408 protein-coding genes, 19 tRNA genes, 3 rRNA genes, 1 other RNA gene, 11 pseudogenes, 3 riboswitches and 1 other annotated feature (1 of these 446 cut by a window edge) are annotated in these 461373 nt (G+C 36.1%); of the genes and pseudogenes, 362 read left to right on the forward strand and 80 right to left on the reverse strand.

The window, feature by feature from the left end; translation table 11 throughout:
• Positions 1–63: 63 nt before the first annotated feature.
• The 29 genes from AC4BD1_RS02820 to AC4BD1_RS02960 all read left to right on the forward strand — a co-directional run bounded on the left by AC4BD1_RS02820 (position 64) and on the right by AC4BD1_RS02960 (position 21694).
• Entirely contained in the window at positions 64–1254 is a 1191-nt protein-coding gene (locus tag AC4BD1_RS02820) for a phosphoglycerate kinase (RefSeq protein ID WP_206907134.1), read from the forward strand.
• Positions 1255–1338: 84 nt separating this feature from the next.
• On the forward strand, positions 1339–2094 hold the full coding sequence (tpiA, locus tag AC4BD1_RS02825) for a triose-phosphate isomerase (RefSeq protein WP_490485787.1): 756 nt from the start codon (positions 1339–1341) through the stop codon (positions 2092–2094).
• A gap of 117 nt (positions 2095–2211) precedes the next feature.
• Positions 2212–3510: a phosphopyruvate hydratase gene (eno, locus tag AC4BD1_RS02830; RefSeq protein WP_067483744.1), complete on the forward strand. Its 1299-nt coding sequence runs from the start codon at positions 2212–2214 to the stop codon at positions 3508–3510.
• A gap of 145 nt (positions 3511–3655) precedes the next feature.
• On the forward strand, positions 3656–4015 hold the full coding sequence (locus AC4BD1_RS02835) for a DUF1304 domain-containing protein (RefSeq protein ID WP_206907138.1): 360 nt from the start codon (positions 3656–3658) through the stop codon (positions 4013–4015).
• Positions 4016–4173: 158 nt separating this feature from the next.
• Positions 4174–5136, forward strand: coding sequence for an alpha/beta hydrolase (locus AC4BD1_RS02840; protein ID WP_242589826.1), 963 nt, complete (start codon positions 4174–4176; stop codon positions 5134–5136).
• Positions 5137–5380: 244 nt separating this feature from the next.
• On the forward strand, positions 5381–5656 hold the full coding sequence (locus AC4BD1_RS02845; protein ID WP_206907205.1) for a (4Fe-4S)-binding protein: 276 nt from the start codon (positions 5381–5383) through the stop codon (positions 5654–5656).
• A gap of 1 nt (position 5657) precedes the next feature.
• Positions 5658–5933, forward strand: a complete 276-nt coding sequence (locus tag AC4BD1_RS02850; protein ID WP_206907139.1) for a GNAT family N-acetyltransferase — start codon at positions 5658–5660, stop codon at positions 5931–5933.
• Positions 5934–6241: 308 nt separating this feature from the next.
• A complete protein-coding gene (gene secG / locus AC4BD1_RS02855) occupies positions 6242–6478 on the forward strand; it encodes a preprotein translocase subunit SecG (RefSeq protein WP_206907141.1) in 237 nt (78 codons plus the stop codon).
• A 112-nt stretch (positions 6479–6590) separates the two neighbouring features.
• Positions 6591–7346: an alpha/beta hydrolase gene (locus AC4BD1_RS02860; RefSeq protein WP_206907207.1), complete on the forward strand. Its 756-nt coding sequence runs from the start codon at positions 6591–6593 to the stop codon at positions 7344–7346.
• Complete coding sequence (gene rnr / locus AC4BD1_RS02865; protein ID WP_490485788.1) at positions 7343–9700, forward strand: ribonuclease R; 2358 nt, start codon at positions 7343–7345, stop codon at positions 9698–9700. The genes AC4BD1_RS02860 and rnr overlap by 4 nt, the downstream gene beginning before the upstream one ends.
• 20 nt (positions 9701–9720) lie before the next feature.
• Positions 9721–10185 (forward strand): SsrA-binding protein SmpB, encoded by a 465-nt coding sequence (gene smpB / locus AC4BD1_RS02870; protein WP_206907150.1) that lies wholly within the window; start codon positions 9721–9723, stop codon positions 10183–10185.
• 311 nt (positions 10186–10496) lie between these two features.
• Complete coding sequence (gene atpB / locus AC4BD1_RS02875) at positions 10497–11216, forward strand: F0F1 ATP synthase subunit A (RefSeq protein WP_206898417.1); 720 nt, start codon at positions 10497–10499, stop codon at positions 11214–11216.
• Between the two features lie 50 nt (positions 11217–11266).
• Positions 11267–11482, forward strand: a complete 216-nt coding sequence (gene atpE, locus AC4BD1_RS02880) for an ATP synthase F0 subunit C (RefSeq protein WP_010718599.1) — start codon at positions 11267–11269, stop codon at positions 11480–11482.
• 91 nt (positions 11483–11573) lie between these two features.
• On the forward strand, positions 11574–12098 hold the full coding sequence (gene atpF / locus AC4BD1_RS02885; RefSeq protein ID WP_206898418.1) for a F0F1 ATP synthase subunit B: 525 nt from the start codon (positions 11574–11576) through the stop codon (positions 12096–12098).
• The gene (atpH, locus tag AC4BD1_RS02890) at positions 12085–12627 is read left to right on the forward strand and encodes an ATP synthase F1 subunit delta (RefSeq protein ID WP_206907152.1); all 543 of its coding nucleotides are present in this window, start codon (positions 12085–12087) and stop codon (positions 12625–12627) included. Before atpF ends, atpH begins: the two co-directional genes overlap by 14 nt.
• A gap of 22 nt (positions 12628–12649) precedes the next feature.
• Positions 12650–14206: a F0F1 ATP synthase subunit alpha gene (gene atpA, locus AC4BD1_RS02895; protein WP_206907154.1), complete on the forward strand. Its 1557-nt coding sequence runs from the start codon at positions 12650–12652 to the stop codon at positions 14204–14206.
• A 13-nt stretch (positions 14207–14219) separates the two neighbouring features.
• Positions 14220–15122 carry a F0F1 ATP synthase subunit gamma gene (locus tag AC4BD1_RS02900; RefSeq protein ID WP_490466943.1) on the forward strand — a complete coding sequence of 301 codons (903 nt, stop codon included), beginning with the start codon at positions 14220–14222 and terminating at the stop codon, positions 15120–15122.
• Between the two features lie 22 nt (positions 15123–15144).
• The gene (atpD, locus tag AC4BD1_RS02905) at positions 15145–16551 is read left to right on the forward strand and encodes a F0F1 ATP synthase subunit beta (protein ID WP_067483770.1); all 1407 of its coding nucleotides are present in this window, start codon (positions 15145–15147) and stop codon (positions 16549–16551) included.
• Between the two features lie 13 nt (positions 16552–16564).
• On the forward strand, positions 16565–16987 hold the full coding sequence (locus AC4BD1_RS02910) for a F0F1 ATP synthase subunit epsilon (protein ID WP_067483772.1): 423 nt from the start codon (positions 16565–16567) through the stop codon (positions 16985–16987).
• 180 nt (positions 16988–17167) lie between these two features.
• Positions 17168–17401 carry a DUF1146 family protein gene (locus AC4BD1_RS02915; RefSeq protein WP_206907157.1) on the forward strand — a complete coding sequence of 78 codons (234 nt, stop codon included), beginning with the start codon at positions 17168–17170 and terminating at the stop codon, positions 17399–17401.
• A 96-nt stretch (positions 17402–17497) separates the two neighbouring features.
• A complete protein-coding gene (gene murA, locus AC4BD1_RS02920) occupies positions 17498–18799 on the forward strand; it encodes a UDP-N-acetylglucosamine 1-carboxyvinyltransferase (protein ID WP_490485789.1) in 1302 nt (433 codons plus the stop codon).
• Positions 18800–18811: 12 nt separating this feature from the next.
• Positions 18812–18988, forward strand: coding sequence for a DNA-directed RNA polymerase subunit beta (locus tag AC4BD1_RS02925; RefSeq protein WP_067483778.1), 177 nt, complete (start codon positions 18812–18814; stop codon positions 18986–18988).
• Positions 18989–19058: 70 nt separating this feature from the next.
• Positions 19059–19331, forward strand: a complete 273-nt coding sequence (gene yidD / locus AC4BD1_RS02930; protein WP_206907160.1) for a membrane protein insertion efficiency factor YidD — start codon at positions 19059–19061, stop codon at positions 19329–19331.
• Between the two features lie 47 nt (positions 19332–19378).
• Positions 19379–19840: a GNAT family N-acetyltransferase gene (locus AC4BD1_RS02935; RefSeq protein WP_490466944.1), complete on the forward strand. Its 462-nt coding sequence runs from the start codon at positions 19379–19381 to the stop codon at positions 19838–19840.
• An 88-nt stretch (positions 19841–19928) separates the two neighbouring features.
• Positions 19929–20813, forward strand: coding sequence for an ROK family protein (locus tag AC4BD1_RS02940; protein WP_490466945.1), 885 nt, complete (start codon positions 19929–19931; stop codon positions 20811–20813).
• A gap of 93 nt (positions 20814–20906) precedes the next feature.
• Positions 20907–21140, forward strand: a complete 234-nt coding sequence (locus AC4BD1_RS02945) for a DUF2969 domain-containing protein (RefSeq protein WP_067483785.1) — start codon at positions 20907–20909, stop codon at positions 21138–21140.
• 87 nt (positions 21141–21227) lie between these two features.
• Positions 21228–21308 (forward strand) — tRNA-Tyr (locus tag AC4BD1_RS02950).
• 9 nt (positions 21309–21317) lie between these two features.
• Positions 21318–21389, forward strand: a tRNA-Gln gene (locus AC4BD1_RS02955).
• A 134-nt stretch (positions 21390–21523) separates the two neighbouring features.
• A complete protein-coding gene (locus AC4BD1_RS02960; protein WP_206907165.1) occupies positions 21524–21694 on the forward strand; it encodes a hypothetical protein in 171 nt (56 codons plus the stop codon).
• 50 nt (positions 21695–21744) lie between these two features.
• On the opposite strand, the gene AC4BD1_RS02965 is transcribed toward AC4BD1_RS02960, so the two are convergent.
• Positions 21745–22353 (reverse strand): TetR/AcrR family transcriptional regulator, encoded by a 609-nt coding sequence (locus AC4BD1_RS02965; protein WP_490485790.1) that lies wholly within the window; start codon positions 22351–22353, stop codon positions 21745–21747.
• A gap of 172 nt (positions 22354–22525) precedes the next feature.
• Between AC4BD1_RS02965 and AC4BD1_RS02970 the strand changes: the two genes are divergently transcribed.
• Together AC4BD1_RS02970 and AC4BD1_RS02975 are read left to right on the forward strand one after the other, a co-directional pair.
• On the forward strand, positions 22526–26767 hold the full coding sequence (locus AC4BD1_RS02970; RefSeq protein ID WP_490485791.1) for an acyl-CoA dehydratase activase-related protein: 4242 nt from the start codon (positions 22526–22528) through the stop codon (positions 26765–26767).
• Between the two features lie 180 nt (positions 26768–26947).
• Entirely contained in the window at positions 26948–27655 is a 708-nt protein-coding gene (locus tag AC4BD1_RS02975) for a GntR family transcriptional regulator (RefSeq protein WP_206898431.1), read from the forward strand.
• Between the two features lie 48 nt (positions 27656–27703).
• Here the strand turns inward: AC4BD1_RS02975 and AC4BD1_RS02980 are convergent, their stop codons facing one another.
• On the reverse strand, positions 27704–28342 hold the full coding sequence (locus AC4BD1_RS02980; RefSeq protein ID WP_490485792.1) for a YigZ family protein: 639 nt from the start codon (positions 28340–28342) through the stop codon (positions 27704–27706).
• A gap of 131 nt (positions 28343–28473) precedes the next feature.
• On the opposite strand from AC4BD1_RS02980, the gene AC4BD1_RS02985 reads away from it, so the two are divergent.
• From AC4BD1_RS02985 to AC4BD1_RS03105, 25 genes are all read left to right on the forward strand, one after another.
• Complete coding sequence (locus tag AC4BD1_RS02985) at positions 28474–28764, forward strand: DUF7662 domain-containing protein (RefSeq protein WP_206907171.1); 291 nt, start codon at positions 28474–28476, stop codon at positions 28762–28764.
• A gap of 104 nt (positions 28765–28868) precedes the next feature.
• On the forward strand, positions 28869–29192 hold the full coding sequence (locus tag AC4BD1_RS02990) for a PTS sugar transporter subunit IIB (protein ID WP_490485793.1): 324 nt from the start codon (positions 28869–28871) through the stop codon (positions 29190–29192).
• Between the two features lie 88 nt (positions 29193–29280).
• Complete coding sequence (locus AC4BD1_RS02995) at positions 29281–30597, forward strand: DEAD/DEAH box helicase (protein WP_490485794.1); 1317 nt, start codon at positions 29281–29283, stop codon at positions 30595–30597.
• Complete coding sequence (locus AC4BD1_RS03000; protein WP_490485795.1) at positions 30594–31301, forward strand: ComF family protein; 708 nt, start codon at positions 30594–30596, stop codon at positions 31299–31301. The genes AC4BD1_RS02995 and AC4BD1_RS03000 overlap by 4 nt, the downstream gene beginning before the upstream one ends.
• A 137-nt stretch (positions 31302–31438) precedes the next feature.
• Positions 31439–31993, forward strand: a complete 555-nt coding sequence (gene hpf / locus AC4BD1_RS03005) for a ribosome hibernation-promoting factor, HPF/YfiA family (protein WP_067483801.1) — start codon at positions 31439–31441, stop codon at positions 31991–31993.
• Between the two features lie 207 nt (positions 31994–32200).
• Complete coding sequence (gene secA, locus AC4BD1_RS03010; RefSeq protein ID WP_206907177.1) at positions 32201–34735, forward strand: preprotein translocase subunit SecA; 2535 nt, start codon at positions 32201–32203, stop codon at positions 34733–34735.
• 150 nt (positions 34736–34885) lie between these two features.
• Positions 34886–35987, forward strand: a protein-coding gene (gene prfB, locus AC4BD1_RS03015) for a peptide chain release factor 2 (RefSeq protein ID WP_206907179.1) whose coding sequence is annotated in 2 segments (ribosomal slippage) — positions 34886–34957 and positions 34959–35987 — 1101 coding nt in all. Because the reading frame shifts where the segments join, the coding sequence is not laid out codon by codon here.
• Positions 35988–36097: 110 nt separating this feature from the next.
• Positions 36098–36784, forward strand: coding sequence for a cell division ATP-binding protein FtsE (gene ftsE, locus AC4BD1_RS03020; protein WP_206907181.1), 687 nt, complete (start codon positions 36098–36100; stop codon positions 36782–36784).
• Positions 36777–37661, forward strand: a complete 885-nt coding sequence (ftsX, locus tag AC4BD1_RS03025; protein WP_206898437.1) for a permease-like cell division protein FtsX — start codon at positions 36777–36779, stop codon at positions 37659–37661. The genes ftsE and ftsX overlap by 8 nt, the downstream gene beginning before the upstream one ends.
• Before the next feature lie 155 nt (positions 37662–37816).
• Positions 37817–39265 carry a cardiolipin synthase gene (gene cls / locus AC4BD1_RS03030; RefSeq protein ID WP_206907184.1) on the forward strand — a complete coding sequence of 483 codons (1449 nt, stop codon included), beginning with the start codon at positions 37817–37819 and terminating at the stop codon, positions 39263–39265.
• Positions 39266–39615: 350 nt separating this feature from the next.
• Positions 39616–40473, forward strand: a complete 858-nt coding sequence (locus AC4BD1_RS03035) for a phosphate ABC transporter substrate-binding protein PstS (RefSeq protein ID WP_206907186.1) — start codon at positions 39616–39618, stop codon at positions 40471–40473.
• Positions 40474–40587: 114 nt separating this feature from the next.
• Positions 40588–41508, forward strand: coding sequence for a phosphate ABC transporter permease subunit PstC (gene pstC / locus AC4BD1_RS03040; protein ID WP_206898440.1), 921 nt, complete (start codon positions 40588–40590; stop codon positions 41506–41508).
• Position 41509: 1 nt separating this feature from the next.
• Positions 41510–42394, forward strand: a complete 885-nt coding sequence (gene pstA, locus AC4BD1_RS03045; protein ID WP_206898441.1) for a phosphate ABC transporter permease PstA — start codon at positions 41510–41512, stop codon at positions 42392–42394.
• A gap of 15 nt (positions 42395–42409) precedes the next feature.
• Positions 42410–43216, forward strand: a complete 807-nt coding sequence (pstB, locus tag AC4BD1_RS03050; protein WP_206898442.1) for a phosphate ABC transporter ATP-binding protein PstB — start codon at positions 42410–42412, stop codon at positions 43214–43216.
• A 15-nt stretch (positions 43217–43231) separates the two neighbouring features.
• Positions 43232–43990, forward strand: a complete 759-nt coding sequence (gene pstB / locus AC4BD1_RS03055; protein WP_206898443.1) for a phosphate ABC transporter ATP-binding protein PstB — start codon at positions 43232–43234, stop codon at positions 43988–43990.
• Positions 43991–44002: 12 nt separating this feature from the next.
• Positions 44003–44680, forward strand: coding sequence for a phosphate signaling complex protein PhoU (phoU, locus tag AC4BD1_RS03060; RefSeq protein WP_067483819.1), 678 nt, complete (start codon positions 44003–44005; stop codon positions 44678–44680).
• Between the two features lie 402 nt (positions 44681–45082).
• Entirely contained in the window at positions 45083–46654 is a 1572-nt protein-coding gene (gene liaX, locus AC4BD1_RS03065; protein WP_490466953.1) for a daptomycin-sensing surface protein LiaX, read from the forward strand.
• Between the two features lie 176 nt (positions 46655–46830).
• Positions 46831–47136, forward strand: coding sequence for a PspC domain-containing protein (locus AC4BD1_RS03070; protein ID WP_206898445.1), 306 nt, complete (start codon positions 46831–46833; stop codon positions 47134–47136).
• On the forward strand, positions 47136–47489 hold the full coding sequence (locus AC4BD1_RS03075; RefSeq protein WP_206898446.1) for a phage holin family protein: 354 nt from the start codon (positions 47136–47138) through the stop codon (positions 47487–47489). The genes AC4BD1_RS03070 and AC4BD1_RS03075 overlap by 1 nt, the downstream gene beginning before the upstream one ends.
• Positions 47490–47694: 205 nt before the next feature.
• The gene (gene hprK, locus AC4BD1_RS03080) at positions 47695–48630 is read left to right on the forward strand and encodes an HPr(Ser) kinase/phosphatase (RefSeq protein ID WP_067483827.1); all 936 of its coding nucleotides are present in this window, start codon (positions 47695–47697) and stop codon (positions 48628–48630) included.
• Between the two features lie 18 nt (positions 48631–48648).
• Positions 48649–49482 (forward strand): prolipoprotein diacylglyceryl transferase, encoded by an 834-nt coding sequence (lgt, locus tag AC4BD1_RS03085; protein ID WP_206907189.1) that lies wholly within the window; start codon positions 48649–48651, stop codon positions 49480–49482.
• A 41-nt stretch (positions 49483–49523) separates the two neighbouring features.
• Complete coding sequence (locus tag AC4BD1_RS03090; protein WP_206907192.1) at positions 49524–50555, forward strand: NAD(P)H-dependent glycerol-3-phosphate dehydrogenase; 1032 nt, start codon at positions 49524–49526, stop codon at positions 50553–50555.
• Between the two features lie 14 nt (positions 50556–50569).
• Complete coding sequence (galU, locus tag AC4BD1_RS03095) at positions 50570–51484, forward strand: UTP--glucose-1-phosphate uridylyltransferase GalU (protein WP_242589819.1); 915 nt, start codon at positions 50570–50572, stop codon at positions 51482–51484.
• A 154-nt stretch (positions 51485–51638) separates the two neighbouring features.
• Entirely contained in the window at positions 51639–52079 is a 441-nt protein-coding gene (locus AC4BD1_RS03100; protein ID WP_206898449.1) for a DUF948 domain-containing protein, read from the forward strand.
• Positions 52080–52081: 2 nt separating this feature from the next.
• Positions 52082–52663 carry a YtxH domain-containing protein gene (locus tag AC4BD1_RS03105; RefSeq protein WP_490466954.1) on the forward strand — a complete coding sequence of 194 codons (582 nt, stop codon included), beginning with the start codon at positions 52082–52084 and terminating at the stop codon, positions 52661–52663.
• Positions 52664–52932: 269 nt separating this feature from the next.
• Here the strand turns inward: AC4BD1_RS03105 and AC4BD1_RS03110 are convergent, their stop codons facing one another.
• Positions 52933–54036: a M24 family metallopeptidase gene (locus AC4BD1_RS03110; protein WP_490466955.1), complete on the reverse strand. Its 1104-nt coding sequence runs from the start codon at positions 54034–54036 to the stop codon at positions 52933–52935.
• Positions 54037–54246: 210 nt separating this feature from the next.
• Here AC4BD1_RS03110 and ccpA point away from each other — a divergent pair, with 210 nt between their 5' ends.
• Positions 54247–55248, forward strand: coding sequence for a catabolite control protein A (gene ccpA, locus AC4BD1_RS03115; protein WP_067483841.1), 1002 nt, complete (start codon positions 54247–54249; stop codon positions 55246–55248).
• Positions 55249–55348: 100 nt separating this feature from the next.
• On the opposite strand, the gene AC4BD1_RS03120 is transcribed toward ccpA, so the two are convergent.
• A complete protein-coding gene (locus tag AC4BD1_RS03120; protein ID WP_490485796.1) occupies positions 55349–57703 on the reverse strand; it encodes a transglycosylase domain-containing protein in 2355 nt (784 codons plus the stop codon).
• Positions 57704–57941: 238 nt separating this feature from the next.
• Here AC4BD1_RS03120 and AC4BD1_RS03125 point away from each other — a divergent pair, with 238 nt between their 5' ends.
• On the forward strand, positions 57942–58835 hold the full coding sequence (locus AC4BD1_RS03125) for a deoxyribonuclease IV (protein WP_206909719.1): 894 nt from the start codon (positions 57942–57944) through the stop codon (positions 58833–58835).
• Positions 58836–59219: 384 nt separating this feature from the next.
• Here the strand turns inward: AC4BD1_RS03125 and AC4BD1_RS03130 are convergent, their stop codons facing one another.
• Positions 59220–60797, reverse strand: coding sequence for an Nramp family divalent metal transporter (locus tag AC4BD1_RS03130; RefSeq protein WP_490466957.1), 1578 nt, complete (start codon positions 60795–60797; stop codon positions 59220–59222).
• Between the two features lie 264 nt (positions 60798–61061).
• On the opposite strand from AC4BD1_RS03130, the gene AC4BD1_RS03135 reads away from it, so the two are divergent.
• The 3 genes from AC4BD1_RS03135 (at position 61062) to AC4BD1_RS03145 (ending at position 64945) form a co-directional block, all read left to right on the forward strand.
• Positions 61062–61286, forward strand: coding sequence for a YneF family protein (locus tag AC4BD1_RS03135; RefSeq protein ID WP_071868695.1), 225 nt, complete (start codon positions 61062–61064; stop codon positions 61284–61286).
• A 129-nt stretch (positions 61287–61415) separates the two neighbouring features.
• Positions 61416–63167 carry an ABC transporter ATP-binding protein gene (locus AC4BD1_RS03140; RefSeq protein ID WP_490466958.1) on the forward strand — a complete coding sequence of 584 codons (1752 nt, stop codon included), beginning with the start codon at positions 61416–61418 and terminating at the stop codon, positions 63165–63167.
• Positions 63167–64945, forward strand: a complete 1779-nt coding sequence (locus AC4BD1_RS03145) for an ABC transporter ATP-binding protein (RefSeq protein ID WP_490485797.1) — start codon at positions 63167–63169, stop codon at positions 64943–64945. The genes AC4BD1_RS03140 and AC4BD1_RS03145 overlap by 1 nt, the downstream gene beginning before the upstream one ends.
• A gap of 94 nt (positions 64946–65039) precedes the next feature.
• On the opposite strand, the gene AC4BD1_RS03150 is transcribed toward AC4BD1_RS03145, so the two are convergent.
• Positions 65040–65957: a MurR/RpiR family transcriptional regulator gene (locus AC4BD1_RS03150; RefSeq protein WP_206909725.1), complete on the reverse strand. Its 918-nt coding sequence runs from the start codon at positions 65955–65957 to the stop codon at positions 65040–65042.
• Between the two features lie 246 nt (positions 65958–66203).
• On the opposite strand from AC4BD1_RS03150, the gene AC4BD1_RS03155 reads away from it, so the two are divergent.
• The 6 genes from AC4BD1_RS03155 (at position 66204) to AC4BD1_RS03180 (ending at position 73273) form a co-directional block, all read left to right on the forward strand.
• The gene (locus AC4BD1_RS03155; RefSeq protein ID WP_206909727.1) at positions 66204–67592 is read left to right on the forward strand and encodes a 6-phospho-beta-glucosidase; all 1389 of its coding nucleotides are present in this window, start codon (positions 66204–66206) and stop codon (positions 67590–67592) included.
• An 11-nt stretch (positions 67593–67603) separates the two neighbouring features.
• Positions 67604–68431, forward strand: coding sequence for a Cof-type HAD-IIB family hydrolase (locus AC4BD1_RS03160; RefSeq protein ID WP_206909728.1), 828 nt, complete (start codon positions 67604–67606; stop codon positions 68429–68431).
• Between the two features lie 57 nt (positions 68432–68488).
• On the forward strand, positions 68489–69922 hold the full coding sequence (locus tag AC4BD1_RS03165) for a 6-phospho-beta-glucosidase (protein WP_206909730.1): 1434 nt from the start codon (positions 68489–68491) through the stop codon (positions 69920–69922).
• Positions 69923–70060: 138 nt separating this feature from the next.
• The gene (gene trxB, locus AC4BD1_RS03170; RefSeq protein WP_206909733.1) at positions 70061–70993 is read left to right on the forward strand and encodes a thioredoxin-disulfide reductase; all 933 of its coding nucleotides are present in this window, start codon (positions 70061–70063) and stop codon (positions 70991–70993) included.
• A gap of 186 nt (positions 70994–71179) precedes the next feature.
• Entirely contained in the window at positions 71180–72907 is a 1728-nt protein-coding gene (locus AC4BD1_RS03175) for a phospho-sugar mutase (RefSeq protein WP_206909735.1), read from the forward strand.
• 123 nt (positions 72908–73030) lie between these two features.
• Positions 73031–73273 carry an ArsR/SmtB family transcription factor gene (locus AC4BD1_RS03180; protein WP_370629926.1) on the forward strand — a complete coding sequence of 81 codons (243 nt, stop codon included), beginning with the start codon at positions 73031–73033 and terminating at the stop codon, positions 73271–73273.
• Positions 73274–73401: 128 nt separating this feature from the next.
• Here AC4BD1_RS03180 and AC4BD1_RS03185 read toward each other — a convergent pair whose 3' ends face one another.
• Entirely contained in the window at positions 73402–74262 is an 861-nt protein-coding gene (locus AC4BD1_RS03185) for a pyruvate, water dikinase regulatory protein (RefSeq protein ID WP_206909736.1), read from the reverse strand.
• Positions 74263–74352: 90 nt separating this feature from the next.
• On the opposite strand from AC4BD1_RS03185, the gene AC4BD1_RS03190 reads away from it, so the two are divergent.
• The 19 genes from AC4BD1_RS03190 (at position 74353) to AC4BD1_RS03280 (ending at position 91314) form a co-directional block, all read left to right on the forward strand.
• Positions 74353–74781: a Fur family transcriptional regulator gene (locus tag AC4BD1_RS03190; protein ID WP_067483869.1), complete on the forward strand. Its 429-nt coding sequence runs from the start codon at positions 74353–74355 to the stop codon at positions 74779–74781.
• A gap of 162 nt (positions 74782–74943) precedes the next feature.
• Positions 74944–75120, forward strand: a complete 177-nt coding sequence (gene rpsU, locus AC4BD1_RS03195) for a 30S ribosomal protein S21 (protein ID WP_002356740.1) — start codon at positions 74944–74946, stop codon at positions 75118–75120.
• A 26-nt stretch (positions 75121–75146) separates the two neighbouring features.
• Positions 75147–75593, forward strand: coding sequence for a GatB/YqeY domain-containing protein (locus AC4BD1_RS03200; protein WP_206898463.1), 447 nt, complete (start codon positions 75147–75149; stop codon positions 75591–75593).
• 157 nt (positions 75594–75750) lie between these two features.
• Complete coding sequence (locus tag AC4BD1_RS03205; protein ID WP_206909738.1) at positions 75751–76722, forward strand: PhoH family protein; 972 nt, start codon at positions 75751–75753, stop codon at positions 76720–76722.
• A gap of 23 nt (positions 76723–76745) precedes the next feature.
• Positions 76746–78947: an HD family phosphohydrolase gene (locus AC4BD1_RS03210; protein WP_490485798.1), complete on the forward strand. Its 2202-nt coding sequence runs from the start codon at positions 76746–76748 to the stop codon at positions 78945–78947.
• Positions 78948–78981: 34 nt separating this feature from the next.
• Positions 78982–79458 (forward strand): rRNA maturation RNase YbeY, encoded by a 477-nt coding sequence (gene ybeY / locus AC4BD1_RS03215; RefSeq protein ID WP_206909742.1) that lies wholly within the window; start codon positions 78982–78984, stop codon positions 79456–79458.
• Positions 79442–79834, forward strand: a complete 393-nt coding sequence (locus AC4BD1_RS03220) for a diacylglycerol kinase family protein (protein WP_206909744.1) — start codon at positions 79442–79444, stop codon at positions 79832–79834. The genes ybeY and AC4BD1_RS03220 overlap by 17 nt, the downstream gene beginning before the upstream one ends.
• 18 nt (positions 79835–79852) lie before the next feature.
• Entirely contained in the window at positions 79853–80752 is a 900-nt protein-coding gene (era, locus tag AC4BD1_RS03225; protein ID WP_067483882.1) for a GTPase Era, read from the forward strand.
• Between the two features lie 76 nt (positions 80753–80828).
• Positions 80829–81689, forward strand: a complete 861-nt coding sequence (gene recO / locus AC4BD1_RS03230; protein ID WP_490485799.1) for a DNA repair protein RecO — start codon at positions 80829–80831, stop codon at positions 81687–81689.
• 305 nt (positions 81690–81994) lie between these two features.
• A complete protein-coding gene (locus tag AC4BD1_RS03235) occupies positions 81995–82237 on the forward strand; it encodes a hypothetical protein (RefSeq protein ID WP_206909748.1) in 243 nt (80 codons plus the stop codon).
• Positions 82238–82259: 22 nt separating this feature from the next.
• Complete coding sequence (glyQ, locus tag AC4BD1_RS03240; protein WP_206909750.1) at positions 82260–83177, forward strand: glycine--tRNA ligase subunit alpha; 918 nt, start codon at positions 82260–82262, stop codon at positions 83175–83177.
• Position 83178: 1 nt separating this feature from the next.
• Entirely contained in the window at positions 83179–85254 is a 2076-nt protein-coding gene (gene glyS / locus AC4BD1_RS03245) for a glycine--tRNA ligase subunit beta (RefSeq protein WP_206909752.1), read from the forward strand.
• Positions 85255–85706: 452 nt separating this feature from the next.
• Positions 85707–86438, forward strand: coding sequence for a GntR family transcriptional regulator (locus AC4BD1_RS03250; protein WP_206909754.1), 732 nt, complete (start codon positions 85707–85709; stop codon positions 86436–86438).
• Between the two features lie 12 nt (positions 86439–86450).
• Complete coding sequence (locus AC4BD1_RS03255; protein ID WP_206909756.1) at positions 86451–87650, forward strand: SIS domain-containing protein; 1200 nt, start codon at positions 86451–86453, stop codon at positions 87648–87650.
• Between the two features lie 2 nt (positions 87651–87652).
• Complete coding sequence (gene lacD / locus AC4BD1_RS03260) at positions 87653–88624, forward strand: tagatose-bisphosphate aldolase (protein WP_490486011.1); 972 nt, start codon at positions 87653–87655, stop codon at positions 88622–88624.
• A 90-nt stretch (positions 88625–88714) separates the two neighbouring features.
• Positions 88715–89194: a PTS sugar transporter subunit IIB gene (locus AC4BD1_RS03265; RefSeq protein WP_490485800.1), complete on the forward strand. Its 480-nt coding sequence runs from the start codon at positions 88715–88717 to the stop codon at positions 89192–89194.
• Between the two features lie 12 nt (positions 89195–89206).
• Positions 89207–90100 carry a PTS mannose/fructose/sorbose/N-acetylgalactosamine transporter subunit IIC gene (locus AC4BD1_RS03270; RefSeq protein WP_206909759.1) on the forward strand — a complete coding sequence of 298 codons (894 nt, stop codon included), beginning with the start codon at positions 89207–89209 and terminating at the stop codon, positions 90098–90100.
• Positions 90087–90896, forward strand: a complete 810-nt coding sequence (locus AC4BD1_RS03275; protein ID WP_206898475.1) for a PTS system mannose/fructose/sorbose family transporter subunit IID — start codon at positions 90087–90089, stop codon at positions 90894–90896. The genes AC4BD1_RS03270 and AC4BD1_RS03275 overlap by 14 nt, the downstream gene beginning before the upstream one ends.
• 13 nt (positions 90897–90909) lie before the next feature.
• Entirely contained in the window at positions 90910–91314 is a 405-nt protein-coding gene (locus AC4BD1_RS03280; protein WP_490485801.1) for a PTS sugar transporter subunit IIA, read from the forward strand.
• Between the two features lie 907 nt (positions 91315–92221).
• Here AC4BD1_RS03280 and AC4BD1_RS03285 read toward each other — a convergent pair.
• Positions 92222–93598 carry a helix-turn-helix domain-containing protein gene (locus tag AC4BD1_RS03285; RefSeq protein ID WP_490466966.1) on the reverse strand — a complete coding sequence of 459 codons (1377 nt, stop codon included), beginning with the start codon at positions 93596–93598 and terminating at the stop codon, positions 92222–92224.
• A gap of 59 nt (positions 93599–93657) precedes the next feature.
• Positions 93658–94356 (reverse strand): sugar transferase, encoded by a 699-nt coding sequence (locus AC4BD1_RS03290; protein ID WP_206909767.1) that lies wholly within the window; start codon positions 94354–94356, stop codon positions 93658–93660.
• Positions 94357–94530: 174 nt separating this feature from the next.
• Between AC4BD1_RS03290 and AC4BD1_RS03295 the strand changes: the two genes are divergently transcribed.
• The 11 genes from AC4BD1_RS03295 (at position 94531) to AC4BD1_RS03345 (ending at position 107295) form a co-directional block, all read left to right on the forward strand.
• Positions 94531–95007 carry a DUF4352 domain-containing protein gene (locus AC4BD1_RS03295; RefSeq protein ID WP_206909769.1) on the forward strand — a complete coding sequence of 159 codons (477 nt, stop codon included), beginning with the start codon at positions 94531–94533 and terminating at the stop codon, positions 95005–95007.
• 15 nt (positions 95008–95022) lie between these two features.
• Positions 95023–97323, forward strand: a complete 2301-nt coding sequence (locus AC4BD1_RS03300) for a toxin Cry1Ac domain D-VI-related protein (protein ID WP_490485802.1) — start codon at positions 95023–95025, stop codon at positions 97321–97323.
• 82 nt (positions 97324–97405) lie between these two features.
• Positions 97406–98149 (forward strand): WecB/TagA/CpsF family glycosyltransferase, encoded by a 744-nt coding sequence (locus AC4BD1_RS03305; protein ID WP_490485803.1) that lies wholly within the window; start codon positions 97406–97408, stop codon positions 98147–98149.
• Positions 98150–98768: 619 nt separating this feature from the next.
• Positions 98769–100088, forward strand: a complete 1320-nt coding sequence (locus AC4BD1_RS03310) for an O-antigen ligase family protein (RefSeq protein WP_490485804.1) — start codon at positions 98769–98771, stop codon at positions 100086–100088.
• A gap of 9 nt (positions 100089–100097) precedes the next feature.
• Positions 100098–101171: a glycosyltransferase family 4 protein gene (locus AC4BD1_RS03315; protein ID WP_206911152.1), complete on the forward strand. Its 1074-nt coding sequence runs from the start codon at positions 100098–100100 to the stop codon at positions 101169–101171.
• 70 nt (positions 101172–101241) lie between these two features.
• A complete protein-coding gene (locus AC4BD1_RS03320; RefSeq protein WP_490466970.1) occupies positions 101242–101715 on the forward strand; it encodes an acyltransferase in 474 nt (157 codons plus the stop codon).
• 12 nt (positions 101716–101727) lie between these two features.
• A complete protein-coding gene (locus AC4BD1_RS03325; RefSeq protein WP_490485805.1) occupies positions 101728–102885 on the forward strand; it encodes a polysaccharide pyruvyl transferase family protein in 1158 nt (385 codons plus the stop codon).
• Entirely contained in the window at positions 102882–104381 is a 1500-nt protein-coding gene (locus tag AC4BD1_RS03330; RefSeq protein WP_206911155.1) for a lipopolysaccharide biosynthesis protein, read from the forward strand. Before AC4BD1_RS03325 ends, AC4BD1_RS03330 begins: the two co-directional genes overlap by 4 nt.
• The gene (locus AC4BD1_RS03335; RefSeq protein ID WP_206911157.1) at positions 104378–105379 is read left to right on the forward strand and encodes a nitroreductase family protein; all 1002 of its coding nucleotides are present in this window, start codon (positions 104378–104380) and stop codon (positions 105377–105379) included. Before AC4BD1_RS03330 ends, AC4BD1_RS03335 begins: the two co-directional genes overlap by 4 nt.
• A 252-nt stretch (positions 105380–105631) precedes the next feature.
• A complete protein-coding gene (locus AC4BD1_RS03340) occupies positions 105632–106750 on the forward strand; it encodes a hypothetical protein (protein WP_490466971.1) in 1119 nt (372 codons plus the stop codon).
• Positions 106751–106854: 104 nt separating this feature from the next.
• Positions 106855–107295 (forward strand): hypothetical protein, encoded by a 441-nt coding sequence (locus tag AC4BD1_RS03345; RefSeq protein ID WP_490485806.1) that lies wholly within the window; start codon positions 106855–106857, stop codon positions 107293–107295.
• Between the two features lie 854 nt (positions 107296–108149).
• On the opposite strand, the gene yidC is transcribed toward AC4BD1_RS03345, so the two are convergent.
• Together yidC and AC4BD1_RS03355 are read right to left on the reverse strand one after the other, a co-directional pair.
• Positions 108150–109085, reverse strand: coding sequence for a membrane protein insertase YidC (yidC, locus tag AC4BD1_RS03350; RefSeq protein ID WP_206911176.1), 936 nt, complete (start codon positions 109083–109085; stop codon positions 108150–108152).
• A 172-nt stretch (positions 109086–109257) separates the two neighbouring features.
• Complete coding sequence (locus AC4BD1_RS03355; RefSeq protein ID WP_206911175.1) at positions 109258–109533, reverse strand: acylphosphatase; 276 nt, start codon at positions 109531–109533, stop codon at positions 109258–109260.
• Positions 109534–109638: 105 nt separating this feature from the next.
• Between AC4BD1_RS03355 and AC4BD1_RS03360 the strand changes: the two genes are divergently transcribed.
• From AC4BD1_RS03360 to AC4BD1_RS03385, 6 genes are all read left to right on the forward strand, one after another.
• Entirely contained in the window at positions 109639–110403 is a 765-nt protein-coding gene (locus AC4BD1_RS03360; RefSeq protein WP_490485807.1) for a TrmH family RNA methyltransferase, read from the forward strand.
• 119 nt (positions 110404–110522) lie between these two features.
• Positions 110523–111026, forward strand: a complete 504-nt coding sequence (locus tag AC4BD1_RS03365) for an HD domain-containing protein (protein WP_067483904.1) — start codon at positions 110523–110525, stop codon at positions 111024–111026.
• Positions 111027–111850: 824 nt separating this feature from the next.
• A complete protein-coding gene (locus tag AC4BD1_RS03370) occupies positions 111851–114454 on the forward strand; it encodes a toxin Cry1Ac domain D-VI-related protein (RefSeq protein WP_490485808.1) in 2604 nt (867 codons plus the stop codon).
• 50 nt (positions 114455–114504) lie between these two features.
• A complete protein-coding gene (locus AC4BD1_RS03375) occupies positions 114505–116523 on the forward strand; it encodes a putative mucin/carbohydrate-binding domain-containing protein (protein WP_490485809.1) in 2019 nt (672 codons plus the stop codon).
• Between the two features lie 474 nt (positions 116524–116997).
• Complete coding sequence (locus AC4BD1_RS03380; protein ID WP_490466976.1) at positions 116998–117645, forward strand: FusB/FusC family EF-G-binding protein; 648 nt, start codon at positions 116998–117000, stop codon at positions 117643–117645.
• Between the two features lie 41 nt (positions 117646–117686).
• A riboswitch (Fluoride riboswitch) is annotated at positions 117687–117751 on the forward strand.
• A 53-nt stretch (positions 117752–117804) separates the two neighbouring features.
• Complete coding sequence (locus AC4BD1_RS03385) at positions 117805–119070, forward strand: voltage-gated chloride channel family protein (protein ID WP_490466977.1); 1266 nt, start codon at positions 117805–117807, stop codon at positions 119068–119070.
• A gap of 73 nt (positions 119071–119143) precedes the next feature.
• Here AC4BD1_RS03385 and AC4BD1_RS03390 read toward each other — a convergent pair whose 3' ends face one another.
• Positions 119144–120343 carry a YdcF family protein gene (locus AC4BD1_RS03390; RefSeq protein ID WP_206906966.1) on the reverse strand — a complete coding sequence of 400 codons (1200 nt, stop codon included), beginning with the start codon at positions 120341–120343 and terminating at the stop codon, positions 119144–119146.
• 161 nt (positions 120344–120504) lie between these two features.
• Positions 120505–121812, reverse strand: a complete 1308-nt coding sequence (locus AC4BD1_RS03395; protein ID WP_206906968.1) for a serine hydrolase — start codon at positions 121810–121812, stop codon at positions 120505–120507.
• Positions 121813–122311: 499 nt separating this feature from the next.
• Between AC4BD1_RS03395 and AC4BD1_RS03400 the strand changes: the two genes are divergently transcribed.
• From AC4BD1_RS03400 to copB, 14 genes are all read left to right on the forward strand, one after another.
• Positions 122312–123433, forward strand: a complete 1122-nt coding sequence (locus AC4BD1_RS03400) for a baeRF6 domain-containing protein (RefSeq protein ID WP_490466979.1) — start codon at positions 122312–122314, stop codon at positions 123431–123433.
• Positions 123434–123971: 538 nt separating this feature from the next.
• The gene (locus AC4BD1_RS03405) at positions 123972–124172 is read left to right on the forward strand and encodes a cold-shock protein (protein WP_206898494.1); all 201 of its coding nucleotides are present in this window, start codon (positions 123972–123974) and stop codon (positions 124170–124172) included.
• A 369-nt stretch (positions 124173–124541) separates the two neighbouring features.
• Positions 124542–127322 (forward strand): helicase C-terminal domain-containing protein, encoded by a 2781-nt coding sequence (locus AC4BD1_RS03410; protein ID WP_490485810.1) that lies wholly within the window; start codon positions 124542–124544, stop codon positions 127320–127322.
• Positions 127323–127374: 52 nt separating this feature from the next.
• Entirely contained in the window at positions 127375–127902 is a 528-nt protein-coding gene (locus AC4BD1_RS03415; RefSeq protein ID WP_206906973.1) for a cell wall elongation regulator TseB-like domain-containing protein, read from the forward strand.
• A 19-nt stretch (positions 127903–127921) separates the two neighbouring features.
• The gene (locus tag AC4BD1_RS03420) at positions 127922–129118 is read left to right on the forward strand and encodes a pyridoxal phosphate-dependent aminotransferase (protein WP_206906975.1); all 1197 of its coding nucleotides are present in this window, start codon (positions 127922–127924) and stop codon (positions 129116–129118) included.
• Positions 129119–129151: 33 nt separating this feature from the next.
• Entirely contained in the window at positions 129152–130450 is a 1299-nt protein-coding gene (asnS, locus tag AC4BD1_RS03425; protein WP_067483937.1) for an asparagine--tRNA ligase, read from the forward strand.
• A 231-nt stretch (positions 130451–130681) separates the two neighbouring features.
• Complete coding sequence (locus AC4BD1_RS03430; RefSeq protein ID WP_490485811.1) at positions 130682–131065, forward strand: YccF domain-containing protein; 384 nt, start codon at positions 130682–130684, stop codon at positions 131063–131065.
• 173 nt (positions 131066–131238) lie between these two features.
• The gene (locus AC4BD1_RS03435) at positions 131239–133323 is read left to right on the forward strand and encodes a heavy metal translocating P-type ATPase (RefSeq protein WP_490485812.1); all 2085 of its coding nucleotides are present in this window, start codon (positions 131239–131241) and stop codon (positions 133321–133323) included.
• A 366-nt stretch (positions 133324–133689) separates the two neighbouring features.
• Positions 133690–135156: an amino acid permease gene (locus AC4BD1_RS03440; protein ID WP_206906981.1), complete on the forward strand. Its 1467-nt coding sequence runs from the start codon at positions 133690–133692 to the stop codon at positions 135154–135156.
• A gap of 150 nt (positions 135157–135306) precedes the next feature.
• Positions 135307–135801, forward strand: coding sequence for a P-loop NTPase family protein (locus tag AC4BD1_RS03445; protein ID WP_490485813.1), 495 nt, complete (start codon positions 135307–135309; stop codon positions 135799–135801).
• Positions 135802–135925: 124 nt separating this feature from the next.
• On the forward strand, positions 135926–136360 hold the full coding sequence (locus AC4BD1_RS03450; RefSeq protein ID WP_206906985.1) for a CopY/TcrY family copper transport repressor: 435 nt from the start codon (positions 135926–135928) through the stop codon (positions 136358–136360).
• Positions 136361–136373: 13 nt separating this feature from the next.
• A complete protein-coding gene (gene copZ / locus AC4BD1_RS03455; RefSeq protein ID WP_206906987.1) occupies positions 136374–136586 on the forward strand; it encodes a copper chaperone CopZ in 213 nt (70 codons plus the stop codon).
• A complete protein-coding gene (locus AC4BD1_RS03460; RefSeq protein ID WP_490485814.1) occupies positions 136583–138766 on the forward strand; it encodes a heavy metal translocating P-type ATPase in 2184 nt (727 codons plus the stop codon). The genes copZ and AC4BD1_RS03460 overlap by 4 nt, the downstream gene beginning before the upstream one ends.
• 22 nt (positions 138767–138788) lie before the next feature.
• Positions 138789–140927 (forward strand): copper/silver-translocating P-type ATPase CopB, encoded by a 2139-nt coding sequence (copB, locus tag AC4BD1_RS03465; RefSeq protein WP_490485815.1) that lies wholly within the window; start codon positions 138789–138791, stop codon positions 140925–140927.
• A 24-nt stretch (positions 140928–140951) separates the two neighbouring features.
• Here the strand turns inward: copB and AC4BD1_RS03470 are convergent, their stop codons facing one another.
• Positions 140952–141104 carry a hypothetical protein gene (locus tag AC4BD1_RS03470; protein WP_206906992.1) on the reverse strand — a complete coding sequence of 51 codons (153 nt, stop codon included), beginning with the start codon at positions 141102–141104 and terminating at the stop codon, positions 140952–140954.
• 292 nt (positions 141105–141396) lie between these two features.
• Here AC4BD1_RS03470 and AC4BD1_RS03475 point away from each other — a divergent pair, with 292 nt between their 5' ends.
• The 6 genes from AC4BD1_RS03475 (at position 141397) to AC4BD1_RS03500 (ending at position 149114) form a co-directional block, all read left to right on the forward strand.
• Entirely contained in the window at positions 141397–143055 is a 1659-nt protein-coding gene (locus AC4BD1_RS03475; protein ID WP_490486012.1) for a PTS transporter subunit EIIC, read from the forward strand.
• Positions 143018–145054: a BglG family transcription antiterminator gene (locus AC4BD1_RS03480; protein ID WP_490485816.1), complete on the forward strand. Its 2037-nt coding sequence runs from the start codon at positions 143018–143020 to the stop codon at positions 145052–145054. Before AC4BD1_RS03475 ends, AC4BD1_RS03480 begins: the two co-directional genes overlap by 38 nt.
• A gap of 33 nt (positions 145055–145087) precedes the next feature.
• Entirely contained in the window at positions 145088–145519 is a 432-nt protein-coding gene (locus AC4BD1_RS03485; RefSeq protein ID WP_490485817.1) for a PTS mannitol transporter subunit IIA, read from the forward strand.
• A 215-nt stretch (positions 145520–145734) separates the two neighbouring features.
• The gene (locus tag AC4BD1_RS03490) at positions 145735–147498 is read left to right on the forward strand and encodes a PTS mannitol transporter subunit IIBC (RefSeq protein ID WP_490485818.1); all 1764 of its coding nucleotides are present in this window, start codon (positions 145735–145737) and stop codon (positions 147496–147498) included.
• A 14-nt stretch (positions 147499–147512) separates the two neighbouring features.
• On the forward strand, positions 147513–147950 hold the full coding sequence (locus tag AC4BD1_RS03495; protein ID WP_490485819.1) for a PTS mannitol transporter subunit IIA: 438 nt from the start codon (positions 147513–147515) through the stop codon (positions 147948–147950).
• 12 nt (positions 147951–147962) lie between these two features.
• The gene (locus AC4BD1_RS03500) at positions 147963–149114 is read left to right on the forward strand and encodes a mannitol-1-phosphate 5-dehydrogenase (protein ID WP_490485820.1); all 1152 of its coding nucleotides are present in this window, start codon (positions 147963–147965) and stop codon (positions 149112–149114) included.
• Between the two features lie 103 nt (positions 149115–149217).
• Here AC4BD1_RS03500 and AC4BD1_RS03505 read toward each other — a convergent pair whose 3' ends face one another.
• Genes AC4BD1_RS03505 through AC4BD1_RS03515 form a run of 3 tightly spaced genes read right to left on the reverse strand, consistent with a single transcriptional unit; the run spans position 149218 to position 153428 of the window.
• Positions 149218–151389 (reverse strand): transglutaminase-like domain-containing protein, encoded by a 2172-nt coding sequence (locus AC4BD1_RS03505; protein WP_490485821.1) that lies wholly within the window; start codon positions 151387–151389, stop codon positions 149218–149220.
• 12 nt (positions 151390–151401) lie between these two features.
• Positions 151402–152469, reverse strand: coding sequence for a DUF58 domain-containing protein (locus AC4BD1_RS03510; RefSeq protein WP_490485822.1), 1068 nt, complete (start codon positions 152467–152469; stop codon positions 151402–151404).
• Positions 152470–152471: 2 nt separating this feature from the next.
• Positions 152472–153428, reverse strand: a complete 957-nt coding sequence (locus AC4BD1_RS03515; protein WP_490466990.1) for an AAA family ATPase — start codon at positions 153426–153428, stop codon at positions 152472–152474.
• A gap of 336 nt (positions 153429–153764) precedes the next feature.
• Between AC4BD1_RS03515 and AC4BD1_RS03520 the strand changes: the two genes are divergently transcribed.
• A complete protein-coding gene (locus tag AC4BD1_RS03520) occupies positions 153765–155054 on the forward strand; it encodes a hypothetical protein (RefSeq protein WP_490486013.1) in 1290 nt (429 codons plus the stop codon).
• Positions 155055–155130: 76 nt separating this feature from the next.
• Positions 155131–155724, forward strand: a complete 594-nt coding sequence (locus AC4BD1_RS03525; RefSeq protein WP_490466991.1) for a type II toxin-antitoxin system Phd/YefM family antitoxin — start codon at positions 155131–155133, stop codon at positions 155722–155724.
• Between the two features lie 58 nt (positions 155725–155782).
• On the opposite strand, the gene AC4BD1_RS03530 is transcribed toward AC4BD1_RS03525, so the two are convergent.
• A complete protein-coding gene (locus AC4BD1_RS03530; protein WP_490485823.1) occupies positions 155783–156190 on the reverse strand; it encodes a hypothetical protein in 408 nt (135 codons plus the stop codon).
• Positions 156191–156404: 214 nt separating this feature from the next.
• Here AC4BD1_RS03530 and AC4BD1_RS03535 point away from each other — a divergent pair, with 214 nt between their 5' ends.
• Positions 156405–156863, forward strand: coding sequence for a hypothetical protein (locus AC4BD1_RS03535; RefSeq protein ID WP_206907010.1), 459 nt, complete (start codon positions 156405–156407; stop codon positions 156861–156863).
• A 177-nt stretch (positions 156864–157040) separates the two neighbouring features.
• On the opposite strand, the pseudogene AC4BD1_RS03540 reads toward AC4BD1_RS03535, so the two are convergent.
• Positions 157041–157251 (reverse strand): annotated as a pseudogene (locus AC4BD1_RS03540) (DUF2087 domain-containing protein); the annotation flags it as partial.
• 374 nt (positions 157252–157625) lie between these two features.
• On the opposite strand from AC4BD1_RS03540, the gene AC4BD1_RS03545 reads away from it, so the two are divergent.
• Entirely contained in the window at positions 157626–158510 is an 885-nt protein-coding gene (locus tag AC4BD1_RS03545) for a phosphate ABC transporter substrate-binding protein PstS family protein (RefSeq protein WP_490466993.1), read from the forward strand.
• A gap of 69 nt (positions 158511–158579) precedes the next feature.
• On the opposite strand, the gene AC4BD1_RS03550 is transcribed toward AC4BD1_RS03545, so the two are convergent.
• Entirely contained in the window at positions 158580–160307 is a 1728-nt protein-coding gene (locus AC4BD1_RS03550; protein WP_490485824.1) for a sensor histidine kinase, read from the reverse strand.
• Complete coding sequence (locus tag AC4BD1_RS03555) at positions 160304–161008, reverse strand: response regulator transcription factor (RefSeq protein WP_206909856.1); 705 nt, start codon at positions 161006–161008, stop codon at positions 160304–160306. The genes AC4BD1_RS03550 and AC4BD1_RS03555 overlap by 4 nt, the downstream gene beginning before the upstream one ends.
• Before the next feature lie 128 nt (positions 161009–161136).
• Between AC4BD1_RS03555 and AC4BD1_RS03560 the strand changes: the two genes are divergently transcribed.
• The 5 genes from AC4BD1_RS03560 to AC4BD1_RS03580 all read left to right on the forward strand — a co-directional run bounded on the left by AC4BD1_RS03560 (position 161137) and on the right by AC4BD1_RS03580 (position 164653).
• Positions 161137–161622 (forward strand): 2-thiouracil desulfurase family protein, encoded by a 486-nt coding sequence (locus tag AC4BD1_RS03560; protein ID WP_490485825.1) that lies wholly within the window; start codon positions 161137–161139, stop codon positions 161620–161622.
• Positions 161623–161961, forward strand: a complete 339-nt coding sequence (locus tag AC4BD1_RS03565; RefSeq protein WP_206909852.1) for a putative DNA-binding protein — start codon at positions 161623–161625, stop codon at positions 161959–161961.
• A gap of 32 nt (positions 161962–161993) precedes the next feature.
• Positions 161994–163412, forward strand: coding sequence for a signal recognition particle protein (gene ffh, locus AC4BD1_RS03570; RefSeq protein ID WP_206909850.1), 1419 nt, complete (start codon positions 161994–161996; stop codon positions 163410–163412).
• 97 nt (positions 163413–163509) lie between these two features.
• Positions 163510–164091: a DNA-3-methyladenine glycosylase I gene (locus AC4BD1_RS03575; protein ID WP_490466996.1), complete on the forward strand. Its 582-nt coding sequence runs from the start codon at positions 163510–163512 to the stop codon at positions 164089–164091.
• Between the two features lie 40 nt (positions 164092–164131).
• Positions 164132–164653, forward strand: a complete 522-nt coding sequence (locus AC4BD1_RS03580) for a dihydrofolate reductase family protein (RefSeq protein ID WP_206909845.1) — start codon at positions 164132–164134, stop codon at positions 164651–164653.
• A 210-nt stretch (positions 164654–164863) separates the two neighbouring features.
• On the opposite strand, the gene AC4BD1_RS03585 is transcribed toward AC4BD1_RS03580, so the two are convergent.
• On the reverse strand, positions 164864–165418 hold the full coding sequence (locus AC4BD1_RS03585; protein ID WP_206898525.1) for an NADPH-dependent FMN reductase: 555 nt from the start codon (positions 165416–165418) through the stop codon (positions 164864–164866).
• A gap of 229 nt (positions 165419–165647) precedes the next feature.
• Here AC4BD1_RS03585 and rpsP point away from each other — a divergent pair, with 229 nt between their 5' ends.
• From rpsP to AC4BD1_RS03620, 7 genes are all read left to right on the forward strand, one after another.
• Entirely contained in the window at positions 165648–165923 is a 276-nt protein-coding gene (gene rpsP, locus AC4BD1_RS03590; RefSeq protein ID WP_005875628.1) for a 30S ribosomal protein S16, read from the forward strand.
• A gap of 11 nt (positions 165924–165934) precedes the next feature.
• The gene (locus AC4BD1_RS03595) at positions 165935–166183 is read left to right on the forward strand and encodes a KH domain-containing protein (RefSeq protein ID WP_067483991.1); all 249 of its coding nucleotides are present in this window, start codon (positions 165935–165937) and stop codon (positions 166181–166183) included.
• A gap of 159 nt (positions 166184–166342) precedes the next feature.
• Positions 166343–166867, forward strand: coding sequence for a ribosome maturation factor RimM (rimM, locus tag AC4BD1_RS03600; RefSeq protein ID WP_206909843.1), 525 nt, complete (start codon positions 166343–166345; stop codon positions 166865–166867).
• On the forward strand, positions 166857–167597 hold the full coding sequence (gene trmD / locus AC4BD1_RS03605; protein ID WP_206909860.1) for a tRNA (guanosine(37)-N1)-methyltransferase TrmD: 741 nt from the start codon (positions 166857–166859) through the stop codon (positions 167595–167597). Before rimM ends, trmD begins: the two co-directional genes overlap by 11 nt.
• A 143-nt stretch (positions 167598–167740) precedes the next feature.
• Positions 167741–168088 (forward strand): 50S ribosomal protein L19, encoded by a 348-nt coding sequence (gene rplS, locus AC4BD1_RS03610; protein WP_206909841.1) that lies wholly within the window; start codon positions 167741–167743, stop codon positions 168086–168088.
• 310 nt (positions 168089–168398) lie between these two features.
• Positions 168399–168842, forward strand: a complete 444-nt coding sequence (locus AC4BD1_RS03615; protein ID WP_490485826.1) for a hypothetical protein — start codon at positions 168399–168401, stop codon at positions 168840–168842.
• A gap of 66 nt (positions 168843–168908) precedes the next feature.
• Positions 168909–169160, forward strand: a complete 252-nt coding sequence (locus AC4BD1_RS03620) for a hypothetical protein (protein WP_490485827.1) — start codon at positions 168909–168911, stop codon at positions 169158–169160.
• On the opposite strand, the pseudogene AC4BD1_RS03625 reads toward AC4BD1_RS03620, so the two are convergent.
• Positions 169111–169554 (reverse strand): annotated as a pseudogene (locus AC4BD1_RS03625) (transposase); the annotation flags it as partial. The gene AC4BD1_RS03620 and the pseudogene AC4BD1_RS03625 overlap by 50 nt on opposite strands.
• Before the next feature lie 153 nt (positions 169555–169707).
• A complete protein-coding gene (locus AC4BD1_RS03630) occupies positions 169708–169926 on the reverse strand; it encodes a hypothetical protein (RefSeq protein ID WP_490485828.1) in 219 nt (72 codons plus the stop codon).
• 202 nt (positions 169927–170128) lie between these two features.
• On the opposite strand from AC4BD1_RS03630, the gene AC4BD1_RS03635 reads away from it, so the two are divergent.
• From AC4BD1_RS03635 to AC4BD1_RS03670, 8 genes and pseudogenes are all read left to right on the forward strand, one after another.
• Positions 170129–171367, forward strand: a complete 1239-nt coding sequence (locus tag AC4BD1_RS03635) for an efflux RND transporter periplasmic adaptor subunit (protein WP_490485829.1) — start codon at positions 170129–170131, stop codon at positions 171365–171367.
• On the forward strand, positions 171364–172047 hold the full coding sequence (locus tag AC4BD1_RS03640) for an ABC transporter ATP-binding protein (RefSeq protein WP_490485830.1): 684 nt from the start codon (positions 171364–171366) through the stop codon (positions 172045–172047). Before AC4BD1_RS03635 ends, AC4BD1_RS03640 begins: the two co-directional genes overlap by 4 nt.
• Positions 172048–172051: 4 nt before the next feature.
• The gene (locus tag AC4BD1_RS03645) at positions 172052–173275 is read left to right on the forward strand and encodes an ABC transporter permease (RefSeq protein WP_490486014.1); all 1224 of its coding nucleotides are present in this window, start codon (positions 172052–172054) and stop codon (positions 173273–173275) included.
• Between the two features lie 79 nt (positions 173276–173354).
• Positions 173355–174017: a response regulator transcription factor gene (locus tag AC4BD1_RS03650; protein ID WP_490485831.1), complete on the forward strand. Its 663-nt coding sequence runs from the start codon at positions 173355–173357 to the stop codon at positions 174015–174017.
• A gap of 121 nt (positions 174018–174138) precedes the next feature.
• Positions 174139–175425 (forward strand): sensor histidine kinase, encoded by a 1287-nt coding sequence (locus AC4BD1_RS03655; protein WP_490485832.1) that lies wholly within the window; start codon positions 174139–174141, stop codon positions 175423–175425.
• Between the two features lie 53 nt (positions 175426–175478).
• Positions 175479–175727, forward strand: coding sequence for a helix-turn-helix domain-containing protein (locus tag AC4BD1_RS03660; RefSeq protein ID WP_490485833.1), 249 nt, complete (start codon positions 175479–175481; stop codon positions 175725–175727).
• A gap of 299 nt (positions 175728–176026) precedes the next feature.
• Positions 176027–176645 (forward strand): annotated as a pseudogene (locus tag AC4BD1_RS03665) (site-specific integrase); the annotation flags it as partial.
• Positions 176646–176931: 286 nt separating this feature from the next.
• Positions 176932–178302, forward strand: a complete 1371-nt coding sequence (locus tag AC4BD1_RS03670; RefSeq protein ID WP_490466998.1) for a DUF6056 family protein — start codon at positions 176932–176934, stop codon at positions 178300–178302.
• Positions 178303–178478: 176 nt separating this feature from the next.
• Here AC4BD1_RS03670 and AC4BD1_RS03675 read toward each other — a convergent pair whose 3' ends face one another.
• On the reverse strand, positions 178479–178700 hold the full coding sequence (locus tag AC4BD1_RS03675) for a hypothetical protein (protein WP_206909837.1): 222 nt from the start codon (positions 178698–178700) through the stop codon (positions 178479–178481).
• Positions 178701–178905: 205 nt separating this feature from the next.
• A complete protein-coding gene (locus AC4BD1_RS03680) occupies positions 178906–179130 on the reverse strand; it encodes a hypothetical protein (RefSeq protein WP_206909836.1) in 225 nt (74 codons plus the stop codon).
• A 586-nt stretch (positions 179131–179716) separates the two neighbouring features.
• Here AC4BD1_RS03680 and AC4BD1_RS03685 point away from each other — a divergent pair.
• From AC4BD1_RS03685 to AC4BD1_RS03710, 6 genes are all read left to right on the forward strand, one after another.
• Positions 179717–180025, forward strand: a complete 309-nt coding sequence (locus AC4BD1_RS03685) for a PTS sugar transporter subunit IIA (RefSeq protein WP_490485834.1) — start codon at positions 179717–179719, stop codon at positions 180023–180025.
• Positions 180026–180595: 570 nt separating this feature from the next.
• Positions 180596–183481, forward strand: coding sequence for an L-type lectin family protein (locus AC4BD1_RS03690; protein WP_490485835.1), 2886 nt, complete (start codon positions 180596–180598; stop codon positions 183479–183481).
• Positions 183482–183493: 12 nt separating this feature from the next.
• The gene (locus tag AC4BD1_RS03695; protein WP_490467001.1) at positions 183494–183799 is read left to right on the forward strand and encodes an LPXTG cell wall anchor domain-containing protein; all 306 of its coding nucleotides are present in this window, start codon (positions 183494–183496) and stop codon (positions 183797–183799) included.
• Positions 183783–184349, forward strand: a complete 567-nt coding sequence (locus AC4BD1_RS03700) for a hypothetical protein (protein WP_490467002.1) — start codon at positions 183783–183785, stop codon at positions 184347–184349. Before AC4BD1_RS03695 ends, AC4BD1_RS03700 begins: the two co-directional genes overlap by 17 nt.
• A gap of 50 nt (positions 184350–184399) precedes the next feature.
• Entirely contained in the window at positions 184400–185002 is a 603-nt protein-coding gene (locus AC4BD1_RS03705; protein ID WP_242589949.1) for a hypothetical protein, read from the forward strand.
• Positions 185003–185095: 93 nt separating this feature from the next.
• On the forward strand, positions 185096–186151 hold the full coding sequence (locus tag AC4BD1_RS03710) for a WxLIP family cell surface protein (RefSeq protein WP_490485836.1): 1056 nt from the start codon (positions 185096–185098) through the stop codon (positions 186149–186151).
• A 117-nt stretch (positions 186152–186268) separates the two neighbouring features.
• Here the strand turns inward: AC4BD1_RS03710 and AC4BD1_RS03715 are convergent, their stop codons facing one another.
• From AC4BD1_RS03715 to AC4BD1_RS03725, 3 genes are all read right to left on the reverse strand, one after another.
• Entirely contained in the window at positions 186269–187636 is a 1368-nt protein-coding gene (locus tag AC4BD1_RS03715) for an FAD-dependent oxidoreductase (RefSeq protein WP_490485837.1), read from the reverse strand.
• Positions 187637–189136, reverse strand: coding sequence for a helix-turn-helix domain-containing protein (locus AC4BD1_RS03720; RefSeq protein WP_490485838.1), 1500 nt, complete (start codon positions 189134–189136; stop codon positions 187637–187639). It lies immediately after the preceding gene.
• A gap of 348 nt (positions 189137–189484) precedes the next feature.
• Positions 189485–191830, reverse strand: a complete 2346-nt coding sequence (locus AC4BD1_RS03725) for a glycosyl hydrolase family 18 protein (RefSeq protein ID WP_490485839.1) — start codon at positions 191828–191830, stop codon at positions 189485–189487.
• Between the two features lie 472 nt (positions 191831–192302).
• Here AC4BD1_RS03725 and alsS (AC4BD1_RS03730) point away from each other — a divergent pair, with 472 nt between their 5' ends.
• Positions 192303–193967: an acetolactate synthase AlsS gene (alsS, locus tag AC4BD1_RS03730; RefSeq protein ID WP_206909814.1), complete on the forward strand. Its 1665-nt coding sequence runs from the start codon at positions 192303–192305 to the stop codon at positions 193965–193967.
• Between the two features lie 19 nt (positions 193968–193986).
• Entirely contained in the window at positions 193987–194697 is a 711-nt protein-coding gene (budA, locus tag AC4BD1_RS03735) for an acetolactate decarboxylase (RefSeq protein WP_206909812.1), read from the forward strand.
• A 116-nt stretch (positions 194698–194813) separates the two neighbouring features.
• On the opposite strand, the gene AC4BD1_RS03740 is transcribed toward budA, so the two are convergent.
• Positions 194814–196184 (reverse strand): peptidoglycan DD-metalloendopeptidase family protein, encoded by a 1371-nt coding sequence (locus tag AC4BD1_RS03740; protein ID WP_490485840.1) that lies wholly within the window; start codon positions 196182–196184, stop codon positions 194814–194816.
• A 239-nt stretch (positions 196185–196423) separates the two neighbouring features.
• On the opposite strand from AC4BD1_RS03740, the gene AC4BD1_RS03745 reads away from it, so the two are divergent.
• The 6 genes from AC4BD1_RS03745 to AC4BD1_RS03770 all read left to right on the forward strand — a co-directional run bounded on the left by AC4BD1_RS03745 (position 196424) and on the right by AC4BD1_RS03770 (position 200000).
• Positions 196424–197086 carry a winged helix-turn-helix transcriptional regulator gene (locus AC4BD1_RS03745; protein WP_490485841.1) on the forward strand — a complete coding sequence of 221 codons (663 nt, stop codon included), beginning with the start codon at positions 196424–196426 and terminating at the stop codon, positions 197084–197086.
• Between the two features lie 66 nt (positions 197087–197152).
• A complete protein-coding gene (locus AC4BD1_RS03750; RefSeq protein ID WP_490467010.1) occupies positions 197153–197644 on the forward strand; it encodes a GAF domain-containing protein in 492 nt (163 codons plus the stop codon).
• Positions 197645–197817: 173 nt separating this feature from the next.
• The gene (locus AC4BD1_RS03755; RefSeq protein WP_490485842.1) at positions 197818–198054 is read left to right on the forward strand and encodes a hypothetical protein; all 237 of its coding nucleotides are present in this window, start codon (positions 197818–197820) and stop codon (positions 198052–198054) included.
• A 99-nt stretch (positions 198055–198153) separates the two neighbouring features.
• Positions 198154–198642: a GNAT family N-acetyltransferase gene (locus AC4BD1_RS03760; protein WP_490485843.1), complete on the forward strand. Its 489-nt coding sequence runs from the start codon at positions 198154–198156 to the stop codon at positions 198640–198642.
• 294 nt (positions 198643–198936) lie between these two features.
• Complete coding sequence (locus AC4BD1_RS03765; protein ID WP_490485844.1) at positions 198937–199491, forward strand: DUF6568 family protein; 555 nt, start codon at positions 198937–198939, stop codon at positions 199489–199491.
• A gap of 2 nt (positions 199492–199493) precedes the next feature.
• A complete protein-coding gene (locus AC4BD1_RS03770) occupies positions 199494–200000 on the forward strand; it encodes a phospholipase A2 family protein (protein WP_490485845.1) in 507 nt (168 codons plus the stop codon).
• Between the two features lie 606 nt (positions 200001–200606).
• Here the strand turns inward: AC4BD1_RS03770 and ssrA are convergent.
• Together ssrA and AC4BD1_RS03780 are read right to left on the reverse strand one after the other, a co-directional pair.
• Positions 200607–200974: a transfer-messenger RNA gene (ssrA, locus tag AC4BD1_RS03775) on the reverse strand.
• Between the two features lie 206 nt (positions 200975–201180).
• On the reverse strand, positions 201181–201954 hold the full coding sequence (locus AC4BD1_RS03780; protein ID WP_206909797.1) for a Cof-type HAD-IIB family hydrolase: 774 nt from the start codon (positions 201952–201954) through the stop codon (positions 201181–201183).
• Between the two features lie 144 nt (positions 201955–202098).
• Between AC4BD1_RS03780 and AC4BD1_RS03785 the strand changes: the two genes are divergently transcribed.
• The 3 genes from AC4BD1_RS03785 to AC4BD1_RS03795 are packed head-to-tail and all read left to right on the forward strand — an operon-like array spanning position 202099 to position 204606.
• Positions 202099–202449: an SdpI family protein gene (locus AC4BD1_RS03785; protein WP_490485846.1), complete on the forward strand. Its 351-nt coding sequence runs from the start codon at positions 202099–202101 to the stop codon at positions 202447–202449.
• The gene (locus AC4BD1_RS03790) at positions 202430–203146 is read left to right on the forward strand and encodes a response regulator transcription factor (protein WP_206909792.1); all 717 of its coding nucleotides are present in this window, start codon (positions 202430–202432) and stop codon (positions 203144–203146) included. Before AC4BD1_RS03785 ends, AC4BD1_RS03790 begins: the two co-directional genes overlap by 20 nt.
• Positions 203146–204606, forward strand: a complete 1461-nt coding sequence (locus tag AC4BD1_RS03795) for a sensor histidine kinase (protein WP_206909790.1) — start codon at positions 203146–203148, stop codon at positions 204604–204606. Before AC4BD1_RS03790 ends, AC4BD1_RS03795 begins: the two co-directional genes overlap by 1 nt.
• 86 nt (positions 204607–204692) lie before the next feature.
• Here AC4BD1_RS03795 and AC4BD1_RS03800 read toward each other — a convergent pair whose 3' ends face one another.
• The 3 genes from AC4BD1_RS03800 to AC4BD1_RS03810 form a co-directional block, all read right to left on the reverse strand.
• Positions 204693–205205, reverse strand: coding sequence for a hypothetical protein (locus tag AC4BD1_RS03800; RefSeq protein WP_206909789.1), 513 nt, complete (start codon positions 205203–205205; stop codon positions 204693–204695).
• Entirely contained in the window at positions 205189–205917 is a 729-nt protein-coding gene (locus tag AC4BD1_RS03805) for a hypothetical protein (protein WP_490467017.1), read from the reverse strand. Before AC4BD1_RS03805 ends, AC4BD1_RS03800 begins: the two co-directional genes overlap by 17 nt.
• Positions 205918–206071: 154 nt before the next feature.
• On the reverse strand, positions 206072–208201 hold the full coding sequence (locus tag AC4BD1_RS03810; RefSeq protein WP_206909787.1) for an LTA synthase family protein: 2130 nt from the start codon (positions 208199–208201) through the stop codon (positions 206072–206074).
• A gap of 236 nt (positions 208202–208437) precedes the next feature.
• Here AC4BD1_RS03810 and AC4BD1_RS03815 point away from each other — a divergent pair, with 236 nt between their 5' ends.
• The 3 genes from AC4BD1_RS03815 to ybaK are packed head-to-tail and all read left to right on the forward strand — an operon-like array spanning position 208438 to position 210925.
• Positions 208438–209613: a class I SAM-dependent rRNA methyltransferase gene (locus tag AC4BD1_RS03815; RefSeq protein WP_490485847.1), complete on the forward strand. Its 1176-nt coding sequence runs from the start codon at positions 208438–208440 to the stop codon at positions 209611–209613.
• 17 nt (positions 209614–209630) lie between these two features.
• Complete coding sequence (gene aroD / locus AC4BD1_RS03820) at positions 209631–210383, forward strand: type I 3-dehydroquinate dehydratase (protein WP_490485848.1); 753 nt, start codon at positions 209631–209633, stop codon at positions 210381–210383.
• Positions 210384–210439: 56 nt separating this feature from the next.
• A complete protein-coding gene (ybaK, locus tag AC4BD1_RS03825; protein WP_490485849.1) occupies positions 210440–210925 on the forward strand; it encodes a Cys-tRNA(Pro) deacylase in 486 nt (161 codons plus the stop codon).
• An 89-nt stretch (positions 210926–211014) separates the two neighbouring features.
• On the opposite strand, the gene AC4BD1_RS03830 is transcribed toward ybaK, so the two are convergent.
• Positions 211015–212325 carry a BaiN/RdsA family NAD(P)/FAD-dependent oxidoreductase gene (locus AC4BD1_RS03830; RefSeq protein WP_490486015.1) on the reverse strand — a complete coding sequence of 437 codons (1311 nt, stop codon included), beginning with the start codon at positions 212323–212325 and terminating at the stop codon, positions 211015–211017.
• Between the two features lie 68 nt (positions 212326–212393).
• Here AC4BD1_RS03830 and gdhA point away from each other — a divergent pair, with 68 nt between their 5' ends.
• Together gdhA and AC4BD1_RS03840 are read left to right on the forward strand one after the other, a co-directional pair.
• Positions 212394–213743 (forward strand): NADP-specific glutamate dehydrogenase, encoded by a 1350-nt coding sequence (gene gdhA, locus AC4BD1_RS03835; protein ID WP_206909779.1) that lies wholly within the window; start codon positions 212394–212396, stop codon positions 213741–213743.
• Between the two features lie 109 nt (positions 213744–213852).
• Positions 213853–215199, forward strand: a complete 1347-nt coding sequence (locus tag AC4BD1_RS03840; RefSeq protein WP_206909777.1) for a glucose-6-phosphate isomerase — start codon at positions 213853–213855, stop codon at positions 215197–215199.
• A 169-nt stretch (positions 215200–215368) separates the two neighbouring features.
• Here AC4BD1_RS03840 and AC4BD1_RS03845 read toward each other — a convergent pair whose 3' ends face one another.
• Positions 215369–215518 (reverse strand): hypothetical protein, encoded by a 150-nt coding sequence (locus AC4BD1_RS03845; protein WP_169819341.1) that lies wholly within the window; start codon positions 215516–215518, stop codon positions 215369–215371.
• A 501-nt stretch (positions 215519–216019) separates the two neighbouring features.
• On the opposite strand from AC4BD1_RS03845, the gene AC4BD1_RS03850 reads away from it, so the two are divergent.
• Positions 216020–216232, forward strand: a complete 213-nt coding sequence (locus AC4BD1_RS03850) for a hypothetical protein (RefSeq protein WP_206909776.1) — start codon at positions 216020–216022, stop codon at positions 216230–216232.
• A gap of 231 nt (positions 216233–216463) precedes the next feature.
• Here the strand turns inward: AC4BD1_RS03850 and AC4BD1_RS03855 are convergent, their stop codons facing one another.
• Together AC4BD1_RS03855 and AC4BD1_RS03860 are read right to left on the reverse strand one after the other, a co-directional pair.
• Entirely contained in the window at positions 216464–218263 is a 1800-nt protein-coding gene (locus AC4BD1_RS03855) for a glycerophosphoryl diester phosphodiesterase membrane domain-containing protein (protein WP_206907843.1), read from the reverse strand.
• 103 nt (positions 218264–218366) lie between these two features.
• A complete protein-coding gene (locus AC4BD1_RS03860; protein ID WP_206907845.1) occupies positions 218367–218963 on the reverse strand; it encodes a TVP38/TMEM64 family protein in 597 nt (198 codons plus the stop codon).
• A 480-nt stretch (positions 218964–219443) separates the two neighbouring features.
• Here AC4BD1_RS03860 and AC4BD1_RS03865 point away from each other — a divergent pair, with 480 nt between their 5' ends.
• The 3 genes from AC4BD1_RS03865 to asnB all read left to right on the forward strand — a co-directional run bounded on the left by AC4BD1_RS03865 (position 219444) and on the right by asnB (position 222538).
• On the forward strand, positions 219444–220010 hold the full coding sequence (locus AC4BD1_RS03865) for a TetR/AcrR family transcriptional regulator (RefSeq protein ID WP_206907847.1): 567 nt from the start codon (positions 219444–219446) through the stop codon (positions 220008–220010).
• Between the two features lie 128 nt (positions 220011–220138).
• Positions 220139–220226 (forward strand) — tRNA-Ser (locus AC4BD1_RS03870).
• Between the two features lie 416 nt (positions 220227–220642).
• Positions 220643–222538: an asparagine synthase (glutamine-hydrolyzing) gene (gene asnB, locus AC4BD1_RS03875; protein WP_206907848.1), complete on the forward strand. Its 1896-nt coding sequence runs from the start codon at positions 220643–220645 to the stop codon at positions 222536–222538.
• A 244-nt stretch (positions 222539–222782) separates the two neighbouring features.
• Here the strand turns inward: asnB and AC4BD1_RS03880 are convergent, their stop codons facing one another.
• Entirely contained in the window at positions 222783–223592 is an 810-nt protein-coding gene (locus AC4BD1_RS03880; RefSeq protein WP_490485850.1) for a Cof-type HAD-IIB family hydrolase, read from the reverse strand.
• Positions 223593–223868: 276 nt separating this feature from the next.
• Between AC4BD1_RS03880 and AC4BD1_RS03885 the strand changes: the two genes are divergently transcribed.
• Both AC4BD1_RS03885 and AC4BD1_RS03890 read left to right on the forward strand, forming a co-directional pair.
• On the forward strand, positions 223869–225305 hold the full coding sequence (locus AC4BD1_RS03885; protein ID WP_206907852.1) for an NCS2 family permease: 1437 nt from the start codon (positions 223869–223871) through the stop codon (positions 225303–225305).
• A 222-nt stretch (positions 225306–225527) separates the two neighbouring features.
• Positions 225528–226724 (forward strand): multidrug efflux MFS transporter, encoded by a 1197-nt coding sequence (locus tag AC4BD1_RS03890; RefSeq protein ID WP_206907853.1) that lies wholly within the window; start codon positions 225528–225530, stop codon positions 226722–226724.
• Positions 226725–226787: 63 nt separating this feature from the next.
• On the opposite strand, the gene AC4BD1_RS03895 is transcribed toward AC4BD1_RS03890, so the two are convergent.
• On the reverse strand, positions 226788–226976 hold the full coding sequence (locus tag AC4BD1_RS03895; protein WP_206898587.1) for a YjzD family protein: 189 nt from the start codon (positions 226974–226976) through the stop codon (positions 226788–226790).
• A 118-nt stretch (positions 226977–227094) separates the two neighbouring features.
• Between AC4BD1_RS03895 and dnaE the strand changes: the two genes are divergently transcribed.
• From dnaE to pyk, 3 genes are all read left to right on the forward strand, one after another.
• Positions 227095–230409, forward strand: coding sequence for a DNA polymerase III subunit alpha (gene dnaE / locus AC4BD1_RS03900; protein ID WP_490485851.1), 3315 nt, complete (start codon positions 227095–227097; stop codon positions 230407–230409).
• Between the two features lie 166 nt (positions 230410–230575).
• Complete coding sequence (gene pfkA / locus AC4BD1_RS03905) at positions 230576–231538, forward strand: 6-phosphofructokinase (protein WP_067484127.1); 963 nt, start codon at positions 230576–230578, stop codon at positions 231536–231538.
• A gap of 128 nt (positions 231539–231666) precedes the next feature.
• Positions 231667–233451, forward strand: a complete 1785-nt coding sequence (pyk, locus tag AC4BD1_RS03910; protein ID WP_206907856.1) for a pyruvate kinase — start codon at positions 231667–231669, stop codon at positions 233449–233451.
• Between the two features lie 29 nt (positions 233452–233480).
• On the opposite strand, the gene AC4BD1_RS03915 is transcribed toward pyk, so the two are convergent.
• Positions 233481–234386: a LysR substrate-binding domain-containing protein gene (locus AC4BD1_RS03915; RefSeq protein ID WP_206907857.1), complete on the reverse strand. Its 906-nt coding sequence runs from the start codon at positions 234384–234386 to the stop codon at positions 233481–233483.
• A 404-nt stretch (positions 234387–234790) separates the two neighbouring features.
• Here AC4BD1_RS03915 and AC4BD1_RS03920 point away from each other — a divergent pair, with 404 nt between their 5' ends.
• From AC4BD1_RS03920 to AC4BD1_RS04035, 24 genes are all read left to right on the forward strand, one after another.
• Positions 234791–235351, forward strand: coding sequence for a YceD family protein (locus tag AC4BD1_RS03920; RefSeq protein ID WP_490467070.1), 561 nt, complete (start codon positions 234791–234793; stop codon positions 235349–235351).
• A 69-nt stretch (positions 235352–235420) separates the two neighbouring features.
• Positions 235421–235600: a 50S ribosomal protein L32 gene (gene rpmF / locus AC4BD1_RS03925; RefSeq protein ID WP_067484136.1), complete on the forward strand. Its 180-nt coding sequence runs from the start codon at positions 235421–235423 to the stop codon at positions 235598–235600.
• A 168-nt stretch (positions 235601–235768) separates the two neighbouring features.
• Positions 235769–237190 carry an NADP-dependent phosphogluconate dehydrogenase gene (gnd, locus tag AC4BD1_RS03930; protein ID WP_206907859.1) on the forward strand — a complete coding sequence of 474 codons (1422 nt, stop codon included), beginning with the start codon at positions 235769–235771 and terminating at the stop codon, positions 237188–237190.
• A 191-nt stretch (positions 237191–237381) separates the two neighbouring features.
• On the forward strand, positions 237382–238068 hold the full coding sequence (locus AC4BD1_RS03935) for a response regulator transcription factor (protein WP_002290973.1): 687 nt from the start codon (positions 237382–237384) through the stop codon (positions 238066–238068).
• Positions 238065–239570 carry an ATP-binding protein gene (locus AC4BD1_RS03940; RefSeq protein ID WP_206907860.1) on the forward strand — a complete coding sequence of 502 codons (1506 nt, stop codon included), beginning with the start codon at positions 238065–238067 and terminating at the stop codon, positions 239568–239570. The genes AC4BD1_RS03935 and AC4BD1_RS03940 overlap by 4 nt, the downstream gene beginning before the upstream one ends.
• A gap of 650 nt (positions 239571–240220) precedes the next feature.
• A 16S ribosomal RNA gene (locus AC4BD1_RS03945) occupies positions 240221–241780 on the forward strand.
• An 86-nt stretch (positions 241781–241866) separates the two neighbouring features.
• Positions 241867–241939: transfer RNA gene (locus AC4BD1_RS03950), tRNA-Ala, on the forward strand.
• Positions 241940–242112: 173 nt separating this feature from the next.
• Positions 242113–245026, forward strand: a 23S ribosomal RNA gene (locus AC4BD1_RS03955).
• Positions 245027–245118: 92 nt separating this feature from the next.
• Positions 245119–245234 (forward strand): 5S ribosomal RNA (gene rrf, locus AC4BD1_RS03960).
• Together the 16S, 23S and 5S rRNA genes with 16 tRNA genes alongside form the textbook arrangement of a ribosomal RNA operon.
• A 9-nt stretch (positions 245235–245243) precedes the next feature.
• A tRNA-Asn gene (locus AC4BD1_RS03965) sits at positions 245244–245317 on the forward strand.
• Positions 245318–245357: 40 nt separating this feature from the next.
• Positions 245358–245446 (forward strand) — tRNA-Ser (locus AC4BD1_RS03970).
• 13 nt (positions 245447–245459) lie between these two features.
• Positions 245460–245531, forward strand: a tRNA-Glu gene (locus AC4BD1_RS03975).
• Between the two features lie 15 nt (positions 245532–245546).
• Positions 245547–245619: transfer RNA gene (locus AC4BD1_RS03980), tRNA-Val, on the forward strand.
• Positions 245620–245628: 9 nt separating this feature from the next.
• A tRNA-Asp gene (locus AC4BD1_RS03985) sits at positions 245629–245701 on the forward strand.
• Between the two features lie 32 nt (positions 245702–245733).
• Positions 245734–245809, forward strand: a tRNA-Phe gene (locus tag AC4BD1_RS03990).
• A gap of 1 nt (position 245810) precedes the next feature.
• Positions 245811–245891, forward strand: a tRNA-Tyr gene (locus tag AC4BD1_RS03995).
• Positions 245892–245901: 10 nt separating this feature from the next.
• Positions 245902–245975 (forward strand) — tRNA-Trp (locus tag AC4BD1_RS04000).
• Positions 245976–245977: 2 nt separating this feature from the next.
• A tRNA-His gene (locus AC4BD1_RS04005) sits at positions 245978–246050 on the forward strand.
• Positions 246051–246060: 10 nt separating this feature from the next.
• Positions 246061–246132, forward strand: a tRNA-Gln gene (locus AC4BD1_RS04010).
• Positions 246133–246166: 34 nt separating this feature from the next.
• Positions 246167–246237 (forward strand) — tRNA-Cys (locus tag AC4BD1_RS04015).
• Between the two features lie 19 nt (positions 246238–246256).
• Positions 246257–246341: transfer RNA gene (locus AC4BD1_RS04020), tRNA-Leu, on the forward strand.
• A gap of 59 nt (positions 246342–246400) precedes the next feature.
• Positions 246401–246473 (forward strand) — tRNA-His (locus tag AC4BD1_RS04025).
• Positions 246474–246483: 10 nt separating this feature from the next.
• Positions 246484–246555, forward strand: a tRNA-Gln gene (locus tag AC4BD1_RS04030).
• A gap of 24 nt (positions 246556–246579) precedes the next feature.
• A tRNA-Leu gene (locus AC4BD1_RS04035) sits at positions 246580–246664 on the forward strand.
• A 398-nt stretch (positions 246665–247062) separates the two neighbouring features.
• Here the strand turns inward: AC4BD1_RS04035 and AC4BD1_RS04040 are convergent.
• The 7 genes and pseudogenes from AC4BD1_RS04040 to celB form a co-directional block, all read right to left on the reverse strand.
• A pseudogene (locus AC4BD1_RS04040) lies at positions 247063–248259 on the reverse strand (tyrosine-type recombinase/integrase).
• 456 nt (positions 248260–248715) lie between these two features.
• Entirely contained in the window at positions 248716–248940 is a 225-nt protein-coding gene (locus AC4BD1_RS04045; protein WP_490485852.1) for a hypothetical protein, read from the reverse strand.
• 569 nt (positions 248941–249509) lie between these two features.
• Positions 249510–250037 (reverse strand): adenylate kinase, encoded by a 528-nt coding sequence (locus AC4BD1_RS04050; RefSeq protein ID WP_490485853.1) that lies wholly within the window; start codon positions 250035–250037, stop codon positions 249510–249512.
• A 366-nt stretch (positions 250038–250403) separates the two neighbouring features.
• Positions 250404–251024 carry an alpha/beta hydrolase gene (locus AC4BD1_RS04055; protein ID WP_490485854.1) on the reverse strand — a complete coding sequence of 207 codons (621 nt, stop codon included), beginning with the start codon at positions 251022–251024 and terminating at the stop codon, positions 250404–250406.
• A gap of 29 nt (positions 251025–251053) precedes the next feature.
• Positions 251054–252025, reverse strand: coding sequence for a ring-cleaving dioxygenase (locus AC4BD1_RS04060; RefSeq protein WP_206909955.1), 972 nt, complete (start codon positions 252023–252025; stop codon positions 251054–251056).
• Positions 252026–252154: 129 nt separating this feature from the next.
• Positions 252155–252874, reverse strand: a complete 720-nt coding sequence (locus tag AC4BD1_RS04065) for a UTRA domain-containing protein (RefSeq protein WP_206909956.1) — start codon at positions 252872–252874, stop codon at positions 252155–252157.
• Between the two features lie 125 nt (positions 252875–252999).
• Entirely contained in the window at positions 253000–254268 is a 1269-nt protein-coding gene (gene celB / locus AC4BD1_RS04070) for a PTS cellobiose transporter subunit IIC (RefSeq protein ID WP_490485855.1), read from the reverse strand.
• A 150-nt stretch (positions 254269–254418) separates the two neighbouring features.
• Between celB and AC4BD1_RS04075 the strand changes: the two genes are divergently transcribed.
• The 3 genes from AC4BD1_RS04075 (at position 254419) to AC4BD1_RS04085 (ending at position 257876) form a co-directional block, all read left to right on the forward strand.
• Positions 254419–255813 (forward strand): glycoside hydrolase family 1 protein, encoded by a 1395-nt coding sequence (locus tag AC4BD1_RS04075; protein WP_206909960.1) that lies wholly within the window; start codon positions 254419–254421, stop codon positions 255811–255813.
• Between the two features lie 148 nt (positions 255814–255961).
• Positions 255962–257368, forward strand: a complete 1407-nt coding sequence (locus AC4BD1_RS04080; protein WP_490467079.1) for a C69 family dipeptidase — start codon at positions 255962–255964, stop codon at positions 257366–257368.
• A 67-nt stretch (positions 257369–257435) separates the two neighbouring features.
• On the forward strand, positions 257436–257876 hold the full coding sequence (locus tag AC4BD1_RS04085; protein WP_206909965.1) for a universal stress protein: 441 nt from the start codon (positions 257436–257438) through the stop codon (positions 257874–257876).
• Positions 257877–257985: 109 nt separating this feature from the next.
• Here AC4BD1_RS04085 and cls (AC4BD1_RS04090) read toward each other — a convergent pair whose 3' ends face one another.
• Positions 257986–259437: a cardiolipin synthase gene (gene cls / locus AC4BD1_RS04090; protein WP_206909967.1), complete on the reverse strand. Its 1452-nt coding sequence runs from the start codon at positions 259435–259437 to the stop codon at positions 257986–257988.
• A gap of 348 nt (positions 259438–259785) precedes the next feature.
• Between cls (AC4BD1_RS04090) and AC4BD1_RS04095 the strand changes: the two genes are divergently transcribed.
• Positions 259786–262461, forward strand: a complete 2676-nt coding sequence (locus AC4BD1_RS04095) for a cation-translocating P-type ATPase (protein WP_206909969.1) — start codon at positions 259786–259788, stop codon at positions 262459–262461.
• A gap of 91 nt (positions 262462–262552) precedes the next feature.
• On the forward strand, positions 262553–263299 hold the full coding sequence (locus tag AC4BD1_RS04100) for a class I SAM-dependent methyltransferase (RefSeq protein WP_490485856.1): 747 nt from the start codon (positions 262553–262555) through the stop codon (positions 263297–263299).
• A gap of 94 nt (positions 263300–263393) precedes the next feature.
• On the opposite strand, the gene AC4BD1_RS04105 is transcribed toward AC4BD1_RS04100, so the two are convergent.
• Positions 263394–264554: a hydroxymethylglutaryl-CoA synthase gene (locus AC4BD1_RS04105; RefSeq protein WP_490485857.1), complete on the reverse strand. Its 1161-nt coding sequence runs from the start codon at positions 264552–264554 to the stop codon at positions 263394–263396.
• A gap of 184 nt (positions 264555–264738) precedes the next feature.
• Between AC4BD1_RS04105 and AC4BD1_RS04110 the strand changes: the two genes are divergently transcribed.
• Both AC4BD1_RS04110 and AC4BD1_RS04115 read left to right on the forward strand, forming a co-directional pair.
• Positions 264739–267189, forward strand: a complete 2451-nt coding sequence (locus tag AC4BD1_RS04110) for a hydroxymethylglutaryl-CoA reductase, degradative (protein ID WP_490485858.1) — start codon at positions 264739–264741, stop codon at positions 267187–267189.
• 152 nt (positions 267190–267341) lie between these two features.
• On the forward strand, positions 267342–268721 hold the full coding sequence (locus tag AC4BD1_RS04115; RefSeq protein WP_490485859.1) for a phosphatidylinositol-specific phospholipase C domain-containing protein: 1380 nt from the start codon (positions 267342–267344) through the stop codon (positions 268719–268721).
• 85 nt (positions 268722–268806) lie between these two features.
• On the opposite strand, the pseudogene AC4BD1_RS04120 reads toward AC4BD1_RS04115, so the two are convergent.
• The 4 genes and pseudogenes from AC4BD1_RS04120 to AC4BD1_RS04135 all read right to left on the reverse strand — a co-directional run.
• Positions 268807–269034, reverse strand: a pseudogene (locus tag AC4BD1_RS04120) (hypothetical protein); the annotation flags it as partial.
• Between the two features lie 110 nt (positions 269035–269144).
• Positions 269145–269520, reverse strand: a pseudogene (locus AC4BD1_RS04125) (hypothetical protein); the annotation flags it as partial.
• A 247-nt stretch (positions 269521–269767) separates the two neighbouring features.
• Complete coding sequence (locus AC4BD1_RS04130) at positions 269768–270013, reverse strand: hypothetical protein (protein ID WP_206909976.1); 246 nt, start codon at positions 270011–270013, stop codon at positions 269768–269770.
• A 16-nt stretch (positions 270014–270029) separates the two neighbouring features.
• Positions 270030–270881: an aldo/keto reductase gene (locus AC4BD1_RS04135; protein WP_206909978.1), complete on the reverse strand. Its 852-nt coding sequence runs from the start codon at positions 270879–270881 to the stop codon at positions 270030–270032.
• A 177-nt stretch (positions 270882–271058) separates the two neighbouring features.
• Between AC4BD1_RS04135 and AC4BD1_RS04140 the strand changes: the two genes are divergently transcribed.
• Complete coding sequence (locus tag AC4BD1_RS04140; RefSeq protein WP_490485860.1) at positions 271059–272063, forward strand: nucleoid-associated protein; 1005 nt, start codon at positions 271059–271061, stop codon at positions 272061–272063.
• 97 nt (positions 272064–272160) lie between these two features.
• On the opposite strand, the gene AC4BD1_RS04145 is transcribed toward AC4BD1_RS04140, so the two are convergent.
• Positions 272161–272514: a YxeA family protein gene (locus tag AC4BD1_RS04145; protein ID WP_206909982.1), complete on the reverse strand. Its 354-nt coding sequence runs from the start codon at positions 272512–272514 to the stop codon at positions 272161–272163.
• 291 nt (positions 272515–272805) lie between these two features.
• Here AC4BD1_RS04145 and tuf point away from each other — a divergent pair, with 291 nt between their 5' ends.
• Positions 272806–273993, forward strand: a complete 1188-nt coding sequence (gene tuf / locus AC4BD1_RS04150) for an elongation factor Tu (RefSeq protein WP_010719593.1) — start codon at positions 272806–272808, stop codon at positions 273991–273993.
• Positions 273994–274061: 68 nt separating this feature from the next.
• Here tuf and mprF read toward each other — a convergent pair whose 3' ends face one another.
• Positions 274062–276656 carry a bifunctional lysylphosphatidylglycerol flippase/synthetase MprF gene (mprF, locus tag AC4BD1_RS04155; protein ID WP_490467288.1) on the reverse strand — a complete coding sequence of 865 codons (2595 nt, stop codon included), beginning with the start codon at positions 276654–276656 and terminating at the stop codon, positions 274062–274064.
• Positions 276657–276668: 12 nt separating this feature from the next.
• Positions 276669–277385 (reverse strand): alpha/beta fold hydrolase, encoded by a 717-nt coding sequence (locus AC4BD1_RS04160; RefSeq protein ID WP_206909986.1) that lies wholly within the window; start codon positions 277383–277385, stop codon positions 276669–276671.
• Between the two features lie 211 nt (positions 277386–277596).
• Here AC4BD1_RS04160 and AC4BD1_RS04165 point away from each other — a divergent pair, with 211 nt between their 5' ends.
• The 16 genes from AC4BD1_RS04165 to AC4BD1_RS04240 all read left to right on the forward strand — a co-directional run bounded on the left by AC4BD1_RS04165 (position 277597) and on the right by AC4BD1_RS04240 (position 296691).
• Positions 277597–278229: a lysozyme family protein gene (locus tag AC4BD1_RS04165; protein ID WP_206909988.1), complete on the forward strand. Its 633-nt coding sequence runs from the start codon at positions 277597–277599 to the stop codon at positions 278227–278229.
• A gap of 182 nt (positions 278230–278411) precedes the next feature.
• Positions 278412–280724 carry a cation-translocating P-type ATPase gene (locus AC4BD1_RS04170; protein ID WP_490486016.1) on the forward strand — a complete coding sequence of 771 codons (2313 nt, stop codon included), beginning with the start codon at positions 278412–278414 and terminating at the stop codon, positions 280722–280724.
• A gap of 181 nt (positions 280725–280905) precedes the next feature.
• A complete protein-coding gene (gene dnaG / locus AC4BD1_RS04175) occupies positions 280906–282744 on the forward strand; it encodes a DNA primase (protein WP_490485861.1) in 1839 nt (612 codons plus the stop codon).
• Between the two features lie 23 nt (positions 282745–282767).
• A complete protein-coding gene (gene rpoD / locus AC4BD1_RS04180) occupies positions 282768–283877 on the forward strand; it encodes an RNA polymerase sigma factor RpoD (RefSeq protein WP_206909991.1) in 1110 nt (369 codons plus the stop codon).
• A gap of 265 nt (positions 283878–284142) precedes the next feature.
• Positions 284143–286356: a cell division site-positioning protein MapZ family protein gene (locus AC4BD1_RS04185; protein ID WP_490485862.1), complete on the forward strand. Its 2214-nt coding sequence runs from the start codon at positions 284143–284145 to the stop codon at positions 286354–286356.
• 168 nt (positions 286357–286524) lie between these two features.
• Positions 286525–287388 (forward strand): CvfB family protein, encoded by an 864-nt coding sequence (locus tag AC4BD1_RS04190; protein WP_490467089.1) that lies wholly within the window; start codon positions 286525–286527, stop codon positions 287386–287388.
• A 108-nt stretch (positions 287389–287496) separates the two neighbouring features.
• Positions 287497–287955 (forward strand): ferric iron uptake transcriptional regulator, encoded by a 459-nt coding sequence (fur, locus tag AC4BD1_RS04195; RefSeq protein WP_277988522.1) that lies wholly within the window; start codon positions 287497–287499, stop codon positions 287953–287955.
• 105 nt (positions 287956–288060) lie between these two features.
• Complete coding sequence (gene xerD / locus AC4BD1_RS04200; RefSeq protein WP_206909996.1) at positions 288061–288948, forward strand: site-specific tyrosine recombinase XerD; 888 nt, start codon at positions 288061–288063, stop codon at positions 288946–288948.
• An 18-nt stretch (positions 288949–288966) separates the two neighbouring features.
• The gene (locus AC4BD1_RS04205; protein ID WP_490467090.1) at positions 288967–289317 is read left to right on the forward strand and encodes a GNAT family N-acetyltransferase; all 351 of its coding nucleotides are present in this window, start codon (positions 288967–288969) and stop codon (positions 289315–289317) included.
• A 17-nt stretch (positions 289318–289334) separates the two neighbouring features.
• Positions 289335–290105 carry a segregation/condensation protein A gene (locus AC4BD1_RS04210; RefSeq protein ID WP_206909999.1) on the forward strand — a complete coding sequence of 257 codons (771 nt, stop codon included), beginning with the start codon at positions 289335–289337 and terminating at the stop codon, positions 290103–290105.
• Positions 290089–290664: an SMC-Scp complex subunit ScpB gene (gene scpB, locus AC4BD1_RS04215; RefSeq protein WP_206910001.1), complete on the forward strand. Its 576-nt coding sequence runs from the start codon at positions 290089–290091 to the stop codon at positions 290662–290664. The genes AC4BD1_RS04210 and scpB overlap by 17 nt, the downstream gene beginning before the upstream one ends.
• Complete coding sequence (locus tag AC4BD1_RS04220) at positions 290664–291380, forward strand: pseudouridine synthase (RefSeq protein ID WP_490467091.1); 717 nt, start codon at positions 290664–290666, stop codon at positions 291378–291380. Before scpB ends, AC4BD1_RS04220 begins: the two co-directional genes overlap by 1 nt.
• An 82-nt stretch (positions 291381–291462) precedes the next feature.
• A riboswitch (FMN riboswitch) is annotated at positions 291463–291588 on the forward strand.
• Between the two features lie 123 nt (positions 291589–291711).
• Complete coding sequence (locus AC4BD1_RS04225) at positions 291712–292317, forward strand: ECF transporter S component (protein WP_490467092.1); 606 nt, start codon at positions 291712–291714, stop codon at positions 292315–292317.
• 391 nt (positions 292318–292708) lie between these two features.
• Complete coding sequence (locus AC4BD1_RS04230) at positions 292709–294229, forward strand: YfcC family protein (protein ID WP_206910007.1); 1521 nt, start codon at positions 292709–292711, stop codon at positions 294227–294229.
• A gap of 130 nt (positions 294230–294359) precedes the next feature.
• Positions 294360–295700, forward strand: a complete 1341-nt coding sequence (locus AC4BD1_RS04235) for a M20 family metallopeptidase (RefSeq protein WP_206910009.1) — start codon at positions 294360–294362, stop codon at positions 295698–295700.
• A gap of 250 nt (positions 295701–295950) precedes the next feature.
• On the forward strand, positions 295951–296691 hold the full coding sequence (locus AC4BD1_RS04240; protein ID WP_490485863.1) for an alpha/beta hydrolase: 741 nt from the start codon (positions 295951–295953) through the stop codon (positions 296689–296691).
• Positions 296692–296887: 196 nt separating this feature from the next.
• Here AC4BD1_RS04240 and AC4BD1_RS04245 read toward each other — a convergent pair whose 3' ends face one another.
• Positions 296888–297109 (reverse strand): ferredoxin, encoded by a 222-nt coding sequence (locus AC4BD1_RS04245; RefSeq protein ID WP_206910011.1) that lies wholly within the window; start codon positions 297107–297109, stop codon positions 296888–296890.
• Positions 297110–297140: 31 nt separating this feature from the next.
• Between AC4BD1_RS04245 and AC4BD1_RS04250 the strand changes: the two genes are divergently transcribed.
• From AC4BD1_RS04250 to AC4BD1_RS04280, 7 genes are all read left to right on the forward strand, one after another.
• On the forward strand, positions 297141–298175 hold the full coding sequence (locus AC4BD1_RS04250) for a helix-turn-helix domain-containing protein (protein ID WP_490485864.1): 1035 nt from the start codon (positions 297141–297143) through the stop codon (positions 298173–298175).
• On the forward strand, positions 298159–299568 hold the full coding sequence (locus AC4BD1_RS04255) for a RecQ family ATP-dependent DNA helicase (protein ID WP_490485865.1): 1410 nt from the start codon (positions 298159–298161) through the stop codon (positions 299566–299568). The genes AC4BD1_RS04250 and AC4BD1_RS04255 overlap by 17 nt, the downstream gene beginning before the upstream one ends.
• 66 nt (positions 299569–299634) lie before the next feature.
• The gene (locus AC4BD1_RS04260; RefSeq protein ID WP_206910018.1) at positions 299635–300252 is read left to right on the forward strand and encodes an SAG1386/EF1546 family surface-associated protein; all 618 of its coding nucleotides are present in this window, start codon (positions 299635–299637) and stop codon (positions 300250–300252) included.
• Positions 300253–300293: 41 nt separating this feature from the next.
• A complete protein-coding gene (gene cmk / locus AC4BD1_RS04265) occupies positions 300294–300971 on the forward strand; it encodes a (d)CMP kinase (protein WP_490485866.1) in 678 nt (225 codons plus the stop codon).
• 149 nt (positions 300972–301120) lie between these two features.
• Positions 301121–302353, forward strand: a complete 1233-nt coding sequence (gene rpsA / locus AC4BD1_RS04270; protein ID WP_206910022.1) for a 30S ribosomal protein S1 — start codon at positions 301121–301123, stop codon at positions 302351–302353.
• A gap of 186 nt (positions 302354–302539) precedes the next feature.
• Positions 302540–303850, forward strand: a complete 1311-nt coding sequence (gene der, locus AC4BD1_RS04275; protein WP_206910025.1) for a ribosome biogenesis GTPase Der — start codon at positions 302540–302542, stop codon at positions 303848–303850.
• A 243-nt stretch (positions 303851–304093) separates the two neighbouring features.
• Positions 304094–304369: an HU family DNA-binding protein gene (locus tag AC4BD1_RS04280; RefSeq protein WP_002290178.1), complete on the forward strand. Its 276-nt coding sequence runs from the start codon at positions 304094–304096 to the stop codon at positions 304367–304369.
• Positions 304370–304505: 136 nt separating this feature from the next.
• Here AC4BD1_RS04280 and AC4BD1_RS04285 read toward each other — a convergent pair whose 3' ends face one another.
• Both AC4BD1_RS04285 and AC4BD1_RS04290 read right to left on the reverse strand, forming a co-directional pair.
• Entirely contained in the window at positions 304506–304850 is a 345-nt protein-coding gene (locus tag AC4BD1_RS04285) for an ImmA/IrrE family metallo-endopeptidase (RefSeq protein ID WP_206910027.1), read from the reverse strand.
• Positions 304851–304862: 12 nt separating this feature from the next.
• Positions 304863–305198, reverse strand: a complete 336-nt coding sequence (locus AC4BD1_RS04290; RefSeq protein ID WP_206910029.1) for a helix-turn-helix domain-containing protein — start codon at positions 305196–305198, stop codon at positions 304863–304865.
• A 266-nt stretch (positions 305199–305464) separates the two neighbouring features.
• On the opposite strand from AC4BD1_RS04290, the gene AC4BD1_RS04295 reads away from it, so the two are divergent.
• The 6 genes from AC4BD1_RS04295 (at position 305465) to AC4BD1_RS04320 (ending at position 311078) form a co-directional block, all read left to right on the forward strand.
• Positions 305465–305872, forward strand: coding sequence for a DUF722 domain-containing protein (locus AC4BD1_RS04295; RefSeq protein ID WP_206910031.1), 408 nt, complete (start codon positions 305465–305467; stop codon positions 305870–305872).
• A 317-nt stretch (positions 305873–306189) separates the two neighbouring features.
• A complete protein-coding gene (locus AC4BD1_RS04300; RefSeq protein WP_242589959.1) occupies positions 306190–306591 on the forward strand; it encodes a phage holin family protein in 402 nt (133 codons plus the stop codon).
• Positions 306591–307580 carry a peptidoglycan recognition protein family protein gene (locus tag AC4BD1_RS04305; RefSeq protein ID WP_490485867.1) on the forward strand — a complete coding sequence of 330 codons (990 nt, stop codon included), beginning with the start codon at positions 306591–306593 and terminating at the stop codon, positions 307578–307580. Before AC4BD1_RS04300 ends, AC4BD1_RS04305 begins: the two co-directional genes overlap by 1 nt.
• Before the next feature lie 624 nt (positions 307581–308204).
• Positions 308205–309236, forward strand: a complete 1032-nt coding sequence (locus AC4BD1_RS04310) for a hypothetical protein (protein WP_490486017.1) — start codon at positions 308205–308207, stop codon at positions 309234–309236.
• The gene (locus AC4BD1_RS04315) at positions 309237–310490 is read left to right on the forward strand and encodes a tetratricopeptide repeat protein (RefSeq protein ID WP_206910038.1); all 1254 of its coding nucleotides are present in this window, start codon (positions 309237–309239) and stop codon (positions 310488–310490) included. It begins immediately after the preceding gene.
• A gap of 12 nt (positions 310491–310502) precedes the next feature.
• On the forward strand, positions 310503–311078 hold the full coding sequence (locus AC4BD1_RS04320) for a ReoY family proteolytic degradation factor (protein WP_490485868.1): 576 nt from the start codon (positions 310503–310505) through the stop codon (positions 311076–311078).
• 247 nt (positions 311079–311325) lie between these two features.
• Here AC4BD1_RS04320 and AC4BD1_RS04325 read toward each other — a convergent pair whose 3' ends face one another.
• A complete protein-coding gene (locus AC4BD1_RS04325) occupies positions 311326–312216 on the reverse strand; it encodes a YitT family protein (protein WP_490485869.1) in 891 nt (296 codons plus the stop codon).
• A 149-nt stretch (positions 312217–312365) separates the two neighbouring features.
• Between AC4BD1_RS04325 and AC4BD1_RS04330 the strand changes: the two genes are divergently transcribed.
• The 8 genes from AC4BD1_RS04330 (at position 312366) to AC4BD1_RS04365 (ending at position 320935) form a co-directional block, all read left to right on the forward strand.
• Positions 312366–312713 carry a nucleotide pyrophosphohydrolase gene (locus AC4BD1_RS04330; protein ID WP_490467098.1) on the forward strand — a complete coding sequence of 116 codons (348 nt, stop codon included), beginning with the start codon at positions 312366–312368 and terminating at the stop codon, positions 312711–312713.
• Positions 312714–312750: 37 nt separating this feature from the next.
• Complete coding sequence (locus AC4BD1_RS04335) at positions 312751–313959, forward strand: CCA tRNA nucleotidyltransferase (RefSeq protein WP_490485870.1); 1209 nt, start codon at positions 312751–312753, stop codon at positions 313957–313959.
• A gap of 328 nt (positions 313960–314287) precedes the next feature.
• Positions 314288–314743 carry a hypothetical protein gene (locus tag AC4BD1_RS04340; protein WP_206910043.1) on the forward strand — a complete coding sequence of 152 codons (456 nt, stop codon included), beginning with the start codon at positions 314288–314290 and terminating at the stop codon, positions 314741–314743.
• 304 nt (positions 314744–315047) lie between these two features.
• Positions 315048–315323, forward strand: coding sequence for a hypothetical protein (locus AC4BD1_RS04345; RefSeq protein ID WP_067484952.1), 276 nt, complete (start codon positions 315048–315050; stop codon positions 315321–315323).
• A gap of 12 nt (positions 315324–315335) precedes the next feature.
• Complete coding sequence (locus tag AC4BD1_RS04350) at positions 315336–317438, forward strand: cation:proton antiporter (protein WP_490467100.1); 2103 nt, start codon at positions 315336–315338, stop codon at positions 317436–317438.
• Positions 317439–317580: 142 nt separating this feature from the next.
• Positions 317581–319467 carry an ABC-F family ATP-binding cassette domain-containing protein gene (locus AC4BD1_RS04355; protein WP_490485871.1) on the forward strand — a complete coding sequence of 629 codons (1887 nt, stop codon included), beginning with the start codon at positions 317581–317583 and terminating at the stop codon, positions 319465–319467.
• 11 nt (positions 319468–319478) lie between these two features.
• Positions 319479–320426: a thymidylate synthase gene (locus tag AC4BD1_RS04360; protein WP_490467102.1), complete on the forward strand. Its 948-nt coding sequence runs from the start codon at positions 319479–319481 to the stop codon at positions 320424–320426.
• A gap of 14 nt (positions 320427–320440) precedes the next feature.
• Entirely contained in the window at positions 320441–320935 is a 495-nt protein-coding gene (locus AC4BD1_RS04365) for a dihydrofolate reductase (RefSeq protein ID WP_490485872.1), read from the forward strand.
• Positions 320936–321029: 94 nt separating this feature from the next.
• On the opposite strand, the gene trhA is transcribed toward AC4BD1_RS04365, so the two are convergent.
• Complete coding sequence (gene trhA, locus AC4BD1_RS04370; protein WP_490467103.1) at positions 321030–321683, reverse strand: PAQR family membrane homeostasis protein TrhA; 654 nt, start codon at positions 321681–321683, stop codon at positions 321030–321032.
• A 129-nt stretch (positions 321684–321812) separates the two neighbouring features.
• Between trhA and AC4BD1_RS04375 the strand changes: the two genes are divergently transcribed.
• The 9 genes from AC4BD1_RS04375 (at position 321813) to AC4BD1_RS04415 (ending at position 328990) form a co-directional block, all read left to right on the forward strand.
• Positions 321813–322655 (forward strand): DegV family protein, encoded by an 843-nt coding sequence (locus tag AC4BD1_RS04375; protein WP_206910056.1) that lies wholly within the window; start codon positions 321813–321815, stop codon positions 322653–322655.
• A 169-nt stretch (positions 322656–322824) separates the two neighbouring features.
• Positions 322825–323718: an SGNH/GDSL hydrolase family protein gene (locus AC4BD1_RS04380; RefSeq protein WP_490467104.1), complete on the forward strand. Its 894-nt coding sequence runs from the start codon at positions 322825–322827 to the stop codon at positions 323716–323718.
• Between the two features lie 86 nt (positions 323719–323804).
• On the forward strand, positions 323805–324395 hold the full coding sequence (locus AC4BD1_RS04385; RefSeq protein ID WP_242589963.1) for a YpmS family protein: 591 nt from the start codon (positions 323805–323807) through the stop codon (positions 324393–324395).
• 36 nt (positions 324396–324431) lie between these two features.
• A complete protein-coding gene (msrA, locus tag AC4BD1_RS04390) occupies positions 324432–324950 on the forward strand; it encodes a peptide-methionine (S)-S-oxide reductase MsrA (protein ID WP_490485873.1) in 519 nt (172 codons plus the stop codon).
• Positions 324947–325174: a YozE family protein gene (locus tag AC4BD1_RS04395; RefSeq protein ID WP_206898792.1), complete on the forward strand. Its 228-nt coding sequence runs from the start codon at positions 324947–324949 to the stop codon at positions 325172–325174. The genes msrA and AC4BD1_RS04395 overlap by 4 nt, the downstream gene beginning before the upstream one ends.
• Positions 325175–325272: 98 nt before the next feature.
• Entirely contained in the window at positions 325273–325827 is a 555-nt protein-coding gene (gene lepB, locus AC4BD1_RS04400; protein ID WP_490467106.1) for a signal peptidase I, read from the forward strand.
• Positions 325828–326065: 238 nt separating this feature from the next.
• On the forward strand, positions 326066–326977 hold the full coding sequence (locus tag AC4BD1_RS04405) for an RICIN domain-containing protein (RefSeq protein ID WP_490467107.1): 912 nt from the start codon (positions 326066–326068) through the stop codon (positions 326975–326977).
• Between the two features lie 50 nt (positions 326978–327027).
• On the forward strand, positions 327028–327936 hold the full coding sequence (locus AC4BD1_RS04410) for an RICIN domain-containing protein (protein WP_490467108.1): 909 nt from the start codon (positions 327028–327030) through the stop codon (positions 327934–327936).
• A 139-nt stretch (positions 327937–328075) separates the two neighbouring features.
• Positions 328076–328990: an RICIN domain-containing protein gene (locus tag AC4BD1_RS04415; protein WP_490485874.1), complete on the forward strand. Its 915-nt coding sequence runs from the start codon at positions 328076–328078 to the stop codon at positions 328988–328990.
• 146 nt (positions 328991–329136) lie between these two features.
• Here AC4BD1_RS04415 and AC4BD1_RS04420 read toward each other — a convergent pair whose 3' ends face one another.
• Complete coding sequence (locus tag AC4BD1_RS04420; protein ID WP_490467110.1) at positions 329137–329535, reverse strand: VOC family protein; 399 nt, start codon at positions 329533–329535, stop codon at positions 329137–329139.
• A gap of 564 nt (positions 329536–330099) precedes the next feature.
• On the opposite strand from AC4BD1_RS04420, the gene ylqF reads away from it, so the two are divergent.
• The 10 genes from ylqF to AC4BD1_RS04470 all read left to right on the forward strand — a co-directional run bounded on the left by ylqF (position 330100) and on the right by AC4BD1_RS04470 (position 341047).
• Positions 330100–330960 (forward strand): ribosome biogenesis GTPase YlqF, encoded by an 861-nt coding sequence (gene ylqF, locus AC4BD1_RS04425; RefSeq protein ID WP_206910069.1) that lies wholly within the window; start codon positions 330100–330102, stop codon positions 330958–330960.
• Complete coding sequence (rnhB, locus tag AC4BD1_RS04430) at positions 330953–331717, forward strand: ribonuclease HII (protein WP_206910070.1); 765 nt, start codon at positions 330953–330955, stop codon at positions 331715–331717. Before ylqF ends, rnhB begins: the two co-directional genes overlap by 8 nt.
• A gap of 58 nt (positions 331718–331775) precedes the next feature.
• The gene (gene dprA, locus AC4BD1_RS04435) at positions 331776–332633 is read left to right on the forward strand and encodes a DNA-processing protein DprA (protein WP_490485875.1); all 858 of its coding nucleotides are present in this window, start codon (positions 331776–331778) and stop codon (positions 332631–332633) included.
• A 129-nt stretch (positions 332634–332762) separates the two neighbouring features.
• Entirely contained in the window at positions 332763–334841 is a 2079-nt protein-coding gene (topA, locus tag AC4BD1_RS04440; protein WP_206910072.1) for a type I DNA topoisomerase, read from the forward strand.
• 18 nt (positions 334842–334859) lie between these two features.
• The gene (gene trmFO / locus AC4BD1_RS04445; protein ID WP_206910074.1) at positions 334860–336182 is read left to right on the forward strand and encodes an FADH(2)-oxidizing methylenetetrahydrofolate--tRNA-(uracil(54)-C(5))-methyltransferase TrmFO; all 1323 of its coding nucleotides are present in this window, start codon (positions 334860–334862) and stop codon (positions 336180–336182) included.
• A 233-nt stretch (positions 336183–336415) separates the two neighbouring features.
• Complete coding sequence (gene xerC / locus AC4BD1_RS04450) at positions 336416–337315, forward strand: tyrosine recombinase XerC (protein WP_206910076.1); 900 nt, start codon at positions 336416–336418, stop codon at positions 337313–337315.
• A gap of 31 nt (positions 337316–337346) precedes the next feature.
• On the forward strand, positions 337347–337895 hold the full coding sequence (hslV, locus tag AC4BD1_RS04455) for an HslVU peptidase proteolytic subunit (protein ID WP_067485006.1): 549 nt from the start codon (positions 337347–337349) through the stop codon (positions 337893–337895).
• A gap of 12 nt (positions 337896–337907) precedes the next feature.
• Entirely contained in the window at positions 337908–339305 is a 1398-nt protein-coding gene (hslU, locus tag AC4BD1_RS04460) for an ATP-dependent protease ATPase subunit HslU (RefSeq protein WP_206910077.1), read from the forward strand.
• Between the two features lie 16 nt (positions 339306–339321).
• Positions 339322–340113, forward strand: coding sequence for a GTP-sensing pleiotropic transcriptional regulator CodY (codY, locus tag AC4BD1_RS04465; protein ID WP_490485876.1), 792 nt, complete (start codon positions 339322–339324; stop codon positions 340111–340113).
• A 58-nt stretch (positions 340114–340171) separates the two neighbouring features.
• On the forward strand, positions 340172–341047 hold the full coding sequence (locus AC4BD1_RS04470) for an aldose 1-epimerase family protein (protein ID WP_490485877.1): 876 nt from the start codon (positions 340172–340174) through the stop codon (positions 341045–341047).
• 56 nt (positions 341048–341103) lie between these two features.
• Here AC4BD1_RS04470 and plsY read toward each other — a convergent pair whose 3' ends face one another.
• Positions 341104–341739: a glycerol-3-phosphate 1-O-acyltransferase PlsY gene (gene plsY / locus AC4BD1_RS04475; RefSeq protein WP_206910079.1), complete on the reverse strand. Its 636-nt coding sequence runs from the start codon at positions 341737–341739 to the stop codon at positions 341104–341106.
• Between the two features lie 94 nt (positions 341740–341833).
• Between plsY and AC4BD1_RS04480 the strand changes: the two genes are divergently transcribed.
• The 7 genes from AC4BD1_RS04480 (at position 341834) to AC4BD1_RS04510 (ending at position 352262) form a co-directional block, all read left to right on the forward strand.
• Positions 341834–342271, forward strand: coding sequence for a CoA-binding protein (locus tag AC4BD1_RS04480; RefSeq protein ID WP_490467113.1), 438 nt, complete (start codon positions 341834–341836; stop codon positions 342269–342271).
• Positions 342272–342437: 166 nt separating this feature from the next.
• Complete coding sequence (gene parE / locus AC4BD1_RS04485) at positions 342438–344483, forward strand: DNA topoisomerase IV subunit B (protein WP_490485878.1); 2046 nt, start codon at positions 342438–342440, stop codon at positions 344481–344483.
• A gap of 11 nt (positions 344484–344494) precedes the next feature.
• The gene (gene parC, locus AC4BD1_RS04490; protein WP_490485879.1) at positions 344495–346942 is read left to right on the forward strand and encodes a DNA topoisomerase IV subunit A; all 2448 of its coding nucleotides are present in this window, start codon (positions 344495–344497) and stop codon (positions 346940–346942) included.
• Between the two features lie 278 nt (positions 346943–347220).
• Positions 347221–349449 (forward strand): formate C-acetyltransferase, encoded by a 2229-nt coding sequence (pflB, locus tag AC4BD1_RS04495; RefSeq protein ID WP_206910083.1) that lies wholly within the window; start codon positions 347221–347223, stop codon positions 349447–349449.
• An 80-nt stretch (positions 349450–349529) separates the two neighbouring features.
• Positions 349530–350291, forward strand: coding sequence for a pyruvate formate-lyase-activating protein (gene pflA, locus AC4BD1_RS04500; protein WP_490485880.1), 762 nt, complete (start codon positions 349530–349532; stop codon positions 350289–350291).
• Between the two features lie 86 nt (positions 350292–350377).
• Entirely contained in the window at positions 350378–351304 is a 927-nt protein-coding gene (locus tag AC4BD1_RS04505; protein WP_490467117.1) for a manganese-dependent inorganic pyrophosphatase, read from the forward strand.
• An 88-nt stretch (positions 351305–351392) separates the two neighbouring features.
• Positions 351393–352262 carry a DUF1803 domain-containing protein gene (locus tag AC4BD1_RS04510; RefSeq protein ID WP_490467118.1) on the forward strand — a complete coding sequence of 290 codons (870 nt, stop codon included), beginning with the start codon at positions 351393–351395 and terminating at the stop codon, positions 352260–352262.
• Positions 352263–352300: 38 nt separating this feature from the next.
• Here AC4BD1_RS04510 and AC4BD1_RS04515 read toward each other — a convergent pair whose 3' ends face one another.
• Together AC4BD1_RS04515 and AC4BD1_RS04520 are read right to left on the reverse strand one after the other, a co-directional pair.
• Positions 352301–352915, reverse strand: coding sequence for a hypothetical protein (locus AC4BD1_RS04515; protein WP_206910091.1), 615 nt, complete (start codon positions 352913–352915; stop codon positions 352301–352303).
• A 159-nt stretch (positions 352916–353074) separates the two neighbouring features.
• Complete coding sequence (locus AC4BD1_RS04520) at positions 353075–353617, reverse strand: DUF2179 domain-containing protein (protein WP_206898813.1); 543 nt, start codon at positions 353615–353617, stop codon at positions 353075–353077.
• A 532-nt stretch (positions 353618–354149) separates the two neighbouring features.
• On the opposite strand from AC4BD1_RS04520, the gene AC4BD1_RS04525 reads away from it, so the two are divergent.
• The 4 genes from AC4BD1_RS04525 (at position 354150) to AC4BD1_RS04540 (ending at position 358373) form a co-directional block, all read left to right on the forward strand.
• Positions 354150–354926, forward strand: coding sequence for an alpha/beta fold hydrolase (locus AC4BD1_RS04525; RefSeq protein WP_490467119.1), 777 nt, complete (start codon positions 354150–354152; stop codon positions 354924–354926).
• Positions 354927–355196: 270 nt separating this feature from the next.
• A complete protein-coding gene (locus AC4BD1_RS04530) occupies positions 355197–356144 on the forward strand; it encodes a LacI family DNA-binding transcriptional regulator (protein WP_206910094.1) in 948 nt (315 codons plus the stop codon).
• Between the two features lie 116 nt (positions 356145–356260).
• Positions 356261–357022 (forward strand): hypothetical protein, encoded by a 762-nt coding sequence (locus tag AC4BD1_RS04535; protein ID WP_206910096.1) that lies wholly within the window; start codon positions 356261–356263, stop codon positions 357020–357022.
• A 322-nt stretch (positions 357023–357344) separates the two neighbouring features.
• Positions 357345–358373 carry a zinc-binding alcohol dehydrogenase family protein gene (locus AC4BD1_RS04540; protein WP_490485881.1) on the forward strand — a complete coding sequence of 343 codons (1029 nt, stop codon included), beginning with the start codon at positions 357345–357347 and terminating at the stop codon, positions 358371–358373.
• A gap of 112 nt (positions 358374–358485) precedes the next feature.
• On the opposite strand, the gene AC4BD1_RS04545 is transcribed toward AC4BD1_RS04540, so the two are convergent.
• Positions 358486–359166 carry a YitT family protein gene (locus AC4BD1_RS04545; RefSeq protein WP_490485882.1) on the reverse strand — a complete coding sequence of 227 codons (681 nt, stop codon included), beginning with the start codon at positions 359164–359166 and terminating at the stop codon, positions 358486–358488.
• Between the two features lie 137 nt (positions 359167–359303).
• On the opposite strand from AC4BD1_RS04545, the gene AC4BD1_RS04550 reads away from it, so the two are divergent.
• The 11 genes from AC4BD1_RS04550 to AC4BD1_RS04600 all read left to right on the forward strand — a co-directional run bounded on the left by AC4BD1_RS04550 (position 359304) and on the right by AC4BD1_RS04600 (position 371098).
• Positions 359304–359591 (forward strand): hypothetical protein, encoded by a 288-nt coding sequence (locus AC4BD1_RS04550; protein ID WP_206910100.1) that lies wholly within the window; start codon positions 359304–359306, stop codon positions 359589–359591.
• A gap of 148 nt (positions 359592–359739) precedes the next feature.
• On the forward strand, positions 359740–360117 hold the full coding sequence (locus tag AC4BD1_RS04555; RefSeq protein ID WP_206910101.1) for an LPXTG cell wall anchor domain-containing protein: 378 nt from the start codon (positions 359740–359742) through the stop codon (positions 360115–360117).
• A 742-nt stretch (positions 360118–360859) separates the two neighbouring features.
• The gene (locus AC4BD1_RS04560) at positions 360860–362401 is read left to right on the forward strand and encodes an ABC transporter permease/substrate-binding protein (RefSeq protein WP_490485883.1); all 1542 of its coding nucleotides are present in this window, start codon (positions 360860–360862) and stop codon (positions 362399–362401) included.
• Entirely contained in the window at positions 362398–363354 is a 957-nt protein-coding gene (locus AC4BD1_RS04565; protein ID WP_206910103.1) for an ABC transporter ATP-binding protein, read from the forward strand. The genes AC4BD1_RS04560 and AC4BD1_RS04565 overlap by 4 nt, the downstream gene beginning before the upstream one ends.
• Positions 363351–364673 carry a dihydrolipoyl dehydrogenase family protein gene (locus AC4BD1_RS04570; protein ID WP_490485884.1) on the forward strand — a complete coding sequence of 441 codons (1323 nt, stop codon included), beginning with the start codon at positions 363351–363353 and terminating at the stop codon, positions 364671–364673. The genes AC4BD1_RS04565 and AC4BD1_RS04570 overlap by 4 nt, the downstream gene beginning before the upstream one ends.
• 67 nt (positions 364674–364740) lie before the next feature.
• A riboswitch (TPP riboswitch) is annotated at positions 364741–364845 on the forward strand.
• Positions 364846–364929: 84 nt separating this feature from the next.
• Positions 364930–365676 (forward strand): ABC transporter permease, encoded by a 747-nt coding sequence (locus AC4BD1_RS04575; RefSeq protein WP_206910104.1) that lies wholly within the window; start codon positions 364930–364932, stop codon positions 365674–365676.
• A gap of 13 nt (positions 365677–365689) precedes the next feature.
• Positions 365690–366685, forward strand: a complete 996-nt coding sequence (locus tag AC4BD1_RS04580; RefSeq protein WP_206910106.1) for an ABC transporter substrate-binding protein — start codon at positions 365690–365692, stop codon at positions 366683–366685.
• An 11-nt stretch (positions 366686–366696) separates the two neighbouring features.
• Positions 366697–367434, forward strand: coding sequence for an ABC transporter ATP-binding protein (locus AC4BD1_RS04585; protein ID WP_490485885.1), 738 nt, complete (start codon positions 366697–366699; stop codon positions 367432–367434).
• Positions 367424–368149 (forward strand): TatD family hydrolase, encoded by a 726-nt coding sequence (locus AC4BD1_RS04590; protein WP_206910108.1) that lies wholly within the window; start codon positions 367424–367426, stop codon positions 368147–368149. The genes AC4BD1_RS04585 and AC4BD1_RS04590 overlap by 11 nt, the downstream gene beginning before the upstream one ends.
• A 264-nt stretch (positions 368150–368413) precedes the next feature.
• Positions 368414–368848: a hypothetical protein gene (locus AC4BD1_RS04595; RefSeq protein WP_490485886.1), complete on the forward strand. Its 435-nt coding sequence runs from the start codon at positions 368414–368416 to the stop codon at positions 368846–368848.
• 738 nt (positions 368849–369586) lie between these two features.
• Complete coding sequence (locus AC4BD1_RS04600; RefSeq protein ID WP_206910110.1) at positions 369587–371098, forward strand: AcpB/EbpR/MafR family transcriptional regulator; 1512 nt, start codon at positions 369587–369589, stop codon at positions 371096–371098.
• A gap of 68 nt (positions 371099–371166) precedes the next feature.
• Here the strand turns inward: AC4BD1_RS04600 and apf are convergent, their stop codons facing one another.
• Complete coding sequence (apf, locus tag AC4BD1_RS04605) at positions 371167–371781, reverse strand: aggregation-promoting factor (RefSeq protein ID WP_206909652.1); 615 nt, start codon at positions 371779–371781, stop codon at positions 371167–371169.
• 882 nt (positions 371782–372663) lie between these two features.
• Here apf and AC4BD1_RS04610 point away from each other — a divergent pair.
• Entirely contained in the window at positions 372664–373161 is a 498-nt protein-coding gene (locus tag AC4BD1_RS04610; RefSeq protein ID WP_490467125.1) for a dihydrofolate reductase, read from the forward strand.
• Positions 373162–373229: 68 nt separating this feature from the next.
• On the opposite strand, the gene AC4BD1_RS04615 is transcribed toward AC4BD1_RS04610, so the two are convergent.
• Positions 373230–374186, reverse strand: coding sequence for an iron-hydroxamate ABC transporter substrate-binding protein (locus AC4BD1_RS04615; RefSeq protein WP_490485887.1), 957 nt, complete (start codon positions 374184–374186; stop codon positions 373230–373232).
• Positions 374187–374324: 138 nt separating this feature from the next.
• Between AC4BD1_RS04615 and AC4BD1_RS04620 the strand changes: the two genes are divergently transcribed.
• The 10 genes from AC4BD1_RS04620 to AC4BD1_RS04665 all read left to right on the forward strand — a co-directional run bounded on the left by AC4BD1_RS04620 (position 374325) and on the right by AC4BD1_RS04665 (position 382567).
• Positions 374325–375155, forward strand: a complete 831-nt coding sequence (locus AC4BD1_RS04620; RefSeq protein WP_490467290.1) for an ABC transporter ATP-binding protein — start codon at positions 374325–374327, stop codon at positions 375153–375155.
• A complete protein-coding gene (locus tag AC4BD1_RS04625) occupies positions 375152–376141 on the forward strand; it encodes a FecCD family ABC transporter permease (RefSeq protein WP_490467127.1) in 990 nt (329 codons plus the stop codon). Before AC4BD1_RS04620 ends, AC4BD1_RS04625 begins: the two co-directional genes overlap by 4 nt.
• Positions 376138–377127 (forward strand): FecCD family ABC transporter permease, encoded by a 990-nt coding sequence (locus tag AC4BD1_RS04630; protein WP_490467128.1) that lies wholly within the window; start codon positions 376138–376140, stop codon positions 377125–377127. The genes AC4BD1_RS04625 and AC4BD1_RS04630 overlap by 4 nt, the downstream gene beginning before the upstream one ends.
• Positions 377128–377387: 260 nt before the next feature.
• On the forward strand, positions 377388–377927 hold the full coding sequence (locus tag AC4BD1_RS04635; protein WP_490467129.1) for a 5-formyltetrahydrofolate cyclo-ligase: 540 nt from the start codon (positions 377388–377390) through the stop codon (positions 377925–377927).
• Between the two features lie 24 nt (positions 377928–377951).
• Complete coding sequence (locus AC4BD1_RS04640) at positions 377952–378650, forward strand: rhomboid family intramembrane serine protease (protein WP_490467130.1); 699 nt, start codon at positions 377952–377954, stop codon at positions 378648–378650.
• Between the two features lie 20 nt (positions 378651–378670).
• Complete coding sequence (locus AC4BD1_RS04645; RefSeq protein ID WP_067484177.1) at positions 378671–378883, forward strand: YqgQ family protein; 213 nt, start codon at positions 378671–378673, stop codon at positions 378881–378883.
• Positions 378883–379845, forward strand: a complete 963-nt coding sequence (locus AC4BD1_RS04650; protein WP_206909667.1) for an ROK family glucokinase — start codon at positions 378883–378885, stop codon at positions 379843–379845. The genes AC4BD1_RS04645 and AC4BD1_RS04650 overlap by 1 nt, the downstream gene beginning before the upstream one ends.
• Positions 379846–379860: 15 nt before the next feature.
• Entirely contained in the window at positions 379861–380253 is a 393-nt protein-coding gene (locus AC4BD1_RS04655; protein ID WP_206909668.1) for a rhodanese-like domain-containing protein, read from the forward strand.
• A 115-nt stretch (positions 380254–380368) separates the two neighbouring features.
• Positions 380369–380734: a DUF488 domain-containing protein gene (locus AC4BD1_RS04660; RefSeq protein ID WP_490467131.1), complete on the forward strand. Its 366-nt coding sequence runs from the start codon at positions 380369–380371 to the stop codon at positions 380732–380734.
• Between the two features lie 18 nt (positions 380735–380752).
• The gene (locus AC4BD1_RS04665) at positions 380753–382567 is read left to right on the forward strand and encodes an FAD/NAD(P)-binding protein (RefSeq protein ID WP_490485888.1); all 1815 of its coding nucleotides are present in this window, start codon (positions 380753–380755) and stop codon (positions 382565–382567) included.
• A 71-nt stretch (positions 382568–382638) separates the two neighbouring features.
• Here the strand turns inward: AC4BD1_RS04665 and AC4BD1_RS04670 are convergent, their stop codons facing one another.
• Positions 382639–382806 carry a DUF3042 family protein gene (locus AC4BD1_RS04670; RefSeq protein ID WP_067484184.1) on the reverse strand — a complete coding sequence of 56 codons (168 nt, stop codon included), beginning with the start codon at positions 382804–382806 and terminating at the stop codon, positions 382639–382641.
• Between the two features lie 255 nt (positions 382807–383061).
• Between AC4BD1_RS04670 and galE the strand changes: the two genes are divergently transcribed.
• From galE to tsaD, 7 genes are all read left to right on the forward strand, one after another.
• The gene (gene galE, locus AC4BD1_RS04675) at positions 383062–384051 is read left to right on the forward strand and encodes a UDP-glucose 4-epimerase GalE (protein ID WP_206909671.1); all 990 of its coding nucleotides are present in this window, start codon (positions 383062–383064) and stop codon (positions 384049–384051) included.
• A 10-nt stretch (positions 384052–384061) separates the two neighbouring features.
• Complete coding sequence (gene galT / locus AC4BD1_RS04680) at positions 384062–385546, forward strand: UDP-glucose--hexose-1-phosphate uridylyltransferase (protein WP_490485889.1); 1485 nt, start codon at positions 384062–384064, stop codon at positions 385544–385546.
• Positions 385547–385570: 24 nt separating this feature from the next.
• Positions 385571–386551 carry a LacI family DNA-binding transcriptional regulator gene (locus AC4BD1_RS04685; RefSeq protein WP_490467134.1) on the forward strand — a complete coding sequence of 327 codons (981 nt, stop codon included), beginning with the start codon at positions 385571–385573 and terminating at the stop codon, positions 386549–386551.
• A gap of 194 nt (positions 386552–386745) precedes the next feature.
• Positions 386746–387468: a tRNA (adenosine(37)-N6)-threonylcarbamoyltransferase complex dimerization subunit type 1 TsaB gene (gene tsaB, locus AC4BD1_RS04690; RefSeq protein ID WP_490467135.1), complete on the forward strand. Its 723-nt coding sequence runs from the start codon at positions 386746–386748 to the stop codon at positions 387466–387468.
• Positions 387452–387994, forward strand: coding sequence for a ribosomal protein S18-alanine N-acetyltransferase (gene rimI / locus AC4BD1_RS04695; RefSeq protein ID WP_490467136.1), 543 nt, complete (start codon positions 387452–387454; stop codon positions 387992–387994). The genes tsaB and rimI (AC4BD1_RS04695) overlap by 17 nt, the downstream gene beginning before the upstream one ends.
• A 6-nt stretch (positions 387995–388000) precedes the next feature.
• Complete coding sequence (gene rimI / locus AC4BD1_RS04700) at positions 388001–388468, forward strand: ribosomal protein S18-alanine N-acetyltransferase (protein WP_206909677.1); 468 nt, start codon at positions 388001–388003, stop codon at positions 388466–388468.
• The gene (tsaD, locus tag AC4BD1_RS04705) at positions 388465–389475 is read left to right on the forward strand and encodes a tRNA (adenosine(37)-N6)-threonylcarbamoyltransferase complex transferase subunit TsaD (protein ID WP_490467137.1); all 1011 of its coding nucleotides are present in this window, start codon (positions 388465–388467) and stop codon (positions 389473–389475) included. Before rimI (AC4BD1_RS04700) ends, tsaD begins: the two co-directional genes overlap by 4 nt.
• Positions 389476–389530: 55 nt before the next feature.
• Here the strand turns inward: tsaD and AC4BD1_RS04710 are convergent, their stop codons facing one another.
• Positions 389531–390241, reverse strand: coding sequence for a Crp/Fnr family transcriptional regulator (locus AC4BD1_RS04710; RefSeq protein WP_206909679.1), 711 nt, complete (start codon positions 390239–390241; stop codon positions 389531–389533).
• Between the two features lie 471 nt (positions 390242–390712).
• On the opposite strand from AC4BD1_RS04710, the gene arcA reads away from it, so the two are divergent.
• The 4 genes from arcA to argS all read left to right on the forward strand — a co-directional run bounded on the left by arcA (position 390713) and on the right by argS (position 396256).
• Positions 390713–391942: an arginine deiminase gene (gene arcA / locus AC4BD1_RS04715; RefSeq protein WP_206899841.1), complete on the forward strand. Its 1230-nt coding sequence runs from the start codon at positions 390713–390715 to the stop codon at positions 391940–391942.
• A gap of 111 nt (positions 391943–392053) precedes the next feature.
• Complete coding sequence (gene argF / locus AC4BD1_RS04720) at positions 392054–393073, forward strand: ornithine carbamoyltransferase (RefSeq protein ID WP_206909680.1); 1020 nt, start codon at positions 392054–392056, stop codon at positions 393071–393073.
• Positions 393074–393174: 101 nt separating this feature from the next.
• Positions 393175–394122, forward strand: a complete 948-nt coding sequence (gene arcC, locus AC4BD1_RS04725) for a carbamate kinase (RefSeq protein ID WP_206899840.1) — start codon at positions 393175–393177, stop codon at positions 394120–394122.
• Between the two features lie 152 nt (positions 394123–394274).
• Positions 394275–394489: a binding site (T-box leader), on the forward strand.
• A gap of 75 nt (positions 394490–394564) precedes the next feature.
• Positions 394565–396256: an arginine--tRNA ligase gene (gene argS / locus AC4BD1_RS04730; protein ID WP_490467138.1), complete on the forward strand. Its 1692-nt coding sequence runs from the start codon at positions 394565–394567 to the stop codon at positions 396254–396256.
• Between the two features lie 86 nt (positions 396257–396342).
• Here the strand turns inward: argS and AC4BD1_RS04735 are convergent, their stop codons facing one another.
• Positions 396343–396813: an arginine repressor gene (locus AC4BD1_RS04735; protein WP_206909684.1), complete on the reverse strand. Its 471-nt coding sequence runs from the start codon at positions 396811–396813 to the stop codon at positions 396343–396345.
• Positions 396814–397166: 353 nt separating this feature from the next.
• On the opposite strand from AC4BD1_RS04735, the gene rpsB reads away from it, so the two are divergent.
• The 24 genes from rpsB (at position 397167) to AC4BD1_RS04855 (ending at position 427064) form a co-directional block, all read left to right on the forward strand.
• Positions 397167–397949: a 30S ribosomal protein S2 gene (gene rpsB, locus AC4BD1_RS04740; RefSeq protein ID WP_067484207.1), complete on the forward strand. Its 783-nt coding sequence runs from the start codon at positions 397167–397169 to the stop codon at positions 397947–397949.
• Positions 397950–398048: 99 nt separating this feature from the next.
• On the forward strand, positions 398049–398930 hold the full coding sequence (gene tsf / locus AC4BD1_RS04745) for a translation elongation factor Ts (protein ID WP_206909687.1): 882 nt from the start codon (positions 398049–398051) through the stop codon (positions 398928–398930).
• A gap of 139 nt (positions 398931–399069) precedes the next feature.
• A complete protein-coding gene (gene pyrH, locus AC4BD1_RS04750) occupies positions 399070–399792 on the forward strand; it encodes a UMP kinase (RefSeq protein WP_206899828.1) in 723 nt (240 codons plus the stop codon).
• Between the two features lie 2 nt (positions 399793–399794).
• Positions 399795–400352 carry a ribosome recycling factor gene (gene frr / locus AC4BD1_RS04755; RefSeq protein ID WP_206899827.1) on the forward strand — a complete coding sequence of 186 codons (558 nt, stop codon included), beginning with the start codon at positions 399795–399797 and terminating at the stop codon, positions 400350–400352.
• 190 nt (positions 400353–400542) lie between these two features.
• On the forward strand, positions 400543–401355 hold the full coding sequence (uppS, locus tag AC4BD1_RS04760) for an undecaprenyl pyrophosphate synthase (RefSeq protein WP_206909689.1): 813 nt from the start codon (positions 400543–400545) through the stop codon (positions 401353–401355).
• Positions 401352–402152 carry a phosphatidate cytidylyltransferase gene (locus AC4BD1_RS04765; protein ID WP_490467140.1) on the forward strand — a complete coding sequence of 267 codons (801 nt, stop codon included), beginning with the start codon at positions 401352–401354 and terminating at the stop codon, positions 402150–402152. Before uppS ends, AC4BD1_RS04765 begins: the two co-directional genes overlap by 4 nt.
• A gap of 347 nt (positions 402153–402499) precedes the next feature.
• Positions 402500–403768, forward strand: a complete 1269-nt coding sequence (gene rseP / locus AC4BD1_RS04770) for an RIP metalloprotease RseP (protein ID WP_206909692.1) — start codon at positions 402500–402502, stop codon at positions 403766–403768.
• 66 nt (positions 403769–403834) lie between these two features.
• Entirely contained in the window at positions 403835–405544 is a 1710-nt protein-coding gene (locus AC4BD1_RS04775; RefSeq protein WP_490485890.1) for a proline--tRNA ligase, read from the forward strand.
• 142 nt (positions 405545–405686) lie between these two features.
• Positions 405687–410039 carry a PolC-type DNA polymerase III gene (locus AC4BD1_RS04780; RefSeq protein ID WP_490485891.1) on the forward strand — a complete coding sequence of 1451 codons (4353 nt, stop codon included), beginning with the start codon at positions 405687–405689 and terminating at the stop codon, positions 410037–410039.
• A 304-nt stretch (positions 410040–410343) separates the two neighbouring features.
• A complete protein-coding gene (gene rimP / locus AC4BD1_RS04785; protein WP_067484222.1) occupies positions 410344–410817 on the forward strand; it encodes a ribosome maturation factor RimP in 474 nt (157 codons plus the stop codon).
• 21 nt (positions 410818–410838) lie between these two features.
• Positions 410839–412035 (forward strand): transcription termination factor NusA, encoded by a 1197-nt coding sequence (nusA, locus tag AC4BD1_RS04790; protein ID WP_490467143.1) that lies wholly within the window; start codon positions 410839–410841, stop codon positions 412033–412035.
• Between the two features lie 19 nt (positions 412036–412054).
• Positions 412055–412348 carry an RNase P modulator RnpM gene (gene rnpM, locus AC4BD1_RS04795; protein WP_206909696.1) on the forward strand — a complete coding sequence of 98 codons (294 nt, stop codon included), beginning with the start codon at positions 412055–412057 and terminating at the stop codon, positions 412346–412348.
• Entirely contained in the window at positions 412345–412656 is a 312-nt protein-coding gene (locus tag AC4BD1_RS04800; protein ID WP_206909698.1) for a YlxQ-related RNA-binding protein, read from the forward strand. Before rnpM ends, AC4BD1_RS04800 begins: the two co-directional genes overlap by 4 nt.
• A gap of 12 nt (positions 412657–412668) precedes the next feature.
• Positions 412669–414915 carry a translation initiation factor IF-2 gene (infB, locus tag AC4BD1_RS04805; protein WP_490467144.1) on the forward strand — a complete coding sequence of 749 codons (2247 nt, stop codon included), beginning with the start codon at positions 412669–412671 and terminating at the stop codon, positions 414913–414915.
• Positions 414916–414939: 24 nt separating this feature from the next.
• Entirely contained in the window at positions 414940–415287 is a 348-nt protein-coding gene (gene rbfA / locus AC4BD1_RS04810) for a 30S ribosome-binding factor RbfA (protein WP_067484229.1), read from the forward strand.
• Positions 415288–415846: 559 nt separating this feature from the next.
• Positions 415847–416365 (forward strand): hypothetical protein, encoded by a 519-nt coding sequence (locus AC4BD1_RS04815; RefSeq protein ID WP_490467145.1) that lies wholly within the window; start codon positions 415847–415849, stop codon positions 416363–416365.
• Positions 416366–416710: 345 nt separating this feature from the next.
• Entirely contained in the window at positions 416711–417634 is a 924-nt protein-coding gene (truB, locus tag AC4BD1_RS04820; protein WP_490485892.1) for a tRNA pseudouridine(55) synthase TruB, read from the forward strand.
• A gap of 3 nt (positions 417635–417637) precedes the next feature.
• Positions 417638–418576 carry a riboflavin biosynthesis protein RibF gene (ribF, locus tag AC4BD1_RS04825; protein ID WP_490485893.1) on the forward strand — a complete coding sequence of 313 codons (939 nt, stop codon included), beginning with the start codon at positions 417638–417640 and terminating at the stop codon, positions 418574–418576.
• 243 nt (positions 418577–418819) lie between these two features.
• Positions 418820–419773 carry a tRNA dihydrouridine synthase gene (locus AC4BD1_RS04830; RefSeq protein WP_206909710.1) on the forward strand — a complete coding sequence of 318 codons (954 nt, stop codon included), beginning with the start codon at positions 418820–418822 and terminating at the stop codon, positions 419771–419773.
• A gap of 380 nt (positions 419774–420153) precedes the next feature.
• Positions 420154–421797 (forward strand): malolactic enzyme, encoded by a 1644-nt coding sequence (locus tag AC4BD1_RS04835; RefSeq protein WP_490467148.1) that lies wholly within the window; start codon positions 420154–420156, stop codon positions 421795–421797.
• Positions 421798–421894: 97 nt separating this feature from the next.
• The gene (locus AC4BD1_RS04840; protein ID WP_206909712.1) at positions 421895–423217 is read left to right on the forward strand and encodes a 2-hydroxycarboxylate transporter family protein; all 1323 of its coding nucleotides are present in this window, start codon (positions 421895–421897) and stop codon (positions 423215–423217) included.
• Positions 423218–423777: 560 nt separating this feature from the next.
• A complete protein-coding gene (locus AC4BD1_RS04845; protein WP_490467149.1) occupies positions 423778–424287 on the forward strand; it encodes a cell division protein in 510 nt (169 codons plus the stop codon).
• Positions 424284–425627 carry a glycosyltransferase family 2 protein gene (locus tag AC4BD1_RS04850; protein ID WP_490467150.1) on the forward strand — a complete coding sequence of 448 codons (1344 nt, stop codon included), beginning with the start codon at positions 424284–424286 and terminating at the stop codon, positions 425625–425627. The genes AC4BD1_RS04845 and AC4BD1_RS04850 overlap by 4 nt, the downstream gene beginning before the upstream one ends.
• A gap of 306 nt (positions 425628–425933) precedes the next feature.
• Positions 425934–427064: an AI-2E family transporter gene (locus AC4BD1_RS04855; protein ID WP_490485894.1), complete on the forward strand. Its 1131-nt coding sequence runs from the start codon at positions 425934–425936 to the stop codon at positions 427062–427064.
• 325 nt (positions 427065–427389) lie between these two features.
• Here AC4BD1_RS04855 and AC4BD1_RS04860 read toward each other — a convergent pair whose 3' ends face one another.
• Positions 427390–428022, reverse strand: coding sequence for a pentapeptide repeat-containing protein (locus AC4BD1_RS04860; protein ID WP_490467152.1), 633 nt, complete (start codon positions 428020–428022; stop codon positions 427390–427392).
• 802 nt (positions 428023–428824) lie between these two features.
• On the reverse strand, positions 428825–429736 hold the full coding sequence (locus AC4BD1_RS04865) for a magnesium transporter CorA family protein (RefSeq protein WP_490467153.1): 912 nt from the start codon (positions 429734–429736) through the stop codon (positions 428825–428827).
• Positions 429737–429932: 196 nt separating this feature from the next.
• Here AC4BD1_RS04865 and AC4BD1_RS04870 point away from each other — a divergent pair, with 196 nt between their 5' ends.
• The 5 genes from AC4BD1_RS04870 to AC4BD1_RS04890 all read left to right on the forward strand — a co-directional run bounded on the left by AC4BD1_RS04870 (position 429933) and on the right by AC4BD1_RS04890 (position 433271).
• Positions 429933–430352, forward strand: coding sequence for a MarR family winged helix-turn-helix transcriptional regulator (locus tag AC4BD1_RS04870; protein WP_490485895.1), 420 nt, complete (start codon positions 429933–429935; stop codon positions 430350–430352).
• Positions 430353–430436: 84 nt separating this feature from the next.
• On the forward strand, positions 430437–431813 hold the full coding sequence (locus AC4BD1_RS04875) for an MATE family efflux transporter (RefSeq protein ID WP_490467155.1): 1377 nt from the start codon (positions 430437–430439) through the stop codon (positions 431811–431813).
• Positions 431814–432168: 355 nt separating this feature from the next.
• Positions 432169–432831, forward strand: a complete 663-nt coding sequence (locus AC4BD1_RS04880; protein ID WP_490485896.1) for a hypothetical protein — start codon at positions 432169–432171, stop codon at positions 432829–432831.
• A 15-nt stretch (positions 432832–432846) separates the two neighbouring features.
• Entirely contained in the window at positions 432847–433065 is a 219-nt protein-coding gene (locus AC4BD1_RS04885; RefSeq protein ID WP_067484249.1) for a hypothetical protein, read from the forward strand.
• Between the two features lie 44 nt (positions 433066–433109).
• The gene (locus AC4BD1_RS04890; protein WP_206909877.1) at positions 433110–433271 is read left to right on the forward strand and encodes a hypothetical protein; all 162 of its coding nucleotides are present in this window, start codon (positions 433110–433112) and stop codon (positions 433269–433271) included.
• A 421-nt stretch (positions 433272–433692) separates the two neighbouring features.
• Here AC4BD1_RS04890 and AC4BD1_RS04895 read toward each other — a convergent pair whose 3' ends face one another.
• Entirely contained in the window at positions 433693–434346 is a 654-nt protein-coding gene (locus AC4BD1_RS04895) for a hypothetical protein (RefSeq protein WP_206909880.1), read from the reverse strand.
• A 235-nt stretch (positions 434347–434581) separates the two neighbouring features.
• Between AC4BD1_RS04895 and AC4BD1_RS04900 the strand changes: the two genes are divergently transcribed.
• The 3 genes and pseudogenes from AC4BD1_RS04900 to AC4BD1_RS04910 all read left to right on the forward strand — a co-directional run bounded on the left by AC4BD1_RS04900 (position 434582) and on the right by AC4BD1_RS04910 (position 435998).
• A complete protein-coding gene (locus tag AC4BD1_RS04900; protein ID WP_490467157.1) occupies positions 434582–435415 on the forward strand; it encodes a helix-turn-helix domain-containing protein in 834 nt (277 codons plus the stop codon).
• Between the two features lie 131 nt (positions 435416–435546).
• Positions 435547–435665 (forward strand): annotated as a pseudogene (locus AC4BD1_RS04905) (type II toxin-antitoxin system PemI/MazE family antitoxin); the annotation flags it as partial.
• Positions 435666–435736: 71 nt separating this feature from the next.
• Positions 435737–435998 (forward strand): annotated as a pseudogene (locus tag AC4BD1_RS04910) (hypothetical protein).
• Positions 435999–436370: 372 nt separating this feature from the next.
• Here AC4BD1_RS04910 and alsS (AC4BD1_RS04915) read toward each other — a convergent pair.
• Positions 436371–438050, reverse strand: a pseudogene (gene alsS / locus AC4BD1_RS04915) (acetolactate synthase AlsS).
• A 409-nt stretch (positions 438051–438459) separates the two neighbouring features.
• On the opposite strand from alsS (AC4BD1_RS04915), the gene AC4BD1_RS04920 reads away from it, so the two are divergent.
• The 7 genes and pseudogenes from AC4BD1_RS04920 to AC4BD1_RS04950 all read left to right on the forward strand — a co-directional run.
• Positions 438460–438828: a winged helix-turn-helix transcriptional regulator gene (locus AC4BD1_RS04920; protein WP_490467158.1), complete on the forward strand. Its 369-nt coding sequence runs from the start codon at positions 438460–438462 to the stop codon at positions 438826–438828.
• Positions 438829–438899: 71 nt separating this feature from the next.
• The gene (locus AC4BD1_RS04925; RefSeq protein ID WP_490467159.1) at positions 438900–439544 is read left to right on the forward strand and encodes an endonuclease III domain-containing protein; all 645 of its coding nucleotides are present in this window, start codon (positions 438900–438902) and stop codon (positions 439542–439544) included.
• 103 nt (positions 439545–439647) lie between these two features.
• A complete protein-coding gene (locus AC4BD1_RS04930) occupies positions 439648–440178 on the forward strand; it encodes a YbhB/YbcL family Raf kinase inhibitor-like protein (RefSeq protein ID WP_490467160.1) in 531 nt (176 codons plus the stop codon).
• 31 nt (positions 440179–440209) lie between these two features.
• Positions 440210–441298 (forward strand): L-dopachrome tautomerase-related protein, encoded by a 1089-nt coding sequence (locus tag AC4BD1_RS04935; RefSeq protein WP_490467161.1) that lies wholly within the window; start codon positions 440210–440212, stop codon positions 441296–441298.
• A 318-nt stretch (positions 441299–441616) separates the two neighbouring features.
• Positions 441617–442285 (forward strand): NAD(P)H-dependent oxidoreductase, encoded by a 669-nt coding sequence (locus tag AC4BD1_RS04940; RefSeq protein WP_490467162.1) that lies wholly within the window; start codon positions 441617–441619, stop codon positions 442283–442285.
• Positions 442286–442339: 54 nt separating this feature from the next.
• Positions 442340–443383: a zinc-binding alcohol dehydrogenase family protein gene (locus AC4BD1_RS04945; RefSeq protein ID WP_490467163.1), complete on the forward strand. Its 1044-nt coding sequence runs from the start codon at positions 442340–442342 to the stop codon at positions 443381–443383.
• 434 nt (positions 443384–443817) lie between these two features.
• A pseudogene (locus tag AC4BD1_RS04950) lies at positions 443818–444734 on the forward strand (site-specific integrase); the annotation flags it as partial.
• A gap of 188 nt (positions 444735–444922) precedes the next feature.
• Here AC4BD1_RS04950 and AC4BD1_RS04955 read toward each other — a convergent pair.
• The 3 genes and pseudogenes from AC4BD1_RS04955 to AC4BD1_RS04965 all read right to left on the reverse strand — a co-directional run.
• Positions 444923–445081, reverse strand: a pseudogene (locus tag AC4BD1_RS04955) (recombinase family protein); the annotation flags it as partial.
• A 457-nt stretch (positions 445082–445538) separates the two neighbouring features.
• The gene (locus AC4BD1_RS04960; protein WP_490485897.1) at positions 445539–446807 is read right to left on the reverse strand and encodes a GHKL domain-containing protein; all 1269 of its coding nucleotides are present in this window, start codon (positions 446805–446807) and stop codon (positions 445539–445541) included.
• A gap of 38 nt (positions 446808–446845) precedes the next feature.
• On the reverse strand, positions 446846–447598 hold the full coding sequence (locus AC4BD1_RS04965; protein WP_490485898.1) for a LytR/AlgR family response regulator transcription factor: 753 nt from the start codon (positions 447596–447598) through the stop codon (positions 446846–446848).
• 315 nt (positions 447599–447913) lie between these two features.
• Here AC4BD1_RS04965 and AC4BD1_RS04970 point away from each other — a divergent pair, with 315 nt between their 5' ends.
• The 12 genes from AC4BD1_RS04970 to AC4BD1_RS05025 form a co-directional block, all read left to right on the forward strand.
• Complete coding sequence (locus AC4BD1_RS04970; protein ID WP_490485899.1) at positions 447914–450211, forward strand: immunoglobulin-like domain-containing protein; 2298 nt, start codon at positions 447914–447916, stop codon at positions 450209–450211.
• Between the two features lie 420 nt (positions 450212–450631).
• Positions 450632–451885 (forward strand): glycosyltransferase family 4 protein, encoded by a 1254-nt coding sequence (locus tag AC4BD1_RS04975; protein WP_490485900.1) that lies wholly within the window; start codon positions 450632–450634, stop codon positions 451883–451885.
• A complete protein-coding gene (locus tag AC4BD1_RS04980) occupies positions 451875–453209 on the forward strand; it encodes a UDP-glucose dehydrogenase family protein (RefSeq protein ID WP_490485901.1) in 1335 nt (444 codons plus the stop codon). Before AC4BD1_RS04975 ends, AC4BD1_RS04980 begins: the two co-directional genes overlap by 11 nt.
• Positions 453181–453795 (forward strand): sugar transferase, encoded by a 615-nt coding sequence (locus AC4BD1_RS04985; protein WP_490485902.1) that lies wholly within the window; start codon positions 453181–453183, stop codon positions 453793–453795. The genes AC4BD1_RS04980 and AC4BD1_RS04985 overlap by 29 nt, the downstream gene beginning before the upstream one ends.
• On the forward strand, positions 453755–454456 hold the full coding sequence (locus AC4BD1_RS04990) for an acetyltransferase (RefSeq protein ID WP_490485903.1): 702 nt from the start codon (positions 453755–453757) through the stop codon (positions 454454–454456). The genes AC4BD1_RS04985 and AC4BD1_RS04990 overlap by 41 nt, the downstream gene beginning before the upstream one ends.
• Entirely contained in the window at positions 454453–455943 is a 1491-nt protein-coding gene (locus tag AC4BD1_RS04995; RefSeq protein ID WP_490485904.1) for a lipid II flippase MurJ, read from the forward strand. The genes AC4BD1_RS04990 and AC4BD1_RS04995 overlap by 4 nt, the downstream gene beginning before the upstream one ends.
• Complete coding sequence (locus AC4BD1_RS05000; protein WP_490485905.1) at positions 455940–457175, forward strand: glycosyltransferase; 1236 nt, start codon at positions 455940–455942, stop codon at positions 457173–457175. The genes AC4BD1_RS04995 and AC4BD1_RS05000 overlap by 4 nt, the downstream gene beginning before the upstream one ends.
• On the forward strand, positions 457168–458310 hold the full coding sequence (locus AC4BD1_RS05005; RefSeq protein WP_490485906.1) for a glycosyltransferase family 4 protein: 1143 nt from the start codon (positions 457168–457170) through the stop codon (positions 458308–458310). The genes AC4BD1_RS05000 and AC4BD1_RS05005 overlap by 8 nt, the downstream gene beginning before the upstream one ends.
• The gene (locus AC4BD1_RS05010; protein ID WP_490485907.1) at positions 458307–459002 is read left to right on the forward strand and encodes a YveK family protein; all 696 of its coding nucleotides are present in this window, start codon (positions 458307–458309) and stop codon (positions 459000–459002) included. Before AC4BD1_RS05005 ends, AC4BD1_RS05010 begins: the two co-directional genes overlap by 4 nt.
• Positions 458989–459660 (forward strand): tyrosine-protein kinase family protein, encoded by a 672-nt coding sequence (locus AC4BD1_RS05015; RefSeq protein WP_490485908.1) that lies wholly within the window; start codon positions 458989–458991, stop codon positions 459658–459660. Before AC4BD1_RS05010 ends, AC4BD1_RS05015 begins: the two co-directional genes overlap by 14 nt.
• A 532-nt stretch (positions 459661–460192) precedes the next feature.
• Positions 460193–461050 (forward strand): O-antigen ligase family protein, encoded by an 858-nt coding sequence (locus AC4BD1_RS05020; protein ID WP_490485909.1) that lies wholly within the window; start codon positions 460193–460195, stop codon positions 461048–461050.
• On the forward strand, positions 461028–461373 hold the beginning of the coding sequence (locus AC4BD1_RS05025; RefSeq protein WP_490485910.1) for a hypothetical protein. It continues 422 nt past the right edge of the window; only the first 346 of its 768 coding nucleotides appear in the window; the start codon lies at positions 461028–461030; the stop codon falls past the right edge of the window. The genes AC4BD1_RS05020 and AC4BD1_RS05025 overlap by 23 nt, the downstream gene beginning before the upstream one ends.

A 461373-nucleotide genomic window follows, 5' to 3' on the forward strand; every position in this document is an offset into this window, starting at 1 on the left:
GCGGGGAAGCAATCGCGCTTCTCCGCTTTTTTTGATAACAAAGTTTATTTAGGAGGAAACAAAATGGCTAAGAAAACAGTAAAAGATATCGACTTAAAAGATAAAAAAGTTCTTGTCCGTGTTGACTTTAATGTTCCTTTGAAAGATGGCGTGATCACTGACGATACACGTATCAAAGCTGCTTTACCAACAATCAACTACGTGCTTGAACAAGGCGGAAAAGCAATCCTTTTCTCTCATTTAGGACGTGTAAAAGCTGAAGAAGATAAAGCAGGAAAATCTTTAGCACCAGTTGCTAAACGTTTGGGCGAATTATTAGGTAAAGAAGTTACTTTCGTACCTGAAACTCGTGGGAAAGAATTAGAAGAAGCAATCAACAACATGAAAGACGGCGAAGTTGTTGTCTTTGAAAACACTCGTTTTGAAGATGTTGATGGTAAAAAAGAAAGCAAAAATGATCCAGAATTAGGAAAATACTGGGCTTCACTAGGTGATGTTTTTGTCAATGATGCTTTCGGTACGGCTCACCGTGCACATGCTTCTAACGTAGGAATCGCTTCAACTGGTATTCCAACAGTTGCTGGATTTTTAATGGACAAAGAAATCAAATTTATCGGCGAAGCTGTTGAAGAACCAAAACGCCCAATGATTGCAATCCTTGGTGGTGCTAAAGTTTCTGACAAAATCGGCGTTATTGAAAACTTGATTCCAAAAGCTGACAAAATCTTGATCGGTGGCGGAATGACTTATACATTCTACGCAGCAAAAGGAATTAAAATCGGAAGTTCTTTAGTTGAATCTGACAAAATCGAATTAGCCAAAGAATTGATTGAAAAAGCAGGCGACAAACTTGTATTACCAATCGACAACGTTTGTGCACCTGAATTCTCAAACGACGTAGAAACTCAAGTTATCGAAGGCGACATTCCTGATGGATTGATGGCTCTAGATATCGGACCTGCATCAGTTAAATTATTTGCTGATACATTGAAAGGTGCGAAAACTGTTGTTTGGAACGGACCAATGGGTGTGTTCGAAATGAGTAACTTCGCTAATGGTACAATCGGAGTTTGTGAAGCAATCGCAAATCTTGAAGGTGCTACAACAATCATCGGTGGTGGGGACTCTGCAGCTGCAGCTGAACAACTTGGCTTTGCTGACAAATTCACTCATATCTCAACTGGTGGGGGCGCAAGTTTAGAATTGTTAGAAGGTAAAGAATTACCTGGTCTAGCAGCAATTAACGATAAATAATCCACCTGTATCTAGGTGTGCGCTTTGAAACAAGTGTACCTTTAGACTTGTGTTTTGAAAAAGAAAAAGGAGTGTGTGTTCATCATGCGTAAACCAATCATCGCTGGTAACTGGAAAATGAACAAAACTGCATCAGAAGCAAAAGCATTTGCTGAAGCAGTAAAAAACAAAATCCCTTCAAATGAAGTAGTTGACTCTGTTATCGGATCACCTGCATTATTCTTACAAGAATTAATCGCTTCTGCTGAAGGTACTGAACTAAAAATTTCTGCACAAAACTGTTTCTGGGAAAACTCAGGCGCTTTCACTGGTGAAACTTCACCAGCTGCATTAGCAGATCTTGGTGTTCAATATGTTATCATTGGACATTCAGAACGTCGTGAATATTTCCATGAGACTGACGAAGATATCAACAAAAAAGCAAAAGCAATTTTTGCAAATGGTATGACACCTATCTTATGTTGTGGTGAAACTTTAGAAACATATGAAGCAGGAAAAACTGCTGAATGGATCGAAGGCCAAATCACTGAAGGTCTTAAAGACTTAACAGACGGACAAGTAAGCAATATGGTAATTGCTTATGAACCAATCTGGGCAATCGGTACTGGTAAATCTGCTGATGCACAAATCGCTGATGAAATTTGTGGCGTTGTTCGTCAAACAGTTGAAAAATTATATGGCAAAGAAGTTTCTGATGCTGTACGTATCCAATACGGCGGTTCTGTTAAACCAGAAAACATTGCGGAATACATGGCTAAAGAAAACGTTGATGGAGCTTTAGTTGGAGGAGCTAGCTTAGAAGCTGACTCATTCTTATCTTTATTAGACGCTGTAAAATAATTTTTGAAAATTTGTGAAAAAAAGCAATAAATGTTTGCACTTAGTCACAAAATTAACTAAAATCGTATATGAGGGAAATCCCTTAGGATAAAAACAAACTCAAAGGAGAGACAAAACATGTCAATTATTACTGATGTTTACGCTCGCGAGATCTTAGACTCACGCGGTAACCCAACAATCGAAGTAGAAGTATACACAGAAAGCGGAGCTTTTGGCCGTGGAATGGTTCCTTCAGGTGCTTCAACTGGTGAATACGAAGCAGTTGAATTACGTGATGGCGACAAAGCTCGTTACGGTGGTAAAGGTGTTACTAAAGCTGTTGATAACGTAAACAACATCATTGCTGAAGCAATCATTGGCTACGATGTACGTGACCAAATGGCTATCGATAAAGCTATGATCGCTTTAGACGGAACTCCTAACAAAGGTAAATTAGGTGCGAACGCTATTTTAGGTGTATCTATTGCTGTTGCTCGTGCGGCTGCTGACTACCTAGAAGTACCTTTATACCACTACCTAGGCGGATTTAATACAAAAGTATTACCAACTCCAATGATGAACATCATCAATGGTGGATCACATGCTGATAACTCAATCGACTTCCAAGAATTCATGATTATGCCTGTAGGTGCTCCAACATTTAAAGAAGCACTACGTATGGGTGCTGAAGTATTCCACGCTTTAGCTGCAATTTTAAAAGGTCGCGGATTAGCAACTTCTGTTGGTGACGAAGGTGGATTTGCTCCTAACCTTGGTTCAAACGAAGAAGGTTTCGAAGTTATCATCGAAGCAATCGAAAAAGCTGGCTATGTACCTGGTAAAGACGTTGTTCTTGCTATGGATGCTGCTTCTTCAGAATTTTACGACAAAGAAAAAGGTGTTTACGTTTTAGCTGACTCAGGCGAAGGCGAAAAAACAACTGACGAAATGATCAAATTCTACGAAGAATTAGTTTCTAAATATCCAATCATCTCAATCGAAGATGGCCTAGACGAAAACGACTGGGACGGATTCAAGAAATTAACTGACGTATTAGGCGACAAAGTTCAATTAGTTGGTGACGACTTGTTCGTAACAAACACTCAAAAATTAGCTGAAGGTATCGAAAAAGGAATTGCTAACTCAATCCTTATCAAAGTTAACCAAATTGGTACTTTAACAGAAACTTTCGAAGCTATTGAAATGGCTAAAGAAGCTGGTTACACTGCAGTTGTATCTCACCGTTCTGGTGAAACAGAAGATTCAACAATCTCTGATATCGCAGTTGCAACTAACGCTGGCCAAATCAAAACTGGTTCTCTTTCACGTACTGACCGTATTGCTAAATACAATCAATTATTACGTATCGAAGACCAACTTGGTGAAGTTGCTGAATACAAAGGTTTGAAATCTTTCTACAACTTAAAAAATAAATAATTTTTACGAATTAACTATTTTGAGACGTGAGGCTTGCCTCACGTCTTTTTTTGTTCATAAAATACTGTACAGTTAATTGTTTTACAAGCCGATCGAATTTTTATATGATAAATGGCATCAATAAGTATCAAAGGAGAGAAACAATATGCATCTTTTTTCAACGATAATCATCACGTTAGTAGCAATCGAGTTTTTTTATATTATGTATTTAGAGACGTTTGCAACCACCTCAGCAACCACTGGACGAGTATTTCATTTGTCAAAAGAAGAATTAGCACGTCCGTCAGTAACTGTTTTATTCAAGAATCAAGGAATTTATAATGGATTGATCGGCGTAGGTTTACTTTATGCGACATATGTCTCCTCTGTCGGTATTGAGCTCGCGAAGATCTTGTTACTATATATTATTTTAGTGGCTTTATATGGAAGCATAACAAGTGACAAAAAAATTATTGTTACACAAGGTGGATTGGCAATTATTGCTTTTATTTCTCTATTTTTTTAAGTTAAGTCTTTAAAAATTCCACAGTTTTTTTATTAGAATGGTACAATAAAAATAGAGTTTACTTGAATTTTTTTTAAAAGCAAAAATCAGCTTTGATTAATCGATCTCATGGTGCAAATTAATGATAACTGAGTAGTGGAGGTGTTGAATTGATCATTATGTTGTATATTGTTTTAGTAATTGCGATTTTTGCTATTATTTTTAATGTTATTTCTTATTCTTATGCAAAAAAGTTGATCAAGGTTGGTGTACAGCGAGGTCATAATTGGTATGAAACAACTGGACATCTCTTAATGGATCCTGCAGCGACTGAAGCTGTTGAAGCAAAACGACAACAACTAGAAGAATCAGCAGAGAGTTTTTGGCAAACAGGTGTGATTGAAACAATCAAAAGCTATGATGGATTAAAACTTGTAGGAAAATGGTTTATCACAGATCGGAGACAAAAAAATTGGGTGATTTGTATCCATGATTACCGAAGTACGGGGAAACGAGACATGTCTTTTATTGGGAAAAAATATGCGGAACAAGGATTTAATGTTTTGATTCCAGATTTACGTGCACATGGTGAAAGTGAAGGAGAAATCATCGGGATGGGCTGGTTAGATCGTCTGGATTTGATTGCTTGGATCAAACAGCTGATGAAAGAATATCCGGAGGCTTCAATCGTTTTGCATGGGGGTTCGATGGGGGCATCGACGATCATGATGGCTAGTGGCGAGAAGTTACCTTCTTCTGTGAAAGGTTTCGTCTTGGATAGTGGATATGTTTCTGTTTATGCAGAATTTCGTTATATGTTAAGCAAGCTAACTTCATTTCCAAAGTGGTTGATTATGCGGTACGCAAATTCTTACGCTCAAAAATATGCTGGATATTCTTTAAAACAGGCATCCGCTACGCGACAACTAGGTAGTAATCATTTACCATTGTTAATTATCCATGGGGAACATGATTATTTTGTACCAGTTGAAGCAGCATATACGGTGCAAAATGCAACAGCGGGGGAAAAAGAATTATTGTTGGTTCCAAATGCGGAACATTTAGCACCAGTATTGAATGAACCAAAGACTTATTGGACAGTTGTGTTTTCTTTTATCAACGAACGTATTTTAGTAGGTTAATAAAGCATTTTGCTTTTTCGGACCAGACGATTTGCGATAATTAATATAGAAGAAAAAATTTGCAATGTTTCATCTAAGCAATTTATATTGGGTTTCAGGTCGTAGGCTTGATTGAGTAAGTTGTGCCTGATTTATAAAACTGCTTTATTTGTTTATTCTCGTCTGCGAGGATAAATAGTTGCTGCTTCGAAGAGAGATTGGTAGAATGAATTATATGAAAACACGAGTTATTTTTAGGGGTGGTATGATGGGGCAACAGGTGAACAAGGAACATTTTTCAACCGAAGAAGAATTATTTGAAGCAGGTTATCGAAAATATTCGGGTGAAAAGATAGATATTTTTTATAACAAAGAGATTTGTATCCACAGTGGAAATTGTGTTCGCGGAAATGCAGCCGTTTTTGAAGTTGGCCGTAGACCGTGGATCATGCCAGATAATGCAAGTGCTGATGAAAGTAGCAACATTATTCAAACATGTCCAAGTGGTGCGTTGAAGTTTATTCGAAAGGATGAAGTGTAAAATGGAAATCAAAGAAGAAAAAAATCGCTTTGCTTTATACAATGATGAACAACAAGAAATTGGAGAAATGACTTGGTCGGATGCTGGACCAGATATTATGATCATTGATCACACGTTTGTCGAACCTGCTTATCGTGGACAAAAATTGGCAGAAAAGTTAGTGAATAGTGGTGTTGAACTAGCTCGTCGTGAAGGAAAAAAAATTATTCCGCTATGCCCGTTTGCTAAAAAAGAATTTGATACAAAACCGGAATATGGAGATGTATTACGTAAATAAATAGAAATAAAAAAAGAGTGACGTTTTTGACGTCACTCTTTTTTTATAGATAGATTGACGAGACTTGATTTTTATCTGGTGTTCAGAGTAGAAAGATGACGTTGATTGAATGTAAATATGTTAGCGAAAACTGTACTCTCGATATGTCCAAAGTAACACCTCAAAATAATTTTGATTAGTTTCCTCTTACTGTTGAAGAGTGTTGTTTGTCGTTAGAACTTTCCTTTACAACCTTTTTTTGAATTTATTTTTATTCTATGGTAAAGTTAAAGAGATGATATTTTTCAAAGAAGGAGGAGCTGACGCATATGTATAATTTAATTTTAGGAATCGTGATTGCCTTATCGATCGTCATGATCATTGCAATTATGATGCAGCCAAGTAAACAAAATAGTGCGGCGAGCGCATTTACTGGTGGAGCGGATCAGTTGTTTGGAAAGCAAAAGGCACGTGGCTTTGAAGCTGTGATGCAACGAACAACTGCTGCGCTAGGAGCCGTTTGGATGATCTTATTGTTTGTCCTAGCGTTTTTATCTTCAAACTAATCAAGAGAAACCTCTCGCCGATTTGCGAGGGTTTTTTTTATTGGTCGAGTAGGTGAAAACAAGAAGTTTCTGAGAGTAACTATGGTAAAATGAAGAACGAGAGGTGATAGAATTGAAAGGAAGTTTACCAAAACCATTTTATGCGGAGCATGGAAAGCCAGCGGTCTTACTTTTGCACGCATATTCAGGTAGTTCAAATGATGTCCGAATGCTTTGTCGTTTTTTGGAAAAAGCAAATTATACTGTTTATGCTCCGATGTTTTCAGGCCATGGGACATTGAACCCAGAAGATATTTTGCATCAAGATGCTAATACTTGGTGGGAGGATGCAAAAGCAGCACTTGAATTTTTAAAAGCTAAAGGGTTTACCGAAGTTGCTGTTTTTGGCTTGTCTATGGGTGGTATTTTTGCGACAAGATTACTTGAAGAAGAAAATGTGATTGGCGGTGGCTTTTTCTGTTCACCAATTTCACCAGTAAAAACGAATGTACCAGAAAACTTTCTCATTTATGCACAACAAGTGTTGAATGCAGCAGGAAAATCAGAAAAAGAAATTCAGCAACAACTTGAAATCTATCGTCCCTTAGTTAAGGAACAATTAGCAAATATACAAGAACAAGCAGCTTATGCAAATGAAAAGCTGTCAAAAATTCAAGCACCAATCTTTCTAGCTCAAGCAGGTCAAGATGAAATGATTGATCCTATGGGTGTTTATGAAACGGCTCGCCGTTTGCACAAACAGCGAGTGACTCTTCAATGGTATCCGAAAAGCAAGCATGTGATTACGGTTGGAAACGCTAGACGTGAGCTGGAACAAGATGTCCTAGAATTTTTAGAGAAATTACCCTGGAATGAGGAAACTAAATGACAAAAGAAACAATTAAAGAAAAAATTATTTTTTTTATGGAAAGTAGCCGTAAAAAGAGCTTTTCAATGGAAGAAATTGCAGAAGGATTGGGATTTCAAAAAAGTGAAGACTTTAAACTATTAGTCCAAACAATTGCTCAAATGGAAAGAGAGCAAAGTATCGTTTTTAACAAAAAAGGTAAAGTGAAGTTGCCATTACAACCATTACTGATTGAAGGAACATTTCGTGGAAATGAACGTGGTTTTGGATTTGTAACAATCGATCCAGAAGAAGATGATATCTATATTCCAAAGGAAGCTACTGGTTATGCAATGGACGGGGACATCGTGGCAATCGATATTATTAAAACGGCAGATACGGCGCTCGATCGAGGCGCAGAAGGAAAGATCGTTGAGATTCGAGAGCGTGGAACAACGCAACTAGTGGGTGAATTCGTTGCTTATTCACCTGAGGAAGAAGCAGAAACTGATCTTTATGGCGTGGTGATTCCCAAAGATAAAAAATTAACGAGATTTAAAGTATATGCAGCCGCAGAAGGTATTCGTCCAGTAGATGGAAGTATCGTGATCGTAGAATTGACCCATTATCCAGAAAATGGTTATGCTACTAGCTTAGAAGGAATTGTCAAACAAGTAATTGGTCATAAAAACGATCCCGGTATGGATATTTTATCGATCGTTGTAGCAAATGGGATTCCAACGAAATTTCCTGATGATGTATTAGAAGAAGCAGATAAAGTCCCTGATCATATCAATGAAAAAGATTTGGTTGGACGACGTGATCTGCGAGACCAACTAATAGTAACGATTGATGGCGAAGACGCGAAGGACTTAGATGATGCAGTAACTGTTCGCAAACTAGCAAATGGCAATTACTTCTTAGGGGTTCATATTGCAGACGTTTCGTATTATGTAACACAAGGAAGCCAATTGGATCGTGAAGCTTATGATCGTGGAACAAGTGTCTATTTGACTGATCGTGTGATTCCTATGATTCCACAACGATTGTCAAACGGAATCTGTTCCTTAAATCCACACGTGCCAAGATTGACGATGAGTTGTGAGATGGAAATTGATCCAAATGGAACTGTTGTGAGTCATGAGATTTTTCAAAGTGTTATTCAAACAACCGAACGAATGACTTATACTGCTGTAAATGAAATTTTAGAAGACGAAGACCCAGAAACAATGAAACGCTATGAACAACTAGTGCCGATGTTTCGGGCGATGAAAGAATTACATGAAATATTGGAAAAGATGAGAATCCGTCGTGGGGCGATTTCTTTTGAAGATCGCGAAGCCAAGGTATTAGTGAACCCAGAAGGACATCCTTTAGATATTTTATTGCGGACACGTGGTGTAGGAGAACGATTGATTGAATCATTTATGCTTGCAGCTAACGAAACAGTGGCACAACATTATCATGATCTTCATTTACCCTTCATCTATCGAATTCATGAACAACCTAAAGAAGAAAAAATGCAACGTTTCTTTGACTTTGCTTCAGCACTAGGAATCTTAGTTAAAGGAACAAAAGGAACAATTACACCGAAAGATTTGCAAAAAGTAATCGAAGACGTAGAAGAAAAGCCTGAATCTGCAGTAATCAATACGATGCTATTGAGAAGTATGCAACAAGCGCGTTATTCAGAAGAAAACTATGGTCATTATGGCTTAGCAGCTGAGTATTATACACACTTTACCTCACCAATTCGCCGTTATCCGGACTTAATCGTTCACCGTTTAATTCGTTCTTATAGTGAGGATCGTAGTGAAGAAAAACAAGCAATCTGGTCTGCTGAATTGCCAGACATCGCTGAACACAGTTCAAAAATGGAACGCCGAGCAGTTGAGGCAGAACGTGAAGTTGATGCAATGAAGAAAGCAGAATACATGATGGATAAAGTTGGAGAAGAGTTCGATGGCATCATTAGTTCAGTGGTAAAATTTGGTTTATTTATTGAACTGCCTAATACGATTGAAGGTCTGATCCATATCAATGATTTGAAACAGGATTATTTTCACTTTATTGAAAATCATTTAGCGTTGGTGGGTGAACGGACAGGACTAACTTTCAAAATTGGACAAAAAGTCCGAGTGAAAGTGGTCAAAGCAAGTCCAGATGAACGAGCAGTAGACTTTGAACTAGTTTCAGCAGAAGAAGTCGCACAACTTGAACGGCCAAGAACTAAACAAAAAGGTAGAGCAGGTAATCAAAATCAAAATCGTGGACGCAAAGCAAATCAACGAAATAAAAAAAATGGTGGGAAGAAAAATGACTTCCAACCGACTAAGAAAAAAGGAAAAGGTGGTAAAAAACCTTTTTATAAAGGAATCAAGAAAAAGAAAAAATAAAATAGTTTGGGGGAACTAGAATGCCAAAAGGCGAGGGAAAACTAATTGCACAAAATAAAAAGGCTCGCCATGACTACTCGATTATTGACACGATGGAAGCAGGCATGGTTTTACAAGGCACCGAAATCAAATCGATTCGGAACAGCCGAATCAATCTAAAAGATGGATTCGTGCGTGTTCGAAATGGCGAGGCCTTCCTATATAATGTTCACATTAGTCCGTATGAACAGGGGAATATTTTTAATCATGATCCGTTACGGACACGTAAGTTACTCTTGCACAAAAAGCAAATTGCCCGACTAATCGGTGAAACAAAAAATGCAGGGGTAACGATCGTCCCTTTGAAAGTGTATATCAAGAATGGGTATGCAAAAGTGTTGATTGGTTTAGCCAAGGGAAAGAAATCGTATGACAAACGGGAAGACTTGAAACGAAAAGATGTCGATCGTCAAATTGATCGAACATTGAAAAATTTCTCCAGATAATTTCAATATCCTTTTTCGCATATTCGGTGCTTTTACTTTTACTTAATGATAAAATTTGGTAGCATTTAATCTGATAAAGCACGATTACTAAAGGTTTTCCTAGAAAATCGCCACCATAATTTAAATGAAAACTTCATCAAATTAGACTGAAACGAAAAAGTGTCTAATTTTCATGAAAATGTTTTGTATTTTCTGTTTCATGGTGGTATGATACCGATTGGTTATGATCAGATTTTTTCAGAAAAACCAAATGCGCACTTGAAAGTTATTTCATGTGAATTTCAGGGAAAAGAGAAAAGAGGTGAAATGAATTGGATGAACGCTCGCTAACGTTCCACATTGGACCTGTGTGGTTTGATGGTACTGTTTGTATGATGGTGTTATTGACTTGTCTAATCGTTTTCTTTCTAGTGTACTTCTTTACGCGTAACTTAAAGATGAAACCAACTGGAAAACAAAATGCGATTGAATGGGTAATAGATTTCAGTCGAGGAATCGTCACAGATAACTTGCCTAGAAAAGAACTAAGTAATTTCCATTTACTAGCATTTACCTTATTCTTATTTGTTTTTATTGCAAATAATATCGGTCTAATGACAAAAATCGTCCTACCAAATGAAACGACACTTTGGAAAAGTCCAACAGCTGATCCATTTGTGACATTAACATTGGCATTTATGATGATTTTACTTACTCATTTGTTTGGGGTAAAACGATTTGGATTGAAAGGCTATTTTGTAAATTCATTCTTGAAGCCTTATAGTTTCATGTTACCAATGAAGATCATTGAAGAATTTACAAATTTATTAACACTTGCTTTACGTCTTTATGGGAATATTTACGCGGGGGAAGTTTTGCTAACCTTGATTGCAAAAATGATGACAAGCCTAGGCTGGCTGTCACTACCATTAGCAATTCCATTAGAGATGGTCTGGATTGCATTTTCATTGTTTATCGGAAGCATCCAAGCATTTGTCTTTGTCACTTTATCAATGGTTTATATGAGCCATAAGATTGAAGTAGAAGAGTAATATTTGTTTTAGAAAACTACTATTTATTTACTTTAGGAGGAAAAAATATTATGAATTATATCGCAGCAGCAATCGCAATCATGGGGGCAGCAATCGGTGCCGGTTATGGTAACGGTCAAGTAATCTCAAAAACTATCGAATCAATGGCTCGCCAACCTGAAATGTCTGGTCAATTACGTACAACAATGTTTATTGGGGTAGCCCTAGTTGAAGCTGTTCCTATTCTTGGTGTGGTTATCGCCTTAATTCTAGTTTTTGCCGTTTAATAAATGTAAGTAAACTGGCAGAAACAACTTGGTTTGTTCCTGCTTTTTTACATGGAAACTAGAGAAACCTCAAAGAAAGGAAGGCTAGCTTATGCTGAATCAATTGGCAATTGCAGAAGTTGGCAATCCGATGTTAGGTAATATCATCGTTGTCAGCGGCTCATTTTTGATCCTACTTGCTCTTTTAAAGCATTTTGCTTGGGGACCAATTAGTGAAATTTTGAAGAAACGTGAAGATAAGATCGCCAATGATTTAGATTCTGCAGAACAATCTCGCATCAAATCAGCAAAAATGGAACAAGAACGCGAACAACAATTGTTAGCTTCTCGTTCTGACGCAGCTGAAATTATTAAAAATGCGAAAGAAAGTGGAGAACTTAGCCGCCAAAATATTTTGAAGGATACACAAGATGAAGTTGTTCGTCTAAAAAACAAAGCTAAAGCAGATATCACATTAGAACGTGACAATGCATTGAACTCTGTTAAAGATGATGTTGCTGATCTTTCACTTCAAATTGCGGAAAAAATCTTGAATAAAGAATTATCTCCAGAAATGCATGAATCATTAATCAACCAATATATTGAAGGTCTAGGTTCTTCAAATGAAACTAGATAAATATACTGTGGGTAGACGCTACGGAAAAGCTTTGTTTGAACTGGCGATCGATTCAAACAATAGCGAAGAAATCTATCAAGAACTATTGAGCTTACGTAAAATTTATGAAAAAGTCCCTGAATTAGGGGGAGTGCTCAGTGATGCTCGTTTAGAACCACATGAAAAACGACTTATCATGGATAAGTTAATTGGTGGGTATGACGGTATTGTTAAAAACTTTTTAGAAGTGGTCTACAATTACAATCGGATGGATGATCTATTATTCATGATTGACGAATATGAACATCGTTATAATGAAAGTAATGGGTTATTACGTGGAACAGTTAAGACTGCCGTTCCTTTATCTGATGAACAGTTAGAAAAATTAGAACAGAATGTAGCAAAAACAATGAACTATCAAACAGTTGAATTAGAAACAATCGTTGATTCTTCTATTCTTGGTGGCGCAATTGTTGAAGCCGACCATCGAGTGATCGACGGTAGCATTCGAACGCAATTGGAAACAATGCGTAATCAATTAAATAGATAGTACAAAGAGGTAGGTGAATCGAATGGCCATCAAAGCAGAAGAAATTAGTGCCTTGATTAAAGAACAAATTGAACATTATCAAAGCGTGCTTTCAGTTGAAGAAATTGGTACTGTCACATACGTCGGTGACGGAATCGCTCGTGCGCATGGATTAGAAAATGCAATGAGTGGTGAGTTGCTTGAATTTTCAAACGGCTCATACGGAATGGCGCAAAACTTAGAATCAAATGATGTAGGGATTATTATCCTTGGTGATTTCGAATCCATTCGTGAAGGAGATAAAGTAAAACGTACAGGCAAAATCATGGAAGTTCCAGTTGGAGATTCTTTGATCGGACGTGTCGTAAATCCTTTAGGTCAACCTATCGATGGACTAGGAGAAATCGTTACTGATAAAGCTCGTCCTGTAGAAGCAATGGCACCAGGTGTTATGCAACGTAAATCAGTTAATGAACCAATGCAAACAGGTCTAAAAGCAATTGATGCTTTGGTCCCAATTGGTCGTGGACAACGTGAATTAGTCATCGGTGACCGTAAAACAGGTAAAACATCCATTGCAATCGATACAATTATCAACCAAAAAGGTCAAGATATGATTTGTATCTACGTTGCGATTGGACAAAAAGATTCAACTGTCCGTACACAAGTTGAAACATTGAAAAAATATGGCGCTATGGACTATACAATCGTAGTCAATGCGGGTGCTTCCCAACCAGCACCATTGCTTTATATCGCACCTTATGCTGGTACAGCGATGGGTGAGGAATTCATGTATAATGGCAAACATGTTTTGATTATCTTTGATGATTTATCAAAACAAGCTGTTGCTTATCGTGAACTTTCCTTACTATTACGCCGTCCGCCAGGTCGTGAAGCATATCCAGGGGATGTTTTCTACTTACATTCACGTTTGCTAGAACGTGCAGCAAAATTAAGTGATGAATTAGGTGGCGGTTCAATGACTGCCTTACCATTTGTTGAAACACAAGCAGGGGATATTTCTGCATATATTCCAACAAACGTTATTTCAATCACTGATGGACAAATTTTCTTGGAAAGTGATTTATTCTACGCAGGAACACGTCCAGCCGTTGATGCTGGGTTATCTGTATCCCGTGTTGGTGGTTCTGCACAAATCAAAGCAATGAAAAAAGTTGCCGGAACGCTACGTCTTGACTTAGCAAGTTATCGAGAACTTGAAGCATTTACGCAATTTGGTTCAGACTTAGATGCAGCAACACAAGCCAAATTAAATCGCGGTCGTCGTACTGTAGAAATCTTGAAACAAAAATTACATGCACCACTTGCTGTAGAAAAACAAGTCATCATTTTATATGCGTTGACTCATGGTTTCTTAGACAGTATTCCTGTGGATAGCATTCTTGACTTTGAAAGTGAATTATTTGAATACTTGGATACAAATCATCCAAATATCTTTGAAATTATCCGTACAACACAAGATCTTCCAGAAGAAGAAGCGTTGAACAGTGTAATCAAAGAATACAAAGACATTTTCTTAGCTTCTAAAGGTAGTACATCCTCGACAGAAGACAAATTGAAATCCATTCAAAATGCATAGTGAGGTGAGATGAATGGGTGCTTCACTAAATGAAATTAAGACACGTATTGCTTCAACGAAAAAAACAAGTCAAATTACGCGTGCCATGCAAATGGTTTCTGCTTCGAAGCTAACGAAATCGGAATCTTCTTCTAAGAAGTTTCAGGTTTATGCGAACAAAGTAAGAGAGATCGTTACGCATTTAACAGCGACTCAATTAAGTGATATTGCTTCTTCAAACACAAATAATGATATCAACTATAATTCAATGTTGATTAGTCGCCCTGTTAAAAAGACAGGCTATATTGTGATCACAGCTGACGGTGGTTTAGTTGGTGGTTATAATAGTTCAATTTTGAAACAGACGATGTCGATTTTGGAAGAAGATCACCAATCAACCGATGAGTATGTGATGATTGCAATTGGGGGGACAGGTGCGGACTTTTTCAAAGCTCGTGGCATTGACCTTGCCTATGAATTGCGTAACTTATCTGACCAACCAAGTTTTGATGAAGTGAGAAAAATCGTGAACATGGCAACAACAATGTATCAAAATGAAGTCTTTGACGAATTATATGTATGCTACAACCATCATATAAATTCATTAACTAGTCAATTTCGTGTAGAAAAGATGTTACCAATCTCAGATTTAGATCCAGAAGAAGCAACAAGTTTTGAGCAAGAATACATTTTTGAACCTTCAAAAGAAGAAATCCTAGCTCAATTATTGCCTCAATATGCTGAAAGTTTGATTTATGGTGCAATTGTAGATGCTAAAACTGCCGAACACGCAGCAGGCATGACTGCAATGAAAACAGCAACTGATAATGCCGCAAACATTATTGACGACTTGACGGTTTCTTATAACCGTGCAAGACAAGGGGCTATTACCCAAGAAATTACCGAAATTGTTGCCGGAGCTTCGGCACTAGAATAGTATTGAGATTGGAGGAAAAAAGATGAGTTCAGGCAAGATTGTTCAAGTAATCGGTCCCGTTGTCGACGTGGAATTTTCTTTAGACCAATCCTTACCAGATATCAACAACGCATTAGTTGTTTATAAAAAAGATGAAAAAAAATCAAAAGTTGTTCTTGAAGCAACCCTAGAACTAGGGGACGGTGTGATCCGTACGATCGCAATGGAATCAACTGATGGTTTACAAAGAGGGATGGAAGTTGTCGATACAGGCAAAGCAATCTCTGTTCCAGTTGGTAAAGAAACATTAGGTCGTGTATTCAACGTATTAGGGGATACTATTGATTTAGAAAAACCTTTCCCAGAAGATGCTGAAAGAAGCGAAATTCATAAAAAAGCACCTAATTTTGATGAATTAAGCACAAGTACTGAAATTTTAGAAACAGGGATCAAAGTTATTGACTTACTAGCTCCTTACCTTAAAGGTGGGAAAGTTGGTTTATTCGGTGGTGCCGGTGTAGGTAAAACCGTATTGATCCAAGAATTGATCCACAATATCGCGCAAGAACATGGTGGTATTTCAGTGTTTACCGGTGTTGGTGAACGTACACGTGAAGGGAATGACCTTTACTATGAAATGAAAGATTCTGGCGTTATTGAAAAAACAGCGATGGTGTTTGGACAAATGAATGAGCCACCCGGTGCACGTATGCGTGTTGCCTTGACTGGTTTAACAATTGCTGAATACTTCCGCGATGTTGAAGGTCAAGACGTACTATTGTTTATTGATAATATTTTCCGTTTCACACAAGCTGGTTCAGAGGTATCTGCCTTACTTGGTCGTATGCCTTCTGCCGTTGGTTACCAACCAACTTTAGCAACAGAAATGGGTCAATTACAAGAACGTATTACTTCAACGAAAAAAGGTTCAATTACTTCTATCCAAGCTATCTATGTACCAGCGGATGACTATACTGACCCTGCGCCAGCTACAACATTTGCTCACTTAGATGCAACAACCAACTTGGAACGTAAATTAACTGAACAAGGGATTTATCCAGCGGTGGATCCATTGGCATCATCTTCAAGTGCACTTGCACCTGAAATCGTTGGTGAAGAACATTATAAAGTGGCTACTGAAGTCCAACACGTTTTACAACGTTACCGTGAATTGCAAGACATTATTGCAATCTTAGGAATGGATGAATTATCTGACCAAGAAAAAGTTTTAGTTTCTCGTGCACGTCGAATTCAATTCTTCTTATCACAAAACTTTAACGTTGCAGAACAATTTACTGGTCTTCCAGGATCTTATGTTCCTGTTGAAGAAACAGTTAAAGGTTTCCGTGAAATCTTAGAAGGTAAATATGATGATCTTCCTGAAGAAGCTTTCCGAAGCGTAGGTCGAATTGAAGATGTCGTTGAAAAAGCGAAAAAACTAGGCTACTAGAAAGGGGTGCCCCATGGATCAATTTTTAACAGTTAATGTGGTAACACCTGACGGCTTGGTCTATGATCACCATGCAGCAATTGTCGTTGCACGTACAACTGCTGGAGAATTGGGGATTTTACCGAAACATGCTCCAATTATCGTTCCTTTAGCCATTGATGAAGTTCGCATCAAGAGAACGGACTCTGATACGCACGTTGACTGGATTGCCGTTAACGGAGGAATCATGGAAGTTCGTGATAATCTAGTTTCCATCGTCGCAGATACTGCGGAACGTGAGCGCGATATTGACGTTTCTCGTGCTGAAAGAGCAAAACAACGAGCAGAACGTCAAATCGAAGAAGCAAAACAAAAAGAAGATACGAATGAATTGAAACGTGCGACAGTTGCATTACACCGAGCAATCAATCGGATCAATGTTTCTAAGCATACGTAGATTCAAATGAACTTATTTTTTGATAAAAACTGTGCCAAAGTCACTTATTGATTTTGGCACAGTTTTTTTTTATTGTATTTGTTTTATGTAAAAAAGCACAGTTATTTTTCCTTTTAGAAAATTTATGGTATTATCGTTTTATTGAGTTTACAGTAAACAGATGCAAGAAAGGACGTTATGATGCAAGTCTATGGAATTGACGCGATTATTCGAATTGTGAGTCATTTAGCGTTTATTTATTTAGCTTTTTGGTCTTTGCGTTCTTTGCGTACGGAAACGTTTTTTAGATATATGCAAAACACTACGCAAATCAGAATGGTAATTGTCTTTTTTTCAATTTTTTTAGGATACACTGCTAGCAATTTTTTTCTAGAAATCATGGCGTTATGTCGAAATCTTTTTGTTAGTATCTAATTTCAAAAAAAGGTACTATTTTAAAAGAAGAAATGCTATAATGAAAAAGATTTTGAGTAAGAGTATGCTCATTGGAATTTTTTTGGGGGGAACAACATGGAAGAGATCATCGTACAAGGTGGCAATCAATTAACTGGAACTGTCAAGATTGAAGGAGCTAAAAATGCTGTACTGCCAATTTTAGCTGCTAGTTTATTAGCGGAAGAAGGAACAACAACATTAACCAACGTTCCAATTCTTTCAGATGTATTTACAATGAATCAAGTGATTCGTCATTTGAATGTAGACGTTGACTTTGATGAAGAGCAAAATCAAGTGACACTTAATGCATCACGACAATTAGAAATCGAAGCACCTTATGAGTATGTTAGTCAAATGCGCGCATCAATCGTTGTTATGGGTCCATTGTTAGCTAGAAATGGCCATGCAAAAGTAGCAATGCCTGGGGGCTGTGCCATTGGCAAACGCCCGATTGATTTGCATTTAAAAGGATTTCAAGCGTTAGGTGCGAAGATTATCCAAAAAAATGGTTATATCGAAGCAATCGCTGATGAATTGATTGGTAATACAATTTATCTAGACTTTCCAAGTGTAGGTGCAACACAAAATATTATGATGGCTGCTGTGAAAGCAAAAGGTACAACGATTATCGAAAACGTTGCTCGTGAACCCGAAATTGTTGACTTGGCAAATATCTTAAATAAAATGGGCGCAAATATCTATGGCGCTGGTACAGAAACAATGCGTATTGAAGGTGTTGAGCATTTACACGCAGTGACACATTCAATCGTGCAAGATCGTATTGAAGCAGGAACATTCATGGTTGCTGCAGCAATGACTGAAGGAAATGTTTTAATTGCTGATGCAATTTCTGAACACAACCGTCCTTTGATCTCTAAATTAACAGAAATGGGTGCGACAATCACTGATGAAGAAGGTGGCGTTCGTGTAGTTGGACCAAAACATGTACTCCCAACGGACGTGAAAACAATGCCTCATCCTGGTTTTCCAACAGATATGCAAGCACAAATGACTGCTATTCAAATGGTCGCTGAAGGTACAAGCGTCGTAACTGAAACAGTCTTTGAAAATCGTTTCCAACATTTGGAAGAAATGCGTCGTATGAATGCACATGTTAAGATTGATGGAAATGTTGCAATGATTGAAGGCGCACATGAATTACAAGGTGCAGAAGTATATGCTACGGATTTACGTGCTGCTGCTGCGTTGATTTTAGCTGGATTAAAAGCAAATGGTGTGACACGTGTTCGTAATTTGAAATATTTAGATCGTGGCTATTACAATTTCCATTTGAAATTACAACAACTTGGTGCAAATATTGAACGTGTTGAAATGGATCAAACACCAACAGAAAAAAATGCACAAACTATCGCTTAAGGACGTGTTTGAATGAGTAACCATCGTTATATTTTAGTCAGTTTGATGAAGATACTAATTGTGATCATCTTGCTTTTTCTTCTTTTTATTGCCGGTACAATGATTGGTTACGGCGTAATCGGTGGTGGAAACCCGTTTCGAGTTTTCCAACTTGATTTATGGCTCCATATTCGAGACTTTTTTAACTGAGATTTAAGGGGTTGTGGCAAACTTTTGTCGCAACTCCTTTTTACATAGACTGATTAGTGAGGCAGAGAAAATGAAAAAATTCTTGATTTATTTAGTAAGAGGTTATCAACGATTCATTTCACCCGCATTTCCACCGAGTTGCCGTTATTATCCGACATGCTCAAATTATATGATTTGTGCGATTCAAGTGCATGGTGCTGTGAAAGGAACGCTGATGGGAACGGCACGAATTTTACGTTGTCATCCATTTGTAAGAGGCGGCATTGATTATGTGCCAAAAAAATTCAAATTAACGAGGAATACAGTTGACAAGGAGCAGCCAGATTATGATGGACGAAAGTAAGAGGTAAAAATTTACTTTTTTTATCAATGAAAGGAGAACTATTACCGATGATTGAAAAATTAAAGGCAAATGAACTTCCATGGGCGTTACTACTAGATGCTGATCCTGAAAAAGAAAAAGTGCTTGCTTACCTTGAACAAGGCGAAGGGATTGTTTGGAAAGAAAATGGAGAAACACTGGGCGTCTTGATTTTTGTCGCCACAAAAGATGAATTTGAAATCATGAATGTTGCGGTAGCTCCCCAAAGTCAAGGGAGAGGAATCGGTGGTTTATTATTGGAAGCCGCATTCCAACAAATTGTGGAAGAAACAGAAAATCAAACGCAAGTAATCATTCGCACGGGTAGTATTACTTCCGCGGCTTTACATTTGTATCAAAAAAAGGGGTTTAGTGAAATTTCTCGAGAAAAGGATTATTTTATCAAAAACTATGCAGAGCCTATTTATGAAGAGGGTATTTTATTAAGAGATCAAGTGACATTAGCCAAAAGTATCCAAACATTTCGCTAGATTTAGCTGGTCATTTCGGAAAAGGCTTTCAAAAACCAAGGGATTGTTTTACAATATTTTTAGGAAGCAAAAAGGAGCGAAAATAGTTATGGGAATTCTTGTATTTGATTTTGGTGGTTCAGCAGTAAAATATGGTTATTGGAATGGTCGTCAATTAGAAGCAACCAATCAATTTCCAACACCTGCTACTTGGGAAGAAATGAAACAAAAACTAAGCGAAACATACCAAACTTTTGTTGAAACAAACGCGATTGAAGGCATAGGGATCAGCGCTCCCGGTGTAGTTAACAGCGAACGCCAAATCATTGAAGGGATTAGTGCAATTCCTTATATTCATGGATTTAATATTTTCAAAGAATTAGAAGAATTGTTTGGGTTACCAATTACTATCGAAAATGATGCGAATTGTGCTGGAATGGCAGAATTTTATGAAGGCGCAGCGCGAGATTACCAAGATGTCGCGTTTGTCGTTATTGGAACAGGGATTGGTGGCGCGATGTTCACGAAGGGACAAATGAACAAAGGTGCGCATCTTTATGGCGGAGAGTTTGGGATGATGTTTTTAGATGGTGATCAAACATTCAGTCTTTTGGGAACGGCTGTGCAGATGGCTTGGCGGTATTGTGAGCGTCTTGGTCTAGATAAGATGACCTACTCTGGAAAAGAAGTCTTTGAAATGGCAGAGTCAGGCGATGTGATCGCTCAAGAAGAAGTTGAAAAATTTTATGATTACTTAGCAAAAGGACTTTTCAGTATCCAATTTTCATTTGATCCAGAAGTGATCGTACTTGGTGGTGGGATCTCTGCAAAAGAGGGCTTGATTGACGAATTGAATCAGCGTATCGAAAAATTAATGGACAAGCTAGATTTACATGATTTTGTTCCAGAAATCTTATTATGTGACTATCGTAATGATGCGAATTTAGTTGGTGCTGCTGCAAATTATTATGCAGTAAGTCAAAGAGAGGCTTAAGAGTTTGAAGAGAATCAGATTATATACCCTGTTAAGTAAACAGGGTATATTTTATTGTAGAGAGTATGATAAAATAGGTGGGAGGTGAGAATAATGTCAAAAAAGAATAAAGATATTGAAGTACGAGTAGAAGAAATCCAAAAAGTAATTAATGGCAAAAATTATGAGGTCACTCAGTTATTTATTGGCAAAAAAAATATTGGTGAAATTTTAGCATATGGACCAAAAGAATTTGAAATATTTTTTGGTGAAGAGGACTTTGGAAAAGAAAAAAGTCTTGAAAACGCGATAGAAACGGTAATCCGTCATTGGAATTTACAAGACTAAAAAAATATCAAAAAAGTTTTCAATAAAGGGTTGCAAAAATCTGTGAAATTAGGTATTATAACTAAGTCAGGTTGATACAGACCTTTCGGAGGAGTAGCGAAGTGGCTAAACGCGACGGACTGTAAATCCGTTCCTTAGGGTTCAGTGGTTCGAATCCACTCTCCTCCATTTTTTTATTGGGGTATAGCCAAGCGGTAAGGCAAGGGACTTTGACTCCCTCATGCGTTGGTTCGAATCCAGCTACCCCAGTTCTTAGATAGACGTTCACGAGATGACAGTTGCTGTTATCTCGTTTTTTTTGACCTACAGTAGCTTGATTCTTGAAGTATTTAAAGAATTAAGCTAGAGTTAAATTAGGTACTCAAACAGAAAGGATGAAGAGAATGAAGTGGAAAGAAAAAGTCGATGAAACTGCTGAAAAATTATATGATTTGGTTAAATCTGGAAAATATGATGTAGAAGTTGGACTTCCAAAAAATGCAAAAAAAGCAGTCCAAATCAAGACGAAACGTCCAACCAATCACACCAAAAAATGGTTAGCAAAAAACCGCTAATAATAACAAAAAACTGCCAAACGCTAAAAAAGCGAATTGGCAGTTTTTTGTTATCTTTCGACTTCAATCCCTAAAACAGTCAGGTGACCATTTCCAACTAATTTCACGACTAAAGCAGCCAGTTGTTCGGCTGACATGTTTGTGTCACTAGTAATCCACCAGTGCAGCGTCCCAATGAAGATCGAAGTCATGTATTCGATAATAAAATCAATAGGGACCTCCAGTTCATTTTCGGTGATTTTTAACCGATTGAAGATATTTGCGTATTTATTGTATAAAAGCTCTTCTAGTTTTTTACGCAAAAGTTCGTTAGACGAACCATCCATGATGGTCAAAAAGAAAGCTTTTCTTTCTTGGATATTTTTGTAAATATTTGTTAATGCAGCAATGATTTGTTTCACTTTGATTCGATTGCCATGAACAAGTTGTTCTAAATCCAAAACGGAAGTAAAGGCATTGATCGCCATTTCAAAAATTTGTTCGTAGAGATCTTGTTTGTCTTTAAAATGAGCATAAAAGGTAGCACGATTGATCATTGCTTCATCGGCAATGTCTTGTACGGTGACGTTATCGTATCCTTTTTCTTCGACCAAGCGAATAAATGCCTCGATAATCATTTTGTGTGTTCGTTTCACTCGAAGATCAGTTTTCTTAACCATAAAAAATTCCTCGCTTGTTATTCGACATTTTTAATTTGTTTGTTGCTTATCTCACAAATAAGGGGTGTTTGCCAGTTGCAAAACCAGCAAATTGTTTCTAAAATATACATAAGTAGTATAACAGACACTTTGTTAGATAATCAACAAACTGTCTGTTTGAGGAGGAGAACAGATGAACTTACGAGCGGGAATCGATGTTGGATCCACGACAGTCAAATTAGTATTACTAGATGAGCAAAATCAAACAATCTTTTCCAAATATGAACGTCATTATTCAGATGTCAAGAAAGCAACAGCCAAGACTTTACGGGAAGCACAAGCATTGGTTCGCGATCAACCAATTGCCATGGCAATCACTGGATCAGGTGGGATGGGACTAGCAGATGTGTTGAACATTCCTTTTGTTCAGGAGGTCATCGCGTGTACACGCACAGTGGAAGAAATAATTCCTGAAACAGATGTTGCGATTGAATTGGGTGGAGAAGATGCGAAAATCACTTTTTTTGAAGGCGCACTAGAGCAACGAATGAATGGAAGCTGTGCTGGTGGAACAGGTGCATTTATTGACCAAATGGCCGTTTTATTAAAGACAGACTCAAATGGCGTGAACGAGTTAGCCAAAGAATATCGTCAAATTTATCCTATTGCTTCACGCTGTGGCGTGTTTGCTAAGACAGATGTGCAACCATTGATCAATGAAGGAGCAGATAAAGCAGATATTGCAGCGAGTATTTTTCAAGCTGTAGTAAATCAAACGATTGCCGGATTGGCCGCTGGACGAAAAATTAAAGGAAAAGTAGCATTTTTAGGTGGGCCATTGTACTTTATGTCAGAATTGCGTAAACGTTTTGTTGAAACATTAGACATTGCGCCGGAAAATGTCATTTTTCCAGAAAATCCGCAGCTATTTGTGGCAATGGGTGCTGCTTTCTATGCTGAAGAAGCACGAGTGACGACAATTGCTGCTTTGCTTGATGCTTTAGAAAATGGCGATCAAGCAAAGCTAACACCTTCAACTACTTTATCGCCGCTATTTGAAGAAGAAGCAGATTTGGTCGCGTTTCGGAAGCGCCATGCTCAAGCAACTGCTTCAGAAAAGCCACTTTCAAAACATCATGGTGTAGCATTTTTAGGAATCGATGCTGGTTCGACAACGACAAAAGTTACCTTGATTAATGAGGAAGGAGAAATTCTCTTTTCTTTCTATGGAAATAATGAAGGTCAGCCTTTAGAAACAACGATGAAAGTGCTAAAAGAGTTATACAGTCAATTACCAGAAGATGTTTTTATCGGAAAAGCAGCGGCAACAGGTTATGGCGAATTATTGATCAAAAATGCCTTAAAGGTTGATATTGGTGAAGTGGAAACGATGGCGCATTACAAAGCGGCAAATTTTTTCCAACCTGGTGTTGATTTTATTTTAGATATTGGTGGACAAGATATGAAAGCCATGACGATTAAAGATGGTGTACTCTCCTCAATCCAATTAAATGAAGCCTGTTCTTCTGGTTGTGGTTCATTTATTGAAACATTTGCTCAATCATTAAATTATGATGTAAGGGATTTTGCAAAAGCTGCCGTGGCATCTAAGGCACCAGTTGATTTAGGTTCTCGCTGTACAGTTTTTATGAATTCAAAAGTAAAGCAAGTCCAAAAAGAAGGGGCGTCGGTAGGAGATATTTCTGCTGGATTGTCTTATTCTGTTATCAAAAATGCTATTTATAAAGTAATTAAAGTTCGTAGACCAGAAGATCTTGGTGAAAAAATTGTCTGCCAAGGTGGTACTTTTTATAACGAAGCGGTGTTACGCGCGTTTGAATTGATTAGTGGGCGTGAAGTTGTTCGTCCATCAATTGCTGGGCTGATGGGGGCTTATGGAGCGGCACTGATTGCCATGGAAAATTATTCACTAGGCGAAGAAAGTACCATTTTGTCAGAAGAAGAGCTAGATCACTTTACTGCGGAAAAAGAATTTACCCATTGTGGTTTGTGTGAAAACAACTGTATGCTAACAGTTACGTTATTTTCTGATGGTCGTCAATTTATCACTGGAAATCGGTGCGAACGTGGTGCTCGAATCAAGATCAAAAAGGAAGACAAAAAGGTCAATCTTGTCGACTATAAGTATCGACGTTTATTCAAATATCGTCCATTACGTAAAAAAGAAGCGGTCAATGGTGTGATTGGTATCCCTCGAGTATTAAATATGTATGAAAATTATCCTTTGTGGCATACATTCTTCACTGATTTAGGATTTAGAGTAGAATTATCACCACGTTCAAACAAAGAATTATACGAGCAAGGAATGGAAACAATCCCAAGTGACACAGCATGTTATCCAGCTAAAATCACACACGGCCATATTCAGGCAATGATTGATGCGGGTATTCCACGTATTTTTTATCCGGGAGTTGTTTTTGAACGACAAGAATCTGCTGAAGCGGATAATCACTTCAATTGTCCTATTGTCCAGAGCTATCCAGATGTTATTAAAAATAATGTGGATGACATTCGCGATGGTAAAGTCGATTATCGAAATCCCTTTATCAATTTAGCAAATGAATCAGCAGTAGCAAAAGTTCTACACCAAACTTTTGCGGATTTTGGTTTTTCGGAGGAACAGATTGCTCAAGCGTTGCATCATGGATATGAAGAATTAGCAACCTTTAAGGCAGATATTCAAAAAAAAGGTGAAGAAACTTTATTGATGTTGAATCAAAAAAATGAGCGAGGAATTGTTATCTCAGGTCGTCCGTACCATTTAGATCCAGAAATCAATCATGGAATCTCTGAAGTAATTACACAAGAAGGCTTCCATGTATTGACCGAAGACAGTATTTCCCATTTAGGAGATGTAGGAAATTTACGTGTTGTGAATCAATGGGTCTACCACTCACGGCTATATGCGGCTGCGCGTGTCGTAGCAAAATCAAAAAATCTTGAATTAGTTCAATTGAATTCATTCGGCTGTGGTTTAGATGCAGTAACAACAGATCAAGTCGAAGAAATCATGGAACAATATGGAAAAATCTATACAGTTCTAAAAATTGATGAAGGAGCAAACCTTGGAGCAATTCGTATTCGATTACGTTCCTTAAAAGCAGCGGTCAATGAACGAGCAAAACAAAACTTTGTTCCAGTCAAACGATTTGAAGAACCAGAAAAAATCGTCTTTACAAAAGAAATGAAAGAAAAACATACTTTGTTGTTGCCAATGCTTAGTCCGATTCATCAATCCGGCTTAGTGGATGTAGCGTTAAATGCCTCTGGGTACAATGTTGTCTGTTTGCCAGCAGAAGATAATGAAGCAATTAATGTTGGTCTGAAATATGTGAACAACGATGCGTGTTATCCAGCAATCATCTCCATTGGTCAATTAGTGGAGGCCTTGGAAAGTGGTAAGTATGATTTGGAAAATACAAGTGTGATGATGACTCAAACTGGTGGTGGTTGTCGTGCAACGAATTATATTCCATTACTTAGAAAAGCATTGAATGATGCTGGGTTTGGAAATATTCCAGTTGTTTCGATCTCAATGGGGAACAAGGGCGTTGAATCAAACCCTGGGTTTAAATTCACATTTCCAATGTTAAAACGTTTGGCGATTGCCTTTTTATATGGTGATTTGTTTGAACGAGTTGTTTATCGTACACGTCCTTACGAATTAGAAAAAGGTACAGTTGATCGCTTACATGAAGAATGGCTTCAACGAGTGGAAAAAAATGTTCGGAATGGCTCATTGACGTTGTTTAATAGCAATATGAAGAAAATCGTCAAAGCATTTGATACCTTACCGATTTCTGATGTGAAAAAACCAAAAGTGGGAGTAGTTGGTGAAATATTAGTTAAGTATTCTCCAACTGCGAATAACGATATAGTTCGCTTACTTGAAGCAGAAGGCGCAGAAGCAGTGGTTCCTGATATTGTTGGATTTATGAACTATTCCCTATACAATCAAGTTTGGAAATATGAAAATCTTGGAATGGCTAAACAAAGTAAATTACTCGCACAATTTGCGATTCGGATGATTGAAATGATTGAAAAACCAATGGATAAAGCACTAAGAAAATCAGAACGATTTGATGGCATCCAATCTATTCAAGATTTGGCAGAAGATGCAAGCAAAATCTTGTCGATTGGAAATCAAACAGGTGAAGGTTGGTTCTTAACAGGAGAAATGATTGAGTTGTTGAAACATAATGTGAATAACATTGTTTGTATGCAACCGTTTGGCTGTTTGCCTAATCATGTAGTTGGTAAAGGCGTTATTAAAGAATTGCGTCGTCAATACCCTAACGCAAATATTGCAGCGATTGATTATGATTCAGGTGTTTCGATCGTCAACCAATTAAATCGTATTCGTTTAATGATGGCGACTGCTAATAAAACATTAGTGAAAGAAACCATTTCATGAATAACCTAATTAGATAAAAATACACGAGGAGAAAGTAGGGTTAAAACTTACTTTTTCCTCGTTTTTTGAAGAAAAATAAGCTGAACTGTTTCAACCGCTCAATGGAGAAAATCCTTTTTTTGTTGAGAATCAGGTATATACCAGTTATAATAAAGAAAACGAAAGGAAGGATGAAATCAGATGTCAAATCAGTTACCCGTATATATACAAATTCATGATCAATTAAAAAATGAGATTGAACAAGGGGTCTGGAAAATCGGTGACCGCCTTCCCTCTGAAAGAGAATTGGCTGTAAAATTTAATGTTAGTCGAATGACTTTGCGTCAAGCAATCCAAAATTTAGCAGACGAAGGAATCTTAGAGAGAAAAATTGGTTCAGGGACTTATGTTGCACGTGAAAAAGTTCAAGAAAAAATGTCTGGGACAACTAGTTTTACCGAAATTATGGAGTCACAAAATCGTGTACCTTCTAGCCGAACGGTTTCTTATTTCTTAACATCACCTAGTTCAAGTGAGATGGAAAAATTACAATTAGAAAAAGAGGACGTGATTCTTCGAATGGAACGTATTCGTTATGCAGATAACGTTCCAATTTGTTTTGAAGTTGCCAGTATTCCACAAAAAATCATTGAGGGATATAGCAAATCAGAAATTACAGAATCATTGTATCGAACGTTAGAAGAAAAAGGTGGAAAGAAAATTGGTCATGCAAATCAAACCATCTCTGCTATGTTAGCTTCAGAACAGATTTCTGAATATCTAGAAGTCAAACGTGGGGACGCAGTTCTACGCTTGCGACAAGTTTCTTACTTTGAAGAAGGAACGCCGTTTGAATATGTACGTACGCAATACGTTGGTAACCGATTTGAATTTTACCTAGAGAAATAAAACAAGCTGAAACAACGAATTGTTTCAGCTTGTTTTTTTGTCTATTTTTCATTTGGTGTAAAGTTGTTCATGATAAGAAATTGGTCCTTTTTCGAAGACAACTTGTCCACTCAATAATTCGGTGACCGCTGCTTTAAACTGTGAAATGTTTGTTTCATTAATCATACAAACAACAATTACTTGATCGGTGTAACGAGTTTCCTTGACAGTCACTTGTTGTAGTTCAAGAAAATTTTCTAGCTTTCCTAGTTGTGGATAAGTGATGGCGATGGCAAGTTCCTGTTGTAAGGTACCTTCAACAATCCCAACCTCAGTTAGACCATGCGAGACAGCTTGCGTATAAGCTCGAATCAATCCGCCAGTACCTAATTTGATGCCACCAAAATAGCGTGTGACAACGACAACAACATTGATTAGTTCATTCTTTTTTAAAACTTCAAGCATGGGTACGCCAGCTGTTCCGCTTGGCTCGCCATCATCACTACTGCGTTGAATCTCGCTTTGATCACCAATGACAAAAGCACTACAGTTATGATTTGCTTTCCAGTGTTCCTTTTTGATAGCTTGAATAAATGTTTTGGCTTCTTCTTCAGTCGTCACGCGTTTGAAGGAACAAATAAACCGAGACTTTTTTATTTCAATTTCACTTTGGCCATCTTCTTTGACCGTTAGATAACGTTCAATCATTGTTTTACCTCATTTCAAATGAAGAGTTACTTTCTTAAGTATATGAAAAATCTTTTGATGTTTCAACTTCCCAAATGGTTGCGCAAATGCTGGACTATGGGATAATGAAGGAAAGGTAGGTGAAGTTGGGAATGAAAGAACGTGTGAAAAAATATGATGCTATAACCCACTACATAAAAAATAATGGTGGTTCGCAAATTACTTTGACGTTTACTCAAATGGATGAGTTGTTATTTCCTAACAGTGGGCTTCCAAAGTCTGCCAGACAGACGACGGATTGGTGGGCAAACGATTATCGTCATCCGGAAAAAGGGGCTTATGGTTGGCTGAATGCAGGATATGAAGTTGTTGTTGTTAATTTGGCAAAAGAATATATCGTCTTTAACCAATTAGTAAAATCCAGTTGGTTGTTCAATGAGTGAACCGCATTCAGAAAACGTTGACAATCGTTATCTTTTAGCTATAATAAATACATAGGAACAAGAAAGCGGTTACGTTCCTTGGCTTAGAAAAGGGGAGATTAACAATGTCAAAAAAAACAATTATGCTTGTCTGTTCAGCTGGTATGAGTACGAGCTTATTAGTAACTAAAATGGAAAAAGCTGCGGAAGCACAAGGCTTAGATACAGATATCTTTGCAGTATCTGCATCTGATGCAGATAATCATTTAGCAAGCAAAGACGTTGATGTTTTATTATTAGGCCCACAAGTTCGTTTTATGAAAGGTGACTTTGAAAAACGTGTTGGGCCAAAAGGAATTCCATTAGACATCATCAATATGGCTGATTACGGCATGATGAATGGCGAAAAAGTGTTACAACAAGCTTTGACACTAATTGGCGATAAATAAAGAGTACTGACGAATTAAAAAGTGCGAGGTTTTTTCATTTCGAAAATGCCTCGCACTTTTTTTGCGTATCTTTTTTTAGGGAAGAAAAATGCCACACAAAAAAGTTTGGGGAAGGCGACTCTTAACAAGAGAAGTCGCACAACTACCAAAAGAAATACTGAATCAAGTCACGTATCAACGAACTGCTAGTGTAATGAAACGAAACCAACAGATCATTTGTCAACGTTGTGGACAAATCACTCAGCAACAAGAGGCCAAACTAAATGAAGAAGACTATTATTGTCCACATTGTTTATTTTTGGGACGAAACGATACGACCCAAGAATTATGGTTATTTGACCAGCCACCATTGTTTCCACGTCAAATTATTTTTACTTGGGACAAAACATTAACGATAGAGCAAGCCAAAATCGCCCAACGTTTGACTACGCAAGTCACAGATCATCATTTAATCTGGGCTGTGACCGGTGCCGGAAAAACAGAAATCTTGTATCCACTTTTACAATTGTTGCTAGCAACTGGGAAACGAGTGGCGATTGCTTCACCACGGGTGGATGTGTGCCAAGAACTTTTGCTGCGTTTTACTACAGTCTTTCCAGAAGAAAAAATCGTCTTACTTCATGGCAAACAACAGGTTCCCTATACATTTAGTTCCTTCGTTATTTGTACGACACACCAGTTGTATCGTTTTTATCATGCGTTCGATTTATTAGTCGTCGATGAAATTGATGCGTTTCCCTATGTCAGGGATAAAGGACTTCAGTATGCGACGGAAACAGCGAAGAAGCCTGATGGCCAATTGATCTATTTAACAGCAACACCCGATGAACGTTTGCTAAAAGAAATCCGACGGACATTTCAGATCCATTACTTACCTTTACGCTTTCATCAACGACTGTTACCCGAGCCACGACTCATTTTCTGGAATAATTGGCGCCTGTGCTTAAACAAACGAAAAAAAATGAACCCATTAATCAAAAAAATCCAAACATTAGTGAAAGACAACCATGTCTTGTTGTTTTGTCCAAGCATTGAATTGATGAATGAGTTACAAATGAAATTAGCAGAGTGGTTGCCAATGATTAACATTACCTCTGTATCTTCAAAAGATAAAAAACGTCAGGAAAAAGTACAAGCAATGCGTCATCAAAAATATGAGGTGCTTTTAACTACCATGATTCTTGAACGAGGTGTTACTTTCGAAAATATTTCAGTTATTGTTCTAGGCGCAGAACATGAAGTTTTTACGAAATCTGCACTGGTCCAAATTGCCGGTCGAGCAGATCGCAAGGGAGAATTCAGTAACAGCCAAGTCTGTTTCTTTTATCATGAAAAAACGCGTGCAATCAAAAAATCAGTAAAAGAAATCAACATGATGAACAAAGCGGGGAGACTCTTACAATGAAGTGTTGCTATTGCCAAAAGCCAATCATTAAAAATTTAACAATCAAGGAACTCGTTCAGCGAAAAAAGTCAGTTGAACTTTGTTGGGAATGTGCCAAACTATTTACTCCTTTATCCAGCGAAAATAGGTGTGATGGTTGCCAAAAAAGTTTATTGAAGAGTGAGAGAAAATCCACACATAGTCAGAAACGCCTTTGTACAGATTGCCTTTATTGGCAAGAACGTTATCCGACATATGATTTTTGCCATCGAAGCTTTTTTAAATATGATGAAGCGATGCAAACGTGGTTCCAACAATATAAATTTACAGGGGATATTCGTTTAGCAGGGACTTTTGCAAAGCAATGGCAAAGTTTACCAAAAAGATTCCCTGATTATCTTTTTTGTCCGATTCCATTATCAAACGAACGACTAGCTCAACGTGGATTCAATCAAGTGAGCCAGATGCTGAAAGTTTCAGGAGTGACTTTTCAGATACTACTTAAGCGAGTCAAACACCATTCTGCGCAGGCGCAACATTCTCGAGTGAAGAGATTAGCGATGCCTCAGCCATTTGCCTTGTGCGTTGAGCCAGAGCAAATCAAACAGTGTAAAATTTTATTAATTGATGATGTGTATACAACAGGACAGACGTTATTTCATGCTGCGACTTGTCTTGCAGAACATCAACCAATTGAAGTTCGGACGTTTTCTTTAGCGCGATAAAGCAAAAAGTAAAAAATACGTGAAATTGGTAGCGATTTAGTTTGCAAATAGATTAGAGTTCGATATAATATAAATAAGAAGAGGGAAAGAGTGGTCCTTCTCCTTCTTGATTGTGGTAGACGAAAGGGGTAATTTTTATGTTTAGATATAATGTACGTGGCGAAAATATCGAAGTAACTGAAGCGATTCGTGACTATGTCGAAAAAAAAGTAGGCAAGTTAGAACGTTATTTCAGTGATGCACCCGATGCTACAGCCCATGTAAACTTAAAAGTTTATACTGAAAAAACAGCAAAAGTGGAAGTAACGATTCCATTACCTTATCTTGTATTACGTGCGGAAGAAACTTCACCAGATTTATATGCAAGTATTGATTTGGTTGTTGATAAATTGGAACGTCAGATTCGCAAATTTAAAACAAAAATCAACCGCAAATCTCGTGAAACTGGCATGAATACTGCAAGTGCTGCAGTTTTATTCAATGAAGAAAACGGGGAAGGCGAAAACGAATCTGAATTAGATATCGTTCGCACAAAACGTTTGTCGTTGAAACCAATGGATAGTGAAGAAGCTGTCTTACAAATGAATATGTTAGGACACAACTTCTTTATCTTTGAAGATGCTGAAACCAATGGTACAAGTATCGTTTACCGTCGTAAAGATGGAAAATATGGTTTAATCGAAACTGACTAAAAAATAACTATTTTTTAAAACCTTATGGTGTCTAGCTTGACACCATAAGGTTTTTTTACATAAAAAAGCTGTATTTTTATTAAGAATAAAGAAGTTCATAGAATAATCTAGCTAAGATATTTCAATTATCTATAAGTAATGATAAAATGGATAGGAAAGTCTACATAAGCGAGATGGATATTGCAGAAAAAGGAGATTATACAACGAATGGCCAATTTTATACGTTCAATTATTGAAAATGATAAAAAAGAATTAAAACGTTTAGATAGCATTGCTAAAAAAGTTGAATCACATGCTGACAAAATGGCAGCTTTAACTGATGAGCAATTACAAGCAAAAACTGATGAATTTAAAGGTAGATACAAAAAAGGTGAAACCTTAGACCAATTATTACCAGAAGCGTTCGCCGTTGTTCGCGAAGCAGCGAAACGTGTCTTGGGTTTATATCCTTACCATGTCCAATTGATGGGTGGGATCGTTCTTCATGATGGGAACATTCCAGAGATGCGTACCGGTGAAGGTAAAACATTGACCGCTACTATGCCAGTGTATTTAAATGCATTGTCAGGTGAAGGTGTACACGTTGTTACTGTAAATGAATATTTAGCAACCCGTGACTCAACTGAAATGGGTGAGCTATATAATTTCTTAGGACTTAGCGTTGGTTTGAATATCAATTCTAAATCAGCTGATGAAAAACGTGACGCGTATAATTGTGATATTACTTATAGTACAAATAACGAATTAGGTTTTGACTATTTGCGTGACAACATGGTGGTTTATCGTAATCAAATGGTTCAACGACCATTGAACTATGCGATTGTCGATGAAGTGGATTCTATTTTGATCGATGAAGCCAGAACACCATTGATTATTTCAGGACAAGCAGAAAAATCAACTGCTTTATACACAAGAACAGATAACTTCGTTAAACGCTTGAAGGAAGAAGAAGACTATAAAATCGACGTTCAGTCAAAAACGATTGGGTTAACTGAAACGGGTATCGAAAAGGCAGAAGAAACTTTTGGGTTAGAAAACTTATATGACATTGAAAACACTGCTTTGACACATCACTTAGATCAAGCATTACGTGCGAACTACATCATGTTACTTGATATTGATTATGTGGTTCAAGACGGAAAAGTCATGATCGTTGACCAATTTACTGGTCGTATCATGGATGGTCGTCGTTACTCTGATGGACTTCACCAAGCAATTGAAGCAAAAGAAGGCGTAGAAATCGAAGACGAAACAAAAACAATGGCTTCGATCACATTCCAAAACTATTTCCGTATGTACAAAAAACTTTCTGGGATGACTGGTACTGCGAAAACGGAAGAAGAAGAATTTAGAGAAATCTATAACATTCAAGTTATTCAAATTCCAACGAACCGTCCAGTTATTCGTGATGACCGTGCAGATTTACTTTATCCAACGTTGGAAAGTAAATTCCATGCGGTTGTTCAAGATATCAAAGATCGTTATCGTAAAGGACAACCAGTCTTAGTAGGTACAGTTGCGGTTGAAACATCTGAATTACTATCAGATATGTTGAATCGCGAACGGATTCCGCATGAAGTATTGAATGCTAAAAATCATTTTAAAGAAGCCGAAATCATCATGAATGCTGGTCAAAAAGGTGCAGTTACGATTGCTACCAACATGGCTGGTCGTGGGACGGATATCAAGTTAGGTCTTGGTGTACGTGAATTAGGCGGTTTAGCTGTTATTGGTACGGAACGTCATGAATCTCGTCGTATCGATAATCAGTTGCGTGGACGTGCTGGACGTCAAGGAGACCCAGGTATGTCACAATTTTATCTTTCATTAGAAGATGATTTGATGAAACGTTTTGGTTCAGAACGAATCAAGGCTTTCTTGGATCGAATGAAAATTGGGGATGAAGATGCGGTTATCCAAAGTAAGATGTTAACAAAACAAGTTGAGTCTGCTCAAAAACGAGTAGAAGGAAACAACTATGATACGCGTAAAAATGTCTTACAATATGACGATGTGATGCGTGAACAACGTGAAGTAATCTATAAACAACGTCAAGATGTCATCATGGAAGAAACTAGTTTGTCTCAACCATTGATGAATATGGTCAAAAGAACAATTAGCCGTGTAGTAGATGCACACACACAACTAGAAAAAGAAAATTGGAACCTTGAAGGCATTGTTGACTTTGCCGGAAATGCGATTGTCCATGAAGACAGCATCAGTGTGAAAGAGCTTGAAGGAAAAACGCCAGAAGAAATGAAAGCTTATTTAAATGAGTTAGCACAGGATGTGTTTGATACAAAAGCCAACCATTTAAATGGTCCTGAACAACTCTTAGAATTTGAAAAAGTTGTTATCTTGCGCGTGGTTGATTCAAAATGGACAGATCATATTGATGCTATGGATCAATTACGTCAATCAATTGGGCTACGTGCATACGGGCAAAATAATCCGCTAGTTGAGTATCAAACAGAAGGATACAAAATGTTTGAAGATATGGTCGGTGCAATTGAATATGAAGTGACTCGATTATTCATGAAAGCTGAAATCCGTCAAAATGTTCAACGAGAACAAGTATCTCAAGGCGAAGCTTCGCATGCCACAGAAGCAAGTGCAGAAGAAAAAAGTAACACAAGTGCAAAAAAACAACCAGTTCAAGTGAATAAAGTTGGACGAAATGATCCTTGTCCTTGTGGAAGCGGAAAAAAATATAAAAACTGCCACGGGAAAAATGAAGCTTAATCATTTTTAAATAGAAAGAAGCTGGTGAGAGAAGTTCTTTTTAGAAAGAATTTGTCTCACCTTCTTTCTGTTATCTTTAGATTCTGGTAGACTAGAAAAAGAAGTGAAAAGAAGACGAAAAAGATTGTCCAGAGAAAGAAGGAAGCAAACATGGAAATTTTTGAGATTCGCAATTTGTTAGCTGACATGCAAGAGAAGGTCACAAGCTTTAGGGGGTCTCTTTGACTTAGATCAGTTAGAAGAATCGATTGCGCAAGCGGAGTATAAGATGGCTGAACCGGGTTTTTGGGATGACAGTGTTGCTGCTCAACAAGTGATCAATGAAAATAATGCGAATAAAGAAACTTATGACCAATTCCATTCATTAGCGGATGAATTGGAAGAATTAGAACTGTTGACGGAATTGTTGCAAGAAGAACCAGATGCAGAAATGCAAACAGAATTGGAAACACGATTACATGCGTTAAATGAAAAAATGAAGACGTATGAGTTAGCTATGTTACTTGATGGACCTTATGATCGAAATAACGCTATTTTGGAATTACATCCTGGAGCAGGCGGAACAGAATCACAAGATTGGGGCAGCATGTTATTGCGTATGTATACACGCTGGTCAGAACAGCATGGGTATCAAGTGGAAATTTTGGATTATCAAGCCGGTGACGAAGCGGGAATCAAGAGTGTTACTTTACTCATCAAAGGACATAATGCATTTGGGTATTTGAAATCTGAAAAAGGTGTTCATCGCTTGGTTCGAATATCACCGTTTGATTCAGCAAAAAGACGTCACACTTCTTTTTGTTCAGTGGATGTTATGCCTGAATTGGATGAAACAATTGATATTGAAATCAATCCAGATGAGTTAAAAATCGATACGTATCGTGCCAGTGGAGCTGGTGGACAGCACATCAATAAAACAGAATCTGCTGTGCGAATCACACATATACCAACTGGAACAGTGGTTGCCAGCCAAGCACAACGTTCCCAATTAAAAAATAGGGAGCAAGCAATGGGGATGTTGAAGGCTAAACTTTATCAACTCGAAGTAGAGAAAAAAGAACAGGAAGCTGCAGCATTGCGTGGCGAACAAAAAGAAATTGGTTGGGGTTCACAAATCCGTTCCTATGTATTCCATCCTTACTCAATGGTTAAAGATCACCGAACAAATGTGGAAACCGGGAATGTTCAAGCGGTCATGGATGGAGACTTAGACCTATTTATTGATGCTTACCTAAAACTACATTTGGTATAACATTAGTGGATTATTATTTAATTGACATAAAATTGTAAAATTTTGCAAGCAACTTGAAACATTGCCATGCTATAATGGCTGAAGACTGAAAAAGATATGGAGAGAATGCCATGATTGAAATGAAGGATGTAATGAAGAAGTACTCCAATGGTACGACTGCCATCCGCAATCTCTCGGTCGTTATCGATCAAGGAGAATTTGTTTATGTAGTTGGACCATCAGGAGCAGGGAAATCTACATTTATCAAATTGATGTACCGAGAAGAAAAAGCAACTAAGGGAACATTGAATATTGCAGGACACGATTTGATGGCTATCAAAAATCGTGAAGTTCCTTATTTACGCAGAGAAATTGGAATTGTCTTCCAAGATTATAAACTACTCCCACGGAAAACTGTTTATGAAAATGTTGCTTACGCTATGCAAGTAATTGGTCGTAAACCACGTGAAATCAAAAAACGTGTGATGGAAGTTTTAGATTTAGTTGGGTTAAAACATAAAGTACGTGTTTTTCCAAGCGAATTATCTGGTGGGGAACAACAACGTGTTGCGATTGCACGCGCGATTGTCAACACACCAAAAGTTTTGATTGCAGATGAACCTACAGGTAATTTAGACCCTGAAAATTCATGGGAAATCATGAAACTCCTTGATCGCATCAATGGACAAGGAACGACAGTTGTTATGGCAACACATAACAGTACGATCGTAAATACAATTCGTCATCGGGTAATCGCTATTGAAAATGGACGAATTATTCGAGACCAAGCGGAAGGGGAATACGGATACGATGATTAGAACCTTTTTCCGCCACCTATTAGAAAGTATCAAAAGCTTGAAACGTAACGGCTGGATGACTGTTGCCTCTGTTAGTGCGGTAACAATCACTTTAGCACTTGTTGGTATTTTTATGGCTGTTATTATGAATGCAACCAAACTTGCACAAGATATTGAAGGAAACGTAGATGTTTCAGTTTTTGTTGATATTGGTACAAAAGAGGCGGATATCAAAAAATTAGGAACAGAATTAGAAAAACTTGATCATGTTGAAAAAGTGTCTTTTTCAAGTAAAGACCAAGAATTGAAAAAAATCCAAGCAGCAATGGGTGATTCATGGAATCTATTTGAAGGAGATAGCAATCCTTTGTATGATGTATATGTGGTAAGTGCAACCGAACCTTCTTATACCAAAGAGGTCTCAAAAGAAGCAGCAAAATTATCTAACGTTTATCGTGCAGATTATGGAGGTACTTCTTCAGATCGGATCTTTGAAATTGCAGGAGCTGTTCGTACATGGGGATTAGCAGCTGCGGCATTGTTATTATTTGTTGCTATGTTCTTGATCTCTAACACGATACGCATTACGATTTTATCTCGTCAAAGAGAAATTCAAATCATGCGTTTAGTTGGAGCAAAAAATGGCTATATTCGTTGGCCTTTCTTCCTAGAAGGCGGTTGGATCGGTTTGATTGGCGCAATTATTCCGATGTTGATCTTAACATTTGGTTATCGTGAAATTTTCCAATTGGTCAATCCATCACTCTTGCGCTCGAACTATTCATTATTACAACCAGCAGACTTTGTTTGGAAAATCAATGTCTTGATGACTGGTATCGGAGTAATCATTGGTTCTTTAGGATCAACAATCTCAATGAGACGATTCCTGAAAATTTAATCAATCATTTACAGTAGAAAACATTGTACTCATGAAAACTGAGTACAATGTTTTTTTTATGGTGAAAAAATGGCTTGAAGCGTATTCTTTTTTCTCTTTACTTTAAAAAAAAACTTGGTTATGCTTAGGAGGTTAGAAAATGAAGAGGTGAATCCATGAAGGTGATTGTTGATAATTTTTTTACGATCATTTTGATTGCGAATATTTTATTATCGCTAATCATTGTGTTTCGTGAAAGAAGAGAAACAGCACAAACATGGGCTTGGTTACTTGTGTTGATGTTTATCCCAATTTTAGGATTTATTCTATATATTTTTTTTGGTAGGGGAATTTCAAAAGATAAAATTTTTGATTTGAAGATGCAAGGAAAAATTGGGATGAATTTGGAAATTGAAGAAGATAAACAAGCGTTAAAACGTGGACTGTATCCCCATCCGCCAACCGGACAAGCCGATGTTAGACAACTGATTTATATGTTGACTGTTTCAGAAGGAACGTTATACACGTCTCAAAACGAAGTTACTTTATTTACAGATGGCCGTGAAAAATTTGATGCGTTGATTGACGATATCAATCATGCCCAAAACCATATCCACCTCGAGTATTATATTTATCGAAGCGATGATTTGGGAGTCGAACTACGGGATGCCTTGATCTCGGCTGCACGACGAGGTGTAAAAGTACGGGTTTTATTAGATGCATGGGGATCTACGCAAGTTTCACTAAGTTTCTTTGATGAATTAAAGAAACATGGCGGGGAAGTTGCTTTCTTTTTCCCTTTATTTGTTCCGTATATCAATCCGCGAATCAATTACCGAAATCATCGGAAAATCGTTGTAATTGATGGACAGATTGGTTATACAGGTGGATTCAATGTGGGGAATGAGTACTTAGGTTTGGTCAAAAAATTTGGGTATTGGCGTGATAACCATTTAAGAATCTATGGTGAAGCTGTTTATAGCTTACAAAATCGCTTTTTGATGGATTGGAATTCTCAACATACAAATGAAGTCAGTTACTCACCAGATTTTTTCCCGAGGATTAATTCTACAGGGGACATGGCTGTACAAATCGTGACTAGTGGGCCTGATTCGGAACACGAACAGATCAAAATGACTTATTTAAAAATGATTTCTTTAGCTAAACGAGAAATTTTGATTCAGACACCTTATTATATTCCTGATGGCTCCATTCATGAGGCGCTCAAGCTGGCTTTGCTAGCAGGCGTAAAAGTTCATTTACAAATTCCGAATAAACCAGACCATCCATTGGTTTACTGGGCAACTTATTCTTTCGCAGCGGAACTGATTGAGTACGGTGCAATCGTTGAAACCTACGAGAATGGCTTTATTCATGCGAAGACGATGATTATTGACGGGGGCGTCGTTTCGGTAGGCTCGGCAAATATTGATGTTCGTTCTTTCCGTTTAGATTTTGAAGTCAATACATTAGTGTATGATGAACGAATGGCTTCGCAAGTACGCAAAGCATTTTTTGATGACTCAAATGTATCAAAACAATTGACAAGAGAAATTTATGAAAATCGGGGCACGATAATCAAACTTAAAGAAGGGTTAGCAAGATTAGTTTCACCATTACTTTAAGAGGGATAAGCAAAAAGGACTTGAAGCATAAATCGCTGATTTATGTTCCAAGTCCTTTTTTATCGGGGTCACTTCTGAATAAATTCAGAAATGAAGAAAACGTCTCAATCCACTTTTGTGAACTTTGGGGTATTTCTTGATTTTTGGGGAAAGCAAGAAATAAGTTCGCTCAAGTTTTTTTGAGAGACGCATTTCAGAAATAGTATAGCATAGTCAAAAATAATGAGATAGTTTTATTTTTATTTTATCAAAAATAACTCATCAATTCGTTATTTAATAATTTTGATTCGTTTTCAATAAACACGGAAAATGTTAGAATAAAATTACTTTATGACTAAAGGAGATTTTTAATGAAAAAATTAAAATTATTATTACCAGTATTGGGATTAGCCATTCTTTTATCTGGATGTGCAAAATGGATTGATCGTGGGGAATCAATTACAGCAGTAGGATCTTCTGCATTGCAGCCACTAGTTGAAACTGTTGCGGAAAGCTACCAAACAGAAAATCCCGGAAAATTCGTCAACGTCCAAGGTGGTGGTAGCGGAACTGGTTTATCTCAAGTTCAATCTGGTGCCGTAGACATCGGAAACTCTGACTTGTTTGCTGAGGAAAAATCTGGAATTGATGCAAAAGCTTTGGTAGATCATAAGGTTGCTGTTGTTGGAATCACGCCGATTGTGAATAAAAAAGTGGGTGTCACAGATATTTCCATGGAAGAATTAAAAAAACTATTTACTGGTGAAATCAAGAATTGGAAAGAGCTTGGTGGAAACGATCAGGCAGTGGTTATTTTAAACCGTGCTTCTGGAAGTGGGACACGTAGTACATTTGAAAAATGGGTCCTAGATGGTGAATCTGCAATCCAAGCACAAGAGCAAGATTCAAGTGGAATGGTTCGCCAAATCGTTGCCGACACACCTGGAGCAATCAGCTATGTCGCTTTTTCTTATGTAACAGACGAAGTAGCAACACTTAAAATCGACGGTGTAGAACCAACAGATGAAAATGTAACAACCAATGAATGGACTATTTGGGCATATGAACATATGTATACAAAAGGTAAGCCAACGGAGTTAACGGATGAATTTTTAGCGTACATTCTTTCAGACGAGATTCAAAATAATATCGTTGGTGAACTAGGTTATATCCCAGTTTCACAAATGAAAGTGGAACGTGACTGGGAAGGAAACATCATTTCTGAATAACCTTTACAAAAAATTTACAAACTTAGCGAAACTTTTACATGTTATTAAAACCAAATTGATGTTTGTTTTGTACACTAAACAAGTATGTTAAACCTGAGCAAGGGGGAGTCATCTGTGGAGGATGTAAAAAAAGTATTATTAACAAAATCGAAGCGTTCAAAAATGGAGCAACGTGGAAAATTTATTAGTTTTCTTTGTATCGCTTTAATTGTTTTAGTGGTATTAGCTATTTTTTATTTTGTTGCAAGTAAGGGGTTAGCAACTTTCTTTGTTGATAAGGTGAACGTGTTCGACTTTTTATTTGGTACGAGTTGGAACCCAAGTCAAGTTGGTCCAGATGGAAAACCGATGGTTGGGGCATTGCCAATGATCACCGGATCTTTTATCGTGACATTTTTATCTGCAATCATCGCAACACCATTTGCTATTGGAGCAGCGGTTTTCATGACGGAAATTTCACCGAAAAATGGAACAAAAATTTTACAACCAGTGATTGAGCTGCTAGTTGGTATTCCATCAGTAGTTTATGGGTTTATTGGTTTATCTGTGATTGTACCGTTTGTCCGTAACGTCTTTGGTGGTACAGGTTTCGGGATCTTGGCCGGAACATTTGTCTTGTTTGTTATGATTTTGCCAACGGTCACAACGATGACTGTTGATGCGCTGAAGTCTGTGCCTAGACATTATCGGGAAGCATCATTAGCTTTAGGCGCAACGAGATGGCAAACTATTTATAAAGTGGTTCTTAGAGCGGCCGTACCTGGAATTTTGACAGCAGTTGTTTTCGGAATGGCACGTGCATTTGGAGAAGCATTGGCGATCCAAATGGTTATTGGGAATGCAGCATTGATGCCAACTAGCCTAACAACACCTGCATCAACTTTGACTTCGATTTTAACAATGGGAATCGGAAACACGATCATGGGCACGATTGAAAACAATGTGTTATGGTCCTTAGCTTTGATCCTGTTATTGATGTCATTATTCTTCAATATTATTATCCGCATGATTGGTAAGAAGGGAGCCTTAAAATAAGATGAATGCAAAACGTTCCGATAAAATCGCAACTGGTATTTTATATGCCGTTTCTGGAATCATTGTTTTGATTTTGGCTGCTTTGTTACTGTATATTTTAGTACGTGGGATTCCTCATATCTCTTGGTCGTTCTTGACTGAACCTTCCAAGGCCTATCAAGAAGGTGGGGGTGTAGGAGTTCAATTATTCAACTCCATCTATTTATTACTGATTACAATGATCATTAGTTTTCCCTTATCACTTGGTGCAGGTATCTATCTTTCTGAATATGCAAGTAAGAACTGGCTGACAGATGTAGTCCGTACTTCTATTGAGATCTTGAGTTCATTACCATCTGTCGTTGTTGGTTTGTTTGGTTTCTTAGTCTTTGTTATTCAGTTTCAATATGGTTTCTCTATTTTGTCTGGTGCGTTAGCGTTGACTGTGTTTAATCTACCGCTTTTGACAAGAACGGTGGAAGAATCATTACAAGCTGTTCATTACACACAACGAGAAGCAGGCTTAGCTTTAGGTTTATCACGTTGGGAAACAGTTTTAAAAGTTGTTGTTCCAGAAGCAACACCGGGGATTTTAACGGGGGTCATCTTGAGTTCTGGAAGAATCTTTGGTGAAGCGGCTGCCTTGATTTATACCGCAGGACAAAGTGCGCCAGCTCTTGACTTTAGTAACTGGAACCCATTGAGTGTTTCAAGTCCGATTAGTATCTTCCGCCAAGCGGAAACATTGGCTGTTCATATTTGGAAAATCAATACTGAAGGAACGATGCCAGATGGTGCTGCTGTATCAGCTGGAGCATCAGCCGTACTGATCATTGCCGTCTTGCTCTTCAACTTTGGCGCACGCGCGATTGGGAAACGGTTATACCGTAAAATGACTTCAGCCTAAGGAGAAGAAGAAACTATGAAAGAATACAATTTGAATGATACAAATATCATCACAATGCCTCCGGAAAAGAAAATTGCTTTACACACGGAAGATTTACATGTCTGGTACGGTGACAATGAAGCAATCAAAGGTGTTGATTTAGAATTTGAAAAAAATAAAATCACTGCCTTGATCGGTCCTTCTGGTTGTGGGAAGTCCACTTATTTACGTTCACTGAATCGAATGAATGATGGAATTGCAAATACAAAAATCACGGGAAAAATCATGTATAAGGATGTTGATGTCAATGCACCACAAGTCGATGTGTATGAAATGCGCAAACGAATCGGCATGGTATTCCAGCGTCCTAACCCATTCAGTAAATCAATTTATGAAAATATCACGTTTGCTTTGAAGCAACATGGCGAAAAAGATAAAAAGAAACTAGATGAAATTGTTGAAACTAGTTTGAAACAAGCCGCTTTGTGGGATCAGGTCAAAGATAACCTTGATAAAAGTGCATTAGCCTTATCAGGGGGGCAACAGCAACGTCTATGTATTGCCCGCGCAATTGCAATGAAACCAGATATTTTATTATTGGATGAACCAGCAAGTGCATTAGATCCTATTTCGACAGGTACTGTGGAAGAAACCCTAGTGAACTTGAAGGAAGACTTTACTATCATTATTGTCACGCACAATATGCAACAAGCTGCGCGTATCAGTGACTACACAGCATTCTTTTACTTAGGGAAAGTGATTGAATACGATCAAACGAAAAAGATATTTACTAGACCGAAAATTCAAGCAACCGAAGATTATGTGTCCGGTCATTTTGGTTAAAACGGAGGCTTCACTATGACAAAAGAAATTATTTCATCAAAAGATCTTCATTTATATTATGGTAAAAAAGAAGCTTTAAAAGGCATCGACTTAAGTATCAACCAAGGTGAGATTACTGCGATGATTGGACCTTCAGGTTGTGGAAAGTCCACTTACTTGCGTTCATTGAACCGAATGAATGACTTGATTCCTGGTGTAACGATTACCGGTAGTGTGCTGTATAAAGGAAAAGATATCTACGGTCCTAAAACGGATACCGTTGAGCTAAGGAAAGAAATCGGTATGGTATTCCAACAGCCTAATCCCTTTCCTTTTTCAATCTATGAGAACGTTATTTATGGGTTAAGACTAAAAGGCGAAAAAGATAAAAAAGTGTTGGATCAAGTAGTTGAAGAAAGTCTGAAAGCTGCCTCTGTTTGGGATGATGTGAAGGATAAACTGCATAAGAGCGCATTATCTTTATCTGGTGGGCAACAACAACGGGTATGTATCGCACGTGTGTTAGCAGTCAATCCAGAAATTATTTTATTAGATGAACCAACAAGCGCGCTTGACCCTGTTTCAACTGGAAAAATTGAAAGTATGTTGTTAGAATTGAAAGAGAATTATACGATGATCATGGTTACACATAATATGTCACAAGCTTCTCGTATCTCAGATAAAACAGCTTTTTTCTTAGATGGCCATTTAATTGAATTCAATGATACAAAGAAAATTTTCATGAATCCAGAAAAACAAGAAACAGAAGATTACATCTCAGGACGATTCGGATAAGGGGGAAATAAAATGCTACGAACGCAATTTGAAGAGGAATTACTAAACCTTCATAATCAATTTTATGAAATGGGTATGATGGTCAGCAGTGCGGTGCATAAGTCTGTTCGCTCTTATGTGAAACATGACAAAGCCCTTGCACAAGAAGTAATCGAAAACGATACAAATATCAATGATATGGAAATTCGTTTAGAAAAGAAAAGCTTTGAAATGATTGCTTTACAACAACCAGTAACGACAGACTTGCGTATGATTATTACAGTTATGAAAGCAAGTTCTGATTTGGAAAGAATGGCGGATCACGCGGTATCTGTTGCAAAATCAACGATTCGCGTCAAAGGACAAACGAGAATTCCTGAAATCGAAAAAGAAATTTCGGATATGTCGGACTATGTTAAGAAAATGGTTGATAATGTATTGGTTGCCTATGTCAAAACGGACGAAAAAGACGCTCGAACAATTGCAAATATGGATCAACGTGTAAATGAATATTTCAATCGAATCTACAATGCAACAATCAAAAATATGGAAGCTAATCCAGAAACAGTCATTAGTGGAACAGACTATTTAAATGTTGCGAGTTATTTGGAACGTATCGGTGACTATGTGACCAATATTTGTGAGTGGATCGTTTACTTGGCGACGGGAAAGATTACGGAATTGAATACGACCCATGATGAAATTTTTTAAAAAGGTTGTGGCGCAAAGCGTGTAGCTCCGAATAGATAACGAGCAAGCACTCAAAATAGCTTTCTATATTTTGAAGTGAATGCAAGTTATATGAAGGAGTTGCTTTGGGAACACCGTGAAAAAGGTTGTGGCGCAAATCGTGTAGCTCTGACAGGATAGTGCACAAGCACTTTAAAAAGTTAGAACGCAACAACAAAAAACAAACTCACCTTTAAGAGGCTAGGAGAAAACGCAATTCGTTTTCTCCTAGCCTCTTTTTTTAGTATGATTAATGAGTAGATGAAATGACGGAAGATGGAGAAAAAGTTACATCTTAAGTCCTATGACATTTTCTTCAAATGAAGGCATAATATGGATGTAAGGAAAAGTTGCAAACAATATTTGCTCAAGGAGGCAATTTCCATGAAAGAAAGAGAACGTATTTTAGATTTAGTAAAAAAAGGAATTCTTTCGACAGAAGAAGGTTTAGATTTGTTAGAAAGTATGGCAACTGAAAAAGACGAAAAGTTAATTAAAAAAGAAGCAGACAAAGTAACTGCTAGTCATAAAGAAAAAGATCAAGTAAGTCAATTGATGGATGATTTAGAAAATGACGAAGAAGAAACTCTCGCTGATCCTGAAATCGATCCAAAGGAAAAAGAAAAACAAGACCAAGAAAACTTAGAAAAAATTCTTGATGAATTAGCAACAGAAGCAAACAAAGCATCTGCACATTTAGATGAAGTGAATGCTGAACTACAAGAAAATCGACAAGCACGCAATGACAAACAGGAAGCATTGATGCAGTTGAACACGAAAGAAGAACTAGATGAGTTAACCCCAGAAGAACTTGAACAACGTCAAACATTGGAAAGTGAAATCCAAGGGTTAGAAGCAGAAGGCAACAAGCTAGTTGAACAACAATTAAAACTTGAAGCAGAATTAAAAGATATTCGTAAAAATCAATGGTCAGAAACAAAAGATTCAATTGCTGAAAAGTTTGAATTACCAGATGATTGGAAAGAACAAGCAACGGATACATTGAACCAAGTTGGTGAAAAAATGTCTGAAGCGGGTAGCCAATTAGGCAAGTTCTTGAAGAAAACATTCCAAACCGTTTCTGATTCTGTGAACGACAATATGGAATGGAAAGACGTCAATTTACGTGTTCCTGGCATTGCGACAACAAAATTTGAACATGAATTTTACTATGAAGCACCAGAAGCAAGTATTATTGACATCAAAGCAGCAAATGGGAACGTGATTTTGAAAACTTGGGATAGCGAAGATGTCAAAGTAGAAGCAAAAATCAAACTCTACGGAAAAATGACAGCTGAACCATTTGATGCCTTTTTAGAAAGAAGTCAGATCGAGGTCAATGAAGACCATATTTCTTTCCAAATTCCGAATAAACGTGTACGAGCAGATCTTGTTTTCTACTTGCCAACTCGTTTGTACGACCACGTAGCAATCAAGTTGCTTAACGGGAACATCACAATCAAAGGTCTAGAAACGAAAGACACGTATGCAAAATCAACGAACGGAAATATCTTAATCAATGAGTTAACAGCAACTATGTTAGAAATTGAAGGAGTCAATGGCAATATTGACGTGAACCGCGGTCAAATTCTAGACTCAATCATTGAAACAGTTAATGGAACAGTCACTATGGCAACAACTCCTGAAAATATTTCGGTATCATTAGTCAATGGAGATGTTCGCTTGACGTTAACAGAAGATTCGCTAAGAAAAGTCGAAGCAAGCTCTGTCAATGGAAACGTGAAAGTAGCATTACCGGAAACGTTAGGTGTCGAAGGGCATGCTAAAACAAGCTTAGGCAGTATCAATAGCCGCATGAGCGAGTATGACGTTGTTCGCGAAAAGAAAGAAAGAACCAATCAAATGTTACAATTCCGTCGTATTTCTGATACAGGAATTGCCCAAGTTCAGTTATCAACCACAACTGGTAATATCTTCTTGAAAGATGCTGAATAAAGGATCAGTAAACAAAGAAACAGTTACAAGATGAACAAAGAATAGCCCAAAAAAAGTGGGCTATTCTGGATTGTTCATTCTTATCTGTATAGTCCAAAAAAAATCGTGGAGCAGACTTTTGTTTCCCAATATTTTCGATTAAAATAGTAAAATAGGTAGGACAGAGGTGAAATAGAATGAAAAAAAAATTAACGAAATCAACTGATAATATTGTATTAACCGGTACACTTGCAGGAATTGCAGAGTTTCTTGGTATAGACCCAACCATTGTTCGTGTGGTGTATGTCTTTTTGAGTCTTGTAGCATTTGGCAGTCCAATTATTTTGTACATTTTACTAGCTATCATCATACCATCTGGTAAATCTTCTCGTACAAACTATGGTCACAATAATGAATACTACCAAAAAAATAATTACCGTGAACAAACGAATAAACGTAAAGAAGCTGAAAAGATCGATGATGATGATTGGAGTGACTTCTAATGTCTTATTTCCAACGAATCGTTGTGAATACTTTGACATTCATTTCACTAGCAGTCATTTTTCCCCAAATGATTCATGTAAGTAGCATTTGGACAGCGGTGTTAGCCAGTTTTGTTTTATCAGTGTTGAACATGTTTGTTAAACCGATTTTAACAATCTTGTCTTTACCGCTGACCTTAGTTACGTTTGGTTTGTTTAGCTTTGTAGTGAACGCGGCAATTTTAAAATTGACTTCCTTCTTTGTCGGAGCAGCTAATTTTGGATTTGCATCATTTGGTGCAGCATTTTTAGTAGCAATTGTTATGTCATTAGTAAATGTTGTTGTTAGTGAGCATAATTTAAATCGTCAGTAACTATGAAAAGATAATGACAAAAAAATCAGCATTTCTTTGTTTAACAAAAGAAAAATGGAGATTGCAGGGAAAGTTCAACAGACTTTTCTTGCAATCTTTTTTTATTTAAAAAAGAAATAAAACGTTTTTTTTATTTGGTAGTAAGTTTGGATAGACAATGATAAAATAAAAATGAACACCCTAATAGAAATGAGGTTGCATGGATATGGCAGAAGTAGTTAAAGTTAGCCAACTGGTTGAAAAATTATCTTTAGAAATCGTGACCGGCGATGAAAAAAGTTTAGAGCGTGTCATAGTCACAGGTGACATTTCACGTCCAGGCTTAGAATTGACCGGTTATTTTAGTTATTATTCACATGATCGGCTTCAGTTATTTGGAAGCAAAGAAATTAGTTTTGCAGAGCGCATGATTCCAGAGGAACGTTTGATGATCATGCGACGCTTATGCAGCGAAGATATGCCCGCGTTTATTATCTCCAGAGGTTTATCTGCACCAGAAGAAATGATTCAGGCTGCAAATGAACATGGGATGGCTGTTTTGCGTTCACCAATTTCAACATCACGTTTGTTAGGAGAACTTTCTAGCTATTTAGACGGACGATTAGCACCACGAACAAGCGTCCATGGTGTTTTAGTGGATGTTTATGGATTAGGTGTCTTGATCCAAGGTGATAGTGGTATTGGTAAGAGTGAAACAGCGCTAGAGTTGATCAAGCGTGGTCACCGTTTGATTGCAGATGACCGAGTAGATGTCTATCAACAAGATGAACTGACCGTGATTGGTGAACCACCAAAAATTTTGGAGCATTTGATTGAGATTCGTGGAATTGGGATCATCGATGTCATGAACTTGTTCGGTGCAAGTGCGGTACGTGGCTCGATGCAAGTGCAATTGGCAGTCTATTTAGAGGCTTGGGCGAAAGATAAAAAATATGATCGGTTAGGTTCGGAAGATACGTCGGTTGAAATTGCAGAAGTCGGCATCCCACAAATCAAAATCCCAGTGAAGACTGGACGAAATGTGGCGATCATCATTGAAGTTGCTGCGATGAATTTCCGTGCGAAAACAATGGGATTTGACGCAACAAAAACATTTGAAGAACGATTAAGTCGTTTAATCGAAGAAAATTCAGGAAATTAATAAATAAGGAGTGACAAAATGCTCGCACAAATCAATCGAGTAGCGTTTGAGCTTGCCGGTATCCCTATTTATTGGTATGCATTGATCATTGTTTCAGGGATCATTATTGCCATGTGGCTAAGCACAAGGGAAGCAGTCAGAGTCGGTATGAAAGCAGATGACGTGACGGATTTCATGCTATGGGGATTACCACTTTCAATCATCGGTGCTCGTTTATATTATATTCTTTTTGACTTACCGCAATATATTGCAGACCCAATCCAGATTTTTAATATTCGCTCGGGTGGGCTAGCAATTTATGGGGGACTGATTGCTGGTGGACTTACAATGTATTTCTTCACCAAGTATCACTTTATCTCGCCGTGGACTTTTCTGGATATCGCAGCACCTAGCGTGTTGCTTGCACAAGCCATTGGACGGTGGGGAAATTTTATGAATCATGAAGCTTTTGGTCCAGAAACAACTCGTAGCTTTTTAGAAAGTCTACATTTACCACAGTTTATTATTGAAAATATGTACATTGATGGCGCGTTTCGTCAACCGACTTTTCTCTATGAATCTGTATGGAGTTTGCTAGGCGTCGTCTTGTTATTGGTATTGAGGAAACGACCACATCTGCTAAAAAAAGGAGAAGTTTTTCTTTTATATCTTATCTGGTACAGTTTCGGACGTTTCTTCATCGAAGGACTTCGAACAGATAGCTTATACTTCTTAGATGTCATTCGTATTTCTCAATTACTTTCAGCGGTACTATTTATTGGAACCATCGCCGTATTCATTTTACGTCGTAAAAAAGATAAAAATCTAACAGATTATGATCGAAGTTTTGGTGAGAACCAATCAATTATTTAAATTGATCAAGCAAACAATGTTCCGTGCAAAGGAGTGATTAAATGCAACAAAAAATCGCAGTGTTAGGTCCTGGGTCATGGGGGACGGCACTAGCTCAGGTGCTTGCAGAAAATGGTCATGATGTAAGGATCTGGGGACACCGAGCAGAACAAGTAACTGAAATCAACACAAAGCATACGAATCAACGATATTTACCAGAACTGAAGTTAGCAACATCTATTCGGGCGTTTACTGAAATGGAAGAAGCCTTAGCTGAGGTAGATACTATTTTATTCGTGGTGCCAACGAAAGCCATTCGCTCTGTTGCGCAAGAAGTAATAATGAAAATGACACCAAACACGAAGCCTGTCATCATTCATGCCAGCAAGGGATTGGAACAAAAGACCCATAAGCGCATTTCAGAAATTTTACTAGAAGAAATCCCAGTGGAACAAAGAAAAGCAGTCGTTGTCTTATCTGGACCAAGTCATGCTGAGGAAGTAGTCAATCATGATATCACAACAATCACAGCAGCAAGTACGAATACAGAAGCTGCAAAATACGTCCAAGAATTATTTATGAACAGTTATTTCCGAGTTTATACCAATCCTGACGTCATCGGAGTTGAGATGGGGGCAGCGCTGAAAAATATTATTGCGATCGGCACAGGAGCCATTCATGGTCTGGGTTTTGGCGATAATGCCAAAGCTGCAATCATGACAAGAGGCTTAGCTGAAATCAGTCGTTTAGGCGTTGCAATGGGTGCTAACCCGTTAACCTTCATTGGATTAAGCGGTGTTGGTGATCTGATCGTCACAGGGACGAGTGTTCATTCTCGTAATTGGCGGGCGGGAAATTTATTAGGACAAGGCCAAAAATTACCCGAAGTATTGGAAAATATGGGGATGGTAGTCGAAGGTGTCAATACGACACAAGCAGCTATGGAATTAGCCCGTAGTATGGGTGTGGAAATGCCGATAACACAAACGATTTATGAAGTTCTCTATGAAGGAAAAGATATCAAAAAAGCAGCAAAAGAAATTATGCTACGTGATGGAAAAGTTGAAAACGAATTTTCATTAACTATTTTTTAAAGGAGTCGTCAATCATGAAAGTAAAAAAAGCAGTTATTCCAGCAGCTGGATTAGGAACAAGATTTTTACCAGCTACGAAAGCAATGGCCAAAGAAATGTTACCAATCGTGGACAAACCAACGATTCAATTTATCGTCGAAGAAGCATTGAAATCAGGTATTGAAGATATTTTGATTGTTACTGGAAAAGCGAAACGTCCAATTGAAGATCATTTTGATGCCAATATTGAACTAGAAACAAATCTTCGTGAAAAAGGAAAAAATGATTTATTGAAATTAGTTGAAGAAACAACTGATGTTAATCTACATTTCATCCGTCAATCTCATCCTAAAGGGTTAGGACATGCTGTTTTGCAAGCCAAAGCATTTATCGGTAATGAACCATTTGTTGTCATGCTTGGTGATGACATCATGGAAGACAAGATTCCGTTAACACAGCAATTGATCAATGACTATGAAGAAACGCATGCTTCAACCCTTGCTGTGATGGAAGTACCACATGAAGAAACATCAAAATATGGTATTATCAATCCAGGCGGCGAATTAGAAAAAGGGCTGTACAATGTGAAAAACTTTGTAGAAAAACCAGATCCAAGCAAAGCACCAAGTGACTTAGCAATCATTGGCCGTTACTTGTTGACTCCAGAAATCTTTGATGTTTTAGAAAACCAAGAACCTGGTGCGGGAAATGAAATCCAATTAACGGATGCCATTGACACTTTGAATAAAACACAGCGCGTCTTCGCTCGTCAATTTACAGGTCAACGTTTTGATGTGGGAGACAAATTTGGGTTTATGAAAACAAGTATTGAATATGGATTAAAACATCCAGAAGTTGGTGCGCCATTAAAAGAATATATCATTGAGTTGAGCAAAACATTAGCAACTCCAGCAAAAGAAACAAAAAAAGTTGAATCAAAAGAAAAATAAGTTACTTTTGCGTAAGAAAGAGCCTCAACTACTCATAGTTTACTAGTAGTTGAGGCTTTTTTTTTCATAAAAACAAGAATTGGTAGTATTTTATTTGTCTAAAAAAATGGGAAATGCTATTCTTAAGAGGAGAGACAAGGGAAGGAGATTGATTATGACAGGCGGAGAAATCGCAGGATTGATTGCAGCAATTGCCTTTGCTGTGTTAGTAGTATTTTTAGTACGAATTTTGATGCAAGTATCAAAAACGTTAGAAAAAGTGGATAAAACTGTTGCAGAAGCAAATACAACGATTGCCATTGTAACAAAAGATGTGGATATCTTATCACGACAAGTAGAAGGTCTACTTGTGAAAAGTAATGACTTGCTTGAAGATGTCAATGGGAAAGTCGCAACAATTGATCCATTGTTTACAGCTGTAGCTGATCTAAGTGAAAGTGTTTCAGAATTGAATTCTTCAAGTAAAAATTTAGTGACAAAAGTTGGCGGTATTGGTAAGACAACCGCTAAGGCAACGGTTGCTGGAAAAGTCGGCGGAACAGCAATGAAATTTTTTAAAAATAAAAAACAAGATGAACAGACAGGAGGAATTTAAATATGGCTAAAAAAGGTGGATTTCTATTAGGTGCAGTAATTGGTGGAACAGCAGCGGCAGTGGCAGCGTTATTGTTAGCACCAAAATCAGGAAAAGAGTTACGTGATGAGCTAGCAGCACAAGCAGATGATTTATTGGATGCAGCTTCAGATTATACTGATCTTGCAAAAGAAAAATCTGCAGAATTAACAGATATCGCAAAAGAAAAAGCGGCAGACCTCTCACAACAAGCAGGTGAGTTAGCTGGAAATATCAAAAATAAAGTCGATCAAACGACTGACCAAGTAAGTGATGAATCAGATGATATTTTAGTTAATTTAAAAGAACAATCAGCAGACCTATCTGATCGTTTTAAAAAATCAGCAGACGAACTAAAAGAGCAAACAGCAGATTTAGGCAGTCTTGCAAAAGACACAACAGCAGATATTGCAGGAGATGTGAAGGTTTCTGCAGTACAAGCAAAAGAAACAGTCAAAGATGGTGTTGCAGAAGCAAAACCTGTCGTTGAAGATGCAAAAGATTTAGCAGACATGGCAAAAGAAGATGTAAAAGATGCTACTAAAAAAGTTGTAGAAGAAAAATAAACTACATTGTTAAAGAGGGCAGGTCGGAATAATTTCCGATCTACCCTCTTTTTGTGTTAAGTATCGTGGAGTGAAATCAATTTAAACAATCCGTTTCTTTGTTTGCTAAATGCCATTAGTAAAATGAGCCTCTGTGTGCTATAACCTCAAGTCACGGTGTTCCCCAAGCAACTTCCAGGGCAATAAGTCTTCTTGTCATAAAAAACATAGGAAGCCATTTTTAGGCAAGCATCCTTATTGCTTGAAGCTGACCACTTGGAGCCACAACCTTATTCCAAAATCAACAATTCTTTAGGCGTTGTCGTAAATGGCACACAGCCATCTTTCGTTACATAAACACAATCTTCAATACGCACACCAACTTGCTCAGGAATATAAATACCTGGTTCAAGAGAGAAGCACATACCTTCTTCAATAACTAAATCGTTACCTTCAACTAAAGATGGATATTCATGAACAGTTGTCCCAATTCCATGTCCTAAACGATGATTGAAGTATTCACCATAGCCATAGCGATCAATTACACCACGAGCAATCTGATCCAATTCACCAGCAGTAATTCCAGGACGAACAGCATCATGGGCTGCTAGCTGAGCTTCTAATGTGATAGTGTAGATTTTTTCTTGGAATTCAGTTGGTTTTTTGTAAGCAATCGTTCGAGTTGCGTCACTACAATAACCGTCCCAAACAACACCTAAGTCGAATAGGACCAGTTCGTTAGGTTTAACAGGTGTATTTCCTGGTGCACCATGAGGACTAGCAGCATTTTTTCCAGCTAAAACTAACGTATCAAAAGACATTTGTGAAACGCCTTGTTTTTTCAATTGGTATTCAATTTCAGCAATGATTGCTTGTTCTGTAATACCTTCTTTTACTGCTTGGAAGCCAATTTCAAAAGCAACATCTGCCCATTTTCCAGCAGCAATCAATTTATCTTTTTCTTCAACTGTTTTGATCAATTGCAAACGTTGAATCACTGAAGTCAAGTCTGTAAAGAAATCTGTACCAGATAAAATATCTGACAGATAGTCAAAACGTTCAACAGTCAAAGCATTTTTTTCTATCCCAACATTACCGGGTTGACCATAGCGTGCGCGAATTTCTTTGCCAATGATTTCCCAAGGGTTTTCACTGTCAAGGTAACCGCGAACATCAAATGTCCAACCACTATTTTTTGCATCATCAACTTCTAAAGCTGGTGTAAATAAAAATGGGTCTTGTTCTAATGGAATGAATAACGCAAGCACTCGTTCGTGGGGATCACTTTCATAACCTGAGAAATATGCGATATGTCCAGGATCACTGATGTAAGCAAGCGCAACCTGATTATCTGCCATCCATTGACGCAATTCATTGATTTTTACATTGTTCATTTAGCTTCCTTCTTTCTGATAATTCAAACTATTTCTCATTGTAACATTAAATTTTTCGAAAGACCATTCCGATAAATTGAAAGAAAAACATAATTTTCATGAAAACACTGTTAAAACGGTTGCAATCCACAAAATAATTTGATATTCTAATTTAGAAATGTAAGTCGTATTTTCAGAAAAAATCAGATAAATAAGAACGGGAGAACACAAATGGAAAAACAAACAATTACTATCTACGATGTAGCTAGAGAAGCAAATGTGTCAATGGCAACTGTTTCACGTGTAGTGAACGGAAACCCAAATGTTAAACCTGCGACACGAAAGAAAGTTTTGGAAGTAATCGATCGTCTTGATTATCGACCAAATGCTGTTGCGCGTGGACTAGCAAGCAAGAAAACTACTACTGTTGGTGTAATTATTCCTGATGTCAGCAATATGTTTTTTGCTTCATTAGCTCGAGGAATCGATGACGTTGCTACAATGTACAAATACAATATCATTTTGGCTAACTCAGATGGTAACGACCAAAAAGAAGTAAACGTACTAAACAACTTGTTAGCAAAACAAGTTGATGGTGTGATTTTTATGGGTCATCATATTACGGATGAAATCCGCGGAGAATTTTCTCGCTCAAAAACACCAGTTGTTTTGGCTGGCTCTATTGACCCAGATGAACAAGTAGGTAGTGTAAATATTGATTATACTTCTGCAACAAAAGATGCAGTGAATCAATTAGCTAAAAACGGCAACGAAAAAATTGCTTTCGTTAGTGGTGCACTAATTGATCCAATCAACGGTCAAAATCGTTTGAAAGGGTACAAAGATGCATTGAAAGAAAACAACTTACCTTATAGTGAAGGGTTGATTTTCGAAGCAAGTTATAATTTCAAAGATGGTTTGTCATTAGTTGATCGTATCCATAACAGCGGAGCAACTGCTGTGTACGTTTCAGATGATGAATTAGCGATTGGTATTTTAGATGGCATGCTAGATAAAGGAATCAAAGTTCCGGAAGAATTTGAGATCATTACAAGCAACAATTCACTGCTAACAGAAGTAGCTCGTCCTCGTTTGACAAGCATTACCCAGCCTTTGTATGATATTGGCGCAGTTTCAATGCGTTTGTTGACAAAAATGATGAACAAAGAGGAAGTTGAAGAAAAAACAATTGTTTTACCTTATGGAATTGAAGAAAAAGGTTCAACAAAATAATTTTGACTTAAAAGCTAGCCATGAGCAATCCATTTGATTGCTCATGGCTAGCTTTTTTATACAAAGTAAAAACCCACGACGCCTATCGTGGGTTTTGCTTTTAATCATTATTCTTTTTGGTATCTTTTGTTTTGGAAGTTGTACGTGCATAGGCAGAAGCAGTTTTCCAATAATCCGTATAATTTTCATCTGTTCCACCAATACCAAATTTAAAGGTGCTCTTTTCTGGCTCATTTTTTGCCCAAAGAGATTCAACCGTATTACTTGGTGTTTGGATCGAACGTTTATTGACTGTAACTTTTCCAGGAAGTTGACCAGTAAAGGAAGCAACTTTTTCTTTTTTGACATCAGAGGAAAGTTCAAATTTTTCTTGTGTTGCAAAAACAGTTGGATTCGTTTGATAGACACGATTGATTAAATAAGCTAAATAGTTTGCGGAACGTTTTCCGGCTTGATTGTCCATTGGAGTGTTATCATCGTGTCCAGACCAACTGCTAATTGTAACCGATGGTGTTGAAACAATTAACCAAGAATCACGATATTCGTTGGTTGAACCAGTTTTTCCAACCCAATCAGCATTCCCTAACGTGCCATCTAGATTTGTAATCACTTCTTTAAATGGTGTAGTGATTTTTTGATCTAATACACTACGCATTAAGTTATTCATAATTGAAGCGGCTGCTTCTGAATAGACACGTACCGGCTTTTCTTCATGTTTGTAAATAACATTTCCTTCGTTATCTGTGATTGAATCAATCAGATAACCTTCTTGGTACACACCATTATTAGCTAATGTTTGAAATCCATTTGTTTGCTGAAGGGTGGTCACTTCTACAGTTCCTAATGGTGCAGATTCAACACCCCAGTTATCATTTTTCGGATAGTTCATCTTAGCTAAATAGTTATCATAAGCAGATTGTTTTGATCCACCTGAATCAAGTACATTTTGATACAAATGATAGGCAGGTATGTTATTTGACCAGTCTAAAGACTCACGAATCGTTTGGAAGGTATTGAGGTGTTGATTGGTTGCATTCACAATTTCCTCGCCAGAATTTGCGCCTTCTTTCCAAGTCGTCGTGTAGTTAGAAATTCGTGATTCGGAACCAACTAAGCCCATATCAATCGCGGGGCCATAAACCAATACTGGCTTGATTGAAGAACCAGCTTGGCGCATCATATCGAAGGCGTGATTATTTTGGCTTTGAGCGTAATCACGACTGCCAACGAAACCATAAATTCGACCCGTTCGATTGTCCATTAACACATTCCCAGTTTCGACACGAGTACCGGAAACGTCATCTAATAAATAACCATAATTTGCAACTGCATCCTGCATAGCTGCATAAATATCTTTATCAATGGTTGAATGAACGGTATAGCCTTTGTTTTGGATTGTTTGTTGTGCTTTTTGGTAGTAAGCATCGTACGTTTTACTATCAGTAAGGTCAGCATTATCTTTTTCGGCTAGTTGCTTAGTTACAATTTCAGTTGCATTATTCATAACAGTATAATAGAGAAATTCACGATCATTTTGTTCGGCAATTTGTTGCGGTAAGAAATCTTTGGTCAAATCGTAAGCTTTTGCTGCTTCGTATTCTTCCTTTGTGATCTTCTTTTCACGATACATACTGAATAAAACAAAATCTTTTCGTTCAAGTCCGTCAGAAACGTCTTCTTTCAAAGCACCAGTATTCGTGTAAGGACTATAAGTAATCGGACTTTGTGGCAAACCAGCAATAAAAGCAGCTTGCGGTAGAGAAACATCTTTTGCATCTACACCAAAAATTCCTTTTGCAGCTTCCTGCACACCAGCGATATTTTGTCCTTTGTTATTTCGGCCAAAAGGAGAAACGTTCAGATAGGTTGAAATAATCTCATCTTTAGAAAAATACTTTTCGACTTGTGCAGAAAGTAAAATCTCATTGGCTTTTCTTTTGAAGGTTGTTTCATCAGTCAAGATTTGTTGCTTAACTAACTGCTGTGTCAATGTCGAACCACCAGAAGAACCAATCCCAGTAGCTTCAGAAACTAAAGCACGCAAGACTGCTTTAGGTACAAAACCTTCATGTTCATCAAAATACTCATCCTCTGTACTAATAATCGCTGTTTTTAATAGAGGAGAAATCTTGTCTGAAGTGACGGTTGTTCGCATCAAATCTGTTTGAATGGTTGAAATCTCACTATTATCTGAATAGACAAGCTTAGATGTTTCTGTGATGTTGCCTAGATCAGCTTGCAATTCTTCTTTTGTTGGTGTCTGAGTATCTTCAACAAGGTAAGCAAAATAACCAGCCCCAATCCCGAGGCCAAGTGCACCAGCTAGTAACAAAAGTACGACAATCACGACTGCTAACGACTGAAAAACTCTAAAAATAATTTTAGGAATAAACCATTTTTCGGTGTTCGCGTGTTTCTTCCTTTTTTTAATATCTTTTTGTGGCAAAAGAGTCACCTCAACTATTGAATTATTTCGCTAATTATAGCAAAAAAACAGGCAAAAAAACAGGTTCTGCATTTTTTAGGATAAAATGACCAATTTTAATTGAAAAAAAGCATTCTTTTTGAAGAATTTTTTCAAGAGACAATCCTTAAACTTTTCTTTATGTATGGTTTCGGTTAAGATGAAAAAAGGGCTCAAAACAGACCAATTCATCTGGAGCAAACGACTGGAATAATAGGAGGAAAAATACATGTTACTAGGCTCACATGTTAGTATGAGTGGAAAAAAAATGCTTTTAGGCGCAGCTGAAGAAGCAGCAAGCTATGGTGCTTCAACTTTTATGATCTATACAGGCGCACCACAAAATACCAGAAGAAAAGCAATTGACGAAATGAATATTCCTGCAGGAAAGGAATTTATGGCAGAAAATGGTCTTTCAAATATTGTCGTTCATGCACCGTACATTATTAATTTGGGAAATACAGTCAAACCAGAAATGTTTCCTTTTGCAATTCAATTTTTAAGAGAAGAAATCGAACGTGCTGAAGCATTGGGCGCAACTCAGATTACTTTACATCCGGGTGCACATGTTGGCGCTGGTCCTGAAGCGGGAATTGCACGCATCGTTGAAGGACTAAATGAGGTATTGACGAAAGACCAAACAGCTCAGATTGCTTTAGAAACAATGGCAGGTAAAGGAACAGAAATTGGTCGAACGTTTGAAGAAATAGCGAAAATTATTGATGGTGTAACTTTGAATGAAAAATTATCTGTCACTTTTGATACTTGCCACACAAATGATGCAGGTTATGATGTGAAAAATGATTTTGATGGTGTGATGACTGAATTTGATCGAGTAATTGGTTTGGATCGTTTAAAAGTGTTACATATTAATGATTCTAAAAATCCCCAAGGCTCGCATAAAGATCGACATGCGAATATCGGCTTTGGAACGATTGGCTTTGATACATTGAACACAATTGTTCATGATGCTCGTTTTGAACAGGTATCAAAAATTTTAGAAACTCCTTACGTTGGAAAAGATAAAAAGAAAGCTTATGCACCTTATGGAAAAGAAATCACGATGTTCAAAGAACAAAAGTTTGATCCAACGATTTTTCCAGAACTGTTAGAAGAAGTATAAACTCAATTGCAAAAACAGAAACTAATAGGAAATAAATAAAAAAGAATCCGCAAAATCAACTGATTTTTGCGGATTCTTTTTGTTTTTTTAAGAGTGGCAGGAAGAGAGAGTTAGTTGTGATTGATTGTTTTGTGCCACAACCTTTATCCACGGTGTTCCCTAAGCAACTCCTCGAAATAGCTTGCGCTCACTTCAAAATATGAAAAGCGATTTTGAGTGCTTGCTTGCTATTTTTTCGGAGCTAAACGCTTAGAGCCACAACCTTTATCCACGGTGTTCCCTAAGCAACTCCTCGAAATAGCTTGCACTCACTTCAAAATATGAAAAGCGATTTTGAGTGCTTGCTTGCTATTTTTTTGGAGCTAAACGCTTAGAGCCACAACCTTATCCTTCTTCTTGCATAACTTCTTTTAGATAGCGTTCATGTTTCTTGTTTCCTTGATACAATTCAATGATGGTCCAAGCTAACAGTAATAACACTGCCACAATGATTGCATAGGCAATATTGTCGGCTAATGAGATTTCTGAAATCGTTGCTTGGTTACCAAAAAAACTTTCGATTTGTCCTGGTAAGCCTCGTAAATTGAGATAAGTTAGACTGATCACCGAGAACCAACCTAAAATTTTGATTACGAATGAATTTTTGAATTGTTTTCCCATTTCTACTTGACTATTCGTCATCATCAACAACGGAATCATTGAGAATGGTAAAGCAAAAGCCAAGAAGACTTGTGACTCATTCATCAAGTTATTTAATGCTTCATGTTCAGCAATGGCACTTTTTCCGCTGGTTAACATGACACAGATTAAAACAGGAATAACTGAAAGTAAGCGAGTGACTAAACGACGTAACCAAACAGGGATGCGCATATGGATAAAGCCTTCCATAATAACTTGTCCAGTCAAAGTACCCGTAATTGTTGAGTTTTGACCAGAAGCAAGAAGGGCAACCGCAAATAAAGTAGAAAGAATTCCGGATTTTGCAACTTCCCCTAAAATACCATTACTCATGGTTGCTGGATTTGATAAAGCTTCATAAAGACCAAAGAAAGAAGGGTCTTTTACGGTCCCAGTTTTGAAAACGGCAACGCCCATAATCAATAGAAGTGCGTTAACAAGAAACGCCATAGACAATTGAATATTGGAGTCCCAAGTAGTAAAACGTACTGCGCGAGCCACATCTGCGTTGTCATCATGGTTAATTTTTCTTGTTTGTGAAACAGCGGAATGGAGATACAAATTATGTGGCATCACTGTTGCTCCAATAATACCTAAAGCACCAGTCAACGGTGTTTGTCCACCGATTGCAGGACTATCAGAAAACGTATGACTGTTCGGAATGAAGCCTGCAAATAAAGCGCGCCAATCTGGATCAGATAAAGCAACTTGATAAACGAAAACGAATAGAATCACGAAAATCAAGCAAACAACAATTGCTTCGATTTTTCGAAAGCCAACTTTTGTTAACAATAAAAGTAAGAAGACATCAAAAACAGTGATGAAGACAGCAACGACTAACGGAATTCCAAATAGGAGATAAAGAGCAATTGCTGCACCAATAACTTCAGCGATATCAGTCGCCATAATCGCTAATTCTGTCAGTACCCAGAGGATAGCACCTAGTGTTTTACTGGTACGAGCCCGAATGGCTTGAGCTAAGTCCATTTGGCTAACAATACCTAATTTTGCTGCCATGTATTGAAGAAGCATGGCAATCAAACTTGACATTAAAATGACTGACATGAGTAAATATTGAAAATTTTGTCCACCTGTAATAGAGGTTGACCAGTTACCTGGGTCCATATAGCCAACAGCGACTAAAGCGCCAGGACCAGAGTAAGCAAGTAAAGTTTTGAAAAAACCTTTTCCTTTTGGTACTTCAACTGTACCATTGACTTCGGCCAAGGATAAACCGTTTGTATGTTCAATTAGGTGATGTTTATGTTGGTTCGAATTTTCCACAATCAAACCACCTTTCTGTTTTGGTTTTACGACTACATTTTACACCTAATTAAATAAAATTCAAGAAAAAGATTCGGTTAGCCTAAAATTTATAATAAGGCATACCTTCTTGCGCAGAGGTGGAAAAATCAGAAAGAAAAGGGGCGCAGTAGGATTTTTATTCAATTTTTTACGCATTATTCAGAAAACGGCTTTTCTTTTTATAAAATCTTTAGTAAAATGTTTTATTGAGAGCAATTCGGAAAAAGGAAAGGAGAGATTTACATGGTATCAACAGGTATTGTCGTACTTATCGCTGTAATCGCGTTACTAATCGGCGCAATTGGTGGATTCTTTTTTGCGCGCAAATATATGCAAGACTATTTAGAAAAAAATCCTCCCGTTAATGAGGACATGTTACGATCAATGATGATGTCAATGGGGCAAAAACCATCTGAAAAGAAAATTCGTCAGATGATGCAACAAATGAAGAACCAAGGTAAAAAATAGGTTCTCTCTCCAAAGTTGACATACTTTTAAGCGGGCTGATTTTTCAGCTCGCTTTTTTTGGTTGTAGTTGTTAGAAAATTTAGAAAATTTTGGATGGATGCTCTTGAGAAAAATTAAAGGAGGCATAAAATGTCGATTTTTAGAAAACTTGGTTGGTTTTTCAAACAAGAAAAAAAGCACTATTTTGTAGGCGTTCTTTCGTTGATGGTTGTTGCACTTGTCCAACTAGTTCCTCCAAAAGTAATCGGACTGATCATTGATGAAATCGCAGATAAAAAAATCTCATTGTCGACGATTGCCTTTTGGATTGTCATCTTATTAGTGGCAGCTGTTCTTCAATATCTTTTTCGTTACATTTGGCGTATGAATATTTGGGGAAGTGCCGCACGACTTGAAAAGGAGTTACGCCAACGCTTATTTGATCACTTTACTAAAATGGATACACTCTTTTATCAAAAATACCGGACGGGTGACTTGATGGCCCATGCGACAAATGACTTAAATGCAATCCAAAACGTAGCTGGTGCAGGAATCCTAACCTTTGCAGATTCAGTAATCACTGGAGGTGCAACAATCATTGCGATGATTTTGTTTGTGGATTGGCGACTGACGCTGATCGCGCTGATTCCGTTACCATTGTTGGCTGTAACATCGCGTGTGTTGGGTACCAAGCTTCATGACGGATTTCGTGAAGCGCAAGAAGCCTTTTCATCGATTAATGATAAGACACAAGAAAGTATCACGGGTATCAAAGTAATCAAAACGTTTGGACAAGAAAAAGAAGATTTAGCAGATTTTGAAACAAAGATTGCGGAAGCAATTGAAAAAAATAAACGAGTGAATTTTTTAGATGCCTTATTTGATCCATTTATTACACTGATTATTGGTATTTCTTATGTGTTGACAATTATTCTTGGAGGCAAATATGTTTTAGAAGGAACAATCACAATTGGTCAGCTAGTTTCTTTCATTAGTTATATCGGGATGTTGGTATGGCCAATGTTTGCGATTGGTCGTTTATTCAATGTATTGGAAAGAGGGAATGCTTCTTATGATCGCGTAAACGAGCTATTACATGAACAAACACATATTGTTGAACAAATGGGCGCCATTCAAACGCCAGCTAAAGGTGAGTTAGTCGTTGCTATTGATTCATTCAGTTATCCTGAAGAAAAAGGACTTGCATTAGAAAAAATTGATTTTACAGTTCATGAGGGGAACACTTTAGGGATTGTAGGGAAAACAGGTGCAGGGAAAACAACAATTCTTAAACTCTTGATGCGTGAGTACGACCAATATCAAGGAAAATTGATGATTGGTGGGAAGAATATCAAAGAGTACTCTCTAGATGCGTTACTGCAGTCAATTGGTTATGTTCCACAGGATCATTTCTTATTCTCTATGACGATTCGTGAGAATATTCGTTTTTCTAATCCCACACTGACAGAATCTTCGGTAGAAAAAGCTGCAACGATGGCATTTATCAATAGTGAGATTAAAGAGTTACCAAAAGGGTATGACACGTTAGTTGGTGAACGTGGCGTGTCTTTGTCAGGGGGACAAAAGCAACGAATTTCTATCGCGCGAGCATTAATTCAAAATCCAGAGCTATTGATTTTAGATGATGCGTTATCGGCTGTCGATGCTAAAACAGAAGAAGCAATTCTCCAAAATCTAAAGTCGAATCGTAAAAATAAAACGACAATTATTGCGGCTCATCGTTTGAGCAGTGTCATGCATGCCCAAGAAATATTAGTTATCGATCAAGGAAAAATCATAGAACGCGGAACACACGAGGAGTTATTAGCACGAGGTGGCTGGTATCAACAAATGTGGGAAAAACAACAACTAGAAGCAAAAATCGAGGGAGGTGAAGCGTAATGGAAGAAAATTATCAATCAGAATGGACTAAATCAATTCCTTTAAAAGAACAGAAGCAGATTATCAAACGGTTACTGGTCTTTGCCAAACCATTTAAGCAAACATTTATCGTGGCTATTTTATTTGCGTTAAGTTTATCTGTCATCAACGTCATTTTGCCAAGGATCATCCAATCATTTATGGACAATCATTTAGCAAATCAATCAGCAACGACTCAAGTGATTTTGTTTTTTGCTGGATTATATTTATTTGGGGTCATTGTCAAAAGTATTATCTGGTTTTTCCAGTGGTATTTGTATTCGATGGCTTCCTTAAAAACCTTTCAGCATATTCGAGTGAAATTGTTTGAAAAACTTCATACATTAGGCATGCGTTATTTTGACCAGACACCAGCGGGTTCAATCGTTTCGCGTGTCACGAATGATACTGAAACATTGTTTGAATTTTGGTATGTATTCTTGATGGTTTTGACGGGAATCTTTGCGGTGGTTTCTTCATTAGCTGCAATGATTCAGATCAATGTAAAAATTACCCTCTGGATGTTGATCTTTTTACCAATTTTAGGTGTAGTCATTTGGTATTATCAAAAATTCAGTTCTCGGATTTACCGGAACATGCGGGAAAAATTGAGCCAGCTGAATACCAAATTGAATGAATCAATTTCTGGTATGAAAATTATTCAGCAATTTCGACAAGAAACGCGGTTGTCAAATGAATTTGAAGAAGTAAACGATGACTACTTGGCGACTCGCTATGCGATGATCAAAACGAATTCAATTTTGTTGAGTCCAATCATCAATTTTTTATATGCGCTAGCAATCGCACTTGTCTTAACTTTATTTGGAATCGATGCCTTGCATTCACCAGTGGAAGTTGGATTGATTTATGCGTTTACGACGTATGTTCAAGGTTTCTTTAATCCTATGTCACAAATGATGGATTTTTTAAGTGTCTTCACCGATGGAATTGTTGCTGGAAGTCGAATCTTAAAAATTATGGATACGACAGAATATGCGCCACAACAAGAAGAAAATGCTAGCGGCGAAATTATCAATGGAAAAATCGAATTTAGAAATGTTAGTTTTTCTTATGATGGAAAAAACAATGTTTTAAATAATATCTCGTTTGTTGCAAATCCTGGTGAAACAGTAGCTTTAGTTGGACATACAGGTAGTGGGAAAAGTTCGATCATCAATGTCTTGATGCGCTTTTATGAATTTTATGAAGGTGAGATTTTGATTGATGATCGTGACATCCGCTCTTATCCAATCAATGAACTTCGAGAAAAAATGGGGTTGGTTCTCCAAGACGCATTCCTATTTTACGGTGATATTGCTGGAAATATCCGTATGTTTAACGAGAAGATCACAGATGAACAAATTCGCGAAGCTGCTGAGTTTGTCCAAGCCAATCGATTTATTGATGAGTTGCCACAAGGGTATCATTCTAAAGTGATTGAACGAGGAGCAAGTTATTCTAGCGGGCAACGCCAGTTGATTACTTTTGCGCGGACGATTGTGACAGATCCTAAAATTCTTGTATTGGATGAGGCGACAGCAAACATCGATACGGAAACAGAAGGCTTGATTCAGGAGGGTTTGGCTAAAATGAGGCAAGGGCGAACAACCATCGCCATCGCTCACCGACTATCGACCATTCGTGATGCAGAACTTATCTTGGTTCTAGATAAGGGGAAAATTGTTGAACGAGGAAGTCATGAAGAACTGTTACAAATTGGCGGTTTGTATGCAGATATGTATCAACTACAAAGCAGTTAATCAATAGTAAAAATAAAGCAAGCAAAGAAGAGAGCCTAAATGGCTCAATTCTTTGCTTGCTTTTGTGTTGAAGGAAAAAGCTGTTACGTAAAAGTCAATTGGGTAAAAAGGAATCTTTGACTTGAAAGTTTTCCCCATGGTTTTCTTGCATGATTGAAGAACTGATTGGACGTTTATCAACTTTTTGTCCAACAGCAATCAAATGGTTCAAGTTTTGTTGATAATTTTCAGCAAAGACACAGCCATAAAGTACATCTAGCAAATAGCAGATTGACGTATTGATTGTAAAATTCCCGATTTTTGAATAAAGTCGTTCTCGAGTTGTCAAACGCAAGACAACGGTGCTTAAAGTGGAAAGACTGCATTCGCCGATACTTGTCAAAGCTAAAATAGGCACATTTTTTTCACGTAAAATGTGTGCAGTTTTTAAAATCATTTGATTTTCACCCGTGTAAGAAATCAGTAAACCACATGTCTCTTCATCACAGTTATATGCTTCATAAGATGATTCGCCAAATGTAGTCACGACATGAACATCCATTTTGATACGTTTCATTTTTAAAATGAAATCTTGGGAGATCAATGTATTGGCATTGCTAGCAAAAATGACAATTTTTTTTGCTTTAAGTAATAACTGTTTTGCTTGTTGTAAGTCATCATGATGAATCAGTGAAAGCGTATCTTGAATCGTTGTTTGTTCCAAAGAAGCTAATTTATTTGCGATAGTCATGATTCCTTCTTCGCCCGTAAAAGGCAGATTGGCATCCACTTCTTGAAAGTTTCTTTCTAAGTATTCAGCTTCAGCTAAAAAAGTATCTCGTAATTCAATCCAGCCAGTGAATGCTAATTTTTTTGCTACACGAATCAATGTCGAAGGATGAACGAAAGCTTGATTGGCAATTTCTTGAATCGTCAATTGTGCAACTTGTTGTGTGTTTTCAAAGAGGAAGTGAACGACTTGTGTCTCGGCTGGTGAAAAAGTAGTTTGTTTGATTTTTTCTCGTAAAAGCATTGGACACCTCTTTTTTTACATAAATTATATCTTTTTTGTGAATGATTTGTAAACGTTTTTACATTGTTGTATGAATAAATCAACAAATTACAAGAGAAAATTGGAATTGAACAAAGTAGTATTTACAAAAATAGTAAAAAAATTGTTAGTTTTTGTAAATGTCTCTGCAAAGTTAAAGAGGTGTATTGAGAATTTCTTTTACAAAAATGATAATGAAAATGTAAACAAAATTGAAGGAGTGAGCACATGACAAAAGGAATCAAGATTGCGACGATTGGCGGCGGCAGTAGTTACACCCCTGAATTAATGGAAGGCTTTATCAAACGCTATGAAGAATTACCAATACGTGAAATTTGGCTAGTTGATGTTGAAGCTGGAAAAGAAAAACTAGAAATTGTTAGTAAAATGGCCCAACGAATGTGGGATGCTACCCCTTATGACGTGAAAATATATGCAACACTTAATCGCGAAGAAGCGCTGAAAGATGCTGATTTTGTAACAACTCAATTTCGAGTTGGTCAGTTAGATGCACGTGTGAAGGATGAACGAATTCCTGCTTATTATGGCATGATTGGTCAAGAAACAAATGGTGCTGGTGGAATGTTTAAAGCTTTTCGTACTGTTCCTGTGATTTTGTCTGTGGTTGAAGATATGAAACGTTTATGTCCGAACGCATGGCTCATTAATTTTGCAAATCCAAGTGGTATGGTAACAGAAGCGGTTGTTCGTTATGGGAAATGGGATCGTGTCATTGGTTTATGCAATGTACCTGTTATGGCAATGATGACTGAACCTGAAATGCTGGGTGAGAAGAAAGAAGATTTGATTTATAAATTTGCAGGGCTAAATCATTTTCATTGGCATAAAGTCGCAGACAAAACAGGGAAAGATATTACAGATCGATTGATTGAACGACTTTATGATGAAGATAATGGATTACCAAAAAACATTTTCGATATTCCGTTTTTCAAAGAACAATTAAAACAAATGCAGATGGTCCCTTGCGGCTATCATCGTTATTATTATCGTGAAGAAGAAATGCTTGCACATGCACTGGAAGAATATCGGACAATCGGTACTCGTGCCCAACAAGTGAAAGAAACAGAGGCAGAACTATTTGAGCTTTATAAAGATCCAAATCTTGATCATAAACCTGAGCAGTTACAAAAACGCGGTGGTGCATATTATTCAGATGCTGCTTGTGAAACGATTGCCTCGATTTATGGAAACAAAGAAACTCAAATCGTCGTTTCCGCAAAAAATGAGGGTGCCGTTCCTGATCTACCAGCAGATTGCGTTGTGGAAGTAACTGCCTATGTCGGTGCTCAAGGTGCGCGAAATGTTGCCTTTGGTTCATTAGCACCGGCTGAAAGAGGTTGGTTGCAAGTAATGAAAAATATGGAATTACTAACCATTGAAGCTGCCGTAACTGGTGATTATGGAACAGCATTACAAGCATTTACAATCAATCCGTTGGTCCGTTCAGGAGAAACAGCGAAACGAATCATGGATGAGTTGTTTATTGCACATCAAGAATATTTGCCACAATTTAGTGAAACAATTGAACGATTAAAACAAGAAGGCGTTGAGGTACAAGATGAAGTAGCTCGTGAATTAGACGCAGTGAAAGTTTGAGGGAAGCACTCATGACGAAAAAAATCGTCTTTTTAGATGTAGATGGAACGCTAGTGAATTACGAAAATGATTTACCTGAGTCAGCCATCAGAGCTATCCAAGAGACACAAAGAAAAGGAAATTTAGTTTTTACCGTAACGGGTCGTAGTAAAGCCGAGATGTATCAAAATATATTGGACATTGGCTTTGACGGGTATATTGGCGGTAATGGGAGCTATATTGAGTTTAAAGACCAAGTGCTAAAAGAAGCGACCTTGACATTGGAAGACACAACTAAAATTGTTGATTGGCTAAATCAAAAAGGTCTAGAATTTTATTTAGAAGCTAACAGTGGATTATACGCTAGTGGATCTTTCGAAGAACGTGGTGAAAAAACGATTCAAGAGTATTCGCAACGAAAAGGAAAAGGGCAGACGACTGTTCGAGAAGTATTTCCAGAGATGTTTTTTGGCGCAGATTTATATCGAAATGATGTGAATAAAATCAGTTTTATCTTGGATAGTTATGAAAATTATTTAGAGGCAGTAGCAACCTTCCCAGAATATAAACTGGGGACTTGGGGTGGTGCTGGTGAAACAGCTTTGTTTGGTGATATTGCATTAAGTGGTATCAATAAGGCAGTAGCAGTAGATGAATTACTAACTTATTTGAATATTGCCACAGAAAATAGTTTTGCATTTGGTGATGCAAAAGTTGATATTCCGATGCTGGAGCATTGCGGTACTGGGATAGCTATGGGGAATGGCGGCCCAGAGATTAAAAAAATAGCTGATTACATTACAGAACCCGTTGATAATGATGGTCTTTGGTTAGCATTCAAGCATTTTGAACTAATTTGAGAGCAAGAAAAGACAGGTTCTGAATGAGATAGTTGAAAAAGAAAAGGGGAAAGACAAATGGGATTTAGAAAAGATTTTTTATGGGGTGGCGCAACAGCTGCTAACCAATGTGAAGGTGGCTATGATGAAGGTGGACGTGGATTAGCTAATGTTGATGTGGTACCAATCGGCGAGGATCGTTTTTCGGTTATTACAGGTCAAAAATCAATGCTTGAATTTGACGAAGAGCATTTTTATCCAGCAAAAGTAGCAATCGATATGTATCATCGTTATAAAGAAGATATTGCTTTATTCGCAGAAATGGGCTTTAAAACCTATCGCTTATCAATTGCTTGGAGTCGTATTTTTCCAATGGGTGACGAAAAGGAACCAAATGAAGAAGGTCTAAAATTTTATGAAGATGTGTTTAAAGAATGTCAAAAACATGGTATCGAGCCTTTAGTAACAATTACTCACTTTGATTGTCCAATGCATTTGATTAAAAAATATGGTGCGTGGCGCTCACGTGAAGTAGTTGGTTTCTATGAAAATTTATGTCGAGTAATCTTTAACCGTTATAAAGGATTGGTCAAATATTGGTTAACTTTTAATGAAATCAACATGATTTTACACGCACCGTTTATGGGCGCAGGTCTTGTTTTTGAAGAAGGCGAGAATGTTGAACAAGTCAAATATCAAGCAGCACATCACGAATTAGTAGCGAGTGCGATTGCAACGAAGATCGCACACGAAGTGGATCCGAACAATCAAGTTGGGTGCATGTTAGCAGCGGGCGCAAATTATCCTTACACATGTAAGCCGGAAGATGTTTGGGCATCACGTCAAGCAGATCGTGAAAATTATTTCTTCATTGATGTTCAATCACGTGGCGAGTATCCTGCTTATGCGCTAAAAGAAATGGCCCGTGAAGGCATCGAATTAAAAATGGAACCTGGCGATCTGGAATTACTGAAAGAACACACGGTAGACTTTATTTCCTTTTCTTATTACTCTTCTCGGGTATCAACAACAGATCCTGAATTATTAGAACAAACTGCAGGAAATATTTTTGCCTCTGTCAAAAACCCTTATTTAGAAGCAAGTGAATGGGGGTGGCAAATTGATCCATTAGGGTTAAGAATCACAATGAATGATATCTATGACCGTTATCAAAAGCCACTATTTATTGTTGAAAATGGGTTGGGCGCAGTAGATGAACCTGATGAAAACGGATATGTTGTCGATGATTATCGGATTTCTTATCTCGCTGCACACATCCAAGCCATGAAAGATGCTGTTGAGTTAGATGGTGTTGATTTACTGGGGTATACGACTTGGGGGTGTATCGATTTAGTATCAGCCGGAACCGGTGAAATGAAGAAACGTTATGGCTTTATCTATGTGGACCGTGATAACTATGGTGAAGGGACGTTAGCCCGTACGAAGAAAAAATCATTTGATTGGTATAAAAAAGTAATTGCCTCAAATGGTGAAGACTTAGCGAATGAATAATTAACTGAAAAGTCTATTGTTTTTGCGCCTTTTATTCGAGTATAATGTACATATTCGAAAAGGTAAGCAGAACAATAGACTTTTTTTGATGTTGGCTGTAAAGTAAGCTTACTTGATTTTAAACGGAGGAATGTACATATGTATGATGTAATTGTCATTGGCGCAGGACCTGCTGGAATGACAGCTGCCTTGTATGCTTCACGCTCAAATTTATCAGTGGTGATGATTGAGCAAGGTGCGCCTGGTGGTCAAATGAATAACACAGCAGAAATTGAAAATTATCCAGGATTTGAGTCGATTATGGGACCAGATCTCGCGTACAAAATGTATGAAGGTGTTTCAAAGTTTGGCACAGAAAATGCTTATGGAATCGTCCAAGATATAAAAGATCACGGTACGTACAAAGAAGTCATCTGTGAAGACAAAACGTATGAAGGCAAAACGGTCATTATTGCTACTGGCTGTGTCCACCGCAAACTAGGTGTTTCTGGCGAAGAAGAGTATGCAGGACGTGGTGTTTCTTATTGTGCGGTCTGTGACGGCGCATTTTTCCGTAACAAACGATTAGTTGTTATCGGTGGCGGCGATTCTGCAGTTGAAGAAGCAATCTATTTAACACAATTTGCTTCTGAAGTTGTAATCGTTCATCGTCGTGATGAATTACGTGCGCAAAAAATCATTCAAGAGCGCGCTTTTGCAAATGAAAAAATTTCGTTTGTATGGGATACAGTTGTTGATGAAATCATTGGCAATGAAATGGTAGTAACAGGTGTTAAAGCGCATAATGTAAAAACAGGAAATGAAGTAGCTTTGGCCGCTGATGGCGTCTTTATCTATGTTGGTCTTGATCCTTTGACAGAACCATTCAAACAAGCTGGTTTAACGAATGCGGCTGGTTGGATTCCAACTGACCAAGAAATGAAAACAAATATGCCTGGTGTTTTTGCTGTAGGAGATGTGCGTGAAAAAGATTTGCGCCAAATCACAACAGCAGTTGGCGACGGCGGGATTGCTGGGCAACAAGTATTCAAGTATTTAGAAACTTTAGAAGAATCTACTACACAAGCATAAACTTATTATGTTAACAAAATAAAAAAGCGCAATCAAAAGTGTATCCTCATTTTTGGTTGGGCTTTGTTTTTATTTGTTCAATGAAAATCCTAGTTGGTATCATTTTTTCTCGTTGTGTCTTTCATCTGATCTTCGTGAATGCTATACTAAAACAGAATTCATATTTTAGAAAGAGGTGTTATTTTCATGTCTTGGGAACAAGTTTATGAACAATGGGCAAACGAAGTGAACCTAGAAGAAAATTTAAAACAGCAATTAACTATATTGAGTCAGGATTCTAAACAATTAGAAGATGCTTTTTACGCGCCTTTAGGATTTGGTACGGCAGGAATGCGTGGTATTTTAGGCCCTGGTATTAATCGTATGAATATTTACACAGTCCGTCAAGCAACAGAAGGACTAGCACGTTTCATGGATGCACAAGATCCTGAAACAAAACGTCGTGGCGTAGCGATCGCTTATGATTCACGTCATCAATCACCAGAATTTGCGATGGAGGCTGCAAAAACATTAGCCAAACATGATATTCCATCTTTTGTTTTTGAAAGTTTACGACCAACACCAGAATTATCTTTTGCTGTTCGCCACCTGAATGCGTTTACTGGGATCATGATTACAGCATCACATAATCCTGCTGCTTATAATGGGTATAAAGTTTATGGCGAAGATGGAGGACAAATGCCACCTGCTGATGCCGACGCATTGACTAAATATGTACGTGAAGTCAGCAATCCGCTAAAAGTTGAAGTAATGTCAGATGAAGAAGTGGAACACAGCGGTCTGATTTCAATTATTGGCGAAGAAGTAGACAATGCTTATTTAGAAGAAATGAAAGCTGTAACGATCGACCACGAATTGATCGAAGAAATGGGCAAAGACTTAAAACTAGTTTACACACCTCTTCATGGAACTGGGAAAATGTTAGGTGAAAAAGCCTTAAAACAAGCTGGTTTTGAACAATTTGTGTTAGTTCCTGAACAAGCAATCCCAGATCCTGATTTTACAACGGTTAAATCTCCAAATCCAGAAGAACACTCTGCTTTTGAGTATGCAATCCGTTTAGGTGAAAAAGAAGGCGCTGATTTGTTGATTGCAACAGATCCAGATGCCGATCGCCTTGGTGCTGCCGTTCGTTTACCTGATGGTTCGTATGAAGTATTAACAGGAAACCAGCTTGGGGCAATCATGATTCAATATATCTTAGAAGCACATCAAGCAAGAAATACGATGCCAGCGAATCCAGCAGTATTGAAATCGATCGTATCAAGTGAATTACCAACTGCGATTGCGAAAAACTATGGTGCAACGATGTTCAATGTACTAACAGGATTCAAATTTATAGCTGAGAAAATCCAAGAGTTTGAAGAAGACCATTCACATACATTTATGTTTGGTTTTGAAGAAAGCTATGGCTATTTAGTTAAACCATTTGTACGTGATAAAGATGCAATCCAAGCATTAGTTTTATTGGCCGAAGTTGCTGCTTTTTACAAGAAACAAGGAAAAACATTATATGATGGCTTACAAGCTATTTTTGAAACATATGGTTATTATGCAGAAAAAACGATTTCTGTTACTATGAGTGGTCAAGAAGGATCAGCTAAAATCGCAGCGTTAATGGAAAAATTCCGTCAAGAAGCACCAACTGAATTCGCAGGTGCCAAAGTATTGCAGACAGAAGACTTCAAGAAATTAACGAAAACAGATGCAGCTGGCAATGTCGAAGCATTAACGACACCGCCTTCTGATGTCTTGAAATATATGCTAGAAGAACAAGGTTGGGTAGCAATTCGACCTTCTGGTACAGAACCAAAGATCAAGTTCTACATTGGAGTTAAAGGAAACTCACAAGACGATGCTGAAGCAAAAATTGCAGCTTACGAAGCAAGCATCCAAGCAATTACAAAAGACTAAGGAATTTGAGACTGACGGAAAAAGTGGTAAACTTTAGAAGTCAGTCTTTTTAGATAGTTGGAGGTGAAGCCTTTGTCAGAGGTTCAAGGAACAAAAATTGAAAAAATCAGTCAGCTATTTAAAATGTTAAGCGATCCAACACGTTTAAAAATTTTATTGTATCTAAAAAATGGTGAACAAAATGTCACAGCCATCAGCCAAGCTGTCGAAATGGAACAATCTGCTGTTTCTCATCAGTTACGGTTACTTCGAGAAAATAAAATCGTTCGTTCTCGCCGTGAAGGAAAAGCGATTTTATATGTGTTGGATGACTCCCATGTTTTAGATATCTTAGAGCAGACTGTGAAGCATGTGGAGCATGACTAAGTCAAAAAATTTTAACAGTCAGTTATTTCAACAATAAAGATCAATGAAGTTTTATTAGAAAAAAAGTGAACCTAAATCGTTAGTGGATTTAGGTTCGCTTTTTTTAGTGTGAAATAAAAATCAGTGAATCAATCGGAAGTTTCAGAAGTCTCTGTTCCGTAATAGCTGTGGTCTTCTAATTCAAGAGCATTTAAAATCAAGGAAGCTGTCTCTTCAATGGAAAGAGAGGCAACATTGATGACGACACATCCAAGCTTTTGGTAAAGATCATTTGCAAAATCTAATTCCGCACGAATTTTTTCAATATCAGAATAAGCAGTATCAGGATTTAATCCATAAGAACGCATACGTTCTTTACGAATGCTGTTTAAAATATCTGGATCATTAGTTAAACCTACAATTTTTTTAGGATCTACTTCCCACAATTGTTTTGGAATATGAGCTTGTGGAATCAAAGGCAAATTTGCAACCTTTAAATTTTTGTTGGCTAAAAATAAACTCAAAGGTGTTTTGGAAGTACGAGAAACGCCAAGTAAAACAACGTCTGCTTCTAAAAAACCACGAGGGTCTTTGCCATCATCGTATTTAACTGCAAATTCCATTGCTTTGATTCGTTTAAAATAGTTTTCATTCAATAAATGAAGTGCACCGGGTTGACGCGTGGGTTGAATCCCTGTTCGTCGTTCAATTTCAGCTACAGGTGGCGTCATGACATCGAAGCTGAACAATTCGTTTTCATCACAAAATGTTCGAGCTGTGTCGATCAATTCTTGATTGATCAAAGTGTGGAGCACGATAGCTTGCTCTGTCAATGCATCGTTTAATGCATTAAGCAATGTTTCTTTGTCAGTGACAAATGTTCGACGGAATAAGTTGAACTCAACACTTGGGTATTGAGCCATTGTTGCTTGTGCTAACTTGGTCGCTGTTTCGCCAGCGGAATCAGAGATGACAAAAAAAGTAACTAATTCAGTTGAATCTGAAGCCATAAGAAAAACCTCACTTGCTTTTTTTTTTGCTTTATTATACCATACTCTGGAACGCGTACTTCGTAATCATTTTGATTTGGAGGAAGAGAAATGAAAAAGCAAACATTAATTGAACAATCTTTGGAAACACTCAAAAATAACGGATTTAAATACACGAAAAAAAGAGAAGCCTTATTGACTTACTTGGTAAAGCGTAACCGCTATGTCTCTGCTAAAGAAGTCTTTGACTATATGAATGAAACATTTAAAGGTGTAAGTTACGATACGATTTACCGAAACTTACATGATTTTGCTGAGCTGGATTTATTAGAAGAAACAGATCTGAATGGAGAAATGAAATTCCGCTTTCATTGTTGTCAGGGAGAAATCGGTCATCATCATCATTTTATCTGTACCGTATGTGGAAAGACAAAAGAAATCCACATGTGCCCAATGAACTATTTTGAAGAACAACTTGGGGGATGCACGATTGAAGGTCACCGATTTGAAATCTTTGGACGTTGCGAAGATTGTCAATGATTCAATAAAATAAAATAACAACTAATAAATCGAAAAAAAAGAAAGAACCCCTTGACGGTCAAAAGAGCATTAGCTATAATGTTTAAAGGACAGTTTGTTTTTTGGGATAATTATTTCAATAGCACTACGGTTACTTTTTAAGCTCGGAGGGAGGGAATTAACATGTCAAAAACAGTCGTTCGCAAAAACGAATCACTTGACGATGCTCTTCGTCGCTTCAAACGTTCCGTGTCAAAAGCGGGTACTTTACAAGAATCTCGTAAACGTGAATTCTACGAAAAACCAAGCGTGAAACGTAAGAAAAAATCTGAAGCAGCTAGAAAACGTAAAAAATTCTAGTTCTTTGATGAATTGGAGCTGGTAGTGTGTCACTACTAAGTAGATTGAACGATGACATGAAAGCAGCGATGAAGGCAAAAGAGAAAGAAACTTTGCAAGTCATTCGTATGATCAAGTCATCAATACAAAACGAGCAAATCAAAGTAGGCCACGACTTGACGGAAGATGAAGAATTAACAGTGTTGTCTCGCGAGATGAAACAACGTCGTGATTCTTTACAAGAGTTTGAGCAGGCAGGACGCGATGATTTAGCTGATAAAGTAAAAGGCGAAATTGTAATTGTCGAAAAGTATATGCCAGAACAACTTTCTGATGATGAAATTCGACAACTTGTTCAAGACGCTATTGCACAAACTGGTGCTTCATCTGTTAAAGAATTTGGCAAAGTAATGGGTGTTATCATGCCTAAAGTCAAGGGAAAAGCAGACGGAAATCAAGTGAATGCAATCGTTAAAGAACTATTACAAGCTTAATTTTGTAATCTGAACCGCAGACAGAAATGTTTGCGGTTTTTTTCTGTCGTTTGAAGAAAACAGGGGGAGCAATTTCTCGTTTTTTATTTGCTATATAGTTTTCTATGAGTGTGGTAAAATAGACAAGAAATGAAAGAGATAAAGGAGATGTCTATTTTTGACAGAAGAGTCCATTTCTTTAGAGATTAGATTAACAGCGGCTGACGATGCCAGCTTGCTTTTTGGTGCACACGATAAACATATCAAGCTCCTAGAAGATGCAACCAATACTGTTATCAATACTCGTGGTGAAACAATTCAACTAATTGGGACAAATGAACAAGTGAAATTGGCTAGTTCAGTGATCCGTACACTACAAGAATTGATCAAACGCGGGATCCATATCAGTACACCAGATGTGGTAGCTGCGATAAATATGGGACGAAAAGGTACCTTAGATTACTTCATCGAGATGTATGAAGAAGAAATTGTGAAAGACAGAAATGGCAAACCTATTCGGGTAAAAAATAGCGGACAAAAGAAATATGTTGAGTCTGTCAAACACCATGATGTCGTGTTTGGTATTGGCCCTGCTGGAACTGGGAAAACCTTCCTCGCCGTGGTGTTAGCAATTGCTGCATTAAAAAAAGGCGAAGTCCAAAAAATTATCTTGACTCGACCAGCTGTTGAAGCAGGAGAAAATTTGGGCTTTTTACCGGGAGATCTGAAAGAAAAAGTGGATCCTTATTTACGTCCAGTTTATGATGCACTTTATCAAATCTTTGGATTAGAGCATACGAATCGTTTAATGGAACGAGGCGTAATTGAAATTGCACCTTTGGCGTATATGCGTGGTCGAACATTAGACGATGCGTTTGTTATTTTAGACGAGGCACAAAATACGACTGTGGCTCAAATGAAGATGTTCTTGACTCGTCTTGGGTACCAATCAAAAATGATTGTTAATGGAGATACTAGCCAAATCGACTTGCCAAGAGGGACGATGAGTGGTTTAGTTCATGCTGAACGTACGTTGAAGCAAATCAAAAAAATTGATTTTGTTAATTTTGAAGCCAGTGATGTTGTCCGACATCCAGTAGTTGCTGAAATTATTCAAGCGTATGAAAAAGCCGATCTTCATCAAGAATAAGCTTTGCTTAGGAGGATAAGCACATGTTGAATAAAACAATCCGGCAACTGCAGGCAAAATTAGGAAAAGCATTTTTGCCTTTGCTGTTAGCTGTGTTTTTTATAATCATTTGTGGGGTGACTTTTAGTAGTGTCAAACAAAAAGCAAATGATTTTAGAGAAGGACAAGTAGCTGAAGAAAGTATTCGTGCAACCAAAACGATTGAGAATACAGAAGAGACCGAGCAAAAGAGAAAGTTGGCAGCCGAAGCAGTCACACCAGAGTATACTTATCAGCAAGATTTGGCAGCTGATCAAAATGATCGAATCAAGCAACTATTTGATTTGATCAATAAAACAAATGATGCAATCGATAAGGCGTATGATGAAAAGGTCAAAAAGGCCAGTGATGATGCGAATATTCCCAAACCAACGATTGATGAAAGAATTGCAGCACTAAAGAAAAATTTCGAAACAGTAAATGTAGAGGATGTTGCATTTTATCAAAAATTACCTAGTAATTTTTACACGCTCATTTTCGGTATGACGGAAGATGAATTGTCGACTGTTCGTGATGAAAGTCTGAAATTGATTGATGAACAAATGAGCAAACAAGTAAGAGAAAGCGATGTTGACACATTCAAGCAAGAAGCACAAGATAAAATCCAATATCTCAATGTTACTTCTGCGCAACAACAAGTATTGAATTATTTAGTAGATCAAGGAATCGTAGTAAATGATGTACTTAATGAGAAGAAGACGGAAGAACTGAAAGCGAACGCACGTGAAGCTGTTCAGCCAGTGATGATTTTCCAAGGAGAAATCATTGTACGTGAAGGGAATCAAATTGATGCAGCTGCAATGAAAAAATTGGAATTGTTGGGATTGACCAATCAAACAACTTCGATCTTTCCGTTAGTTGCAATGATTTTAGCTGTGCTTCTGCAGATTATTGTCTTAGCCTATAATTCATTGCAATTTCAAGACTCAGACAAACGGACAGAATACGTCTTGTTCTATGTAACAGCAATGTCTTTAAGTATTATTATGATGAAGTTTTTCCAGTTATTCCAAACAGAACAAGCAACTTATATTCCACTGTTTTACCCGGCGGCGTTTACACCACTGGTCTTAAATTTCTTCCTTAATCGAAGAGCGGGGATTATGGCGGCACTTTTCCAAGCTGTATCAGCGTTATTTATCTATTATGGTTCTATTGGGACAAATACCTTAACCGTGTTGTTGGTTTCCTATATATTCTCAGGTTTGATGGGGACGATTGTTCGGCGACAACGAATTTCTGAACAAGGTATGCCCGCTGTTTTGTGGGTAATTGTTTTCCCAACACTGATGAATATTATTTTGATTGTTTATCAAGGCATGAGTTTTAGTGATGGAACGACTTGGTTGACTTTGGTTTGCGGAGTAACTGGTGCATTGTTATCTTTCTTATTAACAATGGGGTTACATCCTTACATTGAATTAATGGTGACAGATGATAGTGTGATCGTCTTAAATGAGTTGAGCAATCCAAATCATCCATTATTGAAACAATTACTAGAAGAAGCGCCAGGTACCTATCACCATAGTATGATGGTGGCGAATCTAAGTGCAAATGCGGTAGCAGAAATCGGTGGACGTTCGTTATTAACTCGAGTGGCTTGTTACTATCATGATATTGGAAAAATCAAACATGCTAGTTTTTTTGTTGAAAATTTACCGTCTGGGGCGGAAAATCCCCATAACTTCCTGTTGCCAGAAGATAGCAAACAAATTATTTTTGGTCATGTGACAGATGGTGCCAAAATTCTAGAAGAATATGGTATGCCTGAAATGGTCATTGATATTTGTAATCAACATCACGGGACAACATTGATGCGGTATTTTTATGTAAAAGCAAAAGAACGTAACCCAGAAGTCACAGAGGAACAGTTCCGCTATCCGGGACCAAAACCACAAACAAGAGAAGCTGGAATCGTCAATATTGCTGATAGCTGTGAAGCAGCTGTACGTGCAATGGATCATCCGACAGGTGAAAAAATCGAACAATTTGTTCATAATTTGATTGCAGAACGTATTGCAGACGGTCAGTTAGACGACACTGGCTTAACATTGAAAGAAATTCGTAAAGTTGAGAAATCATTGATCAGTGGATTAAGTAGTACGTTCCACTCTCGGATCAAGTATCCAAAAATGAAATCAGAAGCTGAAAAATTAAAAGAAGAACAAGCACGAACACAAGAATAATCAAAAAAGTGAGTAAAGAAAGAAGCGATGACTAATGGATATTACATTCATGGATGAAACAAACAAAGTATCTGAGGAGAAGATACAAGAAATCAATGAACTACTCCAGTTTGCAGCTGATTATTTAAAACTACCTGAAGAAACAGAAATGTCAGTGACATTCATGGACAATGATGCGATTCAAGTAATCAATCGTGATTATCGAGGAAAAGATGCGCCAACTGATGTTATCAGTTTCGCTTTAGAAGAAGAAGGCGAAGATGAAATCCCAGTTATTTTTGAAGATGGCGAGAATCCAATGCCGCGTGTCCTTGGCGACATCATGATCTCGATCGAACGAGCTGCTGAACAAGCCGAGTCCTATGGCCATTCATATGATCGCGAATTAGGTTTCTTAGCAGTACATGGTTTCCTACACATTAATGGATATGATCATATGACACCTGAAGACGAGAAAGAAATGTTTGGGCTACAGAAAGAGATATTGGATGCTTATGGACTTAAAAGATAAACAAGTTGAAAAAAATAAACATTTCATGACTTCAGTGGAATTTGCTATCCAAGGAGTAAAAACGGTTTTTGATGAAGAACGCAACATGAGAAAACATGTTGTGTTCGGCATCTTTGCATTGATTGCTGGCGCTTTTTTTCAACTGAGTCAGAATGAATGGCTGTGGTTGTTTTTAGCTATTTTTTTAGTATGGATCGTTGAAATTTTAAACACTGTTTTTGAAAATGTTGTCGATATGTTTACGGACTTTCATTTTCATCCGATTGGAAAGAAAATCAAAGACATGGCTGCCGGCGCTGTTTTATTGACGGCTTGCTTTGCAGTAATCGTCGGTTTGATTTTATTCGTTCCCAAAATCTATCAATTATTTTTTTAAAGAAAAAGGAGAAACCATATGCCAGAACATAAATCAGGATTTGTTGCCATTGTTGGACGCCCTAACGTTGGAAAGTCAACTCTTTTGAATCGCATCGTTGGCCAAAAAATTGCCATCATGAGTGACAAAGCACAAACAACTCGAAACAAGATTCAAGGTGTTTATACGACACCAGAAGCACAATTGATTTTTATTGATACACCAGGAATCCATAAACCAAAACATCGCTTGGGTGACTTTATGGTGGAAGCAGCTTACAGTGCATTGAAAGAAGTCGATGCTGTATTATTTATGATCAGTGCGGATCAAAAACGTGGACGTGGAGATGACTTTATTATTGAACGACTAAAGAATGTGACATCACCGGTTTATTTAGTAATCAATAAAATTGATAAGATCCATCCAGATGAGTTGCTAAGTATCATTGAAGATTATTCTTCACAGATGCCATTTGCTCAAGTAGTACCAATTTCTGCAACTGAGGGAAACAATGTGGATCGTTTGATGGAAACTTTAGTGGATGAAATGCCAGAAGGTCCACAGTATTTCCCAGAAGATCAAATAACGGATCATCCAGAATATTTTGTTGTTTCAGAACTGATTCGAGAAAAAGTACTTGTATTGACTCGTGATGAAGTCCCTCATTCTGTGGCAGTTGTTGTTGATTCAATGAAACGCAATGAGAATGATAAAATCCAAATTCAAGCAACCATCATTGTTGAACGTGATAGCCAAAAAGGGATCATCATTGGCAAAGGTGGAAAAATGTTGAAACAAATCGGTACAAAAGCGCGTAAAGATATTGAAAGCCTACTCGGGGATAAAGTTTTCTTGGAACTTTGGGTAAAAGTGCAAAAGGATTGGCGTGATAAAAAAGTCTATCTCCAAGACTTTGGTTACCGTAAAGACGAATACTAAAATCAGTAAAAAAGAAACGGATCTGGACAGGTAGCAATACTTTTTCCAGATTTCTTTTTTTGAGGAGGGGAATCGATTGAGTCAATTGGTTGAATCAAAAGGTTTGATTATTTCTAGTCGAAATTATAAAGAAAAAGATAAATTGGTCAAGATTTTTACAGAATCAGCGGGAAAAATGATGTTTTATGTCAAAGGCATCCATCGACAAAATCAACCATTAGCGCCTGCTATTCGACCATTTACTCAAGCTGTTTATATTGGCACATTTAAAAGTGATGGTCTATCTTTTATTACGAGTGTCAAAGATGTTCATGCCTATCGGAAAATTCAAGAAGATATTTTTTTGAGTGGTTACGGGACTTATTTGTTGAATTTGGTTGATGCAGCAATTGAAGATCATCAATATGATCCAAATCTTTTTCATTTTACACAACAAGCGCTGGAAAGAATGGATCAAGGTGATGATGCAGAAATTATCACCAATATTTTTGAAATTCAAATCTTACAACGATTTGGAATTGCACCTGTCTGGACACATTGTGCAATCTGTGGTGAAACGCAAGGAAAATTTGATTATTCTTCAAAATATGGTGGCGTGATTTGCGAACGTCATTGGTCGCTTGATCAAAGAAGATATCATGCGGATCCTCGAGCTGTTTATTTTGCACGTCTGTTTTCTGCTCTTTCTTATGAAAGAATCAATGGCATCCATTTAAAAGAAGACACAAAACAAGCGATTCGTCAGTTGATTGATCAACTTTATGAGGAATATGTGGGCATCCATCTTAAAAGTAAGAAGTTTATTGATCAAATGAAATCGTGGGAACATGTGCTCAAACCATTAGAGAAAAAGGAAGATTCTTCAGCAACTGAACAAGAAAAAGGAGATGCAGAGTCCGAGATATCTTTGCCAGTTGATCCGACAGAAAATGAGTGAGCCAAGCAAACGAAGAAGATAGATTTAATTGATTATCAAAAAAATTTGACAAAAGAGTAATGAAACGGCTATTATTAACCGTAGATAAAATAGTACGTTGATCAAGAAGAGTAAAAAATACGTGGGTAAAAGCGAGTTCGGGAGAGTGGGAGCCGAATACGATCGATTTTTGAAGTGGCACTTGGGAGTACGTGAAACGAAGCTGCCGAATATTTATTCGGAAGTAGGGTGGAACCGCGAAGTTATTCGTCCCTATGTCTGTAGTCAGACATAGGGACTTTTTGTATTTTTAGGAGGAAATCAAGATGCAATTTGACATGGAAATTCCGGCAACAGAGTTTAAAGAAAACCAAATCAAAGTTCTTTCAAGTGTCGCATTAGCAGTCAGTGTTGTTGATGATCAAGAACAAGTGAAAGAAAGCTTTACCACCAGACCAGAAGAAACAATTTATTCAATTGCTGCACAATTAGCTGAGACAGACGTTGTTCGTGTGAAGTTGATTCCGGGTTCAGTCGTCGCATTTTATCCAGTCGTGCAAGCTTTGTAAGAAATGAAAGGGGTACTATACTATGAGCAAAAAATTAAGCGTTCAAGACATGATTTTAACATTACAAAAATTTTGGGCATCAAATGGTTGTATGCTAATGCAAGCCTATGACACAGAAAAGGGTGCCGGAACAATGAGTCCTTATACATTTTTACGCGCCATTGGACCAGAACCTTGGAATGCGGCTTATGTGGAACCTTCACGTCGTCCAGCAGATGGTCGTTACGGTGAAAATCCAAATCGTTTGTATCAACATCATCAATTTCAAGTAGTAATGAAGCCTTCACCAGAAAATATCCAAGAATTATATTTAGAAAGTTTGCGTTTATTAGGGATCGATCCATTAGAACACGATATTCGATTCGTTGAAGATAATTGGGAAAATCCTTCAATGGGTTGCGCTGGTGTTGGTTGGGAAGTTTGGTTAGACGGAATGGAAATCACACAATTTACGTATTTCCAACAAGTAGGTGGCTTACCTTGTAAACCAGTGACTTCAGAAATCACTTACGGTTTAGAACGTTTAGCATCTTATATTCAAGAAGTGGAAAGTGTCTATGATCTTGAATGGTCAGCAGGCGTAAAATATGGTGAGATTTTCAAACAACCTGAATATGAACATTCAAAATATTCATTTGAAGTCAGTGACCAAGAATTATTGTTACAAAATTTTGATCGTTTTGAAAAAGAAGCGAATCGCTGTATTGATGAAAACCTTGTTCATCCAGCATATGATTATATTTTAAAATGTAGTCATACATTTAATCTACTTGATGCGCGTGGTGCTGTTTCAGTTACAGAACGTGCTGGATATCTTTCTCGAATCCGAAATATGGCTCGTGCTGTAGCAAAAATCTTTGTTGCGGAGCGTGAAAAATTGGGGTTCCCACTATTGAACAAGAACACAGCAAATCCAGAAACAGTTAAGGAGGCTGAATAAGATGGCAAAAGACTTATTATTGGAAATTGGACTAGAAGAAATGCCTGCTCATGTGGTCACACCAAGCATGAAACAATTAGAAGAAAAAACAGCAAAATTTTTAGATGAACATCAATTAACTTATGATTCAATCGAAACATTCTCAACACCGCGCCGTTTAGCAATCAAAGTAATAAATGTTCCTGAACGTCAAGCAGATAGTGAAGAAGAAATCAAAGGACCTGCTAAAAAAATCGCATTGGATGCTGATGGAAATTGGTCAAAAGCTGCTGAAGGATTCGTTCGTGGTCAAGGGCTAACAACAGATGATATTACTTTTAGAGAGTTAAAAGATGTGGAATATGTTTATGTGACAAAATACACTCATGGGAAACCTGCAATCGAAGTTTTAGCTGGGCTGGCAGATGTAATTAAAAGTTTAACTTTCCCTGTAACAATGCACTGGGCAAATTTTGATTTTGAATATATTCGACCAATTCATTGGATCGTCGCTTTGTTAGACGATGAAGTCATTCCATTTAGTGTGTTAGATGTTGAAACAGGGCGTGCTTCTCGTGGACACCGTTTCTTGGGTGAATCCATCACTTTTGATCATGCAAAAGAATATGAAGAAAAATTGAAGGAGCAATTTGTTATTGCTTCACCACAAAAAAGAGAAGCAATGATTGTTAGTCAAGCACAAAAATTAGCAGAAAAAAATCATTGGGTGATTGATCTAGATCCAGAATTACTTGAAGAAGTAAATAACTTGGTCGAATACCCAACTGTTTTTGCTGGTGACTTTGAAGAAAAATATCTTTCAGTACCAGAAGAAGTTTTGGTCACGTCAATGAAAGAGCACCAACGTTACTTTGAAGTTCGAAATGAAGAGGGAATGTTATTACCTCACTTTATTTCTGCTCGTAATGGGGACGCTGTAAAATTAGACAATGTGATCAAAGGAAATCAAAAAGTGTTAACTGCACGTTTAGAGGATGCTGAATTTTTCTACAATGAAGATAAAAAAGTCTCCATCGCAGAAGATGTAGAAAAACTAAAATCAGTTACTTTCCATGAAAAAATCGGTAGTATCTATGAAAAAATGCAACGTGTTCAAATCGCTGCACGCATTATTGGAGAAGAAGTCGGTTTGTCTGAAGCAGAGTTAACAGACCTTCAACGCGCTGCTGAAATTTATAAATTTGATTTAGTGACGAATATGGTCGGTGAATTCCCTGAGTTACAAGGAATCATGGGTGAAAAATATGCGTTACTTCAAGGTGAAAAACCTGCCGTTGCGAAAGCAATTCGTGAACACTATATGCCAATTTCAAGCGAGGGAGACTTACCAGAATCCGTTATTGGTTCTGTCTTAGCTGTGGCAGACAAGTTAGATAGCATCTTTTCTTTCTTCGCCGTAGGAATGGTACCAAGTGGATCAAACGATCCGTATGCTTTGCGTCGCCAAGCTTATGGTGTGGTTCGTATCGTAGAAGCAAAGGGATGGAGTTTCCCATTAGCTAAACTACAAGAAGTCATTGATGCAGAAATTAGCAAAGATCTCACACGTTTTGGCATTGACTTAACAAGTGGCCAAGGTGAAGTTCTTTCATTTATCAAAGGACGTCTACGTCAATTGTTAGTCACGAAAGAAATTCGTCATGATGTGATTGATGCGGTATTGAATGCAGAACAAAACGATTTAACAAAAGTCTTCAGCGCAGCACAATTATTCAAGGAGCATTTGAATGATTCGGATTTCAAACCTTCAATGGAAGCTTTGACGCGTGTCATCAACTTAGCGAAAAAAGCAGAAACAACAGAAGCTGGTGTAGTAGATCCAGCATTGTTTGAAAATGAAGCAGAAACAGCCTTGAATGAAGCGGTGAATGAGTTGAAAGCTAATTTTGCAACACAAACGTTGGGTGAAAGCTATGAAAGCTTAGTTGAATTACGTCCATTGATTGAGAAATATTTTGATGAAACAATGGTTATGGCAGAAGACCAAGCAGTACGTGCTAACCGTTTATCGCAATTGAAGGAAATTGCATTTATGGCATTATCTTTGGCGAGCTTGGATAAGATTATGACAAAATAAGGTTGTGAAAGAAGTGCCCAACTTCAATAAATAAGAATAAATTTTCGAAAATTGCTTCTCAAATTTTTGTGAAATTTAGGCTTATTTTGAAGGAGTTACTTCTTAAACACCGTGAACAAGGTTGTGATGCCAATCGTTCAGCTTTGAAAAAATAATGAGTAACAGACAAAGCAGCTTGCAATATTTTGAAGAGTACTTATACTTTTTCAAAAGTATATATAGTTGTTAGACCTGAGATAATGAGAATTGTCTCAGGTCTTTTGTATTTGAAGCTGTAAACGATATTACCTGATTTTTGCCAACTGGTATCAGTCTGGTACTTTTCTTAAATTAAAAAAAATCCTTGATAATACTGATAATAGACTATTTTTTTGAAAAAAAGGTTTGACAAAAAAGAAAAATATTTTTATTCTTGTCATGTGGTTATAACCAGTTAGAGAAAGGAAAAACAAATGGAGAGCTCAGGAAAAGGAAAATCTTTATACTATCAACTTGTTGATGTATTAAAAGATCGGATTGAAAAGCAGATGACAGCACATGATCAACTGCCATCTGAACGAGAATTATGTCAACATTACGGCGTTAGTCGTACGACTGTTCGCTTAGCTTTACAAGAATTAGAAACATTAGGCTATATTTATCGTCGCCATGGCAAAGGAACATTTGTATCCGACTTATCTGTGAAGTCATCCAACTTAGCAGGCGCATATAGCTTTACAGAGGCAATGAAAGAATTAGGCAGATTACCTAAGACAGTGATTTTAGAATTTCGTCAAATGGAAGCAACAAAAAAAATCGCCCAGGCGTTGAATATAACGCTTGGTGAACCAGTGTTTAAAATCAAACGGTTACGTTTGGCAGATGCAGAACCATTAATGGTTGAACGTTCGTACTTACCAGTTAAATTATTTATGAATTTAGATTTACCCTTACTTGAAAGTAAACCCTTGTATGATGTCTTTTCGCAAGATTACGATCAAATCGTCCAGTTTGCAGATGAAGAATTTTATGCAAGCATTGTGCAAAAAAAAGATGCCGATTTATTACGCATTGCAGATAGTGCCCCTGTATTACATTTGATTCGGTCGACATACAATCACAAAAATGAAATTATCGAATATACAGACAGCGTTGCCAGAGCAGATCAGTTCCATTATAAAATCCGGCACGTGCGCAGTCATTAAGGAGGAAGTCAAATGCTTGAACAAAGAAAAGAGTTGGAAGAACGAGGTGCAGCAATCACAGCTGGTGAAATTCAACAGCAACCAGAATTATGGCAAGAAACAGTTGCAATCTTGAAAGAAAAAAAGGAAGAGCTCAAAGCATTTTTTGAAAAAATGAACGAATCAGCAAAAGGAAAACGTATTCGAGTAATTTTCACTGGAGCTGGAACGTCTCAGTATGTGGGGGATACGATTGTTCCTTATTTAAATGGACATGGTGATACACAAAAGTTTATTTTCCAAAGTATTGGAACCACTGATATTGTTGCTGCACCACAAGATTATTTGATTCCTGAAGAGCCCACATTACTTGTATCGTTTGCACGCAGTGGAAATAGTCCCGAAAGCTTAGCGGCAGTTGATCTCGCAAATCAAGTCGTTTCGACGATTTTTCATTTATCGATTACTTGTGCAGCAGAGGGAAGTTTGGCTAAAGCAGCAGAAAAGGATCCAAAAAACTTTTTATTATTGATGCCTGAAAGAGCCAACGATGCTGGTTTTGCAATGACTGGAAGTTTTACTTGCATGATGTTAAGTGCCTTATTGATTTTTGACCGAACAGCGGATGAAACGAAGGAGAAATATGTAACCGTTTTATCTAAAGTGGGTGAGAACATCTTAAGCAGAGTATCGGAGATTAAGGAATTGATTTCGCCAGATTTTCAAAGAATTGTTTATCTAGGATCAGGTAGCTTAGCAGGATTGGCAAGAGAAGCACAACTGAAAATTTTAGAATTAACTGCGGGAAAAGTCGCTACTAGTTTTGATTCTTCCATGGGCTTTCGTCATGGTCCTAAGTCATTCGTGAACGACGAAACGCTCGTTTTTGTATTCGTTAATAATCATCCTTACACACGAACCTATGATTTAGATATTTTGGAAGAAATTCACGGAGATAAAATTGCGAAACAAGCAATTGCGATTGCCCAACCTGGAAAGACAAACTATTCTGGTCAAACTTTTCAAATGGAAGAAACGGAAACTTGTTTACCTGATGGCTATTTGTCTTTAGCGATGATCTTAGTTGGCCAGTTGATCGCGTTGTGGACCTCAATCAAGATTGGGCACACACCAGATACACCTTCGCCAAGCGGAACCGTTAATCGAGTTGTTAAAGGAGTAACGATTCACAACTATCCTGAAAATATAGAGAAAAGAGGAGATAATAAGTGAACTTGACAACAGAAAAACAAGCAGCAATGAATCGATTATCCACAGAAACAGGGAAAATCAGTGCATTAGCAATTGATCAACGTGGCGCACTGAAAAAAATGATGCATGCACTGGGGATGGATGCAACAGCGGAACAAATCAGCGAATTTAAGACGCTCGTTTCAAGTGAGCTAACACCTTTTGCTTCAGCCATTTTGTTAGATCCAGAGTACGGGCTCTCTGCAGCGAAAGCTCGTGATGAACAAGCGGGTTTATTATTAGCTTATGAAAAAACGGGTTATGATGCAACGAAACCTGGTCGACTACCTGATTTACTCGAAGATTGGTCTGCTCTACGTTTAAAAATAGCGCAAGCAGATGCTGTCAAATTTTTATTGTATTATGACGTGGATGAAGACCCAGCAATCAACCATTTAAAACATGTTTTTGTTGAACGCTTAGGAAGTGAATGTGCCGGAGAAGATCGCCCCTTTTACTTAGAATTGGTTTCCTATGATGCAACAATTACAGATAGTAACTCAATCGAATATGCGAAAATCAAACCCCATAAAGTCATTGAGATGATGAAAGAATTTTCACAACCAAATTATAAGGTAGACGTACTAAAAGTCGAAGTGCCAGTCAACATGAATTATGTTGAGGGTTTTGCTACTAATGAAACATGTTATACACAAGTCGAAGCGCAAGAATTCTTTAAGGAACAAAGTGAGGCAACAAGTTTACCATTTATTTTCTTAAGTGCTGGAGTGTCAACGAAATTATTCCAAGAAACACTGGTCTTCGCTCGTGAATCTGGTTCAGCCTTTAATGGTGTTCTTTGTGGTCGGGCAACTTGGAAAGACGGTGTAAAAGCTTATGTTGAGAACGGTCGAGCAGGCGCCATTGATTGGTTGCAAACAACTGGTCGAGCAAATATCGAGGAATTAAATGAGGTTGTGGAACGAACAGCAACCCCTTGGTATGAAAAAGCATAGCCGCTTTAATTTAACCAAGAAAAAGTAAGCGGTTTCGTTTGCTTTTTATAATGGCATTACTTATTCAAAAACAGAAGGGAACGAAGAAAAATGGCAATTATTGGCGTACGAATTGATGGCAGACTGATTCATGGACAAGTAGCAAATTTGTGGACAACAAAACTAAATATCACACGAATCATGGTCGTAGATGATGAAGTAGCGACAAATGCAATCGAAAAAAGTGGTCTTAAGCTTGCTACACCAGCTGGAGTAAAGTTAAGCGTGTTACCAGTAGAAAAAGCAGCAGCTAATATTTTAGCTGGTAAGTATGATTCTCAACGACTACTGATTGTTGCGAAGAAGCCAGATCGTTTATTAAAGTTAGTTGAGTTAGGTGTTCCTTTGACAGAAATCAATGTTGGGAACATGTCTCAAACAGATGAAACCCGTTCCATTACTAAGTCAATCAATGTTGTTGATGAAGATGTATCTGTATTTAAAAAATTAGCAGCTAAAGGAGTACATCTGATTGCTCAAATGGTTCCAAGTGACAAGGCTGAAGACTTTATGAGTCTGTTAACAAAATAGGAGGAATAATTCATGGATATTCAATGGTGGCAGATCTTATTATTATCATTATACGCAGGCTATCAGATTTTAGATGAGCTACAAATTTATTCATCAATGAGTGCACCCGTCTTTGCCGGTTTGTTTGCTGGTTTAGTAATGGGGGATTTACAAGCAGGACTGATCATTGGTGGTAGTATGCAGTTAACAGTGTTAGGTGTTGGAACATTTGGCGGTGCTTCTAAGATTGATGCAAATTCAGGAACGATTTTAGCAACAGCCTTTTCGATTTCACTTGGTATGAATCCTGAACAAGCGATTGCAGCAATTGCTGTACCAGTGGCTAGCTTGATGATCCAATTAGATATTTTAGCTCGCTTTGCAAATACGTATTTTGCACATCGAATTGATCGACATGTTGAAACAATGAATTATAAAGCAATTGAACGAAACTTCTTGATGGGTGCTTTACCTTGGTCACTTTCTCGGCTAGTACCTGTTTTCTTAGCTTTGGCTTTTGGAGGAGGGTTGGTTGAAAATGTTGTTGGCGTGTTGAATGGTGATCTAAAATGGCTAGGTGATGGTTTATCAGTAGCCGGAGCTGTTCTGCCAGCAGTTGGTTTTGCTATTTTATTACGCTACCTACCTGTTAAGAAACATTTTCCATATCTCGTTTTAGGTTTCACGATTACTGCATTGTTAGCAACGCTTTTCTCAAATGTCCAATTACTTGGAACGAGTGTGGCAAGTGTAGTGAAGGAAATGCCAGGAACCTTTAACTCATTACCAATGTTAGCGGTCGCTTTGATTGGATTTGCGTTAGCAGCTATTAGTTATAAAAATGGTCAGAATAATCATAATCAAAAACCAGTAGCAAACGAGCAAGTAGAATCAGCTGAGGGGGAAATCGAAGATGACGAAATCTAATTATAAATTGACAAAAGAAGATTTTAAACAAATCAATCGAAGAAGTTTATTTACTTTTCAATTAGGCTGGAACTATGAACGGATGCAGGGTTCAGGTTATTTGTATACGATCTTACCTCAGCTTCGCAAAATTTATGGGGATGATACACCTGAGTTAAAAGAAATAATGAAAACGCATACGCAATTTTTTAATACGTCAAACTTCTTTAATACGATTGTCACAGGGATTGACCTTGCAATTGAAGAGAAGGAAGGAATTGCAGCAAAACAAACAGTTTCTGGGATGAAAGCTGGGTTAATGGGACCTTTTGCCGCAATTGGTGACTCGATCTTTGCTGCGCTTATTCCAACTATCTTTGGTGCATTGGCTGCGAACATGGCAATCAATGGAAATCCTGCAGGTGTGTTTATCTGGATCATCGCACAAATCGTTGTCATGGTCTTTCGTTGGAAGCAATTGGAGTTTGCTTATAAAGAAGGAATCTCATTAGTAACAACGATGCAATCACGACTAACTGCACTAACTGATGCAGCAACATTACTCGGTGTCTTCATGGTAGGTGCTTTAGTAGCAACAATGGTCAATGTTAAATTCTCATGGGCACCAAGCATTGGTGATGTGACACTAAACATGCAAAATAATATTGATATGATTTTACCTAAGATTTTACCAGCAGCAATTGTTGGTGGGGTATATTGGATGTTAGGCAAGAAAAATATGACATCTACACGTGCAATCTTTATTGTTCTGATTGTCTGTGTTGCGTTATCAGCTCTTGGTGTGATTTCAAAATAATGGGGTGGAAAAAATGAGTCAAGAGTTAGTTTTGATTAGTCATGGACAATTATGTGAAGCACTGAAAAAAAGTACAGAAATGATCATGGGACCACAAACAATGATCCATACGGTGGCATTGTTAGAATCCGATGGTGCAGAAGATTTTAAAGAAAAATTTTTACAAGTCACAGCTGAATTAGAATCCTATGCTGTCTTTTGTGACCTGATGGGAGGAACGCCTTGTAACGTCATCTCTCGTATGATTATGGAGGGCGTAGCGATCGAACTTTACGCTGGGATGAATATGCCAATGGTAATTGAGTTCATCAATGGTACATTGATTGATACGCCTGTTGACTTTATTACTTCTGGTCAACAAAATATTGTTTCCGTTAATCAAATGATTGCATTGGCGAGTGAAGAGGAAGATGAATAGTTGAACGAGTAAAAAATAAACCATTAGGTGATAAACTCTAGACACAACAACAGCGGCTTCCTTTCTAAAAAAGAAGAAAGTCGTGGTTATTGTGTAATAAATAGCGAATGTCTATTTATAGAGATAGGTTGTTAATGAAGAACAAGAATTTTATTATCGATGTTCAAGTTTCTCCACATTCCTATGAAATAGAGTAGGAATATTCAGTTCAAGTTACCTTTTGTAGTTTAAATATTATTTGTTCAATTTAAGAAAATTTATTTTTTTCTTTTTGGAGAAATCTATCGTTTCTTTATATCTTTCAGTCCGTTATTAGTCTGAGCAATAAATAGCTTCTTATATAATAGAAAAAAGGATTTCGCGAAACACCTGTTGAGGCTATTCGTGAAATCCTTTTTCAGTAGTAAGAGGAAAACTTGTTTTCAACGCTTCCTCTTACAGTGAATGAAATGAATGTGGTTAAATATGAGAGATTGTGTAACAAACTAATGAAGTTACAAGTCTATTTTATAAAAAAAAACGAGAAGTTTTTATTTTATTTTTTTCTTATTTTTTATAAAAAAAAATATACAGATAGCACACATAGTCAATGCGCTATTTCTTGAAACTAATTGATAGATTTATAGCGAAAACCACATTTCATCACTCTATGGATGAGTGTAACGAATCTATTAATTGCTAAAATATGGTGGAATGAATTAAAAGGAATGAAGACAACAAGTTTAACTCTTTGTTCTTGACGCTACTGATGATTTTATTAGGCCTCTCTTAGGATCAATAAAAAGAACAACTTAAAGTATCTATAAATAGGACTATTTTGATCCAGAAGAAATGGTTAAGGTCAAATTGTTGAAAGAAAGTACGTTAGGTGTTTCGTAAGAATAGCCAAGATAGAAGAGGCTGTTCTTTAAAAAGAGAAATAATCTAGATCAGAGTCTCCAATCATTACATATTTTTCATAATTATTTACATTTTTGAGTAGCTCAATGTTATCAATTAACAAAATATCAGCACTAGTATCATCCAATTCACAATAGGGAATAATTTTAATCGCTTTTTTTATTTCATTGCAATACTGTTTTTCGTATCTATTTCCCTTGGCTGAATAAAAGGCAATATTCAACGTGGAATCTATATAACTCTTTTGAAAAGAATGGACCGTGTAAGTCAGTAATGACAGTATCCATTGAATATTATAATTGTGGATGGTGTATTTTTTTAAAGCACAATTTATATCTTTAGAAAATGACAATGATTTAATATTTGTTGAAAAATATTTATTATAAAAAAAATAATAAGGATATAAAATTTTAGCATAATGAATACAAATTTCGATTCTTATTGATAGTGTTTTTATGTCAGTTGTAGATACATTGTACGGTCCACAAAGTATAGAAAAAATAAGATCTTTATCTATATAGTTAGGAGTTAGTTCATTTAGAAAAAAATTTTGCTCATTTTTTACATTTTTAAAATGTAGGCTATTCATATTAGATAATAAAAAGATCAAAATAAGTAAGATTTTTTCTTCATCCAATTTTTTATTATTGAAGCAAAAAAAGTTATTGTATATTTTTTTTACTACAGGACTTTCTGATGAGATGAATTCTTTATTGATTTCTAGATGACTATCACTAAATTTTTGCAGATAATCTTTGCAATTGACAGTTATGATCCAAGTCTGTAGTTCATAAATAATATTATTTTCAATTTTGATGTTACAGTCTTCTAGAAAATTTACTATTTTGTCAGTAAGGAGATCAATAGAAATAGGATTATACAAATTATTATAACCTATATTTGTGTTTTGCAAATATAGGTTATAAAGTACAAGGATCGATTCAATATTTCCTCTTACTGTAACGTAAGGACTACGGATAATGCAGATATCAATAGGTGAAAGCTGTTTTGATAAAAATTTTAAAATATTGAATAATTTTGAGGGACTTATATATAAATCATTAGCAAGACTATCTAAAGTTTTCTTCTGCTTATAAAAAATGCTATAAAAAATATCTTTTGTGATACTTTTAGAAAAATAAAATTTTTGAGCATCATGAAAACTCATCAATTTAGTGTTAAAAACAATATATTTTTCGGATATATATATTGAATTTTCAGGTAGTTCTTCTGATAATTCTTCCAAATATTTATTTAAAGTAATCAATGTGATATCTAAATTTTTTATAATTCTTTGTTTCGTACTTTGACCATTGTTATCTATGATGTATTTTACAATTCTAATTTTAGTATATATTGATTTTTCATAGATTAGATTTAACATAATTAAAACTCATCCTTCAGAATAGTATTTTATATAGAATTTTGGAGTATAAAGTTTATTTAATATGCATGTGAATCTTTAAAAAATATAATATTCTTAATAGTTTTTAAAATAATTAAACTATCTAAAAGCAAACATTGATTATTTTTATACCAAAGATCCATTTTAACCATTGTAGTAAAATCAATCGTATTTCTTCCACATACCTGCCAGATTCCAGAACAACCGGGGAGGATAGTTAACCTTTCTAAATCAGACTTTGTGTATTTTTTCACTTCAGAGACTAAAGGAGGGCGCGGACCTACTAAACTCATATCACCCTTTATTACATTGTACAATTGAGGTAATTCATCTAAACTCAATTTTCGTAAATATCTACCAATACGGGTGACTCTAGGATCATCCTTCATTTTGAACATAGGGCCATCCATTTCATTTTTAGACAACAAATTAGATAGTAACTCCTCTGCATTTACTACCATCGTTCGAAATTTGTATATTTTGAAAATTTTACCGTTCTTACCAACTCTTTCCTGAGTAAAAAAAATTGGACCATGTTGATCAAAATAAATGAGCAAAGAAATGACTAACAATAGTGGACTGAGAAGCAGAAGGCTTGTGATACTAAAAACAATATCAAAGAATCTCTTTATAACAAGATAATACCTTTTTGTCAATCTAAATTTTGAAGATTTTTTTTCAGCTCCTAAAAAATCTGTTATTGTTCTTTTTTGAAAAACCAATTCAAAATAATCCATTAAACTATCCCTTTCTAATTTTCTTGACTTTGTTTGATATAGATTCTGAAATAATTTTAGATTTAAAAAGAGTTACCCTCTTTTTTTTTTTTTACGAACAATTAAATTTTTTGAAGTTGATGATATGGAAAAGAAATATACAATCAGTTGCGTAGAAATTGGAGGTGAGAAATTATGAAGAAAATTGGTTGTTTCGTAGCTTTACTGGGTCTATCTACTTTGATAGCTGGTTGTAATTCACAGAATCAGCAAAGTGAATCAAATACTACAAAAACTAGTACTAGCATTCAGCAAAGCACGGAACAAAGTAGTTCGACAAGCTCGAATGTCAAGTATCTGCGTGGTTTAGAGATAACACTTGGAGATATATCGACTGCCGATAATACGAAGGATACTAAAATTGTTTCAATTAAAGTAAAAGTCCGTAATAGGTCAAATGAAGAACAAGGTGTAGGTTCTAATGACTTTAAATTGAACATTGGGAAACAATCGATAGAACCATACGCAGATGGAGTTAATTTTGGGCAAGCTGTTTTGCCTGAAAAAAGCTTGGAAGGTGTTGTGTCATTTGAAGTAAAGAAAGATGTAGATAAAGGAACACTTCTATATCAAAAAAATGAAGCAACACAAGAATGGAATATTAAATTTTAAGAAGGGATTTTAAGAATGAAGGAAAAAAAATTACGAAAAAAAATCAAAGCATCTAAAAAAGGAATCGCATTGGCTGCCATTTCTTTGATTATGAGTGGGAATTTAGCTGCTATTTCAACTCCTGTACTAGCAGAAACAGATTCCAGCCTAAATCAAAATATTAATGTTCAAGAAAATAAATCTAACACGCCTTATGGTGAAGTGATTTCTTTATTTCCGGGAAGCGGTGATTATCGAGAATGGAATATTTCTGCGGGGTATCTTCGTGATTCTGATGATTATGGGAATATTCCATACACAACAATAAGTGGAACATGGGACAAAACAACATTATCTCAATTTAATGGAGTTACCCCCAATTTAACACAAATTGGTCACAACGAAGTATTGTTGCCGATGTATAACAATATTCCAGATAGCCATTCTTTAGATTCTTTTTTATATGTGGCACCTACAGACTCCCATAATAAAAAAAGATTTAAATTCCAAAAAAGTATTAATTTGATACCAAATAGAACATATAAAGCCACTTTAAGTACCATTAGTGGGTCGGAGACTAATAATACGTGTACGATGTCTTTTAATGGTGTGAGACAATCAGGTTACTTTACACCTGATAAACTCGAAGGAGCAGGAATAACATTAACTTCAAAATCCGCGAATAATAAAGGTGAATTCGTTTTTACAATCGATCAAGACATTAAAAGATACGGATCATTGGCTCCAAAACTAAAAGCAGGATTAATGTATGCAAATGAATGGCAAGCAGTAGATAGTTTATTTACTTCTACAGACCACAGTGAGTTAGCTCCTGGTATCACAAGTGAAAAAGTACAAGAAGTTAAACAACAAGTAGCAAATATCTCCAATAATCAAGATGCTGCAGAAATGAATGCAGCAATCTCAAAAGCAGAGCAGTTGGTGGCAGAAGATTCTCAAAATCAAATCGTGCAAGAAGCAACTGACAAAGTTAACGGCTTGTTCAATGGAGAAAACCTAGCTGATGGTGTCAACCAAGACAAAATCAACGAAGCACAAGCAGCGGTCGATAAAGTAACAGATGAAGCGAAAAAACAAGAACTACAAAACAAGATCGACAAAGCACAAGAATTGTTGAACAAACAAGACGAACAAGCACAAATCGTGCAAGAAGCAACTGACAAAGTCAATGGTTTGTTCAATGGAGAAAACCTAGCTGATGGCGTCAACCAAGACAAAATCAACGAAGCACAAGCAGCGGTCGATAAAGTAACAGATGAAGCGAAAAAACAAGAACTACAAAACAAAATCGACAAAGCACAAGAATTGTTGAACAAACAAGACGAACAAGCACAAATCGTGCAGGAAGCAACTGACAAAGTCAATGGTTTGTTCAATGGAGAAAACCTAGCTGATGGCGTCAACCAAGACAAAATCAACGAAGCACAAGCAGCGGTCGATAAAGTAACAGATGAAGCGAAAAAACAAGAACTACAAAACAAAATCGACAAAGCACAAGAATTGTTGGATAAACAAGACGAACAATTTGCAATTACAAGTGTCGATCCATACAAAGAAGGAATTAGCCAATATGTGACTGGAACATACAAAGGAAAAGATGCTGGCTATATCCGATTGATGGTCAATGGCGAAAAAACAGCCTTAGTATCAATGAACAATTTACCAGAAGGAACCTTCAAATATTATATGAGTGGGTTAAAAGCGACAGATAAAGTATCAGTCGTGATCTATGGTAAAGATTACAAACAGTTAGCAGAAAAAGAAGTGCCAATCGAAAAAGGAAAAGTACCAGTAGAAATTACAAGTATCAATCCGTATAAAGAAGGAATCAGCCAATTTGTGACTGGAACATACACAGGGGACGATGCTGGCTATATCCGATTGATGGTCAATGGCGAAAAAACAGCCTTAGTGTCAATGAACAATTTACCAGAAGGTAAATTTGAATATTATATGAGTGGATTGAAAGCAACAGATAAAGTGTCAGTTGTGATCTATGGTAAAGATTACAAACAGTTAGCAGAAAAAGAAGTGCCAATCGAAAAAGGAAAAGTACCAGTAGAAATTACAAGTGTTGATCCATACAAAGAAGGAATCAGCCAATTTGTGACTGGAACATACACAGGGGACGATGCCGCATATATGCGATTGGTAGTCAATGGTGAAAAGAAAGCTTTAGTGTCAATGAACAATTTACCTAAAGGAACAATCAAATACTATATGAGTGGATTGAAAGCAACAGATAAAGCGTCAGTTGTGATCTATGGTAGTGATTATAAGCAAGTAGCGGAACAACAAGTCTCTATTGAGAAATAATCAATTAAATATCAACTGAAGGGATTCCTTCAGTTGGTATTTTTAAAGTAGAGATAATTTAACAATAAGAGGTACTTAATTTATGTCGTTGAAAAAGAAATACTTGTTAGATATACCCTTGGATATTGGATCGATGAATGAATTTGTTTTAGAAGTAGATAAAAAAATAAATTTACACAAAGGATCGCACATAATTGGTGTTAACGCAGATAAAATCAATCAACTCCAAAAATATGATGAATTGAAAAGAATAGTTAAGAATGCAGACATTATTCACCCAGATGGTGTTTCTATGGTTTTTGCTTCAAAAATTTTAAAAAAAGGCAGGATATTTGAACGGATTGCTGGTATCGATTTGATGCAAGAATTATTATGTCTTGCTGAAAAAAAAAATTATACTGTTTATTTTTTAGGAGCTAAAGAGGAAGTCTTAGAAAAAATGCAAACAGAAATTTCTTCTAAATATCCTGGATTGATTATTGTCGGGAGTCGAAATGGCTATTTTGACAAAAAAGATTGGAAACAAATAGCAACTAACTTAGCTAATCTAAAGCCGGATTTAGTATTTGTAGGTATAACTTCCCCTAAAAAAGAATATCTCATAGAATATCTACTTGCGAATGATGTCCATTCAGTTTTTATGGGAGTTGGAGGAAGTTTTGACGTGTTGTCCGGCAACAAAAAACGGGCACCACTATGGCTTCAAAAAATGAATTTGGAATGGCTGTTTCGTTTAATTCAAGAACCTAAAAGACTATTTCTAAGATACTTTATAGGAAATCTAAAATTTTTAAAGTCGATAGTACATGAAAAGATAAAAACATAATTATTAAAGAAGGAAGGTATAATCATTTTAAATAAAAAAAAAATAATAAAAATTCTGAACAAAGTTTTAGTACCAATGATTTGTCTATCTGTTGTGTCTGCTTTGATTGGTACATTCCTTCTAGATAAATATGAGTTGTTTCCAAAAAGATATGTTTGTCAGAGTCAATTAGTGATAAATCCATATGTAGACAAAGATGATGACAATGTAAAAAGCATGGATTTGTTGAAATATAATGAAAATTATAGCTTATTAGTTTATAGTCCTTCCTTTTTAAAGGAAGTTAATTCAAATTTAGAAAAAAAATATGCAGATTATTTAAAAATAAAATCGAAGTTGAAAGTTTTGTACTCTTCAACTTCTCAGGTATTGACTGTACAAGTTATATCCACTGATAAAAAAGAAAGTATAAACTTAGCAAATACGATACTAAAAGAATTATGTAATAAAGGGAATGAACTCTTTTCACATAGTAAGTTGTCGATTCTTAGTAATGCTTCAGTTGTTGATGTTATCTCTAACAGTAAAACAACTATACTTAGTGTTCTATGTACGTTCTTTTTTATCTTATACGGGACTGTGTTTATGACGTACACATATTTAAAACATAGACACAAAGATGAGAAAAGAAGCAGAAAAAATAGTAGAAGAAAATCTCATAGGTGTTGAAGTATATATGATTAATAAGATAATAATACTCTTGTTTATGATAATGCCTATAGTTGAATCTTTAAATGGATTTTTTTCTGGCTTAGGTCTATCTGACATTTATAGATTAACAACTGTAGTAGTGATAAGTTGTTATTTTATAATGAAGGGGAATTTGATAAAAAAATACAATATTTATTTTCTAATTCTCTTAAGTGTGTTTATGTGTATTCTAGTAAGCCAATTTTTATTTTTCCATCAAAATAAAGCATTATTGATGAGTGATCTAAAAAGTGTTTTTAGAATCCTGTTAGCACCGTTCTATTTTTGCTATTTTTATGAAGGCCTTTCTTCACAAGAAATCAAAAGAGAAGACTTAAAAAAAATCATTTTGATATATGGAATTTTATATAGTTCTTTGATTATAATTCCTTATTTATGTGGAACAGGATTTGTTAGCTATGACATTGATCATAATGGGCTAATGTCTAAGGCGTCAGAAGTTCAAGGCGTAGGGAATAAAGGTTTTTTTATAGAACTAAATTCCTTAATAGCTATTTTGGCTGCAAATCTGTTCTTTATAAAAAATTTGATTATTAGTTATTTTAATGAAAATGAAATTAAAAAAGCTGTGACGACAATATTATTGTACATTGCTACACTTATTTCTTTATTCATCACTGCTACTAAATTAGGCATATTATTGTCAATTGTCTGTTCCTTAATTTTTGTCTACCAAATATTTTGTAGCAGTATAAAAAGAGAATATAAGCTGTATTTTGCTGCCAGCATAGTACTATTATTCATTGCAATCTATATTTTTTTAGGTGGATTGATTACAGATATCACAAATAGACTAAACTATTTTTCCGAACAGTCTAATGGATCAACAATCGATTTTTTAACAAGTAATCGATTGTCCTATCTAACTAAAACCATGTATGAAATCGATAACTCAACACATCGATTTTTTCTTTATTTATTTGGAGCAGGATATAGTTCTCCTTTCACCCCAACAATTGATGGAATAAAGCGGTCAATTGTAGAAATCGATTATTTTGATTTTTTATTTTCGTATGGTTTTTTTGGTTTCATCTCATACATTGCTTTCTTCAAAAAGGAAGTTATCTTACTGTTTTTTTCCAAAAAGAATGAAATGAAAAGTATGCTAATAATTTTTCTTCTCTACAGTTTTATGGGTGGGCATATTTTTGTTAATTCAATGACAGCAACATTTCTAGCTATTTTCTTGAGTTATTCAAGTGATGCTGGATTAAAAAGTATAAAATGAGGTAATTTTATGATACTAGTTATATCTAATATGTATCCGTCAGAGAAATATCCCAATTATGGCGTTTTTGTTAAAAATTTTTATAAAAAGCTTTCTCTACAGGAAAAAGCTAAGATCATTTATATGACGAAAACGACCAGTAAATTAAAAAAAATATACAATTATTTAATTTTCTATATGAAAGTTTTTATGAATTGTCTTTTTTCTAAATACAAAATTATTTATGTTCACTATGCTGGATATAATGCACCTCCTATTTTAATGGCACGATTGTTTAATAAAAAAGCAAAGTTAATCGTTAACGTTCATGGAAGTGACGTAACACCAGAAAAAAAATTGGAAGAAAAAACGAATTTTTTAACAAAGTATTTAATAGGAGAGGCTGACTTAACAATCGTTCCATCCATTTATTTTGAAGATTTGGTAAAAGATAAATATGGTAAGAATGTCAACACTTGGATTTCACCTTCTGGAGGAATTGACTTCACTGTTTTTAATAGTCAAAAAAAACAATATACAAATGAAAAACTAACGATTGGCTATGTAAGCCGAATTGATAAGGAAAAGGGATGGGACCTTTTGCTTTATGCTATTAGAAATTTAATACAAAAAAATTATGATATTCAATTGATCATGGTCGGTGATGGTGCACAAAATGAGGAAGCACTGGCATTGATAAAAGAATTAAATTTAGAAAAATACGTTGAAAAACATAATTGTTTATCTCAAAAAAAATTAGTTCATATTTACTCTTCTTTAGATATTTTTATTTTCCCAAGTATGAGAGAAGGAGAAAGTTTAGGGCTAGTTGGTTTGGAATCCATGGCCTGTGGGACGCCAGTCATTGGTAGTAATCTTGGAGGAATAAAAACATATGTGAAAAATGGAGAAAATGGCTTTTTATTTGAGCCAGGCAACCAAGAAGATCTTGAATGTATGATTGAAAAATATGACAAGATGACCAAATCAGAGCAGAAAATGTTATCTATCAATGCCATAAAGACGGCAAAAAAATATGATAGTGAAGAGGTCAATAAAAATTTAGTGGAAAAAATAACTGTAATTTCTGGAAAGAGTGAGTAAGTTGAAATTTGTCTACTATGCGATGTTTTATATTTCAAACTATCTATGTATACCGTATAGAGCAACTCTATTGGATCGTATTTATCGGAGAATGAGAGAAGAGATTACTCGAAAAATTTTTGCTTTTGTAGGAAATGACGTAGTGATTCGTCCGAAACTAAAGATTTCATATCTAAATAAAGTTTCTATAGGAAGTCGTTCATCTATTGGAGATCGTAGCATGATTGTTGCTTCTGGCGGTCTCCTCATTGGTGATGATGTGATGATGGGACCTGAAGTCATGATTTTCACGCAAAATCATGAGATACCTCCGTTAGGAAAAAAAATAATAGATGGAGAAATAGTGACTAAAAAAGTTGTGATTGAGGATGATGTTTGGATTGGCGCTAGAGTAATTATTTTACCAGGTGCAGTGATTGGAAAAGGCACAGTGATTGCTGCAGGAACAGTAGTTCCAGGAAAAGTATATCCAGACAATGTTGTTTTAGGTGGAAATCCAGCAAAAATTATAAAATATAGAAATTCGCTTAATACTAATGAATGAAAGGATTATTTTATGAAAAAGATTGGAATTATCACACTAAATGGTGAATTTAATTATGGAAACAGGCTACAAAATTTTGCGTTACAGCGTGTATTAAACGAACTTGGTACAGAAGTTGAAACGATAGAGATAACTAAAAATAAATTTGATCGTATAAAAAAAGAACTTTGGATTACTAATGCAGGTAACATGGGCGATGTTTACTACCTTTCAAAAAAAGTACTAAAAAAATTAACGTTTTCGAGTATCAAAAAAAGAAAGAATTATCGCAAAATGCAAGCTAAGAAGTGGAATATAATTGGAGCTTTCACAAAAAAATATATTAAAGTAAAGAAAGTTGATTCTAAATGTCTGAGTGATTTTCAAAATAATTATGACTTATTTATTGTAGGAAGCGATCAGGTTTGGAACCCTAATATTATTGAATTTGATCATACACATTTTCTTGGCTTTGCACCGGCTGAAAAGAGATATAGCTATTCTGCTAGTTTTGGTGTGGATGAATTAGCCAGTAGACCCTGTTTATTAAAGCAGCACTATAAGAAGTATTTACAACAGATGGCTTATATTTCCGTAAGAGAAGAATCAGGAACAAAAATAGTTGAACAATTGATACAAAAGACTGTAGATACAGCACCTGATCCAACTTTATTATTAAATAAAGAGGAGTGGAAAAAAGAACTTCAAATAAAAGATAGTGAAGATCAAGCATTTGTACTAATTTATTTTGTAAGTGAAATATCTAAGGAAATAGTAAATAAAATCACTGATTTTGCACAAAAAAAGAATTTAAAAATTATTCAGATTATGGGAGATACCTTTGGAGAAAACAGAGTTATTGTTGATCCCAAGCAATTTGTTGAACTGATTTATCAAGCACAATATGTTTTTACAGATTCTTTCCATGGCAGTGTATTTTCAATCATTATGGAAACTCCTTTTTTTGTTTTTAGACGTACAGATAATAAAGGAACGTATACAAGAATTGATAGTTTGATTCATAAATTTAATATGAAATGTGCAATCGTACATATTGAGGATAATTTTGAGGAAAGATTATCTTTATTTCATTTTGAATCAACTCAGTGTTTACTAGAAGATGAGAGAAAGAGAGGGAGAGCGTTACTAGAAGAAAAAATAGTGAATTCTTGTAAGGAGAATTCTAAATGACTAATAGAAGTAAAGGAATTGTATTATCATATTTTACTGTAATTATAAAGAATTTTTCCGTATTGATTTATACACAAATTCTCATAAGTTTTTTTGGAAAGGGTGACTATGGTCTCTACCAGCTCTCAAATTCAATTGTCAGTAATTTATCTTTATTGAATCTAGGTTTTTCATTTGCTTATATAAAATTTTATACTTCTTTTTCAGTAAAAAAAGACCAAGATGGAATTAAAAAATTAAATGGCACATATCTTATTTTTTTTAGTGGCATATCTTTGCTTACCTGCGTGATTGGCACTATTATCATGCAAAATAGTAGTAGCTTTTTGTCAACATCGTCATTCGCAGATGAAATGAAACTGAAGCAATTAATGTTTTTTATGATTATAAATGTTGTACTTACATTTATAAGTACGACTTTTGAATCCAATATATTAGCCAATGAACGATTTGTTTTTCAACAAATAAGGCAGATGTTGCAGTCTATTTTATTGCCAGTTTTGACAATACCTATTATATATTTTTTTCACAAAAATCTTGTAATAGTAGTTATCATTCAAACTGCTATTACTATTCTTAATTTATTCGTTAATGTTTATTTTTGTATAAAAAAATTAAATATGGGTTTTTCATTTCGAAATATTGAACTGTCTTTTATGAAAGACATCGGCACATTCTCATTTTTTATTTTTCTCAATCAAATTTTTAATCAAATTAATGATAGCGCCCCAATCTATACATTAGGAATTCTAGAAAATACCCAACAAGTAGCTATGTATTCTATAGTTAACCAACTAAAATCTTTGTTCTTAACTTTTTCTCAAGTGTTAACGACAATATTTATTCCAAAAGTCAATCAGTTAGTTCATCAATCAAATAGCGATAGTGAGTTAGATAATTTAATGATTAAAATTGGACGATATCAAGTATTGATTTTAGGATTTTTCTTAGGTGGATTTATTGTTTTAGGGAAAGAATTTTTACGTTTTTGGCTAGGACAAGGATTTGATAATGTTTATTACTTATTGATTTCAGTGGTGATTCCACTATTGATTCCTTTGTCACAAAATATTGCGATTGAAATACAACAAGCACGAAATAAGCATTTCTTTCGATCGATTGTTTTAACGATTTTTTCTTTATTAAACATCGTGATAACTATAATAAGTGTAAATACTGTAGGAGTAATGGGGGTTACGGTCGGATATATATTCAGTTTGATTGTTGGTTATGGTTTAGTCATGAATTGGTATTATATACGAGTAATGAAACTAAATATTAAGCTATTTTGGAAAAAGACAATCCCGTGTTTACTACCAATAACTATGTCGACCATAATCTGTAAAGTGATGACCAATGCTTTTAATAGCAACAATCTTTTGAATTTTTTTATAATCGGATTAATTTATTGTGTAATATATTTGATTTTTATTGTTATATTTATCCCACATGTGCTACAACCTATTATTAAAGTGGTGAAAGGAAAGAGCAAATGAAAAAGGAATTAAAATATATTTTACCTGATACTTTTTTGGAAAAATTAAAACAAATTCGTAACTATGGCAGAAGTCTGTATCTCTTCAAGTTAGATAAAAAACGATTTTTACAAAATTATTCAAAAAAAAATTTTGTAAATGAAGAACAATTAAAAGCTAGACTTATTTTTTACAGTCATTCAGTTGAAAAAGGATTAGCTAGAGAAAACTTCCGTTATTATTTTGGCAAGAATGTAATACCCGAATTGTATAGATTGGTAAAGCTATATAAAAAATCGAATTACGATACGTATAATTCGATTTATTTAAATGCTGTTTCAGTATTGAATCAATATATCAGTGTACATGAAGAAAAAAGATATGATGTCAAACCTATTATAAATGTGCAAGAATTCAAAGAATTTTATTTGAATCATAATTTTAAAATAGGAGGTGCCAAGCAACTATCATGCGTGGATGTAAACAAGAACTATCGTAAAAACTTTAAAAATCTTGCTCTGGAAAGGAATAGTGTAAGAGACTACCAAAATTCTAGTGTGGATCTGAAAAAAATCAATGAGGCAGTTGAAATAGCTTTAAAGACCCCATCAGTTTGCAATAGACAAAGTTCACGAGTTCGTATAATTCAAGACAAAACAATTATAGAAAAAGCGTTGAAAATTCAAGGTGGCTTCAATGGTTATACTTGTCCACCATGTTTGATTATGATAACAACAGATACGAATTATTTTATTGATGTGACAGAACGAAATCAAATTTATATAGATGGTGGATTATTTGCTATGTCACTTTTATATGCTCTTGAATATGAGGGGCTCGCTGCCTGTGCTTTAAATACTATGTTTGATATAAAAAGGGATAAAAAAACACGGAAATTGTTAGATATTCCTGATTCTGAAAATTTGATTTTATACATTACGGTAGGAAATTTTAAAAAAAATTACAAGGTACCTATGTCTCATAGGCTATGTGTAAATGAAATTACAAGTTATATATAGATACGAAAAGTAGCATAAAAATTGAAAGAACAGCTACTTGAAAGAGTAACTAATAGGACAAGTAAGATTTTTAATTTTTTTAGAGCAATCGAATTACCAGCTCTATATGAAAACTATTGAAGTAGAGTATTTTATCGAAACAGATAGAGAAAAAATAAAAAATCAACCGATGTTCTAAAATGAAATAAACTTATCAAAAAATTGCTCGCAAGTATAGCAGAGATTCAAATAGAAAGGAATATTTTTATATTAATGGTTAAGTGGTTTTTGCTTATAAGTTCGTTATTTTTATTTTTAACTCCAGAAGTTGTTTTTTCAGGAACAAAAAAAGATGAAAAGTTTTTCAGTTATTATATGCCTGGACTAAAAAAAGACGATGATGTGGTTGTTGAACTTTACGATAAAAATTATCAAAAATTAGCAGATAAGAAGGTAAATATTGAAGGTAAAATGATGAATATAAAAAAAGAGAAGGACTCTGTAAAGATTATTAGTAAATATGATTCTAATTATGATTTGCTACTTACATTTGCAGTAGTTTCTGAAAATAAAACTTGGCAAATATCAAATTCTTATTTGATACCTAATAAGAAAGGTACAATATCCGATGATTTTGATAATGAAAAAATTCTGCTGAATAAAGTTGCTACAGATTATGTTTCTCCCTATCATCGCTTAAGAGCAATAGATAATATAGATGGAGATGATCCAGACTCGAATGGTTTTACTGGGGGATGGCATACCTTTGATGATAAGAGGAATACACCAACCGCTAAAATGGAAAGTTTTCGTCTTTTATTAGATGAGAAAGAATACAATAAGGATGGGATGTACCAAGCTGATACAGTAAAACTTATTACAACGAATATCGTTCAAGGAACAAATACAAAAAAATTAGATGGGACAGGCAGAGGGATTCTGAAAGAAAAAATTATCTATACAATAATTGGTGGAGAAATCAAGGTCGAGGTAGAATTAACGCCGTTAGAAGATGTCACAATAGATGACTATTATTTCTTACAAGCATCAACAAATAATTATAATAATGGCATCATACCAGTTGGAGATCCATTATTTCCTGATGAAATTAAAAATTTTTCCTACGATATTTTTGGAAGCAGCAAAGAGAAATCAAATTGTTCAAAATTAATCCTTTCAGATGGAGCAAATTATCTAACAATGGAAATCGATCCATCTTATGGTATTGGAAATTATGAATATAATAAAAATAATAGTATATGGTTTTATAAACAATATGGGAAGCTATATTTTAATTTAATTGCTAGTGAAAAAAATTCCCCATTATATGTTGAAAAGGGGAAAATTCTAAGAGCTAGAGGCTTTTATAAATTTGAAAGAAAGCCACTGTAGTTACTCATAGTGATAATAATATAGAAATATAATTGATTCTGGATCTAAAATTTTAAGAATCAAATTTGCTGTTTTTTTAAAATATTAAATGGAGGCGAAAAAAATTGTGTCAGTTTTTTTGGGAAATTGATCCTTGGATAATAAGTCGTAGATATTTTTTACTATCAGATACGCAAGAAAATGAAATTCTTAGAAGAAACGCAAAAGTATTATGCAAAGAGTATGAAAAAACCAAACGAGAAATTCAACAAACTATTTCTGATATAAATGGAAAAGAATTTTTTTCGAAAATTTCTCAATTTTATCTTCAAGAAGCATATCTTGCTGAACTCTACAATTATTTAACAAATCCAGTTCTTTTATCAATGGAGACTTCCGGTGAACGACTTTTGAAGGTAATTAATCAGGAATATTTATTAGATTATATGGACTCAATTGATTATACAAAAACCAACACAAAGGTAAAAACTCTAGTAGGAAAATTATTATATGATAAATATAGAAATGTTTATGAAAATAGATTTGGAAAACAAAAAAATAAGTAGGTAAAAAAAGTAATAAATCTTATGAAAATTACTTTTGGTATTCTACAGAAATTTTTAAACAGAATGATTGCCATAGTCATGAACTAAAAAGTTGAACGCATTACTCAATTAAACTACTGTTTTTTAATAGCTGGAAATGGGAATATTACGAATTAGAAAGGCGAAAATTGCTATTGGATTTAGAATATTTAAATTGTGAGAATTTTATCTACTACCGGACTGTTTTGAGTAATTTAATCATTAAAATATACACTAGTTTATTAAGAAAAATAGTTGTAGTTTCGTATATAAACGGACTTGGTAAATCCCCAAATGCATAAGTCTATTTTAAGTGATTTAACAGAATTTCAAGAATATATGCAAAATATAATAGTTGCTTTGATTATTAGTTTACTATGTATTTGTTGGTTAGTTGATTTTATTTTTTGCAAAATATTCAACACTGGATTTACATTAATTTCTTTTTTGTTGCTAGTTTTGTTTATTTTAATACTCGGCTTAATTATATGGTGGATCATTCAATGATTAGTTAAGCTGGAGGAGAAACGGTTAATCGATTATGACTGGGTAGATAGAAACAGAAAAAATGGATTATTAAAAGTTAAACTGCTAGTTGATTTTCAAAAAATAAGGATACTAGAGACCATTGTAGATAGTAACAAATTGATTTATTTTAATAAGGATATATGCAACGAGTAAACGGGATAGTTGAGGAGAATATGAGTTCAGGACCAGACAACAACAGCGACCTTCTTTAAAAAGAAGGTCGCTGTTGTTGTCTAAAAACACGCGAGAATATCTACTACTATCGCTATAAAAAGTGGATACCATTTGCTGACTATCACGGTATATACTTATTTTCTTTGTTGCTTTCCAGCATTTCGTTTCTTTGATGAATTATTCTTTTGTTGCGTATTGACTTGTTTTGTTGCTTTTTTTGGTTCATTAGGTGTGACATCTTTTCGTGGTGTCACGACTTGTTTCGGTGGATTTCGTTTTAGTTCTTCCGCAACTTGTGCTTTTAAGCGTGGTTTCATTAATACGTTCGTAATAAATGTTTGGATACAACTAAAGATACCACCAACTACCCAGTACAGTGTAACGCCGGCTGGTGCACTAATTGACATAAAGACAATCATTGCTGGTGAAACAATCAACATGGTACGCATGGTTTTCTTTTGTTCTTCAGGAATACCAATCGTTGAGATATATCCTTGAAGTAAATAAGCAATACCAGCGATAGCAACTAATACCAAACTTGGTGAGCCAAGGTCGATTCCATAAAAGCTTGATTCACGGATACCTTCAGTGTAACGAGCAGTAAAGTAAAGTGCTGAGAAGATAGGCATTTGGATTAGCAATGGTAAACAACCAATCCCACCAGTCATACTCATCCCATTATCTTTGTAGACTTGTTGCATTTCTGCTTGCGCAGCGATTTGTTCTTCACGCGTTGTAGCAGCTTTTAATTTTTCTTGTGCAGCTGATACTTGTGGTTTTAACGCTTGCATTTTTTCTGATTGAATCATTGTTTTTTTCGATTGGCTAATACCTAAAGGCAAGATTACTAATCGAACGATAATGGTCAATACAATAACGGCCCAGCCATAAGACCAATTAAAATTGTCCACTAAATAGGTAATTGCTTGCCCCATTGGATGAACGAGAATTCGATAGACAAAACCTGATGTGTCAGGATTTCCATGCGAGTCAGTTCGAACACAACCGGATAAAAAAAGTAGGACAGTGACCAGTCCAGATCCCAATAACCAATTTTTCCATTTATTCATAAAATACTTCCTCTTCCATAATTTTTACACAAAATTAACTATACTAAAAAAATTTTCATAATTCAATCAACTTCATAGAAAAGTCATAGAAATGTTCGGAAACTATCCCATGAACGCAGAGAAAAATAAATAAGGAAACCAGAAATCCGTTTTTTACTTTTTCATAGAGTCGTTAGTAGATAACATCAAAACTTGTTCGAGCATCCATCCATGGATTATCTTGTAAATCAAGATAAGTCACGCGACCAGCTGGACTGGGTGAATCTTTGATCTCTTTAATGAAGCTTTCTACTTGTTTGTCCTCACCAGCAGCTTCAATTGTAACAGAACCATCTTCTTCGTTTTTTACTGTGCCATAAATGCCTAAACGATCGGCAACCATTTTTGTTGTGTAACGAAAACCAACACCTTGGACGCGACCTTGGACATTCATTTTGACTTTACGCATAAGTTGTCACCCGCTTTCATTTTCTTATCCTTATGATAACTATTTTTTGTTAGAGAAACAAGTTGCAGCCCTGAATACATGCTATAATTAAGTGAGGTGAAAAAGGTGAAAGAAATTCAATCCGCAAAAAATCCACGAATCAAAGAATTGAAAAAATTGCATAAGAAAAAGTATCGCGAAGAAAATTGTGCCTATCTTTTAGAAGGTTTTCACTTGATTGAAGAGGCAGTCGCTGCAAATGCTGTCATTAAAGAAATTTACGTTACCCAAAAAGGACAAAGAGAGTGGCAAACTTGGCTTGATCAATTAACAGATATTGAATTATTTTTAGTAACAGACGAAGTCATGCAAGCTTTATCTGATTTACCAACGCCACAGGGAATCCTTGCTGTTGTAGCGCGTGAAGTAATGGAATCACCAGCCTTTTCTGGTGGCTGGTTGCTGTTAGATAATGTCCAGGATCCTGGAAATGTGGGGACGATGATTCGAACAGCTGATGCTTTTGGCTTAGCAGGCGTGCTTCTTGGTCAGGGGACAGCTGATTTGTACAGTACGAAAGTGTTGCGAAGTATGCAAGGTAGTAATTATCATTTACCTGTAATCCAAATGGACTTGTCACATGCTGTTCAGCAACTAAAAGAGCAGGATTTTATGATTTATGGAACAGAATTGAACGAAGAAGCAACAGCATTGAATGAAGTAGAAAAGCCAACTAACTTTGCCATCATCATGGGAAATGAAGGACAAGGTGTGAGCAGAGAACTGTTGAACTTCACAGATAAAAATATCTATATACCCATGAGTGGAAACGCTGAATCATTGAATGTAGGTGTAGCGACGGGGATCTTGTTGTATCACTTTGCAGTTTAGTTAAGGAACTATTAAGCTTTCTTATTTTACTACGTAGCAGCTAGAATCTTATCGTTTCAGGTGGTATACTATGGTCAATTTCAGAAATAACGAAAATCAAAAGGTGGCAGATTGAAAATATGACAGAAAAATGGCGTGAAGACGAAGAATACATGTCTTATGTAGCAGATCTTTTGGAAACAGATGCAGTGAAAAAATTAGCCGACTACACGCAACATGTCCACTCAACACGATTGGAACATTCCATTAGTGTTTCTTATTATAGTTATTTATTAGCGAAAAAATGGGGCGGAGATGCTAAAGCAACAGCAAGAGCTGGGCTTTTACATGATCTGTTTTATTACGACTGGCGAACAACTAAATTTGATGAAGGTTCACATGCGTATGTCCACCCAAGAATTGCTGTGAAAAATGCAGAAAAGATCACGGAACTTTCTGATTTAGAACGTGATATCATTTTGAAACATATGTGGGGAGCAACTATTGCACCACCCAAATATAAAGAAAGCTACATTGTGACATTTGTTGATAAATATTGCGCAGTGAAAGAAGCTGCCCAACCAATGACTAGCAGCATGCGTCAAAAATGGCAACATTATTTTGGAAAAGAACAGTCTATTTAAATAAAAACAGGACAGCAATCGTGATTGCTGTCTTGTTTTTTTATCTTCAGTTAATAATAAAAATTGAGAAGATGCTACAGTGGAATTATCTTTTGGGGAATCAACTGCTTATAACAAAAGTAAATCAAAGTTATTTTGGAATAAAACTAGAGTTGCTAGTTGTCTGAGAAAAAAGTAAATCCATTATTCTACCAAAGTAATCGAATCTATTGATGATTTTATCGATAAATGATGTCACTTTGCTAAGCTTTTACTTATTCATGGAGAAAGGAATATTTTATATTTAGAACAATTAAAAGTCACTATAGTTCAATGTACGATCAAAATAAATCAGTCAAAACGTTTATGGTATAAAATCCTCCCTTGATTCCTGTAATTCATAAATAGATTGATTTCAAGAACATTTAAAGAAAAATAAAGGCAAACCAAGTTGTTATTTAGATATTTATTACTAATAAATATGGTAACAATCTTTTTTTTTGATTAAATAAAAAAGTTTCAGTGATAGTATAGTTTCTTTTGGTTCATCCGCATCTTCTTTTAGTTTACGAAGTGATTATTCAGTAAATTTTTAGATTTCGTTTCTTCTTTAGGCTGGATGATTGTCCTTAGCTGTTATGTATTTTTATTTTTTTCTCTTTTTTTAAATTTTTAAAATAAACATCAATATTTTTAGTATAAATTAAATGACATAGGGGGAGATGTTTATAGAAGATAGGTTTATTGGAGCAAGAAGTAAACGCTTATTAACTAGAGAATAAATAACAATTTTAAAAGCGATGGTAAAATCATCCATTTAAATTAATAGACAAGGAGTAGTGTGAATGAAATCTTTCAAATATTGTTTAGCATCATTTTTAATTTTGGGAAACATGGTAACGACTCCTCTTGTTTCTGCATTAGAGCAAGAGGTTGAGAACGCTAATTCTACTGAAAAAGTAGACGAAAAATTAAACCAAACAACAAACGAATCAAATATAGATTTTACAGAAAATTCAAAAAAACAAGTACAGGCATCCGATGATGTTCAAACAGATTCGTCTAGTGGAACTCCTCGTTATAGTGTAGGTCAAACAGTAGATTTAATGGACCAGAATACAAAGAAAAGATGGAATATAACGATTGAAAAAGATTTTTACCAAGTTAATCAATACTTAGGTAGAAATACTGATACAGATGTTGTAATACCAACTGAAATGAGCATTGTCTTATTAGGAACTATGCAAACAAAAAAGAAAGTCAGAGTAAATGGTGGTAGCACAAAGTTTATGCAAAATGCCACTGGAAATCCAATTACTTCTTTTAGAGTAGAAGGTAATAAGGAAGTATTAGTAAATGGAGTAGAAAGGTTCAACAATTTTTTTAGAAATTCTAGTATAGAAAGTGTTGACTTAACTGGTTTAAATATAAATGTAATAGATTCCATAAATATGTCAAGTATGTTCCAAGGCTGTTCAAAATTGAAAAATGTTAAGTTTGGAACAACTGATTTCAACAATGTAACAAACATGAGCAGAATGTTTAGTGGATGTACTTCATTACAGTCTTTAGATTTAAGTATGTTGAATACGAATAAGAAGGCTTTAGATATGAGCTATATGTTTGAAAATACACCAGCTTTAAGAAAAATAGATTTACGTAATACATCATTAGATACACAAGATACCAATAAAATACTGGGTGATAGAGCTACTAATGAAACAGCAGTAGGAAAACCATTGTCAGTGATCGTAAATCCTACGACCTCATCTAAATTTCTTAATTTTGATTTTGTAACTGAATCAGGAAGAATACCAGAAGCATTTCCAACACTAGATGCAAACGGTGGGGCATTTTCTTCAGGCGCATCTACTCTCAAGTATATAGATAAAATTTGTGTGACTCCAAAACAATTAGAACTATCCAATTTCAATTCATGGAAAGAGGGACAAACTCCGTCAAGAAAAAATCATGCATTTTTAGGATGGAAACCATCAAAAAATGTGAATAATGCCACTTCAATTTTTGATTTATTAGGTGTCACATATTCAGCAGAATGGGATAATTCAATCCAAGAAGCAACCGACAAAGTCAACGGCTTGTTCAATGGAGAAAACCTAGCTGATGGTGTCAACCAAGACAAAATCAATGAAGCACAAGCAGCGGTCGATAAAGTAACAGATGAAGCGAAAAAACAAGAACTACAAAATAAGATCGACAAAGCACAAGAATTGTTGAACAAGCAAGACGAACAAGCACAAATCGTGCAAGAAGCAACTGACAAAGTTAACGGCTTGTTCAATGGAGAAAACCTAGCTGATGGTGTCAACCAAGACAAAATCAACGAAGCACAAGCAGCGGTCGATAAAGTAACAGATGAAGCGAAAAAACAAGAACTACAAAACAAGATCGACAAAGCACAAGAATTGTTGAACAAACAAGACGAACAAGCACAAATCGTGCAAGAAGCAACTGACAAAGTCAACGGCTTGTTCAATGGAGAAAACCTAGCTGATGGCGTCAACCAAGACAAAATCAACGAAGCACAAGCAGCGGTCGATAAAGTAACAGATGAAGCGAAAAAACAAGAACTACAAAACAAAATCGACAAAGCACAAGAATTGTTGGATAAACAAGACGAACAATTTGCAATTACAAGTGTCGATCCATACAAAGAAGGAATTAGCCAATATGTGACTGGAACATACAAAGGAAAAGATGCTGGTTATATCCGATTGATGGTCAATGGCGAAAAAACAGCCTTAGTATCAATGAACAATTTACCAGAAGGAACCTTCAAATATTATATGAGTGGGTTAAAAGCGACAGATAAAGTATCAGTCGTGATCTATGGTAAAGATTATAAACAGTTAGCAGAAAAAGAAGTACCAATCGAAAAAGGAAAAGTACCAGTAGAAATTACAAGTGTCAATCCGTATAAAGAAGGAATCAGCCAATTTGTGACTGGAACGTATGTTGGAGACGATGCTGGCTATATTCGATTGATGGTCAATGGCGAAAAAACAGCCTTAGTGTCAATGAACAATTTACCAGAAGGTAAATTTGAATATTATATGAGTGGATTGAAAGCAACAGATAAAGTGTCAGTTGTGATCTATGGTAAAGATTACAAACAGTTAGCAGAAAAAGAAGTGCCAATCGAAAAAGCGAAAGTACCAGTAGAAATTACAAGTGTTGATCCATACAAAGAAGGAATCAGCCAATTTGTGACTGGAACATACACAGGGGACGATGCCGCATATATGCGATTGGTAGTCAATGGCGAAAAGAAAGCCTTAGTATCAATGAACAATTTACCAGAAGGAACCTTCAAATATTATATGAGTGGATTGAAAGCAACAGATAAAGCGTCAGTTGTGATCTATGGTAGTGATTATAAGCAAGTAGCGGAACAACAAGTCTCTATTGAAAGTAAAAAAAAAAGCTAGAAATTTTTACACTTGAAGAACCTACTAATACATTAAATGCGGGAATCAAAATGGGAAATAATCATGATCGTCAAGATTTGGGCATTCAAATCGAGAAGGGATCAAAGATAAAAATTAAACAAGTTAATCCCAATTTTAAAGCAAATTTAAAACTCCGCCTGTTAAATGATGATTCACATACAGAATCATCAGTGGAATTTTCAAAAAATGAGGTATCTTTAACTGCTAGTGCGTTATCAGTTCCTTTTATCGAGACTCCTTATACTCAAAAAAATAAGGAGACGCCAATTGTTGAATTTACTGTAGAAGGAACAAAAAGAGAATTACCCAAATATCAAAAAAATACTACAAAAAGTTCTTTTATAAACAAATGGAATCATGAAAAAGGATTTGCCTTAGTACAAGGCAAGAGATTCCAAACCTTATTTCCAGAAATAAACAAAAATCAAGTACAAGCTACCGATTTAAATAATGTTATTCAAATGTATGATGAAAACATTATTGGTTATTACAATCAATTAATCGGTTTATCAGATAGTGCACAAGATCCCATTAATCGCTCCTCAACTCGGCGCTTTTTCTACAAAGCAGATAAACATGGTGCAGGTGGTCTATATTATGGAGAATGGTGGGCAGCACAATCAGATAAGTCAGCCGATGCTTGGCTAGAAGATGGTTGGGGTGCGTTACATGAAACGGGTCATGGTTATCAAGGAAATTTCATGAGTAAAGGAATGAACACTGGCGAAGTATGGAACAATATTTATGGTGTGATTTATACTTACAAAAAATTTGGAAGAGATGTAGCTGATAAAAATACATGGTTATATGATTATGGAAAAAAGAATGAAATAGAAATGCGTATTAAACATCTTATAGATAAAAATACAATGAACTATAATCAACAAGGATTAAGAGATCAGTTAATTATTTTATCTAATTTGATTGATAAATCTGGTAATGAAGGGTTTAAAAACTTTTATGTAAAGTATCGCGAATTAGCTTCTCAATCAGGATATAATCCGGATCATTATCTATTACCAGATTTATTTGTAAAATATTTAGGAGAGCCAAAAAAATACGATTTTTCTGCTGTATTAAGTGCATGGAAGATGAATGTGAAAGAAGAATCGAAAAAATTTGCAGAGAAAAATGGGTATCAAATGGTTTCACATTTAGCACAAGTAGTTCCTGATCAAGAGTTACAGAGTGCTATCAATCTATTCACTAAACATAATCGTTTAAGTTCTGTTTTATCATTAGTTACCAATCAAGAATTAGATAGTCTAGGTCTAACAAGTGATATCAAATTACAGTTTCCTGATATAGAATTGTTTGAAGGGACGACATTAAAAATTTATAGAGATCATCAATTGTATCGTGAAATTCCTTTAAATAAAGAAAGTGTAACAATTGAAAACATGCCTAACGGCGTATATTCTTTAGAATTAGATACGAATGTTGGCTATATCTCTCAACCTTATTTGTTTGTGAAGGACAATCAAACGATAAACATCTCATTAGTAAATTATGTAAAAGAAGCAGCACAAGCTGTACAATCGTTATATCAAGAAAATACAGATAAAATTAAACCAGAAGTCATGCAAAAAGATATTGATTTCGCGAAAAAATATGTACTGGCTTTACCTGAAAGTAAAGAAAAAGACAAGCTACTTTTAAAAATAAAAGGAGCTTTCGATCAATTACAAGAAATTACCTTTGGAGGACTCGGTAATTGGCTTTTTGCAACACTAGACGTTTCGAATGGTCAAGCAGTTATACGTATTTCCAAAGGTACACCACATTCGTATTTCAATTATCCTTATGCAAGTATTCAGATTAATAGAGGGAATGAACAGGTCTACTTTAAAGAGTTTGTAGGAGATCGTTATATGGAAAAAAATGAAGAAAAAATCATTTCGTTAAAAGACGGCGATATTGTAACATTGATGCATCAAGAATATCGTAACAATAATCGATTCTTTTCTAATCATCCTGATTTATTAGAAAAAAATCAAGAAACTGTTCGTTTTGAAGTGAAAAACGGGCAGTTGGTATTGTTAAAATAGTTATAGGATAGTCAGTTGAAAAATAGTGACTTAATTTGACTAAAAGTTGTTGATTGTTCTAATGTACCTATTGTTTTTAATAGTAGCGATTACTCTAGTAGCAAAGCGTAATGTCTTTTTGTAGAATGTTTCAGTTTTTAATATGATATAAAACATTTTTAACGATACGTTATCTAAAGGTGTTTCTTTACAGAGCATACTTTGGATAACGTTTTTTATTTAGTTATGCACTATCATTTATTGTTGAAAGATAAAGAAATCCTATTTGACGAAAGAAAAAATATAGTGTTTAATGACAAAAGGTTGTTTGCGTAGGCATTACATAGAACGACATAAAAATAAAGGGGGTGATGATGAGATGCACAATAACGTATCTTATTTAAAAGAGTTGGGTTTGAACAAGTAACGACATACTTTGTTGAAACAACTTTTTTCTTCAAAGTATGACTTTTGAAAGAAGAAAGGACTCTTAAAATGAAACCAACAATCCAACCATATCAATATTATTTTATTCAACGTGAAGTAGATCAATTGCTTAATGCTTATTCCTCTGTGAATGATCCGAAAACGGTTCAGACAGTTCAAGCATTAGCAGCTGAAAAAATTCATTCTGTCATTCAGAAAGAATTACCTGAAATTACCGATTTTTTGGCAGTTGTAATGGACGTCACGCTCACACGGGCAAAAGCAGAGCGTGTCATGGAAGAACTAAAAACTTATGTCATACCTTTTGAACAACCTTCGAAGCAGCAAGTGGACAAAATTTTTCGGAAAGTGAAAAAGCTGAAACAACCAAACTGGTCAGCTTACGATCTTAGAGAGCATACTTATGTAGGATTCAATGATGCTGGGAGTCAAAGAAAGTATTTGCTTTATTATGATGAAGGAAAACTCCAAGGAGACTATGGTAGTCTATCACCAACCATTACAAAAGGGATTTGTGCTATTTGCCAGAAGACATCGAATGTTTCACTCTTTCTTTCTACGACAAAATCAGGCTCAGATGGTACTTATACGAAAAAGGGCAATTATATTTGTCATGATAGTGATACATGTAATCACCAGTTAGTGCAACTTGAGCCATTTTATGAATTTGTCCATCGCGTGAAAAAAGAACGATAGTTGATTGTAATTTTCAGAAAATCATGCTATATTTTTAGGTGAAGTGAATAGGTGATGGTGTTCGCCTTTAAACGTTTATTAATAAACTAATGACACCTACTAAAAAAAGGGATTAGTGTCCTCTTTTTTAGTAGGTGTCTTTTTTTAGGAGGAATTTTAATGGGGAAACAAACAACGAATATATTCAGAATAGGAGGCTATATGCTGAAATGGTTGCTGATTACTGCTATTTTAGGTGTGATCATGGGTAGTCTTTCAGCCTTTTTCCTAAATAGTTTAACGTTTGTAACTAATTTGCGCTTGACCCATACGTGGCTATTCTTTCTTTTGCCTGTAAGTGGTGCTGTTTTTGCTTATTTATATACAAATTATGGTGGGAATTCAAGTCGTGGGAATAATCTAGTTATCGATCAAGGAAATGGTGGGGAGGAAAGAGTGCCACTGCGTTTGATACCGTTGACTTTGTTTGGAACAATCACGACTCACTTATTTGGTGGTTCAGTTGGTCGTGAAGGAACGGCTGTTCAAATGGGGGGAGCCTTAGCAGATAACTTGTCGCGTGTATTTAAATTGGATCAATTGGAACGAGAAATCTTGATTATCAGTGGGATCAGTGCAGGATTTAGTTCTGTTTTTGGAACACCTTTGGCTGGAACTTTATTTGGATTAGAGGTCTTAGCGATTGGTAAAGTAAGAACAGAAGCTTTATTTCCAAGCTTCTTTGCCGCTATTTTTGCAAATCTCATGACAGAAAGTTTTGGAGTCACTCACACACATTATCCAATGGGAGAAATTCCTGCATGGAGTGGTCGTTTGTTTGTCAAATTAATGTTGGCAGGAATCATCTTTGGAATTTGTGGCTGGGTTTTTAGTCGTTCAATCGTCTTTTTGAAGAAAGTTTATGCCCATTGGTTTACCAATCCTGTTTTACGAAATTTTATGGGTGGAGCAATTGTTGTTTTGGTAGCTGTTGTCTTACAAACACAACGTTATCTTGGCTTAAGCTTACCTTTACTGCAAGATGCTTTTAATGGCAATGCGCATCCATTTGACTTTTTAGGAAAACTTGGCTTTACGATTCTATCGTTAGGTGCTGGATTCCAAGGTGGAGAAGTGACGCCTCTTTTTGAAATTGGTGCAACATTAGGTGCAAGTTTGGCACCAATCTTACACATGTCCGTCCCATTTCTAGCTGGGCTTGGCTTCATTGGTGTGTTTTCTGGTGCGACGAATACACCAATAGCTTGTTTTATTATGGGAATCGAATTGTTTGGTAGTGAAGCCGCTGTGTATTTCTTTTTGATATGTTTAGTCAGCTTTATGTGTTCTGGAAACAATGGGATTTATTCTGCTCAACAAATTGCTGTAAAAAAAGGGGTTTTCTTTACCCCATTACTTGAATCGTTTCGCAACAGGCATAAATAAAAAGCAAGTCTAAGTCACTTGAATGACTTAGACTTGCTTTTTATTTATTGGAGCTAGGTACTTCTTTCACGACTTAATTAAACAACGTGACTAACACAAGTAACAAATCAAATAGGAAAATCAACGAACATGCAATTAAATGCCGCTTTTTATTCATCATTAAAACAGCAATATATTCTCTAAGAAAAGCATTTGGCAAATAATACAAAGCTGTTTTTGAACCGATTCCGTTTGCCTTTAGTTGTGCTTCTCGTGCATACATTCCTGCACGAAATATATGATAGTTATTTGAACTGAAAATTGCTTGATAAGGGCCGTTCATTAGACGATCCATGATTTCCTTAGAAAAACGCATATTTTCTAAAGTAGTCGTTGAATTTGTTTCAACAAGAATCTGATCTTCTGGAATGCCTTTTTTTAACGCATAATCTTTCATTGCAACGGCTTCAGGCAATTTCTCATCAATCCCTTGTCCACCAGACATCAATAGCTTTGGTGGATTAAGTGTTGCTCGCTCTTGTGCTCGGTAAAAGGCGATTGCTTTATCAATTCGTTGTCCGAGTAAAGGGGATACTTTTTCGCCACCTAAAAGCCCCGCACCCAAAACGATGATGAAATCTTGGTTGAACCGTGGACGATTAAATTGGTACAGAACAGAAATCGTCAAGAAATTATAAAATACGACGAACAAGTAGAATAAAATCATTGGCACAACACTGAATAGAACATTTGCCCATTGTGGCAGATATTGAATTAAGAAAAGTTCAGTTAACAAAAAGATGGTTAAGAAAATGCCAAGTAATAACGTCAATAAATTTGCCAGTGAATGTGATTCTTTTTTTAGTACCACTATCCCATTCCAAAATAAAACAACAATCAGTATATATAATCCAAATAACAGGATTAAAAGAAGGGGAATAGCAATCAAGGCAAGTAGTCCACCAATGAAAACATTCTCTGTTTCAAACAATAGCATGACTAAGTAAATGCCAAAACTGATGAGAAATAAATTAAATAGCCACCCATTTAGTAGGCGCCTTTTCTCCGTAAAATAAAAAAAGGCAAAAATACTAAAGAAAAACAAGGGAATCATAAAAAAAAGTGAATGATAGGAAATTTCTAATACAATCAGATAAGTCAGCAATACGCCAAAAGACCATGTACTACCATAGAAAAAAAGTGCGGGATCTTTTTGTTTTTTCCGCCAATAATAAACACCAACAATGCCTAAAAAATAGAGAGCCATAAAAGCAAGATCTCTGGTTAAATTCATACGTTCAACTCCTTTTTCATTCATTAAGTATAACGAAATTTCTATAAAAAAGCTTTTAATAAAACCAAAAAATGGAAAGAAAGTGAGAAACAAAAAAGCGTGAGAGCCTTTGTCATGTGACAAAGGCTTCTCACACTAAATGAGTGGAAGTTTACTCAGGATCAAAAAAGATTTGTAAAAAATTCAGCAACATGACGCCAACCAAGAACAAAAATATTAGCTTTTTCGACTTTAGCAGTTGTGACGATGTCGGTAGCTGGTGCATCTTTTTCGTCTAAATAGCCAAGCTTATCATCTGCTAAAGTAATTATAGCAGTTCCGACTTTTGTTCCTTTTTCTGCAGGTGCTTGAATTTGTTTATCTGTCAATGAATCTTTTGAAAGTGTAGGTGTAATGTTCAACTTTCCTGTATCCATATCATTACGGACCCAAACTTTAACTGGTGACTTAAGTGCGACTGGAACAGATTGTTCTTTTCCGTCAAGAACATCGATCGTTTTCATGTCTGGGATACTTGCTCCAGCTTTTCCTAATTCTTTTTCGGACCAGTTGTCGTAGCAGTAGTCCATCAAGTTCGCAGTAGCAGTAAAGCGAGCACTTGGATTTTCTTCGTGACCATCTGCATTCAACACAACAGTGATTACACGACGATCATCTTTCTTGATCGTACCAACAAAACAGGCACCAGCAAAATCAGTTGTTCCTGTTTTTAGTCCATCAACGCCTTCTTTGTGATTGATGAATCCCGGAAGCATCCAGTTCCAGTTCACCATTTCAACTGGTGAAACAGTGTCCTCACCAAACATTTGAGTCGCAGTACTTGTGACCTCTAAAATCTCTGGGTAATCTAGAATCAAATGGCGAGCAACAATAGCAACATCACGAGCAGAAAGTTGATTTTCGTCTGTTTCGGAGCTGCCAGGGTAGAGATTGTCACCTAAATAGCTATTATTTAGTCCAGAAGCATTGACTAGAGTAGCGTCAGTGATTCCCCATTTTTTTAATTGTGATTGCATCATCTCAACAAATTTAGGTTCGCTACCAGCTATTTTTTCAGCAAGTGCAACAATTGAGGCATTAGCAGACTGAATTGCAGCAGAATCAAAAAGTTCTTTGACAGTATACGTGTTTTCTTTGTGCAATGGCACATTTGATAGATCCGGTGTTACACTTAGTTCCTCGGCATAATCTGAAATGGATACTTCATCATCCCAAGCAAGTTTTCCATTTTTAACTTGGTCAAGAATGATGTAAAGACCAATAATTTTTGTGACTGAGGCAATTCCCATTGGCGTGTCACCATCTTGGTTATACAAAATCTTGCCGGTTTCGGCATCAATTGCAAAAGCTGCTTTTGCGCCAACAGAAAATGTGTCATCAGCCCTAACAGTTAATGTGGGGAAAAGGGAAGCAACACATAAGATGAGGCTAGCAAACAGAACAACTAACCGTGTTTTTTTTATGGACATATTCGGTCTCCTTATTGATTTCTTTTCGTACAAATTAAAATTTTATCAGAGAGTGTGGGGACTTTCAATGTTTCTGAAAAAAACTTTAGATGTGATTGAATCAGGAGACGAAGAGTTAAATAGGAATAGAATTAATCGTTTTTTACGCGTACTTTAGCTGGTTGTGGTTCAAGTTCAACAACACGACTAGCGACAAATGCGAATAAGCTCATCATACTTAATAAACTAAAAATAATTAGTAATTGCATCGTTTTCACCTCGTTTAAGTTAATTATCAAGCTATTTTTGAAATTTATCTATTTGATGATTTCACTGTAACAGTTAATTTTGAATCATTTGCTGTGAAGATGAGAGGAAAGAATGGTTTAAATGTGAATAAAACATGAATGATTGAAAAAAGCGAAACCGTTTACTGGAGTTAATTCGTTTTATTGGGTTGAAAAAAATTGTTGTGGTAGACTTTAATTGTAGGAATGATTTTTTTAGGAGGGATACGTTTATGACAAAAATCGATAAAGAATTGTTGTCTCAGTTAGCTTCAGAAGGTGCAAAAGGTCCGTTCGTCACAATTATGTTGAACACACACGTTTCACATCAAGATGTTGAAAAAGATCAAATCAAATTTAAAAATTTTGCGAAAGAAGCCAAAAAACGTTTTGAAAAAAAATACTCAAAACATGAGTGGACTCCATTTAAAGAAAAGATTGAAGAAATCCTAAATGATGCTTCATTTTGGCGTAGTGGCACAGAGAGTGTGGCAGTTGTCTTAAATGAAGAGCAATCGTATATTTACCGTCTAAGTATTCCAGTAGATGATCAATATTATGTTAGTGATTTACCTTATTTATTGGCAATCATCAAAAACGCGCAATTCAACTATTCTTATTATTTATTAGGGTTGAATCGTGATTCCATGAAGTTGTATAAAGTAAACAACAAGATGGTCAAAGAAGTCGAATTACCAGAAGATGCACCGGTAGACATCGTAACAGCTTTAGGCGACGAATTAACAGGTGGGAATCTAAACTTTATTACGAGTGGAAAAGCTGGGACTTCAAAAGAAGGCATGACATTCCATGGAGTTAGCACAAAAGATGAAGAAGTCAAAATCGATTGGATTAACTATTACCAAGCGGTAGATAATTATTTACGTGATACATTTGAAAATCCAGAAAAATGGCCGATTTATTTATTTGCCTTACCAGAAAATCAGGCTGTTTTCAAAAAAGTAGCCAAAAACCCAGATTATCGTTCAGATGTTGCTGTCTCAGCGTCACCAGCTCAATTATCGTTAAAAGATATTGAGGTTGGTGCACAACGTTTGTCAAAAGAATTGGCGGATAAAGAAGCTGAAAGTTATAATAAATTATTGGATAAAAAATTCATTGATCAATTAGTGGATATTGTTCCAGCGGCGAAAGAAGGTAAAATTTCGCATTTGTTTATTGCAACTTCTAATTTAGTTGATGGCTTTGGTGAAGATCCAGAAACAGAATATGATCGACGTCAAGTTTTGAATCAATTAGCTGACGATGTCATTGAGACAGGCGGACAAGTCTTTATCTTGGATCAAAAAGAATCGCCTGATGAAAAGAGTTTGGTGGCGATTTTGAGATATTAAGGAAGGCTATTTGAGGAACAACGTGAATAAAGGTTGCGGCACAAAATGTTCAGCTCTGCCAAAACAACGATCAAGTATTCAAAAGAGTTTTACTACTTTAGTAAATAAAGAAATATTTTGATTAAACTGGTGAAATAAGAGTAAAAATGGCGCATAAAGATTATGCAGGAGCGCAGGCAGTTTCTAGGTAGTATAAAAGGCTTGCTCTGTTATTTCTCCTATTTTTGCTAAGAACAAGAAGTCAGACGTTGCGCTGGTTTCTTGTTCTTTTTTTTTGCGTATCCGTTTCCTTTCTTAATAATCAAAAAACTTCAAAGAAAATCGTTCGAATTCTACTTAAGGTGGGAATTGTGAAAAAATTGATTTTTTTTAAATAAATGTTCTAAAATTCTAGCTATTCTAATAGATGTGTGGTATATTAATAGTCGTAGTTTCTGTTCGGTAATTATGGTAGCTTGTTTCAAATAAACATCTTCCAGATATTCACCATACAAGTAATTGCAAAATATGTGTTTGAAACACAAGGAGGATTTTTATTATGGAAACAGGTACAGTTAAATGGTTTAACTCAGAAAAAGGATTTGGATTTATCACTGCAGAAAACGGAAACGACGTATTCGTTCATTTCTCAGCTATCCAAGGTGACGGATTCAAAACTTTAGAAGAAGGCCAAGCAGTAACTTTTGATGTTGAAGAAGGTCAACGTGGACCTCAAGCAACTAACGTTGTTAAAGCTTAATTAACCTATAAATTAAACAAAAGCTTGGAGTAGTTATCTTTTTGATAATTATTCCAAGCTTTTTTATTTTGTCGTATTTGTTTCTTTTTTCTTCATTCAACAAGCAAGGAACCAATTTTTATGGAAAAAATAAGAGCAGGATGTTAGGACGAAAATTCTTAGTCTTTTTTGTTATAAAAGTTCAGTAGCTAGTGAAGCAAAAAAATGCTTTGAGAAAGAGAGGGGGAAAAAAGCGTGAATCATTTTTGAACATTCATTCTGTCTTTTAAGGTGAAACACTTTTGTCCCAGCCTCTTCTTTGTAGTATAATTTCAAAAGAAACATCCGTACTAAAAAGTAAACGAAGCGGCAAGAGAAGAGGAAATTATTTTGAAACCAACAACTTATGCGGTCGTCGATATTGAAACGACTGGGACGAACCCAAAAGAAGATCGGATCATTCAATTTGGCTGCGTCATGATTGAAGCTGGTCGAATCACTTCACGCTTTTCGATCGACATTAATCCGGGGCGAAAGATTTCAAAACAAATCCAACATTTAACAGGAATTTCGAACCAACGCGTCCAACGTGCGCCTTATTTTGAAGATGTCGCACCGACGATTTACAATCTCTTAGCAGAAACAGTATTTGTCGCACATAATATTTACTTTGATTATAAATTTTTAAATCAAGAATTAATGCGGTGTGGTCTTCCAGAATTGAAGATTCCGGGGATCGACACGGTTGAATTAGCGCAGATTTTTTTACCAACAGAACCAAGTTTTCGTTTGAGCGATTTATCGGAAAGTTTAGGATTCATTCATGAAAATCCACATCAGGCTGACAGCGATGCGGAAGTGACTGGTCAGCTCCTTTTGCTGATTGAAGAGCGCATGCGTCAGTTGCCATTAGTTACATTGGAAGAGGTTGCCCGACTAAGCAAATACACTGGGATGGATACGAGTCGATTCATCGCACGTGTTGTTGAAGAAATGAAACAGCAAGTCCAGCCATTAGATGATTCCATTGAAATCATTGATGGAATCGCATTACAGAAAAAGCAAGTAGAGCTGTTTTCACAGATTCACTATGGTACGCAAACTTATCCAAGAAAAAAACAGGCAAAAGAGCGAATGTTTGGCGAAACATTGATGTATCGCAAAGAACAAAATCGTTTGATGAATGCAGTGTACGATCACTTCACTAAAAAAGAGGAACAAAAAAACTTGATGATCGAAGCTGCGACGGGAATGGGGAAAACGATTGGCTATTTGTTGCCACTAAGCTATTTAGCAACACCTGAGAAGCCTGCTATTATCAGTACTGTTTCCTTAGTTCTTCAGCAACAAATTGTCGAGAAAGACATTCCTTTGCTGAACCAATTACTGGATCAGCCAATCCAAGCGACTATCATCAAAAGTTTTCGTCATTATATTGATCTTCAACGTTTGAAAGCGACGTTAAACGAAGCACCTAGTCAAAAACAATATGCATTGTATCAAATGTCGGTTTTAGTTTGGTTGACACAAACTAAAACAGGTGATTTAGATGAATTACATTTGACGAATCTGAACCATCTCTTTTTCCACGATATTGCCCATCGTGGAGTTCATTTTTTAGCGCCGAATCAGCCATTTTATGAACAAGATTTTGTTCGTTTTTTATTGGAAAAAGCAAAACAAAGTAATTTTTTGATTGTCAATCATGCATTTTTAGTCCAAGAAACGTTACGCAAAGAGCCGTTGCTACCTGAAAGTCCTTATTTACTGATTGATGAAGCGCATCATTTGCCTGAGATTGCCGAAAAAATCAATGATCGAAGATTGAGTGTCGCACATTTCTATAAACAAGTTCAACAGTTGAATGAGGAAGGACAATTATTCGACCGAATGAGTAGTTATTTGCCGGATAACCATGAAGTGACTCGCTGGTTACAGATTTACCGACAGGAATTAGTTTCTTTATGTGAAGCTCAGTTCACGATTGCAGAAGGATTGACGGAGTTGTTGAATCAAAACGAAAACCATCATCAAGAAGAGGTCATGGTAACAAAAGAATTGTTAGATGAGTTACCATTTGAGGCAGGGATTGCGATTGACCATTTGCAATTATTTTATCGAGAAATCCACCAGCTTCATGAACAATTGAAATTAAGCTTGGAAATCATTCAAGAAAGCTGGTCAAATCAAATGCGCTTGGACTTAGCCAATTTGTATGCTTTGTTTGACCAATTAGACACGCAACAGCAATTTATGGAGCAGTGGTTGGAGGATTGGCGTGAACAGTTGATTCATTGGGTTGTACTTGGAAGTGGTCCACAGCAAATGATGTTTCATCTACATGATTTTCAAGCAGCGTTATTACCTACAACTGTTTGGTATCCAAGATATCAACATATTCTTTATATTGGCGGTACTTTGAAAATTGGTCCAGATCGGAACTATCTTTCAAAACGACTGGGTATTGAAGGAACGCCCTTGAAAGTGATTGCTTCACCCTATGATTATGAAAGCCAAGCAAGAATTTATTTGCCAACAGAAGCACCTGCAATAAACCAAGTAACAAGTCAGGATTATATCGAATATTTGACCAAAACATTAACGGGGCTGATCAAGCGAGAACAGCGACCTATTTTAGTCTTGTTCACCTCGCATGATATTTTGCAACAGGTCTATCAAAAGATGCATATGAGAATGTTGGAACAATGTAGAGAAATATTAGCACAAGGATTTGGCGGAAGTCGCGAAAAATTATTGAAGCGATTCATGTTGTCAGAAATGAGTGTCCTTTTTGGTGCTGACAGTTTTTGGGAGGGGGTAGATTTACCTGGAGATGCACTCCAAATTGTTGTGGTGACACGACTACCTTTTGACAATCCAAAACGACCAATGGTAAAAGCTAGAAATGCCTATCTTGAATCTAAAGGTATCAATCCTTTTTATCAGGAATCAGTACCTAAGGCAGCTTTAAAGTTACGTCAAGCATTGGGGCGGCTGATCCGTACCGAAACTGATCGTGGTGTGTTGTTGATTTTGGATCGTCGATTGCTCACTGCAAGATATGGTGGAAGAATGCTACGTTCCTTACCAAAAAAGGTAAAAGTCCAAGAAGAACCAATCGAAGTAATTTACCAAGAAATCAGTGAATTCTTAACAAAAAAAGAAGAATAAAGTCAATACAATCTTCCTATTTTGGGAGAAACATCTGTTATAATGAAAGGCAATGAAGATAAAGGAGCGACGATCCTTGAAGAAAGAATCAAAAAGAGAAAGAACCATTAATCGTGTATTGATTAGTTTGATCGTATTTTTATTAGCAGTAATTGTCTTTAGTTCGATTTTTTATTTACGATCAAATCGCCCTTACGCACAGGCGGAAAAAGAAGCGACAGCTCTTGCAAAAAAATATGCAAATTTGGAAAATGTGGACAAGTTTTACTGGTACACACGTGAGAAAACTTATTTTTCTCTAATGGGTACGAATGAAAAAAATCAAAAAATTGTGGTCATCATTCCAAAATCTGGTGATAAGGTGAAAGTTTTGGAACAAAACAAGGGTTTAACAGAAGAAGAAGCTAAACAAAAAATCCAAGAAGCGCATCCAGAAGCTGTGATTGAAAAAGCAACACTAGGAATTTTTGAAGATCAGCCTGTTTGGGAAGTTGTTGCTAAAGGGACAGACAATTCATTAAATTATTACCTGATTACATTTGAATCAGGGGACGAAGTGAAAACCATTCAAAATATCTAATTGTGAAGGGACGAAAAAGATGGAACTATCTAAGAGAGCACAACGTTTAGAGCCTTCTGTGACACTTGCAGCGGCAGCTAAAGCAAAAGCACTGAAAGCCCAAGGTAGAGATATCTTGAGTTTAACAGTCGGTGAACCAGATTTTGCAACACCTGAGAATATTCAGGAAGCTGCCATCCAAGCTATCAAAAATGGGAAAGCAAGCTACTATACGCCGACTGCTGGAATTCCAGAGTTACGTCAAGCAATTGTTGATTATTTAAAGCAACAGTATCAGCTTGATTATCAGACTTCACAGACCATCGTTACTGATGGAGCGAAGTTTGCCCTATACACGCTTTTTCAAACAATTCTTGATCCGTTAGACGAAGTGATTATTCCCGTTCCTTACTGGGTAAGTTATGGGGAACAAGTCAAATTAGCTGAAGGTGTTCCAGTCTTTGTCCGCGGAGAAGAAACAAATGCGTTCAAAGTGACAGTAGAGCAGTTAGAGGCTGCCCGTTCAGGCAAAACAAAAGCTGTGATTATCAATTCGCCATCTAATCCGACAGGGATGATTTACACCAAAGATGAGCTTTTGACAATTGGAAAATGGGCTGTTGCAAATAATATTTTGATTGTTGCAGATGATATTTATGGTCGTTTAGTTTATAATGGCAATGAATTTACTCCAATTGCCACACTAGGCGAAGCAATTCGCAAACAAACGATTATCATCAACGGCGTTTCAAAAACATATGCCATGACTGGTTGGCGAATTGGTTACGCAGTTGGTGATCAAACAATCATTGATGGAATGATTACGATTGCGTCACAATCCACTAGCAATCCAACAGCAGTCAGTCAGTATGCTGCGGTTGAAGCGTTAAGAGGAGAGCAGGATACGGTGGAAGAAATGCGTCAGGCATTTGAAGAACGTTTGAACCGTTTATATCCATTAGTGGCAGCATTGCCAGGTGTCAAACTTGCGAAACCACAAGGAGCTTTTTATTTATTTCCAAACGTGAAAGAAACTTTAGCTATTTGTGGATATAGTAATGTGACGAAATGGGTCGAAGATCTGTTAGAAGAAACAGGGGTTGCTTTAGTTACGGGTGAAGGATTTGGTGCAAGTGAGAACGTTCGCTTAAGTTATGCGACAAATCTTGGAACGCTTGAAGAAGCCGTGTTGAGAATTGCTCAATTTATTGAGAGTAAAAGTCAAAATGAATCCTGAAAGTAAAACAGGAAGAAAAAAGGAGAGTCATTCGTGGAACAAATTCAAATTATTGATTCGAAAAACCATGTAGGAGAAACTGTGACAATTGGTGCATGGGTTGCTAACAAGCGCTCAAGCGGAAAAATTGCTTTTCTTCAACTAAGAGATGGAACAGCCTTTTTCCAAGGTGTAGTTGTCAAAAGTGAGGTACCAGAAGAAGTTTTCCAAACTGCTAAGAACTTACACCAAGAAACAGCTATTACTGTTACTGGTGAAATTCGTGAAGATAGCCGTTCAAAATTTGGGTATGAAATTGGGATCACTAACATTGAGGTAGTTGGTGAAAGCCATGATTATCCGATTACACCCAAAGAACATGGGACAGACTTTTTGATGGATCACCGTCATTTATGGTTGCGTTCATCACGCCAGCATGCAATCATGCAAATCAGAAATGAAATCATTCGTGCCACATACGAATTTTTCAATGCGAATCAATTTGTTAAAATTGATCCACCGATTTTGACTGGTTCAGCACCAGAAGGAACAACTGATTTATTTGAAACAAACTATTTTGATCAAAAAGCGTATCTTTCTCAAAGTGGTCAATTATACATGGAAGCTGCTGCAATGGCATTTGGAAAAGTCTTTTCATTTGGACCAACATTCCGTGCAGAAAAATCAAAAACACGTCGTCACTTAATCGAGTTTTGGATGATAGAGCCAGAAATGGCTTTTACTCATCAAGAAGAAAGCTTAGAAGTTCAAGAAAAATATGTAGCTTTCTTAGTTCAAAGTGTCTTAGATAACTGTGACTATGCGTTAGATGTACTTGAACGTGATAAAGAAGTTTTGAAATCTTATACTAAGTTACCTTTCCCACGTATCACGTATGATGATGCAATTGAATTATTGAAGAAAAATGGATTTGATGATATTGAGTGGGGCGAAGACTTCGGTTCACCACATGAAACGTTTATTGCGAATTCATTTGAGCAACCAGTTTTCATTTTAAACTATCCAAAAGCAATCAAACCTTTCTATATGAAACCACATCCTACCCGTGAAGATGTTGTGATTTGTGCAGACATGATCGCGCCAGAAGGTTACGGCGAAATCATTGGTGGTAGTGAACGTGCAACTGATTACGAATTTTTACTAGAACAAATTCGTGAGCATGGCTTAGATGAAAACGAATATTCTTGGTACCTTGACTTGCGTAAATACGGCTCTGTACCTCATTCAGGTTTTGGTTTAGGGTTGGAACGTACAGTTACTTGGATCTCAGGAATTGATCATGTGCGTGAGGCCATTCCATTCCCTCGTTTGTTGAACCGCATTTATCCATAAAGGTTGTAAAAAAAGTGTCCAACTCCAGTAAATAAGAATAAATTGTCAGAAATTGCTTCTCAAATTTTTGAGTGTTTAGACTGATTTATCAGAGCTACTTCTTGAACACCTTAAATAAGAATACAACTTAATAAAAAGAGTTTAAAAAAGAAGTATGACGATACTGTCATGCTTCTTTTTTAGTATTTTATGCGATAATAGATTCAAGTAACTTTATAAAAGGAGAATAGTATGAGCTGTTTAGGAAATATTTTATGGTTTATTTTTGGAGGATTAGTTGGGGGACTTGGCTGGCTGATTGCGGGCGCATTATGGTGTATCACAATTGTTGGAATTCCAATCGGATTACAATGTTTTAAACTTGCTTCTTTATCTTTTGCCCCATTTGGAAAAGAAGTGATCTATCATCAAAGTGGCTTTTCATTGATTGTCAATTTGATTTGGTTGATTGTGTCAGGTCTTCCTTTGGCGTTAACGCATATTGTAAGTGGTTTGATTTTGTGTATCACAATTGTAGGTATTCCATTTGGCAAACAATCATTTAAATTGGCTCGTTTGGCGTTGATGCCATTTGGAGCAGAGATCGTCCCAAGTAATCACTATTATTTTGAGTAACAAATTGAAAAGCGGACAAAACGATTTTCGTTTTGTCCACTTTTTTTTGACAGGAAACGTAAAATGTCAAATAAAAGAAAAAAAGAGAAGGCTTCCAGTTGACATATGAATGTGCGTTCATTTATAATAACTTATGAAGAGATATTCATATGTATTGTAGGGAGGGAAAGAAAATGAATAAAGAATATCGTTTAGATGGCTTAGATTGTGCAAATTGCGCAATGAAAATTGAAAAAAAAGTACAGACAATTGAAGGTGTGCAAGAAGCAAATGTAAACTTTACTACGAGTAAGTTGCGAATCGTTGCAGACGAAGCAGATTTAGCAACCGTTGAAGATAAAACAAAGCAAGCGATTAAAGAAATCGAACCAGATGTGACGATTAATGAGCTTAAAAATAATCAGCAAGATGACCATGATCATGAACATGATACTAGTTGGGATGATTTGATTCGGATTCTTGTTTCCGCAGTGGGAATGGGGCTTTTGATTTGGCTATCGCCGACTGGTGCTATTCGTCTGATTGGTTATCTCCTTATTTATGGGTTAATCGGTTTTGATGTAATAAAAAAAGCTGTCATGAATATAACTAAGGGTCAGATTTTTGATGAAAACTTTTTGATGGCGATTGCGACAATTGGTGCAATGGCTATTGGGGAATATCCTGAAGCAGTTGCTGTCATGTTGTTTTACCAAGTGGGTGAATATTTCCAAGGTTTTGCGGTTAAACAATCACGACGATCCATTCGCGAACTCATGGCCATTCGTCCTGACATAGCACGCGTCAAAACTGCTGAAGGTTGGATGGATGTGGCACCAGAAGAAGTCGAGCTAGGACAACAAGTTTTGATTAAACCAGGTGAAAGAGTCCCACTAGATGGAACGATTATTGACGGTGAATCCATGGTCGATACTTCTGCTTTAACTGGGGAATCTGTGCCACGAAAAGTAACCAGTGGCGAAATGATTCTCAGTGGGTTTATCAATAAAAATCAACCTATTGTCATGAGTGTAGAGAAAACTTATGGTGAATCAACAATCAGTAAGTTATTAGAATTAGTTGAAAACGCTAGTAGTAAGAAAGCACCAGCTGAGAATTTTATTACTAAATTTGCGCGTTACTATACGCCAATCGTAGTTGTTTTAGCTTTATTGTTAGCAATTGTACCGCCATTAGTGATTCCTGATGCCGTGTTCTCTGACTGGGTTTATCGTGCATTGACATTCTTGGTTATTTCTTGTCCTTGTGCTTTAGTGATTTCTGTTCCATTGAGTTTCTTCGGTGGGATAGGTGGTGCAAGTAAGATTGGGGTTTTAGTTAAAGGAAGTAACTATCTTGAATTACTTGCAGAAACAGAAACTGTTGTCTTTGACAAAACAGGGACGTTAACTAAAGGTGAATTTTCTGTTCAAACAATTGAAACAACGATGGATGAAACAGACTTTATGCAGTATGTGGCAAGTGCTGAACAATATTCTACGCATCCAATTGCCCAATCAGTCTTGGCTGCTTACCAAGGTCCTTTATTAGTGAGTGAACAAGTAGAAGAAATTGCTGGTGAAGGAATCTCAGCAGTGATTGAGGCTCATGATATTCTAGTTGGTAATCAAAAATTGATGGCGCGTAAACAAATTGCATTTTCTGCGAGTGAAGAAGTCGGGACAGTACTTTACGTTGCCATTGACCAAAAATATGTTGGTTTTCTATTGATTGCAGATGCACTAAAAGTGGATGCGATAGAAGCTATGAATAAATTGAAAAAAGCTGGCGTTAAAGAAACAGTTATGTTGACAGGGGATGCGAAAAAAATTGCTGACTCTGTAGGTGAAAAAGTAGGCATTGATCAGGTTTATAGTGAATTGCTTCCCCAAGATAAAGTTGACAAATTAGAAATGATTCTTGCAAAAAACTCTGGTAAAGTAGCTTTTGTAGGTGACGGAATCAATGACGCACCCGTTTTAGCTAGAGCGGATGTCGGAATCGCTATGGGCGGACTAGGAAGCGATGCGGCAATTGAAGCAGCTGATGTTGTTATTATGAACGATGAACCTTCAAAAATTGCTGATGCGATGCGAGTTGCTCGTAAGACATTGCGAATTGTGAAGCAAAATATCGTCTTTGCAATTGGTGTGAAAGTTTTAGTTTTACTCCTTGGTGCGTTGGGGTTTGCTTCAATGGGTGATGCTGTTTTCGCTGATGTTGGGGTAACGGTGATTGCTGTTTTGAATGCAATGAGATGCTTACGAGTAAAAAAATGAAATGAATGTATATTGATAAATAAAATATACGAAAAAAATCCGTTATTATGGTAAAAATAACGCATGTTCGAATCCAAGAGATCATTGTTACTGATCTCTTGGATTTTTTTCATGTAATTCTAAAAGAAGTCGTAACGGACAAAAATGTATTTTCATTTTTCAGAAAATTTTGTCTTGCAAGTATCATAAGACAAAAGCTTTTTGAAATAAAAATATTTTTCTGGTTTTATGATGAAAAAATAATTTTAAAACGATGTGTTTATAATAAAAGAATACACACTTAAAATAACAAACTATTGCGACAGCAAAAAAAAGTGATTATTATTACATGGTGCAATAGATACTTTATATCAAAGGAGAGAGACAATGAACGACAAACAACTGCGCTGGTTCACAGTTGCATTGATTGCATTCAATATGGTCTGGGGTATGGGAAATGTTGTGAATAACTATGCACAACAAGGCATTTCCGTTATTACTTCTTGGTTATTGATTCTTGCAATCTATTTTATTCCTTATGCTTTGATTGTTGGTCAATTAGGATCAACATTTAAGGACAGTAAAGGTGGCGTAAGCTCTTGGGTTGAAAATACAACTTCCAATAAACGACTAGCTTATTACGCTGCATGGACTTATTGGGTTGTGCATATTCCTTACTTGGCACAAAAACCACAAGCAATTTTGATTGCCGCTGGCTGGGCTGTTCAAGGAAATGGAGATATCGTCAATACGATGTCTGTTCAATTAGTTGCTATTATTTCATTAATAATCTTTTTAGCGTTTTTATACTTATCAACTAAAGGATTATCAACATTGAAAGTGATCGGTGGTTTAGCGGGAACTGCGATGTTTGTCATGTCATTACTATTCATTTTATTAGCAGTGACAGCACCATTCATCAACCCAACAATGGAATTTGCTACACCACACATGAATCAAGTGAAAACATATATCCCAACATTTGATTTTAGTTACTTCACAACCGTTTCAATGCTAGTTTTCGCAGTGGGTGGAGCAGAAAAAATCTCTCCTTACGTAAACTCAACAAGAAATCCTGCAAAAGAGTTTCCAAAAGGAATGATTTTCTTAGCAGCAATGGTTGGTGTCTGTGCGGTATTAGGTTCAGTGGCAATGGGTATGCTATTTGCAAGTGACAATATTCCCAAAGACCTAATGGCAAATGGTGCCTACAGTGCCTTCCAAATTTTAGGTAACTACTATGGAATTGGAAATGCGTTGATGATCATCTACGCGTTGACGAACATGGTTGGGCAAATTTCTGCTTTAGCCTTCTCAATTGATGCACCGCTAAAAATCTTGCTAGCTGATGCTGACCCTGAGTTTGTGCCAAACTGGTTGCGTAAACGTAATCGCAAAGGAACTTTGGTCAACGGGTACTTCCTGACAGGGATCTTAGTAAGTATCATTATCTTGTTACCAATTTTCGGTATCAAAGATATGAACGAATTAGTTAAATGGTTGACTAACTTAAACTCAGTTGTAATGCCAATGCGTTATCTATGGGTATTCTTGGCTTATATGATGTTGAATAAAGCATATAAAAAATTCACTTCAGAGTACAAATTCGTTAAAAATCCCAAAATTGGTTATATCTTCGGTGCATGGTGTTTTGCATTTACAGCATTTGCTTGTATCTTAGGTATGGTTCCAAAAATTGAGTATGCAGCTGATCCAAAAGCATGGTGGTTCCAATTGATTTCAAATATCATTACACCAATTGTCTTGATTTTACTAGGAATGATCTTACCTGCGATTGCACGTCGTGATAAGAACAAAGAAGTTCCAGTATCAGAAACAATTCCACAAGCATAATTCAGCAATAAAATTGAAACTAGAATTCATCATAGGATCTGACTAACTAGTGATTAGTTTGTCAGGTCCTATTTTTTTTGTGTATCGTAAAAGGTATACATATTCATACACAGAAATAAAATCAAGAAAATAGAAAGGGAAGATCTATCAATGAAGTATTTAGTCATGGGTAACTCTGGTTCAGGAAAGTCAACATTTGCTCGGAAACTTCAACAAGTAACACAAGCCAATTTATTACCTTTAGATTTTTTGTGGCATCAAACAAACTACAGTGAAGAGGCTCAAGCTTGGTTTCAATCAGAGCAAGAAAAGTTTATCCGTGCAAATGAACACTGGATCATCGATGGCAATTATTTAGGCACAAGTGATTTACGTTTCAACCACGCGGACACACTTATCCTCTTGAAAGTGCCACGTCTATTGTCCTTATTTCGAGTAATTTCTCGTTCCTTCAAACGAAGAATCAATCCAGCCTCTAGACCAGACATGCCAAGAACATTTCAAGAAAAATTTGATCGAGAATACTTAGACTTTCTGATTTACATTTGGCAATTTCCCAATAAACAAGTAGTAGAACTAGAAAAAATTTTGCGGGAACAATCAAATGAAATACAAGTAGTCATTTTGAAAAGTAAAAAAAGGTAAAAAAATTTTCTTGCAAGAACTAACAGAGAAAAAGAGAAGAAAAGAAAGTTGACAGTTTTTGTTTACAGTTGTAAACTAAGTTTGTCTTTAAAGATTACAAGTGTAAACGAAAGAGGTGAAAGCAATGGTAAAAACTAAAATGCCTGTTAAAATCAGCGATTCCGAGTGGGAAGTGATGCGAGTGATTTGGACATTAAACCAAACGACTGCACAAGAGATCACCCAGATTTTGGCGGATTCGATGGACTGGAAAGCAGCGACTGTCAAAACATTACTAGGAAGATTAGTGAAAAAAGAAGTTGTGTGGACACAGCAAGAAGGGAAAAAATTTATTTATCATCCAGCAGTTTCTGAAATGGATACTGTTCGTAGTGCGACAGAAAATTTATTTTCACATATTTGTGCAAAAAAAGTTGGCGAGACGATTGCTGATCTAGTGGAAGAAGCAACATTGACGCAAGCTGATATCGATAAAATCATGGAACAGTTACAACAAAAAAAACCAGTGGCAACAATTGCTTGCAATTGTATCCCTGGACAATGTACGTGTAAATCATAAGGAGGAATTTAGGATGAAACAACAATTTTCAATTCAAGGAATGAGCTGTAATCATTGTGTAGCAAAGGTGGAAGAAACACTTCAAGCGTTGCCAGGTATTCAAAAGGTAAAAGTAAATCTGAAAAAAGCAAAGGGAACGGTTAAATTTGACGAGAGTCAAATTCATTCAGAACAGATCAAGGAACAAATTACTGCTTTAGGTTATCCTGCAGAGGTGATTGAATGACTGAAACATCTCAAATGACTACCTTGGTGATTACTGGAATGACTTGTGCAAACTGCTCTGCACGAGTAGAAAAAGAATTAAAAGAACAACCAGGAGTGATTTCGGCAACAGTCAATCTAGCAACAGAAAAAGCAAGCGTCAAATATGCTGAAACTTCTGCCGAAGCATTGATCCAAAGTGTCGAAAAAATTGGGTACGGCGCAATCTTATACGACGAAGCCCATAAACAAAAAATTGCTGAAGAAAAAAAAGCGTATCTACGAAAAATGAAACGAGATTTATTGTTAAGTGCACTCTTAACTTTTCCATTGATGGCCGCAATGATTGCAATGTTATTAGGAAATCATGGCACACTTGTTCAATTTTTCCATCAACCAACGGTCCAATTGATTTTGGCATTACCCGTTCAGTTTTTCGTGGGTGCACGTTTTTATCAAGGTGCCTATCACGCATTGAAAACCAAGGCGCCAAACATGGATGTTTTAGTCGCTCTTGGAACGACTGCTGCTTTTCTGTTGAGCATTTATAACGGATTTGTTTCAAGTACGACCAATGATTTGTATTTTGAAAGTAGTAGTATGATCATCACCTTGATTTTATTAGGAAAATATTTAGAACATACAGCCAAAAGCAAGACAGGTGATGCCATCAAACAACTGATGTCGCTACAAATGAAGACAGCACAGAAATTAGTTGATGGTGTTGAAGAAACGATTGCGATTGAAGACGTTATGGTTGGAGATCGCTTGGTCATTCGTCCTGGTGAACAAATACCGACAGATGGAAAAATCATTTCCGGAAGTAGCGCGATTGATGAAAGTATGCTGACTGGAGAGAGCTTACCAGTAGAAAAACAGCTTGACGACACCGTTTTTGGAGGAACAGTGAATACTACTGGGTTAGTACAGATCGAAGTTTCCCAAGTAGGTAGTCAAACCGTGTTGGCTCAAATCATCCAAATGGTAGAAGATGCTCAAGGAAGTAAAGCACCCATTCAACAAATCGCCGATCGAATTTCTGGTATTTTTGTACCAGTAGTTTTAGTTGTTGCTCTTGTTACGTTGGTTTTGACTGGATGGCTTACAGGTGACTGGCAACTGGCTTTAATTCATAGTGTCTCTGTTTTAGTCATTGCTTGTCCTTGTGCTTTGGGATTAGCAACACCAACAGCAATTATGGTAGGGACGGGCGTTGGTGCACGAAATGGTATTTTGATTAAAGGTGGCGAAGCGTTGGAAGAAGCTGCGGGACTTACGAGTATTTTATTAGACAAAACAGGAACGATTACGCAGGGAACTCCTCAAGTAACTGATGTGATTGGTTCAACCGAAGTTGTCAAGCTCTTTCATAGTCTGGAACAAGCTTCCGAACATCCTTTGGCAAAAGCAATCAACGATTATAGCCAAGAAAAAGAGATCGTTCCTTATGAAGTGAGTGAATTTACTGCACATCCAGGTGCTGGAATCAGCGGGAAAATCAATCAACAAGTATATTTTGCTGGGACAAAAAAACATTTAGCACAATTAAGCCTATCAGTTGCTTCATTGGAAGAACAAGCGCTACACTTAGAACAAGAAGGAAAAACGGTTATGTATTTGGCTGATGAGAAGCAAGTTTTGGGCTTGATTGCAGTTGCTGATGCAGTGAAAACAGAAGCGAAACAAGCAATTGCAAAACTACAAGCACAAAAAATCGAAGTGTATATGGTGACAGGGGATAACAAGCTTGCTGCTAACGTGATTGGAAAACAAGTGGGACTTGATTCAGCTCATATTTTTGCGGAGGTATTACCTGATGAAAAAGCTGCTTATGTTCAACGTTTGCAACAAGCAGATCAAAAAGTCGGCATGGTTGGTGATGGAATCAATGATGCACCAGCGCTTGCTTTAGCAGATGTTGGCTTAGCAATGGGAAGTGGAACTGATATTGCAATGGAGACAGCAGATGTTACTTTAATGAATAGTAATTTAATGGCTGTTGTACAAACAATTGATTTATCTCGTGCCACGTTGAAGAAAATCAGGCAGAATCTTTTTTGGGCTTTTGTTTATAATACGATCGGAATTCCTTTTGCTGCATTTGGCTTGTTGAATCCGATTATTGCTGGTGGTGCGATGGCTTTTAGTTCAGTTAGTGTGTTGCTTAATTCGTTAAGTTTAAATCGAAAAATGAAAAAATAATTAAAGTGAAGAAGGGATCGAGATGAAAGAATCAGAAAAACAGAATGAATTGTCGAAGCACGAGGGAATGAAACATGAACATGATATGAGTGGAATGGATCATTCGATGCATGAGGAAATGAAACATGAACATGGTATGAGTGGAATGGATCATTCGATGCATGAGGGAATGAAACATGAACATGATATGAGTGGAATGGATCACTCGATGCATATGGGGAATTTTAAGCAGAAATTTTGGTTATCCCTTGTGTTAGCTATTCCTATTATTCTTTTGTCACCAATGATGGGCTTGGAATTGCCTTTTCAAATCAGCTTTCCCGGTTCTGAGTGGGTCGTACTTGTTTTAGCTACGATTCTCTTTATCTATGGAGGCCAACCATTTTTAAGTGGGGCCAAAATGGAATTGGAACAAAAGAGTCCGGCAATGATGACCTTGATTGCAATGGGGATCTCCGTTGCATATATTTATAGTTTGTACTCTTTTATCGCAAACTTAGTTAACCCACATGCACATGTGATGGACTTTTTCTGGGAATTAGCTACTTTGATCGTCATTATGTTATTGGGTCATTGGATCGAGATGAATGCTGTCTCAAATGCAAGTAATGCGCTACAAAAGCTAGCAGAGTTATTACCTGAATCAGTGAAGCGAATCAAAGAAGATGGGACGGAAGAAACAGTTTCTTTAAAAGAAGTTCATGAAGGCGACCGTCTAGTTGTGCGTTCAGGTGATAAGATGCCCACAGATGGTATCATTATCAAAGGAAATACGATCGTGGACGAATCAGCTGTTACAGGTGAATCAAAAGGAGTCAAAAAACAAGTTGATGACCGCGTCATAGGTGGATCGGTCAATGGTGAAGGCACGATTGAAATCAAAGTTACTGGTACTGGCGAAAGTGGGTACCTTGCGAAAGTTATGGAAATGGTTCGTAAAGCACAAAGTGAAAAATCAAAATTAGAATCGTTGTCAGACAAAGTTGCTAAGTGGTTGTTTTATGTGGCGTTGGCTGCAGGGATCTTGGCATTTATTGTTTGGCTAGTCGTCGCCGATTTACCTACCGCGTTAGAACGAATGGTGACGGTCTTTATTATTGCGTGTCCGCACGCACTTGGTTTAGCAATTCCTTTAGTGGTAGCTCGTTCCACATCAATTGCTGCAAAAAATGGCTTGCTCTTGAAAAACCGAAATGCCTTAGAACAAGCTGCTGATTTGGACGTTATCATGTTAGATAAAACCGGAACGTTGACACAAGGAAAATTTACGGTCACAGGTGTTGAAATGCTAACTGATTCTGTAACAAAACAGGAAGCACTTGAAATGATTGGCGCACTAGAGGCAAATGCGAATCACCCATTAGCCATCGGGATCATGAACTATCTGCAAGAGCAAAAAATTACGCCTGCTAAAGTTGAAAACCTGAAAAATTTAACAGGTGTTGGTTTAGCTGGCACGGTGAAAAATCAAGAAGTCAAGATTGTGAATGAAAAAGAAATCAAGCGACTTAACTTGGTTGTCAAACCTGAGTTACTCCACCGTTATCAAGAACAAGGAAACACGATTAGTTTCTTGCTTATAGCAGATCATTTGGTTGCAATGATTGCGTTAGGTGATGTCGTGAAGCCAGAAGCAAAACAATTTATCCAAACACTGAAAGAACGCAAAATTACCCCTGTCATGTTGACTGGTGATAACGAAAGTGCTGCGCAGGCAGTCGCTCATTATTTAGGAATGGACGATTTTTATGCCGGTTTATTACCTGATGACAAAGAAAAAATCGTACAAAACTATTTGCAACAAGGCAAAAAAGTCATTATGGTTGGAGATGGGATCAATGATGCACCAAGTTTAGCTCGTGCAACGATCGGGATGGCTATTGGTGCTGGGACAGATGTTGCAATTGATTCAGCAGATGTTGTTTTAACCAATAGCAATCCCAATGATATTTTGCATTTCTTGGATTTAGCAAAGCAAACAAGAAGAAAAATGATCCAAAACCTTTGGTGGGGAGCGGGTTACAATATTATCGCTATTCCGTTGGCAGCTGGTATTTTAGCACCAATTGGTATTTTATTAAGTCCTGCTGTTGGTGCTGTCTTGATGTCACTCAGCACAGTTGTGGTTGCTTTGAATGCGCTGACGTTGAAAATCAAATAAGTTTGGCAAATCAAGGAGTGATGCTTAGGCTATCACTCTTTTTTTGATTAATCCAAAACTTGTTTGAAATAATCGTGCTTTGGCTTCAAGCTCAATTTTTACTTTTTCAATTTCTTTTAATGAAAGTGTTTGGCTTTCATGGATTTTCTTTTTCGATTTTTGTAAAAGTTTACTCATTAGTAGAACCTCCATTCATAAATATAATTAGTTAGGTACCGAATCATTTTCTTATTTCGATTATAGTTCGGTACCGAACTATATGTCAAGCAGTTTTTCAAAAAAGAGTGTTTTGAATGTGAACCACATAAAATTTTGTGGACGCTTTGTTTTCTTTGTTATACTTTAATAGTGACTCTTCAGATGATTGTCTTGAAGTGAAAGGGAGCAAGGGGGAAATCATTTGATAGAAAACTTAACGACAAAAAACTTAGAGCTGCGAAAAATAGGTCATCAATTGAGCCAACTGATTATGCCAAACTTAAGTATTTTTATTGCATGGGGCTTTCTTTCTTTTATAACACCTTATTTTTCTGGAGAATTAGCCCATAGGCTGAATGAAGTGAGCGAATGGATGCTTCATCTGTTATTACCGATTATGATTGGCTATTTGGGTGGGAAAACTACTGGGAATCAACGAGGAGCAATTGTTGGCGCAATTGCTACTTTAGGAATTATTGTTGGTTCAACAGCACCACAAATTGTTGGTGCCATGATTCTGGGGACATTGGCAGGAAAAGTGTACGACTTATTTGAAAATAAAGTCAAAAAACAATTTACGATTGGATACGAGATGTTGATTAATAATTTACTTGTAGGAATCGTTGGTGGTGTATGTTGCTTGTTGGGAATGATTGTATTTACACCCCTTATTGCTTCGGTCAGCCAGATGATCTCACAAGCTATTTTGTGGTTGACGGAAATGAAAATGCTTACGTTAGCCCATGTTTTGTTGGAACCACTCAAAGTCTTGTTTTTTAATAATATTATCAATCATGGCATTTTAACTCCGCTTGGTATTGAATTTGCTCAACAGGAAAACTCATCGATTTTGTTTTTGATGGAAGCAAATCCGGGCCCTGGAATTGGGGTGTTGCTTGCAATTCTCCTTCAAGGAAGAAGAGAGACAAAAACGAATGCCGGAAGTGCGCTAATGATCCAAGCTATTGGCGGTATCCATGAAATTTATTTTCCTTTTGTACTAATCAAACCCAAACTTTTATTGGCAGTCATTTTGGGCGGTGCTAGTGGAACTTTTCTGTTTCAGTTATTGCATGTAGGTTTAAGTGCGCCAGTGTCACCAGGCTCATTAGTCGTTATATTGACAAATACGCCAACGAATCAGCTTTTAGCCGTCAGTTTTGGCATTTTAGTGAGTATTTTAGTGACGTTTAGTTGTGCATTATTTTTATTAAGAAAAGAATCTTTGGCTGCTGGAGAAGAAAAGCCAAATGATGAGGAATGTGAGGAAATGCAACCAGTGATAAATAAAAAAATTATCTTTGCTTGTGATTCGGGGATGGGCTCAAGTGCGATGGGTGCAGCATTATTGAAGAAACAACTACAAGTCGCAAACTTACCTGCAAGTGTTGACTATACTTCGATCTATCAAGTGAAAAATCAACCAGATCAACTACTTATTGTCCAAAGAGAACTAATGGCACTTGCTCAGCAGCAAGCACCACGCAGTCAAATTCTTCCTTTGGCTCATTTTTTGGAAGTAGAGAATGCTTTACCAGAGATTAAAAGCTTTCTTCTAACAACTTCTCACGTGGCGAAAACAGCAGCAATTGTCAGAGGAATAGACAGAAACAAGACTGAAAAGGTTGTGTTTTTATACGCAGAAAATGTCAGAGGCTCACAAACGATAGGGATGACGATTTTAGCACAATTAGCAAAGCAACAGGGACATTCACTTTCCATCAGTAAACTACCGATCGAACAGTTCGCAAGTGAAAAAGAAACAATCTATGTTGTTACAACCACTCTCTTTCACAAAAATCCTCAGTTAGCTGAACTATCAAAAGTTGTGTTAGTTGAAGATTTTGTATTAACAACAGCCTATGAACAATGGATGAAAGGAGGAGTCGAACATGTACTTGTCCACAAGGGAGAAGCAATTGATCAGTGAGTTGTTACACAGTTCCACACCAGTGTCCGTGGAACGAATGATGACAGTCTTGAAAGTTAGCAAGCGAACGGTCTATCGTGAGTTAGATCAGTTAGCTTTATCATTGAAAGCAGTTGATGCTCAATTAAAGAAAGTAACGCGTGGTACGTTTTTGATTGAAGCAACAACTGAAGCTAAGTCGAAATTATCGGCGGAAATCAATGATGAAGCTGGAGAAGAACTTTCGACATTGGAACGTCAACATGCGATTTTATTAGAAATTTTATTAACGGTACAGCCGTTAAGTTTAGCGTATTTTTTGGAAACCTATTTAGTCAGTAACACTACGTTTTACGCAGATATCAAGCAGCTTGAAGCAAGTATTGAGCACCTTCCATTAGAAATTGTTCGCAATCAAGGGTATGAAATTATTGGTCCAGAAAAATATCGACGTTTATTGGCAGCAAATGTGTTGGAATTGGAAATCAATGAGTATGAATTGTTTCATCTCGTGAAGAAACAAAAAAGTCCAAATTATTTTTTTCGATTCATCCAGTTAGAAAACTTTTTTCTGGTGAGAAAGATGATAAGTGAAGAGTTGATTGGTAAAAAAAATGAGTTGAGTGACCGTAAATTAGCGCATTTGATCTTGATGTTAACGTTGACGATGGATCGGGTGAAAAAAAATCAGTTTTTGACGAATGAAACCTATTTGGGTTTAGCAAACAAAGAATTTTTACAAATTGCTAAGCGACTTTTTGCGATTATCGGAAAAGAAAGCCAACAATTATATCCAGTAAATGAAATCGTCTTTTTTGCCAGTTTGTTAAATGACTTTTCCAATTCATTTGATAAAGATTTCTTTGATGAACATTTTGATACACAGCTTGCTTATCTAGTAAAACAACTGATCACATTAGTTAGTGAAGAAACCGATGTGCGTTTTTATGAAGATGAAAGTCTTTATAAAATGTTGCTGACACACTTGTCTGGGGTATTTTCTCGAGCGATTTTGCAAGAAGAAACATTGACGAATCCGATTCTTGAAAAAATCATGATTCAATACGACGAACTGACTACCGCTGTTCGGTCAGCAGTTAGCCAAGTTTTTCAAGAGAAGCAGTTATCCAATGAAGAAATTGCTTATATGGTTTTACATTTTGCCAGTTCACTTGAGCGTAGTCCAAAAGAAAGTTCGATCCGTATTGCAGCGTTTTCTCCGAGTGGTTTGGCCTCAACTAGTATGTTAGAAATGCGCTTGAAACGATATTTTCCTTCGATTAGTCAGCTAGAATTCTATCGAATTGCAGATATCAAAAAAGTTGATCTTCAAAAAGTGTATGATGTGGTTATCTCGACTTCCGTTTTACCGGGATACACAGGTAATTACTTGTTGGTGTCACCTTTGTTGTTAGAAGATGAGATCAAACGTTTGAAACAAGCCTTCCAAAAAGCGAGAAGCGCCCATCCATTACCAACAGAACACACGACTACATCGGAACCAATTTTAGCGGATCAATACGAGAAAACCTTGATCGTGATGGAAAAAATCAATCAGTTACTTTCTCGTTTTTTTATTCAAGAAATTAGCAACGAAAACAAACTAAGTGAGATTTTAAGCCAAGTTCTTTCCTACTTATCAACAGAGTTACTCAGAGATGAAAAGGATGTTCAAGAAAAATTAATGCGACGTTATCAACAGTCACCTATTGGGATCCCAAAAACAAATATGGGCTTGTTTCACACATCTAGTTCAGCAGTAGTTGCACCAGTCTTTTGTATTTTTCAATTGAAACAACCAATCACCATTGAAGGAATGGATAAGCAACCAATTGCACTTGAACGAATGATGCTAATGCTTGCTCCTTCACCAATTGAAGAAACCGATAGTCGCTTACTAGGAAAAATCAGTGCAGCGATGATCATGAATGATTTGAACTTAGAAATTTTTCAGTCAGGTAATCAAGCAATCGTCTATCAATTATTGGCAAAAATTTTGATTGATGAGATGAAAAAATAAAGGAATGAGAAAAAGAAGTGAGGAGGGAAATACATGGAATTAGCCACAGAAAAGATACGCTTGAATCAAAGTTTCAGTAATTGGCAGGACGCATTGACCAATATTGGAGCATGGTTAACAAATCAAGGTTGGGTAAAAGAAGGATACACCGAGTCAATGATCAAACGTCAAGAATTGATGAGTGTTTATATTGGTAATTTTGTTGCTTTGCCTCATGGTGACGAAGAGCTAGTAGTCAAAGAGGGTATATCACTTGTTCAAGTGCCAGATGGTGTTAACTTTGGAACAGAAGAAGAACCAAAAATTGCAACGATTTTATTTGCGGTTACTTTCAAAAAGGAACAGCAGTTACCAATGTTACAAGAACTGGCATTCTTTTGTGCAGAAATTGAACAAGTGATTGCGTTGAGTGATGCGAAAACAGTGTCAGAAGTGCAAACAATTTTGGAAAAAAAGAATGAGTAACTGACAAAAATAGCTTTTCATATTTTTAGAAAAAGACTTATTGCCAAGAAATTACTTTGGGTTCATCGTTTATTAAGAGAAGGAGTACGACAATTGTCGTGCTCCTTTTTTGTGTTCTCCATGTTTTGGCACAAACTTTTGTGCCAAAGTACGACTATTTCTCTAAAAGGTAAGCGGATACAATTAAACCATAAAGAAGAAAAGGAGCAGAAAAAATGGAGCAGACGATGAATACAAAAGAAAAAATCTCACTGAAAGCACGTGTTCAAAAATTAGGAAGTACCTTGTCTAGTATGGTGATGCCCAATATTGGGGCGCTAATAGCATGGGGTGTCCTAACAGCCTTGTTTATTCCAGATGGCTATTTACCGAATGAACAATTTGCGACAATAGTTGGGCCAATGCTGACTTACTTGATCCCGCTATTGATTGGTTACACTGGTGGAAAAGTAATCGCAGGTGATCGAGGTTCGGTTGTCGGAGCAATTGCGACGATGGGGGTCATTGTGGGAACGGATATTCCAATGATGCTTGGCGCGATGATTATGGGACCTTTAGGTGGTTATGCAATTAAAAAATTTGATCAGGTATTTCAATCACGGATCAAATCAGGATTTGAAATGTTAGTTAATAACTTTTCAGCAGGATTGATTGGTTTTGGTTTAGCCCTAATTGGTTTTACCGGCATTGGCCCAGTTGTGGATGGTTTGACACAAGCGATGGCTCAAGGTGTAGAGGTAATTTTAAATGCACATTTGATTCCACTCACAAATATTTTTATCGAACCAGCGAAAATTTTATTTTTGAATAATGCAATCAATCATGGCATTTTAACACCACTTGGAACAGAGCAAGTCGCAACAGCAGGTAAATCGATTTTATTCTTATTAGAAGCTAACCCTGGTCCTGGATTGGGTGTGTTATTAGCTTTTACCTTCTTTGGCAAAGGCGCAGCAAAATCTTCTGCACCGGGTGCAATCATTATCCACTTCTTAGGTGGAATTCACGAAATTTATTTTCCATATGTCATGATGAAACCACTTTTGTTTTTATCGGTAATCGCAGGTGGGATTTCAGGAAGCTTCATTTTCCAATTATTAGATGCAGGTCTACGTGCGCCAGCTTCTCCTGGATCAATCATTGCTATTTTGGCAATGGCACCACTTAGTTCTTATCTACCAGTTTTATTAGGTATTGCAGTCGCAACAATTGTTTCTTTTGCGGTTTCTGTAGTTATTTTAAAAGCCGATGCACGAGAAGAATCAGAAAGTTTTGAGCAATCTGTTCAAGAAATGAAACAAGCAAAACAGACTGCTAAAGGTGTGACTGTTCGTCCAGAGGCATTTTCATCGACTAAAAAAATTATTTTTGCCTGTGACGCAGGTATGGGCTCAAGTGCGATGGGTGCTTCAATTTTAAGAAAAATGGTTCAGAAAGCTGACCTACCACAAACTGTGACAAATCAAGCAATCAGCCAGTTGGTAGATGAAGAAGGAACGTTGATCATTACTCAAGTGGAATTACAAGAAAGAGCAAAACAAAAAGCACCACATGCACAGTTTGTTGCAGTTGAAAATTTCTTGAATTCACCAAGATATGACGAGGTAATCCAACAACTAAGCCAAAAAGAAACAACGGAACCTCTAGAATCAAAGGACGAGTTACAACATGAAGTCGCACCACAAGATATGAGTAAAATCCAAAAAATCGTGATTGTCCATGATCAACGAGCAGGGTCTGCAACAATGGGCATCAATGTCTTAAAAGAAGTGCTTCAAAAAAATGATATTCAAATTCCATTACAAAAAATCAAGATTGATGAACTAGCTGATGATGAACATTCATTGGTACTTGCTAGAGAACATTTGACAAAAGAAATTCAAGAACTTGCACCAAATGCGCTTCATTTACCAGTTGAAAGCATGGTTCAAATCAAACATTACGAGACTATTGCGCAACAACTTAAAAAATCTGCTTAAAGAAGGAGAAAACAATGAAAGCACTAGATTTCAGCATGATCGAATTAAACCAAACGTTTGCTTCTAAAGAAGAAGCGATTCGTTACTGTGGAGAAAAATTAGTTGAGGCGGGATGCGTGGACAACGCGTACATCGATTCGATGATTCAGCGTGACGAGATGTTATCCGTCTATATGGGAAACTTTATTGCTATTCCTCACGGAACAGATTCAGCGAAAAAATATGTTAAGAAATCTGGTATCTGTGTTGTTCAAGTACCTGACGGTGTCAATTTTGGAACAGAGGATGAGGAGAAAATTGCGACTGTGTTGTTTGGTATCGCAGGTGTTGGAGAAGAGCACTTAGCATTAGTTCAACAAATAGCCTTGTACTGTAGCGACGTAGACAATGTTGTTCAGTTAGCAGATGCACTAAGTAAAGAAGAAGTTTGTGAAAATTTAGCGATTGCATAAGGAGAGAGAAAGATGAAAGCAGTACATTTTGGAGCAGGAAATATCGGGCGCGGATTTATCGGTGAAGTATTAGCCAAAAATGACTTTGACATTACTTTTGTGGATGTCAATCGGGAAATCATTGACGCATTGAATGAAAGAAATGGATATGTAATTGAACTTGCGGATGAGACAAAGAAACAAATTGAAATCCAACATGTTTCTGGAATCAATAATCAAGAAAATCCTCAAGCCGTGATTGCTGCGATTGGTGAAGCAGACTTAGTGACGACTGCGATTGGACCAAATATTTTGCCCTTTATCGCTGACTTGATTGCTAAAGGGATTGAGCAACGAGAAAAAGTACAGAATACAACACCATTAGATATCGTTGCTTGCGAAAATATGATTGGTGGTTCGGCATTTTTAGAAACAGAAGTCCGTAAACATTTATCACAAGTTGATTTTTTAGAGAAGTATATTGGTTTTCCAAATGCAGCAGTTGATCGTATCGTTCCGTTACAAAAACATGAGGATCCTTTGTTTGTTCAAGTTGAACCTTTTAAAGAATGGGTAATTGCAGATCATGAACGAAAAAATACAGCAATCGAGCTGGAAGGTGTCCTTTATGTAGAAGATTTAGAACCTTATATTGAACGCAAACTATTTAGCGTGAATACTGGACATGCAACGGCTGCTTACACGGGCGCTTTACTAGGTTATCAAACAATAGATGAAGCAATGCAAGATGCGTTGGTTGTCGCACAATTAAAATCTGTATTACAGGAAACAGGAAATCTATTGATTGCGAAGTGGGGCTTTGATGAAAAGCAACATGAACAATACATTGAAAAAATTATCCAACGTTTCCAAAACAAATATATTTCCGATGCAATCAGCCGCGTTGCGCGGACACCTCTACGGAAATTGGGAAATCAAGAACGCTTTACTCGACCAATCTTAGAATTAAAAGAAAGAGATCTTGTTTCCCCACATTTAACTGCGACGATGGGTATTATTTTTAACTATTATGATCCAAATGATGAACAAAGTTGTGAACTTTATGAAATGAAGCAAACAAAAAATATTGAAGAACTGATCCAAGCGGTGACAGGAATCAACGATGCGAAAATGATTGGTGCAATCAAACAAAACGTGGAACGTTACAACAAGCAAGTTGCGTAATCAAAAATTTGATAATTATGTCAGATAACAAAGCGAGGCTGGAACTTAAAAAATCCAGCCTCGCTTTGATTTTTTAAACAAGCGATTTTAGCAATATGAAAAATTAACTGCGTTTAGAAAAGAAACGAAGTGATTTACTGATTGTTTTGATAACAGTCAGATAAGTGTTTTTATCAAACTGTATCTCTTGATTTTGCCCATAAATAGTTGTTTCATAGTTTTTGGTTAATTTGATGAAGCTTTGCTGCATTGGAATCGCCTTTTCGACGCGATAACTATAATCCAATAAGTTTTCTGCACGTTGTCTTGGAAATAGCTTCTCTACTTGTATCAGCAACTGTTGATAGTTTTTTTGATTATCTGAAGCAAACAAAACAACTTGATAATACAAAAGGTGCCAACGAACTTTTTGGCGAAAAGAAGGAATGAGAAATGGAACCAATGCAACTATGAGCAAAGAAAGGACAACAGATTTCCATAAAGACTTATGAGTGATTGTTGTATCAGAAAAAATAGTATTGTCTTCTGTTGATGATGTTGTTTCTGTCTCAGATGTTGAGGAAGCAGTTGTCGTTTCGGCTATTGATTGTGATGGTTGACTCTCTGGAATAGCTGTAAGGATCGTTTCTTGTCTACTTTGTGCAGTCGCAGGATTTGCAAATACCGGCGTGGGTTCAAAGGGTAACCAGCCAAATCCAGGAAAATAAACTTCTGGCCAAGAGTGAGCATTACTACTTAAAATGTTATATTCCTTTAGCCCATTACTGTGATTACCTGTTTGGTAACCCATAGTAAAACCCTTTGTCCAGCGTGCAGGTATATTAAGTGTACGTAGTAAAACAACCATAGCTGAAGAAAAATTATCACAATAACCAATTTTAGAATCAAATAGAAAATGGTCAACATAGTCGTGATTTGCAGGCGTGTGTGGTGTATCGACTTTTGAATAACGAAATTCCCCACTACTTTTTAAGTAATTTTGGATTGCGAGAACCTGATCGAGTAAAGTTGTTTTTGTACTTGTTATCTCTTTCGCAAGAGAAGTTATTCGTTTAGGTAAGTTTGCTGGTAGCTGAAGGTCTGTTTGATATTCTGCTTGTTCCACGTCAGTTAAAACACTGTTGACTAACATGTCATAAGTATAAGAAAGATTTGCAACAGTGAAAGTCGCTATGAATGAGGACGATTTATCTACAACATAACGTTGAGTATCTGATAAGAAAAATAACGCACTATCTGGCAAGGATGGAAATGCCGTAAGACTAAAATTTCCATAAGAGTAGGGAAGGAAAGTCTGCTCATTTATTGTCAGTTGAAGGGTAGTGGGCTCAGTAACGATTGCCTCTGGATAATTGACTAATTGATGTGGCAACTCGTTTATTTGGGAAGAACTTCGACTATTTTCTGTCCAACCAGTACCGGTATAGACTCCTTTATTCTGTATTTTATAATAATGACCAGATTCTTGAACTGCGGTAAAAACGACGTCTGTCTGATCGTAAACTGGTCCACCAAGGGTCTCATCATTTTCGCTGAATCCGGTTCTTGAACGTCCTGCTTCTTGGAATGCACGTATTCTAGCATATAAACCTTGTTTGTTGAAAAATTCTCTGACTGGAGCACTCCTTGCTTCAATTGTTTGTGTGACTTCAGGCAATCGTGTGGGAATCCACACACTAATGCATAACAAACAGAGCAAAACAATCATAGTAATGAAGATAAATGGCCATCTGTTATGCTTTTTTTGAAGTAATGATAACTGACGAATGAAAAGATAACTGAATAGAATAATAACAATAAAAATACACTCAGTTAACAGATCAAATTCACGAAAGATACTTAACATCATGAAATAAAGCACTAGTACTAAAAATGGCAGGCCCCATAAATCATAATCAATGGTTAAAGTAGTTAGTAAATAAACGAGGCATAGCATGAGAATGAATGCTGGTAATTCTGGAAAGTAATGGAATTCACTGGCAACTAATTCGTTAAATTCAGTTTGAGATTGATTTAACAATTCCAAAAACCAATTACTTCTGACTGTTGCTGGAGGAAAATAAACAAACAAGTTAACCAAACTAGTGAAAAAAGCTAAAATCACTCGAATAATCTTAGAAGATATCATCCGGATAATCAGACAGAAGACAGCAATAGTAGTAATCAGCGGTAAACTTGTGGTGAGATCGTTCGCAGTTAAAAAAGTTGGAACGCCTGCACTTAAGAGAAAAAAGGCGTAAAAGCTTCGCCACCATTTTTTTGTTGAAAGATTCAACATGGACACCTCCTAACTAAGTTTTTTAATTGGAAACTTTTGCTCATTATCATCTTGTAGAAACAGTTCATTATTTTCATAGTAAATGAGGGTAACGTTGACGGCCTCTCGTTTCCAAGTAGAAACTTGTGCGTGGACTGTTGGAGAGAGTTCTGGAACAAAAAGGAGTATTTCTTTAGTACTATGTTCAACCATACTTGGTTGTTGCAGAAAATCTTCCATAGCATGTAGCTGAGCAAAAAAAGCAGGAGAAGGATGTGTACCGTTGTACTTCTGTTCAGCAAAAATCAGTTGATTTGGATAAATTTTCTGGTCATAGAAACTTAAAAAAGAAAAGTATAAGTCAAGCATTTTTTCAAAATTTGTTGGTGTTCCCCAAAAACAAAGGGTCAATTTACTTTGTTGAACAGTTGGCTCATATTCACGAGAGAGCCATTGTTGATAGTAAGCGGAACGTTTCCAATCAATTTGCTTTAATGAGTCACCTTGACGATGTTCTCGAATCCCAGCTAGATTTTGAGAAGATAAGAAGTTGTTTTTTTGTTGTCTGCTTGTCAAAAAGTGCGTTAATATTCGTGCTTCAGGTAGTATATTATTTGGCAAAACAGTAGTTTTGAATGTTATCTTTTTTAGTTTACTTTTTCGAAACAAGCCTAGATAATCATAAGCGATGAATTGGACGGGAAGTGTTTCAAACATACCTCTATTCCGGGGAGTCCAAGTAATCGATAGTTGTTGTTCTTTTTTTGAAACCAATAAAAAAGTTTGCGTTTTCGGTAGGAACTCTTCTGGAAAATGTAAAGTTAGACGTGGTACGAAAAGTGTTAAGGCTTGTGACTCGGCAATAAGAAGATTGATCGTTATTGAATTATCCCGATAAACGAGTGCAGGAACAATGAGAACCAACTCGATTTTTGATAGTCGTCTACTTAAAGAAAGCCAACTGAATGCGATATATAAGGTAAAAAGAATAACTAAAAACCAGCCGAATAGTTGATTAAATAAAATTGTAAAAATCAAGAACAAGAAATAGATCAAAAGAATGCAACTATTTATGAGGTAATTCCAATGTTTTTTCATCGCTATGTTACCGGAACTGAAATTTGTTTTATTAGGTCTTTTAAGAGTAAATCAATTTCATTATCAGTCAACGAACGATCATGAAATAATAGTCGATGCTTGAAAACAAAAGGCAATAGCACTTGAAAATCGCTTGGGGTAACGTAAGAGCGCCCCTTGATTACTGCGTAGGCTTTAGCCGACTGAATAAAAGCTAAGCTGCCACGTGGACTGATACCTAACTTGATTACTGGATGATTACGTGTAGCAGTGACTAATTCCAACGCATAACGTGCGACTGAAGGGTCAAGATAGGTTGTTGAGACAGTTTGTTTGATTCTAGTGAGGGACTCATTGGTGAGAATGACTTTTAATGTGGCAAGAGACTGTTCTTGGGTGTCTAATAATAAAGAGAGTTCTTCATCGAAAGTAGGATAACCAATGTGCAGCCGGAATAAAAATCGATCTAATTGAGCCTCGGGTAACGGATAAGTTCCTTCGTATTCAATAGAGTTTTGAGTTGCTAAAACGAAAAAATGATTATCTAAAGGATACGTTTGATCGTCAATAGTAATATGCTTTTCTGCCATGGCTTCGAGTAACGCCGCTTGTGTTCGCGGTGTTGTTCGGTTAATTTCATCTGCTAATAAAATAGTAGTAAAAATCGGACCAGGACGGAATTCAAAATCTTTTGTTTTTGAATTATAAAAAGAAAAGCCCAAGATATCTCCTGGCAAAAGGTCTGGTGTAAACTGAACACGACTAAAATCGCCTTGGATTGTTTTGGCCAAGGACTTCACAAGTAATGTTTTACCGACACCAGGAACATCTTCAAATAAAATATGTCCACCGGAAAACAGAGCAACAAACATCAATTCAATGATTGGTTGCTTGCCCACAATGACTTTTTGAACTTCAGCGATTAAATGATCGACTTTTTCTTTTATCTCACGAATGGTATTTTCGTTATTTTTATCCATTTTCACATCACCTTCTCATAATAATCTTGTTTCTTTCATTGTAAAGGAAGGCGTACGTTCCTACAAGCAAAGCAGTTTTGCTTGAAATAGTACATTTTGTCGATAGAAAATAAAAAATAAATGAGTTTTTTATGAAATAAATAGAAAATAAAAAAATGGTGATGTCTTTCGCGTAGTTTATTACGACAGGTTTCTCTTCTCAATAATCCATTGATGTGTGCAAAAAAGGAGGCAACCGTTTTAGCCAAAAAATGATTTTCCACAAAAATTTGTGACATTCCTGCAAAAAAAGCATACAGAGAAGTAGAGGATCGTAGCTTGGCTGGACTAAAACATATGAAATGGCAAAAATTGTTATCGAAAAATTCACAAAATTTATTTTTGCTGATGAATCAAATGAAAGATCTGACTTGGAAAAAGGCAGATCTGGCAGAAAAATTAAGTGTCGATGTAAAAACAATTGAACGACATTTAAAACGTTTAGAGACGATTGACTTTCCTGTGCAACTGATTTATCAGAAAAAAACGGTACGCCTGATTTATAATTTAGGCTATAGCGAGCCCTATTTGCTCTTTGATTTCTTGATTCATTCTGCATCATTTCGCTTGTTGAAAGATCTAATTTTAGAAGAAAAGTACCAAGAAATCTATGATCGGCCAACACAAGAACGATTACGAAAATGGTTAGGAGAGTATCACCTTTCTTTTTCTTATAAAAAAGGACAGATTTTTGGGTCAGAAAGAAAAGTCCGCTATTTGCTATTTAGTTTTTTGAAAGATTTTCCTCATTTTTTTGTGGATGATGGAGAAGAATCATTTTCAGAAATTTTTATTCGCTTGTTAAAGCAAAGAAATCGACTATCTTCAGTTGAAATCTTAGGTGACAATCAAACAATGTTTTTTGAATTGTTTCCAGAATTGCTCTTTCGAGAAGAGCAGAAGCTATCTGTGAAAGAAAAAAATTATCTATGCATTGTGCGATTAAGTTGTAATGTGATTACCAAAAAGCGTTGGGAACGATTAGAGCAAACGAAAGATTATCGAAAATTGACAATTGTTACAGAAAAATTGGATTCGTTCTTTTGGTTAAATAGTGATTTTGAGACTTTCAATAAGCAAAGGATCACGCAAGTTCTTTATCAAGAATGGTTGCGCTACTCGATTGGGATCCAAGAACGTTTGTCAGATGAAGAAGTATTTGAATATCAACAAACCTTGAATACATTTCCCAATGCAAAAGAAAAACTTCATCAATTCCGCTTAGCAATTCAACAAGCCTTGACGCATCCATCTGTTAGTTGGGGTCTAAATTTGTTGAAAACATTGCAAGAACGAGGTTTTTTAGAAGTGCATCCGCCATCTGTAAAAATTGTTTTTCTTTTTCGTTTTGATCATGAAGAAGCCAGAAGGCTAGCCAGAATTTTGGATACAGCACTTCGTCATCGTAAACGGATATCCATTCATGTGTGTACGAGAAGTAAACCACCACATTATGCAGATTTGATTATTACCGATCATTTTTCACCGTTAACTTATTCTAAAAATCAGAAAACTTATTTTTATCACTCTTCTTTTGGCGTAGAACAACTGTTAAAGGATGTTGACGAATGGATTTCCTTAAAATGACAGAATCTGTGATGAATAAAACCAAAATTTATTGCGCTATGCTATAATAACTTTGATAAAAAAGGAGGGAACTTCGTTGGAATTAAAGAAATTAGAGGTCCCAACATCTTCAATTACAGAAGTCAAACGATCTCCCATGGATGTATTTGCTCAAGCAAGAGAAGCCGGGACTGGCGTATATATTTTTAACAGAGAAAAAGTGGCAGGTGTTATGCTGACTCAAGAACAGTATGAAGCATTAGTTCAAGAATTAGATGACCTACGCGGACAAAAAACAGGAATCAAACAGCAAATGCCAGAAGTGATTGCCGAAGTAAAACCAACATTTGAACCAACTATCGAAACGAATGAACCACCAGTAACATCCACTGTAGCTGGAATGGAGGAGTTGGTGGAAACCCTTCAAAAGGTGCTTATTACAGGAATGCCGATTCTAGCGAAAAATTTAGATGAACGAATGGTTTCACTTGGATTTATTACGAAAAAAACAGGGTTTGGCGGTGTCGTTGCCATGCTGGATGAACTAAACGAAACAGGTAAAATCAGTTATCAATTACGAAAAAGGCAACATGAAAAATTAGTTATTGCTGAAATCATTGGTGAACAAGAGGCAAGTTCTCCTGTTTTTGATAAATTGCTAATCAAGAAAATTTATATTCATGAAGGATAAAAGGAAAAAAGAAGGAAGCTGCAGCTTCCTTCTTTTTTCCTTTTATCAATAGTATGGTCTATTTTTGCGAATTTTTTCTAATTGCTGGAAGTGAGATTTTCTGCTCATAACTTTGTTTGGAATATGTAAAAAAGGTTGCCCAAAAAGCGCCAAATGCTTGGGGAACTAAATAAAGGAGCGCGAAAACAAGTACAAGTTGAGTCGGTTTGAAAGGTTGATAGAATAGTTGCCAGTCAGGAAATTTTAAGGCGTATATGTAAGAAACAATAGTGGAAATGATATTACCAACAAGGAGCAGTCGAATTTGTCCTTTGATCCTCATCAGAAATCCACCAAGGATAGCAAGAAAAATCAGAAAAATAAAGCCAAAAACCGAGTGATAATGGAAATCAAGCAATAACCCGAGATACAAGTATGGAATCAAGAGCAGCAGCAAAAAAATTTTTGATAGGTATTTTGTTAACATAACTTAAAACCTCCTTATACTTGTTTAAAAACCTTTATTATAGTTATATTTTAAAAAGAAAAAAACATTAAGCAAACGTAATCACATAATTTGTAGGTTAAATGAATAAACTCTCATTCCCTTATCTCTAAAAAAAAAGATTTTCCCCCTAATTTTTTTAGAGAGAACATTGTATAGTGAGAGGCAAGAATTTTTTATTTTGGGGAGGAAGTAAATGAAACAGAAAATCATGGGCAGACATAGTTATTTATTTTTTTGGTTTTTTCCCCTTCTTTTACTTCCGTTTACTTGGGTGAACGCAATCGTTCAAGGAGCCGAAGTATTAGGGTTGATTCAAGGAAGCGGACTTTTGGTTGCACGCAATTTTCCAACATTGACGATTTTTTACTTGGTAGTGAGCGTCAGTTTATTGATACCAAGGTCATTAATCAATAATTATAATTGGAAACTGATTTATTTTTCTTGCATGTTGATTTTCACATCAACATTTGCATTGTTGCCACGCATGATCATTGGACCAACGGGACTTAGTCAAAGTGGATTGAAAGATTTATCCGACTATTCCGCTATGTATTTTTTGACAATTCGTCCAGTATTTTATTTAGCAGCTGCGTCTTTTATTCTGTCAGTAATCACGTATTTTTTTGTTGAATTGAGAAGAAGAGATCGATAAAAATAGTTTGAGGATCAAAAATACTGAAAATCAGATTTTTTTGAGCAAATAACTGTATAAATTAAGCTGAGAAGATAATTAAAAAGAGGTGTGAGCTTTGTAGAGAACCCAAAACGTCTGACTTTGGGATTTTCTACAGTTGCTTACATCTCTTTTCGCATTGTGGAAGAATAGCTATTATGGATTTAGCCAATAGGTTTTTCCATCTTTTGTTCGTTGCATAAAACCATATTCAAGTAACGGCAAGTCGAAACAAAATCTTCAATGTGTTGTTTCAATATATCATTGATTGCACGTTCAGAATAATTTTTTTTGGATCAACTTTTTGCGCTAAGTAATTTAAAAGAATGATTTCTCTCTTTTCTTTACATGGAAAAGTTTGAATAAAAGTGTCATGAGTGCAGTCAGTTGTCTGGCTTGGCGCTCTTTTTCTTTTGATTTGGATCTGGATAAATTTTTCAAATTGAAAAGTTACGTCACAATAAAGGGAATGATAAGTCTCTTGTTCAATTGTCCAGCCCTTGAGATCATCTTGCTGTTCATAAAATAATTCAGTTTCCACATAAAAAACTTCCTCGCTTGTTTTTATGCCAACACTTTATGTAATTGTTTGTAAAATGACAAAAATATTTTGTTTAGGTTGAACAATATTTTTGTCTTTACAGGAAATTTACAGAAGTTCATGAATTGTTTACAACATTCATATCTGAGCTTTACAGTGGCTTGTTACACTTTATTTGTAACTAAGAGAGGAGTATTTGAATGAAAAAATTATGGTATTCTTTAGGCATCATTGGTTTCTTATTAGCAGGTTGTGGTTCGTCAGGTGCAAGCACTGACTCAACTTCGCAAGCAGACAAAGCAAGTTCAGATCAAGTAAAAATCGTAGCAGTTGGTTCAACTGCATTGCAGCCATTGGTTGATGCTGCACAAGATAGCTTTACGCAAGAAAATTCAAATTATCAAATTTCTGTTCAAGGTGGCGGAAGTGGTACAGGGTTAAGTCAAGTGTCAGATGGTGCCGTGACAATCGGCAACTCAGACGTTTTTGCAGAAGAAAAAGATGGAATCGATGCGAAAAAATTGGTTGATCATAAGGTAGCTGTGGTCGGAATGGCACCAATTGTCAATAAAGAGACTGGTGTTACAAATGTTTCTCAACAGGAATTGATTGATTTATTCACAGGGAAAATCACAAACTGGAAAGAACTTGGTGGCAAAGATCAAAAGGTAACAGTAATCAACCGCGCAAATGGTAGTGGAACGCGTGCTACTTTTGAAAAATGGGGGTTGAATGATGAAACACCTGTGCAATCACAAGAGCAAGATTCATCAGGAACGGTTCGCCAAATCGTTGCTCAAACACCAGGAGCAATCAGCTATCTTGCTTTTTCTTACTTGGATGAAACAACTCAGGCTTTGAGCGTGGATGATGTGAAACCAGAGGAAAAAAATGTGGCAGACAATAGCTGGAAAATCTGGGCATATGAACATATGTATACAAAAGGAAAACCAGATGCAGCTGTTCAAAAATTCTTGGATTATATGACAAGTGAAGATGTTCAAGAGGGACCGGTCAAAGATCTAGGCTATTTACCAATCACATCAATGAAGGTTGAACGTGATGTCAATGGCGAAATCAAATAAAAACGGGAAAAAACAGCGACGAAAATCGATTCGATTTTCGTCGCTGTTTTTCGATTTTCGTGTGACATTTCATAAAGTCACTTCAAAAGTGGAACCAACACCGGGATGACTTTCCACAGTAATCTTGCCGTTTAACAGATTAACATAGTCTTTGACGATTGCCAGACCTAAACCTGTACCCCCAGAATGTCGGCTACGTGCTTTATCAACGCGATAAAAACGTTCAAAAATCCGTTCTTGATCTTCTTGGTCGATGCCGATTCCAAAGTCTTGGACAGAAAACCACAAATGTTCATCTACACGATAACGAATAATGATTTGACCGCCTTCTTTTGAGTATTGAATGGCATTTTCAATCAAATTTTTGATGATTGGATATAAAATTTCTGACTGAACAGTGAATGAACCATTATTTCCCAAAAGTTTAACACTTAATTTTTTCTGTTTGATAAATGGTTGGTAGCTTTGAATAATTTGTTCAAAATAAGATTCCAGATAAATCGTTTGTGATTCATATAAGTTTTCACCATCTTTAGATAATTGGATGATTTCGCGAATCAATTGATCTAAACGATGTGCATCTTTTTGCATGATTTCTAAAAAAGTAGTCAATGTTTCTGGGTCATCTTTAGCACCATCAAGAAGTGTTTCTGTGAAGCCCATCAATGAAGTAACAGGGGTTTTTAATTCATGAGAAACATTTCCAACAAAATCTTTCTGGACTTTTTCGAGCCGCCGAACTTTCGTTAAATCATAAGCTACGCCTAGAATTTGTCCAGTTCCGTCTGCATTGCTAAAGTAACGTAAACTGATGTCTAGCGTTTGGTTGCCTTCACTTAATTTGATTTCTTGCTGAACTAATGGATTAGCAGTAGAAACCTGATGAATTAAATGGATTAGTTGAGGTTCTTGAATTACCTCAGCGTAAGGTTGCGAAGTCAGATAAGATGTAACCCCAAGATGCATCTGCATTTTAGGATTCAGTAAACGTAAATGTGACTCTGAATCAATCAAAAAGACACCAATCATCAATTCATTCAGCAATGTATATAACTGTTCTTCAGTCGTTGCATAAGCACGATACATATGACTCATTTGTTCACTTAATGCATTAATCGTCTGATAAAGCTCTTCCCATTGATCTGAGGTTTGCATAATGACTTCGGTTTCCTCAGGGTCATTGACCATTTTTTTCAACACAGGTAACACGGTATGCAAAGGTTCGTTTCGCTGATGAGCAAAGTAAGCGATCATTCCTGAAAGAATACCAAAGAAAAGTAGAAAGAATAAAAATACCCAACGACGAAAATTTTCTGTGCGTGGTAAAAAACCACTAGTTGGTTCGGCAATTCGGATAATAGCTTTTAGTTGACCGTTTTCTTTAATGGGTAAAGCGACATAGAGAAGTTGTTCATTTACAGTCTCACTTTGACGCAAGGAACTCCCCAATCGACCACCATCAAGAACAGCTTTGATTTCGGGACGTGTACTACGACTGCCTGTTAGGTCATCATCCCTGGTATCATACAAAATATTGCCAACAGTATCCAATAACGTGATTCGTTCAGAAGATTGATGAACGAATTCTGTCAAAATTTCCTTGTTTTCCACTGAATCAGGGTTCGACCAAGTAAGCTGTCGCGTCAATAATTGTGCTTTTTTTGTCAAGTATTCTTCTTGTTGTTCAATAATTTGTTGTTGAAAATAATTTGAGATAAGTTGCCAGCTACCAAGAAAAATTGTTAGAAAAAAGACCAAGAATAGGAGACGTCTTGAGAAAGTTTTCCAATTTTTCATAGTCGAGGCTCCTGAAATTTATAGCCAAATCCGCGAACCGTTACTAAATATTTGGGGTGTTTTGGATCACGTTCGATTTTTTCTCTCAGGTGACTGACATGAACATCGACGATTCGACTTTGACCAGCAAAATCAAAATTCCAGATACGCTCGAGTAAAGTGTCTCGATCAATGACGCGATCTTTTCGCTTCATAAAGTAAACTAACAATTCAAATTCTTTGGGGGTCAATTCAATCAGACGACCATCAACTGTGACTTGAAAATTTGTTAAGTTCGCAATGATTTGACCCGCTGTTAAATATTCTGGTTCTTCTTCTTCAACGGGGACATTTCGAGGTTCCATTCGTCGAAAAATAGCTTTCATTCGAGCTAATACTTCGCGTGGGCTAAATGGTTTAACTAAGTAATCATCGGCACCAATCTCTAAACCTAAAATACGATCAATCTGATCGTCCTTGGCAGTGAGCATCAAAATAGGTGTATCGTTTTTTTCTTGACGAAGTTTTTGCGTAATTTCCATGCCATCCATTGAAGGAAGCATGACATCTAAAATAATAAAATCAAAGGCTTGATCTAAAGCAAGTTCTAATCCCTCGCGTCCATCCGTTGCACTAGTAACTTGATAGCCTTCTTTTTCTAAATTAAAGGTTAATAAAGTGACGATGGAAGGTTCATCATCAACAACTAAGATTTTTTTCATAAGCGCTCCTTTAAAACATATTCATGCTTTACTATTTTAGCATAGAATCAAGGGTAGGGGCTATGTAACCAACTCAATAAATGGTATAATAACTAGGCACTTTGTTGGAAGGAAAGGAAGCGATTCAAATGATTGGTATCAGTGCTTGCTTAGGCGGTGTATCATGTCGTTATGACGGTCAGCCAAAAGCTGTTTTGCAACTTGTCGCAATGGTTGAAAACCATGAAGCCATCATGGTTTGTCCAGAAGTTTTGGGTGGCTTACCGATTCCCAGAGATCCAGCAGAAATTGTCGGCGGAGATGGATTTGATGTTTGGAATGAAAAGGCAAGAGTCGTGACTTCCAAAGGGGTCGATGTGACAAAGGAATATCAGGCAGGTGCAATTCTTGCTTGGCAAAAATTAAAAGAACAACAAATTGACCAACTCATTTTGAAGGCAAAAAGCCCTTCATGTGGTAGTAGTCAAATTTACGATGGTACATTTTCTGGTACATTGACAGAAGGTGTAGGCGTTGCAACTGCTTATTTTTTAAAACAGAAGATGAGCGTTCTATCTGATGAGGATTGGTTAGTACAACAGCAAGAAACCACAAAGATAAATGAGGTGAGTTGAATGGAAATTGAAAAAACAAATCGAATGAACGCACTTTTTGAATTTTACTCGACCTTATTAACTGAAAAACAAATGAATTATATGGAATTGTATTATGCGGATGATTTTTCACTTGGAGAAATTGCAGAAGAATATCAAGTCAGTCGACAAGCAGTTTATGATAACATTAAGAGAACTGGAAAAATTTTAGAAGACTACGAGAAAAAACTGCATCTTTTTTCAAACTACATCGTGCGTGAACAAACCTTAGAAAAACTGATGACTTATGTCACCGAGCACTATCCAAAGGACGATGCACTGATCGGTTTTATTCAACAAATTCAAGACATCGAAGAGTAACAAACTAGAAACTAATTAAAGGAATGAAGAAAATGGCATTTGAAAGCTTAACAGAACGTCTGCAACAGGCGATGGGGAAATTAAGAAAAAAAGGGAAAGTATCAGAGGCTGACGTCAAAGAAATGATGCGAGAAATCCGCTTAGCATTATTGGAAGCCGATGTCAATTTACAAGTAGTCAAGGACTTTACAAAACGTGTGCGAGAACGCGCAGTAGGAGTAGAAGTTCTTGAAAGCTTGTCACCTGCACAACAAATCGTCAAAATCGTTGATGAGGAACTAACGATCACCTTGGGTTCCGAAACAGCAGAATTGATCAAGTCACCAAAAATCCCAACTGTGATTATGATGGTCGGGTTACAAGGGGCTGGTAAAACAACATTTGCTGGGAAACTAGCAAACTTTTTGAAGAAAAATGAAAAAGCACGACCATTGATGATTGCAGGAGACGTGTACCGACCTGCAGCGATTGACCAATTGAAAGTCTTGGGCCAACAATTAGATGTGCCTGTCTTTGATATGGGAACAGATGTCAGTCCAGTGGAAATCGTTCGTCAAGGGATGGAAGTTGCTAGAGAAAAGAAAAATGACTATGTCTTGATCGATACGGCTGGTCGTTTACACATTGATGAACTATTGATGGATGAGTTGAAGCAAATCAAAGAAATTGCACAACCAAATGAAATTCTCTTGGTTGTTGATGCGATGACGGGACAAGATGCGGTCAATGTAGCGGACAGCTTCAATCAGCAATTAGGCATTACTGGGGTTGTCATTACAAAACTTGATGGAGATACTAGAGGTGGGGCAGCGTTATCTATTCGTTCAGTAACCGGTGCGCCAATCAAATTTATCGGGTCAGGTGAAAAATTAACAGATCTGGAAGTCTTCCATCCAGATCGTATGGCTAGTCGAATCTTGGGTATGGGTGACATGTTGACCCTGATTGAAAAAGCGCAACAAGATTATGACGAGAAAAAAGCGGAAGAACTTGCCCAAAAAATGCGGGAAAATTCTTTTGACTTCAATGATTTTATTGAACAACTGGATCAAGTAATGGGAATGGGTCCATTAGAAGATCTAATTAAAATGATTCCAGGAATGAATCAAGTACCCGGTATTGAAAATGTAAAAGTTGATCCAAAAGATGTGGAACGGAAAAAAGCAATGGTGTACTCGATGACACCTGCTGAACGAGAAAACCCTGATTTGTTGAACCCTAGCCGTCGTCGTCGGATTGCTGCTGGTTCAGGAAACAGTGTGGTAGAAGTAAACCGCATGATCAAACAATTCAAAGAATCTCGTAAGATGATGCAACAGATGTCGAAAGGTGACATGAATATTCCAGGAATGGACCAAATGTTTGGAACAGGCGTCAAAGGAAAACTTGGAAAAATGGCGATGAATCGCATGGTTAAGAAAAACAAGAAGAAAAAGAAAAAACGTAAATAAGCGATTGCTGAATGGAATGGATTTGAGCTATGACAAACGATTGATTGAGATGTTGTCATAGCTTTTTTGTTCACAAATAAACATGGAGGCAAGGAAAATGAAACGATGTCCTTGGGCAGAAAGCACAGCATCAATGCAACAATATCATGATACAATTTGGGGTGTTCCAGAATATGATGATCAAAGACTTTATCGCAAATTAATGCTAGACATCAATCAAGCAGGATTAAGTTGGCAAACGATTTTAAATAAAATAGAAGCCTTTGATCATGCGTATGACAATTTTTCTTTAGAAAAAGTGGCAGCATATGACGAAAATAAAATAGAATCTTTGCTTCAAGATAAAGGAATTATTCGTAATCGAAGAAAAGTTGAAGCTGCTATTCATAATGCAAAGGCTGTTCAAAAGATCCAACAAGAATTTGGAAGTTTTGCTACTTTTTTATGGGGGTTTTCTGATGATAAGGTAGTAAATCATATGTATCAAACACAAGAAGAAATTCCGACAACGAGTGAACTATCTGACAAAATCACGAAAGAATTGAAGAAACGCGGCTTTAAATTTATTGGGAGTACCACGATTTACGCTTTTTTAGAAGCAGTCGGCATCATTAACGATCATGTCACTGATTGTTTTAGACATCTAGAAGTAAAGCAATCAACCATTCAAGAAAACTAGTCAATTAATAGATAAAATCTAACGTGAAGGAGAGGAGCACATGCGAAAAATCGTCTTTTATGGTGCAATTAGTTTGGATGGCTATCTGGCAACAAAAGAAGATGGTTTACAGTGGTTATTTGATACGCCAACAGGTGAGAAAACAACTTATGAATCATTTTATCAAACAATTGATACAACAATCATGGGGCGAAAAACCTACGAAGAAGCTAAGAAATCTTTAGATGCAGAACTGTTATATCCAGAAAAGAAAAATTATGTATTTTCAAGAAATCAATCATTGGTTCTACCAGATGCAACAGTAATCAATGAGGATCCAGCTTCGTTTATAGAAAAAATTCGACAAGAATCAGGTTCAGATATTTGGATTGTTGGTGGCGGGGCGCTACTTAAACCTTTGCTAGAAAGTCAGTTGATTGATGAGTGGTGGATCCAAATCACGCCAGTTTTACTCGGTGAGGGAATTCGTTTGTTTGAACCTGGTGAGTATCAAGAAAGATTAGAGTATATTGATTCGCAGGAGTTTGGTCAATTTATTGAATTACATTATCGAAAAAAATAAAAAAGTTGTTTGCCAAATTTTTATTTGGCAAACAACTTTTTTTGTTGATCGCTTTGAGCCGCAATCTTATTCACGATGTTTTCCAAGCAACTTCTTAAGATAGCTTACATTCACTTCAAAATAAGTCAAGATTTCGCAAAAATTTGAAAATCAATTTCTGAAAATTTATTCTTATTTATTGGAGTTGTAAACTTCTTTCCCAACCTTTGTTTACTTCGTCAATTTTTCCAAGAAGTCAATATACGCATTCATAATTGTTTCAAAGAATTTCATTGTACCATCAATGATTTTTCCATCTTCACCAACTAAGTTAACGATATTACCAATATAAGCTTCTGGTTGTTGAAGTGTTGGTACATTTAAGAAGACTAGCGATTGACGGATAATATGGTTAGCACCAAAACCGCCGATTCCACCAGGAGAAGCTGTAACAACTAAACCAGGTTTTGAATCCCAAACGCTTTGACCGTAAGGACGAGAACCAACGTCTAGCGCGTTTTTCAAAGCTGCTGGGATTGAACGATTGTATTCAGGTGAAACGAAAATAACGCCATCTAGATCTTTTACTTCATTACGGAAACGAGTCCAAGCTTCAGGTGCATTTTCTGGTGTTTCAAGATCTTCATTGTAGAAAGGAAGATCATCAATTTTAACGAAGACACTTTCATAGCCATCAGGTAGTAAGCTTGCGAAAGCTTCAGCAACCTTTTTGTTATAAGAATCTTTTCTTAAACTACCAATAAAAAAGCCAATTTTTTTTGTCATAAATAGAACCTCCTAATAATTATCTTTCATAACTATCTTACAAAAAATAAGTAAAACGAGCAAATAAAAGCACTTACTAGTTAAAAGCCCAATAAAATTATCGTCAAAAATGCCTGTAATCACTGAAAAAAAGGAATTTATAAACCTGTAAAGAAAAAAAGCTTTACAGGGTAAAAAAAAACTGTTACACTACATCTTGTGAATAAATCAATGGAGGTGGAAATAAATAATGGCAGTTAAAATTCGTTTAAAACGTATGGGTTCTAAAAAGAGTCCTTTTTACCGTATTGTAGTAGCTGATTCACGTTCTCCTCGTGACGGACGTTTCATCGAAACTGTAGGTACTTACAATCCTTTGAAAGACCCTGCAGAAGTAGTTTTAAAAGAAGACTTAGTTCTTAACTGGTTATCAAAAGGTGCGCAACCTTCAGATACAGTTCGTAACATCCTTTCAAAAGAAGGCGTTATGCAAAAACACCACGAAGCTAAATTTTCAAAGAAATAAGGTGAGCGGATATGAAAGATTTAAGTGAGCTAGTCTTAACAATCGTTCGTCCGTTAGTCACTCATCCTGATCAAGTTCGGTTAGAGGTCGTTGAATCGAAAGATTTTTATGAATACAATCTAACTGTAGCACCAGAAGATATTGGTCGTATCATTGGAAAACAAGGACGAGTTGCGAAAGCAATCCGGACAATCGTTTACGGGGTACGAATCAACGCACCTAAAAAGGTTCGTTTAAATATCGTCGATGATAAGGAATAAATCAAAAACTGTTTCGAATTTTTTCGAAACAGTTTTTTTTTTTTTGCGTCATGCTTTTTTGTATAAAAGTAAAAAAGAATTCATTTTAAAAAACAAAACTAGAATTGCCCAAACGCCCATGCTAAAATGAAGCAGAGAAAAAAGAAATGAGGAAAAATTGTGACTGAATATCTAAATGTTGGAAAAATTGTCAATACTCAAGGGTTAAAAGGAGAAGTTCGCGTCATTTCAACGACTGATTTTCCTGAGGAGCGTTACCAAAAAGGAGCGCAACTCACTTTATTCCAAGATGGAAAAGCACCTGTTGAATTGACTATCAAAAGTCATCGTAAACATAAAAATTTTGATTTATTAAGTTTTGAAGGACATCCGTCAATCAATGATGTCGAAAAATATCGTGACGGCATTTTAAAGGTGTCAAAAGAAGAAATTTCAGAGTTAGAAGAAAATGAATTTTACTATCATGAAATCATCGGTTTAGTTGTCTTGGATGAAGCTGGCGAAAAACTTGGAAAAGTGAAAGAAATCCTTTCTCCAGGAGCAAATGATGTTTGGGTCGTTCAACGTGAAAAGAAAAAAGATTTGTTGCTTCCTTATATTGCATCAGTTGTAAAAGAAGTAGATGTAGCTAATGGCGTAGTCCATGTGGAAATTCCAGAAGGGTTGATTGATGATGAAGATTGATGTATTGACCCTATTTCCTAAAATGTTTGAAGGTCCTATGGGTGAATCAATTATTGGAAAGGCTGTTGCTAAAGGATTGCTAGATATCAGTGTATCTAATTTTCGTGAGTATTCTGATAACAAACACCAAACAGTAGACGACTATCCTTATGGTGGTGGAGCTGGTATGTTACTGAAAGTTCAACCAATCTATGACAATTTGAAAGCAATCGATGAAGCAGACCCAACTGTCAAGAAACGTGTGATCTTGTTAGATCCAGCTGGGAAACAGTTTAATCAAGCGATGGCAGAAGAATTTTCGCAAGAAGAACATTTAGTTTTTATTTGTGGTCATTATGAAGGTTATGATGAACGAATTCGAACATTGGTAACAGATGAAGTTTCGTTGGGTGACTATGTGTTGACTGGAGGAGAACTTGGAGCGATGGTTATGATTGATGCGACTGTTCGCTTACTTCCTGATGTATTAGGAAATCAAACCTCTGCCCAAACGGATTCATATTCTACCGGATTGCTTGAACATCCACAATACACAAGACCTGCTGAGTTCAAGGGAATGAAAGTCCCTGATGTATTAACAAATGGTAATCACAAGTTGATTGAGGAGTGGCAATTAAAGGAATCTCTACGTCGAACAGTTCAACGACGTCCTGATTTACTAGCTGACTTAGAACTGACACCACAAATGGAGAAGTTTTTAGCTGAAATCAAGCAAGAAGAAACAGAATAGAAAAAATGTGTTTGTCATGAAAATTTACTTTACACTCAATTGGTAGTATGTTACTATTTTGTGGTGAGTGCAAAGCACTTAACTATTACGATGTTCCGCTGTGAGTTTACTCATAAGAATGTTTGGAATAAGGAGAAGAAAACATGAATCCATTAATCGAAGAATTAACAAAAGAACAACTACGTTCTGACATCCCAGCTTTCCGCCCTGGTGACACTGTACGTGTTCACGCGAAAGTTGTCGAAGGTACACGTGAACGTATCCAGTTATTTGAAGGTGTTGTAATCAAACGCCGTGGTGCTGGAATCAGCGAAACTTACACAGTTCGTAAAATTTCTAACGGAGTGGGCGTTGAACGTACATTCCCAGTACACACACCACGTGTTGCTCAAATTGAAGTAGTTCGTTACGGTAAAGTACGTCGTGCAAAATTGTACTACTTACGTGCATTACACGGAAAAGCTGCTCGTATCAAAGAAATCAGAAGATAAGAAAGCAAAAATCTATCTATCAAATTTCGAATGTGAAAAGTCCTTGTATATCAAGGGCTTTTTCTATTTCTCTGAATTCCTTGAATTCGTAAAAGATGGTGCTTTGCCTGTAATTGTTCTAGATTGTCCCATTTGACGATACATGTAGTCAGAAGAGGACTAAATTAACAGTTTAGACTGACGACAAAAGTCATCCGAAAATACCAATACGAAGCTCCCAATTCAGCATGTTTTGAGGCTAGACTGCTCTTGGGATAATTTATTAGTTCATTTAGGGAAAAATAGAGTTGAGAGATACTGTTGGTCCAAAATGAATGATAATGAAATCAAAGAAATTGTTGCAAATTTTATTGAATCAGAGTCAATTCGTTCACAAAGAGAATATGAAAGAAAATCCTCCGGAAAAGATGAGGTCCCTTCTTTATATACTTTGAAAAAGAGATTCGATGATGTTAAGCCACTTTTCAGAAGAAAATCGAAAGGCAATATTTCAGATTTTGAACTTCTTTTCGAGTTAAGAAAAGAAATCATTCGATTGGGGTTAGAGAATAATCTATCGATGACTGAATTTAGAAGAAGAACAGAATCAAAAAATTTGCCTTCTGTAGATACGATTATGCGCAGAACAGGTAAAACCTGGGAAGAATTAATGGAGGAGATAGGTTTTGATTATCGAACTATAAAGGTAGCAAAATTGACTAGAAATTTTAAACGAGCAAATAAGAATGAATATGACAGAGAATCAGTTAATTAAAGCTGGTTCTCTTTTTTTGTTATTCGAATAATTTAAATCAATAATAAGTAGGAAGAGAAAAAGAAATTGAAACTAACAAAACTAAAAATAAAAAAAGAATGGGTCGGAAGAGTATTTATTCTAGGTACACAATTTAAAGAAGCTCCAAAAGAGGTGAATGGTGTTCTTGGTAGTTACGTGAAATTCTATGGGGATTATGAAAAGCATGGTGCTTTACCAATTGTGGTTGATACAAGTGTTGCGAATTTCCCAGAAGGTGAATTGAGCAGATATCTACAGTACCAGAATACTGAGACCATCGATTTTGAAGACTCTTAAAGGAAGCATATACAGCGCTTAAAGACGAAACACCGTTCATCGAAATAAAAAAGATAACCCCTTTACACCACGTATTTTCAATTCATCGAACATTTGCATCCAACGAATGATGGATTCAGGATTTAACCATAACACTAAAAAATATCCATGTTTCCTTTGAGATCATAAAAAAGAATGGTGTATACAGCATATTTTTTGGATTCAGAGTTTTCTCGTAAAGTAACATACATACAATCGACGAATAGAAAAGCATGGCACTTGGTCAATGGGGGTTTGCTATTTTTCCAACTTAGAAAGGATAGCGTAAGTAATATCTAAAATTATTTCATGAGAAATATCAATGCCATATATCTTCCCTTGTTGCGGCGATATCTCGTTGACTCATTCCTCCTGCTCAGTTTTTCATTTTCAATACCTCACAAAAAAAGTACAAATCCGTAATACTTACGAATTTGTACTTCTTTATGAAAACCAATATGCTTTAGTTAATGACACTGTTATTATACGTATGTTTTTTTACTATTAACCTATATCGATGTTAAAAAAGTTACTTTCCATCTTCTCCATCAATCATTTCGACTTTTGCTGAGCCATCACCATTTTCTGTAACTTTAACTTTCTGTCCATCAACTTCTTTGACACTTGTTTTTTCTTCACCATCTGTCTTAGTATTTGCTTCTCCACAACCACTTAGAAATCCAATACTTAATGTTAGGATGAGACTTAAAATCAGGATAGCAGAAACTTTTGTTTTTTTAATTGTCATATAGTTTTCTCCTTTCTATGAATTGTTCTCATTGTATTCTTGCTCAGTGGAGAAAACAATATAGATAAAGTGTTATTTATATGGATTTTACATGTAGTGTTTTGAAAATAAAAAAACACTTTAAATACATGATCATTCCATTTTTGTTCCATATTCTTTTGTTAATATTCTTTTATTACTTTAGAAATGAGGAGATATATACATGAAACGCATACGTACAAATAAAAAAAAGAAATTGATAATTGGAAGTGTTGTAGCATTAGTTATTTTGGTGACAGCTACAGGATATACCATGTTTTCTACCCAACCCCACACACAAGATATTGGTGATAATTCAACATCGACAGTTTCAGTCAAAGAACTAATTACATCCAACAAAGAAAACGTTAGTTATTTAACTGGTAAAGTGGTACCAAATGAAATTAGTAAAATTAATGCTGATAGTACAAAAGGGATAATTAGTGAAGTATTTGTGAAAGTTGGTGACCAAGTAAAAAAAGGTCAAAAACTTTTTTCTTATAATAATCCTGATGGGAAGATTGAATTAGATGATGCAGAAATAGAGGTATCAAAAAGCCAAAATAAAATCAATTCTTTGAACGAGTCTATTACCTCTAAAACAGAGGAATTAACACAAAAACAATCTGAATTGGCAGAGATAGACAACAAAATCAATAATGTCAATGAAACAGAAAAAGAACAATTAAGACAAGAAAAAAAAGCATTGGAAGAAACCATAAGTACTATTCAATCAGATATTCAAACCTCAAATAGTGAATTTAATGATGCAAATTTAGATTTAGATAAAGCTACAAAAAATCAGCAAGTTTTACAAGAAAAAAATGGGCAACAAGACGTTGTTTCAGATGTAGATGGAATTGTTCAAAAGATAGATGAGACACAAATTCAAACTTCGAATAGCAGTAATGGATCTGCTGAAAGTTTTATGGATATTATGGACACTTCAGCTTTAAAAGTACAAGGGAATGTTGATGAATTTTCAAAGGATAATCTTTCGGTGGGACAACAAGTAGAAATTATTGATCGCAAAAATCAAGAAAAACACTGGAAGGGGAAAATTAACAAAATTGATTCTGTAGCTTTAGATGATAAGGAAGATAGTACAATTTCTAAGTACCCCTTTGAAGTAATAATTGAAGAGAAAAGTGATTTACCAACAATTGGAAGTCATGTATATGTAGAGCCCCAAGTGAACCAATCATCTGGAATGATGATTCCATCCTCTTTTGTAATAAAGAACAAGGAAAAATCGTTTGTATGGAAAGTGAAAGATGGAAAAGCAGTGAAACAAGAAGTTGTAATTGGTAAATTTGATAAAGAGCAAGGAAAAGTAGAAGTAAAATCAGGGATTACTGAAAAAGATAAAATATTTATTCCTAATCCAAGAATAAAAGAAGGAATGCAGGTAGATGGCATATGATCACATTAAAAAATATATATAAATCATATTGGCAAGGCGAAAATGAAGTTTCTATATTAAAAAATATCAATCTAACTATCAATAAAGGAGAATATGTATCGATAATGGGTCCTTCGGGATCTGGGAAGTCAACATTAATGAATATCATTGGCTGCTTAGATTGTCCTACGGAAGGTAAATATTACTTGAACGATAAAAATGTAGCAAGTTTAAGTGAAAATCAATTGGCTGATTTAAGAAATCAGTCAATTGGATTTGTTTTTCAAAGTTTTAATTTAATGCCTCGTTTATCTGTACAAAAAAATGTGGAATTACCTTTAATATATTTTAAAGTTCCAAAGCAAGAGAGACAAATAAAAGCTATTCAAGCAATAAAAAAGGTAGGCTTAGCACAGCGTGTATCTTTTAAGCCAACTGCCTTGTCTGGTGGACAGAAACAGCGTGTTGCTATAGCAAGAGCTTTGGTGACTGATGCTGATTTTATTTTAGCTGATGAACCAACAGGTGCATTGGATACTAAAACAAGTCAAGAAGTTATGGAATTGTTTGATGAACTATATCAACAAGGGAAAACCATTATTATTATTACACATGAACAAGAAATTGCTGATTACACAAAACGAAAAATTGTTATTAGGGATGGGCAAGTTACTTCAGATACTGGGATGGAGGTACATTAAGTTGATAGAAAATATTGTTCTTTCTTTAGAGTCAATATGGGCGCATAAATTACGTTCTATTTTAACAATGATTGGAATCATAATAGGAATTGGATCAATTGTGGCTATTTTTAGTATAGTAGAAGGAAATACGGAGAATACCAAAAAAAGCATGTTAGGTGGAGATAATAATAGTATTTCTTTAACATTTGACACAAAAGATAATTTAAATGGTGGTTATGGAGGTAAAGGGAAAAAGCCTGACTATTTAGAACCTTTTTCTCTAGAAGACCGACAAAATATGCAAAAAATGGCGAATGTTAAAGATGCCACATTTACTTACGATGCTGACACGGATTTTCTCTATGGTGATATAAAATCAGAGGGCAAAGTAATTGGTATAACTGACAATTATTTTTCTTATGATAACTATCATTTAATAAATGGACGGTTGTTAAATTCAAATGATTATAGTAATAAGCAGCAAACAGTTGTTTTAGAAGAAAGTTTATATAATACGTTATTTAAGAATAAGAATGGAATAGGAAAATTTATTGAAATAAAAGGTTTACCTTACAAAGTAGTTGGAGTAGTAAAACAAAAGGAAAGTCAATCGACAGGAATGATTTCTATAGGTGGACAAACGTCAAAAGCGTTTACAAGTTACTTGAATTGGTCAAAATATATGGGAATATTAAATCCTACACCTACAGTTATGATTAAAACTGAAGAAGCAGATAATTTGCAGGAAACAGCACAGAAAGTAGCTGATAAATTAAATAAGCAAATTCCGAAGTCAGACTATATATTTGGCATTTATAACTCTAATGATATAGAACAAAGAGTAGATGCATATGCTAAATCGCAATTTCAGTTGTTAGGAGGTATAGCAAGTATTTCACTATTAGTTGGTGGGATAGGAGTTATGAACATAATGCTAGTTTCGGTGACAGAGCGTACCCGTGAAATTGGTATCAAGAAAGCTTTAGGTGCAAGAAGAAAAACTATTTTACAACAGTTTTTATTGGAATCAACTGTTCTAACAATCGTTGGCGGGTTATTGGGAATAATATTTGGGTTGATTGGTGGTAAAATAGCTACAAGTATTTTAAATTATCCTTATTATATTTCAGTGATAGCTATTTTAGGAAGTTTAATGTTCTCTATTGTGATTGGCTTGATATTTGGTTTGTTGCCAGCTATGAAAGCATCTAAACTAGATCCAATTGAAGCTTTACGCTATGAATAACAAATTAAGGAATAACATAAGAAGATTCACTGATCTTCTTATGTTATTATTTATCTAAGCTATATGGAGGTAAAAACAATTGAAAAAAATTTTATTGATAGAAGATGATGAACAAATTTTATCTGTGGCTAGTTCATTTTTGAAAGAAGCAAATTATCAAGTAATTGAAGCAGCAGATGGCATACAAGGTTACGAAAAATGGAAAAAATATACAATCGATTTGGTAATTACTGATATTATGATGCCTCGAATGGACGGTTATGCATTGGCTGAACTGATACGCATGGAAAATAAACAAGTACCTATTTTCATGATTACTGCTTTAAGTGAAGAAGCAGATGAATTGAAGGGGTTAGAATTAGGTATAGATGATTACATACAAAAACCATTCTCGTATAAAATTTTATTAAAAAGAATTGAAAATATTTTTAAAAGAAAAACACAAATATCAGTTGAACAAGTTTTAAGGGCGGGTGATATTCAGGTTTTTCCGAATGACTATATAGTACTTAAAAATGATGAAGAAGTATTCTTAACAAGAAAGGAATTTGACATTTTAGTAGTTCTACTTAAGAGAATAAACAAACCTGTTTCTAGAGAAACGATTATTGAACATGTATGGGAATATGATGATGCAGTCGACACAACTATGTTGAATTCTCATATAAAAAATTTACGTCGTAAGTTACAAACAGATAAAATTCAAACGATAAGAGGTGTTGGTTATAAAATTACTAACTAATTTAAGACAAAAAATAAGTTATAAGGCGTTTGTTTCTGTTTTCAGTTTATTGATGATCTTTACCCTAATCATTTATACAATGCTTATACTGTTTTTTCCAAAATTTTATTACAATTATCAAATGAAAAATATTGGAAAACAAGTGGATGAAATTGTTTCTATATCATCAAAAAATCAAACAACTTTGTTGAAGGATGCCATTGACAAATTTGCAAAAAATACGGACTCTACGCCCATTGTCTTAGATGAAAATAATAACTTAGTTTATATTCCTCGATTATTTAAAGATTTTAAAGTGGAAGGTCAAAAAATTAAAATCCCAGTTCTTGTCGAAAGTACTGCTGGAAATAATAATCAATCGACTAAAAAGATCCATTTTAAAAATAGAAATTTAATTTTTACTTATTCTATTAATGTACGAAATATCACGGACATGACACAAGTTCTTATACAGTTTTCTCCTTATTTCTTTGTGTTTTTGTTATTTTTAAGTACGTTTGTTTCTTATTTATTTTCAAAAAAAATGGTTGCCCCTTTAAAAGAAATGAATCACGTAGCAAAAAAAATGGTAATTTTAGATTTTCAGGCTAAAATTAAAGTGAAAACAGAAGATGAACTCGGACAGCTATCAATGAGCCTAAACCAATTAAGTGTTTCTTTAGAGAATGCTTTGTCAGAGCTCAAAGTTAAAAATCAATTATTAGTTTCAGACCTTGAAAGAGAACGTGAATTAGATAATCTTAGAAAAAACTTTATGATGGCTATTTCCCATGAATTAAAATCTCCTCTTGCTTCTGCAATGGGAATAGTGGAAGCAATGGAATATAATATCTCACCGTATGATGACAGAGAAAAATATTTACAGAAAACCTATAAAATACTGAACAACATGGCGATATTAATCCAAGAAATGTTGGAAATTGCAAGGTTAGAACAGACTTCGCAAGTTATGGAATTAACTGAGATTGATTTAAACAGGCAGCTGAGAGTAATTGTCGAAGAACTGCAGACAAATCCAGAATTTCAAGAAAAAGAAATTATTTGGTCATTAGAAACTCCATTAATAGTACGAACCAAGGAACAGATGTTACAAAAAGTCCTACAAAACATTGTAAACAATGCTTTTTTATATTCTCAGAAAAAAGGACAAATAAAAATTATTACCAAACAATTAGATAGTGCTTGGTACTGTGGCATTTACAATACGACTTCTACAACTCGTTTAAAAAATGAATTGCCTAAATTATTTGAGCCATTTTATCGTTTAGAAAAATCTGGAAACAAAAGTACAGGAGGGAGCGGTTTAGGGTTATTTTTAGTAAAGCAATTTTTGAGTAGTTTAAATATGAAGTATGAATTTAAAATTGTTAATGATGGAGTACTGTTTGAAATTTGGGGAAATGATTAATTATCTTTATGTTAGAAAGCGTCGAAATAATGTAATGAAAAAATTTGGTTCCATTGACAAAAAAGGCTAAAAATGGTGACGAGGCTGCAATGGAAGAACTTCATGAATCTTTCAAATCTTTACTAATAAAAAATTCAATTGATTCATCAAAAAGAATGAATCAAGACTGTTATCAAGAACTATCATTGCAATTTATTCTTGCAGTTAATGCATTTGATTTAGCCTTTATCTATTTACTCAATGAAGGTGAAAATAATGCCTTTAGTTCCTTAAAAATTGAATACGCATTTTTAAATTACTAGCTCCGTTATGCTAGCCTCTGTGTGATTGCGCATTAAATTATTGAGGGAATACTAATCAGCATAGAACTTGGCTTAGGTATCCAGGTGGCAATGACTATGACAGATTATAATGATACTACCGCAAGGCTCCCGTTGATTGAGGAGAGATGAGAAATTTATAAGCTTTATCTAAAGCGATTTAAAAGTGACAGATTATTGATTATTATCGAGCGGTAAAAAGGTCGCTCTATGATTTTAGAGCAACTTTTACTAATGAAAAAAATGGAGTGAAGAGCAATCGGTTTGGACTATAAAAAAACACGATTGATGAGCTTAGAACATCGTTGAATTATTCTATTATTCATGAAGAGTTACCTCTATCGACACTATTTCATGTTCTGTTTTATACGGAATGTCGGGTAAGTGGGGTATTGGCTTTGCAAGTCGAAGATATCGATTTTGAAAACAACGAGATTCTTTTTACAAGCAAACATCTGTAAGAGGGGAGCAAATGGATTTTAAAATCGAAACGACAAAATCGTTTAGTTCAGTAAGAAGAGTAGTAACAGATTTAGTGATGGGGAAGCTTCAACAACTTATTACAGTTCTGATGGTATGAGATCACCATTTGTCTTTCAATCAAAAGAAAACGACCTTTTTGTTTATTTAGCTCTATTCAAAAGAGGTATTCTTTATCGTAGAGACTACGTAAACAATCACATTAAACGTTGTGTTGAGCGCTGTAGAATATCTAAATCTTTTTATACATATCTTATCCAGCATACGATGGCTAGTCTAGTTGCTGAGCATTGTAGTTGGGGAGTTTTGAAGGGAGAGCATGCGGATAAGACAAGTCGGAGAGTTTATCGTCATCTTACGTCGGATGAAAAATTGAAATTTATAACAGTTATCAAAATCGTTGTGCCATTGCTCATCTAGACGTAAAAACGTAAAAAAATCATAGATAGCAAGGGAATGATAGGTCAGCTTTTGATTTTTGATGGATGAAAGAGCAGGGACTTAACGTCGTTTTACATACGTGCAATCAGTCTAAATGTGAAGGAATCTTGAGTAAGATATATATTTCTAATATCTACTTGATGCTCGAATCAAGTTTCTCACACGAGAGATACCTACAACTAGTTAAAGATAACTAAAAAGATAGATTTAAATAACTCTTAAGGCTATGTTATACTCTATTGGTAAATATAGAAAGGAGTATAAAATGAACAAACATAGTATAAAAATAACAAAAAATAAAGAATTGTTTTTGGTGTTATTAGGAATTTGGGGCGTGTTTTTACTTTTTAATATGTATATGCCGACTATCAGAGCAGATGATATGGTTTATGCGAGTAGACTAGATAAACTTGGTTATTTAGGTGCTTCAATAGAACATTATAAAACATGGAGTTCAAGAATTATTGTGGAGTTATTTTTAATGTTTTTTTCTAAACATTTTGCGTTATGGAAATTATTAAATTCTATGGTTATGGTAGGAACTGTAGTGTTGCTCTGCAAGTATGTTTTTGAGAAAATAAATGTTAAAAATTTGTTATTGGTTTTTTCTATATACTGTTTAGTGCCGATGACAGTGATGGGGGAAACTGGTTGGCGAGCAACCACCTTAAACTATCAGTGGCCAGTTGCGTTTAGTTTACTAGCTTTTTATCCGTTTTTCCAAGTTTTAAGAGGAGAAGAAATAACTAGAAAAATATATTGGTTAAGTATTCCTTTATTAATATTTTCAACTAATCAAGAACAAGTGAATGCCTGCTTTTTTGTTCTAACTAGTATAGTTAGTCTATATTTAATTGTTAATGGTCGATATAGTTATAAGCTATCAGTCTTTTCAATAATAAGCTTAGCAGAATTAATTTTCTCTTTAACAACTCCAGGGAATGCATTACGTGCTGTGCATGAAATTAATAGGTGGTTTCCTGAGTATAAAAATTTCAATTTTCTTAATAAGCTAGATTTAGGTATTTCATCATTTGGAAAGCCATTTTTTTTAGACATGAATATTTTGTTTTTATTGTTATTTTCCCTAGTTTTTATTCTAGTATATAGAAAACATCAAAACTACTATGTACGTATATTGACTGCATTGCCGTTGTTCTTAAATTTGATTATTTATTTTGGCAATACAATGGGACAAAGTTTTACTTACGTTAGTGGAAATAAACGAGCGATGATTTGGAGTAGTAGTAATTTGAATAATCTCTTTACAGGGTTAGGAACAAAACTGTCACTTTTTTATCCTGGTACTTGGATCGCTACTTTAGTAGTTTTAGGGTTATTGATTTGTTTGATTGTTGGTATTTATTTAAGTTTTGACAATAAAAAAACTGCTATTTTATTAGTTATTTTGATGATAATGGGATTTTGTTCAAGAGTAATTATGGGATTTTCTCCTACAGTCTGGGCTTCGGGAATGCGGACATACTATATACTTTACATTGTTATTGTTCTCTTAGTACTAATGGGAGTTAAAGAGTTAATGAAAAGTATGAGTCTACAAAAAAATGAATTATTACGATTTGGATTGACTATGCTAGGTATTTGTACCTTGATATTAACAGTGATGAGCAAATAGCATACAAAAAAAGTCTCAACGATTGAGACTTTTTTTGTATCAATGACTTTTAGATTTTGCTTCTTTTATCTCTCTTATGATATAAAAAGGAGTGATGATTCCTTTCGGGAACATAGAAATAAAAATGTGTAACAGTCGCAGAATTTCTTAGGGTTTGTTAAACAAATGCGCATCTTTTAACAACTAGCTGCAGCACCAGTCAATGCTCCACCAAGCGCACCATAAGTCCCTCCAAGTACAGTACCCGCGGGTCCAATAGCTGAGCCAGCTAGTCCAAGTGTTCCCATACCTGTAAACATTCCTCCAAATGTGCCAGCTGCACATTTTCCGAAGTTACTTAATCCGCCTCCGGTAATATTTTGGATTTCCTTTGTTGATAATACACGTTTATTGTCCATATGTCCTCCCACTATTATTTTTTTTGTTTCGTAAAAAAGTAAATAATCCAAGTAACAGTAATATAAATATATTCAAAAATCATGATTGGAGATCGCAAAGCTTCCTTAACTGACAGTCCCGAAAAAAGAAACAAAATTAGTGTTCCGATACAAAGAATCACGTCACTAATCAAGAAGTAGCAGATTTTTTTTGATTGATTATCCATTAGCAAAAAGTCGCCGCTGCAGCTAATCCTGCACCAGCACCACCAAGTACGCCCCCTGCTGCAGCTCCCCAAGGTCCGCCTACGCCGAATCCTTTTATGCCACCGCCTACACCTCCGGTAATTAATCCACCTGCAACTCCAGCAATACATTTTTGTGTTTTATTCGCGCCTCCACCAATTGTTTGTTGCATTTCTGTTAGGGTTAACATTTTCTTATATCGCATGAGTAAACACGCTCCTTAAAGAGATTTTTGTTACAGTTGAACCATAACATGACAAATAAATTACTTGTAAAAGTTGTCCTCAAAGAGATAATTTTTGGTCTTAAATCATGATAGCAATAAAAATGTGATGGTTTTTATGTAATTAAGGAATAAAACTTAAAAAAGTTTAGCTCGATTTTTTTGTGATAATACTGTTTGTATGGAAAATTTTAGGTAAAATAATACGGACGACGAAAAAAATGTAAATTGTTAGGAACTATATTAAAAGTTTTCTTCCTATTATCCATCCATTTTAGAGTATAAAAGGATGGATATGATTAGTTTTCAGTATGACATTCTCCTAAAAACTTCTTTTAGTCCAAAAATCAGATACAGCTTAGTCAATCTAAAGAAAATCCATTTGCACTTATTGATGGGCTTTCTTAAAAGGATAGACTGTTGTTAAATTAAATGAATAAAATACATTCAACTAAAGTGTTACTATTTGGTAGGCAAGATTTAGTTGGAAATGGTAAAGATATCCATCCTTGTCATTTCTAACTAAATCTTTTTTTATTGTTCCAAAATAGTATGAGGAGGAGTTTAAATGTTTTTCAAGAAAAATAAGAAAGAAAAGTTATATTCACCCTATTTTGGTAAACTTATTGATTTGCCAGAGATAAAAGATGAAGTATGCTCAAAAAGAATGATGGGAGATGGCTACGCTGTACTTCCAGAAACAAATGATGATTACCCTGTTCAGGTGATAACGATTTTTCCAACGAAACGTGCGATTGGCATCCGAACAAACGATGGTGTAGAGGTCTTAATAAATATTAGAATCGACACAGTTGATTTGGATGGACTGCCTTTTAAACTGTATGGCAAATCGTTGATCGTCGAACAAAACTTTTAACGGTCGATTTAGCTTTTTAGAACAAGAAGGTAAAAATTCATCTGTTATTATTTTATCAACAAATAGCGATAAGCTTAAAAAAAATCGTTTAATGAATGTGGAACAAGTAGCTGCAGGAAGCGAACTTGGTAATGCAGAGTTAGCCACTTACATAAAGTGAAAAAGAAATAGGTGTGAAATGAAATTTATAAAGATGTTAAATAATAGTTCAGCAATCGTCTTTGATAAATTGATTTACAAGACTTCTTCAACTGAGGTTGTGAACAAAGTACGAGCAAAAAGAGCAGGACAATTTAGATGTCCTGCTCTTTTTTGTGTAAAAAATCAGATATAAGTTCATTCTCACTGAGTGAAAAAAAGCTTTCTTACTTAATGTTAGCTGTTTAACTGTTGATTTGAAACTGTTTTGTCGACGAAACTCTCACGTTTTTTTGAAAAACGAAAAAAATCTGATAAAAATTTTCAGAAAAAATGAATATACTAAGTTATGGAATAAAACGATGTTCTGTGTACTTAAGTTGTTCATGCACAAAATCAATATAGTAAAACAAGCAGAAGGGAGGAGAAAAAGTGAAAAAGTTTACGAAAATGTTGGTTTTACAAGTCGCAGTTTCATTACTTGTTGCACCGTCAATGTTGGCTTCGCCAAAAATCGTTCAGGCTGTGACCACGGGAATTACGCAAGAAAACCAGAATCAAGTTGGCGAAGTTTCGCTCAAAAAAGTAGAGCAAGTTGAATCTGGAAATCTTGTTTGGACGGTATTGATTGAAAAAGCAGCATCTGAAGCAAATCGTCAAATGACTTTCACTATTACTGAACCTACTGATGTCCTTAGTGTTTACCAACTAGATAAAGAACAAGAATTGATACCAGATAAAAATGGTGTTTATCAAATTGGTGAAAAGAATCAGCAAGCTCAAACAATAGAACTTGAGATCCAAACGAAACAAATTCCCCAGCAATTCGATTACACGCTGAAAATTTCCCCAGTGATAAGTGAAGAGGAAAAACAAGTTTTCTTGAACCAAAAAAAATCGTATGACTTTTCTTATACTGCAACAGAAGAAACAAGCAGTGAGGAAATGAACACAACAGAAGAAAATACAACAGCTACTGAGAGCTCGATAGACGAATCAGAAGAAACTATGAATGAAACGACTGAAGCAACAACTTCAATTGAATCAGCAACGAGTTCATCATCTAAGGAAACAACTGAAAGGACAAAAGAAACTTCCAGTTCAGAAACAAAACGTACTGCTGCGCCAGCTATTGCAGCAAGAAGTGGGTTAACGCGTGCATCATTAGGGACAGGAAATCCGATTGTACCTAAAGGAGCGATTAAATTAGATGGGATTTTTTCTACAATTGCAAAAAGTAGACCCAATGGTACTAATATTTCTGCTGGAGAAGTGATTCTATCCGGTTCACCGGACCAGAATAACGGAATGCCGTATGATGAAATTTCTCTTTCAGGAAGTAATCGAGCTGTCGGTGTTTGGTCGAATGACAAATATCGCTTAGATTTTAATCAGGATTTTCACGGAAGAACGTATGTGAATTTTGGGACAGAACAAGCAGATGGATTTGCTTTTGTGATGCAAAACGATCCTGCAAAAAGCCAAGCGTTAACTACTGCCAATTCGAAGAGTGACGGACAAAACTTAGGTGTTTATGGTGGAACGAATTCATGGGGAAAAGAAGAGAGTAAAAGACCAAATGTTTTTGCTATTAAAAATTCTGTTGCAGTTGAGTTTGACCTTTATGGAAATACGGATGCAAACGAAAGTGACGGCACCAATTATGATGGTCAATCGGCTGATACAAAAATCATCCCCCATATGGCGTATGCCTATCCTGGTGATTTAGCGAACGGTTATATCTCTATGGGAGGAAGTTCTTGGTGGAACAGTGGTTTCTTAGGACTTGGTGCTCATGGCTATACGGCAATAATCAATCACCGAGGGCTTACGGCTTTGGGGAGTATTCAAAATGGGACGTGGTATGAATTTCGTTATGACTTTAACAAAGCAACACAAAAATTTTCCTACTACTTAGAAAATCCTTTAACTGGAGTCAAAACCAATGAAACAACCATTCCTTATGCTGATCTTGAAGCACAATTGAAATTAAGTGCCAATGAAGGAAAAGCTTATTGGGGATTCACCGCAGCAAACGGAGCAGCAAGTGGTCAAACAAAATTTGTTTTCACCCAAGTGCCAGTAGATCTAGGCGCAGCTGTTAACGATGATGTAACGACTAACGATACTTCCATTGTTGACAAAAATGACTCAGCAGAGTACAACGATTCATTGCCATCTGTTGAATATGGCGAAGAAGTAACTATGAAGTCTAACTTTGCAATAGATGCGCAAGCAGAGGACGTTTACGATGTAACCAAATGGGAATCTTACTTAGATCCAAATTTGTACGATCTTTCAAAAGGCATCAAAAACATCAAAGTTAATCATAAAGAAGTTGCTGGGGTCACAGGTTCAGTAAGTGAGGAAGGAATCGTGACCGTGAACTTTAATCCAAGTAGTAACGTTGGTATTGGTCAAGACAGTACTTTTGAATATACGGCAACTCTGAAATCAAAGGGGTCAATAACAAAAACTTATTTCAATAGTCAGATTTCAGCTAGAGAAAATACGGTTGGTGATATACGAAGTTTTCAAGGAGAAGAGGTACCCTACTGGATCGTTCCAAAACCCGAACACCCAACAGTTTTGTCTTGGGAAACACCTGATGTAGTTACTGAAAAGACGGATACAAAAGATCGTTCAGAAGTAGCTGATGGGTATGACTTAACGTTCTATTGGAAAGATGAAGATGATGGGGATATTTTAAAATTCAAGATCAATCGAAAGAATCCTAATGCAACTAATGAGTTCGCTCAAATCGTCGCAACAGGTTCAACAGAGTTCAATAGCTATAATTGGCATATTCCTTCAGATAAAATTGTCCCGGGAATGAATGAGTATACAATTACCATGACACGTGGTGATGAGGTACAAACATTGAAATTGACGTTGAATGTCACTGGGAAACTTTCATTTGAAACTGCGCCAGACATATTAAGTTGGACTGGAAGAAAAGCGAGTGAATCAAAAGGAACTTTGATTAGAGATAGTGATAATCCAATGACATTGAGTGTTTTTGATAGTCGTGAAGATACTTCAACTTGGTCATTATATGTACAGGCTGAGTTGACAGAGGCTACACCATTTGATTTTGTCTTTAAAAATGATGGCTCAAGTACTGCACAATCGATAATGTCAGACCCTGTGCTTGTGATGCGTAAAGGGGACGTGACACCAACGGACTTTATGACGACTAAAACATGGAACGAATCAGAAGGTGTCTTGCTTCAAAGTGATAATTACATGCGTGTCGGTGATTATAGTGGTAAAGCTGTTGTGAAGTGGAATCTTTATGACACGGAAGTACCGGAGTAGGGGGGCAAAGGAATGAAAAAAAGAATCATTCAGAGCTTGATGATCGTATTTGGACTTTTGTTATTTAGCAGTCTGGATACTTTTGCTAGTGAGCAACCTAACTTTGATATAGATGAACAGCAAGTCACTTTTCGGATCGTCAACGGAAAGAATAATCAACCTGGGGAAATAGGTGGGAATAATAGTCATTCATTACTACCTAAAACCAATGAAACGAGGGCATTCATGCTTTCGTTTGTTGGAACATTATTCATCGGAATCGCGTTCTTGGTTTTCTGGTTGAGAAGGAGGGACGCCGAAGATGAAGAAACGAATTGAGTTTATTTTCGTCGGATTACTACTTTGTCTTTTGCTCCCAGTTCCAGCTTCTGCGCAAGAAGTTTCAGGAGAAGAAGATCAGACACCAATGAATGTCACCATTGTAGAAAGTCCAATCAAGTTAGAAAAAGTGACAGCACCAACTTTTGGCACTTATCAAAAATCAGCTCATGAACAAGAAATTCAAGCAACTGGTGACCTGTTGATTGCTGTTAGGGATCAACGGGAAAATAAAAAAAGCCCTTGGCAATTGACCTATCAGCTTTCAACATTTGCGAATGGTCAGGAATATCAAGTGAAAGTATTACTTGGTCAAGGGAGATTGAGTACCGATCAATCAGGAGAAGTCGTTCAGGCAACACCACAAAAAATTGCAGCCGATCCAAATGAGACTGCAACGATCTTGGAAGCTTACTCTTCTCAATCAACTAAGTACTATTATCAAATTGAGAAGCAAAAGATCCATTTAGAACTGCCGGCGAATTTACCTATAGGGGAGTTTGTTGGTCAACAAATAGTTACTTTATTAAACACACCGGAAATAGATTAGTTTTTATAACTAATTTTTTATAATAACCAAATTTAAAGGAGAATATTAAAATGAAAAGCACAAAAATCGTAAGTATGACATTAAGCGCAATGGTATTAACAACTATAGGAGCAACAAGTGTTCACGCACAAGAAGTAGTCGATCAAAAAGGAGAAACACCAACAGAAGTTGTTATCACTGATAACGACGATCCAACAGATCCTCTTGACCCAACAGACCCAAATCAAAAAATGTTGACTTTAGAAAAAGTACCAGCTGCTTATAACTTTGAATCAAAACTACAAAATGCAACATATAATTTGACTGCTGATTTAACAGATGAAACAATCGAAGTCTTCAATGACCGTATCGATCGTGAATGGTCTGTTAAAGCCAATGTTGCTAATAACAAATTGACTCGCTCTTCAGATTCAAAAGAATTCACAGTTGATTCATTCCAAATCGATGGTACAGAGCTTGCTGCAACAGGTGCTGAAGGGATCGTAGCGAAAGCGGAAGCTACTAAAACAGCTGCCAACAACACTGGTTTGATCGAAACAACTGTGAATAAGGTCTCAATCGGTTTTACTGATACAGATCGTGCATTAGTTGCAGGTGATACATTAGCTGGAAGCATCCAATACCAACTATACAACACAGCAGACGCAAAATAATCAAGAAACACAAGTAATCAATGTACGAATGCCAAGAAGCTGCGCATCTGCGCGGCTTCTTTATTCAATGTTTAAAATAAGGAGAAATCAAGAATGTTCAAACAAATAAAGAAGTCGCGACTGATAGCAAGTAGTTTGTTGTTGTTGAGTTTGCTTTTGACAGCACCATTACCAGCATTTGCACAAGAAGATGCCGGTGAAGTTGGTTATGATATCCAAGCAGTCATTCCAGAGAACCAAATTGACAAAGAAAAAAGTTTTTTCGATTTACGAATGGAACCAGCACAAGAACAAACCATCAATGTAAAAATCAACAATACTTCAAATGAGGATGCAACTTATAAAATGGGGATCAATCAAGCCTACACGAATAGCCAAGGGTTTATTGACTACAATGAAAAAGCGGAATCGGAAAAGAATAATTATCCTTATGCGATCGATTCGATTGCAAAAGTAGCAGATACAGTAACTGTTTCTAAAAAAAGCAGTAAAAATGTGCCAATTACGTTAACGATGCCCAAAGATCGCTTTGATGGTCAAATTTTAGCAGCAATCCAAGTGGTGAAAGAAGCAGATAAAGATCAAAAAGGAATCGTGAATAGTTACGGGTATATTTTAGGCTTGAAACTAACTGAAACGGACACAGAAATAGCAAGAAAGTTAGAGTTGAAAAAAGTTGAACCTGCTATTTCATTTGGAAAAACTAGTGTAGTAGCTATCTTAGAAAATCCAACAATGGATGCCTATGGTCATTTAACTTATGGTGCAACGGTAAAAAATCGTAAAACGAACAAAGAAGTGCGTCACGTGGCTTACGATAATGATATGCAATTAGCGCCAAACTCAAGCTATCGTTTTGCAATCGATTGGGAAAAAGAACCACTTGAAGCTGGCGAATATAGCTTGCATCTGCGTGTAACAGATGCAAAAGACAATGAGTGGGTGTTTGATGAAAACTTCACGATTTCAGATAAACAAGCCAAAGAAATCAATGAAGCAACGATTGATGCAGGCAAGAAAACAGCCATTCCAATGTGGAATTATCTTGTATTTGGCATTCTCCTTGCAATCATTCTATTAGGAATATTCTGGATCATTCTTCTTAAGAGAAGAAAAAAAGAGGAAGAGTCAGAAACAGAAACGAAATAAAAACCTAATAAAAATTGCAAACGAAGTTGGACAATCAGATGTCTAAACGTTGTTTGCAGTTTTTTATTTTTAAAATAGACAGCAACCTCAAATAGAATAATAGAGGTTGCTGTCTATTTATTTGTTTAAAGCATCTAAACCGATATCAGCCAAAAAATTAGTTGCAGGTGATAATTTTGGATTGTAATAAATTTCAGAAAAAACAAGTGAGTCAACACTTGCTTGATCGATAATCATTTGCGTAAGGATATTGATCAAATCCAACATATCTTTTTGGCTGCTAATCAACTGGGCACCAAATAACTGTTTAGTTTGGCTATCATACAGCACTTTGATTGTGACAAAGAAACCTTTATCGGCATGATACTTAGAAAAATGCGTATATGTTTTAGTGATCGAAGTTGTTTCTAAATCATAAAAATCCGCTTCGTCTTTTGTAATTCCAGTACTACCGAGGAAGACACCAAAGATTTCTGTTCCAATTGCTCGCTGAGAATTAGAAATTGGCTGTGGATCAGGTAATGTGATGTGGCTGGCAGCGACCAATGCAGTTTTACGTGCATTTCCAATAAGTGGCAGGTAGGCTGGTTCACCATGAACGCCGAATGGCAATTTGACCAAATCACCAATTGCATAGACATCTGGATTAGAAGTTTGCATGAAATCATTTACTAAGATTGTTTGGTCGAAATCAAGATCAATCAAATGCTCAACTAATTCAATTTCGGGTTTAGGATTAACTGCAAAGACGCAGGTATCGACAACTTTCGTTTGTCCCGAGAAGAATTGAACTTCTAATTGTTCTTTGCCACTTTTATTAATTACTTGATAGTGATTGAAACTTTCCGATAGCCGTAAATCAATCGAGTCAGGTATATGTTGCAACAAAATGTTAGTAATTTCTTCATCAAAATAGCGAAACGCCGGGCGATTCATCTGCTCGATAATTGTTACTTTTTTATCCGGTTGTGCAGCCAAACTACTAGCTAATTCCAAACCAATCAGACCGGCACCAATGATAGCGATTTGGTCACTTTCATTGATTTTTTGATAGGCTTCAATTGTTTTTGAACGACTCTTATACGTAATAATATTTTGGTGAGTCTCTTCCGTATCTGGAATCAACGGGCTGAAGCGATCAGATCCCATTGCTAAAATGAGTTTATCGAATGTTTGGGTAGTAGTCTCCTTATGCAAGTTACTTTGATAAGTCACTTCTTTCTTTTCCAAGTCGATGTTGCTAACGGTTGTTTCAAGAAGTAAATGGATACCTAGATTTTCGAGTGTTGATTGATCACCCACTTCACCTTTTTCGATTTCATTTGCGGTAAATAATCCATTAAAAATCAAATTGACGCTACTTGGAATGAAACCCAGAACTTTTGACTTTTCAATTAAGTATACTTCGACATTTGAATCTAATTTTTTCAAATATTTACTAGCAGCAATTCCAGCATGGGAGCCGCCGATAACGATGACTTTCAATTATATTCCTTCTTTCTTTGAATAGTCTTTAAGTAGCTGAGTTAAAGCTTGGATGTCTGTTTGTGTCTTGAAATCATTGATAATGTATAAGTCTTTAAATGAAAACTGATGCGTGGCAAATGCAGAGTCAGAGATCAGCAAATCATATTTTTTATTGACGTCAGCTTCTTCGCAATGAATGTAAAATTTTGTGTCGAACTCGTTTTTGATACTTTCCATCACGATATTTGTCTGTAAGTTGTCCCGATTAAAAAAAACGCCAATTTGAATCGTTAATTGAGAAAAACGACGCATTTGATTGATAAAGTAAAGGTGGATTCGCGTAACTAACTGTTTGGTTGTTTCAAGAAGAGCAAAACCAAGAATATCTTCTGTTTCTTGAATGATTGTTTGAACGAGTTCAAAATTTGGTGTAAAAATCGATTGATTAACTAGTCGCTCAAACAACATTTCTTCTTCGAAAAAAGTGATATTTCCTTTAAAATAAACGATCGTGCTGTTCAACTGTGTTAAAAAGTACTTCCATTCTTGAATAAACTGTGGATCGATGTCTTCAGAGTCAAGACGATAGGCTGTTTTGACTTGTTCCACGACCATCTGATTCAGTTGGATGACTTTTGGATTGAATGTCGGCCACTCATTGGTTGGAAGTAAAGAGCGATGACTACGTTCGAGAACAAAGAAGGAAGAAATAAATAAATATAAGTAAGTTGCTTTGTATTCGAATTGTAATTCAGCAGAGGGACTTACAGAGAGAAAATAGGACTCACGAACCAATTGATAAATAGGTTCTTCAAGGTAGTCTTTCCCTAAGATAGCCATCGTTTCGACAGAAGGTGGATTCGTTAATTTTTTTGTCCTTTTCTTCAAAATCCAGATCCACAAATAAAGTTTTAAACGAGTAGTGGTACCAAACTGTTGCTTTAATTTTTTTTCCAGAAAGGAAACGAACAATAAACTATTGCGATCGTTTTCTTTTTGATGAAGTTCTTCCAAAGGAACTGAATTCCAAATTAGTTGGAAGAAAAAGTAACAAATCTGTAATTCATCACCAGTCATTTTTCCTCGCCGAATTTTGATGTTAAACTCTTCTAGCAAATCATTGAGTTTTGTAATATGCCGATAAACTGCAGCTTCACTAATTAAAAATCGTTGAGATAATTCATAGATCGAATAGCTAGAATGATGGTACAGATGGAGTAAAATCTGATATTTCGTCGATTCTTGGAGGTAGTAATAGTATAGTTTATCTAGATTTGTTTGGTTGCTTTTTTTTAAAGTAATTTGATTCTTTTCGTGATTGATTTCAAGACTCAAATCAAGTTCTAACGCTTTTAAAATAAAAGCTAATTCTTCGATATTATTATGAAAAAGAAAAGGAGTAACTGCTAAATCATTTAACAGTTTAGGAATATCTGCTGTTAAATTTTTATCTAATAAATAATGAATAATCGAAATCTGGATTTTACCATTTTTTTCGAGTAAATTAAAAAGTTCCATTGTCTGTTACACCACTCTTTATGCGTTCTACACTACTGTTTAATTGTAATTGTTTCTTTTCGATTAGACAAGTTTGATTAAAACACTCTGACTTGTTGGTAGATAAAGGTTTTAATACGTTGCTTTTTTTAATAATTTAGCGAAAAGTGAAAATAAATGATAAAAATAAGCCCTCAAAGTTTTGTTAGTAAACAAAAGGAAAAGAAAACGTGGCTAATTGGACTTCTTAGTATTGTCTCACAAATCTATTTGATTATTTGCGTAGTGATTGACAAATACAAGTCTAAATAGATTAAAAAAAGAGCGAACAGTTTTTCACCGTGCGCTCTTTTTGGGTAACCATGTATTCTATTTTACAGTAACTGTCATTAAAGATTTAAGTGTATTAGAACTTTCACTTGGAATGCCACTACTTAATCTTACTTCAAGCACATCGCCAGATTTCAAATCTGATTTTTTAATTTTGATTTGAATAGTATCTTCGGTTTCTTTAGAGACAGAGCTATAATAAGCTTTATTTTCAAAAGTTTCTGCTAGATATTTATAATTTTGGCAAACGACGAAACGATTACTTCCTTTATATGCTTCTTTGTCGAAATCTACATAAATATTATTTTCATCGTAACTAATGTTTTTAACAGCGTCGTTCATTTCAGCAATATTTAAATTGACATCTTTATCTAAGGTCAGTGTTTCCAACAACTTTTTGTTTTCAGTACTTTGACCAGGTTTTCCTGAAACGCTGTATACTTCAATCTTTTGATCTTTCCAGCCAGCGAAAACTTTGGCAATACTAGTTTTCTCGCCATAGTTTGTTGAATTACTGTAATAACCTTTTCCTTTATAAGTTTCAAATGAATATTTACCATCTAAGTAAACAACAAAACGTTCTTCACTATTGAATTGTTCAGTTGATAGGTTTAAGTTGATATATGTTCTTCGTGTTCTTTCGTCGATACTGACAGTAAGTAATTTATTTTCTTCAACAGGAGGATCAGTTGGATCAGTCGGCTCAGCAGTTAATACGTTGTTTACGATTGATCCCAGTTCGGCATCTGGCGTATCATAACTAAGTTCCCAAACGATTGCCCCACCGTATTCATTGTTTACCGTCCAATTTACTTTTTCTTGGATTGATTGGATATTATCATAAGAATAGAATTCTTTTGCGTCTGCATCGTAAATATATGGTGCTTTTGCTTGATCGTCCCATTTAGCAACTAAGCTGTCATTAGGATCTTCGTTCGCTTGAGCTTCGAGGTCTTTGATTTGCCACCAAGGTTTTAGGCCAGCTGGTTGGTAAGGATCATCCCAAGTGCCGCCGACTGGAGCACCCCTACTTGCAGCACCTAGTTCACCAGATTCCACATTTGCAAATCCACGTGAGTAGTAACTCATACCCACCATTAATTTGTTTTTAGGAATGTTATATGTTTCGCTGTATTCTTTCATTGCGGAAGAAACGTTGAATTTTTGGTCTTTATCTGTTTCAGTTGCATACAATCCAGAGTGATGCCCTGTTTGTGCATCAAATCCACCACGGAAATCATAAGTCATGACATTGAAGTTATCAACGTACTCATTGACTGTTTCAGGAGCGATAAATTCCATTTTTTCGTGTGAAGCTGTTACAGCAATACTTAATTGATAATATGTATCATTTTCTTTTCCTGCCACTGTTAATTTTTCACGTAGCTGTTTCATCAAGGCAATAAATTTTGTCTGGCGATCGGCGTTGTCCGGGTATTCCCAATCGATATCAATACCATCAAAGTTATGATCTAACATAAATTTAACTGCTTCATCTGTGAAAGCATCCATTTTTTCAGGTGTTTTTGTCACAATATCAAAAGCCATATCGTTAACTGAATTGTTCCAACCACCGATTGAAACCATTGCTGCTACGTCATTTTCATCCGCCATGTCAGTAATTTGGCCGATATAGTTTTTCCCACCACCTGATACAGTATCATCAAAATCTGCCCAAGCGTCGTTTGAAGTTAATTTTCCTGTCTTAGGATCAATAATCATGAAGCCATAGTTTACGTGCGTGATTTTATCGAAAGGTACGTCAACTGGATCATATCCTTTTCCATCAAGAACGCCTTGGCTATAGTTATAGTCAGCATTATTTGGTTCATAATCTGTTTTGTAACCTTGCCAGTTAGCGAAATAACCAATAACTTTTTTCTGATTTTGAACAGTTTCAGCTTGGACCTTTTGATAGTCATCAGCGGCTGCACCTGTAAATTTGTTGAAATTAAATGTTGCAATTCCAGCTGGAACATCTTTTACTTTTGTCCACATTGGTGCAGAACCAGGCGCTTGATTCGCTTCTGCCCAATAAGAATTTGTCCATAATGCGTTTTTATAGATAACCAGTGATCCACCAGCATAAGATTTTGCTGACCAAGTTTGAGCAGATGCGATTTGTTCATCGTAATTTGCAACGATGACTTTTTGAGTTCCTTTAAAAACTTGGTTTTCTTTTCCACGTGTCCAAGAAGCGCCGTTGTCATTTGACCACATGTGTGCGTCTGTTAATCCGTTGATGACATTTGATGTGTCATCCATTACCAAACCAGAATTATTCCCTTGTGTTTCAGTTGCAAATGCTTGAAGTGGTGCAGAAGATAATAGTGTCAATCCTGCCATCGAAGCTGCTAGCAACGTTTTCCATTTTGTTGTCTTCATTTTTTCTTTTCTCCCCTTGATAAAATATTTTTGCAGCGGTCGAGGTGACTCCTCGACAACCACATCTAAAGTTAAAGTTTATAAAGAGTAAAGTAAATTTCTAAAATTACCGCGTGATAGGAAGAAGAGAGTGTTATTTAATGTAAAAGCAGTCTTGACAGCAATTTGAGCATTTTTTAGTGAGAAATATTTTTTTAATGGAATGGCTGTTTTTTCAGCTAAAAGTAATTGAAAGACAAAAAGAAATGGAAACTTATAAAAATATGACAAAGAAAGTTTGATTATTTATAGTAGTGTAATAGATGTCGAGTGAACTGTTACTATTTCTTGAAATTTATTTAGCTTATTACTAAACAAATCCTATAAGTCATGCTATACTATTTTTTGTAACAGATATATAAACTGTATTACTTTGTGTTGCTTGTTTATTATCTGAGTTGAAAGAAAATAAGCTGTTAAAGGAAGTTGTATGATGGAAAAAGAAATGAAACAAGGTTCTAGAGCTGTAGTAGAAAGCTTGATTAATCATCACGTAGATTATATCTTTGGTATCCCTGGCGCAAAAATCGATGGTGTATTCAATGAATTAGAAGACCAAGGCCCTGAATTGATCGTGACTCGGCATGAACAAAATGCGGCATTTATGGCACAAGCAATTGGTCGAATTACTGGTGAACCTGGAGTTGTTATTGCGACAAGTGGTCCTGGTGCAAGTAATCTAGCAACTGGGTTAGTAACAGCAACTGCCGAAGGCGATCCAGTATTAGCAATTGGCGGACAAGTAAAACGAAGTGATTTATTAAAACTGACGCACCAAAGTATGGATAATGCAGCATTATTTAAACCAATTACAAAGTACAGTGCGGAAATCCAAGATCCAGAAACAATTTCAGAAGTGATTGCTAATGCGTATCGTATGGCGAAAAGTTCAAAAAAAGGTGCAAGCTTTATCAGTATTCCACAGGATGTCGTTGATGCACCGGTGAAAAGTGATGTGATCCAACCTTTAAGTGATCCACAATTAGGTTCTGCATCTGCTAATGATATCAGCTACTTAGCTGAGCGCATTCGTGAAGCAAAACTGCCTGTTTTATTGGTGGGAATGCGTGGTTCAAGTGAAAAGGAAACCGCAGCTATTCGCAAATTAGTGGAAAAAACTTCATTACCTGTTGTTGAAACATTCCAAGCTGCAGGCGTCATTTCACGTCAATTAGAATCACATTTCTTTGGGAGAGTAGGTTTGTTTAGAAATCAACCTGGTGATATGTTATTAAAACGAAGTGATTTAGTCATCGCCATCGGTTATGATCCGATTGAATATGAAGCACGTAACTGGAATGCAGAAAAAGATGCAAGAATCATTGTCATCGATGAGACACCAGCTGAAATCGATTCATTTATGCAACCAGAAAGAGAATTGATTGGTGACATTGCGGCAACGCTTGATTTACTTAGCGATTCTTTAGAAGCGCAACAAGTCTCGGGTGATGCGAATGAATATCTTGACTCATTACAAGAAAAATTAACAGCTCGCGATGTTGTAGAAAAGACAGAAGACGAAGGAATTTTACATCCATTAGAAGTCATTAACACATTACAATCAAAAGTGACTGACGAAATGACCGTCACCGTTGACGTAGGTAGTCACTATATTTGGATGGCACGTCACTTTAGAAGCTACGAACCACGTCACTTACTATTTAGTAATGGAATGCAAACATTAGGTGTGGCTTTACCATGGGCAATTTCAGCTGCACTAGTTCGTCCAAATACGCAAATAGTTTCAGTTTCTGGTGATGGTGGCTTCCTGTTTTCTGCACAAGATCTAGAAACAGCTGTACGAAAAAAACTAAATATCGTTCACTTGATTTGGAATGATGGTCACTATAATATGGTTGAATTCCAAGAACAAATGAAATATCAACGGTCATCAGGTGTTGACTTTGGTCCGGTTGACTTTGTTAAATATGCAGAAGCTTTTGGTGCAAAAGGAATTCGAGCAACGAATGTTCAGGAACTAGAACAAGCTTTAACTGATGGTTTTGCCACTGAAGGACCTGTAATCATTGATATTCCAATTGATTATCGGGATAATGAAAAACTCGGTGAAACGATTTTACCGGATCAATTCTATTAAGAAAAGGGATGTGTGTAGGATGACAGAGGCAAGTTTATACCAACACGGTACACTAGGTGCATTGATGGCAGGATTGATGGATGGAACGGAAAAGATGGCTGAAGTCTTGAAGCACGGAACGTTAGGATTAGGAACGCTCCACGGTTTAGATGGGGAAGTTATTATTGTGGATGGAGTTGCTTATCAAGGAAAATCAGATGGTTCAGTTGTGCGTTTGACAGGTGAAGAAAAAACACCTTATGCAGCTGTAACAGATTTTACACCAGATAGAAGTATCGAAATCACAACGCCTCATCTAGGTGATGTATTAAAAGAAACGATTTTGGCAGAAGAAGCAGGGAAAAATTTATTTATTGCAGTTAAAATTACTGGGGTATTTAAAAATGTGCATATTCGTATCATGCCAAAACAAGAAAAACCTTATAAAAGACTTGTAGAAGTTTCGCAAGATCAACCAGAATTTCATCAAGAAGAAGTGGAAGGAACATTAGTCGGATTCTTTACTCCTGAATTATTTCAAGGAGTAGCAGCTGCTGGATTCCATTTGCATTTTCTTGATAAAAGCAAAACATTCGGTGGGCATGTGATTGATTTTGAATTAGCAAATGGCCTAGTGGAAAGTAGTCGTATCGAATCCCTTATTCAACATTTTCCAGTCAATGACGGAACATTTGTTGATAATGAAATCGATTATGCCAACTTAGCAGAAGAAATTCAAACAGCAGAATAAGTAGCTTCTATTACCAGCATACAAAAAAAGCGTGAGACAAGAATATCATTTTTCAAAAATAGCGTAACAGCTAATTCTTTTGAAAAATGCGCATTCTGTTTCGCGCTTTTCTTAACTTAAATACCTAATAATGGGGCTGGATCTACAAAATTAGACCATAAACTTGTTGAGACACCAAAATGAAGGTGAACCCCAGTTGAATTTCCTGTTGTTCCCATACCGCCTAGAAGTGTTCCTGCATTAACAGAGGCACCAACATTCGTAGAGAAACTACTTAAATGCATATAATAAGAATAATAGCCATCAGCATGCTGGATAATGACATGGTTTCCTGCAGACCAATGATAGCCAGCTTCAACAACTTTTCCAGCTTTTGCAGCAAAAACGGGTGTTCCAGAAGCTCCAGCTAAATCAATTCCGTCGTGAGATGTACCGGACGCGCCAGTAGGATCGACACGATTACCAAAAGGACTCGTGATAACAAGTGAAGCTAATGGCGCGCTCCAACCTGAAGTATTTTCTTCTGGTTTAGTTACATTATCTTCTTCAGGTACTTCCGGAACAGAAACGACTGGTGTGCTATTTTCTGTGTTGTTTTCGGTTTGTACTTCATTTGAAGATTCAACCTTTTGTTTCTGTTCTTTTTGAGCAGCTAATGATTGAGCCTGCGCTTCATTAGCAATGCGCTCTTTTTCAGCAGCCACAGCGAGTTCTTTTTGTTCATGAGCTTTGCGCGCGTCTTCTTCTGCTTTTTTACGAGCAGCTTCTTCAGCAGCACGTTGTTTTGCCAAAGCTTTTAGTTGCTCTTGACGTTTTTTCTCTGCTTCAACTTTTTGTTTTTCAAATTTTTCTTTCTGTTTTTTCTCAGTAGCTAAGCTAGCAGATAGTTCGTTGATTTTAACCTCTTGATCTAATTTTGCTTTCGTCAACTCATCTTGTTTGGCTTGTAATTCATTCGTTGTTTCAATCAAAGATTGTAATTTTTCTTCTGATTTCTTTTGAAGTGTTTCTAATTCAGCTTGATCTTTTTGCTGCTCAGACATAATCTCTTTGTTTGCGCTGATCAGTTTTGTTACAGCATATGCTTTGGTAATTGCTTCGTTGATCGAATCAGACTCCGCCATCACAGATAGAATATCGCTGGCATTTTGATTTGTTTGAACATTGCGAGCTTGCTTTTGGATTTGTTCCTCACGTTTAGCAATCTTGTCTTTCAAGTCAGCTATTTTTTGAATCAAGTTAGTTAATGTTTGTTCTTCAGTATTTTTTTGTTGAAGGATTTTATAACTTTCTTTTTCAATCTGACTGACGTTTTCTTTAATGGTTGCCAATTCTTGTTCAGAAGCAGTTTGATTTTTTTGTAGTTGTTCAATTTTTTGTTCTTGTTCATTGATCTTGTCGTCTAAAGTATCTGCTTGCGTGGCAATTGGCATGCAAAGTAAACTTAGCGCAAATGAACATGTGACGATTTTTTTTAACTTAATCATAGTTTCCCCACTAACATCTTTTTTATCCATTTCAATTTTTACATTTTGTATTGTAAGACAGAGTTGTGGGGAAGTTGTGAAGATTCATTCAATGAGTGAAAAAAAGAAAAATTTAATATAACTGAAATAATTACAAAATAATTGATACAAACTCAATCGAATTGATAAATGATCCAGAGGGAAAGAAAGGTATGATTGAGTAAATTGTGTAAAAGAATGAAGAGAAAGGAGGAAACTAGGTGCATATAAAAATATTTACGAAAAATAAAAAAACACTGTCTTCAATAATGAAACGATTGCAAAAAGAGCAGTTAGAGTTAAAAGTGAGTTATCAATCCGTTCTAGCGAAATTACATAATGAATCAGCAGATGTCCTACTTATTATGGATGATCGTTTGGCAGAGCTTCCAGAATCAGTTGCGAGTCGCTTTCCATTAGTTGTTGCTTGTACCGAACCACTTTCCGAGCAAGAAAAAATTGTTTTATTCCAAAAAGGTGTAAACATTTTATGGTCTTGGCCTGTTAGTTTTGAATTAATGAAGGCAAAAGTAGAATCCTTGCGCTCAGCATTGTTGAAGCAAAAAAAATTAAAAACTAATAATCAGTCTGTTTATCAGAAGTTCCAAGTGTTGGAAGAAAAGCAAGTGATCTTATTACATGAACAAGAACTTTCTTTAACAAAATCGGAGTATCGTTTGTTTAGTTTGCTGTTGAACCATCCTTTACGAATTTTTTCTCGTGAAGAATTATTGATTTTATTGGGCAATGAAAAAGGATCGGGAAGAGTGATTGATACGCACATCAAGAATATTCGCAAGAAAATAGAAGAAGTTGCGGGAAGTGCAAACTATATCCAAACGGTTCATGGTCGTGGGTATCGTTTTACAAATGCTACACATTAAAATTACAACTGGTATTGGTGGAATAACTGAGCTATAATTTCTGAATAAAAGGAGTGTGTTGCTGCGATGTGGTCAGAAAAACAAAAAAGAGATGCGTATGAACTTTTACTGTTACAACAACAAGGATTACTTGAAGCTGAAACGAATTGGCTAGCCAATCTTGCGAATTCTTCAGCACTTTTAGCAGATACTTTACCGGAAACGGTCTTTGCGGGGTACTATCTATTTGATGGTAAAGAACTAATTCTTGGGCCGTTTCAAGGAAGAGTTTCTTGTACAAGAATCAAACTGGGCAAAGGCGTTTGCGGGGAGTCAGCGGCAAAACGAGAAACACTTATTGTCACAGATGTAAAAAGTCATGAAAATTATATTTCATGTGATTCAGCTGCACGTTCAGAAATCGTGGTTCCATTAGTTAAAGACGGAGAATTAGTAGGTGTTTTAGATATTGATTGCGGAAAAGTCGCAGGTTACGATGAAATCGACAAACAATTTTTAGAACAATACGTGGCGCTAGTAGAGAAAGCCGTGCCTGCTAAAGTCAATCTTACTTGCTAGTGAAGTTTAGAACGAGATAAAACGAATTCGATTGATTAAACTACTTGCTAAAATTCAACAAGTAGTTTAATCAATTTTTTTATAAAAATACTTAAGTTATCATTTTTCTCCATTTGATTTTAATGTTAATATAATTCCAATGAGATTATAAAATAATTAGAAGGTGATTAACTATGGAAAAAGAAGAAATCATTTTGGGACAAACTTATGAATGTCATGCGATTGGATTGAAAAAGAAAGTAACTGGAGAAATCATAAAAAAATTAGAGAATTCAGTGATTCTTTGTGTAGAAGAATGCGATAGTATCGATCATGCAGAGGTTCTGGAAAAAGCTGGAAAAGTCATGGCTAAGTATTCTGAAATTTGTAATCCAGAAATATCGGAACGTTATTTGATTGAAATTGCCTAATTCAATAAGTATAACCATTCAGCACCTGGCAAAGGTGTTTAATGGTTTTTTTTTGAAAAAAATTGTAGTGTTTATTTCCCCTTTAAAATCTACTGGAGAATGGTTATACTGGGAATTAGTTTTAATGATTACTTGAAAGGAATGAAGAAAATGGATATCCAAAAAATTGAGTACGACTCAGAAAAATATCAACAAACGTTAAACTTGCGAAATAAAGTCATGCGTATTCCGCTGGGGTTAACGATTGAAGAAGAGGATTTTTCACATGAGGCGGAGCAATATATTCTTGGAGCATTTGATGATGAATTCCTTTTAGGTGTTGGCGTGCTTAATCAGAAGCTAGATGAATCAAAAATGAAAGTTGAGTATCTATGTGTTGATTTGCAAAGGCAAAGTGCAGGTGTAGGCAAACAATTGCTCAAACATCTGGAACTTTATGCGAAAAAAAAGCAAGCCAAAAGAATCGAATTAGAAGCGCGGGTAAGTGCGCAATCATTTTATGAAAAAATGGATTACGTTGCATATGGAGAGACGTATTTAATGGCGATTGCGCCAGTTGAACATATCCGAATGGAAAAAATTTTGTAGGCTCGTAATTTAATAGAAGAAAAAGGAAAACGTGAGGAGAGATGTTCCTTGCGTTTTTTTGTTAAAATACAGATTTCTTTATTTTAGTTAAGAAAAGGATTCATTTTTGGATGACAAATGGAAGTGACTAAGAGGAATTTGCAGTTGTTGCAGTGAGTATATCTAGAAAGTTTGCATTAAAATTTATTAAATAACTCTAATTATCTAAGAGAGCGTTTTCTTTTGCGGTATTTTCGTGATTTAATGAGCTTGTTGATAATACATATATTGATACTTCTGTATAGAATGGGTAGTTTGGTAGAAAGACATAGTAGAGATTTTGGAGGTGAAAAAGAAATCAATGAGAAGAAGGAGGTTTGTTTTCGTAATATTTTGTTTAGTTCTTTTAATAACGATGGGGGGTGGATATTTTATTTTGAAAAGATACCAAACAGATTGCAACATACAAATTCAGAAAAAATAGAGTTAAAACAAAATATGCAAGAAGAAGTTAAAATTTATGATGAAAAGATTGCTAATTTAGAAGATAAAAATAAATTGATAATAATGAACAGTCACGAACTATATTTATTGAATCAAGATAATATTTTGCTTTACTTTGGTAGGAATGACTGTTCAGTTTGTCAAGGTTTTCTTCAAACGCTAACGCCAATATTAGAACATACTGATCGAAAAATATATTATTTCGATACTAATGATAAGGATAATTTACATTATGAAGAGTTAATCAATGAATATGGCATCACACAAGTTCCAACTTTAGTAAGATTAAATCATTCAAAAGGTAAAAAAATAATATTTAATCCTGAAAAAGATGGGCTTGCATCATTCATAAAAAAAGGAGTATGAAAATGAAAAAAAATATATTAACAGTATTATTAGCATTAACTTGTATTTTTACAATAGGTGGTATTACTGCAACTGCAGAAGTTAATGAAAAATTAACACCAGAAAACGAAGATATTATTTCTGTTGTTGAACAATATACTTATGTGGATAATGAAGGTAACAAGTATTTTGATATTGAGTCTGCAGAATTAGATGGTGTAGAGGATTATATTATCGAAATTGGCTATGTAATTGAATCATTTGACTCAACAGAAAGAAGTATAAGTGCTAGAGCAACATTTTTAATTTATGGCAACTATTGTGGCTATGGAAATGCAGGAAAAGGAAATATGCCTACTGATGATTTAGATACAGCATGTATGTATCATGATTACTGTTATATACATGGCGGAAATAATACAACTTGTAATAAAAATTTTCGGGCAAGGTTGAAGGCTATTATGAATAGTACAAACAAGTTAAGTTATAAATATGCGGTTGCTGCAGGTGCATATGTTGTATTCAGTTGATGGATGAAAAAGTAAGGATTACTTTATCAGTAATTACTATTTTATTAGGCATAGTTATGTTTCTTCAACAATCTTTTTTTTCATTAAGAATTCCTCTATCTGTCTTTACACCATTAATCGGTTCAATCGGACTATTAATAGCGATAAGATTGAAAAGAGGGACTTATAGGACAGTTATTCTTTTAGCAAATAGTATCATGATGTTAGTATTTCCGATATATTTAGTTCTCGTGTTTATCTTTCCGGCATTTTTTGTGTGAATAATAGCGAATTTATCAGACTTTCACCCTGCAAATCTTATGAAGTATTTTTTGTATAATCAATGAGGAAGTTGATCATCAATCAAAATCAGATGATAGTAGATAAATTTAGTTAATATTCAGACCGACACTAGAATTTTATAAAAAGGTGACCTAAGTCTTTCTCTCTTTTATGAAAGGCTTAGGTCACCTTTTTATGAGCAATAATAAGTTTCAACGTTTTTTCTGGCAGGTAGTTTAGCCTCTTTACTACAAAGTGTTAATCAAATTTTCTCTATTTGAGCAAAATAAAAAAACGTTGATTGAACAACGTTTTTTCGTATTATTGTTTGTCTCAACAATATAAATATGGAGACGGCGGGAGTCGAACCCGCGTCCAAACACATCGCCACTTAAAAATCTACGTTCATAGTCAACTCATTTAAGGTTTCGCTTTACAACTTGCCGAGTGACAGGCATTTTGTATTGCTAGTCTGATGCGCTCTTTTTCAACTTACAGACGGAAAGTTGAAACGTATCCCACTAAAGTTAGGACCCTTACTCGAGCACATGGGCGATACCGAGAGGATCTACGCTAACTGTTTTTAGGCAGCTAAAGCGTAAGAATAGTTTTCGTTTTTAGCAGTTATATTTAACTGTAACGTTTTAACGTAGACGTAACCTACGAAACGCAATTCAAGCTCAAACTGTGCCTGTCGAATCCGTAACGTCCCCGTAAAGTCACAAGGGTTACAGATGCATTACGCACAAAAATAGTATACCATATTTTAAACTATTTTCAATAAAAAAGCGTTAAGAACAAAGTAAGAGCAGATAAAAGAATAAAAATATGATTCATAAAAAATTCGTTGAAGTTTAAAAAAAAATCTCGAAACAGTGCTACCTGTTTCGAGACTTCTTAAGGACGGCTCATTCACTTTTTAAATCAAATCAAAATGTTTCAATGCGTGGACGATGCCACCTTCAGTATTTTTTTTAGTAACGAAAGTCGCTAACTCTTTTAGTCCATCATAGGCATTACCCATTGCAATTTTATTGTCGCAAGCTTCTAGAAGGGCAAAGTCATTCGGCCCATCACCAAATCCAAAAGTTGGGACATTAGTCAACCCTAATTCGTCTTTTAGTCGTTTGACGCCAGCACCTTTAGAGATTCCTTTTTTTACGGTATCAATTGAATATGGGCCGTTTCGATAAAAAGTTAGTTCAGGAAACTGTTCATGATAATATTCATCGCCACTTTGTGAAAGAATCAAGAGCATGTTGATTTTATTTTCGCGAAAAGCAAAAGGTTCAATTGGTGGGACTTCAGAATGAATGAAGTTATAGGCATCAATCATTATTTGGTTGTGGCCAGTACACCAAATATTTTCGTGATTGTAGTATGAAAGTTCATGACCTTGTGAACGAACGTGTTCATACATTCGTTGACATTCTTCTTCTGAAAAAAGCTCAGAGTGGATTTCTTTTCCATCCACACGAATATAAGAGCCGTTCATGGTAACAGCTGAAGTGATTCCAGCATCTTCCATGATCTTTTGGATTTCGATTTCTGTTCTTCCAGTTGCAATAACAGGTAAGACGTGATTTTCTTTTAAGGCATTCATAGCAGATGCAACTTCTGGAGTGATTGTTGAATGCGCATCTAGCAGTGTTCCATCTAGGTCAAAAAAAGTAATTGCTTGATAGTTTGACACAAAAAAAACTCCTTTATCTTTTCAATAAACCTATCTTAACAAAGAATGAACAAAAGACAAACCTTTCATGAATAATTATTGAATATATTGGTTCACAAGACTATTTGGAGTATACTAGAAAGAGAACTTTTTAGGAGGAAATCAATGATTTTTTTAGTTGTAGGTGTTGCTTTAACGACTATTGGTATTTTCTTTCGCTTGTTTCCTTCCAAAGGAAACTTGCCATTGTATGGTTACCACTCACCGTTAGCTGCCAAAACGGATGAACACTGGCAGTTAGCCCAGAAAGTTAGTGGCAACTATTTTATTATTTTCGGCTTGATAATGGCAGTGATCGGCTATTTATTAAAAGTAACAGGAAATACGAATTACTTTTTGATTGAACTGTTGGTATTAGTTTTTCCAATTATGCCGATCTTTATTTTAACGGAAAAAAAATTACAGGAATTTGACCAGAAATCCGGAGGGGATGACTATGAACATTTTAATGATTGAAGATAACCAATCTGTTTCTGAAATGATGCAGATGTTTTTTTTGAATGAAGGATGGGAGGCAACGTTCAAGTATGATGGTAAAGACGGTTTGGATGCATTTTTAGAAAATCCTGCACATTGGGACATGATTACACTTGATTTGAATTTACCAACAATGGATGGCATGGTTGTTGGGCGTGAGATTCGAAAAATCTCAAGTACAGTGCCGATCATTATGCTGACTGCACGTGACTCAGAGAGTGACCAAGTTATTGGGTTAGAAATGGGGGCAGATGACTACGTAACGAAGCCGTTTAGTCCATTAACTTTGATTGCACGAATGAAAGCTCTGCACCGTCGAAGCGAACTGGCCGATTCAAAAGAAGAAGCCAGTGAATCAGATAATCATTTCGACATTCAAACAGAACATTTTAAAATGAATACTAAAACTCGTGAGGCTTATCTTGATGGTCAATTAATTGAAGGGTTGACGCCAAAAGAATTTGATCTTTTATTTACTTTGGCGAAAAAACCACGACAAGTTTTTTCAAGAGAACAGCTATTGGAATTAGTTTGGGATTATCAATATTTTGGTGATGAGCGAACAGTTGATGCACATATCAAAAAACTTCGTCAAAAAATTGAAAAAGTCGGTCCGCAAGTCATTCAAACGGTTTGGGGCGTCGGCTATAAGTTTGATGATTCTGGTGTTGCCTAATGCGTTATCTTTATCAACAATTACTTGCTTTTTGTAGTATGATTGCCATGATTATTTTGATTGTTGGAATTTCATTTACACAATTGACGAAACAGACGATTGAAGAAAATAATTACCAACAACTTTTTGGTTATGCGGAATCTGTTGAAAAAACTACACAAACATATGCCAATACCTTTCCGCAGTTGAGTCAAGATCAGGCGTTTCAAAATGCTTTGCTTTTGACAGAACAAGTATTGACGGAGCAGAATGTCAACTTTATCTTTATTGATAAAAATGAACGACTTATTTATCCAACGGACGATTCTATGCTGGATTTTACGATTAGTCCAGAACAATGGAAAAATTTGCGCAACGGGAAACAACAAAAATTTACCGATCATAAAAATATTTTGGGGCAACAACAAGCGACCTCATACGCCCTAGTACCATTTAATTTGAACCATGAATTTTATGGTGCTTTGGTTGTGAGCCAGCCCGCACGAAATATTGATAATAGTGTACGTTCAGTTACGTTGAATCTTTTCAAAGGGTTTATTTTTTCAAGTATTGTTGCGATTATTGCTAGTTACGTATTTGCTGCGTTTCAGGTCAAACGGATCAATCGTTTGCGTAATGCAACCAAAGAAGTAACGAATGGAAATTTTGATGTCCAGCTACCTGTTCACGACAAAGATGAATTTGACGAGCTCGCAGACGACTTCAATAAGATGACGAACTCGCTCAAAGAGTCGCAAGCAGAAATTGAAGAACAAGAGAATCGACGACGTCAATTCATGGCAGATGCAGCACATGAAATGCGCACACCTTTGACCACAATTAATGGCTTACTAGAAGGTCTTGCCTATGACGCGATTCCAGAAAATCAACGAGAAAATGCAATCAAGTTAATGAAAAATGAAACGGAGCGACTTATTCGACTAGTCAATGAGAATCTTGACTATGAGAAAATCCGGACCGACCAAATTACGATGGTCATCAAGAAATTCAATGGAACGGAAACTTTAAGAAATCTTGTGACACAGCTTGAAGCAAAAGCAGAAGCAGCTGGAGACACGCTGGTTTTAGAAGCGCAGGAAGAAATTGATGTGTATGCTGATTATGATCGTTTCGTGCAAATCATGGTTAATATTATTCAAAATGCGATTCAGTTTACCGAAAATGGTCAAATTACTATTAGTATAGAAAAAGGCTATCTTGAAACGATTATTAAAATCAAAGACACAGGAATTGGCATCTCAGAACAGCAGATGAAAAATATTTGGGAACGTTACTATAAGGTTGATCCATCAAGAAAAAATACAAAGTATGGTGAATCTGGTTTAGGATTGCCAATCGTGCAACAACTAGTTCGTCTGCATAAAGGAAAAATCGAGGTCGAGAGTGAAGAAGGAAAAGGAACAACATTTACTGTCCGATTGCCAGATGTAGAAATAAAAGAAGAGTCTCAAGAAAACTAAAAAAGCCAGATGCGAGGATTTTCGCATCTGGCTTTTTGATGATGTTTCATTAGTAAGAACAATTGAGTAAAGGACATGAAAAAAATTTAGGAAGCATCTTCTAAATGATCAATATAGGGACTGTGGGCAATGGTGGCATTATTGGTGAACAGTAAGATTGTTTGATTTTCTTGACGAGCGAGCAAGCAAAGAATGTCTAGCAATTCTTGCGTTTCGGTGATTGTTAGGTCATCAAATGCGTCTTCCACAATAATCTGTGTCCGTTTAGAAAGTAAAGCATGCAAGAGTTGCAGTTTGATTTTTTCTAATAAAGAGAGTTCATCTGCTGACAGCTTTTCCCAAGAGGAATCAAGTTTCAATTGTGACTGATAAGTGGGACCAGTTGATTTGATTTCTTTACTGGAAATATCTAAATAGACATGATCCTTCAACTTTAAATAAGGAAAGATCGGCCAATTTTTTTGAATAATCGTGTAACTTGGCGTATCATCTAGCACCAAATTTTCTTTCCATTCATTAAGTAAATGTTGTTGTTTTTCTTTTGAACTAAGAATAACAGTAAGGCAGTTGAAATGAGCTGTATTATTTGGTTGTTTCATGTTGAATGAACCTCCCTTTTTGCAGTCTTCGAGAAAAATAGATAAAGGAAAAAACACTTATAAATAAGCTAACAAAAGTTAAAGTGAGAAGAGTTTGAACGATTCCTTTAAATGTATCAACAAGCAAAAATTCACTCGTAAAATCAATTTGAAAAAAAGCTTCTTGATTGATAGGAATGGTCAATCCACTAACAGAAGAAGGAACAGAAAAATCAGGAAACTTAAATATGTCAAGAACAGTTAAGTTTATACTTTGTAGCAAAGTTTCGTAGAGATGTTGGAAACTGATACTCCATAATAATAAACCTAAACAAGCGGCAGCAATGGGTACAAACATTTGTGTGTAGACAAAGAAAAATAATTTTTTTTGTGAAAATCCAGTCAAACGCCAATTCATCAATTCTTGTCGATTTTGTTTTAAGATATGGATGAAAAAGAAGAAAAAACAAAGCGCAAAGCAAAGGACAAGAACCAAAATAACTGATGAATAGAAGTGACTAACACTATCTAGTTGTGGAATCTTTTCTTCTTGGTTAGTTGAACTAAAGATAGTTAAACGGTTTTGAATTTGTTTGTGTAAAGTAGTTTGTAAATTATATAAATTAAAAGAGATGAGTAACAAAAAAGCAAAGAAGCTGGAAAATAAAGTATATACAATTGTTTGCTTTTTATAATATGCTAAACGCGCAATGGCATAACGGATTATTTTCATACTTTTCACCTCTAATAAAGTATAAAAAATGAATATGAATAAAGTATGAAATTCTTTTTGAGAAATTACGAGTTATTTTTCAAAGCAGGGAGAAGCTGTTAAGTGAAAAGACAAAAAAGCGTGAGAATTCAATTTCTCACGCTTTTTGGATTGTTTATTCTTTGGAAGAAGTATCAGTTGTTGGTGTACCATTTATTTCTTGGTATGTTTTTGTTTCATAAAGATCAGTTGTTGATTTATTACCGTTTTGACTAAATACGCTGGTTGATTTATCACCTAGTTTTTTCTCAATCGCAGTCATTTTTTCTAAGCCATTTTTGTAATCATAGTTGGCAGCGTCAATTGGATCAAGATTGCTATTGGTATAGAAACGAAGTAAATCACCGTTATTGATTTGATCAGAAACAGCCAATTGTTTTGAAACTTCAACTTTCCATGCATCGATTTTTGCTTGAATTTCAGGAGAAGGATCGGTAATAGCTTCACCTGTTGCGTTGTCATAAATCGTACCACTGTAGTAAGTGTAAGTTGGTGTAACGAAGTCACCATCACGGAAGCTTACCACTTGGTCATGATCTTTAGAGAATAGATCTTGTCCAAGTTGAATATAATCTTTGGTATCTACACCTAGTAAATGAAGTAATGTTGGCAACGCATCAACTTGTCCACCATAAGTATGATTGATCCCACCGTTTGTTTGTCCAGGAACATGAATCATATAAGGGACGCGTTGCATTTGTGCATTATCAAAGTTTGACCAAGTATCACTTGATTTTCCAAGTAGTTCTGCTAAAGTTTTGTTTCTCGAATTTGAAACGCCATAGTGGTCACCATACAAAACGATGACAGAGTTATCATATAACCCACTTGATTTCAAATAATTAAAGAATTCTTCGACTGCTGTGTCAAGATAATTGGCAGTTGCGAAGTAGCCATTAATTGTTTCATCACTGGTTGCTGCCATTGGGAATCCCGCTTCTTCATTCGTAAATTTTGAATAAGGATAGTGGTTTGAGACCGCAATGAATTTTGAATAAAATGGTTGTTGTAAATGTTCTAAATATTGAACGGATTGGTCAAAAAATGGCTTGTCATGCAAACCGTATTGGAATGAGTTTTCATCGGTTACATCGTAATAAGATGAATCAAAGAAATAATCATAACCAAGATTTTTATAAGTCTCATTTCTGTTCCAAAAAGTACCAGAGTTTCCGTGGAAAACAGCACTAGTATAACCTTGGGTTTGACTTAAGATATCAGGTGCAGCTTGGAAAGTATTTTTCCCACCCAGTTGCGTAAAGAGTGATCCTTGGTTTAACCCAAACAGAGAATTTTCCATAAGGGTTTCAGCATCACTTGTTTTTCCGGCCTTGACTTGATGGAAAAAGTTATCAAAACTATAGGTACTGTTACTATGGAACAAACTATTAAGGAATGGTGTTACCTCGTGTTCGGCGCCTGTTTCATCTTTTAATTTATAATCAATCAAAAATTGTTGGAAGCTTTCCAAATGAATATAGATAACATTTCTGCCTTTTGCCACACCAAACATTTCGTCGTTTGGTTCAGCATAGTGTTCCTTAACGTAGTTCTCAACTTCCTTCATATCATTAGGGCTTGCTTCAGCACGAACTTGGTTTGTTTGATACGTTTGAAAACCATCATAAGCCATAAAAGCATTAAGACCAAGATACTTAACTAAATAATCACGGGAGAATGTTCGAGTCAAAAGTTCAGGACGATCGGCTTCAGCCAAGAAAAGATTTCCAGAAAAAATCATAACCGCTAATGTGGAAATCGCAAATGCCATACGTGCCCGAATAGGACGGTCATCCATTTTTATTTTTTTAGTGACTAATAAAACCGTTAAGATAATAAAGTCTATCCAATACAATAAATCGTAAGGGCGGAACAAACGGATGGCACTTTCGCCCAAACCACTAGCAACTTTTCCAGCGCCTAAAATAGTATTGATGGTAATAAAGTCTGTAAATTCACGATAGTAAGTGACATTTGAAAACACCCACAAAGTGAGTAAGAAAAAAATCACCATCATCGTGATGTACGAAGCTTTTGCTCGTCTTACATACAAAGCAATTCCAAGTAATAATAAAGTAGTCGCAATTGGATTGATAAATAGGATGAAGTATTGCACTCCACTTTCAATCCCTAAATTGAAATCAATCAAATAAGCGAAAATTGTTTTTAGCCAGACTAAAACAGCTAACAAAGAAAAAAATCCGAGCCGCTTATTTAAAAAAGCGGGCGTTTTTATACGTTTCAAAGTAACCTTCCTTTCTACACTCAAAAAATAAGAATAAGAGTGTCATAAAACCCATAATACACAACTTACGTATTCTAACCTATTTTACTAGTCGGAGATTTTAGTGTCAATTCTAACCAGTGATTTATGGCAGTTGGTTAAGGGATTCTTTAAGCTTTCTTAGAGGTTTGTGGCTTAAGACAAGCCGTTTGATTTTTGTTATACTGAAAGGTGAGAAAGTAAAAGCAGGTGAATGAATGAAAATAAAAGTAAAAAAACGAGCAAGCGCCCAATTCAGAAAGGGTTACCCGCTCATTCAAAAAGAAGATTTAGTCGATACGCAAATGGATACGACCGAATGGATCGACTTAGTAGATCAACAAAATAAATTTGTGGCAAAAGGTTATTTAGGAAAGCAAAATAAAGGAATTGGTTGGGTATTAAGCCGAGTGGACGAACCATTTGATACGGCTTTTTTTGAGAAAAAATTTGCAGCAGCTAAAGCAAAACGCTCAACTTATTTTAGTGATGACTTAACAAATGCCTTTCGTTTGTTCAATGGTGAAGGAGATGGAATTGGTGGTTTGATCATTGATTATTATGCCCAGTTTGCTGTCTTTTCTTGGTATAACCAAACGCTGTATCTTCATCGAAAGGGATTGATTGAAGCATTTAAAAAGACCTATCCAGAAATTTTAGGTGCTTATGAAAAAATTCGTTTTGATACGAAAGATTTGCCAGAAAGTCAGTTTATTTATGGAAAAGAAGCACCAGAACCTTTGATTGTAAAAGAAAATGGTGTTCAGTTTGCAACCTATTTAAATGAAGGCTTGATGACGGGTATCTTTTTAGATCAGAAGGAAGTACGCGGAGCATTGGTCGATGGGTTGGCGCTAGGAAAATCGGTGCTAAACATGTTTAGCTATACAGGTGCCTTCTCAGTTGCAGCTGCGATGGGTGGTTCTGTTGAAACAACCAGTGTAGATCTTGCTAAAAGAAGCTTAAAAAAAACGCAGGAACAATTTGAAGTCAATGGTTTAGATCTTGAACAACAAAAAATCATTGTTATGGATGTTTTTGAGTACTTTAAGTATGCGAGTCGTAAACAATTAACTTATGATGTTATTGTTTTGGATCCACCAAGTTTTGCCCGTAACAAAAAGAAAGTTTTCCGGGTGGCAAAAAATTATGGTGAATTAGTCAAAGATAGTCTGGAAATTTTAGCAGATGAAGGAGTGCTAATTGCCTCAACAAATGCGGCGAACGTTACGATTCAACAATTTCAAAAAATGATTGAAGATGAGTTCATTGCAAAAGGTGTCTCCTATCAGCAAATCGGGCTGTATCGCCTACCAAATGATTTTCAAACAACAAACACTTTTCCAGAAGGAGATTATTTAAAGGTATTTGTTTATAAAATCAATCAAATGTAAGAAGGGAGTCGTTACGGATGATCCAAGTGAAAAATTTGCAAATCGGGACTGGTCGACCAAAAGTTTGTACGCCATTAACTGGCGTAACCCAGGAAGAAATCTTAAGTGAAGCACGTCTCGCGCGTGAAGCAGGCGCTGACTTAGTAGAATGGCGTGTCGATTTTTATCAAGAAATCTTGCAATTAGAAAAGGTTCTAGAAACACTAGTCCTTCTTCAACATGAACTTCAAGGATTACCGTTACTTTTTACATTTCGAACGCTAGCTGAGGGCGGAAAACGAGATTTATCGATTAGAGAATATCATGATTTGTACGAAACAGTGGTGACTGAAAAGTTGGTCGATATGGTAGACATTGAATTGTTTCAGATTGAAAGCTTAGGACGTGGGATGATTGAACGCATCAAAGATCATCACATTCCAATCATCATCAGCAATCATGAATTTGAAGAGACACCAGCCGATCCGGTCTTGCTTTATCGCTTAAATATGATGGAACATTTTGGCGCTAGCATCGGAAAGTTAGCGATGATGCCACAAACAGAACAAGATGTTTTTCGCTTGCTTGAATTGACTAAACGAGCAAGTGCCTTTGTTTCAATCCCATTGATTACTGTGTCAATGGGAGAAATGGGTAAGTTATCAAGAGTAGCAGGATGTTTAACGGGTTCAGCAGTTACTTTTGGGGCAACTTCGAAGGAAACTGCTTCGGCACCAGGACAAATACCTGTGAAAGAACTACAACAAATAATTAAGAGTTTAGCTGAGTGATCATAGTAACTAACGGTACTTTGAATTTATCAAGCTAGTTGCAATGAGGTGGAAATATGGCAAAGAAAAAACAAGTAAAAACAAATGCAATTCGACTCGTAGAGCAAAAAAAAATCGCGTATACGGAACACGAATATGAATGGGATGAAAATCATTTAGGTGCAACAGCGATTTTTGATCAGATTCCTGGGAGTGAACAACGAATTTTTAAAACATTGGTGGCTGTAGGAAATGTAACCGGTCCGCTAGTCGTGGTCATTCCGGGAGAAAATGAGGTGGATTTGAAAAAGCTAGCAAAAGTTTCTGGAAATAAAAAAGTAGAAATGCTTCATTTACGTGATTTAGAAGCAACTACTGGTTATATTCGTGGCGGTTGTTCACCAATCGGAATGAAAAAATTATTTCCAACTTATCTCGATCAAATTGCGGAAAACTATGAACAAATCATTATTTCCGCTGGCAAACGAGGCTTACAAATGGAGTTAGCCCCACAAGCCATTTGCCAATTGACAAATGGAAAATTTGTCGACATCAAAGCATAAAATAATCCCCTTCAAGTTAGTGTTTCATTTAACTTGAAGGGGATTATTTTATGCGCCACCAATTATACTTTCATTAGATTAGTAATACTTTACATGGATTGTGCTTGTTGACCAGCGTTCATGCCAGAAACATGACCAGTAGCAAAAGCCGCTGTGATATTGAAGCCACCAGTATAGCCGTTAACATCCAGTAATTCACCTGCAAAATATAATCCAGTTACCAGTTTACTTTCTAAGGTCTTAGGATTAATTTCTTTCAACGCAACACCACCGCCGGTTACAAAAGATTTTTCTATCGGAAAAGTTTTGTTTATCAAAAGATGAAATTCTTTACACAATTGGACAAAGTCTTGAATCTGTTTTTCCGTTGTCTGTTGGCCAATCTGTTGTTCCATATTTAGGTGATTTAAATAAAAAGTCAGTAATCGTTCGGGTAAAAAGCCATGCCAAGCATTGACCAATGTTTTTTTTGATTGATGACTTTTAGCGGTTAGTTCTTGGATCAAATCATGATTGGATCGAGTTGGGAAACAATCTAGAGAAATAACAACTGGTTCGCCCGTTTTCTTTAATTCCTGATTGATAAAACTTGAGCAACGTAAGGCAGCAGGCCCCGAAATACCAAAGTGTGTGAAAAGTAAATCCATGATGTGTTCAGTAATTACTCGTCCTTTTTTATTCAAGACACTTAAAGAAATATCTTGCAAAGATAATCCTTGTAAGGTTTTTTCTTGGATAAAAGGTTCTTCGGAAATCAAAGGGGATTCAGTCGCGTATAAAGACGTGATGGTATGGCCAACTTTTTTTACCATTTTGTAGCCATCCCCAGTTGAGCCGGTTGATGGATAAGTTCGTCCACCAGTTGTTAAAATCACACAAGGGGCTTGAAATTCTTCAAATTCTGTTCGAATACCATAGATTTGTCCATTATTGTGCACCAGTTTTTCAACTTTTGTACCAAAAACTAGCGTAACACGAAGTTCATTTAAACGCGTAATCAATGCTTCGATGATTGTTTTTGATTTATTTGTAACAGGAAACATTCGGCCATGATCTTCTTCTTTTAAATGTACACCCTGTGTTTCAAAAAAATTCATAATATCAAAGTTATCAAATTGTGAAAAAGTACTATATAAAAATTTTCCATTGCCGGGGATATGTGCGATTAAATCTTCTACTGGTCGATTGTTTGTGACGTTGCAACGCCCACCGCCAGTCATTAGCAATTTTTTTCCAGCTTTTTTATTTTTTTCAACTAATAGCACTTTGGCACCTTGTTCTGCGGCACTAATAGCTGCCATCATTCCACTGGTACCAGCGCCAACAACGATTACATCGTAGTTCGTTTCCATTCGCTTCACCTCACAAGTGAGTGTAGCATATTTCGAAAATAAACGCAGAAAAATTTTTGAGTGGCGGCCAAAAATAAGCTAAAATAAAAACTAGCTAATCGAAGGAGTGTGACACAATGACAAATGCAAAAAAATATGTCCAAACGATTCAAGAGAAATTACATCAACAAGATCGTGGCGAAGTCGAATTTTTACAGGCAATTGATGAAGTACTTCCAACAGTTACGCATTTTTTAGAAAACCATCCTGAATACATCGAACAAAATATTTTAGGAATTCTAGTAGAACCTGAACGAATCATTCAATTTCGAGTACCTTGGCAAGATGATCAAGGAAATTGGCGCGTAAACCGTGGATATCGAATTCAATACAATTCAGCCTTAGGTCCATATAAAGGTGGTCTAAGATTTCATCCAAGCGTGAACCTGAGTATTTTGAAATTTCTGGCTTTTGAACAAATTTTTAAAAATAGTTTGACTGGGCTTCCAATTGGTGGCGGAAAAGGGGGGAGTGATTTCGACCCTAAAGGAAAATCAGATGCCGAAATCATGCGTTTTTGTCAAAGTTTTATGCTTGAACTTTCCAAACACATTGGTCCTTCATTAGATGTTCCTGCTGGCGATATTGGCGTTGGTGGAAGAGAAATTGGTTATTTGTTTGGTGCATATAAACGAATCAAACAATATGATGCAGGTGTGTTAACTGGAAAACCTTTGAATTTTTGGGGAAGCAAAGTTCGTACAGAAGCAACGGGCTATGGATTAGTTTATTTTGTAAAACACTTGTTGGCTCAAGAACAGGATTCTTTTACAGATAAAACAGTTTTTGTATCTGGTAGTGGAAATGTTGCGATTTATGCAATTGAAAAAGCACAAGCGCTTGGTGCAAAAGTAGTGACTTGTTCTGATTCGAGTGGGTTTATTTATGATCCAACAGGTATTGACTTAGATTTATTGAAAGAAGTAAAAGAAAAAAATCGTCAACGTTTAACTGCATATGCAGCTAAAAAAACATCTGCTGTGTATCATGAAGGAAAATCGGTATGGTCCTTAGAAGAAGCATGTGAAATTGCTTTACCATGTGCCACCCAAAATGAGATCACAGGTGAACTAGCTGAAATCTTAGTGAAAAATGGTGTGCAAATTGTAGCAGAAGGTGCGAATATGCCAGCAACAGTTGAAGCTGTCTCCACTTTTCATGATGCAGGAGTCTGGTATTGTCCAGGGAAAGCTGCAAATGCGGGAGGAGTCGCAGTATCTGCTTTAGAAATGAGCCAGAACTCTCAACGTTTAACGTGGGAAAGTGAGCAAGTAGATCAACAATTAGATGAAATCATGCAAACAATTTATGAAACATGTCGTCAAACTGCTGCTGAATATAATGAAGAAAAAAATCTATTACTTGGTGCGAACATTGCCGGTTTTGCAAAGGTTGCGAAAGCAATGTCTGCACAAGGATTGGTCTAAATGTAAAATTTTCTTGGAAATATTGAAAGGTTCGTGGATATTTGCTTGAAAAAAAAGTAAAAAAAACGTAAAGTATACCTGTATAGTAAACTATTAAGGAGGAGAACAAATGGCACACATTCATTTTGACTATTCAAAAGTAGCACCGTTTGTCAACGAATATGAATTAGGTTACATGCAAAGTCAAGTAACAGCAGCTGACAAATTATTACGTGAAGGTACAGGTGCAGGCAGCGATTTCTTAGGCTGGATCGATTTACCTACAAATTATGATAAAGAAGAATTTGCACGTATCAAAGAAGCAGCTAAAAAAATCCAATCTGATTCAGAAGTATTAGTAGTAATCGGTATTGGTGGTTCATATTTAGGGGCACGTGCTGCAATTGATTTCTTGAACCACACTTTCTACAACTTATTAGACGGCAACGAACGTAAAGCACCACAAATCTTTTATGCAGGAAATTCAATCAGCTCAACATACTTAGCTGACTTGATCGAAGTAATTGGTGATCGTGATTTTTCTGTGAACGTTATTTCTAAATCTGGAACAACAACAGAACCAGCCATTGCTTTCCGTGTGTTCAAAGAATTATTAGTGAAAAAATATGGTCAAGCAGAAGCAAACAAACGTATTTATGCAACAACTGATAAAGCACGCGGTGCTGTAAAAGTTGAAGCAGATGCTGAAGGTTGGGAATCATTTGTTATTCCTGATGATATTGGCGGACGTTTTTCTGTATTAACTGCTGTTGGTCTATTACCAATTGCGGTTAGCGGAGCAGATATTGATGCCTTGATGCAAGGTGCGGCTGACGCAAGTAAAGAATATGCAAGTGATAAGCTAGAAGAAAACGAAGCTTACCAATATGCAGCAATGCGTAACATTCTTTACCGTAAAGGCAAAGTAACAGAATTGTTGATCAACTATGAACCAGGAATGCAATATTTCTCAGAATGGTGGAAACAATTATTTGGCGAATCTGAAGGTAAAGACCAAAAAGGAATCTATCCTTCAAGTGCAAACTTCTCTACTGACTTACATTCATTGGGTCAATATATCCAAGAAGGTCGTCGCAATATCTTTGAAACAATCGTTAAAGTGGAAAAACCTCGCAAATCAATCACTATTCCTGAACAAGAAGCTGACTTAGATGGTTTAGGTTACTTACAAGGAAAAGAAGTTGACTTTGTTAACACAAAAGCTTTTGAAGGAACATTATTAGCACATACAGATGGCGATGTGCCAAACTTACTAGTTAAAATTCCAGAAATGGATGCTTATACTTTAGGTTATACAATGTATTTCTTTGAAATTGCTGTCGGAATTTCTGGTTACTTGAACGGAATTAATCCATTTGACCAACCAGGTGTAGAAGCCTATAAGAAAAACATGTTCGCCCTACTAGGCAAACCAGGCTTTGAAGACTTAGCAAAAGAATTGAACGAACGTCTATAATAGTGTAATGAATGGGAGAAGTTGTGGCTTATGTCACAGCTTCTTTTTTAGTAAAGCAAAACAATTTTGTATAGCAAAATAAAAAGAGGTTTGCATCGTCTAAGACGTACAAACCTCTTTTAGTTTTTTTCCGAGAATGATTTAGATGTCATGTGGGGTGGCCAGCTCCTTAATTAGATTCATGTAATGCTCGGACAGCTTGTTCGATTGTAATACCAAAAGCGACATTATGTTCATTTTTTGCGTCAATTGCCATAAAACGATTGGTTGAAGTGTCGAAAGCTACGCGATAAGTCATATTTGTTTTGTTAAAAGTCATGTTTAGTTCCTCCTTTCCATTGTTGAAATGAATTCAAGAAATTTTCAGTTAAATTCTCTGTAAAATCTCGAACACAACTGTAGTGTAGCACCATCTTATTTTTCTTGCAATTAAGAGGCATCCATAAATGAATGTTTTATTTAAAACAAAAGAAATCAACGATCTTCTGTTAATCCAATGAGTAGACCAATTGTTAAAGTAATAAAGATTACTGCTTGAATAAGAACCATGGTTATCCCTCCTTTTACTCAGTATATGAAAAAACTGGAAAAACTACACGAACAAGAAGCAACGAAAAAAGAACAGTTTTGTCACCTTTCTTACGTAAGGGGAAAATTGGAAGCTTAAGTGATATTAAATAAAAAGTGAGATAACTTTTTATTTGGTCAATTCCTGATTTTTTAAAGAAAAAAATACAAAAAAATAAAATAAAACGTTTTCACCGAGGCGATTTTCTGTTATTATAAATAAAACAAATAACAATTAAGGAAGTGAATTTTGATGTTAGATATCGAAGTTGGAAAATCTTACATATGCAAACCTATTGGTGTAACTAACGAAATCGTTGGTTATATCGAACATACCTATACCAACACAGCTGTTGTTTTAGTTGAAAGCTACGATCAATGTGACCACTCTGTTATTGATGAAAAACAATATCGTGTGTTAGTTAAGCTGGATGATATTTATGCCCCAGTTGAAATGGTATCGTAATGAATCGCTTCTTTTGAGAAATTTGAAAAAATTTTTTATACTTAAGGAAAGAGGAGGGAGAAGATGTTATGACAAAGAAAAGAAATTCAGGAAAACTAGGAATTTTTCTCGCAGTTGTCTCAGCAATTCCCGCAGTTTTAGCCATCTTTCGGGCAGTTAAAGACGCGAAAAGAGAATAATAAAAACAGCGATCGTTACATATAACGATCGCTGTTTTTATTATTCTCTTGATTAACCAACACCTAGTACGAAGTTAAGCAATTTATCAGAATAAGTTATCTCCTCATCAAGTGATTGTACTTCTTTATTTAAAATGCTCATCTGATCGGTAATGATTCCATCTACACCATAAAACATCATTCGACTGACTGCATCTGAGTCATTGACTGTCCAAACATAAACTTTTTTATTATCCTCATGAGCAGATGAAATAAAGTTTCGATTAATTGTACTATATTCCATTGTTAAAAAGTCTGCGGAAGTAATCGGCGGTCCCACAATATTAAAAGGCAAAATATAGCCAACGTAAAATTTTGGTTCAGTTTTCTTCAAATCTTCGACAGTTTGGTAAGTCAAACTCTGTAAAATATGATGTTGTTCCAAAATCTCTGAGCGATATTTGTTAGTGAAACGCTCAACAAGATCTTTCGAGTCATGTTTCGTCGTTTTAATTTCAATCAGTAATTTTTGATTGATTTTTTTAGCAGCTGCTAAATAATCATCAAAAGAAACAAGCGGTGCTTCTTGACCATTTTCTTTAACTGTTAATTTTTCTAGTTCTTCTAAAGTTAAATTTTGTGGTATCTGATTGAGGCCAGTCAAATTCTTCAAATTGAAATCATGCATAACGACGAACTGACCATCTTTTGTTTCTTGAACATCCATTTCAACGTAGTCGGGATGATAAGTTTGACTCGTCTTTTCTAAGGCAGGCAAGGTGTTTTGAACACCATTTTGATTGCTGACACCACGGTGAGAAATGGTTAAAGGTGTAGTTTGTGCGGCAGAAGTCAAGTAGTTCATATTATATAAACAGACGCCAACACCAAAGAAAACACAAAAAAGAATAAGTCCAGTATTCTTTAAGGTAGAATGTCGATGTAAGGGTGGCTCAGGAGTGAACCATTCAGGAATTTCTGGTAAAAAACCTTCATCATCCATGAAGTCGACAATAATGTAAAATATTCCAACAGTTGACATAACTATATTAAACAAAAGTATCAATTGTAATAGTGTCATTGCAAAAACAGCACTAATCAATGAATAATCAGGTAAAAAACTCTCAACAGCTGTCTGTGAAATGATGATAAACAGATAACCTAGTGAGGAAATCAGTAAGATACTACCACCGATAATAATAAATTGACCTAGAATCGCAAAGAAACGGGATTTCGTAAGTCGCCAACTTTCTCGAACTGATTCGCGAAATGGTCGATCCCGCAAGATCATTTCTGGTAACGCAAAAATCAGCCGGATACCGATATATGCTAAGAAAAGGTAAACTAAAACGAATAAACTAACGATCACGAGCCGATTTTCAAAAATAAAATCCATAATAAATGAAGGAATTTTGACTTTTGATAGTAAATCAGAATTAAAACTCAATCCGCTTAACGGTAAAATCAGTAGAAAATAAGCTAAGAAAAAGAGAAACGTAACGGGACGAACTTTTTTTAGTTGTAAGATGGTCATTCGAAGCAATTGTTTTAAAGAAACAGGTTTTCTTTTCTTGATGAAGTAAACACTGATTAATAAGAAAGTGAACTCAAAATAGACTAAAAGTAAAATCAGCAACAAGACTAAACAAAGCGCACCTAGTACACCAGGATGTTTAGAAAATATAGTTGCGATATTGTCATAAGATAAATAATCAATTGCACCACGATGTAAAATAAAGCGAGTTGTACTGTTCAATAACGGCAGACAAATAAATAAAATGAAGCCGTGCATTAGTAGAACATCACGAAAATAATTTTGTGTTCCTTTGAGAAAATCCCAAGCATTCCCTAAACTATGTTTTAAATAATTCATTTTTATCACCTACTAATCCTATTGTATCCTAAAAAGAAAAAAAACACAGGTTAGAGGTCAGACCACTAATCTGTGTCAGAATGTCTTCATTTATTTCATCCTGTTACCCAAGTAAACTGGTCAAGTATTGTCCACCGTAAATCAATGCCATACTATATAAGAAAATAGAGAGTGGTTTAGCAAGGAAAATAATTAGTGAAAATTTCTTTACGGAAATGTTTGTTAAACCAGCCATCAGGCAAAGTGCGTCATCGGGCGCGACTGGCAAGAAAATTGCAAGCGCAAAAAGTTTTTCGAACCGGCTTTGGTTATCCAACCAACCAATATATTTGTTATATGTTTTATCACTGATTAAAGACAAAATAAATGGTTTTCCGTAGCGTCTACCTAATAGGAAGATAATAACCGAGCCAATACAAATCCCAACGTAGTTATAAACAAAACCAGCATAAGGACCAAAAATCAGAACACCAGCTGCGGTACTGATACCACCGGGAATAATGGGAATGACTACTTGTAGGATCTGAATCAAAATGAAAATAATGGGTCCAAGAATAACTGATTGGCCAACAAGACCTCTCAATGCATTGATGTCTTTGAAGACTCCAAGATTGATAAAGTAAACAGTCAGTGCGATCGACACGCCTAAACCGATAATTGAAATAAAGTTGATAAGTTTTCTTGATGCTGTAACGTTCATTTTGAATCATCTCCTTGAAGTTTTTTAATCTAAGATTACTATACGCGATAAAGTGGCAAATATGCTACTTATTTAGATGACACTACTCAAACAGTTTTGTAAGTTCGAAGTAAGTATAAAAGATTTGTGAAGAAATTACATCCTACTAAAGACTTATTTAAATTTTATCGGGGCATTTTTTTAGTAATTATTTCTTTTTGAAAATAAATATAAATAACGATAGTTTCCTTATCGGATTAGTAACGATGTTTTCACCATAGCTGACAAAAAAAGAGTGAAAAAATAAGGAAAAATGGAATGCTTAAAAAATGAAAGGGAATGCATAATTTGATGAAGAAACATTTACCTATTAGAATTTGATTAAATAGTTTATCTTCATTTGATTTAAATATAACAATTATGAGTAAAATGTTTGCAAAAATGGTTAGTTATCGGTTACAATTAAAGAACATATATGCAGTACAAAGTGGGGGAGTTTTTATGAGAAGAAAAGTCTATACTAAAGATCAAATTCTAAAAGCAGCATACGAAGTTGTTGCTAAAGAAGGCTTCAAAGGATTTACTGCTCGTAACATTGCAAAGAAGATGGGGATTTCGACACAACCTATTTATTTAGAGTTTAAGAATATGGAAGATTTAAAGAATACACTTTTAGATTCTATTTTTGAGCAACTCAAAGAGGAAGTTTTTCCTATCGAGCATACTGGCGACAAAATTATCGATTTAGGTTTAAATTATATCAATTTTGCAAAAAAGCATCATAGTTTGTACATGGCATTGTATATCGATGAACATGGTGATGGTAAAAAAATGCATGATTTTTCATATAATTATTTCTATGAAGCTGCAAAGAAAGACGAGAAATATAGTCATTTATCTGACGAATATATAGATGCGTTACATACGGGTACTTGGGTAGTCGTGACTGGATTAGCTTCATTGATGTCCTCAAACATTATGCAGCCAACAGAAGAACAAATCATTTCTTTGATTTCTAGAACAATTGACTCTGTGCTGTCCATAGACAATCCAGAAGTTATCCGCTAAAAATTTATAAAAGGCTAACGTGGGTGTCTGACTGCGTGTGGCCTTTTTCTTTTGACCTAAAACGAAAAGATTGGCCTGAAAAAATGGTGCTTGACATTTCGGTTGAAAAGATTAAAAATAGAAATCGCGGAAGGTTGGCAGAGTGGTAATGCAGCGGACTCGAAATCCGCCGAACCGGCTAATACCGGCGCGCAGGTTCAAATCCTGTACCTTCCTTAATTAAACTGGAATAAACAAAAAGATTGAGGCTCATGTCTCAATCTTTTTTTGTTTTGTCACATAACGACTAAACAAAAAATAATCGTGAATAAATACAGGTTTAATAGAATAAAAATGAGAGAAAAATAAAAAAAATCCTTTTTAGTTGTCGTGCAATTAAAAAAATAGAATAGAACAAATGAAAGAGTAAAAATTTCTTTTAACATGAGCGATTAAGATAGCATCATCAAAGAAAACATGTTAAATTAGTTATTGAAAAACTTTTTATTAAATGTGCAAAAGTTTTCATGACTTATTTTCATGTGACGAAACTGTTAGGGAAGAACCTTTCGCCAGCACTTTTCGAGTGTGTTAAGATGAGAAGCATGAAATAAAAAATGAAAAAGTAATTTATATTAGGATGTGAAAGTTAAATGTGCGGGATTGTCGGTTTTGTCAATGACAAAGATAACAAGAGTGCAGTTGTAAACGCGATGATGGATCGCATTGTACACCGTGGACCAAATAGTTCTGGTGAGTATGTCGATAAACACGTTGCTTTAGGCTTTAGAAGATTGAGTATTATTGATTTAGAAGGCGGAACACAGCCTATTTATAATGAAGATGGAACAAAGATCATTATCTTTAATGGTGAGATTTATAACTATCGTCCATTAAGAGAAGAATTACTTGCCGCAGGACATGTTTTTCGCACACATGCTGACACGGAAGTCCTACTTCATGGTTATGAAGAATGGGGAACAGAATTATTACAAAAAATTCGTGGAATGTTTGCTTTCGCTATTTGGGACAATGAAAAAAATGAACTTTTCGGTGCCCGTGATCACTTTGGAATCAAACCTTATTACTATGCAAACATGAATGGTACATTCATGTTTGGTTCAGAAATCAAAAGTTTCTTACCACATCCTGATTTCAAAAAAGAATTAAATAAGGAAGCATTGAAACCTTATATGACTTTCCAATATTCACCTTTAAATGGTGAAACGTTCTTTAAAGATGTATACCGTTTACCAGAAGGCCATTATTTTACTTATAAAGACGGCAAGTTAGATATTCAAGAATATTGGGATGCTGATTTTGAAACAAAAGGTACACATTCTCGCCAAGAATGGATTGACAAAATTGATGAAACAGTTAAAGCTTCAATTAAAGCACACACAATCAGTGATGTTGAAGTTGGCTCATTCCTTTCAAGTGGTGTTGACTCAAGTTACGTAACCTCTGTTTTAAAACCCGATCATTCATTTTCAATTGGTTTTGATGATAAAACGTATAATGAGGCAATTGAAGCACGTAAATTAACAGAGATTTTAGATTTAGACAATACTGCGGCGGTTATCGACGGAGATATGTCATTCAAAGCATTCCCATTAATCCAATATCATTTGGATGAGCCAGATTCAAACCCTTCTTGTGTTCCTTTGTATTTTTTAGCTAATCTTGCTTCACAAAGTGTTCGTGTGGTTCAATCCGGTGAAGGAGCGGATGAATTATTTGCGGGTTACCAAACATATGGTTTCCATACAAACTCAAAATTTATTCGTGTGATTGCACAAGGATTGAAAAAATTACCAAAAGGAACACGCTATAGTTTAGGCCGTAAAATTGGTAAAATGAAAAACTTCCACGGACGTATTCATTTATATGAATCACTTGCACCAGCTAAAGAGTATTTCATTGGTCATGCACGTGTTTTTGAGGAAAAGGAAGCCGCTGATTTATTGACAGCGACTTATCAAGATGCACCATCTGTGAATGAAATCATGGCTGTCCATTACGAAAAAACGGATGGAATCAAAGATGAAGTCAATAAAATGCAATATGTTGACCTGCACCAATGGATGCCAAAAGATATTTTGTTGAAAGCCGACAAATTATCAATGGCAAGTTCTTTGGAAGTTCGTGTGCCATTATTGGATATCGAAGTGATGAAATTAGCACAACAAATTCCAAGTAAATATTTATTAAACCAAAACAACACGAAAGATATTTTCAGACAAGCAGCAAACAAACAGTTGCCAGAAGAATGGTCAAACCGTGTGAAATTAGGTTTCCCTGTGCCAATCAAAGCTTGGTTAAAAGAAGAACATGGTTACCAAGAAGTGAAAGCTTTATTTGAAGCCGACTTTGCAAAAGAATTCTTTGATCAAGATAAAATCATGGAACTATTGGACAATCATCATGAAGGAATCAAAGAAGAGCAACGTAAGATTTGGACAATTTTTAGCTTCTTGACTTGGTATAAAGTTTACTTTATTGATGAAACAATTCCTCAAGCAGAAGCAATTGATTATGTAACTGTTTAAGAAGGATAGAAGCAAACGAGAGTTACTATTTATAAATGAAAAAGCACTTCAGCCATTGGAAAACTTATTTTTCAATGGCTGAAGTGCTTGAATTGATTCTAAATGAGTTAGTTTTTCATTACAAAAAAACCTAAGGCATTGAATGTAGTAATCTTCAAAAGTTAGATTTTTGTCTAGCTTTTGAAGATTGCTCCATTGACTGTCCTAGGCTTTTTTATTTTGTTTCTATTCTAATAGATACAAATTATAGTTGAAGTAATTTTTCTAAATGGTCAGCTAAGCCATCTTCTTGGTTTGTTTTTTCCGTAATATCATTAGCGATGCTTTTTAGCTGATCTGTACCATTTGCCATAGCAACGCCCCAACCAGCATACTCTAATAATTCAAGATCATTGTGTTCATCGCCAAACGCGATGACATCTTCTTGTTTGATATCCAGATAATTAGCTACTTGATGAACACCCTTTGCTTTTTCGATTCCTTTAGAAACAATTTCTAGAATGGCTGTTGGGCCACCCCAAGTGCGGACATCTACATAACTGCCGAATTGCCGTGTCAATTCATTTGATACTTGCTCGGCAAATTGTTTTTCTGTACGAACTAATAGAGAAGTCGGGTTAGTTATTAAGTTTTGAGGGGAAAGCAGATTTTTTTCACTTGGATTTGAAGAAGCAAAAATTTTTTCATCGAAAAATTCTAAGCTATCGATAAAAAATGTTTCGCGATTTTCAGCAGCAACGAAGTCAAGATTCAATGCTTTTTTTTGTGAGACAATTTCAAAAGCAATCTCACGGTTGATTTGTGATTCCTTTTCGCCACTCCAAAGTTGATTAGGAATGTGTACAAGAGCCCCATTAAAGTTAACCATTGGGGTTGTTAATTCTAACTGTTGATAAAATTGATAACTCATTCGAAAAGGTCTGCCAGTAGCGATACTAACATAGTGACCTGCTGCAATGGCTTTTTTTAAGGTTTGTTCAGTTTTAGTTGTAATTAAAGAGTCTTGATTCAGAGTAGTCCCATCTAAATCAATGGCAATTAGCTTTTTATTCAATGGCGATAGTCCTTTCTCAGCTGATATTTGTTTTAGTCTAGCATATTTGACGTAATAAACAAGTGACAAAATCAATAACCAAAGAATGAAAAGCAAGCTTTTTTGAAAAAATCAGAGAAAAACACGAACATTATTTTCTTTTTGATGATTAAATATAAATTTTTAGTTGAAAAACGAATGAAGCAACTATATAATCAATAATTGTTCGAGGAAATCATGCGTTGGTCTTATTTATTATCTTTCCTCATCAGAAAAAATCAGGGAGTGGAATTTTTTATGGATAAGTTTTTCGGATTGAAGGAAAACAAAACAAATGTATCAACAGAAATAATGGCGGGGGTTACGACGTTCTTTGCAATGAGTTACATTCTTTTTGTTAACCCAACGATTTTATCAGCTTCAGGGATGCCATTTCAAGCAGTTTTCTTGGCAACGATTATCGCTTCAGTTATCGGGACGTTAGTCATGGGATTGTTTGCGAATGTTCCGTATGCGCAAGCACCAGGAATGGGTTTGAATGCCTTCTTTACTTTTACTGTAGTATTCGGTCTTGGTTATTCTTGGCAGGAAGCTTTGGCAATGGTCTTTATTTGTGGTTTGATCAATATTTTTATTACAGTAACAAAAATTCGAAAAATGATTATTCATGCAATTCCAGAAAGTTTACAACATGCCATTGGTGGGGGGATTGGGATTTTCGTTGCGTATGTTGGTATTAAAAATGCTGGGTTTCTTTCTTTCAGTGCGGATCAATCAGCAATTACGAGTTCCGTCGTTGAAAGTGGCAAAGCAACAAATGTAACCATTAATGGTGGAATTGTTCCAGCTTTAGCAAATTTCAATAATGCACCAATTTTATTAGCAGTTATTGGGTTAGTTATTACCGCAATTTTAGTAGTTAAAAATGTTCGCGGTGCAATGTTGATTGGGATTGTAGTGACAACTATCTTAGGTGTATTAATGGGTGTAGTCGATCTTCAAGCCATTGATTGGCAAGCTAATTCATTAGGAAACTCAGTTAAAGAATTAGGAACAACCTTTGGGGCTGCTTTTGGAGCAGAGGGAATGCAATCTTTATTCAGTGATAGTTCAAGACTTCCACAAGTTTTAATGACAATCATTGCATTTAGTTTATCCGATACATTTGACACGATTGGTACATTTATCGGAACAGGACGTCGTACAGGCATTTTCTCAAAAGAAGATGAGGATGCGTTAGAAGACGGAAAAGGATTCAAAACAAAAATGGATAAAGCTTTGTTTGCTGACGCAATTGCGACTTCCGTAGGTGCAGTTTTTGGTACATCAAATACAACAACATATGTTGAATCTGCTGCTGGAATTGGGGCAGGGGGACGAACTGGTTTAACATCAGTAGTTGTCGCTATCTTGTTTGCATTAAGTAGTTTATTTTCTCCGTTGATCGCGATTGTGCCTGCACAAGCAACAGCTTCTGCCTTGATTTTAGTAGGCGTGATGATGATGGCATCATTTGCGGATATCAAATGGGGAAATCTTGATGAAGCTTTACCTGCTTTCTTTGCTTCAATTTTTATGGGACTTTGCTATAGCATTTCTTATGGAATTGCTGCTGGTTTTATTATGTATACAATCGTTAAGGTAGTTAAAGGACAAGCAAAAGAAGTATCGCTTGCTTTGTGGGTGGTTGATATTTTGTTTATCTTGAACTTTATTATTTTAGCTACTATCTAATTAAATTTAATTAAAAAAATTAACAAATTAATAGGAATGATGTTTAGTTTGTTAAAATTTTCAAGACAAAAGGTGCGTCTGTTGACGTTACTTTTTGTCTTTTTCTTTCGCTTAAAGTTATAAAAGTCAGAATTTTTTGTCTTTTTTTATTTTTACTTTCACATTCGTTGCTTGTTGCTTTAAAAATAGGTATGATGAAGAAAGATGAAAGAGGGATGATGAATGGGGATTAAATGGAGAAAGAATTTAATTATTGCATGGATTGGTTGTTTTTTCACTGGTGCAAGTATTAGTTTAGTCATGCCGTTTATTCCTGTTTACGTCGAACAACTAGGAACGCCTAAAGATCAGATTGAATTATTTTCTGGATTAGCGATTTCAGTTACTGCTTTTGCGGCAGCAATCGTTGCTCCAGTTTGGGGGAATTTAGCAGATCGAAAAGGGCGAAAAATTATGATGGTTCGAGCGGCAGCGGGAATGACGATCACCATGGGCTCACTGGCTTTTGTTCCGAATGTGTATTGGCTATTAATCATGCGTTTCTTTAATGGAATTTTATCAGGGTATATTCCAAATGCTACAGCAATGATTGCCTCACAAGCACCAAAGGAAAAAAGCGGTTGGGCATTAGGGACACTTTCGACTGGAGCGATTGCAGGAAATTTGATTGGCCCTTCAATGGGTGGTGCATTGGCACAATGGTTTGGAATGGAAAATGTGTTTATTATCACAGGTGCTGTACTTTTGGTAACAACGATATTAACCATTTTTCTAGTAAAAGAAGATTTTCATCCGGTTGAGAAGAAAGATTTAGTTAGCACGAAAGAAATTTTTTCAAAAATGGACCATTTCTCTATTTTAGTAGGACTATTTATCACCACGTTGATTTTACAAATTGGTGTAACCAGTATCAGTCCGATTTTGACATTGTATATTCGTCAATTAAGTGGGGATATCAACAATGTTCTTTTTATTAGTGGATTGATTGTTTCAGTTGCTGGGGTTTCGGCGGTGTTATCTTCACCTAAATTAGGAAAATTAGGCGATAGAATTGGTAATCATAAGGTGCTGCTTGCTGGGTTGGTTTTATCGTTTTGTTGTTATCTCCCTATGGCGTTCGTTCAAACACCACTACAGCTAGGTATCTTGCGTTTTATTTTAGGCTTTTCGACTGGGGCGTTGATGCCTTCTATTAATACGTTGATTAGCAAAATCACTCCTCAAGAGGGTGTAAGCCGAGTGTATAGTTACAATCAAATGTTTAGTAACTTTGGGCAGGTTTTAGGACCAATGCTTGGTTCGACCGTAGCCCACTCGTTTGGTTACAGTGCAGTTTTCGTGGTAACGAGTTGTTTTGTCTTATCCAATATCGGCCTTTCGCTTTTTAATTTTAGAAAGGTTTTGCGTAGTAAATTTTAAAAAAAGAATTGTAGACAAAAAAACAGATTGGGAAAACTTGCTTTCCCAATCTGTTTTGATTTACTATGAGTGCGATGAGGCTTCTTTTTTTGTTGGAGCAACTGCACCGATTAAGATGATAATGATACCAGTAACTAGTGACAGAATTGCTGTCAAAGTAAAATCGTAAGTTCCTTGTGTCAAGGCACCACCAATGTAACCGACAACTTGTCCTAAAACTAGAGACCAAAATAACGTTACAATATATCGCATGAAGAACACCTCTTTTCTATCCCAATTTTAACAGAATTTTTTTGAATGTAAAGCAAGGTACAATGCTTCATTGTACTAACGATAGTGAATTTTAACGAAAAAAAAGGCGGAATGCAAGATGTTTTTTCCACAACTGTATACGAGAACTTCGTATTCTTTATTACAAAGCACGATTCGCATCCAAGAATATGTCCGTGAGGCTAAAAAATTGGGTTACACTTATTTAGCTATCACGGATGAGGATGTTTTGTATGGTGCTGCAGAATTTTACCAAGAGTGTGTCAAAGAGGGCATCAAACCAATTATTGGCATACATCTTGAGTATACTTTTGAAGACAATGATTACGGACTGCTAGTTTATGCAAAAGATAAGATTGGGTACCAACAATTGATGAATGTATCGAGCAAAAAGATGATTGAAGGTACTATCGAACTAAACACGTGGACGAAAACAGATCATTTGATTTTAGTTGTTCCGGATAATCACTCTATTGCAAATGATTATGGTGAGGTAGAAACTTTTGCAAGTCATTGGCAAATGCTAAAAGAAAAAGTTCACTCACAAGATTTTTATGGAGGTGTGACTATCCAGACCCCTTCCTCTTCTGAAGAATGGTATGATTTTTTACTAACGGAAGAGGAACAACTATGTGCGTTGCATCCAATTGCAAGTTTGCATCAGGAAGATTTGTTTGCGTTGGAAACAATGAAGCATATTAAAGAAGGAACACAGATTTCACCTGAGGAATTAGTAGAAGTTAGTCAATTAGAAAATAAAAATTTTCTTGAATCAGAGAGTAAGAGAATTCAGCAATTTAATGAGAGACATATGCACAAAGTTCTTGAAACCACTCAAAAATTAGCTGAATCAATAAACTTTGAGTTTCAATTTCATCAAAAGCTATTACCACATTATCCAGTTCCAAATAATGAATCCGCAGCAGTTTACCTGAAACAATTATGTCAAAGCCAATTAGCCAAAAGGGTGAAAACTTTGACACCAAAATATCAAGAACGTTTAGACTATGAATTGTCGATTATTCATCAAATGGGATTCGATGATTACTTTTTAATTGTATGGGATGTGATGGCATTCGCTCACAAACAAAAAATCGTTACTGGTGCGGGGCGGGGGTCAGCAGCTGGTTCATTAGTTGCTTATGTTTTAGCAATCACAGATGTGGATCCTTTGAAATATCATTTACTTTTTGAACGTTTTTTAAATCCTGAACGTTATACAATGCCTGATATCGATTTGGATATTCCTGATAATAAACGTGAAGAAGTCTTGAACTATGTCCGCGAAAAATATGGACAATACCATATGGCACAAATTGCAACTTTTGGCACAATGGCTGCTAAAATGGTACTAAGAGATGTTGCCCGAGTGTTTGGTGTTTCACAAAGTGAGGCAAATCGGTGGTCGAAGGCGATTCCAAATCAGTTGAAAATCACTTTGTCGCAAGCCTACAAATCTTCAAATAAATTAGTTGAATTAGTACAAGCAAATAAAAAAAACCAACTGCTGTTTCAAACAGCAATGATTTTAGAAGGCTTACCACGCCATATATCGACACATGCTGCAGGAGTGGTATTGAGTGACCGAAATCTGTTGGAATTAGTTCCTTTACAGCAGGGATCAGACGAAGCATTTTTAACACAATACACCATGAATGCTGTAGAAGAAATCGGATTGTTGAAGATGGATTTCTTAGGATTACGAAATTTATCGATTATCGATTATGCGCTTAAATCAATCAAACGTGTAGAAAAAATCGATCTTCAACTTAAACAGATACCACTGAACGATGCAAAAACTTTCCATTTATTTCAAAAAGGTGAAACAACAGGCGTTTTCCAATTTGAATCCGCAGGAATTCGAAATGTTTTACGGCGATTAGAACCTGAAAATATCGAAGACATCGCTGCTGTAAATGCTTTGTATCGCCCCGGACCTATGCAAAATATTGATACATTTATTGCACGAAAAAAAGGTAAAGAACTTATCAAATATCCAGATGATACATTAAAACCAATTCTGGAAAATACTTATGGGGTCATTGTTTATCAGGAACAAATTATGCAAATTGCTTCAACAATGGCTGGTTTTTCTTTAGGTCAAGCAGATATTTTGCGTCGTGCGATTAGTAAGAAAAAAAAGGAAGTTATTGATAGAGAAAGAGAACATTTTGTAGCTGGTTCACTGACGCAGGGCTACTCCAAAGAAAAGGCGATTGAAGTTTATGATTATATTGAACGTTTTGCTAATTATGGATTTAATCGGTCGCATGCATTTGCGTATTCATTTGTTGGATTCCAAATGGCTTATCTTAAAGCACATTATCCAGGGGCGTTCTTTACTAGCTTGATGAATGCTGTTCGGCACAATACTGCTAAGTTAAAAGAATACCTTGCTGAGGCGAGAAAGAACAAGCTGACATTAAGTCCGCCTTCTATCAATCAAAGTGCTTATGGGTTTGAATTAGTTGATTCACAAATGATTCGTTTTGGATTGACAGCAATCAAAGGAGTTCGACGAGACTTTGTAGAAGAGATTATTAATGAAAGAAAGGCAAAGGGCTCGTTCACATCTGTTGATGAATTTTTGATTCGTATAGATAAGCGTTGGCTTAAAGAAGAGATCCTAAAACCTTTAGTTGCGGTCGGCGCATTTGATGAGCTAGAAAAAAATCGAAAGCAGCTCATGATTGACTTAGAGGGAAAAATTCAAAATGTTCAGTATAGTAGTGGGAGTTTGGATCTTATGGAAATCATGGCGTTGAAAGAAGAAAAAGTTGCAGATTATTCGTTAGATGAACGTTTAGCCCTTGAAGAAGAATATCTAGGTGTTTACTTATCTGGGCACCCCACGGAAGGCTATGAGCGACTACGTTTAGCTAAACGGGTTCAATTGATTACCGAAATCGTGCCTCAGCAGACGGTCAGTTTGTTGTTGTACATCAAAAGTATTCGTGAAATTCGGACAAAAAAAGGTGAACGAATGGCTTTTGTGGAAGGGACAGATAGCTCAGGCGAAGTAACAGTCACCGTTTTTCCCAAGTTGTATCGTCAATTCAGAAATCTTTTTGAAATGAATCGAGTATTATTTGTACAAGGTCGTAGTGAAATAAGCCATTATAACCAAGAATTACAATTGCTCGGTGAAACATTTGCAGATGCCAAAGAATTTGAAAAACAGTTTCCAGATCAAACTTGTTATTTAAGAATTACGGAAGAACAAGAAGACCATGAAACAATGCGTCAATTGAAAACAATTTTTCAGAAACACCCTGGGTACATTCCAGTTGTTTTATACTATGAAAAAAATCATCGGAAAATTGTGTTATCAGAGGAAAATTGGGTAGATGGGAGTAATAGTCTAAAAGGGCAGCTTTCTTATTTACTTCAGGAGGAAAATGTTGTTTTCAAATAAGTTACGGTAAAAAATACTACGTGCTTTCATTTTTTTTCATTTTTTTAGCTATTAACCAAGACAAGTTAGAAAAATAATGTTAGAATGTTAGACGTGGTTATTGCAAACAAACGGTTATAGCCTAAGTCTTCTTAGGATAAAGTATTTTAATGAGGTGAATGTTTATATGAAACGCATCGGAATTTTGACCAGTGGCGGAGACGCACCTGGAATGAACGCAGCGATTCGCGCAGTTGTTCGTAAAGGAATCTATGAAGGTCTAGAAGTTTATGGAATCAACTACGGATTTGCCGGATTAGTTGCCGGAGATATTCGTCGTCTTGACGTTGCTGATGTTGGTGATAAAATCCAACGCGGTGGTACTTTCTTGTACTCTGCTCGTTACCCAGAATTTGCTACAGAAGAAGGGCAATTAAAGGGTATTGAACAATTGAAAAAATTCGGTATTGAAGGATTAGTAGTTATCGGTGGCGATGGCTCTTATCACGGAGCGATGGCTTTAACTAAACGTGGTTTCCCAGCAGTGGGAATTCCTGGAACAATTGATAATGATATTCCTGGTACAGACTTCACAATCGGTTTTGATACAGCAATCAATACAGTGCTTGAATCAATTGACCGCATTCGTGACACAGCTACATCACACGTTCGTACATTCGTTATCGAAGTGATGGGACGTAACGCTGGCGATATCGCTCTATGGTCAGGTGTTGCAGGTGGTGCTGACGAAATCATCATTCCAGAACATGACTTTGACATGGCTGCTGTTGCTAAAAAAATCCAAGAAGGCCGCGATCGTGGTAAAAAACATTGCTTGATCATCTTGGCTGAAGGTGTAATGGGCGGAAATGAATTTGCTGAAAAACTTTCAGAATTCGGTGACTACCATACACGCGTATCTATCTTAGGACACGTTGTTCGTGGGGGCGCACCAAGCGCACGTGACCGTGTGTTAGCAAGTAAATTTGGCGCTTATGCTGTTGAATTATTACAACAAGGTAAAGGCGGACTATGTGTTGGTATCCACGACAATGAAATCGTTGCTTCTGACATCATTGATACTTTGGAAAACAACAAACATAAACCAGACTTATCATTATACGAATTAAATAATACTCTTTCATTCTAAAGTGATTTGAGCAAAAGAAGGAATGAGTAGAGCAAACTTTGTTTGACTCAACTAAATTATCTATAATTAGTAGCTATTTAAGCTGTAAAGCTTTAAATAAACAAAATTGAATGGGAGCGTTTTGTAAAATGAAAAAAACCAAAATCGTTAGTACATTAGGACCAGCAAGTAACTCAGTAGAAACTATTTCTAAACTGATCGAATCTGGAGCAAATGTCTTCCGTTTTAACTTCTCACATGGAGATCATGAAGAACAATTATCACGTATGGTAATGGTTCGTGAAGCTGTTAAACAAACAGGTAAAGATGTAGGTATCCTTTTAGATACTAAAGGTGCAGAAATCCGTACAACTGTTCAAGGAACAACAGAAGCTGATTTTGGCCGTGCTGGCTATATCAAATTTGAAGTTGGAGATCAAACTCGTATCTCAATGGATCCTGAACATGTTGGTTCAAAAGAAAAAATCGCTGTAACTTATCCAGGTTTATTCGATGACGTTCACGTTGGTGGACACATCTTATTCGATGATGGTCTTATTGACATGGAAATCGTTGAAAAAGACGAAGCAAACCGCGAATTAGTTGTAGTAGTGAAAAATGCAGGTATGCTAGGATCACGTAAAGGGGTTAATGCACCAGGCGTATCAATCAGCTTACCAGGTATTACAGAAAAAGATGCTGACGATATTCGTTTCGGTTTAGATAACGACATCGACTTTATCGCTGCAAGTTTTGTACGTAAAGCACAAGACGTTTTAGACATTCGTGAAATTTTAGAAGAAAAAAATATGACACACGTTCAAATTTTCCCTAAAATTGAATCTGAAGAAGGTATCGACAACATCGACGAAATCATCAAAGTTTCTGATGGTGTTATGATTGCTCGTGGTGATATGGGTGTTGAAATCCCAGCTGAATTAGTACCAATGGTTCAAAAACGTATCATTAAAAAATGTAACGCTGCTGGTATCCCAGTTATTACAGCTACACAAATGTTAGAATCAATGCAAGAAAACCCACGTCCAACACGTGCCGAAGCATCTGACGTTGCCAACGCTGTATTTGATGGTACAGACGCAACAATGTTATCAGGTGAATCTGCAAATGGTGACTACCCAGTAGAAGCTGTTGCAACAATGGCTCGTATTGACCAAGAAGCTGAAAAAGCTTTAGCTGAATTAGGTACATTCCAAATCAATCAATTTGACAAAACTGATGTTACTGAAACAATCGGTTTGTCAGTAGCTCGTGCTGCTAAAAACTTAGGTGTTAAAACAATCGTTGCTGCAACTGAGTCTGGTTACACAGCTAAAATGATTTCTAAATACCGTCCAGATGCTGACATCTTGGCAGTTACATTTGACGAACGCACAAAACGTGGTTTGATGTTAAACTGGGGCGTATACCCAACAGTTACTGAAAAACCAACAACTACTGATGAAATGTTTGAATTAGCTGCTAAAAAAGCAGTTGAATTAGGCTTTGCTTCAGAAGGCGATTTAATCTTGATCACTGCTGGTGTACCAGTTGGTGAACGTGGAACAACTAACGTAATGAAAATTCAAATGATTGGTTCTAAATTATTAGAAGCTCAAGGCGTTGGTCAAAAATCTGTTGTTGCAAACGCAGTAGTTGCTTCATCTGCTGAAGAAGCAATTAAAAAAGCAAAAGACGGCATGGTATTAGTGGTTCCAACAACTGATAAAGAATACATGCCTGCTATTGAAAAAGCAGCAGCAGTCGTAGTTGAAGAAGGCGGCTTAACTTCACACGCAGCAGTTGTAGGTATCGCTCAAGATATTCCTGTAATTGTTGGTGCAAAAGATGCAACTTCAACAATCGTTGATGGTGAATTGATTACTGTTGATTCACGTCGTGGTATTGTATACCGTGGCGAAACAACAGCTATCTAATTTACTAGATAGTATAAAAAAACAGCTCCTCAATCTGAGGGGCTGTTTTTTTGTGTCTGAATGAATTCATTGATGACACGGACAACTTGTTGCTGTAAATCTGTTGGCAATTGTTGTGTGCGTGTGACAAGTGAAATCAAAAAGCGTGGTTGTACAGTATCGGTTAGTGGAAGCGCAATCAACTGGTCTTCTTGATGGATCGCAATCTCTGTTAAAAATCCTATCCCAACTTGTTCCCGAATCATACTTTTTAGAATGGATAAATCATTACTTTGGTAAACGATCTTTGGCTCGATATGTGTTTGCTTTGCTAGTTTTGAGAAAGCAGTTGGATGGACGTAATGCTCGTTTAATAAAACAAATTCTTCGTTAATCAATTCTTTGAATGAAACAGCTTGCTTTTGGGCAAGAGGATGTTCAGGTGAGACGACAATCATAAATCGCTTGTCTAAGAGCAATTGCGTTTCTAACGACTGATCAACAATTGGCTGAGTTGAACCGAGTAAAGCCAAATCAATTTGTCCTTGATGAATCATTCCATATAAGTCGCGAGAACCACCATCAATGATTTCCAATTGACTCATCAATTTTTGTCGAATAAAGTAGCCGGATAATTTTGGAAAATATTCATTTCCAATAATCGGCGGCATGCCAAGACGAATTTTTTTTGTTTGTAGTTGTTGGATCTCTGCTTTTGCACGAGTAATTTCTTGAAGGATAGACTGTGCATGGATAAATAGTTGGTAGCCAGCAGGCGTGATCAATAATTCATTGTGCGAACGATCTCGGACGATGAGAACGGCATTCAACTCTTTCTCTAATCGTTGGACAGCGTAAGTAATTGTAGGTTGGCTAACATGAAATAGATTCGCAACTTTTGTAAAATTTTTTAATTTGATTAACTGGACATAATATTCAATGTCTCGTGTGTTCATATGTTAGCTCCTCTCATTATCCATATAAATAATATTTATTGTAATAGATTCATTTCTTGATAGCAACTGAAAACTCTATGAAGTGATTCGAATAATTAAAAAGAAAAGATTAAGCAGATACACTTGGAAATTTTACGAAATCAATAAACGATTACTTGTTATTTCGATTGAATAGAAATAAAACTCAAATTTTTTTTCGGAAAAGAATTCAATGACATGAAAGACGTCTCAATAGAACTTTGGCAAAAAAGAAAACGAAAATTTTGTCACTAAAGTAAAAACAGAAAACTGATTTTGTATTTAATGTACTGTTTTTTTATGAAGTGTAAGGTGTCAAGAAAATTTCATTGACAAGGACGTTTTTGCCCTGTATAATTGCTTTTGTTGCTTAGGAGTGATGAAAAATGAAATGGTCTTTACTAGAATTACGAAAATATCAAGAGACACCATTAGTATTTCATGAAACACTTGATTTAAAATCAAGTTTGATGAAACGTGATAACTTAATACTCGATGTTGCACCAGTGGCTGTTGAAGGATTTATTTCCGTTGATAAAAAAGGCTATATCGTTCATTACACTGTGCAAACGACTCTGACTGTTCCATCAACACGTTCATTAGAACCTGTTGAGCTAGTAATGGATTTTCCAGTTGATGAATTATTCATGACAGTAGAACAGTACCAAAGTCGAGACGAACAATTATCGGCTGATGATATTTTGTTGATTGAAGGCACACAGCTTGATTTGACAGAGTCAATCGAAGATAATATTTTATTGGCGATTCCAATGCGTGTGCTTACTGAAGCAGAGGAAATAGATGAAACCAATCTGCCTAAAGGTATGGATTGGGAAGTTATTTCTGAAGCAGAACATGAGCGCAGAAAAATGGAAGAAGCTGAGACAAAAGTAGATCCTCGTCTTGCAAAACTATCGGAATTTTTTGATGATGAATCAAAGGAATAAAGATAATAAGTAAGATTGGAATATATTGCATCTAATTTGATGCAAGACTTTACAAGGAGGTGTAGCAAAATGGCAGTACCAGCTAGAAGAACATCAAAAGCTAAAAAAGCAAAACGTCGTACACACTACAAATTGACAATCAAAGGGTTAAACGAATGTCCTAACTGTGGTGAAATGAAAAAAAGCCATCACGTATGTACAAATTGTGGTTACTATGATGGTAAGGACGTAATGTCTAAAGAAGCTTAATACATTTTAATTAGAAAATGTAAAACCTCAAGGCTAACCATGGAGCCTTGGGGTTTATTTTTTTCTCGAAAAACGCCAAAATATTTTGCACATTGGTTTGCATTGCACCGATGATAGGCTATAATGAGAGAGATTAGGGGAATAACCCCAAATGTAGGAGGAGTTCATATGACGAAACAACAAATCGGCGTTGTCGGTATGGCCGTTATGGGCAAAAACTTAGCCTTGAATATTGAAAGCCGCGGTTATTCAGTCGCATTATTTAACCGCACTGGTTCAAAAACGACAGAAGTAGTAGAAGAACATCCAGATAAAAACTTTAAAGCAACTTATACAATGGAAGACTTTGTTGCTTCAATTGAAAAACCACGTCGTATTCTTTTGATGGTTAAAGCAGGACCAGCTACGGATGCGACGATTCAAGAATTATTACCTCATTTAGATAAAGGTGATATTTTGATTGATGGCGGAAATACATTCTTCAAAGATACGATCCGTCGTAACGAAGAATTAGCAAATTCTGGAATCAACTTTATTGGTACTGGTGTTTCTGGTGGAGAAGAAGGCGCACTTAAAGGTCCTTCTATCATGCCTGGTGGTCAAAAAGAAGCCTACGAACTAGTGGCACCAATTTTAGAACAAATTTCTGCTAAAGCAGAAGATGGCGAACCATGTGTCACTTACATTGGACCAAATGGTGCAGGACATTATGTAAAAATGGTTCACAATGGAATTGAGTACGGAGACATGCAATTGATTGCTGAGTCTTATGATTTAATGAAGAACATTCTTGGACTGTCAGTTGAGGAAATGGCTGAAATCTTCAAGGAATGGAATCAAGGTGAACTTGATAGCTACTTAATCGAGATCACTGCTGACATTTTAACTCGTAAAGATGATGAAGGTACAGGCAAACCGATTGTTGATGTTATCCTTGATGCTGCTGGTAATAAGGGAACCGGTAAATGGACAAGCCAAAGTGCTTTAGATTTAGGCGTGCCACTTCCATTGATCACAGAATCTGTCTTTGCTCGTTATATCTCTGCTTATAAAGAGGAACGTGTCCAAGCAAGTAAAATTTTGTCAAATCCAAATAATTTTGAATATACTGGCGACAAAAAAGAATTAGTTGAGAAAATTCGTGAAGCATTGTACTTTAGCAAAATCATGAGTTATGCTCAAGGCTTTGCTCAATTACGAGTGGCTTCAAAAGAGTATGATTGGGACTTGCCATTTGGCGAAATTGCTAAAATCTGGCGTGCAGGATGTATTATCCGTGCTCGTTTCTTACAAAAAATTACAGATGCGTATGATAAAGACCCAGATATCGAAAACTTATTGTTAGATGATTATTTTGTTGAAATCACGAAGAAATATCAACAAGCTGTGAGAGATGTAGTTGCTTTAGCTGTTCAAGCTGGTGTACCAGTGCCAACATTCTCTTCAGCAATCTCTTACTTTGATTCCTATAGAGCAGAGCGCTTGCCAGCTAATATTATTCAAGCACAACGTGATTATTTTGGTGCACACACGTATGAACGTGTGGATAAAGAAGGAATCTTCCACTACTCTTGGTATCATGAAGAGTAAGTAGTTCTTGACTTTGCAAAACTGAAAAATTAGCGAAATCATGATAGAGCTGAAGTCATTTGTTACGAATAGACTTCGGCTCTTTTTAAAATTGTTTATTCATGATAGAATGACTATAGATTTTTAAGTAGAATATCGGTATAATGATAGAGTTTGTAGAAATCGCGTAGAGGGAAAGGATAAAATAATAGATGAGTAATATTCTAATCATTGAAGATGAAAAGAACTTAGCTCGCTTTGTCGAGTTGGAATTAAAGCATGAAGGGTATAATGCTGAAGTTCATTACAATGGTCGTACTGGATTAGACGCCGCTTTAAATAATGAATGGGATGCCATTTTACTAGATTTGATGTTACCTGAATTAAATGGATTAGAAGTTTGTCGACGTGTCCGTCAAGTGAAGAATACACCAATCATCATGATGACTGCTAGAGATTCTGTGATTGATCGTGTGTCAGGTTTAGACCATGGAGCAGATGACTATATTGTTAAGCCATTTGCAATCGAAGAATTATTAGCCCGCTTGCGAGCTTTGTTACGTCGAATCGATATCGAAGGTGATAAAAACGTAGCAAAACAAACAACAATTACTTATCGTGACCTAACGATTGAAAAAGAAAATCGTGTGGTACGTCGTGGAAATGAAGTAATTGAATTAACCAAACGTGAATATGAGTTATTATTGACTTTGATGGAAAACGTCAATGTTGTATTAGCTCGCGATGTTCTATTAAACAAAGTTTGGGGTTATGAAACAGAAGTCGAAACAAATGTTGTCGATGTATATATTCGTTACTTGCGTAATAAGATTGATGTTCCTGGGGAGGAAAGTTACATCCAAACTGTCCGTGGAACAGGTTATGTGATGCGCTCGTGATCAAACCGAAAAAATCGGAAAAAAGAGAACTGAAAGGCCCTTCCTTGACCATCAAGTGGGCTTTTGCAAGTTCTTTCTTTATATTTGTTGTTTTTACTATTTTTGCAGTTATTACTTACAAATCTTCAATTAATCTAATTGTTGCTAAAGAACGAAACAATGTGGAACGAACGATTTCGCAAGTGGCTTCCCGTTTAGCTAATTCAGATGAAGAGCTGACTTTAGTCAATACGTACCGAAATTTAACGAATACAACTACTAATGATAGTAACATTGATGATCAAACGACGAATATCGAAGGGAACTTGATGAAAATTGATTCCTTCATTGCTGAACTTGGTCAGTCATCATTAGATTTATTCGTCTATGATTTAGAAGAAAAGTTGATATTTAAGACACAACAGCATAGTCAAGCGTTGTTGCAAACAACCAGAAAAGTTCCGACAATTGTGACAATTGATGGTAGAACAGGATTTTTGTCAATCCAGCCAATCTATTCTAAAGGGACTCGAGAAAAAATTGGGTATGCACAAACTTTCTATGAATTGTCCTCTTTTTATGATATACGGAATAAATTATTGCTGACACTGATTATTTTAGAAGTCGTTTCGTTGATTCTAAGTAGTATCTTAGGTTTTTTCCTATCTTCTTATTTCCTGAAACCGTTAAAAGTTCTGCGAGATACGATGGATACTATCCGAAAGGACCCTCAGTCGAATATCCATATGCCTGAAATTGATACAAATGACGAGTTGGCAGATTTAGCTGAAATCTTTAATGAGATGCTTGATCGAATGCGTCTATATATGGAACAACAAGAACAATTTGTTCAAGATGTGTCTCATGAATTACGAACACCTGTTGCAATCATTGAAGGGCATTTGAGTTTGCTAAATCGTTGGGGAAAAGATGATCCTGAAATCTTAGAAGAGTCTCTTAGCGCAAGTATGCAAGAAATTAGCCGTATGAAGAGCCTTGTTCAAGAAATGTTGGATCTTTCTAGAGCGGAGCAAGTTGATATTCATTATGGTAACGAAACTACAAAAGGAAAAGAAGTTACCTATCAAGTCTATAATAATTTTAAGATTCTATATCCAGATTATGTAATCACTTTGGATGATGATTTATCTAAGGAAGTGATTTTACAAATCTATCGTAATCATTTTGAACAATTGATCATTATCATTCTTGATAATGCAGTCAAATACTCTACGACTAGAAAAGAAGTACATATTTCTATTTCTTCTACGTTAAGTGAATTTGAGATTGCGATTCAAGACTTTGGTGAGGGAATCCCACAAGAAGATTTGAAGAAAATATTCAATCGGTTTTATCGAGTTGATAAAGCTAGAGCACGTACAAAAGGTGGAAATGGGCTTGGATTATCTATAGCTAAACAATTAGTCGAAAGCTATAGGGGGAGAATTATTGCTGAGAGCGTTGTTGGACAAGGGACGATTTTTCGGATATTCATTCCAATAGTAAAATCTGAAGACAAGTAAAACAATTTCGTTTTACTTGTCTTTTCCGTTTTTATAGAAAAGGGCTGCAAGGTAAAAGAAACGCAAGTATTTGATGGACGAACTATAAGCGCTAATCTGTAAAGCTTAGCAAGAAAATAGCAGAAAAAATAGAACAAAGAAGAAACTTTTTTTTTGAATATTCGTTTTTAAAAATATTATTCAAAAAAGTAATTATTTCTGTTGCAATTTAAGAAATAGATTGCTATATTATTATTTGTTCTCAAATAATTCTTTACTTACTAACAACACTAATTTCTTTAAAAAAGAGTGTTGACGAATAAAGAATGACATGTTAGAATAACAAAGTCGCTTGAGAAAAAAGCTTCAAAAAGTTTGATATCTCAATAAAAAAGTTATTGACAAATAACGAATAAGATGTTAAACTTATCAAGTCGTTAAATAAACGGCTTGAAATTAAAAAACAAAAAGTGTTGACAACTTCTAAAGAATCTGTTAAGATATAAAAGTTGTTAAAACAAATTGATTAGACCTTTGAAAACTGAACAAAGTAAGACAAACCAAATGTGTAGGGCGTCTTGATTCAATTCAAGACAACAAACATTTTTAAACAGCAAGCAATATGCTAGCAAACAAATTGAGCTTAACAATCGAAAGATTGTTCTAACTTTTATTATGAGAGTTTGATCCTGGCTCAGGACGAACGCTGGCGGCGTGCCTAATACATGCAAGTCGTACGCTTTTTCTTTCACCGGAGCTTGCTCCACTGAAAGAAAAGGAGTGGCGAACGGGTGAGTAACACGTGGGTAACCTGCCCATCAGAAGGGGATAACACTTGGAAACAGGTGCTAATACCGTATAACAATCGAAACCGCATGGTTTTGATTTGAAAGGCGCTTTCGGGTGTCGCTGATGGATGGACCCGCGGTGCATTAGCTAGTTGGTGAGGTAACGGCTCACCAAGGCCACGATGCATAGCCGACCTGAGAGGGTGATCGGCCACATTGGGACTGAGACACGGCCCAAACTCCTACGGGAGGCAGCAGTAGGGAATCTTCGGCAATGGACGAAAGTCTGACCGAGCAACGCCGCGTGAGTGAAGAAGGTTTTCGGATCGTAAAACTCTGTTGTTAGAGAAGAACAAGGATGAGAGTAACTGTTCATCCCTTGACGGTATCTAACCAGAAAGCCACGGCTAACTACGTGCCAGCAGCCGCGGTAATACGTAGGTGGCAAGCGTTGTCCGGATTTATTGGGCGTAAAGCGAGCGCAGGCGGTTTCTTAAGTCTGATGTGAAAGCCCCCGGCTCAACCGGGGAGGGTCATTGGAAACTGGGAGACTTGAGTGCAGAAGAGGAGAGTGGAATTCCATGTGTAGCGGTGAAATGCGTAGATATATGGAGGAACACCAGTGGCGAAGGCGACTCTCTGGTCTGTAACTGACGCTGAGGCTCGAAAGCGTGGGGAGCAAACAGGATTAGATACCCTGGTAGTCCACGCCGTAAACGATGAGTGCTAAGTGTTGGAGGGTTTCCGCCCTTCAGTGCTGCAGCTAACGCATTAAGCACTCCGCCTGGGGAGTACGACCGCAAGGTTGAAACTCAAAGGAATTGACGGGGGCCCGCACAAGCGGTGGAGCATGTGGTTTAATTCGAAGCAACGCGAAGAACCTTACCAGGTCTTGACATCCTTTGACCACTCTAGAGATAGAGCTTCCCCTTCGGGGGCAAAGTGACAGGTGGTGCATGGTTGTCGTCAGCTCGTGTCGTGAGATGTTGGGTTAAGTCCCGCAACGAGCGCAACCCTTATTGTTAGTTGCCATCATTAAGTTGGGCACTCTAGCAAGACTGCCGGTGACAAACCGGAGGAAGGTGGGGATGACGTCAAATCATCATGCCCCTTATGACCTGGGCTACACACGTGCTACAATGGGAAGTACAACGAGTCGCGAAGTCGCGAGGCTAAGCTAATCTCTTAAAGCTTCTCTCAGTTCGGATTGTAGGCTGCAACTCGCCTACATGAAGCCGGAATCGCTAGTAATCGCGGATCAGCACGCCGCGGTGAATACGTTCCCGGGCCTTGTACACACCGCCCGTCACACCACGAAAGTTTGTAACACCCGAAGTCGGTGAGGTAACCTTTTGGAGCCAGCCGCCTAAGGTGGGATAGATGATTGGGGTGAAGTCGTAACAAGGTAGCCGTATCGGAAGGTGCGGCTGGATCACCTCCTTTCTAAGGAATATTACGGAGACTACACAGGTTTGTCATTATTACTTTGTTCAGTTTTGAGAGGTTTACTCTTATTATTTTTAATACTTGGGGCCTTAGCTCAGCTGGGAGAGCGCCTGCTTTGCACGCAGGAGGTCAGCGGTTCGATCCCGCTAGGCTCCATTAACAACATTAGTTGTTAATTTTGTTCATTGAAAACTGGATATTTGAAGTAAGATCAAAACAAACCGAGAACACCGCGTTGAATGAGTTTTTTAATAAGTTCAATTGCTTATTTTTCTTGACACGTTTCTATCGCTAGAAATGAAGTCAAAACCCAACCGTAAGGTTGATAAGGTTAAGTGAATAAGGGCGCACGGTGGATGCCTTGGCACTAGGAGCCGATGAAGGACGGGACTAACACCGATATGCTTTGGGGAGCTGTACGTAAGCTATGATCCAGAGATTTCCGAATGGGGGAACCCAGCATCTTTTATAGGATGTTACAAATATGTGAATACATAGCATATTTGAGGTAGACGCAGAGAACTGAAACATCTAAGTACCTGCAGGAAGAGAAAGAAAATTCGATTCCCTGAGTAGCGGCGAGCGAAACGGGAAAAGCCCAAACCAACAAGCTTGCTTGTTGGGGTTGTAGGACTCCGATATGGTAGTTTTTTCAGATAATCGAATGACTTGGAAAAGTCAGTCAAAGAGGGTAAAAACCCCGTAGATGAAATTTGGAAAGCACCTAGGAGGATCCTGAGTACGGCGGAACACGAGGAATTCCGTCGGAATCCGGGAGGACCATCTCCCAAGGCTAAATACTCCCTAGTGACCGATAGTGAACCAGTACCGTGAGGGAAAGGTGAAAAGCACCCCGGAAGGGGAGTGAAATAGAACCTGAAACCGTGTGCCTACAACAAGTCAAAGCCCGTTAATGGGTGATGGCGTGCCTTTTGTAGAATGAACCGGCGAGTTACGATTGCATGCGAGGTTAAGTCGAAGAGACGGAGCCGTAGCGAAAGCGAGTCTGAATAGGGCGTTTGAGTATGTAGTCGTAGACCCGAAACCATGTGATCTACCCATGTCCAGGTTGAAGGTGCGGTAAAACGCACTGGAGGACCGAACCCACGTACGTTGAAAAGTGCGGGGATGAGGTGTGGGTAGCGGAGAAATTCCAAACGAACTTGGAGATAGCTGGTTCTCTCCGAAATAGCTTTAGGGCTAGCCTCGGAATTGAGAATGATGGAGGTAGAGCACTGTTTGGACTAGGGGCCCATCTCGGGTTACCGAATTCAGATAAACTCCGAATGCCATTCATTCATATCCGGGAGTCAGACTGTGAGTGATAAGATCCATAGTCGAAAGGGAAACAGCCCAGACCACCAGCTAAGGTCCCAAAATATATGTTAAGTGGAAAAGGATGTGGGGTTGCACAGACAACTAGGATGTTGGCTCAGAAGCAGCCACCATTTAAAGAGTGCGTAATAGCTCACTAGTCGAGTGACCCTGCGCCGAAAATGTACCGGGGCTAAACATATTACCGAAGCTGTGGATAACACCTATGGTGTTATGGTAGGAGAGCGTTCTAAGGGCGTTGAAGGTAGATCGTGAGGACTACTGGAGCGCTTAGAAGTGAGAATGCCGGTATGAGTAGCGAAAGACAGGTGAGAATCCTGTCCACCGAATGACTAAGGTTTCCTGGGGAAGGCTCGTCCGCCCAGGGTTAGTCGGGACCTAAGCCGAGGCCGAAAGGCGTAGGCGATGGATAACAGGTTGATATTCCTGTACCCGTTGTTTTTGTTTGAGCAATGGAGGGACGCAGGAGGCTAAGGAAAGCAGACGATTGGAAATGTCTGTCCAAGCAGTAAGTCTTAGGTTGAGTCAAATGCTTAATCTTTTAAGGACAAGCTGTGATGGGGAGGGAAATAATAGTACCGAAGTTCCTGATGTCACACTGCCAAGAAAAGCTTCTAGTGAGAAAACAATGGCCCGTACCGCAAACCGACACAGGTAGTCGAGGAGAGAATCCTAAGGTGAGCGAGAGAACTCTCGTTAAGGAACTCGGCAAAATGACCCCGTAACTTCGGGAGAAGGGGTGCTGATCGTCAGATCAGCCGCAGTGAATAGGCCCAAGCGACTGTTTATCAAAAACACAGGTCTCTGCAAAATCGTAAGATGAAGTATAGGGGCTGACGCCTGCCCGGTGCTGGAAGGTTAAGAGGAGTGCTTAGCGTAAGCGAAGGTACGAATTGAAGCCCCAGTAAACGGCGGCCGTAACTATAACGGTCCTAAGGTAGCGAAATTCCTTGTCGGGTAAGTTCCGACCCGCACGAAAGGCGTAACGATTTGGGCACTGTCTCAACGAGAGACTCGGTGAAATTTTAGTACCTGTGAAGATGCAGGTTACCCGCGACAGGACGGAAAGACCCCATGGAGCTTTACTGTAGTTTGATATTGAGTGTCTGTACCGCATGTACAGGATAGGTAGGAGCCGTAGAAATCGGAACGCTAGTTTCGATGGAGGCGCTGGTGGGATACTACCCCTGCGTTATGGCCACTCTAACCCGCACCACTAATCGTGGTGGGAGACAGTGTCAGATGGGCAGTTTGACTGGGGCGGTCGCCTCCTAAAAGGTAACGGAGGCGCCCAAAGGTTCCCTCAGAATGGTTGGAAATCATTCGAAGAGTGTAAAGGCAGAAGGGAGCTTGACTGCGAGACCAACAAGTCGAGCAGGGACGAAAGTCGGGCTTAGTGATCCGGTGGTTCCGCATGGAAGGGCCATCGCTCAACGGATAAAAGCTACCCTGGGGATAACAGGCTTATCTCCCCCAAGAGTCCACATCGACGGGGAGGTTTGGCACCTCGATGTCGGCTCGTCGCATCCTGGGGCTGTAGTCGGTCCCAAGGGTTGGGCTGTTCGCCCATTAAAGCGGCACGCGAGCTGGGTTCAGAACGTCGTGAGACAGTTCGGTCCCTATCCGTCGCGGGCGTTGGAAATTTGAGAGGAGCTGTCCTTAGTACGAGAGGACCGGGATGGACTTACCGCTGGTGTACCAGTTGTTCTGCCAAGGGCATTGCTGGGTAGCTATGTAGGGAAGGGATAAACGCTGAAAGCATCTAAGTGTGAAGCCCACCTCAAGATGAGATTTCCCATTTCTTTAAGAAAGTAAGATCCCTGAGAGATGATCAGGTAGATAGGTCAGAAGTGGAAGTACAGTGATGTATGGAGCGGACTGATACTAATCGATCGAGGACTTAACCAAGAATGGTAAAAGAAAAAACTCGGAAGAGTTTGAGATTACTTCAAATCCAGTTTTGAGTGAGCAAAAGCAAACTCAATAAGATAACACCACAGTGTGGTGGCGATAGCGAGAAGGATACACCTGTAACCATGCCGAACACAGAAGTTAAGCTTCTTAGCGCCGATTGTAGTGAGGGGTTGCCCCTTGTGAGAGTAGGACGTCGCCACGCTGGTGTTATTCCGGCATAGCTCAGTTGGTAGTAGCGCATGACTGTTAATCATGATGTCGTAGGTTCGAGTCCTACTGCCGGAGTTCTCATTTTGAGAAAAGAGTAATGAGCTTCTTTCACTCTGGAGAGTTGTCCGAGAGGCCGAAGGAGCATGATTGGAAATCATGTAGATGGTGAACGCTGTCTCAAGGGTTCGAATCCCTTACTCTCCGTTAGTAATATACTGGCCCGTTGGTCAAGCGGTTAAGACACCGCCCTTTCACGGCGGTAACACGGGTTCGAATCCCGTACGGGTCATAACAATTGAATTTTGGAGGTTTAGCTCAGCTGGGAGAGCATCTGCCTTACAAGCAGAGGGTCAGCGGTTCGAACCCGTTAACCTCCATAATGAGTTGGTTCCGTGGTGTAGGGGTTAACATGCCTGCCTGTCACGCAGGAGATCGCGGGTTCGATTCCCGTCGGAACCGTCATTATTTATTCGATTGAGTTAATTTCATTTGGCGCGGTAGCTCAGTTGGTAGAGCAACGGATTGAAGCTCCGTGTGTCGGCAGTTCGATTCTGTCCCGCGCCACCATGGAGGAGTAGCGAAGTGGCTAAACGCGACGGACTGTAAATCCGTTCCTTAGGGTTCAGTGGTTCGAATCCACTCTCCTCCATTTTATTAATAGGGGTATAGTTTAAAGGTAGAACAGCGGTCTCCAAAACCGTTAGTGTGGGTTCAATTCCTGCTACCCCTGCCATGGCGGATGTGGCGAAGTGGTTAACGCACCGGATTGTGGCTCCGGCACTCGTGGGTTCGATTCCCATCATTCGCCCTTTTTTTATTGGGGTATAGCCAAGCGGTAAGGCAAGGGACTTTGACTCCCTCATGCGTTGGTTCGAATCCAGCTACCCCAGTTCTATAAAATTTATAGATTGATAATCGTATAATGGCGGTATAGCCAAGTGGTAAGGCAGAGGTCTGCAAAACCTTCATCACCGGTTCAAATCCGGTTACCGCCTTAGTACATTTTATCGACATGCCGGCGTGGCGGAATTGGCAGACGCGCTGGACTCAAAATCCAGTGCCCGTTAAGGGCGTGCCGGTTCGACCCCGGCCGCCGGTATTGCTAAGATGTTTTCATCTTAGTTTTTTATTGGGTAATTAAATAACATATGTATGATGGCGGGTGTGGCGAAGTGGTTAACGCACCGGATTGTGGCTCCGGCACTCGTGGGTTCGATTCCCACCATTCGCCCTTTTTTTATTGGGGTATAGCCAAGCGGTAAGGCAAGGGACTTTGACTCCCTCATGCGTTGGTTCGAATCCAGCTACCCCAGTTGATTTAAATTAAGTTTTACTATGCCGGCGTGGCGGAATTGGCAGACGCGCTGGACTCAAAATCCAGTGCCCGTTAAGGGCGTGCCGGTTCGACCCCGGCCGCCGGTATACACCAATGAACCCCTAGTGTAAGTCTATCTTACATTAGGGGTTTTCTTTTTATATTATGTGAAAACAGTAGTACCTATGCTGTAATATCATATCTAACTTTTCTCTTTATTTTAGGAGAAAAAAGGAGAACTCCATTTTGTACCATTATTTTTTTACATTTTTCTTTTTAATTTGTCTCTTATAGTTTTTCAAATAAAAAGGATTGGTCATTATGTAAAAAGAAAGATAGCTAATACTATGTTCAAACTTGAATTACAACTCATTTTTTGAACTATTTAATTAAATTGATTCTGGTAACTATTTTTTACTCCATATTATGTTCTGTATGGGTGTACCTGCTGACTAGAAAGAATAGTAGAACTTCAAGTAGAATGAAGTTCTACTATTCTCTATATCTATACAATTGCATTATTCAATTTATCGGCTAAGTTTTGTTGCTTATTTGGGTAGAGGTGTCCGTAAATATCATAGGTCGTATTAATTGAGGCGTGTCCTATGCGTTCTTTAATGATGAATGGATCTTCCTCATTATCAATTAAAAATGCTACGTGGGAATGTCTGAGATCGTGAATTCAGATTCTTTTGAGAGTAGAGCTACGTTCTACTACGTCATCATATTTCTTTGATACCTTGAAACGTGTCATGATTTCGGGGATGAATTGAAAGACTTGGAGTTTCCCTGTATCTGGTACAAAAGGTGAGAGAAGTTCTTTTTGCTTGTTCTTCCACTGATACAGTTCATCAACTAATTTTTGATTCAGTGTGATTTGGCGGCTTCCTGCGACTGTCTTAGGTGAGTTAATGACCATACGACTTGTTAAATGAATCAGCGTCTTACTTACTTCTAAAGAGTCACCTCTCAAATCAATATCTTCCCACGTCAGTCCTAAAAGTTCTCCCATACGCATACCCGTCAGATAGGCTACTTTGAAGAAGAGTTGAAAAGGGTACTCTTCTGGGGTAAAAAGCGTCATGAATTCTTGAAATTCCGTTGGTGTCCAGTAGTCCATCTTTTTCTTTTTGACTGGTAACTTTTTCAGTTGTTGGCATGGATTTTCTTTTAGTACCCCATGTTTCACTGCAACATCAAGTAATTTCTTTATCTGAATCATGAGTTTATTGATTGTGTTATTAGACAAGCCCTTGTCTGAAAGGGAAGAACGAAAAGTTTTTAGCTCTTTGTGCGTCAGTTTTTCTATCTTTGCTTTTGCAAAATAGGTTTTGATGTATCGATTGTAGTTATACTTTTGTGACGCCATGTAGCTTTCTTTTCTTTGTTCCTCTGTGTCTATTTCTACCACCAATGCATATAACATATCCATTGACATGATACTTGAGGCAAAAGAGGTATCGCCTAATTGAGTAAATCTTAGATGATTTTCTAGCTCGATTGCTTCTTTGCGAGTAGGGATATTTCGTTTGATAAATCGATTACGCTTGCCAGTAACAGAGTTAAAACCATCTGAAATATCTATAATCCATGTCCTTGTTGCTTTGCCAAGCTTGTAGTTTCTACGTCCAGCTTTGAAGCTGTCTAAGAGGGTATCCTGTACCTGTCTGAGTACGTTTGAATGTACGTTAGTCGTTGCCATAATAATGGTCTCCTTTATTCGTTATATTTGCAGGAACTAGAAAAATAGCTCCTATTCTATTGCAACAAAGAAGCCAAGCTTTGTCAGTAAAGGATTTCCGAGGTGTCAAAATCTTAAAAGGACTCCTGTTTACTTTTATTCCACCACTGACTCACCGTTATTTAACTTCTCTAAGTATTCTACTAGGCAAGATACCCCCATGTTAGATAGAAACAAGTGCAGGGAGTTCATATAGCTATCATTCAAATTAAAAAGCACTAAGAATAGCTCTATATAGCCATTCTTAGTGCTTTTATATTAGTTTTTCATTCAATTCTCTTTGTACTACTAGAATCACTTGTGCTAGTATCAGTCGTATTGGTTGAATCATCTGTACTATCCTGTGGTACTACGGGGTGTGCTTTCACAGCCGCTAAGGCAGTATTGATTGCCTCAATATGTGGTTGAAAGATTGTTTCAGTAGAAGTGTTTGCAAATAAAGAACGAAGACTGTACTTGCGGATTATCAGCTAACGCTTGTTCACCTGCTTTGATTGCTTGGTCAAGAGCGTCCACATAGTGTGATTGATACTTGTCTTTATTCAAGTAAGGTTTGGCATCAGTAATGGTTTGTTCAAGTAAAGCTCTGTTGTCTTCATCTACAGTTGGTGTATCAGTGTACCAGTTAACCGCAAAGCTCAATTCATTAAGAAATGTTTTCTTGTGTAAAGGACTACTAAATATTTATTAATCATGATAAGTAGCTAGTAAGTACCCCAAGTATGACTAATAGCGTGATAGAAGTAGGAAAGGTGGGTACTACGCCCCCCAGTAATACGTTATTCAGTAATCAAAATAGCTGAAAGCCAAGTGTACCAAGAAATTTGGTCTTTTAGTAGGTGAAAAGTCGGTCGTACCAATGGATTGCAGTGGTAGTGGTGAGAGCAGAAGCTGCCTCATTGCTGATACCCGAGATAAGCAACTTACCTTTGGTCTGGTACGATTGCCAGCTATGATTTATACCTTTCAAATTTGGGGTATCTGCTATACATGGTAAATTTAAGTGTCTTACTCGTTGGGTGGTGTGGATTTAGTATCTAACCTTGAGCTATGAAAAATACCTTTGGTTTTCTAGTGATTTGATTTCTTTGTCTTTATTTATCATAATTGAAAATCTAAGAGTCTCATTGGTTGAAACCATTCTTTTCGTATCTATAAAATTCCCTTCAATATTTATAATTGGAGGGACTTTTTTAATAAGAACTAGCTGGTTAGAATTGGATTTTATCAACAATTTTTTGGATGTTATAGGTGGTGTCAATTAGAATATAGTTACATTTAAATTTTTTGCACATTTCTAGGTTAAATATGTTATCTTCTAAGGTTGAACTACTTGTACAATAAGAATCATCAATTCTTTGCTCAATTGTACTTGCATATTTTTTGATTTCCGAAAAATTCTTTTTTATATAATCTTGACTTAATATCAAACAATAATGTTTAATGGATGATAAATATGAATCATCAAATGAATCTTTCCAATTGAAAGGTATATAGACGCCTTCAATTATTAGGTTTTGTTTATTTTCAATTGCTGTCTTAATTATCTCTTTCGTTATATTCCATAGGTATTCAGTCATAACTTTATCATCTTCTATGGTAAGCTTCGTACTATCGCTCCGAATTAATCCCATTTTTAAGTGGTCTAACGATAAGTATGGATAGTTGACTTTTTCAAGTAGCTTTTGAGAAAGTAATGTTTTTCCGGTATGGGAAGCACCTGATATTAAAATAATCATTATTTATCCTCCTAGTGAAATTTAATGTTAACTCTATTTTACCATGTTTATATTTATACACTTCTTTTGTTTATATGTTTACAAAAATACCCCCACTATCTATGGCATGAAATAGTAGGCAAGAAGTAGGACAACTTATCAAAGGTGATTGAAAGCTAAAAGGAGGAAATACCTATTTTTTCATACTAGGCAGATTTCCTCCTTACATTAAATTAGCCATAATCTACTGAAATTACATTTGTCATACTGTCAGTATATTTATCAAGCGTTTGATTGCTAATAAAAACTTAAAACGGACAGCAGTGATGAAAACTTAGAGACAAGACTCTTGGTATTCTTTAATCGTTAATGCCCAAAGTACCAAAATCAATCTTTTTGTATTCTATGTCTTAAATTGTTCAACCATGTTTTTGCTGATTTTAGCTCTGCCATTGTCAACTCGTGACCTTGATTGAAAGAATAGACCGAAGAATGACTACCACTACTTTCAAATGCGTTCACTAGTTCATCAAAAGATTCTTTCGAAACAATGGGGTCCTCCTTTCCATACGAAAGCCAGACCATTTGTTTTTTTCCATCAGTCGAGTGATTGTTTGCGCCAAGTGACATTGGGTGAAAAAAGATTCCCTTCGATAGCTCATGTTCTCTTTCTAGTAATAGATGGGCAGCGATGTTTGCTCCGTTAGAATAACCAAGTAGTATCCAGTCTTCTAAAGGAATGTTTTCTTCCGTACTAATCTCTTTAATTTGCTTTAGTAAGCTATCTGTTTCATTTTCTAAATTATTGAGATCGAATTGATTGAGACCATGTCGCTTAAAGAAACGATTCATTCCATTTTCTTGGATGTTTCCACGAAAAGATAAAATTGTGCTGTCTGGATCAATATACCTCGCAAGTTCAAGTAAAGAATATTCATCTCCACCTGTACCATGTAATAGAATAAATTTTGCTGCATTTTTTGTTCCTTGCTCAAAAATGTAGTTCATATTGCTCACCTCGAGTTATTGTTATTCTGTTAACGTTGTATATTCGCATCGCTTGTATCAAAAGGTCGAACTATTTCTTCGATAGCTAGCCGTTTTTCTTCAAAAGCGGGTGGTAAAGATAGTTTTTCTCCCGCATGTTCTTTTCTTTCATCTTCAAAAAAACCAGGACCATCTGTTGCCAATTCAAAAAGTACATGTGAAGAGGCTAAAAAGTATTCAGATTGAAAATAAAAACGATCAACAAAACCAGAATCAGGTAATTCTACTTGTTGAATTTTTTGAATCCAGTGGCGTAAAGCTTGTTTATCAGCAACTCGAAGTGCAAGGTGATGAATATTCCCAAAACCTTCGATTGCATTGGGTAAATCATTGCGGACCTCAACAACAATAGTGGCACCATTTCCACCTTCACCAACTTCAAATTGATGGAAATTTCCTTCTTTAGCAGTTTCATGAAATCCAAGTAATGTTTTGAGAATGTGTTCAATACTTTGTAATTGGCTGACTCGAACAAAAACTGGACCAAGTCCGATCAGTGCAAATTGAGTAGGGACATTACTTTTTTTCCAAGGCGTGCCAGCAGCAACTCCATGATTTTGTTGATCTGAAATCAATTGATAGGATTGGTTATCGAAGTCTTCAAATTCCAGGTATTTTTTACCAAAGCGTTCCTTGATATTTGAGTGAGTGATTTGATACTTTGATAAACGTTCATGCCAAAAATTTAGTGCAGAGTCGTTGGGAACACGGAAAGAGACACGAGAAATACTGTTTGTTCCTTTAGAGCCTTTAGATTGATAAGGAAAGTCAAAAAAAGTCATATCTGTTCCAGGTGCACCATTTTCATCGGTAAAATATAAATGATAAGTTTCGATGTCATCTTGATTAACGGTTTTCTTTGCCAGTCGTAGTCCCAAAATATCAGTAAAAAAACGATAAATTTTGGTAGCATTGGAAGTCATAGCAGTAACGTGATGTAGACCTTTAATCTGTGTATCCATAATTATTCCTCCGAAATATACTTACAAAAAGTAAGTTTTATTTTTACAAGTATAGTAAGAATCCACAGATAATGCAATTATTCTGTCCTTTTAACAAAATAAAAAACGGTACCCATGTTGGGTCCGTTTTTAATTTGATTGAACATCTAAAATAGAATAGCTACGTACATCAAAACGATTGCGACTTGTTGAATATTCAATTGGTTGGCCATCTTTTAAATAAACGATTTGTTGAACTTCTAAAATAGGATCAGTTGCAGAACAATTTAAGTATTCTTGATCGAACTCTGTGCTTTTATCTGCAGAAATTGTTCGGTAAGCACCAGCAAAAAAAATATTTAAAGACTGATGTAAATAATCATAGATAGAAGATAACAAGTGCTCTCGTTTTAAACCGGGAACTAGATGGACAGGCATATAGGTATGCTCTAAAATATATGGTTCATTTTCTAAAATTCGTAATCGTTGAATATTATAAACAGGTTGTTCAGGTTGAATCATTAAATGCTCTTGTATTTGTTCATTTGGAAATTCAACATCAAACTGGATAATTTGACTAGCCAAAGACTGTTGACGTCGCGCCATTTGATGACTAAGCCCTTCATATTCATTTGCTGGGGAAGTATCTTTTTTGAAAAAAGGATGGTTCAAAACTTTTGTTCCAGAACCTCTTTGAGAATAGACAAGTCCTTCCATTGCGAGAATATTGATTGCTTTTTTGATTGTCATTCGGCTAGCGTCAAATTCTTTTACTAGGTCAGTTTGATTTGGTAAAAAACTATCTGGTGGGTATTTTTTTGAGCGAATACGATCTCTTAACGTGTTCGCTATGTCTTCATATTTTGGCACAACATTCACCTCTCTTTGAGTATAGCGAAAGTTGGAACAACGGACAACTGCTAGAAGAGAGAAGTAAAAAGAAAAAGACCAAACTCATTAGAAACTATCCAATGTTTTGGTCTTCATATTGTTTTTTAAATGTTAGTCACTGGTTGTTTATCTAAAACTTTCAGGAATGGATACCAAATGAGTCCAACAACAATGAAATCAATCACTTGTAAAAGACCACCTAGCCATGAATTAGTTGCAAGAATACCACTAGCGACAATGGGAACAGTCCATGGTACAGATACACCTGTTGGAGGAGGAACGATCCCAGCTGCCATTACTAAATAATTCAATGTAGTAACCACAAGTGGTGCAATTACCCATGGTATCAAAATCGTTGCGTTTAAAACAATTGGTAAGCCGAAAATAGCAGGTTCGTTGACATTAAAAATACCAGGTGCAAGGGCAAGCCGACCAACGTCACGATATTGCTTTTTCTTTAAGAAGAACGCCATAATCAAAACCACGGCTAATGTCATTCCAGATCCGCCGAGACCAACAGTAAATGTTTCCATGAAAGGTTTTGTGATAATGTGAGGAAGTTCTTTACCAGCTTGATAGGCTTCCAAGTTATCTAACATTAAAGTATTCCAAATTGGATCCATTACAGAATTGACAATAATTTGTCCATGAAGTCCGAAGAACCATAGAAATTGAACAAAAAATAAAGCAAGTAGGGTTGCAGGTAAGCTACTACCAAGTCCTGTTAAAGGTTTTTGGATTACTTCGTAAATAACATCGTGTAAGTTAGTGTTAAATATACCAGTCACAAGTGCATTGATAAATAAGAAGACTGTTAATGTTACAACAGCAGGAATCAAAGCAGCGAAAGACTTCGTCACTGCAGGTGGCACGCCGTCAGGCATTTTGATTTGCCAACCACGTTTTGTAATCCGGCAATAGATTTCCGCTGCTAAGAAGGCAGCAATCATTCCAATAAACATTCCTTTTGCACCTAGGCGATCAAGTGTAAGTACACCGGAAACTTCTTCACCATTTGTTGTAGTCATAACAAATGGGGTAAGAATCAAGAAGCTAGCAAACGAAACAGCACCACCAAAAATGCCTTCGACGTCATAAGATTTAGATAAATAATAGCCAATACCAAATGTAACAAATACGGACATGATACTCATTGTCGCATTCTGTCCATTTCCAAAGAGAGTCGATAGCGTTCCTTTAGTCGCGTCATTGAAAAAAGGAAGATTATTGATCACCACGACTATTGAACCAAACATTGTTAATGGAAAAGAAAGCATAAAGGCATCACGTAAAACGGTCAAGTAACGATTTTGCCCTAAAATATTGGCTAAGGGCATGATTTTTTCGGAAAGTTTGTCCATAAATCCATTCATATTTTTCACCTCTAATTTTTTTGCAATCGATTACAAACAAAATATAGCACCGATTTATACAAATGTCTAGTCATTTGTATAAAAAGTATTGATTTTTATTTGATTGTCGGATAAGATAGCGTTATCAATTGAAAAGTGAGGACCTTTAACATGAAAAAATATAACTTTCCAGCTAATTTTTGGTGGGGATCTGCTGCCAGTGGCCCACAAACAGAAGGACGCATTGCTGGAGACGGTAAAGGTGAAAATATTTGGGATTACTGGTATGCAAAAGAACCTGAAAAATTTTTTAATGAGGTTGGACCAGATAAAACATCGCAGGTTTACACAAAATACAAAGAAGACATTCAGTTAATGAAAGAAACAGGCCATAATTCATTTAGAACATCTATTCAATGGAGTCGATTATTTCCAAATGGAACGGGTAATATCAATCAAACGGCGGTTGCTTTTTATCGAGAATATTTTCAAGAATTACGAGAAAACGGAATAGAACCATTTGTAAATTTATATCATTTTGATATGCCTTTAGCTTTACAGAAAAATGGAGGGTGGTTGAATCGTGAAACAGTAGATGCCTATGTGAGCTATGCGAAAAACTGTTTTGAGTTGTTTGGAGATCTTGTTCAAACTTGGTTCACGCATAATGAACCGATTGTTCCTGTTGAGGGCGGGTATTTGTATCAGTTCCATTTTCCAAATCACATTAGTTTAAAGGAAGCAGTCCAAGTTGGTTATCATGAAAATATTGCAAGTGCTAAGGCAATTCAAGCTTACCATCAAATGGGACTGGCAGGAGAAATTGGAATTATTTTAAATTTGACGCCAAGTTACCCAAGAGATAATGGTAATCCAGAAGATGTCAAAGCAGCAAAAATTGCGGATGCTTTTTTTAATCGTTCATTTTTGGATCCAGCTGTCAAAGGAGAATTTCCAGAAGATCTAGTTAAAATTATTCGAAATTTAAACTTGCTTCCTGAGATTGTTCCGGGAGATTTAACTTTGATAAAGGAGAACACTGTTGACTTATTAGGAATCAATTACTATCAACCACGTCGAATCAAAGCAAAAGAATCAACACCGGATAAGCTATCCTCACCAATGCCAGATGATTTCTTTGACAATTATGAAATGCCAGGTAGAAAAATGAATCCTTATCGTGGTTGGGAAATTTATGAAAAGGGAATCTATGATATTTTAACGAATACACGAAAAAACTATGGGAATATCAAATGTTTTATCTCGGAAAATGGTATGGGCGTCGAAGGAGAAGAACGATTTGTGAATGAGTTTGGTATGATCGAAGATGATTACCGTATCGAATTCGTTAAAGATCATTTGAAATATGTTCATCAAGCAATTGAGGAAGGAAGCAATTGTGTTGGTTATCATATGTGGACGTGCATGGATAATTGGTCTTGGACAAATGCGTATAAGAATCGTTACGGCTTCATCGCTGTCGATTTAGAGAAAGAAGGAGCGCGTACAATTAAGAAATCTGGTCATTGGTTTAAACAAGTAGCTGATGAGCATGGATTTGATTGAGCAATTGACTGGATAAGTTAGGCATGTGAGAAACTGGAGAAACGCTCAAAGATTTTCTCCAGTTTTAGTTTTTGCTAGGCTATCATTTCACTTCTGAGATTATTCGCAGTAGACTAATACTAGAGCAAATGAGAAAGAAGTGAAAAATATGCGAAACAAAGTAAAAAGTTCGTGTACAACGATTTTAGTTGGGAAAAAAGCGAGCATCGATGGGTCAACAATGATTGCTCGAAATGAAGATAGTGAGAAAGCAATCGAACCCAAACGTTTTATTGTTGTCCAACCAGAAGCTCAACCTAAAGTCTATGAGTCCAAGATTAGTCATGTATCAATTCCTCTGCCTGATAATCCTTTACGATACACAGCCACACCGAATGCCGATGATTCAATCGGAATTTGGGGCGAAGCAGGAATCAATCAAGTGAATGTGGCGATGACAGCAACGGAAACTATTACCTCAAATTCACGAATTTTGGGTGTAGATCCTTATGTCGAAAATGGTATCGGGGAAGAAGATTTGTTAACAATTGTTTTACCTTATATTACTAGCGCGCGCGAAGGAGTTATACGACTAGGACGGTTATTAGAAGAGTATGGAACCTATGAACCAAATGCTCTCGCTTTTTCAGATAATGACGAAATCTGGTATTTTGAAACAATCGGTGGTCATCATTGGGCAGCAATCAAGATTCCTGATGAAGCGTATGTGATTGCACCAAATCGAATGAATATCGATATTTTTGAGGTTGATTCAGAAAATACCATGTGCTCTGAAGATTTAGTCGAGTTAATTGAAAGCTATCACTTGAATCCTAATCCAGAAGAAACACTTAATTTACGTCATATTTTTGGGAGTGCCACAATCAAAGATCATCATTATAATAATCCACGTGCTTGGTATGGTCAAAAGTATTTCACGCCAGAAATCGTACAAGATCCAATGGATGACAATCTGCCGTTCATTTGCTATGCAAATCGAAAAATATCAGTTGAAGAGATCAAATTTGTTTTGAGTTCACATTATCAAGATACCGTGTTTGATGTGTATGGCACAGGAACAGAGCAACAAAGGAAAAGCTTCCGACCAATTGGCATCAATCGTAATATCCAATGCCATATTTTGCAATTGCGAAATGATGTTCCTAAATCAATTTCTGGTATTCAATGGCTGGCATTTGGACCGAATACATTTAACGTGTTGGTTCCTTTTTATACCAATGTTGAACAAACACCTGCACGTTATTCAGACACGTCGACTAGCTTCGATTTTAATCATCCTTATTGGTTATTCTGTATGGCAGCATTGATTGGTGACTATGATTACGACCGATTTACCGATATTTATGCGGACTATGAACAAGAAAGTATGGCTTCTTTTAGAAATAAACAGTTGCTAGCTGATGCACAAGCAACAAAGAGTTTTAGCACTGGCTATTTAGAAGAAATCAACCAACAGCTTGCAGAAGAATGCTATGATCGAACAGTTGCCTTATTAGGCAAAATGCTTGAAAAGGGAGCTACACACATGAATTTGCGTTTTGATCTTGGTGATTAAATCGTGACCACATTGGTTGTCCCAAGAAAAGAACAGTGATAAACTTAAGAAAAGGGAGGCGTTTACAATGACGGACACATATCAAAATATTTTGGTTGCAATTGACGGCTCAGAAAAAGCAGAAAAGGCATTTCTTGAAGCAATTGCGATTGCGAAACGAAACCAAGCAACTTTGCACATCTTATATGTTAATGAAGTAACAGGAAATTATTTTGGTGATTTTGCGTTTGTAACAACTAATTTACAAGCAGAGCTCGATGAAGTAGCAGAAAATCAAATGAAAGCTCATCGGAATTTAGCAATTGAAAAAGGGTGGACAGATATTGAAACGTATATCCTTTATGGTTATCCTAAAACACTTATTGCTAACTTCAATGAGTCAAAAGAACCAATTGACTTGATTATTATGGGATCAACTGGGTTAAACGCAGTGGAACGTGTCTTAGTAGGATCAACTACCGCATATGTCGTGAACCACGCACCATGCAATGTGTTAGTAGTAAAATAAAATAGAAAATAAAAAAGCAATCAACAACAATTGACGAAGGGTGAACCAATCAATGGTTTCACGATAAGATACGTCGATTTGTTGGATTGCTTTTTTTATTTTGTCTTTTTTATAAAATAGGTGATAGTAGTCGGGAAATTTGTTGTTTGAATAACAGCCAGGTAGACATTTCTTTGACTGTTTCTGTTGTCATAGTAGAACAGTTTTCTTCATCTTCAAGAAATTTATCAGAAAGTTGTTCTAAAAATTCATGGTCATAAATGACTGCACTGGTTTCAAAGTTTAGACGATAACTGCGGATATCTTGATTGGCGGAACCCACCATACAGATTTCATCATCCATGATCAATGTTTTCGCGTGTAAAAAACCAGCTTCATAAACTAAAATCTCAATGTTTTCTTTAATCAATTGGCGTGCATAATATTGTGTAGCACGGTAAATGAATGGATGATCGGGTTTATTTGGAATCATGATTTTGACATGGACACCTGAAGCAGAAGCAATTTTTAATGCAGCAATCACGCTCTCGTCAAGAACCAAATAAGGTGTCTGAATCCAAATTCGTTTTTTTGCTGAAGTAATTAGTTTGATAAAGGCTAACTTGATTTGTTCACGCTCATTATTTGGACCACTTGAAACTAATTGAATATCAACATTGCCATTTTGCTCGTTATTTTCGTCCACTTTCTTGAAAAAATAATCCAAATGATAGCCAACCTTTTTTTCTTCTGAAACGGAAACGTTCCAATCCATTAAAAATCGAAGTTGCAACAACGACGCAGCAGCACCGAAAATTCGAATGTGAGTATCGCGCCAGTAACCGAACTTTTTGGTCGTATAGACGTATTGATCGGCAATGTTGAAGCCGCCAGTATACCCAATTTTTCCATCAATCACAACGATTTTTCGATGATCATGATAGTTTAAACGAAAACGAAGTAATGCTTCTTGAGAAGTTAAAAAGGTTTGCGCTTCTCCACCATTGGCGATGAGTTGATTAAAATCTTTTGCTTTTGTACCATGTGAGCCAAATGCATCATATAGTAGGCGAACTTGAACTCCTTGGGCAGCTTTCTTTTCTAATAAACGTAAAACCTGATTGCCGATCTCGTCAGTTACGAATGCGTAATACTCAATATGGATAGAGTGCTTAGCCTCTTCAATATCGTTTAACAAAGAAGTTAACTTTTCTTGTCCATCAGTTAATAATGTAAGTCCATTTTTTCGAGTTAAAGGCATCTGATTCAAGGATGAGAAGAAGTCAACGAAGGCTTGTTTTTCGACTTCATTTGTTTGAGAATCGTAGAGCTCGATGGTACCATCTCGAAAATTCTGGAAATTTTCTAGCTCCTTTAAATCACTTTGTCGTAAGTAGAATTTTTTCTTGTCCGTTAAACCACGTCCAAAAAATAAATATAGAACAAAACCAACAACAGGTAGCGCAAATAGCACGAGTAACCACGCCCAAATGGCTGCAACATCGCGTGGCTTGATTAAAATAGTTATCAATGCAAAAACAGCATTAATTAAATAAATTGCTGAAACAATAAATCCTACCAAATAATTTTCCTCCTTTATTTCAATAGTGATAGTATAACATGAGTCGAAAAATAAACCTACGCGTGACCACTGGTTTCAATTACGGAAAATCTAGCAAATTGGCTGAACAAACGGAATAAAATAGTTGCTTTTTGTCATTTAATACGATAGGATAATAATACAGTTGAATATCTCCTTAGGGGAGTAACCGGCAACAAATTGTTGCGATAATATCAACAGTAAGTTAACCGATGGTTTTCTGGTATTGTATGAAATGGTGAGACCTAAGACAAATGTTGATTTGTCTTGGGTCTCTTTTTTTTCAGGCAAATGATGCCAGAAGCAAAAAGATTAAATGGGGGATGAAATTTGGAAAACAAGGAACAAGCACAACGAGTGATCTATCAAGAACCAATTGATTCGTTGATGCAGCAAACACACAGCTCAAATGAGGGTTTGAGCACGACGCTTGCAAAAGAAAAACTAGAAAAAGACGGGCTAAATCAACTGAAAGAAGCACCAAAAAAACCGACTTGGAAGTTATTCTTAGAAACATTCAAAGATGCGATGGTAATTGTGTTACTGATTGTTGCGCTTATTCAAATGATCATGGGAGAATACGTTGAATTCTTCGTTATTTTTGCAGTATTGATGCTTAACTCGGTTATCAGTGTGGTACAAGCAAAAAAGGCAGAAGGTTCATTAGAAGCATTAAAAAGTCTCTCGGCACCCGATGCTCGTGTCATTCGCGATGGTAAAGAAAAAACAGTGCCGGCCAAAGAACTAGTAGTTGGCGATTTAGTATTACTTGAAGCAGGAGACTATGTTCCAGCGGATGGTCGTTTAATCGAAGCCGGCTCGTTACAAGTAGATGAAGGTATGTTGACAGGTGAGTCGACTGCAGCTGAAAAAGAGGTTGTTGAAATCACAAATACTGTTCCGATAGGTGATCGTGTAAATATGGTCTTTAGTGGAACAATCGTGACTTACGGCCGTGGGAAATTCTTGGTTACTTCAACTGCAAATAACACTGAAATCGGACAAGTGGCTGGATTGTTAGAAAGTACAACAGAACAAACAACACCACTACAACGTGGACTAGACAAATTTAGTAAGAAGCTAAGTTTAGCCATTCTTGCTTTATCATTGTTGATTTTAGGCATCCAACTATTACGTATTTTCCTTGGTGAAGGTACTGGTGACTTAACTGCTGATATTGTCAGTGCTGTAATGTTTGCTGTAGCTGTTGCTGTAGCTGCAATTCCAGAAGCTTTGCAATCAATCGTTACAATCGTGTTATCTTTAGGAACAAATAAAATGGCTAAACGTCATGCGATTATTCGTAAGTTACCAGCAGTAGAAACATTAGGCTCAACAAGCATTATTTGTACGGATAAAACCGGTACTCTGACCCAAAATAAAATGACTGTTGTTGATTATTACTTAGCCAATGGTGACTCAGGAGACTTTACGGATAATCCGGAAAAATGGTCTGCTGATGAACGTCGCTTGATTGAAATCTCTGTGTTAGCAAACGATGCTTCAATCAGTGAAGACGGAACAAAACTGGGTGATCCAACTGAGGTTGCTTTTATTGATTTTAGTGAAAAATTAAATCAACCATATCAAGAAATCCGTTCAAACTTCCCTCGTGAAGCAGAGTTGCCATTTGATTCAGATCGTAAATTGATGTCAACGGCGCATACATTTGATAATGAGAAATATTTGCTAGTTAAAGGTGGACCAGATATCGTCTTTAACCGAAGTAAAAAGGTTTTGTTGAATGGTGAAGTTGTACCGATGACAGATGAATTGATGACAAACTTCCAAAATCAAAACGAAGCGTTTTCTAATCGTGCTTTACGTGTGTTGGCTTTTGCTTATCGTCCAATCGATAACTTAGACTTAACATTTGACGACGAAAATGATCTTATTTTAGTTGGGATTTTGGCAATGATTGATCCACCAAGAAAAGAAGTAACGCAAGCTGTTGAAGAAGCACGTAGTGCAGGAATCAAAACAGTGATGATTACTGGGGACCACAAAACAACTGCGGTTGCAATTGCTAAAGAAATCGGCATTTTTGAAGAAGGAAACCAAGCGTTAACTGGTACAGAACTAGATGCTTTATCCGAAGATGAATTGATGAATATCTTAGAAAATGTGACTGTTTACGCACGTGTTTCGCCTGAAAATAAAATCCGAATCGTTCGCGCTTGGCAAGCAAAAGGACATATTTCTGCGATGACAGGTGATGGTGTCAACGATGCCCCTGCATTGAAACAAGCAGACATTGGGATTGCTATGGGAACTGGTACAGATGTTGCCAAAGATGCTGCGGCAATGGTCTTAACAGATGATAACTTTGCTTCAATCGTGAGTGCGGTAGAAGTTGGACGTAATGTGTTTGATAATATCAAAAAAGCTGTTGCTTATTTATTTGCTGGAAACTTAGGTGCCATCATTGCAATCATCTTTGCATTGGTTGCTGACTGGTCAAATCCATTCACGGCACTACAGTTGCTTTTCATCAACTTAGTAAATGACTCTTTACCTGCGATTGCTTTAGGAACAGAAAAAGCAGAACCTGCGACAATGAGTCGACCACCTAGAGATCCAAATACAGGTATCTTTACAGGCAGAACGCTGATTTCAGTAACTTATCGCGGAATTTTGATTGGTGTCGCTGTTATCTTTGCTCAGTGGTTAGGGATGCAACATTCACCTGAATTTGGCGTAGCAATGTCATTTACAACTTTGATTTGGTGTCGTACATTGCAAACATTCCCAGCACGTTCCAATACACAAACTGCATTCCAAGCTGGCTTCTTCTCAAATAAAGTTGTCTTGCTTGCGGTAGTTGTATGTAGTGCTTTGTTTAGCTTAACAATGATTCCGGGTCTCAAAGAAGTCTTTTCTATTCCGTCAGCCTTTGGCGTATCAGAAGTCTTGACGTGTTTGGGTCTGGCAGTTGTAACAATTCTTTTAATGGAAATCACAAAATTGATTATTGTTCGTGTCCAAAATGGAAAAGTAACAGAATAGCAATTGATTAATCACAAACTAGTTAGATAAAAATAAAAAGAAGTGTGCTAGTGATTAGCATACTTCTTTTTTGAAATTAAGGATGAAAAAAATGGATGAAGTAGCATGGGATGAATTTGCTGAAGAATATTACATTATTCAAGAAGAGTCACAGACTCCAATCGTCACAGATCTTGTCGATTACTTATCTAAGGAATCTGTTTTGCCTGCAGCCTCACTAGCAGATGTAGCAGGCGGGGCAGGCCGTTACCTACCTGCACTTGCTGAACAGGTTGGCAAGTACGAGCTAAACGATTTTTCAGCAGCAATGTTAAAGTACGCGCAACAAAAAGCAAAACGTTCTAAAGTGTCAAATGTGGTGTTCAAGAAACAAACGTTTGATGCATTCTTGAATTCAGCGAAGCAGTATGAAGTGATTTTTTCAGCGTCAAATCCAGCTTTTACTGAAACAGCACAAGTGGAAAAGCTAATGAGAAAAGCAAAAAAATGGTGCGTCATGGTACGAGTAATCAAATCAGAAGATGATCTTTTTACAATAATCGATGATGCGTTAGGCTTAGCAGTAGAAGACCCAAACGTTACACCCACTATCAGTAATCAGATAGAAGCATTTTTACAGAGTAAAAAAATTTTAGTTAAGAAAAAAGACTTTACGTATCAAATCAAGGAAACGATCTCAAGAGAATTATTGACTGAATATTACGAATCAGAGATGACAGCTGAATTGAAAGAAACAATCGAAAAGTTATTTAACAAAAAAAATGAACTTATCAGTACAACGACCGTAACTTATCGGCTGTTACTTTGGCAGATAAAAGAGGGTTTTCCAAAAAATTAACAAGGATAGATCTAATTTATCTTTTTAGCGTATATATAATTGAAAACAAAAGCTCCATACAAATCAAAAAAGATTTGTACGGAGCTTTTGCTGTTTATTCTACTTCTTTATAATAACGAATATCGTTTTCTACTTTATAAATTGAAAATGGCACGTCACTGTTGTATTCTGCCTGTTGGCCATGCTCTGGTAGAACTTCAGTAAAAATTTGTTCATATTCTGCTACAGAAACTTGTTGGCGATTATCAAATAAAGCTTGATGATTTTCTTTGTCTAGGAAATCTTGGTAATTTTTTTCCAAAGTTCCAGTAAAAAATTCGCTGACTGCTCCAGAACCATAACTAAATAGCCCAACGCGGTCACCGGTACGTAAAGCTGTTGAATTTTCAAGCAAGGAAATCAAACCAAGGTAAAGCGAGCCAGTATATAAATTACCAACACGACGACTATACTGGATACTTTCATCATAACGGGTCAACAAACGTGATTGGTTTTCTTCATCTGTTTCAGCTAAAACACTTTGTAATGCTTTTTTTCCCATTTTTGTATAAGGAATGTGGAAGCATAATGCTTGATAGTCTTCCAAGGTCAAACCAGTTTGTTTTTTATGTTGTTGCCAAACTTTTTGGAAAGACTCGATATATGTCGCATTTGATAACGGACCATCAACAACAGGAAATTCGCTGTAATCTGGGCGCCAGAAATCATAGATATCTTCCGTTAAAAAGACACTGTCATCTTCAATTGAAAGAATTCTTGGATTTGCAGTGACCATCATAGCTACAGCTCCAACACCTTGAGTAACTTCTCCGCCAGTTGCTAAACCATAGCGAGCAATATCACTGGCAATCACTAAAACTTTTCGTTCAGGATGATTGCGGACGTATTCCTTGGCCATATGTAAAGCAGCGGTTCCCCCATAACAAGCTTCCTTTACTTCGAAAGAACGAGCAAATGGTTGGATTTTTAATAAACGATGAATAATGACCGCACTTGCTTTTGAATGGTCGACACCGGATTCTGTTCCGACGATGACCATGTCGATTTGTTCACGGTCTTCGTCTGTAACCAATTTACTAGCAGCATTCGCGCCTAAAGTGATGATGTCTTCTGTTGCGCGGTTAACCGCCATTTGATCTTGTCCAATACCAATATGATACTTGGCAGGATCATCTCCACGACTTTCAGCTAGCTCAGTCATGTCTAAATATAAATTTGGAATAAAAAAGGAAAGACGATCAATCCCGATTTTCATTTCAACACCTCTTCACTCATAATTAAAACTTACTTTAATAAAGTATCATAAAATCTTTAAAAGAAATATAAAAAAGACAATATTTAAGGATTGTTAAAATTTTCAAGTGGAAAAAATGATCGAGAGTGGTGAGCTATTTGTTTTTACTTGAAAGAATGTTATATTTTTGTAGGAGGTGGCTTACTTGAAAGAAGTCGTAATTATAGATGCTGCAAGAACCCCCATAGGTAAATACCGTGGGAGCTTGAGCCGTTATTCTGCTGTCGAATTAGGAACATTGACTACGAAAAAATTATTGAAAAAAGCTGGTATCAGCAAAGAGCAAATTGATCAAGTCATTTTTGGAAATGTTTTGCAAGCCGGTAATGGCCAAAATGTTGCTAGACAAATTTCAATCAACAGTGGGATTCCCACAAGTGTACCCGCGATGACTGTCAATGAAGTATGTGGTTCAGGAATGAAAGCAGTTATTTTGGCACGTCAATTGATCCAATTAGGTGAGGCACAAGTCGTTATCGCTGGTGGGACGGAAAGTATGTCCAGAGCACCTTTGCTTCAATCTTATGAATCTGAAACAAATAGTTATGGTGAACCAATTTCAAGCATGGTCAACGATGGATTAACCGATGCTTTTTCAAATACTCATATGGGATTAACAGCTGAAAATGTTGCCCAACACTATCACGTGACTAGAAAAGAACAAGATGAATATGCACTTGCTTCTCAACTTAAAGCAGCTAAAGCAACCGAAGCCGGAATTTTTACGGAGGAAATCATCCCTATTGAAATTACGGAATCGCAATGGCTAGCAACAGATGAATCTGTTCGTGGGAACAGCACGATAGAAAAATTAGAAACACTGCGTACCGTATTTGCTGAAGATGGGACAGTGACAGCAGGAAATGCCTCACCATTAAATGATGGAGCCTCTGTATTGATCTTAGCTTCAAAAGAATACGCTATCGCAAATGATCTTCCTTATTTAGCAACAATCAAAGCAGTAGCAGAAGTTGGCATCGATCCATCAATGATGGGGATTGCGCCAATTACTGCTATCAATCATTTGATGGCTAAAACGGATGTTTCTTTAGCAGAGATTGGTTTATTTGAAATCAACGAGGCTTTCGCAGCTTCTTCATTTGTTGTGAATCAGGAACTCCAGTTGGAAAGTGACAAAGTAAATATTTATGGTGGTAGTATTGCTTTAGGTCATCCAATTGGTGCAAGTGGTGCTCGAATTTTGACAACTTTAGGCTACGGGTTACTAAGAGAAAAAGAGCGTTACGGAATTGCTTCATTATGTATCGGTGGTGGGCTAGGATTAGCGATGCTGCTGGAAGCAAATTTAGAACTGAATGAGGAGCAGTCTTTGCAAAAAAAAAAGTTCTATCAGCTGACGCCAATGCAACGTCGGGAGCAGTTAGTTGAAGAAGGAGCGTTAACGGAGAATACTGCCGACCTATTTGCGCAACAAACTTTACCTGAGGAAATAGCGAATCATCTGATTGAAAATCAAATCAGTGAAGTTGAAATTCCATTAGGAGTCGCTCAACATTTTCAAATTAATGGAGTTAAAAAATGGATTCCAATGGCTACAGAAGAACCTTCAGTGATTGCAGCAGCCAGTAATGGTGCGAAACTATGCGGAAATATCAAAGCAGAAACACCACAGCGATTGATGCGTGGACAAATTGTTCTAGCCGGTCAATCGGAGTATCAAGCAATCATTCAAGCACTTGAAGAACGTAAAGAAGAATTGATTTTGTGTGCAAATGAGAGCTATCCTTCAATTGTGAAACGTGGTGGTGGTGTAAGGGAAATTACAAGTCGTGAGTTTCAAGGAGAAGAACTAGCTTACTTGTCAATTGATTTCTTAATTGATGTAAAAGATGCCATGGGAGCCAATATTGTCAATGCCATTTTAGAGGGCGTAGCAACAAAAATTCGTGGATGGTTTCCAGAAAGAGAAATTTTATTCAGTATATTAAGTAATCTAGCTACTGAATCTTTGGCGACAGCTCGTTGCACGATTCCATTTGAGCGTTTCTCTTCTGATCGTCAAATGGGCGAGCAAATTGCAAAAAAAATCCAACAAGCGGCAGAATACGCGAAATTAGATCCTTATCGTGCAGCAACGCATAACAAAGGAATCATGAATGGAATCGACGCAGTTATTTTAGCAACAGGTAACGATACTCGGGCAACTGGTGCAGCTATCCATGCTTATGCTGCTAAAACTGGCCGCTACGAAGGTTTAACACAATGGCGTGTAACTGAGAGTGGCTTGAATGGAAAAATCACGTTACCGTTAGCAGTTGCAAGTGTTGGTGGCGCATCAAAGGTGTTGCCAAAAGCTGCAGCTTCTTTTGAACTACTAAAAGTCGATTCTGCAAAAGAACTTGCACAACTAATTGCAGCCGTTGGTCTAGCTCAAAATTTGGCAGCATTGCGTGCTTTAGTAACGGATGGTATCCAAAAAGGACATATGTCACTTCAAGCAAGAGCATTAGCGATGACAGTGGGTGCTAAGGGCAGTGAAATCGAGCAAGTGGCCCAGATACTAAGAAGTATGGAAAAAATGAACCAAGAGATTGCGAAGAAAATATTAGCGGAACTTCGGCAAACAAAAGAATGAAATATTTTTGATCGATAGAAAAAACTGAGGCAAATTTCTTGCCTCAGTTTTTTTAAAGAACACTAACATTACTTAAGTTATTCCTTTTGTTATTGATTTGGTAGGTGATAAAATAAAGAGGAAACAAAAATAAATAACGAAGGAGAGAAGCGATGGAAAAGAAAATATGGGGATGGTTGTTAGTAGGGGTTATATTTTTGGGCTGTGTCTTGCCGGCTGTAAAGGTAGACGCGGATATGTTTGATTATTATTGGGAGGGGCGAGCAAGAAATCAAACTTGGATGAGCGACCTCAAAGATAATACACGTTTATCAGAACTGTCAATCCCAGGAACACATGATTCAGCATCACATGGGATCAAGAACAGTACAGGACTCGGATATGCTAAGACACAAAGTATTGACATCACTCGGCAATTAAATAATGGCATTCGGTTCTTAGACGCACGTGTGTGTGAAACAAATGGTTCGTTTGCAATGCATCATGGTGTGTATTACTTAAATTCAATGTTTGGAGATGTCCTGAATAGCGTCACAAGCTTTCTTAGAAAAAATCCGGGCGAAGTTGTGTATATGCGCTTAAAACAAGAGAATAGTTCAGTAAGTGACCAAGTATTCAATCAAGTTTTAAACGAAAAATACCTGAAAAATAGTTGTTGGAAAGACTTCTTTTATTATGGGCGTAGTAATCCAACTTTGGGAGAAACTAGAGGGAAAATTGTTATTTTACGTAATTTTTTAGGAAATAGTGTGGGAATTCCTTACCCAAGTCAATTTGATATCCAAGATTATTGGGATCCCGCAGATCCTGCAGATAAACGCTGGGCGATTGAACAGCAATTGGCAAAAGCCGCAAAGAGTCAAGGAACAGATAATATTAAGTATATTAATTATTTAAGTGCATCAAATTTCTTTTATCAAATTAAAGGTTTTGCAGAAAAAATGAACCCATTCACTGTAAATTATATCCGAAATAATCAAGTGAAACATGTGGGCATCGTAGCGGCTGACTATCCAGGTAGTGAATTAGTGAATACCATTATTGATCTAAATAATCGATTACTAAAAAATCCAGAGAAACATGGCGAATATTCTAGTTCAATTGTGACGATTCAAACACTATTGAACACGAATAAAGTGATTGATTGGTATAAAAGTTTTAATAGTGGAATCATCTACCCTAATAACAATGGTAGTAATCAAAAATGGCAAATGTGGTACGATTCAAACGCAAAAGCCTATCGCATACATACATATGACTATGGCCATCTTGCATTAAGACAAGCGACTACGCCTTATAATACCTCAAGATATAATGTGGTGATTGAAGGTGCGGATGACAGTAACAGGGGGTTGTGGCAACTCATTCCAGCAGGAGAACATGGCAAGAACAAAGTATACTACTTGAAAAATTGTGCAAGTAATCTTTATTTAGATGTAAAAAGCAGTGTGCATGATCCTTCAGGTGAGTTGATTACTTTCCCATATACGGGAGAAACAAATCAAAAATTTGTGATAAATGTAATCAGATAAGAAAAGATGACCGCCATGTCTATCCTTTCATTAGATTTTTTATCTAACGAAAGAGATAGACGCATGGCGGTCATCTTTTTTCTTATTAGCGATTAGCAATAGGCATTGCTGCAAATTGTTCAATCAATGGTACAAGTGTTAATTTCACTTTGTATTTTCGTTCAAGTGCTTTTTCAATGGTAAATTCGTTGACTGTTGTCATTGAAATTTCAGCGAGTTTACGAGGTTCATCTGTTGTTTTTTCAAAGATGATTGCAGTATCTGCTGTTTTTTCAACATAGAATTTTGGATATTCTGCAACAGCGGCTGCAAACTGATCAAAGTTCAAGTCAGATGTAGCTGCTGGCGCTTTTTCAGTGACAGGTTCTACGTTGACTTCTTCAGTTGCAACTGATTTTTCTTTTGTTTCTTGCGCTTCAGTAGCAGGAGCCACTGGTGTTGAAACAACTTCAGCAGTTGGTTCATTGTTTTTCATTCGTTGGTCGTTCCAGTAAGAAACGATTTCGATCAATAGGTTATCGCGAAAACGTTCAAAGATATCTTTTTCGCCAGAACGAATACGTTTCAACACGCTCGTAAAGTTATCATCAATTGGCACGTTGATGCGAGTGGATTCATTTGAATTTCCAGCCAACCCAATTGTTAAGATCTGACGATTCTTTGGATCAAGCATTACTTGTAAGGGTAAGCCATAACGACGTAAACTTTCTTCTTCTAATGAATTGAATAGTTGACTTCTAATTCCATCTAAAGAGGGACGAAATTGATTTAATAATTTTTGTTTTTGTTTTTTCTTCATATTTTTGATTTCTCTCCTTCACTCATACCTTATCGATTATAAGAAAAATTTTGCCAATTGAAAAGGATTTAAAGGAAAAAACTTATGTAAGTACGCATAATGTTCCAATAATCGTTCTTTTTTGTCGAAAATTTTTGTTTTTTTAGATTAAGGGGGGAAACCAATAAAAAATTTTCCCTCAAAAAATAAGAAAAGAAGAGAAAGGGTCAAAAAAGAAAGCTTGGACAATTTTTTGTCCAAGCTTTCTTTACTCTTTTGGTAGTAACGCAAAAACGTTTAGTTCTGGTGAGTAGATAATTTCATGATCTTTCCAGTGAGTCACCATCAACGAATGATCCAAGCGTTTTTTGATCTCTTGGATTTTTTGATTATGTGACATATTTCTGGCTGGAAAGTGTTGGATTTTATCTGATTCAATCAAAAAGATAAAATCTGGATGAAATGTCTGAAGAATCTCTTCGGGTAATTCTTCTAATCTTTGGATAGGGTTCATACTTTCACCTACTCAATTAAAATTCAGTTGTATCAGGATTTTTAGCTTTACCCACGACGCCATCTAATGAATCGATTTGTGCCATTTCTGTTTCAGTTAATTCAAAGTCAAATAATTCTGTATTTTCTTTGATTCGACTTGGTGTGACCGACTTAGGTAAAGGTAAAAAACCATGTTGTAATGACCAGCGTAAGGAGATTTGTGCGATTGTTTTTCCATGGGCTTCAGCAATTGTTTGCATTTCAGGAACATCAAAAATTTTCCCCGTTCCTAAAGGACTGTAAGCTTCAAGAATCATATCATGTTGTCGGGCATAGTCCACGACTTCCGGTTGTAGTTCACCAGGTGCTAAGAAAATTTGATTCACCATTGGCATGATGCTTGCTGTTTTGGCTAAAGCATCTAAATGATGAGGTAAGAAATTACTTACACCAATTGCTTTGATTTTACCTGCTTCATATAACTCTTCAAAAGCACGCCAAGTTTCAGCATTTGCTTTTTCCCAGTTTTCACGGAAGGTAATTGGATTTGGCCAATGAATAAGAAAAAGATCAAGATAGTCTGTTTGTAGTTTTTCTAAAGACTCTTCAAAGGAAGACATTACTAGATCATAGCTATGATTGGTATTCCATAATTTCGTTGTTAAGAAAATCTCTTCTCTAGGAATACCACTTTCTTTGATTGCTTGACCAACACTTTCTTCATTTTTGTAACCTTGTGCTGTATCAATATGACGATAACCAGCCGCTAATGCTTCTTTCACAGAGGCAACAGCTACATCGCCATCAGGGGTTTGCCAAGTACCAAAACCAACGACTGGGATTTCATAACCATTTGCTAAACGATACGTGCTTGTTAAGTTTTCCATATTCACATCTCCATTTCTCTTTTCTTTCTCTAGTTTAGCGCATTTTTTACAAAAAGTAAGGCCTCGTGCTTTGATTTTTCTAGCGAAAAAGGAAAAGAAATATGGAGAAAAAATCTTTTTGATGATGCTAGCTTTTTTTTATTTTTTCAGTACACTAGAAAAGAAGGGAATGAGCACATGGATATTTATTTAAAGAAGGCAATCTTGCATATTATTGATCGTGAAACAGGTTCACCTGTTTTTTCACAAAAAGAATTGGACTTGACGAAGGACTTCATTCGTGATTTTTTGCAAAAAAAAATTCAAAAAATTTCTTCTGTGCAAACTAAAACGGGGCATTTGGCAGAAGACAGCGATTTTGCTAAAAGTATCCAACACTTTTCTGACGATTTTATTGTAGCGAGTGAAGAAATCGTAACGCGCTGGTATGAAATCTATCAAGAAAGTGAAGAAGCACCAAGCGCTGATGTATTTATTGTGATGTATGAAATAGATACAGAATTATATGTAGCACTATTAAAAGTAAACTATCGTGAATCATATACTCATTTTGTTGAGGCAGATGAAACGGGAATTGAAAACAAATTGATCTTGAATCGTGCAATTTTAGGCTCTAAATCTCAAAAAGCAGATGAAGCAATTGCAGTCAATCTGCGGGAGTTATCTTATGAACTCTTGGAGAAAAAATATGAATTTTCTGGAAAAAAAGAGTGGTACTTCTCAGAAAAAGTGATCGAAAGTGTACCAGCACCTTCGTTAGAACAAAATGTCAAAGTGATCCAAAAAGTGGCGAAACAAATAGGAAAGAAATTTGAAACGGAAGAGTTTGATATGGTTGCAGATTTGAAAGAAGCTGTTTACGATACCATCGAAGAAAAAGGTCGTCTTGATCACGAAATGATTGCTGAAAAAGTATTCAAAGAAAATATCTCTGCTAAGATGGCTTTTAAAGAAGAAGTACAAGAACATGGTTTTGTTCCAGAAGCAATTCCTGTAAGAGAAGTACAAGAAATCTCAGAGAAAAAATTTGGCAAACAAAAGTTCAAATTATCTAATGGAATTGAATTGATTGTTCCAGTAGATGTTTATCGTAACCCAGATTTGATCGAATTTGTGAACAATCCAGATGGAACAATCTCTGTAATGATCAAGAATGTCGACGAAGTGTTGAATCGACTATAAGAAAAGTCAGATCGTTCCACGATAAGTGAAATAGAAAGCAAGAAAAAAAGCAGCTCAGATATATCTGAGCTGCTTTTTTTTTCAAGATCATGAAACGTTACTCCATTTTTTCTAATGCTTCTTTAGGAACATCAGTTTCTTTGACTTCTTCCCAACTCATGACGCCTTTACGTGGATTGACCTTAAGTTTTAAATAGGCGTTTAGCTTTAAAGGACGTTCTCTCGCTTCATTTAAAGTAACTTGTTTCGCTTCCCCATTTTTATTGTAAGCATTTTGTTTATACGTATATGTGGTATAGGATTCTCCGTTATCAGAGCGTTCAGTATGCTTTTCCCCATTTGTAGTAATTTCAGTATAGTAAGTTTCGCCACCATAAAAATAATTATAAGCGAACATACTTCCACCAATAAAGACGGCTAGTAGGGCAACTAATCCAATTATTTTTTTCATATTTTTCACCTCTGTTCTCTATTATTCCTGAAAAAATGTGATTCGTCTATTGAATCTTCTCAAACTAGTTTTATTTATAAAAAACTATACAAAAAAGGACATTAGAAAAGCGAATGTACACGAAAGTGTTCTTAGTTGACTTTGACCAATTTTGACGTATAATAATCATTGTTCCATTCTTACAAAAAGTAAGGAGGACATATTCGTTTTTATTTTATAAAAAAAGGACTATAATAAAAACGTGAGAGCTGAAAGTTCAGTGATCTATATTATTTAGGAGGTTTGTAAATTATGGCAAAAGAACATTATGACAGAAGTAAACCACACGTTAACATTGGTACCATTGGACACGTCGATCATGGTAAAACCACTTTAACTGCTGCAATCACAACAGTATTAGGGAAAAAAGGCCTAGCAAATCCTCAAGACTATGCAAGTATTGATGCAGCTCCTGAAGAACGTGAACGTGGAATTACAATTAATACAGCACACGTAGAGTATGAAACAGACAAACGTCACTACGCACATATTGATGCACCAGGACATGCGGATTACGTTAAAAATATGATTACCGGTGCAGCTCAAATGGACGGTGCAATCTTAGTAGTATCTGCTACTGATGGCCCAATGCCTCAAACTCGTGAACACATTTTGTTATCACGTCAAGTTGGTGTTAAATATCTAATCGTTTTCTTAAACAAAACAGATTTAGTTGATGATGAAGAATTAATCGACTTAGTTGAAATGGAAGTTCGCGAACTATTAAGTGAATATGGGTTCCCAGGTGATGATACACCTGTAATCAAAGGTTCAGCTTTGAAAGCTTTACAAGGTGATCCAGATGCTGAAGCCGCAATCATGGAATTGATGGATACAGTTGACGAATATATTCCAACTCCAGAACGTGATACTGACAAACCATTATTATTACCAGTGGAAGATGTTTTCTCTATTACTGGTCGTGGTACGGTTGCATCAGGTCGTATCGATCGCGGTGCTGTTCGTGTTGGTGATGAAATTGAAATCGTTGGTATCAAACCAGAAACTCAAAAAGCAGTTGTTACAGGTGTTGAAATGTTCCGTAAAACACTTGATTATGGTGAAGCAGGAGATAACGTAGGTGTACTACTACGTGGGATCCAACGTGAAGATATCGAACGTGGACAAGTAATTGCTAAACCAGGTTCAATCACACCACATACAAAATTCAAGGCAGAAGTTTATGTATTGACAAAAGAAGAAGGCGGACGTCATACACCATTCTTCAATAACTACCGTCCACAATTCTACTTCCGTACAACGGACGTAACAGGTACAATCGTATTGCCAGAAGGTACAGAAATGGTTATGCCTGGCGATAACGTAACAATCGACGTAGAATTGATTCATCCAGTCGCAATTGAAAATGGTACAACATTCTCAATTCGTGAAGGTGGACGTACTGTTGGTTCAGGTATCGTTACTGAGATCGAAGCATAGACACGTTTAAAAATAATCTGAACACAACTAAAAAGGATTCCAGAAATCATTTCTGGAATCCTTTTTTGCTATTTTTTAAACCATTTTTTCAATCCTTTTTGTAAAGGACTCATTTTTCCACTTTTTTCAACAGGAGCATTGTCGATAATCAGTAACGCAATCATGACATACGCAATCCAACTATCTCGAGAATAAAGGGTATATCGAGGTGTCCAATGTGTTGCATATTTTTCTTTGTATTCACGTAATCCATGGAAAGAATAAAAATGGGAACCAAATTCATAAACCAAGTAAGCAATTCGCTCTTGAAGAAAACTTTTTCTAGATGTTCCCACATTCGAAAGAGGAGCCATTCCTAGGTTGAACCATTGAATCCCTTGCTCTTTCATATGATTGAACAAGTGGATGAATAAGAAATCCATGCTACCAGAAGGCGCCTTTTTTGGATCATAACGCATCAAATCGATTGTTCCAACTTTGTTATCTGTATAAGTTGGCATAATATTTGCGAAGGCAACTATTTCTTTTTCGGAATTTCGGACAACAGCAATAGGTCCACGTTGAAGATAATCTTCAGCAAAAAATCCTAGCGAAAACCCTTTTTCTTTACGACTGCCAAGCCAGTTATCGGAAATTTGTTTAAATGTTTGCATTTGTTCTACAGAAAATGGAGGCGAAAGGACTTCAAAAGTAAATCCATCACGTTCGATTCGATTAATGACTGCCCGAGTACCCTTCATTTTCTTCCCAGAAGTAGTGAATTCAGGTAGTTCAACGTACGCTTCTTCTCCCATTTTGATGAAATCATAGCCTACGTCATGGAGAATCATTACAAGTTCTTCACTTGACTCATAAAAAACAGGTAAGTAGCCAAGACGATCCGTTTCTGTAATAAATGCTTCAATTGCTTTTGGAAAATCTTCCTTTTTCCCAGAAGGATCCCCCATAACAACACATTTATTGTTATAAGAGGCAAACTGTAATAATACAGTTGGTTCACCATTTGATTCGTAAGTGAACATCCGTTTATCTTTCAAGAAAATAAGTTGACTATCGGAATTCCCTCCATAATTAGCCAGCACAGCTGTTGCTTTTTCTTCATCAAAAACTTCACCCACTAATTTCTTTTTCCCCTGTAAGAAATGAACAAAGAGGATCATGATCAAGCTAACCGTAACAATTGCTAAGAAACCAGAGAGCCAGATTTTTTCAGATGGAAATAGAAAGAATGAAATAAAGTGATGCTTCCGATGGGGAAATATCGGCAGATTATAGACGCCAATTACCAGATACAAAATGGTTAATGTGCCAATCAACAAGCCATCGACGGTTAACCATTCCCAAGAATAAACTAGTTGTTCGCGAAAAAGCTCATTTTTTGAAGCAATGATGATCACTAATAATAGGGTCAAGAAAATTGATCCAGTCAAGGTGAAATCACCAAGGATAACATACAGTAACGCAAGACCTACAATGATAATTGTTGGTAAATAGGCACGAGTGACTCGTGCAGCAATTCCGCGTCCCATAATCAATAATAAGAAACCTAAAATAATGCTTGGAAACTGGACGATAAAATGGAATTTTAGTGGGTTCAATGTGTGCAACCAATGAAACTCCGAAAAAGCTTGTGGAATTGTAGCTGATAATACGAGCATGATGCCAGAAAAATAAAGTAAAACAACAACAATTTTGTGCGCAATTTCTGTCGCCAGTTGTCTAGGAATACCAGAATAGCGCTGATTGAAAGAGGCACCGATATTTTTGAAGAAAAAGACGATACCCAATAAAAATGGAATAAAGTAATAAAAAATCCGAAAAAGTAAAATCCAGACCACTACGATTTCACGAGGAATCCCGATTGCTGATAACCCGAGAATCATCATTACATCGAAACTTCCAATCTCACCGGGAATCATCGATACGATTCCAATCACAGAAGCCGCAATAAATAAAGGAATTGTCTGCCATAAATCAATCGGAATCTCCATTAAAAAACCGACCGAAAGAAAACTTAGCAGGACACCTGTCCATTCTAAAAAAGAAACAAGCAGTAATTGTCCGCGTAGCTTCCAAGTCAAACCACCCAAGTATCCTTCTTTCTTTAAGGTAGTGACTAACAAGACAACTGGAAAATATAGCCCACCACCAATTAACCAAATCCAATATTGTTTGATGAAGGGAGTCACAGGAGTAAAAAGCACCAGCAAAAATGACAATAAACTATAGATAGAGAGTCCTGCCATCAAAAATAAGAAAATTTTCGAAAGGGCCTGCATGACTTTCTTTCCATCTTTTTTCTGTCCATAAAGTTCTGAACGAAGACCGATACTTACAAAACCACCAAAACCTGCTACATTGTTAATCGTATTGATCAACCAACTTGTTTCGAGTAAATAACTCCACGACAATTTTTGACCTAATAAACGATTTAAGATTACATCATAACCAATCATTGGTGCGACACAAAGTAATCCAATGATGAACATCAAAAATGTTTTCCAAATCGGGATATTGGAAAAAGTCTGAGCTAGCTGATCGACAGACAACGTCTTACCGATTGATAAGAGTTCTCCAAAAATAATCACAACAACAGAAATTAAAAAAATTGTTTTAAATAGTCCTAAATGATTCTTAAACCATTGAAGGGCTGTTTTTAACACATAAATCACCTACTATTCTTCTAAAAAATTTAGTACTTCTTGATTGAATCTTTTTGGATCCTGACGCGCTAATTGATGGCCACTTCCTTTTACAAGTACAAAGGAAGCGTTAGGCAAAGTTTTTGCTAAGAAAAGCGAGTGCTTGAGCTTGATCACATCTTTTTTCCCAACTAAAATCAGTGTCGGACAAATAATTTTGCTTAATTGTGTTTCAGTCAAACCAACATTATGTAACAGTAAAGAAATCACTGCTAATTTTTTTCGTAATTTTGGCCAAAACAAGGAAGCAATCCAAATCATGCCGTAGTGAAGATAGCTAGCAACCAATGGAAGTAGGCGGACACCCTGAACTAAAGTGTTTCCGGAATTCAAAATCAAACGATGAACATTTTTTGGATACGTACTTGCGAAAACCAAAGCTAAATTAGCACCATCGCTAAATCCTAAAATATCCACTTGTTGGATATTTTCCAAAACTAATATCGTCGCTAAGTCTTCTGCCATTAAATTGAAGCTCAAATTAGCGGATTCGTTAGTTGAATGACCTTGACCGCGACTATCAATTAAATAAACTGTGAAATGTTGTTCAAAAAGTGGAACTTGTTGTGAAAAAAAAGTTCCATTTCCCCCATTACCGTGGAGCAAAAAAAGAGGGAATCCACTACCACTTTTTTCATAATAGATTTGACTGCCGTCTGCCATTTTTGCATATTTCTTTTCTTTTTTCACATAATCACCTACTGTTTAAAGTATAACGATTTTTTCTGTTTTTAGACAATTGTTTTTCTTGAAACTTATCGATCAATTTTGTAAGTTGACAAATTTTATGGGAAAATTTCATTTTTTATTAAGTAATTTACAGAAAACAAATAAGAAATGGCGAATCTTGAAAAGAAATAGTAAGATAAAAAAAGATGTCTAAATAACTAGGTGATGTATGATGAAGAAAAAAAGATTTTCAATAATGAAAGCTTTCTTTTTTACGATACTACTCGTGCTCGTTGGAGGCGCAATTTTTTTTGCTAATCGAACGTACCAATCTGTAAAAAAGGTAGAAGCTTATCAAACAGAAATAACAGAAGCTACACAAAAATACCAAATGGAAAATGACGAAACTTTAATCAAAGCGATTATTTTAACGGAATCAAAAGGTTCTGGAAAAGATTTGATGCAGAGTTCTGAAAGTGCGCATGGTGAAACGAACGTGATTGATGATCCACAGGAAAGTATCAATCAAGGTGTGAGCTATCTGGCAGAAATGATCGCGGAAGCTAAAAAACAGGGGTGTGATTTAGCAACTGCCATCCAAGCGTATAACTTTGGTAAGGATTATATTGCGTATGTAAAAGAAAACGGTGGTGAAAATACAGTCAAGTTAGCTGAAAAATATTCTAAAACAATTTTGAGTCCATTGTTAGGAAATGAGGAACAGACACAGTACCGCTATTGGCGAGTCCAATCTGTTTTGTACAATGGTGGCTATCTTTACCATAATGGAGGAAACATGTTCTATGCGGATATTGTGATGATGAATGAAAAGATAATCCAAGCATATGAAAAAATATTTAATTAAGTAAAGGTGAAAGTATCATCTGTCTAAATTTTTATTTAGACAAATCTGAGAAACAGACTTTATTTTTTTGAGTGGAGAATCTGTTTGAACCCTAAAAAAACAAGTTGTTTTTAAGTCAGGAAAACGCTAGACTTAAAGACGTGATTATTTTTGAAAGTTGGCGAAAAATGGAAAATAAAAAAATGATGGGTCTAACACAGGAAGAAGTTAGACAAAAGCTGGCTTTAGGTCAGCAAAATGACTATCAAGAAGATGCTTCAAAAACAACTAGACAAATTTTCAGCGATAACATTCTGACATTATTCAATTTTCTGAACTTTGGGATTGGTGTCTGCTTACTTTTAGTTGGTGCTTACTCCAATATGGCTTATATCGCCATCATTGTCATGAATATCGTTATCGGAATCTATCAAGAGATTCATGCACGAAATCTTGTTAGAAAATTGTCGATCGTTTCTCAATCTGAAGTAACGGTTGTGCGTGAGGGAAAAGAGCAAGCAATTTCAACAAAAGAGCTTGTGCTGGATGATTTAGTAAAAATTGGTGCGGGAGAACAGATTCCTGCAGATCTGCAAGTGCTGAGTGGTCGAGCAGAAGCAAATGAGGCTTTATTGACGGGCGAATCGGATCTTATCGTTAAGGAAGCTGGAGCAGAATTACTCTCTGGGAGTTTCTTAACAAGTGGTTCAGTTTTTGCGAAAGTGATTCGGGTTGGAGCAGACAACTATGCTGTTCGTTTAACGAGCGAAGCTAAAAAACATAAAAAAATTCAATCTGAATTAGTTGACTCAATCAGAAAAGTATCGAAATTTACCAGTTTTGTCATTATTCCATTAGGGATTATTTTATTCTTGCAAGCATTATTTATTAGAGATGCGTCAATCAAACTATCAGTTGTTGCTTCAGCTGCTGCGTTACTAGGAATGTTGCCAAAAGGATTGGTATTATTAATCAGTATTGCTTTGACAACTGGAGTTACAAAGTTAGCAAAAAAACGGATACTTGTTCAAGACATGTATGCAATTGAAACCTTGGCTCATGTCGACACACTTTGTTTGGATAAAACAGGAACAATCACGGAAGGGAAAATGAGTATCCAGCATGTAGAAGCATTAGATAAACGTTACGAAAAAGCAATTCCAGAAATTATTGGGACTTATTTAGCAGAAAGTAATGACAATAATGTGACGATGCAGGCTTTACGTAATTATTTTGCGGTTTCCAATCGCTATCAAGTAGAAGAGGTCTTAGCATTTTCTTCTGATCGAAAATGGGGAGCAATGGAATTCCCTGAATTAGGTGTAGTGTATGTTGGGGCACCAGAACGATTAGTTCCACAAAGTCAGTTACCAGAACGATTGATGTCTGCACAGGCAAATGGTTATCGTGTCTTGATGTTAGGCGTTGCGCCTCATCAAAAATTATCTGAGGATAAACCAACCGGTGTTGAACCTATTGCTTTATTTGAAATTGACGACCCTATTCGGAAAAATGCACCAGAAACATTAGCTTATTTATATGAAGAAGGTGTGGATCTAAAAGTTATTTCTGGTGATAATCCTTTTACTGTTTCTAATATTGCGAGACGTGCAGGCTTGCCTAATTATGATGCATATATTGATCTTTCAGATTTAATGAACGAGGAAGATGTTCGAAAAGCTGCGCATGACTATACAGTTTTTGGTCGGGTAAGTCCTCAGCAAAAGAAAACTCTTGTCAATGAGTTAAAAGAGAGTGGTCGGACAGTTGCGATGACAGGGGATGGCGTAAATGATGTATTAGCACTTCGTGAAGCTGATTGTAGTATTGCCATGGCGGAAGGCGATGGGGCAACTCGCCAGATTGCTAATTTAGTTTTACTTGATTCAGATTTCACGACATTGCCAGAAGTTTTGTTTGAAGGCCGCCGAGTGGTTAACAATGTGACTAAAGTTTCGGGAATTTTCTTTATCAAAACAATTTACTCCTTCATTTTGTCTATCATATGTGCGATTACAGCAGTTGGGTTCCCGTTTATTCCAATTCAAATCACATTAATTGATCTAGCTATTGAAGGGTATCCGTCATTCTTCTTGTCTTTTGAGCAAGATAAACGAAAAATAAATTATCGCTACTTGCCGACAGCGCTGATCAATGCTTTACCAAATGCAATTTTGGTTGTCTTAAACGTTGTGACGGTTTATCTGTTGGGACAACGATTGGACTGGTCAAATGGTGAAACAACAACATTGATGTATTATTTATTGATTGGCATTAGTTGTTTAGCTGTAATCAAAGCATGTTATCCTTTCAATCCACTACGAATTTTCTTAGCTGTAACGACAATTGTTGGGATCTATGTAGCAGCGATGCTTTTCCATGGCATTTTAGAAGTAAACTTAGGCGTGGGAAATCAACTTGGTTTATTCGTTGGGTTCATGGCAATAAATATTGTTCTTCGTCTAGCGTATTGGCGTGCGAATATTCAAGAAAAGCTATTGAATAAGTTTGCTTAAATGATTCATTAATTTGTTAGAACGTTATACTTGAAAAAGAACAGGAATATGATACAATCAAACATGTATAATTGTGTCCTTTAAAATCGCGCTGATTTCGGTTGGTGCGATTTTTTACCGGTTATTCTCCTGATAGATTTACTCGATTTTTATGGAGTATACAAATGAGGGGGTGGAAACAATGGTTCAGCGAATTCCTCAGGAAGTGATTGAAAATATTCGAAGTCAAACGAATATTGTTGAGGTGATTGGACAATATGTTCAATTAAAGAAATCTGGGAAAAATTATTTAGGACTTTGTCCCTTTCACGAAGAAAAAACACCTTCGTTTTCCGTAGCTGAAGATAAACAGATCTTTCATTGCTTTGGCTGTGGAAAGGGTGGAAACGTCTTTACTTTTCTTCAGGAACTTGAAGGATTGACTTTTCCAGAATCAGTTGTAAAGGTCGCAGAATTTGAACAAATTCCCTTAGCAGATCAATGGAAACAACAAACATATGTTGTTAATGAAACAGATTCAGCTACTGGCAAACTACTCGTGGCACATGAAAAAGCTGTAGAAGTTTATCACCATATGTTGTTACACACGAAAGCCGGACAGCCTGCACTTGATTATTTACTGAAGCGTGGTTTGACAATGGAACTGATTGAAACGTTTAAGATTGGTTTCGCACCAAACGAACGTTCCTTTTTAGTTCAAGTGTTCAATAATGAGTCATTATCGAGTGATGTCTTTGAACGTTCAGGATTGTTTATCAAGCATGATGATGGTAATTTCTCTGATCGATTTTATCAGCGTATTATGTTTCCAATCAATAATTCACAAGGACGAACGATTGGTTTTTCTGGTCGATGGTTAGCACCAGAGAAAGGGCAAGAAAAAGATCAACCTAAGTATTTAAATAGTCCAGAAACAGAACTATTTAATAAGCGCCAAGTTTTATTTAACTTGGATAAAGCAAGAAGTGAAATCCGAAAAAGTAATGAAATACTACTGTTTGAAGGATTCATGGATGTGATTGCAGCCTGGCAAGCTGGAATCAAGAATGGCTTAGCTTCAATGGGAACCAGTTTGACTGCTCAACAAATCCAGCAAATGGAGCGCTTAACAAAAGAGCTTGTATTTTGTTATGACGGTGATCAAGCAGGGTTTGAGGCTACCAATCGTGGAATCGAACTTCTACGTGAAAATAGTCGATTACAGTTATCTATTGTGGTTGTGCCAGAAAAACTGGATCCCGATGAATATTTGCGAAAATATGGTGAAGCATCCTTTCAGGAATTGATTCAACATGGTCGTGAAACAGTCTTTACATTTAAAACACGTTATCTGAAACAAAATAAGAATTTAGATAACGAAAAAGATAAGTTAGATTATCTCCAAGAAGTGTTGATTGAATTAAGTAAAGTAGTCTCACCAATTGAGCAAGATATGTATCTATCACAGCTAACAAGTGAATTTCAAGTTAGTCGTGAAACGATTCAAAAACAATTGCGTGAGTTGAAACGAACAAACCGACAAGAACAGCAACGAGCTGCCGAACCGAACATGCCAGTGGTAAAGCAGGAGTTACCGCAACAAAAACAACCGCTGACGCAAGTTGAAAAAGCGGAGCAAATGCTGTTGTATCGTGCGTTCAAAGAAATCTCAGTTCGGAATCTTCTAAAAGAACAAGAGTTTCAATTTATCCATGATGAATATGCAGAAATCTATTTTTTATTTGATGCTTATTTATCACAATATGAAGAGTTTAACCTTGCAGACTTTTTAAACTTTTTGCAAGATGAAAAAATTAGGCGTTTAGTGGTTGAGATTGCTTATTTGCGAGTGGCCGAAGAAAGCTCTACGCGCGAGATTCAAGATTTACTGGCTGTTATCAGTAAATCTGGCTTAGCTGATAAAATAATCGAAAAAAAACAATTGCAGCAAGAAGCCAGGCGTACAGGTAATAAACAGTTAGAATTAGAATTGACAATTGAGATCATTAATTTAACGAGACAGTTAAAACAAGCCAAATAGCTACTTGAAGGGGGCCTTCTTTTATGGCAAATGTAACGGATAAGAAAAAATATGAAGCAGCAGTAACAGCTTTCATCAAAGAACACAAACCTAAAAGACAAGTTGTTTATGACGATTTATCAAACCAACTTGCTACACCATTCACATTGAATGCTGAGGAAATGGACAAATTGATCCAAAAAGTTGAAGATGCTGGAATCAGTGTTGTTGACGAAAATGGTGAACCATCAATCCACAGTTTAAAAAGTGGTGAGAAAAAAGCTGAAAAAGCAAAAACAGAGGATCTATCTGCACCAACTGGTGTAAAAATCAATGATCCAGTTCGTATGTATTTAAAAGAAATCGGCCGAGTTTCCCTTTTAACAGCTGAAGAAGAAGTAGCACTTGCCTTAAAAATCGAAGAAGGCGACCAAGAAGCTAAACAACGTTTAGCTGAAGCAAACTTACGTCTAGTTGTAAGTATTGCGAAACGCTATGTGGGTCGTGGGATGCAGTTCTTAGATTTGATCCAAGAAGGAAATATGGGTTTAATGAAAGCCGTTGAAAAGTTTGATTACCGTAAAGGATTCAAATTCTCAACTTATGCAACTTGGTGGATTCGTCAAGCAATCACACGCGCGATTGCTGACCAAGCACGTACGATCCGTATTCCAGTTCATATGGTCGAAACAATTAATAAATTGATTCGTATCCAACGTCAACTACTCCAAGATTTAGGTAGAGAACCAACACCTGAAGAAATTGGAGCAGAAATGGACCTACCTACAGAAAAGGTACGCGAAATCTTAAAAATTGCTCAAGAACCTGTCTCATTGGAAACACCAATTGGTGAAGAAGATGATTCACATCTTGGAGACTTCATTGAAGACCAAGAAGCTACAAGTCCTGCTGAACATGCAGCTTACGAATTGTTAAAAGAACAATTAGAAGATGTGTTGGATACACTGACTGACCGGGAAGAAAACGTGTTGCGTTTACGTTTCGGTTTAGATGATGGTCGAACAAGAACCTTAGAAGAAGTAGGGAAAGTTTTCGGCGTAACACGTGAGCGTATTCGTCAGATTGAAGCAAAAGCCCTAAGAAAATTACGCCATCCTTCACGTTCAAAACAATTAAAAGATTTCTTAGAATAAAAAACAAAAAGCTGACACAAAACAAATCAACGTTTTGTGTCAGCTTTTTAGTTGATCAAATAAAAAAATTACGTAATAGCTATTTTCTAATACTTATGATGGAATTAAAAAATATTTTTTAATACAAAAAAATTTTTAATCCTTATTTTTAACGTTCGATTTACTTATTTGTTAGAAAATCGTAAAGATAAACTATTGGCTGATAGGTCAGAATGTGATAGATTAAATGTTAGCGTTAAACTTAGTTAAAGGAGCCGATCACTAAGTGAAAAAAAAATGTCCAAAATGTGGATCGAAAAAGATTAAGGGTCAAAAAGTTTGCCCAGATTGTGGCTTTAGCCTTGAAGAAAAAGATCAGCACATTCAAAATAAACGAGATGTTATCGAATCGAAAGACCAATCTCTTGAACAATTTCCTGAAGAGAATAACCAACCAGATTTTCCAGATACAGAGCTAAATGACCCAATTGAATGGTCAGAACTAAAAGATTTACCACTTGAATCAGTTATGGAATTGTTTGATGTCTCGGAAAAGTCAGAAGCAGTAGCGGAAAAAGAAACTGCGGGTGAACGATTGGAAGAAAAGAAAGAGAAAGCTGTCAAGCCTATGAAAAAAAATCGAGATAAGCAACCAAAGGATCAAAATGAAATCAACACTGAAAAAGGACTTTCAGTTGATGAAGTAGTTGAAAAAGAAAAACAAGAGCGTATTACACAACTAAAAGAAAATGTAAAAAAAGAAGATGATCAATCAATTCTTGCAGCCTATATCCAAGCACATCGTGAAGACGTGGATGAAGAACAATCAAAAGAATTGATGCAAATGATCCATGAAAAGATTGCTGCTAATCAGACATCTGAGATTGCAGAAGGTGCAGCAGATAACAAAGAAGAAAACAGTGCTGACACGGAAGCTGTCGTGTCTACTTCTGCTAAAAGCGACGACGAAAAAGGAGAAAAAATAGAACGTTCAGAAGAGTTGGTCACGAAAGAAAAATCTGCTGTGCCAGCTGTTGAAGGGCGGGAATCTAAAGTTGACGAAGCGGAAGAAACAGCAGAAGAACCAATAGCTGTTTCTCAGAAACAATCAGCAAAGGATGAATCTTTAAAGCTTGCTAAAGTAGGTTCAAATGAGCATTTAAAAAAAGCTTCAAAAAAAGAAGAAGTGAATTCTCCCGAATATGATGCTACTGTGAATCAACCAGTAGAAGCGGACGAACCAACTGAACAAATGACTAAAAAGCCTGCTGTAGCGTCTGTTAAAGCAAATCAAGAAGCTGGAAAAGAACCAGCAATGATAACTCCAAACCCAGAACAACCAACTGGAAAGTCCAAAAAAGTTAAAAAAGGTCCTTACCTACTGTTAGCTGCAGTTATTTTACTAGGTGTTGGTGGTTGGGCATACTATGACAATCAACAAAAAGTCGAAGCTGAACGAATTGCTGAGGTAGCCAGACAAGAAAAAAAAGTCTCTGAAATCAAAAAGGAACTAGCTAGTTTTTACTTTGGTGATAAAAATGAATTCATTCGTACAGACCACTTGAATCAAGATTTGTCGAAAATCAAACAAGAGTTAAACGAAGTTGATTCTACAAAAGATTATCAAGAATTGAATGAGACGTATGATGATATTCAAGCAAAGATAATCAATATCAAAAAAGTAAATGATTTGTTTATTGACCCAGTAATTGAAGATGATCATTTAGCCGAAAAACCAGTGCTAAGAAATACTGATAAAATCGAAGCAATTGAAACCGATGATTCAGATTTTGGTGAACTTATTCAAAAGGCCCAGCAAGAAGCGCAGAAACAACTCGAACAAATTGAAACAGCTGAAGAAAAGACAAAAGTTGTTTACCAAGATGAAAAAGTTGTTGAATCAGCTACGCGGGATCAATATAAAACAGCGAAAGAAGCTGTTGATAAAATTGTAAACAAAGAACTTGCCGATTCTTTCAAGCAACAATTAACAAAAGTAGATCATCAATTATCGGAGAAAGAAAAACAAGCAGCTGAGAAAAAAGCTGCAGAAGAAAAAGAAAAACAAGAAGCAGAGCAAAAAGCAAAAGCAGAACAAGTTGCTGCGGCTCAAGCAGCTCAAGCAGAAAAAGCAGCTCAGGAAGCTGCAAAAGCAAACACAGCTTCTAGTAACACAACTGTTGGCTCAGGCTCAACAGCGAATCAACCGATCATGGGAACAAATGCAAGTGATGTTGCAGATAGTTCCAACGCAGCGTGGAACTGGGCATCTGGAGTAAGAGAAAGTGTCATCGCTACTTGTATTCAACGAGGCTATATTGTTGACGGCGGCTATAAGTTAGAAAAGGCACAAATCAGAAATGGTGAAGGCTACTACAATCTTTACGCAACTTCAACTAAATCTTCGCTAATGAACGGTATCGGTGAAAGTGCTTTACCATTTTATATCGTAACAATCAACTGTAAAACAGGTTGGTTTGGTGGAAATGGAAGTAACTAAAAAATTACTAATTAAACAAGCGAATGGCTTAGGCGAATCTAGATAGATGATCGCCTAAGTTTTTTTATGCCTTACTGCTTGGAACATTGTTCTTGGTGAAAGCTGTATGTTATGATAGCAGAGAAAAGTGATGGGAAAACAAAGCCTTTCAATTAAAAGGAGATCGAAATGAATAATTTATTAGCAAATATATTTACAGGAATTATTATTGATGAAAATGAAAAAAATTATTTTGTCCAAAAGAATGGACAAACTTTTGGTTTGAGCAAATCAGAAGGCGAGCATAAAATTGGTGAAGCGGTTGAAGGATTTGGCTATCAAAATCAAAAACATGAAAACCGTTTAACAACGTTGATTCCTAAAAGTCGCATTGGTCATTATGCTTTTGGAACAGTAACAGCAACTAGAAGAGATCTAGGTGCTTTTGTGGATATTGGCTTACCAGATAAAGATTTTGTTGTTTCTTTAGATGAATTACCAACAATGACGGAATTGTGGCCTAAAAAAGGAGATCGATTAATGATTGCCTTGAAGGTAGATGCAAAAAATCGTATTTGGGGTGAGCTTGCGGACGAAAAAATCTTTAAATCATTGAGTAAGCAGGGAAATGAAGAACTAAAAAATAAAGATGTTTCGGGAACGACTTATCGCTTGAAATTAGCAGGAACGTATGTCTTGACCGATGATTTTTATGTGGCGTTTATTCATCCGTCTGAACGTTACCAAGAGCCGCGCTTAGGTGAACATGTAAGTGGTCGTGTTGTTGGTGTTCGACCAGATGGTGTTTTAAACATCTCTCTGAAACCACGCGCCCATGAAGCAATTAGTGATGATGCACAAATGATTTTGACGATTTTAGAACGTTCGGCAGAAAAACAATTACAATTTACGGACAAATCAGATCCAGAAGATATTATGAAAACTTTTGGAATCAGTAAAGGTGCTTTCAAACGTGCAATGGGAAATCTGATGAAGCAAGGATTGATTAAGCAAGAAGACGGTGTGACGAAATTAATCGAAAAATCTAATTGAGAATATCTTGCATGTTTTTCTTAACTAGCTTATAATTATTATAATTTAACAGAGTATTATTATTTGCTTATTTATAATTATTATAAATTGTTGGAGTTGAATTAATGAATGAATGCTATATTAGCAATGAAGAAAACGAAACAACAATTACATGAATCAGGTTTTAAATTGACTCCGCAGCGAGAGGCGACGCTACTTGTGCTCTTAGAAAATGAAAAGGAGCATCTGTCTGCCGAAGAGATTTTCTTTTTAGTTAAGAAAAAAAGTCCAGAAATTGGTCTTGCAACGGTTTACCGCACGTTAGAAATTTTGACTGATTTAAAAATTGTCGATAAAGTGAGCTTCAATGACGGATTAGCTCGTTATGATTTACGAAAAGATGGTGCGAAGCATTTTCACCACCATTTACTATGCCTTAATTGCGGTGCTATTGAGGAAGTCGAAGAAGACCTTTTGGGAGAAGTTGAAGAAGTTGTTGAAAAAAGATATCATTTTTTAGTGAAAGATCATCGTTTGACCTTTCATGGAATTTGTCATAACTGTCAAGAAAACGAAAAGAGAAAGTAGCCCGTCTGTTGAAAGACGGCTTTTTCTTTGTGCAGATAACGTAAATGGACTATCGAAATAAAGGTGTATCTGATATGATAGAGAAAGCATGAGGTGGGTTATAGTATGAAAGAAGAATTAAGTGAGTACCTTCATTATTTGAATATTGAACGTGGACTTTCTGCCAATACGCGTAAAAGTTATGAACGCGATTTGGAACAATATTTGCATTTTATGGAAGAAAAGAAGATTACCTCTTGGCAAATGGTCGATCGTTATTTAGTCATTCAGTATTTAGAAAAATTACATGAAGAACAAAAAGCGACTGCAACAATTACTCGAATGATTTCTAGCTTAAGAAGATTTCATCAATTTTTGCGACAAGAACGCTATACGGACCATGATCCTATGCAACATATTGATACACCAAAAAAAGCACAAAAATTGCCAAGTACATTGACGCTTAAAGAAGTCGAAATATTGATTGAAACCCCGGATACTTCAAAAACATTAGGAATTAGAGATCGGGCAATTTTGGAAGTAATGTATGCAACTGGCATGCGGGTTAGTGAATTGATCAATCTAAAACTTGGGGATCTTCATCTTTCTCTTGGCTTACTACAAACAATTGGTAAGGGAGATAAAGAACGGATCATCCCTTTGGGAGATTATGCAATCCAATGGCTAGAACGTTATTTGGATGAGGCACGTCCATTGTTGGTGAAAGATACTTCTGAACTGCATGTATTTGTAAACAACCATGGAAAAGGACTTTCTCGACAAGGAATTTGGAAGAACTTAAAGCAATTAGTACAGCAAGCAGGTATTCGTAAAGACGTCACACCACATACTTTACGTCATAGTTTTGCTACGCATTTGTTGGAAAATGGAGCTGACTTACGGACGGTACAAGAATTATTGGGACATGCAGACATCTCAACAACACAAATCTATACACATATCACGAAAAAAAGAATGACAGATGTTTACAAGCAGCATTTTCCAAGGGCTTAATTAGAGGAAGGTGAAATAATGTTAACACATTACCGAAAAGAGAACCGAAAAATTGCAATGGGCTTGTTAAGCTTTCATAAAAAATTATCGGATCAAACAGATTTGTTAAAAGAAATCGATGTTTATGAAGCAGAAAATAAGTATGAACTATTTTTCTTCACTCCAGAAGACTCGACGAACATCCAAGGGATCATCGGTATTGAATGGATAGGTAAGGATCAATTGATCATTCATGATATTTCGTTGAATCCTTCTTACCGAGGAGAAAATATGGGCTTTCTGATGCTAAATGAGCTTCAGGAAAAATACCCCGAAGTGACCTTTTTAGCAACTGAAGTTACGAAACCTTACTTATCTAAATGGCAATGAAGCATAACTAAGAAAGAGTGAAACATTTGACTGAAATCAATATTAAACTAGATATTTTTGAAGGGCCATTGGATTTATTGCTTCATTTGATTCAGCAAATGGAAATTGATATTTACGATATTCCAATTGCGACGATTACGGAGCAGTACATGAACTATATTCACACGATGAAAACGATGGAGCTAGCGTTAGCTGGAGAATATTTGGTAATGGCAGCCACACTAATGGCAATCAAAAGTAAAACATTACTGCCCGTTCAGGAGTTAGCAATTGAAGATGATCTGATATGGGAAGAAGATCCACGTGACGAATTGGTCACACAACTTTTAGAATATCGAAAATATAAGTACGCAGCGGAAAAGTTGATTGAAAAAGCTGAGGAACGCAGTTTATATTATTCGAAAGAACCAACTATGGTAGAAGACTTGGCAGAAAAAGAATTGCCTCTCAAACGTGGGCAAGTAAAAAAAGTCGATTTATTTCGAGCCATGCAGGCTATTTTAGAACGGAAAAAATTTTCACAAAAAGTGGAAAAAACGATTGCCCCAGATGATACGACAATCGAAGAACGTATGAGTTTTATTAAGGAAAAGTTAGTAAACAGTCAATCAGGCTGTACATTTGAATCATTTTTTGAAGCCCCAACAAAAGCAGAAGTTGTGACGACCTTCATGGCATTACTTGAACTGATGAAAAATGGGCAGATTTTTGCTGAACAGGCAGAAAATTATGATTCAATCATGCTTTATCCAGTAGTAGGAGATACAACGAATGACAAAATTAAGTGAACTAGAAGCTATCCTTTTCGTTGCCGGTGAAGCAGGAATTGGCAGTGACGAGTTAAGTTATTTATTGAATATTGATAAACAGGAATTATCTGAACTGATTGTGGCCTTAGAAAAAAAATATCAGGCGACTCTTGATTCAGCGTTACACATTTTCGAAACAGAAGACCATTTCGTCTTAACAACAAAAAAAGAATTAGCACCACTTTTAAAAAAATATGCACAAGGTTCATCAAATACGTTATCACAAGCAGCAGTAGAAACGTTAGCAATTATTGCTTACAAACAACCAATTACACGTACAGAAATCGAACAAATCAGAGGTGTCCAAGCTTCTGGTCCCGTTCAGCGATTGGTTGCTCATAAATTAATTGAAGAAAAAGGACGCGTGGAAGGACCAGGTCGTCCAATTTTGTATGGAACGACAGGTTATTTCCTTGATTATTTTGGTTTAAAAGACTTAACAGAGTTACCAGACACACAAGAACTAGAAAATGCGTTAAAAGATGATGCATCATTGGATTTGTTTTTTGATGGAGTGAGCGAAGGAGAACAAAAGTAATGGAAAGATTGCAAAAAGTAATTGCACACGCCGGAATTACTTCTCGAAGAAAAGCAGAAGAATTTATTTTGGCTGGTCGTGTAAAAGTCAATGGCACAGTTGTGAGAGAATTAGGTGTAAAAGTGGGTAAACACGATGTTGTCGAAGTAGACGAAGTACCTATTTATCAAGAAGAATATGGGTATTATTTACTTTATAAGCCTAAAGGAGTTATTTCTGCAGTATCAGATGATAAAAACCGAAAAGTGGTTACAGATTTATTGCCGATGGTAAAAGAACGAATTTACCCTGTCGGGCGCTTAGATTATGATACATCTGGTATTTTACTATTAACAAATGACGGCGAATTTGCACAACGTTTGACGCATCCAAAGCATGAGGTTGATAAAGTGTATGTGGCAAAAGTAAAAGGGATTGCTACAAAATCAGTATTATCTCCTTTAACGAAAGGTATTAAATTAGAAGGACGAAAAACGGCACCTGCTAAAGTTCAAATCTTATCAGTGGACCCTAAAACGAACCATAGTATTGTTGAGTTAACAATTCATGAAGGGCGTAATCATCAAGTAAAAAACATGTTACAGGCAGTTGGTTTACCCGTGCAAAAACTAAAACGAGAAAGATATGGGGATTTGACTCTTCAAGGGTTACGTCCGGGAGAATATCGTGAGCTAAATAAAAAAGAAATCAGTACGTTACTAAATCATTCAAAATGATAGCTTACTTTTTGTAAGAGATAAATGTTGCATTTTTTTCAAGGCTATGTATAATGTAAGTGTAAACAAAATAATATAAAAGGTTCGTCTTCAGGGGCAGGGTGCAATTCCCGACCGGTGGTTATAGTCCACGACCTATTTCTTTAGGAAATAGCTGAATCGGTGAAATTCCGGTACCGACAGTATAGTCTGGATAAAGAAGATAGAGCTTATTTGACTAATCATTTATCAGATAACTCTAACTCTATTTTCCCTGCGAAAGTAGAGTTTTTTTGTTTGAAAAATTAGTTGGATAGTTCGCTGAAGAGGAGTCCTAACAGGAGGATTTCAAATGAAGAACACACGGGTACAAAAAATGGTTATGGTAGCGATGTTCGCTGCAATCGGGTTAGTTTTGCAATTTATTGCTTTCCCAATTATGCCGGCATTTAGTTTTTTAAAAATTGATTTCAGTGATATACCTGTCTTGATTAGTATGTTTTTATTTGGCCCTGTAGCTGGTGTAGCTACGGCTTTCTTACGCTCGCTGTTACATCTGGTGACAACAGGATTTTCACCAGACAATCTAGTTGGGGATGCTGCAAGTTTCTTGGCAACGACTATTTTCACGTTACCAATTTTCTACTTCTTCAAAAAAATTAAAAAACATGCAAATAGAAATAAAATTCTGGGCGTTGTTTCCGGAACTTTAGCAATGACGCTTTTTATGAGTGTCGCAAACTATTTTGTTATTACACCATTATATCTGATGTTCTTTGGATTGAATGCAAATCAAATGCTAGGTATGCCACTAGTAAATTATGTGTTGATCGGGATTGTTCCATTTAATTTAATCAAAGGATTCATCGTTAGTGCTGCTTTCTTAGTTTTACATGCTAAGCTATTACCTTGGTTGAGTCGTAAACAACATGCTTTAGAACAAAGACATACGATTTAAAAATGAATATTCAAAAGGGCCAGTAATTTTTTGGTCCTTTTTTTTTTGAAAAAAAATGCAATAAAACCGCAAATGTAAACGTTTTATTAGTTGCTGTTGAGTATTTTATTTTTTTATGTATAAACATGAATTTGTAATAAATGAATGTGAGATTCTTCTCTTTTTGAATGACGAATAGGCTTGTTTACAAAACAAAGAGACAGGCTACAATTACTTTGAAAGAAGTATCTTAGATGAAAGGAGGCAATGAGTCGTCACTATTAATGGATTTTTGAACAAAAAGTATCATTTATTCGAGATATTATTTTTGTTCTGCCGCTCTTTTTGATAAAATAACGATGGAACCAATATTACTTGATTCTAAAAATGAAAAAGGGAAAGGAAGAAGAAAATGGAACAAAAAAAGAAAAAATTTCAGATGCCGTCAGCGTATACGGTCTTATTCATTATCATTGCAATTATCGCTGTCCTTACTTGGTTCATTCCAGCTGGTCACTATAGTGTAGATGATGCAGGCAATATCATCGCTGGATCGTATCAACGAGTAAAACAAAATCCACAAGGTCTTTGGGATATTTTTATGGCACCAATCAATGGGATGTTGGGAGTTGAAGCGGGTGAGTTAACAAGTGCGACACCAGCAGCTATTCCGATTTCATTCTTTATCTTGATCGTGGGTGGATTTTTAGGAATTATCAATAAAACGGGTGCATTAGATGCCGGAATCGCTTCTGTCGTTAAGAAATTTAAAGGCAAAGAAAAAATGTTGATTCCTGTTTTAATGATTTTATTCGCTTTAGGTGGTTCAACTTACGGAATGGCCGAAGAAACAATTCCTTTCTATGCGTTACTAATTCCAGTTATGATGGCTGTTGGTTTTGATACTGTAGTAGCCGTTGCAATCGTTTTAGTTGGTTCGCAAGTAGGTTGTTTGGCTTCAACAGTTAATCCGTTTGCCACTGGGGTAGCATCACAAGCTGTTGGTATCTCTATGGGTGAAGGAATTGGCTTACGTTTCTTAATGTTTGTGATCTTATTAGGTATTTCAATCATTTATGTTTATCGTTATGCTTCAAAAATCGAAAAAGATCCAACCAAGTCTTTGGTTTATAACCAACGACAAGAAGACATGAAACACTTCGATATCGAATCGATTGGCCGTCAAGAAACAATTACAAGCAAACAAAAATCTGTTAACATTTTATTCTTTATTACTTTTGGTATCATGATCATCAGCTTGATTCCTTGGACAACATTGAATGAAAACTTTACTATTTTTGAATCATTAACAAACTGGCTAACAGGTCTTCCTGTAATTGGTACAGTATTAGGGATTGATATGTTACCACTTGGTGACTGGTACTTCCCAGAAATCACTATGTTATTCTTAGTTATGGCGATCGTTGTTGCATTCACATACGGTATGAAAGAATCTGAATTCATTTCAGAATTCTTAGCTGGTGCATCAGACTTGATTGGTGTAGCAATCGTTGTTGCTGTTGCTCGTGGTATTCAGGTTGTTATGAACAATGGTTTGATTACAGATACTATTTTACACTGGGGAGAACAAGGGTTGAGCACATTATCTTCAAGCGTGTTCATCATTATCACGTTCATCTTCTATATCCCAATGTCATTCTTGATTCCATCAACATCAGGCTTGGCTGCGGCTACAATGGGGATTATGGGACCTATGGGTGAATTTGCTGGTGTAGGTAAAGACTTAGTTATCACTGCTTATCAATCTGCTTCTGGATTGGTTAACTTGATTACTCCAACTTCTGCTATTGTTATGGGGGCTGTTGCGATTGCTCGTTTTGACATCTCAGTTTGGTGGAAATTTACTGGTAAACTAATTGCTATTTTATTCGTAGCTATCTGTGTGATTCTCGGCGTTGCAGCAATGATTTAGTTTTGCCTAGACAAAATGATTGGAAACATCTATCATTGAATAATAAAGTAAACAAAGCTAACTGAGTTGGCTTTAAGAAGACTCGGTAGGCAAACTATCGGGTCTTTTATCTTATTAGGAGGTAAGTGTAATGAAACAATTTGTTACAAAAGAACATCATGAACAAGCGTTACAATCACTTAATGAACTAATCAGAATCCCTTCTGTATTAGATGAAGAGGATACTGGGAAAGGACATCCTTTCGGGACAAAAGTTGTTGAAGCATTAGACAAAGTGTTAGCAATCAGCGAAGAATTAGGATTCCGCACATTCAAAGACCCAGAAGGCTATTATGGTTATTCAGAAGTTGGTTCTGGTGATGAATTGTTTGGTATTTTGTGTCACATGGATGTTGTTCCTGCTGGTGATGAAAAAAATTGGGATACAAAACCGTTTGATCCAACTGTAAAAGATGGTTGGTTGATTGGACGTGGATCACAAGATGATAAAGGACCATCAATCGCTGCAATGTATGCTGTCAAATCATTGATGGATGCTGGTATTGAATTTAAAACACGAATTCGTTTTATTTTTGGGACAGATGAAGAAAACTTATGGCGCTGTTTAGATAAATACAACGAAAAAGAAGAAGGAATCACACAAGGTTTTGCACCAGATGCTGAATTCCCATTGATTTACGCTGAAAAAGGATTATTACAAGCTTATCTAACTGGTCCTGGCACTACTGATTTTTCTGTGAAAGCAGGTGGCGCATTAAACGTAGTTCCTGATGCGGCTCCATATTCTGGTGAAAAATTAGAAGAAGTGAAAGAAGCATTGAATAAACTTGGTTTTGATTTTGAAGATCATGGTGATTCAATTATTGTTCTTGGAAAAAGTATCCATGCGAAGGACGCACCAGAAGGCGTGAATGCTATTTCACGTTTGTCTATGGCTTTAGCTGAAGTCTTCGATTTTGCACCAATTGATTTCTTAGGCAAATTGGTGAAAGAAAATGCAACCGGTGAACATGTTGTTGGAAAAACGAAAGATGAGCAATCTGGCGAATTAACAATGAACTTTGCTAGCTTAGAAATCACACCAGAACAAACAAAAATTGGTGTGGATATGCGTATTCCTGTAACATTCAAAAAAGATGATCTGGTAGCAAAATTAGCTGAAACAGTGAAGAAATATGAATTAACTTATGAAGATTTTGATTTCTTAGATTCGTTATACGTGCCACTAGATAGCGAATTAGTAAAAAATCTTTTGCAAACTTACCGTGATATCACTGGTGACATGACTGAACCATTTGTATCAGGTGGAGCAACTTTTGCTCGTACAATGAATCAATGTGTGGCATTTGGCGCAATGTTCCCAGATACACCAGATTTCATGCATCAAGCAAACGAACGTTGGGAATTAAGTAGCATGTATAAAGCTATGGAAATTTATGCTGAAGCTGTTTATCGCTTGTGTGCGAAATAAGCTATTTGTGAGAGAAGCATTTTACTCAAAAAATAAGAAAAATGATTAGAAATTATTTTCGAATTTTTGAGTGATTTGTGCTTATTTTAAAGGAATGACTTATTGAACACTAGTTATTCAAAAAGGAGATGTGATAAGATCTTATCACATCTCCTTTTTTATTTGTTTGGAATAATTAAGAAATTATTTTCGTCATTTTTTTGAAATACACGTATAATAAGCTAAAAGAGGATTAAAGGAGGATGGTAGCTTGAAAAAATTAGGAAAAATATTCTTAGGTATACTGATTGTTTTAAGTTTGATTGGTGTTGGAAGCTATTATTATTTAAAAGAAAATACTTATGAACCAAGCCAAACTGCATTAACATCCAGTAAAAAAGCAATTGATAACAAGGAATACCTTTTATTTGAAAGTCCAAAAAAGAAACTTGCAAAACAACACCCAATCATTATTTTTTACCCAGGTGCTTTAGTTGAGCCAACAAGTTACAGCGTTTGGGCAAGCAAACTTTCTGAAACTGGCTATGACGTGGCAATCGTCAAAATGCCACTTAATCTAGCGGTACTAGATAAAAATCGCGCAGAAAAAGTGATTAAAGATTTTCCAGATCGTACCTTTGTTTTTGGCGGTCATTCGCTTGGTGGAGTAATGAGTAGTCGGTATGTTTCTCAAAATGTGACAGATAAGAATAAAGGTATCTTTTTCTTAGCGAGTTATCCTGACAAAAATGGGACATTATCTCAGTCAAAAATTTCGGTACTTTCAATTACTGCATCAAAAGATCAAGTATTAAATCAAGAAGCATATGAAGATGCTAAACAATATTTGCCTACGCAAACAAAGTACGTGGTGATTAATGGCGGAAATCATAGTGGGTTTGGTTCGTATGGTGAACAGAAAAAGGATGGACAAGCCGAAATTACGAATGAAGACCAGCAGATCGTCCTTGTGAATACGATTGAAAACTGGTTAAAGCAAAATGGTTGGTAGTTCGTTACTTTCGATCATTAGTAAATAAAAACGTGAGCCTAGCGAAACAGTTTGAAAAAGTAGCAACTGAGCTAACTTTTTTGAGAAGTTTCTGACTGGACTCACGTTTATTTTTGAGCAAAATTTTTGCTCGTTCTATCTTGATAGACAAATTCTTCTATAAAATTCATAATTGATTTGTCGAAGGAATGATAAATTATTTTTGTTCTTCCAAGAGTATTGCTCGAACGGGACACTTCTGATAGGCTTTCTTTACATACTCAGTTTCTGCTTTGGTGACGAATTGTTGATGTGCTTCTGGTTCTTGTGCAAAGAGCACGATTCCTTCTTCATCGTAATCAAAAATATCAGGAGCCTCAATTTGACACAGGCCGCAAGCGATACAACGTTCGGGTACAAGTTTACATAATAATGACATGTTTAACCATCCTAACTTAAGGAGAATTGCTATGCTTTTATTTATTCTATCTTTATTTCCCTCAAGAAACAAGTTGAGGATCAGTTCTTTTTATCAATTATTGACAGGTAAAAAAACAACTTCCGTATTGATTTTTGGATTCTTAAACCAATTGTTGCCGGCACACAATTGTTTACCAGAACTAACTCAGAAAACCTATCAAGAACGATTAACTGAGTTAGAAAAATCAGGTTTGATTCAGATTGAAGAAAATGAAGTTTTCTTGACGTCAAAAGGGAGAGAACGTCAAAAAAAATTGAATGTCTTGTATCCTGATTTACATTTTGATCTCTATGGTAGAAATTGGGAAGAGGCATGGCGATTGGTAAAATTCGCTATTCAAGTCGTTTCTTATTTAAATGCGCATCAGTCAGAATATTTACCAGCAGAAACCAGCCCATTTTATACTACTAAAATCAAAACGTGGTTAGTCCATAGTGGCTATTCAAAAGAACAGCTAGCTGATACAATTTATCACGAATTATCGACTTGTTTAGGCAAATTAACGAAGGAACAAGCTAATTTATTAGCCAATCAGTTTTCTGGTTATGAACAAATCGGGTTACTGCCCTATCAACTAATTGAGACGAGTGAGGATGAAACGACAGTCTATTTGCAACAGGCACAAGCTGTTCACGCTTTTTTCAACCAATTGCAACGGTTTCCAGATTTTTTATTCAGTCAGTTGTTGTTACCTATTTTGGAACAAAATTACAATCAAAGTATGCTAGTCACGCGACAACTTTTTCTTCAAGGGCATTCTCTCTCTGAAATCATGACATACCGTCATTTGAAAAAAGGGACAATAACGGATCACTTAGTTGAATGGGCATTGTTTTTAGACGATTTTCCATTTGATCAGCTGATTTCGAAAGAGACCAACCAATTATTAGCGAGTCAAGCGACACCTGTCCAAACTTGGCGTTATCAAGAATTAAACAAAACGGGTACACTTGATTATGGTGAATTTCGTTTTTACCAAATACGAGCTTTAAAAGGAGGACGAAAAGATGAATTTAACAGCTGAGTTAAAACGTTATTTTGGTTTTTCAACTTTTCGCCCAGGTCAAGAGGAAATTATTCAAACATTGCTGAACAAAGACAACGTATTAGCTGTGCTGCCAACGGGAAATGGTAAAAGTTTATGTTATCAGTTAACAGGTTATCTATCAGAAGGTTTGGTCGTTGTGGTTTCACCATTGCTATCACTAATGGAAGATCAGGTTATGCAGTTGCAAAAAATGGGCGAAAAAAGAGTTGTTGCCTTTAATAGTTTATTGACCTTTCCAGAACGTAAATATGTTATGGAGCATTTATCTCAATATAAATTTTTATTCTTAAGTCCGGAAATGTTATTGCAATCAGAAATGTTAACCCAATTAAAAAAGCAAAAAATCGGACTTTTCGTAGTTGACGAGGCACATTGTGTTTCACAATGGGGTGTCGATTTTCGCCCAGAATATCAACGTTTGGGCGAAGTAAGAACCCAATTGGCGATTCCAGTGACCTTGGCACTTACAGCTACAGCAACAAATGCAGTCCAACGAGATATCGAGACCGTGTTATTTACAAACAAACCAAAAATCGTTAAGCATTCAGTGAATCGAGAAAATATAGCTTTATTTGTAAGAGAAACGACTCAAAAGAAGGAAGAGCTAGAAGCGATTATGAAAGAAATAAAGGGTGCGACCATCATTTACTGTGCAACGAAAAAAGAGGTGGAGCGTTTATATGCAGAATTACGTGGTCGCTTCGCTATTGGCTATTATCATGGTGGTCTAGATGCGAGCCAAAGACGCCAATTACAGCAACAATTTTCTCAAAATCAATTGCAATTTTTAATTGCAACAAACGCATTTGGCATGGGGGTAGACAAAGCGGATATTCGTTATGTTATCCATTATGATTTACCAGATAGTCTGGAAAATTATGTGCAGGAAATCGGACGTGCCGGACGTGATCAGAAGCCAAGTACGGCCATTTTGTTGTACCAAACAGGAGATGAAGCGATACATCATTTTTTTAATCAATTAGCGAAAGAGCAACGTCAAGGATTTGAAGTTTACTTAGCACATGCGCAGGAGCTAGAACGCCCCTTTGATGAACTCCAACAAAAATGGTTAGAAATTGTCAAAAAAACAAATCAACCAGATCGATGGATGGAAAAATTAAAGCTTCAAGAAAAAGAGAAACAGTTTCGTTTATATCAAATGTTACGATATATCCATGCAACTACTTGTCGCAGAGAATTTATTCTGAATTATTTTGGCGAAAAATTAACAGCAAAACCCAAAAATTGTTGTGATTTTGACGAAGCAACATGGTTTCTTCCAGCAGAAACAAAAGTAAGAACAAGTCATTTTGAGAATAACTGGGAAGAGATTTTACTAAATTTATTTAAAAAAAACGTAGAGGGATAATTTTTTTCGGCATGGCCCATTTTCCTATGGTATAATACTCACGAAAGAAATTAGGAGGTAGCAAAGGTGAGCAGAAAAGATAGACATCAATCATCAGAAAATAACGAAACACAAGAACCGTGGGAGCAACCGATTTATGATACTGAAGATGAAAATTCTTCAAGAAGCTCTCAAAGACAACAAAAGAAAGGAAACACTGTTTTCTTATCAATCTTTTTGTTTTTATTAGTACTTTGTATCGCAATCCCTGCAGGAGCTTACTTCTGGATTAGAAATGGTTCAAGTAATAATGCAGCAAGTTCGACTTCAACATCGACAACTTCATCAATCGTGGAAAGTTCAACCATGAGTTCAAAAGAAGAGTCAACAACTGTCTCTTCAACTACTGCAACAGTTCAAAGTTCTGAAACTGTAGAATCAAGTATTATTGAACCAGAAACTTCAAGTTCAGTTGCACCAGTTACACCACCAGCTTCAAGTGAAACAGTCACACAAGAAACAGAAACAACACCTTCTTCATCAACAGAAGCAGTGGCTGGTTCAACGACAGTTGTTCAAGCGGGTGAAGGACCAAAACAAGTAGCTGAGCGTGCTGGAATCACGATTGATCAATTGTTCCAATTAAATGGAATGGACCCCAACAGTTATATGTTATATCCTGGACAGGAATTACGAGTGAAATAATGTGAGCCGCATTTTGCGGCTTTTTTTTGAGGAGCGTTTTTATGACAAAGATTAGTATTGCAATTGATGGGCCGGCTTCTTCTGGCAAAAGTACTGTAGCAAAAATTTTAGCGAAAGATTTTCAGTATATTTACACCGACACAGGAGCTATGTATCGAGCAGTGACCTATCTGGCAATCAAGCATCAAATTTCTTTTGCTGACGAAGTTGGGTTAGTTACTTTGATTAAAGAAAATCCAATTTCTTTCCAACAAAAAGCAGATGGCCAGCATGTGTTTGTTTCAGGACAAGATGTGACAGCTGAAATTCGTCAGCCTGATGTGACAAAAGCTGTTTCAGAAGTTTCAGCACATGGAAAAGTCCGAGAAGAGCTTGTTGCTATTCAACAACAAATTGGTGAAGATGGTGGCGTGGTAATGGATGGACGTGATATTGGAACAGCCGTTCTACCGCATGCAGAGATCAAAATCTTTTTAGTAGCAAGTGTTTCTGAACGGGCACAACGCCGTTACAAAGAAAACCAAGAAAAAGGGATCCCAACTGATTTAGAAACCCTAACAAAAGAAATTCAAGAACGTGATCATTATGATTCGACACGTGAAATTTCTCCGTTGAAACAAGCAGAAGATGCCGTACGAATTGATACAACGGGAAAATCTATTTTAGAAGTGGTAGCAATGATTAAAGAAGTTATTTCCGAAAAAGGCTATCAATTATAAGGCTTGGTTGAAAAAAAACGATGAAATAAGCGGAAAGTTGAGAATTTTCAAATAAACCGGGCGAAATCGCTTTATTTTTTTTTAAGAATCAATTAAACTTAAATTAATACCGTACTTACGGCATAATGTTGGTTAGGAGGACAAGTGTTATGACAGAATTTGATCAAAATCAAGCAGATAGCAATCAGTCAATGGAAGATGCAATGAAGAGCGTCCAAGAAGTTAGTGTTGGCGATGTAGTTAAAGGTGAAGTTTTAGCTATTGAAGACAAACAAGTAATTGTTGGAATTGAAGGTGCTGGCGTTGAAGGTGTCGTTCCAGCAAAAGAATTATCGACATTACCTGTAGATGACATTGATGAGCTTGTTCATGTTGGCGATCTTTTAGACTTAGTTGTTATTAGTACAATTGGTAAAGATAAAGAAAACGGAAGTTATTTATTATCCAAACGCCGTTTAGATGCAAAAAAAGTTTGGGAAGATATCGAAAAAGATTTCCAAGCTGGTAAAATTATCGAAGCACCAGTAACAAACGTAGTTAAAGGTGGTTTAGTTGTTGATGTTGGCGTACGTGGATTTGTACCTGCATCAATGGTTGAAGATCACTTTGTAGCTGATTTTTCAGAGTATAAAGGGCAAACGTTGAGCTTCAAGATTATTGAAATCGAACCATCAGAAAATCGTTTGATTCTTTCTCATAAAGCAGTGGTTGAATCTGAAAAAGAAGAAAAGAAAAAAGAAGTATTAACTGCTATTCATGAAGGAGATGTCATTGAAGGACGTGTTGCACGTTTGACTGACTTTGGTGCTTTTGTTGACTTAGGTGGAATTGACGGACTTGTTCATGTTTCAGAAATTTCTCATGGTCACGTAGCAAAACCAAGTGATGCATTAGCTGTTGGGGATGAAGTAAACGTAAAAGTTTTATCAATCAACCCTGAGCAAGAACGTGTTTCACTATCAATCAAAGATACATTACCTGGACCTTGGACAGACATTGAATCAAAAGCACCAGTTGGAGCTGTTCTAGAAGGCACAGTTAAACGATTAACAAGCTTTGGCGCTTTCGTAGAAGTTTTCCCTGGGGTAGAAGGTCTTGTTCATATTTCTCAAATTTCACATAAACATATTGCGACACCTCATGAAGTACTTCAAGAAGGTCAAACAGTTGATGTGAAAGTATTAGAAGTTAATCCAGATGAACATCGAATTGCTTTAAGTATCAAAGCTTTAGAAGAAAAACCTGCTTCTGAAGAAGAACCAAAAAATATTGAATCCTATGAATTGCCAGAAGAAAATACTGGATTCACAATGGGTGATATTTTAGGTGATGCGTTAAAAGAAGAAGTGGAAGAAACGACGGGCGACGAATCAGATAAATAATTAAGTCATGTAATTTAAGACCAAGACGAAAGTGACAGCTTTTGTCTTGGTCTTATTTTTTCGTTCTTGATTAGTGATAATCAAGAAAAATCTAAAATAGTTGGAGGAATTGATTAACTAAGCTTGAAAGTTTGGGGTTCATTCGTTAAACTAAGTAGGATTGGAAACTTGTGAGGAGGAAAAAATATGGCAAATCCAACAATTGCAATCGTTGGCCGTCCGAACGTCGGTAAGTCTACGATTTTTAACCGCATCGCTGGCGAGCGTATCTCGATTGTCGAAGATACTCCAGGAGTGACTCGTGATCGTATTTACGCAAAAGGCGAATGGTTAGGTCGTGAATTCAGCGTGATCGATACAGGCGGGATTGATTTAGGTGACGAACCATTTATGGAACAAATTAAGCATCAAGCAGAAATCGCGATTGATGAAGCAGATGTGATTATTTGTGTAGTTAGTGGACGAGAAGGTATCACTGACGCGGATGAAATGGTTGCAAAGATTTTATATCGTAGTAATAAACCTGTTATCTTAGCAGTTAACAAAGTAGATAATCCTGAAATGCGTAATGATATTTATGAATTTTACGCGTTAGGACTAGGTGATCCATACCCTGTTTCTGGGAGTCATGGTCTGGGAATTGGTGATATTTTAGATGAGGCAGTCAAATATTTTGCCACTGACACGGAAGAAGAAGACGATGATACCATCAAATTTAGTTTAATTGGTCGTCCAAATGTCGGCAAATCTTCTTTGATCAATGCAATTTTAGGTGAAGATCGCGTAATCGTTTCAGACATTGAAGGAACGACTCGTGATGCAATCGATACCCATTTTGTATCAGAAAGTGGTCAAAAATTCTTGATGATTGATACAGCGGGGATGAGAAAACGCGGGAAAGTGTACGAAAATACTGAAAAATACAGTGTTATGCGTGCTATGCGTGCCATTGACCGTTCAGATATCGTTTTGATGGTCTTAAATGCTGAAGAAGGAATTCGTGAACAAGATAAACGTGTTGCGGGATATGCACACGAAGCAGGTCGCGGAGTCATCATCGTGGTGAATAAATGGGACTTAGTGAAGAAAGAAACAAACACCATGCGTGATTTTGAACAAGAAATCCGTGATGAATTCCGTTATCTTGATTATGCACCGATTATTTTTGTTTCTGCAGTGACGAAACAACGTTTGAATCGTCTGCCAGAAATGATTGAAGATGTTAGCATGAATCAAAATCTACGCGTTTCATCCGCAGTATTGAACGATATCATCATGGACGCTGTAGCAATTAATCCAACACCAACAGACAAAGGCAAACGTTTGAAGATTTTTTATGCAACGCAAGTGGCTGTTAAGCCACCAACCTTTGTGGTATTTGTTAATGAAGAAGAACTAATGCATTTTTCTTATGAACGATTTTTAGAAAATCAAATTCGTAAGGCTTTCACTTTTGAGGGAACTTCGATTCGAATCATTCCAAGAAGAAGAAAATAGGCATTTTACCATAGTCATTCTTTTTTTTCAAAGAATAAAGGTACTTTCTTTTATTACGTTTTAATGACCAAAAAAAGCACGTTAAAATCAGTAAAAACCTTGCCATTAAGCGGTTTATATGATATCGTGATAACAGAATATTGAAGTAAGTCAATATTTCTATTAAACTTTCTGGACCACTCAGATTGTATAATTGGTTGATGTTTTACATCATATCTCTTGTTGAGGAGGTGAATCTAATCCATGGCAAACAAAGCAGAATTAATCGAAAAAGTTGCTTCAGCTACTGATTTAACTAAAAAAGACGCAACTGCAGCTGTAGACGCTGTATTTTCAACTATTCAAGATGCTTTAGCTAACGGCGAAAAAGTTCAATTAATCGGTTTTGGTAATTTCGAAGTTCGCGAACGCGCAGCTCGCAAAGGTCGTAACCCACAAACTGGTGAAGAAATCGAAATCCCAGCTAGCAAAGTACCTGCATTCAAACCAGGTAAAGCATTGAAAGACGCAGTTAAATAATTGTGTAATAAAAAGCGCTTGTAGCCATATGGCTACAAGCGCTTTTTATGTAGAGTACAATTACATTATTGATTAGTAAAAATAAAGAGGCATAAAAAATATTCAATTAATGTAATGTGTCTCCAAAACGTATTGTTTATTTCAGATGACACTCCCACCCTAATCCCAAATTAAATTCTTCCAATACACTTGTGTAGTTGAATTGCCCATCATTTTCTTGAATCAGATAATTGATCATCGAAGTATTCGCTTCGTTTTCCATTTTTGAGTGGAAGACAGGATTGCTATATAATGCATTGAATTCTGAATGGTTTAGTGCATGATAAAGTTCATGAAGGATCACTTGTTTTTGCTTTTCTTCTGATTGATTTTGATTGATGACCATTAGATTCAAGTCATCAAAATAATAGCCTCTTTTTTCTAATTCCATCACGACTAGCTCAATTCCATGACTAGCGAGTAGCTCCTTTATTTTTTCCATAAAAAAGACTCCTTACTTACTCATTCGTCCTTCTAAAAATGCGCGAATGGCCTCTCTGTCATTGTCCGTCATCGGTTTTCCATCAAAGCTTTTCACATTGTCTAAGATTTTATTGAGATCCTCTGGTATCGTTGATTTGGTGCCCAAAGAAGGTGTATCTGTTCGTCCAAGTAAATAATCTGTTGAAACGTGAAAGTATTCTGCGACTTTTTCAAGAGTTTCCGCTTTTGGACTACTTGTCCGCCACTGATAGATCACATTTTTTGACAGCCCAATATCTTCTGCAAGCTTATTTAAGCTGATTCCTTGTTTTTTTGAAAGATTCGAAACTCTTTCGTATAAACTCATTATAAAAACTCCTTTTTATATTTTTTTATAAAAATGTTGAAAATTATAAAATAATGGGATAATATTATTTATAGATTACTTATGCAAAAACAAAGTGAATAAGAAATGTTGTTTTTGTTACTTTTATTTTATAAAACTTTATGATGTAAGTCAATGTAAGTTTAGATTTTCAAGATAATTATATTTTTTTATGAAGATAGTAATAGTAAGAGAATGACGTCAATAAAATATTTTACCTATATAAAATTAGTTAGGAGTGGAGCATTTTGCGAAAATCAACATTTAATTATATTAAGGATATTTTATCTGATTATTATCAAACAGATGCGTATATTAAACAAAGAGAAGAAGAATTACGCCATCCATTTATAGAAGCCGATTTGAATAGCTCTATTCGTGGTCAAGGAAACCATAACGTAGCAACTGAAAGGATGGCTATCACGATTGCAATGGATCGCCGACTTTGGAATTTAGAAAGAAACCGTGATGTGGTGAAAGACTGTTTGGCGCGCGCGGATGAAAATACAAAAGAAATCATCGAGAAACTCTATTTACAAAAAAATGCAACAGTCAATTTATTGGGAATGAGTCAGCGCTTGTTTATTAGTAAAAGTAAAGCTTACGAACTAAGAAATGATTTTTTTGAAGCTGTTGCAGATGAGTTAGGTTTGTAACTTTGGAAAAACTCAGGAATTTTTTTCGTAGTCAACAGGCTAAAATAATATCATCAAGAAAATAAACATTTCAGAATTAATTAACTTGCTTTTTAAAAATGAAGAAAACTAATTTAGAATTGAAAAATTTTCTTGAAGTTATTATAAGGTGGTGATTTCTACTTAGCTCAACGTTTTTCGTTTCAAAAAACGTTGAGCTAAGATGACTGAAAAAATTAGAATAGGGTAAAAATTTGATTTTGATTATATGTTTTAAATTAGAGATAGGCATGTCTATTTTTTAGGACAAATAATAAAAATTGAAAGGTGGTAACAGATTGATTATCGATAATTTATTATTATGGAATGAATTCCGAGGATTACTAAATAATATTTACATCCAAATTTTTGTTTGGATTGTGATTGCAGATATTGTAACAGGTATTTGCAAAGGAATTTTAATTAAAGAAACGAATAGTACAAAAGGTTTAATGGGGATTGTAAAACACCTACTAGTTATTGGCTTGGTTTTGATTTCATATCCGTATCTAAAAATTATGGGATTTGAAGGAGTAGCAACAGCGTTTGTCTTTTCTTACATTGCAGTTTATGGTATTTCCGTAATTGAAAATCTAGGACAGTTAGGCATTCCTGTACCAGAATTTGTCAAAAATCGTTTTAGTAAATTAAAAAACACATCAGAAAAACAAGGTGAAGAAGAAAATGGAGGGGAAAAATAATGGTCAAAATTATCAATAATTCCGTTTGTCGTGGCGTAGCAGGTAAGCGGGTGGGAAGTGTAAAAGGTGTTGTCATTCACAATACTTGGACAAATACAACTGCTGAACAAGAAATGAATCGTTTGGAAAATATGACACCTAAACAATTAGAAGCTGGATTTGCCCATTATTATGTGGACGAAAAGACAATTATTCGCACGGAAGATACTTACAATCGGGCTTGGCACGTGGCAAATTCAGAAGGTAATAATAGTTACCTTGGTTATGAAGTACGTGGTAATCGCGAAACGTCCAAAGTAGTATTCTTACAAGCAGAACAAAATGTTTTCTGGCAGGCTGCAATTGATCTACATTATTATGGTTTATCAGTCAATCGTGACACCGTTAAATGTCATCATCAGTTTTCAGCAACTGAATGTCCGAAGCGCTCATTGATGGAACATTGTGGATTTGATTCGACGTTTGCTATACCAACAGAGGTTACTGCCAAAATGCAAGATTATTTTATTTCTCAAATCAAGAAATATTATGATGATCCAACTTTGCAGCCAGATGGAAGTAACGAAGGAGATAATGAACATGATGAAATTATTGCAGGAAGTCCAGCAAAAACGATTAATGGAATGACTGCAAAACTAGATATTTATAATGAAAATCCGATTGGTTCTTTCCGCGGAGCAGGCTGGGCACATGCTGGGAAACAGACCTTTAATTATTGTTTTATCTTCTTGATGGATGCTGAGACTGGTAACGAAATTGAACGACAACAATCAAAAAATATTGCACGCCCAGATGTAAATGCAATTTACGGATTAGCTAATGATAACAAGCCAGGCTTTGATGGAAGCATCAATATTACGAAACAAGCTGGTAAGAAAGCTTATATCAAAATTCGGTTAACTAATGATAGTAGTGGACATACAGTAGGTGGTGCAAAAGATGTAGACTTTAATGAATATGTATTAACAATCCCAAAACGGTCACACTAACATAAAATGGTTAGGATTAACAAAAGTTGGCACAAAACATAATTGTGTTTTGTGTCAACTTGGTACATAAAATAAAAAAAGATCAACTAAGGTTATCAACTGATATACCCATTATTTTTTAACGCTTTTTGATGTTCACAAGGTTCCCCAACAATTGTAAAGTTAGTGATTCTAGTGCTTTCTTGTTGATTTGACCAATCGTAAGTGTAGTTTTTGCCAGTCCAAATGCTATCACAAGCAAAGCAATGATATTCCACTCCAATTAGTCCAGCTGGATTTTCATCTTGAATCTACCCAATACATTTAGCTGTGCCATTGTCATCGTGGCTTGATCTAAGTCGAAATCATAAGGATTATAAGTAAATTCTGTTAGCGGTATCGCTTTAGTAGCTAGTGCTTTTGCTAATACAGGATCGACGCTAGCTTTTTCTTCGGATTTTTTCTGTTTTTTCTGATGTTTGTTCTTCTGATAGTTGTTTTTCTGGTTGTGTCTGTATCGTTTGTTGACTTGTTTCAGTTGAAATAGTTGAAGAAGCTATATCAGTTTTCTTTTCTTTTCAGGATTTTCCTGAATAATGGTAAAATAAAGAAAAGGGGGGATGCGTGTTGGAACTTAAGTTTTCCATGGTTGAACAAACCACAACGATTTCTTACGGTGAAACGTTAAGCAGTCTACTAAAACCATTGGCTATCAGAGAACCAATCTTGTTCTTAACTAATCAGCGTTATTATGATTTGTTTTCAGAAAAAATAAATCATTTTTTTGCAAATCAGGCAAATGTTGATTGGTATATTTGTACGAATAGTGCACAATGCAATAACTTAACAGAACTTGCGCATCTCTTAGACTATGTCAAACGTTTTCCGGAAAATCAGCAGCTGGTTGTGATTGGATTTGGAAATGAAGGAATGATGGAATTAGCTAGTTTTTTTCAAAAACACACGATTCTTACAACGAAGCTTTGGTTGATTCCTGTATCTGCTCGTTCATTCGGTGGGGCATTAACAAACAAACGCAGTATTTTACAGTTACCTTATCAGGCTGTTTTAGAAACAGAGAATTTGCCTGAACGAATTTTCTATGACCAAACGATTAGTGATCGCCAAGTTGAAGGCAAACAAATCGACTTTTTGACGTTTATCGTTTGTGGATTGGTTTGTGATTATGGTTTCTTACAGAGCTTATACAAAAATTACTCAACACAGCAAAAATTACACAACGTTCCTTTTTCAGGAATGCTTGAAGAATTGGTCTATTTTTACCAAGAAGAGGCGGAAAATCTTGCAACTTATGGTAAACTATTTGAGCAAGCTTTTTATCTAACAGAAAACGGACATTTATTATCAGCAAGTATGAAAAAATTTTTAGGGTTGATTTTTCAACTAGTTTGGAACGTCGAGCGTAATGCAATCTCTTTTCAATTGAAAAATTTTTTTATTTGGTTGCAACATCTTGGTTATCCAATTGACTGGTTGGAGCAGCTATCTGAAGCTGAATACTTAGAAAATGTCTTGAGTTTAGCAGAAAAAAGCAAAAAGATTCTTGTTTTAGAAAAAATTGGTATAATAGAAGGATACCATTCACCAAGCGAGAATGAATTGTTGAAAATGATGACAAGATATCAACAAATTGTCAATGAGATTAGAGGGAATTGAATGAAAACGTATAGTGAAAAAATGTTACAAGCCTTGTCTGAAGAAGATTTAGCACAGGCGCAACTATTACTTGTACAGGCTTTAAAGGAAGACCCAGCGGATGTTTTAGCTGAATTAGGCGAAGAGCTATTAGCAATTGGCTTTTTAGAAGAAGCAAAACAAATTTTTGAGCAACTTGTCACGCAATATCCTGAAAATGATGGCTTAAATATTCCATTGGCAGAGATCGCGATTGAAGATAATGAAATTGACGAAGCATTTACGTATCTAGAAAAGATAAGTAAAGAGAGTGATTATTATCCGCAAGCGTTATTGGCCATTGCTGATCTGTATCAAGTAATTGGTATTCCAGAAGTAAGTGAAGCAAAATTAAAAGAAGCAGCTAGTTTACTTCCCGACGAACCATTGATTCAATTTGCTTTAGCAGAATTGTATTTTTCGGTGGATCGATTTAAAGAGGCCGCTGTTATTTATGACAACTTGTTAAACAGTCAGATCAAAGAAATTTCTGGTATTTCCATGCAAGAACGTTTAGGGCAATCACTAAGTATGCAAGGTGAGTTTGAAGCAGCAATCGAACCATTAGAAGCAGCATTGGAAGAAGAACGTACAGATGATCGATTGTTCCAATTAGCTTTTACGAACTTACAATTAAAAGAAAATCAACAAGCAATCAATTACCTGCAGGAATTACGGACAGTTAATCCGCATTATCAATCACTTTATTTGTATTTAGGACAAGCACTACAAGAAGAAGAATTGGTTGAAGAAGCACAAACAGTGTTAGAAGAAGGAATCAAAGAAAATCCGTATCAAGTTGAACTGTATCATTTAGCTTCTGAAAACGCCTTTCGTTTGCATGACAAAGAAAGTGCTGAAAAATTATTGTTGCAAGCTCTTGAGTTAGGAGAAAAACAAGATGATACGTTATTGACTTTAAGTAATCTTTATTTAAATGAAGAACGTTATGAAGATGTTATTAATGCAGTCAACCAAATGGAAGAAACAGCAAATCCGTATGCCGAATGGAATTTAGCTCATGCGTATAATGAATTAGAAGATTTTGCTGTTGCAGCGCTCCATTATGAGCAAGCTTTCCACGAGTTGCAACATGAACCAGATTTCTTGAAAGAATACGCATTTTTCTTACGTGAGGAAGGAAAACTGGATCAAGCAAAAGAACTATTAAAACATTACTTACATCATGAACCTGGAGATATGGAGGCCCTGTCTTTATTAGATGATCTATCATAAGGGGTGATCAAGATGTTTATAAATGTGCGAGAAAAAAAGAACTTCCTAACATGGATGGTGAATCATGTTTCATTTAGTCGTCGTGAAGTTTTTTGGATTTTGAATTACTTGTCAAATCATGAAGCGATTTTGAAAAATGTTCATTTTGTTGAGGAGGCGGATCAAACTTCCCGTGGCTTACAAATCAGCGACTTGTCTGTAGCTGGTGAACCAATGAAGTTGTTTTTAAAAGGAAAAGTATTTACTGATACGGATCAGATCTTTCATGAAATTCGATTGAATCGAACGGAACCATTGTATGTGGAATGTTTTTTTGAAGATGCGTGGCAAACGAGTGAATATCTATCGATTTTAGAAGACAATCCTTTTGCTACTTGGGATTCAACGATTGCGGAAGAAGAAACAGAAGCAATTGAAAAATACTTTCATGCAAAAGAACAGGAAGCACACTTAAAGATGCTTTACGCACAAATTGATCAAGCATTAGAAGATGGAGATAAGGATGCGTTCTTGAAACTATCCGATGAAGTCAATCGTCAAATTTTAGCAGATGCACAAAAAGCGTCAGATAAAAATGGCGTTAGTTAATCAAAAAAATTGTAGTTCCAAGCAATAAGGATGCGTTTCTAAAAATCGTTTTTCCTCTTTTTATGAAAAGAGAATTTATTGCCGAAGAAGCTGCTTGGGGAACACCATGGATAAGGTGGTGGCGCAAAATGTTTGGCTTCGACAAGATAGCAGACATGTAAAATAGCTTTAGATTGTTTGTGATTTCGAAGAGTTGTTTTAAGCGCACCGTTTATTTAAAAGAAAAGGGGCTGTGACAATATTGTTGTCACAGCCCTTTTTTTTGTCTGAATTTCAATCGTTTGGTTTGAGGCTTCAAATAGGTAAATCCTTCACCGGCAACTTCATGAACATTAATGACGGAGAGAAAAGCTTGTTCATCAATTTCATGGATGATTTGCTTGGCAGAGGCCAATTCGCTAGAACTAACAACTAAGTAAATGATTTTCTTTGAATAACCAGAAAATCCACCCTCACCATTAAAAAAAGTGACTCCTCGTTGTAGACCAGTCATCAATAACTGTGCAATTTCATCACTTTTATTAGAAACAACCAATAGACCTTTTGCAGAATAACCACCATCAAGAATCGAATCAACCACTCGACTGAATACGTACGAAACAATCAAGGTGTACATCATTCGTTTCAAATCAAGATAAGTTAATGAAGCCAGTAACACGATAATATCAAAAGTGAGTAATGAGCGTCCCATAGATATACCATAATTCTTTTCTAAAATACGTGCAATGATGTCACTACCGCCAGTCGTTCCTCCCATACGATAGACCAAACCGCTACCCACGCCAGCAATGAGTCCTGCTAATAAAGCAACAATCAATAAGTCATGTTCTAAATTGATCTCAATAGGGACACGTTGCCAAACCCAAAGAGCAGCTGATAAAGAAACAGTTCCTAGAATGGTATAAGCGAGTGAGCGTCTACCAAGAATTTTTCCCCCGATGAGAATCAACGGAATATTGATAAGTAAAGTTGTATAAGCGGGATCAATACCAAAGAGTGCGCGTAAAATCAAAGTAATCCCTGAAACACCACCTTCAGCTAAATGATTTGCGATATTTAGATAGACAAGTCCAAAGGCATAGATACTTGTTCCAATAATAATAAAGAAAACCTCTTTAATTGTTTTTAATAATGTCATGTGATCCCTGCTTTCGTTAAAATAGCTGAAAAAGTTAGAAAATTTTTTCAATTCAATATTAATGTAGCATGTAATTTTCATTTTCACAATTGCTCTTAGCTATGTTTTACTGTAAAGTTTTGTTAGGATAAACTTGAAAGGGGAACGCTATGAAGAACGAACGGACATTAAGAAGTATGCAGATAGAAGTGGATGAGTATATTCAACAATTCAAGGTCGGTTATTTTTCTCCTTTAGCTCAAATGGCACGCTTGACGGAAGAAGTCGGCGAGCTTGCGCGAGAAGTCAATCATTCTTATGGGGAAAAAGCGAAAAAGAAAACGGAGAAAGAAAATTCTGTTGCACAAGAGTTAGGCGATGTGCTTTTTGTTACAATGATTATGGCTAATTCACTAGATATTGATTTGACAGAAACTTTTGAGAAGAATATGGAAAAGTTTAACCGAAGAGATCATTACCGATTTGAGAGAAAAGATGGTCAAAGGGACGAAGGATAAACGTCCAATCAAAGAGAAATACTGAAGAGGTAGAAAAATGAAATTAGAACAATTACCGCTGGAGTACCAAAAGGCGATTCCAGTTTTACAAAAATTAGAACATGCCGGATATGAAGCTTATTTTGTCGGCGGGAGTGTTCGTGACATCTTATTACATCAGGAAATTCATGACGTGGATATTGCAACGAGTGCGTTCCCACAAGAAATCAAAACGCTGTTTCCTCGAACGATTGATGTCGGCATTGAACACGGAACCGTTTTAGTCTTAGAAGAAGAGGAACAATATGAGATTACAACCTTTCGAACAGAATCGACTTATCAAGATTTTCGACGTCCGGATAAAGTGGAATTTGTTCGTTCGCTTGAGGAAGATCTAAAGCGACGTGATTTTACAATCAATGCATTTGCTTTAAAAGAAGACGGAAAAATCATCGACCTTTTTGATGGCTTGGCTGATTTACATAACCATGTTTTACGAGCTGTAGGAAATCCTCACGAACGTTTTCATGAAGATGCACTACGAATGATGCGTGGGCTGCGATTTGTTAGTCAATTGGGCTTTGAATTAGAAACAGAAACAATGGAAGCAATCAAAGAAAACCACGCCCTATTGGGGAAAATTTCTATTGAGCGAATCAATATTGAATTTGTCAAAATGCTTTTGGGAAAAAATCGTCGAGCAGGTTTACAAGCATTCGTTGAAACCGAATGTTACATCTATTGTCCAAGTCTAAGTGAGGAAGGTGAAGCCTTGCTACGAATGGCTGATTTGCCAGATATTCCGTTGAGAACTGAAAGTCAAGCATGGGCATTGCTACTAAATCAATTAGGTCTAGCTGGTTCAGCAGTCCGACCTTTTTTGAAAAGTTGGAAGTGCTCCAATCAAATGATTAAAGAGGTACAGGCGTTAGTCCAAGGATTGACTTTGCGACAACAGGGGCCGTTATTACCAATGTCTCTGTATCAACTAGGGGAAACAGCAGCTGTTCAAGTAGAAGAATTAATGGTTTATTTTGCGAAAACACCTGAGCTTGAGAAAGTAAAGGAGGCTTATCAAGAACTTCCAATCAAATCATTACGAGATTTAGCAATCGATGGGAAAATTTTACTAGCTACGATGGAGCGAAAACCAGGTCAATGGGTCAGTGAGGCACTGCATTCAGCAGAAGAAGCGGTCATTAATCAACTAGTGAAAAATGAGCGTGAAGCATTATTGACTTACGTGAAGGAGCAACTCAGTAATTAAAGTATAAGAGGAGGCGTGGAAAAAAATATTTTTTCCACGCCCTTTTTCTGAATAAATGTTGTTTCTCAAACAGCTCTTCTATGTAGCTAGCATCCATTCAATAGATGAAGAGCTATTCTGTATGACTACTGGCTAGAGTATTGAGCCAAAATGTTTTGAATTACAACTTCTATTCACGGTTTTCTCCAAGCTACGTCTTTGACAATAAGTTCTCTTTTCATAAAAAATATGAAAAACTATTTTTAGAACTTAAAATGTGACCACTTACATTTGTTATGCTAAACTTGTAGTGCAATGCTGATTATTATTTGGAAGAAGGAGATTTTTTATGAAAAAAGAAATGACAGCGCTAAAATTTTATTTCCGTAATGGAGAAACTTGGACGATTGATCGTCGTCATATTGGTGACTTATGGATCAAACAAATCACAACGAGCTTTGGAAGAATCAATGGAAGTGAATTTGTTGAGATTCATCCATGTGCTGGATTTAAAATCGAAATTTTTCAAGAAGGCGACTCAGTTGCAACGCATGATATCAACTTGGGTGGCTTAGAAATGGGCATGTTTAGCCGTGCGTTAAAATATGAAGATATTGAGCGGATGGAAATTTTATATCGTAATGGTACGCCTGATATGGTTTATTTCCCTTACCTAGATAAAGGAACAGAAGGTTTGGACAATCAATATCAATCAACAAAAATCAGTGAACAAACGGGAAGCTTGTACATCGTCATCAATCCTGAACAACGTGTAGAAGAAGTTTACAGCCAATTTTTCGAATAGAAAAGTAGTAAAATGTATTTGTTTTTTTCCTCGACTACGGGGCGAAAAATGGATACATTTTTTGCTGTGTCCATTTGTAAAATCGCTTAGTGCAGTGAAATGAAAGCTTCATTTTTATTTTCTGAAAGAACTTTTTAATTTTTTTGCGGAAAACTTGCTATCTTGCATCTTTTGGAATAGAATAGGGTTTTGAAAAATCATTGTAAACAGCAAACGGACAATAGTGAAACGAGAGATGAGCTCGATTAAAAGAGTTCGAAGTTTTGCTATCAAATGTGCAGTTTGTATATAGGAGATCTGAAAAATGAGAGAGAGTTTTGAAAAACAAAAAAGACTGTTGCATGATCGCTATGGGGCATTTTCAATGGAAGATCGTCGTCGGATTCTTTGCTATTTACGAAAGAAAAATATTTTAACGTATCGTCAAATGGAACGTTTAAAACATGAATTACTTCGTTTAGAATCAAAACGAGTACAGTGTGAATTAGATGGCAATGAGGTACAAGCTGAAGCTGTCGAAAGTAAGATTTTGAAGAAAAAGGAACAATTTTTAAAGGTACTTGCACAAAATAAAAAATAGAGGAGATGGGCCATGGAATTTGCTGAATTAGTAATCATCTTTGCTGTAACGATTACTGCATCAAACATAGTCAGCCGCATCTTACCGGTAATACCAGCACCATTGATTCAAATTTTTCTTGGAGTTATTTTAGGTTTAACAAAATGGGGTGAGTCCATCAACTTTGAACCAGAATTATTTCTGGTGATGATCATTGCTCCTTTGTTGTTCCGTGAAGGTGAAAAAGCAGATGTTACATCAATTCTTAAAAATTTTGATACAATTCTATTTCTGGCCTTTGGTGGGGTTATTTTGACTTTGCTTGGTGTAGGAATGACACTGTCGTTTTTACTACCAAGTTTACCTTTTGCTGCCTGTTTTGCCTTTGGCGCGGCGCTTGGGCCAACAGATGCCGTTGCGGTCAGTTCCTTGTCAGGGCGAGTGAATATTCCCAAAAAAGCCATGCATATCTTAGAAGGCGAGGGCTTACTCAATGATGCATCGGGCGTTACAGCCTTCCAATTTGCGTTAGCTGCCTTGATCACTGGTTCTTTTTCTGCGGTAAATGCAGGAGTAAGTTTAGTGATCTCAAGTTTGGGTGGGGCACTTGTAGGTTTTTTGCTGGTTTGGGTTAAACGAAAAGTCATCAGCATGATTGAAAAAGCTTCGGCTAGAGATGTGACAGGCTATTTATTAATCGAACTTTTATTACCTTTTTTGGCATATGTGTTGGCAGAAGTCTTTGGTGTTTCAGGTATTATTTCTGCGGTCGTTGCTGGTATATTACAAGCATCCAGTTTTCGAAAAATCACGATTTTTGATGCAGAGTTATCCAGTTTATCCAATAGCACTTGGACCACTGTGACATTTACGCTGAATGCGCTCGTGTTTATTTTCTTAGGAATTGAATTGACACAAGTCTTTTCGCCTGTCTGGGAGAATGGGGCCTATCCCAATTGGATGTTGATTCTTGTCATTTTGTTGATCTCAGTGATGTTGTTTGTCATTCGTTTTGTTTCAATTACGGCTTTTTATTTATTTAAGGGTGGCTTAACTAGATTTAAAGAGGAACTCAATGAAATTTTGATTTTAACTTTTGGTGGGGTTAAGGGAACAGTCAGCTTAGCAACAATTTTTATTTTGCCGCTGACAATTAATGGCATGGTCTTTCACCAGCGATCATTGCTGCTATTCTTAACTGCAGGTGTCATTTTGGTTACGTTGGTTGTTGGGATTCTTGCATTACCAATCTTGACTGAAGAACAAGAAACAAATGGAACAGATTTAAACGTATTAATGATTTTAGAAGAGGTTGTCGAAAGTTTGCGCCAAGAAGCAAAAGACTTACCGAAAAATTCAAAAGAGTATCTGGCGACAGAAGCTGTGATTGAAAATTATCAAGAACGAATTCGAGAACTGTATTTTGAAGATTTAACGGAAGATGAAAAACAAGAAGTACAAGAAATCCAAGCACTTATTTTGTCGATTGAACGTGATGGATTAGATGAAAGCTATCGTTCAGGTAAATTGACAGTCAATGGTTATCGCTTTTATTCACGGTTTTTGTCACGCTTTGAACGCTCAATTACAGGTGAAATTCTCTCCTTTATCGGTTTTTGGTTATTATTTGTTCGGCGAGTCATTCGAATTATTTTGCATCCAAAAATGTTCTGGGAACGTCGCAACAGAGAGCAACAAACCGTTGTTACAAAAAAAGATATTAGTGATGTAAGAGATGTCTACCATAAAAATACACAATTGATTATTGAAAGCTTGGACAACCTAACAGATGTGTATGGCGATGTGATGATCCAATTCTTTATTGAACAAAGGAAAGCGCAAGAAATGCGGATTATGTCGAAAAACTTTTTCTCTACAATGATGATTCAACAAGAAACTTTATTTACAAAAAAAATGCTTCGAGGCTATTATTTGGAACGAAAAGTTGTCGATGAATACGAAGTTGCTGAAACGATTACCACTTTTTCAGCAAATGATTATCGAAAAAATATCAATCTTTTAGAATCCTACACAATGAATAAACCGGCTGATACTTCACCTTTACGATTTGTGTATGGTCGAAAAAAGCGCGAGCTGCAAACCAAAAAGATGAAGCAACAAGCGTACGATAAATAATGAATTTAAGCAAGCTTGAAAGAAAGATCATGATGATTTTTCTTTCAAGCTTGCTTTTTCGTTTCTGATAATAGTTAAGTGAAAAAGTCTCATTATTCTTATGGATTTTATGATACAATAACCGAGATAAGGAGGGGACAAGTTGAAAGAATTAAAAGTAACTGACCTCAAAAAAACTTACGGAGAAAAAGATTTGTTTAATCAAATTTCTTTTTTGATTCATGAAAAAGATCGGATTGGATTGATTGGAACAAATGGTACTGGTAAGACTAGCCTCTTAAATATCTTAGCCGGCATAGATAGTGGTGATGGGGATCGCCAGACAGTTTTTTATCCAACGAATTACCGAATAGGCTATTTATCACAATCAACAGATTTTTCAGATGAGTTAACTATTCTACAAGCAGTTTTCCAGGGTACAAGCCCTCTTATTCGAACAGTACGTTCCTATGAAGAAGCTTTGCTACGCTTGAGTGCTAATGGTGATGATCCAGCTGCACAAAAACAATATGCACAAGCGGAAGAAGCAATGAATAAAGAAGATGCTTGGACGACAGATACGAATGCAAAAATTATTTTGCAAAAGCTAGGTATCAGTGAATTAGATAAAAAGATTGGTACACTTTCTGGTGGGCAAAAGAAACGTGTGAGCTTAGCTCAAGTCTTGATTGATGAACCAGATTTATTATTGTTAGATGAACCAACAAACCATTTGGATTATGCAGCAATTGAATGGCTTGAATCTTATTTGAAGCAGTATCGTGGTGCATTACTAATGGTTACCCATGATCGTTATTTCTTAGATCGAGTGACGAATCGAATTTTTGAATTGGCGTTTGGTGAGCTTCATGAATATAAAGGAAATTATGAAGCGTATGTTCTAGAGAAAGCAGAGCGTGATCGTGTCGAAGTTGAACAGGAAGAAAAGCGCAAGCGTTTATACAAACAAGAGCTTTCTTGGATTCGCGCAGGTGTGCAAGCACGGGGCACAAAACAGCAGGCTCGAATCAATCGCTTTGAAGATTTAAAAGAAAACTTGTACCAAGTAAACCAGGAAGCAGACTTAGAGTTGAACATCGCAACACAGCGTCTTGGAAAAAAAGTTTTAGAGATCAAAGATGGGTATTATTCCATTAACAACCAAATTTTATTAGCTGATTTGCAATTGTTGATTCAAGCAAAAGAACGACTAGGAATTACTGGAAAAAATGGCGCTGGAAAGTCCACTTTACTAAATATTTTGGCTGGACGAATAACCCTAGATAGTGGTACATATTCTATTGGGGAAACGGTGCGATTAGCGTACTACACACAAGAAAACGAAGAGATGGCGCCAGATCAACGAATGATTTCTTATTTGCAAGAAGCTGCAGAAGAAGTTAAAACAGCTGACGGCGCTCAAATTGGTGTAGCCGAATTATTGGAGCGATTCTTATTCCCAAGATATATGCATGGCACACGAATTGGTAAACTTTCTGGTGGCGAAAAACGACGTTTATATTTATTAAAACTTTTGATTCAACAACCGAATGTTTTATTATTAGATGAACCAACCAATGATTTAGATATTGCTACGTTAACCATTTTGGAAGATTATTTTCGAACATTTCCAGGTGCAGTAATCACTGTGTCCCATGACCGCTATTTCTTAGATAAAGTAGTTGATAAGTTACTTGTTTTTCAAGGAAACGGCAGGCAGGAACTTTTTTACGGAGACATGTCCGACTACTTAGAAAAGCAAAAGGAAGAAGACAAAGTAGTCGTTGCTAAAGCAAAGCCAAAAGCTACACCAAAAGACGAAACAAAAAAGAAAAAGCTCTCTTATATGGAACAAAAAGAATGGGCAACTATTGAAGATGATATCGCAGAGTTAGAAAATAAACTCGATGAACTGCAAGAAGAAATGAACCATCAAGGAGATGACTTCACACGTCTTCAAGAATTACAAAAAGAAGTAAGTTTGACAGAAGAGCAACTGGAAGAAAAAATGGCTCGCTGGGAATATCTTAGTGAGTGGGCCGATAATTAGGAGGAGAATGAATGGAACAAGCTTATCTTGATTTAGGAAAAAAGTTGTTGGAAGAAGGAAATCAAAAAGGTGATCGAACAGGAACAGGTACACTTAGTACATTTGGCTATCAAATGCGTTTCGATTTACAAAAAGGTTTTCCATTGTTAACAACTAAAAGAGTCCCATTTGGTCTCATTAAAAGTGAATTACTTTGGTTTTTAAAAGGAGATACGAATATCCGCTATCTTTTAGAAAACAATAATCATATTTGGGATGAATGGGCGTTTGAACGCTATATCAAAAGCGAAGATTACACTGGTCCAGATATGACGGACTTTGGCCATCGAAGCTTAGTTGATGAGGCATTTAACGAACTTTATCAAGAACAAAGTAAACAATTTTGCGAAAAAATCATCAATGATACAGAATTCGCAGCAAAATATGGAGATTTGGGACATATTTATGGGTATCAATGGCGTCATTGGGAAACAAAGGATGGCAGTTTTATTGATCAAATCAAAGAAGTGATCGAAGCAATCAAAACGACGCCAGATTCCAGACGTTTGATTGTTTCAGCGTGGAATCCTGAAGATGTACCAAGTATGGCATTGCCTCCTTGCCATACTATGTTTCAGTTTTATGTTTTTGAAGGTCGCTTAAGTTGTCAGTTGTATCAACGAAGTGGTGATGTTTTCTTGGGTGTTCCATTCAACATTGCTAGTTACGCATTGCTTACTCATTTGATTGCGCATGAAACAGGGTTGGAAGTTGGTGAATTTGTTCATACGCTAGGTGATGCGCATTTGTATTCCAATCACGTAGAACAAATGAAAGAGCAATTGAGTCGTGAAATACGTGCGTTTCCAAAATTAAGTTTGAATCCAGAAAAAAAATCTGTATTCGATTTCGAAATGGAGGATATCCAATTAGAAGGATACCAACCACATCCAGCAATTAAAGCACCGATTGCTGTGTAAGAAAGGATGAGAAGATGCTAGCTGCAATTTGGGCACAAGATGAAAATGGACTGATTGGAAAAAATGAGCAACTTCCTTGGCGATTACCGAATGATTTGAAGTTTTTTAAACAAACAACCGAATCAAATATTTTAGTAATGGGCAGAAAAACATTTGAAGGAATGGGCAGTCTACCATTGCCAAACCGCCAAACAATCGTCCTTACACATGATAAAAATTATCAAGCAGATGGCGTAACCATCATGCATGAACTAGAAGAAGTCCTTGCTTTTGAAAAAAAAGCAGATGGCATTGTATTTATCGCAGGTGGTGCTGCCATTTACCAAGAATTTTTACCTTACTGTAATGTATTGTATCGCACCGTGATTCAGCACACCTTTGATGGTGATACATACTTTCCAACTGTTGATTGGGAAGACTGGTCATTGATCAATGTCAGTACAGGTGAAGTAGATGAAGCCAATCCTTATGTACATCAATTTGAAACGTACCAACGAAACGAAAAATAAAAACGACAAGAATTTTTAATTTCGCTCGTATGTATAAAAAAGACCTTTGCACGTACTTCGCGCAAAGGTCTTTTTTTATGCGTTCTTTTTGGAATCAAGTAAAGAATAAGACAGAAAAATACATGAATCCTGCACCTAACATAACAAAAAGATGCCACACGACGTGCATGAAGCGAACGGATTTCAAACTATAGAAAAAGGCACCGATTGTATAAGAAAGTCCACCTAAAACCATTAATGAAATCCCCGTTAAACCTAATGAATGGTAAAGAGGTACTGCAGCAATCAGGCAAAGCCAACCCATCACAATGTAAATGAAGGTTGAGACTTTTGAGACCGTTTCTTTTTTGTGCAAGGTTAGTGATTTATAAACAATTCCAGCAATCGCAAAAATCCAAATCAAACCAAAAAGTGTCCATCCTAACCAACCTTTCACACTTAAAAGACAAAAAGGTGTATAGCTTCCAGCAATCAATAGGAAGATAGAGCTATGATCAAAGACTTGAAAAACGCTTTTTGCTTTGGTAAAAATCAACGAATGAAACAACGTTGAAGTTAAAAATAAAAGAATCATCATAGATCCATAAATGGCATAAGTGACAACGTGAAGAGGAGAATGAAGATGTGCGCCTTTAATGAGCAAAATGACTAAGCCAGCGATACTTAATCCAGCACCAATTCCGTGAGTGATCGCATTAAAAACCTCGTTGACAATCAAGTAACTGCGACTAAATTTTGTTTTTTCCATGAAAACGGCTCCTTTGTTTGACGTATTTAATGAAAAATCATTGTTTGTCTGTTATACTAAAAAAAGAAATTGCCTTGAATGTAAGTTTAACATGAATAAGGCAGCTGTTAAAGGAAGAGTGAGAAAACAATGACAAATGTAAAAATTGTAACAGATTCTTCTTGTACAATGGAAAAAGATGTACGAGACACTTTAAATATTCATGTCATGCCACTATCAGTAATGATTGATGGCGTTATGTATCCTGATGACGATCAGTTAGACGGAGAAACATTCATGCGGATGATGTCTACTGCTAAAGCTTTGCCAAAAACGAGCCAACCACCAATTGGTGAATTTGTTTCATTATATGATGAATTGGGCAAAGATGGCAGTGAAATTATTTCCATTCATATGACAAAAGGATTAAGTGGAACTGTAGAAGCTGCACGTCAAGCGAGCAATTTAACTAAAAGCAAAGTAACGGTTATTGACAGTGACACAACGGACCAAGGCTTGTCCTTCCAAGTCATTCAAGCAGCAAAATTAGCAAAAGAAGGTAAATCTTCAACCGAAATTTTAGCTGAAATCGAAAAAATTCGAGACAATACCAAATTATATATTGGTATCGCTACTTTAGATAACTTAGTCAAAGGTGGACGAATCAGTCGTGCGACAGGACTGCTGTCAAGTATGTTGAACATTCGTGTGGTCATGAATTTTACCCATGGAAATTTAGTTCCAGTTGCCAAAGGCCGCGGAAAGAAAACTTTTGATAAATGGTTTGATAGCTTGAAAAAAGAACTAAAAGAATTGCCGAATGTTCATCAAGTTGCTATTTCCCATGCTGATGCAAAAGAATTGGCATTGGAGTTCAAAGAAGGTCTACAAGAACTATTTCCTGAAATGCACATTCCAATTTTACAAACAAACCCAGTAATTGCTACACATACGGGTAAAGGTGCTTTTGCGATCATGTATTATGTCGATTAAAAATCAATAGCGTCAAAAAAAGAACTAGTTAGGTGATAGTTTCCTTTTACTAGTTCTTTTTGTATGCTTTTTTGAAAAAAAGATAAGTTCTTACGATTTCTTTCGAAAAGCTACCTTTTTCAAATAACTTTTGATAAGATTAGAAACAATTGAAGACAGAGGTGAAAAAATGAAATTACTTAAGAAATATAGATTGTTTTTCATTCCAATCGTCATCGCAGTCGTTGTTTTCACAGGTTTATCATTGAGTATTCCGAAAGCAGAACCCTTAATAAAGCCACCAGTTACTACGAAGAAAACGTCGAACATGAAAAATAAACTTCATTATGTAGCAATTGGCGATTCATTGACTGAAGGAGTAGGTGACCAAACCAAGCAAGGTGGGTTTGTTCCTTTAATTGCCAATGACTTACGAGAAGATTATCAGTTGAAGACCGTTGAAACAGAGAATTATGGTGTCAATGGCGAACGAAGCGATCAAATACTTAAGCGAGTGAAGAAAAAAGAAACGATCCAATCAAACATTGAGACTGCTGACTTTATCACATTGACTGTGGGTGGAAATGATTTGATGAAGGTGATTCAAAATAATTTTTTTGGGTTAACAACACACTCTTTTAAAAAACCTTTAAAAAACTATCAAGAAAACGTGACCAAACTTTTAGCAGAGATTCGAGGCTTAAACTCAAGTGCGCCGATTTATGTTCTAGGTATTTACAATCCTTTTTATTTGAACTTTCCAGAAATTACAGATATGCAGACAATTGTAGATAATTGGAATCAAGGAACAGAGACAATTGTTAAAGAGACGGATAATTGCTATTTTATTCCAATCAATGACTTACTCTATCAGGGATTAGATCAAAAAGTTGGAGTAGCTGAAGAACAATCCAATACAACAGATAGCACAGCAGAAAGTCTGAATGATATTAAAAATAATGTTTTGTATGAAGAAGATCATTTTCATCCAAACAACTTAGGCTATCAATTGATGGCAAATGCAGTAAAAGAAAAATTAGTTGAGACTAAAGAACAATGGTTACTAAAGGAGGGTGAAAAATGACAGAACAAGAAAGTCCAAAAAATCCAGAAATAAAAGTAAAAGAACCTTTGAATGCGAAAAAAAGTCATGTGTCAAATTATTGGCAAATGGCTTTCTTGATTTTATTAGGCGTTGTGGTTGGCACAATTCTTTTTTTAGGCGCTCGAATTTTTTCAAGCCAACCCGAGTACAAAAATATGCCAGAAATTACAGCAATCGAAGGAGAACCAGTTCTAACAATCAATTCAAATAAAGAAAAAGTCAATCAGTTGATTAGTTTTTTCTTGAGCGATTTTCAAAAAGAAGGCGACATTGAGTATAAATTTTATTTAGAAAATGAAGCTATGTTAAATGGTCAATTTGAAGTCTTAGGTTTTCCTGTAAATTTCTATTTGTATTTTGAGCCTTATGTCATGGAAAATGGGAATGTTCAGTTGAAAGCAAAAAGTTTATCCATTGGCACATTGAGTTTGCCGATCAAAGATGTGATGAATATGGTCAAACGTAATTATAATTTGCCAAAATGGGTCGAGATTGACACGAAAGATTTAACAGTTATGCTTCGGCTTGATAAGTTCCGAATGCAAAATGGGATGTATATTAAAGCCGATAAAATAAATTTAGTGGACGATGATATCCGTTTTAGTTTATACTTACCCGCAAGTGAAGGAGCAACAAAAGAAAGTTCTGATCAATAAGTGAAATCAAAAGAAAGAATCAAAAGGGGGGATTTGATGGAACGTGCAATTTTTGCAGGTGGTTGCTTTTGGTGCATGATTCAGCCATTTGATACTTTACCAGGTATCCATTCCATTATGTCGGGATATACTGGCGGACAGTTGGCTAACCCAACATATGAACAAGTGAAGAGCCAAACAACTGGTCATACAGAAGCAGTTGAAATTATTTATGATCCACAAGTGATTTCCTATCAAGAATTAGTCGATTTATATTGGGAACAAACAGATCCGACTGATGCGTTTGGTCAGTTTGAAGATCGAGGGAGTAGTTATCGACCTGTCATTTTTTATTCAACAAAAGAGCAACAAATGATTGCAGAAAAAAGCAAACAACAGTTAGCTGAGAGTGGTCGTTTTACAGAAAAAATTGTGACGACTATTGAACCCGCACAGCCATTTTATTTGGCTGAAACAAGTCACCAAGACTACTATAAAAAGAATCCAGAAAACTTTGCACGCAATCATGCAAGAAGAGCGGCTTTTGTCGAGAAAAATTGGGGGAATCATCAGTGAATCGAAGTTTTTACCATTATTTAATGACCCTTCGTGGACCAAATCACCTAGATCCAGTGACTGAATTTGCAAACGAAGCAGGAAAAGATATTCAGTTTCCAAAGCATAGCTCAGATTATGAGGAACTTTCTGATTATTTGGAAATGAACGTAGACTATCTGGCATCTATGGACGTGTTCGATGCAGCTTGGGAACAATATTTGGAAAACAATCATGCTTCTTAAGCTTTTGTTTGTCTTTGAAAAAAGATTAATTTCATCTCTTAGTCGCAATTTGTTTGAAATTTCCCTATAATAAAAATAGAACTACAAATGAGGGATGAATGTTGACAACGAAACAGAAGTGGACGAATCGTTTTTGGCTAGCTGTGAAATATTTATTGATTTCGATTTTTCTGGCATTTATTTTACGTGGCTTTCTTTTTATTCCAGTGCCTGTTGAAGGAAATTCAATGGAAAATACATTGAGTCAAGGAAATATGACGGTAATGGAAAAGTTTAGTGAAATCAAACGATTTGATGTTGTTGTTTTTCAATTAGCAGATGGAACAATCTACATCAAGCGGGTAATCGGCCTGCCTGGTGAAACAATCAGCTATCAAAATGACACATTGCAAGTGGATGGGAAAAAAATCGAAGAACCTTTTTTGAATAAAAATATTCAATCGGATCATGAAACTGCACCTTATACGACAGATTTTACATTGCAAGGATTAACTGGGGAAGAAAAATTGGCTAAAGATAATTATTTTGTCATGGGTGATAATCGAAGAATTTCAAAAGATAGTCGTTCTTTTGGTACAATTTCTCGCGAAGATATCTTGGGTAAGGCACGTATGGTGTACTATCCTTTAAGTGAAATCAAATGGATCAAATAATCGATGGCTTGAAATAGTATCAGTCAAAAAGACAATTGAGTGAGATCAATTGTCTTTTTTTGTTTTTTTAATATAGCTAAAGTTATTTTTTGACAGCTGCCAACTAGATATGTTAACGTTTTCTTAGAGAGGTGAAAAAAATTTTTGTTGTTTTATCTTATCTTTTTTAGAGGAGGTGAAAGTTGAAAAGAGAGACGAGAAAATTTGTTAAATAATAAAACAAAAAAGGAGTAAGAAAATGAAAAAGATTATTGGAGTGTTTTTTGCTTTGTTCTTATTGCTTCCTCAAGCAATGGTAAATGCAAGTGAAATGGAACAAACAGTTATTGAAACAAGTAGTAGAGCAAACAACCAAATGGAATATGAAATTACTAGAAATATCTTGGTAGGTTCATTTACCGAGGACTGGGAAGTAGAAAGAATGAGAGTAACAGATTATGCAATTGAGTTTGATGCTAATATGTGGGATTTTGGAGAATATAGCAATCAAGTACGAGAGACACAGACTCTATCCAGCGGACCAGAAGGTAATTATAAAATCGATGGTGAACGAATTCTTCGCGAAAAGAAAAATGGTCGAAACTACTACACTTTTCGATTTAAAAGAAAACAATACATAAACGGTCCTAATACAGTTATCCATATCAAATCAGTTGTAGATACTGACTTTTTATACAACGAGCTGATTATTAAGCTAGATACAAAAATACCAGAAAACTATACTGACTTACTTGTTTCCATTCAAAGTAAAATGGATCCTTGGAAAGTAGTTGATTGGGATATAACACATAATAAAGCGATTAGTTTCAATAATAATGGTAACAACAATCAAAAATGGTATCTCAAATATAATGAAGCAAAAAATGCGTATAGTATTCATAGCTATAAACAAACTGACTATAACTTAATAGAAAATAGTAATGGAACTGTTGGTGTCCAAGCAAATGTTAGCAATAATGAAAGCGCGCTTTGGCAATTGATTTGGGAAGGTAATCACACAAACGGCCAAACTTACTTTTTGAAGAATCTAAAAAGTGGCAAAGTCATGGATATTGAAGCAAGTAAATTAGATGGTGGGAACATTATTACCTTTAACAAAACAAATACCGAAAATCAAAAGTTTATTTTGCACATTGAAGGAAGAAAGTAAACGATCAAAAGGGTTTGATCCAAAAATTTAATTAGGAAGGAAGAAAGAAAATGAAAAAGATAATTGGGTTGTTTTTAACATTATTTTTATTGTTCCCTCAGGTGGTAGTGAATGCTAGTGAAAAGGGACAAACGGCTTTGGGAAACGAAGCAAATACGGCAGAAAGTCGTGGTATGAATTACTGGGTTGACATTGACTATCATACTTCTAATTTTTTAGCGGGCTGGAAAATAGAACAACTTAGAGTGACCGATCAATACATTGAGTTTGATGCAAATGTCGGTTCGTATACTGGTGGAAATGGGCCAATAAAGACAGCAGATGCTTTATGGGCAGGGCCTGAAGGAAAGTATGAAAGTCAAGGGAAACGGATTTCTCGTGGCGTCAATTATGGTCGTCATTATTACACGATTCGATTTGAAAGAAACCAATACATAAACGGAACAGCTACGATTCGTCTAATGAATTATACGTATGGTGCTGAGAATTATATCTTTTTGAAATTAAACACAGGAGTACCGGTTCATTATGGAGGTTTATTAGTATCTATTCAAAGTAAGATTGATCCTTGGAAAGTGATTGACTGGGATTTAACACATAACAAAGCAATTAGTTACCACAACTACGGCAATAACAATCAAAAATGGTATTTAGAATACGATGAAGTGATTGATGCTTATAGTATTTATAGTTATAGAAGTAAGTACAGTTATCTAGTAGAAAATAGTAATGGTCAAGTTGTAGTAACTGATAGTGTTAACAAGAGAGAAAACTCATTTTGGAAATTGATCAGCGAAGGGACTCATGAAAATGGCAATACTTATTATTTGAAAAACTTCCAGAGTGGCAAAGTCATGGACATTGAAGAAAGTAAATTAGATGGTGGGAATATTATTACCTTTAATAAGACAGGAACAGAAAACCAAAAATTTATTTTACACATTGAGGGGAGAAAGTAATTTCTGGATAAGCTGGAAAATTGAAAAATTTGTATTTAAAAGAGAAAGCAAAAAAGGAGATACCAGTAAGGTATCTGCCTTTCTTGCTACTTGAACATTTAGTTGGTCGACAGAAAAAAACGAAAAAAAGGAGAAAAAAATGAAAAAATTGATTGGGTTGTTTTTTACTTTATTTCTATTTTTGCCTCAAGTGACGGTCAATGCAGATGTCGTCAATATAGAAGGAGAGAAAAGTGTTGAAACGACGACACATGCCATGAGTTATAGTAACGTTCGTCCATTAGCTTCAGGTCCATTTTTTGGCGGATGGGAATTGGAAGCAATGAGAGTAACTGATTATGCGATTGAATTTGATGCTAGTATGGGGATCTATGGAGGACCGCCAGAATACTACCCTAATTATGAAGAAACTTATTTAATGACTGGACCGGGAAAAAGTCACAAGGTTCGAGGTACTCGAAAGCTAAGAGAAACGAAGAAGAATCGTAATTACTATACGATTCGATTTGAGAGAGATCAGTACATAAACGGAGAAACAACGGTCAATTTTTTAACACTGACAAAAGCTACTCCATATTTTAATTATTTGTCATTTGATTTACACACAGGAATAATAGAAAACTATAACGATTTATTGGTTTCCATTCAAAGTAAGATTGATCCTTGGAAGGTCATTGATTGGTATGAAGAACAAAATACGGCAATCAGCTTCAATAATAATGGCAACAGCAATCAAAAATGGTATCTCAAATACAATGAAGTAAAAAATGCGTATAGTATTCATAGCTATAAACAAACGGCCTATAGCTTAATAGAAAATAGTAATGGAACTGTCGGTGTCAAAGCAAATGTTAGCAATAATGAAAGCGCGCTTTGGCAATTGATTTGGGAAGGTAATCACACAAACGGCCAAACTTACTTTTTGAAGAATCTAAAAAGTGGCAAAGTCATGGATATTGAAGCAAGTAAATTAGATGGCGGAAATATTATTACTTTTAACAAAACAAATACCGAAAATCAAAAGTTTATTTTGCATATTGAGGGGAGAAAGTGAGGATTGTGTTTGAAGCAAAAGAAGGAGAGAAGTAGGTGACCGTTGACTAACTTTAAAAACATGATTTGAAAGCAAAAAAAAGAAATCATTCCAACGTTACATTGTTGGGGTGATTTCTTTTTGTTTATTTTTATCCTTTTTTAGCTTTACATTGCCATCCAAGAGGGTTCTAACATATTTCCATCTAGGTCTTGTACTTCAAGACCAAACATTTGATCTTCTGGAATCCCCATGTCCACGTGATAATAAGATCCACCATTTTCTTTTGCTGTTTCGGCAAATTTTTTGACTGCTTCTGCATTAGGTAGACTGAAAGCAATCAGTGCGCCACTGGTTGTCTGTGCATCTGCAATTTTTCGATCGTTGATAAATGTTTGATAAAATTCATGATCCAACAGCATAATCCAAAAGTGATCATCCCACACCATAGAGCTTGCTTGTTCTGTCGAAAATTCTTGATTTTGTTTAAACCCAAGTTTCGTATAAAATTCTGTTGACTTTTTCACATTTCTAACTGGAAAATTAACAAAAACCATTGTGCTCATTTTTTTCGACCCCTTTCTATTATCATAATCTACTGTTTGGAAAGCGCTGTCAAAAAATTTGCTTAACCTTTTGCCTAACCTTTAATGAAGAAAAGCAAATTTTAACAAATATTTTTTTGCAGAGTAGATAAATCTACTTTGCTTTTTTTTAACAAAAATGATTCGATCAGTGCAATCTTTTGATTAAATTATTTTGATTAATAAACGAAAATTGGTGTGATTTGAACACTTCTTCTTTAAGAATAATTATTTTATGAAGCAGAGAAAGATAGACGCAACAAAAAAACAAATGTGACTTTCGAAAATGAAAGCTAAAATGGATGGCGAATTATGCTTGAAAAAAGAAAAATAAGTTGCAAAAAAAGCAAAGACTTGCAAGTATATGAGTTATTGTTTAATCTAGCAGAAATTTATGGTAAAATGCGAAAGATGTTTAGTGATAAGATAATACATGGAACAGTTTTTTATAAAAGAAAAAGCACGGTTTTATGAAAGATCTTTTATTAGAAATAAAACAGTTTAAAGGTTAGTAAACCTGAATACGAAAGGAGTTGTATTTATAAGATGACTATCCAATGGTTCCCTGGACACATGGCTAAAGCACGTCGTGAAGTCTCTGAAAAAATGAAATATGTTGATATTGTGTTTGAATTAGTTGATGCGCGTCTGCCATTATCATCAAGAAATCCAATGCTTGATCAAATCATCCAACAAAAACCACGGATTGTTTTATTAAACAAAGCTGATTTAGCAGATCCACAACAAACAAAATTATGGCAAGAATACTTCAAAAAGCAAGGTCACGCAGCTTTAGCAATCAATGCACAGGAAAATAAAGGTGTTAAGGGCTTGATTCCAACCGCCAAAGAAGTGTTAAAAGAAAAAAGAGCGAGAGATGCTGCTAGAGGATTGAAACCACGCGCGATTCGAGCAATGGTTTTAGGAATCCCCAATGTCGGAAAATCGACATTAATGAATCGCTTAGTTGGAAAAAAGATTGCACAAACAGGAAATAAACCTGGGGTTACTAAAGGTCAACAATGGTTACGCCATGGAACAGAATTAGAATTATTAGATACACCAGGAATTCTTTGGCCTAAATTTGAAGATGAAGAGATTGGTAAAAAGCTAGCGTTGACTGGGGCAATCAAAGATCAATTACTTCATTTAGATGACTTAGCCATCTATGGTTTGGATTTTTTTGCCCGTTATTACCCGGGAAGAATTCAAGAACGTTACCACTTAACAGAAGAACAAGAGCAAGGACTTGCACCAGAAATTTTAATGGATATCACGGCTAAAAGAGGCTTCAGAGATGATTACGCTCGGGGAAGTGAACTAGTTGTGTTCGAAATCAGAGATGGTAAACTAGGGCGCTACACGTTAGATCGTTGTGAAGAAATGGGGCAAGAAGTGAATGAGTGAATCGATTCAAGCCATTAAGGAAAAACTATCTACAATTACTTCCTTCACTGATCCTTCACTTGAATATTTGAAACAAGATCCGCGAAAAGGAGTGCAACAAGCACTTGATTCCTTAGCAAAGCGACTTGAAAAGGAAGCGAAAGTAAAAGAAAAGTATCAAGAAATGTTTATTTTTGAAAAACAAGGGTATGCCAATGGTCATCAATGGATTGCAGGGATTGATGAAGTTGGTCGGGGGCCTTTAGCTGGTCCGGTTGTTGCGGCAGCTGTTGTCTTACCCAAAGATGAAGAAATTCTTGGCTTAAATGATTCTAAACAGTTATCTGAGAAAAAACGTGAATTACTTTATCAAGAAATTCAAGAGAAAGCTTTGGCTATTGGAATTGGTATTATTGATGAAAAAGTAATCGATCAAGTCAATATTTATGAAGCAAGTAAACTAGCAATGATACAAGCAGTTGAAAAATTAGCAGTTAAGCCAACTTATTTACTGATTGATGCGATGAAATTAGATTTGCCCATTCAACAAGAGAAGTTAATCAAAGGTGATGCACGCTCTGTTTCTATTGCCGCCGCCAGCATCATTGCTAAAGTTTACCGCGATCGTTTGATGAAAGAATACGACCAATTGTATCCGGGATATGGATTTGGGCATAATGCTGGTTATGGGACAAAAGAACATTTGCTCGGTATGGAAAAACAAGGAATTACACCAATTCATCGTCGAACATTTGCTCCAGTTAAAAAATATTTATAAAAATTTAAACTCATCTTTTGCGTATCTTATCAAAAAGAAAGCAAAAGGTGGTTTTTTTATGGAAAAAATAAAAGAATATTTATTGCGTTTGACTTACGCAAAAGGAATTAGTAGTCAAGGAAAATGGCAAGTGCTTCAGTACTTGTTAGAAAATCCAGAAGTGCGGTTAACAATAGAAGTGATTTGTAAGATTGCCTCCATTACGAGTCATCGTGAACTATTTCGACAAAGCTGGTTGGAAATCGAAGCCAACTGGGAAAAGATTAAAAAAGACCAACAGTATATTACTTGCTTGGATCCACGGTATCCTTCACAACTACTGGATTTGACATATCCTCCCATTCTATTATTTTATCGAGGAGATGTATCTTTATTGACATGCAAGATGCTGAGTGTTGTTGGGGGAAGACGTTCATCAGTTCTTGCAAAGAAAACTGTTTTTCAGCTCTTACGTCCAGTGATTGCTGATGGTTACGTAATCGTAAGTGGTTGTGCTAAAGGCATTGACACATATAGTCATTGTGCAGCAATTAGGGAAGGCGGGCGAACGATTGCTGTTGTTGGAACAGGTTTGGGAAAATTTTATCCGAGAGAAAATGAACAATTACAAATGAAAATTGCGGAGGAGCATTTGCTGTTAAGTGAGTACCCACCAGAAGCAGGACCAAGGAGACATCGCTTTCCGATGAGAAATCGAATCATTGCTGCCTTGTCACGGGGAACTTGTGTAGTTGAGGCAAGGAAAAAAAGTGGTTCACTAATAACAGCACAGCAAGCATTAGACTTAGGTAAAGCTGTTTTTGCCGTTCCAGGAAATGTTTTAACAGAACACTCTGAAGGCTGTCATCACCTCATTCAAGATGGTGCAATTTGTACGATTTCAGGACAAGATATTTTGGAAGAATTGAAAGAATAACAGCACATTTCCCATTTGCTTTCCTTGACAAACGATTTCTGAATGGATATGATTAGCTACGATTTGTAGGAAACCTCTAATATAAGTATATATAGTAGGAACTCGACAATGAAAGGAGTCCATTCAAGAATGGCATATAAATATTTAGTGATTGTAGAATCACCAGCAAAGGCCAAAACAATTGAAAAATATCTGGGCCGAAATTATAAAGTAATGGCAAGTGTAGGCCATATTCGTGATTTACCAAAAAGTAAAATGGGAATTGATGTCGAAAATAATTATGAACCCCATTATATTTCCATCCGAGGAAAAGGCGACGTTATCAAAAGTTTAAAATCTGCGGCTAAAAAAGCACAAAAAGTTTATCTCGCAAGTGACCCGGATAGAGAAGGGGAAGCTATTGCTTGGCATTTAGCTTATTTGTTAGGATTAGATCTTGAAGACAAAAATCGTGTTGTTTTCAATGAAATCACCAAAGATGCTGTGAAAGCAGCGTTTAAAGAACCTCGTTCAATTGATGTTGATTTAGTGGATGCACAACAAGCACGCCGCGCACTAGACCGATTAGTTGGTTATTCAATCAGCCCAATCCTTTGGCGTAAAGTGAAAAAAGGATTGAGTGCGGGGCGCGTTCAATCTATTGCTTTAAAAATTATCATTGATCGTGAGCAAGAAATTCGCGAATTTATTCCAGAAGAATACTGGAGTATCGATGGAAATTTCAAAAAAGCACGTAAGAAATTCAAAGCGAACTTCTGGGGAATCGATGGGAAGAAGAAAAAACTGCCGGATGCAGAAGCTGTGAAAGAAGTCACTGCTAGAATTGATGGTCAAGACTTTGAAGTGAAAAAAGTGGAAAAGAAAGAACGAAAAAGAAACCCAGCAAACCCATTTACTACGAGTAGTTTGCAACAAGAAGCTGCACGTAAGTTGAACTTCCGTACAAGAAAAACAATGATGGTCGCACAACAACTTTATGAAGGAATTGCATTAGGCAAACAAGGAACAGTTGGTTTGATCACCTATATGCGTACCGATTCAACACGAATTGCCGATACAGCAAAGGCTGAGGCAGCTTCATTTATCCAAGAAACTTACGGTGATGAATTTTCTGCCCATGGGAATAAAAAAGTAAAAAATGCTCAAGGCGCACAAGACGCCCATGAAGCAGTGAGACCAACGAGTGTTTTACGCACACCCGATGAAATCAAACAATATTTAGATAAAGATCAATTAAAATTGTATACATTGATCTGGTCACGTTTCGTTGCCAGTCAAATGACACCAGCAATTTTAGATACGATGAAAGTGACTTTAGACCAAAATGGTGTCATCTTTATTGCTAATGGCTCAAAAGTGAAATTCAAAGGATTTATGCAGGTGTATGTTGAAGGGCGTGATGACGGGAAAGAGGACAAAGAAAATATCTTGCCGGAATTAACAGAGGGAGATATTGTTCAATCTGTGGATATCGAACCAAAACAACACTTTACGCAACCACCAGCAAGATTTAGTGAAGCAACGCTTATCCGAGCGTTGGAAGAAAATGGTGTCGGTCGTCCATCTACTTATGCACCAACGTTGGATACGATTCAACGTCGTTACTATGTCAAATTGACACAAAAACGTTTTGAACCAACGGAGTTAGGTGAAATCGTCAACTCATTGATTGTTGAGTTTTTCCCTCAAATCGTTGATATTCATTTCACAGCGGAAATGGAAAATGACTTGGATAAAGTGGAAGAAGGGAAAGAAGCTTGGGTCCAAGTGGTTGATCGTTTCTATAAACCGTTTGAAAAAGAATTGAGTAATGCAGAAGAAAAAATGGAAAAAATCCAAATCAAAGATGAACCAGCCGGCTTTGATTGTGATGTCTGTGGGCATCCAATGGTGATTAAATTAGGAAAATATGGTAAATTTTACGCATGTAGTAATTTCCCAGATTGCCGCAACACAAAACCAATCGTTAAAGAAATCGGTGTTACTTGTCCCGTATGTCACGAAGGCCAAGTGATTGAACGTAAATCCAAGAAGAATAGAATTTTTTATGGTTGTTCTCGTTTCCCAGACTGTGAATTTACTTCTTGGGATAAACCAGTAGGCAGGAATTGTCCAAAATGTAATCAATATCTAGTTGAGAAGAAAGTTAAAGGTGGCAAACAAGTTGTCTGTGTAAATGGCGACTATGAAGAAGATGTTCAAAAATAATCGAAAAGAGGTTTTTACTTGAAAACTGTAAATGTCATTGGTGCCGGTCTTGCCGGAAGTGAAGCAGCTTGGCAAATTGCACAAGCTGGAGTTCCTGTTCGTTTATATGAAATGCGTCCAATTAAATCAACGGAAGCACACCATACTGAAAATTTTGCAGAATTAGTTTGCTCTAATTCTTTAAGAGGAAATAGTTTAGCAAATGCTGTCGGTCTATTGAAAGAAGAAATGCGTCGTTTAAATTCAGTAGTGATTACTTCGGCTGACGAAACGGCAGTTCCTGCTGGTGGTGCATTAGCGGTTGACAGAGATTCATTTTCAGAAACGATTACTCGAAAAGTGAAAGAGCATCCATTAGTCACTGTGGTCAATGAAGAAATGACTGAAATACCAGAAGGCATTACTGTTATCGCAACAGGTCCGTTGACCTCTCATCCATTAGCAGAAGCAATCAAAGAATTTAATGGTTCAGATGGTTTTTATTTCTATGATGCTGCTGCACCAATTATTGATAAATCAACGATTGATATGGACAAAGTTTATTTGAAATCACGTTACGATAAAGGTGAGGCAGCTTACTTGAACTGTCCGATGACAGAAGAAGAGTTTACGGCGTTCCATGATGCATTGATTCATGCAGAAGTTGCAGAATTAAAAGCATTTGAAAAAGAAAAATATTTTGAAGGTTGCATGCCAATTGAAGTAATGGCACAACGTGGATTTAAAACGATGTTGTTTGGTCCAATGAAGCCAGTTGGATTGGAAGACCCAAAAACAGGCAAACGTCCTTATGCAGTAATCCAATTGCGTCAAGATAATGCGGCTGCTTCTCTTTATAATATTGTTGGTTTCCAGACTCACTTGAAATGGGGCGAGCAAAAAAGAGTATTTCGTATGATTCCTGGATTGGAAAATGCTGATTTTGTACGGTATGGAGTCATGCATCGTAATAGTTTCATGAATTCACCAGAACTATTGAAACCAACTTACCAATCAACAAAGCGCGAAGATTTATTTTTTGCAGGTCAAATGACTGGTGTGGAAGGCTATGTAGAAAGCGCAGCTAGTGGTCTGCTAGCTGGAATCAATGCTGCACGATTGGCAAAAGAAGAAGAGCCAATTGTCTTTCCGCAAGAGACAGCGATTGGAAGTATGGCATACTATATCACGCATGCCGAAGGAAAACATTTCCAACCAATGAATGCAAACTACGGGTTGTTTCCGGAATTACCTGAACGAATCCGCGATAAAAAGTCACGCTATGAAGCGTTGGCAAACCGAGCATTAGCTGCCAATGAAAAAGTAATTGCTGACTTATCTTCACCTGTTTCTGCACAATAAACAGCAAAATTGATTCGACTTAGAGAATGATGCTTGATTCATCCTTCTCTAAGTTTTTTTGTTGCGTAAAATGAAAGATTCACTGAAAAATTAGCGAGAAAAATGAAAACAAAACGAAAAATTGTGCGAATTGTGAACAAACTTAGAAATATTGATTAAATTCTGACAATTTATTTGTTTTTTTATAATGGCTATGCTAAATTTATTTCTGGGATTGTAAGGAAGGTGAAAAAATGGCAGAACTAAGCTTGGAAGAAAAGTTTCTACGCTATTTGATTGTCGAGCGAGGGTACTCGGATAAGACACGTCAAGCATATGAGGAAGACATTAATGACTTCAAAGAGTTCCTAAAAGAATCTGGTGAGGAAGACCTATTGAGTATCAATCACTTAGATGTACGAGTGTATTTAGGATTTTTATCGGACAAAGAATACAGCAGGAACACAATTAGCAGAAAAATTGCCAGTTTACGTTCATTTTATCAATATCTTTTAAAAGAGGAATTGATCGAGGAGAATCCTTTTTCTTATGTCCACTTAAAGAAAAAAAATATTCGATTACCACGTTTTTTTTATGAAAATGAAATGCAAGCTTTGTTTGAAAGTGTGGCTGGTGATAAACCTTTGGATTTTAGAAATCGGGCAGTGCTAGAAGTTTTGTATGGCTCTGGCATTCGGTTAAGTGAATGCAGCGGATTAAAAGTGAAAGATATCGACTTTCAAGCAGAAGTAATGTTGATCCATGGAAAAGGAAACAAAGAAAGATATGCGCCACTGGGATCATTTGCTCAAGAAGCTTTACAAGAATATTTTGAAAAAAGCCGCTCGTTCTTGATGAACAAATATCATAAGGAACATGATTTTGTTTTTGTTAATCACCATGGCGATCCGATTACACCAACTGGAATCGAATATATTTTAAATCAAATAATCAAAAAAAGTAGTTTAGATAGTGATATTCATCCCCATATGTTGCGCCATACGTTTGCAACACATTTGTTGAACAATGGTGCAGACATGCGGACAGTTCAAGAGTTATTAGGACATGCAAATCTATCTACAACTCAAATTTATGCTCATGTGACGAAAGAAAGTTTACAAAAAAACTATCGCTCTTTTCATCCAAGAGCGTAGCAAAGACATTATTTTATTAGGGGGTCTACAAATGGTAGAATCACAATTTCATTCAACCACGATTTGTGCAGTTGAAAAAGACGGAAAATTTGCAATGGCTGGAGACGGTCAAGTAACAATGGGTGAATCTGTTGTTATGAAAGGAACAGCTCGTAAAGTTCGCAGAATTTATAATGATGAAGTGGTTGTCGGTTTTGCTGGAAGTGTAGCGGATGCCTTTACTTTGGAAGAAAAATTTGAAGGAAAATTGAATGAATACAACGGTAACTTGCAACGTGCTGCTGTTGAACTAGCACAAGAATGGCGGACACAACAATCCATGCAGAAATTGGAAGCAATGCTGATCGTTATGAATGATAAAGAAATGTTGTTGGTTTCTGGAACGGGTGAAGTGATTACACCTGATGATGGTATTTTAGCTATTGGTTCTGGCGGAAACTTTGCATTAGCTGCTGCAAGAGCAATGAAAAATTATGCACAAAATGAGATGAGTGCAAAAGAAATTGCTGAAAACGCGCTGAACATCGCAGCAGATATTTGTATCTTCACAAATCATAATATCATTGTAGAAGAATTATAAGAGGTGACTAGAATGAATGAATTAAGACAAACACCAAGACAAATCGTTAGTGAACTGGATCAATACATTGTGGGACAAGAAGCAGCTAAAAAATCTGTGGCTGTCGCTTTACGAAACCGCTATCGTAGACTCCAGTTGGATGAAAGAATGCAACAAGATATTACACCTAAAAATATGTTGATGATTGGACCAACTGGTGTTGGGAAAACAGAAATTGCTCGTCGACTTGCAAAAATCGTCAATGCACCTTTCATCAAAGTAGAAGCAACTAAATTTACAGAAGTTGGTTATGTTGGCCGAGATGTCGAATCAATGGTTCGTGACTTGGTCGAAAATGCAATTCAAATCGTTGAAAAAGAACAATATAGCCGAGTATATACAAAAGCTAAGAAAAATGCTGAAAAGCGGTTAGTGAAAGTTTTAGTACCGGGTATCAAAAAGGAGCAAAAACAATCAACAAATCAATTTGAACAGATGATGAATATGTTTAATGCATCGACACAACAGGCTGAACCACAAGAAGAAATCACTGAAGATATTCGTGTTAATCGTCGCACAGTCTTAGATCAACTGGAAAAAGGTCTGCTTGATACACGCGAGGTGACGATCGAAGTTGAAGAACAAAAAAAAGCTGCGCCAATGATGAATAATGGCTTAGAACAAATGGGAATTGATTTGAATGAAACATTAGGTGCATTAACACCTACTAAAAAAGTTGAAAGAACAGTCACAGTGAAAGAAGCACGCGAAATTTTGATTCGTGAAGAGTCTGCTAAACTTGTGAAAGATGCAGATATTCACAGTGAAGCAATCAAATTAGCTGAATCAAGTGGGATCATTTTTATCGATGAAATCGACAAAGTAACTTCAAAATCACAACAGTCTGGTGAAGTTTCTCGAGAAGGCGTACAACGTGATATCTTACCAATTGTTGAAGGCTCACAAGTCAATACGAAATATGGTACGTTACAAACCGATCATATTTTATTTATTGCTTCAGGTGCCTTCCATTTATCAAAACCAAGTGATTTGATCCCAGAATTACAAGGACGCTTCCCGATTCGTGTCGAATTAGATGATTTATCAGCGGAAGATTTTGTGAAAATTTTGACAGAACCTAACAACGCATTGATAAAACAATATATTGCGTTGATTGAAACAGAAAATGTTTCCGTTACGTTTACTAAAGAAGCAATCGAACGAATTGCACAAATTGCTTTTAATGTGAACCGTGATACAGATAACATTGGTGCACGTCGTTTGCATACAATCTTAGAAAAACTATTAGAAGATCTATTATTTGAGGCACCAGATATGCAGATGGGTGAGATTACAATCACAGAAGCATATGTCGATGATAAATTAGTTTCAATTGCACAGAATGAAGATTTGAGCCGCTATATACTTTAAGAATCGGAGGACGACTATGACGGATTTGCTAACAAAAACCCGAAAAATCAACAAGCTTTTACAACAAAAAAATACCTTTGATATGGATGCTGATTTACCATATGACAAAATGGCAGTAACACTAGGTGGAGTACTGGATAGTAATACGTATATCATAGGCAGCGATGGCGTATTACTTGGCTATAATGAACGTCATGATGTGAATAACGAACGTGTAAAAACAATGTTTGTAGAAAAACAATTTCCACTTTCTTACACAGATACAGTCGATCAACTGGTCAAAACCGAAGCAAATATCCCGATCACGAGTGAAATTACAGCTTTTCCAGTAGAATCGAGAGAAAAATATCCATTTGGCCTAACGTCAGTCGTACCGATCTTTGGTGCAGGGGAACGGTTAGGAACAATTATTTTGTCACGCATGGAACAGGCATTTACCGATGATGATTTAGTTTTAGCAGAATATGGTGCAACAGTGGTAGGTATGCAAATTCTTTACCAACAGTCCCGTAGTATTGAAGAAGATGTACGAAGTGCAACAGCTGTCCAAATGGCAATCAACACTCTTTCTTACAGTGAATTAAAAGCAGTTCAAGCCATCTTTCATGCCCTTGATGGTGATGAAGGTCGTTTGACAGCTTCAAACATCGCGGATGAAATTGGAATTACTCGTTCAGTAATTGTTAATGCTTTGCGTAAATTGGAGTCGGCAGGTATCATCGAGTCACGTTCTTTGGGAATGAAGGGAACTTACTTGAAAGTCCTTAATTCACGTTTCAAAGAGGAACTAGCAAAACATAGCTACTAACATTTCATTGGCTAAGACGATCTAGGATAGTAGCAATTTTAAAAATGGGGGAGTAACAATGACCGTAATTATTCAAAATGATCAGCTTATTGCTAAAATAGCTGAACATGGAGCAGAGCTAATTAGCTTACAATCAAAAGAGCATAATCTTGAATATATTTGGCAAGGAAATCCAGAATTTTGGGGACGTCATGCACCGGTTCTTTTCCCATTTGTTGGTCGTTTGAAAAATGACGAATACATGTATCAAGGAAAAACGTATTCGATGGGACAACATGGTTTCGCAAGAGATATGGATTTTGAAGTTATTGAACAAGGACCAGAGCAAGCAAGTTTTCGGTTGAAAAGCACACCGGAAACGAAAAAAAATTATCCGTTTGATTTTGAATTAGTTATCACTTATGAATTAGGTGGCGATGGGATAACTGTTCATTACCAAGTTGAAAATATTGGAGAAGAAGAAATGTACTTTTCAATTGGGGGACATCCAGCGTTTAATGTACCATTGGAAGAAGGCTTGACTTTTGAAGATTTTTATTTGGCTTTCTCGCCACGAAAATCAAGATTGCGTTTACCATTGGCAGGCCCTTATATCGATTTAGATCAACGAACTTTGGGGCAAACCAATACGAACTTAGCTCTGGATCGTGAATTGTTTGATCAAGATGCCCTTGTTTTTGAAACAAAGGGACTAAATGCATATTCGATTCGTAGTGAAAAATCACGTCACAGTGTGACTTTAAGTTACAAAGATATGCCTTATGTTGGTATCTGGTCCCCTTATCCCAAAGAAGCACCTTTTGTTTGTATTGAACCTTGGTGTGGGATTGCAGATACAGTGAATAGTAATGGTAGTTTGATGGAGAAAGTGGGAATCAATCAATTGGGTGCCCATGAAATTTTCCAAACAAAATATTCGATCACGGTAAAATAAACATAAAAAAGTGAGCTACGACAAATGGTCGCAGCTCACTTTTTTAGAAAAGAAAATCATTTCTTTTTGCTACTATTTAAACCAAAAGGAATTCGGCTTTCCGTTTTGTTTTTGATTCGTTGAATGTTTTCTTTGTGGCGAAGAAAAATAAAGGAAGACACTAGAAAAGCGATAATCGTTAACAGCCAATTATGTTCTGGTAAAATAACTGGTGCGATATAAGGTAAGAAAATCGTTGACAAAGTAATCAGTACCGCACTGATCATACTGCTTAAACTTACCATGCTTGTGAAGTAAAGACTTAAGACAAAGATTGCTGCGGAATAGACGAAGAAAATAGGGCTGAACCCTAGAAGCATGCCAGCACTGGTTGCGACTGCTTTTCCACCTTTAAATTTGGCGAAAATCGGAAAAGTATGACCCAGAATTGCACAGACCCCAAACCAAAGTGGATTGATTGTCGTAATGTGAAAAATAAGTGGAAGACAAGTTGCCAGTGTTCCCTTCAAGATGTCCATTAATAAGACAACGATTCCTGCTTTTTTTCCTAATACTCGAAACGTATTGGTTGTCCCAGTATTTCCACTCCCGTATGCGCGGATGTCTTTATTGAAAAAGATTTTTCCAATCCAGACACCGGAAGGAATAGAACCCAAAAGATATGCTACAATAAGTAATAAGATCAATTTCATTTTTTTACCTCTTTCAAGTTGAAAACTAATGTTTATTTTAGCATGAAAGAGTAGTAGGAACAATCGAAATTCACGAATGAAAGGAATGAGTAGGATGCCATTTGAAAATCCAACCCAAGAAATGATTTTTGACTATTTAAAGTCAGCAAAAAATATTGCTGTTGTCGGTTTGAGTAATAACTCTGAGCGAACAAGTCATCAAATCGCAAAACTTTTACAGCAAAAAGGTTACCGCATTTTTCCCGTGAATCCAGTTCTGGCTGGACAAGAAGTATTAGGTGAGAAAGTTTATGGTCACCTGACAGAAATTACAGAACCAATTGATATTGTTGATATTTTTCGACGTAGTGAATTTTTACCTGAAGTAGCACAGGATTTTTTGCAAACAGATGCAAAAGTTTTTTGGGCACAGTTAGGAATTGAAAATGAAGAGGCAGCAAACTTGTTGCAAGCCGCTGGTCGAAAAGATGTCGTGATGGATCGTTGTGTAAAAATTGAACTAGCTAAGATGGAAAATGATAAGGTTAAATAAAAATAAATAAAAATTTTAATGTGCGAAAGTTGTTAGTTAAAAGCAGGTTGGGCGACTGTTTCTCTTGATTTTTCCCCAACCTCTTTTTTTTCGCAGTTTTTTTTAGTATGATTAGTTCGATGCGGTCTTTACTATTTCCGCAAGTATTATTGAAGGAGCGTTTGCCTTGGCAAAAAAAGTAATCAATGAATATAATGATGCGTCAATCCAAGTTCTTGAAGGATTAGAAGCAGTTAGAAAACGACCAGGGATGTATATCGGTTCCACTGATAGCCGAGGCTTACATCATTTAGTGTATGAAATTGTTGATAATGCAGTCGATGAAGCTTTATCAGGTTATGGAAATGAGATTGATGTAGTGATACATAAAGATAACAGTATCACTGTAGTAGATAGTGGTCGCGGAATGCCAGTTGGAATGCACGCTTCAGGAATTCCAACGGTTGAAGTGATTTTTACAGTGTTGCATGCTGGAGGCAAGTTTGGTCAAGGTGGCTATAAAACATCTGGTGGACTACATGGTGTAGGTGCTAGTGTGGTAAATGCTTTATCAAAATGGCTGACTGTGACGATTGTTCGCGATGGTGTTGAATATCAGCAAAAATTTGTAGACGGTGGTAAGCCACAAGGCACATTAAAAAAATTGGGTAAAACAAAAAAAGCAAATGGAACGACCGTTCACTTTTTACCTGATGATACGATCTTTTCAACAGTGAAGTTTTCATATGAGACGTTATCAGAGCGTTTGCGTGAGTCTGCTTTTCTTTTGAAAGGCGTTCGAATTACATTAAGTGACCTTCGTGGTGAAGAAGAGGTTACAGAAGTTTTTCACTATGAAGAAGGAATCAAAGAATTTGTTGAATATTTGAATGAAGAAAAAGACACCTTGACACCAGTTGTTTATTTTTCAGGTGAAAAAGACGGTATCGAAGTGGAAGTGTCTTATCAATATAATGATGGCTATTCAGAAAATATATTATCTTTTGTTAATAATGTACGGACGAAAGATGGCGGCACACATGAAGCCGGAATGAAAACAGCAATGACGAAAGCTTATAATGAGTATGCCCGTAAAGTTGGTCTTTTGAAAGAGCGAGATAAAAATTTAGAAGGCAGTGATTTTCGTGAAGGGTTAGCGGCAGTTTTATCCATTCGCGTGCCAGAAAACTTACTGCAGTTTGAAGGCCAAACGAAAGAAAAATTAGGTACACCAGTTGCTCGGACAGTTGTTGATAATGTCATTGGTGAACAAATGGGCTTTTATTTACAAGAAAACAGTGAAATGAGCCAAATGTTAGTTAGAAAGGCAGTAAAGGCTCGTGAAGCACGAGAAGCTGCTCGTAAAGCGCGAGAAGAAAGCCGTAATGGGAAAAAACGCAAAAAAGGCGAATCTTTATTATCAGGAAAATTAACGCCCGCTCAATCACGTAACCCTAAAAAGAATGAGCTTTATCTAGTCGAAGGAGATTCTGCTGGCGGTTCTGCAAAACAAGGACGTGATCGTAAATTCCAAGCTATTTTGCCACTTCGAGGTAAAGTCATCAATACTGAAAAAGCCAAAATGCAAGATATTTTGAAAAATGAAGAAATCAACACGATGATTTATACGATTGGTGCAGGTGTAGGACCAGAATTTTCGATTGAAGACTGTAATTACGACAAAATTATTATTATGACCGATGCGGATACGGATGGGGCACATATCCAAGTGTTATTGCTCACTTTCTTCTATCGATACATGAAACCTTTGATTGAGGCTGGAAAAATCTACATTGCTTTACCACCTTTATACAAGGTCTCTAAGGGCCAAGGGAGAAAGCAGATAGTTGAATATGCTTGGACAGATGAAGAGCTAGCTGCAGAAATCAAAAAAGTTGGTAAAGGTTACTTATTACAACGTTATAAAGGACTAGGAGAAATGAATGCTGATCAGCTATGGGAGACAACAATGGATCCAGCTTCACGAACATTGATTCGAGTACGAATTGATGATGCAGCTCAAGCAGAACGACGTGTAACAACATTAATGGGAGACAAAGTTGAACCACGACGAAAATGGATCGAAAGCCATGTCCAATTTACATTGGAAGAAGATGGCAGTATTTTAGATAAAAAAGAAGACACTGAAATGCCAATTTCATCTTCAAGTGAACGATTAGATGAAGAACATGAAAATGTTGAAAAGCCAATTCAGTTGTTTGATGTAGAATAGGAGGTCACCTGATGGAAAATCGACAAGAAATCCAAGAATTAACGTTAGAAGAAGTAATGGGTGACCGATTTGGACGTTATTCAAAATATATTATTCAAGAACGCGCCTTGCCGGATATTCGTGATGGGCTAAAGCCAGTCCAACGACGAATTTTATATGCAATGAACAAAGATGGGAATACTTATGATAAAGGCTTCCGTAAGTCTGCGAAATCAGTCGGAAACATTATGGGTAACTATCATCCACACGGGGACAGTAGCATTTATGAAGCAATGGTTCGTATGAGTCAAGACTGGAAGCTCCGAGAAGTGCTAATTGAAATGCATGGAAATAATGGTAGTATGGACGGCGATCCCCCAGCAGCCATGCGTTATACAGAAGCACGTCTGTCTAAACTAAGTGGTGAGATGTTAGCTGATATTGAAAAAGATACGGTTGATATGGTTTGGAACTTTGATGACACTGAAAAAGAACCAACCGTTTTACCTGCTAGATATCCAAACTTATTGGTAAACGGTTCGACAGGTATCTCAGCGGGGTACGCGACCGAGATACCAACACACAATTTAGGGGAAGTCATTGATGGGACGATTTACCTTATTGACCATCCTAATGCAAGTTTAGAGAAACTGATGGAATTCATTCCGGGACCTGATTTTCCAACAGGAGGAATCTTACAGGGAAAAGATGAAATCAAAAAAGCCTTTGAAACTGGTCGTGGAAAAGTAATCTTACGTTCTAAAACAAAAATCGAAGCAATTAAAGGAAACAAAGAACAAATTGTTATTTCTGAAATTCCGTATGAAGTCAATAAAGCAACACTTGTGAAAAAAATCGATGAAGTTCGTTTGAACAAAAAAGTGGATGGAATTGCTGAAGTTCGTGATGAAAGTGACCGAACAGGGTTACAAATCGTTGTGGAATTAAAAAAAGATGCAAATGCACAAGGAATCTTAAATTATCTATTTAAAAACACAGAGCTACAAATTAACTACAACTTTAATATGGTAGCCATTGACCATATGACACCACATCAGGTTGGTCTACGAGATATTTTGAGCAGCTATGTGGGACATAGGAAAGACGTGATTACGAAACGTAGTCAGTATGATTTGGCAAAAGCAGAAAAGCGTCAACATATTGTAGAAGGTTTGATGAAGGCATTATCGATCTTAGATCAAGTGATTGCGACAATTCGTGAAAGTAAAGATAAACGTGACGCAAAGAAAAATTTGGTGGATGTTTTCCAGTTTACGGAAGAACAAGCAGAAGCAATTGTGACGTTACAACTTTACCGTTTAACAAACACCGATATCACTGAACTTCAAAAAGAATCTGAACAATTGATTGCGCAAATCACGGAATTAAATAAAATTCTTTCAGATGATAAAGAATTATTTTCACTAATGAAAAAAGAATTGCGTGAAGTGAAAAAAAATTATGCAACAAAGCGTATTACAACAATTGAAGATGAGATCGAAGAAATAAAAATTGATACGAAAGTGTTAGTTGCACAAGAAGACGTAGTCGTTAGCGTTACGCATGAGGGATATGTGAAACGAAGTAGCATACGCTCTTATAGTGCTTCAAAACCAGAAGAGATTGGTATGCGTGAAGGTGATTACCTTCTATACACGGGCGAATTAAGTACATTAGATCATGTCTTGTTTGTGACGAATAAAGCAAATATGATTTATCGTCCTGTCCACGAGTTACCAGACCTAAAATGGAAGGAAGTCGGAGAACACATTTCGCAAACAATTTTGAATTTGTCCATGGACGAATCGATAATTGCGGTGTTCCCATACACGAAAATCCAACCAGAACAAACCTTTATTTTTATCAGTAAAAATGGCATGATCAAACAAACGAGAATGACTGAATTTGAACCATGGCGTACGTATAAGAGTCGTCCACTTAGTTCGATGAAACTAAAAGACGAGGACGAGCTGATAGCGGTCTATTTAGAAGAGAAACAAACAGATTTAGATGTCTTTTTAGTTACCTATCAAGGAATGGGCTTAAGGTACCCATTAGTTGAAGTACCAGTCGTTGGTGCAAAAGCAGCAGGAGTGAAAGCCATCAATCTCAAAGAGGATGACACGGTAACAAATGGATTATTAGTTTTGGCTGAAGGCGATACGCCAATCGTCATTGTCACACAAAGAGGTGCAGTCAAACGAATGCTTGCGCAAGAAATCTCACAAACTTCACGCGCAAAACGTGGTGTACAAGTTTTAAGAGAATTGAAGAAAAACCCTCATCGAGTGGTTTATATGTCAGAAGGAACAAGTCGTGAATTATCAATTGTGAACCAAAAAGGAAAACAAGTAGAATTTAATCCAACTGATTTTCCAATTGGTGACCGGACTTCGAATGGTTCGTTTGTGTTGGATGAAAAACAAGGCGGAGAGATTATCCATGTCCTTGAAACGAACAACACAAAAATAGAAGAATAACTGTATTATTTTTTGTTGAAGGGGCATAATCTGTAGTAGTACAGGTTGTGCCCCTTTTTTCATTTGCTAACTAGAATAAATTGAACTTTTTTAATTAAATATGAAAGTGTTCACAATGCTTAAAGCTTGGTGTTGCAGCGTTGTTTAGTAATGTAGTTATTAAAATCTAAAAATTGTTAAAGAAAAAACAAGAAAACCCTTGCAAAGATGACGCTCTGTGTTATACTAATCACGTAAAAACTGTTACATAAAACAGAAACTTTTAGGAGGTCCATACAATGGAGCAATGGAATGGATTTAAAGGAAAAACCTGGAAAGAAGAAGTAAACGTTAGAGATTTTATCCAAGAAAACTATACCCCTTATGATGGGAATGACGAATTTTTAGCTGGTCCAACAGAAGCAACAACAAAACTTTGGGATCAAGTAATGGAATTGAACAAACAAGAGCGTGAAGCTGGTGGCGTATTAGATATGGATACTAAAGTCGTATCTACAATTACTTCACATGGTCCGGGCTACTTGAATAAAGATTTAGAAACAGTTGTTGGATTCCAAACAGAAAAACCATTTAAACGTAGCTTGCAACCATTTGGTGGAATCAGAATGTCTGAACAAGCAGCTGAAGCTTACGGCTTTGAAATCGATTCAGAAGTTTCTCACATTTTCCGTGATTATCGTAAAACACATAACCAAGGTGTTTTTGATGCATACACACCAGAAATTCGTGCAGCACGTCGTTCAGGTGTTATCACTGGTCTTCCTGATGCCTATGGTCGTGGACGTATCATTGGTGACTACCGTCGAGTAGCACTTTATGGTGTAGATTATTTGATTAAAGAAAAACAAGTTGATTTGTCTAACTGTGGTATTGGCATCATGTCAGATGATATCATTCGCCAACGTGAAGAATTGAACGAACAAATCCGTGCGTTAAGTGAGTTGAAAGAATTAGGAAATATCTACGGTTTCGATATTTCAGAACCTGCTACAAATGCAAAAGAAGCATTCCAATGGTTATATCTTGGATATTTAGCAGCAATCAAAGAACAAAATGGTGCAGCAATGTCATTAGGACGTACCTCAACATTCTTAGATATCTATGTGGAACGTGATTTACAAAATGGTGTTATTACTGAAGAAGAAGCACAAGAAATCGTTGACCATTTTGTTATGAAACTACGTCTTGTTAAATTTGCTCGTACACCAGATTACAACGCATTGTTCTCAGGTGACCCAACTTGGGTTACAGAATCAATCGCGGGTATCGGTGAAGATGGACGCCACATGGTAACTAAAAATAGTTTCCGTTTCTTACACACGTTATCAAACTTAGGACCAGCTCCGGAACCAAACTTAACTGTTTTATGGTCAACTCGTTTACCACATAACTTTAAAACTTTCTGTGCAAAAATGAGTATCCAAACATCAGCTATCCAATACGAAAATGACGATGTTATGCGTAAACATTGGGGCGACGACTATGGAATTGCTTGCTGTGTATCAGCAATGAGAATTGGTAAACAAATGCAATTCTTTGGCGCTCGTGCAAACTTAGCCAAAACATTGTTGTATGCAATCAACGGTGGGGTTGACGAAAAATCAAAAGCTCAAGTTGGACCTAAATATCAACCAATTACTTCAGAAGTTCTTGATTACAATGAAGTAATGGAAAAATACGATGTCATGATGGACTGGATCACTGAATTATATGTGAATACACTGAATATCATTCACTATATGCATGATAAATATTCATATGAACGTATTGAAATGGCTTTACAAGATACAGATATCTTGCGCACAATGGCAACTGGTATTGCTGGATTCTCAGTAGCAGTTGACTCATTATCAGCAATCAAATATGCAACTGTCCGCACAGTTCGTGATGAAAATGGAATTGTTGAAGATTACGAAATTGAAGGTGACTACCCTAAATATGGTAATAATGATGACCGTGTAGATGAAATTGCTGTTCAATTACTAAAAACATTTATGACAAAAGTGAAACGTAATAAAACTTATCGTAATTCAACACCAACTACTTCAATTCTTACAATCACTTCAAATGTTGTGTATGGTAAGAAAACAGGTAATACACCTGATGGTCGTCGCGCAGGCGAACCATTTGCACCAGGTGCTAACCCAATGCATGGTCGCGATACACACGGAGCATTAGCAAGCTTGTCTTCAGTAGCAAAATTACCATATGAATATTCATTAGATGGTATTTCAAATACATTCTCAATCGTACCTAAAGCTTTAGGTCGTGACGAAGAAACACAAGAAGAAAACTTAGCAACAATGCTTGATGGTTATGCGAAGAAAATGGGTCACCATTTAAATATCAACGTATTCAACCGTGATACTTTATTGGATGCCCAAGAACATCCAGAAAAATATCCTCAATTAACTATCCGTGTTTCTGGATATGCAGTAAACTTCATTAAGTTAACACGCGAACAACAAAATGATGTAATTGCGCGTACAATGCACGAATCAATGTAACAAAAGTCAAGGAGGCGGATGGACTGATTCAGTCGATTCGCCTTTTTTACTTGAAAAGTCATTATTAGGAGGACACGTCTATGACAACACCTGTAACAGGTTTTATTCACTCAACTGAAAGCTTTGGGTCCGTCGACGGCCCTGGTATCCGTTTTATCGCATTTATGCAAGGATGTCGGATGCGTTGTCAATTTTGTCATAATCCAGATACTTGGAATATTGGCGGTGGTGTTGAACGATCAACAGACGATGTGTTAAATGAAGCACTTGCTTACCGAGAATTTTGGGGAGATAAAGGTGGTATTACTATTAGTGGTGGTGAGCCTTTACTGCAATTAGATTTTTTAATTGATCTTTTCAAAAAAGCAAAAGCGCAAGGGGTTCATACAACAATTGATACATGTGGTAAACCTTTTACGCGTGAAGAACCATTTTTCAGTAAATTTGAAGAGCTAATGGAATACACAGATTTGTTATTATTTGATATCAAACATATCGATAATGATCAACATAAAATTTTGACAGCGAATGGAAACCAAAATATTCTGGAAATGGCACAATACTTGTCAGAAATCGGTAAACCTGTTTGGATTAGACACGTTCTTGTTCCTGAACGTAGTGACTACGATGAGTATCTGATTCGGTTAGATGAATTTATCAAAACGCTGGATAATGTGGATAAGGTGGAGATTCTACCTTACCACACCATGGGTCGGTATAAGTGGGAAACATTAGGCTTGAAGTACCCATTAGATGGAATTGAACCACCGACGAAAGAACGTGTAGAAAACGCAAAACAATTACTTCACACAGAAGATTACCAAGGATATTTAACTAGATAGTTTTGAAACGGAAAAGGAAGTTAGTATTGCTCTTTTCCGTTTTTTTGCTATTATTAAATATGAGAAAGAACAAAGGAGCGAATGACATGTCAAAAATTTTAGTTTTTGGACACCAAAATCCAGATACAGATGCAATTGGTGCGGCGATTGCATTTTCACATTTACAAAATGAATTAGGAAAACAAACAGAAGCTGTAGCATTAGGCATACCGAATGAAGAAACACAATTTGCCTTAGATTCATTTGGATTAACAGCACCTCGCGTAGTAGAGTCAGCGAAAGCAGAAGATGCAGCTGTTATGCTGGTTGACCATAATGAATTTCAACAAAGTATTTCAGATATTGCAGAGGTAACGATTTTATCTGTGGTGGATCATCATCGCATCGCAAATTTTGAAACAGCTAATCCTTTATATTACCGTGCCGAACCAGTTGGTTGCACAAGCACAATCGTTTTGAAAATGTACAAAGAAAATCAAGTAAGCATTCCAAAAGAAATTGCCGGAATCATGCTTTCAGCTATTATTTCTGATACATTACTATTCAAATCACCAACTTCTACACCTGAAGACGAAAAAGCAGCACAAGAGCTTGCTGAAATCGCAGAAGTAGATCTAAATGTTTATGGTCTAGAAATGTTAAAAGCAGGTACAAAATTAAGCGATAAATCAGCTGCAACCTTGCTTGATTTAGATGCAAAAAGTTTCCCAATGGGAGACAAGAATGTCCGTATTGCTCAGGTTAATACAGTTGACTTGAATGAAGTAATGGATCGTCAAGCTGAGTTAGAAACAGCCATGGCTAAAGAAATGACTGCAAATGGTTATGATTTGTTTGTTTTAGTTGTCACGAATATTTTAGACAGCGACTCAGAATTATTGGTTGCTGGAGATGACAAAGAAAAAGTTGAAGCAGCATTCCAAACAAAATTAACAAACAATCGTGCATTTTTAAAAGGCGTTGTTTCTCGTAAAAAACAAGTTGTTCCTCAATTAACAGAAGTTTTTAGTTAATTACTGATTTAGCTGAGTCGAGCGTAAACTGCGACTCAGCTTTTTTTATCACGAATGAAGATAGAAGTTGAATGGAGTGAGGGAGCAAATGAATTATTTTTATTCACCCAAAAATAAAGTTTATCAAAAATTGGTGACTGATCCGCTGTTCTCACCAGTTATTACGTATTTAAGTGAGCAGCCCGAGCCAGTCATTTTGAGAGAATTAAAACAAGTTTTTCCTCAGCGAAAATTTGAACATTTTTTGGATCAATTGATTGAAGCTGGACTAGTTAAACGAGAACAAAGAAGATACGAATTAAACTTCCCAATCTTCACAGAAAATGAAGCTAACTATCAAGAAATCATTGCTAGTCAAGCTCAGCGATTAAGTGAACAGCTTTCTAAGCTTTCCAAAGATGAGCAACAATTCATTTTAGGAGAAACACTTTGGTCAATTTGTTTTGAAGAAGATAGTAAAGTTTTTTATGGCTACAAAGGTGAGACAGAAGAAACGACACGAAAGACGATTGCCGGAAATGAAGCCTATCAATTTGTTTCAATTTCTACTACAAAAAACTTTCCAGTAACATTAGCGAATTATTTCTTCGTTCAAAAAAATAAGCTTACACAATTCCCAAATTTTTCATCATTAGCAACTTTGCTGGGGGATGTGAATGAAGTCTATTATTTTGATCAAGTGGAAGTGATCATTGAACGTATCCGGCTAAATAAATTTAAAAATCGCCGTCCAAATATTTTTTTGGAATCCTTAATCCAGACAAAAACCATTCAATCAGAACCGGCTTTTGAATTATTGTTACCGGTTCTTGAAAATAAAAAAGAGTTGAGCGACGTTCAGCTTACTGAAATAGTTGGTCTAACTGAATCAGAAGTTGCTTTCGTTCACAGAAAAATGTATGAAGAAGTAAAACAATCTCTTGGGTTAACGGCATATTCTTATATCAAAGCAAAATAAAACATCCAGACAAACCTTCAATCGTTTGTCTGGATGTTTTATTTATATGTTTTGTTTCGTTGATATTGCCACATTAAGAATGCTAAACAAATCACAAATAAGAAATCAAAACAGTTACTGACATCTTGAATAATCGTTGTTTGGATCGTGGGTGCAAATGCCAAAAACAAAAAAGCAAAAAAGTTATAGCCAAAACAAATGAGTGAGATCCAGCAAAAGAAAGGATTTAATTTCAATTCTTTAAATACTAACGAGAAGAAAAAGAAAGAAAAAATTGCTAAGGTAACCACTAAGCCATTTAAAATAAAAAAGAAAAGCGAATTTTGATTAAAGGTATAGAGTAAAACAGCCAAGAATGAAAACAATTTTAATGCGATAAAAATAAATGAAGCTTCCGCTAGTTCTTTTGTTTTTTCTAGGTAAACATAGCGCGAAAAAAAGATGGCAAACAAAAGTGACGATAAAGAAGACAAGATAAGTAAGCCTGCACTCTGGTCCAATGTATTAAGTGTTGAATAATCCAGTAAGAGCCATCCAAGTGCATGGTTTGGTGCATCAGAAGTTGTAGAAAAGGTATGTAAGACAAAAAATAGGATTGCCAATAGTCCAAATAGCGAAGCTAATTGGAGATAAATCATTGTTTTTCGATACATTTCAAGTAGTTCTCCAATACTAAAAAATGATATTTTGCATATATTATCATAACAAAACAATGAGCTTTTGTCGAGGATTAGACAAAAATAAACCGGTTCAAACAAATAGAATTTGCTAAACCGGTATGAGAAAATCATTTCTTTTTTGATTAAAAAAATTTAATTTTTTTGACGTTTCCGGACTTTTTTCGTCCAAAATCCTCCAGAAATATATTTTGGTTCATAGGAAATAATGAATGCACGTTCTTCGACTGTTTTGATCAAGTGATAGAGCTCACGTTCACTTTTACGTGGAGAAAGGATTTCTAAAACTAATCGTTCACCCTCAAGTCCCATTGCAGAAGTTTGTGTAACTCCGTACCCGTTTTCTCGCAAAATTCGAGGCAAATTTTTATCTTCAGAGGTATTTGTTGGCAAAATCGTCGTAACCATGATGTAGCCAAGTGCTAATTTGTCTTCAATCAAGATCCCTACACTGATTCCTACAGCATAGCCGAGTGCGTAAACAAAGAGATTTAAAGGATTATCTAAACGATCAAGAACGAGAGAAAGCCCCATAATATAAATAATTATTTCAACCATACTTACTAAAGGAGCAATCAAGCGATAGCCCTTCATCGTCAGCATAAATCTTAGGGTATTTAGCGTAATATACGCAAAATTGATAATAAAAATCATTAGTAACATTTTTGGATCAACCATCAAAACACTCCCCCTATTTCTTTCTTCTCTACAATAGCAAAAAAATCAAAATTTGGGAAAAAATTAAAGTATCTTCATTTGAAAAAAATTAAAAAAAGATTATAATTGTATTATAAAGACGATGGGTAGGTGATGCTATGAAAAAGATCAATCAAATTATTTGTGTTAGCCATCTATTGAGTATGGTCTTTAGCGTATATTTAGCTGTTTATGCCGTTCAAGAAACGTTTGAGGTAGAGGATCTATTCTTCTCATTATCCATCATTGATTACTTTCTATTAAGCGTTATCTTCTTTCTAGTCCTTTTTATTGGGAGTATGTTTGGTGGTGTAGCTAGCTTTCTTCGCTTTTCCATTTATCCGGTACTTACATTGTTACTGGGAATAATTGGAATATCTTCTCTTTTTTTATTTCCGCAATGGTATTTACAATCGACTTTGCTTTTTTTTAGTAGTATTAGCATTTTTCAAATTTTAAGTAGCAGTTGGTTATTTTTTCAAAATATAAATTTAATTAAGTTAGGTGACTCGAAGTGAATCCAATCGTAATGAAACGTAAAGTGAAAGCAATTCCCGTGTTAGAAGTTGTTTTAGAAGAATTCAAAAGCAAAAAAATTCCAGTGGTTGTCTACTATCACGGCTGGCAAACAAGTAAAGAATTGGTTCTGACACAAGGTAGAAAAATTGCGCAGTATGGGATTCGAGTCATTTTGCCAGATGCAATGAATCATGGCGAACGGAAACAGCCTGTGTCTTCCATTCCCTCTTACACGTTTTGGAATAGTATTTATGGCAATTTATTCGAATTTGAAACACTGATGGAACATCTTGACAAGCGAGGTTTACTCCATGAAAAAGTAGCGGTAGGCGGTGTTTCGATGGGGGGGATGACTACTTGCGCATTACTTAGTCATCACCCTAGGCTTATTGCTGGTGCCTGTTTAATGGGGTCACCTGCGCCACTAGCTTACGGACAAGGAATCAAGGCGCGTGCTAAACAACTCGATCTTACTTTACCTAAAGATTATTTTGAATTGATTTCTTGGGTTGAAAGATATGATTTGTCTTTGAATCCACAGCGTTTAGCTGGAAGACCTTTGTTTTTTTGGCATGGAAAGAAAGATGAGAAAATTCCTTTCGAACAGACCGCTGATTTTGTAAGGGCTAATCAATGGACTCAAGCAGGGCGGCAGATTCTTTTTCATCCTTCAGAAAAGCAAGGGCATTTAGTTGAAATTCCATTGATGGAAGAGGCAGCGGCTTTTTTTTACAAATGTTTGATTAAGGGAAACCATGAAGAAAAGATGTAAGAAAATCGTATTCAGTAGTTGAAAAGGAATAAGGGTTTTTGAATAAAGGTATTTTTTGAGTGAAGTTCTTATTTCTAGTAATAAAAAAAGATTGGAAATTTCTTTGATTCCAATCTTTTTTTCGTCCTTTCTTGTTTGGTGACAGAAAAGATATGAAAACTTGACTATAAAACGAAAAAATTTTAGGTATAATAGAGGATGAAGTAAATTGGTCTATGTCCTTCATCGTGAGGTGTATTCGCGAAATTTTTGTTAGAAAGAGGTAGAGCTATGACAACTCTTGCAGACGTAGCAAAATTAGCAAATGTTTCAAAGATGACTGTATCAAGGGTGATCAATCATCCTGAACAAGTCACTGACGAGCTGAAAGAACTGGTCTTTTCAGCCATGGCTGAATTGAACTATCGCCCTAACATTGCGGCAAAAGCACTTGTTTCTAATCGATCACAAGTAATCAAATTATTTATTTTAGAAGAAATCGATACAACAGAGCCCTACTATATGAATTTGTTGATGGGAATCGCCAATCGAATTGGTCGAGCACATTATTCATTACAGCTAGTAACAACAAGTGGGTTTGATGTTGGTGCTTGTGACGGATACATCATTACGGGGATGCGTGAAAAAGATTTTGATTGGATAGCCCGCTTGGAAAAGCCAGTTGTTTTATTTGGGGAAAATGATTTTGGTTATGATTATGTAGATAGTGATAATCAATACGGAACAACAAAAGCAACGGGATATGCTCTATCTCGTGGGTATAAATCGGTGGTTTATATTGGGATGGATGTGGCAGAGCCTTTTGAACGTGCCAGAGAAGCGGGATATTTAGCGGTTATGAAGGAACAGGAGTTATCAACAAAAACAGTTCGTTTTCCTAATCATTCGACAAAAGCGGAAGAGTATATTGACTCACATTGGGATGAATTTGACAAGAATACTTGTTTTGTTTGTAGTTCAGATCGTTTAGCTTTAGGTGTTGTTCGAGGAATTATGAAAGTTGGCGGGAAAATTCCTCAAGATTATGGTGTGATTGGTTTTGATGGGGTCTTTTTGGATCAAATCAGTTCTCCCAAGTTAACAACGGTGAAACAAGATATTATTCGGATGGGTGAAGTTTGTGGTGAAATGTTGTTGAAAAAAATTGAAGAAAAAGGAGCAAGTCAAGGTTATCGACGATTTTTTCCAGAAGTTATTTTACGTGAAACGACGAAGTAATTCACGTTTTCTTTAAAAATGGTCGTGATTTCTGAAATTTATCAGCGCATTATTACTGAAATAGCTGAAATTATGCTATGATTGAGAAAAGTTCCGTTTTGAAAAGGATGAGTTAAATGAAAGAAATCAAGCGAAAGCATTTTCGTTTTCCAGCTTATGATGATGAAATAGGGGTAAAATTAAGTACGGAGTCTAATCGAGTTTTATTTGATGGTGTCGATGATTTGATGACCCAAACAGATCAACATCCACAACAACGTTACGGTCGAACAAAAGAGTTTCATTTTGATGAAAACGACCGAAATCAGACACGCCAAAGAAAACAAAGACGTACGATGAATGAAACGACAAAAGTTGTGCCACGTCAAGAGAAGTTGGAACGTTATAAAGAAAATTTGCCAGAATATGGAAAGCATTCTCAACTTAAGACATCGCCAACTGGACAGAAGAAGCTTTTTGGTGAAAAAAATCATGTTCAAACAAATCAATCGGTGACATCCTCTGCACGTAATAAAACATCTTCAAAAACAAATAATGTCACTCATGAACGTTCCTACTTTGTACCAAAATTTATTCCAGCATCAATTATCCCAGATCCAAGAGAAACACAGGTGACGGAAAATGAATTAATCCAATCAATGAAGAAAGCAGAAGATGCATACCTGTTATTTGATACTGATCCAACGCCGTATCAAGAGAAAAAAGAGAACAAAACGGTCAAGACTTTTCATAAAAGTGAAGAAGAAACAACAGTAAAGACAACAAATAAGAAGACAACGAAAGCAAAAAAAGCACATGGAGTGTTGGAACGCTCACTTCACGGGTTGATCGAGGATCAAGGCAATTCATTAAAAGAAAATAGCTATTTCAAACAATAGCATTGGCTGATTGAAAATGACAAAAAGAGCAATGATGTAAATCATCGCTCTTTTTGTGTATGGTGCCGTATGTGAAGATGATTTAGCAATTGTTTCTTAGTTGACAGAATCAAATGACTTTAAGCGACACTTGCTTAAGTGTCAATCAGTTGGATTGAGAACGGTCGCTTTGTACCATGACCTTTATGGCCGGTATTCCAAAAGGACTCTTCCATATAGCTTACAGTCACTGCAAAATATGAAAAGCTACTTGGAGTGCTTGCTCACTATCTTGTCGGAGCTAAACGTTATATATCTCAACTTTTAGAAAGTAGGAAAAATCATGAAAAAACAAATGAAAAAAATTGGCTTCTATCAAGGGTTACCAATCGAAGAAAAAGAGAGTTTCATCGAAATAACTGATGCAGTTCCCGTTGCTACAGGTCACGATTTGTTAGTAGAGGTAGATGCAATTTCTGTTAATCCAGTTGATACGAAGTTTCGTCAGAATGCAGCAAAAAAAGATCAGTTAACTGTTTTAGGTTTTGATGCAGTTGGGCGAATCGTCGCTGTAGGTGAGAGGGTTGAAAAATTTCAAATCGGCGAACGTGTTTTTTATGCAGGAAGTAGCAAACGTCCAGGTAGTAATCAAGAGTTTCAACTAGTCGATGAAAGAATCGTAGCAAAAGCACCAGCTTCTTTATCAGATGAAGAAGTAGCCGCGTTACCGTTAACCAGCTTGACGGCTTTTGAATTATTATTTGAAAAATTTCAATTAACCCCACAAGCAAAAGCGAATATAGGGAAAAAATTATTAGTAATCAACGGTGGAGGCGGGGTTGGCTCCATTTTGACTCAGCTTGCTAAATGGAGTGGTCTTGAAATATTTGCAACAGCGAGTGTCAAAAACTTTGAGTGGCTCCATAATAATGGAGTGGATCATCCCTTGGATTACCATGAAGACTTAAAGAAACAATTGATTTCTTTGGGAACGGATCGTGTAGACTATGTGGCTGTATTATATGATGTTGTACCTTATTTCCAACAACTACTAGAAATTGTACAACCAGGGGGCCGAGTGGGAACAATTGTTGGTATCAATCAACCCTTACCAATTGGTGAATGGAAAAATCATTCAATTAGTTTTGATTGGGAATATATGTTTGCGAAAACGGATTTTGATTATAAAATTGAAACGCAGGGGGCGATTTTAGCAAAAATCACCACTTTGGTTGAACAAAAAGAAGTGCATAGTCATTTAGGCAAAGTTTATCAGGGAATTTCTGTCACTCACTTGAAGCAGGCAACAAAAGATGTCGAAGAAGGACATGTTCAAGGGAAAGTGGTATTAACGGGTGGTTTTGTTGACTAAATAAAAAAAGAGCTTGAGTATCCGTAGCGCATCTCAAAAGTTAAACTAAAAAGCGAACTTTTGAGGTGTACGGCATGATCAAGCTCTTTTTAAGTTGAACAAACTAGTTGTATCAAATTGGTTCTTGATATTCTGGTAATTCTTCAAAAGACGTGGCAGTTTCTTCTAAAGTCCCCATTGAATATTTCGCTGATTGAAAGAAATCAGGAAGCTGAACATATTTTACTTTGTTTAACGTATAAGCTAAAACAGAGCAACTTAGTAAAGTGTATAAGAAGTGTCTAAGATCAAGGTATAAAAGAGACACGACTAAGATAACAAAAGTGACTAAGAAAAGACTTTTTCCGATTTTAACGTGAAAATACTTTTCAATTGCTTGATATAAAATATCGGTTCCGCCCGTACTACCTCCAAAGCGAAAAACCAAGCCACAACCAATACCAGAAAGTAGACCAGTCATCAGACTATTGATTAACAAGTTCCCAACGGCAAACTGTATATGAAGACTTTCCCATAAATGTAAAAAGAAAACTAATGCAAATGTTCCCACAATCGTACGAAGAAATGCATGTTTTCCAAAAATAAATAATGAGATCAGTAATAATGGTAAATTCAAGACTAATGAAGTAATTGAAGGTGCAAATCCAAAAAGGTTATTTAGCAGTAACGCAATACCTGTCACCCCGCCATCAGCAAGTTTTGAAGGTACATTGATTCCAGTTACAGCAAGCCCGTAGATCCCAGCACCTAAAATAATTCCACCAAGGTCTGTAAATAAATGTAGTTTTTTCATCTCTAACCCCTTTTCTGTTTGAAAATTTTCAGCAACCCCTATATTATACAAATAGAATCAATTCTTCAAGAGGGAAAAAGAAATTTTTTTCTGTGTGAAAACTTTTTATTAGGCAAACAAAAACAAAGGAGGAAATCATGCGCGCTGCTGACTTACTAACTATTTTGACCAATCCGCCACAAAACAAAGAATACCAAGGAATCTTCTTACTGATTAAAAATCAGAAACGGCCAGTCACAAAGATTGAGGTCACGCCAAAAAACGAGTTAGTCTTACATTTCAATCAACCAAAAAATGGATTGACAATGAAAGAAATTTTAGTTGAACTAATGATGAATCGTGAAAAAAATATTTACTATCAATTGGATGCAGAAATAATTCCTTTATATGGTATTAAAGAAACAGGAACAGAATTAATGATTTAAATAAAAAAATAATCACGTGAAGGATTAGTTTTTTTAAAATTGATATTTTCCGATGGGACGGTAAAATCTGAATAGATTTGAAGCAGTGAGTTTTGTTATTATTTAACTCGGGGAAAGCAATTACGTCACACAACGAAGGGGGGATGAAATGAGACAGAAAAAGCTAATGATCGGCACGATATTTCTGTTAGCTATTTTCTTGACGAGTCCAGTAGCATTTGCCACACAGGGGAACGAAACGACACTTACCGTCCAAGGAGTGCTGTATAGACCAACTTTAGGAGAAACAACAATCACTATGCCAGAGCAATTGCCAAAAACAGCAGAGGTTCAGTCAGAAGCATTGGTTTGGTTGGGAATATGTCTGGTCTGTATTTCATTCGTTGGTTACCTACTTGGACGAGAAGAAATGAACTTTTTTGGGGAGAAGAGTAATGTCATGAAAGCAATTCAAAGTAGTGGTCAATCTTTTGCTTACTATATAAGAAGCATCATTAAGAAAAAGGGATTCGTACATAAAACGTAGTAAAGCGTTTATCTTAATGTTCTTTGATTGAAACTATCAAAGAACATGGGAGCACATAGTAAAATGAGTTGTTTTTATAAATAAGTTACCTGATAGTTGTGAAGTAGTGTCCTCTCGTTGTAAAGCTAAGTAATATATCTTTGTAAGAACAATGAGGAAACGACCATCAACAAGGTAAAAAGAAATAAAAAATGGAAAAGAAACTAGGCTAAGAAAAGAGTCCCCCAAAGATTCTTCTCTCATCCAAGTTTCTTTTATTGTTAACGGACGTCCGTTGAACCTATGGTAGCAATGACTTAGTAATAATGCCAACAATTATACTTGTGAAAAAAGTCACGACAAGAAAGAGAAACTAAAAACATATTTTTTGTCAAAAAAAGAAAAACGTCTTATTTTTTAACAGTTATGCGCAGAAAACAGCTTTTTTTTACAATTCTCACAAAAATTTCGTCTACTCACCTATAATTACAAGAGAACAAGCCAGTAAAGAAAATTATCTCCCCCACGAGATTTCCACTTTATTGGCTGTTTTTCTTCTTATTGATTTGTTGGGCTGAACTGCTAAGACAGAAGAGCTCCTAAAATTCCCCATTATTTTGTTGTTTTTAGATCAACCAAAAAGACCAGAAAATCATCATGATTTTTCTGGTCTTTTTGGTTTAACAAGGCAACATATTTGGGGAAAGTATTTGAGAGGTTTATACTTAAGAAATAACAAAATTAATTAAGAAAGAGGAGACTAATGAATCAGTTTATTCAAATTCTCGATGAACGAAAAGCAGAATTGCTAACTGCCACGTTCCAACACCTATCGATTTCTTTCTTTGCATTACTCCTTGCGGTTTTGATTGCAATTCCTTTAGCCATTTGGTCGGTGAGTCATAAAAAGTTAGCAGAAGTTTTATTACAAATCACTAGTGTATTACAGACGATTCCATCATTAGCCTTATTAGGATTATTGATTCCGTTTGTTGGAATTGGTACAGTGCCAGCATTGATTGCTTTGGTCGTATATGCATTACTACCTATTTTTCAAAATACGTATATTGGTTTAACTGAAATCGACCCATCAATTGAAGAAGCAGCTGTAGCTTTTGGCATGTCTCGAATGCGACGTTTAATCAAAGTTGAATTACCAATTGCGTTGCCAGTAATTATTTCGGGGATTCGTACAGCGTTGGTTTTGATTATTGGAACGGCTACCTTAGCAGCGTTGATTGGTGCAGGTGGTTTAGGAACGTTTATCTTGTTGGGAATCGATCGCAATACACCTGCGTTGACACTGATTGGTGCTATTAGTTCGGCATTACTAGCTATTATTTTTAGTAGTTTGATTCGTTTGTTACAACGTGTTCGACCGCTATACACCTTGATTGTTTTAGCCTTGACAATTGGCGTCCTTGGAGGCGTATCCGCTTACCAAACATTTTTTGTGAAAGAAGAGCCTGTAGTAATTGCGGGTAAACTTGGTTCAGAACCAGAAATTTTGATTGAGATGTATAAAGAACTGATTGAGGAAAAAAATCCAGATCTTGCTGTTGAAATCAAACCAAATTTTGGAAAGACGAGCTTTTTGTTTAGCGCCTTACATAATGAGCAAATCGATATCTATCCAGAATTTACTGGAACGGTTTTAGAAAGCTTGGTCAAGGTTCCAGAAGCAATGAAAGAAACGAAGTTATCCGAAAAAGATACGTATCAACAAGCAAAAGAGTTGCTCCAGCAACAAGAAGCAATGACTTTCTTAGAACCAATGGCGTATCAAAATACTTATGCACTAGCAGTGAAAGAGTCCTTTGCTAAAGAGCATCAGTTAGAAACGATTTCTGATTTGATCAAAGTGAACAATCAACTCAAAGCAGGTTTCACTTTGGAATTTATTGATCGTAACGATGGTTATCGCGGAATCCAATCGGTTTATCATCTAGCATTTCCAAGTGTCCAAAGCATGGAACCAAGTCTTCGTTATCAAGCAATCAAGAATGGGGACGTCAATATAATTGATGCTTACTCGACAGATAGTGAGTTAAAAGAATATGGATTAGTGACTTTAAAAGACGATTTACAACTATTTCCCCCTTACCAAGGTGCACCTCTAATGAAGGAAAATTTTGCTAATAAACATCCAGAAATCGTGAATGCCTTGAATCAACTTGGTGGGAAAATCACTGAAGAAGAAATGATTGAGATGAATTACCAAGTAAATGTTGAAAAACGAGAACCAGCACAAGTCGCCCACGAGTTTTTAGTAACGATTGGGTTGAGCAAGGAGGCTGAAAAATGACAGAAATCATCGAGTTTCATCAAGTCCAAAAAAAATTTGCTGAAAAAGTTGTGATCGATCAACTAAACTTTGTTGTTCATCCAGGTGAGATTTTCGTATTAGTAGGCCCGTCTGGTAGTGGAAAAACAAGTACGCTGAAGATGATCAATGGATTGATCAAGCCAACGAGTGGGGAGATATATTTTAAAGGTGAAAAATTAACTAGCTACAATTTACAAAAATTGCGGTGGAAGATGGGATATGTTTTACAACAAATCGCTTTATTTCCAACTATGACTGTTAAACAAAATATTGAAGTGATACCAGAGATGCTAGGCTGGGACAAGTCAAGACGGGAACGACAAGTGGATCAGTTATTGGAAAAAGTAGGGCTTTCGCCAACGGATTATCGAGATCGCTTTCCACGGGAATTATCTGGTGGAGAGCAACAACGAATCGGTATTCTACGTGCAATTGCTGCCAATCCAGAAATCATTTTGATGGATGAACCGTTTAGTGCACTTGATCCTCTTTCACGTGCTTCCTTGCAAGAATTAGTTCTTTCATTACATCAAGAATTAGGGACGACTGTCGTTTTTGTTACACACAATATGGAAGAAGCAGTCAAACTAGGTAGTCGAATAGGTGTCATGAAAGACGGTCAGTTGATTCAATGTGATACACCGGAAAAACTATTGAAGCAACCAAATAACGCATTTGTTCAAAGCTTTTTTGAAGAAACCAATCAAAAAGAAATTTTGGTGGAAGAACTGATCGCTTTAGGTTTCTATGACAAAGAAATAACAGATAAAAATGTTCCTATGATTGAGATCACAGCTCCATTAACTCAGGCTTATCAAAAATTAGCCCAAGCACCAGTTGTTCAAGTCATCAATCAAGGAAAGCTTATTGGAGAATTGTCTGGTCAAGATGTCTTTGCATTTTTAAGTCGAAAGGAGTCGAACAAACGATGAAGGAGTATGACGCAATTGTGATTGGTTCAGGAGTGGCTGGATTAAGTGCCGCTTATGAGTTGAAAGCAAAGCAGCAACAAGTATTAGTAATTGAAGAAAACTTGTGGGGAGGGACATGTCCCAATCGAGGATGTGATCCCAAAAAAATCTTGATAGGTGGTGTGGAAGCACGTAATCGGGTCAAGCAATTGCTTGGTAAAGGGTTCTCTGAAGTACCACCATTGAATTGGCAAGAACTTCAGTCTTTTAAACGAACATTTACTGATCCAGTCTCTGCAAATCGCCAAAAAGAATTAAGCCAAGCAGGAATCGATCATCTGACTGGAACAGCAAGTTTTCTTGACGAAGAAACGATTGAATTAATGGGAAAAACATTTCGCGGAAAACACTTTGTGCTGGCAACTGGGCAACGTCCAACGATCTTGCCGATAGAAGGAAAGGAATATTTACAAACGAGTACTGATTTTCTAGCGCTTTCCGATTTACCAAAACAACTGATTTTTATTGGTGGAGGCTATATTTCCTTTGAATTAGCGACAATTGCTCACGCGGCGGGGAGTGAAGTAACCATCGTGCATCACAATCAGCGACCTTTAAAAGAATTTGATGAAGAATTGGTTCAAGAGGCCATTATTCAAATGAAAAAAGCTGGAATCCAGTTTGCTTTTGATGTAGATACAAAAAAAATCACGCGTCAAAATGGAAAATTACAGTTGATTGCTGAGAAAGAAACGTTTGAAGCAGACGCTATTTTTTGCGCAACTGGTCGCCAACCAAATGTTGAATCTTTACATTTGGAGCGTGCCAATGTTGCTTTTACGAAAAAAGGGATCATGGTCAACGAATTTCTTCAAACAACAAATCCCAAAATTTTTGCTTGCGGAGACATTATTGAGAAACAGTTACCAAAATTAACGCCTGTGGCGACATTTGAAGGACAATATGTTGCTAGAAAAGTGACAAAAGAACTGCAAGAAGCCATTAAGTATCCTGTCATTCCCACTATCGTTTACGGTAGTCCAAAGATTGCAACTGTTGGAGTAACGAAAGTCGAAGATGACAGGCAAACAGTAACAGTTACCCAAGAAATGACGGATTGGTTTACTTATCATCGAGTAAATGAACCGTTAGCTAAAGCAAAGTTTTTTTTTAATAAAGAAAACTTTTTGATTGGTGCCAGCGTCCTAAGTGAACAAGCAGATGAACTGATTGATTTTCTAGCGATAGCTATCAATCAACAGTTGACGAAAGAAATCGTGGATCAATGGATCTTTGGTTATCCAACATTGGCTAGTGATTTACCCTATTTACTGAAATAGTGAAGGGATAAATTAAGAAGAAGTGCTTGTTGCCCGAATTTTGTTATGCTACACTGAAAAAAATGAATACTTGTTTCTGGGGATGTCGTAAACGGCATGAGAGTAAGTTGTGAACTTAGACCCATCGAACCTGTCAGTTAATACTGGTGAAGGGAGAAACATAGCAAACGCTTGTTTAAGTGAGACCTATGTTGTGTCCGCAAACAAGCGTTTTTTTGTTCCAGTGTTAAATTCGATTCATTTAGGAGGTGAACTATTGAAGAAACATTTATATCCAGCAATCAGTATTTGCGTTTTGCTACTGATTTGGCAAGTCAGTGTTCAACTCTTGCAGACACCAACTTTTATCTTGCCTAGTCCAATTGCCGTTTTCCAAGCATTGTTTGCTGATTGGCACACGCTGTTTTTTCATTCGCTCACGACTTTGAGTGAGGCCTTATTAGGCCTAGTGATTGCAGGAATCATTGCGTTTTTCACAGCATTGCTGATGGACTATTATGACTTATTAAAGACTGCAATTTATCCTATCTTGGTGGTGTCACAAACTTTGCCAATCATGGTATTGGGACCATTACTTACGTTGTGGTTTGGTTTTGGACTAATGCCGAAAGTGATTTTAGTTATCTTGATGAGTTACTTTCCGATAGTCGTTTCTTTTGCGGATTCATTGAGCAAAGCATCAAGGGAACAAATTATATTTTTGCGAACAATGGGGGCAAGCACAGGACAGATCTATCGAATCTTCAAAATTCCTGAAGGTCTTGTGGGGTTCTTTTCTGGGCTAAAAGTTGCGGCAACTTATTGTGTCAGCGGTGCAATCGTTGGAGAATGGCTAAGCGCACAGTCAGGATTAGGTTACTATATGATTCGTGTAAAAAACAGTTATCAAATCGACAAGGTTTTCGCAGCAATCCTTTGTGTGGTCGTTCTTAGTTTGTTGTTGAATGGCTTAAGTGTGTTAGTAAAGAAAAGTTATTATTATTGGTTGTACACTAGAGAATAGGAAGAGGAAGAAAATGAAAAAATTGTTATGGTTAGTACCGGCTTTGTTACTATTTACCGCGTGTGGTTCAAATAAACAGGAAGCAAGTGATACGGATACCACAAAAAAATTAACGGATGTCACTCTTGTGTTAGACTATGTGCCAAATACGAATCATACAGGTATCTATGTTGCCAAAGAACAAGGTTACTATAAAGAAGCAGGTTTGAATGTGAATATCATTGAGCCAGGGGACGATTCGACAAGTATTGGTTTAGTGGGTGCAGACAAAGCACAATTCGGCGTTAGTTACCAAGAAGATGTCACTTACGCACATGCTGATGGTCAATCCATTCCGGTAAAAGCGCTTGCGACGATTATGAAACACAATACTTCTGGATTTGTCGCAACGAAAGACAGCGGGATAACGAAACCAAAGGATTTTGAGGGGAAAACTTATGCAGGTTGGCAAAGTCCTAGTGAAGAAGCGGTATTGAAAGCAGTTATGGAGCATGATAATGCAGATTTTTCTAAGTTAACAATTGTTGGGAGCACTGGAGAAGGACCAGAAGCTTTAGGAAAAGGTGTCGATTTACAGTGGTATTTTGAAGGCTGGGATATGATTAAGGCAAAAGAAGCGCAAATTGACTTGAATTATCTTCCGTTGAGAGAACTAGATGAACGTTTAGATTATTATACTCCTGTTATTATTACAAGTGATAAAATGATAGAACAAGAGCCCCAAATAGTTGGAAAATTTATGGATGCAACAAAAAAAGGTTATCAAGAAGCAATCAAACAGCCACAAGCAAGTGCAAAAATTTTGCATAAGTACGCATCAGACAACCAATTAAGTTTCTTGGAAGAGTCACAAGCATTTGTTTCAGAAAATTATACCGATGAACCAGAGAAATGGGGATTGATGCAAGAAAACGTGTGGGACAACTATACTGATTTTATGCAAGAGAGTGGGCTAATTAAAGAAAAAGTGGATTCAAAAGAATTATTCACAAATCAATTTATTCAATAGGAGGAAAAGACGTGGCAATTAAAATCAATCAGTTAACTGTAACGATTGATAACTTAGAGATTTTAAAAGAAATGAATCTTATTGTTGAAAAGAATTCGTTTGTATCGATCATTGCTCCAAGTGGTGCAGGCAAATCAACTTTATTGAAAGTTTTAACTGGTGTAATGACGCCAACGTCAGGAGATATTTTTGTTGATGGGGAACCAATTACAGGATTAAATACAGCGTTTAGTTATATGCCACAAGAAGATCTATTATTACCATGGGCTAGTGTTTTTCAAAATGTCACATTGTATCAAAAAATCAACCATCAAAAAATCAATCAAGAAAAAGTAATGGCAGAACTGCAATTATTTGGATTGAAAAAATATAGTAGTTTTTTACCAGAACAACTTTCCGGTGGTATGAAACAACGAGTTGCATTATTGCGAACTATGATGAATCCAGCTGACTACTTATTGTTAGATGAGCCGTTTGGTGCGTTGGATGCGATGACTCGAAGTCAGATGCAAGACTGGCTACTCCAGTTACCAAGACAAAAAACGAGGACTACTTTACTAGTGACCCACGATATCGAAGAAGCAATCTATTTATCCAATCGAATTTTAGTGCTGTCTGCTCGACCCGCGCAAATCATTGCAGATATCAAGTTACCAGAAGAAAAACGAACAAGGAGTTGGCTTGGCGAACAAGCAATGCTGAAACAAAACATCTATCAATTGTTAGCAGGTGAAACATATGTTGATTGATGGACATTGTCATTTGGCAGGAAGTGCAGAATTAGCACAACAGCAACAAAAACATCAGATATTGACGATTCTAAATTGTGACTCGCCGGAAGAATGGAAAGAAAATCGGCGATTGACTAAAGAGGGACGTCTTCAAATGTTAAGTTTTGGTGTTCATCCTTGGAAAGCAGATCGTTACCAGTTTGAAGAAGTCTTACCTTATTTGGAAAAAGCCAACATAATTGGTGAAATTGGATTAGATAGAGTGTGGACACAAGTGCCAATATCACGACAGCTGACTATTTTTAAACAGCAACTGACTTATGCAATGGAACACCAAAAACCAGTTGTTTTGCATACAAAAGGATGCGAAGCAGAAATTTTATCCTTGATCAAAAAATATCCCAATCGTTACTTGATTCATTGGTATTCAAGTATGGCACTTCAAGAAGCTTATATTGACCTTGGTTGCTATTTCACCATTGGGATCGATTTGATGCGGAATAAGGCAGTCACAGAATTGGCGAAAAAAGTACCGCTTGATCGTTTGTTGATCGAAACAGATGGGGTGGCGGCTATCGAATGGGCATTGGGAAAAAAAGTAAAGGTAGAAGATTACAAGTCGATAGTCACAAGTCATTTGCAATCTTTAGCTGAATTAAGAATGATCCAGTCGACGAGTTTAGCGAAGAGAATGACGCAGAATCTTCAAACATTTCTTAGCGGTGAAATTTAATGTCTAAGTGAGTCAGCAATATTAGTGGTCATGTTGGACAATAACGAGGTTATCAGTTTTTACTTCTGTTAAAATGAAGAAAAGCTTGTCTCGTGGAATTTCAGTGATCAAGTTTGATTCACTGTGAGAAATGAATTCTACATTAAAAGGCTGTGACAAGTTTTTGTCACGGCTTTTTTTTATGACAGGTGTAGTAAATGGGAGGGTGACTCAGACATTCGTTCATAAAAAGAAAAACTATTCATGAGTAAGGGGGAAAGTAAAATGCAAAATTCATTTGAAAAAAATATCAACCAGTTATCTCAAGAACAAAAGGAGTTATTATTTTTAATTCACTTAGCAATGGAAGAACTATATGTTGTAGGGGAAGAAAATCAATCAATGAATCATTTGCTCACACAATATTCTCTTAAAGAAACTTTGTCAGTTTTTGAACTTTATGCGTGCAATGTTCAATATGACATCACTAAAAGCATGAGTAATAAAATTTCAATGACTAAATTTCATGAGATATTGCCAGACTATTCAACTTACGAGAAAAAATACCAGTATGAATTATTAGGACAGATGTATCAAGAGGCTTGTCCGAATACAACGAGTACCTGTCTACAAGAAACCAGAAGGCAAAAGGATTTAATCACGCAATTAAATGATACGAGAATGCGAAAAAAATTAAAAAAGATAGCAGCTAGCTGGTAAATTTCAATGATTATACTTTTCGTGCCATCTTTATTAAATGATAAAACAAAAAATTGATTGATGGAAAAAGAAATTATAGTAAAGTTTGATTGAGTAATAAGGCAACTTATTACTCAATTTTTTGCTTTTATAACCTTTATAAATAAAAACATTTGAATATTCACCTTATTTTGTTATAATAATCACATAGAAAGATAATTATTTTAATCTTTTTATAATTTTTAAGGATGTTTTTCCAAATATTCTGAAAAATCACTCATGGGAGCTAACTTTAAAATTATGCTAGGAAGATGTAAAAATTACTAAACAATTAAAAAAATAATTATTATTTCTTTGTATTAAGAGATTATTTGGTTAGAAAATAAAGAATGAATAACGAATTTACTAAAAATAAGAAGGGATATATTCGACCATTTGTTATGCGTTGAAAAAATAATTTTAATTATTTCGATAGCCTGGCAGTCGGTAAAAATTGATTTTGTAAAACGATTTATAGCAATTATAATTCTACAGAAGCTAAGAACTGGTTGAATGATTGGTTGTTATTTTTTGCTGATGCTATTTTTGGAAAAATTAAAAAGTCCTGATTTGCAAGGAAAAGGACAGCTTTTTTGTAAAATATCATTTCATTTCAATTAATTTTTATTTATCGAAATGTTTGAAATGAAAACGCGGCACAAGCATATAAATTACATGGTTGAATGATGTTACATATTATTTATAGAGTGGGGTGTAAGAATGAGAGCTTGTCTAGATAGTCGTTTAAGTCGACAATTAGCGATTCTTGAAACATTGTGGGACTCTGAGTGGATGACCAGCGAAGAGCTAGCAGAACGAACCGGTAATTCTGAAAAAACGATTCGAACAGATATTCCAATTATTAATAAGTATATTTATCCTTTAAGTATTGAGACTTCATTTAAACTGGGGATATTTTTAAAAAAAGATGTGACTATTCCAAAATCTTACATATATGCAGCAGTTTTAAATGAAAGCTCAGAATATGCCATGCTTGAACAAATCTTTTTCGCAGATAATCTAAAAAAAATTGATCTGAGTGAACAATTGTATACTTCCGAATCACAGATTACGCGTTGGTTAGCAAAAATCAATCAATCTTTAGAAAAGTATGAGCTAAGAATCGATAATGCGTTACAAATCAACGGTGATGAACAAAAAATTCGTACGTTCTTCTCCTGTTTCTTTCTAGAAAAGTACAGCTCGCCAGAGAAAAAATTTCCCTATGAGCAAGTTCAGCTAATTGATCGCTTGATCGAAAATTTTTTGAAGGAAAATATTGCTATCGTTTTTGCCTATTCTAAGCAACACTTTTCTCTTAGACGTTTGAAGTTTCAATTACTCATCAGTATTGAGCGTATGAAGAGAAAACACGAAATTCAAACAGAAGAATTGGTTAATGAGTTTTCGTTTTTGATGGTGGAAGCTAGTTTGTGTGAGGAGTTTAAAGCAGTATTTGGTCTGGAACTGACGAGCCATGTCCTACAGCAACTCTTCCAAGAGTATTTTTATCCATTTTACCCTTCTCGAGTCAGACAGAGATATGAGGAATTAAGTCCACTAAAAGTCAAAAATAAAATAGAGGAAATCATTGATGAACTATCTAAGGTTTATCATGTTGAGTGTGATTATCGAGATAAAATCGTTCGTGATATTTATTGGACGACGTTTCAAATTGGCGGACCAACTTATATTCTACACGATAAGAAAAAAGAATTTTTTGAGGGAATCTTAGCAGATAGTCCAGACTTAGCTCAATTTTTGCATCAAAAATTCCAACGAATCTTTTCAGAAGTAGAACTTTTCAATCAACGAAAAGTAGATGAAATGGTTCATCAAGCTATTTTTGAATTGATGACTTCATGGGCAAGTTTACGGTTGGGGGTGCGTCAATCAACAATCACAGTGACAGCCGCCTTGATGCTGGATACAACCTATGAGCATATGAAAATGGTCAAAGAAGAAATTGAGTTTTACTTCCGTCATAAAATCAAAATTGATATTATCGATCCGTATGTGAAACTTGATCGCGAAAATTTTTCCAAGTATGACTGTTTATTGACAGATATATATACAAACAACATGTATCCGATTCCAACGATTGGTATTTCAAATTATTTAAATGATGATACGATTTCAAAATTACTAGATTTTGTTTATTTAAAAAGAGAAGAGTCCAAAGAAATCTTTGCAAAAAATCACTTAAATAGTATTGGTTTATTAAAAGAATAAAGAAATTACTTGCTAAAACAAAAAACGGGCAACCCGCTGGGTTGTCCGTTCTTTATTTTGACTTTATCTTAGTACCAACCGTTTGCTAACCAGAATGATTGAGCAGCTTCCCAAGAACCATAGCGTGAAGACACATAAGCGTCTGCTACACGTTCTTGATTGGCAGCAGAGTAGTCACCGTTTAAGTAAGATGAATCTAATTGGTAACGTCCGATGTAGCGACCGTTCGTTGCTGTGTAAGAACCGCTTGATTCACGTTGTGCGATCCATTCTTTTGCAGAGTTAGAAGTAGTAGCGACTGCTTCTGTAGATGTTTCAACTGCTGGAGTTGCTTGAACTGTTTCTTGAACAGGAGCTTGAGCTACTTCTTGAGTTGTTTCTTGTTGAACAGGTTCGGCTTGAACTGCTTCTGTTTGAGGGGCAACATAAGTTGTTGCTGCTTGCTCAGCAGTTGGGATAGTTAAAGTTTGACCTGCAAAAATCAGATTGATATCTGAAATTGAATTTGATTGAGCAATTTGGTTAATCAAGGAGTTATCGCCAACATATTTTTGTGAAATAGTTGATAATGAATCGCCTGATTGAACAGTGTACGCTTCGTCTGCGTGTGTCGTTGTTCCCATAAATAATGCAGCGCCGGCAGCCAGAGTTGTTCCTAATAGTACAGTTTTAAGTGATTTCATATAAAATAGTTTCTCCTTTTGAATTGTTCGAATTTTGTTGTTGTGATCAACTTGGATTACTTTAACATGGAAAAATATTTCATAGGTAAAAGGTTGATGACAATTTGTGACAAAAATCGCTCTTTTGTAATTTTTTTAGTAACGTACGTAAAATGAATGATTGGAAAGGCTGCTAAATCAAGGAATTGTATAAAATATCTCTTATTTTTTGAACTGTTTGATCGTAAAAAAAGAAGATTATCCAAAATTTTTTTATAGAAACAAAAAGTATGGATTTCAATTTCATTTTGGTGGTAAAACAAAAGGCAAAACTCGTTATAATTCATTTAAGTCTGACAAATCTTCCCCTTGGAACATATGAACTTCGTCAAATAAAATCAAAATTTGGTTTTGTACGAGCAACCGAAACGATACATTTTGAATTATCAAGTCAACACTTAATCGAAACAATCACCATACTCAACCAAAAATTGGTTGCAACAAAACTGACGCAAAACGCTGTAGTGAAATCGGCTAAAAAAGTCTAGATGATGCTACAATTGAATGGAACACCAAGATTACATTTGGAACAGATAATATCGAAGCACCTATAGTTGTCTTCCAAAATGAGCTGGATCATTTAGTAGCAACCGACGTTAGTGGTAGCTATCAGGGAGAATCCATCGAAAGTATCGGGTATTTTGATCAGAAAGATGGAATTGTACGAGTTCTTTTTGATAAAAAGAACGAAAGCTATGACTATTTAGTTGAACAAGAAATTCAAATGAAGATTGTTACAACCCCAGATCAGTGGGAATAGTCAAAGAGTAAGAGTAGTTTTTTTACCAAAAATTGTGTATGCTTCTTGATAGAATGAGAAAGTTAGCTAAAGGAGCGGATAATTTGTTTATCTCAATGTGGGCACAAGATCGTAACGGTTTGATTGGAAAAGATGGGTTATTACCGTGGAAACTACCAAATGATATGCGTTTTTTTCGTGAACATACAATGAATCGAATATTAGTGATGGGACGAAAAACATATGAAGGGATGGGAAAATTAAGTTTGCCATATCGCCATATTATTGTTTTAACAACACGTCCAGACCTTAAAGTTGCTGAAAACGCGGAAGTCATGCATTCAGTTGAAGAAGTGTTAGCTTATAGTAAACAAGTGACAGAAGACATTTACGTTTCTGGTGGCAGTCGAATTTTTCAAGAACTACTACCAGAAACAGGCATCATTTGGCGAACCTTGATTGATGAAGAATTTGAAGGTGATACGTATATTGGCGAAATCGACTTTTCTGATTTCACGTTAGCAGAAGAACATGTTGGGATTTTAGATGAAGAAAACCAGTATCCGCATCGTTTTCAAAAATGGGTGCGAAAAACGAATTGACAGTTAAGAAGGAATGAAAAGAGCCAGGACAAGTGAATGTCCTGGCTCTTTTGATATTTCAGAAGTTTTTAGTTTAATTTTTCAGCAAGATCGTTTAGCATTTCTTGACTAGCAATTGGTCCATTGTACAACCAACTAGATTCTGGGCCAAATTCGAGCAAGTGATTTTCTTTGACTGCTTTCAGATTTTTCCATGCAGGTTCCTTGAACATATCAGCACCTTGGTCACTATTGACCAAAATCAAATAATCAGCATCTAACTCAGCTAATTTTTCTGAAGAAACGGCAGACCAATCTGAAGTAGCATCTTTGGAAATCTCTTTCACTAAGCTAGGTACACCAAAACCTAAATCGCCATAGACAATGCGACCACTTGAGCGATTTTCACTCACCATAAAGGCAGAATTATTGGTTACCCATAGCACGGCTGCTGTTTTACCAGTGATTTTATCGGCTAATTTTTCTTTGGTTTTTTTGGCAGAATCTTGGTATTCATTGATGATTTCTTTTGCTTGGTCTTCTTTTGCCAAAGCTTTACCCACATCTTTTAACTGATCTTCCCAAGTTACATCGCTACCATTTGTAACGACATAAGTAGGGGCAATTTTACTGTATTGGTCATATTTTCCACCTTCAACAGTTGCCGAAGAGGAAATTAGAAGTAAGTCAGGTTCAAAACTTAAAACTTTTTCGTAAGGTAAGTCATAAGAAATCGTTGGTATATTTTTCAGGTCATCTTGCAAATAATCTTGGATTGATCCGCTACCAACCGTCCATTGTGCAACAGGTTTTTCACCTAGTGCAATCAAATAGTCTTCTAAATAGCTTCCAATGATTCGTTTTGGTTGATTCGGAATGGTTACTTTATTGCCCAAAGTATCTGTCACAGTGTGCATACCATTGCTTTTTGCTGTAGTTGTCGAAATTGTTGTGTCTGTCGTTTTATTTGCTGTGGAGCAAGCGCCTAATAAACCAATTAATAATAAAGTCGTTGAGATTGTGAAAAACTTTGCTTTTCGTTTCATTTTCTTCCTCCTAGAATAATTGAGAATCATTCTCAGATGTTATTATTCCTGATAATTAAAGCACTGTCAACCAATTTTTAGTGAAAGTAAAAGAAAACTTGTGCTTGACGAATTTGTGAAGTAGCGTCATAATTGAGAATGATTTTCAACGAAAGGATGGGTGAAATGGCAAAAATTGAAGCAGTCGACATTGCAGCAGGATATCCCAAAAAGCAAATTATTGATGCCTTATCAGTAAAAATACCTGAGGGCAAAATTACTAGTTTGATTGGGCCAAATGGAAGTGGAAAATCGACATTATTAAAAAGCTTCACACGAATCCTTCCTGTGAAAAAAGGGAAAATCATTGTGAATGATTCTGAAATTTCTACATATAGTTCAAAAGAGTTGGCACAAAAAATTGCCTTACTAGCACAAAGTAGTGATCATCCATTGGGGATGACCGTGGAAGAAATTGTTTCTTATGGCAGATATCCTTATCAAAAACCCTTTAGTGGTTTGACTGTAGAAGACCATGAAGCGATTCAATGGGCGCTGGAAGCGACTAGTTTAGATACTTTAAAAGCAAGAGAGATTGCTACCTTGTCTGGTGGACAAGCGCAACGTGTATGGATTGCTATGGCGTTAGCACAAGAAACAGACATTTTGATTTTAGATGAACCAATTACTTTTTTAGATCCCGCACATCAATTAGAAATCTTACATTTATTAGAAGAAATCAATCGCGTAAAGCAAACTACGATTTTGATGTCCATTCATGATATCAATCATGCCTCTCGTTTTTCAGATTATTTATTAGGATTGAAAGCTGGTCGATTATTAGTTGAAGGGTCGCCAAAAGAAGTAATTACAAAAGAATGGATGCGAGAAATTTTTGAAATTGATGCACAAATTGTTCATTTGCCTGATTCTGACAAGCCAGTCTTTCTAACTTATGATTTACTTTCACGACAGGAGGCAAATCAATGACGAGTAGAAAGAAAAGTCGTTTTATTTGGCTACTTATAGTAGTAAGTACGATACTTTTTTTATTAGCTGTTGCAAATGGTGTAGCAGAAGTAACGGTGAAAGATTTGTGGTTATCCATTGTTCAATTTGATCCAACGAATCAAGCACAACAAATTTTACGAACGATTCGACTCCCACGAGTGCTAGGCGCATTTGTTGTTGGTAGCAGTTTTGCGCTAAGTGGTGCGTTGATGCAAGGTGTGACACGTAATCCATTGGCAGATTCTGGGTTATTGGGAATCAATGCAGGTGCGTCTTTAGCTATGGCTATTAGTTTTGCTTTTTTACCAGATGCTTCTTCTTTTCAAACGTTTTTGATTTCTTTGATGGGGGCATTAGTAGTGACGACTATTGTGTTTGGCTTTCTCAAATTTTCCAAAATAGGCATCAATCCAGTTCAACTAATTTTAGCTGGGGTGGCGATTAGCTCATTTTTTACTGCCATTAGTCAAGCACTAACCCAATTATTTAATTTGCAACAAGATTTAGCTTTTTGGTTTGTCGGAGGAGCAGCAAACATCACTTGGCGACAATTGACAATTTTGTTACCTGTTTATTTAGTTGCTTCAATTTGTGCTTGTTTGCTAGGTAAAGCAATCTCATTAGTTAATTTAAGTGAATCCCATGCTGTCGCACTTGGTGGAAATCCACGAAGAACGCGTCTTATTTCTTTTGGAATGGTGGCGATTTTATCTGCAATTGCTGTGTCACTTGTAGGTCCTGTTTCATTTATTGGTTTATTAGTACCACCCTTGATTCGTGGTGTTGTAGGTTCAGACTATCGGTATGTTCTACCCGGTTCTTTTTTAGCGGGAGGATGTTTAGTAATGGCAGCAGATCTAGTTGCGCGGATGATCAATCCACCGTTTGAAACACCTTTTGGTTTAATTATTGCTTTGATTGGTGTACCATTCTTGCTTGTTCAAGTTAGGAGGGAAGAGGGATGAAAAAGTTCCGATGGCTGATAGTCTTCTTACTGTTCTGCTTGTTCATCAGTGCGTTGCTCAGTTTGATGATTGGGACACCAGTTTTATCTATTCAACAAGTTATTGATGGGGTTACTGGCTCTGCCTCACCAGTTATACAGCTGATTATCCAAGAATTTCGTTCACCACGGCTAATTGTTAGTCTCTTGGCGGGGATGTGCTTAGGTATTTCTGGATACTTATTGCAAGGAGTCACTAGAAATGAACTGGCAGATGCTAGTATTTTAGGAATCAATGCAGGTGCTGGCTTTTTTGTCATGCTTTATTTGGGTTTCTTTTCACAAGCTGCAGCAACTTTTCTTTTGCCATTTGCGGCTTGCCTAGGTGGCTTGCTGGCCGCCCTTTGTGTGTATCTTACTTCTTATACCAAAAGTGGTATGTTGAAAATGAATCGAATTTTACTTTCGGGAATTGCGGTAAACGCTGGATTCTCGGCGATGACTTTGCTAGTGACAATCAAAATCTCAAAAGAAAATTACGGTTTCGTAAATGCTTGGTTAGCAGGATCTATTTGGGGCGCTAGTTGGGCTTATGTTTGGGCGTTGCTTCCATGGGCAGTATGTCTCTTGCCTCTCGCTTTTTATTATAGTCAACAGATTGGGCTTCTCTCTTTTGGACAAGAACAGGCACAAAGTTTAGGATTGCATGTCCGAAGAAGTCAACGGACATTATTGATTTTGGCAGTGGGATTAGCTTGTGCCAGTGTTGCTGTCGCAGGTAGTTTATCCTTTGTAGGCTTGTTAGCACCACATGTGGCAAAAACAATTGTCAAAAAAGAGAATCAATGGACGTTTTTACTAAGTGGTTTATTTGGTGCCTTATTAGTGAACGTAGCCGATATTATTGCGCGTGTCATTCTCCCAAGTGGTGAAATCCCGACAGGAATTTTGATTGCGTTAATCGGTGCGCCGTATTTTCTTTATTTATTATTTCAAAAGCAAGCTTAAAGGTTGTGGTTCAAAGCGTTCAGCCCTAAAAAAATAGCAAACAGACGCGCAAAATAGCTCTTCATAAATAATTTTTGCTGTTTGAACACTCGTAAATAGAGTTCGTGACAAAATCTTTACCTTAAAAAATCTGGAGCAAAGAGTTCAAGTACTCATCTTGAACTCTTTTTCTTTTGAGAGAAACAGGTATTTCTCTGTCACAGCATTGCTATTTTATTCATTTTTCGATACCATGCTATCAAGGAAGGTAGGTTGGGGGAGTGAATCAAACGAAAGCACAATTACGTCAACTAGGCGTTCAGACATTAAAAAATCTAGCACCAAACAAAAAAGCAGAGAAGGAACGACGGATCCATCAAAAATTATTTTTGAGTTCAGCATTTCAAAACGCCCAAACGATTGGAATAACTTTAGCAAATGAAATCGAAGTCGCAACAGAGCCTGTTATCCATTATGCTAAGCAACAGCATAAAAAAATTGTGATTCCGAAAACATTACCCAAACGTCAAATGGCTTTTTATGAGCTGACAGTTGAAACGATTTTAGAACGATCCAGTTTCGGTGTGTTAGAGCCAACAAATTCACGACTTTTTTTACCCAAACAAATCGATTTATTGATTGTACCTGGTTTAATATTCACAAAATCGGGTTATCGAATTGGTTTTGGTGGTGGGTATTATGATCGTTATCTACAACAATATCCCAATCAAACAGCGAGTTTGGTCTTTACGGAACAGTTGAATGATGAATGGTTGCCAGAATCATTTGATCAAAAAATTGAACAATTGTTTATTGATTAATTTTATTACTAATAGGAGGTTTTCATGGATTACCAACAAAAACGAAAAATCCAATTTTGGTTGAAAAAACCAATCTGGACATATATTTTTTTAGGAGTTCAAACGATTGTGTTTGTATTGATGTACTTGTTTCCAGAACTAAAAATAGAATCATTTGGTGGAATGTACGGCCCCTTTTTTGCCTATTATCATGAGTGGTGGCGCTTGATTACTCCAATCTTTATTCACTTTGGCTTGATGCATTTTGCAGTTAACTCAGTCACGCTTTATTTTATGGGCTCGCAAATTGAAACGATTTATGGACACTGGCGTTTTTTCCTTATTTATTTATTGAGTGGCATAGCTGGAAATCTAGCTAGTTTTGCGATGAATCAAGTGGGTGTGTTATCTGCTGGAGCAAGTACGTCACTGTTTGGAATGTTTGGAGCTTTTGTGATTTTAGGCTTTCATTTCCGAAATAACCCTGCAATTACACAGATGGTTAGACAGTTCTCGTTATTTATCGTTTTAAGTTTAGTCTTTGGTGGATTTGACACATCAGTTGATATCTGGGGCCATGTTGGTGGCGTTCTTGGTGGACTACTTTTAGGAAATATCTTAGGCTTGCCGGAACAAAGAGGAAAATTTTCAATTCATCAACGAATTATTTCTGGAATGATTTTTATTTTTCTTTTAGTAATTTGTCTTTTAGTGGGTTTAAAAAAGTATGGTTTACTTGTATAATGTGAAGGAAGTGCTTTAACATGGAAAGCTTGTATGATGTACAACAGCTGTTCAAAAAATTTGGCATCATCATCTATGTCGGCTCGCGGATTTATGACATAGAGTTGATGACAATTGAATTAAGAACGTTATATGACAATCGCTTGATTGATCATGATACGTACATGACGGCATGGCGCATTCTGAAAAGAGAGCACCGAATAGAAGAAAGCCGAAAGAAAGGAAACGTGTAATGGACAAGAAAATTATTGGAATTGATTTAGGTGGAACAACTGCGAAATTCGCAATTATGACTCCAGAAGGTGAAATTCAACAAAAATGGAGTATTGATACCAATATTTTAGATGAGGGTGTACATATTGTCCCTGAAATCATTGAATCAATCAATCATCGTTTAAATTTATATAACATGAAAGCGGAAGACTTTATCGGTATTGGTATGGGGACTCCCGGAAGTGTCGATAGCGAAGCTGGAACAGTGATTGGTGCGTACAACTTGAACTGGACAGAATTACAACCAGTGAGAGAACAAATCCAATCAGGCACTGGAATCCAGTTTGCGATTGATAATGATGCCAATGTTGCTGCCTTAGGGGAACGCTGGAAAGGTGCTGGCGAAAATGATCCTGATGTTGTTTTCGTTACATTAGGAACAGGTGTTGGCGGTGGAATCGTTGCTGCCGGTAATCTTGTACATGGCGTTGCTGGGAGTGGTGGTGAAATTGGTCATATTACTGTGGACCCAAATGGTTTTGAATGCACATGTGGAAAACGTGGCTGTTTAGAAACGGTTTCTAGTGCGACAGGCGTGGTACGTCTAGGACGTTTCTTAGCGGAAGAATATGCAGGTGATTCAACACTTAAAGCAATGCTTGATAATGGTGAAGAAGTTACAAGTAAAGACATTTTCGAGTTGGCAGAAGATGGCGATCCATTTGCATTGATGGTCGTGGATCGTGTTTGTTTCTACCTAGGACTAGCTTGCGGAAACTTAGGAAACACGTTGAATCCTTCAAGTATCGTTTTAGGTGGCGGAGTATCTGCAGCCGGCGAATTTTTACGTAGCCGTGTCGAAAAATACTTTATGGAATTCACTTTCCCACAAGTAAGAGAATCAACAAAAATTAAATTAGCAGAGCTTGGTAATGAAGCAGGTGTCATTGGCGCTGCATCATTAGCCTTGAAGTTTGCGTAAAGATGGAGGCAACTCATGTTTTTTTGGATTAATATTTTTTTGATCGCGATTATTTTAGCGATTGTATTTTGGGAAGCATACTTACGTATCATGGCAAAACGTTCAGCAAAAATGTTAGATGAAGAAGAGTTTCGTGAAGGAATGCGTAAAGCACAAGTCATTGATGTCAGAGAAAAAGATGTTTTTGATGCTGGACATATTTTAGGTGCACGAAATATTCCTTATACTGTATTAAAGAATTCATTAGGCTCCATTCGTAAAGACCAACCTGTCTATATTTACGATCAAAGAAAAAGCTTGAGCATTCGAACAGCTAACAAATTGCGTAAAGAAGGCTTTAAAGAACTTTATATTCTAAAAGGCGGCTATGATGGCTGGTCTGGTAAAATCAAAAGCAAAAAAGTTTAATTGACTATTTTTTAAGGATAGAGGAACTAGCAAACAGTTCTTCTATCCTTTTTTATTTTTGTGCTCTCATCCATTTTTGGCTAAAATAAAGAGTGAAAGGAAAGGAGCAAAGAAAATGATTCAATTGAAACGAGCTTATCAAAAAGCGGAAGAAACAGATGGTTTCCGAGTTCTTGTTGACCGTATGTGGCCAAGAGGTGTTTCTAAAGTAGAAGCAAAATTAGATTTATGGCTGAAAGAAGTTGCACCAAGTACAGAGCTGAGAAAGTGGTACAACCATATCCCAGAAAAATTTTCTGAGTTCGTTGAACGTTATCAAGAAGAATTGCTAAATAAAGAAGCTTCTCACCAAGCATTTCAGAAATTACTGGCTATTTGTCAAAAAGAAAAACAAGTAACACTTGTCTATGGTGCAAAAGATGAGACGGAAAATCAGGCAGTCGTATTGAAAAAATTATTGGATCAACAACTGGCTGTTTAAATAAAGAGAAGGTGTAAGATGAAGATTGGTATTATTGGTGCAGGTCCACGTGGCTTAAGCATGTTAGAAAGAATTTTACGTAATAAACAAACGAATCAATCGCTTCAAATTTTTTTATTCGATGTGATTGGCCCTGGTGGACGAGTTTGGCGAATAGATCAATCAACTGATCTGCTGATGAACTCGGTCTCACAACAAGTAACATTGTTTACTGACGATACACTATCGACGGGAGGAGCCATTTCTCCAGGTCCCAATCTTTATCAATGGGCGAAAAAAGAAGGAATTTCTTTTGTGAAACAACAATCATTGAAAAATCAGGATTTTTTTCTAGCAGAGATGGCGCAATTAGGAAAGAATGAACACGCAACTCGTTGTCTGTATGGTTTGTATCAGCAATGGTTTTTCATGGAACTTCAAAAAGAATATCTCGACAAGATTACTTTTGTTCACTCACTTGTTAATAGTGTCTCACAAGCAGATTCAGGTTTTGAGTTGAAAACAGAAGACACAGCTTTCTTTATGGATCAAATCGTATTGGCGAGTGGTCATTGGGAAAATGAATTGATGAATGAGGAACTGGCTTTTGCCGACTATGCACAGCAACATGATTTATTTTATCAACCCCCAAGTAACCCGGCAGATGTTTCAGTTGCCGATATTCCTGCGAATGAGCCGATTTTTTTGCGTGGGCTAGGATTGGCTTTTTTTGATTACATTGGCCTATTAACTGTCGGTCGTGGTGGTTATTTTGAAGAACAAGAACATCGCCTTACTTATCATCCATCTGGTAAAGAACCGATTATTTACGCGGGCTCTCGTCGTGGAGTTCCCTATTACCCAAGGGGTAAAAATCAAAAGCAGGGAGGTGCGATGGCACGGCTCAAGTTATTAACGACAAAGAATCTAAAAAAATGGCAGGCAAAAGGACAGTTGACAGGTGAAACATTTTTTTACTTGTTCAAAAAAGAAGTCGAATTGTTTTATTATCAAAAAACGATTGAAGAACAACAATTGGCTATCGATCCTTTTGAGTTTGAACGAGCGTTCTTGTTAAAGTCTTCTGAGGAATGTTTGGTCGATTATCCGCAATTAGAGCCGTATATTTGGTCATGGGAAAGGCTGGAACATCCTCTTTCAACTTTTTCAGATGACTTTGAAAAGGGTATTCGCTCCTTTTTGGCGTGGCAAATCAATGAGGCTGAAAAAGGAAATGACACGGGTGCGTTTAGTTCAACCTTAGATGCAATCAAAGACTGGCGTGAGCCAATTCGTGAAGCCATTGCGTGGGATATTTTTTCAGTTGAAGAATATCGTGAACAATTGTGGTCTTGGTTTACACCGCTGAATGCTTTTTTGACTATCGGTCCACCTTTGAGAAGGAGCAAAGAGCTCGCCGCGCTGATAGATGCCGGTATTTTTCATATAGCAGCTCCACCATTTGAAATCAAACAAGCTAGAGGGTCTTTTTGGATTGAAACAGAAGAGAAGTCACTTGAAAGCCGTTATTTATTTGAAGCACGTTTGCCGATTAATAGTGTGTCTTATTCGAAAAACCCAATCATTCAAAGCCTGAGAAAAAATGGCTTGATTCGTCCCTATCAAAAAACAGAAGATGCAGAACATTATTTTTCAGGCGCGATTGATGTAAACAAAGCAAATCAAGTTATCAGCGCAAATGGAAAAGTGATTCCCAACTTTTACTGTTATGGGATACCCGTTGAAGGCGTCGATTGGTTGACGGCTGCTGTGGCACGTCCATATACAGATGCATGGAATTTAAGACAATCAGATTTGATTGCTCGTCATTTGTTGACTAATCAAAAAAAGTAAACAAAAAAGACAGCTAGGATGAACAAGTCATAAGTGACTGGACATCTTAGCTGTCTTTTTTAAATAACTGATTAACGTGCAACACGTTTACGCATCGCTTTTTTTCGATTTTCTTCGATCATCGATTCTTTTTCATCAATTGGATCAATTACCGTTTTTTTAACTGAAGCGACAACGCCTGCTACAGCAGCAACAGTTGCTAAGCTTCCGACTAATAATCCAGATACAAATTTTTTCATTGAACACACCTCTTAATTGTTTGATACCTCTATTATGAAACAAAAATCAAAAAAAGGCTAGTTAGACGATCATTTGAAAACCTTTACAAAAACGATTGAAAAAAATTACTAAATGTTTTATTATAAATTTACTAAATAAAATCATAGGAAAAGCTGGTGATTGTTAAAAACTGTTTCGAAACTTCCGTTTTCTTTTGGTACAATGAAAGATGGAAGATCAAAGAGAGTCAACTATCAATAAAGGAGTGTTTAAATATGTCAATTTTAGTTTTAGGTGGTGCTGGATACATTGGTTCACATGCCGTCGATCAACTGATCCATAATGGGTATGATGTTGCTGTTGTTGACAATTTACTAACGGGGCATCGCCAAGCAGTTCACCAAGATGCACGTTTTTATGAAGGTGATATTCGTGACAAAGCATTTTTAAAAACGGTATTTGAAAAAGAAAAAGTCGAAGGTGTGATCCATTTTGCTGCAAGCTCACTAGTGGGGGAATCCGTAGAAAAACCATTGGATTACTTTAACAATAACGTTTACGGTACACAAATTTTGCTTGAAGTCATGCATGAATTTGACGTAAAACAAATTGTTTTCTCATCAACAGCAGCAACATATGGTGAACCAAAAATGTCTCCAATAACAGAAGAAACCCCAACTAATCCCAAAAATCCTTATGGGGAAAGTAAATTGATGATGGAAAAAATGATGAAATGGTGTGACAATGCGTACGGGATGCGTTATGTGGCTCTTCGCTATTTCAATGTAGCAGGTGCGAAGGCGGATGCAAGTATTGGTGAGGACCATACTCCTGAAACACATTTAGTACCGATTATCTTACAAGTAGCATTAGGACAAAGAGAAGAATTGGCCGTTTATGGTGACGATTATGATACACCAGATGGGACTTGCGTTCGTGATTACGTTCAAGTGGAAGATTTGATTGCCGCACATATCAAAGCCTTAGAATATTTAAAAGCTGGAAATGAAAGTAACTTCTTTAATTTGGGAAGTAACAATGGTTACTCTGTCAAAGAAATGCTTGAAGCGGCTCGCGAAGTTACTGGCAAAGAAATTCCTGCAAAAATTGCGCCTCGTCGTGCAGGTGATCCAAGTAAATTAGTTGCTTCAAGTCAAAAGGCAAAAGAGATCTTAGGCTGGGAGCCTGCATACACTGACATCAAAGCGATTATCAAAACAGCATGGGATTGGCATGTAAGTCATCCTCATGGCTACGAAGAATAGGAGAAGTGATATGTCTATCAGTCAAACAATTTGCGACTTTGCAACGCTTTCGATTGGTTCTGGTGGCTTTATGGAAATGGATCGAATTTATCTTCAAAATCGACTATTAAGTTTGATCGGTGAAGAAGCGTTAACTGGAGAAGTCACACCACGTCCAGTAACGGTACCTGCAGTGGATTTGCTGGCAGAATTAGTTCAAGTAGCAAAGAATAATCAAGTCATTTCAGATTTGCCTGCGGAACAAGAAATATTTGAAGCGCAGTTAATGGATTTTTTGACGCCCCCGCCGTCTGTTGTTAATGCTTTTTTTGCACAGCACTATGCTAATTCACCTGAAGAAGCAACGGAATACTTCTTTCAGTTAAGTCAGCAAAATGACTATATCAAAACGCGTGCGATTGCTAAAAATATTCAGTTTCCCGTACAAACTGCTTATGGAGATCTTGAAATTACAATCAATTTATCGAAACCTGAAAAAGATCCAAAGCAAATTGCTACAGAACGAGAAGCAGTGAAAGTAGACTATCCAAAATGTTTGCTTTGTATGGAAAATGAGGGATATCGAGGACGTTTGAATTATCCTGCAAGAACAAACCATCGAATTATCCGTATGAATCTAGATGGCGAAAGCTGGGGTTTCCAGTATTCGCCGTATGCATACTACAATGAACATTCAATTATTTTGTCAGAAGATCATCGTCCAATGCAAATCAATCGAGACACCTTCCGCCGATTGCTACGGATCACGGAAGTGTTACCTCATTATTTTGTGGGATCAAATGCAGATCTACCAATTGTAGGTGGTTCTATTTTATCTCATGATCATTATCAAGCAGGGCGACATGAATTTCCTATGGCAAAAGCACCAATGGAACGTTTGATCAAGTTAACCGATTATCCTCAAGTCATTGCAGGAATCGTGAAGTGGCCAATGTCGGTGATTCGTCTTCAATCACCAGACAAAGAACTTCTTATAGATGCGGCAACAACTATTTTAGAAAAATGGCAAGCTTACTCGGATGAGTCCGTCGAGGTTTCAGCATATTCTGCTGACGGGACTGCACACCACACGATTACTCCGATTGCTCGTAGGAAAGATGGCTACTTTGAATTAGATTTAGTATTACGTGACAACAATGTATCTGAAAAACATCCGGATGGGATTTTCCACCCACACAAGGACGTTCAGCATATCAAAAAAGAAAACATCGGCTTGATTGAAGTGATGGGATTAGCCGTGTTACCGCCACGATTAAAAACAGAACTTGAAGAAGTGGAAAAATATTTGTTGAACCAAGAAAATCACTTGGCTGATTATCATCGTGAATGGGCAGATGAGTTGCAGGCAACTCATACAATCATAGCTGATCGTGTGACTGAAGTCGTGCAGGAAGCCGTTGGTCAAGTATTCCTGCGGGTGTTAGAGGATGCGGGTGTGTTTAAACGGACAGAAGAAGGACAAGCAGCATTTGCTCGTTTTACTGATTATTTATAATTGATCCAGTGAGGAGGAAACATCATGGCAACAATTAAAGATATTGCACAGTTAGCAGGTGTTTCTCCTGCGACTGTTTCAAGAGTCTTGAATTATGATTCGGAACTCTCAGTAGGCCTAGCGACCAAACAGAAAGTTTTCGAAGCAGCAGAGCAATTAAACTATACGAAACATAAAAAAAGTCTTTCGGCTAATCAAGCAACTTTACGATTGGTTCAATGGCACAATGAAAGCGAAGAACTCGAAGATTTGTATTATTTAGCGATCCGTCTGGGTATTGAGAAGAAGGCAGAAGAATTGAATGTTGATTTGCTAAAAGAAACTTGGGATTCTATTAGTGAACGTGAAGTTGATGGAACAATTGCTGTTGGTAAATTCGACTTGCAACAGTTAACAGAGTTGAAAAAATCTCAGTCAAAATTACTTTTAGTTGATTCCGATGGGACATCAGTAGGTATCGATTCGCTAACCGTCGATTTTTTCTCAAGCGTAAAAAAAGTAGTCGATTATTTTCTGTCACTACATGCTAAAAAAATCGCCATGCTAACAGGGAAAGAATATACTAAAAAAAATCGTCAACTATTGAGTGATCCAAGAAGACTAGCTTTTGAACAAATCATGACTAGCGCGGAACAAAAACCATTTGCTATAATTGAAGCCGATTTTTCGGTGGAAGCAGGTTATTTAGCAATCAAACAATTTTTAGATGAAACAATTGAAAAACCAGATGCTTTATTTGCTGCAAATGATGCATTAGCAATTGGCGCGTTAAAAGCAATTCAAGAGAGTGGCTATCATGTACCTGAGGATATTGCAGTCATCGGATTTAATGACAGTAGTGTAGCTAAGTATGTGACACCTGCGTTATCAACGGTAAAAGTTTATACTGAATGGTTGGGGGAGATTGCTGTCGAGACGATTTTACAGTTGATTCAAACAGAAGCTCCCGTTCCAAGAAAAATCGTGGTTGGTACAGACTTGATCGTTCGAGAATCAACGGAATGAACAATTGAAATGCTAATGATCAAAACTAGCGAAATTTTGTGTAAGAACCTACTCATCAAGTAACGTTTACAATAGATGAGTTTGTCCGTAGTTCTTATGGAGTATCGCTAGTTTTTTTGTTGTTATCTCAGACTAGGTTTCCGTAAAAAGTGTGCTACAATAAGAAACGATAGTTAACGGAAAGGAACCAAAACATGATTACATTAGGAATTGATACAGCAAACCAAACTTTAGCTATAGGTATCGTGGAGGATGATGTAGTTCTTGGACAAATTCAAACGAACATCAAACGAAACCATAGCATTACTTTGATGCCAGCAATTGACCAATTATTTGCTGATCTTCAATTAGAGCCAACAGCAATTGATCGCATTGCTGTTTCTGATGGACCAGGTTCATATACTGGTTTGAGAATCGGTGTGACGACTGCAAAAACTTTAGCCTATACAATGAAAAAAGAGTTGGTGGGGATTTCTAGTTTGAAAACAGTCGCAGCTAACTGTGTGAATATCGAAGGTGTGATTGTACCACTCTTTGATGCGAGACGTAAGAATGTTTACGCGGGAGCGTATCAATGGAAAGAAAATCGTTTAGAAACGTTGATTGAGGACAAACATTCCTCTCTAGAAGATCTACTCACAGAATTAAAAGCACTTGAACAATCTATTTATTTTGTTGGTAGCGACTGTCGAAAATTTGAAACAGAATTAAAAGCAACTTTACCAGAAGCAACAATCAATTTGATTCCTCAATGGGATATCCCGAATGGAACTGTGCTAGCAAATTTAGGAGCACAAGCTGATCCTGTCTCTGATGTTCAAGCATTCTTACCACGTTATTTAAAAAAGGTAGAAGCGGAAGAAAAATGGCTAGAAAATCATACGCCTGGAGCCGAAAGTTATGTTGAAAAAATTTAAAAAATTAACGAAAAATTTGTTCCGAGAATCATCTTTTTATCCTGTTAAAGAGCTAGAAATAAATCAAGCCATTTATCAAATACGTCAATTGACGATATCAGATATTAAGGATTTATTGACAGTCGAGAGAGAAGTCTATCTTGGTGAATTACCTTGGACGCGGAGCGCATTTATATCTGAATTTCGTTCTCCTTTGATTCATCTATATTTAGGTGTCTTTATCAATGAGACGCTAGTGGGATTCATCGGTTCACGAATCATCGGAACCGATTGTCATATTACAAACATCGCATTGATGTCTCGCTATCAGCGGAAAAGTATTGGCTCGTTCTTGATTGACGAAATAGAAAAGTTTGCTATAATGAATCGCTGTGAGACTCTTTCGTTAGAAGTTCGCGTAGGTAATAGAGATGCGCAAAAGTTGTACCGAAAGCTGGGTTTCGAATCAAGGACCATCAAAAAAGGATATTATACTGAAAATAATGAAGATGCCTTAGACATGGTAAAAAATTTAGAAAAAGAGTGAAGATTGTTGATTTATCAAAAAGCAGCATTTGATTACAATGACTTGGCAGAAAAGCTCTGGTTGATTAGTAATCAGGCGTATACACATGGTTCACCATGGACAAAAACACAGTTTTTAGCAGATCTACAGCAACCTCATACAGACTATTTGATAGCGATTGAAGCAAACGAAATCATTGGTTTTTTGGGTTTTAGCCGTGTAGTAGATGAAGTTGAAATCACCAATATTGCAATAGACTCAACTTTCCAAGGAAAAGGGTATGCGCGACAATTGTTGAAAGCGTTGATCCAGCAAGAAAAAGCGAATGATGTGTTTCAAGTTTTTCTAGAAGTTCGTCAATCAAATGAGAGGGCAAAATGCCTGTATGAATCAGAAAAATTTCGAGTGTTGGGCATTCGTAAATCTTATTACCATCAACCAGTAGAAGATGCCTTTATAATGAGTACAAAGTTAAAGACGGAGACGATAAAATGAATAGAGAATTGATTCTTGCGATTGAATCAAGTTGTGACGAAACAAGTGTTGCTGTCGTAGAAGATGGGACAAAAATCTTGTCAAATATTGTTGCATCGCAAATAAATAGTCATAAGCGCTTTGGCGGTGTCGTACCAGAAGTCGCTAGCAGACATCACGTAGAACAGATCACGCTTTGTATTGACGAAGCATTGACTGAGGCGAAGGTAACAGTAGCTGAAATTTCTGCAGTGGCAGTTACCTACGGACCGGGATTAGTTGGGTCTTTATTAATTGGTATCTCTGCTGCTAAAGCATTTGCATGGGCAAATAACTTACCTTTGATTCCCGTCAATCACATGGCGGGGCATATCTATGCTGCACGATTTATTAAACCATTTGAATTTCCGCTAATCGCTTTACTTGTTAGTGGCGGACATACGGAACTTGTTTATATGCAAGAAGACGGCTCTTATGAAATTATTGGAGAAACACGCGATGATGCAGCTGGGGAAGCTTATGACAAAGTTGGGCGTGTCCTTGGGTTGACTTATCCTAGTGGAAAAGAAATTGATGAATTAGCGCATCAAGGAAAAGATAATTATCATTTTCCAAGAGCGATGATCCACGAAGCAAACTATGATTTTAGTTTTAGTGGTTTGAAAAGTGCATTCATTAACTTAGTTCATAATGCAGAACAGCGTGGAGAAGAGCTAGATAAAAATGATTTAGCTGCTAGTTTCCAAGCGAGTGTTGTAGAGGTACTGGTGACTAAAACATTACGCGCATGCAAAGAATTTCCAGTAAAACAATTAGTTGTTGCTGGAGGTGTTGCAGCTAATCAAGGGCTTCGCGAAGGATTAACCACAGCGTTAGCGGAAGAAATGCCAGAAGTTGAATTGATTATCCCCCCACTACGTTTATGTGGAGATAATGCAGCAATGATTGGTGCAGCAGCACATGTTGAACGACAAAAGGGAATTGTTGCTGAATTAAAATTGAACGCAGACCCTAGTTTAGTTCTGTAAAAATGATAAAAAAAGTAGCAAACAACTTGAATGTTGTTTGCTACTTTTTTCTTTTTTATTCATCGGTATCTCTTAAAGCAGGAGTGACGGCGGTTTTACAAAAAGTAAATTGTTTTTTTCGATAGTCAAGTAATCCGCTATCGCGCAATTGTTTGATGACTTGGCCAGCAGTTTCTCTGGTAGTTCCGCTATTAACAGCTAACTCTTTTAGGGTGATTGGATAAGGAATACAAATGTGTCCATCTTCTGTTGGAACACCGAGCTCTTCTTTTAAAATAAATAAATTTTGTTTTACTCGATCAAACGCACTGGAAGTTAAGCCAATTTGAATTCGTAATTCATGCATCTCAACAACTTTTGAAATTTTATGAATAAGTGCAATCAGTTGTTCAGAATTGTTTCGCGCAAGTTTCTCATAAATGCTCACGGGTAAATAAAATGTATCGATGTCTGTCATTGCTTGTGCAGTATAAGCATAGGATTGTGCTTCAAAGATTCCTGCCATAGGAAATAAGGTGCTCGCATTTACATAGTCATAGTAGTAATAAGTGGCACTTTCATCATAACGTTCAAGACGAACGAGTCCTGTTGTTAAAATATAGAAGCGTTGACGTTCATCGCCTTCATCAAAAAGAATCTGTCCTTTTTTATAGGAACGAAGGACAGTATGTTCCTTGATCAATTGAAATTCTTCGTCAGTAAAATGCATGAAGTCTGGTTGATATCGTAATTTGGAAAAATGGTAATCAATTTTAGTTATTCGCATGTCAAACCTCTCTCCTTATTTCTTCACTACTACCATTGTCCCGTTTTTCACTTGATTTGTAAAGGCAAAGAAATAACGGTAATTAAACGGTAAATTAGTGGATAGATAAAAAAATTTGTTATTAAAGAGAAAATATTCATTAATAATCCACATAAATGAATATTAGTGACTTAGTTTAAGATATATTGCATAAAAAAAGATATTGCTTAATAAGTAAACGCTAACAACGTTATTATTTCAATAAATTTATTATATTCAAAAATATTTTTTTGATGAATAAATATTTTTTTTAGAGTGTTTTTACCTGTAAAGAATGAATAAAACTTAATAAAATGAAGAAAAACGTTTAATTATTTAATAACGGAATATTAACGTGAAGGATCTCTCGTTTTAAATGCAAAGAAATTATGAAAAGGGTTACAAAATGACGGTATTCTATACATGTAATCAAAACGAAGGAGGCAACACAACATGGATAAACCAATTCACGTTTTCTCTGAAATAGGGAAGTTAAAAACCGTTTTGTTAAAACGGCCTGGACAGGAAGTTGAAAACTTGACACCAGATATTATGGATCGTCTATTATTTGATGACATTCCATATCTTCCAATTGCTCAAGAGGAACATGACTTATTTGCTAAGACGTTACAAAATGAAGGCGTTGAAACACTTTATTTAGAAAAACTCGCTGCAGAAGCAATTGATGCAGGCAATGTGAAAGAGCAATTCCTAAACAAAATGTTAGACGAATCGCACATTGCATCAAATGCTGTGAGAGATGGTCTTCATGAGTTCCTTCTATCAATGGAAACACAAGAAATGGTAGATAAAATTATGGCAGGTGTTCGTACAAAGGACATCGAAGTTCGTTCAAACAGCTTGTACGACTTATCAGCAGACGATGAATATCCATTCTACATGGACCCAATGCCAAACCTATACTTTACAAGAGATCCTTCCGCATCAATCGGAAATGGGATGACTGTCAATCGTATGACTTTTGAGGCACGTCGTCGTGAATCAATGTTCACTGAGTATATTTTGAATCATCATCCACGCTTTGCAAATAAAGGTGTCGAAGTTTGGTTAGATCGTGATACTACTGAACATATTGAAGGTGGAGATGAACTAGTTTTAAGTGATAAAGTTGTCGCAGTAGGGATCTCACAAAGAACCAATGCAAAAGCTTTAGAAACAATGGCACGTCGCTTGTTCGCTAAAAACTCAGGATTTGAAAAAGTTCTAGCAATCAAGATCCCTAATAATCGTGCCATGATGCACTTGGATACAGTATTTACCATGGTTGACTATGATAAATTTACAATCCATCCAGCAATTCAAAGTAAAAACGGAAAAATCGATGTCTATACAATTGTTCCAGATGGTGATGACATCAAGATCACTCACTCAGATGATCTACATGCAACATTGAAAGATGCTTTAGGATTAGATGATTTAGTCTTGATTCCAACTGGTAATGGCGATGCAATTGTTGCGCCACGTGAACAATGGAATGATGGCTCAAATACGTTAGCTATTGCACCAGGTGTGGTTGTCACATATAACCGTAACTATGTGTCAAATGAATTACTAAGAAGCTACGGTATCAAAGTGTTGGAAATCAATTCAAGTGAATTGTCTCGTGGTCGTGGTGGTCCACGTTGCATGAGCCAACCACTTGTACGTGAAGATTTGAAATAAGTTTGAATTTTCCAGCGATAGTCCTACTGTCAGCTGTCGCTGGGATTTCCTCTTAAATCAATGAAATTCCGTCTTAAATTATAAAAACAAACTAAAGGAGAATGTTTTATTATGAAAGAATCAGTATTTCAAGGAAGAAGCTTATTAGCAGAAAAAGATTTTACTAAAGAAGAGTTACAATATTTGATTGATTTCTCTCAACATTTAAAAGATTTGAAAAAACGTGGCATTCCACATCATTACTTAGAAGGTAAAAACATTGCTTTATTATTTGAAAAAACTTCTACACGTACACGTGCAGCTTTTACAACTGCTGCGATTGACTTAGGTGCTCATCCAGAATACTTAGGCGCAAATGATATCCAATTAGGCAAAAAAGAATCAACAGAAGATACAGCTAAAGTATTGGGTAGTATGTTTGACGGAATTGAATTCCGTGGTTTCAGTCAAAAAATGGTTGAAGAACTTGCTGAATTCTCAGGCGTTCCAGTTTGGAATGGTTTAACTGACGAATGGCATCCAACTCAAATGATTGCCGATTTCTTAACAATCCAAGAAAACTTCGGAAAAGTTGAAGGAATCACTGTTGCTTACTGTGGTGATGGCCGTAACAATATGGCGAACTCATTATTAGTAACTGGTGCTATTTTAGGAACAAACATGCGTATCGTTGCACCGAAAGAATTACAACCAGAAGAAGAAATCGTGAAATTAGCAGAAGGCTTTGCAGCTAAATCAGGTGCAAAACTAATGATTACTGACGATGTTGATAAAGGTGTTGACGGTGTTGACGTACTTTATTCAGACGTATGGGTATCAATGGGTGAAGAAGACAAATTTGAAGAACGCATCAAACTGTTGAAACCTTACCAAATCAACATGGAAATGGTTGAAAAAACACATAATACAGATCGTTTGATTTTCTTGCATTGCTTACCAGCATTCCATGATACGAACACTGTTTACGGTGAACAAATGAAAGAACGCTTTGGTATTACTGAAATGGAAGTAACAGACGAAGTCTTCCGTAGCAAATATGCACGTCAATTTGAACAAGCTGAAAATCGTATGCACTCAATCAAAGCAATTATGGCTGCAACATTAGGCAACTTGTTTATCCCTCGCGTTTAATAAACCACATTCATCTCATGTACAAAACGAGGCAGAGGACGCGAGTGCTTGCTGCCTCGTTTTGTCATTGATTAACATTGTCTGAAGAAAGGGCGAATAATATGGCAAATCGAAAAGTAGTTGTCGCTTTAGGCGGTAACGCGATTTTATCAACTGATGCAAGTGCAAAAGCACAGCAAGAAGCATTGATGGAAACAGCAAAATACTTAGTGAAATTTATTGAACAAGGTGACGAGTTGATCATTTCTCATGGAAATGGCCCACAAGTTGGTAACTTATTGATCCAACAACAAGCAGCTGATTCGGAGAAAACACCAGCAATGCCATTAGATACTTGTGTTGCAATGACAGAAGGTTCTATTGGCTATTGGTTACAAAATGCAATGGGTGAAGTGTTGAAACAAAAAGGTATTGACAAAGATGTCGTTTCATTAGTCACACAAGTTATCGTAGATGAAAACGATCCTTCTTTCAAAAATCCAACAAAACCAATTGGTCCATTCTATTCAGAAGAAGAAGCTACTGCACAAATGAAAGCAGATTCAAATGTCACGTTTAAAGAGGACGCTGGTCGTGGTTGGCGTAAAGTAGTTGCTTCACCAAAACCAATTTCAATCAAAGAAGCGCGTGTAATCGAAGCGTTGGTTGATCAAGGTGTAGTTACTGTTTCTGTTGGTGGTGGTGGCATTCCAGTAGTTGAAACAGCAACAGGCTTAGAAGGTCGTGAAGCAGTAATCGATAAAGACTTTGCTTCAGAAAAATTGGCAGAAATCATTGATGCTGATCTATTGATTGTTTTAACTGGCGTGGACAATGTTTATGTCAACTATCAAAAACCTGATCAAAAGAAATTGGAAACTGTAACCATTTCAGAAATGAAACAATATATCAGTGAAGATCAATTTGCTCCTGGTAGTATGCTGCCAAAAGTTGAAGCAGCTATTCAATTTGTAGAAGCTCGACCAAAAGCAAAAGCAATCATCACTTCTTTAGAAAACATTGAAAACTTATTGGCATCTGAAGAAGGAACGATTGTTGTTGCTGATTAATTTGTTAAGTCTTTCGTGTAAACGAAATGATTTATAGCTATTTTTGCCCAGGTGGAGTTTCTTCTCCTTTAGACCATCTGGGCGGTTTTTTTTATAAAGGAGCTAGCCAGAAATGTTTTTTTCTGTTATAATTCAAAACAGTTTAATACTTTTATGATTTGTTGAACAAGAGAGTACTTGTGCTGATTCTTGCTGAGCGAGTTCGGGTGATTGGTGGGAGCCGAATGAAGAAAACACAACGAAGCGCACTTGGAGAATTTCTGCCTTTGAGTGAATCAAAGCGGACGGTCATCTACCGATAACAGATTGAGTGGGTCTTAGTGGATAAGACAACTGGAGTGGTACCGCGGGTAATCTCGTCTCTAGCAATCACAGTAATTGTGATTGCTAGAGACTTTTTTTATTGTCTTCAACAATCATGGAAAATTTAGGAGGAACTTAAATGAATAACAAAGACTTAGTTGCAAAAGCCGTTTATGATGTAGTGAAAGACGACTTGACACTTGAACAAGTACAACAATTATTAGAAAATCCAAAATCAGCTGATCATGGGGATGTTGCTTTTCCAGCTTTTTCATTAGCAAAAATCTATCGTAAAGCACCACAACAAATTGCAGCAGATTTAGCTGAAAAAATTGCACCAGAAAACTTTGAAAAAATCGAAGTGGTTGGACCATACTTAAACTTCTTTATGAATAAAAAAGCGATTAGCCAAGCTGTACTACAAGCAGTAGTAGAACAACAAGCACATTATGGTGATAGCACAATTGGTAATCAAGGTACGGTACCAATCGATATGTCTTCACCAAATATTGCTAAACCAATCTCAATGGGACACTTACGTTCGACAGTTATCGGAAACTCAATTGGTTTTATTTTAGAAAAAATTGGGTATCAACCCATTCGGATCAATCACTTAGGTGACTGGGGAACACAATTTGGTAAATTGATCGTTGCTTACAAAAAGTGGGGTTCAGAAGAAGCGGTCAAAGCTGAACCAATCAATGAATTATTACGTCTTTATGTGAAGTTCCATGAAGTAGCCGAAACTGAACCAGAATTAAATGATGAAGCACGTTCTTGGTTTAAACGTCTAGAAGAAGGCGATGCAGAAGCCATTGAATTATGGCAATGGTTCCGTGATGAATCAATGAAGGAATTCAATAAAATCTATGATTTGCTAGAAGTTCGTTTTGATTCACTGAATGGTGAAGCATTCTATAATGATAAGATGGATGAAGTCGTAGAACTTTTAGAAGAAAAACATTTATTAAAAGAAGATAAAGGTGCAGAAATCGTTGATCTAACTGCTTATGATTTAAATCCTGCCTTGATCAAAAAATCAGATGGTGCAACACTTTATATCACTCGTGATTTGGCTGCGGCACTTTACCGCAAACGTACGTATGATTTTGCACAATCTTTATACGTTGTTGGGAATGAACAAAGCTATCACTTTAAACAATTAAAAGCTGTTTTGAAAGAACTTGGGTTTGATTGGTCAGATGAAATGCATCACATTCCATTTGGGTTGATTACCCAAGGCGGTAAAAAATTATCCACACGTAAAGGCAAAATTGTCTTACTTGAAGAAGTCTTAAATGAAGCAATCGATTCTGCAAAAGAACAAATTAGCGAAAAAAATCCAGACTTGGAAAACAAAGACATCGTTGCTAAACAAGTGGGTGTTGGCGCAGTAATTTTCCATGATTTGAAAAATGATCGTTTGAATACTTTCGACTTTAACTTAGAAGAAGTTGTACGTTTCGAAGGCGAAACAGGACCTTACGTTCAATACACACATGCTCGCGCAATGAGCTTACTTGAAAAAGCAAACTTTGTTCCGTCAGCTGATACACATTATGCATTAAATGATGAAAGCAGCTGGGAAGTGATCAAGTTGGTTCAAAAATATCCAGAAACTGTTTTATCTGCTGGCGAAAAATACGAACCTTCAATTATTGCAAAACATGCAATCAAATTAGCTCAAGCATTTAACAAATACTATGCACATACAAAGATTTTGGCTGATGATGGCCAAAAAGAATCTCGTCTAGCACTTGTTTATGCAGTAGCTGTTCTATTGAAAGAAGATTTACGTTTACTTGGCTTACACGCACCAGATAAAATGTAATTGAACTATTTTTCTTAGAATCGAAAACAAAAATAAAAAGCAACAGACTCAAATGTAAAGTTTGAAGTCTGTTGCTTTTTTGATTATCAATGTAATAAGTGCTTTTTAAAATACAACTCGATTTTCTTGGCATCTTCTTCTGATTCAGAAAGTACGATGACTGTATCAAATCCAGCAATGGTGCTAAGCATATGCGGTGGCTTGATGTCATCTAAGATGGAAGCAAATAAATGCGCATTGTCTGGTAAGGTACCGATGATTGTCAAAAAGTGGACACGTTCGACTTTTAGTACGATTTCTTCAATCATACGAATTAAACGTTGTTCTTCTTCATTTTTTGTTTCGTCATCGTCTTCACCATGAAATAAAACAAAGCGGGAAAGACCATCAGCATCAGGTGCCTTGACGATTTTTAAATCGCGAATATCGCGAGAAATCGTTGCTTGCGTTGCGGTTACCTGATAGTCACCTAATCTCGTTAATAAATCTTCTTGTGTTCGAATGGGAAACTCTTCAATAATCTGTTTAATCAATAAATGTCGGTCGGCTTTTCGCATCGTTTTCTCCTTTACAAAAGATTTCATCCGTATCATAACAAAAAAAGCTAGGATTGCCCACCTGCATTTTTTAATCGAAAGAGTTAAATAGGAAGTCATAGTAGAAAATTCAAGTGGAAGTAAGAATTTTACTTGAAAAAATCAGCTTCTTCCGTTAAACTAATGAATGTTGAGCAGAAAACTTCTTTTTCTTATTGCTATAGATAAACTTTATCTGTATAATAACCAAGGATGCTTTTTTGCATCAATAAATCCACATTTTTGTTGGATTGTCGGTAGGTGCTTGTAAAAGTTTGCTGGCAAGTTTGAAGACAAGAAGAGGAAAATAAAAACCTAATTGGAGGAAACACAAAATGGCAGTAATTTCTATGAAACAATTACTAGAAGCCGGCGTACACTTTGGTCACCAAACACGTCGCTGGAACCCAAAAATGAAGAAATATATCTTCACAGAAAGAAATGGTATCTACATCATTGACTTACAAAAAACAGTTAAATTAGTAGATGCAGCTTATGATTACATGAAAAACGTTGCTGAAGAAGGCGGCGTAGCATTATTCGTAGGTACTAAAAAACAAGCACAAGAAGCAATCAAAGAAGAAGCAACTCGTGCAGGTCAATACTTTGTAAACCACCGTTGGTTAGGTGGAACATTGACTAACTGGGATACAATCCAAAAACGTATTAGCCGTTTGAAACAAATCAATGCAATGGAAGCTGATGGAACTTTTGAAGTTCTACCTAAAAAAGAAGTTGCTGGTTTGAACAAAGAACGCGAACGTCTTGAAAAATTCTTAGGTGGTATCGCTGATATGCCAAGAATCCCAGATGTAATGTACATCGTTGACCCTCGTAAAGAACGTATTGCTGTTCAAGAAGCTCATAAATTAAATATCCCAATCGTAGCTATGGTTGATACAAACTGCGATCCAGATGAAATCGATGTAGTAATCCCTTCAAATGACGATGCAATTCGTGCCGTTAAATTGATCACTTCAAAAATGGCTGATGCATTTATCGAAGGAAACCAAGGTGAAGACCAAGTGGTTGAAGAAGATTTTGTAGCAGAAAACAATGCAACATCAATCGAAGAAATCGTTGATGTTGTTGAAGGCGACAACTCTTCAGCAGAATAATTTTTGAATGATGGAGCTGTTTCAAAGGCTAGGCGACAAGCCTCACTCTCCTTTGAAACAGCTTTTTTTAAAGAAAAACACTACTAGGAGGACTATAAAATGGCAGACGTTACAGCTAAAATGGTAAAAGAACTACGCGACATGACTGGCGTAGGTATGATGGATGCGAAAAAAGCATTAGTAGAAGTAGAAGGCGACATTGAAAAAGCAGTTGATCTTTTACGTGAAAAAGGAATGGCTAAAGCAGCTAAGAAAAATGATCGTATTGCAGCTGAAGGTTTAGCAGCAGTTGCTGTTAAAGGTAACACTGCAGCAATCGTTGAAGTTAACTCAGAAACTGACTTCGTTTCTAAAAACGAAATGTTCCAAGATTTAGTAAAAGAAATTGCAGAATTAGTTGCTGAAAACAAACCAGCTGACATGGAAGCTGCAATGCAAATCAAAACTGAAAAAGGTACAATCGAGTCTGAATTAATCGAAGCTACACAAGTTATCGGAGAAAAAATCAGCTTCCGTCGTTTTGAAGTAGTTGAAAAAGAAGATAACGCTGCATTTGGTGGTTACTTACACATGGGCGGACGTATTGCTGTATTGACAGTTCTAGATGGTACAACTGATGATTCAGTTGCTCGTGACGTTGCTATGCACGTTGCTGCTATCAACCCTCGTTATGTAAATGAATCACAAATCCCTGCTGAAGAATTAGAACATGAAAGAACTGTTCTAACTGAACAAGCATTAAACGAAGGCAAACCTGCTAACATCGTTGACAAAATGGTGGAAGGTCGCTTGAAAAAATTCAAAGCAGAAATCGCTTTGGTTGACCAACCTTTCGTTAAAGATCCTGATATGACTGTTGAAAAATTCGTAGCTTCTAAAGGCGCAACTGTTAAATCATTTGTTCGTTTTGAAGTTGGCGAAGGAATCGAAAAACGCGAAGATAACTTTGTAGAAGAAGTTATGAGCCAAGTGAAAAAATAATTCTGTTGAATAAAACAGATGGGAACGCACACTATTGTGCGCTCCCTTTTTTTAGGCAAATGCCAAAAAATGCAAGCATTTAATGGCTAAATCAACTAATTATGGTAAAATGGCAATAGAAAACATTGGAGGAATGAACATGGTCACACCAAAATATCAACGTGTAGTCTTAAAATTAAGTGGTGAAGCTTTAGCTGGAGATGAAGGATTTGGAATTAAACCTCCAGTCATTAAAGAAATTATTCAAGAAATCAAAGAAGTCCACGAGTTAGGCGTTGAAATGGCAATCGTTGTAGGAGGCGGAAACATCTGGCGCGGACAAACAGGTGCTCAAATGGGTATGGAACGTGCGCAAGCTGATTACATGGGCATGTTAGCGACTGTTATGAACGCTTTAGCCTTACAAGATACATTAGAAAACGTTGGTGTACCGACACGTGTACAAACTTCGATCGAAATGCGTCAAATCGCAGAACCATACATTCGTCGTAAAGCAGAACGTCATTTGGAAAAAGGACGCATTGTTATTTTTGCTGGGGGGACAGGTAATCCTTACTTCTCAACGGATACAACGGCAGCATTGCGCGCAGCTGAAATTGGCGCTGATGTTATTTTAATGGCTAAAAATAATGTAGATGGTGTTTATTCTGCAGATCCAAAAGTTGATGCAAATGCAGTTAAGTTTGAAGAATTAACTCACTTGGAAGTGATTGCTAAGGGATTGCAAGTAATGGATTCAACAGCAAGCTCATTAAGTATGGATAATGATATCCCATTAGTTGTCTTCAATCTAAATGAACATGGAAATATCCGCCGTGCAATTTTAGGCGAAAATATTGGAACTACTGTAAGGGGGAAATAAAGATGGCAGATGCAATTATGGCAGAAGCAAAAGAGAAAATGGAAAAAGCAGCACAAAGTTTACAACGTGAACTTGGACAAATCCGTGCTGGACGCGCGAATGCAAGTTTATTAGACCGAATCACAGTTAATTACTATGGTGCACCAACACCATTGAACCAAATGGCATCAATCCAAATTCCAGAAGCTCGTGTATTGATGATCACGCCTTTTGATAAAAGTATTCTTCAAGATGTAGAGAAGGCGATCATGGCAAGCGACATTGGTATCAGCCCAACGAATGATGGAAATGTTATTCGTTTAGTTATCCCGCAATTAACGGAAGAACGTCGTAAAGAATTAGCGAAAGATGTTAAAAAAGAAGCAGAAAATGCAAAAATCGCTATTCGTAATATTCGTCGTGATGCGATGGATGCCTACAAAAAACAACAAAAAAATGGTGACATTACAGAAGATGATTTGCGCGGACTAGAAAAAGATGTTCAAGCATTGACTGATGACAGCATTAAAGAACTAGATAAAATTGCTGGTGAAAAAGAAAAAGAATTACTAGAAGTTTAGTCTTCCAATTTTTTTCAAAAGGAGTAGCAAAATCAAGATTGATTTTGCTACTCCTTTTTTGATGGAAACTTAAAAATTTTCAAAAAAATAAACAAATTTTTTGGAAAAAATCAGGATTTCATAGGAAATAGAAAGAGATATTGCTATAATGTGTAGGATAGTGGGAATTTTAAGCATAGGAGGGAAAAGAATGTTACGTTTTTTTCCGCAAAAAAACAAGTATATTCAAGAAAAAAGTGAGTTTCAATTTAGCGCTGAGGGAAAGATTCCTCAACACATCGCCATCATCATGGATGGAAACGGTCGTTGGGCACAAAATCGCCGATTACCTCGAATTGCAGGACACAAAGAAGGGATGGAAACTGTAAAAAAAGTAACGAAGGCAGCATCAAATCTGGGTGTGAAAGTATTGACCCTTTATGCATTTTCGACTGAAAATTGGAAGCGACCAACGGATGAAGTTAATTTTTTGATGCAATTGCCTGTTGATTTTTTTGATACATTCGTGCCAGAACTTATTAAGGAAAATGTGAAAGTCCACGTGATGGGGTATGAAAACGTGTTGCCAAGCCACACACAAGATGCTGTGCGTCGTGCAATCGATCAAACTAAAGAAAACACTGGAATGGTGTTGAACTTTGCATTGAATTATGGGAGTCGAGCGGAAATAGTGACGGCAGTGAAGGAGATTACGACTGAAATCAATAATCAAGAATTAGCTGTTGAAGCAATTGACGAAGAAATAATTGCGAATCACTTGATGACAGGGTTCTTACCAAAGGAACTTCGAGATCCTGAACTAGTCATTCGGACTAGTGGAGAAGAAAGAATCAGTAATTTCTTATTATGGCAAATTGCTTATAGTGAACTTTATTTTACAAAAGCATTATGGCCAGATTTTGATGGTAATCATTTGGAGGAAGCAATTGCTTCTTATCAAAATCGTGACCGTCGCTTTGGTGGCGTAAAAAAATTGGATAAAAATGAGGAGGATCAATCATGAAACAACGAGTGATCACAGCTGTCGTTGCTTTAATTTTATTCATTCCAATCATTTGGATTGGTGGAATGGCTGTTGAATTGTTAGGGGCTTTGCTAGCAGTAGTAGGTGTCTACGAGCTGTTTAGAATGAAAGGATTAACGTTATTAAGTTTTGAAGGAATCTTATCTGCGATTGGTGCGGTTTTTCTGGTGTTACCAAAAGAGCGGTGGTTTTTCTTTTTACCAGAAAATACAAGTACATTTATGCTTTTTTATTTTGTTGTAATGATTTTATTGGGAACAAGTGTGGTTTCAAAAAATACGTATACTATTGATGAAGCTGGATTTCCCGTGGTTGTAAGTTTATACGTTGGTATGGGGTTCCAGAATTTCGTGAATGCGCGAACAGAAGGTTTAGTTGTATTACTATTTGGCTTGTTTATTGTTTGGGCAACGGACATCGGTGCTTATATGTTTGGTCGTCGCTTTGGTCAGCACAAATTGATTCCAGCAATTTCGCCAAATAAAACAATTGAAGGAGCGCTGGGAGGTATTGTAAGTGCACTCGTTGTGGCATTGATCTATCTCTTGTTATTCCCTGGAAAAGAATACTTCAATCATGGAACACTAGTTATGTTGTTGTTAACCATTGTCTTCTCTGTTGTTGGTCAGTTTGGTGATTTAGTTGAGTCAGCAATCAAGCGTCACTATGATGTAAAAGATTCAGGAAATATCTTGCCGGGTCATGGTGGAATCTTAGATCGTTTTGACAGTTTACTATTTGTTTTCCCAATCATGCAATTGTTTGGTGTAATTTAAAAGAGTGTGGAAGAAGTGTTTAGTTCTAATAAAAATAAATTGCTAGAAATTATTCCCTCAATTTTTGAGAAATATAGACTTATTTTGAAGAAGTTGCTTCTTGAATACTGTAGATAGAGTTGTGATTCCAAATACTTAGCACCAATTAGAAAGTAGTAAGGTAAAATCATTTCTAAATCGATCAAAAATTTTTTTTGATCCAATGAAAAGAGTAGTGAGTATTGTCGCTACTCTTTTTTGTTTTCGAAAGGTAGCTATTGGTGTCTGTGTCAGACTGTGGTAAAATTATGTTGTTTATCTTCATAAAAACTAGAATAATGCTAGAAAAAGTAAAGGAGAAGTAAACTATGAAAACGATTCTAACTTTTGTCATCGTTTTTGGTATTTTGGTTATCGTCCACGAATTTGGTCATTTCTTCTTTGCGAAACGATCAGGAATCCTAGTCCGAGAATTTGCAATTGGTATGGGTCCAAAAATTTATGGACATCAAGCAAAAGATGGAACGACATATACACTTCGGTTATTACCGATTGGTGGTTATGTAAGAATGGCAGGTAATGGCGACGATGAGACAGAGATGGCTCCAGGTATGCCACTGTCACTTTCACTCAATTCTGATGGTGTCGTAGAGAAAATCAATTTAAGTAAAAAAGTTCAATTAACGAATGGAATTCCAGTAGAACTTGTTCGTTACGATCTAGAGGATGAGCTAACGATTACGGCCTTTGTTAATGGCGATGATTCTGAAGCAGTGACCTATCCGGTAGATCATGATGCTACAATTATTGAGGCAGATGGAACAGAAATTCGGATTGCACCTAGAGATGTTCAATTTCAATCGGCAAAATTATGGCAACGCATGTTAACTAACTTTGCTGGGCCAATGAATAACTTCATTTTAGCGATTCTTTTGTTCATTGTGCTTGCATTCATGCAGGGAGGCGTCCAGGTAACAAATACGAATCAAATTGGCGCGGTACTTCCTGATGGCGCAGCTGAAGTAGCTGGTTTAAAAGAAAATGACCACATCTTAAGTATTAATGATAAAAAAATTGCATCATGGACTGATTTAACAAGTCAGATTACTGCAAATCCAGGGAAAAAATTGAATTTTGAAGTCCAACGTGATGGAAAAGTTCAAGAAATCGAAGTAACACCCAAAACAGTAGAATCCAACGGGCAGGAAGTGGGGCAACTTGGTATACAAGCGCCAATGAAAACTAGTTTTATTGATAAAATCGTGGGTGGAACGAGACAAGCTTTCAGTAGCTCATTAGAAATATTCAAAGCGTTAGGATCACTATTCACAGGATTTAGTTTGAATAAATTAGGTGGTCCGGTGATGATGTTCCAGTTGTCTTCTGAAGCAGCTAGTCAAGGAATGATGACTGTTATTGGGTTAATGGCGATGCTTTCAATGAACTTGGGAATCGTGAATTTATTACCCATTCCAGCATTAGATGGCGGTAAATTGGTCTTAAATGTCATTGAAGGTGTACGTGGTAAACCATTAAGTCAAGAAAAAGAAGGCATCTTAACTTTGATTGGGTTCGGCTTCTTGATGCTATTGATGGTTTTAGTAACATGGAATGATATTCAACGATTCTTTTTTTAACTAGAGTTGACAAATAGGGTATAATAACAAGCGATAACTATTTTGAGGATTAAAGGAGTATATAAAATGAGACAATCAAAGATGTTGATCCCAACACTGAGGGAAGTACCAAATGATGCCGAAGTATTAAGTCATCAAATGCTGTTACGAGCTGGCTATATTCGTCAAGTATCTGCTGGTATTTATTCTTACTTGCCATTAGCAAACCGTGTATTGGAAAAATTAAAAACAATCATGCGGGAAGAATTTGAAAAAATTGGTGCAGTTGAAATGTTGATGCCTGCAATTCTTCCAGCAGAACTTTGGCAAGAATCTGGTCGTTACGACACGTATGGTCCAAACTTGTACCGTTTAAATGACCGCAACGATCGCAAAATGATTTTGGGACCAACTCATGAAGAAACATTCACAGAATTGATTCGTAATGAAATTAATTCATACAAAAAATTGCCACTAAATTTGTATCAAATTCAATCAAAATATCGCGATGAAAAACGTCCTCGTTTCGGGTTGTTACGTGGTCGTGAATTTATTATGAAAGATGCGTATTCTTTCCATGCTTCAGAAGAAAGTTTAGATGAAACATACAAAGATTATGAAAAAGCGTATACTGAGATTTTCAAACGTTGTGGTTTAGACTTCCGTGCAATTATCGGAGATGGCGGTGCCATGGGTGGAAAAGATTCTAAAGAATTTATGGCAATCTCTGAAATTGGAGAAGACACCATTTGTTATTCAACAGAAAGTGACTATGCAGCCAATTTGGAAATGGCAACAAGCTATTATGTGCCTAAAAAATCACATGAAACGCAACTGGCATTAGAAAAGGTGGCAACTCCTGATGCGAAAACAATTGAAGAGGTTGCTGGTTTCTTTGATGTAGAATCACAAAAAATCATCAAATCTGTTTTATTTATTGCAGATGAAGAGCCTGTATTGGTATTGATACGTGGCGATCATGAAGTCAATGATGTCAAATTGAAAAATTTCTTAGGTGCCGACTTTTTAGAAGAAGCAACAGAAGAAGATGCGCAAAAGTATCTTGGAGCTGATTTCGGTTCTGTTGGTCCAGTGAACTTAGCAGATGAGGTAAAAGTTTATGCAGACCGTCACGTTCAAGACTTGGCAAATGCGATTGCTGGAGCAAATGAAACTGGCTTCCACTACATCAATGTAAATCCAGAACGTGATTTTTCTGTTCTTTCTTATGAAGATTTACGTTTTGTCCAAGAGGGCGATCCTTCACCAGATAATAATGGTGTTCTTGCTTTCACAAGAGGAATTGAAATTGGACACATTTTCAAGCTAGGTACTCGTTATAGTGAATCAATGGGTGCAACGGTATTAGATGAAAATGGTCGCGAAAAATTCGTGATCATGGGTTGTTATGGTATTGGTGTAAGTCGTTTACTTTCAGCAATCGTTGAACAAAATGCAGATGAAAATGGTATCAACTGGCCTAAAGGAATTGCTCCTTACGATCTACACGTTGTCCAAATGAACTTGAAAGACGACTATCAAACTAACTTGACAAATGAAGTTGAGCAAACAATGATGGAAGCAGGCTACGAAGTATTAGTGGACGATCGTAACGAGCGTGCGGGAGTTAAGTTTGCAGATTCAGATTTGATTGGGTGCCCAATTCGGATTACTGTCGGTAAAAAAGCCGTTGATGGAATCGTCGAAGTGAAAATCAAGAAGACTGGTGAAATGGTAGAAGTACGTAAAGAAGAGCTTGCGAATACATTACCAATTCTTTTGAACCAAGGTGAATAATTCAAAATAACCTCGAAATTCGAGAGAGACGAAGTCTTTCTCGAATTTTTTAATGTAAATCAAAAGAAAAACGAGTATACTAAATAGTATTGAAAAAATTTATTTGTCTCATAAACAAATAAACTAGAAAGGGCGTATTTTTTTGTCAGAAAAACGAGATTTGTTTGAAAAACTATTAGAACAAATTCAACTAGAGGATGAAGAAAAAAATCATCCGTTAATTTCTACTGGCGAAATGGAACGTGTTGTCGTACATCGTAAATCACGTCTATGGGAATTTACGCTTCATTTTTCGCAAATATTACCGATTATGCTGTATCGTTCATTCCTACAACATCTGACAATCGCGTTTAACGACATTGCACAGGTTAAAGTAATAATCAAAGCGGAGGATCAATCGTTTGATGAACAGTTGTTGCAAGATTATTGGGCACAGGCTTTAGAAAGTCAACAGTGTGACACACCCTTAGTCCAACAAGTCTTAAAGACGCAAGTTCCTATTTTAAAAGATCGAAAAATCGTGCTGCCGGTTGACAAAACGGGTGCGATTTCTTATTTGAAACAACAATATTTACCTTTGGTAGAAGAACTGTATCTTAATTATGGGTTTCCTAAATTCCATATCGAACCGGAAGTCGATGAAGAACAAGCGGCTCGTGTGCTCGAACTTTTTGAAGAACGCAAGCAAGAACAAGCAGAAGCATTCATGAAGCAAGCTGCTGAAAGTCTACTTGTTCATGAACAAAAGAAAAAAGAAAAGAATGAGCAAGCGCCTGCTTTGGAAGGACCAATTCAACTTGGTCGCAATATTCCAACAGATGATCCTGTTACACCAATGATTGACATCGTTGAAGAAGAGCGACGTGTCATTTTAGAAGGGTATGTATTTGATAAAGAGGTTCGTGAACTACGTTCTAAACGAAAAATATTAACGTTGAAAATCACGGATTATACCTCTTCTTTCATTGTCAAAAAGTTTTCAAATGGTGAAAAAGATGAACAAGTTTTCGATGCAATTAGTAAAGGAAGCTGGCTGAAAGTTCGAGGAAGTATCCAAGAAGATACATTCGTGCGCGATTTGGTGATGAATGCCCAAGATATTGTTGAAGTCAAGCACACACCACGTAAAGACTATGCTCCTGAAGGGGAAAAACGAGTTGAACTACATCTTCATAGCAACATGAGTACAATGGATGCGACGAATAGTATCTCTGATTTCGTTGCGCAAGCAGGTAAATGGGGACATAAAGCAATTGCCATTACGGATCACGGAGGGGTACAATCATTTCCTGAAGCACATAGCGCTGGAAAAAAGGCTGGAGTCAAGATTTTGTATGGCGTAGAAGCAAACGTTGTTGATGACGGCGTGCCAATTGCCTATAATGATGCACACGATTCATTGAACGATGCGACTTATGTGGTTTTTGACGTGGAAACGACTGGTCTGTCAGCTGTTTATGATACGATTATTGAATTAGCCGCAGTCAAGATGCATAAAGGAAATGTCATTGAAAGCTTTGATGAATTTATTGATCCTGGTCATCGATTATCAAGAACCACAGTAGACTTAACAGGTATTACAGATGAAATGGTCCGTGGCTCGAAATCTGAAGAAGAAGTTTTAAGAATGTTTCTTGAATTTTCTGAAGGCTCGATCTTAGTTGCCCACAATGCAACCTTCGATATGGGTTTCTTAAATACAAGTTATGCGCGTTATGGAATTCCAGAAGCAAAAAATCCTGTGATTGACACATTAGAATTAGCACGTTATTTATATCCTCAATTTAAACGATTTGGTTTGGGTGTATTGACCAAAAAATTCGGTGTCAGTTTAGAACAACATCACCGTGCCATTTTTGATGCGGAGGCAACAGGTCATTTAGCTTGGATTTTTGTCAAAGAGGCAATGGAAAATCATGAGATGCTTTATCACGATCAGTTAAATGATCATGTCGGTGAAGGAGATTCTTATAAACGAGCTAGACCGTTTCATGCAACGCTTTTGGCGAAGAATCAAGCTGGTCTAAAAGATTTGTTCAAATTGATTTCGATGTCAAATATCAATTATTTTGAGCGAGTTCCTCGGATTCCTCGTTCACAGCTGAAAAAATTTAGAGACAATCTCTTAGTTGGTTCTGCTTGTGATAAAGGTGAAATTTTTGAAGCAATGATGCAAAAAGGGGTCGAAGAAGCAGAAAATCGTGCAAAGTTTTATGATTATATCGAAGTGATGCCAAAGGCAGTCTATGCTCCTTTGTTAGAACAAGAATTAGTGAAAAATGAACACGATTTAGAAGAAATCATTCGAAATTTAGTAAACATTGGGAAAAAGCTAGACAAGGTGGTTGTTGCTACGGGTGATGTCCATTATTTAAATGAAGAAGATGGTATTTATCGAAAAATCTTAATCAACTCGATGGGAGGAGCAAATCCACTTAATCGTCATAGTTTACCGGATGTTCACTTCAGAACGACGGATGAAATGTTAACAGCATTCAACTTTTTAGGTGCAGAACTTGCCAAAGAAATCGTTGTTGATAATACCAATAAAATCGCGGACAGTTGTGAAGAAATCATCCCAGTTAAAGATGAATTGTATACACCAAAAATTCCTGGATCAGAAGATGAAATCACCGAATTAAGTTATAATCGTGCGAAAGAATTATACGGTGATCCTTTACCAGAAATCATTCAAAAACGTTTAGAAAAAGAACTGAATTCAATCAACGGAAATGGGTTTTCAGTTATTTATTTGATCGCTCAAAAGCTTGTGCATAAAAGTAATGAAGATGGTTACTTGGTTGGTTCCCGCGGATCTGTTGGTTCGAGTTTCGTAGCGACAATGACCGGGATCACAGAAGTTAATCCACTAGCGCCACATTATTATTGTCCTAACTGTCAGTATTCGGAATTTTTTGAAGATGGCACATATGGTTCTGGTTTTGATATGCCAGAAAAAAAATGTCCAAAATGTGGCGCACGCTTAAATAAAGATGGTCACGATATTCCATTTGAAACATTCTTAGGTTTCCATGGTGACAAGGTTCCCGATATTGATTTGAACTTCTCGGGGGACTATCAAGCAGAAGCGCATAACTACACGAAAGTTTTATTTGGTGAGGAATATGTCTATCGAGCTGGAACCATTGGAACTGTTGCAGACAAAACGGCTTATGGGTTTGTGAAAGGGTATGAACGCGATCACAACTTACAATTTCGTGGAGCGGAGGTCGACCGTTTAGCTAAGGGTGCAACTGGTGTGAAACGAACTACTGGACAGCATCCAGGGGGGATCATTGTTATCCCAGACTATATGGATGTTTACGATTTTACCCCTATTCAATATCCTGCAGATGATCAGAATTCTGAATGGAAGACCACTCACTTTGATTTCCACTCGATTCATGATAACGTATTGAAACTTGATATTCTTGGACACGATGACCCGACTGTCATTCGGATGCTCCAAGATTTATCTGGAATCGATCCACAAACGATTCCAACAGATGATCCGGAAGTTATGCGGATTTTTGCTGGTCCAGAAGTATTGGGAGTTGATAAGGATCAGATTTTTTCAAAAACGGGTACCTTGGGAATTCCCGAATTTGGCACGCGTTTTGTACGAGGGATGCTTGAAGAAACACATCCAACAACATTTGCTGAATTGTTACAGATTTCTGGACTATCCCACGGGACGGATGTTTGGTTAGGTAATGCGGAAGAACTAATTCGCCGTGGAGATGCAACTTTGGCTGAAGTAATCGGTTGTCGGGATGACATCATGGTTTATTTGATCCATGCTGGCTTAGATAGTGGGATGGCATTTAAAATCATGGAAACCGTTCGTAAAGGTTTATGGACGAAAATTCCTGATGATTTAAGAGAAACATATTTAACCGCAATGAAGGAAAACAACGTGCCAGATTGGTATATTGATTCCTGTTCAAAAATCAAATACATGTTCCCGAAAGCCCATGCGGCAGCTTATGTGCTGATGGCCTTGCGAGTAGCGTACTTTAAAGTGTATTTTCCAATTCTTTATTACTGTGCTTATTTCTCTGTTCGTGCGGATGATTTTAATTTAGTTGCGATGTGTAAAGGAAAAGAAGCTGTCAAAGAAGCGATGAAAGAAATCACTGATAAAGGATTAGAAGCTTCAGTGAAAGAAAAGAATCAGTTAACGGTACTCGAATTAGCAAATGAAATGCTAGAACGTGGCTACCATTTTGGTATGATCGACTTGTACAAATCAGATGCAACAAATTTCGTGATTGATGGTGATACGCTGATTGCACCGTTTCGTGCAGTCCCTAGTTTGGGAACCAACGTGGCAAACCAAATCGTGGAAGCAAGAAAAGATGGACCGTTCTTATCAAAAGAAGATTTAGCAACGCGAGGAAAAGTTTCTAAAACACTGATTGAATACATGGATGATAATGGTGTATTAAAAGATCTGCCAGATGAGAATCAATTATCATTGTTTGATATGCTATAGACAATTTTTATTAACAAAAGGGTAAGAAAAAGCACCAATGTTTAAACGTTGGTGCTTTTATTTTTTTACGAGAAAATTTTTTACAAAAAATAAAAATGAATCAAAAAACAGAAAAAAATTTTAGCAAGCATTTATTTTAAACGAATAGAGTTGCTGAAGAAAGTAATAAATAACCAGTAAACTTGTCATTTTATGAAATTTGTGGTATAGTTTTCATTGGTAATGATACTAATCGTGAGTGAGCGGAATTTTCGCTCACTCTTTTTAATGGAATTACGTAGCCAATTTTAAGGAGGCGAAATTTTTGAGTAGCGTCGTTGAAACAGTCACAGAAATGGTGACCCCGATTTTAGATGAACAAAATTTTGAACTTGTAGAAGTAGAGTTTACAAAAGAAGGCAAAAACTGGTTTTTACGAGTATTCATTGACAAAGAAGGCGGAATTGACATCGATGAATGTGTCTATGTCAGTGAAAAATTAAGTGAGAAGCTAGATGCTGCAGATCCAGATCCGATTCCTCAAGCCTATTTCCTAGAGGTGTCATCTCCTGGAGCAGAACGTCCATTGAAAAAAGAAGCAGATTATGAAAAAGCACTAGGTGATTATGTCCATGTGTCTTTATATCAACCTGTTGATGGAGAAAAACAATACGAAGGTTTTCTTCAATCATTTGATGCTGAGCAACTAACGTTAAAAATTCGCATAAAAACACGCGAAAAAGAATTAACCATTGAACGTAAAAATATTGCGAAAGCTCGCTTAGCTATTCAATTTTAATTACGGAGAGGAATCAAAATAATGAGTAAAGAAATGTTGAACGCGTTAGATGCTTTAGAAGCTGAAAAAGGTATCTCAAAAGAAATCGTGATCGACGCTTTGGAAGCTGCTTTAGTTTCTGCTTATAAACGTCACTATGGACAAGCCCAAAATGTAGAAGTAGAGTTTGATCAGAAAAAAGGAAACATCCATGTTTATGCGGTGAAAGAAGTTACAGAAGAAGTAATGGATTCCCAACTAGAAGTGTCGTTAAAAGACGCACTTTTGATTAATCCGGCGTATGAATTAGGAGATACAATCCGTTTTGAAGTTACGCCTAAAGACTTTGGACGAATTGCTGCGCAAACAGCAAAACAAGTGATTTTGCAACGTGTTCGTGAAGCTGAAAGAACAATTATTTATAACGAATTCAGCGAATACGAAAAAGACATCATGCAAGGAATCGTTGAGCGTCAGGATAAACGTTATATCTATGTGAACTTAGGTAAGATCGAAGCAGTCTTGTCTAAACAAGACCAAATGCCAAACGAATTTTATCAACCACATGACCGAATCAAAGTCTACGTTTCACGTGTTGAAAACACATCAAAAGGCCCTCAAGTTTTTGTAAGCCGTAGTCATCCAGACTTATTACGTCGCTTATTTGAACAAGAAGTACCTGAAGTTTACGATGGACTAGTTGAAATCGTAAGTATTGCTCGTGAAGCAGGCGACCGTTCAAAAGTTGCTGTTCGTTCAAACGATGCAAATATTGATGCTGTTGGAACTTGTGTAGGACCTAAAGGCCAACGTGTTCAAGCAATTGTAAACGAACTAAAGGGTGAAAACATGGATATCGTTGAATGGAACGAAGATCCAGCAATTTTTATTGCGAATGCATTGAACCCAGCTCAAGTAATGGATGTCATTTTTGACGAAACAAATGCGAAAGCTTGTACAGTGGTTGTACCTGATTATCAATTATCTTTAGCAATTGGTAAACGTGGACAAAATGCTCGCTTAGCTGCAAAATTGACAAATCATAAAATTGACATCAAATCTGAATCAGATATGGCTGAGTTTTATGAAAAACGAGCAGAAAAAGAAGAAGTTGTAGAAGAAGTAGTTGAAGAACTCCATGATGAAGCAATCGTTGAATCAGACCTAACAGCTGATGAATACGAAGCAATGGCTTTTGAAGAAACTGAAGCAACGGAGAAAACAGATCAAGAAGCTTAATTGTAAGGAGGCAAACGAGATGAAACAAAGGAAAATTCCTTTACGCAAATCTGTGGTTTCGGGTGAAATGAAACCGAAAAAAGAAATGATTCGAGTGACCCGTTCAAAAGAAGGGGAAGTTTCAATTGATCCTACTGGAAAAATGCCTGGACGAGGCGCGTATGTCTCAATTGAGCCGGAAGAAGTGCAAAAAGCTTGGGATAAGCAAATCCTCGATCGAGTTCTCGAAGTAAAACTAACAGATGAATTTTATCAAGAACTATTAGATTATGTTACACACCAGAAAGCCCGAAAAGAGCTTTTCGGAAAATGAACACAGTAAACCGGCAAAAAGCCATGAATTTACTAGGACTTGCGATGCGTGCTGGGAAGTTAGTAACCGGTGAAGAGTTAACCATTGCAGATATTCGTCGCCAAAAGGCAAAGGTAGTGTTTGTTGCGACCGATGCTAGTGAGAACACAAGAAAAAAGATCAAAGACAAAAGTTCCTATTACAAAGTTCCTTGTTTTGAACTATTTTCAGAAGCTGAAATTACGCAAATGATTGGAAAACCACGAAAAGTCTTCGGCGTCTTAGATGCAGGGTTTGCGAAAAAAATCAAGGAGCTAATTGAAGGTTAGGAAGGTGATTACATGGGAAAAAAAAGAGTCTATGAATTAGCAAAAGAGCTCAATCAGTCTAGTAAAGTGATTGTCGAAAAAGCCCAAAAATTGGGGATCGACGTAAAGAACCATATGGGAACTTTAAATCGCGAAGATGAGAATAAATTGCAGCAAGCTTTCAAAAACCCAGTTGTACAAAAGCCAAACCAGAAACCAGTCAATCAAAAGCCAAATGATAAAACTCAAGAAAACACAAAAAATGTAACACAACAAAAAAATAAAAATAACCGCAACTATCAAGATCGCGGTCAAGGGAGCGGTCAAGTGAATCAAGGACAAAACAAATCATCCAACCAAAATAACCAAAACCGTCAAGGCGGAAATCAAAATCGTAACAACAATAACAATCGCGGAAAATTCAACAACAATAACCGCAATCGTTTTAACAAAAAAGGAAGAAAAGGGAAACAACAAACTTCAAATAAACCAGCTGTGCCACCACGTAAATTCCGTGAACTACCAGAAGTTCTAGAGTATACAGATGGCATGAACGTTGCAGATATCGCGAAAAAAATTCACCGTGAACCAGCGGAAATCATCAAAAAACTCTTTATGTTAGGTGTTATGGTCAATCAAAATCAAGCACTTGATAAAGATACAATCGAGTTATTAGCAACAGATTATGGTATGGAACCACAAGAAAAAGTACAAGTGGATATTGCCGATTTAGATAAATTCTTTGAACCAGAAGAATTGAATGAAGAAAATCTAGTTTCACGTCCACCAGTTGTCACAATTATGGGACACGTTGACCATGGTAAAACAACATTGTTAGATACTTTACGTCATTCACGTGTAACGAATGATGAAGCGGGTGGAATCACTCAACATATCGGTGCTTATCAAATTGATATCGACGGTAAACCAATCACTTTCTTGGATACACCAGGTCACGCGGCCTTTACAAGTATGCGTGCTCGTGGAGCAAGTATCACAGACATTACCATCTTGGTTGTTGCCGCTGATGATGGTGTAATGCCACAAACGGTTGAAGCTATCAACCATGCGAAAGCGGCAAATGTGCCAATCATCGTTGCTGTAAACAAAATTGATAAACCAGGTGCAAATCCACAACACGTTATGCAAGAATTAAGTGAATATGAACTTATTCCTGAAGCATGGGGTGGAGATACGATCTTCGTTGAAATCTCAGCAAAATTTGGTCAAAATATCGAAGAATTATTAGAAATGGTTCTATTAGTTTCTGAAGTAGAAGACTTGAAAGCTGACCCAACGCAACGCGCAATTGGTACAGTTATCGAAGCACGTTTAGATAAAGGTAAGGGACCAATCTCTACTTTACTTGTTCAACAAGGAACATTACATGTAGGAGACCCAATCGTTGTCGGAAATACTTATGGACGTGTTCGTGTGATGGTCAACGACTTAGGTCGACGTGAAAAAAATGCGGGTCCAGCAACACCAGTTGAAATCACTGGCTTGAACGATGTGCCACAAGCTGGAGATCACTTTGTTGTCTTTGAAGACGAAAAAACGGCTCGTGCAGCTGGTGAAGAACGTGCAAAACGTGCAGTTGTTGAACACCGTGCTGCTACAAGTCGCGTAACCTTAGACAACTTGTTTGAAAGCCTTAAAGAAGGCGAATTGAAAGAAGTTAATGTCATTATCAAAGCTGACGTACAAGGTTCTGCAGAAGCTTTAGCTGCTTCATTGAAGAAAATTGATGTCGAAGGCGTTCGCGTAAAAATCGTGCATGCTGCTGTTGGCGCAATCAATGAAAGTGATGTTACTTTGGCTGCTGCAAGTAACGCAATCATCATCGGTTTTAACGTACGTCCTACACCACAAGCGAAGAGTCAAGCTGATTCAGAAGAAGTAGATATTCGCTTACACCGAATCATTTATAAAGCAATCGAAGAAATTGAAACAGCGATGAAAGGGCTGCTTGATCCTGAATTTGAAGAAAAAATCACTGGTCAAATGATCATTCGTGAAACCTTCAAAGTTTCAAAAGTTGGAACGATTGCTGGTGCGTATGTGACTGAAGGATTCATCCGCAGAGATAGTGGCGTTCGTGTCATTCGTGACGGAATCGTTATCTACGAAGGTCAATTAGCTAGCTTGAAACGTTTTAAAGATGACGTTAAAGAAGTTAAAATGGGATTTGAATGTGGCGCAATGATCGAAAAATTCAATGACATCAAAGTTGATGACATCATTGAAGGATTCATCATGGAAGAAGTTAAAAACGACTAATAAAAATAAAGGAGGCCGCTCATTATGGCTAACTATCGTGACCGTCGAGTCGGTCAAGAAATTTTAAAAGAAGTCAATGATATTTTACGTAAAAAAGTTCGTGATCCTCGAGTTGAAAACGTGACGATCACTGATGTACATGTAACAGGTGATTTACAACAAGCAACCATCTATTACAGCATCTTATCTGATCTTGCTTCAGATAAGAAAAAAGCACAAGAAGGTTTGAGTAAGGCAAGTGGTTTAATCCGTCGTGAATTAGGTCATAACTTAAGTATTTACAAGACACCTGAGCTAATCTTTGAATTAGATGAGTCTGTTGGTTATGGTAACCACATCGATGAGCTGTTACGTAATTTGAATAAGGACTAACAAAAAAAGCATCCATTCCTATCAAGGAAAATATGGATGCTTTTTTGCTTGAATAAAAAAATAAAAATTTATTGACAAAATTATTGGACAAGGAGTTCCTATGTTATAATAAACAAAAATACGCTCTTTGAAATAAAAATATTCAAATTATGAGCATTCAAACTGAAGTTTTGCTATGAACGAATAGCGCGATTACGAAACCTCAAAAAATTTTATCCGAGGTTTTAGAGCTATGCTGTTTTGAATGCCTCCAAAACTCCAACTAAAATCAGTGTTTGTATGTGGCAGTTTTAGAGCTATGCTGTTTTGAATGCCTCCAAAACGTCAGGCATTTGAACGTACTCTTCGTGAACGTTTTAGAGCTATGCTGTTTTGAATGTAAAGCTACCGAGTTTTGATCATTATCCAAATAATTTAAGACAACTTAACCAAAACATTACTCATGTATCGAGTAATGTTTTTTTGTTATAATGAGTTGAATGGGACAAAAAGTTCCCAGAAATTTTTATATTTTTTGAACGGATTTCTTTTTAAAAAAAGAAAAAAGGATGTGGGGATAATGAAAAGAGTAATTGGGTTAAGTATGGTTGGTTTGACTTTGTTTCTTGCTTCATGCGGGAAAACGGAGCAAACTACTTCAAATGAAACTTCACAGTCAATGATTCAAACGAGTGAAACGACAGCAATGACTACTTCTGAAGTGACAACAAGCGATTCAAAAACGGCAACAAGTATCAAAGAAACGAACACAACTATAACGACAACACAAGCAAGTTCAACAGATCAAAACACAAATACCTCAGCAGCAACAGTTACAGATTCATCAACAAATGTAACGAATGAACCTACATTTACACCAGAACAAAAGCAAGCGTTAGATGCTATTTATGCAAAGTATCCTGAGTATAAGGATTCAGATATTGCTTTTATCTTTTGGCAAATGATTGATGATGATTATCTTTTCAAAGCTTATAGTCTTTCTATGATTGAACAAGGCGGTTCAGGTACATTGACCTTTTTCCGAGTATCACCGACAGGAGAAGTGCAAGAAACAGATCCTAGTGGAAACCCGTATTAAGAAAATAATTTGAGAAAATTAAAAACGGCAAGTCTCATTAGTTGAGAGACTTGCCGTTTTTTTTGCACGAAGATCAAAACTCTTCGTTTGTCTTGGGGAAGACATATTTAATTGCCTGAAAGCCACCCATATAACCAATCAAAGGGTGCAAAGAAAATATTTTCCATCTGATCCCTCCTTTTGTATAAAAAAAGAATAACACGGATTCTATTTACACCCCGATGAATTTTGTTACGTTTGTGTATCCTAGATGTAAAAATCGTTGGAGTTGGAATCAAAAATGTAGTATTCATTCTTGCTGTGTTATAATAAATCAGTTGAATCAAAAAGAAATGGAGAGCAGAAATGGAAGGGCTATTACCGTTATGGAAAGAACGTGGGATGACAAGTCATGACTGCGTATTTAAATTAAGGAAAATATTACATACCAAAAAAATCGGGCACGGTGGAACGCTAGACCCAGATGTAGATGGTGTGTTACCAATCTGTATTGGAAAAGCAACAAAAGTGATTGAATATTTAACTGATTCTGGAAAAACCTACCAAGGTGAAATTACGTTGGGATTCAGTACGACAACGGAAGACAAGTCTGGTGAAGTGGTTGAAGAACAAGCAGTAACAGAACGTATCTCAGAAGAAAAAATCGATCAAATCATGGCTTCTTTTATTGGGGAGATCACGCAAATTCCGCCAATGCATTCGGCGGTGAAGGTCAATGGCAAACGACTTTACGAATACGCACGTAATAATGAAATAGTTGAACGTCCAAGTAGAAAAGCTCAAATTTATCGTTTTGAACGCACGAGTGAATTAAACTGGGATCAAGAAAACGGGTTGTTATCATGGCGTTTTGAAGTTGAGTGTGGTAAAGGAACCTATGTGCGAACACTTGCTGTTGATACAGGGAAAAAACTAGGTTTTCCTGCTCATATGTCAGATTTGACAAGGACAGCAAGTGCAGGAATGAATCAAAAACAAGCAATCACTTTGGCACAGGTAGCTGAATATATGGCAAACGGAACTATTTCTGAGTATCTATTACCAATCGAGGCAGGGGTTACGAAGTTTCCACGAGTAGATATCAGTGAAGCTGTTTGGCAAAAAGTTAAGAATGGTATGCGTTTGGATTACAAAGTCTTTGGCTTATCAACGATGCCAGACCAAGAAATTGCTTTGTTTTATCAAGATAAAGTTGTTAGTATCTATCAACCTAATCCAAAGGAAAAAGATAAATTAAAACCAAGTAAAGTGTTAAGAAATGAGGTATAACTGATGGAAATTATCAAGATTCGTCATCCTTATCAAAAAAATCAAATTCCAGCAGAGGAAGTAGTGCTTGTCTTAGGATTTTTTGACGGGGTACATTTAGGCCATCAAAAAGTAGTTGAAACTGGTCGAAAAATCGCTGACCAAGAAGGTTTGAAATTAGCTTTGATGACGTTCAATCAACATCCTTCAATTGTGTTTAAAAAAATCGATCCAGCAAGTGTTAAGTATTTAACTACCTTAGAACAAAAAGAAGAGAAAATGGCTGCACTGGGTGTGGATTTTCTATATGAGATCGACTTTACTTCTGCTTTTGCACATTTGGCACCTCAAGAGTTTGTTGATCAATACATTGTTGGTTTACATGCTAAGTATGCTGTTTCTGGGTTTGATTATACGTATGGACCAAAAGATATTGCGGATGTGGAACATCTTCCTGAATATGCAAAAAATCGTTTTGAAGTTGTGACGGTCCAAAAAGAAATTGAAGCTGGTGAAAAAATCAGTTCTACACGTATTCGTCAATTGTTGGACGCAGGTGATGTGACAGAAGTAACCAAACTTTTAGGTAGTGTCTACGAAATTGAAGGTATCGTGGTTCATGGTGATGCTCGCGGGCGTTTGTTAGGTTTTCCAACGGCAAATGTAAAAGTCAAAGGAACTGTTCATTTACCTAGAGAAGGTGTCTACGTTTCTGAAATCAAGGTTGGTGAAAACTGGTATCCAGCGATGGGTTCAATTGGTCATAATGATACATTTGGTGAGGGGCGAGAGCTAACTGTTGAATTATTTATTTTAGACTTTAGTCAAGATATTTATGGCGAGCATGTAGCCGTCCGCTGGAATAAATTTTTGCGAGATCAAGTAAAGTTTGCGAATGTAGATGATTTGATTACGCAATTGAAAAAAGATGAAGCTGATACAGCTGCTTACTTTAAAAAATAAAGAGAAGTCAATAGAGGCTGTGACAGAAGTAATCGGCTTATTTAATAAATTACTTCAAGAACATCGTTTATTCAGAAATAAGGAGTGTGGCAAAAAATTATGTCACACTCTCTTAATTTCTCAAGATTTCGTTGACTGCAACAGGAAAAAACTTGAAAGTCCTTCCCTTTGCTTCTTTTTCAAAATCCTAGTATAATAAGCATGTTTTTTTGAATTGGAATGAAGAGAGAACGGAGATAAATAATGATGAACAATTTTTGGGCAGAATTACCAAAGCCCTTTTTTATTTTAGCACCAATGGAAGATGTGACAGATGTTGTTTTTCGCCATGTTGTTCAAGCGGCAGGCGCACCAGATGTCTTCTTTACAGAATTTACTAATTCGGACAGTTATTGCCATCCAGATGGTAGACAAAGTGTTCGAGGCCGTTTGACTTTTACTGAAGATGAGCAGCCAATGGTGGCACATATTTGGGGGGACAAACCAGAATTTTTCCGCGAGATGAGTCTTGGCTTGGCAGAAATGGGTTTTAAGGGAATTGATTTGAATATGGGCTGTCCCGTTCCTAATGTGGCCGGTCATGGGAAAGGGAGCGGACTGATTTTACGTCCTGAAGTTGCGGCAGAGTTAATTGAAGCTGCTAAAGCAGGTGGACTCCCTGTCAGCGTAAAAACAAGGCTCGGATATAAAGATATAGCAGAAATGGAAAATTGGTTAGCGCATGTCTTAGCACAAGATATTGCAAATCTGTCAATTCACTTAAGAACGCGCGACGAAATGAGTAAAGTAGATGCGCACTGGGATTTGATTCCGCAAGTGTTAGCCATTCGAGATCGAGTGGCGCCACAAACACTGATAACTATCAATGGGGATATTCCTGACCGTCAGACTGGACTCCGATTAGCTGAAGAATATGGGGTAGACGGGGTCATGATTGGTAGGGGAATTTTCAAAAATCCATATGCTTTTGAAAAAGAACCTAGAGAACACTCTTCAAAAGAACTGCTTGATTTATTGCATTTACAATTAGACTTGCAAGATCAGTATGCGGAATTGGTTCCGCGTTCGATAGTTGGTTTGCATCGTTTCTTTAAGATATATGTTAAAGGATTTCCAGGTGCTAGTGATTTGCGTGCGCAATTGATGAATACGAAGACGACGGATGAGGTTCGAGAAATACTGAAAGATTTTGAATAAGGTTGTGGCGCAAAGCGAACAGCTCCGAAAAAAATAATGAGCAACTGACAAAAATAGCTTTTCATATTTTTGAACAGTTATGAATTATTTCGAGGAGTTGCTTTGGGAACACCGTAAATAGAGGTTGTGGTGCAAAGTGAACAGCTCCGAAAAAGAATAACTAACAAAAATAGTATTCTCTGTTATCGGAGTTGCGCCACTTATTTTTAAATCATTCACCTAACTGAAAGATGGCCGTTAACGATAGAGGTATGGCATTGACATGCCATACCTTTTTTGTATCCACATATAAAAAAAATTTATCATGACCCTTGGTTTTGACTATAGCTGAAAGTGACGACTATACTTTTGCATGTAGTAAAACTTAGGAGGAATTTTTTATGCTTACAGGATTAAATTTATTGAACAATCCATTTCTAAACAAAGGAACAGCATTTACGAAAGAAGAACGCGCAAAATTTGGTCTTACAGGGATGCTTCCCAGTACAGTTCAAACATTAGAACAACAATCCGTTCAAGCTTATGGTCAATACTTAAGCAAACCATCTGATTTAGAAAAACGAATTTTCTTAATGAACTTATTTAATACCAATCGTACACTTTTCTATAAATTGATGGGTGAACATTTAGTTGAGTTTATGCCAGTTGTTTATGATCCAGTAGTCGCTGACTCAATTGAACAATACAATGAAATTTTCTTGAAACCACAAGACGCAGCTTTTCTTTCAATCGATGATCCAGAAAGTATAAAAGCAAGTCTAAAAAATGCTGCTGATGGTCGAGATATTCGTCTAATTGTTGTGACTGATGCAGAAGGAATTTTAGGTATGGGTGATTGGGGCGTCAACGGTGTCGATATTGCGATCGGAAAATTAATGGTTTACACTGCAGCCGCTGGAATCAATCCGGCACAAGTGTTGCCAGTGTCTATTGACGCAGGAACAAATAACCAAGAATTATTAAACGATCCACTATATCTAGGAAATCGTCATGAACGCATTGAAGGGGAAACTTATTATCAATTTGTTGATCAATTCGTAAATGCGGCAACAGAATTATTCCCTGAATTATTATTGCATTGGGAAGATTTTGGTCGTGGAAATGCAGCCACTATTTTAGAAAAATATCAAGATCAAATCACTACATTCAATGATGATATCCAAGGAACAGGGATCGTTGTTTTAGCTGGTGTATTAGGTGGATTGAATATTTCTGGTGAAGCATTGAAAGACCAAACGATTTTAACATTTGGTGCCGGAACTGCTGGTGTTGGGATTGCAAATATTCTTTTAGATGAAATGATTCGTCAAGGTGTTCCAGAAGAAGAAGCACGCAACCATTTTTACCAAGTGGATAAACAAGGTTTACTCTTTACAGACACAGAAGGACTAACGCCAGGACAAATTCCTTTTGCACGAACTCGTGACGAATTTGAAAATGCAGCAGAATTGACTAATTTAACTGCAGTGGTAAAAGCAATCCACCCAACAATCATGATTGGTACATCAACACAACCGGGGGCCTTTACGGAAGAAATCGTTAAAGAAATGGCTGCTCATACAGAACGCCCAATCATTATGCCTTTGTCAAATCCAACAAAACTTGCTGAAGCAAAAGCGCAAGATTTAATTACATGGACAGATGGAAAAGCTTTAGTAGGGACTGGGATTCCTGCAGCCGATGTTGAATATCAAGGTGTTACTTACCAAATTGGTCAAGCAAACAATGCATTGATGTATCCAGGGCTTGGACTAGGTTTGATTGCTTCAACTGCAACACGTGTGAATGCAGAAATTATTTCTCAAGCAAGCCGTGCCTTGGGCGGAATCGTTGATGTGACTCAACCGGGTGCATCAATTTTACCTCCTGTTGCAAAAATTACTGAATTTTCTCAAATTATTGCAGAAACAGTTGCCAAATCAGTGGTAGAACAAGGGTTAAACCGTGAAGAAATCACAGACATCAAAACTGCTGTGGTAGATGCTAAATGGGTACCAGAGTACACAGAATTAGTAGCAGAATAATTAGAAATAGGTGTGCAAGATTGTAAGAAAAGCAGGTAGTTCAACGAAGCTGTTCTGTTTTTCTTACGGGTTGCTTAAGGAGAAAGGATCTGTAAGTATGGTACAAAAAGCAACAGCTGATTCAGCGGTTGAAGACGAAAAAAAGACGAGTATTTGGTCAACAAAAATTAGTGGTATCAGTTTGCCCTTATATTTAATCATGGTTGCCGTATTGATCGTCGCAATGGCGTTAGGAAAATTACCGACAAACATGATTGGTCCAATTGCTGTATTAGTTATTTTAGGGAATTTATTTCATTTTATTGGTTCCAAACTTCCAATTGTGAAAAGTTATCTTGGTGGTGGCTCTGTTTTTGCTATTTTTGCATCAGCAGCTATCGCAACTTTTGGTATTTTACCTGAGTATGTGGTTCATGCAACGGAGAATTTTGTCAATAATATGGGCTTTTTAGATTTTTATATTGCCGCGTTGATTACTGGTAGTATTTTAGGAATGAATCGTAATTTATTGATGAAAGCTTCTGTCCGTTTTATTCCAGTCGCATTGATTTCAATGGTCGCTTCCTTTTTTGCAGTCGGCTTAGTAGGAATGTTGATTGGCAATGGTTTTGCTGACTCAGTATTGTATGTTTCGCTTCCTGCAATGGCCGGTGGTGTTGGTGCGGGTGCTGTGCCGTTATCTAGTATTTATGCCAATGTTTTAGGGACAGATGCTTCGGCAATTATTTCTCGTTTGATTCCGGCAACAGCGATGACCAATGTGCTAGCCATTATTGGTGCAGCTTTGGTAGCACGCGCTGGACAATCAATGCCTAAAATCAACGGAAATGGAAAACTAATGGAAAAAGGTGACCTTGGCGATGGAAAACCTCGTACAGTGAAACCAAATATTTCTCAATTGGGTGTAGGATTGATGGTTTCAATCACCTTTTTCATTCTTGGCCAAATTTGTAATTACTTTGTTCCAAAAGTTCATGCGTATGCGTTTATGATCATTATCGTTGTCATTTGTAAAATTACGAATATCTTGCCTGAATATTATGAAGATGCAGCTATTATGTTTAATAACTTAATTGTGAAAAACTTGACCGCGGCTGTTCTTGCGGGTATCGGGATTGCGCTTTTGAATTTAAATGTACTAGCCTCTGCATTAACTTGGCAGTTTGTGGTACTTTGTTTAACAAGTGTCATTGTTATTTCATTAGTATCTGGCTTTGTTGGTCGATTATTTGGACTTTATCCAATCGAGTCTTCTATCACAGCAGGACTATGTAATAATTCAATGGGCGGTACCGGTAATGTTGCGGTACTTTCTGCTGCGAATCGAATGGAACTCATTGCATTTGCTCAAATGGGGAATCGTTTAGGTGGAGCAATTGTCTTGATTATCTCAGGATTTTTGATGCAGTTGCTTTCATAAGAAAAAACTTACGGATCATGTTGTCATTCACATGATCCGTAAGTTTTTTTATCTACTTAAATGAGGAAAATTCGGCAAAGTAAAGATGAATTAGAAAAAACGAAGGGATTAAATGGCTATTTGGTACAAGAATATGTACTAGCCTCCTACGCATAAACGGATAACTATCTCTAGTCCTCTCATTTCTTGATTTAAACGATAGTAATTCAAGTTGCCAAAGTTACCAACTACATATTTATCACATCAATGAACAGTCACAATAAAATAGGAAAGAATATTTAATGAAAGTAACGTCAGCAAATCATTGAAGACCAGATGAAGAAGTGATAGAATGATTTTTTGATTACCTGAACAAACACACAGAAAATTGAAACTGTCTAATTAAATACATTGTCGCTTGTCTCTCGAAAAGTAAGAAACTTTTTCGAGAGATCGTTGTTTTTAAGTAGAAACCAAACAAATTTTTCAATTGTGGAAGGCGAAACATTTGTAAAACATTTGAGAAACCGGCAAAATCATATAAAACACTTGATTTTTTGAATATACAAGGAGGCAAAGAGATGAAACCTAAAATTACCCGAGAAGAAGTAGAACAATTACTAGTCTCCGATGCATATTTTGAGAAAAAAAACTATGTGCTAAAATTTTTACAAACGATAGTTGCCATTATTGGCTGGATTTGCGTGATACTACCTTTTATTTGGTTATTGTTACCGTTTATTTCACCAAAAAAAGCATGGAAGAATCATTTAGTTGTTTATAAGGATGAGTTACAAACTTTAAAATTTTTAGTTGTTTTTTTGAGTATCATGTTTGTTATGATTGCGATAGTTTACATTGGATTGACGCTACGAAATAATTTTCATTTTAAAAATCTTTTGCACAAAAAGATCCAATATGATGAAGAGCGCTTAGAAAAAAGGCGGCAATTACTAAACAAAGCGTTTGATGAACGGTTTGGACCCGAAGAAGTTCGCAAAGAAGTGTGTAGTTATTCCGTAAAAGAAGAGCAAAACTTAGATACAGATTTTGTACGCAACCTTTATAAGAAAGGAGGTGTGGAGCTATGATGACTTTTTTTCAAACTGGTAATCATGTATTCGATACCCTTTTAACAATCATATTTTTGTTTCTAGTTACGTATCCAATTATTGGCGGGTTTTCTTGGTTTATCGGTGTTTTATGTTATACTTTTCTTTTTAAATATAAACAAAAAGAGTGGAATGATATCCCGATAGAGATCGAGCCATTTATTACAATCATGGTTCCTGCTCATAATGAAGAAATTGTTATTGAAAATACAATAGAATACTTAATGACCAAAATAAACTATGAACATTATGAAGTATTAGTAACAGATGATGGTTCTACCGACAGTACACCTGAAATATTAGCTCGGCTACAAAAAAAATATTCCAAGCTACGAGTAATTCGAATTGAAAAGAATAAGGGGAAAGCACATGCTTTCAATATCGGTATGGGATTTGCCAAGGGAAAATTGATTCTGAGCAATGATGCAGATACAGTCCCAGAACCTGATTCTTTGAATATGTATGTCAACTATTTTCTTCGTCAAGATTCGACAAATATTTCTGCAGTTACAGCCAATATGGATGTGCAAAATAGAACGAAGTTGATTGCAAAGTCACAGACAGTCGAATTTTCTAGTATTGTGGGAATCATAAAACGGACACAAAATGGTGTATTAGGAAGTATCTATGCCTACAGTGGGGCAAATACGATGTATCGAAAAGACGCATTGATCGATGTTGGATTGTTCAGGCAAGACCGAGCAACTGAAGATATTAGTATTGCGTGGGATCATCAAATGGATGGTTGGCTTTCCCTTTTTGCTCCACAAATCATGTTTTTTATGGAGGTTCCAGAATCTTTGAGGATGCTTTATCGTCAAAGAAAACGCTGGGCTAAAGGCGGAACAGAAGTTTGGTTGACGAATTTCAAAAAAATAATGTTGCATCCATTTAGAAATATTGGACATACGGTCATGTTCATTGATCAAACTTTCAGTATCGTTTGGTCATTTTTCTTTTGGCTTTCTAGTTTTATTTTTTTATGGAGTTTATTCAAATTTATTTTGGAGGGGAACACGGAAGGAATCTATCACATGTTCACTTTATCTTTCCTTTTTGTTTGTTTTGAAATGATCTCAGGAATTTTTCAATTGGGCGCCTCACTCATCTTGGACGACCAAGGAAGAAAATTCAAGTATTTATTTTTTGCACCATTATATATGTTGCTTTATTGGATGATAAATGCTTTGACGATTGTGACTACTTTTATTCCAGCAATCAAAACAATTCTAGGTTTAGGTTCAGGCACGTGGAAAAGTCCAGAGCGAAAAGGTCCATCGCTTTCAAAAAGGGATTCAACCGATGAAATGGATAGATAAAGTGGATACGCGTGCTTACGAAATTACAAATGAAGAATAGACAAAAAGCAATACATGGAATCCTTAGATAGAATTGTCTGTGTTGCTTTTTTTTTAGGAATAATGGATGCAGTAAATAAATTATGTAAACTAAAAATCAAACAAACAGTGTGTTTCTTTTAAGCGATTGGTTATTTCAAAGGAAATAGGAGAAACAAACATTTGCTTTTTACTTTTAAAAAACAAAAATGATTATTTTACTATTAAAATAGCGCTTTAATTTACTTAGAATGATAAAATATAGATATCATATGTTGGAGGAAAGATATGCAAGGAAAATTTAGAGAGTCAAAGTTATTGTTTTGGACAGTCGAAATAGTGTTAACAATTATCGGTGTCTTTTTTATTCTACAGATGCCTCATGTATTTAAGCCAGTTTTAAACATGCTCTCGGCAATTTTATTACCCTTAATTGTCGCAGGTTTTTTTTATTATATGTTTAATCCTGTTGTCTTATTTTTAGAAAAACATCATGTATCTAGGGTTTACGGTTATTTACTTACATTGGTTTTTCTCATCATATTAGTCGTGCTAGCGATTATGAATGTCATCCCGCAACTAGTAGAACAAGCGATTCAATTAACGAAAAATCTTCCTTTATATGCGGAAGAAACCAGTCAATGGCTAAACGAGTTAAGTCAGCGAGAAGAGTTTAAAGGGATCAATCTCGAAGAACAGTTCGCTACTGCCAATCTATCTCTTAGTAATATCTTTAATCTTATTTTGGTTAGTTTAACAAGTAGTGTCTCAAAATTGATTTCCTTCATGATGCAATTTTTCATTCTGTTATTTACAGTACCATTCATCTTGCTGTTTATGTTTAAAGACGGTCATAAGTTTATTGATGCCTTATCTCATTTCTTTCCACAGAGTATTCGCGGAGAACTGAGACAAACAGTCAAAGAATTGAATGAAACTTTGTCAGCTTATATTAGTAGCACCATGCTTGATGCTGTCATTATTGGTGTGTTGAGTTTTATCGCAATGGTTTTGATCAATCAGCCATATGCTTTATTATTAGCTGTTATTTGCGGGATCACTAATATCATTCCATATGTTGGTCCATTTATTGGTGCGATTCCAGCAGTGCTTGTTGCATTGTTTGTTTCCCCATGGCAAGCATTATATGTAGCAATCGCAATCTTAATTATTCAGCAACTAGATGGCAATCTTATCAAACCATTATTATTTGGCAAAACGATGAATATTCATCCTTTAACGATTATTTTAGTTTTGATAGGTGCTGGAAGTGTTGCTGGTATCATGGGAATGTTGATTTGTATTCCTGTTTACGGAGTGATGAAAACATTGATCTTGAATATTAGAAAAATCTACCTGCTAAAAAAATTTGAATCGACATCCGATCAAATCATCGACGGGAATAAGTCTAAGAGATAAAAAATTAAACACGGTCAGACCATTGGATCATAAATTTTGTTGATTCGATGGTATTTTTTATCTTGAAATCCATTTGTCCGTGATCATTGCTGTTGTGTTTATTATTCTTAGATTTGTATCAAGTGCTGGATCAACAAATCAAATAATGCAAAAGAGCGAATAGTTAAACTATTACTCGGTCGTTTAAAAATAAAGATGAACTAACCAAATTGGTTCTTGATAGATTAGGCATTGCAGGAGCTCTATTAAATACTAGCTAGAATTTCTTCCAGCTAGTATTTAATCCTTGAATCTTCATTTTTTACATTTTTCTTCAGTTTGTTCATTAAGAAACTTGAATATTTAAAAATTTCTTAGCCAGATAAATGATTTGAACATGATTGAACGTGCAACCTTTTATGTCTTCTTGTCTACAATCAAGGGTATTAAATTCACAAGTTGAAAAATTTATTTTGTTTAAATTCGTCTGAAATAAGTTTGCTTGATTTAAACTGCAAGCAGTAAAAATAGTCTTACTCAATGAGCTTTCAACTATATCTGAGTCATCCATAATACAATTGTTGAAAACGATAGTTTTTAGTTTAGAATCGCTTAAATTTGCGTAGTTCATCAAACAATCTGTAAATGTAACATTTCCTAAATGACTTCCAATAAAATTTGTACCTATCATTTTACAATTATCAAATTTCACTCGATGAATCATAGATGCATTGAAATCACAATTTGAAAAATCACAGTCTACAAATATACAATCAGTTATTTCTAGTCTATTAAATGAATTTTCTTCAAATATAACTTTTTCAAAAAAACAATTTTCAATTACTGGATGCTCAATTTGTTGGTTTTCGATAATTTCTTTCGTAATAAATAATTTCTCCAATATAAAATCTTCATTTTCATAAATTTGAAAAAACGAACCTTGAGCGAAACTTGATCGATTAAGTTTTGGTTCAATCATGTGATGTCCTCCTAAATATAGTATGGGGTTAATAGTACAGGAACTATTGAATAATTCATTAATAAAAAATGAGAGGTTTTAAGTGAGTTATAGATAACGATAGCACTCTTAATAGACGAAAAGTGATTAGAATTCGCTTGTGCAACACAAACCGGAGCTAATTCACATGAAAATTTTAGAAATTAAAAAGAATAAAAGAAAACGATGTTCGAAAACCTTTAGCGATGGGGAGAATTGGAGAAACATATCAAGCATAAGTTTTATGCGTAATGTATTGAGAAAGAAAACAGATAAAAATCATAAAAAAAGAACAATAAGGTATTGTTCTTTAAAAAATGTGTCTGTAAAAACTTTAAAACAGTAATAAAGTGCGTAGCAGATATGGCAAATTAGCAAAGTATAAGTAGCAAAAATTGGTGGTATTGAATAATGAATAGGGAGATATAGTCCAACTATGTAAAAAAAACAAGCGGACCACTTTATAGCAAACAGCCTATAAAGTGGTCCGCTTGTTTAATTATTTGTGGTTTGCTATACCTTTTTATACCTAATAAAGAAGCTGGCTACCAGTTATATTAACAAAATAGATCCGCAAATCAAAACAATCGAGAAAAAATTTGATACGAAATTTGTGATAGGGTCGTTCTTTTTATTGAATCATTTCATATTGTTTGGTATTTGAAAATTTTCTTGTATGTTTTGCTAGGGGGAATCTATTCGTCGATCATTTTTCCATTTACGATGAAGATAATATTATTGTTAGGTACATAACCCTCATTAGAGAAGTATGTTTTAAAAAGGTCTATTTTGAAAAATAATCTCTACGTATCAAAATGATAGAAGAAATTACTGACAAAATCAAAGCAATAGCGGTGATAGTTTCCCAAGCAAACGATCTATTCTGTGTAAAAGGTAAAGGAACATTCATACCGTAAAAACTAAAGACGATTGTTGGAATTGTTAGAATAACAGAAACAATCGTTAAAATCTTCATAATACTATTTGTATCATTTGATATTAAGGAATAATAAGAATCCGTCATTTCATTGATGATTCGATTAGATATCTCCGCCATATCCATGCCTTGCTCAAGTTCAATGACCAAGTCATCTAATAAGTCATGATCTTCATCATAAAGTTTAAGGTATTTACCACTACGAATCTTGTTGATCACCATAAAATTGGATTTCAAAGACATGATGAAATAGATCAAGCTTCGTTCGATTTTCATCAAGAGTAAGAGTTCTTTATTTTTTGGTGTTGAACCTAAGGCTTGTTCGATCGAAGTTCGTTGACGGTTCAGTACACGTAGATAGTCCAGGAATCGCTTAGAAATCTGCAACATCCAATGTAGCACAAAAGCGGTTTTATACTTCGGATTCAACGTATTCGAAGCTAATAAAGGCGTCAACTCTTCACGCATTTTTTTGTTACTGAAATTAGTAATAATGACTCGTTTATTAATGATAAAAGTCATAGGACCAGAGGAATAGTCGGCAATATCTGATTCATCTTTATACGGTAGATCGTAGATAATTAACAAAGTGCCACTAGCATAATCTTTTTCGATCCGAGCACTTTCGTCTTTGTCTAAAGCATAGGAAAGAAAATCGTTAGGAATATCATACTGTTCTGTGAGGGTCTTTAATTGAAGATGATTGATATCGTTAAGATCTATCCAAGTGGTTGGTGTTGAGGTAGTTAGTAACTCCATTATTAAAACCTCCTAGTTCATATTATAGGAAATACAGCCACCTCTATTTTATTCTTTCATAAATAAAAGTCAAGTTCTAATTATTAGATAACTAATTGTTAGTTTTTTATGTTTTTTGTTTGACATTTCTTTTACGAGCGTGTATATTCTTTTTGAATAGTTAGATATCTAATTTTTTAGTAAAGGATGATTTTTTTTGGATAAAATGATTGTTTCGAATTTGATGCGTTCCATCATGAACAAATCTCGTGAATCAATGGAACAACGTACTAAAGACATGGATGTTAGTCCTCAACAAGGGCGGATGATCTCCTATATTGCACAAAATGAAGACAAGGGATTGATCCAAAAAGATTTAGCGGAAGTATTTCAACGTCGTGGTGCAAGCATCACTAGCATGCTTCAAGGCTTAGAGAAAAAAGGCTACATTGAACGGCGGATTCCCAAGGACAACGAGCGGCAAAAAAATATTTACGCACTACCTAAAGGTAAAGCTTTGGTTGATCAAACAAATGAAGCTTTTTATGCGGCAGAAAAAGAATTAGTACACGCATTGAGTGAAGAAGAAATTCAACAATTAACGAAGTTACTAAGAAAAATCGATCGTAGTCTTTAAACAGCAAGCAGAGAATAACTGCTTGTAACTAAATAGTTAGATAGCTAATATTTATAAACCTAACAAAAGAAGGAATGAATTGTCATGGAAGATTTTGAAATGAATGAATCAAATATTTACTACTTAAAAGAAAGTCCAATTCGAAAATCGATTGTTCATTTATCGATTCCGATGATGGTCGGTATCTCGGCGACCACAATCTATAATTTGATCAATGCTTATTTTATTGGATTAATCCATGACACAAATATGATGTCGGCGATTACTTTAGCGATGCCAATCACGCTCATATTAATGGCTGTTGGAAATATGTTCGGTGTGGGTGGTGGAACGTTCATTACTCGTTTATTAGGTAGCGGTGATACTAAAAAAGGTCGAAAAGTTGCTGGTTATTCTTTCTATGCAAGTATCATTTTGGGCATAATTATCGGGATCATTGCCATCATCTTTATGAAACCATTTGTTCATTTGCTCGGTGCAGATAGTCAAACTATACTTTATACAACACAGTATTCAACGATTCTATTTGCTGGTGGTGCAGCTTTTATCTTAAACTTTGCCTTGGAACAATTAGTTCGTTCAGAAGGCGCATCAAAAGAATCGATGTACGGTATGTTTATCAGTGTTGCTGTTAGTATTGTATTGGATGCGTTGTTGATTTTGGTGTTTAATCTGCACGTGATCGGTGCGGGGATTTCGATTGTGCTTGCGAATATTGCTTCAAGTACTTATTATGTCTGGTTTTTAGAAAATAAGAGTGATTCCTTGAAGGGATTTTTGAAACACTTCAAAATTTCAGTTAAGGATCAACTAGAAGTCTATAAAATCGGTGTATCAGAATTATTCAAATCAGCTTTTATGATTGTTACAACTTTATTATTGAATAATTTTTCTGCTGAATATGGTGACAATGTTGTTGCCAGTTTTGGTATTGCTGTTCGCATAACTCAATTGCCCGAATTTTTAACAATGGGGTTATTTTTAGGAGCAATGCCATTATTCGCTTACAGTTTCTCTGCACATAACACAAAACGTCTAAAAGAAGCATTGAAGGAAGTTTCTTTATGGATTGGAGGAATTTCAATTGTCTTTGCGCTTGTTGCCTACCTACTCCGTGTACCAGTTTTGAGCTTATTTACCAGTGATCCTCGTGTAATTCAAGTAGGTCTTACCATTTTAACCGCACAATTAATTTCTTCTGTCTTTAACGGTTTTTCTGGGTTATTCACGGGAATTTTTCAAGCATCTGGTTTAGGGGCTCAAACAGGTGTGATGTCAACGATCCAAGGAACATTCTTTATCCCTGTTGTTCTATTATTACATCATTTCTACGGTTTGAACGGTTTGATCTGGTCAATGACTATTACAGAGGGGATTGCCTTTGTCGCTGGTATTATTATGATAATTCCTTACTTGAATAAACTAAATAAAGATGAATTACCAGTAATGCAAAAGCAATAAGAAGTCCAAAATATATTTTTCATTAGAACTCAATCATCTATACCGGTGACTGGGTTCTTTTTAGTAGAAAGTAATAAATGTTGATAAATAAGCAATCATTTTATTTTATGGAAGTGAATGAAACAACTAATTCCGCAGAACGTAAAACTTCTGCGTATATCCATCTTCCATTTTGTGAGCATATCTGCTATTACTGTGACTTCATTAAAATGTCTGGTGTTTTTTTATAACATTTAAAACAAGTGGCAATTATGATTAAAACAGTACTTTTTATGATGTATCTAAACGATAACTGTGTTATTGATTTATAGTTTTATTGTCATATTAGACAAATATTAACTTTGGAGGATACATAATGAAAAAGAAATATCCAGGTTTGAAAGTGTGGGTTAGTGTAATAGCAGTAACTTTTGTTTTGTCCATTGTAGCAACAAGTGGCAGTATGATTGTATCAGCAAATGAGTTATTTCTAGATGAAACTCAGAATAGTGAAAGCTACTTTAATGATGAAGACTTGGCAATTTATTACTCGAAAGAAGAAAAAAATTCCGAACTAGCTCTTGAAAAAATCAAGGAAAAGTATGGAGACGTGCAACCTAAATTTAACGAAGATGGAGAAATATTATTAACGCCTGAAGATGAATTAAGAATGGAACAAGCAATCAGTCAGTATTTAGCAATGACTGGATTCAATCCAAGAATGCGAGGCGTAGGGAAAAACTGGTGGAATTCAACTGGTTTTGTTGCTGGTGTTATTGATGTAGGATTAATAGCAATTGGATTATGGACGGCTGCAAGCAATTTTGGAGCGGTAAGAACGTTATTAAGAAATAATCGCAAAAATATTACTAGAATGGTTGAAAAACAGATTCTTTCAAAAGTAGGAATTGGCGTAGGGGGATTCTTAAATAGTATGATTGACATAGCATTAGTTATTTCTGGTGCTTCGGTTGGGGGGATTTTAGCAGAAGGTTTGGATCGTGCTGATGGAAAGAACGACAATTATATTTTAGCATAATAGGAGCATACTTGGATGCGTAAAAAGACAAAAGAAAAAATCAATCGTTTGATTAATATAGGCATATTTTGCTCGATTATCATGGCTATTTTCTCAGTCATCTTACTTCTTCAAAAAAGATATTTTTGGGCATTTTTGAGTATGATTGGAATGATTGTCGGTATTGCTTCTTTTTGGAATTTAAAAAAAGAAATGAAGTTGATTAAAGAAGGTGATTCTTATGATAATAATTGAAGGCTACGTTAAGCAGAGACAGATAAAAACATCGGAGGAATTACATGACTGAGAAAGAACAAGTTCAAAAAATCGTAAAAAAATACAATAAGAGTATTGCTGATCTATCCGAAAATGCCACAGCGAAAGAATTTAAAACAGTGATGAACTATATAGCAGATGAGGCAAATCGTAAGCAGCGAAAATTAGTCGGATTGGATAAATAAAAAATCGATTGATATGTTCCTGATTTAAAAAAGCCCAACCCACTTTATAGAAAATAGTCTATAAAGTGGGTTGGGCTTTTTTAATTATTTATGTCCGCTGTAATGTTTTTCTAATGAATAAACGAGCAGACTGCCAACTAAAATATTAGCGAAATATACCAGTAAGGCAGAATTATCGAGAAAAAAATTTGATACTAAAAAAGTAGCGACAATTAGAAAAGTAAAAATGAGTATTTTTTTTTTAGCTAGACCACGTTTTATGCAAGTGTATAAAAACAAGCAGCTACCAATAAAAGTAAGTGTAATCCAGACAGATTTTGGAAGATCAGATAGGGTGACAAAACCTATATTAGAGCCGAGGATTAAGATAATACTTATGACCAACAAATTTCTATTCTTCAATAATATCCCTCAATCTATTTTAAAATGTACCGCTGACGATATTTGGAAAAATTCCGTTCATTTCGACTCCTAAATAGACACCCTGTCCATTCGAAGCTGCTTGGATAACTTGATAGGTAAACCCAGCTAAACTTGGGAAGCCTAAAACTCCTACAGCAGCTGCTATGGCAGTTCCAACTGGACCAAGAGAAATTGTTCCTAATCCAACTAATGCTGCATAGATAGCGGATGGACCGATAAGGGCTGCTGAGTAAAGTGCAGAAACTACATCAGCATGAGTGAAATATACTTTGCTCCCTTTAACATACATTCTGGATTGAATATTGGAAGTTTCGTTATCCCAAGAGATTGCTGGAGCTTTTAACATGGAATCAATTGTAACGATATCATCATCAGTAAAACCATATTCTGTTTTTAATGTATCATAATCAATTGATAAAGCAAGCTGATTATGATTGAAATAGAAGTATGGATATATATGAGTTAATTTGTTCATAAAAAGTTGTTGTTGTGAATTAAGATCTAAGGTAAAAGAATCCATGTTTGAAAGCTGAATACCATTAGAATCTACGACAGCTAAATCATCTGCATTTACAACTAGACTAGCACTACTTAGAAGTGAAAAACCTAACATTGATGTTGCGGCTAAACCAATAAATCCTTTTCTCATCATTTTATTTATCCTCTTTTCTTATGTAAATTTATTTAACTCCAGTTGTTTGCCAAGCGCCTTCGAGTAATAATTCAGGATATGTTTCCATAAAATAACCTCCTTCATATAATGGTTGTTTGCAAAGTAATTATATAAGTAAATTTCTCATCAGATTATTTTGCATAGTAATTCGTCAAAAAAGTATTTTTAAATAGAGTAAAATGATTTAAAATTTTACAAAAAGGGAGGGGTTTGTATGGAGCATAATGAACTATTGAAACTTTTACGAAAAGAAAGGAATTTTACCCAAGAAAAGCTGGCTGAAGGGATTTCACATAGAAATACATTGTCTTCTTTTGAAAATGGGGGAATTAAAATAAGTTTTACTATTTTATTGAAATATCTTAAAAGACTAAATATTAGCTTAGAAGAATATGAATTCATATTGAATGAAAAAGAATTAGAAGGTAAAAAGAAAGTATCTGTTGAATTATCGAAAAAGTACCTTAATCCTTTTGATATAAATTTTGCAAATGAAATTCTGGATATGTATATTGATACCAAAGATTTCTATTATTACAGTTTATATGCTCAATATTATTTAGTTAGAGAGTATAAAGGTGACGCACTAAATAAAAATGAACAACGCAAAATTGCAAAAAAAATCATTAACTATTTAGATAAGATACAAACATGGGGAAGATTCGAACTTGTTATATTTTCAAATTGTTTATTTTTATTTGAAGATAAGTACATAAGGTTTAATTTTGTCGAAAGCATACAGCACATGAAAATTTATTTAGATAGTTCAAATTACTCAAGAGATTTACAAAATTTCATTATAAATGGGTTATCTTTATCTTATACACGAAAAAATGAGGCAAATATCCAATTATTTTTAAGTGAACTCGATAAAATTATTTCTAATAGCGATGATATGCAAGCTAAAATGGTAAAAAACATTTTTAGTCTATTATTAAATCATGATCAGGGGATTGACAATGAAAATGAAAAAAGAAGAATAGTAAATACATTAGAATTGCTTGATGAAATGGAATGGATAGATTATATTGAAAAAGCATATACATAAACGCAGGTGGAAAATATATACGCCTCATAGATGACAAACTATTAAAGCACATACTTAGGATAATTGTGCATTATGTAAAACATTGTGTTACTTAGTGTTGGATAGTGATATAAATAAAAAAGCGCATTCATATGCTTATCACAAAATCTAGGTTACAAGGAAGTTCTGTAGTAATTACACTACCGTCTGATAATGGAAAAAAACTTCAGAGAATTAAGAATATGTTGTTGTTTATTCTGGAGAGGTAACTCCTGAAGGGAGAGAAATTTTATAAGGTTAGAAGAAAGAAACTATATTCCTAAAAAAGGGGATATCGTTTGGATGGATTTTGATCCTTCTATTGTCCAATTACTTCTATTTATAAAAAAATTATCTACTCGATATATTCTGCTTGAAGATTTGGATACCAACGGACAAGTAATTATTTTTCAACTGAGATCACTAGATTTTAAAGAAGGAAAACTAAAAAATTGAGAATTTATCTTTGAAAGATATGGACCAAATTGATCAAATCATGGAGTACATTTTTCGACCTGGTCGAGATAACCAAAAAGCAAAAGAAAGTCGATTTTATTTGTTATAGAATTGGCTTTCTTTTTTAGATTTCATAATGAATCTATTGTTATTCTAGGAGCGTCAACTTTATTAAAAATCAAGAAAACATGGTTTTGTAAACAATTATCGCATAATTTAAATACAGAGAAATCATTTTACTTTCAGTGGAAGTGTGAGGACAAAATTCATGAACCAATTAATACTTTGAGTAATTCTCTTCAATGGCTTTGGTAAATAGCTTTTCAACTCTTTTAATGTACAAATAACAGTTGCCAAAGATACCTGACAACTTTTTGGAATAAAAGATAACAACACTTTTTCAAAAGATAGAAAAAAGTTCCTTACAAAGGATTGGAATCAATGGTCTTTATAAGGAACTGAGTTATTTCAGCTACAAGTATTAATATTTTTTCAGTTCAGATTTGTCACGCAAATGAATATTTTGTTCGTTGTCTTCGATCATTTCAATAACCATTGGTTCATTTGAGCCATAAGCTTCAGCTAAAGCTGCATCCAATGCTTCTTTTGAATGAACCCGACTTGCTTTGATACCATAACTTTCAGCCATTTCTTTATAGCCAATGTAGTCGATATCGACACCTTTTTCTTGTCCTTCATAATCTAGTTCTTGTTGGAATTCAACCATGTTGTATTTCTTATCAACCCAGATTACTTGAACAATGTTTAGTTTGTAGTGGGCAACTGTCGCTAATTCTTGTGATGAGAACATAAAGCTTCCGTCACCGCCGGAAGACAAAATCTTTTCGTCTGGACGAAGGAAAGCAGCAGATATTGCCCATGGGAGACCGACACCTAGTGTCTGTTCACCATCAGACATTAAGAAATGTTTTGGTTGGTAAACATTTAGGTAAGAACCCATCCAAACTTCGTGACTACCACCATCCATAACAACGGTTGTATCAGGATGTTTGTCGATGACTTTTTGTAATGAATCGACAATTTCTAATGGGTGTAATGCATCACTAGAAGTTGTTTTTGGAATTTGTTTCTTTTCCAATAATTTTTCTTTCAATTTGCGAATTACAGCTTTCCATTCATCTGTAATGTTTTGTTCAAAAATTATTTTGGTAATGTTTTTCAAATTCTTGGCAATATTACCAAGAACTAGTATATCAGGGATATAAGTTTCATCTAAATGATCCACTGTAGTATCAATGTCAATCACGGTTTTCTTGTCAGCATTCCATACAGAAGCCCAATATTCAACTAAGTTCAAACCTAAAGTAATCACTAAGTCACTATTGTAAACTAGTTCATCACCGGGTAAATTGTTAAACAAACCAACACGACCAACATAGTTTTCGTTGAATTCGCGAGTCAATAAACCAGTTGCTTCAAAAGTTTCAACCACTGGGATACCGGTTTTTCTTACGAAGGATTGGATTGCTTCAGCAGCCAATTCATCCATCGCTCGAGCACCAATAATAATTACAGGACGTTTTGCTTGTTTTATTTTATTTACCGCAGCGGAAATGGTTTCTTCATCACTAATCGTGTTGGTCAATTGTTCTGCGATCGTCGTAAATTCGAGCCCTTCTTTTTCAGTTTCAGCAAGTAATACATTACCAGGTACGTCCATAAATACTGCACCGGGATTACCGTTGATACTTGCGATGTAGGCATTAGCTATTTCATCAGCAAGAGCATTTGTATCTTCAATTTCTTTTGCATATTTTGTTACAGTTGAATCATTCATTATACCAGCAATGTTAGGGTTTTGAGGATAAGGTGTTAACAATTTTGCTTGTGGCACTTGTCCAGAAATTGCTAAAACAGGATCGCCGTCAGAAGTTGCTGTGGCTAATGAAGTTACAAGATTCAAAGCCCCAGGACCAGAAGTTGTCATTACAACACCGTGTTTACCAGTGATTCGACCAATTCCTTGTGCCATAAAGCCTGCGTTTTGTTTGTGTCTGACAGTCACGACTTCAATTTCTTTTTCACGTTTTTTTTAAGCCATCAACAGAGGACCAAGTTTACCACCAGGTAATTGGAAAACATATTTGACACCGTTCTTTATCAATGTGTCTACAATTAAATCTGCACCATTCATACTCATAATGAATATCTCCTAAAATTTTTTAGCAAGCTTTATTTATTGAAATCACAGATGTGCAAAAGAAATAAATTTGACTTACGTGAAGGAATATAATCTCAATTCGTAATTTTGTAAAATATTAACTCTCGTAATATTTCGCTTGTGATTTTCAGCAAAGGAAACTTAAGCCTTTCACAGTGTGAAAGGCGGTTAAAGTAAACGCGTCAATTCGAAGTCTCCTAACAAGCCTTGCTACTATTTTCACTTTTGGATGAAATCATTTGTAAAACAAGAGGAAACTTTATCCAAAATATATTCGCAAAGTATCACAAAAAAGAGTTTGAACATTTTTTGATTAGAAAGTAAATGGTTTACTTTTTGTAAGTAAAAAGCTAAGATGTCTCCATACCTATCGGGGAGGCGAAATTATTTGGTAAGAAAAATATATAACTGTAAGGAAGGCTGTTCGGTGGAATCCACCTTGCAAATCATCTCAGGTCGCTGGAAAAGTGTCCTATTGTACCATTTAATTTTTGATGGTGAGTTGCGCTACAGTGAATTGCAACGGATGATTCCAGGAATTACCCGCCGAATGCTTTCCCTTCAATTAAAAGCTTTAGAAGCGGATGAATTGATTGAACGGGAAGTTGTTCAGGAAAAAAACTTAATGGTGGTTTATCGGGTGACTGAATATGGCTACTCTTTGAGACCAGTCATTGAAATGTTGAACAATTGGGGCGAAGGCTATAATCAACGCTATGAAGGACAGTTAGAAGAGGAATGTTTAACCTGTCATTAAGATTTTTTCAGTGAGCGTTCAATTTCGTCGGATCAATTTTTGAGTTTTTCTTTTTTGAGGAGTGGAAAGTGATGATTGTTAATATCGATAAATTATATGACCAGTTAGCCCAGAATATGGACAATCGTATTTGGTGGGACACGGAGAGCCCGTGGGAAATTGTCGTAGGGGCGATCTTAGTTCAAAATACCAACTGGAAAAATGTCGATTATTCTTTAGATAATATAAGAGAAGCTATTGGATTTAATCCAGAGAAGCTTGCAGCTATCGACCTTTTGAAACTGCAGGAACTGATTTACCCAAGTGGTTTTTACAAAAATAAATCAGGTACATTAAAGGAAATATTTACTTGGTTTGAAAATTACGATTTTGATATTGCCGCCATACAACAAAAGGATTTCCATTCTCTTCGGGATGAACTATTAAGTATTCGTGGGATTGGTCAAGAAACAGCAGATGTGCTGCTAGTATTTGTCTTTAATAAAGTAACTTTTATCGCTGACCGCTATGCACAACGAATTTTTAATCAGTTAGGTTTAGAGGAAAGGCTCAATTATTCAAAGTTGCAGTCCTTAATTAAGATACCAACTGATTTTACTAATCAACAAGCTCAAAATTTACATGGTTGGCTAGTTGATTACGGTCAGATGTACTTGAAATCAGAGGAAACGTGGGAAGATGGTTTTTTAAGTGATTTTAAATTAGAGCTGGTGTAGAAAAGGAAGTATAAATAATTTCCCTAATTTACTTTTTTGCTAGGAAGGGTTAGTCTGTTGTCGTTGACAAAACATAACGTTGTTTTTTATAGGAGGGCGTACAATGAATAACCCATTTTTAGGTTTACAAGATGTACCATTTTTTAATGTTACTAGTAAAGATATTGTTGATGGAGGACTTTCCGATGTAAAATTTATGTCCGGTGATTTCGGAATCGAAGGTGGGAAAGATATTTCACCAGAAATAAGCTGGTCAGGCGCACCAAGTGATACAAAGAGTTTCGTTGTTACTTTATATGATCCAGATGCCCCAACTGGTTCAGGTTTCTGGCATTGGGCTGTTTCTAACATCCCAGCTTCAGTAAATGAATTACCACAAGATGCTGGTAACAAAGATAATTCAAAATTACCTTTAGGTGCGATTCAATTACCAAATGATGCCCGTGTGAAAAAATATATCGGGGCTGCTCCTCCTAAAGGACATGGTGTTCACCACTACTTCTTGACTGTTTGGGCATTAGATGTAGAAATAGTTGATATTCCAGAAGATTCTACTCCGGCTTTTTTAGGCTTTAACATGTTTGGTCATGTATTGGCTCGTGGGGTATTGAACTTCGAAGTAGAAGTAAAATAAGCTTTATCTTAATCAGAAAGGAAGATGTGTGATGAATTATCCTACAGAAAAATTTTTCGGTGAATTAGAACAAGTACATGCTTTTTACGGTGAAATGCCAACAGGCGTCAGCGTGACAGAAACAGGACGTACCTTCATCAACTTCCCTGAATGGGGCGACAATGTAAAAGCAACCGTTGTTGAAATCGTGAATGGCGAACTAGTGGCTTACCCAAGCCAAGATATTAACATTTTTGATCCCGAAAATCCTGAACAAGGATTTTTAAGTGTTCAAAGTATCGTTGCTGACGGCGAAGGTACTCTATGGGTACTAGATACTGCTGCGCCAAACTTTGATGTTCCTGTTGAACGTGGCGCAAAATTAGTTGCAGTTGATTTGGAAAGCAACGCTATCCGTAAAGTCTATACATTTTCTAATGATGTTGTTCTAGATTCTACTTATTTAAATGATGTACGGATTGACTTGCGTCGTGGTTCTGAAGGAGTTGCTTATATCACTGACTCTTCCATTACTGGACCAGGTGCGTTGATCGTTGTTGATCTTGGAACTGGTGATGCTTTTCGTATCTTAGATGGTACACATTCTACTGCTGTTGATCCTGACTTCGTCCCTAAAGTAGAAGGTGAAATCTTAATGAACCGCAAAGCAGATGGTTCAGCTTCTCCATGGCAAGTAGCTGCTGATGGAATTGCTCTGTCACCAGACGGAAAAACATTGTACTTCAGCCCATTATCAAGCCGTCATCTTTATTCTATCGATACCGATTTGATTTTCGATAAAGACGTGGAAGATGAAGAACTTGAAAAACATGTCATAGACAGAGGAGAAAAAGGTGCTTCAGATGGTATGATTACAGCAGAAGACGGTACAATCTATGCTGGTGACTACGAAAATAATAGTATTCGTGTTATTAATACGGATGGTTCAATGGAAACATTGACTCACGATCCTCGTATTTTATGGCCTGACACTTTGTCAATTGGTCCAGATAAATACTTATACTTCAATGCTAACCAATTGCAACGCCAAGCTGGTTTTCACAAAGGTGAAGACTTAAGGGAAAAACCTTACAGCTTATTCCGTATCTTTATAGGAAAAGGTCCTGCTAAAGTAAAATAATATTATTAAGATGCAATGGTATTCGGATTCTCAAATAAACTCTGTCGGCATTAAGTGAAATGTTGAAGTAACTTGGGAAATAGTTTGTCCGACCGTTTAGATCTTAATGTTTCAGAGCTTAGTGAACTTGCGAAACTTTTATTTAGATATCTGATATAAGCAAATTAACTAATGAAATGTCCAATCTATAAGATATTTTTCCTACACTTTGAAGGTCCGTGTCGCAAAGTTTCGATACTTGAGTACTTTCATCATGCGTAGTTCGGATATTGTTATCTAGTTTTTACACTTGCCACTAATTATTTACGGAGGAAAAAAATGACTGATCAAGCAGAATTACGCAACAAAATATTATGCGTTCACAAACGTCGTTTTGCGACAAAATCTTTTGATCCAACTAAAAAAATTGCTGAGGAAGACTGGCTGGCGATTATTGAAGCAGCTCGTTTGTCACCAAGTTCTTTTGGTTATGAACCTTGGAAATTTCTATTAATAGAAAATCAACAAGTCAAAAATGAGTTGCAAGATGTTGCTTGGGGCGCTAGGAATAGTTTGAATGGAGCTAGTCATTTTTTAATCGTACTAGCGAGAAAGAACTTAACTGGTAATAATCCTCATATTAAACATATGGTGGAAGATGTATTCGGTGTTCCATACTCTGAAACATCACCTCAAACACTTTTTTTCAATAATTTCCAAATGGATGACTTCGGTTTAACGGATGAACGTTCATTGTTTGACTGGGCATCAAAACAAACCTACATTCCTTTAGCAAACATGATGACAACTGCGGCTTACTTGGGAATTGATAGTGTGCCAATTGAAGGCTTTAATAAAGTAGCAGTTGAAAATTATTTAGCAGAGAAAAAAATCCTTGATTTGGATGAATTTGGTGTTTCTTATATGGTTGGCTTCGGCTATAGGGCCCAAGAAATTCCTGAAAAGAAACGTCAAAACTTATCTGACATTTACGATGTGATTAAATAAAAAGAGAAAACTAATTTTGCTTCATAATTAGAATAAAGCTAAGGAGGAGTTCACATGTCAGAAAAGAAGCTCATGCATGTAGTTGGATTTTTTGAAGGGCTACCAATTGATGAAAAGCAAAGTTTTATTGATGAAAAAGAAATGATACCGAATCCTGGATCTAGAGATGTTTTAGTAAAGGTAAAGGCAGTGTCTGTGAATCCGGTCGATACTAAATTGCGTCAAAGTACCTACAAAAGAAATGCGTTGCGAATTTTAGGTTTTGATGCAGTTGGTGAAGTGGTCAGTCTCGGAAATGAGGTTGAAAAGTTTAACGTTGGCGATCGTGTCTTTTACGCGGGGACAACTACTCGTTCTGGTAGCAACCAAGAATATCAAGCTGTCGATGAACGTATTGTAGCTTTGGCGCCCAGAAACTTGTCGGATGAAGAGGCTGCAGCTTTGCCACTAACTTCTTTGACAGCTTATGAATTGCTTTTTGACAAATTCGGTTTAATTCCTGAAGAAGGTGCTAATAAGGGTAAAAAAATTCTAGTCATTAACGGAGCTGGTGGTGTTGGTTCTATCTTAAATCAATTAGCACACTGGGCTGGACTAGAAATTTATGCAACCGCAAGTCCTAAAAACTTTGAATGGCTAGAAAAATTGGGCGTTGATCATCCGATTGATTATCATGATGACTTAAAGGCCAAGATGCGTGAATTAGGTGTCCAAGAAGTGGAGTATATTGCCGTGTTGTTCAATATTACTCATTACTTGGACCAGATTAAACATATGATTAAACCATTTGGTCATGTTGGGACTATCGTGGGAATTCATGAACCAGTTGATATCAGCAACTGGAAAAATTTATCGGTCAGCTTTGATTGGGAGTACATGTTTGCGAAAACCAATTACGATTATCAAATTGAAACCCAAGGTCAAGCTTTAGAAGTAATTGCTAATTTGGCGGATAAAGGTAAGTTAGTAACAACATTAAGCAAAGTTTATTCAGATGGCATCAATGCTACTAATTTAAAGCAAGCAACAAAAGATGTTGAAACAGGACACATGCTAGGTAAAGTAGTTATTAGTGGACCTTTTAACGGTGGTGATTAAACTATCTTTTTTAGGAAAATAGTTCAAGTACCGACAGAAACATATTTAGATTATAGACTTGTGAATATACTTCCATTTCTAACATCACTAAACGAAAATCAGTTGCTATACAAATCGAAGAGCGTGATTCTGAAGACTACTACCCCAAAGAGATCGTTGGTATTATTCAGGTTATGATGAGCTAGGAATATATGTAGATTTTAGCAAAGTGAATTATGATGAAATTAGACACGTTGAATTTTATCATTCCGCTAGGTGGAGTTCAGTATAAAAGTAAGAGTAATATATTATGTTACTATTTATATTACTTATTTAAGAATAAAAAATAGTCCTTTAAGGACTATTTTTTTTGATATATTATTAAAGTTAAATAGAAAACAAACAACAAGCACTGCGTTATCTAAAAGAACAAGTGGAAAAAGAGTTCCAAACATATCCAGCAGTTGCTGAACCAAATCCTTTCTTATGGTTACCGACACGACTTTGTTTTGTTTGATTTGAATAAGGTTGTGTTGAAAATTCCCAATGATCGAAAAATATTAGCGATTCAACGCAGAAAAAAGAAGTTTCTAGAAAAAGAGGAAATTCGTACACTTTTACAGGCAATCGATGAGAAATATGAAAGGAATCATGAAATCAATAAGATGGGGAAACTTTACTTGGATATGGCAGAATTTCTGATTCGAAATGGGTTGAGAATTGGTGAGTTAAGTGCGTTGACGGTTGAGAAAGTGGATTTTCATGCAAAGAAGTTAGTGATTGATGAAGCAGTGGTGGCTGCTGGGAGAACCATTGAACAGTACATACGAAATCCACCAAAGACGATTTCCTCCATTCGGGCATTCGGGAAATCGATCTGGATGATCGTTCGCTTGCGATTATTCGAAATCGAATTCAAATAAATGAAGCGAGGCAAAAAGAAATGAGGCAACGAGAAACAGGGAGTTTTATAAAAACATATCAAAGAAAGAACCAGACTGTCTATCACAAAAAGGTGAAGGCTTCCGAACATTTTCTTTTTTCGACTACGATTTTTCAGACGCAAAATGGTACACCAGTCGTTTATCATTCGTTTAATGAGTTTATGAATGGTCGTGGTAACAATAAAAAGCCAGTGAAATGTGTGAAAGATATCTTAAGAGAAAAATACCCTGAGTTTAATAAACATGTGACTACGCATACTTTTCGCTATACACATATTTCTCTCTTAGCTGAAGCGAATGTTCCTATCAAAGCTATCATGGATCGAGTGGGTCATTCCAATATGAAAACAACGCTAGAAATTTACAATCAGGTGTCTAGTACAACGAAAGAAAAAGTGATCCAAGAAGTCGATTCTTGGATTTTTTAGTGGATTTGTTCATGAAATACAGTTAGTATGCTTTTATATGAGTGATCGAAAAGAAGGTCGAAAAATGGTACGACTTTTCGATGTAAGGAGAATTTAATTCAATGAATGAAACAACTAATTCCGCAGAACGTAAAACTTCTGCGTATATCCATATTCCATTTTGTGAGCATATCTGCTATTACTGTGACTTCAGCCATGATTGGTGAACTTGTGATAATTAACTGCACATTTTGCTTTTTTAGATAATTTACTGAAGCAATGATTTCGTCATAATTTCGTTCGAGTCGATTGATGGCTTCTACAATAAAAATATCTTGTTCACGGACAAAATTTAAAGCTTCTTGTAAACTAGATTTTTCAACGTTCCGCTAGTGTATATTTAGGGTGCACTTAAAATGAACAAAAATAATAGTTATTATTTGTAATCAAGAAAAGAAATCTTGTCTTCAATTAGTATTTAAATTATTTTGGTTAGAAAATGCAGAACGAAAGCAGGGAACAGAAAAAGGAGCTTTACTGCATACCAAAACACCTCAAATTAAATAATTGATTAGATTTTTTTATGAGTTCAGGATAGTTAAAAATGAAAAAAAGCCAATTCTATAACAACTAGAATTGGCTTTTTTTCATATTATTTATTTCAAATACATAATTAGTTAACTATAGAAAAGTTACATAAACAATGGATGAGTTGTTTAGAAATATTGTTTGATGTGTCCGAATTCAGGAACGACAAATCTGAAATTAGTTCAGATAAACTAACTTTTGAAGCAAGTACTAGATAAATTTAGTTTACAAGGTAGTTTAACTAATCTCAATTAAAATGGAAAAAGTTGAGCCATTGATTATAGATCTGTAGTTAATATTAGAATAAGAATTACATATTCTATGAAAAGAATACAAACCAATCCCACTATGTGTTTTTTTATCAGAATATTTTCTTGTAAACATTTTTTTGATATCTACATGACGAGCATCATATAGCGGATTTTCAACATTTATCGTTATCAGGTTGTTTATATCACTAGAAATATTACAAGTAACTTGTCTTAGACCTATAGTTTCAATTTTTGAAACTTCTTCTATAGAATTAGTTATTAATATATTTAGTAATCTTGTCAAATCTATGTTGTTAATTTTTATATTGGTGATAGGATCGTATACATTTAATATTAGTTTAACTTTCATGTCTTTAGCATAACTATTTAAGCTGATTAGTCCACCTCGTACAATACTACTATCAATTAGTTCTAAGTTTTTGTAAAAATCTTCCTCGTAAAATATGTGATTTGAATATGAATTAATTTTATTCAATATGTCCATAGCCAACTGATAATCTTGGCTTTCTAAACTATCATATAAGGAGAATAATATACCTTTGTAATCATGCCGGAATTCTTCTAGTGATTGATAATACTCATTTTTTTTATTAGCAAGTTCTGAATAGTATTCTATTTTATGCTCATTGTATTCATTACTAATAGATAGCCAAAAAAAAGAGATTATTAGACCTAGATATACACAAAGAAGTCCAGTAATTAAAATAGTGATCAGCTTATTTTCATAATGTCCTAGTGCGTACGAATGATAGTATAAAAAGAATATCCAAATATTCACGAATATACTAGGCACAAGAAACTTACGCCTAGTATATTTTAGTACATAGTTAAAAATCGAAATCGTTTTATCAATTTTTAATAGTAGATGTACACCTAGGGATAGAAAGATGAATTCTAATAAAATAGAAAAAAAGAAAGGGACACTAAAAAAATAATTAACTACATCAAATGAAATACTATAACTAATTCCAACAATAAGAAGAAAAATGGAAATTAAAAAGAGCGTAATAAAATAATTTTTTGTAACAACTAATAATATGAAAAAAAATGAAATAGTTATTAAAACAGTGTATGGCAAGTATTCAGATAGATAGAATAATAGTGGGGTAATTAGTATAAGAATAAATGTTAACTGAAAAAAATAGTAAGAAGATTTATTCATTTTTTTTAAAAAAAAGTACATCACTCCAATGATATTAACTAAAAAAGAGACATTAAACAGCGTAGATTCCATAGTGCACTCCTCAAGTTATAGTCCAAAACAAGTTATATCTAATCGTTTTTTTCTATATATTTTTGTATTTTTTTGAAACTTTTTTTTCCAAGATATAGTAAGTCTAAATTAGTAAATAATATTGAATTCTCCTGTTTATTGATCATTTCAATATTATTCGTGTTGATGATAAATGATTTTAAATCTTTAAAAAAAGAGTCAGTAGTAATTTCATTTTTAAAATATCCTAGTTTAGTATTAACAGTCAGCTCTCGGTCTTTTAAAATGATTCTACAAAAATTTCTATGTCCTTTTTCTGTCTCAATGTAATTGATCTCAGATAAGTACACATAGTTAATATGTTTTCCAGAAGAAATAGATAATTTTATTTTTTTTTGCATAATATTGTTATCTTTTTTTTTGAGTGAAATTAGTAAGTCATTCAAGTACTCTTTAAGGGTGTTATCAAAAATTTTTTCTTTACTTATATAGCCACTAGGGCTAATTCCTAAATTTATTGTTTCTGTTGCCTTAGTAACATCAGAAGTAATAAATAAAATATCGCATTCAAAATTGATATTTCTAATCAATTGTGCAAAATCAATTCCTGAATAAAATAATTTTAAGTCAATATCTACTATAAAAATGTCACTATCACTGATTTCAAGATAGTTTAAATCTTTATAGAATTTATTTAATCTTGTTGGATCAGGCAAAACAAATTCATACCCCTCTAATACTCTACTATCTCTTATTTGTTTATAAATATAGCCCTGGTGAGTAAAGTCGTCATCTATAATGTAAATCTTCAATCTACTGCATTCCCTTCATCTTGTAATAATGCAAATATGATTATATGTATTATACGTGAATAATCAAACAAAATCGCGCGAAAGGTATTTTTTTATGCTCAAAAGGAAAAATAAGCTTTTGGTTTTTAATAAAACCAATAATAAATATTTCTAAATTTGTTCAATAACTATTTAATTGGAATAAAAAGCCTCTTTTTATGTCCAAAGGGGATAAGAATTGCGAGTACAATTTTTATAATGCTAGTAGCACTAGTAAGTTTAGAGGAAAGAAGGATAGAAATTTGAAAAAAAGCTAGTGTAATTTTAAGAGTAGGAATGGAAAAAATGAAAAAGTATAATTCACCAAAAAGAAAAAGAAATGTAATCAAAAATTTAGTCACTGCAGGAGTCGTTTCTCTATCATTGGGAGGACAGTTAATTGGGTTGCCAGGTGTAGCATTTGATACTAACGTTTACGCAGCAGAAACTAGTAAAGTGCAGACTAGTTCAAAAGATCTTGGTTTTGACGTACTTTCTCAAAGTCATGAGTTCTATCAATTGGCTCAAGCTTTAAATTCTCCCAATCTGACTGGTAATGCTCTCATTACATCGTCAGGTAGTGAAAATTCCTTAAGTTCAACTCTAACTTATGAAGTTAGTGCTCCAGGAAAAATGATGGATGGAGAAGAAGCAGTATACCTTGGTGACGATCTTGTATACAACTTAGACTTTGCAGATTATGCATTAAAAGAAATGGTTAATCACAATTTACTCACGTTTTCTTCCTCGGATGAAAGTGTGAGTATCGGTAAAAACAATGTTAGAAGCATAGATATTTCACATGAAACCACAGATCCGGATAAGTTTACACGTGAGAATGTTATAACTTTTAGAGTAACGGCAACTATTAACGCTCCGATTTCTTTTGATGCATCAACTACGTATATTCCTAATATAACTGCAAATGCTAGATTTGTAGCCAAAGATACAGTTCCTTTTGTGTCTAGAGCAGATGCATCAACAAAAATTGTAAATACTCAGCCATTGCTGAAAGTGAACACAAAAATCTTATATGCTAAGGTTGGACAAGTATTTGAACCAGATAAAATGATTGATGCTACTAGTGGTGACGCCAAACTTACTATTAAAAATTATAATTCTAGTGAGGAGCTTTTAAATGTAAACCCTAATCAGCTAGGTCTAGATCTTAGTACTGTCAATACATCTGTACCTGGAGATTATGATCTAGGCTATGCTGGTTTTCTGGATAACCAGCTCTTAGCAGGAAAGATAACTGTCAGAGTATTGGCAGACGCATCTATTCAATTGACACCTGATGAGTATATAGAAGGGCACGACACGCTTACTGGTACGGCTTCAAAAATTCTGGAAACAGTTAAGTTAGAACATAATGGAACTGAGATCAGCACAGCAAAATTAACTTCAGCAAGTACTGATGTGAATAATGTAGCTTTTAGTGGGCTAACTGGCATCTCTGTAGGTGATCAGTTACAAATGGTAGGTTACGATCACTTAGGTAATGAATTATCTAGACAAGACGTTACAATTAAAGGTGTGCAAAATCAGATGGATATTAGCCCATATGCCTGGGGAGATACTAAATTATCAGGTACAGCAGGTATAGACATTTTAAATACAAAATTATTTGTTAATGGTGTAGAAATCACAGAATTAGGAACTCAGCCTGTAGCTTCAGATAGAACTTTTTCATTTACAGGTGTAGAGAAATATGCTAGTGAAGGTGATAAGATTGAAGTAGCTGGTTATGGTTCAAATGGAGAGTTAAATAGAGTAGAAGTAACCCCTGAAAAAAATAGAGCAAGTATTCTTCCAGATGATTTCCATGAAGGTGATACTCAATTGACAGGAACTTATGGATCTAATGTAAAAAAAGTTAGACTATACGTAAATGATCATATTAAAGCTGAAGCTACTTTAAAGGATAGTCAATTTAAGTTTGAAAATACTGAAAGTATTAAAAAAGATGATAAAGTTCAAGCAGTAGGATATGACGAAAATGGAACAGAAATTTCACGAGTTGATATTTCCATCCTTGATGCTCAAGCAGAAAAAGACTACAGTCTAACTGCAGATGATTACACATTAGGTAATTACTACTTGACAGGAACACGAGGAAAAGATGTTTCGGCAGTCCGTTTGTTAGTAAATGATAAAGTAGTAAAACAAGCAGAACTAAAAGAAGATGGTACCTATAAATTCTCAGGCATCAAAACGTTAATCAACGAAGGCGATAAAGTCCAAGTAATCGCAGTAGATGACAAGTATAAAACAGAAAATACAGTAGACGTCAAAGTAAATCAGGATGAAGTAGAAAAAGACTACAGTCTAACTGCAGATGACTACACATTAGGTAATTACTACTTGACAGGAACACAAGGAAAAGATGTTTCGGCAGTCCGCTTGTTAGTAAATGATAAAGTAGTAAAACAAGCAGAACTAAAAGAAGATGGTACCTATAAATTCTCAGGCATCAAAGCGTTAATCAGCAAAGGCGATAAAGTCCAAGTAATCGCAGTGGACGACAAGTATAAAACAGAAAATACAATAGACATTACTATTGGACAAAGTTCTTTTTTAAGTAACATTTTTTAATAATAATTAAGTAAAATATATATTTTTTTATAAACTACTGTGTGGGAAACAGAATAACTTATTGTTAGATTGTTTGGGGAAACAGTTTACAAAAAATCCATAAAGCAAGACTTTCCGAAAAAAAGCTCTAGAAATGACACTCAAAAGTCATTTCTGGAGCTTTTTTGAATTGATAAACGGCTAAATTCATGTACAAATGACAATTTGTTGTAGAAATAGTTTGTAGATGATACATTTTTTTGATTAACAAATATCGCTTCTTTTATACCTATATTTGTAATTTAACTATTTATTTTTGAGTGGCAAACTTGAGCAACAAGTGATGCGATTTGCATGAAAGGGTTAGATAGTTGCTTTAAAGTGAAAAAAATGTAGCGAAAATGTTTTAATATCACAACAGTAGAAAGGAGAAACAAGAATATGAAGGTCACATACCTACATCAATATTTTGCTACTAGAAATTCGATAACTTCAACACGATCATTTGAGCTTGCAAAACAGATGATTAAAAATGGACATAAAGTAACCATGGTGACTACTGATGCTTTTATTAAAAATGAAAGTCCCATTAAAGAATATAGGAACTATTCGGTTTTTCAAATTGAAGGAATCAAGGTAATAGCACAAAAAAATAGTTATTCCAATCATATGTCCTATATGAGAAGGATATTTTCATTTTTAAAATTTTTAATATTTTCATATCGAAAGATGAGTCAAATTCCTTCAGAAATGATATATGCGACTTCTACGCCATTGACAATTATGATTCCTACCTTACTTGTACATTCTATTAAGAAAAAGTCATTTGTATTTGAGGTTAGAGATTTATGGCCAGATGCACCTGTCGAAATGAGGATATTAACCTTTAAGCCAATTATTGGTATTCTAAAAAAATTAGAAATTTTGTCCTACCAACACGCTGAACATATTATTGCACTTTCTGATGGTATGAAAGAAGGGATTGTTTCTAAAGGAGTATCAAGCGATAAAGTCACAGTTGCCGAAAATCTATGTGATTTTGACCTCTTTGACATTCATAATATTGATCAACAGTTTAAAGATGAACTGATTAAACGATATCACTTAGAAGATAAGTTTATCATTTTGCATATGGGAGCTATGGGTGTTGCAAATGGATTAGATTATTTTATTGATGCAGCAAAAAAAGCTCAATTAGACAGGTTAGATGAAGTACTTTTTATTATTGGTGGAGATGGTAAAACGAAGCAGCAACTAGAAAAAAGGTGTGAGAAAGAGCAAATAAAAAATGTCGTTTTTCTAGGATATATCCCTAGAAAACTTGTACCAACGGTAACTAGTTTGGCTGATGTAACAATGACTTGTTTTAAAAATATTCCTATTTTAGCAACAAATTCTCCAAATAAATTTTTTGATTCACTTGCTGCAGGAAAACCAGTAATCGTTAATTCAAATGGTTGGACAAGGCAAGTTGTTGAAAAAGAAAAGATTGGGTTCTATATAGATGGTGATCGTCCAGAAGAATTAGTTGAGCGAATAAAAAGTGTACTTAGAAATAGTATCAGTTTAAAAGAACAAGAATCACATATTAAGAGATTTGCTAGAGAAAATTATGAAGTTTCAGTTATTTATCAGAAGATAGAAAATAGTTGTTTTTCAATAAAGAAAGTGAGGGAATTAGGAAATGAAAATTAGCATTGTCGGAACTGGCTATGTTGGGCTTGTCACAGGTGTTACGTTGTCAGAAGTGGGACATGAGGTAACATGTATCGATACAAATAGTTACAAAATAGAAAAACTACGAAACGGACAAAGTCCAATTTATGAACCTGGAATAGAAGAATTAATCACAAAAAATATTAAGAACGGAAATCTTCACTTTGAAGACACCATTGCTGAAGGTAGTAGAGAATCAGAAATTATTTATTTGGCAGTAGGCACACCGCAAAATCCAGATGGATCGGCTAACTTAGATTATATTTGGCAAGCTGTTAAAGAGCTTGAATTGTTCCTTCCATTAGATAGAAAAATGATTATTGTAATCAAGAGCACCGTTCCTGTGGGGACAAATCGTAAAATTAAAAATTATTTTACTAATAAAGGGTTCTTTAACGTTGACGTAGCGTCCAATCCAGAGTTTTTACGTGAAGGACTTGCATTAAAGGATACTTTTAATGGTGATCGAATTATTATAGGAAGTTCCACAGATTATTCTTACAAATGCTTATGCGAAGTATATTCTTCATTTAGTACAGAAATCTATCATACGACACTAGAAAGTGCCGAATTGATAAAATACGCTTCTAATACATTTTTAGCTACAAAAATCAGTTTTATCAATGAAATTGCTAATCTTTGTTCAGCAGTAGGAGCCAATATTACCGAAGTTAGTAACGGAATGGGGATGGATCACCGAATAGGACAAGCATTTTTACAAGCTGGGATTGGTTATGGCGGTTCTTGTTTTCCAAAGGATACACATGCACTTGACTATCTAGCAAAAGAAAATCACTTGAATCTTGAAATTATTCAAACAGTTATTGAAGTAAACGAAAAACAAAAATTGAAGTTAGTTGAAAAGATGTTTGACTTTTTTGAAGAAAGTTTACCTAAACAAATAGCTATCTTGGGATTAGCATTTAAGCCGAACACAGATGATATTCGAGAGGCTCCATCTCTTTCGATTATTACCGAACTTTTAAACAAAACTCAAGCTAACTTAGTTTTATATGATCCTGTTGCAGTAGCTAATATGAAGCAAATCTTTCCAGAGTCACAACGTATTATTTATGCTACTTCTGTAGAAGAATGCCTTGATGGTGCAGAAGCAGCAATGATTTTAACCGAGTGGGATGAGTTTAGAAACTATCCGATTGAAAATTATAAAAAGCTAATGAGGAATCCAATTTTATTTGATGGTAGAAATATCATTGATTATAAAGAAGCTCAAGAGGAATCAATCACGTATTTCTCTATAGGGGGAAAGAAAAATGTTTCAAATAAAATATTTGCATATTAAGAGATTGTTAGACGTTTTATTTGCAACAATTATTTTGGTGGTTTTAGGTCTTCCAATAAGTATCCTAGCTATTAGTTTATCTTTCTATTTTAAAGGCAATCCTTTTTATTTAGCACGTCGATCTGGAATTTTTGGAAAGGAGATCAAAGTCCTAAAATTGCGGACTATGAGTAATAAAAAAGATAAAAATGGAAATTTGCTACCAGATGAAATGAGAATTACACGTTTTGGCACGATTCTTAGACAATTGAGTATTGATGAATTGCCACAGTTTGTGAACGTCTTATTGGGAAATATGAGTATAGTAGGGCCACGTCCTTTGGATAGTCACTTTCTAGATCTTTATGATAATACACAAAAGAAACGATTAGATGTGAAACCTGGAATTACTGGATTAGCTCAAGTTAACGGAAGAAATCAATTGACTTGGAAAGAAAAATTTAATTATGATGTTGACTATGTAAAAAAATATTCCTTCAAATTAGATATCTATATTGTATTAAAGACTGTAAAAGTTGTAATTTTTAGAGAAGGAGTTAGCCAAAGTGGATACGTTAGTGCAGAAAAATTTACTGGAAACAGCTAATAAATGTAATAAAAAATTTGTCGTTTTTATTGGTGGGGGAGACTTATCTGCATATGCAAAATCAATAATTGACTTAAATAAAAAATATGAGTTATTAGCGATTTGTGACGATATCTATAGTGATATTACTTATAAAAATAATCTTTTTTTAGGTCCAATTGATGAAATAGTGAATATCTTGAAAAGTATAGATAATATTTATTTTTGTATCACTATTGGTTCACCTAAAATCAGAAGAAATATTACTCAAAGGATACAGATTGAAGAAGAAAAGTATATTAATATTATTCACCCTAGTGCAATAATCGATTCTACAGTTTTCCTTGGAAAGAACATAGTGATTGGACCTAAATGTGTAATAGGGTCTCTAGTTTCACTGGGATCATATACTTTGGTATTAACTGGTGCAATTGTAGAACATCATACTACAGTTAAAGAATACGTTAATATTGCACCTTCTGTAGTTATATGTGGGGGAGTATCTATTGGAAGTTCCTGCTATATTGGTGCAAATGCAACTATTATTCAATATAAAAGTATTGGTGCTTATACAATTGTGGGAGCCAATTCGCTTGTTTTATCTGATATTCCATCATATGTCACTTGTTATGGAGTTCCTGCAAAAGTAAAAAAAATAAGAGTAGAAGATGGAATATTATGAATACAAAAAAAATTATTTCATCTATTGTTGGTAGTTTTGGATTAGGTATGGTAATACAACTTATTTCATTGTTAAGGACAGCCCAACTGGCTAATTATTTTGGGACACAAAATAATATGGATGCATTTAATTTAGCCAATATTATTTCTGTGTGTATTATCAATATTTTAGGTGCATCTATCGGTGTTATTTTAATTCCATTTATCACAGATAAAAAAAATTATAGCTTAAAAACACTAAATACTTATGTCACTTTCCTAGTGTTAGCCATATTTATATTATTATGTCTGAGTTACGCTAGTACTTATTTTTATTTGTTTATATATTCTAGTGATTCTTCAGAATTTAATCAGTTAGTTTATCAATTATCTTTAATACTGGGAATAGGTCAATTTATTAGAATGTTTTCAAGTATTCTTACAGCAGAATACCAAATAGAAGGAAAATATATTTTGACCAAGAGGATTGCCTTGATTCCTTCAATAATTCCATTTCTATTATTTATTATTTTTCCAACTAACAATATCAATGTAGTAGCGGTAACTTTTACAGCTGCCTATTTTATAGAATGGGTATGTTTATCATATTTTAATGAGAAGAAGTATAAATATCAAATTAGCATTGATATACGTGATCAAAATTTTAAAAAATTGCTTTTGTTGACTTGGCCAGTGATCGTTAACTCTTTGATTTATCAATTAGTTATTATTGTTCCTAATACATTATCGCATAGCTTAGGAGAAGGATATGTTTCTGCTATGTCATATGCGAATCAAATACTGAGTACAATACAAACTTTAGTAATTATGAATAGTATCAATATTCTTTATCCAATTATTACGAAGAAAATATATGAATGTAAAGATAAGGGAATTGAAGTGGCATTATCCTATATTAAAGGGATAAATATGATCATTATACCAATTATATTTGGCATCTTTTCGTTAGGAAAACCACTGATTTCTTTTTTGTTTGAACGTGGAAACTTTGATGAAAAATCGACATATCTAGTTTACCTTATCCTAGTTTTACTTTGCCTACAGTTACCACTAATCGTATTTAGAGAAATTCTTTCGAAAATTTTTTTTAGTTTAGAAAAAACAAAAATGATTGTTAAGGTTTCTGTTTTATCTATTGTATTTGAAATTTTATTTCTGAGTGTTTTCCACGATATTTTTAAACTCTATATTATTGCTCTGTCGCCTCTTGTTTCCCAAATCATTTACATAACTATATTAATTTTTTATTTGATTAAAAACTACCAGATAAAAATTGTGTCATTAATTAAAGATCATCTTCTAATTATATTTAATTCAATAGTTATGTATTTTGGAATTGAACAATTGAAAAAAATTTTTGAACTGAAGTCATTTTCAATTATTACAATTTTAATACTAAGTATCTTAGGCCTACTAATATATGCAGTAATGTTAATGATTTTACAAAGAAAATACTGTGAAAAAGTTATTAAGGAGCTAATCAATTGAAAATACTAATTTTTATTTCTACCTTTCCCAAACCTTCAGAAACTTTTATTTTTAATCAGATTGAAGGATTGATCAGTAACGGAGCAGATGTAACAATTTTAGCTTGGAATCAATTTGAAACAGATGTAAAAAATGAAATTGTCGAAAAATATAATTTACTGAGTAAAACAAAATTTATAAATCTTCCGCCAAGTAAATCTAAACGATTAATAAAAGGAGCATCTCTTTTTTTCAAACATATTTTTCTTCACCCTAACTTAACTTTAAAGGCGGTCAATTATAAAAAATATGGAAAACTTGTCGCCTCATTAAGACCATTGTTTGTATTAGATTACTTTTCTATAAATAGAAACTACGATGTGATTATTAATCATTATGGTCCTAATGGATTGGTTACATCAGTCTTTGATGAAGTTCAATCTGGAATAAAATGTACTATTTTTCATGGATATGACATATCTAAATATCTATCTGAAACAAATGATAGGATCTATACACCGTTACTTCAAACAAATGGTTATTTTTTTCCTGTAAATGAATACTTTAGAAATAAATTACTTCATCTAGGTTTTCCTGATGAAAATATCAATATATTTCATATGGGAATTGATACAGAAAAATTTTACAAGTCTGAGGTAAGAATTCCTCAATCGGTAATAAAATTACTAACAATTGGTAGATTAACGGATAAAAAAGGTATTGATCTATCTATTCAATTGGTTGCTTATTTAAAGAAAATTGGAATCTTTAGTGAGCTCATTATTATTGGTGATGGAGAAAATAAACAACATTATAGCGAACTTATAGCTGAAATGAACTTAACGAATCACGTGTATTTAGTTGGATGGAAAGACAGTACATTTGTTCAGCAAAGTATGATTACAGCTGATTTTATCATTCAGCTAAGTAGAACATCTAAGACTGGAGATCAAGAAGGAATCCCAGTTGTAATCATGGAAGCTATGGCAATGGGGAAAATTGTTATTTCAACAAGACATAGTGGAATCCCTGAAATAATTACACATAATAGAAATGGTTATTTAGTTGAGGAAGAAGATTACAAAGCTGCTGGTGACATAATTACTAGAATTTTTAATCAAGGAGATATAAAGAAACTTTCTCAATTATCAAATGAAGCATATCTTACTGTAAATAAGGAGTTTAATTATAGAACGATAAATTCAGAATTGTATAAGTTTTTAGAAGATAAGGTGGAAAAAAATCGTGCGTGATTCAAATAGTATTACAATGGCTAGCAGTGTCCATACATGGTCAGATGCAAGAATTTATTCAAAAGAAGCCAAATCATTAGTAAAATTCGGAAAAAATATACAATTTATTGCAATTGATTCAAAAGTTCCAAAAGAGAGTATTCCTGGATTAAATATGGTTTATCTTACAAAAAAAAATCGTTTATTACGATTTTTTCATTGGGGAACTATTTATCATTTAATGCTTAGTTCTGATAGTAAGTACTTCCATTTTCATGATCCTGAATTGTTACTAGTTGCATTTTTTTTAAGAAGAAAGTTAAAGAAAGAAATTACAATTATTTACGACATGCATGAGCATTTTCCAGCTGCTATAAAAACAAAAGAATGGTTACCTAGGTGGTCAAGGAAAGTAATGGCTAGGCTATTAACAAAATTGGAAAAAAAATTGATGACTTATTGTGATGTAGTTTTATTTGCTGAAGAGAGCTATAAAGTAAATTATCAAGAATGTACGCTTATAAAAGAAGATATCTACAATTATCCATTAATTCCATCATTTCAGCGTTTAAAAAATAGAAAAGACAATGAGGTTCGTCTAGTTTATGCTGGGGCATTGACAGAACAACGAGGCCTTTTTAATATGCTTGAATTAATGAGCCATTTACAGAAAAAATCAATCAATAAATACCATCTTTATCTAGTTGGAGATATGCATACAAAAGAAAATCGTGCCATAAAGTTTATTGAACAACATGATTTAAATAAAGTGGTGCATATTTTAGGTCGTAGGAAATACGAAGAGTTATGGGAGTTATATGCACAATCAGATATTGGCCTGTGCTTATTACATCCGACACCGAATAATGTTAATTCAAAATCAACGAAAATTTTTGAATATATGGCCTCTTCATTACCAATTATTGCCTCTAATTTTTCTTCATATAAGTTTATTGTAGATAATCAATGTGGTTATATTCAAGAACATACAGATTATGAAGCAATAATGAAAAATATTGAGAGTATAACTGAAGATAGAGAACTTGCATATCAATTAGGAACTAATGGAAGAAACCAATATGAAAAAAATTATAGCTGGGAACATGAAGCAATGAAGCTCCTGTCAATTTATGAGAATAGAGGAATCAGCAATTGAAAATCGATAATTTAACATGGGAGACGTGGAAGTTAAACTTTATTAAATATTTATGGTTACTAGTAATAGGCGTGTTGCTTAGTGGAATTAGCAGTTTTATATTTTCACAGTATATGGATCATCCAATCTATACTTCTTCATTTGAAATTTTATTTAATGAATCCTCAACTGATTCTGAAAATCAGCAGGGGATGAAAGATGCAATTCCATTGGTTACCACATATTTGTCAGTTTTAAATAGTGATGAGGTTATTCAAGATGTAGCTAGTTCACTTCATTTAGATATGACAACAGATGAGTTAAGAAGTCAGATGAAAGTGGAATCTGTAAATAACTCCTTAGTTTTTAAAATCACCTATTCAGATAAATTAGAAAAACAAGCAGCAACTATTGGGGAAAGTCTTGCAACAAACATCAATCAAAAGATCCCAACGATTTTTCCAAAAATAAATGCATATCTTGTTAAAAAGCCTACAGTCGTTGTAGAAAAAAAGAATAGTAGCCGAATTATAATTGCAATGACACTCTCAGTTGTACTTTATTTAATGTTGATTTTTTTAAAATGTTTGTTAGATAGAAATATACGAAGTAAGGAACAAATTGAGGCGCTAAAAATTTCTTATCTAGGTGATTTTCCTAGTTTGAGGAAAAAACAGTGTATAGAATGGAGTAAACACCATGATATTCTCTAAACACAAAAAAAGACAGATACTTTTAAATAAAAATCCTCTAATTGCACAGAAACTTAATTCTATTTTTATGAGAATTGAATTTTTACCAGATATGCCAGCTACGCCAATTTTAGCGGTCACCTCTCCTAATAAGGGAGAGGGTAAAACCTTTTTTCTCAATAATTACGGGTATCAGTTAGTCAAAAATCAGAAGAAGGTCCTTTTGATTGATACTGATTTTTATAGTCCAGAGTTAAGTAGACTTTATAAAGTAAGAAAATTTAAAGGATTAACTGATTATATTGTAAAGGATTTACCCTTAGAAGAAGTAGTAAATTCTTTAATAGCAAATCGTTTGGAAATAATTTCTGTTGGGACGCAAGCCCCTAACTATATTGATTTGTTAAAGTCCCCTAAATTTGTAGAGTTGTTATCATTGCTAAGAGATCAATATGATTATATTTTAGTTGATTGCCCACCTCTAAAGATATTTCCAGATGCACAAATAACTTCTCAATTTACAGATCGAACAATTATCGTTAGCAATCCATATAAAACGACAAATAGCGATTTGAAATTTTCTAGTGATTTATTGGGGAGTATAGATAAATTAGCTGGTGTCGTTATTAATCAAAAAAAATATGATAGGAAAGAGCTGAAAAACTATCAATATTATTAAGAATTTAAAGAATAAAATAAGTGAGATTCTATTATTAGTTGCAATCTATTTAGCAGCAGTATTTCTTTGCTTATGGAAAGTTAAACTTTTACTGGTATTAATTATAGTATGTGTTATTTCCTATCTATTTAGTTATTTTAGAAGTCAAATAAGAATTGAAAATCTAGATAAATATCTTTTTTGTTTTTTTCTCGTTGCAGCAATTTGGGGACAATATTTGGCTTTACCCCAATTACCTAGTTTATTTATTTTCCGACTGTTTCCATTACATTTATGTATATTTTTTTTTAGAAGAAAAAAAATATACATAAATCAACTAATTAAGTTTTTATTTGCTAATTATATGTTGTGGGTTAGCTGGTCGTTTATTACGTTGCTGTGGACCCCATTTTTATTCCTAAGTTTAAGTGCACTTTACTATCAATTAGAAGCATTTTATCTTTTGTTCTTTATTGTTGTCTACTTCGGAAATAAACAAAAAATAAAACAAATTTATTTTTTGTTAAACCTTAATTTTCCAGTAGTCTTAGGCTTGGGAATTTTTGAAGTATTGACAGGATCCCATTTGAAATACTCGGCATCTAATTTACATAATTATATTGATTACCGACCGACAGGTATGATGGTTAATACAAATGATTATGCGTCAATTTTAGTATTTTTTCTAATTATTTTTTTGGCAACGAATTTTAAAAATATATATATGAAAATGTTGTTGGATTTATTAATGATTTCATCTTCTACGTTTGTTATTTATAATACTAATTCACGTAGTGCTTTATTATCGTTGATGGGGGTCTTAATCCTATACATTATAAATAGTATCTTAAATAAAGAAAAAATAAAAATAGTTATCTTAAGTCTAGGAACGTTGGTTGTATGTATGTTTTTAGCCACCCAATATAGTTACTTAGTCGAAGTATTAAATCGATTTTTAAATAAAACAAATTCTACAAATGAGAGAAAAAATATTTACCTATATGTCTGGGAATTGTGCAAACAACATCATTTTATGGGAATTGGTGTAGGGACTACTCCGCATTATGTATTTTACTATGTGAAAAATCCATTGATTGCTTCTCAAATTACTAATAAAGTAATGGGCGTTCATCAATTTTTTCTAGCAATTTTATCTGATACAGGAATTTTTGGATTATTACCTATGGTAATTTTTTTAGGCTCTACGTTAATAGGAAGTTTATTAACAGCTAAAAAAAATTTTTCTATATTTTTTTCAACAATTTCTTTAATCTTATGTTTTCTGGGTGCTTCAATAGGCAGTAGCAGTATTTTTGAAATGCGAATCATCTGGATATGTTTAGGCGTTTGTCTAGCAACATTAGCAACCTATAGTGAGGAAGAAAATTATGATAAAGAGAACATTGCTTAAACAATATTATAAGCTAATCAGCAAGACTTACAAAAAAGGTAATTTTAAACTTAGATATTTAGAAAAAAAGCGAAGAACTAATACAGAATTAGTAGTCATTTTTAGTGCATTTCCTAGGGAAGGCCTACAAGCAACCTACAATTATACAAAAACGTTAAAAAATATAGCAGCAGATCAATTATTTTTATTAGATTCTTTTGGATATAAGAAAAGAGGCGCATTTTATCTAGCAGAAGAAGGCGACTTTTCCTTAGAAGAAGAGGTAACCGAAGTAATTGAGAAAATAGTTAATAAAAAAAATTATAAAAAGGTAATTTTTGTTG

Source organism: Enterococcus sp. DJ147D b (assembly GCF_058216655.1).

Coding starts and splice junctions, on each gene's coding strand:
- AC4BD1_RS04815 (WP_490467145.1), top strand. CDS start 415,847: ATGAAAAGAGTAATTGGGTTAAGTATGGTTGGTTTGACTTTGTTTCTT.
- yidC (WP_206911176.1), bottom strand. CDS start 109,085: ATGAATAAATGGAAAAATTGGTTATTGGGATCTGGACTGGTCACTGTC.
- AC4BD1_RS04420 (WP_490467110.1), bottom strand. CDS start 329,535: ATGAGCACAATGGTTTTTGTTAATTTTCCAGTTAGAAATGTGAAAAAG.
- fur (WP_277988522.1), top strand. CDS start 287,497: ATGAATGCTATATTAGCAATGAAGAAAACGAAACAACAATTACATGAA.
- phoU (WP_067483819.1), top strand. CDS start 44,003: ATGCTACGAACGCAATTTGAAGAGGAATTACTAAACCTTCATAATCAA.
- AC4BD1_RS03740 (WP_490485840.1), bottom strand. CDS start 196,184: ATGATTAAGTTAAAAAAAATCGTCACATGTTCATTTGCGCTAAGTTTA.
- AC4BD1_RS04315 (WP_206910038.1), top strand. CDS start 309,237: ATGAAAACGTATAGTGAAAAAATGTTACAAGCCTTGTCTGAAGAAGAT.
- argS (WP_490467138.1), top strand. CDS start 394,565: ATGAATAACAAAGACTTAGTTGCAAAAGCCGTTTATGATGTAGTGAAA.
- tsaB (WP_490467135.1), top strand. CDS start 386,746: ATGATTACATTAGGAATTGATACAGCAAACCAAACTTTAGCTATAGGT.
- nusA (WP_490467143.1), top strand. CDS start 410,839: ATGAGTAAAGAAATGTTGAACGCGTTAGATGCTTTAGAAGCTGAAAAA.
- AC4BD1_RS04595 (WP_490485886.1), top strand. CDS start 368,414: ATGCAAAATTCATTTGAAAAAAATATCAACCAGTTATCTCAAGAACAA.
- ribF (WP_490485893.1), top strand. CDS start 417,638: ATGGAAATTATCAAGATTCGTCATCCTTATCAAAAAAATCAAATTCCA.
- celB (WP_490485855.1), bottom strand. CDS start 254,268: ATGAATGGATTTATGGACAAACTTTCCGAAAAAATCATGCCCTTAGCC.
- AC4BD1_RS03420 (WP_206906975.1), top strand. CDS start 127,922: ATGGAACTATCTAAGAGAGCACAACGTTTAGAGCCTTCTGTGACACTT.
- atpE (WP_010718599.1), top strand. CDS start 11,267: ATGAATTATATCGCAGCAGCAATCGCAATCATGGGGGCAGCAATCGGT.
- AC4BD1_RS04480 (WP_490467113.1), top strand. CDS start 341,834: ATGCCATTTGAAAATCCAACCCAAGAAATGATTTTTGACTATTTAAAG.
- AC4BD1_RS02990 (WP_490485793.1), top strand. CDS start 28,869: ATGTCAAAAAAAACAATTATGCTTGTCTGTTCAGCTGGTATGAGTACG.
- AC4BD1_RS03895 (WP_206898587.1), bottom strand. CDS start 226,976: ATGCGATATATTGTAACGTTATTTTGGTCTCTAGTTTTAGGACAAGTT.
- AC4BD1_RS04775 (WP_490485890.1), top strand. CDS start 403,835: ATGAGACAATCAAAGATGTTGATCCCAACACTGAGGGAAGTACCAAAT.
- AC4BD1_RS03365 (WP_067483904.1), top strand. CDS start 110,523: ATGACAGAAAAATGGCGTGAAGACGAAGAATACATGTCTTATGTAGCA.
- AC4BD1_RS02975 (WP_206898431.1), top strand. CDS start 26,948: ATGTCAAATCAGTTACCCGTATATATACAAATTCATGATCAATTAAAA.
- AC4BD1_RS04655 (WP_206909668.1), top strand. CDS start 379,861: ATGTTTTTTTGGATTAATATTTTTTTGATCGCGATTATTTTAGCGATT.
- AC4BD1_RS03185 (WP_206909736.1), bottom strand. CDS start 74,262: ATGGCTTCAGATTCAACTGAATTAGTTACTTTTTTTGTCATCTCTGAT.
- AC4BD1_RS03035 (WP_206907186.1), top strand. CDS start 39,616: ATGAAAAAATTAAAATTATTATTACCAGTATTGGGATTAGCCATTCTT.
- AC4BD1_RS04320 (WP_490485868.1), top strand. CDS start 310,503: ATGTTTATAAATGTGCGAGAAAAAAAGAACTTCCTAACATGGATGGTG.
- AC4BD1_RS03685 (WP_490485834.1), top strand. CDS start 179,717: ATGTTTTTCAAGAAAAATAAGAAAGAAAAGTTATATTCACCCTATTTT.
- AC4BD1_RS03180 (WP_370629926.1), top strand. CDS start 73,031: ATGTTAAGCGATCCAACACGTTTAAAAATTTTATTGTATCTAAAAAAT.
- arcC (WP_206899840.1), top strand. CDS start 393,175: ATGGCAAATCGAAAAGTAGTTGTCGCTTTAGGCGGTAACGCGATTTTA.
- AC4BD1_RS04505 (WP_490467117.1), top strand. CDS start 350,378: ATGTCAAAAATTTTAGTTTTTGGACACCAAAATCCAGATACAGATGCA.
- xerD (WP_206909996.1), top strand. CDS start 288,061: ATGAAAGAAGAATTAAGTGAGTACCTTCATTATTTGAATATTGAACGT.
- ybaK (WP_490485849.1), top strand. CDS start 210,440: ATGGCAAAGAAAAAACAAGTAAAAACAAATGCAATTCGACTCGTAGAG.
- AC4BD1_RS04850 (WP_490467150.1), top strand. CDS start 424,284: ATGATGACTTTTTTTCAAACTGGTAATCATGTATTCGATACCCTTTTA.
- rpsP (WP_005875628.1), top strand. CDS start 165,648: ATGGCAGTTAAAATTCGTTTAAAACGTATGGGTTCTAAAAAGAGTCCT.
- AC4BD1_RS03220 (WP_206909744.1), top strand. CDS start 79,442: ATGGACTTAAAAGATAAACAAGTTGAAAAAAATAAACATTTCATGACT.
- AC4BD1_RS03235 (WP_206909748.1), top strand. CDS start 81,995: ATGCAATTTGACATGGAAATTCCGGCAACAGAGTTTAAAGAAAACCAA.
- AC4BD1_RS04535 (WP_206910096.1), top strand. CDS start 356,261: ATGAAAGAAATCAAGCGAAAGCATTTTCGTTTTCCAGCTTATGATGAT.
- AC4BD1_RS04645 (WP_067484177.1), top strand. CDS start 378,671: ATGGAAAGCTTGTATGATGTACAACAGCTGTTCAAAAAATTTGGCATC.
- AC4BD1_RS04650 (WP_206909667.1), top strand. CDS start 378,883: ATGGACAAGAAAATTATTGGAATTGATTTAGGTGGAACAACTGCGAAA.
- AC4BD1_RS03435 (WP_490485812.1), top strand. CDS start 131,239: ATGAATAAAGAATATCGTTTAGATGGCTTAGATTGTGCAAATTGCGCA.
- AC4BD1_RS03675 (WP_206909837.1), bottom strand. CDS start 178,700: ATGGACAATAAACGTGTATTATCAACAAAGGAAATCCAAAATATTACC.
- AC4BD1_RS02835 (WP_206907138.1), top strand. CDS start 3,656: ATGCATCTTTTTTCAACGATAATCATCACGTTAGTAGCAATCGAGTTT.
- AC4BD1_RS04540 (WP_490485881.1), top strand. CDS start 357,345: ATGAAAAAACAAATGAAAAAAATTGGCTTCTATCAAGGGTTACCAATC.
- AC4BD1_RS02925 (WP_067483778.1), top strand. CDS start 18,812: ATGAGTAACCATCGTTATATTTTAGTCAGTTTGATGAAGATACTAATT.
- hslU (WP_206910077.1), top strand. CDS start 337,908: ATGAATGAATTAAGACAAACACCAAGACAAATCGTTAGTGAACTGGAT.
- AC4BD1_RS03510 (WP_490485822.1), bottom strand. CDS start 152,469: ATGAAAAAACATTGGAATTACCTCATAAATAGTTGCATTCTTTTGATC.
- AC4BD1_RS04620 (WP_490467290.1), top strand. CDS start 374,325: ATGATTTTCAACGAAAGGATGGGTGAAATGGCAAAAATTGAAGCAGTC.
- AC4BD1_RS04290 (WP_206910029.1), bottom strand. CDS start 305,198: ATGAGTTTATACGAAAGAGTTTCGAATCTTTCAAAAAAACAAGGAATC.
- AC4BD1_RS04060 (WP_206909955.1), bottom strand. CDS start 252,025: ATGGATACACAGATTAAAGGTCTACATCACGTTACTGCTATGACTTCC.
- AC4BD1_RS04890 (WP_206909877.1), top strand. CDS start 433,110: ATGACTGAGAAAGAACAAGTTCAAAAAATCGTAAAAAAATACAATAAG.
- AC4BD1_RS04375 (WP_206910056.1), top strand. CDS start 321,813: ATGACAAATGTAAAAATTGTAACAGATTCTTCTTGTACAATGGAAAAA.
- AC4BD1_RS03695 (WP_490467001.1), top strand. CDS start 183,494: ATGAAAAAAAGAATCATTCAGAGCTTGATGATCGTATTTGGACTTTTG.
- AC4BD1_RS04685 (WP_490467134.1), top strand. CDS start 385,571: ATGGCAACAATTAAAGATATTGCACAGTTAGCAGGTGTTTCTCCTGCG.
- parC (WP_490485879.1), top strand. CDS start 344,495: ATGGAAAATCGACAAGAAATCCAAGAATTAACGTTAGAAGAAGTAATG.
- AC4BD1_RS03795 (WP_206909790.1), top strand. CDS start 203,146: ATGCGTTATCTTTATCAACAATTACTTGCTTTTTGTAGTATGATTGCC.
- AC4BD1_RS02840 (WP_242589826.1), top strand. CDS start 4,174: ATGTTGTATATTGTTTTAGTAATTGCGATTTTTGCTATTATTTTTAAT.
- AC4BD1_RS04665 (WP_490485888.1), top strand. CDS start 380,753: ATGAAGATTGGTATTATTGGTGCAGGTCCACGTGGCTTAAGCATGTTA.
- tsf (WP_206909687.1), top strand. CDS start 398,049: ATGGCAGACGTTACAGCTAAAATGGTAAAAGAACTACGCGACATGACT.
- AC4BD1_RS03070 (WP_206898445.1), top strand. CDS start 46,831: ATGAAAAAAAAATTAACGAAATCAACTGATAATATTGTATTAACCGGT.
- AC4BD1_RS03500 (WP_490485820.1), top strand. CDS start 147,963: ATGAAAGCAGTACATTTTGGAGCAGGAAATATCGGGCGCGGATTTATC.
- AC4BD1_RS03530 (WP_490485823.1), bottom strand. CDS start 156,190: ATGTTAACAAAATACCTATCAAAAATTTTTTTGCTGCTGCTCTTGATT.
- AC4BD1_RS03520 (WP_490486013.1), top strand. CDS start 153,765: ATGAAATGGCAAAAATTGTTATCGAAAAATTCACAAAATTTATTTTTG.
- galU (WP_242589819.1), top strand. CDS start 50,570: ATGAAAGTAAAAAAAGCAGTTATTCCAGCAGCTGGATTAGGAACAAGA.
- frr (WP_206899827.1), top strand. CDS start 399,795: ATGGCAGATGCAATTATGGCAGAAGCAAAAGAGAAAATGGAAAAAGCA.
- rseP (WP_206909692.1), top strand. CDS start 402,500: ATGAAAACGATTCTAACTTTTGTCATCGTTTTTGGTATTTTGGTTATC.
- liaX (WP_490466953.1), top strand. CDS start 45,083: ATGAAAGAAAGAGAACGTATTTTAGATTTAGTAAAAAAAGGAATTCTT.
- gnd (WP_206907859.1), top strand. CDS start 235,769: ATGACGAAACAACAAATCGGCGTTGTCGGTATGGCCGTTATGGGCAAA.
- AC4BD1_RS04660 (WP_490467131.1), top strand. CDS start 380,369: ATGATTCAATTGAAACGAGCTTATCAAAAAGCGGAAGAAACAGATGGT.
- codY (WP_490485876.1), top strand. CDS start 339,322: ATGACGGATTTGCTAACAAAAACCCGAAAAATCAACAAGCTTTTACAA.
- hpf (WP_067483801.1), top strand. CDS start 31,439: ATGTTTAGATATAATGTACGTGGCGAAAATATCGAAGTAACTGAAGCG.
- atpH (WP_206907152.1), top strand. CDS start 12,085: ATGAAACTAGATAAATATACTGTGGGTAGACGCTACGGAAAAGCTTTG.
- AC4BD1_RS03285 (WP_490466966.1), bottom strand. CDS start 93,598: ATGTTAAATCTAATCTATGAAAAATCAATATATACTAAAATTAGAATT.
- AC4BD1_RS02945 (WP_067483785.1), top strand. CDS start 20,907: ATGTCAAAAAAGAATAAAGATATTGAAGTACGAGTAGAAGAAATCCAA.
- ccpA (WP_067483841.1), top strand. CDS start 54,247: ATGGAAAAACAAACAATTACTATCTACGATGTAGCTAGAGAAGCAAAT.
- AC4BD1_RS03255 (WP_206909756.1), top strand. CDS start 86,451: ATGCTTGAACAAAGAAAAGAGTTGGAAGAACGAGGTGCAGCAATCACA.
- AC4BD1_RS02965 (WP_490485790.1), bottom strand. CDS start 22,353: ATGGTTAAGAAAACTGATCTTCGAGTGAAACGAACACACAAAATGATT.
- AC4BD1_RS03445 (WP_490485813.1), top strand. CDS start 135,307: ATGAAGTATTTAGTCATGGGTAACTCTGGTTCAGGAAAGTCAACATTT.
- AC4BD1_RS04875 (WP_490467155.1), top strand. CDS start 430,437: ATGGAAGATTTTGAAATGAATGAATCAAATATTTACTACTTAAAAGAA.
- pyrH (WP_206899828.1), top strand. CDS start 399,070: ATGGTCACACCAAAATATCAACGTGTAGTCTTAAAATTAAGTGGTGAA.
- topA (WP_206910072.1), top strand. CDS start 332,763: ATGGCATATAAATATTTAGTGATTGTAGAATCACCAGCAAAGGCCAAA.
- AC4BD1_RS04250 (WP_490485864.1), top strand. CDS start 297,141: ATGCTTTTATTTATTCTATCTTTATTTCCCTCAAGAAACAAGTTGAGG.
- rpmF (WP_067484136.1), top strand. CDS start 235,421: ATGGCAGTACCAGCTAGAAGAACATCAAAAGCTAAAAAAGCAAAACGT.
- plsY (WP_206910079.1), bottom strand. CDS start 341,739: ATGAAATTGATCTTATTACTTATTGTAGCATATCTTTTGGGTTCTATT.
- AC4BD1_RS02915 (WP_206907157.1), top strand. CDS start 17,168: ATGCAAGTCTATGGAATTGACGCGATTATTCGAATTGTGAGTCATTTA.
- AC4BD1_RS03470 (WP_206906992.1), bottom strand. CDS start 141,104: ATGAGTAAACTTTTACAAAAATCGAAAAAGAAAATCCATGAAAGCCAA.
- AC4BD1_RS03585 (WP_206898525.1), bottom strand. CDS start 165,418: ATGACAAAAAAAATTGGCTTTTTTATTGGTAGTTTAAGAAAAGATTCT.
- trhA (WP_490467103.1), bottom strand. CDS start 321,683: ATGGAAAAAACAAAATTTAGTCGCAGTTACTTGATTGTCAACGAGGTT.
- AC4BD1_RS02900 (WP_490466943.1), top strand. CDS start 14,220: ATGGGTGCTTCACTAAATGAAATTAAGACACGTATTGCTTCAACGAAA.
- AC4BD1_RS04735 (WP_206909684.1), bottom strand. CDS start 396,813: ATGCGAAAAGCCGACCGACATTTATTGATTAAACAGATTATTGAAGAG.
- galE (WP_206909671.1), top strand. CDS start 383,062: ATGTCAATTTTAGTTTTAGGTGGTGCTGGATACATTGGTTCACATGCC.
- AC4BD1_RS04520 (WP_206898813.1), bottom strand. CDS start 353,617: ATGGTTGATCCAAAAATGTTACTAATGATTTTTATTATCAATTTTGCG.
- AC4BD1_RS03440 (WP_206906981.1), top strand. CDS start 133,690: ATGAACGACAAACAACTGCGCTGGTTCACAGTTGCATTGATTGCATTC.
- AC4BD1_RS04115 (WP_490485859.1), top strand. CDS start 267,342: ATGGAAAAGAAAATATGGGGATGGTTGTTAGTAGGGGTTATATTTTTG.
- AC4BD1_RS04615 (WP_490485887.1), bottom strand. CDS start 374,186: ATGAAACGAAAAGCAAAGTTTTTCACAATCTCAACGACTTTATTATTA.
- AC4BD1_RS02980 (WP_490485792.1), bottom strand. CDS start 28,342: ATGATTGAACGTTATCTAACGGTCAAAGAAGATGGCCAAAGTGAAATT.
- AC4BD1_RS04360 (WP_490467102.1), top strand. CDS start 319,479: ATGGAACAAGCTTATCTTGATTTAGGAAAAAAGTTGTTGGAAGAAGGA.
- secA (WP_206907177.1), top strand. CDS start 32,201: ATGGCCAATTTTATACGTTCAATTATTGAAAATGATAAAAAAGAATTA.
- AC4BD1_RS04140 (WP_490485860.1), top strand. CDS start 271,059: ATGGATATTTATTTAAAGAAGGCAATCTTGCATATTATTGATCGTGAA.
- AC4BD1_RS03545 (WP_490466993.1), top strand. CDS start 157,626: ATGAAAAAATTATGGTATTCTTTAGGCATCATTGGTTTCTTATTAGCA.
- AC4BD1_RS04345 (WP_067484952.1), top strand. CDS start 315,048: ATGAGAGAGAGTTTTGAAAAACAAAAAAGACTGTTGCATGATCGCTAT.
- AC4BD1_RS03845 (WP_169819341.1), bottom strand. CDS start 215,518: ATGACTTTTAACAAAACAAATATGACTTATCGCGTAGCTTTCGACACT.
- AC4BD1_RS04565 (WP_206910103.1), top strand. CDS start 362,398: ATGACAGAAATCATCGAGTTTCATCAAGTCCAAAAAAAATTTGCTGAA.
- AC4BD1_RS03250 (WP_206909754.1), top strand. CDS start 85,707: ATGGAGAGCTCAGGAAAAGGAAAATCTTTATACTATCAACTTGTTGAT.
- AC4BD1_RS03515 (WP_490466990.1), bottom strand. CDS start 153,428: ATGGATAAAAATAACGAAAATACCATTCGTGAGATAAAAGAAAAAGTC.
- AC4BD1_RS04310 (WP_490486017.1), top strand. CDS start 308,205: ATGGTTGAACAAACCACAACGATTTCTTACGGTGAAACGTTAAGCAGT.
- rbfA (WP_067484229.1), top strand. CDS start 414,940: ATGGCTAACTATCGTGACCGTCGAGTCGGTCAAGAAATTTTAAAAGAA.
- AC4BD1_RS03760 (WP_490485843.1), top strand. CDS start 198,154: ATGGTTATACTGGGAATTAGTTTTAATGATTACTTGAAAGGAATGAAG.
- AC4BD1_RS04970 (WP_490485899.1), top strand. CDS start 447,914: ATGGAAAAAATGAAAAAGTATAATTCACCAAAAAGAAAAAGAAATGTA.
- murA (WP_490485789.1), top strand. CDS start 17,498: ATGGAAGAGATCATCGTACAAGGTGGCAATCAATTAACTGGAACTGTC.
- pyk (WP_206907856.1), top strand. CDS start 231,667: ATGAAAAAAACCAAAATCGTTAGTACATTAGGACCAGCAAGTAACTCA.
- rnpM (WP_206909696.1), top strand. CDS start 412,055: ATGAAACAAAGGAAAATTCCTTTACGCAAATCTGTGGTTTCGGGTGAA.
- AC4BD1_RS03125 (WP_206909719.1), top strand. CDS start 57,942: ATGTTACTAGGCTCACATGTTAGTATGAGTGGAAAAAAAATGCTTTTA.
- AC4BD1_RS03075 (WP_206898446.1), top strand. CDS start 47,136: ATGTCTTATTTCCAACGAATCGTTGTGAATACTTTGACATTCATTTCA.
- AC4BD1_RS04940 (WP_490467162.1), top strand. CDS start 441,617: ATGACTGATCAAGCAGAATTACGCAACAAAATATTATGCGTTCACAAA.
- cmk (WP_490485866.1), top strand. CDS start 300,294: ATGACAAAGATTAGTATTGCAATTGATGGGCCGGCTTCTTCTGGCAAA.
- AC4BD1_RS03555 (WP_206909856.1), bottom strand. CDS start 161,008: ATGAAAAAAATCTTAGTTGTTGATGATGAACCTTCCATCGTCACTTTA.
- AC4BD1_RS03385 (WP_490466977.1), top strand. CDS start 117,805: ATGGGGAAACAAACAACGAATATATTCAGAATAGGAGGCTATATGCTG.
- AC4BD1_RS03680 (WP_206909836.1), bottom strand. CDS start 179,130: ATGCGATATAAGAAAATGTTAACCCTAACAGAAATGCAACAAACAATT.
- AC4BD1_RS04640 (WP_490467130.1), top strand. CDS start 377,952: ATGGATTACCAACAAAAACGAAAAATCCAATTTTGGTTGAAAAAACCA.
- pflA (WP_490485880.1), top strand. CDS start 349,530: ATGACAACACCTGTAACAGGTTTTATTCACTCAACTGAAAGCTTTGGG.
- AC4BD1_RS04530 (WP_206910094.1), top strand. CDS start 355,197: ATGACAACTCTTGCAGACGTAGCAAAATTAGCAAATGTTTCAAAGATG.
- AC4BD1_RS03850 (WP_206909776.1), top strand. CDS start 216,020: ATGTTAGATATCGAAGTTGGAAAATCTTACATATGCAAACCTATTGGT.
- smpB (WP_206907150.1), top strand. CDS start 9,721: ATGCCAAAAGGCGAGGGAAAACTAATTGCACAAAATAAAAAGGCTCGC.
- AC4BD1_RS04765 (WP_490467140.1), top strand. CDS start 401,352: ATGAAACAACGAGTGATCACAGCTGTCGTTGCTTTAATTTTATTCATT.
- asnB (WP_206907848.1), top strand. CDS start 220,643: ATGTGCGGGATTGTCGGTTTTGTCAATGACAAAGATAACAAGAGTGCA.
- AC4BD1_RS04255 (WP_490485865.1), top strand. CDS start 298,159: ATGAATTTAACAGCTGAGTTAAAACGTTATTTTGGTTTTTCAACTTTT.
- AC4BD1_RS03705 (WP_242589949.1), top strand. CDS start 184,400: ATGAAAAGCACAAAAATCGTAAGTATGACATTAAGCGCAATGGTATTA.
- pflB (WP_206910083.1), top strand. CDS start 347,221: ATGGAGCAATGGAATGGATTTAAAGGAAAAACCTGGAAAGAAGAAGTA.
- AC4BD1_RS03710 (WP_490485836.1), top strand. CDS start 185,096: ATGTTCAAACAAATAAAGAAGTCGCGACTGATAGCAAGTAGTTTGTTG.
- AC4BD1_RS03275 (WP_206898475.1), top strand. CDS start 90,087: ATGACGAAATCTAATTATAAATTGACAAAAGAAGATTTTAAACAAATC.
- AC4BD1_RS04220 (WP_490467091.1), top strand. CDS start 290,664: ATGGAAAGATTGCAAAAAGTAATTGCACACGCCGGAATTACTTCTCGA.
- AC4BD1_RS04560 (WP_490485883.1), top strand. CDS start 360,860: ATGAATCAGTTTATTCAAATTCTCGATGAACGAAAAGCAGAATTGCTA.
- rpsB (WP_067484207.1), top strand. CDS start 397,167: ATGGCAGTAATTTCTATGAAACAATTACTAGAAGCCGGCGTACACTTT.
- budA (WP_206909812.1), top strand. CDS start 193,987: ATGACAGAGGCAAGTTTATACCAACACGGTACACTAGGTGCATTGATG.
- AC4BD1_RS03335 (WP_206911157.1), top strand. CDS start 104,378: ATGAAAAAGGAATTAAAATATATTTTACCTGATACTTTTTTGGAAAAA.
- AC4BD1_RS04835 (WP_490467148.1), top strand. CDS start 420,154: ATGCTTACAGGATTAAATTTATTGAACAATCCATTTCTAAACAAAGGA.
- AC4BD1_RS03855 (WP_206907843.1), bottom strand. CDS start 218,263: ATGAATTATTTAAAACATAGTTTAGGGAATGCTTGGGATTTTCTCAAA.
- copB (WP_490485815.1), top strand. CDS start 138,789: ATGAAAGAATCAGAAAAACAGAATGAATTGTCGAAGCACGAGGGAATG.
- AC4BD1_RS02970 (WP_490485791.1), top strand. CDS start 22,526: ATGAACTTACGAGCGGGAATCGATGTTGGATCCACGACAGTCAAATTA.
- AC4BD1_RS03145 (WP_490485797.1), top strand. CDS start 63,167: ATGGAAGAAAATTATCAATCAGAATGGACTAAATCAATTCCTTTAAAA.
- scpB (WP_206910001.1), top strand. CDS start 290,089: ATGACAAAATTAAGTGAACTAGAAGCTATCCTTTTCGTTGCCGGTGAA.
- AC4BD1_RS03160 (WP_206909728.1), top strand. CDS start 67,604: ATGACGAAAAAAATCGTCTTTTTAGATGTAGATGGAACGCTAGTGAAT.
- AC4BD1_RS03340 (WP_490466971.1), top strand. CDS start 105,632: ATGGTTAAGTGGTTTTTGCTTATAAGTTCGTTATTTTTATTTTTAACT.
- AC4BD1_RS03480 (WP_490485816.1), top strand. CDS start 143,018: ATGTACTTGTCCACAAGGGAGAAGCAATTGATCAGTGAGTTGTTACAC.
- pstA (WP_206898441.1), top strand. CDS start 41,510: ATGAATGCAAAACGTTCCGATAAAATCGCAACTGGTATTTTATATGCC.
- AC4BD1_RS03175 (WP_206909735.1), top strand. CDS start 71,180: ATGTCTTGGGAACAAGTTTATGAACAATGGGCAAACGAAGTGAACCTA.
- AC4BD1_RS04105 (WP_490485857.1), bottom strand. CDS start 264,554: ATGAAAATCGGGATTGATCGTCTTTCCTTTTTTATTCCAAATTTATAT.
- AC4BD1_RS03305 (WP_490485803.1), top strand. CDS start 97,406: ATGTCGTTGAAAAAGAAATACTTGTTAGATATACCCTTGGATATTGGA.
- AC4BD1_RS03415 (WP_206906973.1), top strand. CDS start 127,375: ATGAAGATAAAGGAGCGACGATCCTTGAAGAAAGAATCAAAAAGAGAA.
- AC4BD1_RS04935 (WP_490467161.1), top strand. CDS start 440,210: ATGAATTATCCTACAGAAAAATTTTTCGGTGAATTAGAACAAGTACAT.
- AC4BD1_RS04840 (WP_206909712.1), top strand. CDS start 421,895: ATGGTACAAAAAGCAACAGCTGATTCAGCGGTTGAAGACGAAAAAAAG.
- AC4BD1_RS04415 (WP_490485874.1), top strand. CDS start 328,076: ATGAAAAAATTGATTGGGTTGTTTTTTACTTTATTTCTATTTTTGCCT.
- AC4BD1_RS02910 (WP_067483772.1), top strand. CDS start 16,565: ATGGATCAATTTTTAACAGTTAATGTGGTAACACCTGACGGCTTGGTC.
- AC4BD1_RS05015 (WP_490485908.1), top strand. CDS start 458,989: ATGATATTCTCTAAACACAAAAAAAGACAGATACTTTTAAATAAAAAT.
- AC4BD1_RS04580 (WP_206910106.1), top strand. CDS start 365,690: ATGAAAAAATTGTTATGGTTAGTACCGGCTTTGTTACTATTTACCGCG.
- AC4BD1_RS03315 (WP_206911152.1), top strand. CDS start 100,098: ATGATACTAGTTATATCTAATATGTATCCGTCAGAGAAATATCCCAAT.
- AC4BD1_RS04630 (WP_490467128.1), top strand. CDS start 376,138: ATGAAAAAGTTCCGATGGCTGATAGTCTTCTTACTGTTCTGCTTGTTC.
- dnaG (WP_490485861.1), top strand. CDS start 280,906: ATGGTTCAGCGAATTCCTCAGGAAGTGATTGAAAATATTCGAAGTCAA.
- xerC (WP_206910076.1), top strand. CDS start 336,416: ATGGCAGAACTAAGCTTGGAAGAAAAGTTTCTACGCTATTTGATTGTC.
- AC4BD1_RS04165 (WP_206909988.1), top strand. CDS start 277,597: ATGAAGAAAAAAAGATTTTCAATAATGAAAGCTTTCTTTTTTACGATA.
- ylqF (WP_206910069.1), top strand. CDS start 330,100: ATGACTATCCAATGGTTCCCTGGACACATGGCTAAAGCACGTCGTGAA.
- AC4BD1_RS02820 (WP_206907134.1), top strand. CDS start 64: ATGGCTAAGAAAACAGTAAAAGATATCGACTTAAAAGATAAAAAAGTT.
- AC4BD1_RS03290 (WP_206909767.1), bottom strand. CDS start 94,356: ATGGATTATTTTGAATTGGTTTTTCAAAAAAGAACAATAACAGATTTT.
- AC4BD1_RS03400 (WP_490466979.1), top strand. CDS start 122,312: ATGACAAAAATCGATAAAGAATTGTTGTCTCAGTTAGCTTCAGAAGGT.
- AC4BD1_RS03375 (WP_490485809.1), top strand. CDS start 114,505: ATGGGAAATAATCATGATCGTCAAGATTTGGGCATTCAAATCGAGAAG.
- truB (WP_490485892.1), top strand. CDS start 416,711: ATGGAAGGGCTATTACCGTTATGGAAAGAACGTGGGATGACAAGTCAT.
- AC4BD1_RS03915 (WP_206907857.1), bottom strand. CDS start 234,386: ATGAACACACGAGACATTGAATATTATGTCCAGTTAATCAAATTAAAA.
- AC4BD1_RS04975 (WP_490485900.1), top strand. CDS start 450,632: ATGAAGGTCACATACCTACATCAATATTTTGCTACTAGAAATTCGATA.
- arcA (WP_206899841.1), top strand. CDS start 390,713: ATGGATAAACCAATTCACGTTTTCTCTGAAATAGGGAAGTTAAAAACC.
- AC4BD1_RS03000 (WP_490485795.1), top strand. CDS start 30,594: ATGAAGTGTTGCTATTGCCAAAAGCCAATCATTAAAAATTTAACAATC.
- rpsU (WP_002356740.1), top strand. CDS start 74,944: ATGTCAAAAACAGTCGTTCGCAAAAACGAATCACTTGACGATGCTCTT.
- AC4BD1_RS03805 (WP_490467017.1), bottom strand. CDS start 205,917: ATGAAAATAATCCGTTATGCCATTGCGCGTTTAGCATATTATAAAAAG.
- AC4BD1_RS03490 (WP_490485818.1), top strand. CDS start 145,735: ATGGAGCAGACGATGAATACAAAAGAAAAAATCTCACTGAAAGCACGT.
- AC4BD1_RS04285 (WP_206910027.1), bottom strand. CDS start 304,850: ATGGAAAAAATAAAGGAGCTACTCGCTAGTCATGGAATTGAGCTAGTC.
- AC4BD1_RS03750 (WP_490467010.1), top strand. CDS start 197,153: ATGTGGTCAGAAAAACAAAAAAGAGATGCGTATGAACTTTTACTGTTA.
- AC4BD1_RS02850 (WP_206907139.1), top strand. CDS start 5,658: ATGGAAATCAAAGAAGAAAAAAATCGCTTTGCTTTATACAATGATGAA.
- AC4BD1_RS03100 (WP_206898449.1), top strand. CDS start 51,639: ATGACAGGCGGAGAAATCGCAGGATTGATTGCAGCAATTGCCTTTGCT.
- AC4BD1_RS03475 (WP_490486012.1), top strand. CDS start 141,397: ATGCCAAACTTAAGTATTTTTATTGCATGGGGCTTTCTTTCTTTTATA.
- AC4BD1_RS04470 (WP_490485877.1), top strand. CDS start 340,172: ATGACCGTAATTATTCAAAATGATCAGCTTATTGCTAAAATAGCTGAA.
- AC4BD1_RS03565 (WP_206909852.1), top strand. CDS start 161,623: ATGGAAATTGAAAAAACAAATCGAATGAACGCACTTTTTGAATTTTAC.
- dnaE (WP_490485851.1), top strand. CDS start 227,095: ATGTTTTTTCCACAACTGTATACGAGAACTTCGTATTCTTTATTACAA.
- dprA (WP_490485875.1), top strand. CDS start 331,776: ATGGAAAAAATAAAAGAATATTTATTGCGTTTGACTTACGCAAAAGGA.
- pfkA (WP_067484127.1), top strand. CDS start 230,576: ATGAAACGCATCGGAATTTTGACCAGTGGCGGAGACGCACCTGGAATG.
- AC4BD1_RS04895 (WP_206909880.1), bottom strand. CDS start 434,346: ATGATGAGAAAAGGATTTATTGGTTTAGCCGCAACATCAATGTTAGGT.
- AC4BD1_RS03325 (WP_490485805.1), top strand. CDS start 101,728: ATGAAAAAGATTGGAATTATCACACTAAATGGTGAATTTAATTATGGA.
- AC4BD1_RS02985 (WP_206907171.1), top strand. CDS start 28,474: ATGAAAGAACGTGTGAAAAAATATGATGCTATAACCCACTACATAAAA.
- gdhA (WP_206909779.1), top strand. CDS start 212,394: ATGACAAATGCAAAAAAATATGTCCAAACGATTCAAGAGAAATTACAT.
- AC4BD1_RS03535 (WP_206907010.1), top strand. CDS start 156,405: ATGAAACAGAAAATCATGGGCAGACATAGTTATTTATTTTTTTGGTTT.
- AC4BD1_RS03300 (WP_490485802.1), top strand. CDS start 95,023: ATGAAGGAAAAAAAATTACGAAAAAAAATCAAAGCATCTAAAAAAGGA.
- atpD (WP_067483770.1), top strand. CDS start 15,145: ATGAGTTCAGGCAAGATTGTTCAAGTAATCGGTCCCGTTGTCGACGTG.
- AC4BD1_RS03785 (WP_490485846.1), top strand. CDS start 202,099: ATGATTTTTTTAGTTGTAGGTGTTGCTTTAACGACTATTGGTATTTTC.
- AC4BD1_RS04590 (WP_206910108.1), top strand. CDS start 367,424: ATGTTGATTGATGGACATTGTCATTTGGCAGGAAGTGCAGAATTAGCA.
- AC4BD1_RS04960 (WP_490485897.1), bottom strand. CDS start 446,807: ATGGAATCTACGCTGTTTAATGTCTCTTTTTTAGTTAATATCATTGGA.
- AC4BD1_RS04230 (WP_206910007.1), top strand. CDS start 292,709: ATGGAACAAAAAAAGAAAAAATTTCAGATGCCGTCAGCGTATACGGTC.
- AC4BD1_RS03560 (WP_490485825.1), top strand. CDS start 161,137: ATGATTGGTATCAGTGCTTGCTTAGGCGGTGTATCATGTCGTTATGAC.
- copZ (WP_206906987.1), top strand. CDS start 136,374: ATGAAACAACAATTTTCAATTCAAGGAATGAGCTGTAATCATTGTGTA.
- AC4BD1_RS04380 (WP_490467104.1), top strand. CDS start 322,825: ATGAAATTACTTAAGAAATATAGATTGTTTTTCATTCCAATCGTCATC.
- AC4BD1_RS02995 (WP_490485794.1), top strand. CDS start 29,281: ATGCCACACAAAAAAGTTTGGGGAAGGCGACTCTTAACAAGAGAAGTC.
- AC4BD1_RS04075 (WP_206909960.1), top strand. CDS start 254,419: ATGAAAAAATATAACTTTCCAGCTAATTTTTGGTGGGGATCTGCTGCC.
- AC4BD1_RS04860 (WP_490467152.1), bottom strand. CDS start 428,022: ATGATTGAACCAAAACTTAATCGATCAAGTTTCGCTCAAGGTTCGTTT.
- AC4BD1_RS03135 (WP_071868695.1), top strand. CDS start 61,062: ATGGTATCAACAGGTATTGTCGTACTTATCGCTGTAATCGCGTTACTA.
- AC4BD1_RS03330 (WP_206911155.1), top strand. CDS start 102,882: ATGACTAATAGAAGTAAAGGAATTGTATTATCATATTTTACTGTAATT.
- AC4BD1_RS04205 (WP_490467090.1), top strand. CDS start 288,967: ATGTTAACACATTACCGAAAAGAGAACCGAAAAATTGCAATGGGCTTG.
- AC4BD1_RS03460 (WP_490485814.1), top strand. CDS start 136,583: ATGACTGAAACATCTCAAATGACTACCTTGGTGATTACTGGAATGACT.
- cls (WP_206907184.1), top strand. CDS start 37,817: ATGAAGGTGATTGTTGATAATTTTTTTACGATCATTTTGATTGCGAAT.
- glyQ (WP_206909750.1), top strand. CDS start 82,260: ATGAGCAAAAAATTAAGCGTTCAAGACATGATTTTAACATTACAAAAA.
- rimI (WP_490467136.1), top strand. CDS start 387,452: ATGTTGAAAAAATTTAAAAAATTAACGAAAAATTTGTTCCGAGAATCA.
- ftsX (WP_206898437.1), top strand. CDS start 36,777: ATGATTAGAACCTTTTTCCGCCACCTATTAGAAAGTATCAAAAGCTTG.
- AC4BD1_RS03720 (WP_490485838.1), bottom strand. CDS start 189,136: ATGGAACTTTTTAATTTACTCGAAAAAAATGGTAAAATCCAGATTTCG.
- AC4BD1_RS04555 (WP_206910101.1), top strand. CDS start 359,740: ATGAGACAGAAAAAGCTAATGATCGGCACGATATTTCTGTTAGCTATT.
- AC4BD1_RS03295 (WP_206909769.1), top strand. CDS start 94,531: ATGAAGAAAATTGGTTGTTTCGTAGCTTTACTGGGTCTATCTACTTTG.
- secG (WP_206907141.1), top strand. CDS start 6,242: ATGTATAATTTAATTTTAGGAATCGTGATTGCCTTATCGATCGTCATG.
- AC4BD1_RS03640 (WP_490485830.1), top strand. CDS start 171,364: ATGATCACATTAAAAAATATATATAAATCATATTGGCAAGGCGAAAAT.
- AC4BD1_RS04335 (WP_490485870.1), top strand. CDS start 312,751: ATGAAATTAGAACAATTACCGCTGGAGTACCAAAAGGCGATTCCAGTT.
- AC4BD1_RS04340 (WP_206910043.1), top strand. CDS start 314,288: ATGAAAAAAGAAATGACAGCGCTAAAATTTTATTTCCGTAATGGAGAA.
- AC4BD1_RS04900 (WP_490467157.1), top strand. CDS start 434,582: ATGGAGCATAATGAACTATTGAAACTTTTACGAAAAGAAAGGAATTTT.
- tsaD (WP_490467137.1), top strand. CDS start 388,465: ATGAATAGAGAATTGATTCTTGCGATTGAATCAAGTTGTGACGAAACA.
- AC4BD1_RS03770 (WP_490485845.1), top strand. CDS start 199,494: ATGAAAAAAAATATATTAACAGTATTATTAGCATTAACTTGTATTTTT.
- pstB (WP_206898442.1), top strand. CDS start 42,410: ATGAAAGAATACAATTTGAATGATACAAATATCATCACAATGCCTCCG.
- AC4BD1_RS03635 (WP_490485829.1), top strand. CDS start 170,129: ATGAAACGCATACGTACAAATAAAAAAAAGAAATTGATAATTGGAAGT.
- AC4BD1_RS04885 (WP_067484249.1), top strand. CDS start 432,847: ATGCGTAAAAAGACAAAAGAAAAAATCAATCGTTTGATTAATATAGGC.
- AC4BD1_RS03155 (WP_206909727.1), top strand. CDS start 66,204: ATGACAAAAGGAATCAAGATTGCGACGATTGGCGGCGGCAGTAGTTAC.
- atpA (WP_206907154.1), top strand. CDS start 12,650: ATGGCCATCAAAGCAGAAGAAATTAGTGCCTTGATTAAAGAACAAATT.
- AC4BD1_RS04600 (WP_206910110.1), top strand. CDS start 369,587: ATGAGAGCTTGTCTAGATAGTCGTTTAAGTCGACAATTAGCGATTCTT.
- AC4BD1_RS03575 (WP_490466996.1), top strand. CDS start 163,510: ATGAAACGATGTCCTTGGGCAGAAAGCACAGCATCAATGCAACAATAT.
- AC4BD1_RS03860 (WP_206907845.1), bottom strand. CDS start 218,963: ATGAACGTTACAGCATCAAGAAAACTTATCAACTTTATTTCAATTATC.
- AC4BD1_RS04545 (WP_490485882.1), bottom strand. CDS start 359,166: ATGAAAAAACTACATTTATTTACAGACCTTGGTGGAATTATTTTAGGT.
- AC4BD1_RS04100 (WP_490485856.1), top strand. CDS start 262,553: ATGGATGAAGTAGCATGGGATGAATTTGCTGAAGAATATTACATTATT.
- AC4BD1_RS03485 (WP_490485817.1), top strand. CDS start 145,088: ATGGAATTAGCCACAGAAAAGATACGCTTGAATCAAAGTTTCAGTAAT.
- lgt (WP_206907189.1), top strand. CDS start 48,649: ATGCTCGCACAAATCAATCGAGTAGCGTTTGAGCTTGCCGGTATCCCT.
- ffh (WP_206909850.1), top strand. CDS start 161,994: ATGGCATTTGAAAGCTTAACAGAACGTCTGCAACAGGCGATGGGGAAA.
- AC4BD1_RS03370 (WP_490485808.1), top strand. CDS start 111,851: ATGAAATCTTTCAAATATTGTTTAGCATCATTTTTAATTTTGGGAAAC.
- ybeY (WP_206909742.1), top strand. CDS start 78,982: ATGGATATTACATTCATGGATGAAACAAACAAAGTATCTGAGGAGAAG.
- pstB (WP_206898443.1), top strand. CDS start 43,232: ATGACAAAAGAAATTATTTCATCAAAAGATCTTCATTTATATTATGGT.
- AC4BD1_RS03270 (WP_206909759.1), top strand. CDS start 89,207: ATGGATATTCAATGGTGGCAGATCTTATTATTATCATTATACGCAGGC.
- rnr (WP_490485788.1), top strand. CDS start 7,343: ATGACAAAAGAAACAATTAAAGAAAAAATTATTTTTTTTATGGAAAGT.
- AC4BD1_RS03550 (WP_490485824.1), bottom strand. CDS start 160,307: ATGAAAAATTGGAAAACTTTCTCAAGACGTCTCCTATTCTTGGTCTTT.
- aroD (WP_490485848.1), top strand. CDS start 209,631: ATGATCCAAGTGAAAAATTTGCAAATCGGGACTGGTCGACCAAAAGTT.
- AC4BD1_RS04710 (WP_206909679.1), bottom strand. CDS start 390,241: ATGCGAATAACTAAAATTGATTACCATTTTTCCAAATTACGATATCAA.
- AC4BD1_RS03190 (WP_067483869.1), top strand. CDS start 74,353: ATGAAAAAGCAAACATTAATTGAACAATCTTTGGAAACACTCAAAAAT.
- AC4BD1_RS04350 (WP_490467100.1), top strand. CDS start 315,336: ATGGAATTTGCTGAATTAGTAATCATCTTTGCTGTAACGATTACTGCA.
- AC4BD1_RS03495 (WP_490485819.1), top strand. CDS start 147,513: ATGAAAGCACTAGATTTCAGCATGATCGAATTAAACCAAACGTTTGCT.
- AC4BD1_RS04855 (WP_490485894.1), top strand. CDS start 425,934: ATGCAAGGAAAATTTAGAGAGTCAAAGTTATTGTTTTGGACAGTCGAA.
- ftsE (WP_206907181.1), top strand. CDS start 36,098: ATGATTGAAATGAAGGATGTAATGAAGAAGTACTCCAATGGTACGACT.
- AC4BD1_RS03140 (WP_490466958.1), top strand. CDS start 61,416: ATGTCGATTTTTAGAAAACTTGGTTGGTTTTTCAAACAAGAAAAAAAG.
- AC4BD1_RS02940 (WP_490466945.1), top strand. CDS start 19,929: ATGGGAATTCTTGTATTTGATTTTGGTGGTTCAGCAGTAAAATATGGT.
- infB (WP_490467144.1), top strand. CDS start 412,669: ATGGGAAAAAAAAGAGTCTATGAATTAGCAAAAGAGCTCAATCAGTCT.
- rnhB (WP_206910070.1), top strand. CDS start 330,953: ATGAGTGAATCGATTCAAGCCATTAAGGAAAAACTATCTACAATTACT.
- AC4BD1_RS03395 (WP_206906968.1), bottom strand. CDS start 121,812: ATGTCCATAAAAAAAACACGGTTAGTTGTTCTGTTTGCTAGCCTCATC.
- AC4BD1_RS03355 (WP_206911175.1), bottom strand. CDS start 109,533: ATGCGTAAAGTCAAAATGAATGTCCAAGGTCGCGTCCAAGGTGTTGGT.
- AC4BD1_RS04995 (WP_490485904.1), top strand. CDS start 454,453: ATGAATACAAAAAAAATTATTTCATCTATTGTTGGTAGTTTTGGATTA.
- era (WP_067483882.1), top strand. CDS start 79,853: ATGCCAGAACATAAATCAGGATTTGTTGCCATTGTTGGACGCCCTAAC.
- AC4BD1_RS03110 (WP_490466955.1), bottom strand. CDS start 54,036: ATGAACAATGTAAAAATCAATGAATTGCGTCAATGGATGGCAGATAAT.
- AC4BD1_RS04980 (WP_490485901.1), top strand. CDS start 451,875: ATGAAAATTAGCATTGTCGGAACTGGCTATGTTGGGCTTGTCACAGGT.
- AC4BD1_RS03700 (WP_490467002.1), top strand. CDS start 183,783: ATGAAGAAACGAATTGAGTTTATTTTCGTCGGATTACTACTTTGTCTT.
- trxB (WP_206909733.1), top strand. CDS start 70,061: ATGTATGATGTAATTGTCATTGGCGCAGGACCTGCTGGAATGACAGCT.
- AC4BD1_RS02845 (WP_206907205.1), top strand. CDS start 5,381: ATGATGGGGCAACAGGTGAACAAGGAACATTTTTCAACCGAAGAAGAA.
- AC4BD1_RS04085 (WP_206909965.1), top strand. CDS start 257,436: ATGACGGACACATATCAAAATATTTTGGTTGCAATTGACGGCTCAGAA.
- AC4BD1_RS04080 (WP_490467079.1), top strand. CDS start 255,962: ATGCGAAACAAAGTAAAAAGTTCGTGTACAACGATTTTAGTTGGGAAA.
- rpsA (WP_206910022.1), top strand. CDS start 301,121: ATGACAGAATTTGATCAAAATCAAGCAGATAGCAATCAGTCAATGGAA.
- AC4BD1_RS03790 (WP_206909792.1), top strand. CDS start 202,430: ATGAACATTTTAATGATTGAAGATAACCAATCTGTTTCTGAAATGATG.
- lepB (WP_490467106.1), top strand. CDS start 325,273: ATGTTGACAACGAAACAGAAGTGGACGAATCGTTTTTGGCTAGCTGTG.
- tpiA (WP_490485787.1), top strand. CDS start 1,339: ATGCGTAAACCAATCATCGCTGGTAACTGGAAAATGAACAAAACTGCA.
- AC4BD1_RS04190 (WP_490467089.1), top strand. CDS start 286,525: ATGAATAATTTATTAGCAAATATATTTACAGGAATTATTATTGATGAA.
- yidD (WP_206907160.1), top strand. CDS start 19,059: ATGAAAAAATTCTTGATTTATTTAGTAAGAGGTTATCAACGATTCATT.
- AC4BD1_RS03380 (WP_490466976.1), top strand. CDS start 116,998: ATGAAACCAACAATCCAACCATATCAATATTATTTTATTCAACGTGAA.
- AC4BD1_RS04515 (WP_206910091.1), bottom strand. CDS start 352,915: ATGTATCGAAAAACAATGATTTATCTCCAATTAGCTTCGCTATTTGGA.
- AC4BD1_RS03615 (WP_490485826.1), top strand. CDS start 168,399: ATGAATGATAATGAAATCAAAGAAATTGTTGCAAATTTTATTGAATCA.
- AC4BD1_RS04050 (WP_490485853.1), bottom strand. CDS start 250,037: ATGATTATTTTAATATCAGGTGCTTCCCATACCGGAAAAACATTACTT.
- AC4BD1_RS03890 (WP_206907853.1), top strand. CDS start 225,528: ATGGGGATTAAATGGAGAAAGAATTTAATTATTGCATGGATTGGTTGT.
- msrA (WP_490485873.1), top strand. CDS start 324,432: ATGGAACGTGCAATTTTTGCAGGTGGTTGCTTTTGGTGCATGATTCAG.
- AC4BD1_RS03630 (WP_490485828.1), bottom strand. CDS start 169,926: ATGACAATTAAAAAAACAAAAGTTTCTGCTATCCTGATTTTAAGTCTC.
- AC4BD1_RS03165 (WP_206909730.1), top strand. CDS start 68,489: ATGGGATTTAGAAAAGATTTTTTATGGGGTGGCGCAACAGCTGCTAAC.
- AC4BD1_RS04985 (WP_490485902.1), top strand. CDS start 453,181: ATGTTTCAAATAAAATATTTGCATATTAAGAGATTGTTAGACGTTTTA.
- AC4BD1_RS04865 (WP_490467153.1), bottom strand. CDS start 429,736: ATGGAGTTACTAACTACCTCAACACCAACCACTTGGATAGATCTTAAC.
- AC4BD1_RS03405 (WP_206898494.1), top strand. CDS start 123,972: ATGGAAACAGGTACAGTTAAATGGTTTAACTCAGAAAAAGGATTTGGA.
- AC4BD1_RS03390 (WP_206906966.1), bottom strand. CDS start 120,343: ATGAATTTAACCAGAGATCTTGCTTTTATGGCTCTCTATTTTTTAGGC.
- AC4BD1_RS04410 (WP_490467108.1), top strand. CDS start 327,028: ATGAAAAAGATAATTGGGTTGTTTTTAACATTATTTTTATTGTTCCCT.
- AC4BD1_RS03865 (WP_206907847.1), top strand. CDS start 219,444: ATGAGAAGAAAAGTCTATACTAAAGATCAAATTCTAAAAGCAGCATAC.
- AC4BD1_RS04135 (WP_206909978.1), bottom strand. CDS start 270,881: ATGGAAAACTTAACAAGCACGTATCGTTTAGCAAATGGTTATGAAATC.
- rplS (WP_206909841.1), top strand. CDS start 167,741: ATGAATCCATTAATCGAAGAATTAACAAAAGAACAACTACGTTCTGAC.
- AC4BD1_RS03595 (WP_067483991.1), top strand. CDS start 165,935: ATGAAAGATTTAAGTGAGCTAGTCTTAACAATCGTTCGTCCGTTAGTC.
- AC4BD1_RS04245 (WP_206910011.1), bottom strand. CDS start 297,109: ATGTCATTATTATGTAAACTTGTACCCGAACGTTGTATCGCTTGCGGC.
- AC4BD1_RS03655 (WP_490485832.1), top strand. CDS start 174,139: ATGAAAAATATTGGAAAACAAGTGGATGAAATTGTTTCTATATCATCA.
- AC4BD1_RS04625 (WP_490467127.1), top strand. CDS start 375,152: ATGACGAGTAGAAAGAAAAGTCGTTTTATTTGGCTACTTATAGTAGTA.
- tuf (WP_010719593.1), top strand. CDS start 272,806: ATGGCAAAAGAACATTATGACAGAAGTAAACCACACGTTAACATTGGT.
- AC4BD1_RS03150 (WP_206909725.1), bottom strand. CDS start 65,957: ATGCTTTTACGAGAAAAAATCAAACAAACTACTTTTTCACCAGCCGAG.
- AC4BD1_RS04170 (WP_490486016.1), top strand. CDS start 278,412: ATGATGGGTCTAACACAGGAAGAAGTTAGACAAAAGCTGGCTTTAGGT.
- hslV (WP_067485006.1), top strand. CDS start 337,347: ATGGTAGAATCACAATTTCATTCAACCACGATTTGTGCAGTTGAAAAA.
- AC4BD1_RS04145 (WP_206909982.1), bottom strand. CDS start 272,514: ATGAAAAAAATAATTGGATTAGTTGCCCTACTAGCCGTCTTTATTGGT.
- AC4BD1_RS04330 (WP_490467098.1), top strand. CDS start 312,366: ATGAAGAACGAACGGACATTAAGAAGTATGCAGATAGAAGTGGATGAG.
- AC4BD1_RS04925 (WP_490467159.1), top strand. CDS start 438,900: ATGATTGTTAATATCGATAAATTATATGACCAGTTAGCCCAGAATATG.
- AC4BD1_RS03105 (WP_490466954.1), top strand. CDS start 52,082: ATGGCTAAAAAAGGTGGATTTCTATTAGGTGCAGTAATTGGTGGAACA.
- AC4BD1_RS04405 (WP_490467107.1), top strand. CDS start 326,066: ATGAAAAAGATTATTGGAGTGTTTTTTGCTTTGTTCTTATTGCTTCCT.
- AC4BD1_RS03265 (WP_490485800.1), top strand. CDS start 88,715: ATGGCAATTATTGGCGTACGAATTGATGGCAGACTGATTCATGGACAA.
- AC4BD1_RS03755 (WP_490485842.1), top strand. CDS start 197,818: ATGGAAAAAGAAGAAATCATTTTGGGACAAACTTATGAATGTCATGCG.
- alsS (WP_206909814.1), top strand. CDS start 192,303: ATGGAAAAAGAAATGAAACAAGGTTCTAGAGCTGTAGTAGAAAGCTTG.
- apf (WP_206909652.1), bottom strand. CDS start 371,781: ATGAAATCACTTAAAACTGTACTATTAGGAACAACTCTGGCTGCCGGC.
- AC4BD1_RS04550 (WP_206910100.1), top strand. CDS start 359,304: ATGCGCGCTGCTGACTTACTAACTATTTTGACCAATCCGCCACAAAAC.
- AC4BD1_RS03920 (WP_490467070.1), top strand. CDS start 234,791: ATGAAATGGTCTTTACTAGAATTACGAAAATATCAAGAGACACCATTA.
- eno (WP_067483744.1), top strand. CDS start 2,212: ATGTCAATTATTACTGATGTTTACGCTCGCGAGATCTTAGACTCACGC.
- AC4BD1_RS04225 (WP_490467092.1), top strand. CDS start 291,712: ATGAAGAACACACGGGTACAAAAAATGGTTATGGTAGCGATGTTCGCT.
- AC4BD1_RS03090 (WP_206907192.1), top strand. CDS start 49,524: ATGCAACAAAAAATCGCAGTGTTAGGTCCTGGGTCATGGGGGACGGCA.
- AC4BD1_RS03800 (WP_206909789.1), bottom strand. CDS start 205,205: ATGAAACAACCAAATAATACAGCTCATTTCAACTGCCTTACTGTTATT.
- AC4BD1_RS03885 (WP_206907852.1), top strand. CDS start 223,869: ATGGATAAGTTTTTCGGATTGAAGGAAAACAAAACAAATGTATCAACA.
- AC4BD1_RS03840 (WP_206909777.1), top strand. CDS start 213,853: ATGGCACACATTCATTTTGACTATTCAAAAGTAGCACCGTTTGTCAAC.
- hprK (WP_067483827.1), top strand. CDS start 47,695: ATGGCAGAAGTAGTTAAAGTTAGCCAACTGGTTGAAAAATTATCTTTA.
- uppS (WP_206909689.1), top strand. CDS start 400,543: ATGTTACGTTTTTTTCCGCAAAAAAACAAGTATATTCAAGAAAAAAGT.
- AC4BD1_RS03430 (WP_490485811.1), top strand. CDS start 130,682: ATGAGCTGTTTAGGAAATATTTTATGGTTTATTTTTGGAGGATTAGTT.
- AC4BD1_RS03935 (WP_002290973.1), top strand. CDS start 237,382: ATGAGTAATATTCTAATCATTGAAGATGAAAAGAACTTAGCTCGCTTT.
- atpF (WP_206898418.1), top strand. CDS start 11,574: ATGCTGAATCAATTGGCAATTGCAGAAGTTGGCAATCCGATGTTAGGT.
- AC4BD1_RS04510 (WP_490467118.1), top strand. CDS start 351,393: ATGAATTATTTTTATTCACCCAAAAATAAAGTTTATCAAAAATTGGTG.
- AC4BD1_RS04365 (WP_490485872.1), top strand. CDS start 320,441: ATGCTAGCTGCAATTTGGGCACAAGATGAAAATGGACTGATTGGAAAA.
- AC4BD1_RS04325 (WP_490485869.1), bottom strand. CDS start 312,216: ATGACATTATTAAAAACAATTAAAGAGGTTTTCTTTATTATTATTGGA.
- AC4BD1_RS03280 (WP_490485801.1), top strand. CDS start 90,910: ATGAGTCAAGAGTTAGTTTTGATTAGTCATGGACAATTATGTGAAGCA.
- AC4BD1_RS04880 (WP_490485896.1), top strand. CDS start 432,169: ATGAAAAAGAAATATCCAGGTTTGAAAGTGTGGGTTAGTGTAATAGCA.
- AC4BD1_RS04800 (WP_206909698.1), top strand. CDS start 412,345: ATGAACACAGTAAACCGGCAAAAAGCCATGAATTTACTAGGACTTGCG.
- AC4BD1_RS04945 (WP_490467163.1), top strand. CDS start 442,340: ATGTCAGAAAAGAAGCTCATGCATGTAGTTGGATTTTTTGAAGGGCTA.
- argF (WP_206909680.1), top strand. CDS start 392,054: ATGAAAGAATCAGTATTTCAAGGAAGAAGCTTATTAGCAGAAAAAGAT.
- AC4BD1_RS04235 (WP_206910009.1), top strand. CDS start 294,360: ATGAAACAATTTGTTACAAAAGAACATCATGAACAAGCGTTACAATCA.
- AC4BD1_RS02935 (WP_490466944.1), top strand. CDS start 19,379: ATGATTGAAAAATTAAAGGCAAATGAACTTCCATGGGCGTTACTACTA.
- glyS (WP_206909752.1), top strand. CDS start 83,179: ATGGCAAAAGACTTATTATTGGAAATTGGACTAGAAGAAATGCCTGCT.
- AC4BD1_RS03670 (WP_490466998.1), top strand. CDS start 176,932: ATGAACAAACATAGTATAAAAATAACAAAAAATAAAGAATTGTTTTTG.
- AC4BD1_RS04280 (WP_002290178.1), top strand. CDS start 304,094: ATGGCAAACAAAGCAGAATTAATCGAAAAAGTTGCTTCAGCTACTGAT.
- AC4BD1_RS04570 (WP_490485884.1), top strand. CDS start 363,351: ATGAAGGAGTATGACGCAATTGTGATTGGTTCAGGAGTGGCTGGATTA.
- rpoD (WP_206909991.1), top strand. CDS start 282,768: ATGGCAAATGTAACGGATAAGAAAAAATATGAAGCAGCAGTAACAGCT.
- AC4BD1_RS04305 (WP_490485867.1), top strand. CDS start 306,591: ATGGTCAAAATTATCAATAATTCCGTTTGTCGTGGCGTAGCAGGTAAG.
- AC4BD1_RS03310 (WP_490485804.1), top strand. CDS start 98,769: ATGAGAAAAGAAGCAGAAAAAATAGTAGAAGAAAATCTCATAGGTGTT.
- AC4BD1_RS04130 (WP_206909976.1), bottom strand. CDS start 270,013: ATGAACCCTATCCAAAGATTAGAAGAATTACCCGAAGAGATTCTTCAG.
- AC4BD1_RS04930 (WP_490467160.1), top strand. CDS start 439,648: ATGAATAACCCATTTTTAGGTTTACAAGATGTACCATTTTTTAATGTT.
- AC4BD1_RS03210 (WP_490485798.1), top strand. CDS start 76,746: ATGTTGAATAAAACAATCCGGCAACTGCAGGCAAAATTAGGAAAAGCA.
- AC4BD1_RS04385 (WP_242589963.1), top strand. CDS start 323,805: ATGGCTTTCTTGATTTTATTAGGCGTTGTGGTTGGCACAATTCTTTTT.
- AC4BD1_RS04055 (WP_490485854.1), bottom strand. CDS start 251,024: ATGAACTACATTTTTGAGCAAGGAACAAAAAATGCAGCAAAATTTATT.
- der (WP_206910025.1), top strand. CDS start 302,540: ATGGCAAATCCAACAATTGCAATCGTTGGCCGTCCGAACGTCGGTAAG.
- AC4BD1_RS03580 (WP_206909845.1), top strand. CDS start 164,132: ATGCGAAAAATCGTCTTTTATGGTGCAATTAGTTTGGATGGCTATCTG.
- trmD (WP_206909860.1), top strand. CDS start 166,857: ATGAAGATTGATGTATTGACCCTATTTCCTAAAATGTTTGAAGGTCCT.
- AC4BD1_RS04845 (WP_490467149.1), top strand. CDS start 423,778: ATGAAACCTAAAATTACCCGAGAAGAAGTAGAACAATTACTAGTCTCC.
- AC4BD1_RS04670 (WP_067484184.1), bottom strand. CDS start 382,806: ATGAAAAAATTTGTATCTGGATTATTAGTCGGAAGCTTAGCAACTGTT.
- AC4BD1_RS04830 (WP_206909710.1), top strand. CDS start 418,820: ATGATGAACAATTTTTGGGCAGAATTACCAAAGCCCTTTTTTATTTTA.
- AC4BD1_RS03815 (WP_490485847.1), top strand. CDS start 208,438: ATGAAAATAAAAGTAAAAAAACGAGCAAGCGCCCAATTCAGAAAGGGT.
- AC4BD1_RS03725 (WP_490485839.1), bottom strand. CDS start 191,830: ATGAAGACAACAAAATGGAAAACGTTGCTAGCAGCTTCGATGGCAGGA.
- AC4BD1_RS02960 (WP_206907165.1), top strand. CDS start 21,524: ATGAAGTGGAAAGAAAAAGTCGATGAAACTGCTGAAAAATTATATGAT.
- galT (WP_490485889.1), top strand. CDS start 384,062: ATGTCTATCAGTCAAACAATTTGCGACTTTGCAACGCTTTCGATTGGT.
- AC4BD1_RS03450 (WP_206906985.1), top strand. CDS start 135,926: ATGGTAAAAACTAAAATGCCTGTTAAAATCAGCGATTCCGAGTGGGAA.